The 461,373-nt window shown below is 32.4% G+C and carries 451 protein-coding genes, 1 other RNA gene, 4 pseudogenes and 3 riboswitches (2 of these 459 cut by a window edge); of the genes and pseudogenes, 260 read left to right on the plus strand and 196 right to left on the minus strand.

Annotated features, from left to right (window positions below; all coding sequences use genetic code 11):
* The 3 genes from NRK67_11170 to NRK67_11180 all read left to right on the plus strand — a co-directional run.
* Positions 1-881 carry the 3' portion of a PBP1A family penicillin-binding protein gene (locus tag NRK67_11170; protein ID UUV17849.1) on the plus strand. The gene continues 1,303 nt to the left of window position 1, outside the view, so the window shows 881 of its 2,184 coding nt (coding positions 1,304-2,184); the start codon falls outside the window, past its left edge; it ends in the stop codon at positions 879-881.
* Positions 882-1,137: 256 nt separating this feature from the next.
* On the plus strand, positions 1,138-1,881 hold the full coding sequence (locus tag NRK67_11175; GenBank protein ID UUV17850.1) for a queuosine precursor transporter: 744 nt from the start codon (positions 1,138-1,140) through the stop codon (positions 1,879-1,881).
* A gap of 61 nt (positions 1,882-1,942) precedes the next feature.
* Positions 1,943-2,641, plus strand: a complete 699-nt coding sequence (locus tag NRK67_11180; GenBank protein UUV17851.1) for a radical SAM protein — start codon at positions 1,943-1,945, stop codon at positions 2,639-2,641.
* A gap of 74 nt (positions 2,642-2,715) precedes the next feature.
* Here the strand turns inward: NRK67_11180 and NRK67_11185 are convergent, their stop codons facing one another.
* Positions 2,716-4,029 carry an MATE family efflux transporter gene (locus NRK67_11185; GenBank protein ID UUV17852.1) on the minus strand — a complete coding sequence of 438 codons (1,314 nt, stop codon included), beginning with the start codon at positions 4,027-4,029 and terminating at the stop codon, positions 2,716-2,718.
* A gap of 321 nt (positions 4,030-4,350) precedes the next feature.
* Here NRK67_11185 and NRK67_11190 point away from each other — a divergent pair, with 321 nt between their 5' ends.
* Positions 4,351-5,820, plus strand: coding sequence for a GGDEF domain-containing protein (locus tag NRK67_11190; GenBank protein ID UUV17853.1), 1,470 nt, complete (start codon positions 4,351-4,353; stop codon positions 5,818-5,820).
* 55 nt (positions 5,821-5,875) lie between these two features.
* Here NRK67_11190 and pssA read toward each other — a convergent pair whose 3' ends face one another.
* Entirely contained in the window at positions 5,876-6,574 is a 699-nt protein-coding gene (pssA, locus tag NRK67_11195) for a CDP-diacylglycerol--serine O-phosphatidyltransferase (protein UUV17854.1), read from the minus strand.
* A gap of 222 nt (positions 6,575-6,796) precedes the next feature.
* Between pssA and NRK67_11200 the strand changes: the two genes are divergently transcribed.
* The 4 genes from NRK67_11200 (at position 6,797) to NRK67_11215 (ending at position 11,546) form a co-directional block, all read left to right on the plus strand.
* Positions 6,797-7,570 (plus strand): YlmH/Sll1252 family protein, encoded by a 774-nt coding sequence (locus NRK67_11200; GenBank protein ID UUV17855.1) that lies wholly within the window; start codon positions 6,797-6,799, stop codon positions 7,568-7,570.
* Between the two features lie 87 nt (positions 7,571-7,657).
* Entirely contained in the window at positions 7,658-9,394 is a 1,737-nt protein-coding gene (locus NRK67_11205) for a hypothetical protein (protein UUV17856.1), read from the plus strand.
* Between the two features lie 15 nt (positions 9,395-9,409).
* Positions 9,410-10,777 carry a magnesium transporter gene (gene mgtE / locus NRK67_11210; protein UUV17857.1) on the plus strand — a complete coding sequence of 456 codons (1,368 nt, stop codon included), beginning with the start codon at positions 9,410-9,412 and terminating at the stop codon, positions 10,775-10,777.
* A 265-nt stretch (positions 10,778-11,042) separates the two neighbouring features.
* Positions 11,043-11,546, plus strand: a complete 504-nt coding sequence (locus NRK67_11215) for a helix-turn-helix transcriptional regulator (protein ID UUV17858.1) — start codon at positions 11,043-11,045, stop codon at positions 11,544-11,546.
* 332 nt (positions 11,547-11,878) lie between these two features.
* On the opposite strand, the gene NRK67_11220 is transcribed toward NRK67_11215, so the two are convergent.
* Positions 11,879-13,258, minus strand: a complete 1,380-nt coding sequence (locus NRK67_11220) for a tyrosine phenol-lyase (protein ID UUV17859.1) — start codon at positions 13,256-13,258, stop codon at positions 11,879-11,881.
* A gap of 301 nt (positions 13,259-13,559) precedes the next feature.
* Between NRK67_11220 and NRK67_11225 the strand changes: the two genes are divergently transcribed.
* A complete protein-coding gene (locus tag NRK67_11225) occupies positions 13,560-14,933 on the plus strand; it encodes an alanine:cation symporter family protein (protein UUV17860.1) in 1,374 nt (457 codons plus the stop codon).
* 644 nt (positions 14,934-15,577) lie between these two features.
* Here the strand turns inward: NRK67_11225 and NRK67_11230 are convergent.
* Positions 15,578-15,916 carry a hypothetical protein gene (locus NRK67_11230; protein UUV17861.1) on the minus strand — a complete coding sequence of 113 codons (339 nt, stop codon included), beginning with the start codon at positions 15,914-15,916 and terminating at the stop codon, positions 15,578-15,580.
* 375 nt (positions 15,917-16,291) lie between these two features.
* Between NRK67_11230 and NRK67_11235 the strand changes: the two genes are divergently transcribed.
* From NRK67_11235 to ffs, 5 genes are all read left to right on the plus strand, one after another.
* On the plus strand, positions 16,292-16,633 hold the full coding sequence (locus NRK67_11235) for an STAS domain-containing protein (GenBank protein UUV17862.1): 342 nt from the start codon (positions 16,292-16,294) through the stop codon (positions 16,631-16,633).
* Between the two features lie 3 nt (positions 16,634-16,636).
* Entirely contained in the window at positions 16,637-18,757 is a 2,121-nt protein-coding gene (gene glgX, locus NRK67_11240) for a glycogen debranching protein GlgX (GenBank protein ID UUV17863.1), read from the plus strand.
* A gap of 171 nt (positions 18,758-18,928) precedes the next feature.
* Positions 18,929-19,348: an ATP-binding protein gene (locus NRK67_11245; protein ID UUV17864.1), complete on the plus strand. Its 420-nt coding sequence runs from the start codon at positions 18,929-18,931 to the stop codon at positions 19,346-19,348.
* An 84-nt stretch (positions 19,349-19,432) separates the two neighbouring features.
* Positions 19,433-21,604 (plus strand): SpoIIE family protein phosphatase, encoded by a 2,172-nt coding sequence (locus tag NRK67_11250; GenBank protein UUV17865.1) that lies wholly within the window; start codon positions 19,433-19,435, stop codon positions 21,602-21,604.
* A gap of 82 nt (positions 21,605-21,686) precedes the next feature.
* Positions 21,687-21,952: signal recognition particle sRNA large type (gene ffs, locus NRK67_11255), an RNA gene on the plus strand.
* 31 nt (positions 21,953-21,983) lie between these two features.
* Here the strand turns inward: ffs and NRK67_11260 are convergent.
* The gene (locus NRK67_11260; protein UUV17866.1) at positions 21,984-22,583 is read right to left on the minus strand and encodes a DNA-3-methyladenine glycosylase; all 600 of its coding nucleotides are present in this window, start codon (positions 22,581-22,583) and stop codon (positions 21,984-21,986) included.
* A gap of 190 nt (positions 22,584-22,773) precedes the next feature.
* On the opposite strand from NRK67_11260, the gene NRK67_11265 reads away from it, so the two are divergent.
* The 11 genes from NRK67_11265 to NRK67_11315 all read left to right on the plus strand — a co-directional run bounded on the left by NRK67_11265 (position 22,774) and on the right by NRK67_11315 (position 35,513).
* The gene (locus NRK67_11265) at positions 22,774-24,378 is read left to right on the plus strand and encodes an oleate hydratase (protein ID UUV19927.1); all 1,605 of its coding nucleotides are present in this window, start codon (positions 22,774-22,776) and stop codon (positions 24,376-24,378) included.
* Positions 24,379-24,533: 155 nt separating this feature from the next.
* Positions 24,534-25,757, plus strand: coding sequence for a GNAT family N-acetyltransferase (locus tag NRK67_11270; GenBank protein UUV17867.1), 1,224 nt, complete (start codon positions 24,534-24,536; stop codon positions 25,755-25,757).
* A 111-nt stretch (positions 25,758-25,868) separates the two neighbouring features.
* Entirely contained in the window at positions 25,869-28,034 is a 2,166-nt protein-coding gene (locus NRK67_11275; protein UUV17868.1) for a UvrD-helicase domain-containing protein, read from the plus strand.
* Between the two features lie 36 nt (positions 28,035-28,070).
* Positions 28,071-28,898, plus strand: coding sequence for a UDP-3-O-acyl-N-acetylglucosamine deacetylase (gene lpxC / locus NRK67_11280; GenBank protein ID UUV19928.1), 828 nt, complete (start codon positions 28,071-28,073; stop codon positions 28,896-28,898).
* A 25-nt stretch (positions 28,899-28,923) separates the two neighbouring features.
* Positions 28,924-29,343, plus strand: a complete 420-nt coding sequence (gene fabZ, locus NRK67_11285) for a 3-hydroxyacyl-ACP dehydratase FabZ (protein UUV17869.1) — start codon at positions 28,924-28,926, stop codon at positions 29,341-29,343.
* A gap of 11 nt (positions 29,344-29,354) precedes the next feature.
* Positions 29,355-30,128 (plus strand): acyl-ACP--UDP-N-acetylglucosamine O-acyltransferase, encoded by a 774-nt coding sequence (lpxA, locus tag NRK67_11290; GenBank protein UUV17870.1) that lies wholly within the window; start codon positions 29,355-29,357, stop codon positions 30,126-30,128.
* Positions 30,128-30,931 (plus strand): UDP-2,3-diacylglucosamine diphosphatase LpxI, encoded by an 804-nt coding sequence (gene lpxI, locus NRK67_11295; GenBank protein UUV17871.1) that lies wholly within the window; start codon positions 30,128-30,130, stop codon positions 30,929-30,931. Before lpxA ends, lpxI begins: the two co-directional genes overlap by 1 nt.
* A 12-nt stretch (positions 30,932-30,943) precedes the next feature.
* Entirely contained in the window at positions 30,944-32,014 is a 1,071-nt protein-coding gene (gene lpxB / locus NRK67_11300) for a lipid-A-disaccharide synthase (GenBank protein UUV17872.1), read from the plus strand.
* 46 nt (positions 32,015-32,060) lie between these two features.
* The gene (locus NRK67_11305) at positions 32,061-33,773 is read left to right on the plus strand and encodes an ABC transporter ATP-binding protein/permease (GenBank protein UUV19929.1); all 1,713 of its coding nucleotides are present in this window, start codon (positions 32,061-32,063) and stop codon (positions 33,771-33,773) included.
* 100 nt (positions 33,774-33,873) lie between these two features.
* Positions 33,874-34,602, plus strand: coding sequence for a ribonuclease PH (gene rph / locus NRK67_11310; GenBank protein ID UUV17873.1), 729 nt, complete (start codon positions 33,874-33,876; stop codon positions 34,600-34,602).
* A 332-nt stretch (positions 34,603-34,934) separates the two neighbouring features.
* The gene (locus tag NRK67_11315) at positions 34,935-35,513 is read left to right on the plus strand and encodes an XTP/dITP diphosphatase (GenBank protein UUV17874.1); all 579 of its coding nucleotides are present in this window, start codon (positions 34,935-34,937) and stop codon (positions 35,511-35,513) included.
* Between the two features lie 65 nt (positions 35,514-35,578).
* On the opposite strand, the gene NRK67_11320 is transcribed toward NRK67_11315, so the two are convergent.
* From NRK67_11320 to NRK67_11375, 12 genes are all read right to left on the minus strand, one after another.
* On the minus strand, positions 35,579-36,538 hold the full coding sequence (locus tag NRK67_11320) for a carbohydrate kinase family protein (GenBank protein UUV17875.1): 960 nt from the start codon (positions 36,536-36,538) through the stop codon (positions 35,579-35,581).
* 140 nt (positions 36,539-36,678) lie between these two features.
* Positions 36,679-36,996 (minus strand): cell division protein SepF, encoded by a 318-nt coding sequence (gene sepF, locus NRK67_11325; GenBank protein ID UUV17876.1) that lies wholly within the window; start codon positions 36,994-36,996, stop codon positions 36,679-36,681.
* A gap of 15 nt (positions 36,997-37,011) precedes the next feature.
* On the minus strand, positions 37,012-37,839 hold the full coding sequence (locus NRK67_11330; GenBank protein UUV17877.1) for a hypothetical protein: 828 nt from the start codon (positions 37,837-37,839) through the stop codon (positions 37,012-37,014).
* 1 nt (position 37,840) lies between these two features.
* Positions 37,841-38,758: a penicillin-binding protein activator LpoB gene (locus NRK67_11335; GenBank protein UUV17878.1), complete on the minus strand. Its 918-nt coding sequence runs from the start codon at positions 38,756-38,758 to the stop codon at positions 37,841-37,843.
* A complete protein-coding gene (locus NRK67_11340; protein UUV17879.1) occupies positions 38,758-39,771 on the minus strand; it encodes a bifunctional oligoribonuclease/PAP phosphatase NrnA in 1,014 nt (337 codons plus the stop codon). Before NRK67_11340 ends, NRK67_11335 begins: the two co-directional genes overlap by 1 nt.
* The gene (gene folK, locus NRK67_11345) at positions 39,761-40,654 is read right to left on the minus strand and encodes a 2-amino-4-hydroxy-6-hydroxymethyldihydropteridine diphosphokinase (GenBank protein ID UUV17880.1); all 894 of its coding nucleotides are present in this window, start codon (positions 40,652-40,654) and stop codon (positions 39,761-39,763) included. The genes NRK67_11340 and folK overlap by 11 nt, the downstream gene beginning before the upstream one ends.
* Positions 40,641-41,015 carry a dihydroneopterin aldolase gene (gene folB, locus NRK67_11350; GenBank protein ID UUV17881.1) on the minus strand — a complete coding sequence of 125 codons (375 nt, stop codon included), beginning with the start codon at positions 41,013-41,015 and terminating at the stop codon, positions 40,641-40,643. The genes folK and folB overlap by 14 nt, the downstream gene beginning before the upstream one ends.
* A gap of 110 nt (positions 41,016-41,125) precedes the next feature.
* A complete protein-coding gene (locus NRK67_11355) occupies positions 41,126-41,995 on the minus strand; it encodes a YitT family protein (GenBank protein UUV17882.1) in 870 nt (289 codons plus the stop codon).
* A gap of 26 nt (positions 41,996-42,021) precedes the next feature.
* Positions 42,022-43,926, minus strand: a complete 1,905-nt coding sequence (gene hprK / locus NRK67_11360) for an HPr(Ser) kinase/phosphatase (protein ID UUV17883.1) — start codon at positions 43,924-43,926, stop codon at positions 42,022-42,024.
* A 35-nt stretch (positions 43,927-43,961) separates the two neighbouring features.
* Positions 43,962-44,198, minus strand: coding sequence for a hypothetical protein (locus tag NRK67_11365; protein UUV17884.1), 237 nt, complete (start codon positions 44,196-44,198; stop codon positions 43,962-43,964).
* 4 nt (positions 44,199-44,202) lie between these two features.
* Positions 44,203-45,435 (minus strand): bifunctional folylpolyglutamate synthase/dihydrofolate synthase, encoded by a 1,233-nt coding sequence (locus NRK67_11370; protein UUV17885.1) that lies wholly within the window; start codon positions 45,433-45,435, stop codon positions 44,203-44,205.
* 48 nt (positions 45,436-45,483) lie between these two features.
* Positions 45,484-46,176: a 5'-methylthioadenosine/adenosylhomocysteine nucleosidase gene (locus NRK67_11375; protein ID UUV17886.1), complete on the minus strand. Its 693-nt coding sequence runs from the start codon at positions 46,174-46,176 to the stop codon at positions 45,484-45,486.
* Positions 46,177-46,322: 146 nt separating this feature from the next.
* On the opposite strand from NRK67_11375, the gene NRK67_11380 reads away from it, so the two are divergent.
* Both NRK67_11380 and NRK67_11385 read left to right on the plus strand, forming a co-directional pair.
* Positions 46,323-46,982 carry an LPP20 family lipoprotein gene (locus NRK67_11380; protein UUV17887.1) on the plus strand — a complete coding sequence of 220 codons (660 nt, stop codon included), beginning with the start codon at positions 46,323-46,325 and terminating at the stop codon, positions 46,980-46,982.
* A gap of 11 nt (positions 46,983-46,993) precedes the next feature.
* On the plus strand, positions 46,994-48,001 hold the full coding sequence (locus NRK67_11385; GenBank protein ID UUV17888.1) for an LPP20 family lipoprotein: 1,008 nt from the start codon (positions 46,994-46,996) through the stop codon (positions 47,999-48,001).
* A gap of 44 nt (positions 48,002-48,045) precedes the next feature.
* On the opposite strand, the gene NRK67_11390 is transcribed toward NRK67_11385, so the two are convergent.
* Positions 48,046-48,555: a type II secretion system GspH family protein gene (locus tag NRK67_11390; GenBank protein ID UUV17889.1), complete on the minus strand. Its 510-nt coding sequence runs from the start codon at positions 48,553-48,555 to the stop codon at positions 48,046-48,048.
* 71 nt (positions 48,556-48,626) lie between these two features.
* Positions 48,627-49,325, minus strand: coding sequence for an amino acid racemase (locus tag NRK67_11395; GenBank protein UUV17890.1), 699 nt, complete (start codon positions 49,323-49,325; stop codon positions 48,627-48,629).
* Between the two features lie 135 nt (positions 49,326-49,460).
* Between NRK67_11395 and NRK67_11400 the strand changes: the two genes are divergently transcribed.
* From NRK67_11400 to NRK67_11410, 3 genes are all read left to right on the plus strand, one after another.
* The gene (locus NRK67_11400) at positions 49,461-50,324 is read left to right on the plus strand and encodes a LysR family transcriptional regulator (GenBank protein ID UUV17891.1); all 864 of its coding nucleotides are present in this window, start codon (positions 49,461-49,463) and stop codon (positions 50,322-50,324) included.
* A gap of 146 nt (positions 50,325-50,470) precedes the next feature.
* A complete protein-coding gene (locus NRK67_11405) occupies positions 50,471-50,725 on the plus strand; it encodes a transposase (GenBank protein ID UUV17892.1) in 255 nt (84 codons plus the stop codon).
* Entirely contained in the window at positions 50,689-51,582 is an 894-nt protein-coding gene (locus NRK67_11410) for an IS3 family transposase (GenBank protein UUV17893.1), read from the plus strand. Before NRK67_11405 ends, NRK67_11410 begins: the two co-directional genes overlap by 37 nt.
* A 63-nt stretch (positions 51,583-51,645) precedes the next feature.
* Here the strand turns inward: NRK67_11410 and NRK67_11415 are convergent, their stop codons facing one another.
* The 7 genes from NRK67_11415 to NRK67_11445 form a co-directional block, all read right to left on the minus strand.
* On the minus strand, positions 51,646-51,993 hold the full coding sequence (locus NRK67_11415; protein ID UUV17894.1) for a RidA family protein: 348 nt from the start codon (positions 51,991-51,993) through the stop codon (positions 51,646-51,648).
* A 73-nt stretch (positions 51,994-52,066) separates the two neighbouring features.
* Positions 52,067-53,083: a molybdopterin-binding protein gene (locus tag NRK67_11420; protein ID UUV17895.1), complete on the minus strand. Its 1,017-nt coding sequence runs from the start codon at positions 53,081-53,083 to the stop codon at positions 52,067-52,069.
* 10 nt (positions 53,084-53,093) lie between these two features.
* Entirely contained in the window at positions 53,094-53,903 is an 810-nt protein-coding gene (locus NRK67_11425) for an XdhC/CoxI family protein (GenBank protein ID UUV17896.1), read from the minus strand.
* 116 nt (positions 53,904-54,019) lie between these two features.
* Positions 54,020-54,694 carry a molybdate ABC transporter permease subunit gene (gene modB / locus NRK67_11430; protein UUV17897.1) on the minus strand — a complete coding sequence of 225 codons (675 nt, stop codon included), beginning with the start codon at positions 54,692-54,694 and terminating at the stop codon, positions 54,020-54,022.
* Positions 54,695-55,420, minus strand: coding sequence for a molybdate ABC transporter substrate-binding protein (gene modA / locus NRK67_11435; GenBank protein ID UUV17898.1), 726 nt, complete (start codon positions 55,418-55,420; stop codon positions 54,695-54,697).
* On the minus strand, positions 55,421-56,218 hold the full coding sequence (gene yqeB / locus NRK67_11440; GenBank protein ID UUV17899.1) for a selenium-dependent molybdenum cofactor biosynthesis protein YqeB: 798 nt from the start codon (positions 56,216-56,218) through the stop codon (positions 55,421-55,423). It abuts the gene before it with no gap.
* Positions 56,219-56,368: 150 nt separating this feature from the next.
* Positions 56,369-57,190, minus strand: a complete 822-nt coding sequence (locus NRK67_11445; protein ID UUV17900.1) for a M23 family metallopeptidase — start codon at positions 57,188-57,190, stop codon at positions 56,369-56,371.
* 252 nt (positions 57,191-57,442) lie between these two features.
* Here NRK67_11445 and megL point away from each other — a divergent pair, with 252 nt between their 5' ends.
* From megL to NRK67_11510, 13 genes are all read left to right on the plus strand, one after another.
* The gene (gene megL / locus NRK67_11450; GenBank protein UUV17901.1) at positions 57,443-58,633 is read left to right on the plus strand and encodes a methionine gamma-lyase; all 1,191 of its coding nucleotides are present in this window, start codon (positions 57,443-57,445) and stop codon (positions 58,631-58,633) included.
* Positions 58,634-58,765: 132 nt separating this feature from the next.
* Entirely contained in the window at positions 58,766-60,151 is a 1,386-nt protein-coding gene (locus NRK67_11455; GenBank protein ID UUV17902.1) for a TldD/PmbA family protein, read from the plus strand.
* Positions 60,152-60,153: 2 nt separating this feature from the next.
* Complete coding sequence (locus tag NRK67_11460) at positions 60,154-61,482, plus strand: TldD/PmbA family protein (GenBank protein UUV17903.1); 1,329 nt, start codon at positions 60,154-60,156, stop codon at positions 61,480-61,482.
* A gap of 208 nt (positions 61,483-61,690) precedes the next feature.
* On the plus strand, positions 61,691-62,440 hold the full coding sequence (locus NRK67_11465) for a spherulation-specific family 4 protein (protein UUV17904.1): 750 nt from the start codon (positions 61,691-61,693) through the stop codon (positions 62,438-62,440).
* A 30-nt stretch (positions 62,441-62,470) separates the two neighbouring features.
* Complete coding sequence (locus tag NRK67_11470; protein UUV17905.1) at positions 62,471-63,034, plus strand: nitroreductase; 564 nt, start codon at positions 62,471-62,473, stop codon at positions 63,032-63,034.
* 47 nt (positions 63,035-63,081) lie between these two features.
* Entirely contained in the window at positions 63,082-63,717 is a 636-nt protein-coding gene (locus tag NRK67_11475) for a hypothetical protein (GenBank protein UUV17906.1), read from the plus strand.
* A 147-nt stretch (positions 63,718-63,864) separates the two neighbouring features.
* A complete protein-coding gene (gene truB, locus NRK67_11480; GenBank protein UUV17907.1) occupies positions 63,865-64,725 on the plus strand; it encodes a tRNA pseudouridine(55) synthase TruB in 861 nt (286 codons plus the stop codon).
* A gap of 22 nt (positions 64,726-64,747) precedes the next feature.
* The gene (gene hisS / locus NRK67_11485) at positions 64,748-65,989 is read left to right on the plus strand and encodes a histidine--tRNA ligase (GenBank protein ID UUV17908.1); all 1,242 of its coding nucleotides are present in this window, start codon (positions 64,748-64,750) and stop codon (positions 65,987-65,989) included.
* Positions 65,990-66,041: 52 nt separating this feature from the next.
* Positions 66,042-67,826, plus strand: coding sequence for an aspartate--tRNA ligase (gene aspS / locus NRK67_11490; GenBank protein ID UUV17909.1), 1,785 nt, complete (start codon positions 66,042-66,044; stop codon positions 67,824-67,826).
* 304 nt (positions 67,827-68,130) lie between these two features.
* Positions 68,131-68,694, plus strand: a complete 564-nt coding sequence (locus tag NRK67_11495) for a chalcone isomerase family protein (GenBank protein UUV17910.1) — start codon at positions 68,131-68,133, stop codon at positions 68,692-68,694.
* 57 nt (positions 68,695-68,751) lie between these two features.
* Positions 68,752-69,735, plus strand: a complete 984-nt coding sequence (locus NRK67_11500; GenBank protein UUV17911.1) for a Gfo/Idh/MocA family oxidoreductase — start codon at positions 68,752-68,754, stop codon at positions 69,733-69,735.
* 8 nt (positions 69,736-69,743) lie between these two features.
* Positions 69,744-69,962, plus strand: coding sequence for a PC4/YdbC family ssDNA-binding protein (locus NRK67_11505; GenBank protein UUV17912.1), 219 nt, complete (start codon positions 69,744-69,746; stop codon positions 69,960-69,962).
* Positions 69,963-70,382: 420 nt separating this feature from the next.
* Positions 70,383-71,936, plus strand: coding sequence for an ATP-binding cassette domain-containing protein (locus tag NRK67_11510; GenBank protein ID UUV17913.1), 1,554 nt, complete (start codon positions 70,383-70,385; stop codon positions 71,934-71,936).
* 133 nt (positions 71,937-72,069) lie between these two features.
* Here the strand turns inward: NRK67_11510 and NRK67_11515 are convergent, their stop codons facing one another.
* The 5 genes from NRK67_11515 to NRK67_11535 form a co-directional block, all read right to left on the minus strand.
* Entirely contained in the window at positions 72,070-72,168 is a 99-nt protein-coding gene (locus NRK67_11515; GenBank protein ID UUV17914.1) for a MetS family NSS transporter small subunit, read from the minus strand.
* A gap of 39 nt (positions 72,169-72,207) precedes the next feature.
* Complete coding sequence (locus tag NRK67_11520; protein ID UUV17915.1) at positions 72,208-73,749, minus strand: sodium-dependent transporter; 1,542 nt, start codon at positions 73,747-73,749, stop codon at positions 72,208-72,210.
* A 414-nt stretch (positions 73,750-74,163) separates the two neighbouring features.
* Positions 74,164-75,702 (minus strand): sodium-dependent transporter, encoded by a 1,539-nt coding sequence (locus tag NRK67_11525; GenBank protein UUV17916.1) that lies wholly within the window; start codon positions 75,700-75,702, stop codon positions 74,164-74,166.
* 242 nt (positions 75,703-75,944) lie between these two features.
* Positions 75,945-76,046 (minus strand): MetS family NSS transporter small subunit, encoded by a 102-nt coding sequence (locus NRK67_11530; protein UUV17917.1) that lies wholly within the window; start codon positions 76,044-76,046, stop codon positions 75,945-75,947.
* Between the two features lie 39 nt (positions 76,047-76,085).
* On the minus strand, positions 76,086-77,648 hold the full coding sequence (locus NRK67_11535) for a sodium-dependent transporter (protein UUV17918.1): 1,563 nt from the start codon (positions 77,646-77,648) through the stop codon (positions 76,086-76,088).
* Between the two features lie 473 nt (positions 77,649-78,121).
* Here NRK67_11535 and NRK67_11540 point away from each other — a divergent pair, with 473 nt between their 5' ends.
* From NRK67_11540 to yihA, 12 genes are all read left to right on the plus strand, one after another.
* A complete protein-coding gene (locus tag NRK67_11540) occupies positions 78,122-78,598 on the plus strand; it encodes a ribosome maturation factor RimP (GenBank protein ID UUV17919.1) in 477 nt (158 codons plus the stop codon).
* Positions 78,599-78,618: 20 nt separating this feature from the next.
* Complete coding sequence (gene nusA, locus NRK67_11545; GenBank protein UUV17920.1) at positions 78,619-79,758, plus strand: transcription termination factor NusA; 1,140 nt, start codon at positions 78,619-78,621, stop codon at positions 79,756-79,758.
* Entirely contained in the window at positions 79,751-80,269 is a 519-nt protein-coding gene (locus NRK67_11550; GenBank protein ID UUV17921.1) for a DUF448 domain-containing protein, read from the plus strand. Before nusA ends, NRK67_11550 begins: the two co-directional genes overlap by 8 nt.
* Before the next feature lie 16 nt (positions 80,270-80,285).
* Positions 80,286-82,391, plus strand: a complete 2,106-nt coding sequence (gene infB / locus NRK67_11555; GenBank protein ID UUV17922.1) for a translation initiation factor IF-2 — start codon at positions 80,286-80,288, stop codon at positions 82,389-82,391.
* Between the two features lie 2 nt (positions 82,392-82,393).
* On the plus strand, positions 82,394-82,747 hold the full coding sequence (gene rbfA / locus NRK67_11560) for a 30S ribosome-binding factor RbfA (GenBank protein UUV17923.1): 354 nt from the start codon (positions 82,394-82,396) through the stop codon (positions 82,745-82,747).
* 11 nt (positions 82,748-82,758) lie between these two features.
* Complete coding sequence (gene recJ, locus NRK67_11565) at positions 82,759-84,450, plus strand: single-stranded-DNA-specific exonuclease RecJ (protein UUV17924.1); 1,692 nt, start codon at positions 82,759-82,761, stop codon at positions 84,448-84,450.
* Between the two features lie 89 nt (positions 84,451-84,539).
* Entirely contained in the window at positions 84,540-85,829 is a 1,290-nt protein-coding gene (gene tig, locus NRK67_11570; GenBank protein ID UUV17925.1) for a trigger factor, read from the plus strand.
* Between the two features lie 185 nt (positions 85,830-86,014).
* Entirely contained in the window at positions 86,015-86,599 is a 585-nt protein-coding gene (clpP, locus tag NRK67_11575; GenBank protein UUV17926.1) for an ATP-dependent Clp endopeptidase proteolytic subunit ClpP, read from the plus strand.
* Position 86,600: 1 nt separating this feature from the next.
* The gene (gene clpX, locus NRK67_11580; GenBank protein ID UUV17927.1) at positions 86,601-87,848 is read left to right on the plus strand and encodes an ATP-dependent Clp protease ATP-binding subunit ClpX; all 1,248 of its coding nucleotides are present in this window, start codon (positions 86,601-86,603) and stop codon (positions 87,846-87,848) included.
* Between the two features lie 18 nt (positions 87,849-87,866).
* Positions 87,867-90,173, plus strand: coding sequence for an endopeptidase La (gene lon / locus NRK67_11585; GenBank protein UUV17928.1), 2,307 nt, complete (start codon positions 87,867-87,869; stop codon positions 90,171-90,173).
* 11 nt (positions 90,174-90,184) lie between these two features.
* On the plus strand, positions 90,185-90,751 hold the full coding sequence (locus tag NRK67_11590) for a nitroreductase family protein (protein UUV17929.1): 567 nt from the start codon (positions 90,185-90,187) through the stop codon (positions 90,749-90,751).
* Positions 90,752-90,847: 96 nt separating this feature from the next.
* Complete coding sequence (gene yihA, locus NRK67_11595; GenBank protein ID UUV17930.1) at positions 90,848-91,486, plus strand: ribosome biogenesis GTP-binding protein YihA/YsxC; 639 nt, start codon at positions 90,848-90,850, stop codon at positions 91,484-91,486.
* Positions 91,487-91,572: 86 nt separating this feature from the next.
* Here the strand turns inward: yihA and NRK67_11600 are convergent, their stop codons facing one another.
* From NRK67_11600 to NRK67_11640, 9 genes are all read right to left on the minus strand, one after another.
* A complete protein-coding gene (locus tag NRK67_11600; protein ID UUV17931.1) occupies positions 91,573-92,472 on the minus strand; it encodes a DMT family transporter in 900 nt (299 codons plus the stop codon).
* Positions 92,473-92,743: 271 nt separating this feature from the next.
* Positions 92,744-94,102: a peptide MFS transporter gene (locus NRK67_11605; protein ID UUV17932.1), complete on the minus strand. Its 1,359-nt coding sequence runs from the start codon at positions 94,100-94,102 to the stop codon at positions 92,744-92,746.
* A 48-nt stretch (positions 94,103-94,150) separates the two neighbouring features.
* Positions 94,151-94,981 (minus strand): carbohydrate ABC transporter permease, encoded by an 831-nt coding sequence (locus NRK67_11610; GenBank protein UUV17933.1) that lies wholly within the window; start codon positions 94,979-94,981, stop codon positions 94,151-94,153.
* Positions 94,968-95,888, minus strand: coding sequence for a sugar ABC transporter permease (locus NRK67_11615; protein ID UUV17934.1), 921 nt, complete (start codon positions 95,886-95,888; stop codon positions 94,968-94,970). The genes NRK67_11610 and NRK67_11615 overlap by 14 nt, the downstream gene beginning before the upstream one ends.
* A 9-nt stretch (positions 95,889-95,897) precedes the next feature.
* Positions 95,898-97,208 (minus strand): sugar ABC transporter substrate-binding protein, encoded by a 1,311-nt coding sequence (locus tag NRK67_11620; protein ID UUV17935.1) that lies wholly within the window; start codon positions 97,206-97,208, stop codon positions 95,898-95,900.
* Between the two features lie 83 nt (positions 97,209-97,291).
* Entirely contained in the window at positions 97,292-98,950 is a 1,659-nt protein-coding gene (locus NRK67_11625) for a hypothetical protein (GenBank protein ID UUV17936.1), read from the minus strand.
* A 14-nt stretch (positions 98,951-98,964) separates the two neighbouring features.
* Positions 98,965-99,792 (minus strand): carbohydrate ABC transporter permease, encoded by an 828-nt coding sequence (locus tag NRK67_11630; protein ID UUV17937.1) that lies wholly within the window; start codon positions 99,790-99,792, stop codon positions 98,965-98,967.
* A 3-nt stretch (positions 99,793-99,795) separates the two neighbouring features.
* On the minus strand, positions 99,796-100,749 hold the full coding sequence (locus NRK67_11635) for a sugar ABC transporter permease (GenBank protein UUV17938.1): 954 nt from the start codon (positions 100,747-100,749) through the stop codon (positions 99,796-99,798).
* A gap of 9 nt (positions 100,750-100,758) precedes the next feature.
* Entirely contained in the window at positions 100,759-101,979 is a 1,221-nt protein-coding gene (locus NRK67_11640; GenBank protein ID UUV17939.1) for a sugar ABC transporter substrate-binding protein, read from the minus strand.
* 281 nt (positions 101,980-102,260) lie between these two features.
* Between NRK67_11640 and ebgA the strand changes: the two genes are divergently transcribed.
* A complete protein-coding gene (ebgA, locus tag NRK67_11645; protein ID UUV17940.1) occupies positions 102,261-105,317 on the plus strand; it encodes a beta-galactosidase subunit alpha in 3,057 nt (1,018 codons plus the stop codon).
* An 80-nt stretch (positions 105,318-105,397) separates the two neighbouring features.
* Here the strand turns inward: ebgA and ebgR are convergent, their stop codons facing one another.
* From ebgR to NRK67_11665, 4 genes are all read right to left on the minus strand, one after another.
* Positions 105,398-106,405: a transcriptional regulator EbgR gene (gene ebgR, locus NRK67_11650; protein UUV17941.1), complete on the minus strand. Its 1,008-nt coding sequence runs from the start codon at positions 106,403-106,405 to the stop codon at positions 105,398-105,400.
* Positions 106,406-106,516: 111 nt separating this feature from the next.
* A complete protein-coding gene (locus tag NRK67_11655; protein ID UUV17942.1) occupies positions 106,517-107,458 on the minus strand; it encodes a hypothetical protein in 942 nt (313 codons plus the stop codon).
* 247 nt (positions 107,459-107,705) lie between these two features.
* Complete coding sequence (gene pepV / locus NRK67_11660; protein ID UUV17943.1) at positions 107,706-109,067, minus strand: dipeptidase PepV; 1,362 nt, start codon at positions 109,065-109,067, stop codon at positions 107,706-107,708.
* A 205-nt stretch (positions 109,068-109,272) separates the two neighbouring features.
* A complete protein-coding gene (locus NRK67_11665; GenBank protein UUV17944.1) occupies positions 109,273-109,752 on the minus strand; it encodes a MarR family transcriptional regulator in 480 nt (159 codons plus the stop codon).
* Positions 109,753-109,953: 201 nt separating this feature from the next.
* Here NRK67_11665 and NRK67_11670 point away from each other — a divergent pair, with 201 nt between their 5' ends.
* Both NRK67_11670 and NRK67_11675 read left to right on the plus strand, forming a co-directional pair.
* Complete coding sequence (locus NRK67_11670) at positions 109,954-111,981, plus strand: MBL fold metallo-hydrolase (GenBank protein ID UUV17945.1); 2,028 nt, start codon at positions 109,954-109,956, stop codon at positions 111,979-111,981.
* Positions 111,982-112,227: 246 nt separating this feature from the next.
* Positions 112,228-114,186: an MBL fold metallo-hydrolase gene (locus tag NRK67_11675; protein UUV19930.1), complete on the plus strand. Its 1,959-nt coding sequence runs from the start codon at positions 112,228-112,230 to the stop codon at positions 114,184-114,186.
* Between the two features lie 53 nt (positions 114,187-114,239).
* On the opposite strand, the gene NRK67_11680 is transcribed toward NRK67_11675, so the two are convergent.
* The 9 genes from NRK67_11680 to NRK67_11720 form a co-directional block, all read right to left on the minus strand.
* Positions 114,240-114,524 carry an N-acetyltransferase gene (locus NRK67_11680; protein UUV17946.1) on the minus strand — a complete coding sequence of 95 codons (285 nt, stop codon included), beginning with the start codon at positions 114,522-114,524 and terminating at the stop codon, positions 114,240-114,242.
* An 86-nt stretch (positions 114,525-114,610) separates the two neighbouring features.
* Positions 114,611-117,775: an efflux RND transporter permease subunit gene (locus NRK67_11685; protein ID UUV17947.1), complete on the minus strand. Its 3,165-nt coding sequence runs from the start codon at positions 117,773-117,775 to the stop codon at positions 114,611-114,613.
* A gap of 12 nt (positions 117,776-117,787) precedes the next feature.
* Positions 117,788-118,870 carry an efflux RND transporter periplasmic adaptor subunit gene (locus tag NRK67_11690; protein UUV17948.1) on the minus strand — a complete coding sequence of 361 codons (1,083 nt, stop codon included), beginning with the start codon at positions 118,868-118,870 and terminating at the stop codon, positions 117,788-117,790.
* Positions 118,871-118,892: 22 nt separating this feature from the next.
* Positions 118,893-121,193, minus strand: coding sequence for a TolC family protein (locus NRK67_11695; protein ID UUV17949.1), 2,301 nt, complete (start codon positions 121,191-121,193; stop codon positions 118,893-118,895).
* Positions 121,194-121,317: 124 nt separating this feature from the next.
* Positions 121,318-121,869: a TetR/AcrR family transcriptional regulator gene (locus NRK67_11700; protein UUV17950.1), complete on the minus strand. Its 552-nt coding sequence runs from the start codon at positions 121,867-121,869 to the stop codon at positions 121,318-121,320.
* A gap of 62 nt (positions 121,870-121,931) precedes the next feature.
* Positions 121,932-122,708, minus strand: coding sequence for a VacJ family lipoprotein (locus NRK67_11705; protein ID UUV17951.1), 777 nt, complete (start codon positions 122,706-122,708; stop codon positions 121,932-121,934).
* Entirely contained in the window at positions 122,705-123,961 is a 1,257-nt protein-coding gene (locus tag NRK67_11710; GenBank protein ID UUV17952.1) for a serine/threonine protein kinase, read from the minus strand. Before NRK67_11710 ends, NRK67_11705 begins: the two co-directional genes overlap by 4 nt.
* A 190-nt stretch (positions 123,962-124,151) precedes the next feature.
* Positions 124,152-124,787, minus strand: a complete 636-nt coding sequence (locus NRK67_11715; protein UUV17953.1) for a hypothetical protein — start codon at positions 124,785-124,787, stop codon at positions 124,152-124,154.
* A 40-nt stretch (positions 124,788-124,827) separates the two neighbouring features.
* Positions 124,828-125,790, minus strand: coding sequence for an IS30 family transposase (locus NRK67_11720; protein ID UUV17954.1), 963 nt, complete (start codon positions 125,788-125,790; stop codon positions 124,828-124,830).
* A 281-nt stretch (positions 125,791-126,071) separates the two neighbouring features.
* Here NRK67_11720 and kdsB point away from each other — a divergent pair, with 281 nt between their 5' ends.
* Positions 126,072-126,809 (plus strand): 3-deoxy-manno-octulosonate cytidylyltransferase, encoded by a 738-nt coding sequence (gene kdsB / locus NRK67_11725; GenBank protein UUV17955.1) that lies wholly within the window; start codon positions 126,072-126,074, stop codon positions 126,807-126,809.
* 101 nt (positions 126,810-126,910) lie between these two features.
* Here the strand turns inward: kdsB and NRK67_11730 are convergent, their stop codons facing one another.
* Together NRK67_11730 and coaBC are read right to left on the minus strand one after the other, a co-directional pair.
* Positions 126,911-127,291, minus strand: a complete 381-nt coding sequence (locus NRK67_11730) for a LysM peptidoglycan-binding domain-containing protein (GenBank protein ID UUV17956.1) — start codon at positions 127,289-127,291, stop codon at positions 126,911-126,913.
* Between the two features lie 84 nt (positions 127,292-127,375).
* Positions 127,376-128,548, minus strand: a complete 1,173-nt coding sequence (gene coaBC / locus NRK67_11735; protein ID UUV17957.1) for a bifunctional phosphopantothenoylcysteine decarboxylase/phosphopantothenate--cysteine ligase CoaBC — start codon at positions 128,546-128,548, stop codon at positions 127,376-127,378.
* A gap of 127 nt (positions 128,549-128,675) precedes the next feature.
* On the opposite strand from coaBC, the gene NRK67_11740 reads away from it, so the two are divergent.
* The 41 genes from NRK67_11740 (at position 128,676) to NRK67_11940 (ending at position 167,222) form a co-directional block, all read left to right on the plus strand.
* Entirely contained in the window at positions 128,676-130,262 is a 1,587-nt protein-coding gene (locus NRK67_11740) for a sensor domain-containing diguanylate cyclase (GenBank protein ID UUV17958.1), read from the plus strand.
* 1,251 nt (positions 130,263-131,513) lie between these two features.
* Positions 131,514-132,782, plus strand: coding sequence for a sugar ABC transporter substrate-binding protein (locus NRK67_11745; GenBank protein ID UUV17959.1), 1,269 nt, complete (start codon positions 131,514-131,516; stop codon positions 132,780-132,782).
* Between the two features lie 13 nt (positions 132,783-132,795).
* Positions 132,796-133,731, plus strand: a complete 936-nt coding sequence (locus NRK67_11750; GenBank protein ID UUV17960.1) for a sugar ABC transporter permease — start codon at positions 132,796-132,798, stop codon at positions 133,729-133,731.
* Between the two features lie 9 nt (positions 133,732-133,740).
* On the plus strand, positions 133,741-134,541 hold the full coding sequence (locus NRK67_11755; GenBank protein ID UUV17961.1) for a carbohydrate ABC transporter permease: 801 nt from the start codon (positions 133,741-133,743) through the stop codon (positions 134,539-134,541).
* 5 nt (positions 134,542-134,546) lie between these two features.
* Positions 134,547-135,650 carry a GNAT family N-acetyltransferase gene (locus NRK67_11760; protein UUV19931.1) on the plus strand — a complete coding sequence of 368 codons (1,104 nt, stop codon included), beginning with the start codon at positions 134,547-134,549 and terminating at the stop codon, positions 135,648-135,650.
* Positions 135,651-135,659: 9 nt separating this feature from the next.
* Positions 135,660-137,375 carry a DUF4091 domain-containing protein gene (locus NRK67_11765; GenBank protein UUV17962.1) on the plus strand — a complete coding sequence of 572 codons (1,716 nt, stop codon included), beginning with the start codon at positions 135,660-135,662 and terminating at the stop codon, positions 137,373-137,375.
* A gap of 144 nt (positions 137,376-137,519) precedes the next feature.
* The gene (gene saoT / locus NRK67_11770; GenBank protein ID UUV19932.1) at positions 137,520-137,762 is read left to right on the plus strand and encodes a thioredoxin-like protein SaoT; all 243 of its coding nucleotides are present in this window, start codon (positions 137,520-137,522) and stop codon (positions 137,760-137,762) included.
* Position 137,763: 1 nt separating this feature from the next.
* Positions 137,764-138,825, plus strand: coding sequence for an efflux transporter SaoE (gene saoE / locus NRK67_11775; GenBank protein UUV17963.1), 1,062 nt, complete (start codon positions 137,764-137,766; stop codon positions 138,823-138,825).
* A complete protein-coding gene (gene saoC / locus NRK67_11780) occupies positions 138,822-139,292 on the plus strand; it encodes a Cys-Cys-COOH protein SaoC (protein ID UUV17964.1) in 471 nt (156 codons plus the stop codon). Before saoE ends, saoC begins: the two co-directional genes overlap by 4 nt.
* 29 nt (positions 139,293-139,321) lie before the next feature.
* On the plus strand, positions 139,322-140,374 hold the full coding sequence (gene saoX, locus NRK67_11785) for an ABC transporter substrate-binding subunit SaoX (protein UUV17965.1): 1,053 nt from the start codon (positions 139,322-139,324) through the stop codon (positions 140,372-140,374).
* Between the two features lie 71 nt (positions 140,375-140,445).
* On the plus strand, positions 140,446-140,568 hold the full coding sequence (locus NRK67_11790; protein ID UUV17966.1) for a hypothetical protein: 123 nt from the start codon (positions 140,446-140,448) through the stop codon (positions 140,566-140,568).
* 159 nt (positions 140,569-140,727) lie between these two features.
* Complete coding sequence (locus NRK67_11795; protein UUV17967.1) at positions 140,728-141,108, plus strand: hypothetical protein; 381 nt, start codon at positions 140,728-140,730, stop codon at positions 141,106-141,108.
* 11 nt (positions 141,109-141,119) lie between these two features.
* Positions 141,120-141,863 carry an ABC transporter permease subunit SaoP gene (gene saoP, locus NRK67_11800; protein ID UUV19933.1) on the plus strand — a complete coding sequence of 248 codons (744 nt, stop codon included), beginning with the start codon at positions 141,120-141,122 and terminating at the stop codon, positions 141,861-141,863.
* Positions 141,860-142,612 carry an ABC transporter ATP-binding protein SaoA gene (saoA, locus tag NRK67_11805; GenBank protein UUV19934.1) on the plus strand — a complete coding sequence of 251 codons (753 nt, stop codon included), beginning with the start codon at positions 141,860-141,862 and terminating at the stop codon, positions 142,610-142,612. The genes saoP and saoA overlap by 4 nt, the downstream gene beginning before the upstream one ends.
* Positions 142,613-143,134, plus strand: a complete 522-nt coding sequence (locus tag NRK67_11810) for a MerB-like protein (GenBank protein UUV17968.1) — start codon at positions 142,613-142,615, stop codon at positions 143,132-143,134.
* 157 nt (positions 143,135-143,291) lie between these two features.
* Positions 143,292-144,302 (plus strand): methyltransferase, encoded by a 1,011-nt coding sequence (locus tag NRK67_11815; protein UUV17969.1) that lies wholly within the window; start codon positions 143,292-143,294, stop codon positions 144,300-144,302.
* A 43-nt stretch (positions 144,303-144,345) separates the two neighbouring features.
* Positions 144,346-145,146, plus strand: a complete 801-nt coding sequence (locus NRK67_11820; protein UUV19935.1) for a GTP-binding protein — start codon at positions 144,346-144,348, stop codon at positions 145,144-145,146.
* Positions 145,147-146,036: 890 nt separating this feature from the next.
* The gene (locus NRK67_11825) at positions 146,037-146,684 is read left to right on the plus strand and encodes a corrinoid protein (GenBank protein UUV17970.1); all 648 of its coding nucleotides are present in this window, start codon (positions 146,037-146,039) and stop codon (positions 146,682-146,684) included.
* Positions 146,685-147,743, plus strand: a complete 1,059-nt coding sequence (locus NRK67_11830; GenBank protein UUV17971.1) for a uroporphyrinogen decarboxylase family protein — start codon at positions 146,685-146,687, stop codon at positions 147,741-147,743.
* Between the two features lie 48 nt (positions 147,744-147,791).
* The gene (locus NRK67_11835) at positions 147,792-148,781 is read left to right on the plus strand and encodes a uroporphyrinogen decarboxylase (protein UUV17972.1); all 990 of its coding nucleotides are present in this window, start codon (positions 147,792-147,794) and stop codon (positions 148,779-148,781) included.
* A gap of 6 nt (positions 148,782-148,787) precedes the next feature.
* Entirely contained in the window at positions 148,788-150,278 is a 1,491-nt protein-coding gene (locus tag NRK67_11840; GenBank protein UUV17973.1) for an ASKHA domain-containing protein, read from the plus strand.
* Between the two features lie 9 nt (positions 150,279-150,287).
* Positions 150,288-151,004: a hypothetical protein gene (locus NRK67_11845; GenBank protein UUV17974.1), complete on the plus strand. Its 717-nt coding sequence runs from the start codon at positions 150,288-150,290 to the stop codon at positions 151,002-151,004.
* A 126-nt stretch (positions 151,005-151,130) separates the two neighbouring features.
* On the plus strand, positions 151,131-152,165 hold the full coding sequence (locus NRK67_11850) for a uroporphyrinogen decarboxylase family protein (GenBank protein ID UUV17975.1): 1,035 nt from the start codon (positions 151,131-151,133) through the stop codon (positions 152,163-152,165).
* A 16-nt stretch (positions 152,166-152,181) separates the two neighbouring features.
* On the plus strand, positions 152,182-152,943 hold the full coding sequence (locus tag NRK67_11855) for an acyl-CoA dehydratase activase (GenBank protein UUV17976.1): 762 nt from the start codon (positions 152,182-152,184) through the stop codon (positions 152,941-152,943).
* A 21-nt stretch (positions 152,944-152,964) separates the two neighbouring features.
* Positions 152,965-153,405, plus strand: a complete 441-nt coding sequence (locus NRK67_11860; GenBank protein UUV17977.1) for a rhodanese-like domain-containing protein — start codon at positions 152,965-152,967, stop codon at positions 153,403-153,405.
* 190 nt (positions 153,406-153,595) lie between these two features.
* On the plus strand, positions 153,596-154,759 hold the full coding sequence (locus tag NRK67_11865) for a double-cubane-cluster-containing anaerobic reductase (protein UUV17978.1): 1,164 nt from the start codon (positions 153,596-153,598) through the stop codon (positions 154,757-154,759).
* A 148-nt stretch (positions 154,760-154,907) separates the two neighbouring features.
* Positions 154,908-156,263, plus strand: coding sequence for a Na+/H+ antiporter NhaC family protein (locus NRK67_11870; protein UUV17979.1), 1,356 nt, complete (start codon positions 154,908-154,910; stop codon positions 156,261-156,263).
* 63 nt (positions 156,264-156,326) lie between these two features.
* Positions 156,327-157,688: a rhodanese-like domain-containing protein gene (locus tag NRK67_11875; protein UUV17980.1), complete on the plus strand. Its 1,362-nt coding sequence runs from the start codon at positions 156,327-156,329 to the stop codon at positions 157,686-157,688.
* Positions 157,689-157,711: 23 nt separating this feature from the next.
* Entirely contained in the window at positions 157,712-158,869 is a 1,158-nt protein-coding gene (locus NRK67_11880) for a double-cubane-cluster-containing anaerobic reductase (GenBank protein ID UUV17981.1), read from the plus strand.
* Positions 158,870-159,054: 185 nt separating this feature from the next.
* Entirely contained in the window at positions 159,055-160,398 is a 1,344-nt protein-coding gene (locus tag NRK67_11885) for a rhodanese-like domain-containing protein (protein ID UUV17982.1), read from the plus strand.
* A 218-nt stretch (positions 160,399-160,616) separates the two neighbouring features.
* Entirely contained in the window at positions 160,617-161,462 is an 846-nt protein-coding gene (locus NRK67_11890) for a LysM peptidoglycan-binding domain-containing protein (protein UUV17983.1), read from the plus strand.
* 362 nt (positions 161,463-161,824) lie between these two features.
* A complete protein-coding gene (hpt, locus tag NRK67_11895; GenBank protein ID UUV19936.1) occupies positions 161,825-162,349 on the plus strand; it encodes a hypoxanthine phosphoribosyltransferase in 525 nt (174 codons plus the stop codon).
* 14 nt (positions 162,350-162,363) lie between these two features.
* Positions 162,364-162,897, plus strand: a complete 534-nt coding sequence (hpt, locus tag NRK67_11900) for a hypoxanthine phosphoribosyltransferase (protein UUV17984.1) — start codon at positions 162,364-162,366, stop codon at positions 162,895-162,897.
* Positions 162,898-162,919: 22 nt separating this feature from the next.
* Positions 162,920-163,714, plus strand: a complete 795-nt coding sequence (gene rsmA / locus NRK67_11905) for a 16S rRNA (adenine(1518)-N(6)/adenine(1519)-N(6))-dimethyltransferase RsmA (protein ID UUV17985.1) — start codon at positions 162,920-162,922, stop codon at positions 163,712-163,714.
* Positions 163,715-163,808: 94 nt separating this feature from the next.
* Positions 163,809-164,051: a DUF4911 domain-containing protein gene (locus NRK67_11910; protein UUV17986.1), complete on the plus strand. Its 243-nt coding sequence runs from the start codon at positions 163,809-163,811 to the stop codon at positions 164,049-164,051.
* A 35-nt stretch (positions 164,052-164,086) separates the two neighbouring features.
* A complete protein-coding gene (locus tag NRK67_11915) occupies positions 164,087-164,494 on the plus strand; it encodes an acyl-CoA thioesterase (protein UUV17987.1) in 408 nt (135 codons plus the stop codon).
* Between the two features lie 81 nt (positions 164,495-164,575).
* On the plus strand, positions 164,576-164,815 hold the full coding sequence (locus NRK67_11920; GenBank protein UUV17988.1) for a KH domain-containing protein: 240 nt from the start codon (positions 164,576-164,578) through the stop codon (positions 164,813-164,815).
* 15 nt (positions 164,816-164,830) lie between these two features.
* Positions 164,831-165,334, plus strand: a complete 504-nt coding sequence (gene rimM / locus NRK67_11925; GenBank protein ID UUV17989.1) for a ribosome maturation factor RimM — start codon at positions 164,831-164,833, stop codon at positions 165,332-165,334.
* Positions 165,331-166,044: a tRNA (guanosine(37)-N1)-methyltransferase TrmD gene (trmD, locus tag NRK67_11930; GenBank protein ID UUV17990.1), complete on the plus strand. Its 714-nt coding sequence runs from the start codon at positions 165,331-165,333 to the stop codon at positions 166,042-166,044. Before rimM ends, trmD begins: the two co-directional genes overlap by 4 nt.
* A gap of 67 nt (positions 166,045-166,111) precedes the next feature.
* Complete coding sequence (locus NRK67_11935; protein ID UUV17991.1) at positions 166,112-166,633, plus strand: gamma carbonic anhydrase family protein; 522 nt, start codon at positions 166,112-166,114, stop codon at positions 166,631-166,633.
* Between the two features lie 25 nt (positions 166,634-166,658).
* On the plus strand, positions 166,659-167,222 hold the full coding sequence (locus NRK67_11940) for an RNA methyltransferase (GenBank protein ID UUV17992.1): 564 nt from the start codon (positions 166,659-166,661) through the stop codon (positions 167,220-167,222).
* Between the two features lie 118 nt (positions 167,223-167,340).
* Here the strand turns inward: NRK67_11940 and NRK67_11945 are convergent, their stop codons facing one another.
* From NRK67_11945 to NRK67_11965, 5 genes are all read right to left on the minus strand, one after another.
* A complete protein-coding gene (locus tag NRK67_11945; protein UUV17993.1) occupies positions 167,341-169,107 on the minus strand; it encodes an aminopeptidase P family protein in 1,767 nt (588 codons plus the stop codon).
* A gap of 227 nt (positions 169,108-169,334) precedes the next feature.
* Positions 169,335-169,898 (minus strand): chalcone isomerase family protein, encoded by a 564-nt coding sequence (locus tag NRK67_11950; GenBank protein UUV17994.1) that lies wholly within the window; start codon positions 169,896-169,898, stop codon positions 169,335-169,337.
* 17 nt (positions 169,899-169,915) lie between these two features.
* Positions 169,916-170,452, minus strand: a complete 537-nt coding sequence (locus NRK67_11955) for a GNAT family N-acetyltransferase (GenBank protein ID UUV17995.1) — start codon at positions 170,450-170,452, stop codon at positions 169,916-169,918.
* A 17-nt stretch (positions 170,453-170,469) separates the two neighbouring features.
* Entirely contained in the window at positions 170,470-172,284 is a 1,815-nt protein-coding gene (locus NRK67_11960; GenBank protein ID UUV17996.1) for an ABC transporter ATP-binding protein/permease, read from the minus strand.
* A 2-nt stretch (positions 172,285-172,286) separates the two neighbouring features.
* Entirely contained in the window at positions 172,287-174,059 is a 1,773-nt protein-coding gene (locus NRK67_11965) for an ABC transporter ATP-binding protein/permease (GenBank protein UUV17997.1), read from the minus strand.
* Between the two features lie 232 nt (positions 174,060-174,291).
* On the opposite strand from NRK67_11965, the gene NRK67_11970 reads away from it, so the two are divergent.
* The 3 genes from NRK67_11970 to NRK67_11980 are packed head-to-tail and all read left to right on the plus strand — an operon-like array spanning position 174,292 to position 176,228.
* Positions 174,292-175,077 (plus strand): TIGR00266 family protein, encoded by a 786-nt coding sequence (locus tag NRK67_11970; GenBank protein UUV17998.1) that lies wholly within the window; start codon positions 174,292-174,294, stop codon positions 175,075-175,077.
* Positions 175,070-175,975 carry a Ppx/GppA family phosphatase gene (locus NRK67_11975; protein ID UUV17999.1) on the plus strand — a complete coding sequence of 302 codons (906 nt, stop codon included), beginning with the start codon at positions 175,070-175,072 and terminating at the stop codon, positions 175,973-175,975. Before NRK67_11970 ends, NRK67_11975 begins: the two co-directional genes overlap by 8 nt.
* On the plus strand, positions 175,968-176,228 hold the full coding sequence (locus NRK67_11980) for an acylphosphatase (GenBank protein ID UUV18000.1): 261 nt from the start codon (positions 175,968-175,970) through the stop codon (positions 176,226-176,228). The genes NRK67_11975 and NRK67_11980 overlap by 8 nt, the downstream gene beginning before the upstream one ends.
* Before the next feature lie 59 nt (positions 176,229-176,287).
* Here the strand turns inward: NRK67_11980 and NRK67_11985 are convergent, their stop codons facing one another.
* Complete coding sequence (locus tag NRK67_11985) at positions 176,288-177,355, minus strand: hypothetical protein (protein ID UUV18001.1); 1,068 nt, start codon at positions 177,353-177,355, stop codon at positions 176,288-176,290.
* 310 nt (positions 177,356-177,665) lie between these two features.
* Here NRK67_11985 and NRK67_11990 point away from each other — a divergent pair, with 310 nt between their 5' ends.
* The 3 genes from NRK67_11990 (at position 177,666) to NRK67_12000 (ending at position 179,084) form a co-directional block, all read left to right on the plus strand.
* Entirely contained in the window at positions 177,666-178,451 is a 786-nt protein-coding gene (locus NRK67_11990; protein UUV18002.1) for an SDR family NAD(P)-dependent oxidoreductase, read from the plus strand.
* A gap of 71 nt (positions 178,452-178,522) precedes the next feature.
* Complete coding sequence (locus NRK67_11995; protein ID UUV18003.1) at positions 178,523-178,732, plus strand: hypothetical protein; 210 nt, start codon at positions 178,523-178,525, stop codon at positions 178,730-178,732.
* Complete coding sequence (locus NRK67_12000; GenBank protein ID UUV18004.1) at positions 178,692-179,084, plus strand: DUF2335 domain-containing protein; 393 nt, start codon at positions 178,692-178,694, stop codon at positions 179,082-179,084. The genes NRK67_11995 and NRK67_12000 overlap by 41 nt, the downstream gene beginning before the upstream one ends.
* 22 nt (positions 179,085-179,106) lie before the next feature.
* Here the strand turns inward: NRK67_12000 and NRK67_12005 are convergent, their stop codons facing one another.
* From NRK67_12005 to NRK67_12040, 8 genes are all read right to left on the minus strand, one after another.
* Entirely contained in the window at positions 179,107-179,670 is a 564-nt protein-coding gene (locus NRK67_12005; GenBank protein ID UUV18005.1) for a hypothetical protein, read from the minus strand.
* A gap of 8 nt (positions 179,671-179,678) precedes the next feature.
* Complete coding sequence (locus NRK67_12010; protein ID UUV18006.1) at positions 179,679-181,019, minus strand: recombinase family protein; 1,341 nt, start codon at positions 181,017-181,019, stop codon at positions 179,679-179,681.
* A gap of 111 nt (positions 181,020-181,130) precedes the next feature.
* Positions 181,131-181,328 (minus strand): hypothetical protein, encoded by a 198-nt coding sequence (locus tag NRK67_12015; GenBank protein UUV18007.1) that lies wholly within the window; start codon positions 181,326-181,328, stop codon positions 181,131-181,133.
* A 9-nt stretch (positions 181,329-181,337) separates the two neighbouring features.
* Positions 181,338-181,505 carry a hypothetical protein gene (locus NRK67_12020; GenBank protein ID UUV18008.1) on the minus strand — a complete coding sequence of 56 codons (168 nt, stop codon included), beginning with the start codon at positions 181,503-181,505 and terminating at the stop codon, positions 181,338-181,340.
* Positions 181,506-181,612: 107 nt separating this feature from the next.
* Positions 181,613-181,882, minus strand: coding sequence for a hypothetical protein (locus tag NRK67_12025; protein UUV18009.1), 270 nt, complete (start codon positions 181,880-181,882; stop codon positions 181,613-181,615).
* A complete protein-coding gene (locus NRK67_12030) occupies positions 181,882-182,976 on the minus strand; it encodes a hypothetical protein (protein ID UUV18010.1) in 1,095 nt (364 codons plus the stop codon). Before NRK67_12030 ends, NRK67_12025 begins: the two co-directional genes overlap by 1 nt.
* Complete coding sequence (locus NRK67_12035; protein ID UUV18011.1) at positions 182,973-183,434, minus strand: hypothetical protein; 462 nt, start codon at positions 183,432-183,434, stop codon at positions 182,973-182,975. The genes NRK67_12030 and NRK67_12035 overlap by 4 nt, the downstream gene beginning before the upstream one ends.
* A gap of 65 nt (positions 183,435-183,499) precedes the next feature.
* Positions 183,500-183,805, minus strand: coding sequence for a hypothetical protein (locus NRK67_12040; protein UUV18012.1), 306 nt, complete (start codon positions 183,803-183,805; stop codon positions 183,500-183,502).
* 181 nt (positions 183,806-183,986) lie between these two features.
* On the opposite strand from NRK67_12040, the gene NRK67_12045 reads away from it, so the two are divergent.
* Complete coding sequence (locus NRK67_12045; protein UUV18013.1) at positions 183,987-184,508, plus strand: hypothetical protein; 522 nt, start codon at positions 183,987-183,989, stop codon at positions 184,506-184,508.
* On the opposite strand, the gene NRK67_12050 is transcribed toward NRK67_12045, so the two are convergent.
* The 3 genes from NRK67_12050 to NRK67_12060 form a co-directional block, all read right to left on the minus strand.
* Positions 184,489-184,695, minus strand: coding sequence for a hypothetical protein (locus tag NRK67_12050; protein UUV18014.1), 207 nt, complete (start codon positions 184,693-184,695; stop codon positions 184,489-184,491). The two genes, NRK67_12045 and NRK67_12050, sit on opposite strands and share 20 nt — an antisense overlap.
* 15 nt (positions 184,696-184,710) lie before the next feature.
* Complete coding sequence (locus tag NRK67_12055; protein ID UUV18015.1) at positions 184,711-184,851, minus strand: hypothetical protein; 141 nt, start codon at positions 184,849-184,851, stop codon at positions 184,711-184,713.
* 71 nt (positions 184,852-184,922) lie between these two features.
* Positions 184,923-185,087: an AbrB/MazE/SpoVT family DNA-binding domain-containing protein gene (locus NRK67_12060; GenBank protein ID UUV18016.1), complete on the minus strand. Its 165-nt coding sequence runs from the start codon at positions 185,085-185,087 to the stop codon at positions 184,923-184,925.
* A gap of 134 nt (positions 185,088-185,221) precedes the next feature.
* On the opposite strand from NRK67_12060, the gene NRK67_12065 reads away from it, so the two are divergent.
* The 49 genes from NRK67_12065 to NRK67_12305 all read left to right on the plus strand — a co-directional run bounded on the left by NRK67_12065 (position 185,222) and on the right by NRK67_12305 (position 225,454).
* On the plus strand, positions 185,222-185,920 hold the full coding sequence (locus NRK67_12065; protein UUV18017.1) for a helix-turn-helix domain-containing protein: 699 nt from the start codon (positions 185,222-185,224) through the stop codon (positions 185,918-185,920).
* Positions 185,921-186,081: 161 nt separating this feature from the next.
* The gene (locus tag NRK67_12070) at positions 186,082-186,381 is read left to right on the plus strand and encodes a hypothetical protein (protein ID UUV18018.1); all 300 of its coding nucleotides are present in this window, start codon (positions 186,082-186,084) and stop codon (positions 186,379-186,381) included.
* A complete protein-coding gene (locus NRK67_12075; protein UUV18019.1) occupies positions 186,374-186,841 on the plus strand; it encodes a GIY-YIG nuclease family protein in 468 nt (155 codons plus the stop codon). Before NRK67_12070 ends, NRK67_12075 begins: the two co-directional genes overlap by 8 nt.
* Before the next feature lie 122 nt (positions 186,842-186,963).
* Complete coding sequence (locus NRK67_12080; protein UUV18020.1) at positions 186,964-187,587, plus strand: hypothetical protein; 624 nt, start codon at positions 186,964-186,966, stop codon at positions 187,585-187,587.
* Positions 187,584-187,970: a hypothetical protein gene (locus NRK67_12085; GenBank protein ID UUV18021.1), complete on the plus strand. Its 387-nt coding sequence runs from the start codon at positions 187,584-187,586 to the stop codon at positions 187,968-187,970. The genes NRK67_12080 and NRK67_12085 overlap by 4 nt, the downstream gene beginning before the upstream one ends.
* A gap of 23 nt (positions 187,971-187,993) precedes the next feature.
* Positions 187,994-188,437, plus strand: coding sequence for a hypothetical protein (locus NRK67_12090; protein ID UUV18022.1), 444 nt, complete (start codon positions 187,994-187,996; stop codon positions 188,435-188,437).
* 458 nt (positions 188,438-188,895) lie between these two features.
* Positions 188,896-190,449 carry an RNA-directed DNA polymerase gene (locus NRK67_12095; protein UUV18023.1) on the plus strand — a complete coding sequence of 518 codons (1,554 nt, stop codon included), beginning with the start codon at positions 188,896-188,898 and terminating at the stop codon, positions 190,447-190,449.
* Positions 190,450-190,648: 199 nt separating this feature from the next.
* Entirely contained in the window at positions 190,649-190,873 is a 225-nt protein-coding gene (locus NRK67_12100; GenBank protein UUV18024.1) for a hypothetical protein, read from the plus strand.
* Between the two features lie 4 nt (positions 190,874-190,877).
* Positions 190,878-191,333 (plus strand): hypothetical protein, encoded by a 456-nt coding sequence (locus NRK67_12105; protein ID UUV18025.1) that lies wholly within the window; start codon positions 190,878-190,880, stop codon positions 191,331-191,333.
* A 162-nt stretch (positions 191,334-191,495) separates the two neighbouring features.
* Entirely contained in the window at positions 191,496-192,587 is a 1,092-nt protein-coding gene (locus NRK67_12110; protein ID UUV18026.1) for an ATP-binding protein, read from the plus strand.
* A gap of 20 nt (positions 192,588-192,607) precedes the next feature.
* A complete protein-coding gene (locus tag NRK67_12115; protein ID UUV18027.1) occupies positions 192,608-194,824 on the plus strand; it encodes a S8 family peptidase in 2,217 nt (738 codons plus the stop codon).
* Positions 194,825-194,967: 143 nt separating this feature from the next.
* Entirely contained in the window at positions 194,968-195,114 is a 147-nt protein-coding gene (locus NRK67_12120; GenBank protein ID UUV18028.1) for a hypothetical protein, read from the plus strand.
* Between the two features lie 290 nt (positions 195,115-195,404).
* On the plus strand, positions 195,405-195,653 hold the full coding sequence (locus tag NRK67_12125) for a hypothetical protein (GenBank protein ID UUV18029.1): 249 nt from the start codon (positions 195,405-195,407) through the stop codon (positions 195,651-195,653).
* A gap of 260 nt (positions 195,654-195,913) precedes the next feature.
* Positions 195,914-197,050, plus strand: a complete 1,137-nt coding sequence (locus NRK67_12130; protein ID UUV18030.1) for a hypothetical protein — start codon at positions 195,914-195,916, stop codon at positions 197,048-197,050.
* A 512-nt stretch (positions 197,051-197,562) separates the two neighbouring features.
* Entirely contained in the window at positions 197,563-198,246 is a 684-nt protein-coding gene (locus tag NRK67_12135) for a hypothetical protein (protein ID UUV18031.1), read from the plus strand.
* A gap of 106 nt (positions 198,247-198,352) precedes the next feature.
* Entirely contained in the window at positions 198,353-198,808 is a 456-nt protein-coding gene (locus NRK67_12140; protein ID UUV18032.1) for a hypothetical protein, read from the plus strand.
* Complete coding sequence (locus NRK67_12145) at positions 198,805-200,592, plus strand: phage terminase large subunit family protein (GenBank protein ID UUV18033.1); 1,788 nt, start codon at positions 198,805-198,807, stop codon at positions 200,590-200,592. Before NRK67_12140 ends, NRK67_12145 begins: the two co-directional genes overlap by 4 nt.
* The gene (locus tag NRK67_12150; protein UUV18034.1) at positions 200,589-200,825 is read left to right on the plus strand and encodes a hypothetical protein; all 237 of its coding nucleotides are present in this window, start codon (positions 200,589-200,591) and stop codon (positions 200,823-200,825) included. The genes NRK67_12145 and NRK67_12150 overlap by 4 nt, the downstream gene beginning before the upstream one ends.
* 9 nt (positions 200,826-200,834) lie before the next feature.
* Positions 200,835-202,346, plus strand: a complete 1,512-nt coding sequence (locus NRK67_12155) for a phage portal protein (GenBank protein UUV18035.1) — start codon at positions 200,835-200,837, stop codon at positions 202,344-202,346.
* Positions 202,333-203,451: a Clp protease ClpP gene (locus NRK67_12160; GenBank protein ID UUV18036.1), complete on the plus strand. Its 1,119-nt coding sequence runs from the start codon at positions 202,333-202,335 to the stop codon at positions 203,449-203,451. Before NRK67_12155 ends, NRK67_12160 begins: the two co-directional genes overlap by 14 nt.
* A gap of 6 nt (positions 203,452-203,457) precedes the next feature.
* Positions 203,458-203,781 carry a hypothetical protein gene (locus NRK67_12165; protein UUV18037.1) on the plus strand — a complete coding sequence of 108 codons (324 nt, stop codon included), beginning with the start codon at positions 203,458-203,460 and terminating at the stop codon, positions 203,779-203,781.
* A 30-nt stretch (positions 203,782-203,811) separates the two neighbouring features.
* Complete coding sequence (locus NRK67_12170; protein ID UUV18038.1) at positions 203,812-204,840, plus strand: major capsid protein; 1,029 nt, start codon at positions 203,812-203,814, stop codon at positions 204,838-204,840.
* A gap of 10 nt (positions 204,841-204,850) precedes the next feature.
* Positions 204,851-205,162 carry a hypothetical protein gene (locus NRK67_12175; protein ID UUV18039.1) on the plus strand — a complete coding sequence of 104 codons (312 nt, stop codon included), beginning with the start codon at positions 204,851-204,853 and terminating at the stop codon, positions 205,160-205,162.
* Positions 205,152-205,481 (plus strand): hypothetical protein, encoded by a 330-nt coding sequence (locus NRK67_12180; GenBank protein UUV18040.1) that lies wholly within the window; start codon positions 205,152-205,154, stop codon positions 205,479-205,481. Before NRK67_12175 ends, NRK67_12180 begins: the two co-directional genes overlap by 11 nt.
* 72 nt (positions 205,482-205,553) lie before the next feature.
* Entirely contained in the window at positions 205,554-206,108 is a 555-nt protein-coding gene (locus NRK67_12185) for a hypothetical protein (protein ID UUV18041.1), read from the plus strand.
* Positions 206,109-206,126: 18 nt separating this feature from the next.
* Entirely contained in the window at positions 206,127-207,020 is an 894-nt protein-coding gene (locus NRK67_12190) for an SPFH domain-containing protein (protein UUV18042.1), read from the plus strand.
* Between the two features lie 10 nt (positions 207,021-207,030).
* Entirely contained in the window at positions 207,031-207,510 is a 480-nt protein-coding gene (locus NRK67_12195; protein ID UUV18043.1) for a hypothetical protein, read from the plus strand.
* 9 nt (positions 207,511-207,519) lie between these two features.
* Positions 207,520-207,810, plus strand: coding sequence for a hypothetical protein (locus NRK67_12200; protein UUV18044.1), 291 nt, complete (start codon positions 207,520-207,522; stop codon positions 207,808-207,810).
* On the plus strand, positions 207,810-209,258 hold the full coding sequence (locus tag NRK67_12205; protein UUV18045.1) for a phage tail sheath family protein: 1,449 nt from the start codon (positions 207,810-207,812) through the stop codon (positions 209,256-209,258). Before NRK67_12200 ends, NRK67_12205 begins: the two co-directional genes overlap by 1 nt.
* Positions 209,258-209,773: a phage major tail tube protein gene (locus NRK67_12210; GenBank protein ID UUV18046.1), complete on the plus strand. Its 516-nt coding sequence runs from the start codon at positions 209,258-209,260 to the stop codon at positions 209,771-209,773. The genes NRK67_12205 and NRK67_12210 overlap by 1 nt, the downstream gene beginning before the upstream one ends.
* 66 nt (positions 209,774-209,839) lie before the next feature.
* Positions 209,840-210,214 carry a hypothetical protein gene (locus NRK67_12215; protein ID UUV18047.1) on the plus strand — a complete coding sequence of 125 codons (375 nt, stop codon included), beginning with the start codon at positions 209,840-209,842 and terminating at the stop codon, positions 210,212-210,214.
* A gap of 135 nt (positions 210,215-210,349) precedes the next feature.
* Positions 210,350-213,262 carry a phage tail tape measure protein gene (locus NRK67_12220; GenBank protein UUV18048.1) on the plus strand — a complete coding sequence of 971 codons (2,913 nt, stop codon included), beginning with the start codon at positions 210,350-210,352 and terminating at the stop codon, positions 213,260-213,262.
* The gene (locus NRK67_12225) at positions 213,255-213,470 is read left to right on the plus strand and encodes a tail protein X (protein UUV18049.1); all 216 of its coding nucleotides are present in this window, start codon (positions 213,255-213,257) and stop codon (positions 213,468-213,470) included. Before NRK67_12220 ends, NRK67_12225 begins: the two co-directional genes overlap by 8 nt.
* On the plus strand, positions 213,467-214,501 hold the full coding sequence (locus NRK67_12230; protein ID UUV18050.1) for a hypothetical protein: 1,035 nt from the start codon (positions 213,467-213,469) through the stop codon (positions 214,499-214,501). Before NRK67_12225 ends, NRK67_12230 begins: the two co-directional genes overlap by 4 nt.
* Positions 214,501-215,100 (plus strand): phage baseplate assembly protein V, encoded by a 600-nt coding sequence (locus NRK67_12235; protein ID UUV18051.1) that lies wholly within the window; start codon positions 214,501-214,503, stop codon positions 215,098-215,100. Before NRK67_12230 ends, NRK67_12235 begins: the two co-directional genes overlap by 1 nt.
* 582 nt (positions 215,101-215,682) lie before the next feature.
* Positions 215,683-215,838, plus strand: coding sequence for a hypothetical protein (locus NRK67_12240; protein UUV18052.1), 156 nt, complete (start codon positions 215,683-215,685; stop codon positions 215,836-215,838).
* A gap of 180 nt (positions 215,839-216,018) precedes the next feature.
* Positions 216,019-216,528, plus strand: a complete 510-nt coding sequence (locus NRK67_12245) for a phage tail protein (GenBank protein ID UUV18053.1) — start codon at positions 216,019-216,021, stop codon at positions 216,526-216,528.
* Complete coding sequence (locus tag NRK67_12250) at positions 216,529-216,828, plus strand: hypothetical protein (protein UUV18054.1); 300 nt, start codon at positions 216,529-216,531, stop codon at positions 216,826-216,828.
* Positions 216,821-217,918, plus strand: coding sequence for a baseplate J/gp47 family protein (locus tag NRK67_12255; protein ID UUV18055.1), 1,098 nt, complete (start codon positions 216,821-216,823; stop codon positions 217,916-217,918). The genes NRK67_12250 and NRK67_12255 overlap by 8 nt, the downstream gene beginning before the upstream one ends.
* A complete protein-coding gene (locus NRK67_12260) occupies positions 217,911-218,516 on the plus strand; it encodes a phage tail protein I (protein UUV18056.1) in 606 nt (201 codons plus the stop codon). Before NRK67_12255 ends, NRK67_12260 begins: the two co-directional genes overlap by 8 nt.
* On the plus strand, positions 218,509-219,693 hold the full coding sequence (locus NRK67_12265) for a tail fiber protein (GenBank protein UUV18057.1): 1,185 nt from the start codon (positions 218,509-218,511) through the stop codon (positions 219,691-219,693). The genes NRK67_12260 and NRK67_12265 overlap by 8 nt, the downstream gene beginning before the upstream one ends.
* Complete coding sequence (locus NRK67_12270; protein UUV18058.1) at positions 219,693-220,280, plus strand: hypothetical protein; 588 nt, start codon at positions 219,693-219,695, stop codon at positions 220,278-220,280. Before NRK67_12265 ends, NRK67_12270 begins: the two co-directional genes overlap by 1 nt.
* An 8-nt stretch (positions 220,281-220,288) precedes the next feature.
* Positions 220,289-220,540 (plus strand): hypothetical protein, encoded by a 252-nt coding sequence (locus tag NRK67_12275; GenBank protein UUV18059.1) that lies wholly within the window; start codon positions 220,289-220,291, stop codon positions 220,538-220,540.
* Between the two features lie 5 nt (positions 220,541-220,545).
* A complete protein-coding gene (locus NRK67_12280; GenBank protein ID UUV18060.1) occupies positions 220,546-220,920 on the plus strand; it encodes a M15 family metallopeptidase in 375 nt (124 codons plus the stop codon).
* Between the two features lie 8 nt (positions 220,921-220,928).
* Positions 220,929-221,390, plus strand: coding sequence for a hypothetical protein (locus tag NRK67_12285; protein ID UUV18061.1), 462 nt, complete (start codon positions 220,929-220,931; stop codon positions 221,388-221,390).
* A gap of 182 nt (positions 221,391-221,572) precedes the next feature.
* Positions 221,573-221,971 (plus strand): hypothetical protein, encoded by a 399-nt coding sequence (locus NRK67_12290; protein UUV18062.1) that lies wholly within the window; start codon positions 221,573-221,575, stop codon positions 221,969-221,971.
* A 415-nt stretch (positions 221,972-222,386) separates the two neighbouring features.
* Positions 222,387-223,004 (plus strand): hypothetical protein, encoded by a 618-nt coding sequence (locus NRK67_12295; GenBank protein UUV18063.1) that lies wholly within the window; start codon positions 222,387-222,389, stop codon positions 223,002-223,004.
* Positions 223,005-223,677: 673 nt separating this feature from the next.
* Positions 223,678-224,208: a hypothetical protein gene (locus NRK67_12300; protein UUV18064.1), complete on the plus strand. Its 531-nt coding sequence runs from the start codon at positions 223,678-223,680 to the stop codon at positions 224,206-224,208.
* Positions 224,209-224,404: 196 nt separating this feature from the next.
* On the plus strand, positions 224,405-225,454 hold the full coding sequence (locus tag NRK67_12305; GenBank protein UUV18065.1) for a toxin-antitoxin system YwqK family antitoxin: 1,050 nt from the start codon (positions 224,405-224,407) through the stop codon (positions 225,452-225,454).
* Between the two features lie 354 nt (positions 225,455-225,808).
* On the opposite strand, the gene NRK67_12310 is transcribed toward NRK67_12305, so the two are convergent.
* Positions 225,809-227,254: an autotransporter outer membrane beta-barrel domain-containing protein gene (locus tag NRK67_12310; protein UUV18066.1), complete on the minus strand. Its 1,446-nt coding sequence runs from the start codon at positions 227,252-227,254 to the stop codon at positions 225,809-225,811.
* Positions 227,255-227,709: 455 nt separating this feature from the next.
* Between NRK67_12310 and NRK67_12315 the strand changes: the two genes are divergently transcribed.
* Positions 227,710-229,266: a hypothetical protein gene (locus NRK67_12315; protein UUV18067.1), complete on the plus strand. Its 1,557-nt coding sequence runs from the start codon at positions 227,710-227,712 to the stop codon at positions 229,264-229,266.
* Positions 229,267-229,741: 475 nt separating this feature from the next.
* Here NRK67_12315 and NRK67_12320 read toward each other — a convergent pair whose 3' ends face one another.
* From NRK67_12320 to NRK67_12350, 7 genes are all read right to left on the minus strand, one after another.
* Positions 229,742-230,779, minus strand: a complete 1,038-nt coding sequence (locus NRK67_12320; protein UUV18068.1) for a M48 family metallopeptidase — start codon at positions 230,777-230,779, stop codon at positions 229,742-229,744.
* A gap of 140 nt (positions 230,780-230,919) precedes the next feature.
* Positions 230,920-231,297: a hypothetical protein gene (locus tag NRK67_12325; GenBank protein UUV18069.1), complete on the minus strand. Its 378-nt coding sequence runs from the start codon at positions 231,295-231,297 to the stop codon at positions 230,920-230,922.
* 320 nt (positions 231,298-231,617) lie between these two features.
* The gene (locus tag NRK67_12330) at positions 231,618-232,037 is read right to left on the minus strand and encodes an ATP-binding protein (GenBank protein UUV18070.1); all 420 of its coding nucleotides are present in this window, start codon (positions 232,035-232,037) and stop codon (positions 231,618-231,620) included.
* The gene (locus NRK67_12335) at positions 231,982-232,350 is read right to left on the minus strand and encodes an ATP-binding protein (GenBank protein UUV18071.1); all 369 of its coding nucleotides are present in this window, start codon (positions 232,348-232,350) and stop codon (positions 231,982-231,984) included. Before NRK67_12335 ends, NRK67_12330 begins: the two co-directional genes overlap by 56 nt.
* Positions 232,350-233,543: an IS21 family transposase gene (gene istA / locus NRK67_12340; GenBank protein UUV18072.1), complete on the minus strand. Its 1,194-nt coding sequence runs from the start codon at positions 233,541-233,543 to the stop codon at positions 232,350-232,352. The genes NRK67_12335 and istA overlap by 1 nt, the downstream gene beginning before the upstream one ends.
* Positions 233,540-233,716 (minus strand): helix-turn-helix domain-containing protein, encoded by a 177-nt coding sequence (locus NRK67_12345; GenBank protein ID UUV18073.1) that lies wholly within the window; start codon positions 233,714-233,716, stop codon positions 233,540-233,542. The genes istA and NRK67_12345 overlap by 4 nt, the downstream gene beginning before the upstream one ends.
* A 262-nt stretch (positions 233,717-233,978) precedes the next feature.
* On the minus strand, positions 233,979-235,586 hold the full coding sequence (locus NRK67_12350) for an ATP-binding cassette domain-containing protein (GenBank protein UUV18074.1): 1,608 nt from the start codon (positions 235,584-235,586) through the stop codon (positions 233,979-233,981).
* A 1,014-nt stretch (positions 235,587-236,600) separates the two neighbouring features.
* Here NRK67_12350 and metG point away from each other — a divergent pair.
* The 3 genes from metG (at position 236,601) to NRK67_12365 (ending at position 238,862) form a co-directional block, all read left to right on the plus strand.
* Complete coding sequence (metG, locus tag NRK67_12355; GenBank protein UUV18075.1) at positions 236,601-237,689, plus strand: methionine--tRNA ligase; 1,089 nt, start codon at positions 236,601-236,603, stop codon at positions 237,687-237,689.
* Positions 237,690-237,771: 82 nt separating this feature from the next.
* Positions 237,772-238,278 (plus strand): class I tRNA ligase family protein, encoded by a 507-nt coding sequence (locus tag NRK67_12360; protein UUV18076.1) that lies wholly within the window; start codon positions 237,772-237,774, stop codon positions 238,276-238,278.
* Positions 238,279-238,553: 275 nt separating this feature from the next.
* Entirely contained in the window at positions 238,554-238,862 is a 309-nt protein-coding gene (locus NRK67_12365; protein UUV18077.1) for a hypothetical protein, read from the plus strand.
* Between the two features lie 477 nt (positions 238,863-239,339).
* On the opposite strand, the gene NRK67_12370 is transcribed toward NRK67_12365, so the two are convergent.
* A complete protein-coding gene (locus NRK67_12370; GenBank protein UUV18078.1) occupies positions 239,340-240,056 on the minus strand; it encodes a GGDEF domain-containing protein in 717 nt (238 codons plus the stop codon).
* Positions 240,057-240,304: 248 nt separating this feature from the next.
* Positions 240,305-240,703 carry a GNAT family N-acetyltransferase gene (locus tag NRK67_12375; GenBank protein UUV18079.1) on the minus strand — a complete coding sequence of 133 codons (399 nt, stop codon included), beginning with the start codon at positions 240,701-240,703 and terminating at the stop codon, positions 240,305-240,307.
* 833 nt (positions 240,704-241,536) lie between these two features.
* On the opposite strand from NRK67_12375, the gene NRK67_12380 reads away from it, so the two are divergent.
* Positions 241,537-245,889, plus strand: coding sequence for a PolC-type DNA polymerase III (locus tag NRK67_12380; protein ID UUV18080.1), 4,353 nt, complete (start codon positions 241,537-241,539; stop codon positions 245,887-245,889).
* A gap of 89 nt (positions 245,890-245,978) precedes the next feature.
* On the opposite strand, the gene NRK67_12385 is transcribed toward NRK67_12380, so the two are convergent.
* Together NRK67_12385 and NRK67_12390 are read right to left on the minus strand one after the other, a co-directional pair.
* Complete coding sequence (locus tag NRK67_12385) at positions 245,979-246,476, minus strand: glucose PTS transporter subunit IIA (protein UUV18081.1); 498 nt, start codon at positions 246,474-246,476, stop codon at positions 245,979-245,981.
* Positions 246,477-246,500: 24 nt separating this feature from the next.
* Positions 246,501-247,517 carry a calcium/sodium antiporter gene (locus NRK67_12390; GenBank protein UUV18082.1) on the minus strand — a complete coding sequence of 339 codons (1,017 nt, stop codon included), beginning with the start codon at positions 247,515-247,517 and terminating at the stop codon, positions 246,501-246,503.
* A gap of 483 nt (positions 247,518-248,000) precedes the next feature.
* On the opposite strand from NRK67_12390, the gene rpsT reads away from it, so the two are divergent.
* Positions 248,001-248,261, plus strand: coding sequence for a 30S ribosomal protein S20 (gene rpsT, locus NRK67_12395; GenBank protein UUV18083.1), 261 nt, complete (start codon positions 248,001-248,003; stop codon positions 248,259-248,261).
* Between the two features lie 70 nt (positions 248,262-248,331).
* Here the strand turns inward: rpsT and NRK67_12400 are convergent, their stop codons facing one another.
* From NRK67_12400 to NRK67_12425, 6 genes are all read right to left on the minus strand, one after another.
* Positions 248,332-248,904, minus strand: a complete 573-nt coding sequence (locus tag NRK67_12400) for a DUF3159 domain-containing protein (protein ID UUV18084.1) — start codon at positions 248,902-248,904, stop codon at positions 248,332-248,334.
* Positions 248,894-249,301 carry a hypothetical protein gene (locus tag NRK67_12405; protein ID UUV18085.1) on the minus strand — a complete coding sequence of 136 codons (408 nt, stop codon included), beginning with the start codon at positions 249,299-249,301 and terminating at the stop codon, positions 248,894-248,896. Before NRK67_12405 ends, NRK67_12400 begins: the two co-directional genes overlap by 11 nt.
* An 11-nt stretch (positions 249,302-249,312) precedes the next feature.
* On the minus strand, positions 249,313-249,789 hold the full coding sequence (locus NRK67_12410) for a LytTR family transcriptional regulator (protein ID UUV18086.1): 477 nt from the start codon (positions 249,787-249,789) through the stop codon (positions 249,313-249,315).
* Positions 249,790-250,093: 304 nt separating this feature from the next.
* Positions 250,094-250,756: an epoxyqueuosine reductase QueH gene (locus NRK67_12415; protein ID UUV18087.1), complete on the minus strand. Its 663-nt coding sequence runs from the start codon at positions 250,754-250,756 to the stop codon at positions 250,094-250,096.
* Between the two features lie 85 nt (positions 250,757-250,841).
* A complete protein-coding gene (locus NRK67_12420) occupies positions 250,842-251,813 on the minus strand; it encodes a hypothetical protein (GenBank protein UUV18088.1) in 972 nt (323 codons plus the stop codon).
* The gene (locus NRK67_12425; GenBank protein UUV18089.1) at positions 251,810-252,826 is read right to left on the minus strand and encodes a hypothetical protein; all 1,017 of its coding nucleotides are present in this window, start codon (positions 252,824-252,826) and stop codon (positions 251,810-251,812) included. The genes NRK67_12420 and NRK67_12425 overlap by 4 nt, the downstream gene beginning before the upstream one ends.
* Before the next feature lie 260 nt (positions 252,827-253,086).
* Between NRK67_12425 and rnmV the strand changes: the two genes are divergently transcribed.
* The 3 genes from rnmV to ald (NRK67_12440) all read left to right on the plus strand — a co-directional run bounded on the left by rnmV (position 253,087) and on the right by ald (NRK67_12440) (position 256,564).
* Entirely contained in the window at positions 253,087-253,641 is a 555-nt protein-coding gene (rnmV, locus tag NRK67_12430; GenBank protein ID UUV18090.1) for a ribonuclease M5, read from the plus strand.
* A 281-nt stretch (positions 253,642-253,922) separates the two neighbouring features.
* Positions 253,923-255,053, plus strand: coding sequence for an alanine dehydrogenase (gene ald, locus NRK67_12435; GenBank protein UUV18091.1), 1,131 nt, complete (start codon positions 253,923-253,925; stop codon positions 255,051-255,053).
* A gap of 389 nt (positions 255,054-255,442) precedes the next feature.
* The gene (ald, locus tag NRK67_12440; GenBank protein UUV18092.1) at positions 255,443-256,564 is read left to right on the plus strand and encodes an alanine dehydrogenase; all 1,122 of its coding nucleotides are present in this window, start codon (positions 255,443-255,445) and stop codon (positions 256,562-256,564) included.
* Positions 256,565-256,749: 185 nt separating this feature from the next.
* Here ald (NRK67_12440) and NRK67_12445 read toward each other — a convergent pair whose 3' ends face one another.
* From NRK67_12445 to NRK67_12465, 5 genes are all read right to left on the minus strand, one after another.
* Positions 256,750-257,130: an aspartate 1-decarboxylase gene (locus NRK67_12445; protein UUV18093.1), complete on the minus strand. Its 381-nt coding sequence runs from the start codon at positions 257,128-257,130 to the stop codon at positions 256,750-256,752.
* The gene (gene panC / locus NRK67_12450; GenBank protein ID UUV18094.1) at positions 257,111-257,977 is read right to left on the minus strand and encodes a pantoate--beta-alanine ligase; all 867 of its coding nucleotides are present in this window, start codon (positions 257,975-257,977) and stop codon (positions 257,111-257,113) included. The genes NRK67_12445 and panC overlap by 20 nt, the downstream gene beginning before the upstream one ends.
* A gap of 10 nt (positions 257,978-257,987) precedes the next feature.
* On the minus strand, positions 257,988-258,815 hold the full coding sequence (panB, locus tag NRK67_12455; GenBank protein UUV18095.1) for a 3-methyl-2-oxobutanoate hydroxymethyltransferase: 828 nt from the start codon (positions 258,813-258,815) through the stop codon (positions 257,988-257,990).
* Positions 258,812-259,633, minus strand: a complete 822-nt coding sequence (locus tag NRK67_12460) for a DUF2520 domain-containing protein (protein UUV18096.1) — start codon at positions 259,631-259,633, stop codon at positions 258,812-258,814. The genes panB and NRK67_12460 overlap by 4 nt, the downstream gene beginning before the upstream one ends.
* A 471-nt stretch (positions 259,634-260,104) precedes the next feature.
* A complete protein-coding gene (locus NRK67_12465; GenBank protein UUV18097.1) occupies positions 260,105-261,451 on the minus strand; it encodes an MATE family efflux transporter in 1,347 nt (448 codons plus the stop codon).
* A gap of 191 nt (positions 261,452-261,642) precedes the next feature.
* Between NRK67_12465 and NRK67_12470 the strand changes: the two genes are divergently transcribed.
* The 15 genes from NRK67_12470 (at position 261,643) to NRK67_12540 (ending at position 273,458) form a co-directional block, all read left to right on the plus strand.
* Positions 261,643-262,290, plus strand: coding sequence for a hypothetical protein (locus NRK67_12470; protein ID UUV18098.1), 648 nt, complete (start codon positions 261,643-261,645; stop codon positions 262,288-262,290).
* Between the two features lie 22 nt (positions 262,291-262,312).
* Positions 262,313-263,275, plus strand: a complete 963-nt coding sequence (locus NRK67_12475; protein ID UUV18099.1) for a nucleoside hydrolase — start codon at positions 262,313-262,315, stop codon at positions 263,273-263,275.
* 90 nt (positions 263,276-263,365) lie between these two features.
* Positions 263,366-263,797 (plus strand): nucleoside-diphosphate kinase, encoded by a 432-nt coding sequence (gene ndk / locus NRK67_12480; GenBank protein ID UUV18100.1) that lies wholly within the window; start codon positions 263,366-263,368, stop codon positions 263,795-263,797.
* 81 nt (positions 263,798-263,878) lie between these two features.
* Positions 263,879-264,325 carry a CBS domain-containing protein gene (locus NRK67_12485; GenBank protein ID UUV18101.1) on the plus strand — a complete coding sequence of 149 codons (447 nt, stop codon included), beginning with the start codon at positions 263,879-263,881 and terminating at the stop codon, positions 264,323-264,325.
* A 27-nt stretch (positions 264,326-264,352) separates the two neighbouring features.
* Positions 264,353-265,624: a hemolysin family protein gene (locus NRK67_12490; protein ID UUV18102.1), complete on the plus strand. Its 1,272-nt coding sequence runs from the start codon at positions 264,353-264,355 to the stop codon at positions 265,622-265,624.
* Positions 265,621-266,265: a DUF502 domain-containing protein gene (locus NRK67_12495; protein UUV18103.1), complete on the plus strand. Its 645-nt coding sequence runs from the start codon at positions 265,621-265,623 to the stop codon at positions 266,263-266,265. The genes NRK67_12490 and NRK67_12495 overlap by 4 nt, the downstream gene beginning before the upstream one ends.
* A gap of 17 nt (positions 266,266-266,282) precedes the next feature.
* Positions 266,283-267,191 (plus strand): tetratricopeptide repeat protein, encoded by a 909-nt coding sequence (locus NRK67_12500; protein ID UUV18104.1) that lies wholly within the window; start codon positions 266,283-266,285, stop codon positions 267,189-267,191.
* Positions 267,172-267,612 carry an NUDIX domain-containing protein gene (locus NRK67_12505; GenBank protein UUV18105.1) on the plus strand — a complete coding sequence of 147 codons (441 nt, stop codon included), beginning with the start codon at positions 267,172-267,174 and terminating at the stop codon, positions 267,610-267,612. Before NRK67_12500 ends, NRK67_12505 begins: the two co-directional genes overlap by 20 nt.
* Positions 267,613-267,759: 147 nt before the next feature.
* Positions 267,760-268,272: an adenine phosphoribosyltransferase gene (locus NRK67_12510; GenBank protein UUV18106.1), complete on the plus strand. Its 513-nt coding sequence runs from the start codon at positions 267,760-267,762 to the stop codon at positions 268,270-268,272.
* A 92-nt stretch (positions 268,273-268,364) separates the two neighbouring features.
* Positions 268,365-270,542 carry a bifunctional (p)ppGpp synthetase/guanosine-3',5'-bis(diphosphate) 3'-pyrophosphohydrolase gene (locus NRK67_12515; GenBank protein ID UUV18107.1) on the plus strand — a complete coding sequence of 726 codons (2,178 nt, stop codon included), beginning with the start codon at positions 268,365-268,367 and terminating at the stop codon, positions 270,540-270,542.
* Between the two features lie 50 nt (positions 270,543-270,592).
* Positions 270,593-271,756, plus strand: a complete 1,164-nt coding sequence (tgt, locus tag NRK67_12520) for a tRNA guanosine(34) transglycosylase Tgt (protein ID UUV18108.1) — start codon at positions 270,593-270,595, stop codon at positions 271,754-271,756.
* Positions 271,757-271,997: 241 nt separating this feature from the next.
* Entirely contained in the window at positions 271,998-272,144 is a 147-nt protein-coding gene (locus NRK67_12525; GenBank protein UUV18109.1) for a hypothetical protein, read from the plus strand.
* Entirely contained in the window at positions 272,129-272,884 is a 756-nt protein-coding gene (locus tag NRK67_12530) for an HAD family hydrolase (protein ID UUV18110.1), read from the plus strand. The genes NRK67_12525 and NRK67_12530 overlap by 16 nt, the downstream gene beginning before the upstream one ends.
* 54 nt (positions 272,885-272,938) lie before the next feature.
* Positions 272,939-273,187 carry a hypothetical protein gene (locus tag NRK67_12535; GenBank protein UUV18111.1) on the plus strand — a complete coding sequence of 83 codons (249 nt, stop codon included), beginning with the start codon at positions 272,939-272,941 and terminating at the stop codon, positions 273,185-273,187.
* Positions 273,147-273,458 (plus strand): hypothetical protein, encoded by a 312-nt coding sequence (locus NRK67_12540; protein ID UUV18112.1) that lies wholly within the window; start codon positions 273,147-273,149, stop codon positions 273,456-273,458. The genes NRK67_12535 and NRK67_12540 overlap by 41 nt, the downstream gene beginning before the upstream one ends.
* Before the next feature lie 38 nt (positions 273,459-273,496).
* Here the strand turns inward: NRK67_12540 and NRK67_12545 are convergent, their stop codons facing one another.
* Positions 273,497-274,315 carry a hypothetical protein gene (locus NRK67_12545; protein ID UUV18113.1) on the minus strand — a complete coding sequence of 273 codons (819 nt, stop codon included), beginning with the start codon at positions 274,313-274,315 and terminating at the stop codon, positions 273,497-273,499.
* 185 nt (positions 274,316-274,500) lie between these two features.
* Here NRK67_12545 and NRK67_12550 point away from each other — a divergent pair, with 185 nt between their 5' ends.
* The 4 genes from NRK67_12550 (at position 274,501) to NRK67_12565 (ending at position 279,020) form a co-directional block, all read left to right on the plus strand.
* On the plus strand, positions 274,501-274,980 hold the full coding sequence (locus NRK67_12550) for a DUF1456 family protein (GenBank protein ID UUV18114.1): 480 nt from the start codon (positions 274,501-274,503) through the stop codon (positions 274,978-274,980).
* 10 nt (positions 274,981-274,990) lie between these two features.
* Positions 274,991-275,344 carry an endonuclease domain-containing protein gene (locus tag NRK67_12555; GenBank protein UUV18115.1) on the plus strand — a complete coding sequence of 118 codons (354 nt, stop codon included), beginning with the start codon at positions 274,991-274,993 and terminating at the stop codon, positions 275,342-275,344.
* Between the two features lie 141 nt (positions 275,345-275,485).
* Positions 275,486-277,819 carry a heavy metal translocating P-type ATPase gene (locus NRK67_12560; GenBank protein UUV18116.1) on the plus strand — a complete coding sequence of 778 codons (2,334 nt, stop codon included), beginning with the start codon at positions 275,486-275,488 and terminating at the stop codon, positions 277,817-277,819.
* Between the two features lie 106 nt (positions 277,820-277,925).
* Positions 277,926-279,020 carry an amidohydrolase family protein gene (locus NRK67_12565; GenBank protein ID UUV18117.1) on the plus strand — a complete coding sequence of 365 codons (1,095 nt, stop codon included), beginning with the start codon at positions 277,926-277,928 and terminating at the stop codon, positions 279,018-279,020.
* 103 nt (positions 279,021-279,123) lie between these two features.
* On the opposite strand, the gene NRK67_12570 is transcribed toward NRK67_12565, so the two are convergent.
* Positions 279,124-279,609 (minus strand): tetratricopeptide repeat protein, encoded by a 486-nt coding sequence (locus NRK67_12570; GenBank protein ID UUV18118.1) that lies wholly within the window; start codon positions 279,607-279,609, stop codon positions 279,124-279,126.
* Positions 279,610-279,635: 26 nt separating this feature from the next.
* Positions 279,636-280,625, minus strand: a complete 990-nt coding sequence (locus tag NRK67_12575; protein UUV18119.1) for an AIR synthase family protein — start codon at positions 280,623-280,625, stop codon at positions 279,636-279,638.
* Between the two features lie 186 nt (positions 280,626-280,811).
* Here NRK67_12575 and NRK67_12580 point away from each other — a divergent pair, with 186 nt between their 5' ends.
* Genes NRK67_12580 through NRK67_12600 form a run of 5 tightly spaced genes read left to right on the plus strand, consistent with a single transcriptional unit; the run spans position 280,812 to position 285,462 of the window.
* Entirely contained in the window at positions 280,812-282,947 is a 2,136-nt protein-coding gene (locus tag NRK67_12580; GenBank protein UUV18120.1) for a U32 family peptidase, read from the plus strand.
* Between the two features lie 4 nt (positions 282,948-282,951).
* Positions 282,952-283,599 carry a class I SAM-dependent methyltransferase gene (locus NRK67_12585; protein ID UUV18121.1) on the plus strand — a complete coding sequence of 216 codons (648 nt, stop codon included), beginning with the start codon at positions 282,952-282,954 and terminating at the stop codon, positions 283,597-283,599.
* Between the two features lie 2 nt (positions 283,600-283,601).
* The gene (locus NRK67_12590) at positions 283,602-284,501 is read left to right on the plus strand and encodes a glucosaminidase domain-containing protein (protein ID UUV18122.1); all 900 of its coding nucleotides are present in this window, start codon (positions 283,602-283,604) and stop codon (positions 284,499-284,501) included.
* Positions 284,488-284,925, plus strand: coding sequence for a signal peptidase II (gene lspA / locus NRK67_12595; protein UUV18123.1), 438 nt, complete (start codon positions 284,488-284,490; stop codon positions 284,923-284,925). The genes NRK67_12590 and lspA overlap by 14 nt, the downstream gene beginning before the upstream one ends.
* 33 nt (positions 284,926-284,958) lie before the next feature.
* The gene (locus tag NRK67_12600) at positions 284,959-285,462 is read left to right on the plus strand and encodes a DUF45 domain-containing protein (protein UUV18124.1); all 504 of its coding nucleotides are present in this window, start codon (positions 284,959-284,961) and stop codon (positions 285,460-285,462) included.
* 70 nt (positions 285,463-285,532) lie between these two features.
* Here the strand turns inward: NRK67_12600 and NRK67_12605 are convergent, their stop codons facing one another.
* On the minus strand, positions 285,533-287,005 hold the full coding sequence (locus NRK67_12605; GenBank protein ID UUV18125.1) for an alanine:cation symporter family protein: 1,473 nt from the start codon (positions 287,003-287,005) through the stop codon (positions 285,533-285,535).
* 605 nt (positions 287,006-287,610) lie between these two features.
* A complete protein-coding gene (locus NRK67_12610; protein UUV18126.1) occupies positions 287,611-287,766 on the minus strand; it encodes a hypothetical protein in 156 nt (51 codons plus the stop codon).
* A 258-nt stretch (positions 287,767-288,024) separates the two neighbouring features.
* On the opposite strand from NRK67_12610, the gene NRK67_12615 reads away from it, so the two are divergent.
* From NRK67_12615 to NRK67_12630, 4 genes are all read left to right on the plus strand, one after another.
* Positions 288,025-288,207, plus strand: coding sequence for an Rdx family protein (locus NRK67_12615; GenBank protein ID UUV18127.1), 183 nt, complete (start codon positions 288,025-288,027; stop codon positions 288,205-288,207).
* Positions 288,208-288,424: 217 nt separating this feature from the next.
* Positions 288,425-288,514, plus strand: a riboswitch (cyclic di-GMP riboswitch).
* A 144-nt stretch (positions 288,515-288,658) separates the two neighbouring features.
* On the plus strand, positions 288,659-288,892 hold the full coding sequence (locus NRK67_12620) for a hypothetical protein (GenBank protein UUV18128.1): 234 nt from the start codon (positions 288,659-288,661) through the stop codon (positions 288,890-288,892).
* A gap of 8 nt (positions 288,893-288,900) precedes the next feature.
* Positions 288,901-289,638: a transporter substrate-binding domain-containing protein gene (locus NRK67_12625; protein UUV18129.1), complete on the plus strand. Its 738-nt coding sequence runs from the start codon at positions 288,901-288,903 to the stop codon at positions 289,636-289,638.
* Positions 289,589-290,872 carry an HD domain-containing protein gene (locus tag NRK67_12630; protein UUV18130.1) on the plus strand — a complete coding sequence of 428 codons (1,284 nt, stop codon included), beginning with the start codon at positions 289,589-289,591 and terminating at the stop codon, positions 290,870-290,872. Before NRK67_12625 ends, NRK67_12630 begins: the two co-directional genes overlap by 50 nt.
* A gap of 100 nt (positions 290,873-290,972) precedes the next feature.
* Here NRK67_12630 and NRK67_12635 read toward each other — a convergent pair whose 3' ends face one another.
* Positions 290,973-291,740: a sterol desaturase family protein gene (locus tag NRK67_12635; GenBank protein UUV18131.1), complete on the minus strand. Its 768-nt coding sequence runs from the start codon at positions 291,738-291,740 to the stop codon at positions 290,973-290,975.
* Positions 291,741-292,229: 489 nt separating this feature from the next.
* Positions 292,230-294,359 carry an amino acid permease gene (locus NRK67_12640; GenBank protein UUV18132.1) on the minus strand — a complete coding sequence of 710 codons (2,130 nt, stop codon included), beginning with the start codon at positions 294,357-294,359 and terminating at the stop codon, positions 292,230-292,232.
* 239 nt (positions 294,360-294,598) lie between these two features.
* Here NRK67_12640 and NRK67_12645 point away from each other — a divergent pair, with 239 nt between their 5' ends.
* The 3 genes from NRK67_12645 to NRK67_12655 all read left to right on the plus strand — a co-directional run bounded on the left by NRK67_12645 (position 294,599) and on the right by NRK67_12655 (position 297,277).
* Complete coding sequence (locus tag NRK67_12645) at positions 294,599-296,188, plus strand: sensor domain-containing diguanylate cyclase (GenBank protein UUV18133.1); 1,590 nt, start codon at positions 294,599-294,601, stop codon at positions 296,186-296,188.
* Between the two features lie 150 nt (positions 296,189-296,338).
* Positions 296,339-296,485, plus strand: a complete 147-nt coding sequence (locus NRK67_12650; GenBank protein ID UUV18134.1) for a hypothetical protein — start codon at positions 296,339-296,341, stop codon at positions 296,483-296,485.
* Positions 296,486-296,668: 183 nt separating this feature from the next.
* Positions 296,669-297,277 (plus strand): cyclase family protein, encoded by a 609-nt coding sequence (locus tag NRK67_12655; protein ID UUV18135.1) that lies wholly within the window; start codon positions 296,669-296,671, stop codon positions 297,275-297,277.
* A gap of 106 nt (positions 297,278-297,383) precedes the next feature.
* On the opposite strand, the gene proC is transcribed toward NRK67_12655, so the two are convergent.
* Positions 297,384-298,187, minus strand: coding sequence for a pyrroline-5-carboxylate reductase (gene proC, locus NRK67_12660; protein UUV18136.1), 804 nt, complete (start codon positions 298,185-298,187; stop codon positions 297,384-297,386).
* A 165-nt stretch (positions 298,188-298,352) separates the two neighbouring features.
* On the opposite strand from proC, the gene NRK67_12665 reads away from it, so the two are divergent.
* On the plus strand, positions 298,353-298,964 hold the full coding sequence (locus NRK67_12665) for an XRE family transcriptional regulator (protein ID UUV18137.1): 612 nt from the start codon (positions 298,353-298,355) through the stop codon (positions 298,962-298,964).
* Between the two features lie 35 nt (positions 298,965-298,999).
* Here the strand turns inward: NRK67_12665 and NRK67_12670 are convergent, their stop codons facing one another.
* Complete coding sequence (locus tag NRK67_12670; protein UUV18138.1) at positions 299,000-300,016, minus strand: DUF642 domain-containing protein; 1,017 nt, start codon at positions 300,014-300,016, stop codon at positions 299,000-299,002.
* A 167-nt stretch (positions 300,017-300,183) separates the two neighbouring features.
* Here NRK67_12670 and NRK67_12675 point away from each other — a divergent pair, with 167 nt between their 5' ends.
* Positions 300,184-301,371, plus strand: a complete 1,188-nt coding sequence (locus NRK67_12675) for a DEAD/DEAH box helicase (GenBank protein ID UUV18139.1) — start codon at positions 300,184-300,186, stop codon at positions 301,369-301,371.
* Between the two features lie 128 nt (positions 301,372-301,499).
* Positions 301,500-302,756, plus strand: coding sequence for an HD domain-containing protein (locus NRK67_12680; protein UUV18140.1), 1,257 nt, complete (start codon positions 301,500-301,502; stop codon positions 302,754-302,756).
* A gap of 122 nt (positions 302,757-302,878) precedes the next feature.
* On the opposite strand, the gene NRK67_12685 is transcribed toward NRK67_12680, so the two are convergent.
* The 3 genes from NRK67_12685 to NRK67_12695 form a co-directional block, all read right to left on the minus strand.
* Positions 302,879-303,100 carry a hypothetical protein gene (locus tag NRK67_12685; GenBank protein UUV18141.1) on the minus strand — a complete coding sequence of 74 codons (222 nt, stop codon included), beginning with the start codon at positions 303,098-303,100 and terminating at the stop codon, positions 302,879-302,881.
* A gap of 11 nt (positions 303,101-303,111) precedes the next feature.
* Entirely contained in the window at positions 303,112-304,209 is a 1,098-nt protein-coding gene (locus tag NRK67_12690) for a leucine dehydrogenase (protein ID UUV18142.1), read from the minus strand.
* A 124-nt stretch (positions 304,210-304,333) separates the two neighbouring features.
* On the minus strand, positions 304,334-305,431 hold the full coding sequence (locus NRK67_12695) for a Glu/Leu/Phe/Val dehydrogenase (GenBank protein UUV18143.1): 1,098 nt from the start codon (positions 305,429-305,431) through the stop codon (positions 304,334-304,336).
* Positions 305,432-305,842: 411 nt separating this feature from the next.
* Between NRK67_12695 and NRK67_12700 the strand changes: the two genes are divergently transcribed.
* From NRK67_12700 to NRK67_12725, 6 genes are all read left to right on the plus strand, one after another.
* Positions 305,843-308,839, plus strand: a complete 2,997-nt coding sequence (locus NRK67_12700; protein ID UUV18144.1) for a DNA polymerase — start codon at positions 305,843-305,845, stop codon at positions 308,837-308,839.
* 12 nt (positions 308,840-308,851) lie between these two features.
* Positions 308,852-309,745 carry a DNA-binding protein WhiA gene (whiA, locus tag NRK67_12705; GenBank protein UUV18145.1) on the plus strand — a complete coding sequence of 298 codons (894 nt, stop codon included), beginning with the start codon at positions 308,852-308,854 and terminating at the stop codon, positions 309,743-309,745.
* A 10-nt stretch (positions 309,746-309,755) separates the two neighbouring features.
* On the plus strand, positions 309,756-310,682 hold the full coding sequence (locus tag NRK67_12710; protein ID UUV18146.1) for a bifunctional riboflavin kinase/FAD synthetase: 927 nt from the start codon (positions 309,756-309,758) through the stop codon (positions 310,680-310,682).
* A 48-nt stretch (positions 310,683-310,730) separates the two neighbouring features.
* Positions 310,731-311,420, plus strand: coding sequence for a segregation/condensation protein A (locus tag NRK67_12715; protein UUV18147.1), 690 nt, complete (start codon positions 310,731-310,733; stop codon positions 311,418-311,420).
* A gap of 1 nt (position 311,421) precedes the next feature.
* Complete coding sequence (gene murJ, locus NRK67_12720; protein ID UUV18148.1) at positions 311,422-312,882, plus strand: murein biosynthesis integral membrane protein MurJ; 1,461 nt, start codon at positions 311,422-311,424, stop codon at positions 312,880-312,882.
* A gap of 216 nt (positions 312,883-313,098) precedes the next feature.
* Positions 313,099-315,831: a DUF748 domain-containing protein gene (locus tag NRK67_12725; protein ID UUV18149.1), complete on the plus strand. Its 2,733-nt coding sequence runs from the start codon at positions 313,099-313,101 to the stop codon at positions 315,829-315,831.
* 101 nt (positions 315,832-315,932) lie between these two features.
* Here the strand turns inward: NRK67_12725 and NRK67_12730 are convergent, their stop codons facing one another.
* The 3 genes and pseudogenes from NRK67_12730 to NRK67_12740 form a co-directional block, all read right to left on the minus strand.
* On the minus strand, positions 315,933-316,436 hold the full coding sequence (locus NRK67_12730) for a mechanosensitive ion channel family protein (protein ID UUV18150.1): 504 nt from the start codon (positions 316,434-316,436) through the stop codon (positions 315,933-315,935).
* 53 nt (positions 316,437-316,489) lie between these two features.
* Positions 316,490-316,846, minus strand: a pseudogene (locus NRK67_12735) (hypothetical protein).
* 21 nt (positions 316,847-316,867) lie between these two features.
* Positions 316,868-316,999, minus strand: coding sequence for a hypothetical protein (locus NRK67_12740; GenBank protein ID UUV18151.1), 132 nt, complete (start codon positions 316,997-316,999; stop codon positions 316,868-316,870).
* 19 nt (positions 317,000-317,018) lie between these two features.
* On the opposite strand from NRK67_12740, the gene NRK67_12745 reads away from it, so the two are divergent.
* Positions 317,019-318,257 carry a potassium/proton antiporter gene (locus NRK67_12745; protein UUV19937.1) on the plus strand — a complete coding sequence of 413 codons (1,239 nt, stop codon included), beginning with the start codon at positions 317,019-317,021 and terminating at the stop codon, positions 318,255-318,257.
* Positions 318,258-318,328: 71 nt separating this feature from the next.
* Here the strand turns inward: NRK67_12745 and NRK67_12750 are convergent, their stop codons facing one another.
* From NRK67_12750 to NRK67_12760, 3 genes are all read right to left on the minus strand, one after another.
* Positions 318,329-318,454 carry a diguanylate cyclase gene (locus NRK67_12750; GenBank protein ID UUV19938.1) on the minus strand — a complete coding sequence of 42 codons (126 nt, stop codon included), beginning with the start codon at positions 318,452-318,454 and terminating at the stop codon, positions 318,329-318,331.
* Between the two features lie 269 nt (positions 318,455-318,723).
* Positions 318,724-319,998 (minus strand): branched-chain amino acid transport system II carrier protein, encoded by a 1,275-nt coding sequence (brnQ, locus tag NRK67_12755; GenBank protein ID UUV18152.1) that lies wholly within the window; start codon positions 319,996-319,998, stop codon positions 318,724-318,726.
* Between the two features lie 424 nt (positions 319,999-320,422).
* On the minus strand, positions 320,423-320,560 hold the full coding sequence (locus NRK67_12760; protein UUV18153.1) for a hypothetical protein: 138 nt from the start codon (positions 320,558-320,560) through the stop codon (positions 320,423-320,425).
* Positions 320,561-320,847: 287 nt separating this feature from the next.
* Between NRK67_12760 and NRK67_12765 the strand changes: the two genes are divergently transcribed.
* Complete coding sequence (locus NRK67_12765; GenBank protein ID UUV18154.1) at positions 320,848-321,756, plus strand: diguanylate cyclase; 909 nt, start codon at positions 320,848-320,850, stop codon at positions 321,754-321,756.
* Positions 321,757-321,772: 16 nt separating this feature from the next.
* Positions 321,773-322,273, plus strand: coding sequence for an NUDIX hydrolase (locus NRK67_12770; protein UUV18155.1), 501 nt, complete (start codon positions 321,773-321,775; stop codon positions 322,271-322,273).
* Positions 322,274-322,282: 9 nt separating this feature from the next.
* Here the strand turns inward: NRK67_12770 and NRK67_12775 are convergent, their stop codons facing one another.
* The 4 genes from NRK67_12775 to NRK67_12790 form a co-directional block, all read right to left on the minus strand.
* Positions 322,283-323,182, minus strand: coding sequence for a DMT family transporter (locus NRK67_12775; GenBank protein UUV18156.1), 900 nt, complete (start codon positions 323,180-323,182; stop codon positions 322,283-322,285).
* 249 nt (positions 323,183-323,431) lie between these two features.
* Positions 323,432-324,259: a sulfurtransferase gene (locus NRK67_12780; protein UUV18157.1), complete on the minus strand. Its 828-nt coding sequence runs from the start codon at positions 324,257-324,259 to the stop codon at positions 323,432-323,434.
* Between the two features lie 115 nt (positions 324,260-324,374).
* Positions 324,375-325,010, minus strand: a complete 636-nt coding sequence (locus NRK67_12785; protein ID UUV18158.1) for a helix-turn-helix domain-containing protein — start codon at positions 325,008-325,010, stop codon at positions 324,375-324,377.
* A gap of 365 nt (positions 325,011-325,375) precedes the next feature.
* Positions 325,376-326,674: a YeeE/YedE family protein gene (locus NRK67_12790; GenBank protein UUV18159.1), complete on the minus strand. Its 1,299-nt coding sequence runs from the start codon at positions 326,672-326,674 to the stop codon at positions 325,376-325,378.
* 341 nt (positions 326,675-327,015) lie between these two features.
* Between NRK67_12790 and NRK67_12795 the strand changes: the two genes are divergently transcribed.
* From NRK67_12795 to NRK67_12825, 7 genes are all read left to right on the plus strand, one after another.
* A complete protein-coding gene (locus tag NRK67_12795) occupies positions 327,016-328,074 on the plus strand; it encodes an alpha/beta hydrolase (protein ID UUV18160.1) in 1,059 nt (352 codons plus the stop codon).
* 156 nt (positions 328,075-328,230) lie between these two features.
* The gene (locus NRK67_12800; GenBank protein ID UUV18161.1) at positions 328,231-328,551 is read left to right on the plus strand and encodes a metalloregulator ArsR/SmtB family transcription factor; all 321 of its coding nucleotides are present in this window, start codon (positions 328,231-328,233) and stop codon (positions 328,549-328,551) included.
* An 84-nt stretch (positions 328,552-328,635) separates the two neighbouring features.
* Positions 328,636-329,691 (plus strand): ACR3 family arsenite efflux transporter, encoded by a 1,056-nt coding sequence (gene arsB / locus NRK67_12805; protein UUV18162.1) that lies wholly within the window; start codon positions 328,636-328,638, stop codon positions 329,689-329,691.
* A gap of 54 nt (positions 329,692-329,745) precedes the next feature.
* Positions 329,746-330,114: a hypothetical protein gene (locus NRK67_12810; GenBank protein UUV18163.1), complete on the plus strand. Its 369-nt coding sequence runs from the start codon at positions 329,746-329,748 to the stop codon at positions 330,112-330,114.
* 250 nt (positions 330,115-330,364) lie between these two features.
* Positions 330,365-331,180: a MipA/OmpV family protein gene (locus NRK67_12815; GenBank protein UUV18164.1), complete on the plus strand. Its 816-nt coding sequence runs from the start codon at positions 330,365-330,367 to the stop codon at positions 331,178-331,180.
* Positions 331,181-331,355: 175 nt separating this feature from the next.
* Positions 331,356-332,891, plus strand: coding sequence for an N-6 DNA methylase (locus NRK67_12820; GenBank protein UUV18165.1), 1,536 nt, complete (start codon positions 331,356-331,358; stop codon positions 332,889-332,891).
* Positions 332,892-333,074: 183 nt separating this feature from the next.
* The gene (locus NRK67_12825) at positions 333,075-333,959 is read left to right on the plus strand and encodes an AEC family transporter (protein ID UUV18166.1); all 885 of its coding nucleotides are present in this window, start codon (positions 333,075-333,077) and stop codon (positions 333,957-333,959) included.
* A 109-nt stretch (positions 333,960-334,068) separates the two neighbouring features.
* On the opposite strand, the gene NRK67_12830 is transcribed toward NRK67_12825, so the two are convergent.
* The 19 genes from NRK67_12830 to NRK67_12920 form a co-directional block, all read right to left on the minus strand.
* On the minus strand, positions 334,069-335,187 hold the full coding sequence (locus NRK67_12830) for a 4-hydroxybutyrate dehydrogenase (protein ID UUV18167.1): 1,119 nt from the start codon (positions 335,185-335,187) through the stop codon (positions 334,069-334,071).
* Positions 335,188-335,199: 12 nt separating this feature from the next.
* Positions 335,200-336,570, minus strand: a complete 1,371-nt coding sequence (locus NRK67_12835) for an aldehyde dehydrogenase family protein (protein UUV18168.1) — start codon at positions 336,568-336,570, stop codon at positions 335,200-335,202.
* A gap of 124 nt (positions 336,571-336,694) precedes the next feature.
* Complete coding sequence (locus tag NRK67_12840; GenBank protein UUV18169.1) at positions 336,695-338,194, minus strand: acetyl-CoA hydrolase/transferase family protein; 1,500 nt, start codon at positions 338,192-338,194, stop codon at positions 336,695-336,697.
* A gap of 129 nt (positions 338,195-338,323) precedes the next feature.
* On the minus strand, positions 338,324-339,688 hold the full coding sequence (locus NRK67_12845; protein ID UUV18170.1) for a hypothetical protein: 1,365 nt from the start codon (positions 339,686-339,688) through the stop codon (positions 338,324-338,326).
* Positions 339,689-339,763: 75 nt separating this feature from the next.
* The gene (locus NRK67_12850) at positions 339,764-341,065 is read right to left on the minus strand and encodes a 4-hydroxybutyrate CoA-transferase (protein ID UUV18171.1); all 1,302 of its coding nucleotides are present in this window, start codon (positions 341,063-341,065) and stop codon (positions 339,764-339,766) included.
* Between the two features lie 33 nt (positions 341,066-341,098).
* Positions 341,099-341,380, minus strand: coding sequence for a NifU family protein (locus NRK67_12855; GenBank protein ID UUV18172.1), 282 nt, complete (start codon positions 341,378-341,380; stop codon positions 341,099-341,101).
* A 130-nt stretch (positions 341,381-341,510) separates the two neighbouring features.
* Positions 341,511-342,962 (minus strand): 4-hydroxyphenylacetate 3-hydroxylase family protein, encoded by a 1,452-nt coding sequence (locus tag NRK67_12860; GenBank protein UUV18173.1) that lies wholly within the window; start codon positions 342,960-342,962, stop codon positions 341,511-341,513.
* A gap of 327 nt (positions 342,963-343,289) precedes the next feature.
* On the minus strand, positions 343,290-344,894 hold the full coding sequence (locus NRK67_12865; protein UUV18174.1) for an FAD-dependent oxidoreductase: 1,605 nt from the start codon (positions 344,892-344,894) through the stop codon (positions 343,290-343,292).
* Positions 344,895-344,975: 81 nt separating this feature from the next.
* Positions 344,976-345,656, minus strand: coding sequence for a 4Fe-4S dicluster domain-containing protein (locus tag NRK67_12870; protein ID UUV18175.1), 681 nt, complete (start codon positions 345,654-345,656; stop codon positions 344,976-344,978).
* Between the two features lie 42 nt (positions 345,657-345,698).
* Positions 345,699-346,538: an FAD/NAD(P)-binding protein gene (locus tag NRK67_12875; protein ID UUV18176.1), complete on the minus strand. Its 840-nt coding sequence runs from the start codon at positions 346,536-346,538 to the stop codon at positions 345,699-345,701.
* Complete coding sequence (locus NRK67_12880) at positions 346,528-347,574, minus strand: 4Fe-4S dicluster domain-containing protein (GenBank protein UUV18177.1); 1,047 nt, start codon at positions 347,572-347,574, stop codon at positions 346,528-346,530. The genes NRK67_12875 and NRK67_12880 overlap by 11 nt, the downstream gene beginning before the upstream one ends.
* Positions 347,574-348,551, minus strand: a complete 978-nt coding sequence (locus tag NRK67_12885; GenBank protein ID UUV18178.1) for a 4Fe-4S dicluster domain-containing protein — start codon at positions 348,549-348,551, stop codon at positions 347,574-347,576. Before NRK67_12885 ends, NRK67_12880 begins: the two co-directional genes overlap by 1 nt.
* On the minus strand, positions 348,539-349,003 hold the full coding sequence (locus tag NRK67_12890) for a hydrogenase iron-sulfur subunit (GenBank protein UUV18179.1): 465 nt from the start codon (positions 349,001-349,003) through the stop codon (positions 348,539-348,541). The genes NRK67_12885 and NRK67_12890 overlap by 13 nt, the downstream gene beginning before the upstream one ends.
* On the minus strand, positions 348,994-350,976 hold the full coding sequence (locus NRK67_12895; protein UUV18180.1) for a CoB--CoM heterodisulfide reductase iron-sulfur subunit A family protein: 1,983 nt from the start codon (positions 350,974-350,976) through the stop codon (positions 348,994-348,996). The genes NRK67_12890 and NRK67_12895 overlap by 10 nt, the downstream gene beginning before the upstream one ends.
* A gap of 33 nt (positions 350,977-351,009) precedes the next feature.
* The gene (locus tag NRK67_12900) at positions 351,010-351,423 is read right to left on the minus strand and encodes a 4Fe-4S dicluster domain-containing protein (protein UUV18181.1); all 414 of its coding nucleotides are present in this window, start codon (positions 351,421-351,423) and stop codon (positions 351,010-351,012) included.
* A 25-nt stretch (positions 351,424-351,448) separates the two neighbouring features.
* Positions 351,449-352,237, minus strand: coding sequence for a CoB--CoM heterodisulfide reductase iron-sulfur subunit B family protein (locus NRK67_12905; GenBank protein UUV18182.1), 789 nt, complete (start codon positions 352,235-352,237; stop codon positions 351,449-351,451).
* Positions 352,238-352,601: 364 nt separating this feature from the next.
* Positions 352,602-353,789 carry an NADP-dependent malic enzyme gene (locus tag NRK67_12910; GenBank protein ID UUV18183.1) on the minus strand — a complete coding sequence of 396 codons (1,188 nt, stop codon included), beginning with the start codon at positions 353,787-353,789 and terminating at the stop codon, positions 352,602-352,604.
* A 52-nt stretch (positions 353,790-353,841) separates the two neighbouring features.
* Complete coding sequence (locus NRK67_12915; GenBank protein ID UUV18184.1) at positions 353,842-354,393, minus strand: Fe-S-containing hydro-lyase; 552 nt, start codon at positions 354,391-354,393, stop codon at positions 353,842-353,844.
* 696 nt (positions 354,394-355,089) lie between these two features.
* Entirely contained in the window at positions 355,090-355,932 is an 843-nt protein-coding gene (locus NRK67_12920) for a fumarate hydratase (protein UUV18185.1), read from the minus strand.
* Positions 355,933-356,426: 494 nt separating this feature from the next.
* Here NRK67_12920 and NRK67_12925 point away from each other — a divergent pair, with 494 nt between their 5' ends.
* Both NRK67_12925 and NRK67_12930 read left to right on the plus strand, forming a co-directional pair.
* Complete coding sequence (locus NRK67_12925; GenBank protein UUV18186.1) at positions 356,427-357,224, plus strand: hypothetical protein; 798 nt, start codon at positions 356,427-356,429, stop codon at positions 357,222-357,224.
* Positions 357,225-357,235: 11 nt separating this feature from the next.
* A complete protein-coding gene (locus NRK67_12930; GenBank protein UUV18187.1) occupies positions 357,236-357,745 on the plus strand; it encodes a flavin reductase family protein in 510 nt (169 codons plus the stop codon).
* A gap of 119 nt (positions 357,746-357,864) precedes the next feature.
* On the opposite strand, the gene ptsP is transcribed toward NRK67_12930, so the two are convergent.
* From ptsP to NRK67_12945, 3 genes are all read right to left on the minus strand, one after another.
* Positions 357,865-359,586 (minus strand): phosphoenolpyruvate--protein phosphotransferase, encoded by a 1,722-nt coding sequence (gene ptsP / locus NRK67_12935; protein UUV18188.1) that lies wholly within the window; start codon positions 359,584-359,586, stop codon positions 357,865-357,867.
* A gap of 68 nt (positions 359,587-359,654) precedes the next feature.
* Positions 359,655-359,918 (minus strand): HPr family phosphocarrier protein, encoded by a 264-nt coding sequence (locus tag NRK67_12940; protein UUV18189.1) that lies wholly within the window; start codon positions 359,916-359,918, stop codon positions 359,655-359,657.
* Positions 359,919-360,044: 126 nt separating this feature from the next.
* The gene (locus tag NRK67_12945; GenBank protein UUV18190.1) at positions 360,045-361,241 is read right to left on the minus strand and encodes a trans-2-enoyl-CoA reductase family protein; all 1,197 of its coding nucleotides are present in this window, start codon (positions 361,239-361,241) and stop codon (positions 360,045-360,047) included.
* A 411-nt stretch (positions 361,242-361,652) separates the two neighbouring features.
* Here NRK67_12945 and NRK67_12950 point away from each other — a divergent pair, with 411 nt between their 5' ends.
* Positions 361,653-362,918, plus strand: a complete 1,266-nt coding sequence (locus NRK67_12950; GenBank protein ID UUV18191.1) for a YihY/virulence factor BrkB family protein — start codon at positions 361,653-361,655, stop codon at positions 362,916-362,918.
* A gap of 145 nt (positions 362,919-363,063) precedes the next feature.
* On the opposite strand, the gene NRK67_12955 is transcribed toward NRK67_12950, so the two are convergent.
* The 6 genes from NRK67_12955 to NRK67_12980 form a co-directional block, all read right to left on the minus strand.
* Positions 363,064-364,287, minus strand: a complete 1,224-nt coding sequence (locus NRK67_12955) for an ABC transporter permease (GenBank protein ID UUV18192.1) — start codon at positions 364,285-364,287, stop codon at positions 363,064-363,066.
* On the minus strand, positions 364,265-364,999 hold the full coding sequence (locus NRK67_12960; protein ID UUV18193.1) for an ABC transporter ATP-binding protein: 735 nt from the start codon (positions 364,997-364,999) through the stop codon (positions 364,265-364,267). Before NRK67_12960 ends, NRK67_12955 begins: the two co-directional genes overlap by 23 nt.
* Positions 364,999-366,111: an efflux RND transporter periplasmic adaptor subunit gene (locus NRK67_12965; GenBank protein ID UUV18194.1), complete on the minus strand. Its 1,113-nt coding sequence runs from the start codon at positions 366,109-366,111 to the stop codon at positions 364,999-365,001. Before NRK67_12965 ends, NRK67_12960 begins: the two co-directional genes overlap by 1 nt.
* A 1-nt stretch (position 366,112) precedes the next feature.
* Positions 366,113-367,357: a TolC family protein gene (locus tag NRK67_12970; GenBank protein UUV18195.1), complete on the minus strand. Its 1,245-nt coding sequence runs from the start codon at positions 367,355-367,357 to the stop codon at positions 366,113-366,115.
* A 210-nt stretch (positions 367,358-367,567) separates the two neighbouring features.
* Positions 367,568-369,145 (minus strand): NAD(P)/FAD-dependent oxidoreductase, encoded by a 1,578-nt coding sequence (locus NRK67_12975; protein ID UUV18196.1) that lies wholly within the window; start codon positions 369,143-369,145, stop codon positions 367,568-367,570.
* A gap of 213 nt (positions 369,146-369,358) precedes the next feature.
* Positions 369,359-370,060, minus strand: coding sequence for an SDR family NAD(P)-dependent oxidoreductase (locus NRK67_12980; GenBank protein UUV18197.1), 702 nt, complete (start codon positions 370,058-370,060; stop codon positions 369,359-369,361).
* A gap of 335 nt (positions 370,061-370,395) precedes the next feature.
* On the opposite strand from NRK67_12980, the gene NRK67_12985 reads away from it, so the two are divergent.
* The 5 genes from NRK67_12985 to NRK67_13005 all read left to right on the plus strand — a co-directional run bounded on the left by NRK67_12985 (position 370,396) and on the right by NRK67_13005 (position 372,340).
* On the plus strand, positions 370,396-370,620 hold the full coding sequence (locus NRK67_12985) for a hypothetical protein (protein ID UUV18198.1): 225 nt from the start codon (positions 370,396-370,398) through the stop codon (positions 370,618-370,620).
* A gap of 9 nt (positions 370,621-370,629) precedes the next feature.
* Positions 370,630-371,139 carry a hypothetical protein gene (locus tag NRK67_12990; GenBank protein UUV18199.1) on the plus strand — a complete coding sequence of 170 codons (510 nt, stop codon included), beginning with the start codon at positions 370,630-370,632 and terminating at the stop codon, positions 371,137-371,139.
* A gap of 140 nt (positions 371,140-371,279) precedes the next feature.
* The gene (locus NRK67_12995; protein UUV18200.1) at positions 371,280-371,492 is read left to right on the plus strand and encodes a lipoprotein; all 213 of its coding nucleotides are present in this window, start codon (positions 371,280-371,282) and stop codon (positions 371,490-371,492) included.
* Positions 371,493-371,502: 10 nt separating this feature from the next.
* Positions 371,503-371,715, plus strand: a complete 213-nt coding sequence (locus tag NRK67_13000) for a lipoprotein (protein ID UUV18201.1) — start codon at positions 371,503-371,505, stop codon at positions 371,713-371,715.
* 10 nt (positions 371,716-371,725) lie between these two features.
* Positions 371,726-372,340 carry an OmpA family protein gene (locus NRK67_13005; protein ID UUV18202.1) on the plus strand — a complete coding sequence of 205 codons (615 nt, stop codon included), beginning with the start codon at positions 371,726-371,728 and terminating at the stop codon, positions 372,338-372,340.
* Between the two features lie 628 nt (positions 372,341-372,968).
* On the opposite strand, the gene argF is transcribed toward NRK67_13005, so the two are convergent.
* Genes argF through NRK67_13035 form a run of 6 tightly spaced genes read right to left on the minus strand, consistent with a single transcriptional unit; the run spans position 372,969 to position 378,215 of the window.
* A complete protein-coding gene (argF, locus tag NRK67_13010) occupies positions 372,969-373,961 on the minus strand; it encodes an ornithine carbamoyltransferase (protein ID UUV18203.1) in 993 nt (330 codons plus the stop codon).
* A complete protein-coding gene (locus NRK67_13015; protein ID UUV18204.1) occupies positions 373,958-375,115 on the minus strand; it encodes an acetylornithine/succinylornithine family transaminase in 1,158 nt (385 codons plus the stop codon). The genes argF and NRK67_13015 overlap by 4 nt, the downstream gene beginning before the upstream one ends.
* A gap of 37 nt (positions 375,116-375,152) precedes the next feature.
* A complete protein-coding gene (argB, locus tag NRK67_13020) occupies positions 375,153-376,016 on the minus strand; it encodes an acetylglutamate kinase (GenBank protein ID UUV18205.1) in 864 nt (287 codons plus the stop codon).
* 13 nt (positions 376,017-376,029) lie between these two features.
* Positions 376,030-377,247 (minus strand): bifunctional glutamate N-acetyltransferase/amino-acid acetyltransferase ArgJ, encoded by a 1,218-nt coding sequence (gene argJ, locus NRK67_13025; protein UUV18206.1) that lies wholly within the window; start codon positions 377,245-377,247, stop codon positions 376,030-376,032.
* A gap of 6 nt (positions 377,248-377,253) precedes the next feature.
* Complete coding sequence (locus tag NRK67_13030) at positions 377,254-377,502, minus strand: hypothetical protein (protein UUV18207.1); 249 nt, start codon at positions 377,500-377,502, stop codon at positions 377,254-377,256.
* Positions 377,503-377,531: 29 nt separating this feature from the next.
* Positions 377,532-378,215: an Asd/ArgC dimerization domain-containing protein gene (locus NRK67_13035; GenBank protein ID UUV18208.1), complete on the minus strand. Its 684-nt coding sequence runs from the start codon at positions 378,213-378,215 to the stop codon at positions 377,532-377,534.
* Between the two features lie 822 nt (positions 378,216-379,037).
* Here NRK67_13035 and NRK67_13040 point away from each other — a divergent pair.
* The 4 genes and pseudogenes from NRK67_13040 (at position 379,038) to hisE (ending at position 381,511) form a co-directional block, all read left to right on the plus strand.
* Complete coding sequence (locus NRK67_13040; GenBank protein UUV18209.1) at positions 379,038-379,835, plus strand: histidinol-phosphatase HisJ family protein; 798 nt, start codon at positions 379,038-379,040, stop codon at positions 379,833-379,835.
* Between the two features lie 332 nt (positions 379,836-380,167).
* Complete coding sequence (locus NRK67_13045) at positions 380,168-380,818, plus strand: ATP phosphoribosyltransferase regulatory subunit (GenBank protein UUV18210.1); 651 nt, start codon at positions 380,168-380,170, stop codon at positions 380,816-380,818.
* Positions 380,784-381,056: pseudogene (locus tag NRK67_13050) on the plus strand (HisA/HisF-related TIM barrel protein). The gene NRK67_13045 and the pseudogene NRK67_13050 overlap by 35 nt, the downstream one beginning before the upstream one ends.
* Before the next feature lie 38 nt (positions 381,057-381,094).
* Positions 381,095-381,511 (plus strand): phosphoribosyl-ATP diphosphatase, encoded by a 417-nt coding sequence (gene hisE, locus NRK67_13055; protein UUV19939.1) that lies wholly within the window; start codon positions 381,095-381,097, stop codon positions 381,509-381,511.
* Between the two features lie 48 nt (positions 381,512-381,559).
* Here hisE and NRK67_13060 read toward each other — a convergent pair whose 3' ends face one another.
* Entirely contained in the window at positions 381,560-382,429 is an 870-nt protein-coding gene (locus NRK67_13060) for a lysophospholipid acyltransferase family protein (protein ID UUV18211.1), read from the minus strand.
* 145 nt (positions 382,430-382,574) lie between these two features.
* Between NRK67_13060 and NRK67_13065 the strand changes: the two genes are divergently transcribed.
* From NRK67_13065 to NRK67_13100, 8 genes are all read left to right on the plus strand, one after another.
* Positions 382,575-384,032: an NAD(P)/FAD-dependent oxidoreductase gene (locus NRK67_13065; protein ID UUV18212.1), complete on the plus strand. Its 1,458-nt coding sequence runs from the start codon at positions 382,575-382,577 to the stop codon at positions 384,030-384,032.
* 129 nt (positions 384,033-384,161) lie between these two features.
* The gene (locus tag NRK67_13070; GenBank protein UUV18213.1) at positions 384,162-384,710 is read left to right on the plus strand and encodes a C-GCAxxG-C-C family protein; all 549 of its coding nucleotides are present in this window, start codon (positions 384,162-384,164) and stop codon (positions 384,708-384,710) included.
* Positions 384,711-384,835: 125 nt separating this feature from the next.
* The gene (locus NRK67_13075; GenBank protein UUV18214.1) at positions 384,836-385,603 is read left to right on the plus strand and encodes an RNA methyltransferase; all 768 of its coding nucleotides are present in this window, start codon (positions 384,836-384,838) and stop codon (positions 385,601-385,603) included.
* Positions 385,593-386,117 carry an NUDIX hydrolase gene (locus NRK67_13080; GenBank protein ID UUV18215.1) on the plus strand — a complete coding sequence of 175 codons (525 nt, stop codon included), beginning with the start codon at positions 385,593-385,595 and terminating at the stop codon, positions 386,115-386,117. The genes NRK67_13075 and NRK67_13080 overlap by 11 nt, the downstream gene beginning before the upstream one ends.
* A 175-nt stretch (positions 386,118-386,292) precedes the next feature.
* Positions 386,293-386,970, plus strand: coding sequence for a 16S rRNA pseudouridine(516) synthase (locus NRK67_13085; protein UUV18216.1), 678 nt, complete (start codon positions 386,293-386,295; stop codon positions 386,968-386,970).
* Complete coding sequence (locus NRK67_13090) at positions 386,967-387,686, plus strand: PHP domain-containing protein (GenBank protein ID UUV18217.1); 720 nt, start codon at positions 386,967-386,969, stop codon at positions 387,684-387,686. Before NRK67_13085 ends, NRK67_13090 begins: the two co-directional genes overlap by 4 nt.
* Before the next feature lie 11 nt (positions 387,687-387,697).
* Positions 387,698-388,132 (plus strand): hypothetical protein, encoded by a 435-nt coding sequence (locus tag NRK67_13095; protein UUV18218.1) that lies wholly within the window; start codon positions 387,698-387,700, stop codon positions 388,130-388,132.
* 153 nt (positions 388,133-388,285) lie between these two features.
* Positions 388,286-389,260, plus strand: coding sequence for a tyrosine-type recombinase/integrase (locus NRK67_13100; protein UUV18219.1), 975 nt, complete (start codon positions 388,286-388,288; stop codon positions 389,258-389,260).
* A 779-nt stretch (positions 389,261-390,039) separates the two neighbouring features.
* Here NRK67_13100 and NRK67_13105 read toward each other — a convergent pair.
* Both NRK67_13105 and NRK67_13110 read right to left on the minus strand, forming a co-directional pair.
* Entirely contained in the window at positions 390,040-391,017 is a 978-nt protein-coding gene (locus NRK67_13105; GenBank protein UUV18220.1) for a TIM barrel protein, read from the minus strand.
* A 2-nt stretch (positions 391,018-391,019) separates the two neighbouring features.
* Positions 391,020-391,931 (minus strand): TIGR01212 family radical SAM protein, encoded by a 912-nt coding sequence (locus NRK67_13110; GenBank protein ID UUV18221.1) that lies wholly within the window; start codon positions 391,929-391,931, stop codon positions 391,020-391,022.
* 120 nt (positions 391,932-392,051) lie between these two features.
* Here NRK67_13110 and NRK67_13115 point away from each other — a divergent pair, with 120 nt between their 5' ends.
* The gene (locus NRK67_13115; GenBank protein UUV18222.1) at positions 392,052-392,696 is read left to right on the plus strand and encodes a histidine phosphatase family protein; all 645 of its coding nucleotides are present in this window, start codon (positions 392,052-392,054) and stop codon (positions 392,694-392,696) included.
* A gap of 159 nt (positions 392,697-392,855) precedes the next feature.
* Here the strand turns inward: NRK67_13115 and NRK67_13120 are convergent, their stop codons facing one another.
* A complete protein-coding gene (locus NRK67_13120) occupies positions 392,856-393,323 on the minus strand; it encodes an META domain-containing protein (GenBank protein ID UUV18223.1) in 468 nt (155 codons plus the stop codon).
* A 191-nt stretch (positions 393,324-393,514) separates the two neighbouring features.
* Here NRK67_13120 and htpX point away from each other — a divergent pair, with 191 nt between their 5' ends.
* The 6 genes from htpX to NRK67_13150 all read left to right on the plus strand — a co-directional run bounded on the left by htpX (position 393,515) and on the right by NRK67_13150 (position 400,452).
* Positions 393,515-394,348 carry a zinc metalloprotease HtpX gene (gene htpX / locus NRK67_13125; protein UUV18224.1) on the plus strand — a complete coding sequence of 278 codons (834 nt, stop codon included), beginning with the start codon at positions 393,515-393,517 and terminating at the stop codon, positions 394,346-394,348.
* Between the two features lie 149 nt (positions 394,349-394,497).
* Positions 394,498-395,394, plus strand: a complete 897-nt coding sequence (gene rlmF / locus NRK67_13130) for a 23S rRNA (adenine(1618)-N(6))-methyltransferase RlmF (protein UUV18225.1) — start codon at positions 394,498-394,500, stop codon at positions 395,392-395,394.
* Between the two features lie 264 nt (positions 395,395-395,658).
* The gene (locus NRK67_13135) at positions 395,659-396,516 is read left to right on the plus strand and encodes a rhodanese-like domain-containing protein (GenBank protein ID UUV18226.1); all 858 of its coding nucleotides are present in this window, start codon (positions 395,659-395,661) and stop codon (positions 396,514-396,516) included.
* Positions 396,517-396,897: 381 nt separating this feature from the next.
* On the plus strand, positions 396,898-397,638 hold the full coding sequence (locus NRK67_13140) for a DeoR/GlpR family DNA-binding transcription regulator (protein UUV18227.1): 741 nt from the start codon (positions 396,898-396,900) through the stop codon (positions 397,636-397,638).
* A complete protein-coding gene (gene pfkB / locus NRK67_13145) occupies positions 397,635-398,558 on the plus strand; it encodes a 1-phosphofructokinase (protein UUV18228.1) in 924 nt (307 codons plus the stop codon). Before NRK67_13140 ends, pfkB begins: the two co-directional genes overlap by 4 nt.
* Before the next feature lie 43 nt (positions 398,559-398,601).
* A complete protein-coding gene (locus NRK67_13150; protein UUV18229.1) occupies positions 398,602-400,452 on the plus strand; it encodes a fructose-specific PTS transporter subunit EIIC in 1,851 nt (616 codons plus the stop codon).
* A gap of 155 nt (positions 400,453-400,607) precedes the next feature.
* On the opposite strand, the gene NRK67_13155 is transcribed toward NRK67_13150, so the two are convergent.
* From NRK67_13155 to mglB, 5 genes are all read right to left on the minus strand, one after another.
* Positions 400,608-401,465, minus strand: a complete 858-nt coding sequence (locus tag NRK67_13155; GenBank protein ID UUV18230.1) for a 5'-nucleotidase, lipoprotein e(P4) family — start codon at positions 401,463-401,465, stop codon at positions 400,608-400,610.
* A 479-nt stretch (positions 401,466-401,944) separates the two neighbouring features.
* Positions 401,945-402,538, minus strand: a complete 594-nt coding sequence (locus NRK67_13160; protein ID UUV18231.1) for a hypothetical protein — start codon at positions 402,536-402,538, stop codon at positions 401,945-401,947.
* 12 nt (positions 402,539-402,550) lie between these two features.
* Positions 402,551-403,552: a galactose/methyl galactoside ABC transporter permease MglC gene (mglC, locus tag NRK67_13165; protein UUV18232.1), complete on the minus strand. Its 1,002-nt coding sequence runs from the start codon at positions 403,550-403,552 to the stop codon at positions 402,551-402,553.
* A 14-nt stretch (positions 403,553-403,566) separates the two neighbouring features.
* Complete coding sequence (gene mglA, locus NRK67_13170; protein ID UUV18233.1) at positions 403,567-405,066, minus strand: galactose/methyl galactoside ABC transporter ATP-binding protein MglA; 1,500 nt, start codon at positions 405,064-405,066, stop codon at positions 403,567-403,569.
* Between the two features lie 57 nt (positions 405,067-405,123).
* A complete protein-coding gene (gene mglB, locus NRK67_13175) occupies positions 405,124-406,137 on the minus strand; it encodes a galactose/glucose ABC transporter substrate-binding protein MglB (GenBank protein UUV18234.1) in 1,014 nt (337 codons plus the stop codon).
* Between the two features lie 364 nt (positions 406,138-406,501).
* Here mglB and NRK67_13180 point away from each other — a divergent pair, with 364 nt between their 5' ends.
* Complete coding sequence (locus tag NRK67_13180) at positions 406,502-406,642, plus strand: hypothetical protein (protein ID UUV18235.1); 141 nt, start codon at positions 406,502-406,504, stop codon at positions 406,640-406,642.
* 352 nt (positions 406,643-406,994) lie between these two features.
* Here the strand turns inward: NRK67_13180 and NRK67_13185 are convergent, their stop codons facing one another.
* From NRK67_13185 to NRK67_13290, 22 genes and pseudogenes are all read right to left on the minus strand, one after another.
* On the minus strand, positions 406,995-407,564 hold the full coding sequence (locus NRK67_13185; protein UUV18236.1) for a hypothetical protein: 570 nt from the start codon (positions 407,562-407,564) through the stop codon (positions 406,995-406,997).
* Positions 407,525-407,719, minus strand: a complete 195-nt coding sequence (locus NRK67_13190) for a hypothetical protein (GenBank protein UUV18237.1) — start codon at positions 407,717-407,719, stop codon at positions 407,525-407,527. Before NRK67_13190 ends, NRK67_13185 begins: the two co-directional genes overlap by 40 nt.
* The gene (locus NRK67_13195; protein UUV18238.1) at positions 407,720-409,153 is read right to left on the minus strand and encodes a hypothetical protein; all 1,434 of its coding nucleotides are present in this window, start codon (positions 409,151-409,153) and stop codon (positions 407,720-407,722) included. It abuts the gene before it with no gap.
* A 179-nt stretch (positions 409,154-409,332) separates the two neighbouring features.
* Positions 409,333-409,848 (minus strand): hypothetical protein, encoded by a 516-nt coding sequence (locus NRK67_13200; protein ID UUV18239.1) that lies wholly within the window; start codon positions 409,846-409,848, stop codon positions 409,333-409,335.
* Between the two features lie 2 nt (positions 409,849-409,850).
* Complete coding sequence (locus tag NRK67_13205) at positions 409,851-416,978, minus strand: hemagglutinin repeat-containing protein (GenBank protein ID UUV18240.1); 7,128 nt, start codon at positions 416,976-416,978, stop codon at positions 409,851-409,853.
* 233 nt (positions 416,979-417,211) lie between these two features.
* Positions 417,212-418,855, minus strand: a complete 1,644-nt coding sequence (locus NRK67_13210) for a ShlB/FhaC/HecB family hemolysin secretion/activation protein (GenBank protein ID UUV18241.1) — start codon at positions 418,853-418,855, stop codon at positions 417,212-417,214.
* Between the two features lie 552 nt (positions 418,856-419,407).
* Complete coding sequence (pflA, locus tag NRK67_13215; protein UUV18242.1) at positions 419,408-420,136, minus strand: pyruvate formate-lyase-activating protein; 729 nt, start codon at positions 420,134-420,136, stop codon at positions 419,408-419,410.
* A 157-nt stretch (positions 420,137-420,293) separates the two neighbouring features.
* Complete coding sequence (gene pflB / locus NRK67_13220) at positions 420,294-422,525, minus strand: formate C-acetyltransferase (protein UUV18243.1); 2,232 nt, start codon at positions 422,523-422,525, stop codon at positions 420,294-420,296.
* A 379-nt stretch (positions 422,526-422,904) separates the two neighbouring features.
* A complete protein-coding gene (locus NRK67_13225) occupies positions 422,905-423,939 on the minus strand; it encodes a ribonucleotide-diphosphate reductase subunit beta (GenBank protein ID UUV19940.1) in 1,035 nt (344 codons plus the stop codon).
* Entirely contained in the window at positions 423,932-426,184 is a 2,253-nt protein-coding gene (locus NRK67_13230; GenBank protein UUV18244.1) for a ribonucleoside-diphosphate reductase subunit alpha, read from the minus strand. The genes NRK67_13225 and NRK67_13230 overlap by 8 nt, the downstream gene beginning before the upstream one ends.
* A 1-nt stretch (position 426,185) precedes the next feature.
* A complete protein-coding gene (locus tag NRK67_13235; GenBank protein UUV18245.1) occupies positions 426,186-426,392 on the minus strand; it encodes a glutaredoxin family protein in 207 nt (68 codons plus the stop codon).
* A 136-nt stretch (positions 426,393-426,528) separates the two neighbouring features.
* Entirely contained in the window at positions 426,529-427,089 is a 561-nt protein-coding gene (locus tag NRK67_13240) for a nucleotidyltransferase family protein (GenBank protein UUV18246.1), read from the minus strand.
* Between the two features lie 16 nt (positions 427,090-427,105).
* Positions 427,106-427,780 (minus strand): selenium cofactor biosynthesis protein YqeC, encoded by a 675-nt coding sequence (yqeC, locus tag NRK67_13245; GenBank protein ID UUV18247.1) that lies wholly within the window; start codon positions 427,778-427,780, stop codon positions 427,106-427,108.
* Between the two features lie 132 nt (positions 427,781-427,912).
* Positions 427,913-430,216 (minus strand): molybdopterin-dependent oxidoreductase, encoded by a 2,304-nt coding sequence (locus tag NRK67_13250; protein ID UUV18248.1) that lies wholly within the window; start codon positions 430,214-430,216, stop codon positions 427,913-427,915.
* Complete coding sequence (locus NRK67_13255; protein UUV18249.1) at positions 430,216-430,665, minus strand: 2Fe-2S iron-sulfur cluster-binding protein; 450 nt, start codon at positions 430,663-430,665, stop codon at positions 430,216-430,218. Before NRK67_13255 ends, NRK67_13250 begins: the two co-directional genes overlap by 1 nt.
* Before the next feature lie 70 nt (positions 430,666-430,735).
* Complete coding sequence (locus NRK67_13260) at positions 430,736-431,509, minus strand: FAD binding domain-containing protein (GenBank protein UUV18250.1); 774 nt, start codon at positions 431,507-431,509, stop codon at positions 430,736-430,738.
* 129 nt (positions 431,510-431,638) lie between these two features.
* The gene (locus NRK67_13265; GenBank protein ID UUV18251.1) at positions 431,639-432,976 is read right to left on the minus strand and encodes a purine permease; all 1,338 of its coding nucleotides are present in this window, start codon (positions 432,974-432,976) and stop codon (positions 431,639-431,641) included.
* 132 nt (positions 432,977-433,108) lie between these two features.
* Positions 433,109-433,206: riboswitch (purine riboswitch) on the minus strand.
* 234 nt (positions 433,207-433,440) lie between these two features.
* Positions 433,441-433,956, minus strand: a complete 516-nt coding sequence (locus NRK67_13270) for a GNAT family N-acetyltransferase (GenBank protein ID UUV18252.1) — start codon at positions 433,954-433,956, stop codon at positions 433,441-433,443.
* Positions 433,957-433,986: 30 nt separating this feature from the next.
* Positions 433,987-434,088 (minus strand): annotated as a pseudogene (locus tag NRK67_13275) (DUF1016 domain-containing protein).
* 313 nt (positions 434,089-434,401) lie between these two features.
* Positions 434,402-435,754 carry an MATE family efflux transporter gene (locus NRK67_13280; GenBank protein UUV18253.1) on the minus strand — a complete coding sequence of 451 codons (1,353 nt, stop codon included), beginning with the start codon at positions 435,752-435,754 and terminating at the stop codon, positions 434,402-434,404.
* Positions 435,755-435,765: 11 nt separating this feature from the next.
* A complete protein-coding gene (locus NRK67_13285; GenBank protein ID UUV18254.1) occupies positions 435,766-437,199 on the minus strand; it encodes an MATE family efflux transporter in 1,434 nt (477 codons plus the stop codon).
* 175 nt (positions 437,200-437,374) lie between these two features.
* A complete protein-coding gene (locus tag NRK67_13290) occupies positions 437,375-438,214 on the minus strand; it encodes a WYL domain-containing protein (GenBank protein UUV18255.1) in 840 nt (279 codons plus the stop codon).
* A gap of 248 nt (positions 438,215-438,462) precedes the next feature.
* Between NRK67_13290 and lepA the strand changes: the two genes are divergently transcribed.
* The 9 genes from lepA to NRK67_13335 all read left to right on the plus strand — a co-directional run bounded on the left by lepA (position 438,463) and on the right by NRK67_13335 (position 445,896).
* On the plus strand, positions 438,463-440,265 hold the full coding sequence (gene lepA / locus NRK67_13295; GenBank protein UUV18256.1) for a translation elongation factor 4: 1,803 nt from the start codon (positions 438,463-438,465) through the stop codon (positions 440,263-440,265).
* 118 nt (positions 440,266-440,383) lie between these two features.
* Positions 440,384-440,641, plus strand: coding sequence for a hypothetical protein (locus NRK67_13300; protein ID UUV18257.1), 258 nt, complete (start codon positions 440,384-440,386; stop codon positions 440,639-440,641).
* A 33-nt stretch (positions 440,642-440,674) separates the two neighbouring features.
* The gene (locus NRK67_13305; protein UUV18258.1) at positions 440,675-441,190 is read left to right on the plus strand and encodes a cyclic nucleotide-binding domain-containing protein; all 516 of its coding nucleotides are present in this window, start codon (positions 440,675-440,677) and stop codon (positions 441,188-441,190) included.
* A gap of 97 nt (positions 441,191-441,287) precedes the next feature.
* Complete coding sequence (locus NRK67_13310; GenBank protein ID UUV18259.1) at positions 441,288-442,145, plus strand: ABC transporter substrate-binding protein; 858 nt, start codon at positions 441,288-441,290, stop codon at positions 442,143-442,145.
* Complete coding sequence (locus tag NRK67_13315; protein UUV18260.1) at positions 442,142-442,864, plus strand: ABC transporter permease subunit; 723 nt, start codon at positions 442,142-442,144, stop codon at positions 442,862-442,864. The genes NRK67_13310 and NRK67_13315 overlap by 4 nt, the downstream gene beginning before the upstream one ends.
* Positions 442,861-443,547 (plus strand): ATP-binding cassette domain-containing protein, encoded by a 687-nt coding sequence (locus NRK67_13320; GenBank protein UUV18261.1) that lies wholly within the window; start codon positions 442,861-442,863, stop codon positions 443,545-443,547. Before NRK67_13315 ends, NRK67_13320 begins: the two co-directional genes overlap by 4 nt.
* A 34-nt stretch (positions 443,548-443,581) precedes the next feature.
* A complete protein-coding gene (locus NRK67_13325) occupies positions 443,582-443,860 on the plus strand; it encodes a LysO family transporter (protein UUV18262.1) in 279 nt (92 codons plus the stop codon).
* Positions 443,860-444,456, plus strand: coding sequence for a lysine exporter LysO family protein (locus tag NRK67_13330; GenBank protein ID UUV18263.1), 597 nt, complete (start codon positions 443,860-443,862; stop codon positions 444,454-444,456). The genes NRK67_13325 and NRK67_13330 overlap by 1 nt, the downstream gene beginning before the upstream one ends.
* Before the next feature lie 183 nt (positions 444,457-444,639).
* Positions 444,640-445,896 (plus strand): beta-lactamase family protein, encoded by a 1,257-nt coding sequence (locus tag NRK67_13335; protein ID UUV18264.1) that lies wholly within the window; start codon positions 444,640-444,642, stop codon positions 445,894-445,896.
* A 62-nt stretch (positions 445,897-445,958) separates the two neighbouring features.
* Here the strand turns inward: NRK67_13335 and NRK67_13340 are convergent, their stop codons facing one another.
* Together NRK67_13340 and NRK67_13345 are read right to left on the minus strand one after the other, a co-directional pair.
* Positions 445,959-446,402, minus strand: a complete 444-nt coding sequence (locus NRK67_13340) for a hypothetical protein (GenBank protein ID UUV18265.1) — start codon at positions 446,400-446,402, stop codon at positions 445,959-445,961.
* A 15-nt stretch (positions 446,403-446,417) separates the two neighbouring features.
* Entirely contained in the window at positions 446,418-446,945 is a 528-nt protein-coding gene (locus NRK67_13345) for a hypothetical protein (protein ID UUV18266.1), read from the minus strand.
* Positions 446,946-447,214: 269 nt separating this feature from the next.
* Between NRK67_13345 and NRK67_13350 the strand changes: the two genes are divergently transcribed.
* A complete protein-coding gene (locus tag NRK67_13350) occupies positions 447,215-447,808 on the plus strand; it encodes a hypothetical protein (protein UUV18267.1) in 594 nt (197 codons plus the stop codon).
* Between the two features lie 158 nt (positions 447,809-447,966).
* Here NRK67_13350 and NRK67_13355 read toward each other — a convergent pair whose 3' ends face one another.
* The 4 genes from NRK67_13355 to NRK67_13370 all read right to left on the minus strand — a co-directional run bounded on the left by NRK67_13355 (position 447,967) and on the right by NRK67_13370 (position 451,323).
* The gene (locus NRK67_13355) at positions 447,967-448,152 is read right to left on the minus strand and encodes a rubredoxin (protein UUV18268.1); all 186 of its coding nucleotides are present in this window, start codon (positions 448,150-448,152) and stop codon (positions 447,967-447,969) included.
* A gap of 241 nt (positions 448,153-448,393) precedes the next feature.
* The gene (locus NRK67_13360; protein ID UUV18269.1) at positions 448,394-449,050 is read right to left on the minus strand and encodes a PHP domain-containing protein; all 657 of its coding nucleotides are present in this window, start codon (positions 449,048-449,050) and stop codon (positions 448,394-448,396) included.
* Positions 449,051-449,872: 822 nt separating this feature from the next.
* Complete coding sequence (locus tag NRK67_13365; protein ID UUV18270.1) at positions 449,873-450,490, minus strand: hypothetical protein; 618 nt, start codon at positions 450,488-450,490, stop codon at positions 449,873-449,875.
* A 26-nt stretch (positions 450,491-450,516) separates the two neighbouring features.
* Positions 450,517-451,323, minus strand: a complete 807-nt coding sequence (locus NRK67_13370) for a class I SAM-dependent methyltransferase (GenBank protein UUV18271.1) — start codon at positions 451,321-451,323, stop codon at positions 450,517-450,519.
* A gap of 244 nt (positions 451,324-451,567) precedes the next feature.
* Between NRK67_13370 and NRK67_13375 the strand changes: the two genes are divergently transcribed.
* Positions 451,568-452,014 (plus strand): DUF1353 domain-containing protein, encoded by a 447-nt coding sequence (locus NRK67_13375; GenBank protein ID UUV18272.1) that lies wholly within the window; start codon positions 451,568-451,570, stop codon positions 452,012-452,014.
* Between the two features lie 48 nt (positions 452,015-452,062).
* Here NRK67_13375 and NRK67_13380 read toward each other — a convergent pair whose 3' ends face one another.
* On the minus strand, positions 452,063-452,599 hold the full coding sequence (locus NRK67_13380; protein ID UUV18273.1) for an FtsX-like permease family protein: 537 nt from the start codon (positions 452,597-452,599) through the stop codon (positions 452,063-452,065).
* 50 nt (positions 452,600-452,649) lie between these two features.
* On the minus strand, positions 452,650-453,228 hold the full coding sequence (locus NRK67_13385; protein ID UUV18274.1) for an ABC transporter permease: 579 nt from the start codon (positions 453,226-453,228) through the stop codon (positions 452,650-452,652).
* 482 nt (positions 453,229-453,710) lie between these two features.
* Here NRK67_13385 and NRK67_13390 point away from each other — a divergent pair, with 482 nt between their 5' ends.
* The 3 genes and pseudogenes from NRK67_13390 (at position 453,711) to NRK67_13400 (ending at position 455,982) form a co-directional block, all read left to right on the plus strand.
* Positions 453,711-454,391 (plus strand): RAMP superfamily CRISPR-associated protein, encoded by a 681-nt coding sequence (locus NRK67_13390; GenBank protein UUV18275.1) that lies wholly within the window; start codon positions 453,711-453,713, stop codon positions 454,389-454,391.
* Between the two features lie 62 nt (positions 454,392-454,453).
* Positions 454,454-454,529, plus strand: a riboswitch (cyclic di-GMP riboswitch).
* Between the two features lie 654 nt (positions 454,530-455,183).
* Positions 455,184-455,385: pseudogene (locus NRK67_13395) on the plus strand (hypothetical protein).
* A gap of 93 nt (positions 455,386-455,478) precedes the next feature.
* On the plus strand, positions 455,479-455,982 hold the full coding sequence (locus NRK67_13400) for a cyclic nucleotide-binding domain-containing protein (protein UUV18276.1): 504 nt from the start codon (positions 455,479-455,481) through the stop codon (positions 455,980-455,982).
* A 123-nt stretch (positions 455,983-456,105) separates the two neighbouring features.
* Here the strand turns inward: NRK67_13400 and NRK67_13405 are convergent, their stop codons facing one another.
* Positions 456,106-456,318 (minus strand): hypothetical protein, encoded by a 213-nt coding sequence (locus tag NRK67_13405; GenBank protein ID UUV18277.1) that lies wholly within the window; start codon positions 456,316-456,318, stop codon positions 456,106-456,108.
* Between the two features lie 228 nt (positions 456,319-456,546).
* Between NRK67_13405 and NRK67_13410 the strand changes: the two genes are divergently transcribed.
* Together NRK67_13410 and NRK67_13415 are read left to right on the plus strand one after the other, a co-directional pair.
* The gene (locus NRK67_13410; GenBank protein UUV18278.1) at positions 456,547-456,765 is read left to right on the plus strand and encodes a hypothetical protein; all 219 of its coding nucleotides are present in this window, start codon (positions 456,547-456,549) and stop codon (positions 456,763-456,765) included.
* A gap of 144 nt (positions 456,766-456,909) precedes the next feature.
* Positions 456,910-457,107 (plus strand): hypothetical protein, encoded by a 198-nt coding sequence (locus tag NRK67_13415; GenBank protein UUV18279.1) that lies wholly within the window; start codon positions 456,910-456,912, stop codon positions 457,105-457,107.
* Between the two features lie 52 nt (positions 457,108-457,159).
* Here the strand turns inward: NRK67_13415 and NRK67_13420 are convergent, their stop codons facing one another.
* Genes NRK67_13420 through NRK67_13440 form a run of 5 tightly spaced genes read right to left on the minus strand, consistent with a single transcriptional unit; the run spans position 457,160 to position 460,974 of the window.
* Complete coding sequence (locus tag NRK67_13420; protein UUV18280.1) at positions 457,160-458,266, minus strand: 2Fe-2S iron-sulfur cluster binding domain-containing protein; 1,107 nt, start codon at positions 458,264-458,266, stop codon at positions 457,160-457,162.
* Between the two features lie 15 nt (positions 458,267-458,281).
* Positions 458,282-458,875 carry an NADH:ubiquinone reductase (Na(+)-transporting) subunit E gene (locus NRK67_13425; GenBank protein ID UUV18281.1) on the minus strand — a complete coding sequence of 198 codons (594 nt, stop codon included), beginning with the start codon at positions 458,873-458,875 and terminating at the stop codon, positions 458,282-458,284.
* 10 nt (positions 458,876-458,885) lie between these two features.
* Positions 458,886-459,491, minus strand: a complete 606-nt coding sequence (locus NRK67_13430) for an NADH:ubiquinone reductase (Na(+)-transporting) subunit D (protein ID UUV18282.1) — start codon at positions 459,489-459,491, stop codon at positions 458,886-458,888.
* Positions 459,484-460,086, minus strand: a complete 603-nt coding sequence (locus NRK67_13435) for an FMN-binding protein (protein UUV18283.1) — start codon at positions 460,084-460,086, stop codon at positions 459,484-459,486. Before NRK67_13435 ends, NRK67_13430 begins: the two co-directional genes overlap by 8 nt.
* Positions 460,087-460,974: an RnfABCDGE type electron transport complex subunit D gene (locus tag NRK67_13440; GenBank protein UUV18284.1), complete on the minus strand. Its 888-nt coding sequence runs from the start codon at positions 460,972-460,974 to the stop codon at positions 460,087-460,089.
* Positions 460,975-461,223: 249 nt separating this feature from the next.
* On the opposite strand from NRK67_13440, the gene lipB reads away from it, so the two are divergent.
* Positions 461,224-461,373: the 5' portion of a lipoyl(octanoyl) transferase LipB gene (gene lipB / locus NRK67_13445; GenBank protein UUV18285.1), read on the plus strand. Its footprint extends 477 nt past the window's final position; 150 of the gene's 627 nt are visible here — the first part of the coding sequence; it begins with the start codon at positions 461,224-461,226; the stop codon falls past the right edge of the window.

The following is a 461,373-nucleotide window of genomic DNA, read 5'->3' on the forward strand; positions in this document are numbered from 1 at the left end:
CTATAAATATAGTTGCAATAAAAACATTGCAAAAAGTTGGGCTTAAAAATGTAGGTGAAACTGTAAAATTAGCAGGTGGAGAAGATATAAAGATCCCTCAAAATTTAACAGCGGCACTTGGAACAATGGTAGTGACTCCATATGAACTTTCAAGTTTATACCTGCCATTTGCAAATGGCGGGTATAGGGTTAAACCTCAGTTTATTACCCAGATAAAAAATAGATATGGAAAGGTAATATATCAGGAACAAGCAAAGCAGCAGAGAGTTTTCAAAAGTGAAGATGTAGCTCTCATTACTCATATGATGGAAGATGTTGTAAACCTTGGAAGTGGTAGAAATGCCAGAGTTAAAAAAGATGGAAAAAACATTGTGCAAGGGGGAAAAACCGGTACAACCAACAGGCAGAGAACAGCTTGGTTTGCTGGGATAACTCCTAAGTATGTTACTACAGTCTATATAGGATATGATGATAACAGACCTATGGATAAATCAGCTACTGGAGGAGGCCTCACAGCCAAATTATGGGGAAACTACTATCAAATGCTGGTAGATGATGGGTATGATACCGGTAAGGAGTTTAATTATATTACTGATGGCTTAAAAAATGGTAAATTGAGTAAGGTACTTATCGATTCTAAAAATGGTAGATTAGCAGATTCTACATCTGGATGGAATAAGAGGTGGGCTTTATTTAAAAAAGGAACCGAACCAGTAGAGATGGCTTCGATATATAACTCAGATTTCAATGATTTTTTTATAGAATCCAATGAAATTATGATGGATAAGGTAGAAGAAACAAGGGAATCAAAAAAAAATATGGAACAGAATAAAAAAAATATAAACTCTGATTCTATGTTTAAAGATCTCTTTGGGAATTAAAAAAATTAAATATTTAAATCCACTTTTGTGGTAGATGTTCGAAAAATCCATCTATAAAAAACCAAAGACTATGTGTAGAGGTCGAAACAAATCTACGCTTTTTTTGGTGTACTTTTAGGAGGGATTTTTTATCCCTCCTTTTATATTTAGAGAAATAAGAGGGAGATCTTAGACAAAAAAATTAAGAAATGGTATTTGGGGCAGTCAAAAGTCAGCCCAAATAATAGAGTGTAAAGAATAAAAAGGAGAAATAAATATGCAAAATATAATACTTTGGTTTGTAATGTTGTTAGTTAACTTTGGATTTATCTTATATTTTTATAGGGCTTATGGTAAGAATGGTCTCTATGCTTATATACCGATAACTATAATATTGGCTCAGATACAGGTAAATAAAGCTATAGAGATAGGCGGGATGTCATCTACTTTAGGAAATATAATGTTTGCATCAAGTTTTTTGGTGACAGATATATTATCAGAAAAATATGGATTGAAGGCAGCAGCCAAAGGAGCCAAGATAGGACTTTTAAGTAATATAGCAGCTACTATATTACTCCAAGTTTCAGTGGCTTTTGAGCCTAGTACAGCTGATTATTCACAGGTGGCTATGGAAACATTGTTTGGACCATTATCCAGGTTTACAGCAGTGGGACTTATATGTTACTGGATGTCACAAAATATAGATATCCACCTGTTTGAAAAACTCAAGAAAAAATTTCCAGAAAATAAACATCTTTGGCTTAGAAATAACGGTAGTACGATGCTGAGTCAATTTGTAGACACAGCAATCTTTACGTATTTAGCTTTCTACCTAAGTTTTGACTTTTTAGGATTCTCATATGCGGGATTTTATGATTTTAAAACATGTTTAGAGATATTTACAACTACATATCTGATGAAAATTGTAATAGCAACCTTTGATACACCATTTTTATATCTGGCTAAAAAGATGCATAGAGAGACGGCAATTGAAGATGGAAAATTAAAAATGGAAAGTTAAAATAATATGATTATTATTTTAAATAAGTGAAAAATACAGAATATAAAGGTAGAGGTGGAACATGAGATATAATAAGGTTTTAGATAAAAATATTAGAGAAATAGTACTCCTTAAAAGCTTTCCCTGCAGTTATGGGAAATGCAAATTTTGCAACTATATAGAAGATAATTCTATAGATGAAGGAAAAATAAATGAGGTTAACTTTGATGTTTTAAAGGAAGTAACCGGAGAATTTGGAGTATTAGAAGTTATAAACTCTGGTTCTGTTTTTGAAATTCCCTCTGAAACACTAAAAAAAATCAGGGAAGTTGTCAAGCAAAAGAAGATAAAGATCTTATATTTTGAAGCCTATTACGGTTATATAAAAAGATTGGATGAGATCAGAGATTATTTTGATGGGGTAGAAATAAGATTCCGTATAGGAGTTGAAACCTTTGATGACAAGTACAGGATAAATTCCTACGGTAAAAACTTTGTGATAGACGAAGGTATCTTAAAAAAATTAAGCAGTGAATTTTATTCAGCTTGTTTACTGGTTTGTACTGTAGGCCAGACTGAGGAAATGATAGCTAAAGATATAGAGAGAGGACTGGAAAACTTTAAACAGATAACCATAAATGTATTTATAGACAATGGAACCGAGGTAAAGCAGGATAAGGATCTGGTTAAATGGCTTATGAAAAACTATAGTTATTTAAAGGCTGATCCCCGTGTGGAACTTTTATATGACAATAAAGATTTAGGAGTATTTGAACAGTAAAATATTTTAAATGGAATAAGGTGTCAAAAGAATAAAAAAAGACTGTAGAGGAAAAATTCTACAGTCTTTTTTATTTAAGCTAATTTTAAACTTTTTATTGATCTATTTGTCAGACAATAACTTACAATTAGACAGCAAACTTCGGAAAGAGGAATAGCCAGCCAGATTCCCTTGTCACCGAAAAAGTGAGGAAGTGTAAATAAAAATATCGATACAAATATAAGAGAACGTAAAAGAGCTATCAATGCTGATTCAAATGGTTTTTCAATGGCTGTATGAAATGCAGAAGCAATTACATTTATAAATGAAATGAAGTAAGCTAAGATAAAATAACTGGTGGCTGTTAATGCTAACTTAGTCAGTTCAATATTTCCTTTAGTAAATAAACTTATAAGTGACACACTGTTGAACTTCATTATAAAAAAAGCAGAAATACCTACAAAAGCTCCAGTAAAAAGTGAAATTTTCAAAATTTCTTTTATTTTATCAGGCCTGTTTGCACCTAAATTATAAGAAACAATCGGCTGAAGAGCTAGAGAGAGTCCGTATAATGTTATATTTACGAGGTTATTTACATAAAATACAATAGTGAGAGCGGAAACACCCAGTTCACCAATATATTCCATTATAATTCTATTGAATAAAAATGCTGCTATTGCAGTGGATATAACTGATAACATCTCAGAGCTCCCATTATAGAGTGCTGTTTTTAATAGTGTGAAATCTCCTTTAGGTTTACAAAGCTGGATTTTAGACCTGCCTTTAAAAAATAGCCCAAATAGTGCCATTGTTCCAAATAAATTAGCCAAAATAGTTGCCCAGCCGGCCCCTTCTATTCCCCAGCCAAGTTTTACAATAAAGATGTAATCCAATATGATATTAGAAAGGCAGCAAGTAAATCCACTTAAAAAGATAGCATTTGGTTTTCCACCGATTCTTGCAAAAGTTTCTGTAAATATTGGCCCGGTAAAAAAAATTGCAAATAAAAGAATTGGAAATAAATAACCTTTGACTAAATTAAAAAGTGTAGCTCCTCCAAGGAAAATTATTATCTTATCTATAAAGATTAAACTAAATAAAGATAAACCACTAATGATAGCAAGAAAAGATATAAAGATAAAACTAGTGATCTCGTTTGCTTTTTGAGTGTTACCTTTTCCCATTTGGATATTAGCTACAACCGATCCACCTATAGCAATCATCATGGCTATACTGGTTAGTGTATTTACATAGGGCATAGCTAAGTTTATAGCCGCAAGCCCCCTTGGTCCTACAAAATTTCCTACAAACATCCCATCAATCATAGTCTGCATAGAAACTATTAGAAGACCGATGATACTTGGAATAGCAAATTTAAAAAATGTTTTTGTTGTTGATTCGTTTTTCATAAAATGTCCTCCTTAATATATTTATAGTATAAACTATATAGTTGACTATATAGTCAAGAGAAAAATAGAAAAGATTTAAAATGGATAAAAGTATTCAAATTTTATCTGAACAAAATATTGAAATTAGAAAGCAGTTACCTGAATACATATTGAGAATTGATTTTGAAAAAGAAGATCTGTGACTTAAAAATAAGAAAAATACTTTCTGGGCAGTTTGAATAGAATCACCAATAGATTACAATTAAATTTTGATTTACTTTAAATAAGGGTGTTACAATAGAATGAAAATAAAATTATTTAAGGCTGACTAGGGAGGAAAAAATGTTTGATGAAAACCTTAAAACAATTATGTGGGAACTCTATGAGATAATATATACATATGACAAGATAAGTACAATGGGAATTGTATACTATGAAAAAGACAGCGACAGAATACTTTTTAAATATTCTATAAAGGACAACCAATGGGTTGAAAAGATAAATAGCAATAAAAATTTAATTGAGAAATGTATAGAAAAAGAAGAAGAGATAATCATAAATGATTATATTGATAGCAGTATGATCTTAGATGATGACCGAAAACAGTCTGTATATTATTGTCCTATATCTTTAGATGCAGAGGTTGTGGGAATATTTTTTTTGGAGAGTAGAAAAAAAGGTATTTTTGCAGGAGAAATTCTAAAAAAAGTTGCGATTTTAAAGAAGATGATAGGAGTACTTTTTTTTAAAGAAAAGGAAAAAGAACTGTTAAGAGAAAGTAATGAAAGGGTAAAAAAATTACTGAAACAGCGTTCCATAGTTAAAGAAGCCAGTAAGGCAGTGGTTTCTACATCCTCAGTGCAAAAGATGTCCCAGAGGATTTATACTATAATGAGAAAAAATTATGGTGAGTGTGCCATAGGGATATTTATAAATGATATACAAAATAAAAGGTTAAAAGATGGATTTTGTTATGAATTTGGTGAAAAGTTAGATTTTGGTGATATACCTTACTCTAAAAAAAATAGCTTTATGATAGAATCAATTTACGCAAAAAATGAAGTGATAAAAGAAGATATAATAGACAGGGATACCAGTCTTCTGGTAGGGGAAGTCCCTAAGTGCGTCTATTGTGCCCCCCTTTTAATGGAAGAGGAAGTAATTGGAGGTTTTACATATCAGATATATGAGAGAGTAAGTTTTGAGAAAGAGGAACTTGATGTATGCCGGGAATTGATCTCTTTTATGACTATTGCACTAAATAATACCTTGGAACATGAAAAATTGAAGGTAACAAATAATCTATTGAAAGAATATTCAGAGCGGGATCATCTTACCGGTCTTTGTAACAGGAGGCATTTTTATGAAGCTTTTGAAAAAAAGATAGAGGGGGCTAAATTAGAGGGGAAGAAAATATTTATATTTTTATTTGACCTGGATAATTTCAAAGGAATCAATGACAATTTTGGGCATATTCAAGGGGATATTGCCCTTCAAAAGGTGGCTGAAATTTTGAAGGAAGAGCTCAAGATGGGTTATATAGCACGTTATGGAGGTGATGAATTTATTGGGGGAATGCAGAACTGTAATAAAGATGAACCCAGAATAGCGGTTGAAAATATACAAAAAAGAGTAGAAAAACTGGGGATACCTACAGACAGGGAAGGGGTTCCATTGACTATAAGTATAGGAGTCTTGGAGTTTGTCCCTAAAAATTCAATTGAATCTTATTTCGTAATGGTAGATGAAGCCCTTTATCTGGCTAAAAAAACTGGAAAAAATAAGATGATCTTTAAAGAATATACAAAGTAGGAAAATAAAAAAATGAGCGGGAAACCACTCATTTTTTCTATCTTTTAAATATAATTTAGTTTTGATCTTTAGAGCTGAAAAAAGTAAATAAGTTAGCGAAAACATAGTATAGCCCCAATGGGAATAACGAATATTCTGCTGTACCTAAGATAGCTATTGCTACAAATAAGATCATCTTTTTAGGTATAAAACTAAATACTTTTTGTGGTATCTTAAATGGAATTGTACTTACCATAAGAACTGCTGAACCTAAGGCAACTATAGCTAATATTTTTGGATCTACTCCTAATCCAGTAGCTTCAGCAAATAAGAAATAAGATACTACTAAATTTGCACCGTTTGGAATAGGCATTCCACTAAAGTCGTCTTTACTGTCGCTGGCAGTAGTGACTACATTAAATTTAACCAGTCTAACTACTCCTGCAAGGGCATATATAAACGCAAGGGGTGTAATAAGTTCCTTAGGGAAATTATTTGCTGTATTTGATAAGACTGAAAAAATTAATATACCAGGTGCAAGTCCAAAGGATACAGAGTCACAAAATGAATCGAATTCTTTACCAAATTCACTGAAGGCATTTAATTTTCTAGCAGTAAGACCATCTAATGCATCAAAAACCATAGCTAATAAAATTAACCATGCAGCTAGGTTGTAATTTTCTTTGATGGACATGGTAATACTCAAGAAACCTAGAAACATATTAGTGGCTGTAATGGCGTTGGGCAGAATGTATTTTCTTTCAATTTTGTTCATAAAATCTCCTTTTCTATCTGTAATAATATAATATAAAATTTAATAACAATTGATTTTACCATACAAATAATATAAAATCAATTATACTAAAAAATACTTAAATGAAAACTACTGTTTTTTCACAAGGAACTAATAGATCTATAAGGTTTAAATTTTGGATTTGTTTTCTAAAATTTTTATAGTTTATGAGTTCTTAATTTAGATAGAGTATATGGAGGGGAAATGGATAAGAAAAAATTTAAAAATTACTTTATAGATGAAGAGGAAGGAACTATATCTAGTATCTACGACAAGATAGAACTTTGTAAAAAAATAGATGGAATAGTGTATACAGATATATTTCTATCACCTCAAATTTGGTCAAAATTAATTGAGATAGAGGCTGAATTAGGAGTGCTGGTAGAGGTAAAGGGGCTTTCTCTGGAGAGTGAAAAGAAGATGGCAGCTTTTAAAAGTTATTATTCCGATGAAAGGGTGGAATTTCCTTCTAAACTAATAGCTATAAAAACCACTTCTAAATTTGATAGCTTAGAACACAGACATTATCTGGCCGGTATCTTATCTACAGGGATAAAGAGGGAAAAATTAGGAGATCTTATAGTGGAAGATAAAACTTGTTATACGATTGTTTTTGATGGGTTATTTGAATTTTTAAAACTTAATCTTTTGAGTATTGGAAGATCTAAGGTAGAGATAGAGGAGATAGGAGACATGGAGATTCCTCAGTATAAATTTGAAGTGAAGGAATATCTGATAAACTCCTACAGATTGGACGTAATTGTTTCGGCACTTATAAGTGGTTCTAGAAATGATGCCCTAAAGTTGATAAACTCCTCCCAGGTTATGGTAAACTATAGATTGAAAACCAACAAATCATTGACTGTTAAAGAAGGAGATGTTATTTCTATCAGAAAATATGGAAAACATATATTTGCAGGGAGTGAAGGGGAGACAAAAAAAGGGAAGATCAAGGGAAAATTTAAAAAATATATTTAGAATAATTAAGAATCTATACTGGGGAAAAAATGAGGTAATTGATAAATTATTCATAGAGTTATTTTATTGTTGGCAAAAGGAGGAAAGATGAAAAAAATAAAAAAAATATTGGGAATAATAATAGGAACTATAGTCTTAGTGGTATTAGGAGTATATCTTTTTAGAAACACTCTCATAGAGTATTTTGGTGAAAGGATAGGGAGTCAAAAATATGGTGCTAAAATAGATATAGATAATGTAGATTTAGATTTATTTGGTGGTAACCTGAAAGTTGGCAGAGTTCAAATTACTGATAAGAATAATACTATGAGAAATATAGGAGATATTCAAAAAATTAATTTGGAGATAGAATATAAACCTCTCCTAAAAAAACTCATAATAATAGATGACGCCACTCTGGGGCTGGTTGAGATATTCACACCCAGAGCAGTTGATGGAGCACTTGAAAAATCACAATTAATTACTCCTTCAGAGGATATTTTTGATGCTGATGGAAGTGAGGAGAAAAAGAAGGGAAAATTAGATCTGGGCAGTTTAGATATAGATCTAAGCGGAGACAATTATAAGAAAATTTTAGACGATTTAAATATTAAAATAGTTAAGGAATATGAAGCTGAGAGGGGAAAAGTAGAAAAAATTTATACCCATTGGAATAAGAAATTAAATGAAGAAACTTATAAAGCCAGATTAAAAAATATAGAGGCTAAATATAAAGTAGTGGAAGAAAGGATAAAAGATGAGAAAGATCCATTGAAACTACTGAATGAACTGGATAAATTAAACGACCTGATTGATGAGATAGATGGCCTGGTAAAGGAAGCTGAAAAGGATAAAAAACAGTTTGATAAGGATATAAAAGTTATTAAAGATATACAGGATAAAGCTTTTGGATATATTAATAGCGAAGATCCTTTTAAGGATATAGTAGGGTGGAATGAAGAGCAACTGAAATCAGAGATAAATCTCATTTTAAACAACTATCTAGAGGAGTACATAGGAAAAAATGTAGACTTTTTTAACGGGCTTAACAAACAAGATGAGGCACCTAAGGAAGAGAGTTATGATCTCTGGTTGAAAAATGCAAGTTTAACATTTAAACATCTAGATTATACTTTAAAGGGTGGGGTCAAAGATATCACCTCTAAGGCAGGGATTACTCCAAATCCCATAAAATTTAATTTGGATGCAGATGATAAGACTATTAAAGGTGATATCCGTGGAGAGTTAAACAGAGAAACAGAGACAGCAGAGATTAAATTAAATCTATCTGGACTAACAATAGATGATAAAATGATAGGTGAAAATAAAAATTTAATTATAATAGTTGGAAGTAAGGTGAATTTAAGTTATAATATGAGTTACGAAAATAAAATATTAGACCTAGATGGCAGAGTGGTTTTAAATAATTTAAAAATTAATCCCAATGAGTTAGAGATGGATCCGAAGATCAAAGAGGTATTAGGAGAAGGTTTACAGGGGATAGATCAGTTGATTATTAACTATACCTATGATGGAGCAAAAGAAAAATTGGAGTTTGATACAAATATAGGAACTATTTTATCCGGTTTGATAAAGGAAGTTTTAGATGAAAATATAAAGAAATATAAGGTAGAGGCAAAACTCATGATAGATGAGGAGGTAAAAAAATATACAGAGGAATTGAATATAGAGGTAGAAAAAGTAGAGGAATTAAGAAAGATAATGGGTGAAAGTTCAAAGGAATTAAAGAGTTTAGAAAAAGAAACAAAATCAAATAAGGATTCTAAAAGTACAAGAAATCTAATCGATGGATTAGGAGACGGCCTTAAAAATCTTTTTAACTAAAAAGAGGGTGAAATTATGCAAAAAGAAAAAGAAATACAACAGTTGGTAGACAGCTTAGAAGGATATCTGCATCAAAAAGTCAAGGCGGATCTGCATTATTCAGAATTGTCTAAAATTTTTAAACGTATGAGAAGGTTGGATGAGGAGAGATTCTCCGAATATATTAAGAGGATGCCAACACATATCCTAGGAGATATATTGGAAACATTCAATGAAAGAATGTTAAAGGAAAGTTTGCAGATTTTAAGTCTGAAAAAGATGATCGGAACGATTAAGAAGATGGATTCAGATGACGCAACTGACCTTATGCAGGATATTGAGGAATTGGATGAAGAGTTAGCAGAGAGTATTTTAGCGGGATTAGACAATAAGGAACAGGAAGAAATCCAAAGACTTAAAGGGTATGAGGAAGATGAAGCTGGAGCCTACATGCAGACTGAGTTTTTTGCAGCTAATCATAATGAAACAGTTAGGGAAACCATTGAAAATTTAAGGAAGCTAAAGTACAGTGAGGAGCTGGAGAATGTAAGCAGTGTTTTTATTTTAGGAGATTATAATAATCTGGTAGCTACAGTACAATTAGAAGATATGCTGTTATTTGACTTTGATAAAAGTTTTAAAGAGATAATAAGTAAACGTCCTGAAAAATACAAGCCGAGATATGTAAACGATAAGGAAGATATCGAGAAGGTAGTAATGGAGTTTAAGGAGTATGACCTTCAAGTTGTACCTGTAATAGATAATGATAATTATCTGGTGGGTAGGATAACTGCCGATGATATCTATGACCTTTTACAAGAGATGGCAACGGAACAGATCTATAACCTGGCCGGAGTAGATGACGATGTAGAAGGAGAGAGAAGGGCTATAGATATCTCCAGAAAAAGAGGGAAATGGCAATTTTTAAATATGTGTACAGCTTTCTTTTCAGCTTCTGTTATTGCCAGATACCAGACGACCATAGAAATGTTGCCAGCTCTAGCTGTTCTGATGCCTATAGTTGCCAGTATGGGAGGTAATACAGGTAATCAGGCTCTTACAGTAATGGTAAGACAGATGGCTATGGGTGATGTAGATGATACAAACTGGGATCAGAGTTTGCTAAGAGAGATAATTGTAGCTATTCTAAATGGTCTGATATTTGCAACTCTTGTGGGTCTTGGATCATATATGTGGTTCAAAAATACTAAAATATCTCTGGTTATGTCCTTTGCTATATTTATGAACTTCACAATAGCAGGACTTTGTGGGACTTTGATACCACTGCTATTAAAGAAACTGAAGACGGACCCGGCAGTTGGAAGTTCTATACTTCTAACGATGATTACAGACGCTCTAGGCTTCTTAATCTTCCTGGGGCTAGCTAATCTTTTCATTTTTTAGGTAAAAGTATTAATTTGAGAGAGGTTGGTTATAATAATTATTAAAATTATTAAAAATTTTAATATAGATTCAGTAGTTAAAAATGAGGATTAAGTGATAAAATTATTGACGTTAATATGAATTTTTGAGAGAAACACTATGAAAAATTATTAAGAAAAAAATTATAGAGGATAGAAAAAAATTATTTATTAAGGTTCTTTTGTGTTATAATACACATACTTTGACCTGTTAAGGTCCAATATAATACTAAAAAGAAGGTGCTGTTTTGAATAGAAGAGGACAAAATTTAAATGTATTTTTTAGAAAACTTTTAAAAGATTTTAGAGAAAAATCAAATCTTACACAAAGAGAAGTTGCAGATTTAATTGGGACAGGGCAGGCTAGTGTCTGTAATTTTGAAAATGGGAAAAAAGGAATAACTTTAGATCTTGCAACTAAACTTTTAAATCTCTTTGAAAAAAGATTATTTGTGGTAGATTCTAAAGAAAGAGATCATTCTAAAAGACCTCTTAGAGTTTTTTACCTTGAAAGTATTAAAAATAAATTTTATTTTGATAATTTTGATGAATTTAGAAGATGGTTATTCAAGGATTTCTTAAGTGAATTAATTATAGTTGAAGTAGATTCTAGAAAAGTCTTTGATATTATTAAATTTTATGAGAGGGATTCTAATGGGGATATATTTAATGTCGAAGAACCAACTCTTACAGAGGAAGGAGAAGATTTAGTGGTCATCTCTTTATCTAAAAATATAAAATATAAAAAATAAAAATTAAATTACTTTCTTTTTGGGGGAGAGGAAAAATAGATCCCACAATAGATTAAGATTCCTGTTAACAATCCATGGGTAAATGAATGTAAAACAAAGTAAAAATATCCCATTAGAATAGAAAAAAATAATGTGAGAAAAAGTTTTAGCTTAAATTTAACTGGGAACATATTTTTCACCGCCTTATTATTTTATATAGATGTGCCACCTATTTAAAAATAGGTGGCATTTTTTTAAAATAAAACCTTTACAAATCACTAAATAAATTTTGATTTTAAATTCATATATTATTTGTAGCTTTTTGATTTATGCAGATACTAGAAGGAATTTTATTATTTCTGTTTAAATCTTCCAGTAAAGAATCTCAAGCATGATGGTTCATATACCCATTCTAATCCTTTAATGGTTTCTTTTTTATTGTATAGGTCTATAATAGTCTCTGCGACATAATCCAAATGAGCATACGTATAAACTCTTCTTGGAATAGTAAGTCTGACAGTTTCTAATTTAGGTTTATGATTTTTTCCAGTCACAGCATCTCTTCCTGCTGAGATTATTCCTCTTTCCATTGAACGAACACCGGATTCTACATAGATAGCTGCTGCCAATGCTTGAGCAGGGAATTCTTCTTGGTCTAAATGAGATAAAAATTGTCTGGCATCTAAGAAGATAGCGTGTCCTCCATATGGCTTTACCATAGGAACTCCTCCTTCAGCCAGCTTTTCTCCCAGATATCTGATTTGATTTACCCTATGACTGATATAGTCATAGTTCATAGCTTCTTTGATCCCTATAGCCATAGCTTCCATATCCCTTCCTGCTAACCCTCCATAACTTGGCATACCTTCAAATTGAACTACCATGGCAGTTGCCCGAGTGTATAGATCATCGTCATTTACACACAGAAATCCACCAATATTTGTGATACAATCTTTTTTTCCACTCATTGTACATCCGTCTCCATATGAGAACATCTCATGTACTATATCTTTGATGGAAACATCTGCATATCCTTCCTCTAAATCTTTTATAAAATAAGCATTTTCCACACATCTGGTTGCATCATACATCACAAGAATACCATTTTTATGAGCTAACTCAGAAACTTCTTTGATATTCTGCATAGAAACCGGCTGACCACCAGCTAGGTTTACAGTAACAGCCAGACAGATATACGGAATCTTATCTGCTCCTACTTCATCTATAAGATCCTGGAATTTTTTCAGATCCACATTTCCCTTAAAGTGAACATCTTCCCTGTCAGGGTCATGTGCAGCATCACAGATAACATCTCTAAATTTTGCTCCATTTCTTTCCTGGTGAAATCTAGTCGTCGTAAAATACATATTTCCAGGAACCCAGTCGCCATCTTTAATAGTCAGAGAGGATAAAATATTTTCTGCTCCTCTTCCCTGGTGGGTAGGAATTATATGCTTAAAACCAAAATATTCCCTTACTGTATCCTGGAGATGATAGAAGTTCTTGCTGCCGGCGTAGGCTTCATCCCCCACCATAAGACCTGCCCATTGCTTGTCACTCATGGCGTTGGTTCCTGAATCCGTCAATAGATCCACATAACATTCATTGGATTTTAATAAAAAAGTATTGAATCCAGCTTCTTCAATAGCTTTTTTTCTTTGCTCTTCATTTGGCAAGGTCATAGTTTCCACAGATTTGATTTTAAAGGGTTCTGGCATAAATCTTTTTTTCATAAAAAACCTCCTAAATATATTTTCAAATTTAAAACGATACTAAAAACGATATTTTAATGCATTTTAATTACTGATATAGGTCCTTGATTCTTAATATAGCTCTATTTTTTTTATTTGTCAAGGGTGAAAAAACATTTTTTATTCGTTATTAGTTATAAAAAAATTGCTTTTTGATTTTTTTTGAGGTAAAAACAAAGTATAATAATATTTTTTTTGATATATTATTATACAAAAATATCGTTTCACATTTCAGAGGCTATATTTTTTTATTGTGTTTTGTTGAAAAGGGTGGTGAAGAATATTGAATTATTTGGAAAATGTTGTTAATTTTATCAATGGAATTTTTTGGGGTAAAAACCTTTTAGCTGTTATGTTACTTTCTGTGGGACTTTACTTTACAATTAAAACTCGATTTATGCCGGTGAGATTATTCAAAGAAATGGTTAGAATTATTTTAGAAAAAAATGAATCTAAAGATGAGAATACTGTTTCATCATTTCAGGCTTTTTGTATATCTACGGCATCGAGAATCGGAGCAGGAAATTTGGCTGGAGTCGTTGCGGCTGTTTCTATAGGAGGACCTGGGGCTGTTTTTTGGATGTGGGTTGTTGCACTAGTGGGCTCTTCTTCTGCATTTATCGAAAGTACTCTAGCTCAAATTTATAAGGGAAAAGACCCAAATGGAGGATACAGGGGAGGACCTGCTTACTTTATGGAGAAGGCTTTAAACAAAAGATGGATGGGAATACTTTTTGCAATCTCAGGGCTTATTTGTTGGGCTGGTATAAGTCAGATAGTTTCAAATTCAGTTACCGAATCATTTGAGAATGCTTTTGATATCCCTAGGATCTACAGCGTTTCTATTCTTGTAATATGTGCAGCTGTAGTCATATTTGGAAAAAGTAACAAAACTGCTAGAGTCTTAGATAAATTAGTTCCAATAATGGCAGGAGCTTATGCATTTATTGTTGTTTTCATAATAATAAAAAATATAACTCTTCTCCCTAGTGTACTTATTAGTATTTTTTCAAACGCTTTTGGGATACAGCAGGTCGTTGGTGGTGGACTTGGAGTTGTTATTATTGCAGGGATAAAAAGAGGATTATTCTCCAATGAAGCTGGAAGTGGAAGTGCACCTTGTGCCGCTGCTGCCGCGGAAGTTAGTCATCCTGCCAAACAAGGATTAATACAGTCTTTAGGAGTCTTTATAGACACTCTTGTTATATGCAGTGCAACTGCATTTGTTATCTTACTTGCAGATAAAACAGTTACTCAAGGGAAAACTGGGATGAGCCTTTTACAAGCTGCTATGAGAGACCATCTAGGGGAATTTGGAGTAATATTTATTGCTGTTGTTCTCCTATTATTTGCTTTTAGTACTTTTTTAGGAATACTTTTCTATGCAAAATCAAATGTATCATTCATTATAGAGGGAGAGTTCGCTCAAAACGTTTATAAAACTTTTGCTCTTTTGATGATGTTTGTAGGAGGGTTAAGCCAATATTTATTTGTTTGGGCTCTTGCAGATATGGGGGTAGGGCTCATGACAGTTTTAAATCTTTTTGCTATAGTTCCTCTAGGTAAAATAGCTTTAGATTCTTTGGCTGATTATGAAAAAAATCATATGGATCCTAAGACTGAGACTAAAAAATCTAATGAAATAGAGCAGTCATAACACATTAGGAGTTCACCCAACATAACATAGGGGGAACTCCTTTTTGTTGGTTTTAATACTGAATCGGGGTTATTCTTAGATGAAATACATAGATAAAACATTACGGAGGAAGTACCATGAAAATAAGTTCAGAATCAGAGAAGTTTCAAAACTTTTTAGAATGAGTATAAAAATATTGCAGAATTAGAATACCTCATCTATTTTCAAAGAAAGAAGATTTAGAACTTGCTGTGAGAGAATTTGAGATAAAATTAAAAAAATGAGAATTTATTTAAAAGAAAATTCTCATTTTTTAATGTGATCTATTAAATTTTATTTTTAAGGTTTGGACTTTTATCTACATCATCTCCTAATAATTAAATTTTTTGTAAGATTAAACTATTAAAATATATCTCTTTGCATGAAATATTTTTTTAATAAATTAAAGAAATTTGAATTTGTTTTTTTCATTTTTATTACCTCCAAAATAATTTTTTATTGCTCTCTTTTACAAAATTATTATATCATAACAGCCTTTTTTTGTAATCAAAAAATAGTATTATTTCGTATATAAGTTTTAAATAAAAAAACAAAGTATGATATATGTGGTTCATAATTTAAGCAATAAAAAAAGAGGTTTTCCCTCTTTTTTTATTATATAATGTTTATTCAACGTATTTGTCTAATATTTTTTCAATATTGTTTAGTGAAGACAATGCTTCTTCACATTTCCTAGCCCCCTCTTCCCAAAATGCTTTATATTCGCTGCTGCTTTTAGAAAGTTCTATATGATCTCTTAGATTTGTTTCGATTACCTCTCTTTGCTTGGATATCAAATTTAAATTTACCACCCCTGTAATTCCTATCCCTTCCAAAAAAATTTCATTATTTTCTGCTAAATGTGCTTTTAATACATAGGAAAGATAAATTTCATCTCCTTTCGTTGAAATACCATTGAAAAAAAATGATTTATCAACAATTATTGTTTTTTTTATCTCCAACATAACTTCATCCCCTCCTTGTTTTAAGATATACACATAATTATTATTTAATCCTGTTTTTTTTACAATTTTATAAAAAAAATGTAATAAGACTTTAAAATTTTCAGTATCCTTTTAAAATATATACTTGTTTTAAATATTATAATCCTATAAATCTTTATTATATTCAGTTTTCATTGTAAAAATTGACATATTGGCCTTTTTTATGTTTTCTGCTAAAGAAAAGTTATACCACCTCAGATAAAGGGGGAGGATATTTATTTGACAACCTTAAATTTATAATGAAATATATATTATAGAGTTATTTCAAAATTACCAAAAATAAACTATAAATTTAAAATATGTGCAACATTAATTCCGCAATAAGGGGGGAATAAAATGAAACTTAATTTTGAGAAAAAAGAAAATATTGATATTGTCAGTCTTATTGGAAGACTCGATGGAAATACTGCACCTTCGGCAAAAGATGAGATTATAGAGAAGTTAGATGAGAATACAAGCCTGATTATTAATATGAAAAATTGTGAATATGTGTCAAGTGCAGGTTTGAGAGTTTTGATGATAATAGCAAAAACACTAAAATCAAAGGGTGGGAATGGAGTGCTTGTAGAAATGAACGAAGAAGTCGGTGATGTGATGGAAATGACAGGCTTTGGAAATATTTTCAAATCTTTTAATACTATAGGTGAGGCTTTTGAGTTCTTGCAAAAAGGAGAGTAAAAAATGTTAAGAATAGATGTTTTTCCAACCCACCAACAAGATGGAATAAAGTTTAGAAGAGGTAGAGCATTACCTTTTGGAGCAACCATCGTTCCAGAAGGAGTTAATTTTTCCATATTTTCAAGGTATGCAACCAGCTGTGAATTAGTTTTATTCAAGAGAAAAGAAAAAGAACCCTTTGCAGTAATACCATTTCCTGAAGAATTTAGAATTGGAAATGTCTTTGCTATGACTATTTTTGATCTTGAATTTGAAAATATTGAATACGGATACAGAGTGGACGGGCCGCATAATCCTACAGAGGGGCATCTATACAACAAAGAAAAAATATTGATGGATCCATATGCAAAAGCTGCCGGAGGAAGGGAAATTTGGGGTATAGAACCAGATTGGATTGATCCTTTTCAACATAGATCGAGAATATTTTTTGATGATTTTGAATGGGAGGGTGAAAAACCTCTTGAACTGGATATAAAAGACCTGATTATTTACGAATTACATGTGAGAGGTTATACAAAAGATCCGACTTCAAAGGTAAAGTATCCTGGAACTTATGCTGCTATTATTGAAAAAATACCTTATTTGAAAGAACTGGGAATTAACTGTATTGAACTCCTTCCTGTATTTGAATTTGATGAATTTGAAAATTCAAGGGTTTCAAAGGAAAATGGGGAAAAATTGATGAATTATTGGGGGTATAGTACTGTAGGATTTTTTGCACCAAAAACTGGTTATGCTGCAACAGGCAAGTTTGGAATGGAAGTTGATGAATTGAAAAACCTCGTAAAAGAATTACATAAAAATGGTATTGAAATTATTCTTGATGTTGTCTTTAATCATACAGCTGAAGGGAATGAGAGTGGACCTTATATTTCCTTTAAAGGACATGACAATAAAACTTATTACTTACTGACTCCAGAAGGCCACTACTATAATTTTAGCGGATGTGGAAATACACTAAATTGTAATAATCCCATAGTCAGAAATATGATATTGGATTGTTTGAGGTATTGGGCATCTGAATATCATATCGATGGATTTAGGTTTGACCTTGCGTCTATTCTTTCAAGGGATCAAAATGGGGTACCCATGGCAAATCCACCGCTACTTGAAACACTGGCATTTGATCCGATTTTAGGAAAATGTAAACTTATTGCAGAAGCATGGGATGCTGGTGGTTTGTATCAGGTAGGATCATTTCCTTCTTGGGGAAGGTGGGCAGAGTGGAATGGAAAGTTTAGAGATGATATTCGAAAATTTTTAAAGGGAGATAAACAAGTGGTCAAAGAAGTAATTCAAAGGATTCAGGGATCACCTGATCTATATGGACTGGAAAATAGAGGAACCACTGCTTCTATAAATTTTATCACTTGTCATGATGGATTTACCATGATGGACCTTGTTTCATACAATGAAAAACATAATATTGCAAATGGAGAAGGCAATTGTGATGGAGGGGATGATAATGAAAGCTGGAATTGTGGGTGGGAAGGACCTACAGATGATCCGGATATTAATTTTTTGAGAAAAAAACAAATAAAGAATGCGGTGACATTATTGCTCGTAAGTCGTGGTATTCCAATGTTGCTCTCAGGGGATGAAATTGGGAATACCCAGTTTGGAAATAACAATGCTTACTGTCAGGACAATGAGATTTCATGGTTAAATTGGGATAAAGTAACAGATAATTCTGATCTTTTTTCGTATTTTAAAAATATAATAGCATTTAGAAAAACACATCCTGTTTTAAGGGTTACCAGATTCGACAGCTATCACACTGACACAGGGTATCCTGAAATTTCATGGCATGGAACCAAAGCCTGGGATTATAATTGTGATTCTCTATCGCATACGATAGCAGTGATGTTTTGCGGATCTGCTGAAAAATATAAAACTGAGGAGGATGAATTTATTTATATGGCTATGAATTCCCATTGGAAGATGCATATATTTGAACTTCCAGTGCTTCCAAGGGGGAAATGTTGGTATGTAGCTGCCAATACAGATATGCCCAGTGGAGAAGATTTTTGGACTCAGGGAGAAGAGAAAAAATTAAAAGATCAAAATAAAATCTTAGTGGGGTCTAGATCTGTAATTGTCTTAATTTCAAAAAAGAAGGATTGATTGAGAAAGTAGATAGAATTAGAAAGTTAGAATTCACTTCTGAAAAAAACGATGAAGTTCTCAACTATGTATATATTCTTCTAGAAGTTATTGTTGTTACTGAATTTATTAAAAGGCTAAAATTTTATTGGTAAATTGGTGGGAAATATTGTGTTTATTCTAAAAAAATATATGGTGATAAATATGTCTAAAAAAAAATTCAAGGTAGGTATGGATAACCTCGAAGAGATGATACAGTTTATTCTTTTAGAAACTAAGGCAATAGTTGATAATGGAAAAGTAGATTATCAACTGAGATTAGTTAGCGAAGAAGCATTGATAAACATTATAAATTATGCATACACTAAAGAAAGTGGAGAGCTTAAAATTGATTGCGAAACCATAAACAATGATACGATTCTTATAGAAATAAGTGATACAGGAACTGCCTTCGATCCCCTTCAAAAAGAGGATCCTGATATTACACTGCCCGTAGAAGAAAGAAGGGTTGGGGGACTTGGGATTTTCATAATTAAAAATATTATGGATACAGTTGATTATAAAAGGGAAGGTGGAAAAAATATACTTACTCTGACAAAAAAACTGCTTTAAATTATTTCTTTTATCGATAAGTTGTTTTCTGACCTAAAAAAATCTATATTATTGATGTAAGTATGAAAATTGGAGTTGGTTAAAATGTCTGTAAATAAAATCAATAAAAAAACAATAAAAACAAAAATACTGTCATTATTATTGGGGATGACTTCTATTTCTCTGCTTATATTTTTATTGATTACCAGTATAGATATAAAGGTGAAAGCGAAGGCTTCCTTGAAGTCAAGTAAGGAACTTTGGGAAGGATCCATTTCAAAGAGTAGAAAAATGCTAAGATCGGATACTGAAGGGTATATGCGTGCACTTGTGAAATCTCAGGCTGATCATACTGATTCTTTATTTGACAAAGTAGAATCTGGTATTAATATTATGGGTGAGTATGCAAAAGTTATTTTTTCCGATCCAACTATGTTTAAACATATAGACACATATTATAGTGATGAGGAACCTGAAAATTCTCAGAATGTTTCAGTTGTAACTTTACCTCCGGGGATCTCTAGAAATATTATGAAGGAGCAGATAGATCTTTTGAGTAATATGGATTATGTTTTCAGACCGATCTATTCAAATGATAGTAATTTATTGTCAGTATATATGGGGACAAAGGATGGAGTATATAAAGGCTTCCCCTGGAGGTCGACGATAGCCAGGAGTTATGACCCAAGAAAAAGAGGATGGTATAGAGACGCGCTAAAGACAAAAGAAATCGGGTGGACAACACCATATATAGATGCAACGCCTTTTCCTTCCCGTAATTATGATATAAATAAAAAACTAATTGTGACCTGTTACAAAGCAGTATACGATAATAAGGAAAATTTCATAGGTGTTGTTGCTTCTGATATAACTATTAAATCATTATTAGAAATAATAAATACTCAGGTAGAGGATATAGGGACTGCATATATAATTGACAAAGAGGGTAAAGTAATTGCATATTCAGGAAAAAAAATACAATATACTTATGAAAGTAGTTATAATTTATTGGAAAGTGAGAATGAAGACTATAGAAAAATAATAAAAAAAATGATCTCCGGAAAAACAGGGTTTGATAGATATTATGATAATAATGGCAGAGAAAAAGATTTAGCTTATGCACCGATTTCTAGTACCGGGTGGAGTCTTGCTGTTGAAATTCCAGCGGATAAAATAATTGCCAGTGCAGATATAGTTGGAAATACCTTTGGAAAAATTCATGAACAAACCGATGCTGATATTGACAGGGCAGTTAACAGTGCCCAGATAAATATGGTGATTGCATATCTAATAATAATAATAATAATAATATTTATCGGAAGAAAAATGTCCGATAAACTCTCAAACCCAATTATTGAACTTACAAATTATGTGGAACTTATAGGAACAGGGAATCTGGATCATAATATTAAAATTAATACAGGTGATGAGATACAGGTCCTTTCTGAGTCATTTAATAAAATGACAAAGGATCTCAAATTATATATACATGAATTAAAGGAGACAACTGCAGCTAAAGAAAAAATTGAAAGTGAACTTGAAATTGCAAAAAGAATACAAGTAAGTATGCTTCCAAGAATTTTTCCCCCTTTTCCTGCTAGAAAAGAATTTGATATTTTTGCCAGTATGGAACCAGCAAAAGAAGTTGGAGGAGATTATTATGATTTCTTTTTAATCGACGAAAATAAGCTTTGTTTTTCTATTGCAGACGTATCCGGTAAAGGAGTACCTGCTTCATTATTTATGGTTATTGCTAAAACCTTAATGAAAAATGAAGCTTTAAGAGGGATTTCTGCCGAGGAGATATTATTTAATGTAAATAATATGCTTGTAGAAGATAATGATGAATGCTTATTTGTTACAGCGTTTATTTGTATATTAAATATAGAAACAGGAGAAGTAGAGTATTCAAATGCAGGTCATAATCCACCGTTAATCTGTAGAAAAGGTCAACATGAATATGAGTATTTATCTTTGGAAAAGAACTTTGTTATTGGAGGAATACCGGGATTTGAATTCAAGAGAGCAAATTTAAAACTTGAAAATGGAGATGTTTTATACCTCTATACTGATGGTGTAACAGAAGCGATGAATAAAGACAATAAACAATATTCTGAAAGGAGGCTTAAAAAAGTATTGTCGGAGATGAAAAAAGATAAGAGAGAGGTATATAATATTGAAAAAATAATTAAAGAGGATATTAAAGGATTTGTTGATGGAGCAGAACAATCTGATGATATTACAATGGTTATACTAAAATATAACGGGAATGTATAAAAAGATATCATTTTCGTTAGAAACAGAGTAAATATGGGAAATTAATTTGCATTAATATAAAAACCATGATATACTCATTTTGTCGTACTAACTGGGGAGCTAGCGGTGCCTTGTAATCTACAATCCGCTTTAGTAGAGGTGAAGTCGACCTGAGGATCAATCTGTCATAGCAGGTCCTTTTAGAAGATGTTGAGAGTAAAGTCCTATACGGCGAAATGCCAGTGAACCGTGTCAGATCCGGAAGGAAGCAGCACTAAGTTGGTTATTTTGGGTGTTATAGGGTAGCTTTGTTTGAGTTTTCTGATTGGGTGCCGTGTGGTTGGAATGTTTTCGAAGGTCGATGTACGGCCCTTTTTTTTTACCCAAAAATATAAATATTTTATTTACGAGAGATAAAATTATTGTTTTTAATATAAAAACGCCATAGTTTTTCTTTGTACTCTTTTGCATATTCTATTCCAATTCTTCTGCAGTCGACTATGAATTTTGGTTTATAGCCGTCATCTTCTATCCATAAATTTTCCTGAGTCGTCAAGTCACAGGCATTGTCGTTTATACTTATATTAAATGCCTGGCATAATTTCCCAGGTCCGTTTAAAAGTTCACGATCTGTTTTTGGATTTCTGTTTTCATACATGAATTCTATACCATCTAATGGTTCTAAAGCTCTGATTAAAACAGCATGTGGAATACCTTTACGGTTTGCAACGACATTAAAGCAGGCATAGATGCCGTATATGAGGTAAACATAGGAGTAACCCCCTTCCATAAACATGGTTTTTGTTCGTTTTGTTAATTTGTTATTATATGCATGGGAAGCTCTGTCTTTAGGAGCAAGATATGCTTCTGTTTCTACAATTCTACCTCTCATGATATTTTTTCCTGTCTTTTTGACGAGAACCTTTCCCAAAAGCTCCCTTGCCAGTGAATGTCCATCCCGGATATAAAAAAATTTATTTAAAACCACTGCCTTTTTCAATTTGTTCACCCCTTTTTATTTTTTACTTACTGCATAAAATCATCTTTCCTTCTCCTGTACTTTTTTTAATCTGTTTTGGTTATTTAAATAAAAGGATTTTTTATTGTTATTTTGAAATATCTATATAGTAGATGTTGAGTTTAGCATAGACGTTAAATTAAATAATAATCTTAAAAAGGGGGGGAGAATGATGCAAAGAGAAAAGAATAAAAATCCAGAGAATTCAAAGATATATCTTATAGGGAGTGGGATAGCATCCTTAGCAAGTGCAGTTTATTTAATAAAAGATGCTGAGGTACCCGGACAAAATATCCATATATTGGAGCAGGATAATATTTTAGGAGGGGCCCTTGATGGTATAGGAGATCCAGAAAAAGGATTTATTATTCGTGGGGGAAGGATGCATGAGGAGCATTTTGAATGTTATTGGGATCTTTTATCTAATATACCATCCTATGATGACCCAAATATTTCTGTTAAAGATGAATCCTTTGAATTTAGTTCTAAATTTGTTTCAAATGCAAAAGCTCGCCTGCTTAAAAATGGAGAAAAAATGGATCTCACATCTTTCGGACTTTCATTAAAAGAAAAGATTGCTTTATTAAAGTTGACACTTACACCTGAAAAGTTAATAGATAATAAACGAATTGAAGACTGGTTTGAAGATGAATTTTTTGAAACCAATTACTGGAAACTATGGACAACGATGTTTGCGTTTCAAAAATGGAGTAGTTTAGCAGAGATGAGGCGTTACATGAGACGTTTTATACATCTGGTAGATGGGCTGCCTAGACTTGGAGGGATTATGCGTACTAAGTATAATCAATATCAATCGGATGTTATACCCCTTAAACGATATCTTCACGAAAGGGGAGTTCAGTTTGAGATGGAAAAACAGGTCGTAGATATTGACTTTAATATTTCTGCTGACGGGAAAAAAGCTCAGGTTTTACATGTTTTTGATAAAAATAGAAAAAAAGATGAGATTATCTTGAAGGAAAATGATTATGTATTTATAACTAATGGTTCTATCACAGAAAGCACGGACAATGGTTCTTGGACAAAACCTCCAGTTTTAAAAAATAAATCAACTTCAGGGTCATGGATGCTTTGGGAAAAAATAGCAAAAAAAGACAAAGAATTTGGTAACCCGGGAGTTTTTAGTGATAATATCGATTTACAGAAATGGTATTCATTTACTGCCACACTGAAAGATAAAACATTTCATGATTATATGGAAAAATTTTCTGGGAACATAGACGGAACTGGCGGTTTGGTAACTATGACAGATTCTAACTGGTTGATGTCAATTGTAATTGCCCGTCAGCCGCATTTTTCCAATCAACCGGAGGACGTAAAGATTTTCTGGGGATATGGTTTATACCCTGACAAAGTGGGGAATTATATAAAGAAAAAAATGTCTGAGTGTAACGGTGAGGAGATCCTTGAAGAATTATGGTATCATCTAAAAATTCAAGACCTAATGAAACCTATTGTAAATTCAGGGTTAGTTAATTGTATTCCAGTAGCTATGCCGTTTATCGACAGTTTATTCATGCCCCGTGCAAGGGGGGATCGTCCTAAGGTGTTGCCGGAAGGAGCAAAAAACTTCGCTTTTTTAGGGCAGTTTACAGAACTTCCAAAAGATTGTGTGTTTACAGTTGAATACTCTGTCCGATGTGCACAAACGGCAGTTTACGGGCTCTTTGAAACTGGAAAAGAAGTATTGCCTGTTTATGATTCAATTAATAAGCCACAGGTACTGATAAAAGCTATGAAAGCAATAAGCAGGTAGGCAAATTATAGAAAGTGATTTAAAATAACCCAGTTTTTAGGTATTGAAATAAAAAGTCAATGGGAATCCATTGGCTTTTTAATATAAATTGGAGTAAATTTAAGATTTGTATTATAATATATTAACTAAAAACAACTCTATATGGAGGAGGGAAGATGTATAGAATATTAAAAGGAAAAACGTTAGAAAAATTTACAGAAAGATTAAAAGGGTTGAATCCTGATATTATGATAGATTCAGATGATAGGGCATTTATAATCTTATTCGAAGAAGAAATTATAGGGTATGCCGTATTGGGAAAAGATAAAATTTTGAAGGATATATTCATTAAAGAAGAACGAAGGTATAGTTCTTTTGGAACCAGGTTAATAGAATTTATTAAAAATTATCTCTCTGCTAAGGGAGTAGATGAGGTATATTTAGACAGATATTTAGAAAATGCCATATTTTTTAAAAAGGTGGGCTTCAAAGAGTGGTCTGGAAACCTATATAAAATAGATGGTCTTACAGCCAGGGAAAAAAGAAAGAGGGACGGGGTAAGAAGTACTGTCCTGTCTATTGGAATCAATATGTTTTTAGCAGGGATAAAGATATTTTTTGGGATGCTTGGAAAAAGTAAGGCCTTGGTAGCCGATGGATTTCATTCTGTTTCAGATATAGTAGGATCTGTAGTAGTTTTAGTAGGGATATATTTGGGAAACAAGCCGGCAGATGAAGACCATCCCTATGGGCATGGGAAATTAGAGAGTATAGCCGGGAATATAATCGGTGTAATACTGGTGATTACTGCATATAGTTTGATTATGGAGAATGTACTGGATTATATGCGGGAAACAGTGCGTCTGATTCCAGAGAATATAACCTTGGTTATTGTGCTTATTTCCATAGCTGTTAAGTATGTATTGTATAGATATAAATATAATATAGGGGTTAGAATAAAAAATGATGCTGTTTTAGCCGATGCCAGGGAGCATAAGAGTGATGTATTGTCTTCTGTAGGAGTTTTAGTAGGGATATTACTGTCGATCTATGTAAATCCAATATTTGACCTCCTGCTCAGTATAGTGGTAGGTCTGATCATCGGTAAGGAAGGATTACATATAATTTTTCAGACTTCTAATAATTTAATGGATATACAGGACAGAAAATTAATAGAAGAGGTAGACAGATATGTAAATTCATTTGGATATATAGAAAATGCTCATGATATAAGGATGAAAACATCGGGAAATATGGTCTATCTCTCGTTGCATATTAGATTAGATGGGAAGATGACTATTCATGAGGGACACGAACTATCTGATGATATAAAATACTCCATCTTAAATAGATTTGAAGATGTAGGGGATGTAACAATCCATATGGATTGTACCATATAAAATTTTAATTGAAATAGATCAATTGTAAGGTCTGTTTTACGATAAATTGAAATAGAAAAAGAGATATGATATACTTTAAAAGAGTGTAAAAAAGAGTGTAGGGTGTGAATTATGAGTATATTAAACGGATTGAATAATGAACAGAGAAAAGCAGCAGAAAAAATAGATGGACCACTACTGATCTTAGCAGGAGCAGGAAGCGGGAAGACAAGAACGGTTACATATAGAATAGCTCATATGGTGCTGGAAAAAAGTATCAGTCCATATAAGATCCTGGCTGTAACATTTACAAATAAGGCTGCTAAAGAAATGAGAGAAAGGGTAGAGAGTTTAATCGGCTTAGATGCTAAGAAGGTTATGGTCTCTACATTTCATTCATTTGGAGTCAGACTGCTCAGGGTATATGCTACAAAATTAGGTTATGATGCTAATTTTAATATCTATGATGCAGATGATCAGAAAAAATTAGTAGGCAGACTGATGAAGGAACTGGTAGTGACTAATAAGCAGTTAACACCAGCATCTGTAGTTTCTAAAATATCTAAATATAAGGAAGACGGAGAGGAACCGGCAGACGTATCTAAAGATGTTTATAATGCCGATACAAGAGTTGTAGCAGCTGTATATGAAAAATATGCTGAGGAACTTATAAAAAATAACGCTATGGACTTTGCCGATCTACTTATAAATACCAATAAATTATTGGATGACCCGGAAGTCTTAGAGAAGATACAGGGTAGATATGAATATGTAATGGTAGACGAATACCAGGATACCAACAATATTCAGTATCAGATAATAACCAAGATAGCTAAAAAACATAAAAATATATGTGTGGTTGGAGATGAAGACCAGAGTATATATGGATTTAGAGGAGCCAACATAAGAAATATTCTGGATTTTGAGAAGGAATATAAAGATGCTATGGTAGTAAAATTAGAGCAAAATTATAGATCAACTCAGAATATATTGGGAGCTGCAAACAGTATTATTAAATTAAATACAACTTCCAGAGGTAAAAATCTCTGGACTGAGAAGGAAAAAGGTCACTTGATTGAGATTTTTTCTGCATCAGATGGAAGAGCAGAGGCAGATTATATATTACAGGAGATCATAAAGGGGAAAAATAACGGTAGATCATATAAAGATTATACTGTTTTATACAGAACCAATGCACAGTCAAGGGTATTTGAGGAAGCTTTTTTAAGACATAGAATAAGCTATAAAATATTTGGCGGGATGCAGTTCTATCAGAGGGTAGAAGTAAAGGATATACTTTCTTATATGAGAGTAATAAATAACCCTAAAGATACTGTTAGTTTATTTAGGATAATCAATGTTCCAAAAAGAAAAATTGGAGCAAAAACCATTGAAAAAATCAGAGATTTTGCCGATGAAAATGAGATAATATTCTTTGAAGCCATGGGTAGGATAGAGGAAACTAAACTAGGATCAGCTATAAAAGTAACTGTACTTAGACTGTATGAGATGTTAAAAAATATAATGGAAGAAAGCCAATTTCTAACAGCCTCAGAGATATATGATATGATCTTAGAGGGAACTAATTATATGAACTATTTAACTACTTACGATGAAAAATTTGAAGCGAGAATGGATAATGTAAGGGAACTTCGAACTTCGATACAGGAGATGGAAGATTCAGAACAATATGAAGGTTTCATAAGTGTAGGAGAATTTTTAGAACAAACTGCATTGGTAGCAGCTACAGACGATTTAGAAGAAGATACAGACTATGTAAAATTAATGACAATTCATAACTCTAAAGGGTTAGAGTTTCCAATAGTTTTCCTAGTAGGGATGGAAGATGAATTATTTCCTAGTTCTAAAGCTGATTTTTCCGATGAGGATCTAGAGGAAGAGAGAAGGCTCTGCTATGTAGCTATAACCCGTGCTGAGGAAAAATTACATATCTCCCATGCATCTGAAAGGATGGTATATGGAAGAATTTCATATATGAGAGATCCATCCAGGTTTTTAAAGGAAATAGATGACAGGTATGTGGATTATATAAATAAAGCAAAGGTTGCTCCTAAAAAGAAGGAAAGCAAATTAGGAGGGTTAAACTTAATCACAAAAGCAGACTTTAAAGTGGATGAAAAATCACCCTTTAAAATTGGTGAAAGGGTAACCCATAAGAAGTTTGGTACTGGGATTATAAAAGACGTAGAAGCAGGGAAGAGACTTGTAATTAGATTTAGAGATGGGGATAAAAAACTGCCATTGGTTCTAGCTGAAAAGTTTTTAATAAAAGAATAAAAAACTACAATGAAAAATGCTGCAGGGAGAGAAAATATGAGAAGAAAAACCATTGCGAAAGAGATAACCTATGAGGGGATAGGTCTTCATAAGGGTGAAATGATAAAGATAAAATTAATACCGGTTACAGAGAAAACTGGAATTATATTTAAAAGGATAGATCTAAAAAAGGGAGAGAATGAGGTAATAATGAACTTAGAAAATACCTTTGATCTGACTCGTGGAACAAATTTAAAAAATAAATATGATGCCAAAATTCATACTATCGAACATTTTTTATCGGCATTAGCCATATTTGAAATAACAGACTTAATGGTAGAAATAGATGGTAATGAATTGCCCATTGGAGACGGGAGTGCCAAAATATTCGGGGAATTAATAAGAGATACAGGAACTTGTGATTTAGATTCTGAGATAGAGGAGCTGGTGATAAAAGAGCCGGTATACCTGACTAAAGGTGACAAGCATGTTGTAGGATTACCCTACGATGGATTTAAAATAACCTATACAATAAAATTTGATCATACATTCTTAAAAACACAGATGTTGGAGATAGATCTTAATCAAGAAAATTATTTGAAGGAGATAGCACCAGCAAGAACCTTTGGGTTTGACTATGAGGTAGAGTATTTGAGGAAAAATAACCTGGCTCTAGGGGGAACTTTAGAGAATGCCATAGTAATCAATAAAAATGGTGTGGATAACCCTGGTGGTCTTAGGTTTGAAGATGAATTTGTAAGACATAAAATTTTGGACATAATAGGTGATTTGAAAGTGATCAATAGACCTATAAAAGGTCATATAATTGCTATAAAAGCAGGACATGCACTGGATATAGAATTTGCAAAATTATTAACTAAATAATTAAATAAATAGGAGTGATTAAAAAATGATGAATATAGCTGAGATAAAAAAGAGAATACCACATAGATATCCGTTTTTATTGGTAGATAGAGTAACAAAAATTGGTGAAAATACTTTGGAAGCTTACAAAAATGTAAGTGTAAATGAGGAGTTCTTCAATGGACATTTCCCAGATTATCCAATCATGCCAGGAGTATTAATAGTAGAAGGAATGGCTCAAGCACTTGGATTATTAGTAAATGCAGATGATGAACCTATTACACCTCTTTTTGCCTCAATTGAAAGTGCAAAATTTAAAAAACCTGTAGTACCTGGAGATAGATTAGTATATGAAGTGGAAGTTATAAAAGCTAAAAGATCTATAGTAAAAGGTAGAGGAGTAGCAAAAGTAGATGGAGAGGTAGTAGCCACAGCAGATCTAATGTTTGCTATTATGAAAAAGTAGGGAGGAAGTTCATGGCTAACATACATAAAACCGCAATCATTGGGGAGGGAGCTGTACTTGGTAAAGGTGTAGAAATAGGTCCCTATAGTATCATTGGTAGCGAAGTAGTAATAGGGGATAATACCATAATTGAATCCCATGTTGTAATAGACGGAATTACTATAATAGGTAAAAATAATAAGATCTACTCATATGCTTCCATAGGAAAGGAGTCGCAAGACCTTAAATATAAAGGGGAACCTACTAAGACCATAATAGGTGACAACAATAAAATAAGGGAGTTTGTAACTATTCATAGGGGAACAGATGACAAGTGGGAAACTGTAATAGGAAGTAATAATCTGCTTATGGTATATGTACATGTAGCCCATGATGTAATCATAGGAGATAACTGTATTTTGGCTAACAATGTAACTTTAGCAGGACATGTAACTGTAGGAGATTTTGCAATTATAGGCGGATTAACACCGATACATCAATTTTGTAACATAGGGGCTCACAGTATGACTGGAGGAGGATCCTTGATAGTTCAAGATGTACCACCGTATATTTTAGCAGAGGGATCTCGTGCAGTAGCTCGTGGATTAAATAGTGTAGGCCTTTCCAGAAGAGGTTTTTCAAAGGAAGATATATCTATATTAAAAAAAGTATATAGGTTAATATTTAGATCTAAGATGTTATTGAAGGATGCTTTAGCTGAGATAGAGGAAACATATGGTGAAAATGAGTGTGTAAAAAACTTTTTAGAATTTGTTAAAAACAGTAGTAGGGGGATTATCAAATAATGGAGAAGATAGCTGTTATTGTAGGAAATGGAGAACTTCCGGTAAAATTTTTAGAATCTGCTAAAGAATATGGAATAGATCCATATCCAATAGGGCTATTTGATACAGTATCTGATAAGGTCAAGTCCCATCATAATTATGTAGAGATGAATATAGGTGAGATGAAAAAAATTCTCCTATATCTATTGACTAATAATATCGAAAAGATGGTTATGCTGGGAAAGGTAGAAAAAAAATTACTGTTTAATGATCTTCAGTTAGATGAAGTAGGAGAGGAACTTCTAAAGAGGATGCCTGATAGAAAAGATGAAACTCTATTATTTGGTGTGATCTCTCTATTTAGATTAAATGGTATAAAAGTACTGCCTCAAAATCATCTTATGAAAGATATGATGTTCTCTGAAAGAGTATATACAAAAACTATTCCTAACGAAGATGAAAATAAAACTATAAAAATAGGTATAGAGGGGGCCCGGGCTCTCTCTATTATAGATGCAGGCCAGTGTGTGGTCTGTAAGGATGGTTCTATTATTACCCTGGAGGGTATAGAGGGAACCGACAAGACTATTGAAAGGGCCTATGAATATGCAGGGGATAACTGTATCCTGGTAAAGATGGCCAGGCCTCAGCAGGATATGAGGGTAGATATACCAGCCATTGGTTTGGATACCATAAAAAAAATAATATCTATCGGTGGAAAGGGTATAGTTGCAGAAGCTGACAGGATGTTATTTTTAGATAAAGAAGAGTGTATAAAATTAGCAAATGACAATAGCATTTTCATTGTAGGAGTTAGGGTATAGAGGAGGGACAGTATGAAGTATTTTGTTTCGACAGGTGAGATCTCAGGGGATCTTCACCTATCATATCTTGTAAATGCAATGAATAAAATTGACAACAATGCCAGTTTTTTTGGAGTAGCAGGTAAACATTCCAAAGAAGCTGGTGTTACTGTTATACAGGATATAGATGAACTGGCTGTAATGGGGATTTGGGAAGCCCTAAAAAAATATAAATTTTTAAAGAATAAAGTCTATGAATATATAGAGTTTATTAAAAAAGAGAAGATCAAAAAAGTAATCTTAGTAGATTATGGAGGATTTAATCTGAAATTTATGGAACTTCTGAAAAAACATGTAGAGGATGTAGAGATATACTATTATATACCGCCTAAAGTTTGGGTTTGGGGAGAAAAACGTGTTGAAAAATTAAGACATGTAGATCATATAGTGGTTATATTTCCATGGGAAGTGGATTTTTATAAGAAACACGGAATAGATGTAGTCTATTACGGAAATCCATTTTTAGATATCTACAAGCGGATAGATCAGAGGGGAGAGAAGATCCTTTTACTTCCTGGAAGCAGAAAAAAAGAGGTACAGAAGCTACTTCCTGTAATGATGGAAGTTGTGGAAAGATCTGCGAATGAAAACTTTATATTAAAATTAGCCAAAAGGGATCATTTAAAGTGGGTAGACTTGGATATAAACAGATATAAAAACTTAGAGGTTGTAGATGATTTATCTCTTAAAGATGTAGTAAAACAATCTAAATATGCCATAGCAGCTTCAGGAACGGTAATATTGGAATTGGCACTCTTGGGTTTACCGGGAGTTGTAATCTATAAGATCGACAGACTGAGCGGACTGATAGCAAAATATATACTAAAATTAAAATATGTCTCTCTGCCGAACTTAGCTTTGGATAGGGAAGTTTATAGAGAACTCCTCCAGGGAGAATGCAATAGAGATAACATCCTAGGTGCTATACAAAATATAGAAGATAACAGGGAATATTTTGAGGAGCAGATAAGTGAAATAATAGAAAAACTAGGCGGAAATAATATAATAGAAAAGTACGCTAAATTCTTTTTGAAAGGAAAATAATATGAATAAAGTAAAATTAAAAGTTCAAAAAACATCATTAAAAAAGATGGTTGATTATGGAATGCACTATAAATACAGGTTTGTATTTATAGTGATACTTTCTTTAATAGTAGGTTTAACAAAGGCATTGCCCGCATGGTTATCTAAATCTTTGATGGATGATGTACTCATAGCAAAAGATATGAAAAGATTGTTGTTGGTGTCTGGTGGTTTAGTAATTGCAACTGTTATAAAGGGTTTTTCCATGTACTATAAGGAAACTTTTTCCTCCTATACAACGAGGCTGGTAGTCAGGGATATCCAGCAGGATATCTACAGACATCTTCATAAATTAAGTCATTCTTATTTTGATAAAACTCCCCAGGGGGAGATAATGGCAAGGATCAGTGGAGATGCAGGAAACCTAGGTAAGATCGGGTTTATGATATTTCAGATCCTGCCGGAATTTTTGACTATAACAGTACTTCTCATAGGATTATTTAGGATTGATATGGTATTAGCTTTAATGACCTTAATTTTGTTACCTGCGATGATGATGATTTTAAAAAAAATCTTGAAAAAAATCAAGAGAACTGCCAGAAAAAGACAGGATCAACGGGGGGAATTAAATTCTCTTATCCAGGAATCTCTGTCTGGGATCAGAGTTGTAAAAGCATTTGCGACTGAGCAGGATGAGATAAAAAAATATGAAGAAAAAAATATGGAAGTACTAAATACTGAGTATAGAAATAAGAAGGTAGAGGCCAGAATTTCACCTATAAATGAAGTTGTAACGATTACTTTAACTGTAGGAGTACTTCTTTACGGTGGAAATAAAGTTATAGTTGATTCCAGCTTTACAGCTGGTGACCTTGTTTCGTTTTTAACTTCACTGGGACTTATGTTTGAGCCCCTTAAAAAAGTGATTAAAAGAGGGAGTGAGCTGATGTCCATCATGCCATCAGCTGACAGAGTAATGGAGCTGTTGGAGGAAATACCGGAAGTAGTGGAGAAAGAGAGCGCTGCAGACTATGGAGATCTTTCACCTAAGGTAAAATTTAAGGATTTAAAATTTAGATATGGTAAAGATTTGGATTATGCTATAGACGATATTAATTTTGAAGCAAATGCCGGAGAGATCGTGGCACTAGTAGGTAGAAGTGGAAGTGGAAAAACTACCCTGGTAAATCTGATTCCCAGGTTTTATGAAGTTGAAGATGGTTCTATAACTATAGATGGGATGGATATAAGAGATCTGAAAGTGAAAGAATTAAGAGATCATATAGGGATAGTTCCCCAAGAAACATTCTTATTTAGCGGTACTATCTATTCTAATATATTATATGGTGCAGGAAGAGAAGTGACGAAAGAGGATGTTATAAATGCCGCTAAGATGGCTAATGCCCATAACTTCATAATAGAGTTTGAAAATGGATATGACCAGGAAGTAGGAGAAAGAGGAACATTACTATCAGGCGGTCAAAAACAAAGGATAGCTATAGCTCGTGCACTCCTAAAAAATCCGGAGATTATGATCCTGGATGAAGCTACATCTGCTCTGGATACAGAGTCTGAAAGACTGGTTCAAGACGCTCTGGAAAAATTAATGGTGGGAAGAACAACATTTGTAATAGCCCATAGATTGTCTACAATAGTCAATGCAGACAAGATCGTAGTTATGGATAAAGGAAAGATAGCAGAGGCAGGAAGCCATGAGGAGCTATTAGCCCATGGTGGGATCTATAAAAAGCTATATGAAACACAATTTGGAGAGGAATAAACTTTTCATTCTTTTTTGTGGGAGATTAATCAAGGATTAAAATAATATGAGGTTATTTTATATAATCTCATATTAATAAATTATATAGGAGAAATAAATAATGAGTATTTTAAGAGATGACAACAGAACTAATGAAGATTTAAGACAAGTAAATTTAATAACAGGATTCACTATTCATGCTGAAGGATCTGTATTGATAGAGATGGGAAATACAAAGGTAATTTGTACTGCTTCTGTAAGTGAGAGCGTACCTAGATTTTTAAAAAAATCAGGTAAAGGATGGCTTACAGCAGAATATTCTATGTTACCAAGAGCCACTGAAGATAGAAATAGAAGAGAAGCTTCAATGGGTAAATTAGGTGGAAGAACCATGGAGATCCAAAGATTAATTGGGAGATCTCTTAGAGCGTGTTTAGATATGGGTAAATTAGGTGAAAGAAGTATCACTATTGACTGTGATGTTATTCAGGCTGATGGTGGAACAAGAACAGCTTCTATAACTGGTGGGTATGTAGCTCTTGCTATAGCAATAAAGAAATTAATTGCAGATGGTAAGTTAGAAGAATCACCATTAATCTCAAATGTAGCTGCTATCAGTGTAGGAGTAGTTGGTGGAGTTCCGATGTTAGACCTTAAATATACTGAGGATGCCAATGCAGATGTAGACATGAATGTAATAATGAACTCTAAGATGGAATTTGTAGAAGTACAGGGAACAGGAGAAGAAACTACATTTACAAGAAAAGAATTAAATGGTCTGTTGGATCTGGCAGAAAAAGGAATCAAAGAATTATTTGAGATGCAGAATGAGGCAATAAAGAAAGCATAAAAAAATTAATTTTTATACTCTCAAAAATTTTATTTTTAGTATAGATAAGAAAAGAGAGAGATGAAAAAGAAGAAAAATTATCTCCTGCATTAATTTATGGGAGATATTTTTTATGTATGCCTCCTTGATGTGGTATAATTAAAATATAGTTTCAATTATAAATATTGAATTAGATTTTAATAAAAAAATAGAGTGATGTTAACAGCTGGAGAGGTGACAATTATATTTAATACTAGAGAAATAGCGATATTATTTTGGTTTGGAGTACTTTTTATTTGGTGTATCATAAATGCCAATAAAGAAGACTAGAATGTAAATAAGGAGAAAAAAATATGAAAAAATTATTTTTAGCCACAGGAAATAAGAAAAAAATAAAAGAAATATCTGAGATCTTAAAGGGATATGAGATACTTTCAATAAACGACGGATATACAATTCCAGATGTGGTAGAGGATAGAGATACCTTTGAAGGGAATAGCCAGAAGAAGGCCTTAGAGATAGCTAAAGCTGTAGGGATGCCTGTTATCGCAGATGACAGTGGGTTGTGCGTAGAGGCTCTAGGAGGAGCTCCTGGGATATATTCAGCTAGATATTCAGGAGAAAATGCTACAGATGAGACGAATAATAATAAATTGATCCAGGAACTAAAGGGAAAAGAGGATAAGAGTGCTAAATTTGTATGTGTGATAACTCTTGCAAAACCAAATGGTGAATACCATAGTTTCAGAGGAGAGGTAGAAGGGGTAATAGTAGAAGAGCCAGGTGGAACAGATGGGTTTGGATATGATCCTCATTTCTATATTGAAAAATACAAAAAGACTTTTGCTGAGATTCCAGAGATAAAGAAAGAGATCAGTCATAGAGCTAATGCGTTGAAAAAATTACAGGCAGAGATTGATAAATATTTATAAAAAAAAAGAGGAGATTCTAGTTAGAATTTCCTCTTTTTTTAGATCTTTAATCAATAGATCTTTTTTTAGATAAACTTTTCTTCCCATGAAACTTCCCTCATAGTTTTAGCAATTTTCATAAGATCTATGTCAGGATGGATGGTCCCTTCATAGGAGATGGTAATGATAGACATAGTCATAGAAAATTTTACAATTTCCTCCATATCCATATCATTCATATATCCGAATCCCAGACCGGCTACAAATGAATCGCCTGCACCTGTTACATTTTTAACAACTACATCACAGGCTTTGATCTTCCCACTGGCTATTCCATCAGTATAGTATACCCCTTCAGAATCAAGACTTATAAATACTTTTTTTACACCTAAATTTAAAAAATATTCTCCGGCTTTCTTTAGATCCTCATCTGTATCTATAGAAAATCCAGTTAAGATCTCAGCTTCATTTTTATTTGGTTTTATTGTATGAAAATAGCCGATTAGATGTTTTATTTTATTAGCCTTTTCAGAAGATACTGGATCTAAGATGAATTTAGTTTTACCAGTAAACTTTTTTAAGAGATACTCTAAATTCTCGGGATCATCGGCATCTAAAAATGTATATTCAGCATTTTCAATTAAATCAGATTTAGAATCAATAAAATCTGTGTTCATAGCACTGATACTTTCCATATCAGCTACTGCTGAGACCATCTCTCCAAATTGATCCAATATAGCTAAATAACTGGGCGTTCTCCCTCCTTCTAAAATAAGAGAATCTTCCATATCATATCCTACTAATTCTGAATGATCCAACATAGCACGACCTTTTTCATCGTCTCCTAAGATAGAAATAAACTTGGTATTTAGACCAATTCTAGCCATATTTTCTGCAATGTTTCTAGAGACACCACCAAAGGCCATCCTTACTTTACCAGGATTAGAGTCTTTTACTCTATATTTTACTCCAACATTACAAATACCAAATATGTCTACAACTGATGCTCCAAATACCAAGATATATGGTTTTTTTTTCTTATACATAAACTACTCCCTATTTCTTTATTTTAAAAAATACTATATATTTTATCATGTTTTCAAAATAATTTAAAGGCGTATAATATGCTGAAGACCTGTTTTTTCTAACAGGTCTTCAGCATATTATACTATTCATGATTAATTTTTTAAAAAACAGGCTTTATTTCTTCTTCTTCATCATATCTTAGATCTACTAAATTAACCTTGCTCTTGTTTTCTCCATCCTCTTCACCCCATGAAAATGAAGTTTCTTTTGGTATAGAAAGATAGATATTTTCTGCAGGATTGAGTAATTTTGCATCCTTTAGATAAACTGCTCCGCTTATAAAATCCAATACTCTTTGGTACATTTTTTTATCTGATGAAGTCAAATTGATATGTAAAATTTTATCTTCTACAATATAATTTACTATTCTTTTAGAATCTTCAAAACTTTTAGGCTTTATAAAAATAATATCGCTCATATTGTCACTTCCTCTTTAATTTAATATTGGAATAATTTCTTCCAACACCTCGATTTTTTCCTTCTCCTCTATATACATCTCATCGGTGACTATAGATTCTTTATTACTAATTTTTTCCCGGAGATATTTTATCTCATCTTCACTTTGTTTCACATAAACGGGATCAGCCTGGCTTCCCTTTGGAATGACACTGGATAATCTTTTACTTACGAGAGCCATCTCTGGGGCCAGCTCATGATCAAATCCTGCAATAGTTGCAAACTTTATCCCTTGATGGACAGCTATATCTATTCCTGCCTGAGTCATACCATCATTTAATTGATCGGAGTCACCATTGACTGCTCCACTAATAGTATCCAGTGCCGAGGTGACTCCAAAATATTTGATAGCGACCCTGATTGGTTTTACCCATACTAATTTTTCAAAATTATAGAGGAAAAAAGTTCCTTTGACAGACCGGGTATGATAGTAGGGATAGGTCATAAAATCTAACTCATCCAAGTCTATATACAAGAGGCCGTCTACCCCTAAAATTTCAGCTAATTCGATAGGTCTTAAAAATTTTAATTGTCCCCCGTCTGTTATACCTGCTTCATTTAGGAGTTCATCGGTTTTTTTTATATCCTGGATATCGTATCCACGATTATTCTGTTCAAAATTATTATAAACTACCCCTCGGAAGATAAATCCTCCAGCTACATCATTTGTGTTATTATTTATGGGTAAGATCGCCAATTTAGCTGGTGATATTGAGGGAGTAGCTTTTAATACAAAATCTTCTTTTGGTGTACAACCTATAAATATTAAGAGAATAAATAATAAAAATAACTTATACCTCTTCATACTACTTCATCAACTTTACTACGCCAGGAATATTGAAAGTTTCCCCTTTATACTCTAAGATAGCAGCATCTTCACCTAGATAATCTACTACCTTTGCTTCTCCTACTTTATTCTCTTCAAATCCTAAGAATTTGCCGTTGAATTCGATTTTTTCTCCCTGTTTATAGACACCTAATTTTGTACCTATTTCTACATTACTTTTTTGACCTGCATTGATATAAAGTTTATTTCCAGAGACCTTAGCTACATTTGCCATCCAAGGTGTTTTATCGACAGTTTTTATAATGTTGTCCATAACGTTTATAGCTGCGGCTCTAAAGGCTTCTTGTTCTAGGCCTTCATCATATCCACCTGTACTCCCTATACCTAAAGTAGTTCCATACTCAACGTCTGAGACACCCTCTCCTTGATCAGAGAGAACTACTTCTCCAGTTCTTACATTTATCATCTTCATGTCAAATGAGATCTCGGCTCTTTGAGTTTTGCTGCTAGAAACGATCCCTTTATTTCCAGTTGTATTTACGGAATATTTAGTGATCGCACCTGTTATAACATAGTCTGCATCCTGGAACTTTCTTTCAGATGCTAACTGCCCCTGTCCCAGAGTATTAGAAAAATTAATCTCCTGCATTACTTTAGATAGATCTTCCCTCTCTAAAACAATAAATCTGTTACTTTTTACCAGTTCTGTAGTGATAACATCAGTTAAGCTGCTTCCCAATCTTCTGCTGCCAAATCTAGTCTGATTCTTAAACTCAGCTATGACAACTTTTCTCTTAGGAGATACTACCCCTTGTACAGAATCGTAATCTCTCATACTTTGGATCTTATCATCTTTCCTTACATTAGATACACCATCGTTAGAACAAGCACCTAGTGTCAATGCTAATAGAGCAACTATTAATAGTTTTTTTTTCATTATTTGCCTCCTGAACTCATATTTTTAATTATTATATCCAATATTTCATGGGAACTTTTGTCGGTTTTAAATCCAGCAGCCTTAATATGACCACCGCCTCCGAAAAGACCTGCCAAAGCATTTACATCTACAGCGTATTTAGATCTGAAACTCCCCTTGATATGACCCTTATCCTCTTTGAGAAAGAGGGATACACTTGCATCTTCATATGAAAGAAGAAGTTCTCCTAAACCACTGGTATCATCTTTACCAGCCCCTAATTCAGCTAGTTCTGTCTCACTAATATAATAGTACACCAACTTCAGATTATCTACAAATTTAAAGTCAGACAGAACTCTTCCTGTTAACTTTAATTTCCCCATAGATTTAGTATTGAAAAAATTCTTTATAACTTCATTTGGTTCTACCCCATATTCCACTAATTCGGAAGCTATTCTAAAGACCTTCTTAGTAGTGTTTGAATGTTTAAAATTACCGGTATCATTTACTATTCCTGTGTAGAGAGATTCTGCTATCCCATGGTCTAGTTCAATCCCAGCCTCTTTGATAAAATCGAATAAAATTTCCGAAGTAGATGAAATATCTCCAACATAGTTATAGTCTCCAAACCTGTCATTGCTGATATGGTGATCGATATTTATAACTTTAGTATCTTCACCCTTTAATTCTCCTACCCTTCCAATTCTGTCAAAATTACCACTGTCAAGGCAGATCATAAGATCAAAATCATATTTTGAGTTATAGTTTTCAAATTCTTCGATTAGAATAGAGTGGGTTAAAAACTTTAAATTTTTAGGAGTTTTATCATCTAAAATAAACCTTAAAGTTTTATCTAAATAGATTTCACCTTTCTCTTCAGTTTCTTTTCTCAAAGTTTCATTTAATTTGTTGAGAGCTAAAAGGAGAGCCAAACCACTTCCTATAGCATCTCCATCAGGGCTGGTATGTCCTGTAATTAATATTCTGTTACTTTTTTTTATAACTTCTAATATATTACTAAACTTATTGTTCATCCTTGTTCACCTCGATTATGTCTATTCCTTTCAGCAGAAGTTTGTCTGCTGTCATTCCATTTCCGGGAATGATATTCCTCTTAAAAGTTCCATCATATATAGTATCTATTCCACAAGACGGGCTTTTTCCTTTTAATAGTGCAAGTTTTATATCATTTTTTAATGCTTTTTCCAGAGCTTTTTCTGCTCCTTTCTCAAATTCATCGGTGACGTCTATACCTTCAACATTTATTACTCTATCACCGTTTCTTTCAGCGGGCAGGCGGGGGATACTAAGCCCTCCCTCTACTTCTGGACAAGTTTCTACAAATTCAAATCTGTCCTTTAGAAGTTCAGCTACAATATAATTATAATTAGCTGAACCTTTATATGAAGTTTTTTTCCCAACAAGACAACTGCTGATTAGGAGTTTTTCTTTTTTCTGAACTCTGACACTTTTATCGTTATAATCTATGATAGATCTGATGTAGCCTCTATCTCTAATAACGTCTAAAAGAGGGATCAGAACAAAATTTCTTTCCTTATATCTAGGATGAGGTATAACTAAATCCTTATTATTCAGCTTGAGATTTCCAAAGGATATAATATCTATATCTAAAGTTCTAGGACCCCACCTGAATTTTCGGACCCTCTTTAACTTTAACTCTATCCTTTGAAGTTCTCTCAAAAGTTCATAGGGAAGCAGCTGGGTTTTTATCTCAATTGCACAATTTAAAAATTTATCTTGATCTAAGTATCCTACTGGGTCTGTTGAATAAAATTTTGAAATAGCAGTGACTTTAGTTTTTTTTAGTTGAGATATAGCAAAAATACCTCCTAAAAGATAGTAATATTTATTTCCTATATTAGATCCCATACTGAGATAAACTCTAGTCCATCTCATAATTTTTAGCCTCTCTGGTTATTGCTACTCCTACATAGTCAAAACTTCCATTTATAGGAGCGCCAGGTTTTCTAATCTCTACTTCGACCTTTTCTATACTGTATTTTACCAATAAAGTATGAGCAATCATCTCAGCTAAAGCTTCTATCAATTTAAATTTTTTATTCTTTATGATATCTTCAACATCATAATATACATCTACATAGCTGATACTTTTATTTAGGTCATCTGTAAGACCTGCCCTTTGTAATGGTTTATATAGGGTTACATCAGCATAAAAGTTTTGTCCCAGTATATTTTCCTCAGTTAAAGCACCGTGATATCCGTATGCCTTTATATTTTTTACTATTATTTTGTCCATTGTTCTCCTCCAAGAGTTATTATTATTATTTGGGAAATTATAACTTTTTTCAATAAATTAAAACATTATAAAGGCTCAAATAACGCTTAACTGGATGCAACGTCACGTTGCTAATCCAGTGATTTAAAACCCTCACCTAATACTTCATAAACTTCTGAGATGATTATAAAAGCACTTGGATCCACTTGTTTTATGAGAGCCTGAAGATCTCTGATCTCCTTATTTTTCAAGACAGTCATAATCATTGATTTACTCTCATCTGTATAGAGTCCCTTAGCTGATACAGCTGTTCCGCCTTTTTTTATATCCTTTAATATTATATCTCTTATAAATTCGTATTTATCACTTATAATATAGACCATCTTAGTGTATCCGACACCTTCAAAGATCTTATTGATAACTACGTTAGTTGTGAACATTGCGATGATTGCATACAATCCTTTTTCAATTCCAAAGATAGCGATTCCACTGGTTATAATAATAGTATCATTGATCATCATACAGTAACCCACTGGTATCTTAGTAATTTTATTGACCATCTGGGCTACAATATCTGTTCCCCCTGTGCTGCCACCAAATTTTAAAACCAGTCCCAGGCCTACTCCTAATAGAATACCTCCAAAGAGTGGTGCCAATAAAAAATTACTCCCCTTTGTAAAATCTATTACGTTATCTATTCCTACAAGCTTTCTAAAAAGGTCTATATAAAATGATAACATTATGATTCCAAACAATGTTTTTGCACCATACTCCTTACCAAAAGTTTTAACCCCTACTAAAAATAGAGGAATATTGATAAACAGCATACTGGTTCCAACAGATAGATTAAATGTATAGTATAGGATAGTTGCTATTCCTGTTACCCCGCCACTGACTATCTTTGCAGGTACGATAAATAACCCTATTCCTATTGCAGCTATAATAAGCCCTAAATTAATTACAAAATAATCTATTGCCAACGTTTTTACCTTTCTTTTCATTCCCTTTTTGCCCCCCTAGTTATATCTTATATAAATTCTTGATGTCTTACTTTACCCTTGTATGCTTTTTCAGGATCATAACCATATTTTATAGCTATTAAGTTCATAATAGTAGTTTCTACCATGGTAGCAGCATTCCTTCCAGAACTTATATATAGTTCTGCATGGTCTACAGGATGACCTAAAACTTCGACTTCGATACCCTTAGAGGTAGAAGTTTTAGTCAGGTAATCATCACTTTTCAATTCTTTCAGTTCTATGATTGCATCCAATCTTTTTTCTTTTCTTACAGATCCTAATCCATAAAGAGCTTTGATATCTATGATTCCGAGACCTCTAAGTTCCATAAAATAAGGAATTTTATCGGCTTTTCCTATGACCATTCCACTGGGATGTTCATGGAAAGTTACTTTATCATCTGTAATCAATCTATGTCCTCTATGAATTAACTCTAGAGCGGTTTCACTCTTACCAATTCCACTTTTACCAGTAAGGAGAACACCAAATCCAAACATCTCAACAAAAACTCCATGCATGGTGATTTTAGGAGCAAACTTTTTTTCTAAAAATTGGTTTAAATCTGCCGTTAGCTGGGTAGAAGTTTTATCAGAAAATAACATGATCTTCTTTTTTTCCCTGGATAGATCGATAAAACATTGTTCAATCTCATCTGCATCTGCTATTATCGTAGCAGGAAAGTCAAAATCAAAAAAATTGTTTAAATTTCTATATTTAACATCATCATCTAAACTCTTTAAAAAATTTAATTCTCCTTGGGAAAATAGTTGTAAACTCTTAGAACCATTTTGATAAAACACTTCATAAAATCCAGAAAGTGCCAAAGCAGGGTTGTGAAGTGCAGTCTTAGTTATATAAGTTGTTTCTAAAAATTCCTCTCCTGTAATAACTTTTAGATCAAATTCCTCGACTATTTTTTTTACTGTCAAAATATTTTTATTCATCTTATCACCTTTCTTATTCTCTTTATTAAAAGCGATCATTTTTTTAGTTTCCTCTAAAAAATATTCAGAAGAATTCATTCCAATTTGTTTCAACCTTTCGTTTATAGCTGCCGTTTCAATGATTACAGCTAGATTTCTTCCTCTTCGTACAGGAAGACTTAGCTTAGGAATTTGAACTCCCAGGATCTCTTCGAATTGTTTATCGATTCCCAATCTGTCATAAAATTTTCTTTTATCCCATTTCTCCAGGTTGATATATAGGTTTATTTCCTTAGTTCTCCGAGTTGCAATGATCCCATAGTTATTGGTAATATCTATATTTTCACTGCCTGTTCCCAGATAAAAATGTGTTTTAACGTTACTCTTATCAAAACCATTTTCTCCTAAGAGGATATCGGGCCCGATTTTTTTAATGATTAAATTTTCATCTGTAATATATTTGTGGCCCCTTTCGATTAATTCCAGGGTAGATCCAATTCTTGCATCCTCATAACCGCCTATCAAAACACCTATTCCTAGGATTTCGATTAAAACATGATCCTCTACCCTTATTTCAGGTGCTAATTTTCTTTGGAGATAATATTTTAATTTCCTTATGATAACTGCAGTTTTATTTTTAGTAGTCAAAAGAGGTTTATTGTGTTTTTTAGCATATTCTATGAAATCAGGATGGATGTCCTTATCACAGGCTACGATGATACAAGGGAAATTATAGGAAAAATATTTTTTTAGTCTGTCCTTTCTCACTTCTGAGGAGAGGGAATCAATATACCTCATCTCCTCTGTTCCCAAAACGTGTAGCTGCTTATTGAGTTCATCTCCCTCGACTAAAAACCCGGTTAATTCAGCTCCTACTCTATGCACTGTAGGGAGTAAGATCTTTCTTTCTAGATTATCTAATCCCCCATAGATTACAGTGAATTCAAAAGCTTTTACTAATTTTGATAATCTTACAAATTTTTTAATCATAAGCCCCCCTATTATTTATTGGTGTTATTCCATAGTTAGTTTTTCTTTTTTTTATAAAAATCATCTGGTCTGATACTTAGTTCTATCTCTTTTTCAACTGTTTTTTCATCATTTTTGTTGAGATCTATATCTTTCACTGTTTTTTTTACCTCTACTACCTGATCTCTGCTTTTGCTTTTATTCCCTGAGATCTTTTGAGTTATAAAATATCCCCCTGAAACAACAATCAAAATTAAGATAAACCTCCAGAATAGAACTTGTTTTTTCGTCATGATTCTACCTCATTTGAATAGTTTTTTTGAATTTGGATAACAAATAAAATGATCCGCAGATAACAATAATTTTATTTGTTTTTTTAGCTAGGTCAAAAGCTTTCATGAGATTATCTTCTACTATTTGATCTTTAAAATCAGGTACTAGATCTACTAATTCACTTCCTGAAGTCCCCCTATGAAAATCCTCTAATGATGTAAATATTATCTCATCACTAAATTTTGAAATTTCCTCTAGGATACCATCTCTGTCTTTATCTTCTAAGATAGAGACCAAAGTAACGATATCTCCCTTTCTATATTTAGATAAGATATTTTCCTTTAATCTAGATGCAGCATCTACATTATGAGCACCGTCTAATATTATGATTGGATCCTCTTTGGAATAGATCTCAAACCTGCCAGGCCAAGAAACTTTAGATACTGCATCCTGTATATTTTGATCTGGTATTCCTATTTTTTTTAAGGCTTCATATGCTCCTAAAAAATTATTTATTTGATACTCTCCATAAAGAGACAGGTTAAATTCCATATTATCTATATAAATTTTAGTTTTAAAATCTTCTGTCAGTTCAAATTTTACATCACCATATTTTTTTATCACATCAACATAGTCTTTAGTTTTTTCCTCAACAGCTGCTATTAATTCTGGTTTAGAATCAGCAACTATAACAGGGCTGTCTTTGATAATACCACATTTTTCAAAAGCTATATCATTCAGATTATCACCTAAAATATTTACATGATCCATGGATATATTGGTGATTATAGAAATTTCAGGATGACAAACATTGGTTGCATCAAAACGGCCTCCTAAACCGGTCTCTAAAACCACATATTCACAGCCGCAATCTTTAAAGTAATCAAACATCATTGCAGTAGTGATCTCAAAGAAGGTTGGATGTAGATCATTGACTTCAATTAAGGTTCTTATTCTTTTATAGTAGGAGCATATTCTTTCATCTGATATTTGTTCCCTATCTACTACAATTCTTTCATTGAATTTTTCAATATGAGGTGAGGTATACTTTCCTACCTTATAACCTGCTTCTAATAGGCTGGCTTCTAAAATACTTGCTGTAGACCCCTTACCATTGGTTCCTGCAATGTGCAGGATTTTATAGCTGTCCTGGGGGTTTCCCATTAATTTTAATATATTTTTTATATTGTCTAGTCCCAACTTTATTCCCATATTAGTAAGGGAGTAAAGTTCTTCTAAGGTTTTATCTATATTCATAATTTGACTTCCTTTCAACTGTTTTGTCATGAATTATACAAATTAAAATTATACTCTTTTCATCATCTCTACAATTAAGTTTTTAGAGTTCTTAGCTGCTAATTTTACAAATTCTTGGAAATCTGTTTTAGCATCGTCATTTGCCTTATCTGAGATAGATCTTATGATTACAAATGGAATTTTGAATAGGTGGCACACATGAGCTACTGCTGCTCCTTCCATCTCTGTACATTCACTGTTGAAAGTTTCTCTTAACCAATTTATCTTTGCAGGTTCAGCTACAAATACATCTCCACTTACTATTCTTCCTGTATAAATATTTTTCTGGTCAAATAATTCCAGAGCACTTTTTTCTGCTATTTTAATCAATTTTTTATCGGCTTTAAAGATAGAAGTCTCCATTCTAGGAATCTCTCCATGTTTCATTCCAAAAGCTGTACAGTCAAAGTCATGCTCTATGAGTTCGTTTGAGATAACTATGTCTCCTACTTCTATATTAGGGTTAGTTCCCCCTGCTACCCCTGTAAATATAAGCTGATCTACTTTAAATCTATCGATCAATAGAGTGGTGCATACAGATGAATTTACCTTACCTATTCCTCCCTCTACCAATACAATATCCTTTCCTTCTAAAGTTCCTTTGAAGAAGGTAATATCTAGTATTTTCTCCTCCTCTAAATTTGAAATCATATTTTTTAATTCTATTATTTCCTCGTGCATAGCACCAATTATTCCTATCATTTTTATATATCCTCCTAAATTATTTATTCTATAAAATTATAACAAATTAAATTGAAATCACACAATTTTTTTTAATTTTAATAGGATTTTTTTTGAAATATATGTATAATGAAGTTAAATATAATATAAATTAGGAGGGTATCGTTATGAATATAAAAAAATCTATTTTAATTTTAGCTATTTTAACTGCTACAGCATTTGGCGGTTGTAGTGCCAAGGAGACAAAACCTGAGTTAGGGAGTAATGTAAACTATGAAAAGGTAAAGGAATATCCTAAATGGGTAATTCAGCCGACTTATGATAAGGGAATTGCCGGTGTGGGATCAGCCAAGATGACAGATCTTGGATTTGATTTCGCAAGAAAGGAGGCTATGGCCAGTGCAAGACTTGACCTGGGAGGGCAGATCAGAACTAAAGTTGACGGATTATTTAAGTCCTATACCAGTAAAATAGGGGTAGGAGAATCTACTAGTGTGGATACTCTTTCAGAAAATGTAACAAAGGAATTAGTGAGCGTAGACCTAAAGGGAGCTTCTCTCAAAGAAACTTGGATATCTCCTGAAGATGAATTGTTTGTTTTGATGACTGTAGATAATGAAAGGTTGATCGAGACTACAACAAAGGCAATAAATAATCCAAATAATTATACTGACGAAAATTTAAAATTAAAAATAAAAGCTGAATCTTCACAGGCTGAACTAGAGAAGGAATTAAATACTTATTTTGGCAGCTCTAATGATGAAGACTTTCCTACAGTGGATAAAGACGTAAAAGAAGTTGAAGAGGAAACTACAGAAACAAATTAGGAGGATAAAGTATGAAAAAATTAATGATATTATTTTTAGGTGTTCTTATGACCATCACAAGTTTTTCTAAAACTTTGGAAGGTGTAGGGGTGGGGAACAGCGAGGTCACGGCGAAAAAAGAAGCCCTGGCAGATCTGTCCAGCCAGATACAGGTGACCATTAAGAGTAACTTTACCAGTAATAAAAGCCTGACTAATGGGCAGTCGAATAGAGAGGTTTCCTCTGGGATATCTACTATTTCAGAAACTAATCTTTTAGGTGTAGACTTTAAAGTCAAGAAAAAATGGTTTAGATCGGAGTATACTGCTACTGCTACCCTAGATGAAACAAAGACATCTCTATATGAGAAAAAAGCCAATGAGCTTAGAGGGCTGATCAATAGTAACTATACCCAATTTTCTCAGACAGAAGATTTAAACCTTAAAAAGAACTACTTAACTAGTGCTTTGAAGAGCTATGATGAGTTCGACTCATATAGAAATGTGGCTATCATATTGGGAAGTACTAAAATTTATAACCTGCCATATACAAAGACTCAGATAAAAAATGATCTTCAATCGCTGGAGAAGAAGATCAATAGTGACAGTCTCTATAGCGGGGTAAATATTCTGTATGTTAAGAGCAGCGGGAAATTCAATGGTGGTTCCAAGGAGTATTTTGATAATTATTTTTACTCTATGTTAGCGTCTATCTCGCGGGAAAACGATGATAAAGTAGCTGTCAGCAGTGACAATGATTCTACAGTAAATACTCTGGTAAAAGTGGTGTTGAACAGTAATCATACATCTACTAAACCAGCAGTTTATTACAATAAAAAAATGATTACCCCTGAATCTTTTGTAACGACACTAAATATTACAGTGGAATTATATAATAAGAAAAAAGTAGAAAATTTACTCACTATTAGTGCTACCGGAGAAGGAGTCGACGAAAATTCAAAGGAAGCTGCCTATGAAAAAGCAGTAAAAAATGGATTTGAGCAGATGAAGGAAAAATTAAAGAAGTCACTAATAAAATAAATTATAGATAGATAAAAAAACCTGGGTAAATATCCCAGGTTTTTTTAATATTTATTCCATTGAATTCCTTCAGTACTGTATTTTTCTATATTGTTATGTGTATATTCAGAAAAAGGTTCAAGAGTTATTACTTCATCGATAGGCTGAGACTGACTTTCATAAAAAATATTTTTGGTATCGTGAGTACTACCTGACATCAAATGAACTGTATCGCTATATTTTAACTCAGAAGTTAAATTTTTCTTTGATCCTCCTACCCTTAACCATCCCCATTCGTGATTGATAAGTGCAGAAGCCTTTGTGTCTAGTTTATCAAGGATTTCGCTCAGTTTAACTGTTGGAACTACAGAATCGTTGGAATTGTTAATCATTTTTTCCATAGACAAAACCTGGTATCCAGTTCTTGACGCTCCCAGAAAACTAACAACTTTTGCATCTTTTGCTTTGGCTAATTGTTCCCTTAACTTTGGGGCTAATGTTGTGGCTAAAATACCAAGGATAGCTATAACAATGAGTAATTCAATTAATGTAAATCCATATTTTTTATCTTGCATAAAAATTTTCCTTCATATATGATTTTCTTATATAAAGTTTATCATATGGAAATATAAAAAGTCATTTTAATTTAATTCTTAACATCCTTTAATTTTTTCCCCATTAACTTTATAGTACTGACAGCTAATATTTTTGTGGGATCCAAAAACTTCCCCTCTATTTTTAATCTGTTAAAGGCTACAGGGAGTTCTGTACATCCTAAGATAATCTTGTCTACTCCTAAACCGGAAAAATAATCTAACACCTGATCTATAGGAACTTGATCTATATTATCCTTACCTTCTTTTATATTGTAGATAAGCTCGGTCACAATTTCCTGCATATCCATAGGAGGTATTTTTACATCTATTTTGTATCTATTGAGTATATTTTCGTAGATATGTCCTTTGTAGGTTCCTTTTGTTGCCAAAAGCCCGACTTTTTTAACACCATCTAATTCTTTGGCTACCTCATCTATCATATTTATAAAGGGGATCTTTACTGCACCACAGACTTTTTCATAAAAATAATGAGCAGTATTGCATGGCATAACTATAAAACTAGCACCCATAGCTTCTAATTTTAAAGCTGAATCTATGAGGTGCTTTTCAGGATTTTCACCCTGCCCTAAAATATAGGCAGTTCTATCGGGAATCTCTGTATAACTATCCACTAAAGTATGGATATGATCGCTGTCTTTTTTTGCATCGGTATATTCTACTATCTTATTTAATAGGTCAATTGTGGCAATGGGTCCCATCCCACCTAAAACTCCTGCTATCTTCATCATTTGACCTCCCCTATTCATTCGGTTAATTATTTGATATAATTATACTAAAAATATATATAAAATGAAAAGATATTAAAGATATCATATTGATATGATATAGATATAAATAAAAAAATCGTAGAAGGGAGAACTCATATGGATATCAGACAATTAAAATATTTTTTAGCCATTGCAGAGGCAAAAAATATAACTAAAGCAGCAAAAAAACTATATATTTCCCAGCCCCCATTGAGTCAGCAGTTAAAATTATTGGAGGAGGAATTAGGGGTAACCCTGTTAGAGAGAAGTACTCGAAAGATGAAGCTTACTGAAGCCGGTAAACTATTACAGCATCGAGCTAAACAGATTATTGAACTAATGGAAACTTCTGCAAAGGAGATTAAAAATTTAAATTTAGGAGTTAAGGGAATTCTTTCCATTGGATTTGTTTCTTCAGCAGGAGCCATGCTTCTGCCAGAACAAATTCATAATTTCTATAAGGAATATCCTGAGATTAATTTCCAAATGAAGGAGGGAAATACATACAAGATTTTGGACCTGTTAAACAATGGGATGATTGAGATTGGGATAGTGAGAACACCATTTAATACAGAAAATTTCAATCTTATATATATGCCTAAGGAACCTATGGTTGCAGTAGCCAGGGAGGACCTGTTTTTTCCAAGTTCTTTAAAATCTATATCTTTAAAAGAACTAAAGGATAAACCTATAATATTAGATAAAAGATTTGAAAATTTAATTACTTCCAGCTGTCACCAAGTAGGGTTTCAGCCTAATATTATCTGTGAGGGAGAAGACAGTAAATCCATCCTTTTATGGACATATACCGGGATGGGGATAGGAATAGTACCTAAAAGTGCAGCTAAACTTATGCCCAATAAGAATTTGAGATCGATAATAATAGAGGAAAGTGAATTAGAAACTCAAACTGTTATTGTCTGGGTAAAAAATCGTCCTTTGTCCGAAGTAGCAGAAACATTTTTACTAAATTTTAAATAATAATTGATGTAATCCTGGGTCTATTGACATAGTTAGTTAATTTCTATAAAAAAAGAGGCTTATTGATTATAATACCTTTAAAGTTCCGATTAAATAAAAAGCATTTATGTTATTATTTAATTGAGAACTTTAGGAGGTATTTTTTTATGTCAAAAAATAGAAAATGGAGCTACGAATTAAAAGTTGAAATCTGTAAACGCTTAATTGCAGGTGAATCATATTCTTATTTAGCTAAAGAATATAACGTTAAAAGTACTGGAATGTTAGCGAATTGGAAGAAATCCTATTTAGATGGAACCCTTACTAAAGATAGCAAACAGGGACGAAAAAAATGTGAAGTTGATGATGTTGAAATTTTAAAAAAGTGCTTTGCTCAATTGATGAAAATCCGTTCAAAATAACTAATATTGAAAAATATCAAATTATTGATTCTCTTAAAAAAGTTTATACTATTGAAAAATTAGCTAGTTTATTAAATATAACTTCTAGAGCTTATAGGAAATGGATTTCAAAGGGAAAACCTATAGCTAATAATTTTAATGACGACCACGCGGAATTAATATTAGTTGAGCATTTAAACAATTTTGAAGTCTATGGCACGCTGAGGCTTAAATACCATTTGTTGAAAAAACTTAATGTAAATTTTAACCATAAGAAGATCTTAAGATATAAAAATATCTTAAATTTAAAAACAATCACGCGCAAAAAGAAATCTATAAGTAGAAGAATTCAAGTTAAAAGAAATAAGTCTTATATGGCTGAAAATCTTTTAAACTGTAACTTTAAAGCAGAAAAACCCCGTAGTAAATATTCAACAGATGTTAGTTATATAAATTGTTCTGATGGTAGGTTATACCTTTCAGCTATAAAAGATTTGTATTCTAAGCAAATTATCTCATATGATTTATCTAATAAAAATGACACCGATCTTATAATAAACACTTTAAAGGGAGTTAACCTTAGGGGGAGCATTCTCCATTCCGATCAGGGGTCATTATATTATAGCTGGAGTTATAGGAATCACTTAGAAAAGAATGAGTGTTTAAGGAGTATGTCGCGCCCAGGTGCATGTTGGGAAAACTCCCCAATAGAAAATTGGTTTTCCCAATTAAAAGAAGAACAATTACGAAGGATAGGAAAGCAGTCTAAATCTGAGACAAGAAAAAGTATAAAAAAATACGTTCAGTGGTACAACACTGAACGCATTCAAAAAGATTTAAACTACCAATCACCTATTCAATTTTTAAATTCGAATTAGTTTTTTTATTAATCGGAACTTGACAGGGTATAGTATCATTAAGCCTCTTTTAATTTTATGGTACTATACTGTAGCTACGATAGAGATTTCTACCAATAATTCTTCTCTGGCCATTTTTGCTTCTACACATGCTCTGGCAGGAGCAAATCCTTCATTTGTCCAGTTATCCCAAATTTCATTCATATCTTGAAATAGTGACATATCTTTAACATAGATTGTAGCAGATAAGACCTTATCTTTATTTGACCCTACACTGGCTAATAATTCATCTATTTTTTCAAGGGTTGTAATTGTTTGATCTTTTATTCCTTTAGTAGCATCTTTGGCTACCTGCCCACATAGATATACTGTGTTGTTATGTACAACTACCTTACTTGTTCTTTTGTTAGTTTCATATCTTTTGATTTCCATATTATTTCTCCACCTTTTTATTTATTTTTATCTCTAGTCTATCATAGCCAGACCAGAGTTGTTGCTTTATCTTTTATTTGCCGAAACTGCAATTTGGGTATCTGCATATATCGCAATCTTGACAAAGACCACCATGACCATATCTCATAATATCCTCTATACTTAATTTTTCTCCGCTGAGAACTCGAGGTAAGACCAGATCAAATACAGTTTTTTTACAATACATCACACAGCCGGGAAGCCCCATAATTGAAACCCCATCCAAATATGAAAGCAGAAACATGGAGCCGGGAAGTACCGGGGATCCATAACTTACCAACTCTCCTCCCAATTCAATTATAGAACTAGGGGTGAGATCATCTGGATCTACAGACATGCCGCCTGTACATATTACCATATTTGCTCCATTATTTATATGAGTTTTAATGGCATTCTTTATCATATCTTTATCATCGGTTACTACAATCTGGCCGATTACATTGCAATCATATTCAGTCACTTTTTTTTCAACTACAGGTCCGAACTTATCCACTATCCTTTTATGAAAGATCTCACTTCCTGTAGTTACTATACCGATATCCATCTTTTTAAATTCTTTTACATCTATTAATTTATAAGGAGTTATTTGTTTAGCTGACTCCATCTTTTCTTTTTTTATAATAAGGGGAATTACCCTTGCCCCAGCTATCTTATCTCCTTTTTTTACAGGGGTATTTTCAGGGAGTGTAGCAAAGGAGATTTGGCCTAACATATTCAATTCAAAAAGTTTTTCTTTATTTATTTTAAGCAGTCCGTCAGCTTCTGCATAGAATTCTATCTTACCTTCTTTAATATCTTCGCTTAAATAGATATTTTCTCCACAGCCGATCTCACCTAAAATTAATGCGGCATCATTTTCATGGAGTTGGTCTTCCCCAATTTCAAAGATATAGATATGCTCCTTTCCCAATTTCAGGAGTTTATCGATGTCCTCTTCTCTGATTATATGCCCCTTTTTAAAGGCTCGTCCCTTAAATTTCCCTGGGATTATCTCTGTTATGTCATGGGAAATAACATGGCCGACTGCATCTTTTGTATCTATCCTCTTCATAACTCAGCTCCTATAATTTTATGGTTTTGACTTCTCTCATATGTTTTCCTGTCCCGTTATTTTTTACTTTTAATACCTCTGCCATTATCCCCAAAGCAATTTCAGCAGGTTCACCAGTTGATATATCCAACCCCACAGGAGAATAGATCTTTAAGAGATCGCTTTTTTCTATCCCTTCATCTATAAGGTCTCTATAACTTTCAACCACTTTTTTTCGACTTCCAATCATACCTACATAGGCTGTTTTTCGTCCTACAACAGCTTTTAATGCGCTTTTATCACCAAGATGTCCACGGGTTACTATAACGAGGTAGGAGCTGTCATCTAATGGATAATCTTTTAATATTTTTCCTATATCTCCACAGAGAAGCTCGTCGGCTTTAGGAAATCTCTCCTCGGTCACGTATTCCTCCCTATCGTCTATTATTACAGTATACATATTGAGGTATTTTCCCAGTTTATAGAGGTCTATCCCCAGGTGTCCCCCACCAGCTATAATCAACTTTTTTCTCCTTTGAAAGACCTTGATATATCCCTTGACCTTTCCACCACAGATCATATCCAGACTGCCATCTGCTGCTAATGTAAATTCAAACTCCCTATTTTTACCGATTTCCATAGCTTCTACAGCAGAATTGATCACTTGAAATTCTAAGTTTCCGCCACCTATTGTACCTAGAGTTGTTCTATCGGAAAAAACTCCCATAATGCTGCCAGATTTTCCAGGGCTAGACCCATTTACACCTATAAGAGTTACTAGGGCCACTTTTTCTCCGCTATCTATCCTTTTGGCTATCTCCTGCATGATTTTACCTTCCATACTTCCCTCCTGTTTTACTTTATCTAAAATCTATTTGATTCATATTATAACGTTTTATTTAATTCTTACTTTATTTTGAATGTAATTATCTTCTGTTATAGTTTTGGGAGAAGAAATTAAGAGTGGTCTCTCTGTTTAGAACTATTATTTAACCAATAGTGGTTATAACACCACATGACAGCAAAACTGATACAGGTTACTATAATTAGAAGGATATTAGCTGAATGATTATCTCCTCTTTCCACTGCATAATAGATAGCCATAGGTATGGTTTGGGTTTTTCCTGGGATATTCCCGGCGATCATGAGAGTAGCCCCAAATTCCCCAAAAGATCTGCCGAAGGAAAGGACTGCACCGGCTCCAATATTTTTTCTGATCAGGGGTAAAAAGATATATCTGCACATCTCTAACTTAGTAGCTCCCATTTCAAAGGCTGCTTCTATATGCTCTCGGTCTATCTCTAAAAAACCTGCTTTAATACATTGGTATGCCATAGGAAGGGAGACAAGAACACATGCAATGACCCCTGCTTTCCATGTAAATATCACCTCTATTCCGTAGATAGCTAAGAATCTGCCTAAAATTCCATTTTTTCCCAGGAGGATGAGGAGTATATACCCTAAAACCGAAGGGGGAAAAAATAGTGGGAAACTTATAAACCCTTCAATCAGTTTATCTCTTTTTCGGTTCCCTTTAGAGATAAAGAGTGCCAGGATAAAACTTAAAATTATAGTTATAAGTGTAGATAAAAGAGCTATTTTTAAAGATAACTTACTTGCTTCGAATATCATCTATCTCACCTTAAATCCATATTTTTTAAAAATTTCTATATTTTTAATCAGGTAATCGCTGAAATTTTTTCCTGAAATACTATCCGCTTTTACTCCTGACCCATATACTATTGGGGAGTGTAAGTCATTGTCGATATAATAGATCTCTTTATCCTTTAGGAGGAGAGCATCAGTTTTATAAACTATAGAGTAATCTACCTCACCTATCTTCACATAGAAAAGTGCTGATCTGACATCTTTGGTCAGGAGGATATTTTCCTTAAAATCTTTCCACAGACCTGATCTTAGCAATGTTTCGCGAGCATACCTACCTGCCGGGACAAAATCAGGGTCTCCCATGGCTAGTGGTTTTTCTGTATTTATTAAAATATCTTTGAAATTATTTATTTTGTTATTTCCTATAACTACCAGACTGTTTTCCAAGAGGTATTTACTCTCATCGACAATCTTTTTTTCTGCAAGCTGATCTATATGATCTTTAGAAGCTAAAAATATAAAATCTACCGGAGCTCCTTCCTCCATCTGTTTTCTGAGTGAACCGGATCCGCCTAAATTTATCCTAACCTCTATACCTGTGTCCCTTGTATAGTTTTTTGCAATCTCTTCGATACCATCAGTGAGACTGGCAGCGATACTTATAGTCACACTTTTCTTTTCTTTTTTATCCTTATTACAGCTCATCAGAAATGAGATCACAATGAGGACAAGGAATATTCTTTTTATCATCTAAATCTTTCTCCTCAGGTATAAAACTGCTTCCAAAGCTGATCCGCCAATACTTCTGGCTTTATCTGATATGGTATGGCAGTTCTGCTGCTCGTCTCTACGGGGATCTACATCTCCTATCTTAAATCCCTTAGGAACTTGATATCCATCTCTTATAAGACCTCTTAAAACACCGGTTAGAGGGGATCTGACCTCTGTATTATCTATGAGAGCAATTATCTCGCCTTTTTCTACAAGATCTCCGATCTTCCTGGTATTTTTAATTACTCCATCAACTTTACTGTAGATAACTCTTTCCCTTCCATAGCCATTTATAATTCCTGGAATACCGGTGTTCTTTTTGGCTTCACCGGAAAAAATTAAGCGCCCCAGATCGTGACCACGCATTGTTTCTATGGCAATATCGACATCTTGTCCTGCACTAAAACCAGGACCTATGCCTACAGTAATAGGAGCCATCTGGAGATTTGTTCCTAAGTTTCTTTTAGCTAAGATAGCATCCACTACAGCCAAAGGCTTTAATTTTTTTATTACATTACCATGAGGGTCCACAATTACAGCTATAGCTCCACCATCTAATACCTTATCGATCTCGTCTATCCTGTGAACCAGGACAGCTTTACTTCCTTCCAGGATCACTTCTTTTTCATATATGGCTTCTCCATAACAGACCGCTCTCCTTATAAAGGACGGCTTTTCTGTCTCTAAAACTAAGACTCTAAATCCACTCCTATGAAATTTTTGTATCACACCAGAAGCAAGATCTCCTCCCCCTCTTACTATTACTAATTCAGACATTTTTAGTGATTCCTCCCTCTATTTAAACTCTAATGAACCTATTAAGTAACTTTTATGCCGACATTTTAATTTTGAAATATTCTTAAAAAATAAACTCCTACTGAAATAATAGGAGTCTTCTTTTTGATACTTTGAGAAATCATAAAAGAATTATAATTTCATAGGGTTCATAGATTGTTTTTTATATCTGATCTCATAGTGCAGGTGGGGACCGGTAACCCTTCCGGTCTTTCCAGATTTAGCTATAACTTTACCCTTAGAGACTCTCTGTCCTTTTTTTACCAAGATTCGATTTAAGTGTGCAAATCTTGTTTCGTAGTTATTTCCATTATCTATAATAATGATCTTCCCGTATCCATTCATCCAACCAGCATAGGTAACTACTCCACTATAGGGAGAGTAAACAGGAGTATTTATAGGTGCTTTCAGGTCTACCCCTGTATGCAGTATCTTTCTGCCTAAAACAGGGTGGTCTCTATATCCATAGGGGCTGTTCACAGACATAGTCTGTAATGGCTGTCCAAAGTTTTTTAAAGTAGAACTTTTGGAATTATTTTTATATGTTGTGGAAGAAGTTGAACTATAGTTTAGGTCTCCCTTATTTACCATCTTTCCTAAGTATATTTTATTACCCCTGTAGAGTGTATTGCTTTTTAAATTGTTTATTTTTTTTAAACGATCAACTTTTACATCATATTTTTTTGAAATACTATAGAGTGTGTCTCCAGACTTTACTATATGATAGCTGCCTTTATAATTTTTAGAAGGCTTGAGATATATCTTTTGACCGGAGTATAATAAATTACTTTCTAAGTTATTTATTCCCTTTAATTCCGAGACTGAAACATCTCTTTTTTGAGAAATGGAGTACAGTGTATCCCCTTTTTTTACAGTGTAATACTTACTGTTAGAACATGATATTAAGATAACCGAGGTTATTATTATAAAAAGTATCTTTTGTATGGGTCTCATAAACTCTCCTAAGATTTAAATTTTCTATTAGATATAAAAATAATAGTTATTAAAATTATACTCTATTTCATTGGTTTCTGTAAACCGATGAAGGGAAGAATGTTAAACTTTTTTAACGGATATAATATCTTTAATAAAAATTAAAGTTAATTTTAATCAAAGAGGGCATTTATTCTAAAAAATTGCTTTTTCTAAGGAAGTGTTGTATAAATGGGGTAGGTTGAAATAACGGTTTTTTAAGGGGGCTTCAAAATGAACGAGATTCAAAAAAAAGGGTTTGGAACAAAAGCGATACATGGAGGAGCAGAAAAAAATCCATTTGGAACATTAACTACACCAATATACCAAAGTTCTACATTTGTATTTGACAGTGCAGAACAAGGTGGGAGAAGGTTTGCTTTGGAGGAACCGGGATATATCTATTCAAGGTTAGGAAATCCTACATCAAGTGTTGTAGAGAGAAAATTAGCTTTATTAGAGGGAGCAGAAGGGGCGTTAGCTACTAGTTCAGGAATGGGAGCTATATCTTCGACTATGTGGACATTATTAAAATCTGGAGATCATCTGTTGGCCGACAAAACTTTATACGGGTGTACCTATGCTTATTTCAGTCATGGATTAACTAAATTTGGAATCGATGTAGAATTTGTGGATACCTCTGATTTGGAAGCGGTAAAAAAAGCTATGAGACCAAATACTAAGATAGTTTATTTAGAAACACCGGCAAATCCAAATTTAAAAATAGTAGACATTAAAGCAGTTTGTGACATTGCACATAAAACTGAAGGAACCAGAGTAGTTGTAGATAATACATTTGCAACACCGTATCTTCAAAGACCAATGGAATTTGGAGCTGATCTGGTAGTTCATTCAGCTACCAAATACTTAAACGGCCATGGAGACGTAGTGGCAGGATTTGTAGCAGGAGATTTAGAAACGGTAACTCAGATAAGATTAGTAGGTGTAAAGGATATGACTGGTTCAGTTCTTAGTCCGCAAGATGCTTTTCTTATGATTAGAGGTATGAAAACATTAGAGCTTAGAATGGCAAGACACTGTAGTAATGCATATAAGGTAGCAAAATTCTTGGATACTAACTCCATGGTGGAGAAGGTATATTATCCGGGCCTTGTATCTCATGAGGGACATGAAATAGCAAAAGATCAGATGGATGGATATGGTGGAATAATCGCCTTTGATGTAAAGGGTGGATTAGAAGCAGGGAAGAAACTATTAAATAGTTTGGAGCTGTGTACTCTGGCAGTAAGTTTAGGAGATACAGAAACTTTAATCCAGCATCCGGCATCAATGACTCATTCCCCTTATACAGTGGAGGCAAGAGCAGCAGCAGGAATAACTGAGGGATTGGTTAGAATGTCTGTAGGTTTAGAAGATGCAGATGATATTATAGCTGATCTGGAGCAGGGGTTGGCAAAATTATAAGATTATTCAAAGGCGGTGGGGGAAACTCTGCTGCCTTTTTTATTATTTAGGAAATACTGGATGCAACATCACGTTGCTTTTATAAATAAATATTAAAAATTCAAGCAAAGATATCAATAGGGAGGGAATATTATGTTAAACAGGGAGATTATTGAAAATATCTTTAAAACAGCTTTGGTCAGGGGAGATTTTGCGGAGATATTTTTTGAAGAGAAAGACACATTTTCACTGACTTTATCATCACAAAAAATAGAAAAAGTACTTTCTGGAAGTGATTTTGGAGTTGGGATCAGGATTTTAGACGGATCAAATGTGGTTTATGGGTATACAAATAATTTAGATGATGAAAACTTACTTTTAATTACAAAAAAACTGGCTGATTCATTGGAAAAAAAAGAAACGTCAGCAGAGGGTAGAGTAGGAGAAGCTAAAGTGGAAACAACTCAGCATAAGATCAAAAGGATGCCGGATACAGTGCCTGTAGGAGAAAAAGTGGCATTGTTGAAAAAAATAGATAGAGTAGCCAGGGAATATGATGAAAAAATCAGCCAGGTAGAAGTCTCGTATTTTGATACTGTGCAAAATATTAAAATAATCAATTCAGAAGGACTGAATACCAGTGATACCAGAGTTCATACTAGGATAAGTGCAAAATGTATAGCAAAAGATGGAGAAAATGTACAAACGGGATCATCTGCTCCAGGGGGCCAGAAAGGGTTTGAGTTTTATAGTGAAGATGTAGATGTAACAGAAGTTGCAAAGGAAGCTGCCAGACAGGCTCTAACACTTTTATCTGCTGATGATGCTCCCAGCAAGGAGATGACAGTTATCATGGAGAATGGATTTGGAGGGGTAATATTCCATGAAGCCTGTGGACATGGACTAGAAGCTACATCTGTGGCTAAAAAATTATCTGTATTTACAGATAAAATTGGAAAAAAGGTAGCCAGCAGCTGTGTAACTGCCATCGATGACGGGACTATCACCAATGGATGGGGATCTATGAATATCGACGATGAAGGCAATAGGGGGCAAAAAAATATTTTGATAAAAGACGGAATACTCCAGGGGTATATGATCGACAGATTAGGAGCCAGAAGGATGAAAGGAGAGTCCACTGGTTCCGGGAGGAGAGAATCCTATAAATTTGCCCCTACTTCTAGGATGACGAATACATTTATTGCACCTGGAACTTCTACTTTAGAGAATATGTTAAAAGGGGTAGAATTTGGGCTATATGCAAAATCAATGGGGGGAGGAAGTGTAAATCCTACAACTGGTGATTTTAATTTTGCAGTTTTAGAAGGTTACCTGATAGAAAATGGAAAGATCACAACTCCTGTAAAGGGGGCTACTCTAATCGGGAATGGACCTGAAATTTTACAAAAAATCGATATGGTAGGAGATAACCTGTCTTATGCTCAGGGAGTTTGCGGGGCAGATAGCGGGAATATCCCGGCAGATCTAGGGCAGCCCAGGATAAGAGTTTCATCGATTACAGTAGGAGGGAGAAAATAACTATGAATTATACTAATTTATTTAATATAGCTAAGGAAAAAAATATAGAGGAGCTGGAACTTTATTTTTCCAGGAGTAGTTCTACTTCAATTGAATTATTTAACTCAGAGGTGGAGGAATACAAAGTCTCCGATGTTTCGGGGATCTCATTAAAGGGTAAACACAATGGGAAAGTGGGTTCTGTGTATACTGAAGAGATCTCTGAAGAAAAGGCAGTTGAAATGCTGGATCGGTTGATATTAAACGCTACAATTGTGGAAACAAGTGAGGAGTTTACTCTCTTTGAAGGGAGTGAAAACTACCCGGAAGTAAAAACATTTGATGAGGATATAAAAAATATAGAAACAGCTGATAAGATTGAACTACTCAAAAAAATAGATAAAAAGGTAAGGAGTTATGAAAATATAGATACCCTTCAAGGTTTGGTATTTATAGATAAAGAAAGAGAAATAAAGATAATCAACTCCAAGGATTTAAACTTAGATAAAAGGGATAATTCTATTTTAATTTACTGTTATGCTACGGCTAAAAAGGGTGATGATATCAAAACAAGTGGAGAATTTGTCTTGACAAATGATATTAATAGTATTGATGTAGATAAATTTGCTGAAAAAGTAGCTTTAAATACAACAAATAAGCTGGGAGGAAAAAAAGCTGATTCCGGTAAGTATAGAACTCTCCTTTCAAATGAAGTCGCAGCTGATCTATTGGAAGGAATGAGTTCTAGTTTTTCAGCTGAAAATGTCCAAAAAGGATTGTCGATGTTAGAAAGGAAGGTAGAGAATCTTGTATTTTCTAAAAAAATTACCATAACAGATAAACCACTGGTGGATTTTGGTCCTAATTCAACAGGGTTTGATGATGAGGGTGTAGCTTCATCTGATAAGATTGTTGTTGAAAATGGAGTGTTAAAGACATTCTTGCACAATAGAAAAACAGCTGAAAAAGATGGGGTAAAAAGTACCGGGAATGGGTTTAAAGGAGACTTTAAAGGGCTGGTAGCGGTTAAACCAACTAATTTTTCAGTTGAAAAGGGAGAACTATCCTTAGAAGCGTTGACTTCCAAGGTAGGAGACGGGATCTATATAGATGATCTATCGGGAATCCATGCAGGATTAAATCCGGTTACCGGGGACTTTTCCTTACAGGCAGGGGGAGTTTTAATTAAAGACGGGAAGCTAGATCGCCCTATAAATCTAATAACAGTTGCAGGGAACTTTTTTGAGATGCTAAAAGATGTAAATGATCTTGGAGATGATTTTAAGTATAATTATTCTGGAGTGGGTTCACCGTCACTATTTATAAATGAATTGAGTATATCGGGGAAATAAAAAGATCTATGTCATTTTAAAATTAAAGATAGAAATAGGTGGAAAGTGAACTTAGACAGATATATAATGATTGAGAGCAAGGATTGACAGAATTATAGGGTATATAAAGATAGTAGGGAGAGGTCTCTACTATTTTTTTATGAAAAAAATTATTAAGACAATCGACAGATTTATCATCTAAGTTTAAGAAAAAATACAGGAGGAGAGGATGAGGAATTTATTTATAGTTGCTTTTATATTTGGTATGGGAATTGTGTCTTGGATGAAACCTAAAAAATATAGTTATATAATTCCTGCATATATACCATTAGGAGAAAGGTTCGATCTTGATTTTGACGGGATAGCTGAATTTTCAAATAAAAACAATGTGATAATAATAGTCAATCCAAATAACGGGCCTATAAGCAGGGAGGAGAATAGATATTATTTTGAAAAATTAGAGGAGAAAATAAAACAGATACAAGATAATGGTGGAAAAGTTATCGGGTATGTGTCTACCGGTTATGGAAACAGGGATGGAAAGGAAGTAGAGAAGGATATAGATCTTTGGGAAAAGGAGTGGAATATAGACGGGATATTTTTAGACGAAGGGATGGGGAGCTGTGGTGACAATTGTGAAAGGCTGATAAAAAAATATCAGGATTACTACGAGTATATAGGAAGTAAAATTATCGTTACAAATCCAGGATATACAGATGAGAATTATGAAAAGTTTTTAAAAGACGGGGTGATTATGATAATCTTTGAGAATACCTATAAAAAATTTATATCTCCTGATAACTATCTAAGTAATATGAATCTAAAAAAGGGGGAAAAAGGAGTTTTACTCCATACCGCTCCTAAAGATATAGATGAGAAAGAAATAAAAAAATTATATAAAAAATATGATTTGGATTATATATACTTAACTTCTGAAAATTGGGACACCATATCATTGAAACTTTTGGAGGAGTTATAGTATACTGTAAGAAATAATGGAGGACAAATAATGAATGAAATTTTAAAAATAATTAAAGAAAGAAGAACCACCAGATCTTATAAAAAAGAGATGATTACAGAGGAGGAGTTAAATAAAATAATAGAAGCGGGGATGTGGGCACCCAGTGGACACAACAGACAACCTTGGCATTTTACGGTAATAGAAAATAAAGAGATTATGAAAAAAATAAATTTTGATACAAAGGAAGTATGTAAAAATATCGATGACCCTCTTTATTTTGGATGGGCCAATAACGATAAGTATGATGCATTCTATGGTGCCCCGATTTTAATCTTACTTTCCTATAGTGAGAATGGATTTTCACCAATTGATGATCTGGGGGCTGTAAGTCAAAATATGGGATTAGCAGCAGAAAGTATTGGTATAGGCAGCTGCTGGATTGGGTTTATCAATAAACTATTTGAGAGTAGTGGTGAAAAACATGAAGAATATACAAAGTTACTAAATATACCAAGTGGTTATATATTGCATCATGGAATAGTATTTGGATACCCTGCCAAAGAAAAATTAAAATCACAACCAAGAAAAGGGAGTTATAATAGGATAAAATAAAAGCAGCGTGATGTCGGATCCAGGTAATAAAAAATGGAGGTTAAATTATGAAACATAAATTAAATAAAAAAGTTGTAAGAATAATAATTTTATTATCGGTAATATTTTTGATGTTTAATGTGATAAACTCAAAACAACCAAAGGAAGTAGGAGTAAGGGATTATATGCCAGACAAACCTATGGTTAAAATCTTTGATGGTGGATTTGAAGGGGCTGGAAGTGTAGAAGTAATAGACAAGATAAAGGGTGAATTTTATCAGAAAAAAACTATAGACACAGCTACCATGGGAGCGGCTGTTTATCGTGTAAATAAAGATGGTTATATGTTGGTATACAGGGAAGGAGAGACAGATCAGTTAAAGGATAACTATATAGATGAGAAATCGAACAATAATTTGATCCTACTCAGATCACCTATAAAAAAAGGTATCTCTTGGATAAATGATGATAAATCGACATATAAGATCTTATCTATAGATGAAAAGATAGAATTAATGGGAGAAGAGATAGAGGCAGTTAAATTAAGATATAGAAAGGACGGCTCTGAATATTATATCTATTTTGCAAAAGGACTAGGGATAGTCGGGATAGAGTCTGAAATGGGAAACAGTAGATTGACAGAAGTAAAGTATGATGTAAAGGATTATCTTTCAAAATTAAAAAAGGAAGAGATGAAAAACTAAGGATAGAAGAAAACTGTACCTTAAAAAAATTCAATTGAAGAGATATAAATTCATGATATCAGTGGTTAAGGAAAGATTTCTGTGATTGTTTAAGGCCAGTAAATATGATATACTGTTATGAAAATAAATAATATAGGGTGAATAAAATTGAACGGATTAATTAATGTAGACAAACCCAAAGGATATACGTCCTTTGATGTGATTAGAAAATTGAAAAGAATATTAAATATGAAAAAAATAGGACATACGGGGACTTTAGATCCGCTGGCAACAGGGGTACTTGTAATCTGTCTTGGAAGAGCTACTAAACTAGCTAATGTGATAGAAGCCAAGGAAAAAACCTATATAGCTGACTTTATTTTAGGATCAAAAACAGATACCTACGATACTGAAGGGGAAGTTATAGATAGAAGTGATGTTAAAGTAACAGGTGAAGATGTAAAGGATGTATTATCTAAATTTAGAGGAGAGATAAAACAAGTTCCTCCTATGTATTCTGCACTAAAAGTAAATGGTAAAAGACTCTATGAACTGGCTCGTGAAGGGGTAGTAATTGAAAGAAAAAGCAGAGATGTGGTAATATCAAAGTTAGAGTTGATGGAATTTGATGAAAAAACACAGACAGGAAAACTTTACTGTGAGGTATCGAAGGGAACTTATATCAGGTCATTGATCTTTGATATGGGGGAAGAGCTTAAAACCTATGCACACATGAATGGACTCAGAAGAACCCAGGTTGGAGAATACCTGGTAGAGGACGGATTTACCATTGAGCAGATGGAAGAGATGGGAGAAAATGGCGATCTCTCTTTTGTAACCAGCGTAGAGGACAGTTTTAACTTTGAAAAAGTAGAATTAAAAGATGAAAAACAGATAAAATTATTTTTAAATGGAAATACAGTGGTGTGCCAAAAACCAAATGACAGATATAGGATCTATGTAGATAAAGAATTTGTCGGGTTAGGAGAGGTCATTGATAATAGATTAAAAGGCTGGAAAGTATTTTAGACAAAATTTGTGAGGTGAAAGAATGAAATTGATAAAAGCAATGAGAGGGACTAGAGATATCTATGATGTAGAAGCTCTAAAATTCAACTTTATAGAAGATACAGCAAAAGAGTTATTGGAAAACTACGGTTTTGGTAGAATGATAACTCCTACATTTGAATCTACAGACTTATTCAAAAGAGGGATAGGAGAAGGAACGGATATCGTAGACAAGGAGATGTATACATTTTCTGACCGTGGAGATAGAAGTATAACTCTAAGACCTGAGGGGACAGCTCCGGTAGTAAGATCATATTTAGAAAATAAGACCTATGCTAAGGAAGATCTGACTAAATATTATTATATCAATAATATGTTCAGATATGAGAGACCACAGGCAGGAAGATATAGAGAGTTTTATCAGATAGGTGTGGAAATATTAGGTAATGCATCACCTATGGCAGATGCTGAAGTTATATCTATGGGATACAGACTGATGGAAAAATTAGGAATAGAAGACCTAAAGGTTAACATAAACTCTGTAGGAGGAAATGAAACAAGAGCAAAATATAGAGATATTTTAGTGAATTATCTTACTCCTAAAAAAGAAGGATTATGTACTGACTGCCAGACCAGGTATGAAGCTAACCCCCTTAGAGTTTTAGACTGTAAAAATAAAGGATGTCAGGAATTGACAGTAGACGCTCCAATGTTACCTGATAATTTGAATGCTGAAGAGAAGGCACACTATGACACTGTAAAAGAGTACTTAGACATGTTTGGTGTGGAATATATAGAAAATCCAAGATTAGTTAGAGGATTAGATTACTACTCAAGTACAGTATTTGAGATTATAACTGAAAAATTAGGATCTCAAGGAACAGTATTGGGTGGTGGAAGATACGATAACTTAATCAAACAATTAGGGGATAAGGAAGTTCCAGCAGTAGGATTTGGATCGGGCCTAGACAGACTGATGATGCTATTAGGAGAAGAGAAGATCGTAAATACTCCTGATGTATATGTAAGCTGGGTGGGAGAAGAAAATATAGACTACGCTTTCTTAGTAGCTAATAAATTAAGGGATAATGGAGTAAAAGTTTATATTGAATATGCACCAAAATCTGCTAATGCTCATAGAAAAAAAGCATTTAAACTGGGAGCTAAAAGGGAAATAATCATAGATGCTGATTCAAAAACTAATAAAACATTAGGATTGAAAGAATTAAGCAGCAGAGATGTAGAGGTAGTTGCATTTGATGAGTTATTAAATAAAATAAAGTAATAAATAGATCATAATGGTAAAAATATTTTATATAAAATAGTGAGGTATAGGAATGAATATTTACAGGACCCATAAATTGGGAGAATTAAGAGCAGAAAATATCGGTGAAGTAGTAACTTTATCTGGTTGGGTAGCAACTAAGAGAGACTTAGGAGGATTAACTTTTATCGACCTTAGAGATAGAGAGGGAGTAACTCAAATAGTAGTTCCTCAAGATGCCACTGAAGAGATGAAAGAAATAATATCTAAAGTTAGAAGTGAATATGTAATCAAAGTAACTGGAGAAGTAAAGGAAAGATTCTCTAAAAACGACAAGATGGCTACTGGAGATGTAGAGGTATTCATCACAGATATAGAGGTATTAAACTCAGCAGAAGTATTACCATTTGAGATCTCAGATGATGCTAATGTAAACGAAAATTTAAGATTAAAATATAGATACTTAGATATCAGAAGACCTGCTATGATGAATAATATCAGAAAAAGACACGATATGATGATGGCTATTAGAAGATTCATGGACGATAGTGAATTTATCGAAGTGGATACTCCTCTATTAACTAAGTCAACTCCTGAAGGAGCTAGAGACTTCCTAGTACCAAGTAGAATGAATAAAGGTAAGTTCCATGCATTACCTCAATCACCACAATTATTCAAGCAATTATTGATGATTGGTGGAGTAGAAAAGTATTTCCAAATTGCTAAATGTTTCAGAGATGAAGATCTAAGAGCAGATAGACAATTAGAATTTTTACAACTAGATATGGAGATGTCATTTGTAACAATGGATGAGGTAATGGAATATGTAGAAGGATTATGTAAGAAGGTGTTTACTAGAGTAACTGGTGAAGAAGCTAACTATTCATTCGAAAAGATGCCATACTATGAGGCTATGAGTAGATTTGGTTCTGACAAACCTGATGTTAGATTTGGAGTAGAATTAAAAGACTTAACTTCTATAATGAAAGATTGTGGATTTAAGGCGTTCTCTGGAACTGCGAACTCAGGTGGAATAGTAAATGCTATCGTAGCACCAGGACAAGCGACTAACTTCTCTAGAAAAGTTTTAGGAGATTTAGAAACTTATGCAAAAACTTATTTCGGAGCTAAAGGTTTAGCTTGGATCAAAGTAACTGAAGAGGGAGTAAACTCTCCAATCGCTAAATTCTTCTCAGAAGAAGAGATGGCACAAATCTTAGAGACTACAGGAGCAAAAGTAGGAGATGTTATCTTAATCCTAGCTGATAAAGCAAAAGTAGTTTATGGTGGATTAGGAGCACTTAGATTAAAATTAGGAAATGAATTGGGATTAATCAATAAAGACAGTCATAAATTCCTATGGGTAGTAGACTTCCCTATGTTTGAGTGGAGTGAAGAGGAAGAGAGATATAAGGCTCAGCATCACCCATTCACATCTATCAAAGAAGAGGATATGGAGATGTTCTTGGCTGGAGATCAAATGGATAAAGTAAGAACTAACTCTTATGATATCATCTTAAATGGTTTCGAAATTGGTGGAGGAAGTATTAGAATCCACGATAGAGAAGTACAAAAAGTTGTATTTGAACAACTAGGATTAACTGAGGCTGAGATCAAAGAAAAATTTGGTTTCTTCGTAGAAGCATTTAAATATGGTGCTCCTCCCCATGGCGGATTAGCATTTGGTGTGGACAGATGGTTAATGGCAATGTTAAAGCAAGACTCTATAAGAGATGTAATTCCATTCCCGGTAACTAATAAAGGACAATGTCTGTTGACTGAAGCTCCTGGAAATGTAGATATAGATCAATTAGAAGAATTATCGCTAACTAGTACTTACGAAGAAGCGACTAAGTAATAAAAAAAAGGAGTGGTGAAAACCACTCCTTTTTATATAAGTATCAGACTTCACCTTACTTAAGAAAAAATCATAAAAAGAAGTTTTAAAGGTTTCGCCTTTAATAGGAGTTACTTTGATGCCACGAGTACTAAAATTAATTCTAATTTGTAGAATAAATTTTAAATGTGGGAAAGAAAAAGTAACGAAAAAGTTCAAGAAGGTTTTTAATTAGTGGTAAAGAAGGTCCAGAACTCTAACTTTTTTGTATCTCTTTTATATGCTATAATTATTTGGAAGAATTTAAAAAAATTAGGAGGAAGATATGGGGAGAGGTTTGATAACGGTGATACTTGGGATTTTAATGGGTGTCTCTGCCATGGCAGTCAATATAGCAGGAGTAGATGTAAAAGAAAATTTTATTGCTGCAGATAAAAAAATGGTATTAAATGGTGCAGGGATCAGAAAGAAGTTATTTTTTAAACTCTATGTAGGGTCATTGTATTTACCGGAAAAGACGGTGAATGCCAAAGCTATTGTAGAAGGGCATGAAAATATGACTATTGAACTAAATATCATATCTAAATTAATCACCAGTGCCAAGTTAAAAGAAGCTTTGGAGGAGGGGTTTGCCACTGTAGAACCTGAAAAGATGGAACTCATTAAGGATAAACTAAAAATTTTTACTGGTATATTTAAAGGAGGAAAAGTTAAAAGGGGAGATGTATTCACTTTTAATTATATAGATGGAAAAGTGGAAACATATAAAAACAAAGAGCATATTTTGACTACAGAGGGGCAGGATTTTAAAGAGGCGTTATTCGGTATCTGGCTGGGAGACAGAGCCATAGATAAAGGTTTAAAGGCAGAGATGCTGGGGAAATCTTAGATCAAAGAATGTAGATTCTATAAAAATTTTAAGTTTGTCGGAGAAACAGGAGGAAAGATGAAGAAAATAAATTTTGGAATAATTGGGACTGGAAGGATAGCCCAGCAGTTTATAGATGAAGCTCAAAAAAATGAAAAAATAGATATAGTTGGTATTTGTGCCAGAAATTTTGAGAAAACGGCGGAGATAGCAAAAAAATACAATATAGAAAAACCTTATGAAAGCAGCAGTGAGATGTTAAAAGATGAAGATATAGATGCTGTTTATATTGCTACTATGCACCCGACCCATTTTGCCTATACTATAAAAACTCTAAATGGGGGAAAGCATGTATTGTGTGAAAAACCGGCAGTATTAAAAAAAGAGGAGTTGGAAGAGGTAATAAAGTTAGCAGAAGAAAAAAAACTCTTGTTTATGGAAGCTATGGTAGTAGGGTTTAACCCCCTTTATAAAAAGATGAAAAAGCTGATAGAAGCTGGTCAGATAGGGGCTGTAGTCCATGTAGAGTCATCTTTTGGGAGTAAAAGTACCAAAGTTCATAAGCACAATCCTAAACAGGCCGGAGGAGCCCTCTATGATATAGGGATCTATAATATATTTTTATTGACAGACCTGTTGGGGATCCCTACTGAGATAGATGTAAGGGCAAGGAAAAACCAGTGGGGAGTAGAGGGGAGTGTGACAGGGCTCTTGGAATATGAAGGGGGAGTTAGTGGCAGTTTCTATGCTACTATGGATTCTATCTCTGGAAACAGTGCTAAAATAATAGGTACAGATGGAATGATAGAAATCCCTGATACCTGGACTGTAGCTGAAAAATTTGTTTTGAAGAGGATAGGAGAAGAGGATAGGAGTTTTGAGATGAAGGAAGATAAGTGGCTGGGCTATGAGATGGAATCTTTTGTAGATACTCTCCTAAATGGGAAGAGTCAAAACGAAATTATGACTTATGAAAAATCTCTAAACCTCCACAAGACTATAGACATGGTCAAGGAGAAATTAGGGTTTAAATATGAAAATTTAGAAATAGAAGTAAATTAGGAGGAGAGATGGCAGGAATAAAATTTGAGATTGAAGAAAAGTTAGGAGTACTAAGTGAAAGAAAGGGATGGACTAAGGAGTTAAATCTGGTTTCGTGGAATAATAGGAAGGCTAAAGGTGATATCAGGGAATGGGACGAAACTCATGAGAAAATGGGGAAGGGAATTACCCTTTCATGGGAAGAATTAGTGGAATTAAAGAAAATATTAAATGATATGGATTTATAGAAGATAGATCTGCTTTCGGTTAGGAAGAACGGTATTTTACCGTTCTTTTTTTATTGAAACCTAAGGCTGTGTTACAATGAAGAGGAATAAAATAAAATTTGGGGTGAAAAAATGTTTTTTTAATATCTTTGTGCTGAGATTATTGGAGGAGTTATTGGTTTAATAATAGGTGTTTTAGGTCTTCTGATAGGTGGGAGAGAGATCTTTTGGAATAAATATTTTATGAGTATAGTATTTGTAGTAGCTGTAGGAGTGGGATTAGTTGTATTTAAGATAATAATCTAGTTTAAGGGTAGAGTGAAAGGGTGTAGATCCTCTCCTCTAGATTTTATGTTGGATTCGTGATAAAATTATTCTAAATGTCTGAGAATGTTTTAGTGCGTAATATAGAGAAAATTAATATATAGGAGATAAAATTTTATGAGTATTTTAGATGTAAGCAGGGTAAGCCACGGATATGGGGCTAGAACAATTTTAGAGGATGCTTCCTTTAGATTGTTAAAGGGAGAGCATGTTGGTTTAGTAGGAGCTAATGGAGAGGGGAAATCAACTTTCCTAAATATAATAACGGGGAAACTTATGCCTGATGAAGGAAGAGTAGAGTGGTGTAATCATATTACCACAGGATATTTGGACCAGTATAGTAGTCTGGAGGCGGGTAAATCTATCAGAGATATCTTAAAGTCAGCCTTTGCTCCTATGTTTAAACTGGAACAAGAAATCATGGAACTCTATGAAAAGATGGCTACGTGCAACGAAGTTGAAATGGAGATGATCTTGGAAGAGGTCGGAGAGATTCAGAGTATTTTAGATGGCTCAGAGTTTTATAACTTGGATTCAAAAATAGAATCCTATGCAGCCGGATTGGGATTGATGGACATAGGGCTGGAAAAAGATGTAGCAGAGTTATCTGGTGGTCAAAGGGCTAAGATTTTATTAGCTAAAGTTTTACTTGAAAACCCTATGATCTTAATCTTGGATGAACCTACTAACTTTTTGGATGAGGATCATATTATCTGGTTGAAGAATTTTTTACAAAACTATGAAAATGCATTTATCCTGGTATCCCATGATATTCCATTTTTAAATGATGTAACCAATGTAATCTATCATATTGAGAAAGCAGAACTGACTAGATATACAGGTGGATACCATCAATTTTTAGAGATGTATGAATTGAAAAAACGTCAAATAGAGCAGGCCTATAAAAAACAGCAAAAGGAAATAGCTCATTTAGAGGATTTTGTAGCACGTAATAAAGCTCGTATAGCAACTACTAATATGGCTAAGAGTAGACAAAAGAAATTAGACAAAATGGATGTAATAACTCTAGAGCGGGATAAACCAAAACCACAATTTTATTTTAAAACTGCGAGGACTCCATCAAGAGAAGTTATTACAGTAAAAGATTTGGTGATCGGATATAATGAACCATTAACTCGGAAGTTGAATTTTACTATAGAAAGAAATGAGAAAATTGCAATCAAAGGAGTAAATGGGTTAGGAAAATCTACCTTGATAAATACTATATTGAGAAAAATCAAGCCTATTTCTGGTGAGATAGAGCATGGTCAATTTTTAGAAGTGGGGTACTTTAAGCAAGAGGAAGATAGTAGTGGGAAGACTGCTTTAGATGAATTTTGGGATGAGTTCCCATCGCTGACTAATGGAGAGGTAAGATCTGCTTTAGCTAAATGTGGGTTGACTAAAGATCATATCGGGACAAAGATGAGAGCTCTGTCTGGAGGAGAAAACGCAAAAGTAAGATTGGGTAAGATTATGAATCGTGAGATCAACTTTTTAGTATTGGACGAGCCGACTAATCATTTGGATGTAGATGCTAAGGATGAGTTGAAAAAAGCTATAAAAGAATTTAAGGGGACTGTATTTATAGTAAGTCATGAACCTGAATTTTATATGGATATAGTAACAGATGTTTGGAACGTTGAGGACTGGACAACAAAAATCATATAAACTTTATTTATTAGATATAAAATGCTGAAATAAAAAAGGAAATCCAATTGGATTTCCTTTTTTTAATCTAGGGAATTATAAAAATTATAAAACCTAAATTATCCTTGTCTGGATGCAACGTCACGTTGCTTTGTTATTTTTTATCTTTCATTGCTATTTTTAAGCAAAGGGCGAATCCACCCCAAAGAAGGGATATGCTGCAAACAAAAACGATGATAGCACTACTACTCATATAAATTACCTCCTAATTATTGTTTAAATGATAATTTTGTTATTCTAATTCTAATTCTAATTCAAGTTCGTTGTTTATAGGTTCATTGTATATTTTATCTTCAAATTCTTGAGAACCTTTTTTCTTTGTTAGAATAAATGCTCCAATTGTCATAATTATCATAACCCCCAGACCATAAACTCCCAATGCAGTTAAAGAATAACCGCCGTACGGACTGATGATCTCGCCTTTTATCTTAAGTGCCAGCATAACAACTAAAATAAATGAAGTTCCTTTAATTGCCCAAACCCACCATTTTCCAACTGTGAAATCAGACAATTCATTGACATAAACTCTAACACTTTCAAGGTTGAAAACCCAACCTAAGATAACTAATTCTAAGATACCGGCAATAACTATTCCATATTGATTAGTAGCGTAGTCTACGATATCCAATACATATAATCCGCCATTAGTGGCAACCAGTAGTGATAAAGCTCCCGAAGCAAGTGTAAACCTATTTAAAGCCTGAACCCTGGTTAATTTAAACTTATCCGAGATAGCAGCTACTACTGCTTCCATAATAGACATAGATGATGATAATCCTGCGAAGATAAGCGTAGAAAAGAATATTCCGCCAATTAATCCATTCATTCCTGGTAACTGATTGATGGCTTCCGGGAATACGATAAATGCTAATCCTACACCAGCAGTTGAAACTTCGGCTACACTGACACCTTGAGTTTGAGCCATAAATCCTAAGATAGAGAATACTCCGATACCAGAGATTAAACTGAAACTACAGTTTCCTAAGCCGGTCATAAAAGCATTGTTAACAATATCTGACTTTCTAGGCAGGTAACTTGCATAAGCAATAATGATAGAAAAGCAAATACTAAGTGAGTAAAAGATCTGACCATATGCAGCTAACCATACCTTTGGATCGGTTAATTTAGAAAAATCAGGAGTAAAGAAATAATCTAATCCAGCCATAGCACCAGGAAGGGTAACTCCTCTAACAACTATAATTAATAATGCAACAACTAAAAGCGGCATAAAGATTTTATTTGCTTTTTCCAATCCGTTTTTTATACCTAATCTAAGAACACCATAGTTGATTCCCCATACTAATAGTACTGGAGCAGCAACTTTAAGGTTTAATCCGCCAAGATTCATAGGAGAATCTGTCAATTGTAAATAGTCACCGAATAAAAACGCCTTTGTATCTGTGCCCCATGCACCTGTAAAAGCGAAGAAAAGGTAACTGAAGGACCATCCGATAATAACCACATAATATGTAGCTATAAAAAATGAAATAAGTGTTTGGAACCATCCAAGAGCTTCATATTTTCTGTTCAACTTTGCAAAAACTCCAGGAACACTAGAACGAATCTTATGTCCCATAGCAAATTCTAAAATCAATAATGGTATACCTGCTGTAAATAGTGCAATTAAATAAGGGATCAAAAATGCTCCACCACCATTACTTGCAGCTACATATGGAAATCTCCAGATATTTCCTAAACCGATTGCCGAACCTATAGCGGCAAGAATAAACCCTGAACGAGAACCCCACTGGCCTCTATTTTCTTCTTTACTCATAAATATCACATCCTTAAATTTTTAATAATAAAATAAAAAATTACTAAATTATCGTTATATTATATACTGATTTTTTAATATGTCAATACCATTTTTTAAAATTAACTAAAAAAAGTATAATTTTATTAGTATAAAAGTATTTTATTTTGTATGTGTGATGGGGTGCGAAAGAAAAGAATCTGGTGGAGAGAGGATAGCATATGAAAGTAAAATAGGGTTTAAAAAAATTAAGCAAATAAAAAAACCTGTAAAATTTGATACTTTTTAGTATCTGATTTACGGGTTTTTATATCCTTAATTTGGTTTTATTTGTTTGGATTTTTTATTGCTATTTTTAAGCAGGCATCAAACCTGTCTCAGAGATAAATATCAACAATAATAGGATTAGCATTCTTAAATTATCTCTTGATCATTTTATTCATCTAAATCTAATTCAAGATGATTGCCTATAGGGTCATGATAGATATTATTTTCGAATTCCTTGGATGCTTTTTTCTTTGTCATGATAAATGACCCGATTATAATGGCTGTCATAACACCTAAACCATAAACCCCCAATGCAATCCAAGGGTACCCTTCATATGGAGTGGTAATTTCTCCTTTAATCTTGAGGATCAAGATAATAATTAGAATAAAAGAAGTCCCTTTGATTGCCCAAATCCACCATCTTCCGACTCTAAAATCGGATAGTTCGTTGACGTAAGTTCTAACACTCTCAAGGTGGAAGAACCAGCCTAAAATGATTAACTCTAAGATACCGGCAATAACTATTCCATATTGGTTGGTAGCGTAATCTACGATATCCAACACATATAATCCACCGTTAGTTGCAAACAGTAATGATAAAAGCCCGGAAGTGAGTGTGAACCTGTTTAAAGCCTGTACCCTGGTCAAATTAAATTTATCTGATATGGCTGCGACTACCGCTTCCATGATAGACATAGATGACGATAACCCGGCAAAAATAAGTGTAGAAAAGAAGAGTGCACCAATCAATCCATTCATTCCTGGTAATTGGTTTATAGCTTCCGGGAATACGATAAATGCTAACCCTACACCGGCAGTAGAAACTTCGGCTACACTGACACCTTGTGTGTGTGCCATAAATCCAAGGATGGAGAATACTCCGATACCAGAGATTAAGCTGAAACTACAATTTCCTAGTCCGGTCATGAAAGCATTGTTGACAATATCTGATTTCTTGGGCAGGTAACTTGCGTAGGCATACATGATAGCAAAACAAATGCTCAGGGAGAAAAAGATCTGTCCATATGCTGCTAACCATACTTTTGGGTCGGTTAATTTAGAAAAATCAGGACTAAAGAAATAATCGAGACCATCCATAGCACCGGGGAGGGTAACGCCTCTGATTACGATAACTAATAATGCCACAACTAAAAGAGGCATAAAGACCTCATTTGCTCTTTCCAATCCATTTTTTACACCTAATCTGAGGACAGTGTAGTTGATTCCCCAAACTAATAATAACGGTATTACAATTTTTATGTTTAACCCTCCTAAATTCATAGGAGAATCTGTCAATTTTAAATAATCGCCGAATAAAAATGCTTTTGGATCTGTTCCCCATGCCCCTGTAAAAGCAAAGAAAAGGTAACTGAATGACCAGGCGATAATAATAACATAATATGTGGCTATGGAAAATGAAATAAGTGTTTGAAACCATCCGATAACTTCAAATTTTTTATTCAGTTTTCCGAATACACCGGGAGCACTAGAACGAATCTTATGTCCCATGGCAAACTCTAAGATTAGCAATGGAATTCCTGCTGTAAAGAGTGCAATCAGATAGGGTATTAGAAATGCTCCGCCACCATTATTTGCAGCTACATATGGAAATCTCCAAATATTTCCTAAACCGATTGCAGAACCTATAGCAGCTAAAATGAATCCTGTACGGGATCCCCATTCCCCTCTGTTTTCTTCGGTACTCATAAATATCACATCCTTTTTTAATATACAATATAATAGAAGTTCTCATACCAATTGATTTTTGATGATTTTTTTATTACAACTAATTATACAATATAGGATAGGAAATTCCTTTTGAGGAGATGAAAAAAGTCAATATATTAATCTTTATTTTTAGTATAGAAAAAACCTGTAAACTTTGGCACTTTTAAGCGCCTAATTTACAGGTTACAATTCATTTTATTTTGATTCTTTTCTGCTTACTTTTATTTGTTTTCATCTCTCATTGCTATTCTTAAACAAGTAGCAAATCCACCCCAAAGAAGAGTTAAACTGCAAACAGCAACGATAATAGCTCCTGTACTCATATAAATACCTCCTAATTATTATTTAAATAATGTTTTTTATTAGTCTAAATCTAAATCCAACTCAAGTTCGTTATTGATAGGTTCACTGTATATTTTGTCTTCAAATTCCTGAGAACCTTTTCTCTTTGCTAAAATAAATGATCCGGCTGTTATGATAAGCATAACTCCTAATCCGTATACTCCCAATGCAGTCCAAGAATAACCTTCGTATGGAGCAGCAATTTCACCTTTTATCTTAAGTGCTAAGATAATTACTAGAAGGACAGAAGTTCCTTTGATTGCCCAAATCCACCATTTTCCAACTCTGAAATCAGATAATTCATTGACATAAGTTCTAACACTCTCAAGGTTGAAGAACCAACCTAAGATAACTAATTCTAATATACCAGCAATAACAATTCCGTATTGGTTAGTAGCATAGTCTACGATATCTAATACATATAATCCACCATTAGTTGCAACTAATAGTGATAAGATTCCAGAAGTAAGTGCAAATCTATTTAAAGCTTGTACTCTAGTTAATTTAAACTTATCAGAGATAGCAGCTACTACTGCTTCCATGATAGACATAGATGATGATAATCCTGCAAAGATAAGTGTGACGAAGAAGATTCCACCGATCAATCCATTCATTCCTGGTAACTGGTTTATAGCTTCCGGGAATACGATAAACGCTAACCCTACACCGGCAGTAGAAACTTCAGCTACACTGACACCTTGAGTGTGAGCCATAAATCCTAGGATAGAGAATACTCCGATACCAGAGATTAAACTGAAACTACAGTTCCCTAACCCAGTCATAAATGCGTTGTTGACAATATCTGATTTCTTAGGCAGGTAACTTGCATAAGCATACATGATAGCAAAACAAATACTAAGTGAGAAAAAGATTTGTCCATATGCAGCTAACCATACTTGCGGATCAGTTAATTTAGAAAAATCAGGGGTAAAGAAATAATCTAACCCAGCCATAGCACCAGGAAGTGTAACTCCCCTAACTACGATAACTAATAACGCCATAATTAAAAGTGGCATGAAGATCTTGTTTGCTTTTTCCAATCCATTTTTTACACCCATTCTAAGAACACTGTAGTTTACTCCCCATACCAGTAACAACGGAAGTGCGACTTTGAGGTTTAGTCCTCCTAAGCTGGCACCTAAGTTACCTAAGGTACTAGGAGCATCTCCTAATTTTAAATACTCACCGAATAAAAATGCTTTTGGATCTGTTCCCCATGCTCCTGTAAAAGCGAAGAAAAGGTAACTGAATGACCAAGCGATAATAACAACATAATATGTAGTTATGAAAAATGCAATAAGTGTTTGAAACCATCCGATGGCTTCATATTTTTTGTTTAACTTTGCAAATACTCCGGGAGCACTAGAACGAATCTTGTGTCCCATGGCAAACTCTAATATTAATAACGGTATACCTGCTGTAAATAGTGCAACCAGGTAAGGAATTAAAAATGCTCCTCCACCATTACTTGCAGCGACATATGGAAATCTCCATATATTTCCTAAACCGATTGCCGAACCTATAGCGGCAAGAATAAACCCTGAACGAGAACCCCATTGGCCTCTGTTTTCTTCCTTACTCATAAATATCACATCCTTAATTTTTTTAAATGATAAAATAAACTTTAATGAAATTATCATTATATTATATACTATTTTTCTAATATGTCAATACTAAATTTTGAAACACCCATTTGAAATAGTAAAATAAACGACTTTCTTATTAGAAGTATATACTATAATTTTGATATGTCAATACTGAAAAACTAATTCATTTTTTCACATAGTACAGAAAAGGTAAAAAAAGTCTGCTAAAAGTACACGATGTTAAGAGTGTTAAGAAATACTAAAATAGTAATAAAAAATAAATTAAATTGAAAAAAAGTAAAGAATTTTGTACGTATTTTGTACCTAGTTATTCTCTAGAAAAAGAATAAGAAATCTTGCTATTTGGTGTTATTTATGTTAAAATCTAGGAAAGAATTAAAATAAATAATAAAGGAGGGAGAGAGCTGAGAGGTTCTCTCCCTATTTGTTACAAAAGAGAGGTGAAAAATATGGCAAAAAAAGTGGATGAAAAACTATTGGAAAGGGTAGAAAAATTACTAGTTCCAGTATTAAAACCCATAGAATTAGAATTGGTTGATATGGAATATGTTCAAGATGGAGCCTATTGGTTTTTAAGAATATACTTAGAAAAAATTGATGGTGAAATTACTTTAGATGAATGTGCTAAGGTGAGCAATAGTATTTCAGAAGATGTAGACAAGATGATAGAGGATAAATTTTTCTTAGAGGTGTCTTCGCCAGGTTTAGAGAGACCACTCAAAAAAGAGAAGGATTTTGTAAGATTTGCTGGGGAAAAAATCAAAGTTATACTAAAGCATAAACTTGAAGATTCGAGAAATTGGACTGGAGAATTGGAAAAACTAGAAGGATCTGTAGTTTATTTAAATACTGAGAAAAAAACTTTAGAAATTCCTTTTGAGGAAATAAAAAAAGCTAATATAGTTTTTGAATTTAAAGATAAATAGAGATAAGTAGGAGGTCAAAAGTGACAAAAAAAGATTTTAAAATTTTCTTAGAAGCTTTAGATGAGTTAGAAAAAGAAAAAGGGATTAGTAAGGAAGAATTAATAGAAACAATAGAGCAAGCTATCCTTGCAGCATATAAGAAAAATTATGGTGAGTACGATAATTTATCAGTAAGAATAGATGAAAAGAAAGCAAAAATAATTATTTTTGTTCCTAAAACAGTAGTAACAAGTGTTCAAGATGATGAGTTAGAGATAGAATTATCTGAAGCTCAAATGATACCTGGAAAGAAAAGATCAAAGATCGGTGACGTAGTAGAGATCGAAGAAAATTGTGAAGAGTTCAAGAGAAATGCTATCCAAAATGGAAAACAAATTGTTATCCAAAAAGTAAGGGAAGCAGAGAGACAACATCTATATGATAACTTCAAAGAAAATGAACATGAGATGTTAAATGGTATCATCAGAAGAATAGATGAAAGAAGAAACATCCATATTGAGTTTGACATGAAAGAAGCTGTATTAACTATACAAGAGCAATCACCAGCTGATTTATACAGAGTTGGAGACAGACTTAAGGTATATGTATCTGAAGTTGAAAAAACAAATAAATATCCTAAGATAATAATTTCTAGAAAGCATGATGACTTCTTAAGAAAATTATTTGAATTAGAAGTTCCTGAGATAGAAGAGGGAATAATAGAGTTAAAATCAGTAGTAAGAGAAGCGGGGTCAAGAGCTAAAGTAGCAGTATACTCAGACAATGAAGATATTGACACTGTAGGAGCCTGTATCGGTCAAAGAGGACTTAGAATCAAGAATATAGTTACTGAACTTAATGGTGAAAAGATAGATATCATCGAGTGGAAAGAGGATAAAAAAGAGTTCGTTAAAGCTGCTCTTAGTCCGGCTAAAGTAGAATCTGTAGAGATCTTAGACGATGAAGAAACAGCAAGAGTAATAGTAGAAAAGAGTCAACTATCTCTTGCTATCGGTAAAGCAGGTCAAAACGCAAGATTAGCAGCTAAATTAACAGGAATGAGAGTAGACATTAAAACTCTTGAAGATGTAATGGCTGCTGAAGAGGAAGCGAAATTATCTGAAGAACTTTCTTTAGAAGATAACAAGATAGAGGAAACAGTTGAGGGAGAAAATGAATAATACTCCTACTAGAACTTGTCTTGTATGCAGGGAAAAAAAAGATAAAAGTGAACTTTTTAGGGTTGTAGAGATAGATGGTCAGTATGTATTTGATGAAAATCAAAAAATGCAGGCAAGGGGAACATATGTGTGTAAAACCCATGAGTGCATCAAAAGGCTGTCTAAAAATAAAAAAATAAATCTGTCTAATGAAGACCTGTATAAGATGGCTATAACAGTAAAAAAAGCTCAAAAAGATTATTTGAGTTTATTAGAAACTATGAAACGTTCGGAATTTTTAAGTTTTGGAATCAACATGGTTACAGAGGATATAAAAAGGATACATTTTTTAATAATTGCTGAAGATATCAGTGAAAAAAATGATAAAAGAATTATGAGATTAGCACGAGAGAATAATATAAAATTTATTCATTACGGATCGAAAGCACAGTTAGGTGCTATTTTTGATAAACCTGAGGTAAATTTGATAGGTATCAAAAGTAAGAAGGTGGCTCGTGGTATGACGGAATAGATACTAGGAGGTATATATGAGAGTACATGAAATAGCAAAAAAATATGAAAAAACAAGCAAAGAATTCTTAGAGATATTAAACGAATTAGGTATAGAGGGTAAAAAAAGTGTTTCTGGATTAAATGAAGACGAGGTGGCTAAAGTAGAAGCTCACTTCAATTCAGAACAGGAAACTACAGAAACAGTAGAAAAAAAAGGTAAGAAGAAAAAAAAGAAAACAACTAAAGTAAAAGAAAAGAAAGAGAAAGTAGTAAAAGAAAAAAAAGAAAAAAAGAAAAAAGGTAAAAGAAACGAATTTACTATGAATAAAGCAGAAGAAGTAGAAGATGAAGTTATCGAAGAAGATGGAGTAAAATTAATAAAGGTAAGAGGTGAAATCACATTAGGTAATTTCGCTGAAAAATTAGGGGTTAATGCTTCTGAACTTATCAAAAAGTTATTCTTAAAGGGACAAATGTTAACTATCAACAGTGTTATAGACATGGAATTAGCTGAAGAGTTAGCTGATGATTATGATGCTATGGTAGAACAGGAAGAGATAGAAGAGATGGCATTTGGAGATAAATTTAACCTAGAGATAGGAGATAAAGAATCTGATCTTGTAGAAAGAGCTCCAATCATCACTATCATGGGACATGTTGACCATGGAAAGACTTCATTACTAGATGCTATCAGAGAAGCTAATGTAGCAGATGGAGAAGCTGGTGGAATCACTCAAAAAATCGGTGCTTACCAAATAGTAAAAGACGGTAAAAAAATATCTTTCGTAGATACTCCAGGACATGAGGCGTTTACAGAGATGAGAGCAAGAGGAGCACAAGTTACTGATATAGCTATCTTAGTAGTAGCAGCAGATGATGGTGTAATGCCTCAGACTGTAGAAGCTGTAGCCCATGCAAAATCAGCTGACGTGCCTATTATAATTGCAGTAAACAAGATCGACAAAGAGGGAGCAGATCCATCTAGAGTTAAAAATGAATTAATGGAACATGGATTAGTACCAGTTGAGTGGGGTGGAGATGTAGAATTCATCGAAATTTCTGCTAAATTCAAACAAAACTTAGAAGGAATCTTAGATACTATTTTAATCACAGCAGAGATGTTAGAATTAAAAGGTAATCCAAAGAAAAGAGCAAAAGGTGTAGTTATGGAATCTAGATTAGATCCAAAAGTAGGACCAATTGCCGATATCTTAGTACAAGAGGGAACTCTTAAAGTTGGAGATATAATCGTAGCGGGAGAATCTTATGGAAAAGTAAGAGCGTTACTTAATGATAAAGGTGAAAAAGTAGAAGATGCTTCACTTTCTCAACCAGCTGAAGTTATAGGATTCAATACAGTTCCAGAAGCTGGAGATGTAATGTATGTAGTTCAAAATGAACAGCATGCTAGAAGAATCGTAGAAGAGGTAGAAAAAGACAGAAAATTAAACGATCAAAACAAGAAAAAACATATCTCTTTAGAAGTTTTATCTCAACATATGGATGAGATAAACTTAAAAGAATTAAACCTTATCATAAGAGCTGATTCAAAAGGTTCTGTACAAGCTCTTAAGGAATCATTAAATAAATTATCTACATCAGAAGTAGCGGTAAATATCATCCAGGCTACATCTGGAGCAATATCTGAAAATGATATCAGACTTGCAGAAGCATCAAATGCAATCATCCTTGGATTTAACGTAAGACCAACTACAAAAGCCATGAGAGATGCAGAAAAAGCTGGTGTAGAGATCAGAACTTCTAGTATCATCTATCAAATTGTAGAAGATATCGAGCAAGCTTTATCAGGAATGTTAGACCCTGAATATAAAGAAGTTTACTTAGGAAGAATCGAGATCAAAAAAGTATTTAAAGTATCTAAAATTGGAAACATAGCTGGTTGTTATGTAGAAGATGGAAAGATCTATGCTGATTCAAAGATCAGAATTCTTAGAAATGGTGTAATGGTATATGACGGAGAATTAGCTTCATTAAAGAGATATCAAGATGATGCTAAAGAAGTTATCGTAGGACAAGAATGTGGATTAAATATCAAGAACTTTAATGACATTAAAGAGGGAGATATTGTAGAAGCATACAAGATTGACGAAATCCAAAGAACACTAAAAGATGTGAAATAATTATGAGAAAACAAAGATTATTAGGCATTGAAAAACAAATGACAAGAATAATATCGACAGCTTTATTTATGGAAGTAAAAAATCCAAAAATTCAAGGTATGGTATCTGTAACTAAGATAGAAGTTACTCAAGACCTAAGGTATGCAGATGCATACTTTAGTGTTTTATCTGTTGGAGATAATAAAGTAGATGAACTTATGGTTTTAGAAGGATTAAATGAGATCAGAAAATACTTAAGAAAAAGAGTATCTGAAGAAACTAACCTTAGATATGTGCCAGAGATCAGAGTATTTTTAGATGATACAGTGGCTAGAGCGATAAAAATATCTAACTTAATTGATAAAGTTAACAATTAGGAGGATATGGTATGTATTGGGAATATAATACATATGATGAGTCCCAGGTGAAAGACAAAGTTGAGAAGCATAATTTATCCACAGAAGTGGTAAAACTCCTGCTATCACGGGGGATTGATTCCGATGACGATATCCAGAAATTTTTAAATGCAGGTGTAGAAGATCTAGAAGATCCATTTGATTTTGAGAGGATGGAGGAGGTCGTAGAAAAGGTAATCAGGGCTAGAGATAGTAAAAGCAAGGTATTTATCTATGGCGATTATGATGTAGATGGTATAACAGCCTCTGTTTATCTGACTATTGTTTTTAATCTTATCGGGATAGGAACCTCGTATTATATTCCAAATCGTATGGATGAAGGGTATGGTCTGAATAGGCAGGCAATAGATTATGTCAATGAAAGAAGTGGAAAGGTAATCATAACGGTAGATACAGGAATTAATTCAGTAGAAGATTTTGAATATGCAAAATCTCTGGGTATCGATGTTATAATTACCGATCATCATAAAATAATAAAAGATAAAAAAGAAAAACTTTTAGTAATTAACCCTAAATTAAGTAAAAATTACAGATTTAAATATCTATCTGGTGCTGGAGTAGCTTTTAAAGTAGCTTGTGCTGTATATAAGAAATTAAATATCGATCCAAAAGATCTATATGAACATTTGGACATAGTGATGATAGGAACTATAGCAGACGTGATGCCTTTAACGGATGAAAACAGAGTTATAGTAAAAAATGGATTGATAGCTTTGAAAAACACTAAGATAAAGGGACTAAGGTCCCTTCTCAGATATTTGAAGTTATCACCTAAGGATATCAGCACAACAGATATCAGCTTTTTTATATCACCATTATTAAATGCTTTGGGAAGGATTGGAAAATCAAGAACAGGAGCAGACTTCTTTTTAGAAGGAAATGATAGTGAACTTTATTCAATTATAGAGGATATGAAAAAATCCAACAATAAAAGACGTATTTTAGAAAGAAAAATTTTTAATGAGATCAATGATGAAGTGGAGAAAATAGAGGATAAAAATAATTTGAAATATCTATTTTTAAAATCCCATGATTGGCACCCAGGTGTTATCGGGGTTGTAGCCAGCAGACTTTCTGTCAGGTATAATATTCCGGTTATCCTTATCTCGTTGCAAAATAATTTTGGGAAGGCATCTTGTAGAAGTGTAGCAGGAATAAATATATTTAATATATTAAATAATATGTCTGATACCTTGATCAGATTTGGAGGGCATGATTTGGCCGCTGGATTTATAGTGGCTAAAGATAAACTGGAAACAGTTGAAAAGGCTATTGCCAAAGGTATTGGAGAATCTACAAAAAAGTATAAAAAAGATATTATAAAGATAGATTATAACTATCCATTAGAAATGGTAGATGATAACTTTATAGGTGAACTTGCCAAGATATCACCTTTTGGAGCTGCTAATCCATATCCATTGTTTGTAGACAGAGACCTAAAATTTGTCAGGGTGAAAAAATTTGGAGTTGAAGACAAACATTTTAAAACTTTTTTAGAAAAAAATGGTAAACTTTACTCTGCTGTAGGATTTAACCTGGCTCATAAGATTGATGAAGATAATTATATAGATAAAATATATGAAATAGCATACTATCCAGAAAAAATTTGTTATAATAATAATAAAATTATTCAAATTAAGATAAAAGACATACGAAGCAATTAATAGAGATGATTTATTGATTGCCTATACAAAGTAATAAGTGCCGAGAGCATTTAAATATATATAATCACATACAAGGAGGAACAAAGAACATGAATTATGAAGTAAAAAAATTAGATAACTCAGTAGTTGAAATCACATTAAAGGTAGAAGGTGCAGAAGTATCTACTGCTAAGAAAGACGCTGTAAAAAAAATAGCTAAGGATGCTGAAATTCCAGGATTCAGAAAGGGACATGCACCTGCATCAGCTATCGAATCTCATTATGAAGGAGTAATCAAAGAAGAGATTACTGACGCTATCTTAAAAGCTCACTATGAAGCTATCTTAAAGGACGGGCAAATCAATCCTGTAGATTACATAAAGACAACTAAAGTAGACTTAGATGGAGAAAAATTTGCTGTTACATTTATGGTAGATGTATTCCCTGAGATCAAATTAGGAGAATACAAAGGTTTAGAAGCTACAAAAGAAGCATTCGAAATGAATGACGAAATTGTAAACAAAGAGATCGAAATGATGGTATCAGCTAAGGCTAACTTAGAAGATGCTGCTGAAGGTCACAAAGCTGAAATGGGAGACACTGTAGATCTTGCATTTGAAGGATTTGTTGATGGTGTAGCTTTCGAAGGTGGAAAATCTGAATCACACATGTTAAAATTAGGAACTAAATCTTTCATAGATACATTTGAAGAGCAATTAGTAGGATATGAAAAAGATCAAGAGGGAGAAATAGTAGTAACTTTCCCAACTGAGTACAATGCAGAACATTTAGCTGGAAAGGAAGCGACTTTCAAAGTTAAAATAAACGCAATAAAAGTAACTGCTACACCTGAATTAAATGAAGAATTCGCAAAGGAAGCAGGATTTGAATCTGTAGAAGATTTAAAAGCTAAGAAAACTGAAGAGATTCAAAAGAGAGAAGAAGCTAGAGTAGAGGGAGAATACAGACAAACTTTATTAAACCAAATTTTAGCTAACACTGAAATGACTTTACCTTTATCTATGGTAGCTAGAGAGATCAAAGGAAGAATTTCTGAGATGGAAAACCAATTAAAATCTCAAGGAATGAACTTAGAGATGTACTTACAAATGTCAGGATCTACAATGGAGCAATTAACTGAGCAAGTTAGACCTATGGCAATTGAAAAGATCAAATTAGACCTTATCTTAGATGAGATCGCAAAGATTGAAAAGATTGAATTAACTGATGAAGAGTTAGAAACTAAATTAGTTGAAGTTGCTTCTATGTACAAGATGGATGCAGAGAAGTTAAAGGAAGAGTTAACTAAGGCAAACAACTTAGAGAACTTCACAACTAACTTAAGAGTAGATGCTACTATGCAAAAAACTGTTGAGTTCATTCAAGCACAAGCTAAATAATTAAATTAAGTGTATAGACTTTTGGGACAAATTTTATTTGTCCCTTAAGCTATATATATAGACCACCATTTTTGCTATAAATTATATTGATTTTTTTATTAGAAAAGGTGGGTTTATCATATAAATTATTAAATATTATTTGATAATTTATATGATAAATAAAAAACATTTGGAGGTAAAAATTTATGTATAATCCAACAGTTATTGAAAATAACGGAAAAGGTGAAAGAGCCTACGACATATATTCGAGATTATTAAAGGATAGAATAATCTTTTTAGGAACAGAGATAAACGATCTAGTAGCTAACTCAATAGTAGCACAATTATTATTTTTAGAGGCAGATGCCCCAGAAAAAGATATAATTATGTACATTAACAGCCCGGGAGGAGTTATTACCTCAGGAATGGCAATATACGATACTATGAAGTATATCAAACCAGATGTACAGACTGTGTGTATAGGTCAGGCTGCGTCTATGGGAGCACTACTATTAACAGCAGGAGCAAAGGGTAAAAGATTTGCTCTGCCAAATGCCAGAGTAATGATCCATCAGCCATTAGGAGGAGCTCAAGGTCAGGCTACTGATATCCAAATTCAAGCTAAAGAGATCCAAAGAATGAAAGAATTAACTTCTAAAATAATATCTGAAACGACAGGGAAAAGTATAGAAGAAGTAAAGAGGGATACTGAAAGAGATAATTTTATGACAGCTGAAGAAGCTATGGAATATGGATTAATTGACAGAGTATTCGCAGAAGGGGAGAGATAGAATGAAAAGAGAAATACAAAAATGTTCATTTTGTGGAAAATCAGAAAATGAAGTAGCAAAATTAATAACTGGTCCAGATGCAAATATATGTGATGAGTGTATAGAAGCTTGTGGGATGCTTATAGAAGATATGCAGATAGAGATGGGAGAATCTGTAGAAGATAACAGTTTTGATGATGTTACTCTGATGACTCCTAAAGAGATAAAGGCAAAATTAGATGACTATGTAATAGGACAAGAAGCTGCAAAGAAAGTATTGGCAGTATCGGTATATAACCACTATAAAAGAATCAGACATAGAGGAAAAACTGGAGATGTAGAGTTACAAAAATCAAATGTTTTACTTATTGGTCCTACAGGAACAGGTAAGACACTTTTAGCTGAAACTTTAGCTAAAACTCTTCATGTACCATTTGCTATAGCAGATGCAACTACCCTTACAGAAGCAGGATATGTAGGAGATGACGTAGAGAATGTATTGGTAAGGTTATTACAGGCAGCTGACTATGATGTAGCAGCAGCAGAGAGAGGAATAATCTATATAGATGAGCTGGATAAGGTAGCCAGAAAATCAGAAAATACCTCTATAACTCGTGATGTATCAGGAGAAGGAGTACAACAGGCACTTCTTAAAATAGTAGAAGGGACTGAAGCACAAGTTCCTCCTCAAGGTGGGAGGAAGCATCCGAATCAAGAGTTGGTAAAGATAAATACAAAAAATATCCTATTTATTGTAGGAGGAGCTTTTGAAGGACTGGAGAAGGTAATCAAATCCAGATCCAATAAAAAAGTTATGGGATTCGGCGCTACTGTAATAAATGAAAAAAATGAATCTGAAGGAGAAGCTTTCATGAGAGTTTTACCAGAAGACCTAGTAAGACAAGGAATAATTCCTGAACTTATAGGTAGATTCCCGGTAATTACTACTTTAGCTAACTTAGATGAAGAAGCTTTGATGAAGATATTAACTGAACCTAAGAATGCATTGGTAAAACAATATAAAACGTTCTTTGAATTAGAAAATGTAGAGTTGGAATTTGAAGAAGAAGCCCTTAGAAAAATGGCAGAGTTAGCTCTAAAAAGAAAGATAGGAGCCAGAGGACTACGTGCACTTATGGAAAGTGCAATGTTAGATCTAATGTATGAGATCCCGTCTAACCCTGCTGTGGAAAAAGTAAGAATAACAGAGGAATCAGTGATGGATAATAGCAAAGCACTGATAATAGAAAAAACTAAAAAACTAAAATAATGATCGGGAGGGAAAACGATGACAAAGATTACATTTATACCTACTAGAGATCTAGTGGTTTTTCCGGGAGCTATAATGCCTCTTTATATAGGGAGAGAAAAAAGTGTTAATACATTGGAAAAATCACTGGCTGAGGACAGTAAACTAATCCTGTGTATGCAAAAAGACTTTTTAGTGGAAGAACCAAATTATACAGATGATATACATAAAATAGGGGTAGAAGCTACTATTTTACAGACAGTAAAGATGCCGAATAATACTGTAAAAGTGTTGGTAGAAGCTTCTCATAGAATTATTTTAGGTGATATAGAGGAAACCGATGGAGTAATCTATGCTGAATCTACAGCTGTTGAGACAGAGGAATTATCCGAAAATGTAGGAGAAGCTATAGTTAGAAGGGTATTAAAATCATTTGAAAGATATGCTAAATTAAGTGGTAAGATCCTACCGGATCTTTTAGTTAGCATAAAATCTATGAAAGATACAGACAAAAAATTCGACTTGATAAGTGGAAATTTAAATATTACATCTGAAGAAAAACAAAAACTTTTAGAGATATTTAATTTAGAGGAAAGAGGTTATAAACTAATAGAGATCTTAAAAAAAGAATTAGAGATCCTAAACTTAGAGAAAAAGATAGAAAATAAAGTGAAAGAAAAGATGAACTCAGCTCAAAGATCTTATTTCTTGAAGGAAAAATTAAGTGCTATAAAGGAAGAACTAGGAGAAGATCAGTCTGATGACGATGATATCTTAGAATTAAAAAAATTAATAAAGAGCAAAAAACTTCCAAAAGAAGTAAAGAAAAAAGTTGAAAAAGAGGTCTCTAAATTATCTAAGATGCCGGCATTCTCAGCGGAAGCCAGTGTAGTACGTAACTATGTAGAGACAGTATTAGACCTGCCTTGGAGCAAGAAAACAAAGGATATCTTAGATATAAAAAAAGCTCATGATAAGTTAGAGGAAGACCACTATGGGTTAAAGGAGATAAAAGAAAGGATCTTAGAATATTTGGCCGTTAAAAAATTAAATCCAAATATGAAGGGTACAATACTTTGCTTAGTAGGACCTCCAGGTGTAGGTAAAACTTCACTGGCTAAATCTGTGGCAGATGCCATGGGAAGAAATTTTTCAAGAATTTCTCTAGGTGGAGTAAGAGATGAATCAGAGATCAGAGGACATAGAAGAACTTATATTGGTTCTATGCCAGGTAAATTAATAAAAGCAATGAAACAGGCTAAAACTAAAAATCCGCTTATTTTATTGGATGAGATTGACAAGATGTCCAGCGATGCCAAGGGAGATCCTAGTTCTGCAATGTTAGAGGTACTTGACCCAGAACAAAACAAGAACTTTGAAGATCACTATCTGGATCTGCCATTTGATCTTTCCAGTGTATTTTTTATAGCTACAGCCAATGATTTGAGAGGTATCCCAGGACCACTTAGAGACAGGATGGAAATTATTAATTTAAATTCATATACTGAGTTTGAAAAGATGCACATAGCTAAAAAATATCTATTAGATGAAGCTAAGGCAGATAATGGGCTGTCTGAAATAGATGTAAAGGTATCTGATGAAGCACTCCTAAGAATAATAAACGAATATACCAGGGAAGCTGGCGTAAGAAATCTAAAGAGAGAAATTCACAGCCTGTATAGAAAATTGGCTAAGTTAGTCTTAGAAAAAAACAGGAAAAAAATAGCTGTAACAGTAAAAAATCTGGAAACATATCTTGGAAAGGTAAAATACAGACCTGATAAGATCAAGGAAAAAGAACCTAAATTAGGTGTAGTCACTGGGTTGGCATGGACAAGTGTAGGAGGAACTACATTGGAAGTACAGTCAGTATCTATGAAGGGTAAGGGTAAGATCTTATTAACTGGTAAATTAGGAGATGTAATGAAGGAATCGGCACATGTGGCTTATTCTTATGTAAGATCCGTTGCCGGTGATTTAGAAATAGATGAGAAATTCAATGAAAATACAGATGTACATCTTCACTTTCCAGAGGGAGCTGTACCAAAAGATGGTCCATCTGCAGGTGTGACTATTACAACAGCTTTAATCTCAGTATTGACAAAGAGAAAGATAAGACAGGATATAGCCATGACTGGAGAGATTACAATTACTGGAGAAGTATTACCAGTAGGAGGAATCAAGGAAAAGGTAATCGGAGCACATAGAATTGGAATTCACGAGGTAATATTACCATTAGACAATGAGTCTGATGTAGATGAACTACCTAGAGAAGTAAAGAAAGATATGACTATTCATTTTGCAAAAACTTATGAAGATGTCAAAAAAATAGCATTTGAAAGATAAAAAGGAGAAATATGAACACAGTATTAGAAAACATAAAAAAACGTAGGTCTATTAGAAAATATAAGGATATGCAGATAGAGCAAGAAAAAATTGAAGCTATTATCGAAGCGGGACTTTATGCTCCTAGTGGTCATAATGCTCAACCATGGCATTTTACTGTATTGCAAAATAAAGAGATAATAGATCAAATAAGTGTAGGAACAAAGGAAGCATTAAAAGATTGTGAAACACCGTTATTCAGAAGGATGGCAAGAAACGAAAGTTTTCATATCCTATATGATGCACCTACAGTAATAGTTGTAGCTGGTAAAAAAGAGGGAGCTTATTCTATGAAGGCAGACTTAGGCGCTGCTACACAAAATATGCTTTTAGCTGCTGAATCATTGGGAGTTTCGACTTGCTGGATAGGATTGGTAGTTGAATATTTCAAAGGTGAAGAGAAAGAGAAAAGAAATGAAGAAATGGGAATTCCTGAGGGATATGAAGTTCAATATGCTGTAACTTTAGGTTATTCATCACTAGAGGGAACTCCAAAGCCCCACGCAAGAAAAGAAAATACAGTAAATTATATTAAATAATTGAAATTTAGGATTTAAGAATTCAATATTGGTTAGATCTATAGAAAAGTTTAATCTTTATAGTTTTAACCAAAATTGGATAGAGGAGAATAAAAAATGGAAATAAAAAAATCTGATTTTGTAAAATCGGCAGTATTTGAAGCTGATTATCCAGAACCAATAAATAATTTAGAGTTTGCCTTTGTAGGTAGATCAAATGTAGGGAAATCATCTTTAATAAACAGTTTAACAAACAGAAAAAAAATGGCCAGAACTTCAAAGACACCAGGAAGAACTCAACTGATAAACTACTTCATCATAAATGATGAAACTTATCTAGTAGACCTTCCTGGATATGGATTTGCCAAAGTTCCAAAGGCTGTAAAGCAAGCTTGGGGAAATACTATGGAGAGATACCTGGCTTCTAAAAGAAGTAAATTAGTATTTGTATTACTAGATATTAGAAGAGTTCCAAGTGGAGAAGATCTTGATATGTTAGAATGGTTAGATTATTATGACGTACCATATAAGATTATCTTTACTAAGGTAGATAAGATGTCTAATAATGAAAAATTTAAGCAGTTAAAAGATATTAAAAAGAAGATAGAGTTTAAAAACAGTGATGTATTATTCTATTCTGCACTGTCTCATAAAGGGAGAGAGGAATTAGCTGAGTATTTAGATGAGGCTTTAGAAGAGTATAAAAATCATGTTGCTCCTGTAATCGATCAGGAAGATGAAAATATAGAAGATTAAAAAAAAGCTAACCATGAAAATTTACATGGTTAGCTTTTTTAGTTTTAGAAATTTTTAATGAATAAGAGTTTTCAATCTTGTTTTCTTTAACTAGATGCAACGTCACGCTGTTTTTTTCTCAGGAATTCCCACTTAGTTTCAGCAGTGATAATAGCCATAAAGATAGCTGCTCCTCCTATAATCATCTTAAATGTAAGGATTTCACCTAAAAGGATGATGGAAAAAAGTGTTCCAAAGAGTGCCTCTGTAGATAAGATGATAGCAGTTCTAGAAGCAGTAGTATGTTTTTGTGCTGTAGTCTGAAGGAAGAAAGCAATCATAGTACTAAAAATCCCCAGGTAGATTACAGCTAAAACACCAGTAGATCCAACCTCTGTAGGGAGAGTTTCAAAGAAGAAACCAGATACAAAGGACAGGATAGCAGCTACAACCATCTGTATAAGTGTAAGAAGGGTAGTGTCGACTTTTTTACTGTAGTACCCGGTCATACTGATGTGACAGGCAAAACCAACGGCACAGATAAGAGACAGAGTGTCTCCAAACCCAAGGGAGAAGTTTCCGTCAAAAGAGAGGAATCCTATCCCTAAAAAACACATTACAGCTGCAAGAAGGGACCACATATCTGGCTTTATCTTTGTTATAGCCCAAAAGATAAAGGGAACCATAACTACATTGGTACCTGTTAAAAATGCATTTTTAGAAGCTGTTGTAAATTGCAGTCCTACTGTCTGGGTAGCGAAGGCAAAAAAGAGGAAAAATCCAACAACAGATCCTGCTATAAGATCTTTTTTTTCGATTTTCTTTATCTTTTTATAGAAAATAATTCCCATAATAGCTGCTGCAATCAAGAATCTGAATGCCATCATATAAAATGGACCCAGTCCGCTGTCTAGTGCCATCTTAGAAGCAGTAAATCCTGATCCCCATATGATAGCTACAATAACAAGGGTAAGATCCGCTATTATATGTTTTTTGTTTTTTTCCATTATCTTTCCTCCTTTTGAAAGTTTTTAGATATCTATCTTAATATATATATATATATATATATATATATATATATATATATATAGTATACCTTAATTATAACTTTTTTGTAATATCGATATAAGTGAATTAAGCTTAAAAATCTTTCTATATCTTTTATTTCACCTTTATATTTATGAAAAGATACTTAGTTTCCTTGATCAATTTTTTATGAGAGTTCATTTAATCTATTCTATAGATTAACATTCCTTATTTGTTTTTCTACAAGTCTAGTTATATATTTAATGGTTTAGCTTTTCCTTCTTTTTCTAACTGTTCTAACTTCTTATTAAATGAGAACAGTATTCCTGCAATAACTAATAGATATATTACTATCGATATAAATGCCTGTAATGCTCCTAATTTTTCAACGAATAATTGAACATATCCACTTAATTTACTTGCAACCATTACTGATAAGAAGAATACGGACATCATTAATCCTTTAAGTCTAGAGGGGGCTAATTTGTCTACCATAGAATATGCTATTGGTGAGAATGATAACTCACCCATTGTCATTAAGACTATAAATCCTATTAGCCATAATATAGAAGCTTTTCCGCCTCCAATAGTTTGAAGCATGGATACAGCCATTAATGCAAATGACGAAGCTAATAATACGAAACCGATAGTTATCTTAGTAGCCATATTAAAATCTCCATTCTTGGTGGTTGCTTTCCATTGCCAAAACTTAGCAAATACTCCGGCTAATACTACACATAATATTGCATTTAATGTGTCCATCCATGTAAGAGGTATTTCAAATCCACCATATGTTAACTGTATATGATTTCTAGCATATAGTACTACTGATAATGCATTTTGATAATATGCAATCCAAAAGAAACTGGCTACAAATGATACGATACATATAACTAATATATTTTTTTTCTCTGCTTCAGTAAGAGGTTCTTTAATACCATTCTTTTTCTTAGCTGCTAATGGTTTAATACCTTTTCCATTAAGGCATGAGTTCTGTAATGTCGATAATAATATAGTGGCTAATAATAGAACCATTGATATGGTTAAGAATACATATTTATAACCATATATTGCTACTGATCCGTCAGTATTAAATGTAGCCATCCATTTAGTGGCTATAAGACCACATACTAAAGTTCCTATGAATATACCTACATTAATATAAGAGTATACTATAGAGAATCCTGCATCTTTCATACTTTCTTCATCTTCATTATACATGAGTCCAAGCAGATTTAATAAATTTCCTTTATATAGTCCTGCTCCCAATGCTACTAATCCTGTCATTATATAAATACCATTAATACTATTATATATAAATCCTGTAAAATATCCTATGGTACACAATATAAATCCTATCAATGTAGTCTTTCTAAATCCCAGAACATTATCTGCTAACCATCCACCTAACATAGGTGTAAGATATGCAAGAGCCATATATGTTGCTAATATGGAAGCCCCCTGTGTATTCATAAGTCCCAATCCACCATGTTCAATACCTGTTACCATAAATAGTAACATTACTATTCTGCTTCCATAGTATCCAAAATTAGAACACATCATTAATGATCCTAATAAGTATAAACCTTTAGGTTGTTTTTTCTTATTCATTTTCACCCTCCCCATTTAATTTTTTTAATATCATGATCAACTTCCTTGCTATTCTTTCAATGCTCCGCCTAATATTCCGGATATAAATTGTTTTTGAAGAATTAAAAATATCGCAATAACAGGAAGAGTAGATAAACTAGCTCCTAAAAGTACTTGTCCATAGTCAACTCTAGACAGCCCAACAAGTGATGAAAGGGCTACAGGTAAAGTTTTCATACTAGAATCATTGAGAACGATAAGCTGCCACATAAAATTTCCCCACTGAGCCATAAACATATATATCCCTAGTGCTGCAATAGATGGTCTCATAGTAGGAAGAACTATCTTGTAGAAAATAGCGAACTCCCCGCAACCGTCGATTCTGGCAGCTTCGATAAGTGAATCAGGAACTTTCAACATATTCTGACGCATTAAAAATATACCGAAGGCACTTGCAATCCCAGGAATGATGACAGCTTTATATGAATTTAACCATCCAAAGGCTTTCATAATATCAAAAAGAGGTATCATAGTAGCCTGTCCCGGGAGCATCATAGTTAAAAGGATAGCTCCAAATAAATAATTTCTACCTTTAAATTCAAATTTCGCAAAGGCATACCCGGTAATACTACTGAGGGCCAGAGTGAATATAGTGTATGTTATAGCTACAAAAAATGAATTAAAGATAACTCTCTGAAGATCAATTTGCTCATTTAAGGCAGATAGATTTTTCATAAAACTTTTTCCGGGAACCATCTTAGGAGGGAATGAAAATATATCTGCTGAGGAGTTAGTGGCGCCTATAAACATCCAATAGAATGGGAAAAGTGAAACAATAACTCCTATGATAATTATACTGTAACTTAATATTGTTTTTATTTTATTTTTAGAGTCCACCATTATCTTTTCCTCCTGCTTTCATTTGTATAAAGGACATGACAGCTGTGATTATTAACAGTACAACTGAGATTGCTGAGGCATATCCAAAATTTAAATTCATAAATCCTTGATTATAGAGGTAAAGTCCTAAAGATATAGTTGAGTTACTGGGACCACCCTTAGTAAGGATAAATGGTTCACTGAATAGGTTAATAGTACCTATTGTAGACATGAGCATGGAAAATAAGATGATAGGCTTCATTTGAGGGACCGTTATATGGAGAAATTGTTGAAATTTAGAAGCACCGTCAATTTCTGCAGCTTCATATAATGTATCTGAAATTCCCTGTAAACCTGCAAGCATGATGATCATATTATACCCAGTCCACCTCCAAGTAAGAGCCGCCATGATGGATACTTTAGCCCAAAAAGGATGGACCAGCCAAGGGATAGATTCAATTCCCAATATAGATAAAAGGTAGTTTAACAGCCCTTTGTCGCTTAAAAAAAGTGAAAATATTATTGAATATGCGATCATCTCTGTTACAGAAGGCAGAAAAAATGCAATCCTAAATTGAGATTTCCATTTAATGATCTTTGAATTTAAAGCAACTGCTAAAATCAAAGATAATGTAGACATAAGGGGTACCTGTATCAGAAGGTATGTAAAGGTATTTGAAAGAGCTTTAAAGAAAATAGCATCTGAAAAAAGCCTTTGATAATTTGAAATACCAGAATAAACATAACTTCCTCTTTGATAGCTATAGAAACTCAATAAGATTGTTCTAAAAAAAGGATACAGGGTAAATAATAGAAAGAGTGCTACTGCCGGGGCTATAAAATAATAGGGAGCAGTCCTCTTATTTAGTTTGAATTTAGAGAGAAGGTTACTCCTTCTCTCTTTCTCTCTTGTGATACTTATATCCATGAAATCCTCCTAATTAGCAATAGATCTGCCAGTTGCAGTTTTTATAGCTTCTGCTGCACCTTTTAATACTTTGTCTACATCAGCATTTCCAGTAAGTACAGCTGCTTGAGCATCCAATAAATAGTCGCTGGCTTCAGAATCATCTTCAGTACCATACTTTTTATTGATCAAAGGAACCATGTCAGCAAAAAGTTCAGATACTTTTTGACCTGCAAAATATGGATCCCCTTTTTTGAAATACTCATCTTCAAATGCCGGTAAATATGATGGGAAAAGATCATACTTTTTATACATCATAACTTGGTTTTCCTTGGTAGCTACAGCGTTTTTAATAAATTCCCATGCTAATTCAGCATTTTTAGATTGAGAAGGAATAGCTAAAGACGCTCCTCCTGCATAACTTACCCTTTTATCACCTTCTTCAAAACTAGGGATTGGAATAACTCCCCATTTACCATTTTGCTCCGGCATCTGATCTTTTAGAGTTCCACCCCACCATCCGCCATAAAGGACAGTAGCTACTTCATTATTTTTAGTAGCAATAACTAGAGTGTTCCAAGAATCGGCATTATATGAAATGTCTTCGTCGATAAATTTTTTCTGCATCTTTAAAGCTTTTATATTACTTTTATCTGCTACAGTGATTTCACCTTCACTGTTAAAACTTCCAGATCCAAGAGAATTGACCATCATAGAGTGGATAGCGGTCCCCTTAGCATAGTTGATCGGGATCATCTTAACCCCAGGATTAGCAACTTGTACTTTTTTACCAGCTTCTATAAAATCATCCCAAGTTTTTATATTATTTGGATCTATTCCTGCATTTTCAAAAAAATCTCTTCTGTAGAAGATTCCGGCAGGAGCTGAGTCCCACGGAAGTGCATAGAGTTTGTTTTCATACATACCCAGCTGCCATTTACTCGGATCAAAATCATTTTTTAAATCGGTACTTACCTTAGTGAGGTCATAAAATCCATTTGGAAAATTAGGTGGATATTTTATAAAAGCATCGGTTTCAATAGTCATAATATCAGGTAGTCCTGTATTAGAATTTAAACCGATAGTTAATTTCTGATATGTGTCGCCAGTTCCTACTTCCTCGACAATAACTTTTACATTTGGATACTTTTCATTAAAACTAGGTATAGTATCTTTAAGCCCTAGTGCAGCTACGTCCCACGACCAAATCTTTATTTCGGCCTTTATATCGCTCTTGATCTCTTTACCTGTTATTTCTGAAGTTTCCACAGGTTTAGAACCGCCACAACCAGTTAAAAATACGGCAACCAATCCTACAATTAAAAAAAATATTTTCTTCATTTTGTTTCTCCCCCTTTTTATTTTGGTAAAAAAAGTTGCTAAAATTTTTACATAAATCGCCTTCTTTTTTTTATAAAGTAAAGTTAATAATAGTTGTTAAGAATAAGGTAAACACTTGAAGTCCAGTTAAAACCGTCGTCTCTTTGCCCTTCTCCAGTAATAGAATTGTGATTTTCATTGAAACCAAATTGATCTATAAGATTACAATATTTTTTTGCCAAATCATTTGCAAATTCTGCTTCACCAGAGCGAAGGATCCCATCGATAAATAACATTGTTGTAGGAGCCCATATAGGTCCACGCCAATAACCATCACCTCTATAGTATTGACTTTTTTTAGATTCTGTTGAAAGACCAAATTTAGTCAAAAATCTATGCTCATCTTTTAATTCTACAATTAATTTATTTCTAATTTCAGAAGGTAATTTTTTACCTAATAAAATAGGCATATAGACAACAAGACTGTCACCTTTTTTAACAGGTATAAAATCCTCACCATTATATCTATAACCTATAAATTTTCCATTTTTATAGAATTTATTAAGAAGTAGATTTAATAAATTCTCGGAGTTTTGTATCCATTGATTTATCTCACCTTCAGGTTTACTTAATTTTTTTGCAAAATAACTTAATGTATCACATTGTAATATTAAAAAAGTCAATAGATCTGGACCTGCTAGAGGAGCACCATCGATAAAAATAGTAGAATTATCCCATCCAGAATCATTTCCATGTGTATAATATGGGATTCCATCAATTACTTTATGTTTTAACCAATAGTTAGTCCATTTAGTCAACATACTATAAATTTCATTTAAATATGGAATTATTTCTTTTTTATTTTTTTCATACATCCACTTTAAAGCCCAACCATGAATAGGTGGTTTAGAGCATGAAAAAGATGAATACATATTATTGGCAAAATCAGGAAATGCCCCATTTTCATCTTGTAAATCCCCAAAAATTAAAATTTGATCAATTGCTAATTTTGAATCTAAATCTAAAAGAGACATTGCAGCAAAGCAGTTGTCCCAGCTCCAAATATTTGTCATCCAGTTCATAGACATGTAGGAAGCTTTTCTTTTTAAAATACCATATTCGGAGACAATGCTAGACCAAAGACAGTATTTAGCTAACTCACTTTTCAAACTTTCTTTTTTTAAGCCTTTAGACTTCCAGGAGTCAAATTCCAGCTTTACTTTTGTTGTTTCATCACTAAAACTTAGTCGTGTAGGTTCTATCCAGACACTTTTATAAAAATCTAAGGCTAAAGAAAAGTATTTTTGTGTGATGATTTCAACTTTCTCACATCTATCTTTTTCCCAAGGGGCATCTACTTCTAAGACTCCCTCTATAGGGACAGCCATGACCTTAATTTCCTTTGAATAGCTATTGATCTCCCATTTGCCGTGGCTATTAGGGATAGCGTTGTCATAAGTTTTAGAGTTGAGAGTCAGCTTTATACTAGCACCTTTACCTTTTATTCTTATTTCATTTCCTCTCGGGAAATTTACTTTAACACTACCCTTTCTTCCATGTATTGTTAATAATTCAGGAGAAGTAGTAAAGTTGACTACTTCATCATCTATTAATTCTAATAAAAATAAATTCCCTAAATCTAAATCACCATCTTTAACATTTCTAATATAGATACCATCTCCTAATTCTCCCTTACCAATCCAATTTGTAACAGCTAGATAGGAATTATATCTACTAAAAGATATTTTTGATATATCAAACACCTTTAACCTCCTCACTATCCTTTTAGTCCAGTACTACTTACACCATCAATTATATGCTTTTGAGCTAAGAAAAACATGATTAAAGGTGGTAGACATATGAGAGTAGTAATAGCCATCATTGATGTAGTATCTACTCCATTCATACCTTTAAATTGTGAAAGACCTAAAGATAGAGTATATTTTCTTTGGTCATTCAAAAATATTAATGGTCCTAAATAATCATTCCAAGTTCCTAAAATATTAAAAACTGAGATTAAAACTAATGCAGGTTTCATTAATGGTAGATAAATTTTCCAATATATTTGAAATGCATTTGCTCCATCTATTCGAGCTGCTTCATCTAAATCTTTGGGAATACCCATTAAAAATTGTCTGAGTAAAAATATAAAGAAAGCTGACCCAAAATATGAAGGCACAATTAATGGTTTTAGAGTATTGATCCATCCTAAAAAGTTAAATTGCATATAGAGAGGTATCATTGTAACATCCCAAGGTATCATCATAGTAGCTAAAACTATTAAAAATAAAAAATTTCTTCCTCTAAATTCAAATCTTGCAAAACCGAAAGCTACCAATGAAGATGAGAAGACTTGCCCTATAGTCGATAGTACTACAACAATTAATGAATTTTTTAAAAATAAATTAAATGGTTGTAAATTCCATGCTTTCATAAAATTTTCAAAATGCCAAGTAGTAGGAATCCATTTAGGTGGAAATAAAAATACCTCTTCTGGTCCCTTTACTGAAGTTGTTAAAAGCCAAAAGAATGGGGCTAAAAACAAAAGAGAAAAGAATATTAATATTGCGTAAATAAAAGTTTTTTTTAAATTTTTTCTAAACATAAATTACCCCTTTTTCTTTTTAGTTGTTGCTTCGCTCTCATAGAAAACCCACATAGAAGAAGATTTAAATACAAGTAGCGTTAGCGATAAAATAATTAAAAACATAAACCAAGCGTTAGCCGCTGAATATCCCATCTTAAAATATTTAAATGCATTATCATAAACAAACATTGCATAGAAATAAGTAGAACCGACTGGACCACCACCGGTTAACAAGAGTGCAAGAGATAATTGCTGAAAAGCACCTATAATACTGGTAATGACATTAAATAATATTGTAGGACTTAACATAGGTAAAGTAATATACATGAATTTTGAAATAACATTGGCACCGTCTATGTCAGCTGCTTCATAGAGTTCTTTTGGTATATTTTTTAAACCTGCTAAAAAGATTAGCATCATAGTCCCCTGTCCCCAAACACTAGCAAAGACCATGGCAAAAGTAGCCCAATTAGGGTCTCCTAACCAATTTGGCCCTTTTATTCCTATGGTAGATAAAAAATAATTTAATATACCGTATTCATCACTATATACCCAGCCCCAAATCATAGCAAGTGCTACCCCTGATATAACAGAAGGCATATAAAAGAGTGTTTTAAATATTCCAGAACCTTTAACGTTATTATTTAAAAGTAGAGCTAAAATTAAAGCCACACTAATATTTAAAGGTACGAATATCCCTGCAAACTTAGCTGTAATTCCTAAAGATTTCCAAAATTGTGGATCTTCAAAAAACATCTCTTTATAGTTTGCTAACCCAATAAAAGTTGGATTCCCTATTATAGGCCAGTCAAAAAAACTAATCACCAATGAAAATAATAATGGTCCTAGAGTGAAAAATAGGAAACCCAAAATCCAAGGCATAATAAATAAATAAGGTACAAGAGTATCTCTTTTTATTTTAAAGATACTAATTTTTTTTCTTTTTGTTTTTTTTATATCAAGAGAAATATCCATAAAACACCCCTATTCTTTTAATAATCTTTCAGATTTTTCTATAACTTCATTCATTATGATTTGAGGATCTCTTAATCCTAACATAGCTTCTTCAATTGCTGGAGAAAGATTTCTCTGAACTTCTTTCCAATTTGAATTTAATAAGAAAGATGGTGTACTATCTGCTAAAGCTAACATTTCATAGAATGGTTTTAATTCTTCATTTTTTTCTATGCCAAAGGACTTAACTAAAGATTTTCTAACTGGTAGATCAGCAACTCTTAACTTTGCAGCCTTTTCACTATTATAAAATTCTATAAATTTCCATGCCTCTTCTTTATGTTTAGATCCTTTCCACATTGAGAGTGCAGAAACTGACATTACAGACTTAGGTGATTTTCCATTAAAAGACGGAAGAATAGCAACTCCTACATTAATCCCTGCTTTCTTATAACCGTTTAATGGCCAAATACCATTTTCAAACATTGCAATTTTAGAAGCTTTAAATATATCGCTTCCACTTTGTTGTTGCTTCCCACCAACTAAGATACCGGATTTATTATCAACTAATCTTCTCATGTCCTTAAAAACTTCTACAGATTCTTTACTATTTAGATAACCTTCAAGTGTTTTTCCATCTGGGCTAATATAAGATGAACCATTACTCCATAAAAATTGCTCGAAATCATAAGGATCGGGTTTACTTAATAATCCAATACCATATACTCTATCATCAGGGTTAGAGAGTTTAGCTGCTTTTTCAGCTAATTCATTCCATGACCAATTTTTACTAGGATATTCTACCCCAGCAGCATCAAACATATCTTTGTTGTAAAATACAACATGGGTAGTAAATCCAGAAGGAACCCCATATGTATTATTATTTACTTTAACATAGTTTAAAAGTCCATCATAATAATCATCTAAATCAACGTCTACACTATTTTCAATGTAAGTATCTAAGTTTTCCAACTGTGATGAGTAAGTTGGAAAATCCCACATATACATAAGATCAGGAGCATTTCTAGCTCCAAAAGATGCAACCAATTTTTGATCAAATCCTGATCCGTACGCTTCTACTTGTACTTTGATATCAGGGTTATCCTTCATAAATTCATCTGCAATATCCTGCTGAATTTTTAATGCATCTCCGGAATCCCATGTTGCAAATCTAAGAGTTATACCTTCGTCTTTTTTACCACAACTTATTAAAACTAAGCATGCGATTAACACAAATATAATTTTTTTCATCTCTTTCCCCCTTTTTATTTTAGTAAAAAAATTAGTATAATTTTACCTATATTTCGATTATAGTTCTTATTCACTTCGATGTCAATAAATTTATAACATTTATTGTAATCCCTTTAAATAGTGCTCACTAATAAGAATTTTTAGATTGTTTGTTTATTTTGAAATAGGTATTAAATAATTTTTTAAACTACTATTTAAATATATAACTTGACAATGAACGGAACATAAAATACAATTGTATAAAAATATTTACTAAATTTTTTACTTAAGGAGGGGGATATATGTTAGATTGGGAAAATCAAAATCTTTTGCACAAAAATAGGATGGGGGCCAGGGCTAATTTTTATACCTATGGAAGTAGAGAGGATGCACTCAGTTCTATGAGGGGAAGATCAGAGGGGTTTAAATTATTAAATGGGGTATGGAAATTTTCATATTATGAAAATCCAAGATTCGTACCTTCAAATTTTTATAGTGAGAAATTTGACAGCAGTAGATTAGATGATATAGAAGTTCCCAGCTGCTGGCAATTAAAGGGTTATGGTCAGATGCAGTATACAGATGAAGGCTATCCATTTACTGTAGATGCACCCCATGTTCCCAGTGAAAATCCAACAGGAATCTATATAAGGGAATTTTACCTGAATAAAGATGAGATCAAAAAACAAAATATTATCAGGTTTGACGGGGTGGACTCTATTTTTTACCTCTATATAAATGGCAGAGAGGTAGGGATGAGTAAGGGAAGCAGACTGACTGCTGAATTTGATATTACAGATTATGTTAGAGAGGGAATGAATAAGATTGTTGTTAAAGTTTTACAGTGGTCAGATGCTTCCTATATAGAGGATCAGGATATGTGGTGGTTATCAGGAATATTTAGAGATATATTTATTGTATCTAGAGATAAAGTGTCTATCCATGATATTTTTGTTAAAACTCATTTGGATTCAGAATATGAGGATGCAAAATTAGAAATAGATTTAGAATTAAAAAATCTGATGGAAGCTATAGAAGTAGAGATAGACTACACACTGCTAGATATAGAAAATAAAGTAGTGGCGTCAGATAAAAAAACTCTGATGTTAGATAAAAATGGATCATTAAAAAATATAATGAATATAAAAACACCATTAAAGTGGACAGCTGAAACTCCTAATCTATATAACTTATTAATAACTCTCAGGTTTGATGGTAAAGAACAAGTTATACCTCAGAAAATAGGATTTAGAAAAATTGAGTTAAAAGATGGAAATTTTTATTTAAATGGTGAATATTTCATGTTAAAAGGTGTAAACAGACATGATCATGACCCTAAAACCGGGAGAACAGTATCTAGAGAGAGGATAAAAAAAGATCTTCTCCTAATGAAGCAGCATAATATAAACGCAGTTAGAACTGCTCACTATCCAAATGATCCATATTTTTATGATCTCTGTGATGAGTTAGGTCTCTATGTAATGGCTGAAACAGATTTGGAATCTCATGGATTTATGTGGGTAAAAGATCTATCGAGACTAACTACAGATCCTACTTGGAAAGATGCATATGTAGAAAGAATTGAAAGGGCATTTCACAGGGAAAAAAATCATGCCTCTATAATATTTTGGTCCATGGGAAATGAATCAGGATTTGGAGAAAATATGAAAGCCATGGTGGCAAGATGCAGGGAATTAGATGATACGCGACTTATTCATTATGAGGAAGATAGGGAAGGAGAGGTAGTGGATGTAATTTCTACCATGTATTCCAGAGTCCATAAGATGGATGAATATGGAAAAGATCCCCATGCCAAACCCAGAGTGATCTGTGAGTATGCCCATGCCATGGGAAATGGTCCTGGAGGTCTGAAAGAATATCAGGATATATTTTATAAGTATAAATCAATTCAAGGTGGATTTGTCTGGGAATGGATAGACCATGGAATAGAAGCGGTAGATGAAAACGGGGATATTTACTATCTATATGGAGGGGATTATGGAGATTACCCGAATAATTCAAACTTTTGTATAGACGGTCTTGTTTTTCCAGATCAAAAACCTTCTCCAGGTTTAATTGAATATAAAAAAATTATAGAACCTGTAAAAATAAGTGAGAAAAACTTAGAATTAGGAGAAGTAAAAGTAAGGAATATGTATGATTTTATATCGCTGGATCACTTAGAATTAAAGTGGGAAGTAGTAGCTGGTGAAACTCTTTTAAAGAGCGGGGCAGCAGATATAGGAGAGATCGATCCAGGAATGGAAGGGGTAGTAAAAATTCCAATAACAGATATGGATATAAATTTAGTTAATACAGACTACTATCTAAATTTTTCTATAGTGACTAAAAAGACTTCTTCTTGGGCTGTAGCTGGTTATGAACTGACAAGGGAACAGTTACTGCTGCCTTTTAAATTAGAAGAGGAGTACACAAAAAAAACAAAGAAAGGTGTCCGGTTTGAAGTTATTGAAGAGGATCACGAACTTTTAGTCCAAGGAGAAGATTTTGAAGTTAACTTTTGTAAGGTGAGAGGAAAACTTCTAAGCTATAAATTAAAGGGAAGAGAAGTAATAGAAAAGTCACCATTTTTTAATATGTGGAGAGCTCCCATCGACAATGATATGTATATCAGGGAGATCTGGACAAAGAATTACTTCAAACAGATGCAGGAATCTGTAAGGAGTATAGAAACAAAAGTTATCGATGAATATATAGAATTGAGGGTGACAGCTAGGGTAGCTCCTCCAGTATTCGAATATGGTTATGATATTAATTATAGATATAGGATATATAATACAGGTATTTTAGAGATAGGTCTTTACGGGACACCTAAAAATGAATTCCCAACAATGGTGCCTAAGTTGGGATTACAGTTAGGTATAAATAAAAGTTATAAAAATGTATCCTGGTATGGAAGGGGAGAAGGAGAATCATATTGTGATTCCAAACTTGCCAATGAATTTGGTGTATACAGAAAAACTGTAGATGAATTATTTACCAACTATATATATCCCCAAGAAAATGGAAACAGGACAGATACAAATTGGGCAGCTTTTACCACTCATAAGGGAGATGGGTTCTTTGTTAAATCAGATAGGAGGATAGATTTTTCAGCACATTTTTATACAATGGAAGATTTAGAGAGTGCAACCCATTCAAATAAGCTGAGAAAAAGAGATTTTATAACTCTCAACTTAGACTATGCTCAGAATGGTTTAGGAAGTAACAGCTGCGGGCAGGAACAGCTCCCAGCTCATAGGTTAGATGCAAAAGAATTTAAATACAATATGATCTTTGTACCATTCTCTAAAGATGAGATAGACGAGATTGAATTAAACAGAAAGTATAAAGCATAGAGTATAGAGAAAACCAGACTTTGAAAGATACAGAGTCTGGTTTTTTTATTTATGATTAATTGGGTGCAAGATTACGTTGCTTATTTAGAGCTGTCCCTTAAAATTAATTTAGTCGGAACCAGTATCTTTAAAGGAATGTCTCTATTCATCTCTAATTTTTGAAACATAAGTTCCACAGCTTCAATTCCCATAAATTCAGAATGGATTCTAACAGTTGAAAGGGAAGGAAAGGTAAACTTAGCATTTGGGATATCATTTACACTGATAATAGACAGATCATTTGGAATGTTGATGGCATTTTCATTGAAAGCTTTTAATGCTCCGATTGCCATAGAGTCATTTGCTATAAATAAAGCTTCAGGGATACTCTTTTCTTGGATGATTTTTGATGCTAAATTATACCCATCAAGAGTAGTAAAGTTTCCAACATATATATCCTTTTCAGAGATTACACCCTTAAATTTACCATATTCTCTAAATGTACTTTCCCTGGAATCCATATTAATAGTTCCGTCATAGGCAGTATCCCGGCCCCCGATAAATCCAATTCTTTTATATCCAATCTCTATAAAATAATTGATTACATTTTCTACAATTTTACGGAGATCTACTACCACTGAATCAAACTTTTCTTCATCAGGACAGGAGTCGACAAATATAATATTCTTAGAAATTAAGTTTAACTCTTTGATCTCCGTTGGGGTAAACCATCCGACAGCAATAATTCCATCTGCTTTAGATAATTTGTTAGTAATGGCATCGTCTATATTAGGGTAGTATGATTTAACTATACTAAATCCTCTTTTTTTACACTGATTCTCAATTCCAAATTTAATTGAACGATAGTAGGAGTCTTCTAACTCCACTTTTTCACTGTGACTGAAAACCACACCTATTTTATATTTTCTCTGTATTTTTTTATCTATATAACGTTCAGCTATAGTTTTATAGCCTAATTCCTTGGCGATATTAAAAATTTTAACCCTTGTTTCATCCTTAACACTTATATTTTTATCTTCATTTAAGACTCTTGATATAGTTGCAGGAGATACACCTACCTTTTCAGCTATTTCTTTGAGTGTGGCCATATATAGTCCTCCAGTAAAAGTTTTATTATTATAGTAATTATTATACCCTTAATTAGTTATTAATTCAATGAAAGCTTTTAAATATAATAGATTAAAATGGTAAAATTTTTACTATATTGAGATTGCAAGAGATAACAAGTATCCACCTAACAATAAGAAAGAAAATTTTTCCTTTTTATAGTAGAGGCCGATACTGAAGATACCTTGGATTAAAAGAGCTGCACCAACAACAGAGAAGTTAAAACCTTCTAAATAGTTATAGAGACTCCCTCTAGATATAAATTCAACTACCATAAGGGTAGCCAGATTAAATAAATTACTCCCTAAGATATTTCCCATAGCCATCTGAAAATCTCCTTTTTTTACTGCTTCTGTAGAAACTATCAATTCTGGAAGGGAGGTGGAGACAGCCAATAGAAAACCTCCTATTATTGACTGTCCCAAAACAATACCCATTATCGGGGTAACAGCTAATTTATCCGCAGTCTGGGATAAGATAAATCCTAAAATAACTACCCCTATAGAATCAATTAAAAATATTTTAAATGGTTTAATAACCTTAGTATAATCGATCTTCTTTTTTTCCTCCTCATTACCACCTTGGGATTTCATAAAGAAGATATAACCTCCAAAGATAAAAAGAATAAATGGACTTTGTCCTAAAAGTTCAACTTCTTTAAAGAGTGAACCAAGTATGAAGATACTGCTTAAAAATAAAGTAAGGATAGATAGCTTTAATCCCTCTTTTCTATCAATGTTTTTGATAAAAACAAACCTTTTTAAGATGATAGCATCCAGAATAAAAATTATAAAGAGATTAAAAGTGTTGCTCCCAAAAATATTAGCTACAGCCATGGTTTGATTCCCTAGATTAGTAGAGGTTATTCCAGTGACTAATTCCGGTAAAGATGTGATAGATGCAAGTAAAACTATTCCTACCCACGAGGACTCCATCCCTAGAGATTTTCCCAGGCTATCTCCTGAATAAGTGAGTCTTTTAGCGAAAAATACCATCCCCCCGGCAACAATAAAAAATAATATTAAATAAATCATATTTATTCCTCCTTTTTTATAGATCAAAATAAAAAAAGAGACTTCTGTTAGAAAAAAATTCTAACAAAAGTCTCACCATATACTGTAGTATATTGATAGGTCCAGGCTTTTAGAGCCATGCATGTTGAACCTACCTGCTCTATTGAGCCGGTTACTCCCCTTTGATCATTATTATAAGAAATAGTACCATATTGAACTTTTATAATCAATAAATATTTTTAAAGAAGTATCAGATCTCCTATATTTTTTATTTGGCTAATCTATAGATAGCTTCTACATAGATCTTTAACAATGTATCTAACTTGTTGATCTCTAAATACTCATTTTTTTGGTGCATATTGTCCTCTTGATCATGTAATAATGCTCCAAATGCTACACCATTGTCTACGGCTCTTGCATATGTTCCCCCACCAATAGCTACAGGTTCAGCATCTGCATCTCCTGTGATCTCTTTGTATACATCCATAAGTGTTTTTACTAAGACAGTGTCTTTAGGAGAATAAAGCGCATTGGTGTGGCTCTTTACAGTTAATTCAAAATTATTTTCTGCAGCAGCTTTTTCTAATCCTTCTAAAACAGCTTCTTTTTTAGTTGTTACAGGATATCTCATATCGATACTTAACTCTACCTTACCATCCTGGATAGATACTTTTCCAATATTTAAACTTAATTTTCCAGAATCTGCATCTTCAAATCCAATTCCCATAGAAACACCATTGTACTCCATTCCTATTTTAGAGTTATAGAAAGTTACAAATTCAGAGATCTCTCCTAAATCTACTCCTTCTAAAGTTCCCATCAATGCAGAGATAGCATTATATCCACTTTGTGGTCTGGCTCCATGAGAAGATTTACCATAAGAGATTAATTTTCCATCTTTGATTTCCATCTTATATTCATTGTTTTCATTGTACTCTTTCACTTTAGCTTCTAAAATGCTTAAAAGTTCAGCTGGGAATGTCATTTCACAACTTTCTGCTACTGAGTTAAATGCTTTTCCACCTTCGATAGTGATGTTTTTAGTATCGATATTTTTAGTCATAGTCACCTGCATAATTCCTTTTTCTGCAAATGTAACTGGGAAACTTGAATCAGGAGTAAATGCTAAAGTTGGCTGAGGCATCTTTAAAGTTCCAAAGTAGTGATCCATACATCCCCAGTTAGTTTCCTCATTAGCTCCTAAGATCATTCTGATCTTCTTGTTTAGTTTTAGTCCAGAATCTTTTAACGCCTTCATAGCATACATACACATGATCATAGGACCCTTGTCGTCTAAAGTTCCTCTACCATAAATTTTACCATCAGCAATGATCCCGCCATATGGATCGTGGTCCCATCCTTCCCCTTCAGGTACTACATCTACATGTCCAAGGATAGCTAGAGTTTCCTCTCCATCTCCGAAATCAATATGTCCTGCATAGTTATCAAAGTTAGTAGATTCAAATCCTAATTTTTCTCCTAACTCTAAAAAGTGAGCCAGGGCTTTTGCAGGACCTTCTCCAAATGGCATTCCAGGTAGAGCAGCTTCCTCTACACTCTTAATTCTAATAGCTTCCTGTATTGATTTTACTACGTCATCTTTATAGTTTAATACTTTATCTTGTAACATTTAAAACACCCCTTTGATTTAATTATTTATTCTATTAATTTTTTTTCATATTTCACCCTCTTAGTATATAACCTATTTTCGTTTTTTTCAAGGGTTATAATTCATTTTCTTCGTAAAAAGTACAATTATTATAGGAGTATTCTGTGGAATCATTCTATTTTTTCATTATTTTTTTAATTTTTCCCTCTCTGTGTTTTTATAAAAATTATTCAAATTTATTATGGTTAATATCAGACTCATTGACCCTTCTTTTATTAAATTTATTTAAATTATTTTTTATAGAATTTAAAATTATTATATATTCATCTATTTTTTTTTCAGAAAACTCCTCAAACATAATGCTTCCTAGGAGTTCTAAAATTTCATTAAAACTTTTATAGATTTCCACACCTTTATCTGTAAGATAAATTTGTTTTTTATTTAAATCAGCTTCTACTTTATATATGATATTTTTTTTCTCTAGACTACCGATGTGTTTTATTGTAAGGGTTTTACTCATGTGAAGAGATTTTGCTATCTCATACTGGGTTAGTCCTTCTGACTCATATATCAGCTTGATATATACACTTTCTGCCTTGGTAATCCCTAATAATTTTAATCTTTCTTTGGCCGTATAATTTATCTCTTTATCAATAGATGAAAATGTTTTAACCAGTCCAGCGAATTTACTTGTTATTTTCTCCATAATTCCTCCATGAATTTTGTTATATTAATGAATATTAGCACAAATAATTAAAAATTCAAAACAAGTTATTGGCAGGGATATTTTTTTATTTCAAATCAAAGGATGAAGTATTCACCCGTTTTCAGAGATAATTAATTTTGTTAGAATCTTTTCATAAAACTTAGATTTATAAAAATTAATCGATGGACTGAGGAGGGAAAAATGAAAAAAATGAAATTTGCAATAGTTGTACTGATCTTAGTAGCAGTTACTGGATGCAACGATAGTAAGACAGAAGTTAAAGCAGAGGAGAAAACAGAAGTTAGTTCTGCCCATTTTGATCCAAAGGGAAAGGAAGCATCAAAGTATACAATTAAAAAATGGGAGGAGCAAAAAAATAAACTGCCATTTGAAGACAAGAGAGACTTCGAGGAACAGAGAAAAGGATTTATAGCTGCCCCGGATTACAGGGAGATTAAAGATAAAGATGGAAATGTAGTATGGAATATAGGAAGTTACGATTATCTGTTGAAAGATGGGGAAGAGTATAATACTATCCACCCTTCACTGCAAAGGCAGGCAATTCTCAATATGAATTATGGATTGTATAAAGTAAGAGATGGAGTTTATCAAATTAGAGGCTTTGATCTAGCTAACATCACATTTATTAAAGGTAAAACAGGTTGGATTGTGTTTGACCCATTGACATCACCAGAAACTTCATCGGCAGCTCTTAAATTTATAAATGAACAATTAGGAGAACGGCCAGTAGTTGCAGTAGTTTACTCTCATTGCCATGCAGATCATTTTGGCGGGGCTAGAGGAGTAATTGATGATAAAGATGTGGCCAGCGGAAAGGTAAAAGTAATAGCTCCTATTGGATTTATGGAACATGCCATATCGGAAAATTTAGCATCAGGAAACGCTATGAATCGACGTCTATATTTCCAATATGGAGTGCTTCTTCCGGCAGATCCCCATGGACACGTAGACCAGTCTATAGGTAAAAATGTCTCAAAGGGTCAGGTCGGGTTATTAGCTCCAAATGTAATTATATCAAAGGATATAGAAAAAATGACAGTAGATGGTGTAAAAATGGTATTCCAAAATACACCTGGTACAGAGGCACCAGCTGAGATGAATACATATTTTCCTGATTTAAAAACATTCTGGGCAGCAGAAAATGTTACAGCAACAATTCATAATATTTATACATTAAGGGGGGCCTTGGTAAGAGATTCCCTTCTGTGGTCAAAAGAGATAGATAAAGCTCTATATATGTTTGGACAAGATGCAGATTATATGATGGCATCTCACAGCTGGCCGAGATTTGGAAATGACAGGATACAGGAAGTCATGAGAGATCAAAGAGATACATATGCCAACCTAAATAACGGAGTATTAAATTTAGCCAATAAAGGTGTAACTATCAATGAAATACATAATGAATATGAAGTTCCAAAAAGTCTTCAAAATAAATGGCATGCAAGAAGTTACCATGGATCGGTACAGCATAATAGTAGAGCGGTAATAAATAGATATTTAGGTTATTGGGATGCCAATCCAGCTACATTGATTCCACTATCTCCATCAGATTCAGCACCGTTATATGTAGAGATGATGGGTGGAAATAAGGAAATTATTAAAAAAGGACAGGAGTTATATAGTACTGGGAAATACAAATTAGCCCAGGAAATATTAAATAAATTAGTATATGCAGAGCCTGAAAACCAAGAAGCAAAAGATCTTTTGGCAGATGTGTTTGAACAGATAGGATATCAGCAGGAGAGTCCAAGTGTAAGAAATAGTTTCTTAGAAGGGGCATATGAACTTAGAAATGGTATACCAACAGGAGGTTCTGTAGATACAACTGGACCAGATTTCATTAAAGGAATGGAGACAGAATCATGGATAGATTTCTTATCAATTAGATTAAATAGTAAAAAAATCGGAGATACTAAATTCATTGCAAATCTAAAGACACCGGATAATAAAGAGGAATATATTGTAGAGTTAAATAACTCAACTTTGACAACAATAAAAGGATTCCAACATGAAGATCCTACATTTACTATTACAGTAAATAGAAAGGATTTGAATCCTATATTGATGGGTCAAAAAACAATTGAGCAACTGTTAGAAGAGGGGATAGCCACGAGTACAGGCGACACATCAGCAATAAAAAAAGTAAGAGAATCTTTAGATACATTTGAGAAAGGATTTGAAATCTTGCCAGGGACTAAAAAATAAAAGTTAAAAATAAGAAGCATGAGTAAATTCTCATGCTTTTTATATTGGAAGTTTAAAAGGATTATATAAGTAGTAATTTTGTGATATGAAATGAATTTTTGTGAAAAGGAAATAACATTTTAGTTAGTAATTAATAGTTGTAGAAGTAAATAAAGTTATTTTCACGGGAGGTAAGAGATGAAAAAAATTAAATTTGCATTATTGGCTTTAATGTTAGTATCGGCAGCAGGGTGTAATAACCTAAATATGGGTAAAAATACACAAACTGCTGCTGAGGTTCCTAATAACCATTTTGATCCTAAGGGGAAACCTGCATCGGCATTTACTGTTGCAAAATGGGAAGAACAAAAGAATATTCTACCATTTGAGGATAAGCGGGATTTCGAAGATCAGCAAAAAGGATTTATAGCTGCACCTGATTATAGGGAGATTAAAGATAAAGATGGAAACGTTGTGTGGAGTATGGGAAGCTATGATTTCTTACTGAAAGAAGGGGAAGAGTATAATACTATTCACCCTTCACTGCAAAGGCAGGCAATTCTCAATATGAATTATGGATTGTATAAAGTAAGAGATGGAGTTTATCAAATTAGAGGCTTTGATCTAGCTAACATCACATTTATTAAAGGTAAAACAGGTTGGATTGTGTTTGACCCATTGACATCACCAGAAACTTCATCGGCAGCTCTTAAATTTATAAATGAACAATTAGGAGAACGGCCAGTAGTTGCAGTAGTTTACTCTCATTGCCATGCAGATCATTTTGGCGGGGCTAGAGGAGTAATTGATGATAAAGATGTGGCCAGCGGAAAGGTAAAAGTAATAGCTCCTATTGGATTTATGGAACATGCCATATCGGAAAATTTAGCATCAGGAAACGCTATGAATCGACGTCTATATTTCCAATATGGAGTGCTTCTTCCGGCAGATCCCCATGGACACGTAGACCAGTCTATAGGTAAAAATGTCTCAAAGGGTCAGGTCGGGTTATTAGCTCCAAATGTAATTATATCAAAGGATATAGAAAAAATGACAGTAGATGGTGTAAAAATGGTATTCCAAAATACACCTGGTACAGAGGCACCAGCTGAGATGAATACATATTTTCCTGATTTAAAAACATTCTGGGCAGCAGAAAATGTTACAGCAACAATTCATAATATTTATACATTAAGGGGGGCCTTGGTAAGAGATTCCCTTCTGTGGTCAAAAGAGATAGATAAAGCTCTATATATGTTTGGACAAGATGCAGATTATATGATGGCATCTCACAGCTGGCCGAGATTTGGAAATGACAGGATACAGGAAGTCATGAGAGATCAAAGAGATACATATGCCAACCTAAATAACGGAGTATTAAATTTAGCCAATAAAGGTGTAACTATCAATGAAATACATAATGAATATGAAGTTCCAAAAAGTCTTCAAAATAAATGGCATGCAAGAAGTTACCATGGATCGGTACAGCATAATAGTAGAGCGGTAATAAACAGATATTTAGGTTATTGGGATGCCAATCCAGCTACATTGATTCCATTATCACCTGGAGACTCAGCACCACTATATGTAGAAATGATGGGTGGAAGTAGAAAAATAATTAAAAAAGGACAGGAATTATATGATAAGGGAGAATATAAGCTGGCTCAGGAAATATTAAATAAACTGGTTTATGCAGAACCTGAGAATCAAGCAGCCAAAGATCTATTAGCAGATGTATTTGAACAAATAGGGTATCAGCAGGAAAGTCCAAGTGTAAGGAATAGTTTCTTAGAGGGAGCGTCTGAACTTAGAAATGGTGTACCGACAGGAAGTTCAGCAGACACAACTGGTCCTGATTTTATTAAAGGGATGGATACAGGATCGTGGCTGGATTTCTTATCTATTAGGCTGAATAGCGATAAGATAGGAGATACAAAATTTATTGCAAATCTAAAGACACCGGACAATAAAGAGGAATATATTATAGAATTAAATAATTCAACTCTAACTAATATAAAAGGATTCCAGCATAAAAATCCGGATTTAACTATTACAGTTAATAGGAGTGACTTAAACTTAGTTATGATGGGTCAAAAAACGATTACGCAGCTTTTAGAAGAAGGGGGAGCTAAGAGTACAGGAGATACATCGGGAATTAAAAAATTAGAAGAATCTTTAGATACATTTGATAAAGGTTTTGAAATCTTACCGGGGACCAAGGGATAGTAACTCAATTAAAAAGAGGTGATTTCTGTATTATCAGAAATCACCTCTTTTATTTAAATTATTTTTACATCATCATATTTATCTGTTTTTTCAAATAGCCTTGCAGCATATGAGCATCGAGGAAAAATCTTAAAGCCTTCTTTTCTGGCATAAGCCACACACTGATCCAATAATTTTTTACCTAAAAATCTATTTCTATATTCAGGATCTACATATATACTATTGACATATATAATTTTATCTTCAGATTCATATATCAGATGACCTGCCACAATCTCTCCATCCATAGCTAAAATTTTTTTCTCATCCAATAAGTTTATAATTGCAATGTTTTCCATAGAGAACCCCCTAAAAATCTATTTTTATTCTATATTTTTTAAAAAGGAGAAGTCTACCTAAAACAGGTAAACTCCACTTAATTTTGTTACCCTTCTATAACTTCATCTTCATCTTCATATTGGTATTCCTTGTAGGAAACTCTATGAAAAATTGCAAATAAGATAGGTACTATACCTAGTGTTATACCTAGACAGAAAATAAGTCCGAAGATCATAGTTACGGCCATTCCTGCAAACATAACTCCTCCACCTAACCATAATGGAATAAGTCCACACACTGTAGTAGCTGTAGTAAGGACTATTGGTCTGAATCTAGCCTGTGCAGCATGTACTATTGCATCTGGGAGTTCCCGTCCCTCTTCATCTCTTTCAATATTTATCCTGTCTATCAATACTATGGCATTATTTATCATGATACCAACCAGAGATAGTGCACCTAATATCGGCATGAATCCAAATGGAAGCTGAGTTAACCCCAATCCAAATGTTATTCCTGATAAGATAAGTGGCAGTGCTGCTAAAATTGTGATTAAGATTGTATATGAATTAAATTGAATTATAAGTAATAACAATATAAATATTCCTGCTATAGGGAACTTTGCAGATAATGCATCATTTGCTTTTTTACTGTTATAATATTCTCCTTTAAATTCATAACTGTAACCATAATCCCATTTAGATGCAGCTTCATCTAATAGTGGTTTAATTTTTAATGTCTGTTCCATAGCTGTTGCTGTATCTCTTAATCCTACTTGGTATAGGATAGCTTTAATCTTATCTTTTCTAACTATTTTAGGAGCTTCCCAAACTGTTTTTATATCAGCTACCTGCCCTAGAGCAACTGATTTACCTGTAGTCTGGTTATAGATAGGAGTATTTTTTAATACCTCTATATCTTCCCGTGAAGTTCCCTGGGATCTCAACATTACCGGGATTAGTCTGTCTTTCTCTCTATAGTCTGTCAGCTTTATTCCACTTAAGATACTGTTTAAAGATATTGCTATATCCTGACTTGTAAGCCCGGCTCTAAGTGCTCTTTGCTGATCAATGTTAACTGTAAATTTTCTATTTTTTACACCCCAGTCAGTCTTTATATCGGCCAATCCTACGATATTTTCTTTTACTATTTTTTCTATTTGGCCAATATATTCGTATAATTTATCTGTGTCTCTACCTTTTATTCTGATCTCTATTGGACGGTCACTTGGAGATCCATTTTGAAGAGTATCGATCTTAATATTAGCATCTGGATAGTTTTCTTCAAACCAAGTTATAAGTTTAGGTTGTATCTCAGATTTTATAATATCAAAACTGGTAGTATTGATTATTGCAAAAGCCAAATTCGGCTGACTCATCTTAGGAGTATGAGACAGTATATATCTTGGTGCACTTTCTCCTATAAATGTTCCTGTACTTAATATTCCTTCTTTTTCGTATTTAACTAAAGTTCCGCCTGCTAAAATATTGGCAACTAATGGTGGTTTTACTTGTTTTGGATGGTCTAAGAAATATTCCTTTCTGATATATTTTTCTGCATCCGATACCATCTTAGTAGTAGTTTCTATTGAAGTTCCAAATGGAAGTTCTGCTTCTACTGTTAAAAGCGGTATATCTTTGTCAGGCATGAATTTTACCTTAACAAAAGTTTTAAATCCAAATAAAGATATAAAGAATATTCCAAGAATTACTATTCCTGCCACAAATTTATGTTTTAGTGCTTTTAGAAGAGAACCTCTATAAAGTTTATAAAACTTACTGTTATAACCAGCTTCCTGTTTTTCTACCTTTAAAAATAATACACAGAGTAGAGGAATAAGAGTTATTCCTAATATCCATGAAAGTCCTAAACAAATAGCAACTACATAGGTTATAGGTCCTGTATATTCTCCCATAGTTCCCTCTGCCAGCACGATTGGTAAAAATGCTGATATGGTAACCATAGAAGATATCATAAGTGGTCCTTTGAGAGTTCTTGCAGCTTCCAGGGCTGCATCAATTTTCTCCATTCCTTTTTCCATATTTACCATGATTGCTTCGGAGATTACTATTCCGTTATCTACCAGCATTCCCAATACAATTATCAGAGCTGCCAGTGAAATCTGATCCAGACTCAGTCCAAAATAACTTAAAAATACCATACATGATGCCATTACTATAGGAATCAATGATGCTACGATAGCTCCGATTCTAACTCCTAAAAATACTATTAATACTACCATTACCGTAAGTATAGATTGAGCTACATTAGATAGGAAACTTTGGACACTCTTATCTACCCTTGCAGCTTCCTGTGTTAAATATGTGAAATCTACTCCTATAGGGTAACTAGATTCTACAGCTCTAATTTTTTCATCTATCTCTTTTTGAAGGTCTAGGATGTTTCCTCCCTCTTTTAAAGAGATTGCAATAAAGATAGTATCTTTTCCATTAAATTTTTCCCTTGTAAGAATAGGTTCCTGATATGCTCTTCTTACTCTGGCAATATCTTCTACTCTCACTAAATTTCCCTTTGGAAGTCTGATAACTGTATTTCTTATATCATCTACAGAATCAAAGTTTCCACTAGGTTCAAAACTTAATCTTTCTTTCCCTAAAAGTATTTGTCCTCCAGGAGATAGTATATTTGTACTCTCTAGAGCATTTTTTAAATATCCTGGAGAAATTCCAAACTGTGCCAGTTTAGCATTATCATAATCTATAAATACATTTTCTGGTCTAACTCCATATTTAACTACCTTACCTACATTTTTCATAGTCAATAATTCTTCCATTGTAAATTTTGCGATCCTTCTCAGATCTTCAGGTGAATATCCATCAGCTGTTACAGCTATCATTGTACCGTAAACATCACCAAAATCATCATTTACAAATGGCGCCATTGCTCCGCTAGGCAGATCTTTAACAGCGTCATCGACCTTTCTTCTCAACTTATCAAAGATTGGTCTCATTACTTTATATTCGTCCTTAAATTGTACGGTAATATATGAGAACCCTTCCCTACTTTCACTGTCGATATAGTCAACTTCCGGCATCTCTTGAATTCTCTGCTCAATCTTATCTGTCACTAAGTTCTCTACTCTGCTTGGGCTGGCCCCTGGATATAGAGTAGCCACTGTAGCAGTTCTTACTACATATCCTGGATCCTCTGCCTTTGGTAATTTAAAGTAGGTAGAAACTCCAGCTAATGCTAAAAGCAATATAAAAGTAAATGTGACTACTTTTTTCTTAATTGCTATCTCTGTTAAATTCATGTAAACTCCTCCCTATTTTAATTTTACCTGTTGACCGTCTTCTAATTTAGTCATTCCAGCAGTAATTAATTCGTCTCCTTCTGATAAACCTTCTAAAATTTCTAAACCTTTGTTGGTAACCATTCCTGTTTTAACTTCAACTTTTCTGACAACTCCTATACCTTCACCATCTTTTTCTACGATAAAGACATAGTTAGTATTTACATCCTTTAAGATTACATTAAGAGGTACGAATATCTTATCCTTTTCACTTAATATGTCTTTATTGAAATCTACTACAACGGACATTCCACTTCTTAAACTTTTATCTATCCCTAAGATAGCTACTTTTACAGGGTATGTAGATCCATATTGAAGAGATGAAGTACCTACTTCTACAACCTCGCCTAAATAATTTTTCCCTATAGCCCCTGCATGTATATTGACCTGTGATCCTATATTTATTTGTCCTATAGCACTTTCTGGAACAAATGAGATTGCTTCTAAATCTGTATCTGTATTTAAAATATATACAGATTGACCAGCAGCTACATTTTCATTTACTTCTGATACTTTTACAGCTACTGTTCCATCTATGGAAGATTTTAATTCAGTATATTTCAATTGACGTTTTGCATATTTTATACCTTCCGACGCAACTCTTAAAGATGCTGATGTAGAGTCCATCCTAGCTTTTGCACTGTCAAATTCACTTTTAGATACACTGTCATTTTGATATAGTTCTTTTATCCTGTTATAGCTCGATTGAGCTTCTATTTGTGATGCTTTGGCAGTTTCATAAGAACTCTCTGCCTTTCTTAATTGAATTTCATAGTCGATCTTATCTAAGGTAGCTAAAACATCTCCTTTTTTCACTGATTGTCCTAATTTAAAATTCATTTTTTCAATGTTTCCAGGCACTCTGAAACTCACCTCAGGTTCTACAGCAGATTTTATATCTCCTGTAAAGCTAAGAGCTTCTACCGGACTTTTTAATTCTATGGTTTCATGTCTAACAGATCTTAAATTTATTTTTTCCTCTTCTTTTTTAGTCCCACAGCTTGCAAGGGTAACTACTATAAATCCAATTAGTAATGTTTTTTTATATAATGACATTTGTTTCCTCCTCATTTTTTGATTATTGTACCTTTAAATTAGTTTCACCCAGTAACTCTGAATACGCTTCAGGATTTAATAGGTGATAAGCTCCTACTGCTCTTTCTGTTATCATTAACTTAGTATAATAATCATATTTAGATGCACTTTCACTTTCTTTAGCTTGAATTGCGACATTTTGAGAATCTAATAACTCAGTTATAGATACTTCTCCTCTTGAATATGAATCTGTTACTAGTTCAAGAGTTTTAACTGCTGCAACTCTTGCATCTTTTGAAGTTTCAACACTTATTTTAGCTGTTACTAAATCTGTTAGAGAAGCTCTGATATTTTGTTTTACGCTATTTTCAACATCTTCTTTTTGAAGTGTTAATTTTTGAACCTGTTCTGTAGCGGTATTTCTTAGGGCTATTCTTTCTCCCCCTTCTAATAATGGGATACTTACCTGTACTCCTACAGTCCAAGCTTCCTTTCTAGGGTCTCCATCAGGAGCATATAACTCTCCACTACCCTTTCTATCCATATAGTAGTTGTAGTCAGCAGTTAATGCTACTTCAGGACTATAGAAACTTCTATTAGCTTCCTTGAGTTTTCTTTCAGCTGCCGCTGTATAACTTTCGATTTGTTTGATCTCTGTAGAGTTTTCAAGACCTAATTTTATTAATTTATCTAAGGTATCATCCATTACATTTTTCTTAGTTAACTCCAAACCTGCTATTCCTAAAAACTCTTCAGTATCTAAGATATCTATCGGTTGAAAGTTTGTATTAAGATCGTTGTTTAAAATTCTCATCAATTGTTCCTTGGCATTTTGAAGTTTAGCCTGAGAATCACTTAACTTGCTGATATCTGTAGCTAGCTTACTTTCCCATCTGTATACATCTGATTTTCTAGAGTATCCAACTTTTTCCCTGACTCTGGCTAACTCTAAATTCTTTTTAGTTAGTTCTAAGTTACTGTATTGTATGCTTTGAGAAGCTTTTAATTTCAAGACATTAAAATAAGCTGTAGAAATTTTTAAGACTGTATCCAATTCACTCTGTTTATAGCTCTCTTTTTCTGCATTATAAATACTTTTTTCTATAGATACCGATGAATTTAATTTATCGTTCCATATTACCTGTTTTAATCCTACACCTACATAGGTATTATCTTTTTTTACATCATTTTGAGCATCTGCCTGACCCTGATCTACTGCTTTGTATCCACCTGTTGCAACTACTTGAGGCAGTCTAGATGACTTGGCAGCATCTACTTGGTATTCCTGGATATTCAGGTCATTTTTATCTATTGTTAGTTGCAGGTTATCATCTAATCCCTTTCTTAGAGATGAATAAAGAGTCAGTTCCTCTCCTAAATTTTCTTTTCCTACTATTTTAGCCGCTACTGTTGTTCTCCAATTTGGCCATTTTTCTATTTTTTCAGCCACAGACTGGTTTATAACTGGTCTCATCTCTCCGCCAACTACATAAACTTTCTGGTCTTTTGCACTTCCTCCATCTAGTATTTCTAAGAGGGAGATAGCTGATTTTCGAAGTCTTCTTTGAATATTTGTATCCACTTCAAAAGATAGGTAGGCTTTTTCACTGATGCCTGTACCATATCCATCTGCATATGTTACTATCTTTTCATTATTTAAAACATCCATAACTTGGACAAATTTATCTGGATCTGAAAAGCCGCCTAAAAGAGCTACGGTTTCTCCCTTAACATCTGTGGCTAATTTTTCAAAATCTCCATTAAAAGGAATCCATTTGACCTTTGATACTCCATTTTTTTTGACTTCTTTTTCTATATAGGAAAACATTTTTTTATCTACATCAAAAAATTCTTCCGGAGCTATAAGGGCAATTTCTGAGAAATCCTTATCTACACTTCTTAGAAGCTGAAAGATCTTATCGAATCCGATCTCTTGTACACTGTAGGTAAGATTTTCAACCTGACTAGTTTCACCGTGTAATATATATTGAGCAAATGGCATAATACTTAATTTTTTTACACTCTCTTTGCTTATGATTTGGTTGGAAACAGAGTGGTCTCCACCTATAATTACATCGACCTTTTTGTTTTTAGCTAGATCTGAATAACTTTTATCAATTTCTTCAGATCCTTCTTTGGCTATAACCTGTAGTTCCTTTGGAAAAACTACAGTATAATTTCCTTCTAAAACGTCTGTAAATTCTTTTTCGATGACACTTTGAGAATTTTTTATGTTATTACTGCTTTTTTGACTGTATAATACAGCAATATTTACAACTTCTTTAGCAAAGGTGAAAACATTTATAATGAATAACATAATAATTAAACTTATTTTTTTTATCAATTTTATCTCCTCCTATATGTTCTTTTTTATTTAAATTAGTGGTTAACTTTTTTCGCCTCCCTTTATAATTTTTCTAATCTATATTATATGGAAAATAGTTGAATTTCCTATAAATTAATTAATTTTAATCTGTTATGCTGTCAGTGATATACTTACTGATATCTAAATCTTTATCCCCAAAGGCTCTGGCATAGATATAACCTCCGATACTTATAAGGATTATCCCCATTGTAGCTTCTTCTAAATCTTTTTTTATGCTAAATTCTTTTTTTTCTGCCCCTCTTTTCAAGATTCCCAAGACAAATTCATAATTGCGTATAGAATATTTTCTTATTTTTTCTTGAAGCTTTAAAGGTAATCCGTTAAAATCAAAAGTTAATTTTGCTTTGGCTTCATAGTATAGTGTATCTTCTTCGTTTGCTTTTTCTAAATAAGCATTTAATTTGTCTTGTTCACTTTCATAAGTTAATATCTCTTCTTTTTTTTTCTGAATTTTTTCTTCTATTAACTCCATTATTGCGATCCCTAAATCTTCTTTCTTTTTAAAATAGTGGTAGATACTGGATTTTGCAATACCGATTTCATCTGCAACTTTTTGAAAACTTAACCGTTCATATCCATTTTCACTGACCATCCTTAGCGCTACTCTGATTATTTCCCTTTCTGTATTATTCATTCTTCCCCTCCTAAATATCTTAATCATTATAGCCTACCTATCGGTCGGTGTCAATTTAAAGATTAATTTTTTTTAATGTTCGACTTTCTAATCTCCATAGATCTTAAATAAAGGAGTCTGACATATTCATATTCAAATGGAGTTCCCAAGCTGTAATATCTAAAGTCAACTTCACTCCTAACATCAACTGCCTCTAATCCTTTTACGGTTAGGTCTTTCCATAAAGTATCGGAACCGCCATAAACATTGATAGGATCGAGAGGTGCCCTTAAAACAAAGGTTGTCAACAAGGAACTGGCATTTCTAAGATCGCTGGGGCCTAAAAATGGGAGTATTAAATATGGACCACCCTTTACTCCATAAAGGGCCAGAGTATCGTTTAAAGTAACTTTATGTTCAGGTATTTTTACAAGGGTTGCTACATCAAATAAACCCACAACACCTACTGTAGTATTTATAAAAAATCTGCCTATCCCCGTAAATACAGTTTTATAATCTAAAATTAATACTCCGTTTATTACACTGATAGGTTCATATAAATTGCTAAAAAAATTACCTACACCGGTTCTGATAGTTTGTGGCAGGAAAAATTTATATGAATTAGAGACCGGTAAGGCTACCCAATTATCGAATTGATAGTTAAAATAATATATTCTTCTATTTAGTGGTTCAAATGGATCGTATGCATCCATGATATTAGATTCACCATCATTTAAATGAAGTTTAGGTTTCTCTGTTACCTCTATTCTCCCTCCTCTATTATAAGAAATGTCATCCTCTACTTTTATATTGCTGCAACCCATAAAAATTAAAGTCATTAAAATAAGTATTTTTTTCATTTTAACTCACCTCTTTTAAGGTAGTGAATCATAGAAGTCACATTCTCCCTATAGAACATATTTCCACAGTGTCCTCCATAGGGATAAACTTTTATCCTGCTTCCCATTGTCTCCTTTAAATATTCTAGATTGTCTGGAGTCAATATCAATTCATCTTCATTGGTAACTACTGCAATATTTTCAGCACCTTTTAGATAACTTTCTATAGATTTTAGACTGCTGTTCTCTATCATTTCCTCCATAGTAAGGGATTTATCCAGTTTTTTATATGTTTTAAATCCAATTCTATCTATATAATTTTGAAAGTTACTGTAATTAACAGCGCTGTAATATTCACTCATACTCTGAAATTTAGTTAATTTTTTATCAGGATCTGTGTATACCCCGCTTTTAGTCATAAGATCACTGATATAGTTGATATCTATTGCTATAAATCTAAATGCAATTCCTATAAGAATCTTTAACTCTTCATCATTCATATTTAATTCTTTAAAGAGGGCATAAATGGCCGCCTCATCTATCTTCATCTTTCCATTATCCTGACTGTATTGCATTATACCTAAGATTATCCTTTGTAATAATTGATCTAATTCTTCTTCGGTTCTTATATTGTCATCCAACAGATGATCTAAAATTTTAGCAGATTCATATAAATTTACCGTGGGGTTGACAGACATAATTCTCTTAAAGTTGAAATGCTTTTTTCGGCTGTCTATCTCTCCTACTGCAAGTGCAACAGTTCCTCCAAGGCTGTATCCGGTAACATAGGTTTCTTTGTACTGAATTTTATCTTTTACTTTATTCAGTGCTAAGCTCATGATATCGTATATCTCATTGCTGTCTTTTTCTAAAAACCCAGGTGCATGAGTTTCGGAAGCAGAAATAACAAAGTTATAATCAAAGCTGGTAGGGAGCATAATAACACTAAATCCATTTTGATATAGGATCCTGCTCATAGTCAGCATCTTAGGAGAATTATATTTAGACCCTGTTCCAGCCAATAAAAATATCAGGGGAGCTTCACGATCTTGAGCCATCAATCCAAATCTAAATCCATCTAAATACCATAGATTAGGCGGTGCTTTTTCATTCTTTAAGTTTAACTTTATCTCCTTAAAACTTGTGTTTTTAAATGGTGCCATATCTTTAGTAGGAGTGGCTAAAACTGTTGCTAAATATGGATCTTTATATGGGTAATCATATCCATAACTCCACAAACTTATAATCATATATATCAATATTATTTTTTTCATACGAACTCATCCTTTTATTTATTTATTTTATCCCTATACACATATTTATTCTATTTGACCTGTCAGTTTCCTTTTTTTCATTGTGTTTTCTGTGGTTCTTTCCCCTTTTATATTACTTTGTATTTAAGATTTTATCTCCTGAGTTTATTTATACTCATATAAAAAGGGCATAAAGTATGCCCCTAAAATATTATAGATATTGAATTTTGTAAGATATAGCTGTTAAAAATAAAGTTACATAAAATGGATTTTCTTCTACAGGTAAATTTAATTTATAATAGATGATCTCTTCCAGACTTTTTAAATCATCCTCATCAGCCTCTTTAGCAATTTCAAATATGGTTTTATTTAATAAAGTTCTATTTTTTTCTTCATTTAAAATATCTTTGATACCTTTAGAAATAATATCGCTTATATCAGTATTTGGTCCTTTTTCATCCATTAAATTTCTGATTTCCAGGGCATATCGTGATATATATTCATTTGTACTATTCATATTGAAGTATGAAATTTTTTTCTTTATGAAATCACTTATATTAGAAATTTTTTCCTCTACTGCATCGACAGATATAATCTCTAATAGTTTATCATGTGTTTTTTCAAAGTGAAGATAAACATTTCCATCGACCTCATTTAATACTTCAACTAATCCGTTTTCTTGTAATTTTTTTAAGAATTTAGAAATTATTTTAATGTCTATTTCCATTTTATTGGAGAGATCACTTATAGATATACTATAATTCAATGTTTCGTTTCCTAATTTTGGTGCAATTAACCCCTTTAATAAATTAAAAAAAGCTATATCCTCAGATATATTTTTGTTCATTTTTTCACCGCCCTATTATTTTAAAACTTACGTTGTCAAATTAAATGCAACACTTTTCAATTTCACCCCAAAATACTTCTTTTGGGGTTTTCCAATTTAAACACTTCCTTGGTCTATTATTAATTTTGTTTACCGCTTTATAAAATTCACATCTCTTTATCTTACTAAAAATAGTCCCTTTAGGGAAAGTTCTCCTTAATAAACCGTTTGTATTCTCATTTGTTCCTCTCTCCCATGAGTGATAAGGGTTAGCAAAATAAGCTTTAATACCTAATGCTTCCTCTAATTCTTTAAATTTAGAGAATTCTTTCCCGTTATCCGATGTAAATGTTTTTATGTATTCTTTAGGTATATATTTAAAATTCTCTATTGTTGCCTCATTAAAAGTATCTGATTTTCTATTAATCATTAGCTCCGCTACAAGATATCTTGATTTCCTATCAACATAAGTCATCATAGCACCTTTTTTTCCTGCGCCAACGATAGTATCGCTTTCAAAATGACCAATCTCACTTCTATCATTCGCTTCTTCAGACCTTTCTTCTATCATCTTTTTATTAGGGATTTTACCCCTTGTTTCTTTCAATCCTCTAGGCTTTTGTTTGCCTTTTCTAGTTAAAAGGTATTTAGTACTCTCCGTAAGAAAATCAAGATATATTGCTCTATAAATTGTTTTAAATGAAATAGAATATTGGTTGTCTAATTTAGCTCTTCCTGATATTTGTTCTGGACTCCAACCTGATTCTAACTTTTCTTGAATATCTACCAAAAGGATCGAATCTCTTAATTTGTGCTTTCTTCCACAAAGTTGTTTTCTTTTTTTGTATAAAAACTGGGCTTTATTAGGAGTGTACTCACCATCAACTGAATTTCTATTAATTTCTCTATAAATACTAACTCTATTTTTCTTTAATTTAGCTGCAATAAAACTAATTGATTTTTTTTGCGCTAAAAATTTAAATATACTTTCTCTTTCTTCAATGGTAAAATGTTTATGATTCATAAATACTCCTTTAATGTTTGGTCGCACTTACATTATACCAAGGAAATATTTATGAATTTTTTTTGTTGCATTTAATTATACAATTCAAGAAACAATACTTATTTAACTAAAAATATCTTTATTTATTACATTATAAATATTTACTTCTAATAAATCAACACTTAATTTTATCTCCCCTAAATAAAAGATTGCTAATTAGTATACTCTAAATAAAATCAACTTCCTTCTTTTTTAGGCAATTATATTGTATAATTAATAAAAAATTATAATTGGAGGGAAATATGAAATTTTTGGGAGTTATTCCGGCACGATATGCTTCAACGAGGCTAGAAGGGAAACCTTTAGCTGATATAGATGGTCATTCTATGATTGAATGGGTATACAAGCGTACTCTATTATCCAACCTAGATATGGTTGTTGTAGCAACTGACAATCAACTTGTATATGATAAAGTAAAATCTTTTGGGGGAGAAGTTGTTATGACCTCTGAGAATCACCCTAATGGAACCTCTAGAATAGCTGAAGTCGCAGAAATTTATAGTGAATTTGATGTGATTATAAATGTACAGGGAGATGAACCTCTTATAGAAAAAGAGATGATTAATGCTCTGATTACACCATTTTTAAAGGAACCAGACTTAAGTATGGCAACTTTAAAGCATAGGATAGATACTATAGAAGAGGTTGAGAATCCAAACAATGTAAAGGTAGTTACAACTAAAGGTGACTATGCAATTTATTTTTCTAGATCACCTATCCCATACCCGAGGGAACTGGATATGAAGAATTATTTTAAACATGTAGGAATATACGGATATAGAAGGGACTTTGTTATCAAATATTCACAGATGCCTCAGACACCTTTAGAGATATCCGAATCATTAGAGCAGCTTAGAGTTTTAGAAAATGGTTATAAGATAAAGGTTTTAGAGACACCCTATAAAATTGTAGGAGTTGATACTAAGGAAGATTTAGAAAGAGTTAGAAAAATAGTAAAAAAAGGTAAGATCACTATATAAAAAACTTTGTATAAGTTGGTGTAATATCATGTAATAAAAAAGGTGATCTCTTAAAATATAGAGATCACCTTTTATTTTATACATAAATAGTCATTAAAAAATTATTTTATAGGGATTGTTAATACTTGACCAGCTTCAATAACATCCGGGTTAGAGATATTGTTTTCTTCAGCTAATTTTTCCCAAGACATATTGTATTTTAATCCTATTCTGAATAAGTTATCTCCCTCTACAACAGTATAGTTTATAGGTGCTTCTTCTACCATTGGAACATCTTCAACGACAACTTCTTCTTCTATAGCAGTCTCTTCAACAACTACTGGCGCCTCTTCAGCTACTACCTCTTCTTCAACAACTACCGGAGTCTCCTCAACAACAACCTCAGTAACTACAGGTGTAGTTTCTATTTTCTCTTCCTTTGGTTCATTACTGCTGCATGCTACAAGTGATAGAGCTGCTAATAATATTAATAATTTTTTCATTAAAATCCTCCTGATTAATGTGATATTTATATGAGTATATTCCATAATTAGGGATTAGTCAATGTAAATATTAATTTTATTAATTTATTTTAATATTTCTAGAATTTTAAATGCAAGATCATCTTTTTTCATTTGTGGGATCTCTAAAATATTTTTTTCTTTATCGATAAAGAATACTTCATTGCTGTCATTTCCAAAAGCATTGGTAGAATTGGCTACTATGAGATTCAGGTTTTTTTTCTCTAATTTTTTCATAGCATTTTCAATTAGGTTATCAGATTCAGCAGCAAATCCAATAAGAATTTGTTCTTTTTTTCTCCTACCCATCTCCATTAGGATATCTGGATTTCTAGTCAATTCAAAAACCAGATCTCCATCATTTTTTTTGATTTTAGAGTCTGAATACTCTTTTATTCTATAATCTGCCACAGCTGCACAGCCGATGGCGATATCCATATTTTCAAACTTACTAAAGACAGCCTCATACATATCGTTAGCACTCTTCACAGATATAAATTCTACCCCATTTGGAACTTCAAGATTAGTCGGCCCGCTGACTAAGGTAACATTGGCTCCTAATTGAGCACTTGCAGCTGCCAGGGCATATCCCATCTTGCCTGTAGACCGGTTGCTCAGATACCTGATAGGATCGATGGCTTCCTCAGTAGGACCAGCTGTAATCAATATATTTTTTCCCTCTAAAAATCTTTCCCTTTCTAAAGATTCAAAGTAGTTATTTACAATATCAACTATGTCGGTTTCTTTTTTTAGTCTTCCCTTAGCTACCCAGTCACAGGCAAGCTGACCTGAATCTGCATCGATAAAACTATATCCATATCCTTCTAATTTTTTGATATTATCTTTTAAGATGGGATTGTTATACATATTTACGTTCATAGCCAGAGCAAAATAAGTAGGAGCACAAGATGCAGAGATCACAGTAGAAAGCATATCGTCAGCTATACCATTTGCCACCTTCCCAATGATATTATAGGTAGCAGGTGCTATTAAAACCAGGTCAGCCCAGTCAGCCAAGTTTATATGTTCCACATCTATGTTTGATTTTTCTGCCCACATATCAATGGCTACTCTGTTTTTAGACAGGGTTTCCAAAGTAAGAGGGGTTATTATTTCAGTAGCATTTTTGGTCATTATGACCTTTACATTGTATCCGTTTTTCTTTAAAAGAGAACAGATATTAGCAGACTTATAGGCTGCAATACCTCCGGTAATTCCTAATAATATATTTTTATTCATTGATATATCTCCTTTTTTTACAATTTTCATTTAATTTGAGGTTTTTATATTTATAAGTATAGCATACTAAAAAAAAAAGGAAAAATATGATTTTAGCAAATAAATGTTAACAATGAGGGGTGGTTGGATGAGTCTTAAAAGAAAAATTTTTACCTTAACTTTTTTTACAGCAACAATACCTATATTGATCATTTCTGTAATTACATTATATATATTCTCTGGGAAAATGAAGGAAGTACAAAGTCAAAAAATGGACTTAATCAGTCAAAATATAGAGCAGTCTATTCAAAATGAAATCAATTCTGTCAGTGAAACTCTTGAACATTTAGCTAATACATATAACGAAAAGCATGAAGGCCTAACCTCATTAAATTTTCAAATAAATAATGAATACAGACTTAAACATATGTTTTACCATATGAAGGATATAGCTGAGAAGAAAAAATCTATAAAATTTATAGCCTTTGGAAGTTCCGATAAGAAAATAGTCTTTGATGATCTAGCTGAAGATCAAAATTTACCATCTAGTTATGATCCTACAACAAGGCCATGGTATACAGGAGCTCTTAATTCTAAAGGAACCTATCTATCAAAAATTTTTATCCATGCAGGTACAGGAAATCCCATAGTAACACTATCTAAAAAAATTGAATTAGATGATGAAATAATAGGTGTGTTGGTAGCAATGATTGATTTGTCTCATATAGAGGATGAAATTTCAAAATTTAAAATTGATAATACAGGGTCATTTTTCATAGTGGATAAGAATAATAGAATTTTAGTAGATGGAGGAGATAACAAGAAAAACTTTAATTATATATCAAAAATGGATTTATTTTCCAAAGATCATCTTGAAATTATAAAAAAGACTCCCATGGGAAAAAATCTTTACCATACAAAAAAAATACAAGACTTGGATATTCTTCTAATTGGAAGTATCTATGAAAAAGATATAAATAATACAATTTTAAGGTTGAGACTCTACATCATTGGGATAGTTCTGTTGACTATAATTTTTATTCTCATTATTTTATCTGTTATAAGTAAAAATTTTGACAGCTCTTTAAATCAATTATCTGGTGTTATTGACAGTATTTCTCAGGGGAACTATAATAAAAATATAGGTAAGTTAACCGAAATAATAGATGAAAAAAATGAATTAGGTTTTATCAATAGTGCCATAAAAAAAATGAATTATGAGATCATAAAAAGAGAGAATGATCTGAAATATATCTCTGAAACAGATCCATTGACGGGGTGTTACAATAGACGAGCAATTATAAATTTAATTGAAAAAGAAATAGAGCAGTCAAAGAACTATAATTTAAATTGTTCTTTAATTATGTTTGATTTTGATAATTTTAAAAAAATAAATGATACCTTTGGTCATCTATTTGGAGATACAGTTTTAAAAGAAGTATCTAAGGTTATCTTAAGTAACGTAAAAAATACAGATATATTCGGCAGGTATGGAGGGGAAGAATTTTTAATCTTATTACCTGATACTCAGTTAAGAGAGGGGATTATAATTGCAGAAAGATTGAGAGTAACTATAGAAAAAATGACATGGGAATACGATACTATAATTACAGTCAGTATGGGAGTCGTAAAAAAATTACCTAATGACACTTTAGATTTAATCCTGGGAAGGGTCGATAATTTGTTGTATAGAGCAAAAAAAAATGGAAGAAACAGGGTGGAATACGAAAAATAAAGATTGGTTTATAGAAAAACTGTAGTCTGCAAAGTAGGTGTTTTTAACATTTTATCTTTAGAGTGCAGTTTTTTTATTATCTAAAAATTTTACCTCTGTAGGAATCATTAAAATATTAATAAGGAATTTTTTAGATATAGGATATTGTCTATCTGTAATGTCACTATGTTTATTTATTGACCATAATGAGTGTATTTAGGATAGAGATTTTAAGAACGAAATAGAGAAATGATTCAAATGAATTTAATTTTTTAATTGATAAATCAAATAAAAAATGGTATAAGTTATGTAAATAAATTTTAAAGGAGAGGAATTATGTTTAAATCAAGATTTAATTGAGCCTGAGTAGCTGATAAACTTCTGGATGAAGTTATAACGGAACTTTTAGAATCTGAAAAAAGGATATATTAGGTAGTGCCTATTACTTCAATATGATAAACATTTATTCCAATTCACTCTTTAACTTCCAACCCATTTTAAAATTATTGCGGATATAAATAAAAATATTAACGAGATATTATGACCTTAATACTTTATCTATTCCTAAAATAATTACTTTCGGAACTATTCTGTTCCAACAATCATTGTAAAAAACGAAGAAAATGAAAGAATAAAATTTAATCTCAATGCATATTAGACTATTAAATTATAGTGGCTATTTATGCCATGTTTTTTAATGCAAAAATATAATCTCTCTGGTAAATCAGAGGGTCACTTATGATGCATTAAATTCGAAGTTATCATAAAAATAAAAATTATTAATTTTAAACTTCATTCAAAGTTCCAAGCCTCAATTGATTTTAGAAGGATGTTGTTGAATTAGATATTAAAAATTTAATAAACTTTGTCAATAATAACGATTCTATTTTAAAGTAGTTCTGATAAATTATTAATTTTGAAAATTTACCCTTACTTTCAAGCCTCAGTTGATTCTGGAAGGATGTTGCCGGGATAGATTAAATTTCTAAACCTTGAGTGATAAGAGCCGTATCTTCAAATAATTCAGGATATTTCACACCTTAATAAATATTTTAAGATTAAATATAGAAAATGAATCAGGCATTAGCCTTTTTCTTATTACCTGTTTGTGCCCTAAATCAAACAGGTAATGAGAAAAGGAGAGGAATGTAAAAAAATCAAATTAAGTGAACAAAAAAACAGTATGTATTTAAGAGGGTAATAATCTTTAAACTCATTTTAAATGATGAGAGTATATTATCTTTTTATATAAACAAAAAAAGGGAGGAAAAAATGAAAAAAATATTAGCGTTAATATTGTCAGTAATTTTATTGACTGCAGTAACAAGTACAGAGGCCATGGCTTTTTGGGGGAAGAAAGAGAAGAAGGAAAAAATAGTTGTATGGTTACCGCCTATTGGAGAAAATGACAAAGTTGTCTGGGAACCGATTATCAAAGAATATGAAGAAGCAAATAATGTAGATGTAGAATTAGAGATTATTCCGTGGGAGAACTATTCTGAAAAATATGCTGCCGGAATAGCTTCGGGACAGGGACCAGACGTAGGGTATATGTATGCTGAGATGTTTCCGCAGTTTATAGAGATGGGAGCAGTTGAAGATCTGACGCCCTACCTTACAAAGGAAGATTATGAAAAATATATATACATCAAACACGGAAAGATGATGGGTGGTATGTATGGACTCGGGATAGAAGCGGCTAACCCTGCAGTTATCTACTACAACAAAGATATACTTGCATCTATAGGTGAAGATGTTCCTGTTACATGGGAAGATTTCATAAGGTGTGCAGTAAAGGCAACTCAAGATACAAATAAAGATGGAAAAGCAGATCAATGGGGATTTTCTCAAGGATGGGGAGCACCTTATTTTGGAGATCTTAACTGGAACTGGTATGGATTCCTTTGGCAGGCAGGTGGAGATATATTTAATGATGATTTAAAATCTGTAAAATTTAATAATGAAGCCGGAGTTAAAACCGCTGAATTTTTAAAAGACTTAAAATTTAAATATGATGTATTGCCTCCATACTATATGGCACAAACTAATAAAGAGATGTTACAAACAACATTTGGTCCTGGAAAATCATTATTTTCTATATATTTATCTTCAGCAGCAGGAGAGATCTTAGATAAATCATTTCCTGATTTAAACTATGGAATAATTCTTTCCCTTGAAGATGAAGATAAAGGAACTTTTGCATCAGTAGACCAATTAGTACTTATGTCAGGTGCTAAAGATAAAGAATTAGCTTTTGGATTGATAGAGCATATGTTAAGTACTCAATCTATGACTAAATTCCATAAACATCACCCAAGAGCACCTATTGCTAAGGGAGAGCCATATCAGGGAGACCCAAGATTACAAAAGATGATAGAAACTCAAGAAGGAGTATATAGACCACTTGTAGTAGGACCTCATGGGGTAGAGATATATGAATATCTATGGAAACAGCTCCAAATGATGATGGCCGGAGAACAAAGTGCTAAGGAATCTTTAGATGAAGCAGCAGAGTATTCTAATAGATTATTAGCTAAATAAGAAGGAGCTGGATATGCAAAACGTAGAAATTCTTTTAAGCAATGAAAAACCTAAGAAAAGATTTTGCATAAAAAGGTTAGCAGGTAAAGGAAAGCCCTATGGTTTTATAGGGCCCCTCAGCCTCCTACTGTTTACTTTTTATGTGATTCCTATTTTTCTTTCAATATACTTTAGTTTTACAGACTATAACATAATAAAAAATCCAAAATTTATAGGCTTTTCAAACTATAAAAACCTTCTTTTGGATAAAACATTTAAAGCATCTCTGAAAAATACTTTTTTATTTACATTGGGAGTAGTTCCTGCTCAGACTATATTTTCTTTATTCATGGCTAATTGGCTGGTGAGCAGGGGGAAAAGCAGACTGACAGAATTTGTAAAGGGAGCTATGTTTATTCCTGTGATCTCTTCTATGGTATTAGTAAGTATTGTGTGGAGGATACTATTAAATGGAGAAGGATCTCCCCTCAATATGATCCTTAATATATTAAATATAACTCAGCCTAACTGGTTAGGAGATTCGTCTATAGTGTTATTTGTTCTTATGGGAATAACAGTATGGAAGAATACAGGTTATTTTATGATCCTATATATCGCCGGGTTGATGGAAATTCCTAAAAATTATACAGAGGCTGCCAAGGTAGACGGAGCAGGCAGGTGGAGTGTTTTTTATCATATAACTCTGCCGTTACTAAAACCTACAACAATAATGGTAGTGTTTTTAGGGATGGTCTGGTCACTTCAAACATTTGATCTTATCTATACGTTGACAGGAGGAGGGCCTGGAAATGCTTCTATGACCCTTGTCCTCCATATATATAACAATGCATTCAAAAATTTAAATGCAGGGTATGCCATGACAATAGCCAATATATTGCTTTTCTTTTCGGCTATTGCAGCAATAGTTCAAAAAAGTTTTTTAAAAAAAGAAAAATCAGAAGTTTATTAGGAGGAAAGGATGAAAAAACAATTAGGCAGGCTGATTTTAATATTAATCTCCAGCTTTATGATAATTCCGTTTCTCTACATGTTTATGACATCTCTAAGGGTAACTTATACGGCTTATAACTTTAAGTTTGCTTTAGATGATTTAACATTGAGAAATTACAGGGAAATTTTTTACAACACAAGTTTTATAGTTTATTTTTTTAATAGTTTATTTATCTCCCTCAGTGGAGTAGTGTTAAATGTGGTATTCAGTGCCATGGCAGGGTACGCCTTTGCTAAACTTGAGTTTAAGGGGAGGGAAAAGATATTTTTCTTCATGTTATTGACCCTTATCATACCTTCCCAGGTAACCCTCCTGCCCCTCTATGTGATAATGAGACATCTAGGGTGGTTAAACACTTATAAGGCATTGATACTTCCCCTTCCCACAGCTGTGGGAGTATTTATAATGAGGCAGAGTATCTTAAAAGTTCCCAGAGATCTTATGGATTCTGCCAGAATAGATGGGTGTTCAGAATTTAAGATATTTATGGAGATAGTACTGCCCCTTATAAAACCAGCAATAATAGCACTTTCAATATTTACATTTATAGGAGCGTGGAATGAATTTTTGTGGCCACTTATAGCTACTACATCGGATTCTATGAGAACCCTTACAGTGGGAATGGCCAGTATGAATGCCCAGTATACTGTGAATTACGGGTTGGTCATGGCAGGAGCTACCATGACATTTTTACCTTCGTTTATATTTTATATCCTCCTTCAGAGACAGTTTGAAGAGGGGGTGGCACTATCAGGATTAAAGGGATAGAAACCATAGAGGTAAGAGGAACAAAGGAAAATGAGGTGGAAGAGGTAATTGATCTTATAAATTATGTATTCAGAACCGGCAGGGGAGAACTTCCCCACACGATGGAGAAGGAGTTCCCATTACTTCTTTCACCTAAAAATAGAGAAAATATGAGGATAATGAAAGAGGAACAAAAGATTATTTCTGTTGTGAACTTTCTCCCCCAAAAGATCCTCATAGAGGGGACACCTGTATCGGTAGGATCTATAGGGGCTGTATGTACCCATCCTGATCATAGAGGGAGGGGATATTCTTCGAGAGTTTTAAAAGATGTAGAAAATAGGATGGAGGAGATAGGAGTAAATCTATGCCTTATATCCAGCACGAGAAATTTGTATAAAAACTGGGGAGCCAGTAAGGTAAAAAATTGCAGGAGATACAAAATTTATGCTGGTCTTCCGGCTTTAAAATTTATTGTTAGAGAATATAGGGAAGAGGATCTTTTGTTTCTCAAGAAAATCTATAACTCTCAAGGGACTAGGTATTTAAGGCAGGATAGAGATTTTGAAACTCTTATAGATTCAGGAACCTTTCCCTTTGGAGATACATCGTATAAAAGGTATGTATTGGAAGATGAAGATGGTCTAAGGGGATATATAATCCTGAAAGAAACACCTGAAAGAATAGAAGTAAAGGAAGCAGTAGGAGACAAGAGTGAAATATTTTATGCTCTGGCTCTTTTAGGAGATCAATTAGGAGTGGATAAAATTGATTATATTCTACCTCATGGAGAAATAGCTCCTGCAGGGTATCTAGGAGAAGAGGAGTATCTTTCGGGAGTTTTAAAGATAGTAGACTTTGTAGGGTTCATAGAGGAATTAAAACCATACTTTAGTCAATATCTTTCAGATGAAAAAGTAGAGTATTTTAAAGCTGAGGAAGAAAATGGGAAATATCAACTGAGTTTAGGATCAGAAAAATTGGAAATAGAATCCCATAAGGAACTCCTTAAATTAATTTTTGAAAAAAAAGAAGATAAAAAAAGTATAGATGAAGGGAAATTGGATGAGTTAATAGACACAATATTTCCACTTCCATTTCCATGGACAGAAAATTTAAATTACCAATAGGAGAAATCGATGAATATTCAATATAAACTTTATAATTCAGCATTCAAACACATAAATGGCACCAGTCTTCCTGTGGAAGATAAATTAAATTTGAGGGTGTTAAAGGGAGAAAAATTTGCATTTCAGATAGCCCTAACCAGTGAAGAAAGTATACTGCTTTCTCTGGGACCTCATAACCACATAGGTTATAAAGGATTGAAAAAAAGGGTAAGAATAGACCTTGAAAAAAGAGAAAACGCAGACCTTAAAGGATATTTTCTGGGATATGTATTGGATGATGATTCAAAGACCCTCATAACAGATCCCATATTGAAGAAGGAGTACCTATATAATGAAGCAGGTAAACCGACTATGATCTGGGTAGAGGGAAAAGTGGATAAAGAATATTGTGGAGATAACCTGAATATTACCATAAATTTATTTGGTCAGGAAGGGTATGAGACGGAAATAAAGGAGAAGATCATAAACTTAGATATTGCTGTAATGGACGTAGTGCTTCCTGAGTTGAAAGAGTCGGATTTTCATCTGGATCTCTGGCAGCACCTTTCATCCTGGGCAAGGATGTATCAGGTGGAGTTTTGGAGTGATGACCACTTCAAGATAATAGAAAATTATACAGCAGAACTGGCTTCACTGGGAGAAAAGGTGATCACTGTGGTAGCTTCTGATTTTTCTTGGGAGGGACAGGGATGCTTCCAGATAGAGGAAAATTCTTCAAACCTGTTTGAACATAATATCATTGGAGTAAAAAAAGATATGGAAGGAAAGATACAGTGTGATTTTACCGCCCTGGAAAGATATTTGGAGATTTGTTTTAAATATGGGATGGAAAAGGAAATTGATATCTTCGGTCTTTTGGCGAGCTGGCAGAGGACAAATTTTGGAAACCCTCTAAAGGATTATGATGATTATATCAGGATAAGTTTCTTTTCTGAAGAAAGTGGAACCCATGGCTACATAGACAATAAAAAAGATTTGGGAGAATATATCAGACAGATATTTAAATTTTTTAATGAAAAGAACCTTATGGACAGAGTAAGGGTAATCAGTGATATGCCTAAAAATCCCGAGTACTTTAAAAAATGGTCAAAATTTTTAAAAGATTCAGCCAAAATGGATCTTCTTATAAAAACTGCCCTTCATGAAGACAGTTTTACCGATAGATTGGATGGAATTTCGGATATATCTCTTTCTCTGCCTCTATTATTAAAAAGTAAAAATATTTTAGATGAGATAGAAGAAAAAATAAAAGGGAAATTAACCTGGTATGTATGCTGGTTCCCGGATAAATTAAACCATTTTATAAGTTCACCACTGATGGAGAGCAGATTAACAGGTTGGTACTCCTACTATATGGGACTCAATGGTTTTTTAAGGTGGGACTATGCACTCTGGACAAGCAAGCCATTTGAAAATATCAGCTATAAACATCCTAGATGGAAGGCAGGAGATATGTTCTTTGTCTATCCCGGGAAAGATATGAAACCCATAAGATCTATAAGGTGGGAAAATCTGAGGTTTGGAATACAGGATCAGGAGATAATGAAGATGGCTGAAAAAAAAATCGGAAGGGAAAGAATAGAGACTCTTATGGTGGAAGTTTTAGGAGATAAAAAAGAGATGAAAGCTACAGAAGAATTTTCTGTAGATATGAATTATTCTGTAGACTATAAAAAATATATGGTTATAAAGGATAAACTTATGAAAGTATTGACTAACAACTAATAAGATTTAATCATGAATTACAGAAATTAAAATCAAAAAATAGAAGACTGGACACAGAGATATCCAGAGGGAAAAGAGAGAGTATATGGAGAGAAATTTTTATGAATATCTATGTCAAAAAAAGTTTAAAAAGGAGCAGAGAAAATTATGCAAGAAAAGGTAGAATTTATTAACGCATGTCCATGATGCACTAAGTTTGAGGTCTTCGTGGAAGATTATGCAAGAAAAAAAGGAATAACAGCTAAAATTTATAAAGCAGGGAAAGACTTCGATTATTTAAAAAAATACGGAGTTGTAATGAAATCGATACTTATTATCAATGAAACAAAAAAATACCAGACATTGACCGAAGAGATAATAAAAAAAGCAATAGATGAGGCGGTTTAAAATGATAAAGTTTTTAGAAGAAATATTGAGAACTTCATTTGAAATTTTAAATTCAGCATCTATATGGTTGATATTTAGTTTTTTATTGGCAGGATTTTTAAGAAATATACTAAATCCTTTGAAATTCCAAAAGATGCTGGGGAATACAAAACTATCTTCAATACTTAAAAGTACCCTATCTGGAATGCTTCTTCCCATATGCAGCTGTGGAGTTATACCTCTCGGTATGAGTATGTATTTTTCAGGAGCCTATCTGGGGCCTGTCTTAGCCTTTATGACATCAACTCCTATGATCAATCCTGTGGCAGTTTTATTAGCTTTTGGACTATTGGGGCCAAAGATAGCTGGTATCTATGTTTTAACAGGGTTTTGCCTGCCGTTTTTAATTGGAATAATTGGAAATAAATTTGGAAAAGGTGAACTACATGCCCCTGGTATGGAGGAGTTTATCGAATCAGATTACGATGATGACAGAAGTTTTAAGAAAAAAATTATAGATGGATTTAACTGGGCATTTAACGATTTGGCCCTTGTTGTGAGTAAATATGTGATCTTAGGTATGGTTATGGCCGGATTTTTATTCACTGTTTTTCCTAAGGGGTATATAGAAAAGTATTTAGGAGATCCAAGTGTGTTGTCTCTTGGGAGTATAACTATCTTAGCAATGATAATGTATGTGTGTGCTGTTGGTCATATTCCATTTATTGCTGCCCTGGTTGCCAGTGGAGCTGCCCCCGGTGTGGCTGTTACATTTTTAATGGCAGGTACTGCAACAAATCTACCAGAACTACTCAGTATGTATAAACTTATGGGGAAAAGAACGGTTATAATCTATTCTTTAACTATGGTTATATCATCGCTGGGAGTAGGATATTTAACAAATATTTTATTATCTGATTTTAAACCAGTGATCGATTTCGATAAAAATTTAGGTTCTATTAAAGCTGCTAATTTTTTACTTATTGAACCACCGGAATACCTTAAATATCTGTGTTCTATTATAATTATTTTACTGGCGGTAAAAGCTATTTATCCTACGGTAAGAAAGAGAGTGATAGCATGAAAAAAAATGTTAAATTATGTCTAAGTAGACAAAATATCATATTACTTATTATCTTTTTTATTGGATTTATCTTTTATATGTATTCTTCACAAGAAGGAAATCAAGAAGACATAGATCAAAAAAATCCATTATTGAAAGTGTTTCAAAGTAAATATTCAAATAAGGTCATTCTTATGAAAGAGGGAGATGTTACAAATGATGGAATTGAAGATTTGATAGTTATCTATGATATATCCAAATCGGAAAAAAGGATGGTTATTGTTATGGGAAGAACCAACACTTTAACAAATAGTGTAAAAGCTCCCATAGAAAGACAGAATATAAAATTTAAAAATATTGATGAGAAAGATCAAATGGAATTTATAGTCTCTGGGTATAAGGGAAGTAATCTAGGCTATGCAATATATAGGATAGAAAACAGTAGGATCGTAGATCTCTTTGGTGAGGGTATGGATCAATGTTGTTAAATAAATAAAAAATACAAAAGGAGAACAAAATGAAAAAATTTATACTAGGGTTATCATTACTGGCACTATTAGGTTGTGGGGAAAAAAAAGAAGAGGATTATACGGTTAAACTAGGTTACTATAACTGCGATCATATGACTGCATCGGTTATTGCTAAAGATGCTGGAATATTTGATGAGATGGGCCTTTCGGTAGATATCAGCGGGAATGGAAAAGTTCCTCAGGCAATGGCTGCGGGGCAAATGGATGTTGGATATATAGGAGTAAATAATGTATTTAGATCGCAACTTAAAGGGGCACCACTTGTAATAGGGGCAAATAACCATAAAGGGGGATCATTTTATTTAGTTGTTGCAAACGATGTTGAAAAACCTGAAGATTTAATTGGTGAAAAACTTGCTATAGGGACTCATCCTGAAAGATCAACTGGATGGACACAGATTGCAAAGAGTCTAAACCTGCCAGTAGATGGAAAAAACTATCAAGGGATTGATATCGGGTCATCAACAGATGCGTTGACAACTCTTAGAATGGGAGAGATCAAAGGGTTTACAGCATGTGATCCATGGGCATCAATGGCAGAATATCAAGGTGTTGGAAAGATTATGGGAACTGAAAATAAACTATTAAATGGTGAATGGGGAGTATGTTGCACATATACTTTGAATAAAAAATTTATAGAAGAATACAGAGGTTTAGCTAAAAAAATGATATTAGCTCATGCAAAAGCTATTGAATATATCTATGAAAATCCTTTAAAATCAGCTAAGATTTTTGCCGATAACTACAATGTTCCGTTGGAGGTTGCTATAAGTACAATCTATAAAAAAACTGTAGGGGAAGGAAGAACTCTAACATGGAAACTTGATCCTCAGGAGATTAAAAATGAATTAGAGTGGGCACAGGAAAATGGATTTACTCCTAGAGAAGTTAAATATGAAAATATTGTGGATGAATTAATTTATAATGAAGCTAATGTTCCTGATTTTGATAGATTTATAGCTGAAAAGATCGAGAAAAATTTTCCATTGGATATGGGTTTTGACTCATGGTATGCAAAAGCTCAGGAATTAGATAAGTAAAAATGAAAAAAATTAATCTAGTATTTATTATATTATTTATTGGGGCATTTCTCCTGCCAAAAGAAAAAAGAATGGAAAAACCACTAAGAATTGCCAGCGGTAAGGATACAACAGGCCTTTTACTCAATAGACTCCTACGTGAAAATGTTGAATTTCAAACAGTAGTTGGAGAATATGAATTACAGGATTGCTGAAGTTCGACAGCTCAGTGGGCACTGAGTAGTGATGTACTGGATATAGCTTTCCTATGTGATGATGCTGTAATTTCATTCAAAAAAAATACAGAATTTAAAAGTTTAGGAAGTGTAATAAAAAATTCAGACATAGTTGTAAAAAATAAAGAAACTCCTAAAATGATCGCATACGAAGGGAAAAAACAATATCAAAAAAAAATAATCCAAAAATATAAAATCAAATATCCTGTAAAGGCTAATTCTATTCCTATATTATTGGAAAGAGATGTAGTTGATGCAGCTATATTAGATGGGATTAAGGCTATTACCATAACAGGGAGCTATGAAGAAATCTACCAAGATTACACTACATATAATATGGTAGTCAGGAAAGCTGTAATAGAAACTAAAGAATTTAAGGAGTTTATTAAAAAATATAATGAAGTGGCAGATGAATTAAATGATGAGAAATTATATCGAAATGAAGTAAAAAATTATTTAAAGGAGGGGAAATGGCCGAAGCATGTCTCTACACCAAAGTTTCAAAAGATCAAAATTTAATAAAGACTAAGATGAAAAATATATGTAATAGATCAATTGCATTTATAGGGATCTTAACTGTATGGCAGATAATGTCATTACATTATAACAATGAATTATTGCTCCCCTCACCTATTATCACAATTAAAGAATTTTTTAATTGTATAGTAGATGTAGAAGTATTAAAAAACATGGGAATTACAATGGGCCGTGTGTTGAGAGGATTTTTATTATCTCTTTTATTTGGGCTTCCCCTTGGATTTTTAATGGGTTATTTTAGACAGGTTGAAAAGGCCATGGGTGGGATTATTGATGCAGTGCGTCAAATCCCGGTTATGGCATGGGTTCCATTGACAATTGTATGGTTTGGTATTGGAGACGGACCTACTCTATTTTTAATAGCATTTTCAGGAGTATTTCCTATAATACTAAATACCCTAGAAGGGGTAAAGGGAATTTCATCTGACTATTATAATGCAGCTAGGAGTATGGGGGCTAGTAGATTCAGCCTGTTTAAAGATGTTACCCTTCCTGCTGTTGTTCCGGATATACTGACCGGAGCCAGGATTTCTATCAGTACAGGGTGGATGTCGGTTATATGAGCGGAGTTCATAGCGACAAGTGCCGGGTTCGGTCACTCAATGGTAGAAGCACAAGCTTATATGCAGACAGAAAGGTTAATCGCTCTGATGATGTTAGCTGCAGTAGTGGGTTATACAATAGACAGGGGACTTTTATTGATAAATAAAAATCTAACCAGCTGGAGGGAAATATAGTGGAAATAAAAAATATATCTAAAGTATTTTCCTCAAAGGGGGAGGAAAATACTGTGCTCCAAAATGTAAATTTAACCGTTAATAAGGGGGAATTTATAACTTTATTAGGACCGTCTGGATGCGGGAAAACAACCTTATTGACTATGATGGCAGGATTTCAAAAACCTACCTCTGGTGAAATTTGGTTAGGTGATGAAATGGTAACGAAACCATCACCTAAAAAGGGATTTGTATTTCAAAATTATGCACTTTTTCCCTGGATGACAGTAAAGGAGAATATACTTTATCCCATGAAACAACAGAAATTAGGAAAAGATGAGATGGAAAAACGGTTTGAAAAATTAATAGAGATAGCCCATCTTGAAGGGAAGGAAGATCTATATCCCAAGGAATTATCCGGAGGAATGAAACAAAGGACAGCTTTTGTAAGGGCCCTGGCAGGTAATCCTAAAATTTTACTCTTAGATGAACCATTGGGGGCAATAGATTTTCAGATGAGAAAGTCTATCCAGGTACAGCTGGAAAAGCTCTGGCAGGAAACTAAGATCACTACTGTAATGGTTACCCATGATGTAGAAGAAGCGCTCTATCTCAGCGACAGGGTGATAGTGATGTCTAAAAATAGAGGAGAGATCATAAAAGATTTTAAAGTTCAGATGGAGAGGCCTCGTAACAGAGAATTTAAGGAATATAAAGATTATAAAAAAGAACTAGAAAAATTATTAGAATTGGCATTAAAAGGAGTATAGGTGTATACAAAACAAGAATTTTTAGAACTGGAATTTGAAAATTATACCAGTCAAGAACTGTATTTAGAACGAAGATATAAAGATTTAAAGGGGAAATATCAAGATATCAGACTTTTTATTATGGAGTCTGTAATTGAGTCTAAAACTTCTTTGAAAGATATAAAAAATAAATTAAAAAATAAATATCAAGATATAGATGATATTTTGATAAAGATGCAGAAAAAAGGAATATTTGTAGCCGATGAGGATGTTAAATTTATATATCCTGTTTCAGCCCTGCCTACATCTCACAGAATAAAAAGAAAAGATGGCAAAGAATTTTATTCTATGTGTGCAATAGATTCAATAGGAACTCATTTTACTTTTCATCAAGATATTGAAATTAATTCTAGATGTTCCGAAACAGGAGAAAGTATCAATTTAAAATTATCCAATGGAAAACTGATTTCACACTATCCCAAAGATCTGCATATACTTCATGTGGATTTAAACAATCATACTAACTGGGCTGGAAACTGCTGAAATATTATGAACTTCTTCCGTGGGGAGAAAGAACTAAAAAACTGGATGAACAAAAATAATAACCAAGACGGGGTATACTGTCTTCCGGTAAAAGACGCATTTAAGGTGAGTAAATTGCTGTTTGAAATATAAGAGGAATTAAGAGAGGAGTTGAATTATGACTTTAATGGAATATATAAACAAAGAGGAGAGAGGTTACCTCCTACCATTTATGGGAGCTAATGGAGCTATTATGACAGGAAAACCCATGGAAGATATATATACCTCTCCTAAAGAGCAGTTGATACTAGCAAAGAAGATGGATGAAAAATTTCCTGGTGACTTTATCTATGCTTTAGATGAAGGAAATATATTTTGTGATGTTATGGGAGTTGCTCTCAAAAAACCAGAATATGATTTTTCCATGGTAATAGATCATCCGATAAAAACTGTAGAGGATTTAGAAAAATTGGAAGTTCCTGATCCATATATTAACAAAAGGATGAAAACTAATTTGAAATCGTTAAATCTTATTTCAGAAAATATAGATAAGCCACTGTTTGTATCCCTCCAGGGGCCATTTACTATGGCTGTACAGTTAGCTGGAGCCACAGGATTACTCAAGGCAACTATAAAAAATCCTGACTTTGTAAAAAAACTTTTGGAGTTTACAGGGGAGGTAGTGGATAGGTATGCAAAGGCTATAGTAGAAGCAGGGGTAAATATGATATCTATAGCGGAGCCGTCGACAGTTATGCTGGCACCAAAGAAGTTCCCTGTGATGGTAGTAGATAATTTAAATAAAATTTTTAAAGATTTAAACTGCTGGAAATGTGTGCATATATGCGGGAATACAACTAAGATTTATCCTTATATATTAGAAGCTCAAATTGATGCATTTAGTTTTGATCAGATAATGGATCTAGAAGAGGTTATAGAAAATTTTCCTAAAGATAAAGTTGTTATAGGAAACTTGGATCCTGTATATCTTCTCGGAAGAGGGAGTGTAGATGAGGTGGCTGATAAAACCGCTGAATTACATCACAAGATGAAAAAATATAATAATTATCTTATGGGGTTTGGATGTTCATGTGCTAATACTGCTCCTACAGAAAATTTAGAGACTGTATCTAAATGGGGAAGAACTAGTTATGAAGAGATAAGAAATTTTGTAGAAGATAATAAATAAAATATGTTTGGCAGATGGGATTATAACAATATCAAAGTAGGTGATGAGGATGATTAAGGTCGAAGTTGTTTCTGGTTTTTTAGGAGCCGGGAAAACAACTTTTATAAATAAGAGATTGAAAGAGCTGAAGGAAAAATTGAGGGAAGAAAAAATAGTTTTGATTGAAAATGAATTTGGAGATATATCCATAGACAGTGAATTTATAATGGAAGGGGTAAAGATAGAAGAGATATCCAGTGGGTGTATCTGCTGTGTTTTAAAGGAAAACTTTAAGGAATCCCTGGAAAAAATAATAGAGAATGATATCGACAGGATCATAATTGAACCTACAGGTTTGGGACTGCTGGGAGAAATTTTAAAGATATTGAAAAGTGAAAAAATATCTCAAAGATGCGAAATTGTTGCGGTAACTACGGTTATTGACGGAAAAAATTATATGGAACAGGTGGAGATATTCGGTAGTTTTTTCATGGATCAAATAGAAAATGCCGAAACCATCTATATAAGTAAAACAGACCATATGGATATTGAAATAGTTTCTGAGGTAGAAGAATCACTGAAAGAGATAAATTCCAAGGCAAAAACTGTTTTTGAGACTATAGATATAAAAAGTATGTCTATAACGGATTTTGAGATAGACATAGAAAGATTAAAGCAGATATTAGAAATTTTATCCTCTGAGCAGTATGGGAAGGTCCTAAGAGGAAAGGGTTTTTTGGGGAATTATTCATTTAATATTGTAAATGGAGAATATGAACTAGTGGAAGAAAGGGTGAAAAAAAACAATAAATTAATTCTCATAGGTGATTTAGACAGAGGAAAGATAACAAAATTATTTAAATAAGGAGAAAAAGACCACTAAAAACTAGTAAGAAAATCCTAGTTTTTAGTGACAAGTCGGGGAAAAAATGGTATAAATTATGTAAATAAATTTTTAAAGGAGAAGGACTATGTTTAAATTAAGATTCAATTGAGCCTGAATAGGTTATAAACTTCTGGATGAAGTCATGATGAAATTTTTAGAATCTGAAAAAATTATATATTAGGTAGACCTATTGCTTCAATATTATAAACATATATTTCTTTTCACTCTTTAACTTTCAACCCATTTTAAAATTATGATGGATATAAATAAATATATTAACGAGAAATTTTGACCTTAATATTTTATATATACCCTAAATAATTATTTTCGGAACAACTAGTTCCAACAATCATTATAAAAAGAACAACAAATAAACAATACAATATTACAACTAGTTATATAAATTAGTTAAAATAGAAACCTTTATATTTTTTAATGCAAAAATATAAAAAATCACAATACATATGAAACTATTAATTTATAGTAGTTATTTATGTCACCTTTTTTGATGCAAAAATATAAAAATGAACTAAATAACTAAAAAAATAGAATGTAGATATTATGCACACATAGATAAAGAAACCAAAGGTGAAGTGAAAGAAAAAAGCTTACTCACGAATTTGACAAAGACTAAGTAGAAACAGATTAGAACGTTAAGAAAAAAGAGCGAGTACACAAAAAATATCTGAAACTTAGTGAGATTAGTATGGTTAATAACGAAAAGGTTGTAACTTTTAAATCTAAAGGAATGCTGACATTGTAATTTCATAACAATCTCAATACATCTGACTAAATTTAACTACAGAGTTATGTTTATAACTCTAGGTTTCAGTTATGTGTAAAAAATAAAATAAAAAAAGGGAGAAAAAATGACTAAAAAAGAATTATTTGAAGAAATTAAAAACAATTTAATTGAGATGGAAGAAGAAGTTGTAGAGGAACTATGTAAAAAATCACTTGAAATAGGAATACCGGCAAAAGAAACTATCCAGGAAGGTTTGATTGCAGGAATGGAAGTTGTAGGTCAGCTGTATGAAGAGGAAGAATATTTTCTGCCTGAAGTATTGATCTGTTCAGATGCTATGAATATAGGAATAGACGTATTAAAACCTCATTTAGAAGGAGATGTATCTAGCGATAAAATAAGAGCAGTGATAGGTGTAGTAGAAGGAGATACCCATGATATCGGAAAGAACTTGGTTAAAATCATGTTAGAAGCCGGAGGTATAGAGGTCCATGATCTAGGAAGAGATGTTGTATTAGATGAGTTTGTAAATAAAGCAAAGGAAGTAGATGCTCATTTTATTATTATGTCTACCCTCATGACAACTACCATGGAAGGGATGAAAACAGTTATTGAAAAATTAAAAACCGAAGGACTAAGAGATTCAGTAAAGGTTGCCATAGGAGGAGGGCCTATCTCCCAAAGGTTTGCAACTGAGATCGGAGCAGATCTGTACACTAAGGATGCCAATGAAGCTGTCAGAAAGATAAAAGAAATTCATGAGGCGGCATAGATGGAAGTAAAAAAGGATATATTGACATCTAAAGAAAGAGTTATGGCGTTTTTACAGGGTAAGAATATAGACAGAATTCCGTGTATGCCCATAGTAACATCAAATGCATCTCATTTGATAGGCAGAACTATCAATGAATTTCAACTAGATCCGAAGATTATGGCTGACTCCTATATTGCTGCATATGAAAGATATAAGTATGATTTATCGTATTTATTTACCAATACCTCCTATGTTGCAGAAGCCATGGGACAGAAATTAGTCTATTATGACGATGAACCAGCATGCACCCATAATCCTATTATACAATCAAGGGAAGATCTGAATAAGATTAAGATTGCAGATAAAAATGACGGGAAATTTCCGATCTTCTTTGAAGCTCTGGATATATTAAATGAAAAAGTCGGAGATGAAGTGATTTCAGCTGTATGTTTTTCCGGTCCGTTATCTACTGCTGCTACTTTGAGAGGAACCCAGGATTTTGTAAAGGAGATGTATAATGATCCTGAGTTTTGTATGGATTTACTCAAAATGACAACCGAAAGCTGTAAAAATTTTATGAAGGAATGCATAGATCATAATGCACTGCCTATAATTTTAGAGCCGATCTCTTCTGGAAGTATACTAAGTCCTAAATTATATAAGAAATTTTCATCACCATTTACCAAAGAATTAGTGGACTTAGCTCATGAGATGAACTCCCTTATAGCTCTTCATATCTGTGGGAAAACACATAAAATTATCGATCTTATGGCAGATACAAAAGCAGATATTTTAAGTATAGATATCTGTGATTTGAATGTTGCCAGGGAAAAGGTAGCCGGGAAATCAGCAATACTCGGAAATATAACGCCGGCAGATGAATTATTATTTGGAACAAGGGAAGATATAATGAAGGTCTGTAAAAAAGTATTACAAGAGATGGAAGGATATGAAGGTGGTTTTGTATTGTCTTCAGGGTGTGAAATTCCAAAAAAAGTACCATTTGAAAATATAGACGCAATGATGGATGCAGCGAGAAGTTATGGTGCTTATGATTTTAAAAGTGAGACCAAATAATTTTGAGCAGAAGATAAAAAGATTTTTTATCCTAAATATGGAGGGAATATGACTGAAAAACAAAGACTGATAGATGTCTTAAATGGAAAAGCTACAGACAGGCCGCCTGTTATTTGTCCGGGAGGGATGATGAATGCTGCGGTAACAGAAGTTGTAGAAGGGATGAAAAAAAATCATAACAGTGACGTAGATGCAATGGTAAAAGCTGCTGTAAAAGTACATGAAATAACAGGGTTTGAAAATTATGGAGTCCCTTTTTGTATGACAATAGAGAGTGAACCTTTTGATGTGGAAGTGGATCTGGGGAGTAAATTAGTTGAACCGCGAATAACTAAATATAATGAGGGTATCTTAAACCATTTAGATGAGATAAAAGTAAAACATTCTAAAAGGGCTTTGGTTGTGCTAGAAGCAATATCAAAGCTAAAAAATGATGAAATCCCGGTAATCGGTAATATAACAGGTCCCATGAGTGTGGTGACATCTGTTATTGAACCAACAGACTATTATAAGATGATGAGAAAAGATAAAGTTATGGCTATGAAATTTTTAGAAGTCGTTACAGATTATTTGATTCAATTTGCCACTGAGATGATAGATAGTGGTGCTGACCTTATAGCTATGTCCGATCCAAGTGCTACAGGGGAGATCTTGGGGAAGAAAAATTTTGAAGAATTTATGATACCTATGTATAAAAAGATCTCAGAAGCAGTACATGAAAAAGGAGTAAAAATAATTATTCATATATGTGGCAAGAGTAAGAGTATTTTAGAAAGCTTAAATAAATCTGGAGCAGATTCCCTCAGTTTTGACTCAGCAGTAGGGATAAGGCAGGCTAAAGAAATAATCCAAGCTCCAATTATGGGGAATGTGAGTACTCAGCTTTTAGATCAGGGAGAGAATGAAAAAGTTAAATTACATACAGAGGCAGCTATAAAAGATGGAACCAGCATTGTATCACCAGCCTGTGGACTGGCCATGAGTACATCTATTAAAAATTTAAAAGTAATGACAGATACAGTAAAGAGTAAAGGGTGAGTATGGGTGAAAGATAATTATAAGAAAGAGAATCATAGTCTGGTAACAGTCAGATATAAAAATAAAAAAATAAAGGTAGAAAAAGGAACTATATTAAGTGATGCCATAAGACTTATGGAGGAAAAAATAGAGACACCATGCAATTGTATGGGGATCTGTAAAAAGTGTCAGATAAAAGTAAATGGAAATCTATCTCCTAAAGAAAAAATAGAGGGAAGTCTCCCTAAAGAAGTCCGGCTGGCCTGTATAACAAAGGTATTGGGAGATGTAGAAGTTTTCGAACTGACAGACTCAGAACTAAAAATATCAGAAGAAGAGATAAATTTGGATATAGATACCGAGGAGAGGGGAAGGGTACTTGCTATAGATGTAGGGACAACAGGTGTTTCAGCTAGATTAATTGATTTGGATAAAAAAAGAATAACAGGAAATTATTCAGGTTTAAACTATCAGAGTGAATATGGAGCAGATGTACTGTCTAGAATTACATATTGTATACAAAGTGATGTTACAGACTTGCAAAATGCTATCCGAAGTCAAATAAAAGATATAGTGAAAAAAGTAGGAACTACAGACAGGATAGCAATTGCCGGAAATACTACTATGCAGCATCTGATCTATGGAGAAAACCCTAAGTCACTTGCGATCTCACCCTATGAACCTGTATTTTTAGAAGAAAAATCATTTTTCATAGATGATATAGAAACAACCTTACTTTCCAATGCTTCTAGCTATGTAGGAGCTGATATAGTTTCTGGTGTAGCAGCTATAAAATTAGAGGAAAAGAATAATACCCTGTTTATAGATATCGGAACAAACGGTGAGATGGTTTTATCTATTGACGGGAAACTACATGGGACATCGACTGCTGCCGGGCCTGCATTTGAAGGTATGAATATCGAGTGTGGAATGAGGGCAGGAAATGGTGCTATTGAAGGTTTTGAGATAGTTGAGACAGAAAATAAGTTTAATATAAAAACAATAGGAGAGACTCCTACAGGAATATGTGGAAGCGGACTATTAGACATCATGTCTGAATTTGTTAAACACAAGATTGTCTTAAAAAGCGGGAAATTAAATCCCCGAATGAAACCGGAATTCAAAGAAAAGTTAAGGGATAAAAAGTTTTATATAACTGAGAATATATATTTGAGCCAGGGGGATATCAGACAGATACAGTTAGCTAAGGGAGCTATTGCAGCAGGAGTAAAATTACTCCTTTTAAAAGTAGAAAAAGATATATCTGATATCGATGAGGTAATAATAGCCGGGTCATTCGGATATCATCTGAATGCTGAGAGTATATTAAATATAGGTATTATCTCTGATTTTGACGGAGAAATAAGTTTTGCTGGGAATACATCATTAAATGGTTGTATTGGGTACTTGGTTAATAAAGAGATGAAACAAAAAATAAGGACTACTAAGATCGATGTAATAGAGCTATCTAAGAGTGCAAAATTTCAGGATGTTTTTATAAAAGAACTACAATTTTAGGAGAAAAATATGAAATGTATCAGAGAGAATGATCTGGAAATATCAAAAAAAATAATGGACAGCTATAATTTAAAAACACCAGAGGGCAGGCTAGAATATATTCTGCAGGAAAAAGAAGGGTTCTTTCCTTTATTCTCTAATTCATTATTCGGTGCCATGGGAGGCATGACAGAATACAATAAGGTAAAAGAAATAATGTGTAAAAATATAGATGAATTCTTAAATCTGGAAGATCTAAAAAAAGAAAATATAGATATTGAAGATCTCTTAAAAGCAAAGGTTTATTCCTTGGATGGAATATTTACAACCTTAATTTCCTTTGTTGAAATAAGTAAGATGTTGAGATTTATGAGAAAAGATACAGATAAATTAGAAACAGCTTTTGAAAAAATAGAAAGGAATTTTATTTTATTTTTAGAGACCCTGAATTTAAATGGGGTAAGACATTTTTCTTATGCCGATCCCTCTGCCATGCCTGAAATATTAGGAAAGTATCATGAAAGATGGATAGTAGAGAGGTTTGTCAATATTTTGGATGAATTATCCCACCTGGATATAGTAATTCATATATGCCCGGTTTTATTCAATGGTCTAAAAAAAAGACTGGATATGAAAAGTTATCCGGTGGAATCTTATCAGGATGAATTTTTAAATGAAAAAGGTTTTAAAGTAGTAGGAGGCAGCTGTATTAAAAATAAAAATAAAGCATTGTATTTTTATTTTTAAATGTAGTTAATTTATATATCGCTTTCGGTAGAATAAAATTTGTAGAAGGGATATCGCCTTTAAAATTAAAATAAAACTAGGTAAGTATTTTGAACTTGTAAATCAGTAAGAAGAGGGAGAGAGAGTATGAAACCGTTAGAAAGAGAAAAGATGATAGAAAAGACAGGAAGTGCAGATAGAATTTTAACCTGTCCCTTTATAGATATGTTTGGAGCTCAGCTCATCAATAAAAACATCAGGGAAGTAAATTTATCGGGAAGACTCATGGCAGATCTTGAAATAGAAGCCTATAGAATTTTTGGCCATGATGGTGTCAGTGTAGGACCTGGGTTATACGGAGTACCAGAGGCTTTAGGAGTGGTTTTGGATCTGCCAGAGACCAGTTATCCATATGTGAAAAAATATGTAGAAATAGACTATGATAATATAGAATCTTTACCTATATGTGACTCTAAATCAGATGGGAGATTACCTATTTTTTTAGAAGGGGTAAGGATACTCATAGACGAAGTTTCAGATGAAGTATCTGTGGGAAGCAGTGTTGCAGGACCATTTAGTACTGCCGCAACAGTTATAGGAACAGAAAAATTTCTAAAGGATATAAGAAAAAATCCAGAAGGAGTTCACCGATTATTAAAAAGAGTCACCCAAAGTGTACTGGGCTATATGGATGCTGTGATGGATATGGGAATAGTTCCTAGTATGCCTGATCCTGTAGCTTCAGGAACTCTTATAAGCACTAAAACTTTTAGAGAATTTGCACTTCCATATTTGGAGATATGTGTAGAACATATCAGAAATAGGATGGGAAGGGGGCCTGCTCTTCATATATGTGGGACTACAAAAAAACATTGGCTGGAGATAAAAAAACTTAATTTGTCAGCTCTTAGTTTAGATAATATCGATGATATTGGAGAAGCATGTGAAACTCTAGGGGATAAATTTTGTATCATAGGAAATGTTGATCCTGTAAATGTCGTATTGAATGGAACTAGAGAAAGTATCCATAGGGAAGTAAAAAAGTGTATAGATAAAGCGTACAATAATCCTAAGGGGTTTGTTCTGGCTACAGGATGTGATATACCTATAAATGCATCTCCTAAAAATGTAAAATATTTTATGGAAGCAGCCAGACTGTACAGTCGTTTTAGAGAAAAATAAAAACAGGGGGATAGCAATGTATCAAATTGGAATAGATATTGGATCTACAGCAGCCAAGGTTGCAGTTATGAAAAAAACAGACATCTTGGAAACTTTTGTTCTGCCAACTGGATGGAGCAGTATCGATACTGCTAATAATATAAAAAAAAGATTGAGTGATATGGGGGTAGAAGAATCAAACTCTAAAGTTGTTGCTACAGGTTATGGAAGGGTTTCAGTTCCCTTCGCTGATAAAACAATTACAGAGATAACCTGTCATGCAGTAGGAGCAAAACACTTTATTGGAGAGAATACAACAGTTGTAGATATCGGCGGGCAGGATACCAAGGTTATTTCATTAGAAGATGGAGTGGTTAAAGATTTTACCATGAATGATAAATGTTCTGCCGGAACAGGTAAATTTATAGAGGTTATGTCAAACTCTCTTGGGGTAGATATAGATACTTTAACGGATTTAGCTAGGGAAGGTGCTGGGATAGAGATAACTTCTATGTGTACTGTTTTTGCTGAATCAGAGGTTATAAGTCTTATCGGCAGGGGAGAAAAAAGAGAAAATATAGCATTTGGAATAGTGGATTCTGTAATAAAAAAAGTAAATTCATTGTGTTCAAGACACGGGGAATCAGAAAGCTACTTTCTTACAGGGGGACTTTCAAGAAATCCATATATATTGGATGAGCTGTCTAAAGCTATAGGAAAAAAAGTTGTAACCCATCAATTGGGGAGATATGCAGGAGCCATTGGAGCTGCTATTTTGGCTAAAAAAATAAAGAAATAAAAAATAAAGGGGGAAGATGGGATGAAAAAATTATTATTGGTTTTAGGGGTTATGGTTGTGATGGCAGTTCAAGTAATGGCATCAAATAAAGTTAAAATTGTGGACATGAACTATGTAACGGAAAAGTTAAGCAGCGATGCAGTCATTATAGATGTGAGAAGTGAAGAGGTATATAACGGGAAAACACCGGGAAGAGGAATAAAAGGTGGACATATCTCAGGAGCAATAAATGTACCTTTGGACATATTTATGGATATAGAGGATGATTCGGTAAAGTTAGAGTTTCTTAAATCTAAGGGAGTGAATTCAAAAACTAAAATTATTACTTACTGTAATACAGGTAGAAAAAGCCAGGTTTTAGCAGAAGAATTGGTGAAATTGGGATATTCTGATGTAAATAATTATAAGGGAAGTATGAAAGAGTGGGGAGGAGTTTCTACAAATATAGTTGTAGTTAAATAACTAAAGATAGAAACTTTTAGAAGTAGTTATGATAAAAGAGGGAGAGGTGGATACCACCAATTTTCACCCCCCTCTATTTTTTCTGCAAATATTTAGATGAAAAAGCAAAATATTACTGTATTTAACTAGTCGTAAATTAAAAATAAAATAACGATTTATATAATAAAAATAAACTTTAGGGGGATAAAAAATGAAAAAATTAAATGAAAACAGCTTACCGGAAAAATTTGAGGAGTTCGGGGAAAAAAGAAGGGATGGATTTCTTACTGTAAAGGAATTTAAAGACAGGGGAGAAAATGTAGTGGGAACTTTTTGTACATATACTCCAAAGGAAGTTATATATGCAGCCAATGCTCATCCTATATCACTTTGTTCTGTCAGTGAGGAGACTATTCCGGCAGCAGAAAAACATTTGCCAAAGAATCTATGTCCACTTGTAAAAGCCAGTTATGGATTTGCTCTTACTGATAAATGCCCGTATATGTATTTTGCCGATATGGTAGTTGGGGAAACAACTTGTGACGGGAAAAAGAAGATGTATGAACTCTTGGGAGAGATAAAAGATACCCATGTAATGCAATTGCCACAGACCCAGGATAAGGAACATGCAATGGATCTTTGGAAGAGTGAGATCAGGTTCTTAATAAAGAAATTAGAGAATAAATTTGATGTAAAGGTTACAGAAGAGGGATTAAAAGAATCAATCAAATCATGCAATGAAGACAGAAGGTTATTAAAGGAATTCCATGAACTTGGAAAGATAAAACCATCGGTTATATCAGGATTTGATATGTTTACTGTTTTAAATGGTGCAAACTATACATTTGATAAGGAAAAGATGAGAAGCAATGTAAGGGAACTTATAGGAGATTTAAAGAAAAAACAGGAAGAAAACAATACTGCATACACAGAAACAACACCAAGAATATTAGTAACAGGATGTCCTATAGGAGGAGTAGCTGAAAAAGTTATAAAAGCCATTGAAGATGCAGGAGCGGTAGTAGTAGCTTTAGAAAACTGTCAAGGATATAAGGAACTCCATGAGGAAGTAGATGAAACTATAGATCCTGTAGAAGCTATTGCTAAAAAATATCTAAACATTCCATGTTCTGTAATGACACCAAATAAAGGAAGGGAAGAGTTATTAAAAAATATGGTAGATGAATATAAGGTAGATGGTGTAGTAGATATGATATTACAAGCCTGTCATACCTATAGTATCGAAAGTCATAGTGTAAAAAGATTTTTAACTAAGGAAAGAAATGTTCCGTATATTGCTCTTGAAACAGATTATTCTACAGGAGATGCAGGACAGATAAAAACAAGGATGGAAGCATTTATAGAGATGCTGTAAGAGGTGTAATTATAAATTAATTGATATTTATAAAAAAATTAATTTTTTAATACTACAAGAATATTATTAATGATTTAAGTTCATCTGAGGATGATGAACTTAGATCTATTACTTAGCTATATTTGGAATACAAAATACAGGGGGAGTTATGAAAGAAGAAAATATAAAAGGAAGTTTTAAGGGACTGATACCTTTCTTTATCTTTATTGGTCTTTATTTAGGAAGTGGTTTGGTTCTTCAATCTCAAGGTGTGGAGTTAGCATTTTATCAGCTGCCTGCTCCTATTGCGGCATTTGCCGGTATTGTCAGTGCGTTTATTCTTTTTAAGGGAACAATCACTGAAAAATTTAATACCTTTATCAGCGGATGTGGTCACCAGGATATAGTAATCATGTGTATAATTTATTTACTTGCCGGGGCTTTTGCCGGAGTATCTAAGGCCATGGGAGGAGTGGATTCTACGGTTAATCTGGGACTTACTTATATTCCTGCAGAGTATATAGCTGCCGGATTGTTTATTATAGCCGGGTTTATTTCTACAGCTACAGGAACTTCAATAGGAGCCATTGTTGCTATTGCTCCTATAGCTGTAGGATTAGCTGAAAAGGGAGGACTTTCCCTGCCATTGGTTCTTGCAGCAGTTATGGGTGGAGCCATGTTAGGAGATAATCTTTCGATAATTTCAGATACTACTATTGCTGCGACGAGAACACAAGGTGTAGAGATGAAGGATAAATTCAGGGTGAATATCTTAATTACGGCTCCTGCAGCTATTATTACTATTATATTATTAGTTGTTTTTGGAAGGCCGGAAGTATTGCCTGAAGTTCAAAATTATGATTTCAATTTAATTAAAATTTTGCCTTATATCTTTGTATTGGTATTTTCTTTGATAGGGCTGAATGTTTTCACTGTTCTAACTGGAGGAATTGCTCTTTCAGGAATACTAGGGTTTGCCTATGGAAGTTTTAATTTTCTTGGTTTTTCAAAGGAGATTTATAACGGGTTTACAGGGATGAATGAGATCTTTCTTCTTTCCTTCCTGACAGGTGGTCTGGCTACTATGGTTGCTAAAGCTGGAGGGATCCAGTGGCTCCTGGACAAGATACAAAAAAGTATCAGAGGACCTAAGACTGCTCAATTGGGGATAGGGGCATTGGTAGGACTTACAGATATGGCTATTGCCAACAATACTGTAGCTATCATTATAAATGGTCCGATAGCTAAAAAGCTGTGTAGAAAATATGATGTAGATCCGAGAAAAAGTTCAGCAATCCTGGATATTTTTTCATGCATAGCCCAGGGATTTATTCCATATGGAGCACAAATGCTGATTTTAGTTGGATTTGCAGGGGGAAAAGTAACGCCATTGGAAGTTATGCCACTATTATGGTATCAACAGTTATTGTTGTTATCTGTGATAATTTCAACTCATATACCCTTTGCTGACGGTCTTATGAGAAAAAAACCATGGGTATGGGAAGCAGATATAGAAAAGGGATAGAATTGTTCTTTTGAATAATTTTGTATTAAGGTAGAGATACTATAAAACAAACTAGGGGGGAAGATGAAAAAAAGAGGTAGAAAAGATATAAATGTATTTATAGTCACTATTTTGATAATTTTAGGCTTTGTAAATTATGGGTGCAGAAGAGCTCCTGTTAAAGAGGTAAACAATCAAGATACTATAAAAACAGTGACTAAAGAATATATAAAAAATACAGAAAATTTAATCGTAATCGACACCAGATCAGATGAGGAATTTAACGGATGGAGTTTAAATAAAGGGATAAAAGGCGGACATATTCCCGGAGCTATAAATCTTTCTGCTAAATTATTAGAGGGTTTAAATGACAATGAGATGAAAAAGATATTTAAAAAAAATGGGTTGTCACCGGAAAAAAATATAGTCGTATATTCTAATTACGGAAAAGAAAGTTTGAAACTTTATAATATTCTAAAAAAGTCAGGTTATAAAAATGTGGCTAATTATGAAGGCGGTATGCAGGACTGGAGCAAAGATAACTCTTTAGAGGTGGAAAAATTAAAGAACTATGAAAAATTAGTCTATCCTCAGTGGGTTAAAGATTTAACAGAGGGAAAAGAAGTAAAAAATTATGATGGAAGGGAATATATCATTGTAGATGTAAACTATAAGCAAAAAAAAGAATATAAAAAAGGGCATATAAAAGGTGCTATTTATATAGATACAAACGATATAGAAAGCCTTCCACTTTGGAATGTAGTTTCAGATGATAAAATAAAAAAATTATTAAATGAAACAGGGATAACTAAAAATAAGATGATTGTAATCTATAGTGATGAAGCTATGGCAGCAGGCAGATTAGCACATGTTCTCATGTATGCCGGGGTTGAAGATGTCAGAATAATAAATTCTAATATAAAAGGATTGATAGATGCCGGATTATCTCTGGAGCAGGGTGAGAATATTTGGGTTTCAGATAGTGATTTTGGAGGCCAGATACCTATGCAACCGGAATATACAAAGAATTTGAAAGAAGCAAAAGAGTTAATTGAAGACCCTAATGGAAGATTGGTAGCAGTGGTTTCATGGGAAGAATATGCAGGAATAAACAATGGAGGATATTCTTATTTCACTGAAAAAGGTCGTATACCGGGATCTGTATTCGGGTATGGTGGTTCAGATGGATATCACTCAGAAGATTTTGTGGATTCAGACGGAACAATGAGGGACTATACTCAAATAAAAAAAATGTGGAAAGAATGGGATATCAAAGCTGAAAATGTATCTGCTTTTTTCTGTGCTACAGGATGGAGAGGAGCACTAGCTTTCTTTGACGCATATTTGATGGGCTGGGAAAATGTAAGTGTATATGATGGAGGATTCTACGAATGGATACAGGATCCTACAAACCCTATCGCTACAGGAGATCCTAGGGTAAATTAAAAACTATAAAAAGGGGGGCAGCTATGAAAGATATTAATAAATTACCAGAAAATTTTCAAGATTTTGAAGAAGCAAGACGAGACGGATTTTTAACTATAAAAGAACTCAAAGACAGCGGAAAAAGCATAGTAGGGACATTTTGTACCTATACACCTAAGGAATTAATCTATGCAGCAGGAGCTGTCCCGGTATCACTTTGCTCGCTAAGTGAAGAAACTATACCGGCGGCAGAAAAACACCTGCCAAAAAACTTATGTCCATTGATAAAGGCCAGTTATGGTTATGCTCTTACAGATAAATGCCCGTATATGTATTTTTCGGATATGATTGTAGGAGAAACAACGTGTGACGGGAAAAAGAAGATGTACGAACTCTTAGGAGAGTTAAAAGACACCTATATAATGCAGCTTCCCCAGACACAGGATAAAGAGAGGGGAATGGATCTTTGGAAAGAAGAGATATCCAGATTTAAAGATAAATTAGAGAAAAAATTTAATGTATCTATCTCAAAGGAAAAAATTTCAGAGGCAATCTCCCAGATTAATGATGAAAGAAAACTTCTAAAGGAGTTTTATAGTCTGGGGAAATTAACTCCGCCGCCTCTTTCAGGATATGAGATGCATAAGGTTTTAAATGGTGTAAGTTATACCTTTGATAAAAAAATTCAAAATGAAAAAATTAGAGAAATAATAGAAAATTTAAAGGAGATTGACAGGAATAATAATTCCAAGGTTTCTGTGAAAGCACCGAGAATATTAATTACAGGATGTCCTATAGGAGGAGTAGCAGAAAAAATAATAAAGCCTATTGAGGATGCAGGAGCTGTGGTAGTTACATATGAAAATTGTGGGGGAGCTAAGAACTTGGACAGGCTTGTAGATGAAACAATAGATCCTATTCAGGCACTTGCAGAAAAATATATATCTATTCCTTGCTCTGTTATGTCACCAAATACAGACAGGGAAGATCTTTTAAAGAGACTTATCGATGAATATCAGGTAGATGGAGTTGTAGAGTTAATTCTTCAAGCTTGTCACACCTATAGTGTAGAAACTCACAAGATAAAAAGGGTTGTGACCAAGGAAAAAGATATTCCATATATATCCCTTGAAACAGATTATTCAACAGGGGATACAGGGCAGATAAAAACAAGGATAGAGGCATTTATAGAGATGTTGTAGAAAACTAAAATTTCGACAATTGAATAAGGTTATGTACACTATACCTAAATAGTGCAAATTATACCTTTGATAAAATAGAACAAAATGATAGAATAATAGATATAACTGCTAAAATGAAGAGAAAGTATAAAAATGCATAAAATTTTAGAAGTTGAGACATAAAAATATAAACTGGGGTGAAGATCATGAAAAAATTGTTTGTTATACTGACACTGGCGATTGGTTTAATAGGATGTGGCAGTAAAGTAGAGGAACCAAAAAGTCAAGTAACTAAGGAAGGTTCTGTTAGTGTAAAGGAAGTACAAAAAGCAGAAAAAGATAAAAATATAGTTTTAATGGATACCAGAAGTTATGATGAATATAATGGGTGGGATTTAGATGGAAAAGGAGTTAATGGTCATATTCCTGGATCAGTAAATTATCCTACCAGTGCTATAAAAGACGGAGATGTAGAAAAGGCTCTTGAGAGAAAAGGAATTGTAGCGGGGAATGAGATAATTCTTTATGGTAAAGAGTCTAAAACTATGGCAGCAGCTCTTACAGAAAAAGGGTATACAGTATCTATCTTTGACGGAGGAGTAGAAAAGTGGGCAGAAAATTCATTATCTTTTGAAAAATTAAAAAGATATGAAACTATCGTACCTGTGAGCTGGGTTAAAGATCTTTTAGATGGGAAAAAAGTAAATCATTATGATGGAAGACCTGTAAAAGTATTTAATGTAGGATGGGGTGAAAAAGGAAAATCTCATAAAGAGGGACATATTCCTGGATCTTACTGGATGCATACAGGATGGGTAGAGGAAGGGCCTCTTTGGAACAGAGTTGATGATATGAAAATTAAGACTGAGATGGAAAAGCAGGGAATCACAACTGATACTCTTGTACTTATCTATGGTGATCCTATGGCTGCTGCAAGATTTGGAGTTATAGCTAAGTATGCAGGGGTAGAAGATGTAAGAATGATAAATGGCGGACTTAAGGGATGGAAAGAAGCAGGGTATCCTGTGGAAACAGAGATGAAAACTCCAGAGTCAGTAAAAGAATTCGGTGCAGAGGTACCTCAAAACCCGGAAATTATCGTAGATCTACCTGAAGCTGTAGAGTTATTGAAGGCTGAAGATGGGGATCTTATCAGTATTAGAAGCTGGAGAGAGTACTTGGGAAAAATCAGCGGTTATGATTATATCAAGCCGAGAGGAAGAATCGAAGGAGCAAAATGGGGGATGGCAGGATCGGACCCTTGGCACTTAGAAGATTATAGAGGAATGGATCAATTTCATATGAGGCCATATACTGAGATCCAAAAAATGTGGGAAGGATTGAAAATAAATTCTGAAAATCATTTGGCATTTTATTGCGGAACAGGATGGAGAGCAAGTGAAGTATGGTTCTATGCACAGGCTATGGGTCTTGAAAGAATATCTGTATATGATGGCGGATGGAAAGAATGGTCTGAAACAAAGGAAACAAAGAAGAAGGTTTTAAAAGGTGAACCTAAGGTATTAAACGAAGAAAGTTTTGTTGATTAGAAAATAGAGGATGACTTCTGCATTATGCAGGAGTCATTTTTTTTTATTCTACAAAATTACAAAACTCATGCAACTAAATAAAAGATTATAAAAATTTAGAGTATGCCGATCTGAATGCAACATCATGTTGTTTTTTATTTTACAAAAATAAATTTAAATGCTAAAATTTATTAAAAAATATTAATATAAAAATGACAACAATAAGGAGTTACTAGTAAATGAAAAATAAGAACAATTATCTAAGTTTAAGAAAACTGTATAAAAAAACTACTATATTATTAATTTTACTGAGTCTAACTACTATTTCTTTTTCAAAGACACATCGTGTAAGACCAGGGGATACTTTAGATGTGATCAGCAGAAAATATAATATAAGTATTAGTCAGCTCCAGGCAAGAAATGATTTGGCTGCAAATAAAATTATTGCAGGAACAAATCTTGATGTTGGTGGAGATGGGTATCATATTGTTGTATATGGTGAAAATCTTTCATTGATAGCATCCAGATACAATCTGACTCCTTCAAAAATAATGGCTCTAAACAATATGAAAAATCAAACTATTCATCCTGATATGAAGTTGAGAGTTTCAGGAAATTCCAGGCAGAAGAATGTAGTTAAACCTATTTCAACTAATAGATCAAAAACTTCTAGCCATAAAAATTATTTTACCATTAAAGAGTTTGTCGATAGAGAAACTTATCGAAAATATGGGTCAAGAAGTATTTGGTTTGTAGATAAAGAACTTATTGATCAAATGAATCAGTTAAGGGAATTGTTTGGCCGTGAAATCACAATTAATAACTGGGCAACTGGAGGTCAATTCCAGTGGAGGGGATTTAGAACTTCCAGATCTCCAGAATATACGTCTTATTCATCTCATTCTTTTGGAAGAGCTGTAGATTTTGATGTCAAAGGACTCTCGGCTGCCCAGGCCAGGAAAAAAATTATTGGGTGGTATAATGAAGGGATTTTAATCTCTAAATCAATAAGTCTTGAAACAGAAGTCTCATGGGTGCATCTAGATATTAGAAATGGAGGGGGACTGAGAACCTTCAAGCCATAAAAGTGGATACAGGTATTTTTTAGGAGACGACAGAGCTGTCATCTCCTATTTTGTATTTAACTAATAAATTTTATATTACAATAATTTTATCTCTATATTTCACCACTGTTCACATTGAAGCGACATTTTTTATGTTATTTTGCATATATTTTGCGTTATTTGTCGTGAAAATGGACGTAAGTAAATGGGAAATATAGGAGGGTAATCATGATAAAAATAAAAATGAAATAAGTAAGTATTATATTTTAAAATATAACATTGAAAAAAACTAAGAATTAATGGTAAAATATGAGGTAAATTATTAACTTTAGGAGGAAATAAAATTGAATAAAAAGCCTTGGGATAAAGGAATTGCAACAAAAATGCTTACAGAGGACCAAATCGCTGCAAGAGTGGCTGAGTTAGGAGCTCAAATCACAAAAGATTTTAAAGATAAAGAGGAAGATATAATCGTAGTGTGTTTATTAAAGGGATCGATTATATTTATGGCAGACCTTTGTAGAAAAATTGAATTACCACTAAAGATGGATTTTATGACTGTATCTAGTTATGGAAATGAATTTGTATCAACAAGAGAAGTAAAGATCAAAAAAGATTTAGATGAAAATATCATGGGGAAACATGTAATCGTAGTAGAAGATATAATCGATTCAGGAAATACATTGAAAACTGTATTAAAGATGTTAGGACACAGAGGACCTAAGTCAGTATCATTATGTACACTTTTAAACAAGCCTTCTAGAAGGGAAGTTGAGATTGACGTACAATATATTGGTTTTGAAATAGAGGATGAGTTCGTATTAGGTTATGGATTAGACTATATGCAGGAATATAGAAATATTCCTTACGTAGGTATCATGGGGAATTTAGAAGAATTAGAAGACTAAGGAGATAATAGGGAATGAAATATTCAGTAGATGTAATGATCTCAAAAGAAGAGATCGCAGGTAAAGTAGCAGAATTAGGAGAAAGAATAAATAAAAAATATAAAGACAGTGAAGAATTAGTATTGATCGCTCTTTTACGTGGATCAGTAATATTTATGGCAGATATTGCCCGTGAATTAAAATTAGAGAATGTAAGATTGGACTTTATGACTGTATCTAGTTATGGAAATTCTATGACTTCTTCTAGAGATGTAAAGATCAAAAAAGATATTGAAGATTGTATCAAAGGTAAAGATGTTCTTATTGTAGAAGATCTAATAGATACAGGATTTACTTTGAGTAAAGTTGTTGAGATATTAAAGATCAGGGAACCAAAGTCTCTTAGTATTTGTACACTTTTAGACAAACCGGCTAGAAGAGAAGCAAATGTTGATGTGGAATTTTCAGGATTCCAAATTCCAGATGAATTTGTAGTAGGATATGGAATCGATTATGCAGAAAAACATAGAGAACTGCCGTTTATCGGAAAAGTAACTATAGAAAAATAAACTATAGGAAAGCAGGTGAAAGATGGGATTTAAACATAAGAAAAAATATGGACAAAACTTTTTGACCAATGCAGGTCAGGTTTTAGACAGAATTATAGAAGTTTCAGATGTAAATTCTGAAGATGCTATAGTAGAGATAGGACCTGGTGAGGGAGCACTTACAGAGCTATTATTGGAGCATGGAAAAAAAGTTACATGTATGGAGATAGATACAGATCTAGAAAAAATACTAAGAAGAAAATTTGAAACCAACCCGAAGTTTACTTTACTTATGGGAGACGTTTTAGAGCAGAATTTTCAAGAAAAAATAGGAGAACCTATAAAGGTAGTAGCTAATATTCCTTACTATATCACTTCTCCAATTATTCATAAATTGATAGAAAATAGAAATATTATAAATCAAATTTATATAATGGTGCAAAAAGAAGTGGCTGAAAGAATATGTGCAAAATCAGGAAAAGAGAGAAGTGTTCTTACACTATCTGTTGAATACTTTGGTGATGCAGAATATCTATTTACTATTCCAAAGGAAGATTTTGATCCGGTACCTAAGATTGATTCGGCATTTATGTCAATTAAACTTCGTACTGATAATAAGTATGAAAAATTAGTCGATGAAGCTACATTTTTTAAATATGTAAAGGCAGCCTTTGCTAATAAGAGAAAAAATATACTGAATAACTTATCTAATTTAGGGTTCAGTAAAGCTGAATTAAAAGAAAAATTAGAGACTATAGGTATAGAGGGAAATAGAAGAGCCGAAGCTATAAGCATCGATGAATATATGGAACTTATCAGAGTCTTAGAGGAAAAATAATAATTAAAGGATTGAGAATGGAGATAAAAATCCATTCTGAATTTTTTATTAAGGGGATAATAGATCGCCACAGGCGTAAAGGAGGTAAAAAATTATGATGAGAAGTTACGAGTTTTTCATTCAAACAGAAAGAAAACACATCGATTTTATAAATAAAGTAATGGAAGCTTATGAAGGTCTGGGAATAGTCAGAACTTTAGATGCTAAATTAGGAACAATAAAGATTATATCTACTGAATTTTATGCTGATGAGGTTAGAGTTGTAGTAGAAGACCTGGATGCAAACGGGGTATATGCCAAGATAACCTATGAAGGACCTTGGAAGGGTGTATTATAAAAAAAGTGTAAAATAAAGGTCAGAAGGAGGCAATAATGGAAAAAAATTGTCATACGATAGATCACAGAGTCTACTATAACGAAACTGACCAAATGGGAAGGGTATATCATTCGAACTACGTTATCTGGATGGAAAAAGGAAGAACTGAGTTTATCAGGACTAAGAAGATCTCCTACAAATCTCTGGAGGAAGATGGAATCTTTCTTCCTGTATCGGATATAGATATAAAATTTTTTAAAGCCATAGAATACGATATGGAATTAAAGATAAAAACTATCCTGACGGAGATAAATAGAATTAAAGTTAAATTCAGATATGAATTTTATGATAGTAGGATGGAGACTCTTTTTGGAGTTGCAAATACCACAAATATCTTTACAGACAGGGATGGAATACCTAAAAGAGTCAGTAAAGAACTAGTAGATAGGATAAAAAACAATTAAAAATTGATAGATATTGCACAGATAATTTAATTAAAAGATAAAAGTTATCAATTTGGCCAAAAGCCAGGGAGGAATATAAAGATGGAAAAATTAGAAGCACTATTAAAATATATAGTTTCAGAAATGGTAAAAACACAAGATGCAATCGATATTACATATGAGGAAAAGAAAGACCTTATTGTTTTTAAAATAAGAGTAGCTGATGGTGAATTAGGAAAAGTAATAGGTAAAAACGGTCTGACTGCAAATGCTATCAGAGGAGTAATGCAGGCAGCAGCAGTAAAAGATAAATTAAATGTAAATGTAGAATTTTTAGATTAATTAGGAGGTAAGAATATGGACTTGATTTCAGTTGGAAAAATTTCAGGGACTCATCACCTAATGGGAACGGTCAAGGTTTCTTCAAATTTTGAAGACCTAAGTATAATAGTAGGGTCAAAAGTTATTATAAAAAATGACAGTGGGATGAGTAGAATACTGACAGTAACAAATATAAAAAAAATAAGTCCTAAAAGATTAGCTTTTGACTTTGAAGAGATAACTAATAAAACCGAAGGAACTGCTCTATCTGGATATTCTATCTATGTGAGAAAAGATATCTTAGGATTGGAAGAGGATGAATATTATGCCTCTGATATCATTGGGATGATGGCTGTCACTGTAGAAGGAGAAGAGTTGGGAGAGATCACTGATTTAATGGAAACAGCAGGTCATGATATCTATGTGATCGGTAAGGGTAAGGAAGAGATTATGGTTCCTTCAGTAGACGAATTTGTAAAAGATATTGATTTTGAAAAGAGGGTAGTTACTTTTAAACTGATAGAGGGAATGAGACCATGAAAATAAATATTTTGACTCTTTTCCCTGCTATGTTTGCCGGTTTTAAAAGTGAAAGTATAATAAAAAGAGCTATAAACAGCGGGTCACTGGAGATAAATATCATAGATATAAGAGATTACACCTTTGATAAACATAATACTGCTGATGATACTCCATTTGGTGGAGGAGCAGGGATGGTGTTAAAAGCTGAGCCTATATTCAGGGCATTGGAAAATACATCTGGTAAGGTAATCTATACCTCTCCTCAAGGTGTGACACTGAACCAGAATTTATCCAATGATCTTAGTGCTGAAGAGGAAATAACTATAATAGCAGGTCATTATGAAGGTATAGATGAAAGGGTTATAGAGGAAAAAGTAGATTTAGAGATCTCAATTGGGGATTTTGTATTGACTGGAGGAGAGCTGCCAGCTATGGTTATAGCTGATTCCATAGCCAGACTCCTGCCCGGTGTAATAAAAAAAGATTCCTATGAACAGGATTCATTTTATAATGGCCTGTTAGATCATCCTCACTATACTCGTCCGGCAGAATTTGACGGATTGAAAGTACCGGAAATATTACTTTCGGGACACCATAAAAATATAGAGTTGTGGAGAAAAAAGGAAAGTCTCAAAAGAACCTATCTGAGAAGACCGGATCTATTAGAGGGAAGGGAATTTACCAAGGAAGAGAAAAAGTTATTAAAAGAGATAGTAGAAGAACTTTAGGTCTCTAAGCTTTTTTGTTTATCTAAAATTAATTCTTTAGGAAATTATAAAAGGAAGGTATAAATATATGATATATTCTTTAAAAGATAAAAAACCAGAGATTGGAAAAAATAACTATATAGCTCCCAATGCTACCTTAGTAGGAGATATTGAATTAGGTGAAGATGTAAGTATATGGTTTGGAGCTGTACTACGTGGAGATATGAGTAAGATCACCATTGGAAATGCCTCTAATATCCAGGATAACTGCACAGTTCACGGAGATGCACCTTATCCTGTTACTTTAGGAGAAGGTGTTACAGTAGGACATAATGCTATTGTTCACGGATGTACTATAGGAGATAATTGTGTGATTGGTATGGGGTCTATTTTATTAAATGGTGCAACTATACCTAAAAATTGCCTTGTAGGAGCCGGATCTGTTGTAGGAGCTAACCTAGAGATTGAGGAGGGAAGCTTAGTAATAGGAAACCCTGCCATAGTTAAGAAAAAATTATCGGATAAATATATTGAATATCTAAAGTATGCAAAGGATGTATATATAAATGATATTGATATCTATACAAAAGAGTTGGAAGAACTGAAGTAAAAAAACAGAAAAAAGGAGATAATAAATGAGAGAAAAAATATATTTAGGGCTAGTACACTATCCTGTATACAATAGAAACCAAGAAACAGTAGCTACATCGGTAACAAACTTTGATATCCATGATATATCTAGAAGTTGCAAAACATATGATGTAAAGGGATATCATATAATAACTCCAGTAGATGCTCAGGTAGAGTTAACTAGTAGAGTAATCGGATACTGGAAAGACGGATTTGGTAGAAACTTCAATAAAGACAGAGAAGAAGCATTTTCTAGTACTTATGTTACTGAAAGTATTGAAAAAGCTATGGAAGAGATTGAAAAGGCTGAAGGTAAAAAACCGGTAGTTATCACAACCTCTGCAAGAGTATATGATAATTCAATTTCATATGAAGATATGAGTGAAAAGATCTATAATGATGACAATGTTTACTTATTATTATTTGGTACAGGACATGGTTTAGTAGATGAGATCATGGATAGCTGTACTCATATCTTAGACCCAATAAGAGGTAAGACAAAGTATAATCATCTGTCAGTAAGATCAGCAGTAGCTATAATCTTAGATAGATTATTAGGAGAAAAGTAGAATTAAAAATCCCCCTATTAGAATAATAGGGGGATTTCTTTTATTCTTTAAAAGATTGTACCCACAGAGGGCATAATCAAAATTTTAGGTTTATCTGGATGCAACGTCACCTTGCTATTTATATTTGCTTAGTTTTTTCTCTTAACCAGTTTGTTTCATCTTCATTTAAATATGGAGACAGTTTAGCAAATGTAGCAGCATGGTAGGAGTTGATCCATTCTAATTCATCACTATTTAACAGGGCAGGATCGATAGAATTTATATCAATCGGGAAGAATGATATAGTCTCAAACTCATAAAAAGTCCCGTTTTCATTGGTAAAAGCTTCCTTTACTATAACTGTATTTTCAGTACGAATACCATGTCTGCCTTCTTTATATACACCAGGTTCAACAGTTAAATTCATACCTACTTCTAAAGGAAGATCGTGACTTTTTCTAACAGAAAAACCTTGCGGACCCTCGTGAATATTTAGGAAAAACCCAACCCCATGACCAGTTCCACACTTATAATCTATCCCTTCTAACCATAGGGGATATCTGGCTAACATATCTAATTTATAACCGGTAGTCCCCTTTAAGAATTTAGCCCTGCTGAGGTTAATTACACTTTTTAGTACCAGAGTAAAGTCTTTTTTCTGCTCAAGTGTGATATCTCCTAATGAAAATGTTCTGGTAATATCGGTAGTCCCATTGAGGTATTGTCCCCCTGAATCTACCAATAAAAACCCACAAGATTCCAGAGTGTATGTATTTTTTTCATTGGCTTTAAAATGCATAAGAGCTGCATGGTCTTTATGCCCTGCAATAGTATCAAAACTTATCCCTTTAAACCCGTCTATCTTTGATCTTTCATTTTTGATAATATCTTCTACATCTAATTCAGTGATAGGAGTTTTTTTGAAATTTTCTTCAATATGTTTAAACCCTTTTAGGAGAGCTATAGAATCATTTAAATAGCATTCCCTTGAATTTTGTATCTCTACCTCATTTTTAACAGCTTTTAAATGGGTAGTGATCTCTTTATTGTGGATAATTTTATTATTTTTAAGCAATGACTGGATAAAAATACTTGTTCTTTCCGGGCTGAGATAGATATTTTTATTCTCTAAATTAGATAAAATATCAGTGATCTCATCGTAGGATTTTAAAATTACATTGTTTTCTTTAAGGTATGATTTAGTTTTTTCATCTAATTTATCCTGATCTATAAATATAGTAGTCTTATCATCTTCAATAAGTGCATAGGCATAGAAAGTAGTATTGTTCAGTACATCGCTTCCTCTCAGGTTAAAAGTCCATGCAATGTCATCTAAAGAACTCAGAATATAGCTGTCAGCTCCATGGGAGTGATAGATTTCCCGAATAATATCAATCTTTTCCAATGTAGACTTACCAGCATAACAGAGGTCATGAACAAATATATTTTCCTTTGGAAAACTAGGCCTGTCATCCCAAATAGATTCCAATAGGTCATACTGGATTTTAAAGTTGTCATCCTCGAACCCTTTTTTTAATTCATTATAGGCAGAAACAGAGATTACTTTCCCGTCAAATCCAATAATACCATCTTCTTTGACAACACTTTTTAACCATTCAGGGTAGGTAGGTACTCCCTCTTGAGCCATTTTAAAAAGATCAAAGCCACTTCCTTCAAGTTCTTTTTCAGCCTGGATAAAGTATCGTCCGTCTGTCCAAAGACCAGCAGAATCAGAGGTAATAACAGCAGTTCCAGCACTCCCTGTAAAGTTACTGATCCATCTTCTGCCTTTAAAATATTCTGCTACATATTCACTCTGGTGTGCATCTGAACTGGGAATAATATAAGCGTCTATCCCATTTTTACTCATTTCATCTCTAAGTTTTAAAAGTTTATCATTTAACATTTGTACCTCCCTTAATTATTTTTAATATTTTATTCAATCCAAGTATACTCTATTTCCTAAAAGAAGCAAGTCAAATTCTAATAATAAATTAAAAAAACAAATTTTATTTTATGGAAATGAAATTTGATAAAATAAAGCTATAAAAAAGCAACGTGACGTGGCATCCTCGACTATAAAAAAAATGATCTTTTCTTTGAAAAGACCACTTTAATCTACTCTATTTAATATTATATATCTGAATCTCCTAAAATTTCAGTTTTTAGTTTTTTATCCACAGGAGTATCTCCTATCCATAGCTGGATCAGCCTTTTACTGAATAGATCTCCATGTATAGATTTGATCAGTTTGTTATTTTTATAAACTTCGACTCCTATATCTGGGATTATATTAAAGATGAATTTATCTCCCTTTTTAATCTCTTCGTCGAATGTAGATAAAAAAATATCTATCTCATCCTGGAGTTGTTCCATCTCTTCTTTGGTGGAAGAGTTTTTCAATTCAGACCGAAGGGCACTTTTTAATAACCTGCGATTGATCCAGCTAGAGACAATATAAAGGTGCATACTTTTAATGGTATTAGAGTTAATTATAGATACGGCATCATTTGCAGGAGATGTAACATATAAAGATCCCACATATATATCCATAAAAAATTTATTCCTGGTACCGGCACCGTTTAAAACAAGATCCTGGCCATGGACTTTAATTTTATTCTTTAGAACTACATCATTGATTGTCTGGGTGTATGAAAGGTTAGAAAAAATAAAAAAATATAAGATGATTTTCTTCATATAAAACTCCTTAAACTTTACTTGAAAGTCATGCCCATAACATGTGAATCATAATATTTACCGTCAGCAAAGAAATTTTTTCTGATTGTTCCTTCCAATTCAAAACCTAATTTTTTATATAAAGCAATAGCACTTTTATTATCTTCCCGGACTTCCAGATTAATTTTCTTGATTGCCTTGTTGTCTTTAACCCATTCAATGAGGTGAGAGAGCAGGTTGTATCCAATCCTGTTTCCCCAATAATCTTTTAAAACACTTATTCCAAATTCACCTGCATGTTTGGTTCTCTGACGATTTCCTCCTCTAAATTGGAGGTTTCCTATGATAATCTCATCCAGCTCAGCAACAATAGAATATTGGTTGTCATAATTTATAAAATTTTCGATAGATCTATCCTGATCTTCTAAATTGAGGTTTAATTCCGATCTAGAAGCCCTCATATAAGTGGTTTCATCTGCTAAAGTAGTTCTATAAGTTATAAAATTTTTAGCATCTTCAGGAGTTATCTCCCGAATCAGATAGTTTTTTTTATTTTTTAAATTGTATTTTTTCATATTAGTATTCCTCCAAATTAGTTTTGTGACATTAATTTTGATTCTTTATCCCGGGTAAATTGGTGGGTGTAAAGGGTGAAATAACTTCCTTTTTTATCCATTAAAAAATTATGATTACCCTCCTCTATAATCTCGCCATCCTTTATAACCAAGATTCTGTCAGCGTTAATAATGGTCGAGAGTCTATGGGCAATTATAAAGCTGGTTCTTCCGTGTAAAAGGATATCGGTAGCATCCTGAATCATCTTTTCACTCTCTGCATCTATAGAGGAGGTAGCCTCATCTAAGATAAATATACTGGGATTTTTTAGGATAGCCCTGGCAAAGGAGATCAGTTGTTTTTGTCCTGTAGAAAGGTTATTTCCTCCCTCTCCTACTTCTGTATCGTAACCATGTTTAAATTTATGAATAAAATCATGTGCCTTTACTAATTTGGCTGCGTCTACAATCTCTTCAAATGCAGCGTCCCTCTTCCCATAGGAAATATTATCTTTGATTGTACCGCTGAACAGATGGGGGGTCTGAAGAACATAACCTAGATTATGGTGGAGCCAGCTCTGGGATCTGTTCTTATAATCGATACCATCTATAAGAACACTTCCCTCTGTGGGTTCATAAAACCTGCATGCAAGATTTACAATTGTGGATTTTCCAGATCCTGTTTCACCTACCAGAGCTATGGTTTCACCAGAAGATATCCTGAGGTTAAAGTTTTTGAGGATAGGTTCCCCGTTATTATATTTGAAGTCAACATTTTTAAATTCAACATCACCTTCTATTTTTTCCCAGTTATGAATTTTTTTTTCACATATATCCCCGTATTTTTCAATTATTTCTTTAGAATCTTTAATTTCAAGATCTGAATGAATGAGCTCTAATACTCTTTCGAAGGAGGCATGAGCTGACTGCATCTCTGTAAAGACACGGGAAAATTGTTTTATAGGATCAAAGAACATGGTAGTATAGTTGATAAAAAGAACCAAGGTTCCTATACTGATAGCTCCATTTAAAATAAAATTCCTGCCGACTCCTAAGACCGCTATAAGTCCTACACTATTTAGTCCTATTATCATAGGAAGGTACAGTGCAGTAATAATAGCTGCTCCAACAGATGTTCTATTCATTCGGGAGCTTAAGTTTTCAAATTCATCGATATTTTTTTCTTCATTTACCAGGATCTTAGATGTTTTGGCTCCTAAAATACCCTCGTTGTATGCTCCGGTAATAAGGGAATTAATTTTTCGTACATCTCTCTGGCTTCTTAAAATTTTTCTTTGAAAATAGATACTTATGGCAACTAAAATTGGGAGTAAAAGGGTAAGGATCAGGGCCAGTTTATAGTTTAATTTAAACATCATGATCAAGATACCACTAAGAAATCCAATGCTCCAGATCATATCTACAAATCCCCAGGCTACAATTTCACCTATTTTCCTGATGTCAGAGGTCATTCTTGCCATGATCCATCCATCGGCATTGGTATCAAAATATGAAAATGACTGATATTGTAATTTTTCAAAGGCTTTTTCCCTGAGAGAGTAAACCAGTGCCATCTCGACTTTTCCCCCAAAGGAGATAAAAATGTAGATTAAAATTAATAAACTTATGGTAATTCCGATATATTTTATTAAAAATAAATCTATTCCCTGGGTGCTCTCCCGGAGGATAAAGTCATCTATGGCAATTTTTTGCATAACAGGAAGATAAGCTTCCAAGCCGGAAATAATAATTATACTGATAAAGATGACAGCGATCTTTCCCTTAAAGGGTTTAAGAAAGAGCAAGATATTTTTTATGATATTTATAGATGATTTTTTATTTATTGTTTCCACTATTAAACCCCTTCCTTCATTCCATCTTCCTGGATCTTTAAAATTCTTTTGTAGAGACCATCCCTACTTTTTAACTGATTATGAGTTCCATAACCGGTAATTTTTCCATCCTCCAAGATCATTATTTTATCGGAGTCCATGATCGAGGATATTCTGTGAGAAATTATTATTGTTGTTGAAGAATCATGCTTTTTCTTCAACTCCTGTCTGATTGACGCATCGGTTTCTATATCCACTGCACTGAGGGAGTCATCAAAGATCAATATCTTATGGTTATTAATGATCGTTCTGGCTATGGCTATCCTTTGTTTTTGACCTCCAGAGAGGGAAACTCCCTTTTCTCCTACCTGGGTGTTGTATCCCTCTTTAAAATTTAAAATTCCCTCATGGATAGATGCAGTTTTGGCAGCAGCAAAAATATCACAGTCATCTAAGATTCTTTTAGTGATGCCGATATTTTCTTTGACATTCTTTGCAAAAAGAAATGTTTCCTGCAGAACCAGTCCAACGTTTTTTCTGATCCATTTTTTATCTATCTCCTTTAATTCTATGCCATCAATCTTTATAGAGCCGCTATCATAGTCGTATAACCTTGTGATTAGGTGGATAAGAGAGGATTTTCCGCTTCCTGTAGGTCCTAGTATACCCAGGGTCTCCCCTATCTCCAAATTAAAGGAAATTCCATTTAATACCGGTTTATCCACATAGGAAAATTTAACATCTTCAAAAACTATCTTTCCATTTATTTCAGGTTTCTTTAAGTTTTTCTCTCCATTAAAATCACTTTCAATGTCTAAGATCTCCTCTATCCTCTCAAAGGAAACGGCAGCCTTACCAAAATCACTTAATACCCGTCCTAAATTTCTCACAGGAAATTCTAACTGCCATACATACATTCCAAAGGCAATTACAGTACCAATGGTAATGGTTCCAGCAACAGCCCATCTAATACCTAAAAATAGGACTAACCCCATCTGTATAAAGGAAAAAAATGATGAGACAGGCCAATAGTAGGCAAATAACTGGATGAGTTTATAGGTGACATCACTATAATGTTTATTGGAACGATGGAATTTTTTTATCTCTAAATCCTCACTGGCAAAAGCTTTGACTACCCGGACACCATGGATGTTCTCCTGGAGGATGGTCGATAATTTAGCTTCAGCTTCATCGGAAACTTTAAAATATTTTTTCACTACAATAAAAAAATATAAGGAGAATATAAACATCAATGGAACTATCGACAGTACAATGATGGAAAGTTTAAAATTTAAGTTGATCAGGGTGAAAAAAATAATTGTAATCATTAAAATTATATTTACTACTTCAACTAATTGTATAGCTAAAAATTTTCGAATCGTCTCAACGTCAGAAGTACACCTTTGGAGGAGATCTCCTGTTTCTATATCATTAAAATAGCTATATTTAACATTTTGAAGCTGGGTATACAGTTTGTCTTTGATGGTTTTTGCCATCCCTTCAGATGCCACACTGGATAATTTTCCTTTAAGATATAGACAGCACCCCTGAAAAACAGCAATAAAAATTATAAGAATGCACGCATTTAAAAGACTTTTGCCTATAAAAAAATCCATAGATTTCTCAAAAAAAGAGCCGGATAGATCGGAATTTTGTATGATGATATCTACTGTATATTTAATAATAAGGGGATTCAACAGGGAAAATAGAGTTGCTCCAAGAACAGTAAGGGTGGAAAGTAAATAAACTCTGCGGTATCCCTTTGTATAAGTATAGATTTTGTTTAAATAATTCATTGTAACCTCCTTGTCCATAAACAGAGTATACTATGTTTTTTTATCCCTTCAAAATTTAATGATTTGAATAGAAATTACCTCATTTTATAAAAGACCGATAATTGATAGATATAATATTTAAATTAAAGATAAAAGTAAGAAAAATTAATTTTGAATTTTTTAATTGTTATGTAATAATAAATATAATAAAAAAAACTAAAATATTTTAAGTAAGAATATCAGGAGGGGTAAGATGTCAGCAGATGTTATAGATTATGAAATTAAAGGTGAAGGAATCCAGTTAGTGGAAATAGAGTTAGACCCTAGAGAGGGAGTGAGAGCAGAGGCAGGAGCTATGACCTACATGGAAGATGGGATAGACATGCAGACAAAAAATAAAGGCGGCCTCTTTGGAGGTTTCAAGAGGATGATAACTGGAGAAAGTTTCTTCATCACAACATTTTTAAATGAAGGGAATCAAAAATCAAGAGTTGGATTTTCTGCACCATACCCGGGACAGATAATTCCTATAGATCTAAAAAAATTTAATGGTGAATTTTTATGTCAGAAAGATTCCTATCTGTGCTCGGCAAATGGGATAGATATAGATGTGGCTTTCACTAAAAAATTAGGAGCTGGATTCTTTGGAGGAGAAGGATTTATCCTTCAAAAATTAAGAGGAGATGGAATGGCTTTTATCCATGCAGGAGGAACCATAGTTGAAAAAAAATTAGCTCATGGGGAAACACTGAGAGTAGATACAGGGTGTGTTGTAGGATTTGAATCTAGTGTAGACTATGATATTAGATTTGTAGGGGGCTTTAAAAATGCTATGTTCGGTAAGGAAGGGCTGTTTTTGGCGACTTTACAGGGACCGGGAACTGTATATATACAGTCTATGCCAATATCAAAATTAGCTGAAAGATTAGGTGCAGCAGTAGGAAGTAACAGGGGACAGAGTAATAGTGGCGGAGACATGCTGGCAGGAGGAATAGCAGGAGGCATATTAGGAAGTATGTTTGGTGGAGACAATGATTAATACTCATAAAAAAAAAATTAAAGCTGTGATCGATATTGGAACTAATTCATGCAGGCTATTTATTGCCTGTATAGAAAATGGAAAAATTACAGATAAAATATTAAAATTAATGGAAATAACAAGGCTCGGACAAGATGTAGATAAAACAAGAATTTTAAGGCAGGATGCTATGGATAGGACCGTAGAAGCTCTAAAACTATACAGAAGAAAGATAGATGAATATGGTGCAGAGGAGATAAAAGTTACTGCAACTTCTGCTACCCGTGATTCCAAGAATAGAGAGGAATTTATCTCCCGGGTAAAGGCCGAAACAAATCTCGAGATCCATTGTATTACAGGAGAAGAAGAGGGAAGGTTGAGTTTTTCCGGAGCGGTATCTGAATTTGATGAAAAAATTATGGTGTTTGATATAGGCGGAGGAAGTACAGAATTTATCTTAGGGGATAAAAACAATATTGAATATATAGAGAGTTTCAATGTAGGTGCAGTAAGACTAGGAGAAAAATTCTTTAAGGGAAAAGAAGATCTTTTAAATGGTGAAGTTTGGGTGAAAGAAATTTTGAAAAAACTGTCTAAGTATAAAGATCAGTCATTCAGGCTGGTAGGGGTAGCCGGTACTGTTACTACTCATGTCAGTGTACTCCTGGAGATGGAGGAGTATGATACCGACAGGGTACATATGTATAAGCTGACTAAAAAAGATATCTTAAAAAATCTGGATAAATTTTCAAGACTGTCACTGGAGGAGAGGAAAAAAATAGTGGGGTTACACCCAAAGAGAGCTGAGGTAATTATTCCAGGAACCTATCTCCTGTTATGGATAATGGAGGTTCTGGAAAGGGATAAAATTATAGTTTCAGAGTCAGATATCTTAGAGGGAATGATGACCCATGAGTAATAGATATATTGTTTATGGTCGTGTACAGGGAGTAGGGTTCAGATATTTTGTTTATCAATTGTCTGAAAAGTTAAAATTTAATGGAAGTGTAAAAAATTTGTCTGATGGAAGTGTAGAAATAATCATAGATAGCAGCAGACAGGGAGAGATCCTAAATGAGATTAAAAAAGGTAACTTTTTTAGTCATGTGGAAAAAATCATAAAAACAGAGACGTTGGATCTCAGTTATGATGATTTTAAAATTTTATACTAGCAGATTGACAAAAAAAGGCTCCTAAATTAGGAGCCTTTTTTTATTGAAAAAATTATATTTTAGTTAGATTCACCCGATAAAATGATTTTTCTAAGTTCCTTAATCTTTTCTAAACTAGAATCTGTCAGTTTATAGATCTTTTGGATCTCTGAAATATCCTCATTGAGTAGGAGCAAAAATGTTAAGACAAAAGAACAGCTGGAATTAACCAGATAATTTATTTTTTTCAAGGTATTTTTATCTAACTTTTCCAGGATAAGATCGGTATTTTTATAGATTCTATTAACTAATTCTTCGATATAGATAATCCTATTTTTATTGAATTGAAGTGCAAATTTAATCAATTTTTTCTCTAAATGTTCCTCTTTTGCTACTTCAAAATTATTGAAATGAAAGACTCCTAATTTTTTGCAGATAGATCTAATAAACCTGTCGTTGTACTTCAGGTAAAAATTGATACTTGAAAGATCCAGACGAAGGCTGTATTCTTTTTCATTAAATCTGTCCTTATAAAAATTCTCAACTACCTGAACATCATGTTTAATAGAATCGAATTCATCATCGATACTCTCTAACATGGCACTTATTCTAAATAGTTTTCTTTGAACTTTATTTGGGATATTGGCAAGAGTTTTATATCTTAATTGGTGGTCTATTTGAGCCCAGATATGCTGTAGTGCCGTTCGTATCTGTACTTCAAATTTAAAATCTGTGCACCCATAAAGATTTTTTTGGCTGGGTTTACATTTACAGATATAGTGAAGAGACAGGTAGCCCATCTCGTTATATTTTAAACTTTGAAGTTTGTTTGTTGAGTTTTTATAATCAATCTTGAAATTTTCTTTGAGAAGTTTTAAAATTCCATCGAGGTCTTCCCTGTAGTATGTAATTATACGAATACCCAGGATATCGGTCATCTCTTCCAATGGGTTTTTATATTTATTTTTTTTCATCTCTAACTTTCTTTTAAAACTATCCAGACTTTTTACACGAGCTTCTGTCTTTACATAGAATATATTATTGTCTTTTAGAATTCTTTCAATTTTTTGCTGGAGGTGAAATATAAATATTTCGTATTCCTGCATATTATCTTGAAATTCTTCAACCCAGTGGGAAAGATCATCCATTCTGTCTCCTTTTGTTAACTTATAGATACGGTATCTATTATAAAAAAATTGAGTTACATCTTATTTATACACCATAATGTGAAAAATGGCAAGAAGGGTAGTTTTATGAGTAGCTCAAATGAAAGGTGTTTTCTATTTATATTGAAGAAAAATATATAGTATACTCTGGTGGTTTGGCAGAGTGTTTGCTATTAAATAGAAGAGGGAGACTGAAGGCAACTAAAAAAATTTAAAACTTGTGTAGAAAGATGAAAAAGGATAAAATAAAAAAGAACATAAACAAATTTTAAATTTTATATAGGGGGTAAAAATGAAAAAAATTGTTTTAATTACAGGAGCCAGTTCAGGAATAGGAAGAGCTGCAGCACTTAGATATGCAGAAAAATCCTATGATTTAATCTTGGTGGCAAGAAGGGTGGATAAATTAGAGGAACTTAAAGATGAGATACTTGGATTTAAAAATATTGATATTAAACTTCTGCAGATGGACATATCCAGTTCAGAAGATGTAGAAAAGAGTATCAATTCATTGGAAGATAAGTGGAGAAAAATAGATATATTAGTAAACTCAGCCGGCTTAGCATTGGGGATGGATAAGATCCATGAAAGTGAATACAGTTCATTTGATAATGTCATAGATGTAAATGTAAAGGGGTTATTATATATGTCTAAAAAAATAATTTCTCTCATGTTGGAAGCCAAAGTAAATGGACATGTGGTGAATTTAGGATCTACAGCAGGAAGAGGAGCATATCCAGGAGGGGGAGTTTATTGTGCCAGTAAAGCGGCGGTAAAAACATTATCCGATGCAATGAGGATAGATCTTATAGATACTCCTATCAGGGTAACAAATATAGAGCCGGGAATGGTGGAAACTCCATTTTCAAATGTCAGGTTTAGAGGAGATGACAAAAAAGCTGAAAATGTATATAAGGGGATAGAAGCCCTGACTTCAGAAGATGTAGCTGAAGTTATTGTATATACGACTTCATTACCGCAGAATATACAGGTGTGTGAGCTGATGCTGACTCCGAATAAGCAAGCTACGGGGCGAGATATTCACAAGCTCACACCCCAGTACGAAAATGAAAAATAACCAGTAAAAATTAATCACTAATATAATCTGATTTATGGTATAATTGAGTAACTTTAAAAGGAGGAATTATTATGACTAAAAATAAAAAAAGTTTATTAAGTGGCTTAGGATTTATAGTAGAATCATTCTCTTTGTCTTTTCATTCTGAACCTTTAAAGTATGGAGAATCTATTTTAAGGGATAAACAATTATTAAAAAATGATTGGACTAACGTTGGAAATAGTATTAGAGGAGGAATTGATGAAATCAAAAACTCAACAAAATGCTGTAAAGACTTCTAATGAATCAGGAGAAATGCAAGCGCGTCACGAAGCTTATGAAGGGCCGATACCACACCCAAATATTTTAAAAGGACTTAAAGGAATTGATGAAACATTTCCTGAAAGAGTTTTTATAATGGCAGAAAAAGAACAGGCTCACAGACATGAAATGGATACTAAACTAATGAAAAACCATTCTTTTATGTCAAAGACAGGATTGATTTTTGGGTTTTTAATTGCAATTTTATGTATAGGAGCAGGTTTGTACTTGGTAATTTCTGATAAATCTGTAAAGGGATTCACTTTGATTTTAACACCTATTGCAGGAATTATAGCTTCTTTTATGTTTAAAAATAAAACAGAGAATAAATAATAAATTAAAAGCAGGATGGGCTTCATCCTGCTTTTTTAGTTCTTATGTATTCAGCTAGGCAGCCGTTAAAGGCAAGATGCCAGGACTTTCTGTATGGCTCATACCAGAGCTCCCATTTGATTCCGTATCTATTCCTGAAGTTTTCCAGATCCTCTTTTTTCCCAAAGAGTTCTATATGAGTTTTATAAAGATCCACTGTGAAAAGTGAAATATCAACTACTATTCCTAGAGGGTCAAAGGCAAGATGCATATTTCTAGTAACACCATTATAATCAAAACCCCGGATTAAATATGCATATATTTGGGTTTCTAAATTGAATTTTTTCTTTATATCATTAATTTTAAAGCCGTTTATGAAAAGCTGATAATACATCTCTTTTTCAAGATATTTATCAATGATTTCTTTGTAATCTTGGCTAAATTCTTCTATTGTGTAGTTTAGTTTTCGTAAATTTATTTTGGAACTAATAGAAGTAGGAAGAATATTTTTCTCTTCTCTCCATAGTCTTCTACCTGTTGGATCTCCTAAAAATTCTTTTACCTCATCTTTACTATATTTTGCTTTAATTTTATCATATAAGATCATGGCTCCTCCTAAATAAGGTTAGTGATAACTACAGCTCTAAAATTATTAACATACTTAATTTCATAAATTATCAAATTTAAGATCTTCTTTATCTTTTTTCGGTCCTTTTCATTTTTAATTTTTTTCAGGTACTTTTTTAACAGAGTTTTGTTATCTATATTAATAGTATTAGGTTTGTACTCTTTTAATGACTTTATTTCTTCCTGGATCCCTTCCTTTGTCTTGGATAATTCTGAACTGGTGGAATCAAAAAGGGATTCTGAGACTTTGTTATCCAGGTATTTAGTTAACAAGTTTTTTTCCTTGGTTATAATTTTTTTTAGTTCATTTTCATAGAGGGTAATTCTTACTTTTGGATTATTTGGGTCGTCATCTTCTAAGGTCATCTTTTCCATCTCTTTTTCTAAAATATCGATTACCTGCTCTTCTAGCATAGCACCACTATGCCAGTGTACATGATTTTTACAATCATATGTTAGGTGACCCCGTTTATTCCTGCAAGGATAGGCTTTTTTTCCACATTGGCAGATTACATTATTGAATAGATAATGATCTTTATAACTCTTAGGTTTATTACTTTTCCTGATTTTGTTAATGGAATAGAATAATTCTTCAGAGATGATGGGTTCATGCAGTCCATCTATTAGTTTAGGGGGATTATATACTTTAGTTTTCCCATTGACAGATTCAGTGGCGATAACAATTTTACCGGTATATAATGGATTTTTTAATATTCTGCCAACTTTTTTTCTATCATTCATTCCAAATTTTCTAGCTATGGCTGCTATGGATTCACCTTTTGAATAGAGATTAAAGATCTCACGAACTAAGGGAGCATCCTCATTTATAAATAACTCAGGACCATTACTGGAGTATCCAAGGGGAGTTCTTCCTCCTCCCCATTTACCGGAATACCTGAGGGAGTCTTTTCTTATTTTTATCCTACGGCCGACGATCTTTCTTTCCCTTTCGTTTAGGAGAGCCATGATGTCTATACCAAAGTTTTTATCTATATCATCATCTGTAGCCAGGATCCCTTCCTGGAGGGAGTGAAGTTCTATATCGGCTTCTTTTAGACTTTGGAATAGAAGTCGATAGGTTATGAAATCCCTGGTAGCACGAGAAAGTTCCCATAGGATTAAGATATCAAATTCCTGGTTTTTTATATTATCCTGAAGCTCAAGAAACCCCTTCCGGTCGTTCCTGGCTCCGGACATCTGATCGACATATTCCTTTACAACTTCGATTCCTAGTTTAGCAGCATAATTTCTACATTCTATAAGCTGTGCTTCCCAGTCCTGGTCTTTGGTGGATTCTCTGACATAAATTATTCCTTTTTTATTCTTCATCATCTAATTCCCTTAAAAGTTCCATGACCCTTTTGGAGATCTCCCTCTTTTGTTTTTTAGTTAGTTTTTCATTTCCTAATAGCATATTTTATACCTCCTAATAAATTTTATTTATTCTGGATAACTATCTTTAAACTTTTTCTCTATTTTAATAAGTTCAGATCGAAGTACTAATAATATTGTAGCTGTAGTCCAGGCTATTGAACCTATGATGTAACCTAAATTAAGTTTTCCAAGATAATTAGCTAGGGCTATACTTAAAATTACAATGATATAAGCTGAAATATAAAACTTTGTTGATAACTTCATTTAATCCTCCTACATCTTAAATTTTATTGCTTCTCTCACTAAATACGATTCTCTTGCATATTTTTTTATGTTCTTTTCATCTGTATAGGTCTCTCCCATAAATTGAAGCTCTTTTATACTCTCAAGCATGATAGTGCTGAATTTTACCCAGTTTGAGATAGTTCCTTGAAATTCCATCTTTATCCCTCCTAAATTAAATACAATTTATATATTAGCTGCTATAATCCAGGTAGATCATTAGCACTCCTAATATTTTTTCTTTGGTCGGAAATTTTAATTTTGTGCTATAATTTACCTGCAGGAGTAGTTTTCATACCTCTATTTTTTTCTTTGGTCGGACAAATTTTAGATGTTGATTGCTCCTGCTTTTTTAATTCCTTTTTAGACTTCCAATTTTTTATTGCCCAAAAGAATGTTTTTTCTGTAATTCCCAGAGCATCGCAGTACATTTTGATTTCGTATCCCGGGAGATCTCTTCTAAGCTCTATAATACTTATTTTAAAGCGATCCTTCAGTTCATCAATTAAACCATTCGGTGTCATAATTGCATCCATCAATTCCCCCTATGAAGCTTGTTATATCTCCTGCAAAAAATGTTTTCTAACTCGGTATTTACTATATTTTCATCACTTTTATTCAGGTTATTATATTCTTCATACCCAAATGATTTAGCTATCTGGTTACATAGGTCATCAATTTCATCCTGTGTAGTGATTTTCAGCATATGGGCTACTTTATCAGCCTTAGGAACCTTTTTTATGTCTACCGGCTCAATCACCTTATGGTCTCCATCTTTGAGAATCGCTACTAAGGTTTTAGAATTTATAGCCTTGCTTTTAAGTTTCATAAATTCTATTACTTTTATTACCTCTTCAAGAGATCCCTTTGAATAATTTTTTATGTTTTTCAGAGTTTGGGAATTATAGTTTTTAAAATTATTTTTTACGAGAAGATCTTTTAGGTTTTGAAAAAAAGTATCTTCAGAAGTAGCAGTAGGATTTTCCTCTATTGCTACTACTGTTTCTTTATTCTTTGTTTCTAGGTTCTTAGTTTCTTTATTTAGCGGGATATAGCCGTCACTGGTTACGGATATATCGGTCACTAGTGACGGGATTTCCCTGTCATTAGTTACAGGATTTTCCGGTAACTGTAGAAAGTCAATAAGATTGGCAACTAAGATAGATTTTTTATCTTTACCGCTGTATTTAATCCCTAATTTTCGACTTAAAAGTCTGATATTATCACGACTGATTTTTAAGATATTTTCTCTAGTAAACTCTATGTCACCAACTTCTCTACCATAAGCTAAATCACTTACACTATCATCGCTTGATATTTCTTCTAAGATCACTTTGTGATTGATATAGTAATAGCTAGATATTGGCATTCCCTTTCTTACAATTTTAAATAATCCTTTCTTTACTCCTAATTTTTTTATAGTAGAGATTCTTTCAATATTAATCCCTGTATATAGTTTTATTGATGTATCATGACAATAGAATTCTTCTCCTTCATGGTATCTCTCTTGATCTATTAGATAAGCTACAAGAGAAGCTAATTCTATTCCATATTTAGCCATAAGTTTTTTATTAACCATTAATGTGGCTTCTTGAGATAGAGTATTTTGTAAAATATTTTTATAATTCATAGTTTGCCTCTCTTTTTTCCTAAATTTTCTTTGATAAGTTTTTTCTCGATATTAGAATTTTCTATCTTCAGTTTCTCCCGGCAGCTGACAGAATATTCCAGAAGCCACACTCTCACTTCATCATCTAGTGCTTCATACTGGACCTCTAAAGCATCTATTTGCTTTCTTTTTTCAAAATATGTTTCATTAAATTCATTGATCTTTTTATCCAAATCTTCCAGGGCTTTTTTCATAGACATAAGATCTTTTAGCTTTAGAATCTTGGATCTGGTTTTAGAAAAGGATTTCTGCATATCCTCATTCCATTTATTCAGATTAAAACTCTTAACTCTTCTTTCATCATCGAGATCGTCTATCACTCTTGCATGCCTCAGATGTTCTTCAAATGTTTCTACCCTTACCTGCATATTCATACTTCTTTCTAGCTCTAATGACAGAGCTGAGTCTGGTCTAGCCATGTGTTACCTCCTGGTTTTGATATAAATTTTTGATTTTTCTTATTTAAAAGTTATTCTTAGAGGGTTTATTTACTGTTTTTCCTTTTGAAGTTCCGATTCTTTTTAGAAAGACGATTGCATTTTTGGCAGAAGTAATAGCAATATTTAATTTCTTTGTTGGAATTTTCCCAAAATTTAGGGATTTCATTGATAATATGTATATTGCGATCTCGAAGTTCTTTTAGAATAAATTGCTCTTCTAACTCAAGTTTTGATCTTTGAGGTTTAAAGGTTTTTATAATTGCTAAACGGTATAAATAATCTAGACATACGATTACAGAAATTAATAATCCTAGTATTATTAAAGAATATATAATTAACTTTTCGTTCATTGTTATTTTCCTCCTAAATAGCTTAATACTTTAAGGGTAGATCTGCTTCTACTCTTTTTATTTTTTAAAATTTCTTGAATAAAACTTTCCTCCTCCCTCCTAAAATTACCTATTCTGATGTGCCTACTTATATGTTATAATTTGATCACCACAATAAAATTAATCACAAGGAGGCACAAAAATGAAAGCTGATATAACTGAAGTACAATATATGATGATGAATCACATTAATGGTAACGAGGCTTTATACATCCAAGTTGCACCGGAAAAGCATTCTACAGTTTCCAATTGTTTTGATAATGTAGCTACTAAATGTAAAAAAGATGGTGGGAAACCATTATATGGATGGATAATATGGGATAACCCTTTATATGTAGAAGCAGAGTTTCATTGCATTTGGTCATCTGATGATGGACAAAAATACAAAGATATTACTCCGCAAAAAGATAAAAAAGATAAATTTATACTTTTTTTACCTGATGAAACTGTCACTTATAATGGTATTACTTACCCAACTAAATATATTTCTAAATATAATGAACCAAAATTACTAAATTATATTTCTGCTTTAAGTGAATATCAAAATTTTTTACTTTCTATAAGAGAACCATATTCAAATAAAATTTCTATAAAAGGGGAACATTTAAAAAAATATAAAGAACTATCATTTAATTTAGATCAAGCTAAATCAGCTCTTTCATAGTCTCTTGAAGAAGTTCTTGAAATAGAACTTCTTCTTTTTTTAGTTCGCTTTTAATAAATTTTAAAGTAGATAAACTTGGGAATTCATCTTTTATTTTTTTATATAAAATCTCAATTTGTTCAGCTTTAATTATTAATTTTTTATGGTTATCCATTCCATCGTAAGTTATTGCTTGAATATTTTTCATTCTCCTCCTCCTCCCTTAAAATAATTTATACTGCTTCTCCCCGGTAGGAGTCACATCATAGGTCAGCTTCTTTATTTTCTTTATAAATTCATTCTTTTTTATCTTATCTTTATTCCTAAATACAGTTTTTATAACCTTGGCATTTGAAATTTCCATAGTTTCCTCCTATTATTAAATAAAAATTTGAAATTTGAGTGTAGAATTATTCTTAATTTCAAAATTTGAAATTAAAGCTTTAAAAAAATTTCAAGTTTATTTTCTTTTTCATGATAATACATTTTGACAGTATCCCCTTTTTTTATGTCTAATGCCTTAGTTAATCTAGAAGGGATTGTAATCCCAGCAGAATTTCCAGTCCTCCAAATTTTAAACAATCCTAGAAGCATAACCATAAATAATCACCTCCAATTTCTTTTAGTATAATTCCTAATTTTGAAATTGTCAATATTATTTTTTCAAATTTAGAAATTTGTATTTACATAAGTCAATAAAATAACTAAAATAAAGTAGTAGGAGCGTGATAAGAATGAGTGTAACTAAGGTGTCAGATAATAAATTAAAAGCCCTTGGAATATTTTTAAAAAAAACTAGAGAAAGAGTTAAATTAGGAACAAATCAATTAGCAGCTAAAATTGGAATAAGTCCAAGTTATATAACTAAATTAGAAAAAGGTCATATAGCAACAGTACATCCATATCTACTACGTCGTGTAGCTGAAGGTTTAAGAATAGACTATAAAGAATTATATAAAATAGTAGATTATTTAGACGAAGAAGAACCAATTGAAATGACCTCAAATGGAAGAAGAATTGAAACAATAAAAATTCCTATGTATGGAACTGCTAGTGCAGGACCAGGGTACTATAATCTTCTAGATGAATTAGATGAACAATTTCAAATTCCTATTGAGGATTATAAAGAAGGAAGATTTACAGTCAAAATAGAGGGTGATTCAATGACTGGTATCGGAGGGAAATCTATACCATGTGGATCAATTGCATTAGTAGATCCTATGATGTGTAGTAATATAGGAGAGTTATTGGGAAAGGTTTGTGTATTTACTTATAATGACTCTACTTATATCAAACAATTACAAATAGATGAGCAAGAGATAATACACCTAGTTTCATTTAATCCAAATATCTCAGATATTATTATCCTTAATGAAAATGAATTAAAGTGTGAAGGAAGAGTAATTAAAACTTATTTTGAGCAGAAGTGGTAAGGAGAAAATTATGAATAAAGTGTTTTGGATCTTTAGAATAATTTTGTGTTATTTTCTATATCAAAATATAGAGTTTTTCGGTTATTCAATTGAACTTATAATAACTATGATAATTATATATTTTATGCCTAATATGACTTTTAAACTAATAAGTTCAATGAATGAAGTCGAGAGATATACTAAAAAAAGGGGAAAATAAGTTAAAATTATTAATTAACCAAGAACTTGATGTGTATTCTATATTTCCATTTTTTGAAGACAAGGATGTTATTCTTGCTATTTCCATGGGGAAGTTATTAGAAAACGGAAATATACAGTGGTCTAGTGCTCTTAGATTTCCAATTTCAATCCCTTTTAATCAATTAAAATTAATTTTAGATGAATATGAAATAGATAATGCTTATCGAACTACTTGGGATTATTTTAAGATTGTAGAAGAAGAGGATGTAAAAAATGACTAAAAAAAAATTAGATTTTTTATCAGGAGAGTCGGTTATAAATTGTGGTAAATTATTAAATTTTGGATGTGATAATAGCCGATATTCGAAAGAAGTAAAGAATACAATAGGAGCAAAGGGTGTTTATATAATAATTTCAGATAAACAAAGATATATTTATCCTAAAAAAGACTCTAAAGTAATATATATAGGGAAAGCTGTTAATCTATTTAGTCGTATTGAACGACATAGAAAAAGACTTGAGTGGAACATCTCTAAAAACGATTCTGAATTAAAATATATTTGGGATAATGACAGATATTTATATATGAGAAATCATGGTGCAAATGTATATTATATTAAAGCTAAAACTAATAAACCTGCTATGAAACTTGAATCAGAAATTATGTTAGAATTTTACAGAAAGTACCAAGCTACTCCTATTGGAAATGGTGCTAGATCTTTAAAAGTTGTCGCCCAATAAACTAAAGTATCATAGAGAGAGTTGTAGGTATAACAAAAATACTAAGACTATGAGTGTAGGAGAGGCTAGAGGGTTAGGATTAGAAGCTTGTAAGGTTTGTGGGGAATAAAAAAGGAGTGATAATGGAAACAGTAATAATATTAGTATTTGGGGTATTAATAGGAAGTTTTTTGCCTTTTAACAATCAAAATAAAGAACATATTGAAGGAAAAGTACCGGGAAATAAAAAACAAATAATTATGATTGATGAACTAGTAAAACCAGAAGAAATATTAGATGAAAATGATGAACCAGTAAAACCAGAAGAAATATTAGATGGAAATGATGAACCGGTAAAACCAGAAGAAATATTAGATGAAAATGATGAACCAGTAAAACCAGAAGAAATATTAGATGGAAATGATGAACCGGTAAAACCAGAAGAAATATTAGATGAAAATGATGAACCAGTAAAACCAGAAGAAATATTAGATGAAAATGATGAACCAGTAAAACCAGAAGAAATATTAGATGAAAACAATGAACCAGCAAAACTAGAAGAAATATTAGAACAAAATGAAACTTTAATTGAGAATAAAGGGGGAGAAAATGTGCCAGCTGTAGAAAATTCTGCAATAAATAAAGCTCAAGAGTTACTAACAACTAAAGTTATTACCGTAGGAACAACGATTGCATTAGTAATAATATTCTTATTAATAGTAATAGGATTGTTAAACTATCGAAAAGAAGAAAAAAAGGTTCTTTGAAAAAAATAGAAGAATTTATTGAAGAGTTTGGAAATTTTTGGTGGAAGTATATAGCATGGATAGTGGGTGTTTCATTGACAGGACTTTTCTTACTTTCTTTTATATTAGATAAGGATGTTCAAGTTCAAAATATAAATAATTGGGTATCAATAATGGTAGGTATTACTGCATTTTTTGTTTCTGTTGGAGGAATTGCTTTAAGTTTTTATAACTTAGAAACTACGAGAGAAAGTGAAAAAGAAATAAAAGCTTTTATTGAAAAGTCATTAGAAAAAACAGAAAACAGTATAAAAGCAAGTGTCGAAAAGGAGAAAAAATATAGTATAGTAAAACAAGAAACTGGTAGCGAAATAATTGGTAACATACAAATAGATGAAAATTAAAATAAATTTTAGGAGGAAAAACAATGAAGATTGATAATTTTATTGTAAGAATACAACATGACGGTTTCTATAATGGAACTTCTTCTATTATTGTAAATGAAAATAAAGGACAAAAAAAAATAAAAATAAATACAGGTATAGATTTAATTTTAGATGATAATACTATAGAATGTAAAGTAGATGGGACTTTTGAAATACTTATTGGTGAATTAACTGATGGGGATGGAAATATTAAGTGGATCAATAAAAGTAATATTAATATACCTTTTTACTCTGAACGATTTATTAAAATAAATGGGAAAAAAAGGTGTTTAGCACAAATTGTATTAGATGACATTTTATTTAATTATAAGATGAACCAAAAATATGTGATTTATGGAAAACTTCAATTAAATGAGGAAAAAAGAGGCAGTTGGGATAATTTTAATACTGTATCTCACGACTCTTTTTATAACTCATTAAATTAATTATCTAATTCAAATTACGTAATTCATTAACTCATCTAGAGCTAAATAATATTTGGTGCTAGATATATTTATACTTTAAAAAATATAAAATATACTCCTTTAACATAAGACTAAAGAATCTAGACTCTGTAGTATATGTGACTAAAAGCAGTAAGAAGTACCATAGAAAAGGATGTAGGTATCTGAAAAGTGTAGGAGGGAGTTATCCTCTGAAAGAAGCTGAAGCTTTGGGGTATGAGGCTTGTAGTAAGTATTAAAAAATTGCAGTTAGTTCAGCACCAAGTGTTATGATTTATGATATTAGAAAAGAAAAGATAGTGGAAACTATCTTTTTTTATACAAAAAAATGAAAATAATACATTGGATTATAAAAATTAAGTTAAATTAATTGTAAAAAGGCTAAAAAAAAGTTAAAATAGAGCGGATTAGCGATAAAAAAAATTAATTGGAGGAACAAAATGTGTAGTGCTACTGATATAATAAAAGCAGAATTTAAAGAAGATGGTTTTTTTTCAGAATATTTACCATCTAACTTTAATCTTTCAAATAGTCGAATCAATATTTTTAATATTAAACCAAGTAATAAAACAGACTACATCGATCCTTATAAATATACCATGAGTAGGTTTTCTAAAGAAGAAAGTAGACGAAGAACGATACACTTACCTGAATTAGCTCCTTATGTATTAGTTTCTAACTATATTTGTGATGAAGATATTCTTTCTGAACTCATTGATTTTACAGAAACATATGGTGATAATTCATTTTCTAAACTTCTTTATTCGGACAAAACTATTTATCGTCATGATAAAGATTACAGTAATTTAATAACTACAACTGATGAATCAGATTTAACATATCTACCAAATATTGAAAAAAAAATTAATAAAGCAAAAGGAGCAAAAGGAGTATTACATCTAGATATTTCTAATTGTTATGGTAGTATTTATACACATTTACTCCCTTCTATTCTACTTGGTTATGAAAAATCTTTTTTATGTTTCAGAAATAACGGAAAACCTAATTTAAGTATAACGCCTCAAGAGGCAAATGATTATTGTAAGTATAAAGAATTAGACTCTAAAGTAGGATTACTTAATGGAAAACGTACTAATGGATTATTAACAGGAAGTTTAATTTCTTCTTTTCTAGTAGAATCATTTTTGACCCGTATAGATATAGAAATAGAAAGGTTAGGAATTAACTTCAGTAGATATGTTGATGACTATGAAATATATATATATGATGAAACAAATATAGATGCATTAACAGCACAACTTCGTGAAGTTTTAAGCAAATACCATCTTGATTTCAATAATGAAAAAGCAAAATTTCTAAAATTCCCATACTATGTAGTAGAAAATTTACAACAAATCTATTCAAAGTACACTAGGAGTAAAATGACTAATAGTGAACTTATGAAACTTTTTAATAAATACTTTGAATTAGAAAATTCTGGGATTAAAGGTGCAATTAGATTTCTAATCAAAAGTATCGATGATAAATTAGATTTAGATAATAAAGTTTTATATTCATCTTTTCTTTTAAATGTTTTAGTAAATGACAAAAGGTCTTTAACTAAAGTCTGTGAGTTGATAATAAGTGAAAATATAGAGGTAGATGAAAAATATTTTGAAATAATTATTAACTTATTACATCAAAATATTAAGAATAAAAATGATTTAGAAGTAATTTGGTTAATTTATCTTTTAAAAAGTTTAAGAAAAGTTACATTAGGCAAGGATCTTTTAAGCAAAATTATTGAAAGTGAAAATGAATTAGCTATAATAATGTTAATGGAAGAGTACGGTCAAGAAATTAATGATTATAATTTGAAAGAAGATATTATAAATTTAAATTGTTCTTGGATTTTATCAGCTCAATTATATCTTAAAGATTACATAACTAAGGAGGAATTTAGTTTGAAATCTGAAATTAAATTTAATCTTCCTTTTTATAGTCGGCTAAGAGCTAAAAAATTTACTTTTTATAAGCCAATTGGAACTCAATAATCATTTTGAATTATAATCTAGAAAAACACGAGATAAAGATTGATTATAGTGAAATATATAGATTCACAGATAAAGTTTTTTATAGGCAATTATATAGATTTAGTGATATAATATATACAAAGATTATTGTAGGAAATTATTTGAAATATTCGTAACTCTTTAGTATAGGTTTTTTTATTCCTTAAAAAAGGAGGTTACTATGTCAAATAAAAATAAGAAGGAGAAAAGTATGCCAAATAAATTTTTAAGAGGGTTAAAAATTTTGGGTTATGGTAAAGCAACAGTTGAAGCTAACGAAACGGCAGAAATTACTTCTGAGGAAGCTGAAAAAATAGCCGAAAATAACCAAAAAAAAATAGAAAATTTTAAAAAAAATTTTTCTAAAGTAAAAAAAGATAGTAAAAATTTAAATATAAAGTGGTGAAACTATGCAAATAATATTATCAAATGATTATACAGCTATAAAAGAAGGTCTACTTGCGATTGCTTCACCTAACTGGGCAACTAAAGTTTTAATAGGTTTAACTATTATATTTTGGTTGTTAGAAAGGCACTCTGAACGTTCATACAAAAATTCTATTAAAAAAGATGAAAGAGCTAGAAATACTTCAATTAATTACGAAATAGATCGAAGTATTTTAGATTGTATGTATGAATTGATAGATCCAGATCCAGATCCAGAGATTATAGTTAATGCAGTAGCTTTAAAAAAACAAATCGGCAATTATGTACATTTAATTAATAATCACTCTAGTATTTATAAAAATTTAAACATTCTAAATTTTTTACATAAGTTTAAAGTAGAATTAGAAAACCAAAATAATGACGCACTATTTGATTTGGCTTTTCTAATCGTTGATATTTTAGAGTCTAAGGAAAATTAAATCTAAAACTAAAAAATATGGGAGAACTCATAAATTAATGAGTTCTTTTTTTATTACTTTATCATTTTTTCAATTTAATGATTGATGATAAAAAACTTTTGTAACTACAATAAAATGGTGGTACAATAGATTATCAAAAATAAATAACGAAAGGAAATGATAATGAAAATAAAAAAAATTATATTGGCTCTGATTAGAGCAGGGTTTGAAAAGGATATTAAAGCGATAGAATCTCTGTCATTATCTTTACTGAGACTTAATAAAAAGGAAGATCCGTTATTAGCTGAAGAAATAGCGTCAATATTAGCTCAAAAAAAAGTTGGAGCTTCAAGTTATAGAAGCATAGGATTCAATTCAAGTCCAGTAGATGAAGGTAGTCAAACTGCACTAGTCCAAATAAGAGAACCTATTAGTATAATAAAACCTGTCTTCAATGAAAATATTGAAGAAGAATTTCAAAATTTTATTAAAGAGAGAAAAAAGATTTCTGAATTATTAAAGTATGGAATTAAACCTTCTAATAGTATCATCCTTTATGGAGAGCCCGGAGTAGGAAAAACATATTCAGCAAAATGGTTATCTTATAAACTAGACATGCCTTTAATAACGTTAGATCTTTCAGCAACTATATCTAGTTATTTAGGAAAAACAGGGCAAAATATTAAACAAGTTCTTGAATATGCGAAATCATTTAACTCGATTTTGTTTTTAGATGAATTTGATGCTATTGCTAAAAAAAGAGATGATCAAAGTGATATTGGTGAGCTTAAGAGAATAGTAAATATATTACTTAAGGAACTAGAAGAATGGCCGGCAGATAATATTGTTATAGCGGCTACTAATCACCCAGAAATATTAGATAAGGCTATCTGGAGAAGATTTGATAAACATCTTGAATTAAAAAATCTAGATAAAAAATTAACTGTAGATATAATCAAAAAAGAACTAGAATTGATTAAAAATATAAATAAAGAAGATTTAGAAATGATTTCTTATTTTGTTAAAAATCAAAGTCCCGCTAATATAGTTAAATTATGCGATTCTATAAAAAGACGATATATTTTGTCAGAAGAAAAAGATAACTTTAGAAAACACATTTATACGGAGCTTAAAAGAAATAATTATAACGGATTAAAAGATAAAGAAATTTGTCATTATTTAAAAAAAATAATACCTAATATTACAGTTAAAGAAATTGTTAAAATAACAGGAATTTCTCAAGCAACTATATACAGATATTTAAGAGAAGATTAAAAAATTAAGGGGGAGAAAAAATGAAAAAACTACCTATTTTATCAAAAGGTGAAAAATTAGTTGAACCTATAACTAAAAAATTTGCACCAAATAATGAGACTTTTAATTTAACTGTAGAAGAAGCTAAATTAGAAAGAACTCGAGAAATAGAAAAAATAATTTCTGAAATTGAATGTAATAGTGAAAAATATGATAAAGAAATAATTGTAAGTGTAAGAATGGGTAAGCATATAGCTAAGAGCTATAAACCTACTAGTTTTTTGCCAAAAACTTTAGGAAAGATAATTGGAGGAAGAAGGTATACTTCTGAAATAGAAGGAGTGTCAAAACTTTATTTTTTTAGAACAACTACCGAGAAATTAAATAACTTAAAAAAAACAGTTAACACTATAACAGTTCCTAGTCAAGCTTGGGAAAAAGACATAAAAAGAATAGAAAAAATAGACTTTTTAAGCAACAAAGAAAAAATAGATGGATTTGAGAAAAATTGGAAAATTGGAACAGTTGAAATTGTAATACATCCTACTGAAACAGCAAAAACAGACGTATTAAAGAAAATTAAAAGAATATTAGAAGGGAAAAAATATAAAATAAAAGAATATAAAAATGGACCAATCTTCATATCAACTCAAATAAATAAGACTTTATTAAATAAAATATTAGATTATAACTTTCTAAGAACCATTCATCCAATTGGAGATGTAGAAATCCCAACCTCTATTGAAGTAAAAGAAAAAAAGTCGATTTTAAGAAATTTTCCACTTTATAAACCGTCTGTTTTAGTAGGTGTATTTGACGGAGGAGTAAAAGAGGATAATCCTTTATTCAAGGGGTTAGTAAAAAATTATGATTGTGTTTCAACAATTGAAGACAGTGGTAGTCTTGAACATGGAACTGGAGTTTGTGGAGCAATTCTATATGGAAATTTAGACACTACTAATAAAAATATCATAGATGTTTCACCTAAAATAGGAGTAGAAAGCTTTAGAGTTTTTCCACCACTAGATATCAATGATAATGATTTGTATGAAGTAGTCGATACAATTGAAGAAACAGTAGAAAATAGAAAGGACATAAAAGTTTACAATCTTTCTTTAGGGCCCTGTGGCCCAATTTTACAAGATGATATAAGTAGGTTTACATATGCACTAGATACTCTATCTTATGAGAAAGATCTTATATTTTGTACAGCTGTAGGTAATGATGGAGAAGAAACTTTTAATAGAATTCAAAGTCCTTCAGACATGGTAAATGGTTTAGGAATTGGAGCATATAGCTATAATGATCAGGGAGTAAAAGTAAGAGCTCCTTATAGTTGTATTGGAGAAGGGAGAGAAGGCGCTAAGGTAAAACCTGATCTATTAGCTTTTGGTGGTTGTGAAAATAACCCTTTTGAATTAATTTCTACAGATGGAACAGACATAAATTTTAGTGTAGGAACAAGCTTTGCTGCACCTATAGTTGCAGGGAAAATAGGTCGAATGATGGCTGAATCTCAAGAAATATCTCCACAGTTAGCAAAGTCGTTACTAATTTTGAATTCTGATAACAATGGCAACATAAAACCTACTTTAGAAACTGGGTACGGCTTTTTAAATAAAACAGAAGATGATATTTTAAATTGTTCTAATAACAATGAAGTAATAATCGTTTATAATGGAGAAATATCTCCAGGTAGTCAAGCAAAATTAAAAATACCATATCCTGAAACAAATCATAAAGGAAAAGTAAAAATAACTTGGTCATTAAGTTTAGCAACCCCTGTAGATGGTTTAGATACTGATGGATACACTAAATGTTGTATCGTTGATACTTTTTATCCACATAGTGAAAAATTTAAATTTTCAAAAAATAAAAAAAATAGAATTGTAAATGTTAACAAAGATAGAGAAAAGGTTGAGGAATTAATATCACAAGGTTTTAAACAAAGTGCTCTTCCTGATACAGAATCAGGAAACCTTTATAAATGTGAAAGAGAATTGAGAAAACATATGAAGTGGGATACGACAGTTAAAAGGCACGTATCAAAACTTAACAAATCATTAAAAGATCCTTTTCTTGTATTACACGGAATGGAACGAGAAGCATCAGAAAGTGATAAAATTAAATACGCATTATCTGTAAAAGTTGAATTTATTAAATATGCAGGTAATCTATATAGTGAAATTAGAAATCAATATAAAATACTCTCACCTCTACAACTAAGAACACAACTTCAAACTCAAATAGAAGTTTAAAAATTATTTTTATTTTTTTGTAGTTCCCTATGTATAATAAAACTTAACCAAAGAATTTTATTTTATACTTAACAAAAATATATAAAATATGTTACCTTAAAATAAGACCGAAGAAAAAAGTTTAATTGAGGAGGGTATTTTATATGGATAAAAAAAACAAAGACAAGACCGAAAAAATGTGTGAAGTTATAAAAAAGCAAAAGATCAATAAATTCACCGGGAAAATGGAAATTAATTTTTTTAATGGTGTTCCTGAAACAATAAAAAAGACAAGTTGTGAAAAAGTTTAGTTGCGAACTGGATTAAAATAATGTATATTTAAATTGTAGTAAATAAAATTAAATAATTAAGTGGAAGGTTGAATTTCAAATTGAGCTAATCGATAAAAAGAAAGCAGATTTGTCAGCATAAAACCTTTGACCATGAACCAAACGTATAAAGCCGGGGTACATGATATAGACGATATAAGTCTATACATGTACTTCGGCTTTTTTTATTTTTATAGGGATAATATTCTATCAGATTTGGGAATATTTACAAATTAAGTCGGTGGGGACTTGATACCCAATAGGGGGTGCTTATGAACTGGAAAGATCAAAGAAAGCTAAGACAAACTCAAATGAAAGCCCTGGAAGATGAAAGAAAGGATCTTGCCAAAATAGGATGGCTGGCTATGAATAAAACAGAAAGAGAGCAGCTAAGAAAACTAATAAATTTTAATTGGGATAAAATGCCAGACTATGCCAAAGCTAAGATCTCAAAAGATGATTATATTAAATTTGAAACTCAGGAACAGTGTGCAAAATTTGCTGAGAAATTAAAAAAATAATTATACAGTTTATGTATTTTTAAAGATATTGCAATGAAGTGGACCTCCTAAAACAAATCACTGTTGCAATATCTCTATGAGTATATAAAAAGGCTCTTAAAATAGTCGTTTAAGAGCCAATTTATAAAATGGTTGTAATGAATTCTCTTGGGGAGAGAACGGCATTTGGTTAAATACAGTAATATCATCACATAAACATTTTACATTTGTTTAGTTCTTTAGTCAACTTAAGAATTGATAAAATTTTAAAAGGAGGGGATATGGTAGGGCTAGATAGAGCTTCTATATGGGTATTAGTAAATGCTCATATTGAGTTAATAGACATAGGGATACGAAAAAAATACCGTCATATCCTAGGCAGAAAAGTATTAGGAGATACACAAAATTACTCCATAGGAAAGGAAAACATAAATGAGATCAAGGTTATAAGTCATTTAAATAAGACTTCTACAATAAAAATAGATTTTTCTTATCCCAGGAGTAATGCAGCAACTAACCTGTATCCACTAACCTCAGAGGTAGAAAAGAAAATTGTAGATGATAAAATCTTAAATTTAGTAAAAGAGATATCCTTGGACAATGAGATAACTATCCATGATCTATTCTATGATTACTTTGAATTAGCTATCCAGGAATATATAAGTTCATTCTATAAGTTTAACAATCTAATTATGATATTTTATAGGGCCTTAGCCAGGGAATACGATACTAAAGACAGCCTGGTCTATTCAAACTACAGAACAACTATAGACAGGTTTTATTCTACAGGATTTCTATTTAAGATCATGGTTGGATGGCAGATCAGATTATATTCAAAAGCACATGAACATAATAAGAAAAACCTAGAGAAGCAAAAAGGTGCATTGATTAAGTTAGAACATAAGATAACCCAATCTATAATCAAGAAAGTATGCCAGACAAATAGCGTCTATGATCTCACAATAAGAGATATAGCAAATTCAGTTAAAAATCATATTGGAGAGAAACTATTTAAATTAATAGCAAATGAATTATCCCGGAACGATGAGATCTTAAAAAGGAGATTCTCTAATTTTGATTCCAGGGAACTATCTAACCTGGTCAGAGACTATGAGGAGTGGATCTATGATGAAAAGATATTAAATGCAATCATAACCCGGAACAGTAAGAGGTCTAAAGCACAGATAGAAAGATATCGAAGGACAGTTAAGATAGCATTGAGGGAAAGCCAAATAAGAAGTTCTCCATATAGAGATAATTTTAAAAATATAGAACGACTAGAGTTATTTATAAATAAATTACTCCTAATCGAATGTGAAGTTAAATGTAATTACAAGAAACATTTAACTTTTAATCAGCTTAAAAACCATCATAAACATGAGGGTTTTTTGATAGAAAAAAAAGTAACATATCAATAAAAACAATGCCTAGAGACGTTTGCCTCGCGTAATAATAAATAGAAAGCATCTAAGTCCTGAAAGAGTATTTAATATTAAAAAGATTTTAGCTAAAACAAGTAACGACATTTTACGAAAATGGAGGTGGGAGTATGAAGAAATTAAAAAGAGCCAATAAATGGCTCTAATTATTATTACAAGCTACCATTCCACCAAGTTACAACAGCAAGAATCGGCACTAGCATTAATATAACCTTTATTTATAGCCTTTAGTACTGCGGATTCTAAATTCTTATGGAGTCCTAAACTAAGATAAAACCTAAGTTTAGTACGAAGGGCTAACGGTAAATCAAGGTACCTTATCAGTTGTAGACATTTGTTAGTGTGAATCTTTTGGGTTTTCATATCGATGTAAAAAAGCATATTTGTTCCTCCTATGTATTGTTTGCTGAAAGTATAACATGAAAACCAAAGTAAAACTTAAGAAACTTATACCAATTTTAAGTATATAGTTGAGAATTAGGAGTAAATATATGGCCAGAAAGAAGATAGATAAACTAACTAAAGATCAATTAGCAGCACTGGAACTATATGTGCAGCTTACAGCTAATAAGTTTGGCAAGACTAAGAAGGCTAAATATCAAGAGATATCTAAGAGGATGAAGTTACCAGTAAATACAATCACTGCCTGGATTTATAGACATGAAGTTCATTACAGAGAATATATAGCAGAGATAGTAGAAGAAAAAAATGCAATTAAATGCACCTTTGATGGGTTGACAGAAAAACAGACCAAGTATGTCAAAGCCAGGCTGGAAGGAAATGGGACAGAGGAAGCTAAGAAGATAGCTGGCTATTCAGAAAAGACTAAGACCTATGATGTGGAACGATCTAGAAATCTAACTCAAACCATAGAAGAGCTGAGAAAAGATCTTATCACTGATACAAAGCTAGGAGCATATGCACAGATCAATGACCTAAGAGATATCAAGAGAAGAGCCAAGGAAGGTGTCACTGAGACAGAGTATGTGGAGGAGAATACACCAGATGGAAGGAAGACAAAGAAAGTTGTAAAGAATAAGAAGTCATTGGATACAGAGATCAGTGCCATAAGGGAGATCAACAATATACTTGGATATAGTTATGCAACAGAGAAGAAGCACAGCGGAACAACAGCTTCAGGCAAAGAAGTAGTTAGGATAGATGAGGAAGATTAAAAAAGGTACTGTGAGCGTTCTATAGAGAGCTTTGCGGGGATAATTTGCGAAAGTTTTTTCGTAACAAAATTTTTATTTGGGACTTCCAAAATTTTTAGGAGGATATATGGGGCAGACAATTTTAATCGGTGAAAAACAATTAGCTAAGCAGTTTTTAATCACTGAAAGGCAGGTAAGATCTCTATTTAAAAATTTCAAGTATGCTCCTGGAGAATATTTGTATAAAGAGTGTGTCAAAGAGTATATCAAGCAGATAAAAAGTAAAAATGGAGATCACAACCTTGAAGATCAGAAATTGAAAAAAGCAAAAAGAGAAACTCAGGAATTTAATCTAAAAATCTTGAAAGATGAATATTACCCAGATCATATAGTCAGAGGGGCCTTGGCTGATATGCTCATAAAATTTAAATCACAGTTACTGAGTACCAGTAGGAAAATAACTATTGAGTTAGAGCAAAATGAAAATCCAGATGTAAAAAAAATTGTAGAAAAACATGTACTAAAAGCCCTGGAAGAATTGGAAAAATATGATCCTCCAAGTAATAAAGGTGATAAGCGATGAATGAAAGAAAAAAAGTAAAAAAATTATTCAAAGAGTGCCTGGAGTTATTGAAGCCGCCAATTAATTTAAGTATCAGTGAATGGGCAGATGCAAATAGGATCTTATCTTCAGAAGGGTCTAAAGAGATAGGGGCCTGGGAAACTAAAAGAACTCCATACATGATAGAGATCTATGAAAGATTAGAATCTGGAGAAGTTAGAGAAGTAATCCTTAAGATGGCTTCACAACTGGCTAAATCAGAATTCATAAATAATATCTTCGGGAAATATGCACACCTGGCTCCCTGTCCAATGCTCTTGGTACAGCCCACAGATACCATGGCAATAGCATATTCAAAGGAGCGGATAGCTCCAATGATAAGAGATACCTACGTATTAAAAACCAGAATCAAGGATGCAAACTCAAAGAACTCAGGGAATACAGTTACACACAAGATGTTCCCGGGAGGATACCTTGCCTTTATAGGATCTAATTCACCAAGTAAATTAGCAGCCAGGCCGATCAAGATAATTTTCTTTGATGAGGTAGACAGATATCCCGAGTCTTCAGGGAGGGAAGGAGATGTAATATCTCTTGGACGAAAAAGATTAACTACCTATGGGGATGAGAGTAAGTGTATTATCACAGGAACCCCTACTGTTAAAAATAAAAGTGCCATAGAAAAAGAGTTTGCAAATGGATCACAGGCAGTATGGAAGCTCCCTTGTCCCCATTGCGGGGAATATCAGGTATTAGATTTTAAAACCCTGAAGTGGATAGATGATGACCATGAAACTGTAGAGATGGTTTGTAATGAATGTGGAGTGTTATCCCATGAGAAAGAATGGAAGAGAGGAAATCAGTCTAAAGGGAAATGGGTACATAAATTTCCTGAAAAGAAAAAGAAGTTAAGTTATCACTTAAACGCTTTAGCCAGTCCATGGAGAACATGGGAATCAATAGTTGAAGAATGGATAGAATCCCAGGGAGATATGGAAAAGATAAAGACATTTAAAAATACTGTCCTGGCAGAAACATGGGAAGAGCAGAATATTAAAACTATCGACTATATGACTTTATACAAGAGAAGGGAAAGCTATAAAGCGGAAGTTCCTGAAGGAGTTTTACTCTTAACAGCAGGAGTAGATATTCAGCATAACAGAATCGAAGTAGAAGTTAAAGGCTGGGGATTAGGCCGTGAAAGCTGGGGAATTATATACCAGGTATTTTATGGGAACCCATCAAAAGAAGAAGTCTGGAATGAACTGTATGAATTTTTAAAATCTGATTTCTATTTTGAATGTGGAACTCCCTTAAAGATCTTTGCAACTTGTATCGATACTGGGTACAACACACAAAATGTTTATGATTTTGTCTCTGATAAGGAGCACGAAAGGATCTTCGGTATTAAGGGGCAGGGTGGAATAGTTCCAATAAATAATGGATTTAGAAGAACTAAGCATAATGAAATTAATCTTTATTCCATAGGGGTCAATGCATTAAAAGATTCAACTATGAGTAAATTAAGGATCAAGAAAAAAGGAAAGGGATATTGTCACTATCCTAAAAACCCGACAAGAAACTATACTGAAAAATATTTTATGAGTTTAACAGCCGAGGTAAGAGATCCTAGCAGCAATAAATGGATAAAAATAAGAGATAGAAATGAAGCGTTAGATCTACACAACTACAATGAAGCAGCATTAGAAATATATAATTACGACATGAAAACTTTAGCAAAATTATCCAAAGAAGATTTAAGTTTATTATCTAAACTTGGATATCTAGAAAGGGAGGCAGAATGAGTGTTACAGGAATAACTTTGGAGATGTGCCAGGAAAAATTAAAGATGTATTTAAAAGCTGAAGAAAAAGTATTGTTAGGCCAGGCATATAACATAGATGGAAAAGAAGTCACAAGAGCAGACCTGGGGAGAATACAATCAGGAATTAAACTCTGGGAAGAAAGGTGCAGAAAATACGGTAATCCCGGTAATACAGGAATGACAATAGAGAATGTAATACCAGGGAGACATTAGGAGGAGCAGATGGAAATATCATTTAAGAAAATGGTTTCTGGAATGGGATCTATGAAGATAAGAGCAGAGACGTTTTTACATAAAAGTAAAGAAGTTTTTCAGTATCATAACCATGGGGCAGGAACACAAAATGCTATGGATTATGATGATGAGATAAATAGTGCTGATGTGGATATAGGAGAATCAAAAGAAACTCTTATGGCTAGATCTAGAGATGAATATATGGGTAATGCCATAGCAAATGGAGCTATCAAGAGAATTAGATCCAACGTTGTAGGTGTAGGGATAAAGCTAAAAGCATCTATAGACAACAATATTCTAAACCTGGAGCAAGAGAAAAAAGAAGAGATAGAAAAAAATATAGAGAATTTATGGAGAATGTGGGCGGAATCAACTGAATGTGATTGGGGAAGGCAATCTAAACTAAGTCATATTCAATCATTAGCTATCTTAACAGCATTAATAGATGGTGAATGTTTCGCAGCTTTATCATTTAAACTTAATCCAGGAGAGCTATTTGGATTAAAAGTAAGGTTATTAGATCCGGCTAGTTGTATTAATCCTTCAGATGTTGGAGATAAAGACATAAAAAACGGTGTAGAAAAGGATAAAAACGGGATAATAACAGCTTATCACTTTAAAAAGAATAAAACTGGTTCTGAAACTACTAAGATCCAGGTCCATGGGAATAAAACTGGAAGGAAAAATTTGTTGGTCCTTATGGAAAAAGAGAGGATAGGTCAGAGAAGAGGAGTTCCATTAATAGCACCAGTCCTTGAGATTCTCCATCAAATGAGAAAGTTTACCCATGCAGAACTTATGGCAGCTACTGTTAATTCATATTTTGCAGCCTTTGTAGAAAATGAAACTGAAGAAACCAAACAGCAAAGTCCTTTTAGAATCATAAATGGTAAACATGCAACTTTAAAAAGCGGGATTATAAGTCAAATGGCTCCCGGGCAAAAGATTAAATTTCCTGATTCTAACAGGCCTAATTCAGGATTTACCAAGTTTATGGAAACTATGAGTACTCATATAGGCGCTTCTTTAGAGTTAGCACCAGAGCAGCTATTACTAAAGTTTTCTAATAACTATTCAGCTTCAAAGGGAGCTCTATTAGAATCATGGAAGATGTTAAAAGCTAAAAGACAATGGTTTACAGATGATTTTATGCAGCCTATCTATGAGGAGTTTTTAGACTATTGTGTAGCCATGGACTATATAGATCTTCCTGGATATGAAGATCCCTTTAAAAGAAAGGCATATCAGAAAACCCAGTGGTTTGGACAGGCTCAGGGGTCATTAGATCCTTTAAAAGAAGTTAAAGCTGCAGAACTTAGAATTAAAAACAATCTAAGTACAAGCGGACGAGAAAGTATGGAGATCAACGGCAGTGATATTGATGATAACATCGAGCAGAGAGGTCGAGAGGTAAAGAAGATGAAAAAATATGGATTAGTAAATAATGGAAAATCTAAAAAAGATAAAACAAAAGGAGGTGAAACAAATGAGCTTACTTAATGTACTAATGTTAGGAAATAAGAAAGCAGAGATGAGAATCTATGGTGTCATAGGGGAAGGTTGGATGGCTGATGTAACCTCAGAAGATGTTAATCGGGAGTTAGATCAACTAGAAGATATAAATGAGATAGATGTTAGGATCAACTCTCCTGGAGGCGGAGTATTTGCCGGAGCAGCTATATACAATAGTTTGAAAAGACATAAAGCTAAAAAAAATATATATGTAGATGGAATTTGTGCATCTATTGCTACTGTAGTAGCTATGGCAGGAGATACGATCAACATGGGAAGAACTGCCATGATGATGATCCATAATCCTTATTCACCATCAATTAGCGGAGGTGCCAAGGAACTTAGAAAGAAAGCAGATGATCTTGATAAATTAAAAGAACTTTCCATTGGCGCATATCTAACCAAAGTAAACCTCACACGGGAAGAGTTGATAGAAAAAATGGATTATGAAACTTGGATGACTGCTGATGAAGCTAAGGGCTTTGGATTTATTAGTCATATAGAAGATGATATTGAACCTCAAATGTATTTTGATAAAAATATCCTAATGTGTGGAAAGAATATATCTGTAGATGTTTCTAAATTTAAAAATCTAAATAGTTTTTTAGAAAAGAAACATATACCTAAGACTAAACCAGTAAACCAAAATAATTTAAATAAAAAAGGAGATGTGAAGATGGATTTAAACCAATTAATGCAACAATACCCAGATCTATATAAGCAAATAGTTCAGGTAGGAGTTAACCAGGAAAGAGAAAGGATTCAAAATTTAGAAACAATAGAACAAAGAGCAGGAAGATCATTAGAATGTATCCAGAAAGCCAAATTTGAAACTCCTTTAGAAGCGACTAACCAGGAATTAATGACTGATATCCTTCAGGAGATGGCAGCTCAGCCTAAAAATACTGAAACTCAATCTAAAGCTGAAAATAAGATGCAGATCTTACTAAATAAAATTGATGATGCAAAAGATGGGGGAGCCCAAGATCAAGTATTAGATGGAATGACTAAGCAAGAGATTGCTGATAAACAAGAAGCAGATGAAATTGATGAAATAGTAGCGTTAGCCAATGGAGAAGAATTAGGAGAGTGATTTTAAATGGTTAAAGAAGTAATAACACCTGAGAACCTGAAAGCCGGAGGAGTAGTTCCCTATCTGGTTGAGTCTATGGGATTTACCCCGGGAACTTATACCAGAGGAATGCTCTTAGAACTGGATCCTGCCACTTTGAAACTATCAAAGTGTACAGATGAGACTAAGTTCTTTGGAGTATTAAGTGAGGATGTAGTAGTAACAACAGCTGAAACAGCAATGGTTTATGTTAGCGGAATGTTCTATAAAAATGGAGTTATCAAAGAAGAGGCTACAGATATAGAAAAGATAAGAATACATGGTATTCCTAAAAATATCTATATGAGATAAAAATTTAAATAACAAAAGGAGTGATTAGTAATGGCAGGACCATATAGCGCAAGAAAGATAACAGCAACAATAGAGAGAATAAAAAGACCAGTTAATTTCCTGTGGAATATCATGATTGGTAAAGAAATAGAGGAGGTAGTCCAGGAGATAGAGATCCACTCAAAGGATAATGGAAGGGTAAGAGCAGCATTTGTAGGTCCTATGTCTAACGGAATTCTTATTGAAAGAGAAGGGTTTGCAGTTGAAAGATATAAGCCTCCCTTTATTACGTTAAAGATACCTGCAAGTGCTGAATCAGCATATCAACAGCAATTTGGCGAGGGTATCTATGTTACCGGAAAAAAAGATCTGAATAAGATCATAAAGAAACAGGTAGCAGATGATTTAAAAACTTTAAAGAGTATTACTCATAGAACTAAGATATGGGCGCTGTCTAAACTATTGATAAGCGGTATCTATCCCATGGGAGATGGTAAAGAAGGTATTAAATATGGAGATTTTGCTTTAAAAGTATTAACAGGATCAGATAAGTTCGATGCGGAAGATTCAGATATCTCTGGATGGTTAAGTCAGCAAAAATTAGAAGTTCAAAAAAATACAGGGAATGTTGTGGATACTGTGATAGTTACACCAGATGTAGCTAGATGTATTATTAATAACAAAGTTCTTATGGAAAAGATAAAGGTTCTGAATAGTACTCTGATTGATCTTAACCCAAAGGAGAAGGAACCGGGGGTTTCATATATTGGGTATATCCCAGAGATAGATACTAAGATCTATTCATATATGGACTGGGCAAAGGAGCATGGGAAAACAACTGAAGAACCAATCTTACCGGCTGGAACACTTTTATACTTTAAAGCTAAGAGCTTTAGAGTAAATTATGGAAGTTTTCCATTCAGAGAGAAGCTAACAGATAAATCTAAGATCTTTGTTGGTAAAGAAGCAGTAAAAACGGTTCCTTCATCTGAAGGAAATACAGACCTGTTAGAATTAAAATCTTCACCATTAATCATACCGGAAGATGCTCAAGGCTGGGTTGCAGCTAAAGTAATATAGGGAGGTAACAATGAAAAAATGTAAAGTTAAATTAACAGCAATTGAATATAAAGGGAAAAAGTATAAGCCAGGTGCGGTTATAGAGTTAGATGATAAAGATGCAGCAGATCTAATTAAAAATGATTTTGTAAGAGAGATAAAATCTCTTCCTCTAGAAAAGAAAACTCCTGAAGAACTAGCGGAAGAAAAAAGAAGAAAAGAATTAGTTGACTTAACTATTCCGGAATTAAAAGAAAAGGCAGCGGACATGGAACTTCAATTAGAGGTAACTAAAAAAGCTGAGATCATAGAAGCCATCATGGAAGCTGAAGATGAACTTTAAAGAGATGATGGATGAGGATCTAGACCTTCTATTTGACCCGGATGAAATAGGAGAAAAGGTTACCTTTGAAGGAAATGAGATTATAGCTGTAAAATCATCTGAAGAATTCAATAAAAAGTATGAAGGAAAGAATAATGATAGATACAGTGAAGCAGGTATCTATCATGGAGGGATTACTCTTTCAATGAAAAAGGAAGATTTCCCAAATGATGTTTATATAAACAGTACGGTAAATTTGAACGATGAATCATATGAAGTCATAGACATTGAAGACAAAGGAAATACCTTTAGGATATCTCTTATTACTAATTATAAATAATCAATTTCGTAACTCCCGAAATTAGTTTTATTTTTTAATTTCGAAAGTTACGAAATACAAGAGGTGAAACCTATGATTGAATTCGAGAGCGAAGCATTAGAGAAAATTATAGAAGAATTAGAAGGTATCACAGATGGTGTTGAAGAAGTGGTTTCTAAGGCATCAAATCAAACTGCTAAAAGAGCGAAAAGGTACATAGTAGATAGGATTATAGAAGATTTCTATATCAATAAAGATAAAGTTAATCCAGGGATCTCCATGAAGAAGGCTACTTTGCAGAAGACAACAGCTGAGTTAACAAATAATAGAAAGAAAGATCATTACGGCTTACAAAACTTTAGGGTAGATGTCCCGGATGATGGACCAATTAAAATTGGATTGAGAAGAAGCGGGGGATTGGTAGATCTAAAAAGAGCATTTCTTCGGTCTCCTAGGAATCAGCCAGGAAATATAATGGTATTCAGGCGTTTATTTACAGAATCTAAATTCAGAAAAGCTATTGAAAGGCAGTATGGATACAGTGTTGGCGGAATGATAGAACACAACCCGGAACTTATAGAAAAATTTATCAATGAAGACTTAGAGAATGAATTTGAAATTAAATTAAATGATTTCTTTGAAGAATAAAAAATTAGGAGGACAAAAATGATAGTTGATGGAAAAAAGTTTAGCGCAGTAGTAGTGATAGTAATTATGGCCATATTAATGACGTTTAAATCATGTCACAGAATATCTGCAGGTTATGTAGGTGTTGTTTACAGCCCTAATGGAGGAGTCCAAGAAAAGGTATTAACACAAGGATACAACTTTATCAATCCATTTAAAAATGTAACTGAATATACCATAGGAACAGAACAGGCATATTTATCTGCAGATGAAAGGGATGGATCTGAAGATAATGATTCGTTTATGGTCCCTACCTCAGATGGAAAGATGGTTAATGTAGATTTAGAGTATTCATATAGATATGATGAAAATAAGGTGGCTAAGATCTTTACAAGGTTTAAAGGTAAAAGCGGAGACATTATTCAAAACACATATACCAGAGTAAAGATAAAAGCATATGTATCTGAAGTAACTTCTAAATTTAGTGTCCTTGATATTTATGGTTCTAAGCGGGCAGAGTTAAATTTAGGGACCTACCAGCATATCAAAGATAAGTTTGCTAAAGATGGGATAATCATTGAATCTGTAAATTTCTCAAGAATAGGGTTAGATCCTGCTACAGCAACTGTTATACAGCAAAGAGTAAATACCCAACAAGAGTTAGAAAGACAAAAGATAGAGAAACAAAAAGCTCAAATTGAAGCTGAAAGAAATGCTATCCAGGAACAAGGAAAAGCTAAAGTTAAATTAATTCAAGCAACAGCTGAAGCAGAGAAAATATTAACTGTAGCTAAAGCCCAGGCTAAAGCTAACGATCTTAAGAAAAAATCTTTATCCAGTGAATTAATTAAATATGAACAAACCTTAAGGTGGGATGGGCAGCTGCCTAAAGTAACTTCTGGAGGTAATCCACTAATAGATATTAGAAACTAAGGAGGCGTTTATGTCTATAAGAAATTTAGAACAAGAAATTAAAAAGAGACTTGAAAATGCGATAAAAGGTATTCAGTTAATAGATGATGAAGGGAATCCTGTTATTCCTATAGTTGTTACCGGTATATTACCAATGGACACAGTGAGAGGGAAACCATATATACTAATCCAAACAACTAATGTCCAGGATGAACAAATGAGCGGTAATGTCGATGTTAGTATCCTATACGCAACTATTGGAGCTAGTAGAAAAGGCAGAAATGATCCAGAGATAGAAAAAGAAGCACTATCAACGGGACACTGGGATACCCTCTCAGTAATAGATAAGATCAGGGAAGATTTCTTTAAAGATACAAACTTTGAATTTGGAATTCTCAAAAGATCTATGAAACATGAAGTCTTTGGTGCAGTGAAAACACCATACTATCTTGGTGAGACTAAATGTTCATTTGAAATAGCAGTAACGCAGCCACAAGATGACTATTTGTAGGGAGGAATGATGGCAGTAAAAAAAGTAACCAAAAAGAAAAAAATAGAAGAACCAAAAGAGATAAAAAAAGAAAGTATATTTTATGTGGGACCAGGAGTTCAAAGAGGTATTTTAGATAAGGGGACTGTATTTATAGGAGATCTTCCTGAAGAAGTAGAAAAATTAAAAGTAAAATATCCATCTATAGTTCCTATGTTTGTTACAGAAGATGAATATGTAACAGCTTTTAATGAAATAAATCAACCAGGAACTGTAATAAATATCCTTTTTAATAAGGCAGTAGAGGAGGTAATGAACTAATGGGAACTATAAATCATGGAGTAAAAACAAGTGAAACTTCTACCTCTATGGCTAGTGTAATAGAAAGTGGTAATTGTGCAGTAATTATAGGAACTGCACCAGTAAATTTAGCAAAGTCACCTAAGATAAATACCCCGGTTCTCTGCTATTCAGAAAAAGAAGCAATAGAAGCCTTTGGGTATTCAGATGATTGGGCCAACTATACTCTTTGTGAAGCTATAGATGTGTTCTTCAGGCTATTCAAAGTAGGACCGGTAGTTTTTATAAATGTCTTAGACCCTGCTACTCACAAAGAAGCAGTGGCAGATACAGCTATTACATTTACTAAGAAAAAAGGAACCATCACAGATAAAGGGATCCTATTACCTAGTTTAGCTTTAAAGCAATCTGATGATACTGTGGTTCCTAAAGATAAATATACAGCGGTATTTAACGAGGATGGCTCTGTGAGCATCATAATTACAGATACTGCTTTAGCAGGGACACTTAACACAGGAAAGGTCAGCTATGACAAATTAAAACCAAGTTTAGTAACTGAAACAGATATTATCGGTGGGATTGATACAACTACTCTTGTTACTAAAGGGATATCTTTAATAAATCAAATATTCCCTAAATATAATAAAGTCCCTAATATCGGATTAGCCCCTGGATGGACAGATAAGAGTAAGGTAATGACATCCCTGGTATCAGCTATGAAAAGTATCAATGAGGTCTTTACCGGCATAGCATTAGCCGACATAGATTCAACTACTATAGATAAGTACAACAAGGTCACAGCATGGAAAAACGATAATAGTTATATTCATGAAAACTTGTATAACTTCTGGCCAATGGGATTAATAGATAAAACTCTTTATCATATTTCTACTTTAGCAGCCGCTTCTATGTATGCAGTAGATACTAAAAATGGAGATATTCCTTATGAATCACCATCAAATAAACCTCTTAATATCACAGGGATCTGTCTGAAGAATAAAACCGAAGTAGATCTTCTATTAACCCAGGCTGATTACTTAAATGATAATGGAATAGCAACTTCTATTAATTTTAATGCAGGTTGGAGACTATGGGGAAATAGAACTGGGTGTTACCCGGCTAATAGAGATATCAAAGATAATACAATCTCTTGTAAGAGAATGTTTATTTGGGATAACAATAATTTTACTCTGACTTATTGGTTAGATGTAGATAAGCCGGCAAATAATAAGCTCATGGATAAGATAGTAGACAGCTATAACGATTACTACAATGGATTGGTAACTACAGGAGCTATTTTAGGCGGAAGGATAGAGTTTAATAAGCAAGATAATCCTACTACTAAGTTAATGGATGGAAAGTATAACTTTAAAAGATATATGACACCAGTTGGAGTAGCAGAAAAGATAGAATCAGCTCTAGAGTATGATACAGAATACTTAAAGAAACTATTTGGAGGTGGTAAGTAATGAATGGATTTCCAATATCCCTACAGGGATTTAGTATGTATATGAATGCATTAAGAGAAGTGGGAGTTGTAGATTTAGAGCTCCCTAATATCCAATTTATGACCGATACAGTTACAGGTTCTGGAATAGCAGGAGAGTTAGAAGTTCCTATTGCCGGGTTAACTAAATCTATGGGGATGAAAATAAAGAAAAGAGCAGTTAACAGCCAATTTACAACACTTCTTGCCCCCATTACTCATCAGCTTGCTTTTAGAGGTAATCTTCAAATGGCTGATCCAGGAAGCCCAATAGGAAGGATGAGAAATAGAAAAATTAGAATTATGGCTAAGGTGACTCCTAAGAATAAAAACTTAGGGAAAGCAGAGACAGCTAAAGCTATGGATACAGAGAGTGAATTTGAAGTAATTAGTTTAAGAGTATTTATAGATGAGGTAGAAACACTTCATATAGATAAACTTAACAATAAATTTGTAGTAGATGGGATCAATTATCTTGATAATGACGATTTTCTATAAAAGACCGATAATTAAATAATATAAATTAAAAAAAACAAAAATAATTAAAACCATTAAGGAGGTCAAATGGAAAATGTAATAACTGAAAATAAAGAAGTAGAAGCAAAACAAGAAATAAAAGAAGTCAAAGGAAAAACAAACTTAGAGATAAAAAATGAGATTGTAATTATTACTCTGGGAACTTCTATTAATTTTAATGATGAAATAATAAAGAAGCTTGAATTAAATTTCAATGGTCTTACTGGAGTTGATATCTGTGAAGCTGAAAGTGATGCATTAGGAAGATTTTATACTCCATTACCAGATACAAATTATTCAACGGCATATCAAGGAGCTATTGCAGCGAAAGCTTCAGGATTACCATTTGAAGCAATTTTAGAATTAAAATCTAAAGACTTTAAAATAGTAACAGAATGTACCAAGGGTTTCTTGCTAGGGTAGATCTCAACTCCAAAGAAAAGATTAAGAACTTAAGAGAATCTATCCTAATGGCAGGTAAACTAACAAAGAGTGGAGCTGATTTTTTCTATAGGATGAGATTAGAAGAATTGGTTAATTGGTTGGAGGCGATCCCTAATGAGCAATAGAAATTTTGTAATAGAAATAGGAGGGAAGGTTGCCTCCTCATTAAAAACTAGTTTTACTAAAAGTTCACAAGAAGTAAAAAAGTTAAGCAACCATATGAAAAAGTTAAAAAAAATAAATTTTAACGAAAACTCAAAAGGGATTAGAAATCTCAGTGAAGAACAAAAAAAGCTTAACAAACACATGAAAAATTTTAGAGCTAATAATATCACAGAAGTACGATATGAAATAGGAAGGTATCAAAAAGAATTATCTAAAATTAATAACAAGAAATTATCTGAATCAGCTGAGGAAGTAGAAAAATTAAGTATAGAGATGAAAAAACTTAAAACTACCAGCCGTGAGATCTCAAAGTTAGAAACCAAAAGTAAAAAGCTGGAAACTCAATTCATTCAAGGGAGAAAAACTTACTCAGAGCAGCAAAGGTCTTTACTTGAGGCAGCAGAAAAAACTAAAAGATTGAAGACAGTAATAGAAAAAACATCTAACCCTACCAAGAAAATGATTAATGAGTTTAAAAAGGCTAAATTAGCTGAAGATAAACTAAGGGATAGTACAGAGAAAGAACGAAAATCATTGACTGATATGATGCGTGAAATGAAGTCAGTTAAACAGGAAACAAATAAATATGGCAGAAGCCAAGAAGAGCTTTCTAAGCAAATAAGCCAGGTCTCCAAAAGACAAAATACTTTGGCTAGAAGTAATGAGATGACCAAAAGATATAAGGAACAGATTCGATTATCAAAAGAGATGAAAAAAGCCTTATACCAGGAAAACCAAGAAAGATTTAAAAAGTTTAGAGCCTCCAATAAGGAAAAAGGAAGAAATTCTCTTTATAGAGGTGTCGGCCAGGCAGTAGCTCTTGGTGTAGGAGTTAAGTTTGCAATAGATGATGAATCTGCCTTTGCAGATGTAAAGAAAACTACCGGATTGCAAGGTGAAGCAGCTCTTAAATTTAAAAGAGATATTCTTAGTGCAACAAAGGAACTACCTTTATTTAATAATCAAATTTATGAGATAGCAGCTGCAGCAGGTCAAGCCGGTATAAAGATGGATGAACTGACAAAGTTTACTAAAGATACAGCCATGGTATCTGTAGCCTTTGATATGGAGACAGGTCAGGCAGGAGATATGCTGGCTACCTGGAGACAATCATTTAAGATGACCCAGGGTGAAGTAATAAATCTTGCTGATAAGATGAACTATCTGGGAGCTCAGATAAAAGCTTCTCCTGCACAGATTGCAGAGCTGACAACAAGAGTTGGAAGTTTAGGTAAGATAGCTAATTTTTCTGAAGCTGAAACAGCAGCTTTAGGGGGAACTTTAGTAGCATTAGGAGTTTCTGATACTGGAAGAGCAGCCACAGGATTACAAAAGGTATTTAGTACTCTAAGTGCAGGGGCTTCAGCTAGCGGGGAGAAACTTAAAGCTTTACAAAAGCTAGGTTTAGATCCAGTAGATCTAAGTGTAGAACTACAAGATGATGCTACCGGAACGATGTTTAAAGTATTTCAACAGATAAAACAATTAGATAAATCAGAACAGCTGGCAGTAACCAAGCAGCTATTCGGTGAAGAGGCTCTGTCTACAGTTCCCCTCTTAACAGACAATTTAAAATTTTTAGGAGAGAATCTAAAACTAGTTAAAGACAAAGCCGGGTATTCCGGCAGTTCCATGTCGGAACTAAAAAATAAGATGGATACAACTGCCAGTTCAATGAAAGTAGCTATAAGATCTAGTAGACAACTAGTTATGTCATTTACAAGTTTAATGTTACCGGCTATTAAATCTACTACAGCCGGGATAACTTCCCTAACTGATGGTATCAATTCTTTTACAGATGAACACCCCCAAATGTCTAAAGCAGTAGCCTATGGTATTACAGGATTAGTAGGATTAAGATTAGCTTCAGGTGGAGCCAGGTTAGGGTTAGAACAGGTATTTAAAATGAAAGATGACTATAAGGCTTTTATGTCTGCAGGTAAAAAAATTAAAGAATGGAAACAATGGGGTCCTATACTTAATAAACATAAGACTAAATTTAAATCCTTATTTACTGGAATTAAAACCCATGGTGGTACTGCTTTGAACTTCCTAACAACTAACAGTAAAAGATATTTTGAAGCATTAAAAGCAGGTGCTTCTATAGCAGGGAGCTCATTAAAAACTTTAGGAAGCGGGATGTTATCTTTAGGGAAGTCAGGAATGGCACTTTTATTCTCCCCATGGGGATTAGCCTTTGTAGCATTAGCAGGAGGAGTATATTTAATATACAAAAACTGGGATAAAGTAAAGGCTGGATTGAATAAAGTAAAAATTAAAACTGTAGAGTTATGGAATAAATTCAAAGAAAGTCCAATAAGTAAGATCTTTGAATATTCTCCTTTAGGAATGTGGATTAAAGGTATAAAAAAACTTTATGGTTATTGGAAAAAAATTAAAGGGGAAAAATCAAATGAGATGCCTCCTCTTAAGCAAGTTAAATCATCAAACTCTTCTTTATCTGGTAACTGGAAAGGTCCTGCCTATGCAAAAGGCGGAGTAGTAAGTAATCCTCATTTAGCATTAGTAGGGGACGGGAAAACTCCTGAATCAATTATTCCTCATGATGGCAGTAAGCAATCTAAAAATCTATGGTATAACGCAGGAAATAAGTTAGGTATGTTTGCAGGGAAAGGAATTCCTGCCTTAGCTTCTACCGTTAAAGAAAAAATACTAAAGACAAGTATAGAGAATAAATTTGAACTTAATATTGAGAACAAACCTACAATCATAGGGAACATGGAAAACATAGGCGAATTATTAAAAAGCTCAAATGAAGATCTAGCGAAATTAGTAAAAAAAATGGTGAAAGAAGCAATAGCAGAAGGAATTAAATTTGAAAGGAGGACAGCTTTTGACTAGAGAAGTGGATATATACAAAACTATCCAGGGAGATACTTGGGACAATATTAGTTTCAAAGTATATGGAGAAGATAAATTCTCTAAATCATTAATAAGATCTAATCCCAGATATATGAATATAGCTATCTTCAGTGGTGGGATAGAACTGATATGTCCAGATATTCCTAATACTAAAAACTTATCCCTTCCACCTTGGAGGCAGCCATGATATCCAGGAGAACATATTTAACTATAACCTATGAAGGAAAAGACATCACAGGAGATATCTCTTCATATATCAAAGGATTCTCATACACAGATAACCTGGATAAAGGGGATAGTGTGACTCTTAATCTCTCAGGTGATAGATGGATTAAGGAATGGGCTATCTTAAAGGGAGATAAACTAAAAGTTGAGATAGGAGTAATTAACTGGAGAAATGAAGGAGATAATAGGAGTTTAAAATGTGGGACATTTACCATAGATGACCTTTCTTTTTCTGGAACTCCAGATACCATGAGTATCTCAGCAACTTCTATAGATATAACTAAAGATCTTAAAGGAGTAAAAAAAGATAATACTTGGGAGAATGTATCCCTAAGAGAAATAGCACAGGAAATATCAAAGAATTATTCCATGGATCTATTCTATGACTGTCCTGAAGAGTTTACCTTTGATAAGGTAAATCAATTAAAAGAATCAGATGCTAGTTTACTAGCCAGGCTCTCAAAAGAACAGGGGATGGCCTTAAAGATAACTATGGATAAAATTATCCTTTTTGATGAAAAAACATATGAAGATAAAGAAACGGTTATTACTTTTAATAAATCAGATCTGGAGAGATATGATCTTCAATGTGATGACCTAGAGGTCTATGACGGATGTGAACTCACATTCTATGACCCAATTTTAGGAGAGCTCTTAAAGGGTAAATATGAAGCCCCTACAAGTTCTTTCTATAAAGTAAAAACAGGTAAGATTCTCTATAAGAATATAGATACAAAAGTTACAGGGACAACAAAGGAAGAGAAAGAAAAGTTTTTAAATGAACGAGCAAAAAAGATACTTAGGAACATGAATAAAAATGAAACAAAAATGAAAATATCTCATATGGGAGATCCGGAATACTTAGCAGGTCTTACAGCTAAAAATTTAGGATTTGGAAGGTATGATGGGGTGTATCTAATAACTTCAGTTACTCATGATATTACCAGAGAATATATCTGCAGTTTAGAAATGAGAAGGAGGTTGGACTTTTAATGGAGTTTAGGTTTTTAAGGACTGGAAAGGTATCATCTATAAGTTATAGGGATACTACAGCAAGGGTAGAGTTTGATGATACTCCTGGAGAAATATCTAAACCTTTACAAGTTTTAACAGATCACACTAACAAAGAAAGAAGTTACTCAATGCCCAGTCTTAAAGAAGATGTAGTTTGTATATTCTTACCAGGCTCAAATGAAGCAGCAGGCTTTATTTTAGGGAGTTATTCAACTGAAAAGAATTTACCTAAAGATTCCGGGAAGATGAAATATATTATCTTTCCAGATGGAACTAAGATTAAATATAACTTCGAAAGCCACCTATTAGAAGTTGATTGTGTAGGAGATATAGATATAAAGGGAGCTAATAACGTAAATATATCTTCTAAAAATATAGTGATGACTACAGACAAACTAACTATTAATTCAAAAGCTACTTCTATTGCAGGAACTTCATTAAATATAGATGCAATAACAACTGCCAAGAATGTCACAGCTGAAGAAGTAGGAGTAACAAAACTTACTACTCCTAAAGGAGATGTAGACCTCCATAAACATAAAGATGCAGAAAATAGACCAACTACAGTACCAGAATAGTATTTTTACATAGCAAAAGCCCTGATAAAGTCAATCAAGGCTTTTACTAGAAGGAGGTGCTTTCGCACCGAACAAAAAATTATCTTATTCATCTGGATTCTTCACTATAAATAAACAAAAATCAAATTTATTTTTGTTAAATGTTTTAGCAATTAAAAGTCTTGACTATGAGGTGTCAGGACTTAAAGGAAAGTTGAAACTATGAGTTCATTTAGAGTATTTCTCATAAATTTCAAAAAGTCAAATTCGCAATTAATATTTCGTTACTTACGAAATCGAGGCGATAACAATATAAAAAATAGAGTAAGGACTTTGACAATTTAATATCTGAGGAAATTTATATAGGATTAAAATAAATCCCTTTACTAAAGAATAAGAAGCATAGTATTCTATAAATGTAGCAAGGGAGGTGATACTTGATGTGGATATCAATTCTTGTAGCTTTAATAGCAGTCTCACCACAAATTTCGAAAGAAATTCGTGCATGGATCGACTGGTTTGAAGCTAGGAAGTGATCACTAAAGGATAGAAGTTGCAGCTTCTATCCCTTGCTTAAATTTTAAAATGAGGAGGTTTGATTTTATGAATATAAAATTAACAATTATTTTAGTTTTAGCATTATACCTAATTATCGGAGTTATTAGTCCTACTATAAGAAATTATTTTAAATTTAAAAAAGGTAAAGAATTAGAAAAAAATATAGGCGGATTTATTATTAAAAAATTATGTAAAAAATAAAAGAGAGAAAGGTTGCAGCCTTTCTCTCTTTCTGTAGCAAGTTGTTGATACTCAATTCTCAATGTAATTATAATCCTAAAACTAGGAAAAGTCAATAAAATCCTATAACAAATTCAATATATAAGTTACCTCAGATATTAAATGTCTGAGGTTTTTTTATTTAAAAATGAGGTGACAACAATGATAGGAAGATTAGGAGATATTCCCTTTGAAGTCTCCTTTGATGGGAAGAATAAGAAAATATTAAACTTTACCAACTTAAAGTTAAGTGGTGGTGCTAATTATGAGAAACATAACCGGAAAGGACAAAAACCTGCTCTGGAATTTATAGATCTAAAAACAGATGTTCTTACTTTTAAAATGACTCTTAGGAGTGACTTTGGAGTAGATCCACAGGAACTTTTAAAGAAATTAGATCTATATAAAAATACTGGTGAAACACTAGATTTTAGTCTGGGGAATAAGCCTATAGGAGCCGGCCAGTATGTCATCACTTCCTATGATGCAGGATATGAGTATATAACCAATGGCGGGAAGGTTAGAAAAATAGACGTTTCCCTTACATTGGAAGAGTATATAGAGATGATATCTAAAAATACAGATATAGTTATTAAACCTAAAAAGGCTACCAAGAAAAAAAGTGTTCCTCAAGGGTTTAACCAGGGAATGATAGACAGAGGTGAGGGATAGATGATCTATAAATTAGAGCCGCAAAATAAGGTTAATTTAAAAGCTGCCGGAATAGATAGGATCCTTCAAAATGGAAGAAATATCCTTTCTGTAGTCATAGGAGAAGTTATCCTAGCCAGGGGTATTGGAATAGATGGAGATATAGTGGATTCGCCACTGAATAGGAGTGCTGCCTTGATGAATATACAAACACAGTTTAAGAAATATGAACCTAGATTAAAGATACATAAGATTGAATATATAACAGATCATCAAAGGGGAACTTTAAAGCCCATCATGGAGGTGAGTATTATTGAATGATTTAAATATACATAATGAAAGTTCAGAAGAGATCCTCGGAAGGATGGTTAAAAAATATGAAGAATTAAGTGGTGTTTCACTAGGGTTAGCAGATGAAAGAAGATGGCTACTGCAGACAGTTGCTTATTCTTTATTTATCAGAAATGAGACCACCAATGAAGGACTTAAAATGAATTTACTCAGGTATACAAAGGGAGACTATGCCACTGAGATGGGAGCCTTTACAGACACAGAAAGGTTAGGTGCTAAAAAAGCAAGCGTGCTCTTAAAATTTGAGATAGAAGAAGCAAAGGAGCATCTTTTAGGAGTTAATCCAGTAAGAGTTACACCGGGGAATAATATGTATTTCTTAACACCATATTTTGAATTTAAACCGGGAGAAACTATTAAAGAAGTTATTGCTATTTGTACTGAAGAGGGGATAGTCGGGAACGGATATCTCCCGGGAGAAATTAATAAAATAGTTGATCCTTTCCCGTTTTTTAAATCGGTAATAAATATGGAAATCTCCCAGGGAGGAGCTGAGATAGAATCAGATGAAAGTTTAAAAGAAAGGATCCGAACTGCTCCAAGTAAATTTTCAACTGCAGGTCCAGGAGATGGGTATATCTATTGGGCCAAGACTGCTAATCAGGAAATCATCGATGTAAATGTAGAGATGACTACACCAGGAACAGTCAGGATAACACCTCTAATGAAGGGAGGAGAACTTCCTACTGATAGTGTTCTCCAAGATGTATTTGATACTTGCAATGCAGATAAGAGGAGACCTTTAACTGATAATTTAGTAGTAAATAAACCTACCCAAATAGATTATGATATAGATTTTACCTACTATATTTCTAGTCGAAATGTAGGATTAGTAAATGAGATCCAGGAACAGGTTAATAAGGCAGTTAGTGAATATGTTACCTGGCAAAAAGGAGCTCTAAAAAGAGATATAACTCCTACTGAGTTAGTATATTTAGTAAGAAGCGCAGGAGCTAAAAGAGTTACCATTGTATCTCCAACTTTTAAAATTGTTAACTCATTTGAAGTGGCCAAGGAAATAAATTTAAATATCAGATATGGAGGAGTAGAAGATGATTAGAATAGATGATATTTCAATTCTGAGACTTCTTCCTAATTTTCTTCAGGGAGATAAAGAGATAAAGCTTTTAATCCAGGTTATCCAGGAAGAATTAGATCTGATTAACACCAGGGAAAAGAGTCTTTTTCTCTATGGTGATTTTAAGGTATTGGATGAGCCTATCCTAGATGAACTAGCTTATCAATGGAGAGTTGAAGGTTATGAACAGACACTATCTAAAGACATTAAACCTAGTTTAGTTGAAACTGCATATATTGTCAGAAAAACCAAGGGAACCAGGTATGCAGTAGAGAAAACAATTAAAGATATCCATGGTGATTTTGAACTACTGGAATGGTATCAATATGGTGGAGATCCATACCATTTTAAAGTTGTAGGAGATACTGCACCAACAGGTGAAAAGTTAGAAGAGTTATATAAATCAATTAATAGAACAAAAAATGAGAGAAGTTCTTTAGATGGGATAATAGTCAGCAGTCAGTGGGAAGGAATAAATTACTATTCTGCACTATATCATTCATCTATTTTTGAGGAGATCCCATTAGATCCCAATACAGCTTCGAATTTTGAAGAATATTTAGGAGGAATAGATGGCTAAATATACAGGAACAATACTTACAAATAAAGGTAAAGAACTATTAGCCCGAGCTATATTAGGTGAGGTTATCACTATAACCAAGGCAGAAATAGGAAAAGGGATTATTCCTGAAGAAACAAATAAAGAAGATTTAACCTCCCTTGTAGAAACTTTTAAAACTTTAAGTATTACAAGTACAACAGTTTTAGAAGCAGGTAATTACAGGGTAAGGGTAGCCTTTAATAATAAGGGGATAACTGAAGACACTTATTTGAGAGAAATAGGGATCTTTGCCAGGGGTGAAGACGGTATAGAGGTGCTATATTCCTATTGTGATACAGCTGCTCCGGATCTTATTCCAAGGGAATCCAGCGGAGCATTAGAGAGAGTAGAAGATATTATCACCTATATATCAAATGCTTCAACTATCAATGCAGTTATAGACCAGAGTAACGTCTATGCAACTATAAAAGATCTTGTAGATGGACTTGCAACTAAGGAAGATAAGTTTACTAAAAACGATGGATTCAATAAAAATAAGAGCGATGCAGTAAACTCAGATGATTCAAATACATTGGCTACCAGTAAAGCAGTCAAAGTAGCTTATGATAAAGCCGTAGAATGTAAATATGATGTAGGAGATTACTGGATAACGGAATCTACCTCTAATCCTGCAACTAAGTGGACAGGGACCACATGGACAAAATTGGAAGGCCGGGTGCTGTTGGGTACTTCTAATGGTTATGCTTTAGGAACAGAAGGGGGAAGATCAACAGTCGCACTGACACTGGCTAATATGGCAGCCCATACCCACGGGTTTTACGGGACTACCAATACTACCGGGAATCATTATCATAAAGGTGGAAATCACAGGCACAGAGTAGATAACCATGCCCATACACAGCCAGCACATACACATGGGATAAATGTAGATTATTACGGAAGTTCTAGAAGAACTACTACAAGTAGACATAATGGGGCAACAAGGGCTGGGTTCACTACCTACATGTGTAGTAGTGCTGGAGGAAATAATACTGGGGCTTCAGCTCCATATACAAATTATCAAAATCCCAATACTTCTACAACAGGTAACCATAGCCATACAATTTTTGGGACTACAGGAAGCAGTGGAAGTGGATCAGCATTTAATATCATGAACCCATATAGAGTAGTTAATATTTGGAGGAGGACAGCATAATGAAAAATTACATATATCTTGATAGAGAAAAGGCAAAAGAGGGTGTCTCTTTAGTGTATGAAGTTTCAGAAACAAAAATTGAAAACTACGAGGAATATTTTGAAGGGAATGCAGTGGAATTTTACGGGGAAGATCTCCCTCATTTCATTACTTATTTAGAAGAAACAGATTCTATAAGGGAAGCTACTGAAGAAGAAAAACTAAAAAGAGGAGATAGGGTCCTTAATGACGGAGAAGTTCTTATGAATGGAAAGATAGTTTCATATGACAGCTACTCCCAAAAGATTGTAGATGATCAAATAGTTGAAAAAACCAGGCAAGACTATATTACTGAAGGGGAGATTACTCTGGAAAGTGAGAAGGAAAAAGCCAGGACTCAAAGGGAAAAAGAATATGCTGCCTATCATAAACTTGCTAATAATATATTTATGGGGATAGAGGAGGCATTAACTGAAGATGATAGTGCTAATATAAAAGTATGGCATAAAGCCTGGAAAGATGTCCCTGGCAATTATACTAATATAAATATCCCTATAGAAGGAATGTACCCTAAGAGATCAGATCGAATTAATTACTACTACAATTAGGAGGTATTATGTTACCAGACACAACTATAGCTGCCAATTGGATTATAGGTGGCTTACTAGCAATTAACTTAGCTAAACCTCTTTGGGAAAGAACTTTTAAAAGAGTTGATAAAGGAAGTGATCGAATAGATCGTATTGAAAGAGAAGTAGAAGAGATTAAAATAAAACTAGCTGAAAAAGTAAGCAGAGAAGAATTTAATAAACTGATGATGAAGCTATCTGAGATCGAAGGATATCTAAAAGCTAAAAAGGAGGGGTAAGAATAATGAATAAAATATCGAGTAGAAGCATAAAAAATATTCAAGGGATAGATTCCAGGTTGTCTCTAATAGTTGGGATGGTATTAGCCAGAGGGAAGGTAGACCTGACTATTACGTGTGGTTTAAGGAGCTTAGAGGACCAGCAAAAAGCATTTAAGAATGGATTCAGTAAATTAGATGGAGTCAACAAGAAATCTAAACATCAAACAGGGAAAGCTATAGATTTTATCCCGTACCCGTTTAATGGATGGAATGACATAGAAAGCTTTAAAAAAGTCGGTGATGAATTAAAACTTTGTGCTGACTATCTGGGTATAAAAAATAGTTATGGTGGTGACTGGAAGAATTTTAAAGATTATCCGCATTTCCAGTTGGATTAGGAGGCAATATGAATAAGATTATAAATTTTTTTAAAGATAAAGGACTCCCGGCACTAGCACAGGCAGTCATGGGGAACCCTGTAGGAGCATTAACAACTCTTACAGGACTTACCGGGTCATCTAACGAAACAGGAATTTTAAAAACCTTACAGGGAGATCCCCAACTGGTTTTGAAATTAAAAGAAAAGGAAAATGAATATGTAAAATTTATCTTAGATGATAAGAAAAATGCCAGAGAGATGAACTTTAAAATAAATAACTCCGATAATTCATCCTGGCTCCAAAAGAATATAAGTGCCCTGATTGCCCTTGTATGGGTATCGTTTTGTATTTACCTATACTGGATAAGCCTAAAGGGAGAAGTAGGCAGTGACAAACAGATGAATAGCATGGTAGTCGGGTCTATAACCAATATCACCATGCTGATAATAGGTTTCTATTTCGGGAGTTCCGAAATCAATAAAAAGTAGGATTTTTAGGAGGGCTGATTCGATAAAAGAGTTTATTTTGGAGATATAAAGAATAGAGTAGAAGGAGGATATTAATTATAACTTCTCTTCTTTATTAAAAATTAATTAAAATTAATTAGGGGTTTAGCTGTTTTTTAATTATAATGTCTTGAAGAAATTTTTTTAATAAGGAGAATGAAGAAATGATTAGAAATTCAAAAAAAGTATTAATAGCAATGTCTTTACTTTTAGCATCTATAAGTTTAACAGGATGTTCTGTAATGATGGCTGCAAGTGGAAAAAAAGAACCAAATCTAACAGTCGTTAGAAAAAATAGTGAAAGATTTCAAATAGAAGCTGAACTAGGGCTTCCTACAACTATTAACGATTTAGAGGATGGAAATGTTGAATGTCTTTATAAATACTATGTAGGAGCTGAACCAAGTGTTGGTCGTGCCGCTATTTGGTTAGCTGCAGATGTATTTTTCTTTTTTATACCAGAATTGATCACAACACCTTATGAAGCTGCCAAAGGTGAAAAGAAATATATTAAAGTTATTTATGATAAAAATGACAAATTTATCAAAGCTATAATGAGTTAAACTAATAGTTAAAGTGATATATATAAGATTAAAAGGGATATTAATTAAATATCCCTTTTTTTATTTTTTTTAATTTATATTGAAAGAATTAGAGCATAGTAGCATAAATAATAAAGAAATAATAAATGAGAGAGGGAGATTGAATGGACGAAAAAAAATCACAATTATTTTTTAAACTTGATAACACAGTATTTAACCCGTAATTATTCTTTTCTAGATAATTATAAAATAACCTATTACTTAGACAATAAAAAAGTTGGAACTATTTCAGCATTAGAGTACATTGAAAATTAAATAGTGTGCAAACCTCTTTTTAATAGTGTGTATCTATTTATCTTTAAAATTTATTATTAGTATATTGCTCATTCAAAAAAACTGCTTTATATGATATATTTAAAATAAAAAGGAGAAAATAATGAAACAAATCATTTATGGTACAACAAATGATGCCAAGGTAAAAGAGATGAAAGAGGCGTTAAATGGTATGGATATTGAAATCATTGGGTTAAACGATATTAAAAAAAAAATACCTAAAGTAATTGAAGATGGAAAAACTCCATTAGAAAACGCCAAGAAAAAAGCTGAAGCATATTTTCAAGAATTTAAAATTCCAGTTTTTTCTTGTGATTCAGGACTCTATTTCGAAGGAGTAAAGGATATAGATCAACCTGGAGTTTATATAAGAAGGGTTAAAGGAAGAGAACTTTCTGACGATGAAATGATAGAATATTATTCAAAAATTGCGAAAAAGAATGGTGGCGAAATTATTAGTCGCTATGAAAATGCTATCTATCTAAAAATAGATGAAAATATTAGCTTTGAATATCAAGGACCGGAGATATCTCTTAATAAATTTATAATATCAGAAAAACCTTGTGACAAAAAAATAAAAGGTTTTCCGCTAGATTCATTATCTAAAAATATTATGACTAACAAATACTATCTTGAAGAGAAAAAAACAGATGAGCAAGAAAATCGTATGAATGAAGGAATTAGAAATTTTTTTAAAGAAAGTTTTAAGCACACTATTTAAAAATAGTGTGCTTTTTATTTATAGAAACAAATAAGAATTTGTTTTATGCTTAAGGATAGCACCAATTAAAATATTTAATAGTTACTGTAAGTAATAAAAGTAAATATAATTTCGGTTATACAGCATATATTTTGTTGGAATTACTAGGGTTGAAAAGTATTGAAATATTTTAACTACCTCGGACAAGCTATAGCTCAATAAAACGAGATATAACACAAACAAAAAATAAAAAAATACTAAATAAATATACAGTAAATTACATGTTAAAATAACTAAAAAAAGTCTACCTTAATTGGTAGACTTTTTGGTTTCTTTTTCAAGGATTTAGATTTAATAATCTAATTAATAGAAACAAATTCTTATTTGTTTAGATAACTAACAATTAAAATGTTTCTAAAATTTAAATAAATATAAGTTTAAGTTTAAAGGATTTTCAAAAAATAATTTGTAATTAATTATTGAAACCTATAAAAAGTGAGGTGATCAAATGAAAAAGTTATTTTCATGTTTAATAATATTGATGTCTATAATAGCATGCACCAATTCCCCAGCAGTCAAAAAAACTAACGATATTCAATCATTTAAGATTGGAGAAGTAGAAATTCTTATTCCTTCACCTACAACAGGAATGAAAGAAATCGGTTATGATCACAGAGAACGTATGGAAGTATTTATGCAGTTAATAGAAATTCGTCTTGTAGCTGCATATATGACCCATGAGGACTTATTGAACCTCGGAAAGAGAAAAAGTTTTATAATGTCTGAACACGCTCAAGTAATGGTGTCGCGTCGTGAAGAGTTCGCAAATATTAGTGAAAGTGATTTCAAAGCAATTACAGACGCTATGAATGAGCAATTATTTGAAAATAAATTAGATTCACTTATAGATGAAACTGAAGATGAACTCAACCGTCGAATGGATTTGCTTGATTTAGATGAAATCACATTCAAATTAGAGCAACCGATCCACTTAGGCCAATTCTTTTCTAAAAAAGATGCATATGGAAATGGTACAATAATGACTGGTGCAGTAAATGGTTATGTAAAGCAAGAAGTTGTAGGAGGTGCCTTAGTTCGGGTAAAGAATAAGATAATATATATTTATTTTTCTAATGAATATAAAAACACAGATAGTATCAAAGAGGTTCGTATAATCCTAGAAAAATGGGCTGATAATATTTTGAAAGTAAATGAAGTAAATTAGGCTTCACTTCATTTCTTATAATAGGTAATAAAAGTTAAATTAATAGGATGAAACTAAGGGATAACATCTATTTAGAGTTATCTCTTTTTATTTAGTGTTATTTGTTGATTTACTTCCTTTCCCTATTTAAAAAATTGACTTTTTTAAAATTTGAAGTGAAACTTAAATGAAGAGTTAAAAAGGGGAGATGAGAATAATGAAAAAAATATTATTAGTATTAATAATCAGTATAAGTTTAATGAGTTATGGAAAATCAATTAATAGAGAGGAGTTACAAAACAGAAACGGAGTATATTATAAAATAAATAAAGAATCTCCATACACAGGAAAAGTTATTGATTATTATGAAAATGGAAAAATTCAAATTATAGGAAATTATAAAGATGGGAAATTAAATGGAAACAGGATTATCTATTATAGAAGTGGAAAAATCCGAGTTATAGGAAATTTTAAAGATGGTAAACAAGATGGGAAATGGATTATTTATTATGCAAATGGTCAAATCGAAGCTAAAGAAAATTATATAGATGGATTTAAAAATGGGAAATGGATTTACTACTATGAAAATGGTCAAATCAAAAGTAAAGGAAATTATATAGATGGTAAACAAAATAAGGTATGGGTTTACTACTATGAAAATGGTCAAATTAAAAGAAAAGAAAATTTTAAAGATGGTAAATTAAATGGGGAGTTGATTTACTATTACGAAAATGGTCAAATTGAAAGGAAAGAAAATTTTAAAGACGGGGAACTAAATGGGGAAGGCATCCTATATTATGAAACTGGGAAAATCAAATTTAAAACAAATATTATAGATGGTAAACAAAATGGGGGAGCTATTCAGTATTATGAAAATGGTCAAATCGAAAGTAAAGATAATTATATAGATGGGGAACAAAATGGGGAATGGATTGACTATTATGAAAATGGTCAAATCAAAGGGACAGGAAATTATAAAGATGGAGAACTAAGTGGGGAAAGGATTGGCTATTATGAAAATGGTCAAATCAAAAAGAAAGTAAATTATATAGATGGGAAACTAAATGGGGAAGGGGTTTACTACTATAAAAATGGTCAAATCGAAAGTAAAGGAAATTTTAAAGAGGGGAAATCAAACGGGGAATGGATTGACTATTTCGAGAATGGGGAAATCAAATTTATAAAAAGTTATAAAGATGGAAAACCAAATGGGGAATGGATTTATTATTATAAAGGTGGTAAAATCCGAGATAAATTTACTTTTTAAAGATGGAACTACACACTAATTTATTTAGATAGGATATTTTATCAACTTCTCGAACGAGTATTACACTTTAATTTTTTCGTAACTTTCATTTATAATACCAGTAAAATCAACCTTAGAATGGCACTAAAATTTAGTGTCTTTTTATTTAGTATTATTTATTATTTTGTCTTCGATTTTCTTTGGATTTTGTCCGCTATTATGTGATTGTTTTAATAGAAACAATCATTAAATATAAAAACAAATTCTTATTTATTCTTATATTTCCCCAAATGAAAAGAGTGACTTTTAATGTCACTCTTTTACAGACTGTATTTTATTTTGTTCAATTTTAAAAGTAAGGGAAACTGTTTTATATTAAAAGATATAAAATATATTCAGCCCAAATTTAAATTGTTCTTGATTTTCAGATAAGATGTAGTCTTCAGTTAGATAAAAACCTAATCCATTTAAATTTTTTAAGCCTTGTTTGAATGAAAAATCAATGTGATAAATACTATTTTCATATTTTTCTATGGTATATTTTTCAGAGTTAATTGTTTTTAATGTAGCATCAAAATTTTTATAGGGGTCTGCTATTTCTATATAGTTCATAACTTCAGCTCCTATATTTAATTGGGTAGCATACGTTATGTCGAAGATTTTTTCAATACTAAAACCAATTCCAGGTTCTATAGACAAAGAATTTATTTTATCTATTTCTATACCATAATCTCCTCCTTCGTTTATTCCTTCTTGATACAACCTTATAAAATTTATTTCTATTTTAGGAGATATGTACGATTTACCAAATTTAAATTTTTTATAAATAGAATTGTTTAATCCTAAAAAAAGATTAGTCATATTAGACTCATTTATAAAATCTCCCAAAGGGCTACTATTATATCTATAAAGATCGGTATCCGATCCACCAACAGATAACAATGATGAATAAATCACTGAATCAGCATCGTAAACAACATATAATCCACCTTGATAATAAAAATCATCTCTAGACCCTTTATCATTCTCCATATCTGTAGTTGAATCTATAAAACTATGCATGGTTCCTATTTTTAAATTAGAATAAATCTTGGTTTCTGCTCCTATTGAAACAATGAGGCTTTCTGTTTTGTATCCATAAAGATTATCGGTATTCTTAAATTTAACGTTATTAAATTTATAGTTACCCATCATTTTTATATCTCCAGTAAGTGAATATTTATCTATTGTTGATATAGAGTTTATTATTGAAGTGTTAACCTCAGTTATTGTTTCCAATGTTTGTTTAGTTATTACAGGATAGGTATTTATTCCAAAAGTTTCATCTATTGCTAAATTTAATTTTTCTTTTGAATCAAAAATCTTGATATCATTATAGAATTTATTTTTTAATGGATTATTGTCATTAAAATATCCAGTTTCCAATAATTCACCCAGTTCGTTATTTTCAATAACTCCCCCATTAAATTTATTCCTAGTTAAGATAAAATGAAATTCGTTCGTAGATGGATCACTACCTATTTCAGCATTATATATAGGCGATTCAGATATAACAGTACCATTAAACTTTAAAGCAGTAAATATTTTATGAGTTTGTATACTGTCAGAATAATTGTCCTCTCCAAAATCTCCCCATACATATAATTTTCCTATTACATCATCATACGGCTTATTATCAGGAGAGGTAATGATTCCGCCTTTAGCATTTATAAATTTCCCGCTGCCATTAAAGGTATCAAAATCTAAAGTATCAGCTGATATAAAACTCCCAAATATCATGAAAATACTAAGAAAAATTAATGTTTGTCTATTTTTTATCATAGATTAATCCTCCTTAAAACTAAAAGGGCGGTTAAGCTCTTTGTTGATTAGTTATTTCTGAATACTACATTATCTTTATTATCTCTTCCACACATTTTAAAGGTAAGACACTAAAACAGGGAATACGATAAAAAACTTGTTCAAGTGTTACTTAAGTCTGCTTTAAAATTTTAAACAATTCAAGTTTAAAAAATTTATTTAATAACTTCCATTGAAGAAATCTTATTTTTTTTTTAGAAATTTTAGAAAAAAATATGAGTTTTCCATCTAATATATTCATTTAATAAATGAAGCTTAAAGATAAATAGCAACATTTTTTTTGAACGGTTTGCCGGTAAAAAAAACAAAAACAAAAAAAAACGATGAATACTATAGTAGGAAGTGTTTTTTGAATAATTGGTTACAATAAAATTTTTTATCACTTTAATTTTTTAAGGAAGGGGAGGGGGAGAATTATGAAAGTTGATGAATTAAAAAAATATATTAAACGGGTTTGTAAAGGAAAAATTTCAATCACCTATGGTATGATAATAGCTTTGATACTGGGTGTAGTTATGTACGAGAGAGTAGATGCAGAAACCATAATCAATAATGATACTATTGATTATACAATGAGTGTAACTGGAGTCGGAAATACGGCAATAAATAATGGAACTATCACCTACGATGGGAATACTGGAATGTATGCAGGGCCAGGATCGAAATTAATAAATACAGAGAATGGAACCGTCATGAATAATGGATGGTATGGAATGTATGCATATAATAGTACGGCTACTAACTATGGTACTGTTATGAATAACGATCCTTATGGAATATACGCAATAAATCATAGTACGGCCAATAACTATGGTACTGTCATGAATACTGGTTCGGTTGGAATGAAAGCATATCTTTATAGTACGGTTACTAACTACGGAACTGTGAAGAATAATGGATATAATGGAATGCACGCAGATGATCATAGTACGGCTACTAACTATGGTACTGTTATGAATACTGGTTCGGTTGGAATGAATGCATACCTTTATAGTACAGCTACTAACTATGGTACTATTAAAAATACTGGTTCGATTGGAATGGTCGCACAATCCTATGGTACGGCTAACAACTACGGAACTGTAAAGAATAGTGGTCCTTATGGAATGAATGTAGTAGGATCTGGTAGTACCGCTAACAACTATGGTATTGTTAAGAATGATGGTTCTTATGGAATGCATCCAAGTTGGGGTGCTACAGCTATTAACTATGGAACTATTAAGAATGGTGGAAATAATGGAATGTATGCATATAATAGTACGGCTACTAACTATGGTACTGTTATGAATACTGGTTATAATGGAATCATCGCAGTGTATAATAGCACGGCTACTAACTATGGTACTGTCAAGAATGAAAAGAATATTGGAATACACGCAAACAATAATAGTACAGTTAATAACTATGGTACTGTCATGAATATAGGTTCTAGAGGAATGTCCGCAGCAAATCATAGTACGGCCAATAACTATGGTACTATCAAGAATACTGGGGATTTTGGAATGTTCGCAGCTTTTTATGGTACGGCTACTAATGAAGGAAGAATAAAAAACTTTGGAAACTATAGAATGTCTGCTATAGGAGTAAGAGCAAAAGCAATAAATAGGGGGGAATTGAACACCGGATTTGACGGTTATACTGTTATGAAAGGATCTTTAGGTGGCACTATCACCAATTATGGAACAATAGATGTAGACCATGACTACGGAATAGCTATGTATGTAGATGGTGGGTCTACTGCAATTAATCAAAAAACTGGTATTATTAATTTAAATAAGAACGTCGGTATTGGAATGTATGCTACTGGGGCAGGGTCTACAATAGTAAATCTTGGTAAAATTAATTTGTCAGGATCTGAGAGAACTGCAGGAGTTAATGAAATAGGAAGAGATGTTAAACATAATGTAGGTATGAAAATAAAAAATGGATCCACAATGCTCAATAAAGGTCAAATCGTATTTGGTAAGAAATAATTAATAAAGGATTTTTTACTTCTCAATATCAATAAATAATGGTTATTTAAAAACAAATCCTTGTTTGCTAAAAGAACTCTATTTTTAGGGTTCTTTTTTATTGTTTTATTACAACAGATAATCATTTGTTTCATTATTATATTAGGGAAACCACTAAGTACTAACCAAGATCGATATAAGCAAGTTAAAGAAATTCATGGTATAATATCAAAAAAATTAACTATATTTATACAACTATCAATTAGAAGTCAAAAATGGTATTAACTAGGATACTTGAACCCTTAAAAGACAAAAGGTTTCTTTATAATTATACAGTTATATGAATAGACAGAAATTAGTTCCACAAGTACAAGCTACGGAGACATATATTCATAGATCGACAAAATAGGATGAAAATGAAAAATAGGCAGATAAATAAAGAGGTAGGATGATTTTCATCCTACCTCTTTTGATCTTAAAACTGCACTAGAAGCACTTATGAGAGGTCCCAGGTATCCATGTGCTCTATCTTTTTCTTAAAGTCTTTCCGCCTAGCAAGGCGAATCAGGCTTTTGATCCGATTATTCATAAAGGGATGTGTACTGAACACCTCCATGCTGAGAGGGTCTGAATCCCCATCCAGCTGAGCCAAAAATTCCTCTATATCAACGGGATCGTCCAAACCCCACGCTAGTTTTAGCAAGGAAGAGGTCAGGGGAATTAGATCCCCTTTGCTGGCTATAAGAGCTACTGAATCGGCAGAATATTCACATGAGCGGCTCCACTTATAGAAGAAGAGGCGGCCCAGTCCAAACTGAGTACTCATTAGACTTATGATCCGCACGTGCCCGAATAAGATGTGTCCCATTTCATGCCCAATTACCGCCTTTATCTCGGTTTCCGAGAGCTTTTCCACCAAGCTGGATGTAAGAACCACGGTATAGGGTCCGTCGTAACCAAAGGTATAAGCATTCATTACCGGGTTTTGATTTATAAAGAGATCTATTTTCACAGGGGGAAGAAGCTTCTTAACTTCTTCAAGTGCCTCATAGAGATCTGGACGCTGATGGGGACCGATCTGAACAGCATTGGCAAGTATCTCCTTCCGCTTCAGGTTTGATGTTATATATCCCACTCCAAAGATGAGTAGAAGAAGGACTCCTGCTAAGTATCCCCCCAAAAGGAGTATGACTACAGCGAAGATAAATCCCAGAGCGAGATCACGATTTTCGGTTTTACAGCGATATTCTTCCAAGTTAATGGATCTGGCAGAGGAAAAAAGACCGGTGAGTGCCAGTTTATGTTTCCGGACCACAGTTTCTGGGCACATTTCAACAAAGAGTATGGTGGTAACTGCCAGGAGGAGCAGGTCATCTAAAAGTCCCAGAAGAGGCAGGAAGTCATCAGGTGGAAATGGTAAAAAAACATAGGCAAGTGGAATGAAGACTAAAAATACCTTTAGCCACTTATTTACTCTGCGGTCCTGTACTAGTCTCCAGGTAAGCCGGAAATGATTTAATATCTTGACAATCATAGTTCTCCTCCCTTTTTGTGCAGGAAATTAATTTAGTTATATTTTTTTCACTATTATTTTTATACAATTTTAATAGTTTATATTAATTACTATTTTACCCATTATTAAAAAAATTATGTTACTACTAAATTAGAAAATTTTTAATTTTTCCTTTTTTTCTGAAAAAAATCATTTGCTTTTTTTGATCTTATATATTCGGCTAAACAGCCATTAAAGGCAAGGTGCCAGGACTTTCTGTATGGTTCATACCAAAGATCCCATTTGATACTGTATCTATTCCTGAAGTTTTCCAGATCCTCTTTTTTTCCAAAGAGTTCTATGTGGGTTTTATACAGATCTACTATAAAAGGAGAAGTATCAACTACAATCCCCAAAGAATCAAAGGCAAGGTGCATATTTCTAGTAACGCCATTATAATCAAAATCCCGGATTAAATATGCGTATATTTGGGTTTTTAAATTAAACTTTTTCTTTATGTCATTGATTTTGAATCCACTTATAAAAAGCTGGGAATACATCTCTTTTTCAAGATATTTATCGGTGATTTTTTTATAATCTTGAGTAAAGTCTTTAATTGTATAGTTTAGTTCTTGTAAATTCCTTCTTGAACTAATATAGGTTATATTATATTCTTAAAAAATTAAATCGTTGATATTATTAGTGTTTATCCAGTTTGGTGTTTTGAGAGTATTTGCGGATAGTCTGAGAACTAATAAAACAGTATAGACTACAAACAAAAAATGAAAAGACACTAAATGTAAATGTCAATCAAGAATTGACCCATGTGGCAGTTAATTTTTGACCCACCTAAGGGTAATTAAAAAGTGACCCACCCTGCCTATTTCGCAGAGACCCTGTAAGAGTCACCATTCATGTTTAAAATATGTCCTCTAAATGTTACGCGATCTATTAAAGCTGTTGTTAACATTGTATCAGGGAAGAATTCTTCCCACTCTGAAAATGCTAAATTAGTAGAAATTATAATACTTCCCCTCTCACTTCTTTCTGAAATCACTTGAAATAGGAGTTCTGATTGATGTTTGTTAAAGGAGAGGTAGGAAAGCTCATCTATTATGAGTAGATCTAATCTTGCTAATTGCCTTAAGAATCTCCCTAAATTACTATTTTCTTGCGCTTCAACTAATTTATTTGATAAGTTAGCAGCTGTAGTAAAGTACACCTTATGTCCACAGTTGCAAGCTTTAAGTCCTAGAGCTATAGAAAGATGTGTCTTTCCAGTTCCTGGGTTCCCTATCATTATTATATTTTTTTTTTTTTTTGATAAACTCACAGCTGGAGAGTTCGCCTACTACTGAAGGTTTTAAATAGCTAAGACGTTTAACTTCAAACTCTTCTAGCGTTTTTTCAAAGGGAAATTTAGCTCCGCGCTTTAACCTGAAAAGTTTATTGTCTTGTCTAGTTAATACTTCCTTTTCTAATAGTGTAAGCAGAAATTCTTCATATCCTTGTTTTGAATTTATTGCTTGGCGCTGAACCTCATGATAGTCTTTGAAGCTAGATAGTTTTAAAGCTTTGGAAAAAAGTTTAATTTTTTCACTAATTACACTCATTAGATCACCTCTTGGGAAATTAAGTTATCATATTTACCTAAATTATTTCTTTGAACTTCTATTTGGTCGTTGATTTTAGGAAGACCGACTTCTTCTCTTAGATATTCTAAAAAGAGTTTTGAATCTCCTTTAGAGTGATACATTTCAAAAATTGCTTTAGGAATATTTTGTATAACTGGATCAGCATTAAATACAGCTCGCGGTTTTCTTTCTAAAGCTTTAAGATAGTGAATTAATTGATAACTATGCTTATTTTTTTTAAATATCCTCTGGTGAATTGCAACAACTTTACCTTTATGAAGAAATTGTATTTCTGAATGACCAGTTTTTAAAATCACCTCAGTTCCTACTAATTCACAGGGTAATGAATATTTATTAGTTTCAAAAGTTACAGTTGAAAACTTAGTGACTCTTTTATAGTCTCTTTTAGAAATATCTAGTGAATGGCTAGGAAGCTCTAAAAGGTTATTAGCTTCAATCTGGAATTTTTGTTTAACACTTAAGCTTTCACCGCCAACTTTATGATTTTCTAAGTAGTTATCACAAGCCTTTTTTATTTTGATATTTAACTCATTCAAACTTTTAACTCTAGGGATAGGAACCATAGTATTTCTTCTGATAAGTCCTACTAAATTTTCAACCAAACCTTTTTCATTTCCACTTCTAACATTGCAAAATTTAGGTTTAAAAGCATAATGAGCAACGAGAGTTTCATACCCTTTAGTTATTTTAGTTACATGTTTTCCATAGCCTTCTGATACAGCAACTCTGGCATTATCAAAGAGAACTTCTCTAGGAACACCACCAAAATATTCAAAAGCAGAGATGATCCCATCTAAAAAGCATTCTTCTCTTTCTGCGAAGTAGGCCTTAGTAAAGATATGAGCGCTATATGCTAACCGAGCACAAAAATATTTTATTTCCTGCTTTTCATCATTGAGAAAGATATGCGCTGAACCAAAATCAATTTGCATAGCTTCCGCAGGATTAAAGGTAAGTGGTAGAAAAACCTCTTTTGTTTTACCTTTTAATTCTCTAAATGCAACCTTAACAGAAGAATATGAACCAAGAAACCCAGCCTCTTCTTTGAGTCTAACCCAAACCCTATTAGCAGTGTGCCTCTGTTTTGAATGAGTATGCTCGTTATCTTCAAGAATACAAGCTTGAATAAAGTCTAAGACTTCTCTAGTCATAACTTGTTTTCTTCTAGAAGAAAACTTTTTTCTCCAGGAATTGTATCTCCATTAATATACTTTCTAACAGTGTTTCTAGAAATATGAAGATCTCTAGAAATTTTTCTAATAGAAACCCCTTCAACTAGATGAAGTCGTCTAATTTTTTTATATGTATCCATATGAATTGCCACCTCAAACCTCCTGTACATCTCTTTAAAAAGATTGTACAGAGTAATATTAGGGTGGGTCAATAATTAGCTGCCTTTTTTATCTCAAAAGGGTCAATTTTATATTACCCTTTACACACTAAATAAATGTACAATAAATTACATGTTGAAATAACTAAAAAAAGTCTACCTTAATTGGTAGACTTTTTTGGTTATTCCTTTTCAAGGATTTAGATTTAATAATTTAATTAATAGAAACAAATCCTTATTTGTTTTATTTCAATTTTTAACCTCTTTCTTTCTCTCTAAATAATCTATCTCTAATATCAAACATTTCAAAATTAATCATTCTTAATAATTCTTTGTCATGAGTTACTAAGACAACGGCACCGTGATATTCATTTAACATATTTGCAATTGTAGACCTAGAGTAACTATCCATATAAGTAGAAGGTTCATCTATTACAAGTAAATGAGTTTCAGCTAAGATGTTAGTAAATATTTCTAATCTCTTTTTCTCTCCACCACTTAACATATATAATTTTTTACTTCTAAATTCTTCTTCGTAATTGAAAAGAGAGTCAATAGCTCCTTCAATAAAGTCTTGGTTTAGACCAGTTTTATCCTGAATATATTCTGTAATCTTCATATTTTCATCTTCTAAGATAGTTTCTTGCTCTATATAAGAGAATTTTGCCTTAGGGTTTATATCAATAGTTCCTGTAGTAGGGACTTCTTCTCCTAAAATCATCTTTAATAAAGTTGATTTTCCAGCTCCATTTTCTCCTACGATACATATTTTACTGTTCTTTAATATATCAAAGTTAACATCTTTATATAATGTTTTTTCAGGGAACTCCTTAGAAACATTATTAACTGAAGCTATTATATCTCCAATATCTTTATTAATTGTAAGATATTCTTCAGGGCTAGAATTATAAGTATATTCAGATTCTTTAGAATGTACATTTTTCCCTTTTTCTAATCTTTCTAATTCTCTTTCCATCCTTCTTAAGATTACAGCATGAGAACGATTATTTCCGACTCCTTGTACTAATATTTCTTTTTTCTTAATTCTTTCACGGGTTTTTTCTATTTCAAATTCTTTTTCTCTATTTTCTTTTTTTTCTTCCTTTAGTTGTATCTTTTTGTCCTTTTGGTAAGTTCTATAATCCCCTTCATATGTAGTTACTTTGAAATTATCTACATCAAAGAATTTATTAGAAAATAACCTAATAAAATCAATACTATGAGAAACTACTAAAAATGCTTTAGAACTTTTAGAAATAAAGTTAGCTAACCAAGCAGTTTTCTTTTTATCAAAATATGATAATGGTTCATCTAAGATTACAAGGTTAGATTCTTTGAATAAAGCTATTGCAAGTCTTACATATTGCTTTTCTCCACCACTTAAATCTTTAAATTCTCTATCTAACTTACTCCCTAATTCAAATACATCTATAAATTCAGATTGTAAATGAATATAGTCATATGCTCCTAAACTTTCAAAAAGATCTGAAGCTTTTTGAAATTCTTCCATTACTTTTTCATCATTGTCTGCTTCACCAGTAAACTGAGTCGAAACTTCTTCTAAGTGAACTTGAGCTTTTATTATGTGCTCAAATGGTGAGTCTAATAACTCTTTTACTGATTTATCTAAACTTGTTTCTCCAAATTGATCAAAGTAAGCAATTTGTGCTTCCTCTTCAATTACTATATCTCCATAAGTTGGATATTCATCTTCATTTATTAATTTTAATAAAGTTGATTTTCCACTTCCATTATTACCAACAATAGCAATCTTCTCTCCCTTGTTGATCTCTAAATTAACATTTTCATATAACTTTTGAGTTAAATGTGATTTTGCTACATCTTTAAATTCAATAATATTCATATATCTTCTCCTGTTTTAACGATTCGCTATAAATAACCTAAATACTATTATAACGCATATTTGATAAAATCCAAAATTAAACTATAAAAATATTATGTTGTTTTGTTAGAGTGGAGTTATAAATCCAGATAAATGGCAATATTCTGAATTTTATTTTTATGAAAACAAACCGAAAAATTATAGAGATAGAATCTATGGAATCCTTCATATTTCTACTAAGAAAGTCACCAAAATTAAATGTTTTTATAAACCAACAATCCAAGCAAATATAATTTCAATTATGAAAGCACCATAATGATCCTTTTGTAACTTTTAAAATAGATATCAATAAAATAAAGCTTAGAAAGACAGTATAAACTTATTGTCTTTTTATTTAGTGTTTTTTATTACTTTGTTCTCGATTTTTTTAAAATTTTGTCCATGATTATTTTGTTATTTGAAACTCAAGAAACTATAGGTATAATAATAAAAATGTGAATTTATAAAAATCAAGTATCAAATGATAGATTGGAGGAATAGATGGAAACCACAAAAAAATATCGAAGGAGTAGATGTAAATAATAATATTTATCAAAATATTTCTGAGTTACTCCAACAAGCTAGAAAAAATGTAAATAGTGCAATGGTTTACACTTATTTTATGTTTTTTCTTTATTAATATCACTCCAGTTTAACTTTGCAATCATTATTACATAAGAATGGTTTAAAAAAGAATGAAAAGCTATCTCAATAAAAAAAAGACTTTACATTTAAATAAAATTTATGTTATTATCTAAAAAAATTCAAATGAGGGAGATTGTTATGAAAAATATAGAATTCAGACAATTAAATATGATGATGATGCTTTGGAAGGGTTTGTAACTTAAATTATTTAATTTAAGGGCAGACTCATTTTGTATTAATTTACTGAGTCTGCCAAACATCTTTCAAGTAATTACGAAAGCCTGTGGTAGACGCCACAGGCTTTTTTTATTTTATAAAAATATTATATTGAATCAATAGGGAGTTGAGATTATGACAAAAATTATTACTGCTGCTTTACCGTATATTAATAACGTTCCACACTTAGGGCATATTGCTGGCTCACATTTACCAGCAGACATTTATAACCGATTTTGTAAAATTAAAGGAGAAGAGACTTTGTTTATTGGAGGATCAGATGTTCATGGGACACCTTCTTTAATACTTTCTAGGGAAATTGGTATTTCTCCAGAAGTTCTAACAGATAACCTACATAAAGTTCATAAAAAATTATATGATTATTTTAATATCTCATATGATAACTATTCAAAAACATCATCAAGTATACATAAAAAAAATGCACAAAACTTTTTTACAAAGCTTGATGATAATGGTTACATTCAAGAAAAAACTTCTATTATGAAGTATTGTGAACATGACAAACTTTTCCTACCAGATCGTCTTATTGAAGGAACTTGTCCTAATTGTGGTTATGAAAATTCGAATGGTGATCAATGTGAAAAATGTGGTTCATTGACTGAATCTTCTTTACTTTTAGATTCAAAATGTAAACTTTGTGGAAATAAACCTATAGAAAAAGAAGATACTCATTTATATTTTTCATTAGATAAAGTTTCAAATGAAATATCTAATTGGATAAAAACAAAAGTAGATGTTTTTAATAATATCACATATAGTGAAGCTCAAAATTGGTTAAATAAAGATCTACACCCTAGAAGTATCACACGAAATATGACATGGGGAATTCCTGTTCCTAAAAAAATATATGAAGACAAAGTATTTTATGTGTGGTTTGAAGCCCCTATTGCGTATATAAGTTTCATTAAAGAAATTAATCATGAAAATCTTTGGGAAAATAAAAATACTAAAATTTATCATTTTTTAGGAAAAGATAATATTCCATTCCATACTATTTTTTGGCCAGGGCTTTTAATGGGAAATGGGAAATATAATACTCCTAATAATGTAATTGGATATAATTATTTAACATATGAAAATGAAAAATTCTCTAAAAGTAAAGGAATAGGTATATTTTGTATAAATTTTTTAAATTGTGATATTAATATAGATTCACTTAGAGCATATTTAACTCATATATTGCCAGAAAAAAAAAGACTCTAATTTTAGTTTATTAGATTATAAAAATTTTCATAATAGCGAATTAATAGGTAAAATTTTTAATTTTTTTAATAGGAGTTTGAATATGGTTTGGAAAAATTTCGATGGACAGATTAAAATTGATCTTTCTACTGAGTTGGAAATTATTTCAAAAATCGATGAAAAATGTAGTATAATAATGAAAAACTACGAAACTTTCTCTTTTAGATCGGCTTTATCAAAAGTAATAGAATTAGCATCTATTGGAAATATTTATTTCGATAATGAAAAACCTTGGGAATTAGCTAAAAATAATGATTTAGAAAAATTAAAAGAAATTTTAGGGGTTTCTATGTATATTTGTGAAAAATTAATTATTTTTTTAAATCCAATTTTACCAACTCTAAGTAAAGAACTATGGGAAAAGCAATTACAAAAAAAAGAAAAAATTCACTATAATAAAGAAACTTCAACTAGTCTCGATCTATTAATAAAGAAACCTTATCCAATATTAAGTAGAATTGATGATGATCAACTTCAAAATTATGTAGAAGTTTTGACAAAAGAATTTTCTTTAGAAAACTTAATTAATGAAGAAAGAAATATTAACTAGTTTTTATTTGAGAAAAAAAGATCCTAAAAAATTAGGATCTTTTTTAATTACTTTTGAGGACACAGGCTGAAACGTACGCCCCCAAATATTTAGTTTTATTTAGTTGATTTATTCATAAACTTCTTCCAACTTCTATTTTGTAATTGTTTATGCTGTATTAACTTATTAACTTTTTTTAATCAATTTTGTTTGTGATTTTTTTATTTTTTTTAACATTGACATACCGAGGGTTTTGAAGGTAAACTTAGTTAAATTAATATTAGGGGGATAATATAATGCATTTAATAAAAAAAGAAGTTGTAGTAATGGAAGATTTTTTCTATAACTATACTAACGGGGTTATGAATAGAGCATTTTTAGATCAAGATGATAAAATGTTTTTATGCTGGGCTAACGAACATGGTACTTTAAAAAAATTCGAGTTACCGATGATTCGTGATGAAATTCAAACAAGATTAGATTCAATAGAAAAAAGTTCGACAAGTTTTAGATCCATTCTGAGTTATAGCAATAATGAGGAGATAGAAAAATTAACATCATCAATAAATACTCTAAATGAGATTGAAAAACTTTTAAAAAGCTAAAAAAGTATAATTGAAACAAATAAAGTAAAAATTACTGATTTTTGATTAAAATAAAATTTTCGATACTTAATTTATATTTTTACTTTTTAAAGCTTGTAATATATAATCCCTGTGGAGGAGTTATGTTGATAAATAGATAATGAAAAGTGTTTTAATAAGGCTAAATATAGAAATAATGGAGTGGAATAAAATGAACTTACTAAAATAAATCACTGTTGCAAGACTAAATGAACGCATAAAGAAGACTCTTAAAAATTATTTTTTAAGAGTCTTCTTTATACAATGGTTGTAATGAATTCTCTTGGGGATAGAGTAGTGTATGACACTATAGTACTCGTTACATGTATAACTTGTCTCATGTAACTAACAGAAACAGAAAACCGTGAATAATTTTGAGAAAATAGTAAAAGCCAATTAATAATTTAATCGGCTTTCAAAATATTATATTGACAAAATAGCAACAATTTTAACTTGCTATTATAAAATAATTACCCAGAGTTTAAAAATTAAAACATTATCCTCTTTTTTATTTGAGAAATCCCGTTTTTCATAAGAAACCTCTCTCCTTCTTTTTTTTATGACGTGCGTCTTATTCTCAGCTTCTGCTAACAAATGTTCTACACTTTTTTTATTACAGTATGAAGATTCTGAAATCCCAAAACTTATGGATGTATTGTAATTTTGGAATGAATTTTTATTATATATCCTTATCTTTTCTAATAACCTCCTCATAACTTGCCTTGCACCTGCTATATCACATTCAGGAAGAATTGTTAGAAACTCATCTTTGTCCATCCTAGAGATAATATCTGATTCTCTTATACTTGATCTCAGCATTTCAGATATATCTCTCATGAGTTCATTTCCCTTAATATAACCAAATTTGTCAATTACAGGTTTTAGCCCATTGAGATCTATGAGGCATACCGCTAAGTTATTTTCATGTCTCTTTGAGAGATTTAAATAATTTTTGAGCATCTCTAATCCCATTCTTCTATTATAGGTAATGGTCGTATCATCCATAGATGCACAGTGTTTAAGTTCATTTGTTTTTTCTTTTATTTTTTCCTCTAAACACCTGATTCTTTTTTGAGATAAGTATGTAATTATAGATCCAAATAAAACAGCATAAAATACAGGCAAAATAAAATGATTCAAATCAAATTTCATTATATTCATTTTTAAATTTATCATCGTCATAAGAGATATAAAAATTATCATCAAAATAATATTTATAAATAAAGCCTTCCACGTCTTAAACGTCATATCTAATCCCTCCATATATAAACTCAGTTAATTTTCATATTTTAAAATATTGAAAATAGATTTATTTATTTTTACTAGAACGAGTAAATAGTTCCTTGATTTTTTTTACAAATTGTCAACTTCAATAAAATAATTTAGATTTAAAATTAAAAAGAGTTGTTTAAAAAGTTTTATTCTTATCTTATATAAGAGATCATACCCTTGTTTTCTAATTTGTTAAATCCTATTTTTTGATAAAAACTATTGCTTATTTTATCACTTATATCTGTTATTAATAGTATAGATCTTATATTTGGATGTCTATCCAGCAAATTATTGATAAGTTTTTCTCCGACACCGTCTCTTCTCCATTCTTTAGTCACTATTAAATCCTGAACATATAAAATATGTTCAAAATCAGTTAAATACCTTAAAAATCCTATTAATTTAGTACCACTAAATGCTCCTATAATTTCACTGTTCTTGAGAGCATTCCTGAGTTTTTCATCATCGTTGAGATATAATATCCAGCCTTCATCTCTGTATATTTTTTTAATATCAGTCAAAAAATTTTCCTTGATTTTTTTTATAGTCATTAGATCACTCCTTCTTCACCTTATTTATATGTCCCCTATATTCTACTCTATTTTTCTTTTTAACAAAATAAAAAAGCCAACTAAATAATCTAGTTGGCTTTTAAAATACTATATTAACAAAATGTCTATAATTAAACATTTTATTTCATTCTGATTGAGTCTATCTAGCTAAAACTAAAGATACACTTATCATAGTTGAAAATACTGTGGAAACTTTCAACATATAAACTATTTTTCCCATTTTTTTCTCCTTTTTTTTTACCGCGGTTATAGATCTCGTCATCTACAGTTTTCCGGTACTAATTTTATTTCACTTCTAACTTCTTAGGACCATTCAAAAATATGAGTGATAAAGTATAATATCATATAAGTTAAAATAAGTCAAAGAATTTTTTGTAAATCAGTTCGGATTTTGTTCTTTATTAAAAAGAGTGTTTATAAACAACACTTCCAGTCTGCCGAGATAACTATGTATTTTTTCAATATTAAGGTGTTATATCAATATTTTTAGGAAGTTCTCATCAAATTGAATAAATGGCATAAAAAAATAGAATTTGTGGTGATACAGAACACCATAAGAAAGGAGGTTTTACTAACCAGGAAATCATAGAGTTTAATGACATAATCTAAATATTGAAAATTTTTTATAATTTCTACATGGATAGAAGGTAGTATTCCCTTATTATTTTTTAGTAAACTATAAAATTTATTTAGAGACTATGATATAATAGTAAGGTGATAGAAAAAACAGAATAAAAGAGAGTAAAACTTTATTATGTGTAACACAAACAATAAATAGAAATATTGTTTAATGGAAAAGGTAGGGAGGAAATATGCCTAGAAATATAGTAAAAATACGACCCAAAAAGAACCTTTTTGAGTCTGTAGGAGTAAAAAATATAGAGCTAAAAGAAATAATTGTCTATGAAAAACTAAAAAAAATAGAGTTATTATGTGTGGTAAAAAATCCTCATAACTTAGATGAGCTGGATCTTATTCAAAAAGAGATCAATAAAAAATTTGGAGACAAATTAGAGCTGGACTTAGGAGTTGAGTTTGAAGCTGCTAATCTAACTAAGATGGATATAAAATTGGTTGTCGAAAGGATCATCAAGGAGTTGAAAACTACCAGTGCTCCGTCCAGATCCTTTTTACACCTATACAGGATCTATATCCATGACCAGCATATAGATATAGAGTTAAAAGATCAGGTCTCTCTAGATAATCTTATAAAAGCTGAAGTGGATATTAAGCTGAATACCAGGTTGGGAAAGTATGGGATAAATAATCTCGATATCCGACTTCTTGTAGGAGATTTTACTAAAGAGGTCAGAGATATGGACGATGAAATTATTAGGATCACCAAGGAACAGATTGAAAGATCTAATAAGGAAATCCAGCTAAGAAATCCAGCTAAACAAGAGGTAGAACAGCCTAAAAGAACTGAGCCCAGAGATATGGAAAAGGTTAAAATTATTGAAAGCAGCGAAGGAAAGAAAATTCTCTTTGGGCGGGGAATGATCAAGGGGTCAACCAATGATTTCTTAGAATTTAATGAGATCTATCCTGGAGAAGTTTGTACTCTAGAAGGAGAGGTCTTCAAGGTTGAGCAAATTGAGATAAAAAACAAATGGAGAATTGTAAAATTTGGAATGACCAATCATAAAGATTCAATCTCCATTAAGATATTTACAAAGATAGAAAATAAAGTCGATATTAAAGCCGGGATGTGGGTCAAGGTCAAGGGAAAAAAGGAAAACGACCAGTATACCAATAATGAAGATATCCTTGCTGCAACCAATGTAAATGCCATTGACTCTAAAACTGTTGTGAGAAAAGATGATGCCGAGATAAAGAGAATAGAACTCCATGCTCATACCAAGATGAGTGATATGGCAGGGCTCATCGATGCAAAGGACCTGATAAAACATGCCCATTCTTGGGGGCATAAGGCTATAGCTATCACAGATTTTGGTGTAACTCATTCATACCCATTTGCTTTTAATGCAGCTAAAAGAATGGAAGACTTTAAGGTAATCATGGGCTGTGAAGCTTATGTAGTAGATGATGCTGTCAAGATGGTAAAAAACGCAAAAGACAATGTCATAGAAGATGAAACATATATAGTCTTTGATATAGAAACTACCGGATTTGACCCTCACAATGATGAGGTGACAGAGATAGGAGCAGTAAAATTAAAGGGAACTAAAGTTATAGACAGGTTTTCTACCTTTGTTAACCCCAACAAACCTATCCCTGAAAATATAGTTAAACTTACTGGAATTACCGATGAAATGGTTGCAGATGCTCCTCAAATTGAGGAAGTTTTACCTAAGTTTTTAGAGTTTTCCAAAGACGCTACCATGGTAGCTCATAATGCAAAATTTGATATTGGTTTTATTCAGACAAAATTAAAAGCCAGACTGGATCAAAATTACGATCCGGCTGTAATAGATACGTTACTTTGGGGTAGGAATATCCTCAAAGAGCTTAAAAGACATAATTTGAAAGCTATGGCAAAACATCTAGGTGTTGAACTAGATAATCACCATAGAGCTGTAGACGATGCGGAAGCTACTGCACACATATTTGTAAAGATGATGAATATGGTTCTGACAAAGGGAGCCTATAAATTAAGTGAGATAGACAACGTCTATGAAACTGATGTAAAGCTTATGGATACATTCAACACTATGATCTTGGTTAAAAATCAGAAAGGATTGAGAAATCTATATGAATTAGTTTCAAGAGCTCATATTGACTTTTATGGTCAGAAAAAACCTAGGATACCAAAGTCACTCCTTACTGAATTACGTGAAGGATTGATTTTAGCCAGCAGTGGTAGCGGTACCTTTAGAAATGAAGGAGAACTGACAAAAGCTTATCTTCGTGGTACAGCTAAATCTGAGATTGAAGAATTAGCTAAATATTATGACTATTTTGAGATCCATCCAAGAGGTACATATACAGAGTTAGTAGAGAAAAAAGAGGTAGAATCATATAACAGTATCATTGAGATGAATAAATACTTTGTCGAATTAGCTGAAAAGCAAGGTAAGATTGTAGTAGCTACAGGAGATGTTCAGTATCTAAATCCAGATGAACATCTTACTCGTAGTGTACTCCGATATGGTAGTGGAATGGCATTTAATTCATGGCAATATGATAATCAGCTCTATTTCAGGACTACCAATGAGATGATTGAGGAATTTTCATACTTAGGAGAAAAAATAGCAAATGATGTGGTTATAGATAATACCCATAAGATCAATGAGATGATTGAGAAGGTCCAGCCTATTCCAGATGGTTTTTATCCTCCTAAGATGGATAATGCAGAGGAAGAAGTGAGGGATATGACCTATAATAAGGCTTATAAAATATATGGTAATCCACTGCCAGTTCATATTGAAAAAAGAATAGACAGAGAATTAAAAGCTATCATCGGAAATGGCTTTGCAGTATTATACCTGTCAGCTCAAAAATTAGTAAAGGAATCTCTGGACAATGGATACCTGGTAGGATCAAGGGGATCAGTAGGATCATCCCTAGTAGCATTTATGATGGATATCACCGAAGTAAACGCTCTTTATCCTCACTATGTATGTCCAGAATGTCAATATTCAGAATTTATGGATAAGGAAGGGAGTGGGGTAGACCTGCCTCCTAAAAAATGTCCTGAATGCAGCTCAGAGCTTACTCGTGATGGTCATTCTATACCATTTGAAGTATTTATGGGATTTAACGGAGATAAGGTCCCGGATATAGACCTTAATTTCTCCGGAGAGTATCAGGGAGCTGTCCATAAGTACTGTGAGGTTTTATTTGGAAAAGAAAACGTATTTAAAGCCGGAACTATCTCTACTTTGGCAGAAAGAAATGCCTATGGTTATGTGAGAAAATTTTCAGAAGAAAATAGCCAGCCCATGAGAGGGGCCGAGATGGAAAGATTAGCTAAAAAATGTGAAGGGGTCAAAAAGACCACAGGACAGCATCCTGGTGGAATGATCATCGTTCCTGAGGGGAAATCTATCTATGATTTCACCCCTGTGCAAAGGCCTGCAAATGATCAAAAATCTACTTCCATAACTACCCATTATGATTACCATGTAATGGATGAACAGCTGGTTAAACTAGATATATTAGGGCATGATGATCCCACAACAATTAAATTATTACAGGATTTAACAGGAGTTAATGTTTATGATATACCATTAACTGATCCGGAAACTCTTAAGCTTTTTTCTACTACTGAATCATTAGGAGTAACTCCTGATGAAATTGGTTCGATAGTTGGGACCTATGGGGTACCAGAATTCGGAACTGGATTTGTAAGGCAGATGTTGGTTGACACTAAGCCAACAACTTTTTCAGAACTTTGTCGTATATCAGGACTGTCCCATGGAACAGATGTTTGGCTGAACAATGCCCAAGATTTTGTTCGTCAGGGAGAAGCGACCTTATCAGAGATTATTTCAGTAAGAGACGATATTATGAACTTCCTTATTGATTCAGGGATCGAAAAAGGATTGGCCTTTAAGATTATGGAATTTGTCAGAAAGGGAAGACCCAGTAAAGAACCCGATACTTGGGAGGAATATTCAAATGTCATGAAGGGGAGAAAAGTTCCTTCTTGGTATATAGAGTCATGTAAGAGGATAAAGTATATGTTCCCTAAAGGACATGCAGTAGCCTATGTTATGATGTCTGTAAGAATTGCATATTTCAAAGTTCACTATCCTCAAGCCTTTTATACTGCATACTTAAGTAGAAAAGCTGATGATTTTGATTCTGACTTTATGCTTACTTTAGATGGGGTAAAAAGTAAGATAAAAGAACTAAATAATGAACCCCGAATGGACGTAAGACAGAAGGGGCAGATGGCACTGTCTGAGATTATTCTAGAGATGAATGCTCGTAAAATAGAATTTTTAGGAGTAGATGTCTATAAATCTGATGGTTTCAAATTTAAGATCGAAGATGGGAAGATAAGATTGCCTCTTCTTGCTGTAAATGGATTAGGTGCAGCAGTGGTTGAAAATATGCTGAATGAACGTACTGGGAGAACTTTTTCATCCTATGAAGATCTTAAGAGGAGAACCAAAGCTTCAGCTACAATAATTGAGAAATTAAAAGAATTGGGAGCAATAGAAGGGCTTAGTGATACAGATCAAAGAAGTTTATTCTAAAAAATAATGTTATAAAATATCTAATCAGTTAAAAATCAACTTTTATAGGTACTAAAAAAAGAGTGAATATTCACTCTTTTTTTAGTATTTTATTTAAGGGTTACTTTCATAAGTGGAGCTCCTACTTCTACTTTTTCTCCAGGCTTCACTAATAATTCTATATGATCTACATTATCGTCACTTACAATTATTGGTGTGATTATAGACTTGGCATTTTCTTTCAGATAATCTAAGTCATAGCTCACTAATTTGTCTCCGACTTCCACCATCTTTTTAGGAGATAGTTCCACAACTCTTTCAAATCCTTTTCCTTCCAAAAGAGATGTTCCTACACCGAAATGGATAACAATATAGACACCTTTTTTAGGTTCGAAAATTAAAAGGTGATTAGTCTTAAATATCTCCACCTTGGAAGATATTGGAGCATAGATCTCTCCAGGCTCAGGAACGATAGCACACCCGTCTCCGATAATATTACTTGTAAAAACATTATCCGGCACTTCATTTAGATCTAAAACTTCACCTTTAAGAGGTGAATATATTAATATTTCTTTATTTTTTTTAAACATATTTTTCAAACTCATCATAACAATATTCCTCCTATAAATTTACTATGCACCTTTTATTACGCTATACATATAACCTATGTATACTACGACCAATATAATTCCCGTTAATCTACCTATTTTTTTATTTAATATAGCAAAGGCTCCTACCAGGATTGTAGCCATTCCTACATTCATAGCATCTGTAATCATAGCTGGGTCTACCACGATTGGTTTTATAGCCATAGATGCACCTAGAGTAAATAAGATATTAAAGGTATTAGACCCAACTATATTTCCAATTACAATTCCCTGCTGACCCTTTCTAGCTGCCATGATACATACTACAAATTCAGGAAGTGATGTTCCTACTCCTACAATGGTAAGACCGACTAAATGTTTGCTCATTCCAAAGGTAGTAGCAATCTCAGATGCGTATTCGATAACCATATCTCCGCCTTTTACTACAGCAATAAGACCGACTACGATCATTGCGATATCCTTAGAAAGATGTTTCACAGATGGTTTTTTTTCGTTTTTACCACGTAGAAATTTATTTAACTTAAAAGTCCCTTCTGCAATCTCATAGATCATCATCTTTTTCTCTTTATATTTCTGGTCTATCAATGATTTTCCTATAGTCTCCTTAACAAAATAAGCAAATATCAATATTAATATTATACCATCAATTCTACTAAGATTTTGATCAAATCCTAAAAGTGTTCCATCAAAGGCTAAAAACGGCAGTAGAGTTGCAGCAACTATAGCCAATGGAAAGTCAAATGTGGCTAACTTATCGTCTATTATCATAGGTTTGAATATAGCAATTGCTCCTACTATGAATAAAATATTAAATACATTTGATCCTACTATATTTCCAACTGCCATCTCATTGGAATTATTAACAATAGCAGCCATATTAACTGCAAACTCAGGGAGTGATGTTCCAAACCCTACAATAACTATCCCAATAATTAATTCTGGTATTTTAAACGCTTTGGCGACAACTGAAGATCCCTCTATAAAAACATCTGCTCCCTTGATTAAGATAGCAAAAGATACTATCAATAAAATGTAAACCATAATACACAACCTCCTAAAATTTTATAATTTTTTTAATTTTTGTTACTCTTTTTTTCGGCAAATCTCATTATACTCCTTTTTTTTTTTAAGTCAAGAAAAAAAACGATTTTCAAACATGTTCTTTTTCAGTTTTTTTAATTTTTTTTTAATTATTTATTAATAAAAATTAATTTTTTTAGTGATATCAAGGGTTTGAGGAACACATAAAAATTTTATATAGAGTATATAAATAGAGTATATAAAAATTTTTTTTTTCAGATCTGGATTCTTTCCTCTTTTAAAAAATTATTGTTAAAGTAACTAAAAATATGGTATAATATTTTCGGTCTATTGTACAATATTGGTCTCTAATCTTGTTATTTACTTACCAAATTAACCTCATTAGTTAAGAAGTATCTTGACGTTTCTTGTGATGTATGATATCATTGCGAGGTAAAATATTATTTTAAATATTAAATTTTTAAATTCTTAGGAGGAATTAATTTGGCACATACTAAATCAGGTAGAAAAAGAATAAGAACGGCAGAAAGAAACAGAGTGAGAAATCAAGCTGTAAAATCTAGAACTAAAACTATGGTAAAGAAATTATTAACAGCTATCGAAGCTAAAGATGCAGAAGCAGCGAAAGCAGCATTATCTGTAACTTACAAAGAGTTAGATAAAGCAGTTACTAAAGGTGTTTTCAAGAAGAACACTGTATCAAGAAAGAAAGCTAGATTAGCTGCTGCAGTTAACGCTTTATAATTACCTGTAATAACAGAGACTAAAAAGGAGTTGAATTTTCAACTCCTTTTTTATTATCTTTTAACTCAGTTTAATTTACTTTTTTTATTTTTTTATAATGTTTTTCCGGATAATCAAAACTATACCAAATAAGGTATAGAGTTATAGGTGTCCCAAGAATAAAGTTTATATAATACAAAGTATCAAATGACCAGCTCATTAACCCAAATCCTTTTATAACAACTTTCAAGATAAAGAAGACAAACCATATGATCGTAACTCTTCTAAATGCCGGTTTAAGAATATAAAAATCCTCCTCTCTTTCACACAGGTCTTTAGCCAAATAAGAAACAATATCTTTTTTTATTACCAGTGATCCTCCGAATACAAGTGTGTACAACAAATTAGAGATCAATGGGTATACATAGTATACTTTAGGATTTTTAAAAACAAAGCTTATTATTGTCTGACTGACTAAAGAAAATATACCTAAATAACTAAAAGGTTTTAGCTTCCTAAGTTTAATATATTCTTGAATGTATATTGTTAACCCAATGCCAAAACTACTTAAAACTGCCCATGAAAATGAAATGTGCTTATATATCACCATAAATATTATTGCAGGGATTATCTCTCGTAAGATCTCTCTATGTTTAGTATTCACGATTTTCTCTTCTAGATTTTAAACTTTTCTGATAATTTTTATATGTTAAGTAATTTATGATCAGAATTATTAAATAAATTATAACTATTTTTTTCATTGTATAGGTTAAGATAGCTGTTTCTCTAATATTAAAAAGTACTGCTACTAAAGCTCCAATTAATGGGATCTCTATAGATGCCCTCATAACTACCCTGATTAAATAATTTTTATATTTTTTTAATGGTATATAATCATAGGCTCGCTGAACTATCATAACTATAATAAATGTCTTTAAGATATCTATTCCAATTTGATTATTCCCTAGCATCATAAAAATCACATAAAAAAAACAGACTTCTTTAAGAATTGAATAACAATCCCTTAAAAATTCCTTTGTCAGATTAAATTTTGTTTCCATATTTATCCTCCTTAAAACATCTTATCAAAATTTTTTCTATATCCCCTGGTTACTTCTAATGAACTTTCATCATCAAGTTCCAATAAAAGTTTTCTATTCATAAGGGGTATTACCCTCTCTATTCTATTGAAATTTACAATTTGTGATTTATTTATTCTGATAAACCTTCTTGCATAGAGCTCCCTTTCATAATATTCAAGTGTTTCGTATGTATAACCTTCACCTTTATCTGTATAAAAATATGTTTTTTTATCCACTTTTTCAATTAAAATCACTTCAGGATATTCTACGAGTACCCTACCCCTCTCACTTTTAAGATAGAAATTTTCAATTTTCATACTTTTTTCTAGTATATCTATCAATGGAATAAGGTGTTCTTCCTCTTTAAAGATTATACCTATATTTTCATTAGAAGAAATTCCATCTTTTATCACTTTAATTTTTTCCAGACCCAGCTTTTTTAATATTTCTTTTAATTTAGATACCATAAATTCACCTCCTCAGCGCCTATGATGATTTTACCTTTATTTTTTATTTATCACAACTTTCCTGCCCTATGTTACATCTTTTTAAGGATAACTTACATAAATTTATAAAAAAGCAACGTGACGATACATCCAGACAAGCACAATTCAGATTTTTATAATCTTTTATTTATTTCATTAATTTGTCTCAAGATTTTTAAATTATAGAATAATCTCCGAAAGTGTTGGTAATATTCCTTGCATGTATAATTTGTTAGATAAAAAAAGCATAAAACCCTAAAGTTTTATGCTCTACTTAATATTTAGATTAATTGGATCCAACGTCACGTTGGTTTTCAGCTTCTTCCCTCTCTATTTTCGAATACACACACCCGCAATAATCTTGACGATAAAGATTATGATCACGGGATAACTCTATGGATCTTTTATATCCATTCTTTTTCTTGAAATCAGCTCTTAAGAATTTAATTCCTAATTTTTCTTCTAATTCTATTCCGATTTGATTTATTTTTTGCCCATTTTTTAATGGGCTGATAGAAAGTGCAGTGGTAAAGTAGTCATAGTTTAACTCCTTTGCTATTTTTGCTGTCTGGGTAAGCCTCAGGTCGAAACATTCAAAACAACGTTCTCCGCCCTCTCTTACATCCTCTAAGCCCTTTATCTTATCGTAAAATTCCTTGGTATCATATGACCCACCTAAAAATTCTATCTTATTCTTAGCCGTTTTATTGATAGCTTTTATAAATTCCTGCTGCTCAACATATCTTTTTTGATATTCATCATCAAAGGTTATATTCGGATTATAGTAGTATACTGTAATCTTAAAATAATCTGCTAGATACTCCAATACATATGAGCCACATGGTGCACAACATGAATGGAGTAATAATGTCGGGATAAAATCTAATTTTTCTACCTCTTTTATCTTTTTTTCCAAGATTACTTGATAATTTATTTTTGGTTTATTCATAATTTGTCTCCTGTTTAATTTTTCCAATTTTGACTTTGTTATCCTCGTCTTCTGCGAAAAGTAACAAATAAAGAATAGAAGAACTCTATATCTCTAAGATAAAAGTCTCTAACATTATTTCGAGTTCACCATTACCGGATTTGAATTTAGCTTCTATATCTAAAACTTTGTTTAAATATTTTTGAAGGATGACGCTGTCAAACCTCTCTATAAGAGGAAGCTTTAAAAATATAACATAGGGATGACTAAATCCCCTTTTATTCTTAAATAAGCTTTTATTCTTCTCAAATACGACTTTAAAGGTATTATAGTTTCTAGTTGATTTTATAGTCCCTTCCTCAAAAAGAACCCTTAATTTCAACAGGTTTAATAGTTCTCCTGTCAATATATTTAAAAAGAAGATATGTTCTTTTGATTTCTTCAGATGTGAGATTGTGTTTTCCTTATTTCCCTGTAAAACCTCTTTAACCATATCAAAAGTATTATATTCTTTGGATACAGTCAAAATATTTACAACTTTTTCAAAGGTAAAAGTATCTCCCTCTAAAAAATTATTTATTTTTTGCATCTCCTGACGAAGAACAGACAGATCTCCTCCTACCATATCTTTAAATTTTAGTGCTGTAGGTTTGTCTATGTTGAGGGTATTCATTATATAGTTAAGTGTGGTATTTCCATCTTTGTCCGACACTTCCATTAATTTGAAGTTCCCCTCTACTTCCTTTCTTGCCTTTTTAGGGAAAGGTTTTACTTCCTTACCGAATTCGTTCAAGGAGGAGTTATATATAATAATTATATCTTTATTTAATATATTAAAATTATTCATAGCCTTAAAGAAATTCCAGATTTTATCAATTTTTTCTGCTCTTTTAAGAATTAATAGTTCCTTCCCACCAAACATAGAGTTTATGGAGATGGACTGGAAAAACAGTTCCTCCTCCTTTAGGCCGGCATCAAAGGTTCTTTGTAAAATATTAGGTGTTTCCACTGTTAGTTTACTTAGCAGATCTTTATAAACCAACTCTGTCGTTGAATCACCTATAATTAAATAGTTCATCTAACCTCCCCTTTAAAAACTTCATCCCAAATGTACTGTGGTTCCATTCCAAGATAAATATCAAACTTTCCATATTTATTTATTGAATTTACTATATTTTTATACATATCTATACGTATTTTTTTGAAGTATCTTTCTTTCCCGTCGATTCCAACAATAAATTCATTGAAAAACAGATCTGTATTTCTTTCTGCTAATACTTTTTGACGTAATCCTTTTTTATATCTGATAGTTCCAATTCCTATATCTCTTATCTTAGTCAGATCAAGGACAGAAAATATCTCTTGGACCATATTTTTATAAGCTGAGTTACTGTCTTCAATGTCTATCATAGGATCTAGTCTAAGTCCGATAGAATAGCCATGTTTCTGGAGTTTTTTAGCAGCTGAGATACGCTCCTTTAGAGATGATGCTCCTAATTCATATCTGTCTATTACTTCTTGGGGACTAAATGTAAATGATATAAGTATATTTTTGTGAGGAGTCATTTCTAATAAGTTTTTTATATTGTGACTCTTTGTTCTCAGTTCCAAGATCAATTCCGGCCTGTCTTTAAAATATTCTATAAGATCAGAAGTAACGTTGGTAAGGTTGTCATGAACCAAAGTATCATTAACAATCCCGGCACTTATCATAGTTCCGCTTTTATTAAATTTATCTAATTCAGCAAACATATCTTCTAAATTGACATAGAAAATAAAGGCACTGTGGTTAAAATAATCTCTCAGGTAGCAGTATAGGCAGTTAAAGGGACAGTTATTTTCATAGGATAGGTAAAACTCCTCCTTTATCTTAGATAAGTTATCATCTAAATAATAGTTTTTTAAAAAATGTCCTTTTTTAGTGGTGAAAAGCATATACTGCTTTTCCTCTTCATTGGTTAATTTCATATCACGAATCATCTCAACAAATGTTTTTTCATCTTCTATAATTTTATATTTTTTTATCTTTTTTAAGATCTCTATTCCTTTTTTATGGTTTTTTATATCTTCTGTTATATATATTTTACTCATTGCTTTCTCCTGTTTTAAATTTTTTCTGTATTATCACCTAAAGTATACTTAGTTAAAAATGTTATGAAACACTAATTATTATACTATTTTAATCAGTTTTCTTCAATGATATGATATAATAAACTTTAGATAAATGTTGATAGTTAAAAGAATAAAGTTGAATCGAAATTACGCAGATTGAAAAGTAAATTAATAATAATTTACGATATTCAGAGTAGAAAGGTTTAAATTTATAAAATATAGCAGGAGGATGAATAAATATGAAAAAAAGGATACAAGAAGTTATAGTCGTAGAAGGTAAAGATGATATTTCTGCAGTAAAGAAAGCTGTGGATGCTGAGATGATAGAGGTCAATGGATTTGCTGTGAGAAGAAAATCTACCTTGGAAAAGATAAAGAATGCCTGTGAAAGAACAGGGGTAATCGTCTTAACAGACCCTGATTTTGCAGGGGAACAAATTCGAAAAACTATTGAAAATTATGTTCCCGGTGTTAAACATGCTTATATCTCTAGGGAAGAAGGTAGAAAAGGTGATAATATCGGAATTGAGAATGCTGATCCTGAATCTATCCTAAAAGCCTTAGAAGGAGCAAAATTTAAAGTGGTTTCAGAAAGAAAAGAGTTTACAGTTATCGATATGATTGAAAATAATTTATCTGTAGGATCAAATTCTAAAGTGAATAGGCAAAATTTAGGAGGTCTATTAAAGATAGGTTATGCTAATAGCAAACAATTTTTAAGTAAATTAAATAATTTTGGGATAACCCGAGATGAATTTGAGAATGCCGTAAAAAAATTAAACGATAAAAATTAGATTATTAAAAAAAATAACAAATAATTTTATTGTTATTTGAAAAAAAAATAATATATACTAAAGATATTTTTTTCACTTTTTTAAACTTAAATTCTAATAAAAATGCCCTAATAAATGATATAATTTTTTGCTTAAATATTTTTTTCACCCCACATTTGTTTATTGAATGTGTTTATTTCGAATAAATTGCGTTTTTTTAAAATAAAATGGTTGATTTCGAGAGAGGTTTATAGTATAAATAATTAGATCAAAAAATAATAAATTTAAAGGGGGATAAAATAATGAGAATAGGAATACCTGGAGAGATCAAACCACAAGAACATAGAATTGCACTAGTACCAGAGGGAGCAGCAGAATTTATTAACAGAGGACATAACGTTTATATGACAGCTGGAGCGGCAAATGGAATTGGATTAACTGACGAAGATTATAAAGCTGTAGGAGTAGAGATCCTTTCGACTTTAGAAGAAGTATATGAAGTTTCAGATATGATCGTGGGAGTTAAAGAACCTCAACCTAGAGAACTTGCTCTTATTAAACCTGGACAAATTCATTATAGATACCTTCATTTGGCACCTGACTACGATCAAACAGTAGGATTAATGGAAGCTGGAGCTACTGGAATCGCATTTGAAACTGTAGAGATGCAAAATAGAAGTTTACCATTATTAGCACCAATGTCTGAAGTAGCTGGAAGAGAATCAGTTATTTTTGGAGCTAACATATTAGCGAAACATATGGGTGGAAAAGGAATCTTATTAGGTGGTGTTACAGGGACTGCCAGAGCAAAAGTTGTAGTAGTAGGAGCTGGAATTGCTGGACAAGCTGCACTAAAGATGGCAGTTGGATTAGAATCTGATGTAACTATATTAGATGTAGATATCGCTAAATTAAAGTATTTAGATGATATTTATGGAAATAAGATCAAAACTCTTTATTCAAACGCAGGAAACTTAGCAGCAACTATTAAAGAGGCTGACTTAGTAATTTCTACAGTATTAATTCCAGGAGCTAAGTGTCCTCACTTAATCACTATGGATATGATCCACTCAATGGAAGCAGGATCAGTAATTGTTGATATCTCAATCGACCAAGGTGGATCAACTCCAATCTCTAGACCTACATATCATGAAGACCCTACTTTCTTAACTGATAACGGTGTAGTAATGTATTGTTGTGCTAATATGCCTGGAGCTATGCCTAAGACATCTTCGTATGCTCTTGCAAATGTTACACTTAAATATGGATTAGCAATAGCTGATTTAGGAGTAGAGGGAGCTATCAAGAGATTCCCTGAATTAAAGCCTGGTATAAATGTTTATGAGGGTAAATTAGTTTATAAGCATGTTTCAACTGCTTTCCCTGATTTAAAATTTGATGAATTAGATACAGTAATGTATGCAGGAAAATAAATTAAAAAAATAGTATTTTAAAGCTCAAGGATAACCTTGAGCTTTTTTTGTCTGTGGAGTTGTAAAACTATCTCCAACTTTTTACAAAATTTTATATTTTTTTAGAGAATAAAAGTATTAAAACAAATTATTTTTTTAGGTTAATAAAAAATAATATTAATTGTTAAAGATATTTTTTTCACTATTTGAAAAAACAAAAATAAGGAAAAGAGTGCTGATTAATGAAACAATACAAATGTAAAGATATTTTTTTCACTTAAAACTAATTGTATTTATGTTTGTTAACCGAAACAAATGCGTTTTTTTAAAATAAAACGGTTGATTTTGAGAAAAGTATATAGTATAAATGATTAGATCAAAAAATAATAAGTTTAAAGGGGGACAACACAATGAGAATAGGAATACCTGGAGAGATCAAACCACAAGAACATAGAATTGCACTAGTACCAGAGGGAGCAGCAGAATTTATTAACAGAGGACATAACGTTTATATGACAGCTGGAGCGGCAAATGGAATTGGATTAACTGACGAAGATTATAAAGCTGTAGGAGTAGAGATCCTTTCGACTTTAGAGGAAGTATATGAAGTTTCAGATATGATTGTGGGAGTTAAAGAACCTCAACCTAGAGAACTTGCTCTTATTAAACCCGGACAAATTCATTATAGATACCTTCATTTGGCACCTGACTACGATCAAACAGTAGGATTGATGAAAGCTGGAGCTACTGGAATTGCATTTGAAACTGTAGAGATGCCAAATAGAAGCTTACCATTATTAGCACCAATGTCTGAAGTAGCTGGAAGAGAAGGAGTTATTTTTGGAGCTAACATCCTAGCAAAACATATGGGTGGAAAAGGAATCTTATTAGGTGGTGTTACAGGAACTGCCAGAGCAAAAGTTGTGATTGTAGGAGCTGGAATATCTGGACAAGCTGCACTAAAAATGGCAGTTGGATTGGAAGCTGATGTAACTATATTAGATGTAGATATCGCTAAATTAAAGTATTTAGATGATATTTATGGAAATAAGATCAAAACTCTCTATTCAAACTCAGGAAACTTAGCAGCAACTATTAAAGAAGCTGACTTAGTTATCTCTACAGTATTAATTCCTGGAGCTAAGTGTCCTCACTTAATCACTATGGATATGATCCACTCAATGGAAGCAGGATCAGTAATTGTTGACATCTCAATCGACCAAGGTGGGTCAACACCAGTCTCTAAACCAACATATCATGAAGCTCCTACTTTCTTAACTGATAACGGTGTAGTAATGTATTGTTGTGCTAATATGCCTGGAGCTATGCCTAAGACATCTTCGTATGCTCTTGCAAATGTTACACTTAAATATGGATTAGCAATAGCTGACTTAGGAGTAGAGGGAGCTATCAAGAGATTCCCTGAATTAAAGCCTGGTATAAATGTTTACGAGGGTAAATTAGTTTATAAGCATGTTTCAACTGCTTTCCCTGATTTGAAATTTGATGAATTAGACACAGTGATGAAATAGACATAGTAATGTATATTGGAAAATAAATTAAAAAATAGTATTTTAAAAGCTCAAGGTTATCCTTGAGCTTTGTTGTTGTTGCCAAACACCTAGAATTATTTTTTGGTAGAAGTTTAGTTTTACATTTAATTTGACAATCTAGAATTTGATTAAATTTTGAAAGTATAAACGAAGAATAACTTTTCCTACATCAATTTACCGTGTTTTTCATAGCTGGAAATTTTTTCAACTTTATTGTCCTCTCCTAAAAGAACTACCTTGGGTTTATGCTCCTCTGCCTCTGATTCGTCCATATAGCAATAGGCCATTATAATTACCCTGTCCCCTGTCTGTACCATCCTGGCTGCAGCTCCATTGAGGCAGACGATTCCCCTCTCTGTCCCGGCGATTACGTAAGTTTCAAATCTAGCCCCATTGTCTATATCAACTATATGCACCAGCTCATATTCCCTTATCCCTGCTGCTTTCATAAGCTCTACATCCAAAGTTATGCTTCCTACATAATGAAGTTCTGCCTGTGTTACTGTGGCCCTGTGTATCTTTCCTTTAAGCATCTGTAGTTTCATCTTTTCCCCCTAGAATTATATTGTCTATCAGTCTGGATTTTCCTATAAATACTGCAGTGGCTGCCACTGCTTTATCCTCTATTTTTGTTATTTTTTGAAGTGTATCAGCGTGGACTATCTCAAAATAATCCACGACAGCTCCCCCTACCCCCTCTATCCTTTCTACAGCCCATCTTCGGATCTTTTCTACCTCAGCCTCCCCTTGAATAACTCTGTCTTTTACAGCTTTCAAAGTTTGATTTATTATAAGGGCTTTACTTTTTTCATCTTCAGATAATCTTGCATTTCTAGAACTCATAGCCAGCCCGCCTTTTTCTCTTACAGTTGTACATCCTATAATTTCAAGGGGGATATTCAAGTCAGCCACCATTCTTTTTACAACCATCAATTGCTGATAATCTTTTTTTCCAAAATAAACCATCTGAGGAGCCAGGATAAGAAAAAACTTTGTAAGAACTGTGCAGACTCCTCTAAAGTGTCCGGGCCTTGTAGCTCCACAAAGTTCAGTATCTAAATTTTCTATCTCTACAAAGGAATTAAATCCCCGGGGATAGACCTCCTGCACCGTGGGACTAAAGATGAGATCTCCTCCTGATCTTGTCACAAGATCCATATCTCCAGAAAGGTCAGAGGGATAGGAATCTAAGTCATTACAGTTATCAAACTGCATGGGATTTACAAAAACACTCACAACTACCTTGTCATTTTCACTGGCTGCCCTCTCAATGAGACTTCCATGACCTCTGTGAAGGTATCCCATGGTAGGAACAAAACCTACACTTTCACCTGCATCCTTCCATTCTTTGATTTTTTTTTGAATCTCTTCAATTTCCCTTATAACTTCCATAGCACTCCTCCTAATAAAGTTTTTCTAAAACCTCTTCCTTCATGGTGAAGGTATGTTCCGCAGCAGGAAACTCTCCATCCCTTATCTGGTCTACATATTTTTTTATTCCACCTTTTATCACCGACCCTGCATCTGCAAAAGTTTTAACAAATTTAGGTTTAAAATTCTCATCCATATTGAGCATATCCTGATATACCAAGATCTGTCCGTCACAACCTGCTCCTGAACCAATTCCTATGGTAGGTATAGATATACTTTTGCTCACAAGATCAGCCAGTTTTTCAGGGATACATTCAAGGACTATTGCAAATACACCTGCCTCTTCTAAAAGTTTGGCATCTTCTATTATTTTTTTTGCCGCTTCCTCACTCTTTCCCTGTACCTTAAATCCTCCCATGATATTCAGGGATTGTGGTGTCAGTCCCAGATGGCCCATTACTGGTATTTGAGCCTTTATAAGACCCTTTACCTTATCTAAAATTTCCCTGCCGCCTTCCACTTTAACAGCATGGGCTTGTGTTTGTTTTATTATCCTTCCTGCATTATCTATGGCTTCTGCCAGAGTGTTATGATAGGACATAAATGGCATATCTACTGTTACCAGAGTATTTTTTACTCCTCTGACCACTGCTCTTCCATGATGGATCATATCTTCTACTGTCACTGCCAGAGTGGAATCGTATCCTAGAGTTACCATTCCCAGAGAATCTCCTACCAGTATTCCATTGATCTCTGTTCCGTCTATAATTTTTGCCATGGTATAATCATATGCTGTCAGCATGGAGAGTTTCTGCCCCTTTTTTTTAGAATTAATAAATGTTACTACTGTATTTTTCATCTTTCCTCCTCCAATATACCTTCTATTTCTTTATTTTCACCAATAATTTTCAAAAGTTCCCTGGATCCTGCAAGATAGAGATCTCGTTCCCACCTTTCTTGAGAGTTTAAATGCCCCCTCAAAGTATTTAAATCGCCCCTTTGGAGGGGACCTGTAATTGAATCTTTTATCCCCTTTTCTCCTATATTTTCAACAGTTTTTTCAACCAGGGGAAGGAGGATATCTTTAGCTTCTTTTTCTGAAAATCCACATCTTTGAAGATTATCTATTCCCCTATGAATCATTGGAACTATCAGGTTAGATGCGTAGACCCCTGCAAGGTGATATCTCATTTTAAATTTTTTCTCCACACTAAAACATCTATTTTTTAATCCCTCGACTAATTTTTTTGCCTGTGAAGAGTCTCCCTCTAAAACGAGAGACATCTCCTCCATTCTGCTCATTGCTGTATCTATACCAGAAAAAGTCATCATAGGATGAAGAGAAGCAGCCTCTGCTCCTAATTCCTCTGCGTTGCAAAATATTTCTGAGGAGACAGCACCACTGGTATGGATTACACACCGACCCCCTATATTTTCCTTGGATAGCTTATTCCAAACATGGATAATCTCATCGTCGGGAACAGTTATTAAAATTATATCTGATCGTGCTACTATCTCTGTATAACTCTCAAGAGATCTCCATCCCAGTTTAGATAGATCTATGATGTTTTCTTTTCTGTATCTGTTTAAGTATCCTGAGATAGAAAAATTTCGAGATCTTAAATATCTTCCCAGAGATATTCCTACCCTGCCTGCTCCTATAATACCAATTCTCATCCTGCCTCCATTATATAACTAGTTAGTATGATTATCTGCTCGAATATTACTACTTATAAATAAAACTGTCAAATTAAATTATTTTAACTATATCATTTTTTATTCTTTTAAATAGCACATGTGTTTGTTTTACAAGTGTTCAGGGGAAGAAAAGTAGAATTTAAACTTCATTTTTCTCTGAGGAATTTATTTTAATCTATAAAAAAATAAGACTAATTAGTAATAAAAGTTAGAGGTTTTATAACTTTATTATTACAGTCTTAAATTATATATATATTAATTTTATAGAGGAATTTTACAAAAAAGGTTTTTTTAAAGGAGATAGAGTTTTTTAGTTAAAAAAAGAAGAAGTAAATCTAACAGATATAGAAGGTTATTAATAAATCAAGGAAATGCAAGATCGGAAAAAATTCTCTAGAGTTCTTCTAGGGGAGTTTTCTAACCTTGCATTTAATTTGATAATCTGGGTGTTTAAACACAGATTGTTATTCTTTTTATCTCTTTTTTTATCTTAATAATATAGTAAAAAGTGAATAATCCTGCCAATAAATCTGCTACTGCATGGGTTGCAATTATGCCGTTTAGTCCAAATTTATAATTTAAAATATATACCAATGGGATAAAGAAAAAACCATTTCTACAACTGGCTAATATAAAACTTTCCCGGCCTTTTCCCAAAGACTGATAGAGGGTGGTCACAATAGTCGTAATCCCAAAGGTGAAAAAGAAGATATTTAAAGAATAAAGGTTTAATTGTCCTAATTTAATCACTTCAGGGTCAAATGAAAATATTTTTATAATATTTTCAGAAAATATTATATATATAAGGTTTAAAACTATACTATATATAGTAACCCATATAAGAGATACTTTAAGAGCTTCTATTATTCGGGAATAATTTTTCCGGCCATAGCTATAAGCTACTAATGGCTGGAACCCTTGGGCAAACCCAAAGAGTGTAAACATAATAATAGAGACCACACGCATAGCAATTCCTCCAGCAGCGATAGCAGTATCTCCATAGATTTCCAATGCATTATTATACACTGCCATAGATACACTGACTAAAATTTGTCTGGAAAATGACGGCAGTCCAACAATTAAAATACTGTAAAAAATAGACTTTTTAAATAAAAAGTGTTTAAAAGATATCTTTAAAAGGCTGGATTTTGAAAAATAATATTTAAATAAAAATAAAGTCGAGATAAACTGTGAAATAACAGTGGCTACAGCAGCCCCCTCTATTCCAAAATTTAAAACAAAAATAAAGATCGGGTCTAAGATAATATTTAAAATGGCTCCTAATCCTATGGCACACATACTATATTTACTATTTCCTTCTGCCCTGATTGTATTATTTAAAACCATGTTGATGACGGTAAAAAAAGTTCCTAAAATGATGATCATCGTATATGTTTTAGCATAGGGTAAAATTGTAGAAGTTGCTCCTATACTTTTTAATATCCATTCTAAATATACCACACCAAAAATAGTTGCAGCTATTGAAAAAATCACTCCTAAAACTATCGATATATTAAATGTAGTATTGGCACTTTTTTTATCCTGGGCTCCTAAAAATCTAGATATCATATTTCCTCCGCCAACACCAATCATCTGTCCTATGGCTGCTATCAGCATAAATAAAGGATAGGAAACTGCGATAGCTCCTATTGCACGAGTGTCGTTTAGCATCCCGACAAATAATGTATCAACTACGTTATATATAGCAGATATCAAAATCCCCACTACAGCAGGCAGCGATAATTTCAATAATGCTTTTGGTATTTTTTCCTCTTTTAGTATCCATTCTTTGTTCATAATAAATCTCCTTAAAATTTTAATCTATATAAAAAACATTTAAATTTTTCATAGCAGTATATCCTCTGAGATAAATTTGTTACGAAATTTTAGATGCTAAAAAAGTATATAGATAAATTCCAAAGAAAACTGTAGAATATTCTACAGTTTTTTGAAATTGTGGGGTATACTGTCAGTAAGAGAGGTGAATCATGGAAAAAATAATTAAAATAATAGAAAAAACTCCTCTAAAAGATTTTATTCCTCAAAAATACTTAGATAGATTAAAAATATTAAATTTGTCCTCTGGAGAATATTTTCATTATTCAGAAAAAAAATTAAACTCTATTTTTTTTATTGTTGAAGGAATAATACAGATAAAGCAAAGCACACAGGATGGAGTTGATTTAAATTATAGCTTACTAGATGACTTTAATGTCATTGGTGAAAAAAAGTTACTCTTTGGAGAGGAGGGGGAGGTAGATTTTTATACTATAAAAGATAAAACAAAAATTATAGAAGTCCCGATGGATGTTGGAATAGAATTAATAAAAAATGATGAATTTAAAATTTTTCTTTTAAAACTTCATTGTGAAAAACTTCATAGATTTGTATGGGATATCTCTATCTTACACTTTAAAGGTGTAAATAAATTTTTAGCACACAGTATATTAACCTATTCCAAAGAAGAAAAGTTTAGGTTTAAAAGTATGTCCTTTCTCAGTGAGATACTCAGTATTGATAGAAAAAGTTTGTACAGTGCTGTAAAAAAATTGGAGGAAGAAAAATTAATAGTGAGAGAGAATAAAATTCTAAAAATTTTAGATAGGGAAAAACTAAAAGAATATGTTAAATTTTAAAAGATACAGCTGGAGGAAATAAATGAAATTAAAAAAGAAAAAAATAATAATTGATTGTGACCCGGGAATAGACGACAGTTTGGCTATATTATTAGCTATAAATTCCGAGGAAGTAGATCTAATAGGGATAACCGTAGTCGGTGGAAATGTAGATGCTATGAAATGTGCAATCAATGCAATTAAGGTATTAGAGGTCGGTGGAAGGCTGGATATCCCGGTATATCTGGGAGAATCCAAACCTCTAGTCAGAGAATTAGAAACAGCAGAAGAAACCCATGGAGAGGGAGGGTTAGGGAAAGTGGTGGTTCAAAAGAGTGAAGATCAAAAATTAATAAAAAGCGGGGCAATAGATTTTTTACTGGCTAACTCAAGCGATTGCCACCTTATTACTATTGGACCTATGATAAATCTTGCCCGTGCAATACAAAAAGATAAGGAAGCTTTCAATAAATTCTTATCCATAACTTCCATGGGAGGAGCTTATAAAAGTCATGGGAATTGTTCCCAGGTAGCTGAATTTAATTATTGGGTAGATCCCCATGCAGTGCAGTTGGTGTATGATAATTATGATAAACCTATTACCATGGTTGGCTTAGATGTGACGAGAAGTTGTGTTCTGACCCCTGATTATCGTCAGTTGCTAAAATTTATAGACACTCCTGTATCAAATTTCATCTATGATATCACAGAATTTTATGTAGATTTCCACTGGGAACAGGAGAGAACTCTGGGCTGTGTAATAAATGATCCTTTGGCTATGGCATACTTTATAGACAACACTTTAGCAGATGGATTCTACAGTAATTTAGAGATGGTGGTACAGGGAAATGCCATAGGCCAGTCTATGATCGATGTACAAGGATTTTATAAAAGAGAAGATAATGTTTTAGTTCTAACAGAGGTCGATAATATAAGGTTTATGAATATGTTTTTTAAAAGGTTATTTAAAGGTTATGAAAAAGATATAGATCTAGTAATAAAATAAAAATATACCAAACAAAAGGACGTTAAAGATGGCTATAATTAAAGGAAAAAGAAGTCGTGTTAGTATATTTATTACAAGGGGTGATATGATATGCCAGAGCAAACATTTTTAATGATTAAGCCAGATGGTGTTAAAAGAAGATTGGTAGGAGATATATTGATTAGATTAGAAAAAAAAGGGTTAAAGATAGTCGCAATGAAGATGTTACAAATAACAAGGGAATTGGCAGAATTACATTATCGTGAGCACAGAGGAAAGGAATTCTATGAAGAATTGATAAATTTTATTACCTCTGGTCCCGTTGTAGCAATTGTTTTAGAAGGAGAAGGAATTGTGGGCCTTATCCGCAACTTTGCAGGAAAAACTAATCCAAAAGAAGCTAGGTGTGGTACAATAAGAGGTGATTACGCTTTTGACATAACTCAAAATGTTATCCATACTTCGGATTCTATACCAAGTGCCCAAAGGGAGATAATTAATTTCTTTGGGAAGTCAGAAATTCTAAGCAGTAGAGAAGGGTAGAAAATGTTTTTTTAATCTTCTAAATTTGAGATAAATGTATATTTATGATAAAATTATTTAAAATAATAGGGGTGATTTATTATGAAACAAGTACGTGATGTAATGAATACAGATTTAATAACAATAGAGGCTAACTTAACCTTTGATAACATCTTAAAAATAATGACAGAAAAAGGTGCAGGGAAGCTTCCAGTAATCGATAACGGACAATTGGTAGGGGTAGTTACAAGGGATGATATTTTGGTAAGACAGGAAACAGCACCGCTTCCTCCGGTGATTGCATTTTGGGATCTGCTTATAACCCTCCCAGAAAATAAAGAATTTAAGAAAAAATTAAAAAAATTATCAGGATACATTGCAAAGGACATAATGTCTACAGATTATTTAGTGGTAAAACAATCTGATGATCTGGCTAATGTCATAACTCAAATAGTAGAACAAAAATATAACTATGCTCTTGTGGTAGAAAATGATTCCATAGAGGGTATTATAACGAAAACTGATTTAATTAAAAAATGTTTTAATTAAGAAAAAAAGGATGGTGTAAAAAAAACGTTGGAAATTTATAGTCAACTTATTTTATTGGTGGTATTAATTATTTTATCGGGAATATTTTCAGCTTCTGAAACTGCTCTTACTGCATTTAAAAGTACTGATCTGGAAGAAATTGAAAATACTAACCCTAGAACAGCAAAATTATTGAAAAAATGGTTAACTAAACCTAATGAGATATTAACAGCAATACTATTAGGGAATAATATTGTAAATATTTTAGCTTCATCTATAGCAACTATAGTTACCTTGCAAATAATGGGGGCTAAATCTGGAAATGCAATAGCTGTAGCTACTGTATCTATGACAATCGTAGTACTTATATTTGGAGAGATAACTCCTAAAATAGTTGCCAAAACATATTCAAGAAAGATATCAGGAATTGTTATAGGACCAATTTATTTTCTGAGTATTATAGCATTGCCTATCATAAAATTATTGATGTTTGTTACTAAGATCATCAGTGGTATGATGGGGGTAAATATCAAACATGAAAATCTTATGATAACAGAGGAAGAGATAAAGTCCTATATTAATGTAGGAGAAGCTGAAGGAGTGATTGAAGAGGAAGAGAGGGAGATGATCCACTCAATTATAGAGTTTGGTGATACCACTGCAAAAGAGGTTATGACTCCGAGAACTTCGATCTTTATGCTAGATGCGGAATCTACAATAGATGAAGTTTGGGATGAGATCATAGACAGCGGTTACTCTAGAATACCTGTATATGGAGAAGATTTAGATGAAATATTAGGAATTCTTTATGTCAAAGACCTTATGACATTAGCTAAGGAAGGAACTACGAATATCCCTTTAAAAAATATATTGAGGGAAGCTTATTTTGTTCCTGATACTAAATCTATAGTGGAGATCTTAGATGAGTTTAGAAATAAACAAGTCCATATGGCTGTTGTCCTAGATGAATATGGAGGAACAGTAGGGTTAGCAACTATTGAAGACCTCATTGAGGAGATAATTGGCGAGATAAAAGATGAATACGACCTTCATGAAGAGGATGAAATTGAAAAAATAAGTGAATCAAAATATAGAGTTGATGCACGAATAAATATTGAAGATTTAAATAAGGAACTGGAGCTGAATATCCCTGAATCGGAAGACTATGAAAGTCTAGGAGGGTATGTTTTAGACATCTTAGGCCGGGTAGCGGAGGTTGAAGATATTGTTGAGTTAGAGGGTCTTAGGATGAAAGTTTTAGAGATCGATAAGATGAGAGTAGTTAAAATTCTTATAGAGATAAGTGAGGAAGAGGAATGAAAAAAATAAAAAGTCTTTTTGCAACAGGATTGATAACTGTTTTACCGGTATTAATAACAATCAATATAATGTCGTGGATATTTAAATTTTTAAACAATTATTTAAGTCAGAATATTTTTGTGAAAGAGATGACCTCATACCTATTAAAATATGAGTTTTATTCTAAATTTACAACACAGGTTTTGGTTTATTTAATTGCGATGCTAATAATTATATTGACTATTATTATTGCAGGTCTTGCCATGAGAAATGTAATTGGAAAAAAAATAGCCAAAAAAATAGATCTGCTATTCTCTAATATTCCATTGGTAAAACCTATCTATACTACTATTTTGCAGATTAGACATCTTATGTTTACATCCAATACAAAAGCTTATCAAAAAGTAGTTATGATAGAGTATCCAAGGAAGGGAATTTACAGTTTGGGATTTTTAACTAACAGAGAGAACAAACTTTTTGAAGATATATTAGGAGGGAAAAAATTACTTAATATATTTATACCTACCTCTCCTAATCCTACTTCCGGGATGTTTATAATGGTAGAAGCAGATAATGTCAAAGAATTGGATATCAAGATTGAAGACGCTGTCAAACTAATAATTTCTGGTGGAGCAATAGTTCCAAAGGTCAATAAAATTTAGAAAATTAGGAGTATTATATGAAAAAAATATTGTTAATTGTAAGTTTAGTTATGCTAGTAGGATGTACTTCAGCAGATCAAAAGAAGAAGAAAGAACACCACTTAATAAAGGGAATGAACTATAGTAAGGGTGGTAACTATACTAAAGCCATTGATGAGTATAAAGATTTTTATGAGATCGATAAAAAAGATCCTATTCTCCTGAGAGAGATGGGATTAGCCTATGCTCAATTAGGTGATTATGAGGCAGCTGAAAAATATTATTTAGAAGCTCTAAAATTAGATCCCAAGGATCAGGTAACATTATCTAATACAGCTATTTTATCCTATAAGATGGGAAAATTAGAAAGAAGCCAGTACTATCTATCACAAATTTCATCTGACAGCATAGATTTTAAAATATATCTGTTAAAGGGATATCTTGCATACGATGAAAATAAATATGAAGATGCATATCTTAACTTTACTAAAGTTTTAAATTTGATAGCTATCGAAGATTATACTTTTGTAGGTAAATATGTAGAGATTTTACAAAAAACAAATAGAACCAATGAGATCTACCCCTTTATCTATAGGGTATATGAAGTTAAAAAGAATGACCCAGATGCAGTCATTACATATTCCAGATTTTTAATCGATGTTTTTAATGATTATGATGGCGCTTTTAAAGCTTTGAAAACATATATCGCAAGGGAAAAAAATAACCGTGTAATATTAGAACTTGCTAAACGAAGTTTTGAAGTAGGAAAAATAAATGACACTGAGTTATATCTAAAGCTGTTAACAGATGCTTATAAATATGATTTAGATGTTTTAAACTTGAAAAAAGAGATAGCGGCCCACAACAATAAACCTAAAGATGTTGAAAAATATCAAAAAATAATTGAAAAGGTGAGTGATCTAGACAGTGAAGAGTATCAGAATTAGAGTTTGTGGAATTTTAGAAAAAGACGATGAGTTACTTTTAGTTAAACATATAAAAAATAAAAATGAATACTACCTCCTTCCTGGAGGCGGAGTAGATCACGGAGAGGACTTTAAAACTGCTCTTAAAAGAGAATTTATGGAAGAATGTAACCTGGATGTAGAGGTAGAAGATATGGTCTTTATATCTGAGGGGATAGCTCCTAACGGCGGACGTCATATTATAAATGTTTATTTTAAAGTTTCCTATATTAGCGGAGATCTGCAGGTCGGGCTAGACGGCAGTAACTTAATTGGTGTAGAATATATTAAGAAATTAGAGTTAGAAAATGTTATACTATATCCAAATACAAAAAAAGAGTTAAAAGAATATTTTGAATCTGAAAACAAAGGGATAAAGTATCTAGGGAACAGATGGGAATAGTAATTATTAAATAAGTAACACAATATTCTATGTTTACGCTAGTAAACTATTGGTGTATTGGTGATGCCCTTTAGGGGTAAAAAAAATAAATATAAAATTGTATGGATAATGCTTTACGCTTACTTAACAATTAAGGGAGAAAGAAAAATGAATTTAAAGAACTATATAGCACTTGTAGAAGATTATCCAAAAGAAGGGATAAAGTTTAGAGATATAACACCTTTACTGGCAAATGGAGAGGCTTTTAAAAAAGCAACAGATGAGATAGTGGAGTATGCCAAAGAAAAAGAGATTGACCTGGTAGTAGGTCCTGAAGCCAGAGGATTTATCTTTGGATGTCCAGTATCTTACGCTTTAGAAGTAGGATTTGCTCCAGTAAGAAAACCTGGAAAACTTCCCAGGAAAACAGTGGAATATGAATATGATTTAGAATATGGGACTAATACTTTATGTATGCACCATGATTCTATAAAACCTGGTCAAAGAGTTCTTATAGTTGATGATCTATTAGCTACAGGAGGAACAGTTGAGGCCACTATAAAGATAATCGAGGATTTAGGCGGAATTGTTGCTGGTATGGCATTTCTTATTGAATTAGAGGATCTAAATGGTAGAGAAAATTTAGCAGGATATGATATTATGACTTTAATGAAGTACTAAAGTATTAATAAGAAAGCGACACTTGGTGTCGCTTTCTTATTAGTACTTAAATTAAGTATATTTATTTAAAAAATTTTTAAGGAAGGAATTTTATGGAATATAAATCAAATATTGCTGAAGAGCTTAAAAAAAATAATTTAAAAATAGATGAAGAGATGATCTTTTCTGCCTATGAATTTGCAAGGGAATCCCATGTGGGTCAGTACCGTAAATCAGGGGAGGAGTATATAGTTCATCCTGTAGAAGTCTCTAAGATACTCATTAATATGAAGATGGATACTGAAACAATTACAGCTGGTTTTCTGCATGACATTGTAGAAGATACTATGACCACTATACAGGATATTCAGTATAATTTTGGACCTGAAGTAGCCAGACTGGTGGACGGGGTAACTAAACTTACAAATCTGCCTGTAGGCAGCAATAAACAGCCTGAAAATATCAGAAAGATGATTGTGGCCATGGCTAGTGATGTAAGGGTTGTTATCATTAAATTAGCTGACAGACTGCATAATATGCGTACACTGAAATTTATGCCTGCCTATAAACAGGAGAGAATTGCAAGGGAAACATTGGAGATCTTTGCTCCCTTAGCCCATAGAATTGGAATGGCAAAGATAAAGTGGGAATTAGAAGATCTCTGCCTATATTATCTGGAACCTGAAATTTATAGAAAATTAGTCAAAATGGTCAACAATAAGAGGGTTGAAAGGGAAGAATATACAAGTGCTGTTTTAAGAAATATGAAAAAAATTATCCATGAAAGCAATATAGACGGGATAGTTTCCGGACGGGCTAAACATTTTTATAGTATCTATAAAAAAATGTATGAAAAGGGAAAGAGTTTTGATGAACTCTATGATCTCACAGCTGTTAGGGTATTAGTGGATACAGAGGGGGAGTGTTACAATATATTAGGACTTCTCCACAGTCATTGGAAACCTGTTCCAGGCCGATTTAAAGATTATATAGCAGTTCCTAAATCAAACGGTTATCAATCTATCCATACTACCTTGGTAGGACCCTTAGGGAAGTTTATCGAGGTGCAGATAAGAACTAAAGATATGCATGCCATTGCAGAGGATGGAATAGCGGCTCACTGGAACTATAAGGAAAAAAGAAATAACTCCAAGGCAGATAATGTCTATTCGTGGCTCCGTAAGATATTGGAGTGGCAAAATGAAGCCGATACTTCGGAAGAATTTATTCAGACTGTCACAGGGGATATACTCAACGAAACAGTATTTGTTTTTTCTCCTAAAGGAGATGTTATCGAACTGTCTAAAGGGTCTACTCCCTTGGACTTTGCATTTCATATCCATACAGAGGTAGGCTATAAGTGTATAGGGGCTAAAGCCAACGACAAGATTGTCCCAATCGATTATAAGCTGCAAAACGGAGACAGGATCGATATTATAACTTCAAATATATCAAAGGGTCCCGGGAGAGACTGGTTAAATATAGTTGCAACCCAGAGTGCTAAAAGTAAGATTAGAAGATGGATAAAGGAAAAAAACTTTGATGAGAATCTAAAGATAGGAAAAGAGCTGTTTGAAAAGGAATTGCTTAAGGTGGGATCTTCTGTAAAACAGATCGAGAACAGTCCTGAAATAAAGGAATATTTAAATAAAAACTCTATCAATAATTTCAATGAATTGCTTATTAAAATAGCTTCTAAAGGTTTAAATGTAACCCTTCTTGCAGAAAGATTGGTAAAAAAAGATGAAAAAATAGAGCTTGAAACCATAGAAGATTATCAAAATGAAACTCCTAAAAGAAAAAGTCGGAAAAAAAATGATTATGGTGTTATAATAGATGGTCTTGATAATACTATTATTCGATTTGCAAAATGCTGTACCCCCCTTCCGGGAGACGAGATTGGTGGGTATATAACTACCTATGGAGATATCGGTATTCATAGATTGGACTGCAAAAACTATATAAATTTAATTGCCCGTGATCACAATAGAGAGATAGGTGTTAGATGGGATGATGAAATTATAGGCAGAAAGATCAATAAATACAGGTTTAAATTTACCATAGTCACTACAGACAGAGCAAATATTCTCTTGGAAATTGTAAAAATTATAGCTGATCATAAGATAGACCTAGAAGGAGTAAACTCCGGTCATATAAAAAACGGGGCTGAAAGACTTTCGGTTATCGAGATAACTATAGATATCAATGAGAAGAGGGACTATGAAAAATTAATTAACCATATTGTAAATCTAAAAGATGTAATAGAAATCAGAAGAAATCAAAACAATTAAGAACCCTTTTCTATGAAAAATCAGATAGAAGAGGTAAAAAGGAGTATAAGATGAAAAAATTACCAGTAAATTATGAATTATCCCATAGAGATGGAAAGGCAAGAGCGGGAGTTATAACCACTCCCCATGGAGATATAAAAACTCCAGTATTTATGCCGGTTGGAACACAGGCAACTGTAAAAACAATGAATCCCGAGGAAGTTAGAGAGTTAGGTGCAGATATTATCTTAGGAAATACCTATCACCTATTTCTTAGACCAGGTGACGATGTAGTCGCTAAATTTGGAGGGTTACATAAATTTATGAACTGGTCTCACCCTATATTAACAGATAGTGGTGGTTTCCAGGTATTTAGTCTGGGAGCTATAAGAAAGATAAAGGAGGAAGGAGTATACTTTAGATCTCATATTGATGGGTCTAAAAGATTTATCTCTCCTGAAAAATCTATAGATATTCAAAATAATTTAGGATCAGATATAGTTATGTTATTTGACGAATGTCCTCCTGGCCAGTCTTCTAGAGAGTACTTAATCCCTTCCATTGAAAGAACTACCAGATGGGCTAAAAGATGTGTAACAGCTCATAAAAGACCTGATGACCAAGGTTTATTCGCTATAGTTCAGGGTGGAATATATGAAGACCTGAGAGATAAGAGTATGAATGAATTGATGGAGATGGATGAAAGTTTTTCTGGATATGCTATAGGTGGATTGGCAGTAGGAGAGCCTCGTGAAGATATGTATAGAATATTAGACTATATAACTCCTAAACTTCCTGAGCATAAGCCTAGATACCTAATGGGTGTAGGAGAGCCTCTTGATATGTTAGAAGCTGTAGAACACGGTGTAGACATGATGGACTGTGTACAACCATCTAGAATTGGTAGACATGGGACTACATTTACAAAATATGGAAGACTAGTTATAAAAAATGCTAAATATTCCCTTGATCCTAGACCATTAGATGAGGACTGTGACTGTTATGTATGTAAAAACTATACTAGAGGATATATCAGACATCTATTCAAAGCTAATGAGATGTTAGGACAGAAATTAGCTACTTATCATAACCTTTATTTCTTAATAAAGATGATGAATGGTGCAAGAGATGCTATCATGGATAAAAGGTTTATTGCCTTTAAAGAGGAGTTTATAAGTAATTATACTCAAGGTAAGGACAGTGAGTGGATAATACCACAAAGAATAGAAGATTAAAGAATCATGAGTAAACTAAACTTTACTAGAGAAAAGCAGAGATTATAAACTATAATCTCTATAAGAAGAAAAAGATTATACAAAAAAGATGCTTTCTGTATTCTACAGGAGGCATCTTTTTATTGTTGGATACTATTTTGAGGTTGTTTCTTTTGGATATTATTTACATATAAGTTACTAAGGGGGAAATTGATTTAATTTAAGGATTGTAGTATGATTATTTTCAAGAGAACTTTTAAATATGGGAAAAAATTTATCAAGGGATGGGAAGAAAATGAAAGTGTGGTTAAAACAATTACAATTAGAAGAATCAATTGAGGTTTTTAACTTACTTCAAAAAACCGTTGTAGAAGGTAGTGGAGGAGTTCAGTTATGTATACTAAATTAGTAATTTTTGATATGGGAAACACACTTCTACATTTTCATAAAGGAATTTTTTCTGATGATGAAAAAGATTTAATAGGTTTGATGCTTTTGAGATCTTACCTAGAAAATAAAAATCAAATAAAAATATCTATTTCTCAATTAAAAATAGAATTTTTAGATAAATGGTATGATGACTTTTATCTAAGAAAAGAAAAATTAATCGAACTTGATTTTAATAAATATTTAAAAGACGTTATAGAATTAAATGGATTTAATGACACTGAGATTAATTATTTTGAATGCATGGAAGTATTTTATAGTCAATATATTGAAGATGCAGTTTCCGGTAAGGGCTCCTTAGATCTTTTAAAATATTTAAAGAGAGAAGGTTATACTATAAAAGTGATTTCAAACTGTATTTTACAAGATGATATTTATAAAGATGTCTTTAAGAAACATAATCTGGATGAGTTTATAGATGAATATATATTCAGTTATAGTAGAAAAATTAGAAAGCCAAATCTACTTCTTTTTAAAGAAGCTATCCGTGATTATAGAGGTCACATTAAAGATATAATTATGGTAGGAGATAGTTTAGAAGCGGACATTAATCCCGCACAAATACTTGGGTTTAAAGGAATTTGGTTAACTAATGGGAAAAAAAATACGACTGATATAATACCTTGGGCAACTATAGATAAATTTTCAGAAATTTATAAATTGATTAATAAAAATGATATAATTAAACCTAAAGTCTCTTAAAAACAAAACTTTAGCGTTAAAACTTCAAAAAGTAAGTTAAGAAAGGATGATAATATGAAAAAAGATATTATTTTAATTGGACCAGTAGGTGCTGGGAAATCAACAATAGGAAAATTATTGTCGGAAAAATTGGATATTCCACAAGCCAGTTTGGATGACATAAGATGGAAAATATATAAAGGATCTGGATATGATTTTGAACTAGCATATGAAATTATGAAAAGGGAAGGTTTTCTAGGGATTTATAGATACTGGAAGCCTTTTGAAGCGGGTTCTAGAACTTTACTCTGGTCATATACATGACTTTGGTGCAGGACAATCAGTATATGAGGACGAAAAACTATTTAAAGAAGTGAGAAACGTTTTAGAACCTTATCCAAATGTGATTTTATTACTGCCTTCAGAAGATAAAGAAAGATGCTTACAAGTATTATTTGAAAGAACTCAGTTTGAACATAATAGCTTATTTATTAATAATCTATCAAATAAGAAATTAGTTAAAGCTATTGTATATACAGATGGGAAAAATCCAAAAGAAATTGCTGAAGAAATAATAAGAAGAATAAAATTTTAGTAAAAAAAAGCAGGGATAATCCCTGCTTTTTAATTTCCTTATGCTTCAAAACTCACTTCTAAATCTTTGGAGTTCAAAGTGGAAAATTGTTTCTGAAATTCTTTTGGATTGGTAATAAATATAGGATAATGAACTATGAGAGTTGTGTTGTTATAGATTGTAAAATCATCTATGATAAACCCTTCCACATCTCCTACTTTAACCCTTATCTTAGTAAGTTTAGTCAGAAACACATTCAAAGCCCCCAGATCTAAATCTAGGAGTTCTTCCAGTGCACTCTCTGAAAAAATTGCCTGATTTATAGGTTTAGCATAGCTTCTTGTGGTATCACTGAGGAAGGAGACAAACTTTATAACTAAGGGCATATAGAGGCTGCTTATATCGGATTCTAATTTTTCCATAATTTTTTGGGTGATAGGAGAAAGTAGTTTTTTTAGGTGTTCAGCTTCCCTTTTCTCAAACTCTAAATCATCTACAGCTTCATATATATTTGCAATTCTCTCTTCATCATTTGGTTCTTTGGCCAAAATTGCACTGACTCCTTCCACTGAAATTCCCTGCTGTTTAAGTTCATCAATTATACTTTTTTCTTTTTCAACCATCCCCCTGTAAACTATTTCGGACATTTCGTTAAAGATATCATAAACACCGTTATAAAAAGCTGTCATCTGCTCATGTTCCAGAGTTTCTTCCCCACCTTTAGAATCTTCCAATTGACTGAGGATACTTCCAATTCCCACAATCAGTTCATCCTCTAAATATCTGGAAAGGAGACGAACATCCCTTAATTTCATATTAATTTCCAATTTAATATTTTTATTTTCAATATCGCTCTGATTATAAATAACTTTATTCATAGTTCCCACCCCATTTTAAAATTCTAGTAATTTTAATTGTCTTAACTATTTATTGGCAAAAATAAAAAGTTTCCTTTATTCATGATCTCCTAACCTGTAAAAAATAATATTTTCATATTTATTGTATCTATGGTAAAATTAACCTTAGTGATAATAAAAAATCAGAGGAAAATCAGGAGGATTTTATGAATAATAACGATGTACTACGTAGATTTAGATACGCTTTGGATATGAGTGATAAAGAGGTGATCCTTGCATTTAAAGAGTCAGGACATATAGTGGATAAAGAGGGAGTTCTTAACCTTTTAAAAAAAGACGAGGAAGAAGGTTTTGTAAAGTGTAACAATAAATTACTGGGAATGTTCTTTGATGGTGTAATAGTGCAAAGAAGAGGGAGACAAGAAGTAAAACCTGGGCAAACTCCAAGAAAGCCAGAGGTAATGACCTCTAATAATATCAACAACCAAATTCTTAGAAAGATAAAGATAGCTTTAAACTTAAAAACTGAAGATATGGTAGCAGTATGGGAGTTAGCAGACATCTATATTTCAAACTCAGATGTAACTGCATTATTTAGAAAAAAAGGGCAGAAAAACTATAAGGAATGTTTAGATAAATTCTTAAGAACTTTCTTAAAAGGTCTAGCGGTAAAATATAGAAAGTAGGAGTGATAAGATGGAAATTTTTAATCTGAAAAAATCAAAGTCAACAAAAAATAGGATAAAAAAAGATCTGACTGCTGAAGAGAAACAAATATGGAACTATATAAAGGACAGAAAATTATATAATCTAAAATTTAAAAAACAAACTGAGATAGGGAAGTATACTGCTAACTTTTACTGTCCGGAAATAGAGTTTATTATAGAGATTGATAATGATAAACACACCATCAAATATGAAAAAACAAGGGAAGAATATTTCCAGTCTATAGGAATAACCAGCCTTCGATTTACAAGCAGTGAGATAAAGAGTGATTTAAATGAAATACTAAAAAAAATAGAGGCAGCTGTAGGCAACCTTAAAAATTAAAGATATCAAAAGAAAAACTGAACTCCTAAATGAGGTTCAGTTTTTTTATAATTTTTCTTCATATATGAGTTGACATTCATATAACTTTAAGGTAATATATGAGTAGATATTCATACATCATATATTTAAAAGGAGAATACTATGAAAAGAGAAGTTATATACAATGTAAAAAATCTACATTGCGGTGGCTGTGCTGCTAAGATCGAAAATGCAGTCAATTCACTGTCGTATGTAGAAAATGCCAGCTTAAATTTTATGAAAAAAACTTTACTTATTGAATTAAAGGAGATAAAAGAAAATCTTTTGGATGAGTTAAATAAATTAGCAGATAATTTAGAACCTGGAACAATAATCGAAGAAACTTTGGCTAAGAAAAATACAAAAGTTACCTATAACGTAGAACATCTTCACTGTGGCGGATGTGCATCTAAGGTAGAAGATGCCATAAATGAACTTCCTCAAGTCTTGGAGGCTACATTAAACTTCATGAAAAAAACTCTAGTGGTTGAATTTGCTGGAGAAAGAGATGAATTCTTAGAAGAAATCAGAGTTTTAGCCGATAAGATCGAGCCGGGAACAACCATTCTTGAGATAGAAGAAGATATCACTGAGGAGTATGTAGAACCTGAAAAAATTGTTAGGTCAAAGCAAGGGAGGTCTTATAAGGAAGAGATAGGAGTAGCTATTGCATTATTTTTATTTTTTCTAGGGACTTTTGGGATAGAAAATACTAAACTTAAAATAGGTGTACTTATCCTTGCTTATATAGTTTCTGGTGGGAATGTAGTTTTAAAATCATTTAAAAATATAGCTCGTGGAAATGTATTTGATGAAAATTTCTTGATGACTATTGCAACCTTTGGTGCATTTTTCATTGGGGAATACTCTGAAGCAGTTGCTGTTATGATTTTTTATCAGGTAGGAGAATATTTCCAGGGTAGAGCAGTAAATAATTCAAGAAAATCTATTGAAGGTTTGATGGATATAAGGCCAGACTTTGCAAATATAAAAATCGGTAATGAACTAAAAAAAGTCAAACCTGAAAGTGTAAAAGTCGGGACAATAATTGTCGTTAAACCAGGTGAAAAGATACCGCTAGACGGAGTTGTTATAAAAGGTAACGCTGCTCTAGACACCTCTGCATTAACCGGTGAATCTCTTCCTCTAGATGTTAAATCTGGAGATACAGTTCTAAGTGGAAGTATCAATAGGAATGGGGTAATAGAAGTTAAAGTAGATAAAGATTTTTATCATTCTACTGTAAATAAAATATTGGAATTAGTAGAGAATGCAAGTAATAAGAAAGCTGATACTGAAAAATTTATAACTAAATTTGCCAAATATTATACTCCGGCAGTGGTAGTTGTGGCTACTCTGACAGCTGTAATCCCACCGCTATTTGTAGGAGATTTCAATACATGGTTGTATAGAGCATTGATATTTTTAGTTATATCGTGTCCATGTGCATTGGTAGTATCGATACCACTTGGATTCTTCAGTGGGATAGGAGCAGCATCTAAAAAAGGTATCTTGATCAAAGGTGGAAATCATCTGGAAGCACTATATAAAGTTGGAGCTGTGGTATTTGATAAAACTGGAACTATCACAAAAGGGAATTTCAAAGTAACCGAAGTATTTACAGATAAGATGTCAGAGGATGAACTTATATATATATCAGCTCATGGAGAGGCGTATTCAAACCATCCAATAGCTAAAAGTATAGTGGAATCATATGGCAAAGAGATTCATATAGAAAAGGTAAAAGATTATAAGGAAATTGAAGGGCAGGGAGTAAGTTTAGTTTTAGAGAGTAAAAAAATATTATTAGGAAACTATAAACTGATGGAAAGTAATAATATAAAATGTCCTAAGGTAGATAAAATAGGAACTATCGTTTATGTAGCTGTTGAAAATGAATTTGAGGGTTACCTTGTAATTTCTGATGAATTGAAGGCTGACTCAGAAAAAGCAATATCATCTATAAAAAAAATGGGAATAAAAACGTATATGTTAACTGGAGACAACAAATCTGTGGCGGCTAATATTGGCGATAAAGTAGGAATAGATAAGGTCTATGGAGGCCTACTACCTGATCAAAAGGTAAATATTTTTGAAGAAATTCAGAGTGAAGTCGATGGAAATGTAATCTTTGTAGGAGATGGGATAAATGATGCTCCTGTATTAGCCCGTGCTGACGTTGGAATGGCTATGGGAGGAATAGGTAGTGATGCTGCAATTGAAGCTGCTGATGTAGTTATAATGACTGATGAACTCACAAAGATAGTTGATGGAATAGGTGTTGCAAAAGTCACTAGAAAAATAGTTACACAAAATATTATATTAGTCTTAGTTATAAAGCTGGTAGTTATGGGATTAGGAGTCATGGGAGAAGCTACCATGTGGGAAGCTATCTTTGCTGATGTAGGAGTGGCTATCCTGACTATATTTAACTCTATTAGAATATTAAAAAAATAATCAGATAATTATATCTAAAAAATAAAAGTCTAGGAATTATAACTAATTTCTAGACTTTTAGTGTATAATGGGGAAAATAAAATTGTAGGAGTTGATAGTATTGATTTTGACAAAAGCAAGAATTTTAAGCCATGGTATAGATGAAGGAATATATTTTATCCGAATAGCAGATGGTAAGATTGAAACTATAAGTAAGGAAATGATCGTTCCATTAGAAGGGGAAGAAGTAATAGATGTAGAGGGGAACTATCTGACACCTGGCCTAGTAGACTGCCATACACATTTAGGATTAAAAACAGATTCGGCTGGTGTTTTTTATGCTGATCACAATGAGAGGAGTAACCTTATAACCCCGGAAGTAAGAGCAATAGATGCAATAAATCCTCAGGATGTAACATTTGTAGAGGCGAGATCAGCCGGTATAACAGCTTGTGGAAGCGGACCTGGATCAGCTAACTTGATAGCTGGCCAATATGCCTGTATAAAAACCTTTGGAGATACAATAGACGATATATTAGTTAATCCATATATTGCAATGAAAGCTGCTTTAGGAGAGAATCCAAAGAGAGTCCACAACATGACTAGGATGGGTCTTATAAGTAGATTAAGAGAATTTTTGAGACTTTCTAAAGAGTACAATTTAGATAAAGAGGCTAAATATGACCATCAATTAGAAGCGATGAAACCCGTAATGAATAAAGAAATACCCTTGAAAATTCATGTTCACAGGGCTGATGATATTGTCTCTGCCATAAGGGTTATGGAGGAATTTGACCTGTTATATACACTGGATCATGTGACCTGTGGGGCAGATATACTGGATTATATTCATACTAAAAAAAGAAACCTGATAGTAGGGCCTAGTTTAGGAGCTAGAGGGAAGATGGAGTTAAAGGGAAAAGGATTTGAAAATTTAGTTAAATTAGCTAAGAATCAGGATATATCCATAATAACAGATGCTCCTGTAATACCACTGCAATATCTGCCAATTTGTGTAGGGTTAGCTATTTCTAAGGGGCTGACCTTTAAAAAGGGGTTAGAAGCTGTAACTATAAACCCGGCTCGTATGATGGGAGTAGAAAAAAGAATTGGTTCCATAGAAGAGGGGAAAGATGCAGACCTGGTTGTATGGAAAGAAAAACCTTTTATAACTATTCAAGATCCAATTTTAGTTATGATAGATGGTAAAATTATTAGTTAATAAAAAAGCAACGTGATGTTGCATTTAGAGAGGTATAATTCCCTAGATAATAAAAAGTGGGTTTCTCTAAGAGAAACCCACTTTTATTTTTTTTTGTACTTTGTTAAAATATTTGATCTAATTTATCGGAGTAAAATAAAATAGCATCTTTATAACTTTTAATCTTAGTATCATTTGAAGTTTCACTTATAATTTTTAGGAGTATCTCCATAGATTTTTTATGATTACCCAGGTTATAAAGGGTCATAGAATAGAAGACTTGAAAGTCTTTATTATCTGAAAATTCATTCATGGCCCTTTTAAAAATTTCTTCTGATTTCTTATACTCTCCTATGGAACGATAGGTACTTCCGAGACCTAGATAAGCACCTTCTAGATTTTCACTGGAAAGTCCATTTTCGATAGCTTTAAGGTAATAAGGAATAGCATCTTGCTCCTGCTCTAGTGTATCATAGCACCATGCACATTGATAGTTAGCTATAGGATCTGTGGGATCTTCTTTCAGATAGTTTTTTATAATTTCCAAAGCTTTTAATTTTTCACCATTTTTTCTCAATTCAACTACTTTTTTTAATATAGATACCTTCATCTAACTACCTCCTAAAAACTTATATTTTATACCACTTTATAGAGTTCATCACTTTCTGGTTCAGATATATCTGATCTTTGACTTTTAGAGTCATATATATATTTTTCCTCGATATTTTTTGTGAAATACCCAATTTCAAAAGTAGGGATATCATCTGATATTAATTTATCCAATAGTAGATCCTTATTTTGAGGAGATACAACTATAAGCATTGACCCGCTGGAAATTAATTTCAATGGATCGATCTTATAATGAGCGCAGATCTTGTCGGTAACTTCAGAAACATTTAATTGGTCACGATAGATAGTAACTCCCAGTTTTGAAAGTTCTGCAACCTCCCAGACGGCCCCTAATATCCCACCTTCAGTAACGTCATGCATCCCTTTACAAAGTTCTGAAGACAACAGACCTTCTTTGACTACACTGGTCAGGTTCATCATAGATTTTCCAGAGTTGATTTCACTGTGAGATAAGATGCTTTTTAGTTCCTCTTCCTTTTCATAGGTTATGATCGCCGTCCCCTCTATACCTGTACCTTTAGTGAGCAATACTATATCTCCCTCTAAAATTTCTTTTTTATCTTCATAGTGATCTTTAGTCCCAAACCCCAGACCTGTTACAGATATAATGATCTTATTTACAGCATCGGTAATCTCTGTATGTCCTCCTAAGATATCAATATTTAATACGGTACATTCAGATTCCATATCCACCATGATATTCTGCAGGTCTTCCACACTGGTAGATGGAGGAGCCAATATGGTAACCATGATACCCATAGGTTCAACACCTGTAGTGGCAAGATCATTACAGGTTATATTTACAGCTAATTTTCCTATCTCAGAAACTGCACCGGTGATGGGGTCACTGCTTACATAACAGACTTTTTCTCCTAGATCTATGGCAGCACAGTCATCTCCTATTCCCGGTGAATTTAAAAATTCCTTTCTTTTCTTCTTTATATTGTTAAATATTACTTCTTTTAATTGTGAAGCAGTAAGTTTTCCTATTTTCATTAATCTTCATCCTCTCAAAATTTAAGTTTATTTGTTATAAAATATTATAGCATAAATTTTATCTATGAGGATTTAATTTTAAAGCCCCATTGAGTTAGAGTTAAATAAAGGTTTTAATTCTTGATAAAACCTATAAAATATAGTACTATATTAGGTAAATAAAAATTTGAAAATAGAGGTGGAAAGATGAAAATAATTGCTCCTGCAGGGGATATAGAGAGAATGAAGGCAGCCATAAAAGGTGGTGCAGACGAGGTTTATCTAGGACTGAAAGGTTTTGGAGCCAGAAGATCGGCTATCAATTTTACAATCAATGAATTAAAAGATGCTATCGATTATGCACATTTAAGAGGAGTAAGAGTATTACTGACATTAAATACAATTATGAAAGACAGTGAGTTAGATTCTTTATATATGAACCTATCTACACTTTATGAACATGGATTAGATGCTGTAATTGTACAGGATTTAGGTGTTTTTAGATATTTAAAGGAGAATTTTAAAGAGTTGGAGATCCATGGTAGTACTCAGATGACTGTAGCTAACCATGTTGAAGCTAACTACCTTTATAATTTAGGATTTAAAAGGGTAGTTTTATCACGTGAACTTAGTTTTGAAGAGATTAAAACTATCAGAAAAAAGACAAAGATTGAGTTAGAGATATTTGTATCTGGAGCTCTATGTATATCTTATTCTGGAAATTGCTATATCAGTAGTTTTATAGGAAGTAGAAGTGGTAACAGAGGAATGTGTGCTCAAGTCTGTAGAAAAAAATATACAACTAGTAAAAAAGAAAGTGGATATCTTCTGAGTCCAAAAGACCAGATGTTGGATAAAGCTGAGATTGAAAAATTAAAAGCTGCAGGAATAAATGCAATTAAAATAGAGGGAAGAATGAAATCTCCTAACTATGTCTATGAGATGGTAGGAAAATATAGTGATATTTTAGAAGACAAGAATGAGAATCATCATCCTGAAAAGATATTCAATAGAGGTTACTCAAAGGGATATTTTTACAAAAATGACAGTGATAAATTAATGAATAGTAAATATGCTTCTAATTATGGATACAGTATCGGTGATGTCAGAGGAAGGATATTAAAATTAAATACCACTGTTATCTTAGGAGACGGGATAGCTTATTTGGATAAAGATATGAATATCTTAAAGGGAGAGTACCTAAACCAGATCATTATCATGGGTAAAAAGGTAAAAGAAGCTAAAAGGTTAGATCTTATCAGTATATATCCACCAAAGGGAACTAAATTTATCTATAAAACATTTGATAAAGCGTTAAATGACAGTATTGAATCTACACTAAAAACTGCAAAGGGTAGAATGCCTATCGGTGGAAAGTTTTTTGCCCAGGTAGGAGAACCTATTAGATTTGATATCTATGCAAATGGAGTAACTCTATCTATCGTAGGTGATATACTGGAAGAAGCTAAAAAAAGGCCTTTAGACAATGAAACTATATTTGAAAAATTAGGAGAGATGGGTAATTCTACATTAAAACTATCCACTCTTGATATTGAATATGATGGAAAAGCCTTTGTTTCATTAAAAACTTTAAAGGATATAAAGAGACAAGCTATCGAAAAATTTGAAAGTGAGTATTTAGCAACTACTAGGAGAACTTTAGACACCTATGAAGTTGTTGGATTTACACCTACAATAAGAGAGAATGACTATAAAACTACAGTTGCTGTATCTGTTGTAAACAAGGAGCAATTTAAAGTAGCCAAGGAATTTGGAATTAAAAAGATCTATTATAGAGGACCTGAAGTAGCTAAAGAATCCAACTTAGATAGGATCGATACAAAATCTAGATTAGCCTCTAACCTATACCAGTTAATTCAAAATGAAAATGATACGGTATCTGTAGATTACAACTTTAATATAGCTAACAGCAGATCTATAGAAGAATTTTCAAAGATGAAAAATGTAGGAGTTATCTATCTGTCACCTGAGTTTGATTTAGATTATTTAAGTACACTAGAATTAAGTAAGTGCGGGATGATGGTATACGGTCACCTTACAGGGATGTATATAGAAAATCTTAATGTAGAAGCAGATAGTTTAATCAATGAAAAAGAAGATAACTTTAAGCTTTATACCAATAAATTAGGTAATACACAGGTTTTCTTAGAAAAACCTATGAATGTAATCTCCAGGATCGATAAATTAAAAGATTTAGGATTAGCTGAAGTAAGGTTAGACTTTGTCTTAGAGTCAGACTTTGAGATGAGAAAAGTATTAGAGAGTATTAAAACAGGGGTAGGAGAATATGTTCCTTATAACCTGCACAAAGGAGTATTTTAAAGTTATGAAGTGTAATATATGTGAAAATGAAGACCTCCACCTTATTGAGGTAGAAAATAAAGCCGGATTAAAAAAATACTATAGGTGTAAAGAGTGTGAATTTATTTTTATAGACAAGGCTCATATTTTAACCCCTAAAGATGAAGGTAAAAGGTATGAGGTCCATAACAATGAGATTTCAGATCCATCATACAGGGCTTATTTTAAAAAATTTATAAACTATATAGAAGATGATCTAGATAGAGAAAATACTATATTAGACTATGGTTCAGGGCCTCAGCCGGTATTGGCTGACGTGATGGAAGAGAGTGGATACAGGGTCGACATATATGATAAATTTTTCTACAATAAAAAAGGTTATCTGGATAAAGTGTATGATGTGGTTATCTCTACAGAGGTCTTTGAACACATATATAACCCTACAGAAACTTTAGAAACTTTACTGTCTATTTTGAAAAAAAATGGTAAATTAATCCTCATGACTGCTGTCTCTCCTCCTACTGATGAGGAGTTTAAAAAATGGTGGTATATTCAAGATCCTACCCATGTTGTATTTTATAATAAAAAAACTTTTGAGGTTATAAGCAGGAAACATAACTTAAATATCATAAAATATAATCATAAGAATATTATAATATTTCAAAGGAGGTAGCTATGGGGATTAAATTATTTTTACTTTATCTAGTTGTTGTAATTATTAATTTTTCTCAATTAGAGGATAGAGTAGTTAAGAAAAGTACTGAATTAAAAAAAGTCCAGGGAAAAAAAGATAAAAAAGAAGAAGAAAAAATAGCGGCAGAGCGAAATGTCAAAATTAGATTAGAAATTAAAAAAATGGTGAAAGGGACGTATAAGGAGATTGATTTACTTCATCTATCTGATGTTCAGCCAATTCCAGGGGAGAAGTTAGTTCCCAGAGTGGTTTATAGCATGGATAATGTATCTTTGAGGGGTTTAAATGTTCCTAATAAGAAGCAAAAATTCTTTGAAATTATGGTACCTACGGCAATGATTGTGGTAGAAGAGATCGAAGAGACCAGAGAGAGCTTAAAATTAATTATGGAAGGCAAGAGAGACAGAGATGAAGAATACCTTTCAAAGATGTATGCTAAGTACAGGGTTAAGGAAAAAGATATAGAAGTTTTATATCATAAATTAAAACCTGTTCCTATTTCAATCCTTCTTTCTCAAGCTATTTTAGAAAGTGGCTGGGGGACCTCTAGATTTTTTGAAAAAGCAAATAATATATTTGGTGTATGGTCGGTAGATCCTACTGAACCTAGGATAAAAGCTGGAGAAGCCAGGGTAAATAAACAGGTGTACTTAAGGAGCTATCCTACATTAAAAGAATCTATGGCTGATTATATGAAATTGTTGGCTAGGCATAAAGCCTATAGTGAATTCCGTGAAAAACTCCAGGTGACAGATGACTATAAGATTTTAGTTCCCAAACTAGACAAATACAGCGAGATGGAGGAGATCTATATCAGCAGACTTCTAGCTACTATTGAATATAATAAACTGTACCAATATGACAGGTATGAATTTGAATAGAGAGTGGTTCTTTGTCTTAGGGGTAATAATAATTTTTTTAACCCTGGACCTATGGACTAAGAAATGGGCTGAAAAGAATCTAAAGATCTCTAAACATCTGTTTGGCGGGAAGATACAATTGATATATGTGAGAAATTATGGGATAGCATTTAATAGATTGTCAGGTAAAAAAAAATTAATAATAATTATAAATTTATTTCTATTTACCTATTTAGGCTACCTCCTATACATCGATATAGACAATTATTTAGCTTATTCTCTGATATTAGCAGGCGGGTTAGGGAATTTTATAGGAAGATTACAGAGAGGGTATATAACTGATTTTATATACTTTAATCTCAAGGGATGGCCTGTATTTAATATTGCAGATTTTGAGGTGCTTTTAGGCATAGCTATAGTTATGATGAAGGAAGTATTAGGTTAATAAATACATAGAAAAGTTTAAGAAGGGATAAAAATGGAATTTAAATATTTAAATGGGTATTCAGAAAATATCCTGCAACAGGTAGAACAATTAATAAAAAAAGAGAAATTAGGAGTTTATATCAAAAATAAATATCCCAAAGCTCATAGAATAGATACAGATAAACAACTATATGAATATACTATGGAGATAAAAAATAATTTTTTAAGAAAAAGTCAGCCTCTGTCAAAGGTAGTTTATGATGGAAAGATAATATTAGAAAATCAAGCTTTGGGTCTCCATTCATATATTCCCAGGAAACAAGGGAAAAAAACAAAGGTAAAAAATGAAATAAAGATAGCTTCTAAGTTTAAAAAAATGCCGTTAGAGTTTTTAGAACATATAGTGGTCCATGAATTAGCTCATTTAAAGGAAAAAAATCATGATAAGGCTTTTTATAGATTGTGTCAATCTATGGAAGATAATTGTGGTGAGGTAGAATTAGACCTGAGAATTTATCTTACTTATGTAGATATATACAAGGAAGAACTTTATTAAAAAAAAGACAGCCTCTAGTTATAAATAACCAGAGGCTGTCTTTTTTTATTCTTGATTAACTATTTAAAATTTAAATGTTATGATGATGTTTCTTATAATCTGGATGATGTTTATATCCACCTTCCCAAAATTCTGCATTTTTTACTCCCATTTTTATAGAATCATATTGAGGATCTAAACCTTGAGATTTTTGTTCCTCATAGTCTTTAAGACTCTGGAGTGCCGGCTTTCTTAAAAGAATAATAGCAATAATATTTAACCAAGCCATAAGCCCTACTCCTACATCTCCTAGCCCCCAAGCCAATGATGCCGTTCTAACTGCACCATAGTAAATTGCACAGAGTAGTGCAAATCTCATTAAATTGACTACCAGCTTATGATGATGTCCTCCTTTAAATAAATAAACAATACAGGTCTCTGCATAGTAGTAATAAGCCATCAAAGTTGTAAAAGCAAACAGGAACAGTGCAATAGCAACAAATTTACTACCAAAACCTGGCATAAAAGAATCCACTGCCATCTGTGTATAGGCTGGACCATACTCAACACCTGGAATATTTTCAACAATGAAACCGCCTACTTTATCACGGACATTATATGCACCTGTCAAGAGGATCATAAATCCTGTTGCACTACAGACGAAAAGTGTATCGATATAAACTGAAAATGCTTGAACTAATCCCTGTTTAGCAGGATGAGAAACCTCAGCTGCACCGGCTGCCATAGGACCAGTACCCTGACCAGCTTCGTTAGAATAAATACCACGTTTTACACCCCATGAGATTGCCATTCCTAAAATTCCACCAAAAGCTGCATTTACTCCAAATGCACTCTTTATAATTAACATGAAAACAGCCGGAAGCTGTGCAATATTAATAACTATTATAATAAGTGCAACGAGGATATAAGCACCTGCCATGAATGGCACAAGAATTTCAGCTGCTTTACCCATACGATGGACTCCACCAAAGATAATGATACCTAAAAGAATCACAATTATAGCACCTGTTATGTATGGACTGAGACCAAAAGCAGTATTTACACTACTAGCTATACTGTTTGCCTGAACACCTGGTAATAAAAATCCCATTGCAATTACCGAAGAAACTGCAAATAATACAGCATACCATTTTATACCGAGACCTTTTTCTATGTAGTATGAAGGTCCACCACGATATTGATTGTCAATTTCAACCTTGTAGATTTGAGCTAATGCTGATTCTATAAAGGCAGAACCTGCACCTAAAAATGCGATTACCCACATCCAAAATAAAGCCCCTGGACCACCGAGAGCAATGGCTGTCGCAACACCAGCTATATTACCTGTTCCTACTCTTCCTGAAACAGCTAGTGCAAATGCTTGGAAAGAAGAAACACCCTGTTCAGACTCTTGACCACCAAAAAGTAGTCTTATCATCTCTTTCAGATGGCGTATCTGCATAAACCGTGTTGCAAATGAGAAGTAAAGTCCTGTTGCAAGAAGTAGATACACCAGTACAGGACTCCAGATTATTGAGTTGAGAAAATCAACAGCTTGACCCATAAATAACCTCCTTAAATAAAAAAAATAATACCTTGGCATTGTTTCAATTTAATTAGAATATATTTATACTACAATTCTATATTCTTTTTTTATGACGAAATTCCTTTTTTTTAGTATGATTTTTTTTATGACTCAGATTAAAGCCTATATTATCAAGGACTAACTAAAAAAGCAGGATGAATTATCCTGCTTTAAACATTATTATTTTTACTGGATATATAGTTTATTAACTTATTTTTTTTCAATAGAAAAATTAAGTATCTAAAATACCGGATATCTATTCCACAATTTTTTATGACTTTTAGAATAAAAATTTCGTAATTTAATTTTTTCTCTATTCCCATATTTTAATATAATATGCCTTATTAAAATATCAATATAAGTTTGTGTGTAATAGATATAATCAATTTTTTCGTTAGAGCTTAAAGGAGGATCGATATTAGGTATATTAATAAATAAAACTCCCTGGATGTTTTTCTTCAGGACCATTTTAAGACCTTTTTTATTTGAAGTCTCCATAGCTCTATAAATTTTATCATAAATATTTTCAGTTGAAACCATAATATACCTCCATTTAAGATTTTATTTCTATTTTAATAAAAACATTATATTACTCCGCTTATTCCCCTGGCATAACGAGCCGTTTTTTTCTTACATAATGGGCAAATCTTCTTATATGGAACTCCAAGAGAATCCACAGCTGTTTCAAATTTTTTTTTACATTTTAAGCATTTTACTATTTTAGTATTTTTATTATTCATACGTCCCCCTATTTGCTTCAAAATTACTATGTTTTTTAATAAATATTTTAAATTGTCATTATTATTATATAAATAAAAACTTAATATTTCCTTATACTACATTTGGGGTTATTTTCCTTTCATTTTTACAAATATAAAGGAAAATACTCAACTTACTGGTATACAGTTATGATAAAAATATAATTATAAAGGAGGTAACATATGAAACCTATACTATCAATTGAGTTTTGTACATCATGAGGATATTCAGAAAAGGCAGTGGATGCTATTGGAGCCTTGGTAGGGTTCTATAAAAATTATTTTTTAGAATTTAAACTTATCCCTTCATCTGGAGGTGTATTTGAAGTTAGATTTGAAGATAAACTTTTATTTTCTAAAAAAAAAGTGGGAAGATTTCCAGAGTTAGATGAGTTAATTGAACTTGTAAAAAATGAAATATAGAAATAATATCTTTAGAAAAATAAATTAATCATGAATAAAATTTTAAGAAAATTAAAGCTAAAAAACCAGAGATATCTATCTCTGGTTTTTTGTATTTAATAAAAACTATTGAAATTTCTCATCCTTCTATCCTTGATTTTTATTATAAATATATATAATATATATTTAATTTGATTTTAAGATTATTAAAATCAAAGTTTAAAGAGATTAAAAATAATTCTGAAAAAGGCAAAGCAGGAGAAATTCTGTGACGCAAAACTAAAGGGTCTAAGTCTATATTATTTAGATATGACAGCCAGTTGCCAAAACTTTTTTAGAGGTATGCTATTTGTGTGATACAAGGTAGCCTCTTTTTTATTTTGCCTAATTTAAATATTATTCTGTATGAGTTTTAAGATTAACTTAATAAATAGGAATTGTTAGATACTACTAAAAGCATTTGGAGGTTTATATGCATAAAATTTTATGGCCAATTTTTTTCTTTTTTTATATTTCATCCTTTGGGATGGATACATTAAAAATTGAATTGACTGAAGAGGAGAAGGAATGGATTAAGCTGAATCAACGTAAAAATATAACTATTTATATGGATGAAAACAGGGGAATATTGAATTATCATTCAAACGGACGAAGAAGGGGAGTTTTTCCTGAAATTATTAAATTTCTGGAAAAAATACAGGACTAAAATTCCAGGTGATTAATGAAGAAACTGAAAAATTTGAAAGATCTGTGGACTCAGGTTTCCCTGATATCGTGATGGGGGTAGAGGATTACAAAAGAAACAGTAAAGAATACGTTTATCTTGAAAAATCATTGAATTTAGATGGGGTTATGATAACCAGAGATGATTATCCGTCCATTGATTTTAAAACAGATAATTCCGATAAAACAATTGTCTGCATGGAAGATGATCAAATAAAAAATAAAATTTTAAAAAAGTATGGAGAATCAGTAAAATTGATTGTTAAACCAACCAGAAAGGAAGCTATGGATTCTCTTTTATCGGGAGAGGCAGATATTTATATCGAAGATTATCAGGATGGATTGAAGTATTTAATTGAAAATCCAGAAATGGAAGCAAAAATAAACTATCTTTCCAATGACCTTGAAACGGATTATTATATAGGGGGAAAATCAGAATATAAACAGTTATTAGTTATGATTCAAAAATTAATAAGCCGTGCTGATATAACAATGAAATTCTTTTATGAGGAATCTTTAGAATATACAAAAAATAAAATAAAGATTTCGGGGGAAATAAAAAAATATATGAAAGAGAAAAAAGTTGTAAAAGTTTTTGTACCAAAACCAAAAATGCTTCCTCAGCTTTATTATATAGATGAATTTGGAAATCAAAATGGGTTTTTGGTAAATTATTTTCATGAAATTAGAAAAAATATTGGGATTAAAAATAGTTTTAGAAGAGAGTGATTCATCTTCTGGGTTTGATATTAATCCCTTTGTATTGTCGGTAAATGGGAAAGAATTAAATGATGAAGAGTACCTTTCTACAGAACCGTATATGCAAGCTCAGTTATCAATTTTTAATAGAGAAGATAAAGGATACATCCCATACTTTGATGATTTGGAATTCTATAAGATAGCTGTGGTAGAAGGATCTCTTGTTGAAAAATATCTTTTAAGCAAAGGTTTAAAAGATAATCTGATAAAATTTGAAACAATTAAGGGAGCTATGACTGCTGAGACTGAAGGAGGTGCAGATATCTTAATCGGTAGGGTACAACACATTGATCAGTTCCTAAAAAAATATAATATGACAAATATAAAAGTAGCAGGAATCTTACCAGATAAGATAGATTTGAGATTTGGTGTTCCTAAAAAAGATGAAATACTATTTTTTATGATAAATGGTTTTAATAATGATTTTTCTTATGGGATAAAAATTAATAAAAAAGAATTTTTTACTAAAAATACAGAAATTGCAAAGGACTATAAATTTTCTATTATTATATTATTGGTTTCAATCCTTGGATTTTTAGGAATATACATTCATTTGAAAAGGTTTAAAGTAGTATATAATAAATTAAAAAATATAACGATCGGTCTTGTGGAAACTCTGGAAAGTGCAAATAGTTATAATGATGAAGATACCGGTGCACACATAAAACGATTAAACCAATATTCGGAGTTATTGGCTGAAGAGCTAAAATTACCAAATTCTTTTGTAAATGAAATAGGACTTTATGCCTCCCTTCATGATATAGGAAAAATAGGAATTTCAGATGCTATTTTGAAAAAACCGGGGAAACTGACTGAGGAAGAATTTGAGATCATGAAAACTCACATAGAAATCGGTTATAACCTTATAAAGGATTTGGATGTAAGTCCAGTGGCATCAAATATAGTTAGGTATCATCATGAAAAGTGGAATGGGAAAGGTTATGGAAAAGGATTGAAAGGAGAAGAAATTCCCGTAGAAGCCAGGATAGTGGCATTGTCAGATGTGTATGATGCCTTACGGCAGGAACGAGTTTATAAAAAAGCTTTTACCCATGAAAAATCTATGGAAATAATAATTTCCGAGAGCGGTAAACATTTTGATCCCAGAATAGTTGAAGTCTTTATAAAAAAACATGAACATTTTCGAGATATATTTGAAAAGAGTAAGGTAGATTTTTCCAATAAAAAAAATTCTTTAAAGTAAGTTTTATCCCTCTTTAGGGTAATTAAATTTATGATTTTCATTTAAAATTGACCTTAAAAGGGTGCTATAAATTTAGCACCCTTTTGTTTGGGGTTATTTCTTATTTTTCTATAAAAGGCTGTTTTATCATATATGAAAAGTGCTGATATTTCTCTTGGACATATCCAGGTATCCCATATTTAGGTGTAGATATATCTCTCTGGGGGAGAAATGTTCCAAAAATTCTATCCCATAAGATAAGAAAGGATGAGAAGTTGGAGTTTGACTCTTCCCATTTTAAAGAGTGATGGATCCTATGGAGATATGGTGTCACAATAATCTTTGAAAGAAAGATATCTAAGCTTCGGTTGATCCTTATATTACTGTGGTGGAAATAAACATTCACATTAAATATTATATCGTAAAGTAAAAGAGCTTCTACAGGTATCCCTATTAAAAGTATAAAGGGCAGTTTGAAGAGGTGACCCATGAGTACCTCAAAAAAATGAAACCTCAGGGCAGAAGAGACATTGAGGAGCCTGTCTGTATGGTGAATATTATGAAATCTCATGAGAAAGGAGACCCTGTGGAGGAGCCGATGCCACCAGTAATTTACACAGTCTAAAAATATGACTCCTAAGATAAGTTTAAATTTAGAATCTGAGGAGGTCATATTAATAATTCCTGCTTCCATATTTTCAAGGTATTTGGCCAGGGCATAAACTGTAAAGAGGGCAAAATATCTCCCAATAAACAAATTTATCACCCCAAGACCCATATTATTTATATCGTGTCTTCTTCCACCAATATCTTTACTTACCTGCGGTATTATTCTTTCCAATATAAATAATAGAAAAAAAAATCCTCCCATTAATATAAATCTTTCCATAGTTTCCTCTCCTCAAATGAATTAAATGTGTGTATAAAATTATCCTTTTAGATAAGGTCTGTCTTTTGTTCTAATTATTTTAAATTTAGGTTGCCAAAGATTTCATAGATATATTTTATTTTATACGATCTATTTCCTATCTTCCTCTTTTGTTGGATTTTTTAGAAGGGAAAATACTTGAAAAGATTTTCTATTAAGCTGCCTGAAATATATCAGCTGATCATGGTATCTGGAGTGCTTTCTCTTCTTATTTTTGGTGAGGATCAAAAATAAGTTAGATCGGCTAATTGAGGAGTGGAATAAAGTTGAAAATCAAATGGTTGTTTAAATAGATTATCATTGATTTTAGAATTTTCCATTAAAGAAGGTCTGAATTCTGTAAACTACAGAATTCAGACCTTCTTAATATATATATAATAGAGTTAAAAATTATATTAATTTTTTAGATATGTCGGATAGTTTATTTTATCAAATAACTTTTATATCTCTTTAATTTAACTTTCCTCTGACAAAAAGAACCGAATTAAGTCCCTCACTCATATCCATAAGTTTATTGTAGTATGGGATCTCCTGATTTTTTTCAGGAAGGCTGAGTCCTATTAAAACCAGACTTGCCTTAGATGAGTTTTCTTTTATTGTCCCATTGATATCTTTTTTAGAAACTATGATTTCTACTTCTGCATCAACTCTTAAAGTTACAAGCATCTCACTGAGAATATTTTTTCTAGAGATCACTTTATCCTCGGTATCGACGACACTTAAAAGCCTTATCTTTGCCCCTTTCCAATCGTCATTTAAGGAAATTAAGTGAGCCATATTTAGCATAAGGTTGCCGTTATTTTCCAGTCCTCTCCACCAAATATCAATAGATTTTTTCTGTTCGAAAAGACTGACATCTTCATTTTGGCAGAATACTAAGATGTTTTTATTCAAATAATTAACTTTTCTCATAAATTCTACAATGGGTTTAATATTTTCCTTATCCCTGGACATTCCCATAAGAATGGTATTTGGTTTTAGACGACCAATTCCACTGGATTGTACGGTTTCAAGGAAGGTATCTACCATATTTTCTCCTACAACTACTTCGGAAAAAGCTAAAATTTTATTTTCTTTCAGATAAGAATCTAATTTTTCTTTGGCTTCTTTGATCTTTTCCTGCATATCTTCCAAATGTCCAAAGATAAATCTTACAAGGGTAATTACTCCACGTCCTTTGGAAAAATGATTGGCTAAATAAATTAAATTACTTCTATTTTTTGGATTTCCTGAAAACACAATGATATCAGGTTTCCAGTTTTTTTCTTGTTTTTCATTGAATCTTAATCTTAAAAGACATGTTCTGATGATAGATATTAACACCCCGTCTCTAAGGTCTCCCCATGTTCGAGTAATATTTTTTTTACTGATATAGAGGTAGATCATAAATGTAAAGGCAAGACATATAACTGTAGCTGTAAAATTAATTAAAAACATAACTCCATAGGATCCCAAGGCACCGATTAAAGATATTATCCAGTGAGTTTTAAAGGTTGGTCTGAAACTTGGGTTACCAACTAATTTTTCCAGTGCCACTACCATATTTATAGCTCCATAGGTATTCAGAAAAAACATGGTGATAATAGGAGCCACAAAGTTTAAATTAACCATTATTATAAATATAAATGCTATGATAAAACTTATAAAAGTAGCTGTTCGGGGTTCGTTAGCTTTACCGCTTCCTCGGCCTAAAAATGAAGGTAAAACCGAATCTTTAGCCAGAGCCTGCATAGTCCTTGGTGCTGTGATCATACTTCCAAGAGCAGAAGAGAGGGTGGCAGCCCAGATTCCACCAATAATAAATATAGGAAAATTGACCTTACTCATGAGCACCAATTTATTGCTGATAAGCTCCTCTACCGGGATATTAAATCCAAACCAAAATATCTGTAGAGTGTAGATTAAAAATGTAACTCCAATAGCATAGAATGTACCTTTAGGGATATTTTCCCTAGGATTTGTAAGATCTCCAGACATACTAACCCCTGCTAATATCCCAGTTACTGCCGGGAAAAAAACAGCAAATGTCATCCAAAAATTACCACTTTCTACATATGTTCCAAGAGATGTAGGAGCATAGTTGTAACTGCCGGAAGTAACAATTGTACCCAATGAAAGGAGGATAAGACAGAAGATACCATATTGCATCTTGACAGCAAGATCTGCCCCAATACTAGAAATAATACCTATTATAACTGTCACACCTACAGAAAGTAAAAGGGTATTTACATCTGGGAATATAAGTTTAACGGACTCTATAAATCCTAAAATATAAAGGGCTACTGATATTACCTGAGATAAATATAGAGGGATCCCTATACTTCCGCCTATTTCTAAACCAAGACTTCTTGAGATCAGAAAATAAGCTCCTCCTCCCTTTACTTCCATATTTGTAGTGATACTGGCCATTGAAAAAGCAGTAGAGATAGTAATGACGTGAGCCAAAATAACAATACCTAAGGTTCCCAATATTCCTGCATTACCTACTATCCATCCAAATCTTAAATAAAAAATTACACCCATTATTGTAAGAAAGGTAGGGAGAAAAACTCCATTAAATGTACCAAATCTTTTTTCCATAGTTCCACCTCGTTATTTAATTTCTATTTTTTATTACTAAATTTAATTTTATAGCAAAAAATAATATTTTTACATAGTACACTATATTTACTCCTTACCAAACTATAATCCTATTAAGATAAAATAATTTAATCTTAAAATTAAAATAATTTAATCTTAAAGTGAGTATATTTAATTTTAAATATTATTTGATAGAGGAAAGGAAAATATATAATGTATATTTATATTGAGGTGATTAGATGAATTTAAAAAAGAATATATATATAGTAAATTTTTTTACGGCAATTATCCCCATATTAATAATTTCCATGGTTACATATTTTATTTTTTCAGAAAAATTAGAGGAACTGGAAGAGGAAAAATTTGAATTCATAAGCCAGACTATAGAAAAGCACTTAGATGAAAAAATATCAAATAGTCTAAAAATGCTTATTTATTTAGAAGGAGTTTATCAAAATAAAGATAATTACTTAACAGAAATACACAGCAGCAGCAGCGATAAAGAAAGAACTGAGCATATGCTTCATCATATGAGGGAATTATCTATCTTGGAAAATACAGTTAAATTTATAGCATACGGAACAGCTGAAAAACAAATGTTTTTTGATGGAAACGCAGGAGATCAAAATCTCCCCTCTGATTATGACCCTACTATAAGACCGTGGTATGTAGGAGCATTAAACTCTTCAGATTACTACCTGTCTGAAGTTTTTATACATGCAGGAACAAAGGAACCTATTGTTACAATATCTAAAAAAATAGAGAAAAATGGCAAAAAAACAGGGGTATTGACAGCTCTTTTGGATCTCTCTGTAATCTCCAAAACTATATCAGAGTATAGAATTGGAGAAAATGGAAGTTTTTTTATTGCAGATAAAAATAATAAGGTGCTTATAGGCTCAGATAAGGATAAAGAAAAATTTAAATATATAGATAATATGGACTTAGATAACCTCAAAAGTCATGAAATTAAAATAAATACTCCAGAGGGAATTATAATATACCATATCTATAAATTAAAAAAACTAGATGCAGTTTTAATAGGAGTAGTTTTTGAAAAAGATCTTAATGCATCTCTTTATAAACTTAGGGATATTGTATTTATGGTAATACTTATAGTTATAATTGTAATAACAGTTATACTATTTCTCTTGGGTAAAATTTTTGATAAGTCTTTGGACAGGTTATCCTATATAGTTAATAGTATCTCCAATGGGAATTATACCAAAAATATAGATAAATTAACGGATATGATAGGAGAAAAAAGTGAATTGAAGATTATTAAAGAAGCTATAAAAAATATGAACTATGAAATAGTTAAGAGAGAGGTAGAATTAAAATATATATCTGAAACAGACCCACTGACGGATATATGTAATAGAAGGGCTATTATAAGTTTTATAGAGATAGAAATTCAAAGGGCAAAAAACTTTGAATCAGAATATACTATTATTATGTTTGATTTAGATAAATTTAAGAGATTAAATGATAAATTCGGGCATCTATTTGGAGATGAAGTTTTAAGGGAGGTATGTAAGAAAGTATCAAATAATATAAAAGATACAGATAAATTTGGAAGGTACGGAGGAGAAGAATTTTTAATTATACTTCCTGGGACGGCTTTTTCTGAAGGAATTACAGTAGCTGAAAGGTTGAGAAAAAAAATAGAGGAGATGACGTGGAAAAACGATGTAGTTGTAACGGTTAGTATGGGGGTCATAAGAAATATGGAAGCGGATACTTTAGACCTATCCTTGGAAAGAGTAGATAACCTCCTCTACAAAGCAAAAAATAACGGTAGAAACAGAATAGAATACCAAAAAATATAAAGAAAAAAATTGACAAAAAAGAATTTATAACATACACTAAAAAAAGATCGCATACGATTTTTTTAGAAAAATATTTTAACTTATAAAAGGAAGTTTAAATAAAAAAATTTCGATTGTAGATATCGTACTTAAAATTTAGGAGATGATTTTATGGAAGAATTTTATTATTTTGAAAATGAAGTAGAAAAAGGTACATATATGTGTATATTATGCGGTTTGGAATTAAAGATGGAAAAAGGTGAAACCTTAGATCTATGTCCTATATGCTCTGGATCAAAATATCAAAAGATAGATTAATACACATAATAAAAGTAGTGGGTTGCTGTTTATAATCCACTACTTTTATTTTTGAAGTCTTAGATTATTATAAACCTAAAAAAATATTTGATGAGGAAAGGCAGAAAATTAATCTTTATTTGTATTTTATCTTAAAAACTTATGTTATCATATGAAATATATTTTATTAAATGGAGGTTGTTTATGCTTGTTGATATAACTCAAGAAACAAAAATAGGAAAAATATATAGAACTGGATCTCCGGCTCTTAGTGTAAAAGAAATTATTTGCAATAAAGGAACAAAATCAGAATATAAAACTATTGAATACAATATTGCTACTCATAATATGGGAACCCATATAGATGTCATGGGTGTAGGAGTAGAGATTCCAGTGGAGAGACTTATTGGAAAAGGGATTAAATATGATGTTTCTCATATAACCGACAGACCGGTTGAAATTGGAGATATTGATCTATCTCTTGTAGAAGGGGGAGAATTTATATTTTTTCAAACCAATTGGGATAGATATTTAATGGAAGATAAATATGCTGATCATCCTGAAATATCCATAGATCTTACAGAAAAATTAGCTGAATTAGATATCAATATGATTGGTATAGATGCTCTTGGTATTGGAAGAGGAAAAAATCATGGTACTATTGATAAATTGTTGGGAAAAGCAAAGAAATATGCTATTGAAAATTTATGCAACTTAGATAAGATCCCAGAAAAGGGGTTTAAAGTATATTGTCTGCCAACTAAGATAGAGGGATTAGATGCACTTCCTACAAGAATACTTGTAGAATTTTAAATTTTTGTGAATAGTAAGGATTTTGATTTTGAAATAATAAAAGTATCAAAAAAATAAAAAAGGAATAGGGCGACCTATTCCTTTTTCTATAAACTATAATAAAATATTATTTGCTCATCTCTTCAGATTTTTCCATACACTTTTTCATTCCGGAAATCACAGAGGACCTAAATCCTGTTTTTTCCAGTTCTGCTACAGCTTCAATAGTTGTTCCTCCAGGGGAGCATACCATATCTTTTAGGGCTCCAGGATGTATACCGGTTTCTAAGACCATCTTAGCGGATCCCATTACTGCCTGGGAGGCAAATTTATATGCTTTATTTCTCGGCATACCTGTTAAAACAGCAGCATCTGCCATGGCTTCTATAAACATAAAGACATAGGCAGGGGCAGAACCACTTATACCTATTACACTGTGGATAAGAGTTTCAGGAACCTGCTCCACCTCTCCAAATCCCTCTAAGATCTGCTTAGCTATGGAAGCTTCTTCAGGTGTTACATTTCTATTTGGACTCATAGAAGTCATCCCCATACCTACAAAGGCAGGTGTATTTGGCATTGTACGGATAACCTTAGCTTTATCTCCCAATCTCTCCTCAATTGCAGCAATGGTTACTCCTGCAGCGATAGATATGATCACCTTAGAATCATTTATGGCAGACTTTATCTCCTCCATAACCAAGGGGAAAATATCAGGCTTAACCGCTACTAAGATCATCTCACTAGAACTCACTAATTCAAGAGGAGTTGGAGAAGTATTTATTCCGTATTTCTTCTTTAAATCTCTTTGTCTGTCCTCGTTTTTTTCAAAGACATAGATATTTTCAGCATTGTCAAAAGAATCTATAATTCCTTTTAACATTGCTTCTCCCATATTTCCACAACCTATAAATCCAATTTTTTTATTCATGTAATAATCTCCTATGTAAAATTTTATTTTATTATTTATTATATTACATCTTGAAGTAATTACAAACTTTTTATAGGATAAATATATTTTATTTGTTTACTATATTTGCTTTATATTGATAGTGTGTTAGAATGTGAAGAGGGAAATCGAACAAAAGGAGTTACTATGAACAAAACTGTAGGGAATCGTATAAAAAAATTAAGAACTAAAAGAAAAATGACATTAAAAGAATTAAGTTTACTTTCAGATCTTTCGGTAGGATTTTTATCACAATTGGAGAGAGGAATGACCAGTGTTGCAATTGATGATCTGGAAAAATTATCGAAGATATTTGACGTTGATATAAGTTTCTTTTTTACTCATGCAACAAATGAAAAAAGTTATGTAATGAAATCTTATGAAAGAAGAGTTTCACCAATTGCCAGAGGTAACTCTATTCAATATTATCTTTCCAAAGTAATAGAGGATAAACAACTGCTTCCAAGGCTCATTGAGCTTTTACCGGGACAGAAAAGTTCTGCTTTAGAAAGAGAACATGAACATGAGGGAGAGGAGTTTATATATGTATTGGAAGGTATACTTACCCTTGTAGTAGACGGAGTAAAAACGGATCTATATCCAGAGTATACTGCACATTATTTAACATCATCTCCCCATAACTGGATAAATAATACCAATAAGACGGTTAAATTTATTACTGTGAATACTCCTAATTTTTTAATAGATACAGACGGAGAGTTATTTTATAAGAGTCCTGACAAAGAAATAGATGAATAAAAAAATTCTCATAGATATATCTATGAGAATTTTTTTTAATTATCCAGTTTAACTTTTACAGTAAAATTATCGATTAGATTTCCTACCGACAGGCTGCTGCTTGCTGAGTCAATAGAATCCAAAGAGAATCTGGTAACTGTTTGTCCTTCAGGAACTACGTACTCCTGAGTATAGGTTACCCATCCGCTATTTCCAGTTGTCATAGTTTCCTGGATATCTAGATTACTGTCAGGACCGCCTACACTTAATGAAGCAGTATCTGTTCCCGTTCTTCCCCTATGGCTGACAGACCACACTAAAGTAGTCCCAGGGATGGTAACAACATCCTGATATAAAGAAGCAACCTGGTTTGCATTTAATTCTAGAAAATAATCTCCATCCACAGCATTTACTCCTTGAAAGCCGTCTTTCCATACTTCTATTTTTTTATCTGTAGCAGTAGTCTGCCAATGTTCAATCTCGTCTTCATTAAAAAGACTCCACGTATTAACAGATCTAGGAAGTGTTTCAAAACTTGGATTATTTATATATTTTCCATCGTCATCAACTGCCATAGCTGCAGTATCTCCTACATCCTCTAAATTTTGAAGATCCTCTAAGGTTACAAAACCTTCTTCTTTCCAGATTTCATATACTTTGTCGTAGGTATATGCCCCGTTAGGAAGGTTGGCATAGATTTCACCCTTAGTTCGATTATAAAACCATCCTCCTGTATTATCTCTTATTCCAACAACTCTATCTGTATCACCATGAGAACCATTATTATCTGAAAATGCTTCAGTAGGATGAATGTCAAATTGATTCAGTAAATTCACATCGTTGGAACCCAGGTTAGGAAATTCATCGGTAAAGTTGCTGTCGATGGAGAGTTTTGACCTAATTAAACCTAACTTATGCTGTACCTTTGCGACCTTGCCTTTGGCCAGTTCTTTTCTGAGCTTTGGTACAAGGGTAGTAGCTAATAATCCTATTATTCCTATTACTATCAATAGTTCTATCATGGTAAAACCAAGATTTTTTTTATAGGGGTTTGAAGAATAGGTGTTATCCATAATCTTACCTCCGTTAAATATATTTACTTCTATATTACCATTTAAATTTGTATCCTTCTACATTAATTATTTTTCATTTATGTAAACAAATTTTCTTTTCTTCCATAAAGAGGGAATTTTTATGATATAATTTAGAGTAAAATAAAAAATGAGGTGAAGAATTAATTATGTATACATTTAAAGATTTAGGAATAAAGAGGGAATTTGTGGATTCTCTGAAAAAAAACGGAATCAAAACTCCTACTCCCATACAGGAGATGAGCATAGAGGCAATACTAGATAAAAAAGATATAATAGCAGAAGCACCTACAGGAACAGGAAAAACTTTAGCTTTCCTTCTGCCTATGATGAATCTGATGCAGTCTAATAATAGCGGTATCCAGGGGGTTATTATAAGTCCCACAAGGGAATTAGCTATACAAATATCGGAAGAAGCCCAAAAGATAAACTGTAATAAGATCAATATCCTAACTATCTATGGAGGAAAGGAATATTCTAAGCAGCTGAAAGAGGCAAAGGGTTCAGTAGACCTTATAGTTGCTACACCGGGAAGGTTGGTAGACTTTATCAACCAGGGATTGATAAAACTAAATACTTTAAAAACATTGGTCTTAGATGAAGTAGACCAAACACTTCTTATGGGATTTCAAAAAGAAGTGGAAATAATCTTGAATAAGAGTAATAAAAAAAGACAGACTTTGTGCTACTCAGCTACTCTTAGTAGTCAGGTAAAAAAAATAGCATATAGGATTACAAAAGACCCTCTAGTGGTAAATGTAGAGGATGAAAATAAAAATGACAAGATGAAAAAATATTTGGTAGAAACTACAGACAGATGGAAAATAGATGCTCTTGCGACTATTTTAAATAGAACTAATCCTTTTATGGCTATTATATTTTGTAGAACCAAAGCCAGAGTAGATAAGATAGAGGCTAAGTTGGAGGAGAGAGGTTACAATGTACAAAAATTACATAGTGACATACCTCAGATTAAAAGGGAAAAAATTATAAAGTCATTTAAAAAAGCTGAGATACAATATTTGGTAGCCACAGATGTTGCATCCCGTGGACTGGATATCACAGGAGTAACCCATATATTTAATGTAGATATACCGGAAAAAGCTGAAACATATATTCATCGTATAGGACGGACTGCCAGAGCAGGAGAAGAGGGAGAAACATATCTATTTGTAGATCCAAAAGACAGAAGAGTATTAGGAGAGATCGAATCACTCTTGGGAAAACCATTGGAGAGAGTGGAGTATGATGGAGCAAAAGATGTGGTGAATACAAATGATTCCCTTAAAAAGAAATATAATAAAAAAATAAAAACAAGAAGCGGGGAAAGAAAATAATTTTTTAACCTTTCTTTGATCTTCAAAAAATATTTATTTGGAAAATCTTGTTCAAAAAAAGTAGGATTTAAATTTTTTTTTCAGTATAAAAACTTTAGTGAGAAATTTATACAGGAGGAGGGGTTACTTTGAAGGAGAGTTTTACAATTAATCTAGGTAATTTGCTATTATCTCTATCGGAATCTATAGATATGGCAAATCAAAATTCACCGCAGCATCAATTGAGGACAGCTTTTATTGCGTTAGAATTAGCAAGATACCTTAATTTAGATGAAGTAACTATAGAAAATATATTTATAGCTTCTTTACTGCATGATATTGGGAAAAAAATTAATTCAGAGGAAAGTATAGACTATGAATTGCAGTGTATAAGGGGGGAATTATTTGTCCAGAGGGTACCCATATTAAAAGATGCTGCCAAGATTATAAGATATCATTATTTAGATTGGAAAGACTGGAAGGGAAATATCGATAAACCATTGACTATATCTTCACAGATTATCCTCCTTGCTAACTTTGTAGATATGATGATCAGCAGAGACAGGTATATCCTCCATCAGGTAGAAAATATATGGAAAGAACTGGCTAGATTAGAGGATGAAATATTAAACAGCAAAGTAGTAGGAGGATTTAAAGAGATCTCAACCAAGGAGGAGTTCTGGTTTGATCTGACATCTTATAGATTATATTCTATCCTTTTGCATGAAGGGCCTCTAAAGAAAAAAGAAGTTAACTTAAATGAACTTGCCAGTATGGGTGATCTTTTTAAAGATGTGATTGATTTTAAATCAAAATATACAGTAACTCATACTACAGGAGTATCAGCTTGTTCTGAGATGCTGGGGAATTTATTTGGTCTCACAGAGTTAGAGATCAAGGTGTTGAGGATAGCTGCTAATTTTCATGATTTAGGAAAGCTGATAGTTCCAAACAGTATCCTGGAAAAGAAAGGTGAACTCACCAAAGAAGAATTTGAAATTGTTAAAAGTCATCCCTACTATACCTATCAGATTTTAAATTCTATAGGGGGACTGCATCAGATAGTACAGTGGGCATCCTACCACCATGAAAAATTGGATGGAAGCGGGTATCCGTTTCATCGTGTAGCTAAAGATTTAGATACAGGAGCTAGAATTATCGCAGTCTCAGATATATTTATTTCCAGGATGGAGAGAAAATCATATAGAAATGAGATGGGAAAAGATAAAATATTTGAAATAATGAAAAAAATGGGGCGGAACAATTTTATAGATATGAAGTTTGTAGATCTATTATTTGATAATTATCAGATAATAGTAAACTATATACATATTAAACAGGAAAAAACTTTGGATTTTTATAGAAATTATATGGAACATACCTGGAAAGAAGACGATCTATATTAAATAAAACAAGCTGACTTTAAAGATGTTTCTTTAAAGTCAGCTTGTTTTTTAATTATCTAGGAAATTATATCAGCAAGGGTGTCATATAAATATTACCTGTCTGGATACAACATCATGTTACTTTAAAAATATCCATAGATTCCATATACCTGGATCATCAATTTTTTAAACTCTTCCAATTCCTCAAAGGTATTGATGACATTTAATCTGCTCCCTTTATCATCTAAAATATAAATAGTAATTTCTTTTTTTAAATTTTTTTCCATGGTGACTAACAGTCTGTCAAATTCTAAATAATTTTGATCGTGGAGTAATTTTTTTATATCATTAATTTTAAAATTCACCGAATGACTCCTTATCTTTTTATATAAGTTCTATGTATATTTTTAATGATCTCTATTCTATACTCTGCATAGTGAGAAGCAGCAGCGTGAGTAGAGATACCTTGCTCTTTAGAAATCTTGTAGATGTCTAATAATCTGTCATAAATTAATTCAGAGTCATGAAGTGCATTAACTCTGTTATATCCTTTGATTTCATAGTAAACGTTGATCAATCCAGCAGCGTTGATAACGTAATCTGGAGCGTAAACTATACCTTTCTCTCTTAAAACGTCAGCATGTGAGTCTTCTTTTAAAACATTGTTTGAAGATCCGGCAATAGCTTTACACTTAAATTGAGAGATAGTCTCGTCATTGATAACTCCTCCAAGTGCACAAGGAGCGAATAAATCAACATCTAATCCATAGATATCATCTGGAGCAACGAATTCAACTTCAGGATGTTCAGCTTTCATTCTAGCAATATGCTCTTCATTTACTTCAGTAAAGTAGATTTTTTTAGCTTTTTCTTCAGTATAAGTATCAGTTAAGAAATCATACCCTAATAAATATTTGATTAAGAAATAACCAGTTTGTCCTGCACCTTGTACAGCAAAAGTTTTGTCAGCTACAGAATCAGAACCGAAAGTTTCCTTTAAAGTAGCTTTTAATCCTGCGAATACTCCCCATGCAGTAACAGGTGAAGGGTTTCCACTCTTACCAGGTAATCCAACAACGTGGTCAGTTTCCATAGATAGGAATAACATATCTTTAGTAGAGGTATTAACATCTTCAGCAGTGATATATCGACCATTTAATGATTGAACAAATCTTCCTAATCCTCTAAAATAAGCTTCAGATTTAACTTTCTTAGGATCTCCAATAAGAACAGTTTTTCCTCCACCAAGATTTAAACCAGCACAAGCAGCCTTATATGTCATACCTCTGCTAAGTCTCAAGACATCTTCGGTAGCTTCGTCCTCAGTAGCGTAGTTCCATAATCTAGTTCCACCTAAGGCAGGTCCTAGAGTAGTATCGTGGATACCCGTAATTCCCTTTAGCTTAGTAGCTTTATCATGAAAGAATACCAATTGTTCATGTCCAAATTTTTCCATATAATCAAAAATTTTCATAAATACCTCCTGAAATTTAGCTGAGAATAAATTTATCTCTATTACTATAATATATCATCTTTTGAAATTTTCCAAAAAATAAAGAAAAAGGAAGCAAAACTTCCTTTTCTTTATCTAAAAACTTCTATCTTTTGATATAAGTTCTATTTATATTTTTCATAGTTTCCATTCTATGCTCAGCATATTGAGAAGCAGCAGCATGAGTAGAGATATTTTGCTCATTTGCAATCTTATAGATATCTAATAATCTGTCGTAGATTAATTCAGAATCATTAAGCGCATTAACTCTGTTATATCCTTTGATTTCATAGTAAACGTTGATCAATCCAGCAGCGTTGATAACGTAATCTGGAGCATAAACTATACCTTTCTCTCTTAAAACATCAGCATGTGAGTCTTCTTTTAAAACGTTGTTTGAAGATCCGGCAATAGCTTTACACTTAAATTGAGGGATAGTCTCATCGTTGATAACTCCTCCTAATGCACAAGGAGCGAATAAGTCAACATCTAACCCATAGATATCACTTGGAGCAACGAATTCAACTTCAGGATGCTCAGCTTTCATTCTAGCAATATGCTCTTCATTAATTTCTGTAAAGTATATTTTCTTTGCTTTTTCTTTAGTATAAGTATCAGTTAAGAAATCATATCCTAATAAGTATTTGATTAAGAAATAACCAGTTTGTCCTGCACCTTGTACAGCGAAAGTCTTGTCAGCTACTGAATCAGATCCAAAAGCTTCTTTTAAAGTAGCTTTTAATCCAGCGAATGTTCCCCAAGCAGTAACAGGTGAAGGGTTTCCACTCTTACCAGGTAATCCAACAACATGGTCAGTTTCCATAGATAAGAATAACATATCTTTAGTAGATGTATTAACATCTTCAGCAGTGATATATCTACCATTTAATGATTGAACAAATCTTCCTAATCCTCTGAAATAAGCTTCAGATTTAACTGTTTTAGGATCTCCAATAAGAACAGTTTTTCCCCCACCAAGATTTAAACCAGCACAAGCAGCCTTATATGTCATACCTCTACTAAGTCTTAGCACATCTTCAATAGCTTCTTCTTCAGTAGCGTAGTTCCATAATCTAGTTCCACCTAAGGCAGGTCCTAAAGTAGTATCGTGAATTCCAGTAATTCCTTTTAATCCAGTAGCTTTGTCGTGAAAGAACACCAATTGCTCATGTCCAAATTTCTCCATGTAGTCAAACTTTTTCATCGTTAATCCCCCTTTGAATATATTGTTTCATTTACAAACATTTGAGTTGTTTAATTGTCACTATTAAGTTTATAATCTATTTTTTTACAAAAATCAAGGCTTTTTTTCAAAAAAATAATGTTTTTTTTTGACAAGACACATATGTACTATATTATAATTACTTTATGCGTTATATAGTCCGATAATTAGTTTATATAAAATTTAAAATAAAAATAATAAAACCAAATAAAATACATAAAATCTTTAAATAAGCTCTAAATAAAAATAATTTATGATATAATAAATAGTGATATTATTATTTATATTTAGTTCAATTGAATCTATTTAATTTAAAAATAAAAAAATAATTAATATATTTCCACAGAATAAAACAAATAATTTAAAAATGGAAAAATATGAGGAGAAAATAAAATGAAAAAAGCAGTATTATTAGATGTAAGTGCAATTATGTACAGATCATATTATGCACATATGAACCTTAGAACAAGTTCAGAACCAACCGGTGCAACCTTTGGATTTTTAAATACACTCCTAGGAGTCCTAAAAGAATTTGAACCTGAATATATAATAGGGGCTTTTGATGTAAGCAGAAAATCTTTGGAGAGAACAAAAATTTATGATAAGTATAAATCTGATAGAAAACCAATGCCAGATGATCTGGCTTTGCAGATAAAAAGAATTGAGGAACTCTTAGATGTATTTAATATAAAAAAAGTAAAAATTGAAGGGCACGAAGCTGATGATGTTATGGGAACTTATGCAAAGGAACTCTCAAAAGAGGGAATAGAAACATATGTAGTCACTGGAGATAAAGACCTTTCTCAGGTTTTGGATGAAAATATAAACATTGCTCTTTTAGGAAAGGGAGATGGGAAAAGCAGATTTGGAATCCTTCGAACTCCTGAAGATGTAGTGGCACAATTAGGAGTCACACCAGAATTAATTCCTGATCTATTTGGTCTTATTGGAGATTCCAGTGACGGGATACCAGGTGTCAGAAAAGTAGGTCCTAAAAAAGCAGTTCCAATGTTAGATCTATATGGAGACTTAGAGGGAATATATGAAAATGTAGAAAAATTAAGCGACATCCCCGGGATAGGAAAAGGGTTAGTAAAAAATATTATTGAGGATAAGGAACTGGCATTTCTGAGCAGAGAACTGGCAGTTATAAAAACAGATATCGACCTGAATTTTAATTTGAAAGATATGGAATATAATAAAGACTTGAATAAGCTGGTAGAATTATGCAAGGAATTAAATTTTAAAAGCTACATCAAAAGATTTACTTTAGAATTGGAAAAAGAAGACAAGGATAAACCAACTTTGGATATTCAAAATGTGGAAAGTTTAGAAAAAGTTACAGAAGAGACAGGTTCTCAAAGACAAAGTGAACTAAAAAAAGCTTTGGAAGAGATCTTAAAAGTTATAGATACTGTATCTATAACAATGGAAGAATTTAAACTGATAGAGAAAAAAGTAGAAGAAAATTTTTCTGAAAAAAAGCAGAAAATGGAAGTTTTAGTGGAAAAAGAATTTGAAAGAAGCAATATTGTTGATTTAGACGGAATAAAGAAATTAAAAAAAGAGATAAAAAAATCTGACCAGGTGGCACTCTTTGCAAATGAAAGCGGGATAGTATTTATTACAGATAAGGGGAGCAGATATGTCTCTTTAAATCCAAGTGCTCTTATAACAGCAGAGATAACTTTAGATGCTTTAAAACCATTACTTCAACTGGATACACCATATATAGTCTATGGATATAAGAAATTACTAAAATCAGGGATAGATCCTAAAAATATAAAGTGTGACATCTTTATAGGAAACTATCTTTTGACCAATCATACAAAGGAAGAGTTTGAAAACCTGGTTCTAGACAGAGATGGTGAGGTTTTAAAAACACAAAGTGAGATTTTAAAAGAAAAATCTATTGAAAAGATGAGTTTAGAAGATATGCATGATTTTTTAGAGATCAGAGCTAAATTTCTATACAGATCAGGAGCTAAATTTTTAGAGGAATTGGAAGAGGAAAACTTAGCAAAGATATACAATATCGAGATGGAATTAGTTAAGGTATTATATAAGATGGAAGAAGAAGGGATCCTAATTGATTTGGAATACTTCAAGGAATACCAGCAAGAATTAGCTGTAAAATTAGATGAGATAATTCCTCAAATCAAAGCTGAAGTAAAAAAAGGTGTGGAACATAACATCAACATGATGGAATTGACTGAAAGTCAGATCAGGGAGAGCCTCTTACAATTAGGGAAACTTAACTATAAGAAAAAATCTGAATATACTGCCTACGAAGAGAAGGTAGAAAAAGCAGATCTGGAAGAACTATTGAATAATCAGCTGGTATTCAATATAGCTTCACCTAAACAATTGGGTATAGTTTTATTCCAACTGATGAAACTATCTAAGGTAAAGAAAGAATCTGTAGGGGTAGAGGTCTTAGAAGTACTTAGGGACAGAGATGGAGAAATTATTGCCAAAAATATCTTGGAATATAGAAAATTAGCTAAATTACAGAGTACCTATGTAGAGGCATTGCCTAAATTAGTAGATGAACATAGCAGGATACACACAACATTTAATCAGACAGGAACTGCAACGGGAAGATTGTCGTCGTCCAATCCAAATCTGCAAAATATCCCAGTGAAAACACCAGAGGGGATAAAGATCAGACAGGGATTTGTGGCAAAAGACGGATATAAACTCCTGGCTATTGATTATTCTCAAATAGAGCTTAGAGTTTTAGCAGAAATAAGTCAGGATGAAACTCTGATCCTTGCCTATGAGCAGGATAAGGATCTCCATGACCTTACAGCCAGAAAATTATTTTCTCTGACAGAGGATGAGGAAGTAAGTCGTGAAAAAAGATCTTTGGCAAAAATCGTTAATTTTAGTATAATCTATGGGAAAACAGCCTTTGGATTGTCCAGTGAGCTGAAAATAAGCCTCAGTGAAGCCAAAGAATATATTGCGAGATATTTTAACCAATATCCAGGGGTTAAGGCTCTGGAAACTAAGATAATAGAAGATGCTAAATGTGATGGATTTGTAAGAACCCTCTATGATAGAAAAAGGACGATAGACGGTATAAATTCTTCCAATAAAAACATTGTAAAACAGGCTGAAAGAATGGCAGTAAACTCTGTGATCCAGGGAACAGCAGCAGATATTTTAAAAATAGTAATGGTGGAATTAAATAAAAAGTTAGAGGGCAGGGAAGACATAAAGATGAACTTACAGGTTCATGATGAATTGATCTTTGAAGTAAAGGAAGAAAAGATAGAAGAATATGCAAAACTTATCAAAAATACAATGGAAACTACTGTAAAACTAGATCATGTGAAATTAAAGGCTAATGTAGCTATGGGTTATAATTGGAGTGAAGCTAAATAGATAGGAGTGGAGATGTCATATACATTTAGGATAAAAGATGAAATTTTTAGTAAAGAGATAGATAGTTACGATGAAAATCTAGCTGAGATTTATGGAATACTTTATTCGAAGAATGCATTCTACGAAAAAAAAATTGAGATAACTTTGGAAAACTACCCTCTTTCACAGAGGGTGGTTGAACTCTTTAAAAAATTAACAAATTTAAAGACTTTTATAAAATATTCTATCAGTAAAAAACTGGGGGAACATAAGGTATATGTAGTTACTATACCCTACCAGATGGGATATAATAAGTTTTTAGATTCTTTTAGGTTGATAGAGGAGCAGTTAGATCAAAGGGAGGATCTGTATAATGGTTTTCTCAGAGGGTTATTTTTGGCCTGCGGATATATAAAAGATCCGGAAAAAGAATATGCCATTGATTTTTTTATAGATTCTGAAGAAGTAGCGGACAAACTTTATTCCCTTTTAAAATTCAGGGATAAAAGGTGTTTTAAAACAACTAAAAGGAATAAATTCCTGATATACCTGAGAAATTCAGAGGATATTATGGATGTTTTAGTGGCAGTGGGGATCCTGAAAGAATTTTTTAAATATGAAGAAACAATAATGATGAAAGAGATAAAAAATAAGACCATTCGAGAGATAAACTGGGAAGTAGCTAATGAGACAAAGACACTAAATACTGGGAGAAAACACGTACTTATGATAGAGTATATAGATAAGGAGATAGGTCTTTCTTCACTAACCCCTGTATTGCAGGAGATAGCTATGCTGAGGTTACAAAATCCAGAATTTTCCCTTCATGAATTAGGAAATCTGATTAATTTGAGTAAATCTGGAGTTAGAAATAGGTTTAGACGGATAGAAAAGATCTATAATGATTTGAAAGAAGAAAATAAATAAGGAGTATAGTATGAAAATCATAGATGATATATTTCAATTAAAAGAGAAAAATCACGATCTATGTGTGGCGATTGGAGCATTTGATGGAATACACGAAGGTCATAAAAATGTAATTGAAGGGGCGATTAAGAGGGCAAAAAAAATAGGGGGGAAATCAGTGGTATTTACCTTTGATAAACATCCTAAAAGTTTTATGTCTCAAAAAACAGCTCCTAAACTGATAAATTCAAAGGAGGAGAAGGTCCACCTTTTGGAAAAGCTGGGAGTAGATTATGTTATATTTCAAAAATTTGATAAAAATTTCTCTGCCCTTACACCATTAGAATTTTTAAAACTACTAAAGATGTTTAGAACCCGTGAAATTTTTGTAGGATTTAATTTTAGATTTGGTGCAGGAGGAGCAGCTACTGTAGATGACATGATAGAGATGGGAAAAACCTGTGGAATCGAGGTAAATAAGACAAATCCTGTAACTTCAGGGAAAAAAGTCATAAGCAGTACTTTAATCAGGGAATTGATAACCTGTGGAGAGTTGGATACAGTAAAAAATCTATTGGGTTATAATTTATTTATAATAGGAAATGTAGTTCATGGGAAAAAGTACGGACATCAGCTGGGATTTCCCACAGCAAATTTAAAATTAATGGATAAGATCTATCCTCCATTTGGGATATATGGAGCTAAAGTTCAGATAGAGGGTTATGACAAGGTATATGACGGAGTAGTAAATATAGGAAGAAATCCCACACTAAAAGATGGGGAACTAAGTGTAGAAACTCATATATTGGATTTTTCAGACTATATATATGGGAAAAAGGTTGTTGTGGAGTTGATAAAAAACCTCCGATCTGAAAAAAAATTTAATTCCATAGATGAATTAAAAACAGCTATCGCCAACGATGTTTTGATATGGAAGGGCTATCTGCAAAATAACTAAACTAAAAATAACAATAAATATAAAATAAAAAAATTAAAGAAGGTAAAAATGAAATTAGAGATTAAATTAGAAAATTTTGAAGGTCCCCTGGATCTTCTCCTCCATCTTTTGGAAAAAAAAGAGATGAAGATAACAGAGGTAAAGATAAGTACCCTTATAGATGAATATCTTTCCCTCATAGAGGAAGCCAGAAGGGAAAGTGTCTCCATCAAGGTAGAATTTTTAGGAGTAGCCAGTGAATTATTGGAAATAAAAGCACTATCTATCTTAAATATGAGGGAGAAGGAGAAAAAAGAGGAAGCTCTTTCACAAAAACTTGCAGAATATAAATTATTTAAGGAATTGAGTGAAAAAATAAGGGAATTAGAAAATGAATATAATATTTCCTATACTAAATTCAGTAAAGGGAAAAATATAATAAAGGTTCCCAATACAGATTTTGATCTGTCCAATCTAAGCGGGAACCTGATATTTCAGATCTATTCTAAATATATAAAAAATACAGATGTATATGAGATCGATATCGAAGTTAAATACGATCTTAAAGAGGAAAAAAATAAATTATGGAAGAGCATACCTGTAGGAAGGGAAGTTTATTTAGAGGATATATTTTCCAAAGCTGTAGACAGACTTCACCTGGTATATCTATTTTTATCCCTCTTGGAATTATACAGAGATGATGACATCGAGATATTAGAACATGGAATAAAATTAAAAACTCCCTGTGAGGTGATCTAGGATGTTTAAAAGTGGTATTTTAATTATGATAATCACCTTAGCCAGCAGAGTTTTAGGGTTGGTTCGAACAGCACTTATTGCATATTATTTTGGAGCAACCAAGTATACCGATGCTTATTTTAGTGCCTTTAAGATAAGTAATTTTTTCAGACAATTATTGGGAGAGGGAGCTTTAGGAACAGTATTTATTCCAGTCTACAACGATAAGGAAAAAAAATACGGGGCTGAAAAATCTAAATCTCTGATATATTCAGTCTTAAACTTGTTATTTATATTTACAACTCTGATAACCATCCTCATGGTTATCTTTTCCGACAATATAATTAATTTTATTGTAACAGGATATCCTGAGGAAACGAAGATTATAGCTTCTAAACTTTTAAAAATAATGGCTGTTTATTTTGTATTTATAGGTTTAGCCGGGATGATCTCTGCTATATTAAATAATTTTAAAAAGTTTTTAATTCCTGCCAGTACCTCATTATTTTTTAACTTTGCCATAATAATGAGTATTATGGTTTATGGGAAACAATATGGTGTGACGGCAATGGCAGTAGGAGTAGTTGCAGGTGGACTGTTACAATTTTTAGTGGTCCTCCCTGCCTTTATAAAAATAGTTAAAAACTATGAATTTAAGATAGATTTTAAAGATGATGACCTAAAAAAGATCTTTATCCTGATGATACCTATGCTTCTTGGGATCTTTGCCAGACAGATAAATAGTATAGTGGATCAGTTTTTTGCATCTCATTTGGCCAGCGGAGGAGTATCAGCATTAGAAAATGCTACAAGGATATATAATCTGCCACTGGGAGTATTTGGTATTTCCATAGCTACAGTAATCTATCCTACCCTTTCTAAGGCTATTTCAAACAATGAAACTGAAGTAGTCAGTAAGAGTCTTCAGAGGGGATTAAATTTTTTACAATTTTTAATCATACCCAGTATGGGAGTCTTGATATTTTATGCAAGGGATATAATAAAACTGGTTTTAGGTCATGGAGAATTTACACAAAATTCCATAACTATTACCTCTGAAAGTTTGATATATTATTCAGTGGGATTATTTTTTTATACGGCAGTTCATCTAATGAGTCGGGCATTCTATGGGATGAAAGATACTAAAAGACCTGTAATATTTAGTATTGTATCTATAATAATAAATATAATTTTAAATGCAGTATTGATCAGACAATTCCAACACAGAGGACTGGCACTGGCTACAGCCATAGCATCTATGGTTAATTTTATGCTGTTATATATTACATTCAATAAAAAATATATAAAGTTAGACCTGACTTATATAGGAAAGTTTAAATTTAAAGTTGTTATGAGTACGCTCCTGGCATTAGGAGGAAGTTTTTATATAGATAACGTCTTTATAAAGTTGATAACTTTTTCCGGGATCTATTTGGCTCTCTGGGCATGGCCTCTGAAAAAAAATAAATTAGAGGTATTTTAACTTCGTTTTTTTATTAGTTTCTTCTAATAATTAGGAGAGACTAAATTTAGACAGGCAGTTAAGAAAAGAATAGAAAAGTATAATAGCTTCTCAAAATTCATGAGAAGCTGTTATTTTTTTTGAAAATTAAAGGTTTGGATCTGTAGAGTTGATAAACTAAAATAATTTCAGAAAAATTATAGAGATGGTATAAAAAAAGGAGAGGTTTGAGAAAAAATGAAGAAAAAAATTTATATAGGTTTATTTATAGGATGGATTATATTTATGTACCAGCTGCCATCAATAGTGAAAAATATAGCAGTAAATAAACTAGAAAAAACAATAGGAAGAAAAGTAAGCAGCGGAGATTTTAGATATAATTACCTTAGGAATATTCTTTCAATTGAAAATCTTAAGATATATGAGGATGACGGGGAAAATATTTTCGTGAAATTTGATTCTTTCAATGTAAATATAGATATATTTCCCTTGTTAAAAAGAAAATTTTATATAGAGGAGTTAACCCTTATAAATCCAAATTTCACATTGAAATATAGTGATGGGACAGCCAATTTTGACTCTATTTTAAAAAAAATAGGTTCAGACAATAAAAAAGTAGAAGATGTAAATGAAACTAATCACTATATAAAAAGTGTTGAATTAGAAAATATCACTATAGATAATTTCACTTTTTATTATAATAACCAGGTGGTCCAAGGTAAAAATAAATTTACTCTGGAAACACCGCAAATATTGTATGAAAAGAAAAATGTTATCTTAAACTCAATGGTAGATTTTTATGAAAATGGAAAAATAAATTTAAATTTAGAATATAAAAAGGATGGATCTTTATCAGGAGAAATAGAGACAAAAGAATTTTTATTAGATGACAAACTATATATATTAAAAGCTTTATATGGTTTGGAAAAATTAGAGGGGGAGATAGACAGTTACTTTAATTTTGATTGCAATTTTATTAAAAATGTATATAACTTAAAAGGTGAATTTAGTTTAAAGGAATTAAATGTAAGTTCTGCTGAGTTTGGAAAACTTTTTTCAATTGATTATATAGAAGGGAAAATAGAAAATTTTAAAATAAAAGAAAACCAATTTTTTTTAGAGGATATAAGAACAAATAAAGGGATAGTGAATACGGGGAATATTAAAAAGTATATATCATTTATCTCAAAAATTTCAAATAAAAAAGAAAATAAGAGTAGTGTAAAAAAAGAGGAGTTAGAATATCCTGTATTTAATATAAAAAAATTTCAAATATCAGATTATAAAATATATGATGAAAAAACAAACTTAGAGGTAGAAAATTTTAAAATAAATGATTTAGGGACATTAAAAGGAGATTCTAGTTTAGAATTTATAGGAAAATTTCAAAACTCTGAAGTCAATTTTATGGGAGAGATAAAAAAAGAAAAGGCTGTAAGAAAAGAAAAAGACATAGATTATATTGGGATTGGTGGAGATATAAATGTAGTCTCTTTAAATTTAAAAGATATTGATCCACTTTTACAAGAAAAATTATATTTAAATGGAAATTTAAATATTTCTTCAAAATTTAATTATTTAAAGGGTAATCTTCAGATGGAAAATCTGATCTCTTTAAAAAAACTGTCATTGAAAAAAGACAAGATGATTTTAAAACTAGAAAGTTTAAAATTTAATAACACTATCTCAAGGAATAGTAAAGATTATCATATTATAGGAAAGATGAAAGCTCAAGGGGGAGCTTTTAATATGGATGAGGTTAATTTTTGGTTAAAAAATGGAGATATAGAGATAGGGGAAATATCCAAAAATAAAATAAGATTAAATAAAATAAAATTAGAGAGGCCATGGATTAAAATAAAGAAGAAAGAAGAAAAAAATAATTTACAGAAAAAAATAACACAGGGGAAAAGTTCCAAAGATCATGAAAAAAATAATTTAAAAGAAGAGAAAAAAGAGAAAGTTAAACTACCTGGATTATTCATTGGAAATATAGGCGTGAGTAATGGCCGGTTAGATTATATTCATAAAAATATAAAGTATAATCTAAGAGATATTATAGTCAATATAGATAATTTTACTACAGAAAAAAATAAGGAATTTAACGGAAACATAAGGGCGGATCTAACAGGTAGTGGAAAGTTTAAGTTTAATTTTCTGTCTTCATTGGAAAAAAGCTGGGATTTCTCTCCTGTAAGTTTAAATATGGATGGACAGTTAGATATATTTAATTTGAATTTCCTAGATTTTAAGCAGGTTCTTTCTGAAAATTTACCCAATGAAATTGACAATGGAAAACTTAACTATAACTGTAATATCACTCTAAATAAAGGAAAAGTAGTAGGGGAGAATCTTATCTCTGTAGAAAAGATTAATATAGGGGAGAAAACAAAGGTAGATTCTATGATCCCTTTAAAATTAGGAGTTAATATACTTAAAGACAGAGAGGATAATTTGAAATTAGATCTTCCTATATCCGGTGACTTTAACAATCCCAAATTTAAAATATCCAGAGTTATCTTAGAGGGATTAAAAAACATCTTAATAAGAGCAGTAGCTTCTCCAGCAGACTTTATATTAAGCTCTTTCAATATAGGTCAGGATAAAGATCTGTTTATTGAGTATGAGTATTTAAATCCAAATTTTAAAACTAAAGATAATAATACATTGGAAAAAGTGGTTGAGATATTAGAAAAAAAAGAGGATATAAATATAATTTTTACCCTATTTACCGATAAAGAAACCGAAAAAAAATTATTAAATACAAAATTAAAGGAAGAGATGTTTTTTAAACGGGATACAAAAGATGAAATTTTAGAAGGAGAAATAAATAAAATAGTAACAGAAAGAAGTGAAGGAATTCAAAATTATTTTAAAGATAGAGAACTAGGACAAAGAGTAAAAGTTCAAATTTCAGACATTTCAAGAAATAAGGCTATGTCAAGTATCGAATTAATAATAAAGCATTAAAATAAATAAAATCTCCTCAAAATTTTGAGGAGATTTTATTTTATAAAAATTTAAATCTCTCTAGATCCTTGTTTCTCTTTTTATTGAAGGAAATAGAATTTTTAATTTTTTAAGATAATTATCGGTTGATGCAGCATTACATTGTTAGGATAAAAAATAATTTCATCTTCTGTAGTAATTATTTCTACATAGAATAATTTCATATCGTGGATAATACCTTCAATAGTATTCTCACCATTTCCTAGTCTCACTTTATCTCCAAGTTTTATGTTATAACTAAAAAAAAGAATGATCCCAGACGATATATTACTGAGGTTTGACCAGGAGGCAAAACAGGCTGTACCTATTATGGTAAAAGCTGTAGCGACAATTAAGAAGAACTCATGAAGTTCTACTCCCCAAACCAATAACAATATGGAAAAAATGGCTATTACTATAAAAAAAGTAATGAATCTTTTTGTTCTTTTTATTCTTTCATGGGAAAGTAAATTTTTTTTTCCGAAACTATCAATCCCTTTATAAAAAGTTTTTCTAACAAATAAAAATAGTATAATTAACAATATACTTAGTATAGGTTTTTCTAGGACTTTAAAAAATTCATTCATAACTTCTCCTCTCTTGAAAATAAAAATTTAAGTTAGCGATGTAAAAAAAATTATCAATTAATTCTTTTTTTATTCTTAAAAATAATATTTGTTAAAGAATATTTAGTAAATTTTTTGGATTTCTTTTTATATTCCAAATGGTATTTTTTAATCATCTCTGCTATACTTTTTCTTTCATCATCATTTAATGCTTTAAACATCTCTAAAAATTTCAATTTTTCACTGAATGTTTTTTCTCCTAACAATACATAGGCCATTGAATAAAGTACCCCTATTTTTCCCATGTTCTTTCCTTCAGTTTCTTGAATTAACTTATCAGATATAAAAATTATTTCTCTTTTTTTAGTTTGTAGTTCATGTTCTATAGTAGCCCAAGTATGTTGCAACAGGCTGCGAATTTGAATTTCAAACTTGACTCTTTTAAATTTTTTTTATTTTCCCTTTGGTGAAAATGAAACTACATAGTGTAGAGACATATAACCGAAAGATCTCGGATCCAACCCCTTTCTTTTATCGATAGTATTTTTCTCATCTACTACAAAAAATTCTTTTATCCTTTTCAATGGAGCTTTTTCCACGAATATCAATACTGTAAGAAATGGAGCTTTCGAAGGATTGTTGTTAGCTTTTATAGGGGTATTTATAAACACAGCTATTGTCGGGATTATAGTTTATTTTTTTACTGGATTCAGTATTTCATATTCACTTCTAATAGGTGCTATTGTGTCATCTACAGATGCATCGGCAGTGATGTCACTTCTCTCCTTTGGAGGGTTGAAATTAAAGAAAAAAGTTTCCTCCATTCTCTTGGTTGAATCAGGGACAAATGATCCCATGGCTAATGTAATTATAATTTTATTGATCATTCTGATTACTAGGCCTGATTTTAGTACACTTGAGGGAATAATGTTTTTATTCCTTCAAATAGTTGTTGGTGGACTAGTTGGATTTTTATCGGCTAGGGGAAGTATAGGATTGCTTAAAAGATTTTCTATTAAGCTGCCAGAAATACATCAGCTGATCCTGATATCTGGAGTATTTTTAACTTTTGGGATTACAAATATATTAAATGGTAATGGTTACCTTGCAATTTATATCTATGGATTGGTATTAGGAAATTCAGCAATACAGTTCAAAAAAAGTTCTAGACGTTTTTTTGCTAGTCTATCCTGGGGTGTTGAAATTGGTATATTTCTTATATTAGGACTTCTAGTATTCCCAAGTGAATTACTCAATGTTTGGAAAGTTGGAACTTTTATAGGGTTTGCACTTATATTAATTGCCAGACCACTTAGTGTAATTATTACTCTCTATAAAACAAAACTTTCCATGAAGGAAAAATTATTTATAAGCTGGGGAGGGTTAAAAGGAGCCGTTCCTATTGTTTTTGCAATTCTTCCTGTGCTTGCAAAGATAGAGGGCGCTGAAATTATCTTCCCCATAGTTTTTTATGTTGTTGCAATCTCAGTGGCTATACAGGGAACAACGCTACCATTTGTGGCTACATTATTTGGAATTAAAGACACGGAGAGTTCCAAATGGATTGAACCTGACTTAGAACAAATAGAATTTATGGAAGAAAAGATGATTAAATTAAAAGTAAAAAGTGGAAGTTCATTCCATAATAAAAGTGTGATGGATATGCAATTTCAAAAAGGAGTTCTTCTCCTTCTTATTGAAAGAAATAAACACCAAATTTTTCCTCAGGCAAATACAAAAATATTAGAATCTGATTCCCTCCTTATTTTTGGTGAGGATCAAAATAAACTAGATCAACTAATTGAAAATTGGAATAAGGTTGAAAATCAATTGGTCATTTAAGATAATTAATTAAAAATAATATATATAATATGTTTCTCTCTCTTTATTATATCTTGATCTTTATTGAGTATTTATCTCGATTTTATTTCTCCCCCTCCATACCGGCCTATGAGATCAGTTTTTCGTGAATTTGCAGTTAATATCTTTAAGGCTTCATCTCCGGCACTATGTCCCAATCTGCCATTGACTCTTTTAATCTAAATTTCTTTTCCCATTGCAATCTGTTTTGTTTGAAAACTATTTTCTTATCTGTCAATATTTCCATGGGTTGTGGTAGAGTTATATTCCGATTATATATAATAATTTTTTTTGTTAACTATTTAACTCATTATTTAAATGAATTGTTTAATTAAGTTAAGCAAAAAGGCCAAAAGTACTAGTTATTTGACTTGAATAAGTTAAATAACTGAGGGATTATTATAGGATAAAAAAAATCGTCATTACGACGATCTTAATATTGACTATTCTATTCAACTACAACCCTTGCATGGCTCTTTAATAGGGTCCCTGTAAGGACTGAAATAAAGAGTGTGGGCAGTAGCCAGGCGAACCCTTCAGAGGAAAATGGCAGGAGGCTGAAAGCTTCTGTAATATTATCTGATATTCCTGCTTTGGATATAACTTCTAGGACACTAAATGATAATCCGGTATATATACTTGCTTTGAATATATTATGATTGTCTATCTTTAATATATTTAACACTATAAGTATTATAGTAACTGGATAAAGGATTGTCAGTATAGGAACTGCTATATCTATTATAAATCCTAATCCTGTCGCTGCTAATACTGTTGATATTACGCAGGTTATTGTTGTGATCCCCCTGTATGATAGCTTTGTTCTCTCTGAGAAAAAATCAGCTACTATGGCAACCAGTGCTATTGAAGTTGTTAAACAAGCCACAGTTACACACATCCCTAAAGCTGCTATACCCAGAGATCCCATAGTTGTTTGTGCAAAATACATAATTAATTCAGATCTGCTGAGGGACAGACCGTTGCCATTGGCCATAGCACCAAGGTATAACAATCCTCCATAAACAAGAGCCATTCCCAGACCAGCTAGAATACCTGATTTAACTATCATAGTTCTCTGTTCTGTTTCTCTGGTATATCCATTAGCTTTGAGACCTTTTACTATTATTGCTCCTAATATTACAGAAGTTATAGCATCCATAGTCTGATATCCACCAAAGAATCCATAGGAAAATGAGTTCTGATCTATAATTTTATTCCCTGGAACTCCAAACCCCATGAAAGATCCTTTAAGAATTATAGCTGCAAGGATTGTCAAGATCACAGGTGTCAGGTATTTACCTATATTATTCATTAATTTTGAAGGCTTCATAACTAAAATATACACAACAACAAAATATATAGATGAGACTAATAGAGGATTTATATCTCCAAAATTAGGAACTATCCCCATCTCATAAGCTGTAGCCGCTGTTCTCGGTGCTCCAAGCATTGGTCCTATGGAAAGAATCAATAGTGTAAAATAGCCTGTGTTAAATCTATCGGAAACTTTGTTCCCAAACTTATTTATATCTGTAACCCTGCTAAAGGCGAGAAGTCCGCAGACAGGAAGGCATATTCCGGTAAGGAAAAACCCTGCTGCAGCTCCTAACCATTCTTTTCCAGTCATCAAACCAATCTCTGGGGGAAATATAAGATTCCCTGCTCCAAAGAACATAGCAAATATTGCTAATCCAAATACTAATACATCATTTTTATTTTTCATACATACTCCTTTAATACTTTTTATATTTAACAATATCGTGTTTGATATAACTTAACTTTGTTAAATTTTAATTAGTTTAGCATGTGGATTCACTAAATAAAAGGACTAATGTCTTTATTTTGATAACTTTTTCATTTTTATGATATTTTTGTACATAAAAATGAATTATCGGAGAAATTTCAACTATAAATTTATCTTTTAGGCCTCTTATAAAAATTAAAGGTATATTCATATCTATGAGATCCTTCTTTGGGGGGTTATTCTAGATAAAATATTATATTTTTCAAGTTCACACATGGCATTTTTTACAAAAGTAACTGAACAGCCAAGTTTTTTGGAGATTCCTGTAGGAGAGAAGTGAAAATTATATTCATGTATCGACAAGATATAGATAAACAATAACTTCCTCTTATAAGGTGATTTTTTACTGATACCATCTTTTCTGGGTAAATATAACTTCAGTTCTAACAGGAGCTATCTTGAGAAGGTTCCTATGTATCTTACTCTTTATTATATCCATTTCTTCTACTGTAACAACTTCTAATGGTTTTAATAGCGTCACTGTATGATAGTGTCTTCCGACTTTAAGAATCTTGAGATCTGGGGTTTAATATTCGTCCCTGTTTTAAGGATGTTTTATCAATTTTTAAAATATTCATATTAACAACTCCTTTTTTTAATATATCTGATTATAAAAGAGTTACGCAGGTCATAGTCAAGAAAAAATTATTTTAAAAAAATTTATGGTTAGATTGTTAAAAGGTATTAATTTGTTATTTATAATTTCTAACTGTATAATATAAACAGGACAATTAATCATAGTATTATTAGTAGGAACAGGGAGGTAAGATGAACTTAATAGAATTCATTAAAGAACAAAATCAACCACTAGAAGAGTTAGTGGATCTACTTCCTATTCCGATATTCTATAAAGATAGAAAGGGAGTATATCTAGGGTGCAATAAAGCATTTGAAGAGTTTATAAAACTTTCGAAGGAGGAGCTAGTAGGAAAGACAGTGCACGAACTGTTCCCCAAGAAAGAAGCTGACGTTTATTTTCAGAAAGATGAAGAACTATTTAATAGTTCAGAAATTCAAATTTATGATGGGAAGGTCGCATCCCATGAAAATAACTTATATAATGTTCGTTTTCATAAAGTCGCCTTTAAAAATGATAATGGGGAAGTCACCGGTCTTATTGGTGCAGTATTTGATATTACCAAAGAGGTAATGCAGGAAAAACATCTGGAGAAACTGGCTTCCTATGATGAACTTACAGGGATCTATAACAGACGTAAGGGGATGCTTGTCTTGGAAAACCGGATTAATCAGAGTAAATATGACAAACTGCCGTTTTCAGTTGTCATGATGGACATAGACCACTTTAAAAAAATAAACGATACCTACGGACATGGTTATGGAGATGAAATTCTGAAGGTTATTTCACAGATATTGAAAAAAAATTTAAGAGATCAGGATATAGTTTTTAGACATGGTGGAGATGAGTTCATCTATTTTCTTCCCAAACTTGGTAGAAAGAAAGCTTTTTTAGTATCAGAAAGGATACGGAGGAGTATACTGGAGAGGTTTGAAAACCATGAAAAAAAAATATGCAGAGATCTCAGTGCAAGTTTTGGGATAGCAGTATTTCCTAATGATGGTAATATTGTTGATAAGTTAGTCAATAAAGCAGATGATGCTATGTATAAAGTTAAAATAAGTGGACGTAATGGAGTGGGATTTGCAGATATAGTGTAAAAAATGAGGTGGGGAAATGGAGAAAGAAAAATTTACTATTCCGGCAGTAGGAGGGATAATAGAAGGTAATATAAATGGGGAAGATGTGATTTTGATGCAAAAAAGATTTAAGGATTCCAAAGATGGAAATGGCTTGTTGGAGATACCGGCAGGAAAAATAAGAGAATTCGAAGATGTTTTTACATGTTTAAGAAGGGAGGTCAGGGAAGAAACCGGTCTGGAAGTTGTAAAAATTGTAGGAGAAGAGACAGCAGTTGAAGTGGTAGAAGATGGATATTGTGTTTTAAACTATGAGCCCTTTAGTATCTCTCAAAATATAGATGGCAAATACCCTGTAATGGTGCAGATTTTTATATGTAAAGCTGAAGGAAAGCTTCTTAGATCTTCCAACGAGTCTCAAGAAATTCAATGGATTTCATTGAAGGTATTAAAAGAAAAGTTGGAAAGATCACAAAGAGATTTTTATCCCATGCATATCACCACATTAAAAAAATATCTTAAGATGAAGAATCTGTAGTTAAAAAATCTAATATTTTATTTTAAAGATGTTAGTCCCCCTGGGGATTTCTAGTTTTGATATGGCTATCCCTGCTAATAATATAATAATACCTATTATACTTACGGTTAATAGATATTCTTTCAAGAAAAAATGGCCGATAATGGCAGCTGCTGGAAGTTCTACCAGACTTATTATACTTGCTTTTGTAGGGGTAATAAATTTCAGTGACATAGAATAAATAGTATAAGAAAAAACTGTGGGAATCAATCCTAACAAAATTGAAAAAATAATAGTGTTGGGACTAAATGTTTTTAAAAGTAGTTTTGTATCCAGCATAGGAACTGTAAAAATAGATCCTATCAGAAAACTATACATAAGAATCCCTGTAAAATTAAATTCTTCGGAAATTCTTTTTCTTAATATTGGGAAAGATCCAAAAGCTAATGCTGATAACAGCCCTACAAGAAGCCCAGCTCCATTTGTTTGTAGCTTAGAAAAGTCTCCTCCTGTTACAACAAGGGATGCCCCATAAAGAGCTAAAAATAAAGCTAAACTTTTGAATAACGTTATCTTTTCAGAAAAAAAGAATCTGGATAATATTGCGGTAAAAAGTGGCCCTAAACATACCATCATTATACCTACTGTTGTAGAGGTCATAGAAATACATTTATACATAGCTAAACTCATGGTTCCCTGACTTATAACTCCAATTAAAACGGCATGTTTAAACTCTTTTTTTTCTATTCTCACTTTTTCTTTGTCCGTCATGAAATAAAAAATAAACATCATTAAAAATGCAAAGAACAACCTCAAAAAAGCTACTTCAAAGGGGCCTATACCTGTTTTCCCCAGATAATAGGATATAATTCCAATTGTTCCCCATCCAATACCAGCTAAAAATGCAAAACTATATCCCATTTTTTCCATATCTTCTCCTCCTTTTATTCCACCTGATAAATTTATTAAATTTGGATAATATATATATATTTCTTGTGAGCCAGTGCAGGAAATTAAATTATTCAAAAGTTAACTATTATTAAAACTATACTTCTAATAATAATTATTAGCAAGAAAAGATATAACTTTATATATATAATCAACTTCATAAGACGTAATATAAAAAAGAAGTCATTTTATAATGACTTCTCAATATTTTTACTATTTCAAAATTAAAATTTAATTTTCATCTTTAGTTTCAATAGAGTTTTCAGGATAACTTGTCCAGTCTGAATAACTTCCAATGTATACTTTTCCATTGGAGAAAAACTCACTGTAAACTGCATAATCTAAAGACGCATTTACCCCTGATCCACATGAAAATACTATGTTTTTAGAGTTCTTTAATCTTCTGAAAATTTCATTTAATTCCTCTACGGATCTTACTTTCCCACCTTTTAACAGTGATTTTGAATCTATAGAAAGAGCTGTAGGGATGTGTCCCGGCTTAGAATAAAAAGGTTCGTTTTGTCCTAAATATCTTTCATATGATCTGCACTCTACCAGGGAGATGTTTTTTTTCTCTATGGCCTCTTTTACTTCATCGATATCAGCATAGATATTCTTTAGGATCTCAAAATCATATTTGCTGTGAAGAGGTAGTGGAGTATTTTCTTTAGCAACTGTTCCCCCTTCTTTTAACCATTCTGGATATCCTCCATCTAATATTTTAACGTCCTCATGACCGATATATTTAAACATCCAAAAAGCTCTGGCTGCTGTAACCATCTCTTCGTCGTATACGACGATAGAGCTGTCCCTTGTTATTCCCAGTCTTTCTATTTTTTTGATGAATTCTTTTATCTCAGGAAGTGGTCTGGAGCCCCCATGTTCTTTTTTTTCTCCGGCTAAATCCCTGTCCAGATCTATGAAAAAAGAACCATCGATGTGTTCCTCATTATATTTTTTTTGTCCATACTCCGGATCATGCAGATCAAATCTGACATCTAGGATTACTACGTCTTTTAAATTTTCTTTTAATTGATTTACATTTATAAAGTTGTTCATTTTAAAGCCTCCTGCTAAATACTTATATATATTTTTTTAATAATTTTTATAAAAACTACCTAATAATATACCATAGATAGATAAAAAAGACCTGTTTTTCATATACATAATCTAATTAAAGAATATTTTCAAAACATTCCCTTAATTTTTCTGTGTCTAAGATCACTACATATTTTAGATTTTTACTTATAATTCCTTCTTCCTCCAATTTATTGCTGAGTTTATACAGCATAGTACTGCTTATATTCAGTATATTAGCAAAGTCGGTATATTTAAAGAAGAAAACTTTTTGGTCTATGGAGTTAATATAGAGCAGATAGGCAAAAGCAGCTTTAGTTCCGCCGCAAGTCAATATAACTGAGATAGTGTAAACGTAACGAAACACATTTAGATGTTCCTCTAATAAGAGAACATGAAATGCAGGATCTTTAGCAAGGGCAGCCTTAAGCTGTTCCACATCGATCTCTAAAATTTTTAGATTGTCAGCTGGGGAAAATAATTGAATATGGGGGATTAATTGATAATCTTCAAAGAGAAAAATTAATCCTAAAAAATTGTTTTTCTGATAAAAATAAGGGGAAAGGATCTCCCTTTCCTTGTATAAAATAGAAGCTAAAATTGTACCTTCAACTATAAAAAAAATCTTTTCACCGTCAATTTCATCATTAAAAATAATTCCTTTGGGACATTCTTTTGTGACATAATCAACTGAATTAGAGGTTAAAAAATCTTCAAGATCCTGTAATATCATAAAATCCTCTCCTTTATAAATTAATATAGTTTAGATTTTTTATTGTTTAGAAACATTGAGTTCTAATTATTAATAGTATACCACATCTATAAACTAGGTCTGTAGAGGATAATATTTATGGTATTGTCTGTATTGAATTTTTTAGAAAAGAATATATTAAATAATGGAGTAGAAGCTGACTTTCATGTATATCATGGCGAGACATATTAGAGATTATTTAGGAGCCACTTTTTTACCGAAATACTATGAACATTTCAGTCAATTAGACACCTTTCTTATAAATTATCTAAAAAAAAATAGATAAAAAAGGAGCTCTTCCAATTATGGAAAAGCTCTTTTTTTATTTTAATAACTCAGTATTCAGTTTATTTTATTTTTACTGCAACTCTGTTTCCTAAGATTCCTCCACCTACTAAAGCAGCGAAGAAAACCCATCCAGATAGTGAGAAGTTTGCAATTGGAGTATATAGTGCTCCTACATTACAACCATTTGCAAGTCTAGTTCCAAGTCCCATCAATATTCCACCCATAGCATATAGAGCCGCTTGTTTAGGTGTAATTTTAATTTCGCTTGTTGTTGTACTCTTAAACGTTCCAGCTAAAAGTAAGCAAATTACTGTTCCTACCATAATTCCAACGTTTTGAACATTGATTGGATGATCAAAAAATGGCATTGTATAGAATTTTACTGGGAAATTAGTAAAGTTAGATAATGATTCCGGTGATATTCCAAATATCATTAAGAATCTTCCGAACCACCATCCGTAAGGTGTAGAAGCTCCCCAACCGGCTTTAGTTACGCCCATTAATAATGTGAATATAACAGCTATTACCGATGCACCTACTTTCATAGACCATGGTGTAACAAATAATCTTGTATATGTTTCTTCACTTAATAATTTGAACTCTTTATTACTATCTTTATCTTGTGTAACAATTTTAACTTGCTCTATTTCACTGGGTACCCCTGTAAAAGTTCCAGATACTCTTCTAGATGATTCATATTTTTTAGATAAGTATACTACAATTCCACAAAGTAATGAAGTTAATAAAACCGCTCCTAAATATCCATCTAATCCATCCCATTTGAATAGATCCGGGAAATAAACTCCATTATATAATTTTGAACCTGTTTCAGATGTAAACCATGATTTTCTAATCCAGTCTGTTGGAATTCCAGCCTCTGTTACCCAAGTCGCAGCTCTTTGGAAAGGGAATCCTAAGAAAACACCCATACCAAAGAAGATAAGAGTAATGAATCCTCTTGAAAATCCTGTAACAACGTCTGTTAAAACTCCTGATGCACAACAAACTGAGAATGTCATACCAAATCCAAACATAATTCCACCAAGGATCAATCCAGAGTTAACCTGGTTTACCCAAAGATCGTATGAACTGGCGTCTGCATTATATAAAAATGCTGCCGACAAGATAGATGTACCTAAGAACATATAAGCTAATATTCTCATTAATTTTGTTGAACCTGTATTATAAGCTCTATTTACTGATCCTGCAAACCCCATAAATCCTCTAGTCAATGCATATCCAAATCCTGCTCCTGTTAATAATCTAAAAAATAACATTGAGCTGCTTAACATTGTTTTACCTATGATTAGTGTTAATATTAAAACTATCAATCCTATTAAATTTTGTCCTTTTTTCATTTTTCCCTCCTAATATCTCAATCTTACACACAACATACACTTAATACGTAGGAATTAAGTATGTTGTTGAGATAATAATATCATAGTTTACTGATGTTGTCAATAATGTGAAATCTGGAAAGATGAAAATTATGGATTCTCACATGAAATGAAAAGTATAAAAATAATTTTAATTGTCTTTATTCTATTGTTTACATGGAGTTTTTTAGAAAATAATATTCTTTACAAACTAGGTTTGTAGAAGGGTGTGTGATCTCTATGGTATTTTATTTATATAAATTAGGGGAGGCTACTATCTTAATAAAATAAATTAACCTAAAAAAAAATTAGGAGGAGAAAATATGAAAAAAATAATTTTAGTTGTATTTATGTTGGTTTCTGTACTGGGATTTTCAAAGGACAATTCATTAAATAATGAGGAAATGACGGTTGGATCAAGGAAGATCCCTCTGTCGGAAGATGTGAGTGACGAATTTAGAGCATATCTTGCTGCCAAACCTATAGTAGATATAGACTTGATAAAAAATATGAATTTTGAAACTGATGAAGAGTGGAATCAATGGATACAGCAGAGAGATAATGCCACAATTGCTGCTGTAAGGGAACTTGCTGAAAAGTTATCAGTTAACTATATAAGTGACACTATCAATGGAGTTAAAGTATTTAGAGTTTTCCCTTCAAAAATATCCAGAGAGCATAAATCCCACCTCTTTGTCCACAATCATGGAGGAGCATATATTTTAAATGGAGGAGAAGCTGCCCTCTTTGAAGCTATATTGATTGCGGATCGTCTAAAAATGCCGGTTATCTCTATAGACTATCGTATGCCTCCTAGTCATCCGGCACCTGCAGGGGTAGAGGATATTACTGCAGTCTGGAAGGAACTCTTAAAAGATAGAGATCCCATGGAGATGGCTATGGGAGGTACATCTGCAGGAGGAGCTATTACAGCTGGAGCTATTCATAAATTAAATGATTTAAGCCTTCCTCTGCCTGGAGCGCTTTTTATTGGAACGCCGGGAATCAATATGGAAAATACAGGAGACAGCCGTTTCATCAATGAAGGGATAGATACTAATTTATGGACTTGGGAAGGAATAGTAGAAAATGCACTTAATATGTATACGCAAAATATTGATTCGAGACATCCCTATGTATCTCCTATAGAAGGAGAACTAAATAATTTTCCACCGACATATCTTATCTCAGGAACAAGGGATCTTCTCTTGAGTGATACAGTGAGGATGCACCGTAAATTGAGGAGAGCAGGAGTAAAAGCAGATCTTCATATATATGAAGGACAGGCACATGCAGATTATATAGCTGCTACTTTTTCACCGGAATCCTATGAACATTTCAGAGAATTAGACAGCTTTCTTATAGAACATCTAAAAAAGTAAATTAAAAGAGAAGTAGCTTTTCCAATCATGGAAAAGCTCTTTTTTTGAGATACTAATATAATTTACTCTGCACTTAATTATTTTAAAGCTATTGACTTTTGGAGTAAAAAAACGTACTATATGATTATATAATCATATAGTGAGGAGGGAGAAATTTTGGAAATAATAGATATATTAAAATTGATTGCAGATAAAAACAGGATGAGAATATTAAATATATTATATAATAAAAATAAAACATGTGTCTGTATATTGGAGGAGATATTGGAGCTTAATCAGTCGAACCTTTCCAGACACCTCAATAAACTAAAAAAAGCGGGAATAATTGTAGGAGAAAAAAGAGTTCAATGGGTTGATTACAGGATCTCTGAAAAGTTTCTAGAAGAGAATTATTTTATAAAAGAAATATTGGAGGAAAGACTGGATAGTGGGATCTTTTTGGAAGATCTGGAGAAAACCAAAGGTTTAAAATGTTAGGATATTTTTTTTATTAGATATTATGATTTGATAATCATATACAGGCAGTTAATACCAATTGAAATTATATGAGGGGGAAAAGAAGTGAAAAAAGAAACGGGAATTAATTTTTTTGAAAAATACCTTACAGTCTGGGTAATCTTGTGTATGATAGGAGGGACATTAATTGGAAGATATATTCCTCAAATCCCTACAGCTCTGGGGAAATTAGAGTATGAAAATATATCTATGCCTATAGCAGTACTGATATGGCTTATTATCTATCCAATGATGCTGAAAATCGATTTTAAAAGTATAGTCGGTGCAACTAAAAACTTGAAAGGGCTGACAATAACAACCAGTATGAACTGGCTGATAAAACCCTTTACAATGTATGCTATAGCAGTGCTTTTTTTTAAGGGAATTTTTGGTGGCTTTATTCCTATAGAGCTTGCTGATGAATATATCACTGGGGCGGTTTTACTGGGAGCAGCCCCCTGTACAGCCATGGTATTTGTGTGGAGTAAACTTACCAAAGGTGATGCTGCGTATACTTTGGTCCAGGTAGCAGTAAATGATCTGATATTGCTGGTAGCATTTGTTCCCATTGTAGGTTTTTTATTGGGAGTTTCCAACGTTACTGTACCCTATGGAACTCTATTTTTATCGGTAATTTTATTTGTGGTAACCCCTCTAGTCGCAGCCTGGATAACAAGAAAATCCATAGTAGCTCATAGAGGGTTGGACTACCTGGAAAATACATTTATTAAAAAATTTGATAAGAGTACTATGACAGGATTATTGTTAACACTTGTTATTATATTTTCTTTCCAGGGGGATAAACTGTTAACCAATCCAATGGACATAATTCTTATAGCAGTGCCTCTGACTATCCAGACATTCCTGATATTTATAATAGCTTACCTGTGGGCTAAAAAATGGAATATGCCCCATGAGATTGCATCTCCAGGAGCCATGATTGGTGCCAGTAATTTCTTTGAGCTGGCAGTGGCAGTAGCTATATCACTATTTGGTATTAATTCAGGAGTAACTTTAGCAACTGTAGTAGGACTTTTAGTGGAAGTGCCTGTTATGTTAATTTTGGTAAAAATTTCAAATTCAACAAGAAAATACTTTCAAGTAAAAAAGGTAACTACGTAAGAAAATAGATGAGATATTAATTAAAAAATAATAAAATCCAAGGGAGAGTAAACAATGAAAATAGCATTTGTATGTAATGGAAATTCTTTTAAATCACTTATCGGAGAAAGGTTTGGAAACGAATTTAATGATGGGAGTTTTGAAATTTATTCAGCAGGAACCAAACCGGCTGAAAAGATAAATGAAGTCGGGGAAAAAATAATGAAATCCAAAGGGTACTCAATGGAGGGCTATTCTCCAAGCAGTATGGAAGAATTACCTGAAAAATTAGATGTTTTAGTAAAGATGGGGTGCGATATTGACTGTCCAATCCATCATGCAGATAAAGTTGTTAATTTTGGACTGGAAAATATAAAGGATCAGGAAAAATGTGTAGAGATGATAGAATTAAAAGTAAAACAATTATTAGAAGATCTATCATAAAAAAATTATCAATAAAGATATTTAAAAGGCTTCCAACTTGGAAGCCTTTTAAATATCTTTATTTTTTATTGCTGTGAAATATCAATCTTTAAATTATTAGAAAAAGAAATTCTAATTGCAAACTAGGTTTGTAGAAGACAACAGGATGACCGTGATACTATGTTTTATAGTAAAAAACGTTTATTGTATCTGTAGAAAAAATTTAATTATAATTCAATCTATGAAGGGATAGATTGAAGGGGAGAGAAATATGAAAAGAGTAATTTTAATTGTATTTATTCTGTTGTCTGCACTGAGTTTTTCAGAAAATAGTATATCAAATAAAGAAATGGAATCAAATTATAAGATATCTTTAGGATTTATGGGAGGTTATGGAAGCAGTCTTTACAAGGTAGATGAATCATACACACGGTATATTCCCATTCTTGGATTTGAAGGAGAAAATCTTTATATATTAGGTTCAGAGATCGGTTACAGACATAAGTTAAATTCTAAGTTTACCATTACAGGGTTTTCACAGCTTTTTGGAGGAGTGTCGCTGCAGGGTGTGGGAGGAGCAATTGGATCAACTCAATTGAAAAATTCCGATATGGAAGAAGGATATAAGGGAATAAGCAGCAGGAAGACCCAGACTGAGGTGGGAATTAAGTTGGGATATAACACAGGGTTTAAAAATACCATACTTTCAGGGGAAGTAAGGGGAGGACAGAGAGGATCAACAGCAAAAATTTCTGCTCTCAGAGCTGTTGTTGTAACAGAAAGACTTTCTATTATCCCCCAAATGAACTTCACTTTAGTCGATCATAATATGGTAAATTACTATTTTAGTGTAAGTGAAGATGAAGTTAATGATCCCAGGAATACAAAGTTGGATAAGGCCTATAACTCGGATCAACTTGCATATGCTTCTGGTATAGGAGTAACAGGTAATTATCAGTTTACTTCTGAATGGTCAGCATTTGCCCTGGCAGAGATACAGTATGTGGCAGATGAAATCGGGAATTCACCCATTGTAGATGAAAGAGCAAATTATTTTATGGGAGTAGGTTTAAGGTATAATTTTTAAAAAGAGAGAGAACTATTCTATTAAAATTAATAAAAATAAGAAAAAAATCTAAGGGAGACTGGTGTAAATTATACAGCGGTTTCTTTTTTTTGATAAAATTTAGTGGTATACTTAAGTAGAAGAAAATTATAAATTAATATTAGAAGAAGAGACAAAGGGAAAAAAGGGGGGATCAGTGAATATAAACAGTGATACAAATTTCAAGGTATATACACCGGATTATATAGCAAAAGAGATGGTAGACAAGAGTTTAGAAATATATTTTAATGGAGAGTACAGCAGATCCAAATTTGATAACCTCAGGTGTGCTGATCTTTCGTGTGGGACAGGGAATCTCCTAATGCCATTACTCAAGACTATCATTGAATTATCCAAGGTAAAATTAGGAGAGTATAGCTATAACAATTTATGGATTACAGGGTATGATATAGATGGGGAAGCCCTGATGATATGCAAAAATAATATTTTAAAGATATTGGAAAAATATAAAATTGCAGATAAAGATATAAATTTAATAGAGACCAACTCCCTCATGGAGGAGATCGATGAAACCTATGATATTGTTTTAGGAAATCCACCGTATTTTGGAGAGAAGAACAATAAAGAGATCTTTAAAGATATGAGGCAATATAAGTTCGGGAAAGAGAACTATGAGGGGAAGATGGACTACGCCTATTTTTTTATAGCCAAGGGGATAGATTCCATAAAAGATGGAGGAGTTCTGACCTACATAACCACAAATTATTGGTTTAAGGCTGATCATGCTAAAAAATTAAGGGAGAAGATAAAGAAATATACTACCTTTAAATATATAAATAATTATAACAAGTCTGTCTTTGAGGATGCTGTGGGACAGCACAACGTTGTTTTTACCTTGAAAAAAGAAAAAAAACTAGGCAGGTTAGAAGTGATAGATGACAGGGAAAAATATCTGATAGACAGTGATAAAATTTACAACTACAGAAATAAGATTATCTTGGCTAAAAACGAGGATTTAGAACGATTGGATAGGGTATATAACGGAAGAACTCATTTCTTAGGAGAACTATTAAATATCAATCAGGGGATAGTCAGCGGGCATGACAGGGCCTTTGTTTTTGATTCCTATGAAAAAAAATACGGAGAATATCTAAAACCATTCTATAAAAATAAGGATATAGACCAGTATTCCCATACTTCCAATAAATATTGGATCCTCTATCTGGATTATAAGGTAGCCTTAAATAAAAAATTGGCTAAACATATGAATCCTTATAAGGAACGGCTCAGTAGGAGGAGGGAAGTTTTAAAATCCATTATCAATTGGTGGGAACTCCAGTGGGCCAGAGATGAAAAAATATTTAATGTGCCTAAGATAATTGGGAGGCAGAGATCAAAGGTAAATAAATTTTCATACTCAGAAGGGGAGTTTTATGGAAGTGCAGATATATATTATCTCACTCCCAAGGAAAAGGATATAAATTTATTCTATATCCTGGGTTATCTCAACTCCAAGGTTTTCTATGACTGGTTTAAATATAATGGGAAGATGAAGGGTGATAACTTAGAACTCTATGCAACCCCTCTAAAGGAAACACCTGTATATTACTCTAAAGACAAGAGTGAGATAGCTTATATTGAGAAGCTGGTAAAAAAACAGATTGAACATTACGATGAGGAGACCCAGAAATTAATAGACAGATATTTTTCTGATCTGAAATATGGGAAATAAGATATAGGTTCTTGGTTGGAAATTTAAATGGAAGTTAAAAAATTATAGATGATTAATAGAATCGGGCTCTGAAGAGTCCTTTTTTATTTTTTACAAGGTTTATCTCATTAGATAGCGTATATTTAATAAAAATATATAAAATTTAATGAATCTAATAAATGTAAATTTTTCGAGGAGAAGGAGATGTTTGAATTAATTTTAAATAAGGTAATACCTGTAAATTTAATATTTTTTTTAGGATATCTTCTAAAGAAAACAGGGGCCTTAAAAGAGGAAGATGGAAGGGTGTTTTTAAAGGGAATGTTCTATGCTTTTATCCCGGCAATTTTATTTCAGTCGGTGAGGAAAGCAGAATTCAAAGCAGAATTTATACTCTATCCCCTGGTCATAATTATCTATCAGGTTTTCATGTTTATTTTGGGGAAATTAGTGACCAGCAGGATGAAAATGTCCAGCGATAAAAAAATAGTTATCAGGGGTTCCTTAATCATTATGAATTCAGGTTTTGTAGTGCCATTTTATATAGCTTTTTATGGGGTAGAAAATATGTGGAGGATGGGGCTCTATGATTTTGGGAATTCACTGATGGTTTTTGTTTTAGTTTATTCTATGTTTTTAAAATTAGAGCTAAAAGAAGCACTTAAATCATTGGGATCTCCCCCTATAGTTGCAATAGTTCTGGGAATAATAGCGGGTAAATTTGGAATTCCTGTCCCTGAATTTATCGACAGCACCTTAAATCAGATAGGAAATCTTGTGGGACCCTCCATCATGTTAGGACTTGGGCTGTATTTTACCCCTTCCTTAAAAAATATAAAGATCAGCCTCCTGGTAGTGGGACTAAAAATTGTTTTAGGAATCGGAATAGGATTACTTCTTATTCAGATTCTGCCCTTTGACAGTTTATCCAATAAGACGGTGTTGTACATGACTGCTTCCCCTGTAGGAGCGAATATCCTTACCTTTGCTGTTTTATCCAAGATGGATACCAGATTTCCTTCTGAGATAGTGTCGCTATCCATAGTTATAAATTTGTTTTTAATTCCATTATTATTTATCTTAGTTTAACACTGGTCTCTCTCTAGTAGACTTATATCGATGATATATTTAAAAATAAAACCCTCCCAGATTATTAGAGAGGCAAACTAATAATCCGGGAGGATAAATTTTAATGTTTTTAATAAAGGTTTTTATAGATGTTTATTATATCGGTTCTTTCTAAAGGAACATAGTTGTTGGCCAAAAGTCTTTGCTGCCCTGAAATTACTGCATCTGCAAATCCTTCTATCTCCTCTTCCTTCATTCCGTATTCTTTTAGTGGTTTTCTAGAAAGTAGTTTATCCAGAACATTTGATAATCCTGCATAAACGTCTTCTCCTGCCGGGATATTCATAATATCAGCCAATACTTTATTTACTTCTTCTATCTTACCGTTTGGATCCTTAGCTAAATATGTTTTAAATACTTCTGTGAAAAATTGATAGTTGGCTTCTCCATGGGGAACGTGATATACCCCTCCTAAAGGATAAGACAGTGCATGAACTGCTCCTACTCCTGCATTTCCAAATGCTATACCTGCATAGTTACTTCCTATCATAAAGTCCTCTATGATCTCTTTTCTATATTCTTCTCCATGTTTTAAAATTTCCATATATCCCTTTAGAATCATCTCAATTGCTTTTACACTGAATATCTCAGTATACATATTTGCTTTTGGAGACACATAGGCTTCTATAGCATGGATCAAAGCATCTATTGAACTTGTTACGAAGAATTTATATGGCAGGTTCATAAGTAATTCCGGGATCAACACTGCACTTTCAGGATAAAGCTCATCCACAGCTAACCCCATCTTAGTTTTTTTCGATTTTATTTCAGAGATAGAGATATTTGTTACCTCACTTCCTGTTCCACAAGTTGTAGGAACTATTACTAATTCTCTTACTTTTTTTATATCAACTGTTTTTTCAAAATAATTAAGGCAGTCATTGGTATCTTCTAATATCAATAATTTTGAGATATCTATGACAGATCCTCCACCTACTGCAATAACTCTTTTTATATCCTTTCCTCTGATAGCATCCATGATATAGTTTATAGTTTCGTCTGAGGGTTCTCCCATACCAAAGCACTCAAAGAATAAACTTTCAGCTTCTAAATTTAAATCCTGCATATAGTTATTGAAAAGGAAATCGTGGGTAAATAACAGGTCCCCCTTTCCTATTTTAAAGTCTGCAGCAAACTCTTTAAATGTATCAAATTTGTGTATCTCTGGTTGTATTTTTAAAAGTCTCATCTATTTCTCCTCCTATTCCCAGATTTGTTCATCTGATGGAATTATAACATCTTCTCTGATTAAACCTATTCTAGAAACATTGATTAGGTGTTTATAGTCTAAATTTTCTGAAATAATATTGTTTCCCCAAGTTCCGCAACCAAGTGTAGTTGTAGGAGCGAATCCGTTTAACATAGATCCTCCGGCAGTTGTTGAAGATGGAGCATTTACAACTAATCTACTTACTGTCAATAAATTACCAGCTAATTCAATGTTTTCTAAATTAAATGAATGAATTGCCGCTGTATGTCCCTTTCCTTCAAGGTCTAAGTTTGTCTGGGCAATATTAATTGCGTCTTCAATAGTATCATATTCAAAAGCTGAAAGTACAGGACACATTTTTTCCTTACAAAGAAGATCTTCTGCTCCTATTCCACTGGCTTTTAAAAGTATAACTTTTGCTTCTTTTGGAACTGCTACTCCTGCCATCTCTGCAACTCTAGCAACTGACTGACCTACAACATCTTTATTCATATGTCCACCTTCAAAAATTGTATCTCTGAATTTTTGAATATCAGCAGGATTATCTATATAGTGAGCCCCGTTTTTAACCATAGCATCGATAACTTCATTATATTCTGATTTTGGAGCAATTACTGTCTGTTCTCCAGAACAAATTATACCGTTATCAAATTTTCTACCAGCTATAATTTTAGATGCTGCATCATTATAGTCAACGCCTTTATCTATAATTACCTGAACATTTCCTGCTCCTACTCCAAATGAAGGTTTACCACTTGAATAAGCAGATTTAACCATTCCCATTCCTCCAGTTGCAAGAACTACATCTACCTTTTCCATCAATTCATTTGTATAAGCCAGAGATGGTTCAGCGATTACCTGGATAGCATCCTTTGGACATCTAATTCCATTTTCTACTAAGGCATTGTTAATTCTAGCCACTGTTTCAGCAGTACAAGCTTTAGATCTAGGATGTGGAGCTACGATAATTGCATTTCCCCCTTTCACAGCGAACATAGCGTTACACATAGGAGTTACTATTGGATTTGTTGTAGGAGTAACTGCTCCAACTATTCCAACAGGTTTAGCTACCATGATAAGATTTTTTTCTAAATCTCTTTCTATTATTCCTACACTTTTTTTATCTTTTAAATTGTGCCATATATTTTTAGATTTTCCCTTATTTTTTCCTACTTTGTCTTCATATACACCCATTCTAGTTTCATCTACAGCCATTCTAGCAAGTTCTTCAGCGTTATTATATACAGTTTTACCAATTGTTTTTACTATGGCATCTAACTCTTCCTGGCTGTATGTTGCTAATTCTCTTTGAGCTACCTTTGCTTTTTGAATCATGTTGTTGATGTAGTTTTTTGAATCCATTTTTGTTTCCTCCTCTAAAAATAAGTTACTTTTATATTTTTGAACAATTATAAAATAATTTAATAAGTAAAGATCGATAAAAACTTAAATCACATCTATTTTGAAATATAGTGTTATGCTACTTTTATTTTTTCATAGTTCCTGTTTCTAAAAACTTTGCATGCCATGAAAGAGCTTCCTCTAAAATATGAGGTGTGTGGCAGCTATGGCATACGTCGCATGCTCTTTTAAAATAGTCTCTCATCTGTTCTTTGAAATCCGGATGAACACAATTTTCAATAACTAGTTTTGCTTTCTCTTTTGGACTGAGTCCACGAAGATCAGCCACACCTTGTTCTGTTACTATTATCATTGTGTCATGTTCTGTATGGTCTACATGGGAAACCATAGGTACAATAGATGAAATTTTTCCGCCTTTTGCAATGGAACTTGTACTGAAAATTGTTAGATATGCATTTCTGGCAAAGTCACCAGATCCTCCGATCCCGTTCATTATTTTCGATCCCATTATATGAGTTGAGTTTACATTTCCGTAGATATCTACTTCGATAGCTGTATTCATTGCAATTACTCCTAATTTTCTGGCCATTTCAGGACTGTTTGAGATCTCTAATGGTCTCAAAATAATTTTATCTTTAAAGAAATCTATATTTTCTCTGAATGCTTTAAGGCCTCTAGGAGAAGGACTTATAGAACAGGCAGATGCTTTTTTAATCTTTCCACACTGCATCAATTCAAGCATTGCATCCTGGATAACCTCGGTATAGCAGACTAAATTTTCAAAGGTCGAATCACAGAGACCGGCAAGAACAGCATTTGCAACATTTCCTACACCAGATTGGAGGGGAAGCAGATTTTTAGTTAATCTTCCCAGGGAAACCTCTTTTTCTAAAAAATTAATAATATTTTTAGAGATAGCTCGATCCACATCAGAAATTGGTGCCAGATCTCTTACATGATCTTCCATATCTGAAAATACCACAGCTGCAATTTTATCTTTATCACACTCTATGAATGGTGTTCCAATCCTGTCGCCAGGATTTTTAATGGGGATATGAGTTCTCATCGGTGGATTTTGAAGCATGTATATATCTGACATCCCTTCTAATTCCACTGGCTGCTTTGAGCTTATTTCAACGATGATCTTATCTGCATTCTTTATAAATGACGGTGAGTTCCCCACTGCACTTGTAGGAATTATATTACCTTCCTCTGTTATAGCGATGGCTTCTACGATAGCTACATCAACTTTTTGTAAGACACCATAGTTGAGATACTGGGATGAGTGACTGAGGTGCATATCAAGATATTCTACTTTTCCACAGTTTATATCCTGTCTCAGCTGTTTATTGGTCTGGTAGGGAAGTCTTTTGGCAAGAATTCCTGCTTCAGCCCATGCTCCATCTACTTCCGGTCCCAGGGAGGCGCCGGAGTAGAGTGTTAATTTCATTTTTTCATGACTGGATTTTACCCTTTCTGCAAGAGCAAGAGGGACAACCTTAGGATAACCTGAAGGAGTAAATCCACTGGTACCGATAACCATTCCGTCTTTTATTAATTGAGCAGCTTCCATAGGATTCATAATTTTTTCTTTGAGTTGTTCATTTCTAATTCTAGATTGCATTTATTACACCCCTTTATTAAAAAATATTTTATCTAACTAATCTTTCGCAATATTGCATGCCTTTAAAAGTTAAATTTGAATCTAATCAAGGATTTCATTATCGCAAAATATCAGTTGCTTAACTGACTGTTACATGGGTAATTTATGTAAAATAATTGTGAATAAAACCATTCCAAATAGAGCAAATGGATATGTAGCAGCGTATCCTGCTGCAGGATCATCGGTACCAATAACATCTACAGCGACTCCAAGACCAGGAGTCGAAGTCATCCCACCACAGATTGCTCCTGAAAGCATGATCCAGTTAATTTTAAATACGTATTTCCCTACGAGGAAACCTGAAAACATAGATAAGATTCCCACTAAGATAGCAACTATACAAAGATAAAACCCGGCTCCTGTTATAGAATCGATAGCAGCAAATCCATATCTTAAACCAACTATAGAGAGGAAAAAAGTAAGAGCAATATCTCTGATTACACCAAGAATTTTTTTATCCATTCTAAAAGTCATAAATCCTAATTTTCCTATATGTCCTAAGAAGATAGAGGCAGCTAATATCCCTCCTGTAGATCCCAGACTAAAGTATCCTAAATAACCAAGATTTACCTTGATCATCCCGAGGGTATAACCCATAACACAGACAAATGCAAAGGCTACGAGATCAAATGTTACTGGTTCGATATGTTTAATATTTATCTGTTTTTCTGCTTCTTCCATCTCATCCTGGAATTGCTGATGTTCCTCTTCCAAATTTAGTCTGAATAATTTAGGGAACAGTTTCATTGCTAAGATAACTATAAGAACACCAAATGGATAACCTATAGCATGACCTATACCTACTCCAGATTCAGCATCAATAACAAATTCATCTGCCTGATCTGAAGATAAGGTAGGTGTATTTTCCGGTGTAAGAGTACCGTTAGAATTTAATATATTGAGCACGATCTCTTTATTGTGATGACTAAGTGTTGGATATTCCGCACTCCATTCCTTAGCGTGTTCCCTAGATGTTTCAATTGCAGCAGCTAATCCGGGAGAACTGGTAAGAGCTCCTGTATAAACTCCTGAAACTTCATAGGGGTTTGCTTTATTGCTCAAAATAGTGAGTGTATAAGTTGTTCCGGCTCCTATAAATACAATGAGAAGTCCTAGTACAACAAACTTTGTACCATATGTTTTAAGTATTATGGCTATTTTATCTGCAGCCAGAAGTCCTACTGCACCTACAAAAAGAATTAAAAATAAACTAAAGAATTTTTTATCTATAACACTGACCTTGAGCATAGAATTAAATGTAGAGGTGTAAGGTCCTTGTGCATTTATTGAATCATTGGCCATTTTTACGACCAGCCATCCTATTACCAATCCAGAGAACAAGGCTCCAGAGGTTCCAATTTTTAATAGTTTTCCTAAGAGTAACCCTAAAAAAATTGTTATAAACATAAGAATGAAAGGATTAGTTAACCAATGAATACTTTTAAATACAAACATACACATCCTCCTAAAAAGTTATTTTTTTCACTTTGATCCTTTAATTTTTACTGAGGCAGATTACCTCAGCAAAAATTAAAATTTACAGTGATATCTTTCCTCCCAGTTTTTAATGAGATCTTCCCTAAAATCAGGATGAGCGATACCTATCAATGCCCGGCCTCTTTCTTTGATGGTTTTCCCTTTAAGCCTGGCAACACCATATTCAGTTACTATATAATCTACATCATTTCTAGATGTAGTCACTACAGCACCTTCATCTAAGACAGATACTATACGGGACACTTTTCCTTTGGCAGCAGTAGAAGGGATAGCAATAATTGATTTACCGCCCCTGCTCATAGTGGCTCCTCTGACAAAGTCCACCTGTCCGCCTACCCCGCTTATTTGTTTATATCCTATAGATTCTGAACAAACCTGACCAGTCAGGTCAAGCTGTACACATGAATTAATAGAGACCATATTATCGTTTCTGGCTATTATTACCGGATCATTTACATAATCCACCGGGTAAAATTCAACCAAAGGATTATTATCTACATAATCATAGAGTGCCTTGGTTCCCATTACAAAGGTAACAACCATCTTTCCTTTATGAAAATTTTTAGCTTTATTGTTTATAACACCAGATTTTACTAGTTCTAAGACACCATCGGAGATCATCTCAGAGTGAATTCCTAAATCTTTTTTATCCTTTAAAAACAGCAGAGCTGCATCAGGAATAGCACCGATTCCAAGCTGAAGGGTAGAACCATCTTCAACAAGAGATGCACAGTTTTTTCCAATGGCTTTTTCAATCTCTCCTATTCTAGGAGGGTTGAGTTCGATAAGAGGTTCAGAATGTTCTACAATATAATTTATGTCTGAGATATGGATGAAGGAATCACCCATGGTTCTTGGCATATGTTTATTTATCTGAGCTATGACAACCTTTGAATTCTCTGCAGCTGATTTGATATAATCAATAGATATTCCCATACTGCAGTTTCCATGTTCATCTGGAAGACTTGTTTGTATCAGAGCAGCATCTACTGGGAGATGACCATCTCTAAATAACTTGGGAACTTCATGAAAATAACATGTAGTAAAATCAGCTCTTCCATCCTGAACTGCTTTTCTGGTGCTGGCTCCTGCAAATAATGCATTATGAACAAAGTGTTTTTTCATATCATCGTTAACATACTGGGCTTTTCCCATGGCAACCATATGAACTATCTCTAAATCTTCAAATTTTTCCTTGTTTTTAACTAAAGCATCTATCAAAATTTTTGGCTCAGCACATGCATGGGCTACTACTACTCTATTTTTAGAATTTATATTTAAAATTGCTTCATCTGGAGATACTAGTTTTTCTTTATACAGCTCTTTCCAGTTCATCTCTTTCACTCCCTTTAGTGTGTATATAATTTTTTAAATATTTTTTTTAGCTAAAAGTTTTTTAGCCAACTCTATAAGGTCCTCTGAAACACCGGTTTCTAGAACAACATCTTTTATTCCAATATCTTCTAAAAGAACTATTTTTTTCACAAAATCCGATGTAGTAGAACTAGCGTGGTAACATCCTACACAGTTTCCTAGTAATTTTATTTTTAAAATTTCATCCTGAACTGAAATAACTTCAATGTCACCTCCATGTTCTTTTATAGATGGTCTTATTTTATCTGATATAATTTTTTCTACTCTCTGCAACATTTTAATCACCTTATTTTGAAGAGAGGCCAAAGCCTCTCTTCTATTATTTTTTAGAAAATCACAAATTTTTTAATAAATAAAAGTTTATAATAACCTAGATTATGCTTATCTGGATGCAACGTCACGTTGCTTATTTTTTTATCCCTGTAAGATCTTTAACCAATTGTTTTTTACCTTCAATATTTCCCTGTCTGGAGATCATAATTCTTTGAGCCTGAGGAGATCCTGCCCCATGCATCGATTCAGTTCTATACCCTACAGCAGAAGCTCCTAAAGTAAGGTTTTCAATGAATCTAAGTACTTTTTGACGATTTTCTACAGGAACTTTACTGTTTCCAGCAAAGTATTTATTGCAGTATTCACCGATTACAGGATGTTTAAAGTCTATATCTGTAGGCATAGTTACCATTAATCCACCTGCGATATCTTCAGCTAATCTAGCTATCTCATATGGGAATCTAGTTACATTTTGTTTACAGACATTGGCTAAAAGAAGATCTATCTGGTAATTTCCTGCCTTGGTAGCAACACCTTCAGTAGAGCAGGCAAGACCGCAGGCATATAGTGTTTCATTAAGATGTGTCATCTCAATAAGTTTATCCTTTACATGGGAAGCTCTGGTAACACCGTTATATTCTGCTGCAAGTGCTGCAGCTCCAATAAGAGCATCTCCTACACCGACCTTACATCCTCCATAACTCTGTCTGTGGTAACCGGCAAATCTTTCTACAAGAAGTCCGGCAAATTCATATTCCCCATTTAGGTATATTCTTTCATTTGGAATGAAAACATCATTGAATACAACCAATGCTTCCTGTCCACCGAATTTAGGGTTTCCTACGTCTACATGTCCACCCTCTAATTTTCTGCTGTCACATGACTGTCTACCGTAGATCATCAATATTCCCGGGGCATCTGACGGGATAGAGAAAGAAACTGCATAATCTTTGTCATTCTCACCCATAGCAATAGTAGGCATGATCAGATGTTCATGGGAGTTTACTGCACCAGTCTGATGAGCTTTAGCTCCTCTTACTACAATTCCGTCTTCTCTTTGTTCTACTACACGAAGGTAAAGATCCAGGTCTGCCTGTTGGTGAGGTGCTAATCCCCTGTCTCCCTTAGGATCTGTCATAGCTCCATCTACTGTAAGGTCGTTGTCTTGGACAAATTTCATATATTTTTTAAATCTTTCATGATAAGTAGTTCCATATTTTTCATCTATTTCAAAAGTTGTACTGAAGATAGAGTTAAAAGCATCCATTCCCACACATCTTTGGAAACATGAAGCTGTCTTTTGTCCCAACAGTCTCTGCATCTTAACTTTGTTTTTAAGATCTTCAGTGTTTTGATGAAGATGGCAGAAACGATTGACTCTTTCTCCTGTAATATTTGAGACAGCAGTCATAACGTTTTCATGCTCCTCTTCATGTGCCAAATCATAAGTAGCTGCAACTGAATTGATAGAAGGTCTGATCATGGGATGATTTGTGAAATCCTCAACCAACTCTCCCATCAAATAAACTTTTGTTTTCATTTTCTTTAAACTTTGAATATACTCTTCGCCTGTCATTAATGCCATTTTAAAACCCCTCCTAATAAAATTAGTACTATTATAAAAAAATTAATGTGTTATTTTTTAAGCGTTTTGTAAGTTTAATTAATTACTTTTTTGTGAAGTTTTTATCTTTTCTTAATAATGTTTACTATATAAAAATAGAAAAATCAATGTTTTTTATAAAAAAATTAAAATTTTTTTAATATCCAAGAAGATATACCTACAGGGGCATACCAAAATACTATTAATTTATAATATATACATAAAATTTTGAGATAAAATTTATAGATCAAACAAAAACTTATAAAAACTTAAATTGTGCTTGTTTGGATGCAACGTCACGTTGCTTTTTTATTTTTCCCTTCCGTGGTTATAAGTTGGAAGAATCATTGGTGAAAATTCCCTGCTCTCTACCCCATTGTTTTTTAGGTCTTTATGATATTTTTTTACGTGATCAAATGTTAAATCTTTGATTTTTATATCTTTAAAATTTTCCCCAGCATGAATCCCTGCTCTCCGGCCGAAAACAATTATATCCAACAATGAATTTCCCATAAGTCTGTTGGTTCCATGGATACCTCCGGCACATTCACCGGCTACATATAGGTTTTTTATTTTTGTCTGACCATTTTTATCTATCAATAGTCCGCCATTTTGATAGTGGAGGGTTGGATATACTAAAATAGGTTTTTTTCTCATATCCAAACCAAATTTAAGGTACATTCTCATCATTGCAGGAAGTTTTTTCTCAATTGTACCTTCCCCGTGAATCATCTCAATAAGAGGAGTATCCAGCCATACACCATACCCACCACTAGGAGTAGGAATACCATTTCCTTTTATATTGCACTCTTTAATAATTGCAGAAGCTTCAACATCTCTTGTTTCCAAATGATATACAAACTGTTCCCCGTGGATATTTAGAGGAGTAGCACCTAAACTACGAACTTTTTCTGTAACCAATGCTCCAAAAATTTGAGAGGGATAGGCTACACCGGTAGGGTGGTATTGAATAGTGTCTGCAAAAGCAAGTTCTGCTCCTACCCTGTAACCCATAACAAGTCCGTCAGCAGTGGCACCATAATGGTTGGATGTAGGGAACCCTTGGTAGTGAAGTCTTCCAGCTCCTCCTGTTGCCATTATTACAGTTTTTGCCCTAACTACAAAATTTCGTTTAGTCTCAAGGTCACAGATAATTGCTCCTGCAGCTTTACCATCGGTATCAAGGAGGAGTTCAATAACTGGAGAAAATTCCAAGACCTCTATCTCTTTATTTCTGACTTCATCTCTCATGACACGCATTATTTCAGCACCACTGTAATCTGCTGCAGAATGCATTCTTTTTCTCGAAGTACCTCCACCGTGATTAGTAATCATAGTTCCGTCATTTTCCTTATCAAACATCACACCTAGATCATCTAACCACTTGATTGCAGAGGGAGCATCCTTTACCAGAGTGCTTGCAAGTTCGGGAACATTGGTATAATGTCCCCCTCCCATGACATCTAAATAGTGTTTTGCAGGAGAATCATTAGGTTTATCTGCCGCCTGAATTCCTCCCTCAGCCATCATTGTATTAGCATCACCAAAACGCAATTTAGTGGCAATCAATACTTTAGCTCCTCTGTTATGAGCTTCCAGTGCAGCAGCGGCTCCTGCTCCCCCACCTCCTATGATTAGGATATCAGTATCATAATCTATTTTATCCAGATTTATTTGAAAATTTTCAAGTTTACTTTTACCCTCTAAGAGAACCCCTAATTCATTGGGAACCCTGTTTCCTTTATTGACTCCGTGCTTCAAATACATAAACCCTTTATCGCTATAATCAGGATGATTTTCATTTAAAACATCTATTTTACCCTCTGGAGACATCCTCGGAAAATTTATTCCAATTCTTTGGGAACGTGTCTCTTCTACTTTTTTAGATAATTCCCTCATCTCTGCTGTGTACATTAAATACCTCCCCATGAATATTAGTTTTATCCTTTACAATTTTATTTATCTTTAAAGACCTGTAATATCAAAAAATAAAAATTATTTACTGATATCTCTGGAATTATATAATTCTTTTAATTCTTCGACATTTTTATCCATAACTTCTTTCAGTGATTTATCGTGTTTTCCCGCTGCGATCTCTGCTACTCTATCCTTTAAATGCTCTGTTTTAGGAACAATATATTTACCTGTAAGACGCCGTGCCAAAAGAGCTACATTATAATGAGTTATCCCAGCAGGACATCTGGATGCACATATTCCACATGATACACAGTCAAAAGATCCGTGTGCACATTTTTCAAATTCCCCTCTCTGGGCATGGGCAATATATTGCATAACATTTAAATCTTGAGGGCAGCCATTTGTGCATGAATTACAGCCTATACACTTATAAATTTCAGGATAAAATTGTGCCATGGTATCCATGGTAGGTTTAAATTTATCTATATCGTACAGTGGTTTTTCCCCCGGAAAAAACGGAAGCTGTGTAAAATACATTCCATCTTCGACCTTTGTCTGGCATGCAAGGGCTATTTTTAACTCCTTATCTCCCTTGACTCTGTAGATAGTAGAACATGCACCGCAGAACCCAGATCTGCATCCGCACCCTTTAGTTAATTGGTATCCTGCATATTCCATAGAATCCATGATTGTTAAAGTAGAAGGTACAGTGTATTTTTTACCAAATATATATACATCGATCATTTTTTTTTCAGACATCTATGTCCCCCTTGCTATTTATTATTTTATAGTAATATTAAATTAATATTCATTTGGAAGTTCCGTGATTTCGTCACATCTAAATACAGGACCATCTTTACACACGTACTTATCACCTATATTACAACGTCCGCATTTTCCAATTCCGCACTTCATCTTCAATTCCAAAGTAGTATAAACCTGTTCCTTTTTAAATCCCATCTCCTCCAATGCCTGAAGGGTATACTTTATCATGATAGGCGGTCCACAGACTAAGGCGATCTTATTGTTGTCAAAGTTTAAAGTTTTTACGAAGTTAGGAACAAAACCTACATGCCCATTCCAATTTTTAGATACGTTATCTACTGTAAGGTGTACAGCAGTTTCTTTTTCTTTTGGCCAGACATCAAAGATATCATTTGAATGCACTAAATCTCCAGGTGTTCGGGCACCATAAACAATATCTACCACACCGAAATCTTCCCTATTATCCATCACATAATTAATTACAGAACGCAATGGAGCTAGCCCTATTCCTCCTCCTATAAAGAGTAAATCTTTATTTTTTAGATCTTCTACTGGGAAATTATTTCCATAGGGACCCCTTACACCGACTTCAGAACCTGGCTCAAGCTCATGCAAATAATCTGTAACAGTTCCGCATTTTTTGATACTGCATTCTATATACTCCTCCTGTGTAGGAGAGGATGTTATTGAAAAAATAGCCTCTCCTATTGGGGGTATAGAGATCATAGCACATTGCCCGGGGAGAAATTCAAAGGGTTTTTTCCCAAAACTATCAACTATTTTAAAAGTAGTAACATCATGTGTGTCTACTCTGACCTCCTTTATAACAGCTATTTGAGGTATCAATGGATCTTGATCATGACAACTACAACTCATTATTTTCACCGCCTAATTTTTTTATTATTTTTACAATGTCTATATGTACCGGGCATCTGTCAACACATCTCCCGCAACCTACACATGAATAATCCCCCTTATGATTTTTAGGGTAATAAACAAGTTTATGCATAAATCTCTGTCTTAGTCTCTGCATCTGGGTGGTTCTGGGATTTCCATGGGCCATAAGTGTAAAATCCGATGACATACATGAGTCCCAGCAGCGAAATTTTTCTCCGTGATTATTTCCCTTGTAATCTTGAAGGTCATAACAGTGACATGTAGGACAGAGATATGAGCAGGTTCCACAGGCAAGACACCTTTCACTGAATTCATTCCATATCTCTTCCTTGTCAAATATCTCCTGCTGAGTTCCCTTTATCTTGGAAAGATCTATGTTATTAAATGGAAGATCTTCTAATTTTTCCTGGATATTACTTTTTTCTTTTTCTAAATTTTGAATATCTTTTTCATCTATATCTGTAAAAAGTTCTTTTGTACTGTCCATCAATTTTTGACCTTTTTCACTCTGAGGTTTCCATATATAGGAATCTCCTACATCCCATGCAGCTACGTCTGCACCTAAAGGCGCAGATGAAGCATCTATTCCAAAAGAACTGCAAAAGCAAGTGTCTTCAGGATTGGTGCAAGCAAGAGAGATGATGGTTCCTCTATCCCTGTGTTCTCTATAATAAGTATCTACAGGTTCTCTTAAAAATATATTATCTAAAAGTTTAAAACTCTTTACATCACAGGGTCTCACACCAAAAATAACGTATTCATCTCCTATAGCTTTTACAGCTTTAAGACTTAATTTATTATTTTGATTTTTAAATTTCAAATAAGTTTCTGTCTGAGGAAAAACAAGGTGTTTAGATGAAGTAGTTGTCCTTACTTTGTCTAAATTAACCTTCTCCCCATCCTTCCAAAGTGAAAAATTAAGTGTTTTATTTTTTTCAATAGGAAGAAATAAATCAAAATCAGTACTGATTTTTTGCCATAATTCAGGCAGTTTAGTCTTTAAAATCTTTTTCATTATTTTCCTCCTTTTTTTGAAAATGTATCTGTATCTTCCAGTTTAAATGTAACAAGTGGTGCCGGAGTTGTAGAATCCATACCGGCATTAAACTCACCATAGACCTCATTTATATCTTTTATTATTTTTCGATTTAGCAGATCAAGGGGAATCCCGGCAGGACAGACTCTTGCACATTCACCACAATCTACACAACGACCTGCCACATGATAAGCTCTAACGAGATGGAAAAAAGTATCTTCCCCCTCTGTCTTGGCTTTTCCAGAGACCTCTGCATCTTCATTATCAAATACACATTTCACACAACTGCATGCAGGACAGATATCACGGCATGCATTACATCTGATACACCTTTGGAATTCTCCCTTCCAAAAATTGTAACGTTGGTCAGGGGACATGGCTTCAATCTCTTCAATTCTCTTAAATCTATCCCCACTATGTTTACTATTTTCTACTTCATCACTTAAAAGCTGGTCATAAACCACTGGATTTGGAGAGATACATGTTATGCATTTATCATATTTTATTTCCTCTCCTGAAACATCTATATTCTTATTTTTACTGATTAAAGTAAAATTATTTTCATGTTTTTTTATCTCTCTGACTCTTTCATTTAACATTATTTTTTTTACTTTCTCAGGATCGACCATCCCTTCACAGGGGATCCCATAGAGGACTACATCGTCCCTGTTTATCCTGTTATCTTTTAGGAGCTGGTTAAAAGACGTTGAATCACATCCCTTAATAAAAATCCCAATCTTATCATGTTTTGTAAGTTCCTTTATAAGAAATTTACTGAGATTGTTTATACAGAATAAATCCCATATCAAAGTATCGGTGTCTTCTGGTTTAGTGATAAATACCGGATATGAATCGGACCATAGGTCCCCTTTTTTCCAGCCTAAAATTTTGTCTACCTCTTTATCTATAAGAGCCTGTTTTGCAACAGCCCTGATTTTTTTAGTTATATTTTCCATCTGGCATCCCTCAACTTTTTATTTGGTCCAAGCTTATAAACATCTTCCAATATATCGTTCATCACAGTTGCAAACTTATTTCCCTCTGCTGCCGAGATCCAATCGACTTTAAAACGTTCTTTTTCTACTCCTATATATTCAGTTAAATTTGTTATGAGTGAAAATCGACGTCTTGTATGATAATTTCCTGTAGAATAATGGCAGTCCCCTGGATGACACCCGGCTATTACTACACCATCAGCACCATTTTGAAATGCCCGAAGTACAAAATTTATATTTACTCTGCAAGAGCATGGGACACGTATGATTTTTATGTTAGCAGGATATTTTAACCTGCTTGTCCCAGCCAGATCAGCCCCTGCATAACTGCACCAGTTACAGCAGAATGCAACTATTAATGGTTTAAACTCCTCATTTTTATTGACTACATTGGTATTGGTATCTAATGACATATTGCATCCACCTCCGCTAAGATCTGTTTATTTGTAAAACCTTTGAGGTCTATTGCACCTGGCCGGCAGGTAACGGTACACCCTCCACAGCCGTGACAGAGAGCTTCATTTACATCAGCTACTACTTTTTTAATTTTTTTCCCATGATCATCGATCTCTATATTTTTATAAGAGATGGCATCGTATGGACACATCTCTGTACATGCAAGGCACCCGCTGCATAGAGATTCATCTACTGCAGAGACACAGGGATTATTAACAAGTTTTGATTTGTTTAAAAGACCAATAACTTTTGCAGCAGCAGCACTTGACTGGGCTACAGTTTCAGGAATATCTTTGGGTCCCTGACAGGCTCCAGCCAGATATATCCCTGCTGATGCTGTTTCTACAGGACGAAGTTTCGGATGAGCTTCTGTAAAAAAGTTATTAATATCGGTACTGATATTAAGTTTTCTTTTTAGGTCTATAGCATCACTTTTAGCCTTTGTAGCAGCAGCCAATACAACCATATCTGCATCTATCACAAGAGTTTCACCACTCATGGTGTCCACTCCATGAACCATAAGTTTTTTTCCTTCTGGGAAAATTTTTCCAACCATTCCTTTAATATACTGGACTCCGTATTTTTCTACTGCTCTCCTTTGAAATTCATCAAAATTCTTTCCGGGAGTACGTACATCGATATAAAATACATATGCCTCTATATCAGGATATTTTTCCTTTATCAACATGGAATGTTTAGCGGTATACATACAACAAATTTTTGAACAATATGATTTACCTCTTTCAGTTTTATCTCTGGAACCGACACACTGTATAAACACTACTTTTTTTGGCTTTTCTCCATCAGATGGACGTAAAAACTTTCCGTTTGTCGGTCCGGCAGCATTGGTGATCCTTTCAAATTCAAGAGATGTAATTACATCTGGATGATCGTATTGGTATTCTCCAAATTTATTTAAATCAATGATATCGTAACCGCTGGCAACTACTATAGCACCATATTCTTCAGTTATTATTTCGTCTTTATCATCAAATTTAATAGCATTTGACGGACATAATTTTTCACACAAACCGCATTTTCCTGTTTTTAATTTAATACACTCATCTGTATCGATTACTGGTACATTGGGAACAGCCTGGGCAAATGGGATATAGACTGCACCTCTATTTTTAAGCCCTTCTTCAAATTCACTTTTAGCTTTTTTAGAAGGACATTTTTCAGTACATATTCGACACCCGGTGCACTTGTCCATATCAACATAACGAGCTTTTTTCTTTATCTGGACATTGAAATTACCCACATAACCACTAATTTTTTCAACTTCACTATAGGTGTGAAGAGTTATATTTGGATGTTTTGCAGCATCTACCATTTTTGGTGTCAAGATACATGCTGAACAATCCAGTGTAGGAAATGTTTTATCCAATTGTGCCATCTTTCCACCGATACTAGGTGTTTTCTCTACAATGTCTACCTTATATCCAGCATCTGCAATATCCAAAGCAGACTGTATACCAGCTATTCCACCACCAATTATCAGAGCTTTTTTTACTACATCTATCTCTCCTGGAACCAGCTCGCTGTTCAAAGTAACCTTAGCTACTGCTGCTCTCGTGAGAGCTATAGCTTTTTCGGTTCCAGCTTCCTTATCCTTATGAACCCAGGAGCACTGTTCCCTTATATTGGCAATTTCAACTAAATATGGATTTATCCCAGCTTCCTCTGCAGCTCTACGAAATGTATTTTCATGCATCCTAGGAGAACATGCTGCAACTACAACCCGGTCTAAGTTGTGTTTATCTATAACTTCCTTCATCATATTTTGCCCAATCTCAGAACACATATACTGATAATCTGCAGCATATGCAACTCCTGGCATTTTTTTTGCTTCTTCTACAACCTGTTTTACATCGACAGTAGCGGCTATATTAGAACCGCACCAGCATACAAAAACTCCAATTTTTCGCAACTTTATACCTCCTTGCAAGATAATAACCTATATTTATTTACTGTATTTACGAAGCGCACTTACAACAGCCTGTTGTGGCATTTTTTGGTCTGTCATTAACTGACCTATATTTTGAACTTTTAATCTGTCATTTCCTTTTTGTCTCAAGTTGATAAGGCGTATAGCCTCCATTAGTTTAGCCAGGTCAACTCCCCTGGGGCAACGAGCTGCACAGGTAAAGCACGATGCACAGCTCCAGATTGTTTTACTCTGAATAACCTTATCAAACTGGCCTAATTGAAGGTGCCTTAATATTTGATGAGGAAGTATATCCATCTCTGTAATTGCCGGACAGCCTGCTGTACATTTTCCACACTGCATGCAGTCATTGATCATCTCATTGCTTATTTTTTTTATTTGTAAGATATCTTTTTCATATTTATCGGGAATAATTTTTGTTCTAGTCATTTTTCCGCCTCCTAATAAAAAATAATTATTTCACATTTAAAGCTTCGGCTAAAAGTTCTGTAAAATAAACAACAGATATATTATTGGCCTTAGCTTCGTGACTGTTCTCTAGATTATATTTACATAGAGGACATGCAGTTACGATCTCTTGAATTTTATTTGTGACAGCAGATTTTATAATGTTATTTGTCATCTCTTCTGTTATAGATTTATTTTCGGTCACCAGATATCCTCCGCAGCACTCTGTCCTGTAGGGATATTTTATAGCTTTACCTCCTAATGCATCTATAAAATTTTCAATAATAACAGGATTTTCTGAATCATCAAATTTCATATCTTTCTCTGGTCTGAGAAGGAGACATCCATAATAAGCTCCTATTTTACGGTCATTGAGAGATACTTTTACTTTTTCAGATAATTTTTCAAATCCATAATCATCCCTTATCATCTCTAAAAAATGAATGACCTCTCCATCTCCATTGTAATTATTTTCAAGCTGGAGATAATTGTTGACCTTGTCCCTGACTTCAATTTTATCCTTCATATCTTTATTGACCCTTTTAATAACATGATGACAGGCAGAACAAAGAGTCACCAGTTTTTCACCTTTTTCCTGTGCTGCTGCAAGACTTCTAACGGAAGATAGTTTTGTAACTATCTCATCTTCTCCCATTGGATATACTGCGCCGCAGCACTGCCAATCTTTTTGTTCTATCAATTCAATCCCCAATTCATTGGCTGAATCCAGAGCAAATTTTTCAAGTTCCTGTGCTTTTGTTTTTAAGGTACATCCCGGATAATAGCTATACTTCATTTATTTAATCTGTACCTTAAGATATTAAAAGTACAGACCTTCACCCCCTTTTTTATTTTAATTATTATATTGTTATTTTTTTAACAAAGTTGGTTGTAAAAAAAATTGATAATAACATCAATTTTTGATTTTAGAAAAAGGTTATATCAACATATAAGGATTCTAAAATATAAGAATAAATTGTAAAAAAATACTATAAAAACAAATCTAATAATATATATAGCTCAGAAAAAACTAAAAATCAACTAAAAAAAATAAATAAAATAAAATAACTAAAATTAGTTACTTTATGCCTATTTTATGAGTTATTTAATTTTATAAGGAAATAAATCACGCCCCATGAAATATTCTGGGGCGTTAATTATTATTTTCTTGTTAAATTATTTTCAATAGCAATTTTTTTAACAGTTTCTGCTACTACTGATGCAACCCTATCATCAAATGGACTAGGAATGATATAATCTGCTCTTAATTCATCTTCCTTTAATACATTGGCGATACCATATGCAGCTGCTATCTTCATCTCATCATTAATTACTGTAGCTCCTGCTTCTAAAGCTCCTTTGAATAATCCCGGGAACGCCAATACATTATTTACTTGATTTGGATAATCTGATCTACCTGTTCCTACTACTGCCGCTCCTGCTTCTAAAGCATCTTCAGGCATGATCTCAGGTGTAGGATTTGCCATAGCTAAAATAATAGGATCTGTATTCATAGATCTGACCATATCTTTAGTAACCATATTAGGTCCAGATACTCCTACAAATATATCCGTTCCTTTAACTAATCCCGCTACTGAGTCCTCCTCTAAGTTTTCTGGAGTATCTATGATATTTTGATCCAATAATTCCTTTACTAAAAATCTATATTTGTCATATTTATCCTGCATTATAACGCCTTTTGAGTTATAAGCATATAGTGATTTAACTCCTAATTTCTTAAGCATTCTAGCAATAGAAGATCCTGCTGAACCAGTTCCGATCATAGACACTCTCAAGTCAGATATATTTTTACCTAACAATTTAGCAGAATTTATTATTGCAGCTGTAGTGACTATTGCAGTACCGTGTTGATCATCATGGAATACAGGAATATCTAACTCTTCGATTAATCTTCTCTCTATTTCAACACATTTAGGAGCAGCTATATCCTCTAGGTTTATTCCTCCAAAACTAGGTGCTAATAACTTACAAGTTTTGATAATTTCTTCGGTATCCGTAGTATCTAAGCAGATAGGGAATGCATCTACCCCACCAAATTCTTTGAATAAGATAGCTTTCCCTTCCATTACAGGTAATGCGGCTTCAGGACCAATATCTCCTAATCCTAATACTGCGGTACCATCTGTGATTACTGCAACCATATTTCCTTTGGCTGTATACTTATAAACATCACTTTTGTTTTCTGCGATTTTTTTACAAGGTTCTGCTACACCTGGTGAATATGCCAAACTTAAATCTTCTTTAGTAGCCACTGATACCTTTGAAATAACTTCAATCTTACCTTTGTGTTGATCGTGTAGTTTTAATGATTCTTCGTATACTCTCATACTAATATTCCTCCTGTTTATTTTTTCCTCATAGTGAGGGTTTTGCAAAATTTTATTTGTTTTCACAGTTATATTCTTTTTGACCTATCTCATATAGATCATTTCCATATAGATCATTTATAACAATAGCAGGAAAATCTACCACTTCCATCTTCCTAATCGTTTCAGATCCCAAATTATCATATGCAATAACTTCAGATTTTTTAATAGATTGAGCTATAAGAGCTGCTGCACCACCCACTGCTGCAAAATATATAGTTTTATGATTTACAATAGAATTTCTTACTTCTTGATTTCTAGCTCCTTTACCTATCATTCCTTTCAATCCAGCTTCAATTAATTTTGGTGCATATGGATCCATTCTATAGGAAGTTGTAGGACCTGCACTTCCTATGGCTTTTCCTGGTTTAGCAGGAGTTGGTCCTACATAATAGATTATTTGTCCCTTTGGGTCAAAGGGAAGATCTTTCCCCTCTTCTAATAATTTGATTAATCTAGCGTGAGCAGCATCTCTTGCTGTATATATGATCCCCGAGATCTTTACAGTATCTCCTGCTTTTAATTTTTCTATATCACTGTCTCTCAATGGTGTTGTTAACTTCATTTTATAACCTCCATAATAAATTCTAATTTTTTATTGGATCTACGTCATATTACTTTTTATACGTTATCTGTGACTAAAGTTTTTTTTCATCAATCTACACTAAATTAATCTGAGTTGCTGCTTGTAGAAAAGACTTAAGAAGATTTAACTCCTTCTTTTTATGGTTTCGCGAGGTTACGACTATTAGAAAATTCTAAAGAGTCCCTCTTTTATACAGGTTCAAGAAAAAACATTTTTCCCTCCTTTTCAAGGAGCGAGATACTTTTTCTCTGTAGCTAGAAATAAGTATCCAAAAAGAGCCAGAAGATTTATAATTGTCTTAATAAGTAAATCACGATTGTCATTGTAGAAACAGTACTGCTGAAGTGGAACGACTATAAACTTCGCTTTAAACCAAAAAAATATCCCTGGGAATCTCTGTGTTGATAGATTTTTTTAACTTTGAAAGTGATATTACTTTGTACTTTCATGTATACTAGAGCGTTCAACAAATTAAGTTCCGCAGTGTAACGAGGACTGTAGCTTTTCTTTCCTCTGTTTCTTTTACTCACTAAAAGAAATAGAGCCAGTTAAGAGTGGAACCCTTAGAATTTATTAGTGTAGTTCTTTATCTCATTTTCTCAAAATTCTATATTTATGAAATAAACTAATAGTTCTATGACCCTTGTTGTTACTCTGTGATGAAGAATTAATATTTTATAGGATTACTTCTTTATGTCTAGCAGCATGACAGTTTATATTGATGGCAACTGGCAGTGATGCAATATGGCAGGGATAAGCTTCTATTTTTACTGAAAGTGCAGTATTTCTACCACCTAACCCCATGGGTCCTACTCCAGTTTTATTTACTAACTCTAATAACTCATCTTCTAATTTAGCGTTTATAGGATTTGAGCTGCTGTCATTGACATCTCTCATAAGGGATTCTTTAGCTAATAGTGCAGCCTTTTCAAAAGATCCCCCTATTCCTACTCCTACAATAATTGGAGGACATGGATTTCCACCGGCACTCTTAATTGTCTCCACAACAAATTGTTTGATACCTTCGATACCGTCAGCTGGTTTTAACATCTTGATAGCGCTCATATTTTCGCTTCCTCCGCCTTTAGGGGCAAGTACGATTTTCACCTTATCGCTTCCAGGTACCAGTTTAGTATGAATTATTCCAGGAGTGTTATCCTTTGTATTTACTCTGTCTAAAGGATCTTTAACAACAGATTTTCTCAATAATCCTTTTTCATAGCCCCTTCTAATTCCTTCATTGATAGCCTCGTATATATCTCCATCTATATAAACTTCGGTACCTATTTCTAAAAATACTACTACTATTCCAGTATCTTGACACATAGGAACTCTATTTTCTTTAGCTAGTTCATGATTTTCAACTATTTGGTCTAATATATTTTTTCCTACAGGTGAAATTTCTGTTTTAGCCATTTTTTTTAAATTATCCAGAACATCAGAACCCAAATAGAAATTGGCATCCATACACATTTTTTCTACAGCATCTGTTACCTTAGTTAAATCCAAGCTTTTCATCTAATCACTCCTTAAGTTATTAATATTGTATTGCTTTTTTACTATTACAGTCTAAATAAATGCTATTTAAACTTCCAATATATTTTATGTTAATTTTTTAACAAAGTTAGCTGTAAAAAAAATTGATAGTAATATCAATTTTAGAGTAAGGTTATATTGAAATATAATAATTCAAAAATATAAGAATAAATTGTAAAAAAATACTATAAAAACAAATCTAATAAGATATATAACTCAAAATTTACTAAAAATCAAATAAAAAATTGAAAATAAATAAATTATTTAGTAAGTGTATAAAAAAACAACCCAAAGGTACTTCTGTGATATTATTAATTTGTTTTATAGTGAATAAAAGAAAATAATACTGGAAGATTTTTAGAAGTTGCCATAAGTTTTTTAATTTAGGACTTAGAAACAACATAATAAACAGAATTTTTATTTAAATAATATTAGTTATACAGGTGAAATAGTATATAATGCTATAGAGGTGGGAAATGTATTTAGATGAAAAGAAAATATTAATACAAATATACAGGTGGTTTTCATTTTATGAAAAAAATTCAACTTTGGAGTCTCAATTAAAGATACTCAGCAGGAATATATCTATTGATTCAGGGTTAGAAAAAGTTTTTGGTATAGATGATTATTTGAAAAAGGTAGATCTGATTCCTGAAAATTGGGAAAGTGTATATAATATTTTAGATTACGAGATTGAAAGCAGAAAAAATGGAAGTTATATAGTTGATATATTAGTAGAATATGATAACTTAGGAGTGAAAGATGATTTAAGAACAACTTTTAAATATATTTTTAGTCTAAATTATGAAAAAAAAGGAAAAGACAAGATGTTCATGCCTTTAATTCAAAGTGTAAGGGTTTCTACACTGGGAATTCACGATCATATTTTAGAAAAATGTAAAAACAAGATCTTGGCATCACTGAATTATTTTTATCTTTTAATGGATAAAAATGATAAGGAAGTAGAATGTTTTAAAGAAATATTAAGTAAAAGTTTTAATCTTGATTTTCAGGGAAAAAATATTGATTTATTTAAAAATCTAAAAAAATACTGTATATCCAATAGTAAGGAATATAAAAGCTTAGACCATAGGATAGAAGATATTGAGGTTTTAGAAATAAACAAATTCCAGTATAAAGTTCAATTAATAATAAGTTTGAAAAAAATAGACAGAAGAGATAACCTTTCGGAAAAAGAATTTTATACAGACATAGAATTAGAAGATTGGGGTTCAGATTTATTGAAGATTGTATCACTTAAAAATAAAGATTGAGGAGGGAATAAATGTTTGAAAAAATAAAAACATCAGAAATAGGAAATGTCTTTGATTTAATTGGAAAAGACTGGATGTTAATAACAGCAGGAGACGACAAAAAGGCCAATACAATGACAGCAGCTTGGGGAACATTAGGTGTAATGTGGAATAGGAATATAGCCATGATTGCAGTAAGACCTGAAAGATATACCTATGAATTTATTGAAAAAAATGAATATTTTACCCTGTCTTTTTTTGATGAGAAGTACAAAAAGGATTTAATTTGTTTAGGTACTAAATCTGGGAGGGATGAGGATAAGATAAAAAATAGTAATTTAAATCTAGTAAAAGGAGAAAATCTGCCTTATTTTCAAGAAGCTAAATTAATAATAAAATGCAAAAAAATATTCAGAAATGAAATAAAAAAAGAAAACTTTTTGGATAATAATATAAATTCCTGGTATGATGGTCCCAATGATATTGGTGGAAAACATATCTTCTATATGGCGGAAGTGATAGAGGTTTTAAAATCTAAGTAGATAAAAAGTAACGGGACATTGCATCTAAACAAGCTTTGGCAATCCCTCTTGCGGGCATAATTTCTTAGATAATAAAAAAGAGAGCAATAGTTTTTATTATTGCTCTCATATATAAAATTTTATAAACTTTCGTTAAACTTTCTTATTTCAGCTTTAATCTCTTCAGCAGTGGCCATAGCCATTACTCTTTCAACTAATGCTTCACATTCTTTTTTATCTAAGTGGATAATATTTCTTTTAATACCTAATACAGAGATAGCAGACATTGAAAATGCATCTAATCCCATACCAAATAAGATAGGAGTAGCTAATTCGTCTCCTGCAAATTCTCCACACATAGAGATAGATATTCCACCTGCATGAGCCCCTTCAATAGATAATTTGATAGCTGCTAACACACCAGGATTGAAAGAATCATAAAGGTTAGAAATTTTTTCATTTCCTCTATCTACAGCTAGTGTATATTGAGTCAGATCATTTGTACCGATTGAGAAGAAATCTACTTCTTCGGCAAAATATTTTGCTCTAAATGCTACAGATGGAGTTTCAACCATTATACCTAATTGAATATTTTCATCAAAATTGATACCTTCATTTTTTAACTCTGCTTTACACTCTTCTAATATAGCTTTTGATTTTCTAACTTCATCCAATGAAATTATCATAGGAAGCATGATCTTGATATATCCAAATCCAGAGGCTCTAAGTAAGGCTCTATATTGTGTTTTTAAAATCTGAGGTCTGTCTAAACAAACTCTAATTGCTCTCCATCCTAGGAATGGATTTTCCTCTTCAGGTAATTCCATATAAGATAGTGCTTTATCTCCACCAATATCCATTGTTCTGATAGTTACAGGAAGACCGTTCATTCTTTCTGCAACTTCTTTATATGCTTCAAATTGTTCCTCTTCAGTAGGGAACTTATCAGAGTTCATGAATAGAAATTCAGTTCTGTAAAGACCGATTCCGTCAGCTCCATTTCTAAGAACACCTTCAATATCAGAAGGCCCACCGATATTAGCCCATGCTCCTACAGTGATACCGTCTTTAGATGTTGCTTTTTTATCTTTTAATTCCTTTAATTCTTCTTTTTCAATATTGAATTTTTCCTTTGCTTTTATAGCTTCTACAATTTCATCATTGGTAGGATTAACAATAACTTTACCAGTCAGTGCATCTACAATGATTGTTTCTCCCTCTTTAACATCATCTAAGATAGTCTTTGTACCTACAACAGCAGGAAGTTCTAAAGATCTAGCCATGATAGATGAATGAGCAGTTTTACCACCTATTTGTGTAACGAATGCTACAACATTTTTAAGGTCTATTTGAGCTGTATCTGATGGAGTTAGATCGTTTGCTACGATAACAGTATCAGCAGGAAGGTTTCCTAAATCTATAATTGGAGTTCCTGTGATATTATATAACCATCTTTTAGCTATATCTCTAAGGTCTGCTACTCTTTCTCTTAAGTATGGATCGTCTAAATTAGATAACATATCGCAATATACTTCTATCCCTTGAGTCAGAGCATACTCTGCAGAAATTTGTTCATCTTCGATTAATTCAACTACTTCTTCAAATAGATCTTCATCTTCTAAAAGAGTGATATGACCATCAAAAATAGTCGCTTTATCTTCACCTAATTTTTTAGCAGTCATCTTTCTTATTTCAAATAATTGCTCTCTAGATTCGTCTCTACCATCTAATAATCTTTTTTCTTCATTCTTTGTATCCATTACTTTCTCTTTATTGATAACCAATTCTGTTTCTTTATATAAAAATGCTTTTCCAACAACAATTCCTGGAGAAGCATCTATACCTTCTATTAACTTTCTCATTTGAGAACCTCCGTAATTAAAAAATTTTTAAAAAAAAGATAGAAGGTCAAACCTTCTATCTTAAGTGATTAGTCTCTTAAGTTTGCTAAAAGATCTGTTAATTTCTCAACAGCAGTATCAGCGTCTGATCCTTCTGTATGAACAGTTACGTTAGTTCCCTTTTTTATCCCTAAAGATAATAATTTTAATAGTGATGTTCCTTTAACTTTTTTTCCAGATTCATTTTCAACTTCAATTTTTGATTCAAAAGTTTTAGCTACAGTTACGAACTCGTTCCCTGGTCTTGTATGTAAGCCTGTGTCATTTGTTATTTCTACTGTTTTTGATGCCATTTTTTTTAATCCTCCTAATAATTTGAATAAATGTTTCTACAAATTTAGAATATCATAATTCAAAAAAAAGTGCAAATAATTTCGTTAAAACATGTCCATAAAACCCACATTATCCGTAAATGGAACTTAAGGTCTTAAAGTTGACAACCACTCTAAATCTACATCTTCATCATAATCGATTCCATCTGCTTCAAAACCATTTAAATTCATGAAATATTTCTTATATAATTTAAAGTCACATAACTCTTTAAAGTTTTCTTCTGTAATATCCTTGTATATATTTACACTTTTCTCTTGGATATCATCACTTAGTTCCCAAGAGTCCGGTCTCATTCTACCTTTTGCATCAAAATTAGGCGAATCTCCATAGATCATGTCAGCAAGAAGCCTATGAGTGTGTTCCATACACGGCTCCTCCTGTCCCTGTTCTGCCATAACTTTGAACAGTACAGAAGCATAGATAGAAAAACACGGAATAAATGCACTGGCCTTTGTGGTGATAGCTCTATTGACAGAAGTATACACTTCACCGCCCAGCTTCTCACTAACCAAAGTATTTAACTTTATAGCACTATCTTCTAAATGTTCCTTTGCTCTACCAATAGTTCCATCTCTATATACTGCACGGGTTATATCTCCGCCGATATATGAATAAGCAACACTTTTAAAACCGTCATTACAAACACCTTCATCCACTAAAGCATTAACCCAGTGACTCCAGTCTTCTCCACCCATAACTTTTACAGTATTTGCGATCTCTTCCTCTGTTGCTGAGTCAACACTTAAATACTCGATCTCTTCTTTTTGAATATTTAATGTATATCCACCAAACTCTTCATTTATAGGTTTGATACAAGATCTATGAACAACTCCAGTGTCGGGGTCTTGTCTTACTCCAGAAGCGACACTATATATTAGAAGGTCTATCTTCCCTCCAAATTCATCCTTTATATATTCAATAACTTCTTTTCTCATGTCATGGGAAAAAGCATCCCCAATAAAGTTTTTAGCAACTAAGCCTTCTTTTTCTGCGGCTTCTTTAAACCATATATTGTTATACCAACCAGCACTTCCAACTTTTTTTTCTGATCCTTCTTTTTCAAATGAAACACCAATGGTATCAGATTTACTTCCACCAAATGCTAATGAAATTCTAGTAGATAATCCATATCCTGAAGACGCTCCTAAAATTAGTACTTTTTTCGCACCTTCATACTGCTTACTATTTTTTGCTACCTTAATTTGATCTTCAACTATTTTTTTACATCCCATGGGATGGCAGTTTAGAGCTAAACTTCCTCTTACTCTTGGTTTAATTATCATGTTTATTAAACACCTCCGTCTGATTAGTTTATCATAATATTTACTATATTTACAAGGTAATTTATAATATCCACCTTATTAAATTACTGTTGTAATTTAATAATTCTTGTTAATTTTGTAACTAAAGCCCTATAAATATTTACTTTTTTCTAAAATGGTTACTTTTGTTGAGTTTAGAGAAGGTTAACCGCTGCCTTCCCGCCTTTGGCGGACAGACGTATTAGCGTGAAGAACGTATCATAGGTATAGGATAAATTTAAAAGTATTTATAATTTTGATTTTTAAAAGCTATATACTTTTATAGGAATATATAGTTATAATTAGTAAGGTATAATATAGGTATACACACAAATAACTATAAATCCTACCATATAGCATAGATGAAAAAATTGGAATGAGGAGTTGGTAAAAATGAAATTAACTATAAAAAAATTTATACAGGGTATAAGGAAACAGATCAGTCAGAGTAATAAATTGATCTTTAAAATACTAAAGTTGATCTTATTTACATTTGAAAATTATAAAAAAAGCAGATCAGACCTATGGTCATCTGCACTGACATTTTATTCCCTCCTTACTATTGTTCCTGTAATAGCCATAGCCTTTGTCGTTACCAGGGGCTTTGGAGTGGAAAAATTAATAAAAGATGAATTATATAAAACCTTTTTCTTACAGGATGAAATTTTGGATCAAATATTGATTTTTTCCCAGAGGACTTTGGAAAATACCAAGGGAGAATTGATAGCAGGTACAGGAATTTTATTTTTGATCTGGTCGGTCATAAAGATATTTTCTGCAGTGGAAAAATCATTTAATGAAATATGGAAGGTACAGGAATCCAGGAGTTTTGTAAGAAAACTCACCGATTATATGTCACTAATATTTTTATTCCCATTGATTGTAGTCCTATCTAACGGACTCTCAGCAATCCTACAGATTTTTATATTAAAGATATATCCAGGATTGATAGAGGTCTTAAATTTTATTCCACAGGTCCTTATTATAATATTTTTTACCCTCATATATTTAATTATTCCAAATACAAAGGTAAAATTGTCCACAGCATTTATAGCAGGGGTATTTTCAGGAGTTGTCTTTCAGATAACGCAATCTATCTTTATCCACCTCCAGGTCAGCTTATTAAACTACAATGCTATCTATGGAAGTTTTTCCCTTATACCTATATTTATAATGTGGCAGAAAATAGTGTGGTTTATCATCTTATTGGGGGCTCATCTCTCCTTTATCATACAAAATTCCTATAAATATTCTTACACTATAAATGAGATAAATTTAAATTTTTCCTCCAAAAGAGATATATCTATTATATGTATATACTACCTTGTAAAAAACTATGAGGAAAATAAACCGCCCATGAGTACCAATGAACTATCCCACAAACTGGGGATAGCCATAGGAGTGACCCAGGACATCCTCAATATGCTGGCAAAATCAAACTTTATAGTGGAGATAGTCACATCCAGCGATGAAAGAAAATATAAACTCTCTAAAAATATAGATATTCTCTCTATTGGATATATTATCTCCGAGATTACAGAGATAGGATATAGTCAGAAGGTAGGAGATGAATCCAAAGATATCTTGGAAAAAATAGAAAGCGCTATAGAAAATTTTCAATATGACCTACTATTAAAGGATATAGGCCCAAATAGTTAAAAATATGTATTTTAAATAAATATTCTGAGCATTCCTTGTTATTTTATAAAAACAAACTAAAAAACCACACTCTTGGTACTATTGACCTGAGTGTGGTTTTTTCCCTATGTTATATAAAGTTTATTTTAGGGAGTCCAGTGTTATTTTATTCGTTTCTCAAAGCATCGATAGGATTTAACATAGAGGCCTGCCTGGCCGGGTAAACCCCGAAAATAAGTCCGATTAAAGTTGAAATGATCACTGAAATTAATACAATTGCAGGGGAAACAATAGGTGAGATATTTATAAAATATCCTATGATATTAGATATTATATAACCTGTGACAATTCCCAGCCCACCGCCTACTAGTGATAGGATGATAGACTCTGTCAAAAATTGAAATAGGATATCTCTGCTTTGAGCTCCAATAGCTTTCCTGATCCCTATCTCCTTTATCCTTTCGGTCACACTGACAAGCATTATATTCATAACTCCGATTCCTCCTACAAAAAGAGAGATCCCGGCAACAAACAGGATAAATATATTTAGTGTTTCTAAAATACTTTTTAATTCACTTCCCCTGGGAACTTTTTCCTCATAGTCATAGATATTAGAATGATTTCTAGATTCTAACTGCTGAATTACCCTTATAAGGATATCTTTTCCCATAAGGGGGTCTTCTGGCATAACTATAAGGGTTTCGTAATCTTTTGTACCCTTTATCCTTTCCATCTGAGCCAGGGGGATCCTGGTAAAGGTCGGCATCATCCTGGATAAACCAATTTCATTCATGGCAGAATCCGGATGCTGAAACACTCCTACAATGACAAATTCTTTTACTTTCTTTAAAGATCGAAATTCCAGACTTATCTTCTTCCCTAAGGGTGATTCTGAATTAAATAGTTTTTTTGCCGTAAGATGATCGATTACAATAACAGGGGAACCTTCTTCATATTCAATACTTAAAATAGGTCTTCCATCTATATAGTTTACCCTGTCTACTTTTTCAAAATCAGGAGTAGTAGAATAAACAAGAGCCATCCTTTTGATATCCGGTCCAGTCTTATTTTTAATTGAGATCCTTTCACGTATACTAGGTGTTATGGCCTCTATCCCGTCTATATTATATTTAATATCTTTAATGTCTTCCATGTCTAGTGAGTAGATATTTTTATATTCATCGGCATCGGTATCTACATTTATTTCATAGACACCAAACCCGCTATTAGCTAAATTTCCGGTGATTTTTTTCTCTCCTCCCTTACCAATGGCAGACATTGCTATTACTGAAGATATTCCAATAATTATTCCTAGCATAGTTAGAAGGGATCTCATCTTATTACCTATTAAAGACTGAATTGAACTTTTAAATATCTCTATAAAATTCATGATCTATTACCTCGTTTTTTATTAATTTCCCATCATGGAATCGAATAATCCTTTTACAGTTTGCTCCTACATTATCCTCATGGGTAACCATAACTATAGTAGCTCCTTCACGATTTAGTTTTTTAAAGATCTCTATGATCTCTGCTTCAGATACAGAATCTAAATTTCCGGTAGGTTCATCTGCCATAATAATCTCAGGATTTACAACTAAGGCCCTTGCAATGGCAACTCTCTGACGCTGTCCCCCTGATAACTCATTAGGTTTATGGTTAGCCCTGTTTTCCAAACCGACACTTTTTAAAGCCTCTAAAGCTCTTTTCTTTCTAATCTTTGCGTGGATTCCGCTGTAAACCAGTGGGAGAGCTACATTTTCCCAGGATTTTAATTTAGGCAGTAAGTTAAAAGACTGAAATACAAATCCTATTTTTTTATTTCTAACTTGTGCTAGTTGATTATCGTTTAAATTAGATGTATCGATCCCATCTAATTTATAGGTTCCAGATGTAGGAGTGTCCAGGCAGCCTAAGATATTCATCATGGTAGATTTCCCACTGCCACTATGTCCCATGATAGCTACAAATTCACCATTTTTTATGGTGTAGGAAACATCATCTAATGCTTTTAATGTAAGATCTCCGGTTCGGTATATTTTATCTAACCTGGTTATCTCAATGACAGTCTCCCTATCACTGTAATTTATAAGACTATTCATTAACTTTCACCCTGGCCTTTATTTTTGCCCCTGCCGCTTCTTGTTTTAACCTCCTGACCGTTTTCCAAAGCAGTATAAGGATTTTTTAGAATTGAAATATCATCCTCTAAATTATCTACTGCAACCATACTGCTGTTACTGTCCTTTATACTGATATAGTTTTTCCTTATTTTCTTTTCAGCATTTAAAATAAATACATAGTAACCCTTTTCATCCTCTAAAACAGAAACTCTCGGAATTGAAACAACCCCATCTATGGAACTTACAACTATATCTACCGAGGAATTGAATCCTGGCCTAAGTTCCTCTGGTAAATTTTCTATAGTGATCTCCACCTCTACATAAGCCTCAGTATCACTTGTAGTGGAACTGTTGTTGTTATTGGAAGAATTTGATGCTGTAGCAGAGGAAAGAGTCGATATCTTACTGACAACTCCATGAAATTCCTCCTGATAGGCATCTGGCCTGATTTTTACATCTTGCCCAAGGGATATACCGTGGATACTGTACTCCGGTACATTGGCAACTACAATAAGATCTGAAAGATCGGCTACCTCGAAGAGTTCTACTTCGGTGTTTACTCTGTAATTGGCCTCTGCAATCATAGATATGATTGTTCCGTCAAAGGGACTTTTAATTTCATCTAACATCTTAGACAGTTCCTCTTGGAGGCCCTCTATATCTAGTTTAGATTTTTTTATATCAAACTCTAGATCCTCTATTTCCACCTGGGAAGATCCTCCTACCTCAAACATAGAAACAGCATTTTTCAGATTTCTCTCTAATTTTTTTAGATTTATTTGCTCTTTTTTCAAATTTCTGATAACAGTATTTTTGTCCTCTGGGTCAAATGTCATGATAATCTCACCTTTTTTTACATAATCACCGGCACTATAAAAAACTTCATCTACCTTGAGGGGCCTATCAGCATATACGAGCTTTGTATCCCTTGCCTGTACTACTCCATCAGCTTCTACTATCTTTTTGAATGTAGATTTTTTTACGCTGAATACCTGGTATTTCGGGGAGACATCTTTATTTTGATTATTTTTATAATAGACTCCTCCTCCTATCAATACCACAGCTATCAGCCCTGCAATAATTTTTTTCATCTTACCTCCTATACTGTATCTCATATATAAATGCAGTCAATTCATTCTCTTTCTTTTCCAATTCTATGGAGTTTATAATATAATCTTCGTACTTTTCTATATAGTTTATATAGGTTTCATTTCCCTGTTCGTAGTTTAACTTATACATCTTATATGTCATCTCGTCCACTTCTTTTTGGAGCTTTAGATTAGTAACCTCTTTTAGGAGGGAGTTATACCGATTAAAATATTCGTTTTTTAAATTCTCCAGACTTTTTTCGAGCTTTTTCTTCTCCATTTCCAGACGTTCTTTTTCCACCTCATAGGTAGCTGTGGTATTGTCATATTCAAATAAAGTTTTATCTATACTAAGTCTTACCAGCCATCCGTCATTTTTTACATCATAAAAAGTTCCTGCATTGAGGTCGGGCCAACTGGTGCTATAAGCCGAATATTTTTTATCTTCTTCGACCTTATCTATGGATAATTCTACATTCTCCAATGATCTGTCACCAATATTATTGATGTCACTGGTATATAATTTTTCTAATCTAGAATATTTAATGTCAGAATAAATTTTGAGATTAAATACTGTTTCAAAAGTTTTTTCTATTTGAATCAGATCAAGGTTTAGCTGTTCTATATCATTATTTAAGTTTTTTAAACGCATCTTTGAATATTTATAGTCCAACCTGGAAGATTGCCCTGTATTAAATCCTCTTTCCAGTTTAACAGCATCTGCTTCTAGACTTGGCAGCAGTCCTTTCTTTAATTTCAATTCCAGCCTTGTATCCATAAGGGTTTTATAGGTATCAATAAGTGATAGAATCTCTCCTTCCATCCGCTGATCTTCAAAGTTTAATCTCATCACTTCATCGATGGTAAACAGGTTTCTATTATATTTCCTGTCTCCATAAAAAATATCCTTTAAGTTTTTTTCTAAACCGACCAACTGTTTGTTTTCCCCATTGTACTCCTCATCATACTCACCTTCATATTTAAAAAAATCATATGAAGCAGATACTAGTCCACTAGATCTTTCCCCATTGGTATCATCTGTGAATTTTCCGCTTCCCTTCAGATCGATACCGTCTCTGTCTATCCGTTCTATCTTTTTATTATCTATGGACAGTTGTTTTTGTTCTAAAGTACGATATTTTGCAGAATAACCATTTTGTTCCAGCTGTAAGACAAGGTCATCCAAGGTCATAGAATAGGATTGAGAGTATGTAAGTAATGCCGCTACAAGTAAACCTAGTTTTTTCAAGTTATTTCCCTCCTTTTATAAAAAAAGCAACGTGACGTTGCATCCGGACAAGCACAATTAAGGTTTTTTATAATCTTTTATTTCTCCATAAATTTTGTGATCTCCTGGATAAAAAAAAGCTACCTACTAATTTTAGCAGATAGCTCTATTTTTAGTTATTAAAATATACAATAGTTTTGTGAAAATCCTGTGAAAAATCTATACAGCGGTTTAACTTATTTCTTCAGCGAATATATTATCTACAATCTTTAATCCATCTATGGCAGCACTGGTTATCCCACCGGCATATCCTGCTCCTTCACCTATTGGGTATAATCCCTTTGTACTGATGGATTCCCCTGCCTCGTTCCTGGTAATCTTCACAGGAGCAGAAGTTCTTGTTTCAGGCCCTATTAAAAGTGCTTCATTGGATACAAAGTTAGGCATCTTTTTCCATTGGTGGAAAGCTAACTTCATGTTTTTCTTTATTATATCCGGAAAAAATTCATTTAAATTTTCAGATTTCATCCTCATAGGATAACTGCTTTTAGGCAGAGAAGTAGATTTTTTATCTTTTATAAAGTCTACAACTCTCTGTGCTACTCCTCCATAATTCCCCACAGAGTTATATGCATCTCTCTCTAATTTTTCCTGATATTCCATTCCGCTGAACAGGTGATCACCAAATTCATTGGCTTTAATCCCTACTGCAATAGCAGAGTTACTGAACTCTCCATCTCTTTTAGAATAGCTCATTCCATTGACTAAACTTGTATTTTTTTCAGAGGCAGCATTTACTATAACTCCTCCTGGGCACATACAGAATGAGAATACCCCTCTGCTCTCTGCCTTGTTGTTATATGTCATACTGTATGTAGCAGCTTCCAGATTTTCATGATTAGCAAATTTACCATACTGCATCTTATCTATAGCTGCTCTTGGATGTTCTATCCTTGTTCCCATGGCAAATGGTTTATTTTCCATGAATACACCATTTTTATAGAGCATCCTATAGGTATCCCTGGCACTGTGACCTATGGCTAAAACTAGATGTTCTATATCTACCCTATCCTTTTTATTATGAGATACTGTATCTACACCGATTACTTTATTGTCCTTTATAAGGATATTTTCAACTAAAGTGTCGAAATAAAATGTTCCACCCATTTGTATTATTTTAGATCTCAGATTTTTTGTTACGACTTTTAAAATATCGGTACCTATATGAGGTTTGTAGTCCCACATAATTTCTTTCTGTGCTCCTAATCCAATTAGAGTTTCAAATACATGGGTAATGTATTCACTCTTTACACGGGTATTTAGTTTCCCGTCAGAATAAGTACCTGCTCCTCCTTCACCAAACTGGATATTAGAGTTTATATCCAGATCGTCATTTGTGTAGAAGTTATCGATAGATCTGTCTCTCTCATCTACTTTTTTCCCACGTTCAAATATAATGGGCTTATACCCATGTTCACATAATCGAAGGGCTGCAAATAATCCAGCCGGTCCGCTGCCTATTATCCCTATACGTCCTTCTAAATTTTTAGATCTTCTGGGGTTTACCTGCAGGGCCTTTGGTTTAGTTAGCCATTTATGTCCCTCTAAATTGATATCTTTCTTAAAAGTTAACTCCAAATTGTATAAAAATTTGATCTGAGTTTTTTTTCTAGAATCAATGGATCTCTTTATATATTCTATATGGATAACGTTGGATAGATCTATCCCTTTTTTTATAAGTTCATTTTTTATAGCATGATCCTGATTTTTTTCTATTGGAATCATTATGTTATTAATAACAGCTTTCATCTCTCACCTCGTTAGTTAATTTGTTAATTTTACATATTATTATATCACACTTAAAATAGAATCAATATCTAAAAAATTGTGCTTTATTTTATATTAAGTATATAAGGGAAGAAAAAAAGCCCATAACTTTCGTCGGGCCTTTTGGATTTATTACTCCTATAACATTTAGAATTTGTATCATAGTATTAAAAAATATAATTTGAATAAATTAACTTATTTTTTCCTGTTAATAATTAAATCTGAAATTACCATCTTACAATTAAGACTTGCATGAATAATTTCTTCGGCAACATCTTCAGCTTTCATAAATGTTGAAAAATCGTATCCTGAATCAATATTATTCCAGAATGGAGTGTCCATCCCCCCTGGATAAACTATAATAACTTCTATATTCCCACCACGGACTTCTTCTCTTATTGATTCCAAGAAGCCCTTTGCTCCCCATTTGGCAGCACAGTATATAGTTTCGTTTTTCTTTCCTGTTTGTGCAGCAGTAGATAAGATATTGATAATTCTGCATTTTTGCTTTAAGTTCTTCATATGCTTTACAGCCCTTGAAGTCATATTGATAAGACCAACGAGATTAGAATTTAAAATAGAACTGATTTCATACTCTGTCAGCTCCTCAACACTCCCAAAGAATCCTTTCCCTGCATTGTTATAGAGGTGCTCTATTTCAATATTGTCTGTTTTTAAATCTAAAAAAAATTTATCTACTTCAGACAGGTCAGAAATATCAATTTTAACTCCTAGAATCTTTACGTCTTGATAAATTGTTTTCAGTTCTTTGATTGAATTATTCAGTTTCTTTTCATCTCTACCCATTATTATAACGTTTTTCCCTCTTTTTATTAATTTTTTTGCAAGTTCATAACCGAGTCCCGAACTTCCCCCTGTTATTAATGAATATTTCATCGATCCACCATCCTTTTTTTATGTTGATCTAAATTTTTTTAATATCTTTTATTTACAACCTAACAAAAACTTCTACAAACACAATTAATTTTATAGATTCTCCTATAACTTACTTATCTTTCAGCTTTTTCCTTCTGATTTACGCTCTCCCATTTGTTCTAATAGTTCAATATAATAGAAATTAAGTAAGAGCTATTTAATATATCTGGTTGATATCTTCTCTTGAAACTGTTATCATAGAAGGATAATAGATGTAGGATATAGGGTATAAAATAAAGGATTTTTTCTAAAATTACAGAATAATATAAAAATTATAATATTTTAGGAGGGATCATATGAAAAGCTATATTTTATTGATGTCACTATTATTTACCGCTTGTGTTTCCAATAATCTTAGAACAGGGATGTCTACGAAAACAAATAAAAGTTTAGAGATTACAGTGAAGGAACAGGGGATAGAATTTAAAAAATTACAGGAAGATAATAAAGAATTAAGGCAGGACATGGAAAATTTAAATAAAAGGATCCAGAAGGTTGAAGATTTTTATGAGTTAAATTAAGGAGGAACAATGAAAAAAACTTTTATTATAGGGTTTATACTTTTGAGTATAGCAGCCAAGGGAGATTTGGGGACAGATATTAAACAGAATCAAATTATCTTAGATAATATTAAATTAGAAAATGCACAGCTCAAAGAAGAGGTAAAGAGATTGAGTCAAATCCTAGATAAATTAGAGATAAATTTAGCCAAGGAAATAAAATTTGAAGATTTAGGAGTGGAGATCAGAAGGGATATAGAAAGTTTTACTTTAAAGATAGCAAGTGAAGATCTAAGTCAGGGAGAGTATAATAGTATATTGGATAATTTTATAGAGATAACTAAATATGATCCTAAAGATCCTATTATTTTTCAGGGGAGCAAGGGAAATACAGAATTTTTAAACTCTTATTTTACTGCCAAGGGTTTTGATCTTTCTAGGATAACCGTAGAAATTAAAGAAGATAATGAGCTAATCCCAGAAAAAAAAGGGATAAAGGTCGTTGATACAAGAATAATTTTGAAAAAAAAAGAGAATTAAATTCTCTTTTTTTTATTGTTTTTATTAGCGTAGAGACCTAAAACTGTAAAAAAAATAAAAAAAAATAAAAAAATAAAAAGAAAAATAAAAAAAACAGGTATAGTTAAGATAGGAGTTATTAAATATAGGAGGTAATAGTTATGAAAAAAATATTATTTGGACTTTTAATAGTCGGTGCTCTTTCAGCTTGTTCAAGCTCAGAGGAAAAAGTAGATATCCCAACGCAAGTTCAAACTTTGAATGAAACTGTTTCTACTCAGACACAGGAATATGAGTCATTAAAAGCAGAGACTGAAGAATTGAAGATGCAGGTACAAGAATTAAATGATCTAATGAATGAAACTAAAAACTAGGAGGAATGTTATGAAAAAAATATTATTTGGACTTTTGATATTAGGAGCTCTTTCAGCTTGTTCAAGCTCAGAGGAAAAAGTAGATATCCCAACACAAGTTCAGACGTTGAATGAAACTGTTTCTACTCAAACACAGGAATATGAATCATTAAAAGCAGAGACTGAAGAATTGAAGATGCAAATACAAGAATTAAATAATTCAATCAATGAAACTAAAAACTAGGAGGAATATTATGAAAAAGATATTATTAGGACTTTTAATAGTAGCAGCTCTTTCAGCTTGCTCAAGTTCAGAGGAAAAAGTAGATATCCCCACACAAGTTCAGACATTGAATGAAAGTGTAGAGATGAATGCTACTACTCTAACAGAGGTTAAATCTGGAAATGAAGAGATTAGAGCTCAATTAGAAGAAGGTCAGCAAAAAGCTGCTATGATGGCAGAACATATGAAGATGGTAAAGGCATTTGAAGGAACTGGTGTTACTGTAACAGCAGTAGATAATGGATTACACCTTACTCTTCCTGGAGATACAGCTTTTAATTCAAGTAAAGCAGTATTGAATGAAAGTATGAAAACAATATTAGATCCAATTGCTGAAACTTTAATGACTTATCCGGGAACAGATGCTATGATCAAAGGTCATACAGACAGCTCAGGGCCTGAAGAATTCAATCAAAAATTATCAGAAGACAGAGCTATGGCAGTTTCTACTTATTTAATGAATAAGGGAATAGATTCTTCCAGGATAGAAACTGTAGGAGTTGGAAGTTCTGAACCTACTGATGATAATGATACAAGAGACGGAAGAATGGCAAATAGAAGAGTTGACTTAACAATCACATATTAATAATATTAATTTTAAGTTATTTATAAAAGAACTTGAGATGGCTGTTGATATATTATAACCTGTAAATGAGACACTAGAAAAAGTGTTGAATTTACAGGTTTTTTATATATTCTAGATTATCAAATTAAATTGTAAGACTTGGTTCTTCACAGAATTTTGTATGAATTTTTTTATTACTATTTAGTTTATTTATCAACTCTTGTGATGGACCTTTATATTGATTATCTCCTTTAAAACTCTTAGTATGAATAGCTTGTTTCGGACATTGATTATAACGTGCCCAACATCCATTACACTTGCTGTGATTTACTTGTGGATATGGGATCATTTTAACTGCTTGATAAGCACAGACTTTTACGCAATTTCCACATTTAACACATTGCTCTTTGTTGATTCTTTGTTTAACTCATCAAGTAACTCTGGGTCTTGAATAATTGTAAAATTCCAAGACTATTTATTATGTTTTTTTAATACATACACAGATTATAATTTTTTTGTGTATGCATTACAGCATCTCTTTTAGAAAAATATTTATAATGTAAGCAACAGTTATTCATATAAGCCACCTGGAATTTTTGCTACTTCCTTGTACATTTTTTGTCTGTATCATTTAAACTTTACTTTTTTATCATATATTCCCTGCAAGTGTTGCAACCATAATTGCCTTTATCGTATGCAATCTGTTTTCTGCTTGTTTAAATACGATAGATTTACTTCCTTCAAAGACTTCATCTGTAACTTCCATCTCCTGAATACCAAATTTCTCCAGGATATCTTTTCCTACGACTGTCTTTTGATCATGAAATGCTGGAAGGCAATGTAAAAAGATTGAATTTTTTGCAGTCATATCCATAACATTGTTATTCACCTGATATGGAAGTAATTTTTTTATTCTCTCCTTCCAAACTCCTTGATCCTCTCCCATAGATACCCATACATCTGTATAGATTACATCTGTATCACTTACGCCTTCTTCCAAAGAATCTGTAAAGGTAAGTTCAGCACCTGTAGTTTTAGCAATTTCTTGAGCTTTTTTTATTAACTCTTCTTCTGGGAAAAGGTCTTGAGGAGCTACGATTTTAAAATCCATACCGACCATTGCTGCACCGATCATAAGGGAATTCCCCATATTATTTCTTCCATCTCCAAGGTATGCCATCTTTATCCCTTCTAGTTTACCAAATTTTTCCTTGATAGTAAGAAAATCTGCCAAGATCTGCGTTGGATGAAACTTGTCTGTGAGACCATTCCATACAGGTACACCTGCAAATTCCCCCAGGATCTCTACTGTCTCTTGGGCATACCCTCTATACTGTATTCCATCATAAAAACCACCTAGAACTCTAGCACTATCCTTTATAGATTCCTTTTTTCCAATCTGGCTTCCTGAAGGCCCTAGATATGTTATATTAGCTCCTTGATCCATAGCTCCTACTTCAAATGCACATCTAGTTCTGGTAGAATCCTTTTCAAAAATAAGAACGATATTTTTCCCCGAAAGATATTTTTTTTCCGTTCCTTCATTTTTATCCTTCTTTAACTTAGCTGAAAGCTCTAAAAGATAGTTAAATTCCTCTGTAGTGTAATCCAATAACTTTAAAAAATTTTTATTCTTTATCATTTTTCCCCCTTAAATCCTTGAAATATATTTTTTAATACCATATAAAGTTCTTCAATTTCCTTTTCTCCTACATTTAGAGGCGGGATAATTCTCACTACATTATCTCCGGCTCCAACTAAAAGTACATTGTTTTTCAGTGCATATTTTATAAAGTTTCCAGGATTTTTATTTAATTTTAATCCCTGTAATAGGCCCAATCCTCTGACTTCCTTTATAAGGTCAAATTCCTTCTTTAGAAGTTCTAATTTTTCTTTTAAAAGTTCTGCTTTTTTGTCTATTGTAACGAGGATACCCTTATCAATAAGTTCTGTTAAAACAGTATTTCCAACAGCACAGGATAAGGCATTTCCTCCAAAGGTAGTCCCGTGATCTCCAGGAATAAAAACGTCAGCTTTTTTATTTACAAGGATAGCTCCTATGGGGATTCCTCCTCCAAGGCCCTTTGCCATACATACTATATCAGGGATAACTCCAAATTTTTTATAGGCAAAAAAACTCCCGCTTCTTCCTGCACCACATTGAATCTCATCGAAGATTAAAAGACAATTCCATTTATCACATAATTCCCTCAACTTTTTTAAAAATTTAATATCTGCCTTAATCAACCCTGCTTCCCCCTGGATAGGTTCAATTATAATTGCACAAGCTCCAGACATCTTTTTAATAATATTATTGATATTGTTAAATTCACATTCCTCGGTTCCACCTATCAGAGGTTTAAATTCTTTTTGATACTTGGACTGCCCAGTCACAGAAAGAGCTCCCATAGTTCTTCCATGAAAAGAATCCTTCATATAAAGGATCTTTCCTTTACCATGTCCCTTCTGTTTTCCGTACTTTCTAGCTATTTTTAGAGCAGCTTCCACAGCTTCGGTTCCGCTGTTACAAAAGAATACCTTATTATGATCACTCAATCCCACTAGTTTTTTAGCCAATTCAGATTGTTCAGTAGTATGGTAAAGGTTTGAAATATGAAGTAATTTTTCACTTTGTTTTTTTATAGTCTTTATTATTTCAGGGTGACAATGACCCAGTGAATTTACAGCTATTCCAGATACAAGATCCAGATACTCGCTATCTGCTTCATCATATAGTTTCATACCCTTTCCCGAGATAAAAACTTTATCGGGTCTATTATAAGTATTTATTAACATCTTAGCCTCCTTTATATTCCTTTAATATTCTCTATAATTAGCCATTTACAATCATAGTTCCAATGCCATCTTTGGTGAATAATGCCATCAAGATACTGTGTTCCTTCTCGCCGTTTAAAATATGCACCTTTTCCACACCTTTTTTTAAAGCAGATACACATGATTGTACTTTGGAAATCATTCCTCCACAGATAGTTTTATCTTGAATAAGTTGACCAACCTTTAGAAGATCAATCTCCTTGATCAAACTGTTCTTATCCTCTATATTTCTATAAAGACCATCTATATTAGTCATCAATATAAGTTTGGTAGCCTTTAGAGCACTAGCTATCTCCCCTGCCACATAATCGGCATTTATATTGTAGGTATTACCATCCTTATCAGTTCCTAGGGGTGCTATTACAGGTATTATCCCTGCTTCCAAAAAATTCTTTATGATCTCGGTATCTATTTTTTTTACCTGTCCCACATAACCTATATCTATTTTTTCTCCATCTATATTTATATATTTTTTTTCTGCCATGATCATATTACTGTCTTTACCTGTAATTCCCACAGCGTTAGTATTATTTTTATTTAAAAGGGAGACAATCTCCTTGTTTACCTTTCCACCTAAAACCATCTCTACAATATCTATTGTTTCCTTGTCGGTAACTCTATTCCCCATCTTAAATTCAGATTTTTTATTCAATTTGTAAAGCATATCATTTATTGCCGGTCCGCCTCCATGTACAACTACTGGAAGCATCCCTAGATATTTTAAAAGAGCTATATTCCTTATGACTTTTTCCTTGGTCTCCTCATCTTTCATAGCATTTCCACCGTACTTTACAACCACTATTTTTCCATGAAACTCCATTATATAGGAGAGTGCCTGAGACAATATCTTAACGTCTTTCATTTCTTTCCCCCCTTTAAGTTCTATATGCCCCATTAATTTTTACATAATCATAGGTTAAATCACATCCCCAAGCTGTAGCTGAATACTGACCGTCTTTTAAATCAATTTCTACTTTAATTTCTGGTTTAAGTAAGATTTCTTTGGCTTTATCTAGATCAAATTTTATTCCCATACCATCTTTAGCTATCTGAACATATTCCCCTTTACTAAAAAATGAAATATCTATATTGTTGGGATTAAATTCAACATCTGAATAACCCACTGCACAAAGGATTCTCCCCCAATTTGCATCGGCACCAAAGAAAGCACACTTAGTAAGATTGGATCTGATAACTGATTTTGCAGATATTCTAGCATCTTCTAAAGTTTGGGCATTTTTTACCTCTACCTCTATAAGTTTAGTAGCTCCTTCCCCATCTTTAGCTATCAATTTAGCCAATTCTGTATTGATATAGATTAAGATATCTTTAAATTTTTCAAAATCTTCTCCAGCAGTTTCAATTTTTTTATTCTCTGCCAATCCATTGGCTATAACCATAGCCATATCATTGGTACTGGTGTCTCCATCTACAGAGATCATGTTGTAAGACATATCCACACTATCTTTAAATGCTAGGTCCAGCATCTCCTTACTGATATTTAAATCTGTAACCAAGGTCGAAAGCATAGTACCCATATTTGGATGAACCATTCCAGACCCTTTGGCTATTCCGGCTAAAGTTATCTCTTTTCCATCTATCTCAAAGGAAACAGCAATTTTCTTTTCCGATGTATCTGTAGTTAACATAGCTATAGCTGCATCGTGCCCCCCTTGGGCAGACAGATTTTCACACCCTTTTTTTATGGCTAACTCTATTTTCCCCATATCTAACTGCACTCCTATGATTCCGGTGGATTGTACTATTACCTCTTCTTTGGAAACCCCCAATATGTCGGCAGTGAGCTGAGCCATGGTATTGGCATCTTCCAATCCTTTTTTACCTGTGCAGGCATTTGCATTACCACTGTTTACAACCACTGCCTTGGTGATGGAATTTTGAATATGTTCCATGTTCATTACTATGGGGGCTGCCTTTACCTTGTTTTTTGTAAATACAGCTGAGGCTACAGGTTCTCCCTTTGAATGAATAACACAAAGATCCTTTTTACCACTTTTTTTAAGGCCGCCTGATACTCCGCTAGCAGTTATTCCAACAACATCTGTTATAGTTTTTCCCTCTAATATTTTCATCTTTTATCATCCTCCTTTAAATAAATTACTGTTCACCACTATTACTTTAGTTACAGGGCATCTAATATACTCGACATCCATAAAGACAGACTCTATTTTTGCTTTATTTTTTTTAAATGCAGTGGAGGAGTCAGTTTCATCCTCCGAATGGGTAATGCCGCAATCTTTTTTATCTATTTGCTTTAGATAACCTAATATTTTCTCATCTTTGGCCTTGTCCACATCAATCATTGTTTTCTTTTTTCCCCATTTCATCGTTTTTTATTCCTCCTCTCCAATGAAATTTAAGGAAAAATAGAGATGAAATCTATTCCTGTCGCTTCCTCAAATCCAAATATCGCATTCATATTTTGTATTGCTTGACCTGCTGCACCCTTCATAAGGTTATCTATGGCCGATATAATTATGACCCTTCCCGTTCTTTTGTCCACTCTTACAGTGATATCGCAATAGTTACTTCCTTTTACCCACCTTGTTTCAGGTAAGGTATCTTTGATTCTTATAAATTTATCTCCATGATATTCCTCTGAATATATCTTTTTTAACTCTTTTTCTTCGATATCTTCTCTAAGTTTTGCATAGATAACTGATAAGATCCCCCTATTCATAGGGACAAGGTGGGGAGTGAATGTAAGAGTTATCTCTTTTTTACTAATTTTACCAGCCTCTTGTTCTATCTCCGGTGTATGCCTGTGAGTTGCCACTGCATTTGTGATTTCAAAGGCTTTTCCATGGGGAAGAGCTATAAAAAGAAGGTCTATTTTATTGAGATATTTCTCAACCTGTGTATTAGAAATACATACCTTATTAAATTCATAGGAGTAATTTTCATATATGCTAGAAAACTCCTGTCCCTCATAACTATGAGAGGCAATAAATTCTATTTTTATCTGAGGATGGGTTCTCAACAGCCCTAAAAGTTGTTGACCAGCATACCCGGTGGCTCCTAATATTCCGACATTTTTCATCTGTTTTTTCCCTCCAATTTATGAACTTATTTTGTTTTAAATTTCTATTTTTCCTTGTTTTATCCTATTTTTTTGTATAAAAAATGAGCCTACCGAAAATTTGGCAGACTCCTAGGAATCGACAAAGATCTTATCGGTTATAAAAAAATACTAGATTTTAAATTACTTCTCCTGAACCTTTTCCTTAGCATCTGTGTTCCTCCTCAAAATATTTCTTAATAATTTATTATATCTTCTGTCATCTATCTTAGCTGTAAAGTTTATTCGATCTTTTCTCATGCATTCAATAAATTTTTATAAATAAAAAAACCTGGTATAAGCTTTCTAAAGGGGCTTCTACCAGGTTATCTTTAAAACAAAAGCCAGCAATATTAATTGCCGGCCTGTTAACAATTTTTTTATATACTCATTGGAAGTATTCATTTCCAAATCTTTGCACAAAAAATTATCAGATTAATCAAGCCATTTTAGAATGATAGGGTTTATTGATTCTTTTCTTCTCATCCTGCTTCTCCTGATTAACATAACAAATCCTCCTGTGATTTTCTTTCTTCTCTTTTTATTTGAATTAATATTATCAGATATTATTTGATTATGTCAACATTTTTTTAAAGAAATATTTATATATTTTTATTTTTCCCAGATTTATTTCAAATTTCAACTAAAATTCTATGTAAATTCTCTCTTGTGTAGTAATATGTACTATATAAAATTTGTCAATGTCAACTCTAACTTTAGTCTTGATAGTTTTTATTATTAAAAAAGCATTGTATTTATTATCTTACTTTAAGAATTCATTAAAAATAAAACGGAGGATTAATTATGTTTGATTATCATATCCATTCAGAATTTTCTGATGATTCATCGGAGAAAATGTCTAACATTGTAGAAGAAGCTATAAGAAAAGGCGGGAAAAAATTATGTTTTACAGAGCATATGGAATTCAACTTTCCCCATGAGATTAAAAAATTTAATTTAGATTATGATGCATACAAAAAGGAGTTTGAAAGGATGCGTTCTATCTATGGAAAAAGGATAGATCTATCTATGGGTGTTGAAATTGGGATACAGACAGGGGAAAAAAATATACAGGAACTGGTCAATTATACAAAAAAAAATAAATTTGATTTTATTCTGGCATCTGCCCACTGTCTTGAGGGGAAAGATCTATACACTATGGATCCCAATGTCGGGAATATAGATGATTTTTTTACTAGATATTTCCAGGAGATGTTAGATGTTTTTAAATATTTTAACGATTACGATGTAGTAGGGCATATTGATCTAATAAGAAGATATTTTTTAGAGGCACAAACTCATGAGTTAGAGGGATCTAAAGAGGTATTAAGGGAGCTTTTTATCCATATAATACAAGAGGGGAAGGGGATAGAGATAAATACAGGCGGACTTTTTTATGATTCTGCTAATATAAATCCTACCTTGGATATAATTAAATTTTATAAGGAGATGGGAGGGTCAATAATTACTATAGGAAGTGACTCCCATATAGCTGAAAGGGTCTTAAGTAACTATGAAAAAGCTATAGATTATTTAAAACGTGCAGGGTTTCAATATGTGACTACTTTTGAGAGGAGAAAAAAGACATTTCATAAAATTTAAAAAATAAAAGTATGCAAAAGATAAAACTTATGCTAGAATGATTAAAATAAAAAAACCAAATATGTTATAATAATTAAAATATTCTTAGGAGGAAAAAATGATTAATAAAATGTTTAATAATAGGCATCATCATCACTGCTAACAGGGTTTGTATTCTTTTAAGATACAGATCCATTTCGTTTAACGAAAATTTAGGGTCTGTATCTGGAGTGATGATAAACATTTCTTGAAAACTGAGAATTTTTGAGAGCACCCAGATACTAAAATGTATCTGGGTGCTCTTTTTTTTATATTCTATATAATATCACATTGCTTTTTATAGGAGGAATAATATGAAAAACTACAGAAAAGAAGAGGCGTTTATTATGGATTTTGAAAAGATATTCGAGTACTACGGATATGAAAAGATTAAATTGAATACCTTTGAAAAGTATGATACATACTTTACTAATAAAGATATAATAAATCCAAATGGGGATCTTTATGTGTTAAGACCGGATATGACTCTACCGGTAGTAAAATATTTTTTCGAGCAGCAGACTCAAAGTGGAAAATTTTATTATAGTGACAGTGTGTTTCGTGCAGATAAAAAAGGTCTGGAATTCAATGAAAGGAAACAGGTGGGAATAGAGTATCTGGGTGGTGAAAACATCTTATCCGATATAGAGATCTTAGATCTTGCTGTACAGACCTTGGAAAAATTAGACCATAGTTATATTTTGTGTATTTCTAATACGGAATTTATCAAAGAGATGATAGAGACTCTAACAGAGGAGAAAGAGCAAGGGGAACAGATACTTGAATATCTCTATAGAAGAAGCAGTGATCTTGAAAGTTACCTTGTAAAAATTGATATAGAAGAGGAAAAAATTACCAGACTCCTCCAATTAAACAAGCTCTTCGGAAACTTTAAAAGGGTAAAGGAAACTCTTTATAAAATGGCAGTAACTGATAAACAAAGAAAACCCTGTAAAACTTGCTAAAATATATAATGAGATGGGTGCTGATGAGTTAGTCTTTTATGATATCACTGCTACTAATGAAGAAAGAGAGCTTTTTACAGATATTGTTGAGCAGGTGGCAAACCAAATATTTATATCCCTCACAGTAGGAGGAGGGATCAATACACTCAATGATTTTGACATGGTATTAAAGGCAGGTGCAGATAAAGTAAGTGTCAATTCAGGGGCAGTCAAAAATCCTGATCTGATCAGAGAAGCAGAAAGGAACTCTGGAACAAGGGAGCAAGTTCTGGAAATATTCAAAAAACAAAAGAACTATCCTGCGACTGTGATGGAGACACTTTACTTATAAAAGTAGAACAAAAAGGTCCTGCGTGTCATACAGGAAAAAGATCTTGTTTTTTTAATAAAGTCACACCTGTTAAAAATCTGACCATGGGAGAGGCACTCTTTACCCTTGATGATATTTTAAAAGACAGAAAAAAAAATCTCATGGAAGGGTCATATACAGCCTATCTGTATAAAGAAGGATTAGATAAGATACTAAAAAAAGTAGGAGAAGAGTGTGCAGAGGTAATTATTGCTGCTAAAAATTCTGATAAATCAGAACTTATATATGAGGTAAGTGATCTTTTATACCACCTTTTAGTCCTTTTAAATGAGCAGGAAATAAGGCTAGAAGAGATAAAAGATGAACTTATAAAAAGAATGTAAAACAAAGAGAAAAGGCAAGCTGAGTATTTATCAGATTGCCTTTTCTCTTTATTTTTTAAATTCCTTACTCAGTCTCCATCTGTCATGGAACCACATCCATTGTTCTGGATGTTCCTTGATAGCTTCCTCTATAAGGTAGATTAAATTTTGTGTATTGACCTTTACATCATTTTTTAGATCTCCTGTTTCAATAAGTTCAATTCTTTTTACAATTTTTACCGTATTAGTATTATCTTCATTTAATATGGAATATCCAAATACCAATGGAACTTTAAATTTTAATGCGAAGTGTATGGCACCTGTAGGAGCTATGGTGTCTCTGCCAAAGAAATTAACAGTAGTACCCTTATCCCTGTGATCTGAAAAAAGTGCTAAGATCTCCTTGTTTTTAATTACCTTTAGAAGTTCTCTAGGGGTATTTTTGGATTTTTTTATCATATTAAAATTAAGCTGGCTACGATTTTTAGTGATATACTCATCGATATAGGGATTCCTTTGGGCTTTAACCACATCGGATAATCTATATTTTTCTGTAATCTTCAGAGAGGCTTCTAAATTTCCCATATGCATACTAGCTATGATAAGACCTTTATTTTCAGCTACAGCATCGTCTAGGATATGGTAATTTTCTACATTGACCTTTGTCTCATCGAAGATAAAGTCCATAATCCATAGAGATGAAAGGTATGCTTTAGTCAGCACCTTATAATTTTTTTTAGCTAGTTCTATTCTTTCCTCATCTGTTTTCTCAGGAAAAGCTAATTTTAGGTTGGCTAATGCTATCATCCTTCTTTTTTTAATAAGGTGATACCCTATTATTCCTATTTTTTCAGCAATTTTATATCTTGTTTTTTCCGGAAACATCATAAGTAATTTTACAAAACTAATCATGAGATAATATTCTAATTTATGTTTCATTTCATCCTCCTAATTATGTATAATTCAAGTCTATATAGTCTACCACAATTACTATAATGGTGCAATTCAACTAAATAGATTTGTAATTAAATCAATAATGGGGTAATATCATATTACGAAATAAATATTAGTAAGGAGTGGTAAGATGTATGATGTTGCTATAATTGGTGGAGGAGTTATCGGATGCAGTATAGCCCGGGAGCTTTCTAAATATAAAATAAAAACAGTAGTAATAGAGCAAGAAGGGGATGTAAGCTGTGGTGCTACAAAGGCAAATTCAGGGATTGTTCACGGGGGCTACGATGCTGCCTATGGTACTAAGAAAGGTTACTTTAGTCATAGAGGTAATATACTTTTTGAGGGTTTAAATAAGGAACTAAATTTTGGATTTGAAAAAATTGGATCATTGGTACTGGCCTTTGATCAGAAGGAATTAAAAACACTATCTAAAATAATTGAAAATGGTAAAAAAAATGGAGTAGAAAATTTAAAGGTTATAGGTAGAGAGAAATTACTAGAATTAGAGCCAAATGTAGGAAGTGCTGTAGGGGCCTTATATTGTAAGGAAGCAGGAATAGTTTCTCCCTATGAATATTGTATAGCGTTGGCTGAAAATGCCATATCAAATGGAGTGGAATTTAAATTTAACAGCAGGGTCGAAAATATAGATAGAATAAATAATATATATACCATAAAAACAGTTTCAGGAGAAGTAAAGACAAAGTTAGTTATCAATGCTGCCGGAGTAAACTCTGATATTATTTCTAATATGATGAATGATGAATATTTTCATATAATCCCACGAAAGGGGGAATACCTGGTCTATACAAAGGGGTATGGGGATAAAGTTAACCATGTTATATTTCAATGTCCCAATGAAAAAGGAAAAGGTGTCTTGGTTACACCTACCTATCACAACAACCTTATGGTAGGCCCAGATGCACAAATTATGGATGATAAATATGATACTTCTACAAATATAGATAAGTTATTTGATATTATAGGTAAAGCAGAAAAATCTATTCCAAATTTGGAAAATAAAAAAATTATCAGAAGTTTTGCAGGAACCAGAGCTACCAGCAGTCTCCACGACTTTATAATTGAGGAAACTGAATCTAAAAAATTCATCAATGTGGCAGGAATAGAATCACCGGGGATAACATCTTCCCCTGCAATAGCCCAGTATGTAAGAGATTTAGTTGAAAAGATAATCGAACTGCCTAAAAATAATGAGTTTAATCCCTATAGAGAGCCCAACATTTTAAAGAAGCCAAAGGATGATATGCTGCCTATGAAAACAGTAAATGAGTATATCAATTTAGATGAGGATGATCCTGATAGGATCGTGTGCAGGTGTGAGCAGGTCAGACAGAGAGAGATCTTAGATGCCTTGGACAGGGGGATAAAAATTACTTCTACCGATGGAATAAAAAGGCGTACCCGGGCAGGAATGGGAATATGCCAAGGTAGATTCTGTGAACCCCGGGTAAAAAAAATTATTGCTAAAAGATATGGCATTTCAGAAGAGGAGATAACTACCAGAGGGATAGGAAGCGGGAGTGAACCTGTCCGGGTAGAGATTATGAAATTAAGAAGTAAATAAAAAAAGTTCTAAGGGTCCTGTAGATTCTTAGAACTTTTTTGTTGCTTTTTGACAGTAAGAAAATTAATAATGGAATTTAAAATAAATATTTTTATGAATTAATATTATTTCATTCTAAGAGGTGATATAATGATTAATAAATATTATAAAGGTAGGATTTTAATTATGGTTGAAAAAATAGATTTAGATATGGTAAGGAATAGTGCATTTAAATATTATACAGATGGAGATTTTTATTGTTCAGAGGCAGTTGTCTTAGCTATTAAAGAGATGTTTGGTTTAGATTATGGAGACGAAGTTGTTCGGTTAGCATCTGGTTTTGCTATTGGAATGGGAGGTTCTGGCTGTGTTTGCGGTGCAGTTGTAGGTGCTAACATGGCTATTGGAATGGTTTTTGGAAGAGATAAAGCTAAGGATAGAAGAGTAAAAAAAACTTTAAAGCTGTCAAAGGAAGTTCATGATTATTTTAAAGAGGAAAAAGGCTCTTTATGTTGTAGAGTATTAACACGTAAGTTTAAAAAGTTTGGTTCTAAGGAGCATAAGGAACAGTGTGCGTTATTTACCGGAGAGCTGGCTTATAAAACTGCTGAAGTTATAGCTAGAGAGTTGAAAATAACTGTAGTTAAAAATGGGAGTGAAGAAATCAAAATAAAAAAAAGAGGCCTTTTTAATTTTTAATAACCCTGATCTTAATTGTTAATCAACTAATTAAATATGAAAATGATTGGAAAAAATAGTTGTATTTTTTTACTTATAAATATATACTATATGGTAATCAAATTTAGTTGTTAGGAGATGTAAGAGTGGAATTTATAAACAGTAAGGAAAATAAATTATTTAAAACTATAAAGAAATTAAAACAAAAAAAATACAGAGAGAGAGAAAATCTTTTTTTAGCAGAGGGACATAAATTTTTGGATTTTTCTATAAACCCTAAATATATCATATTACGTGATGGTGTGGAAGAAAATTTTCCTAAGATAGATAATTTTAACTGCAAGAAATATATATATAGTGATACCTTATTTAATGATATTTCAACACAAGAAAATTCACAAGGTGTAATTTTAATCTATGATTTTCTATCTAATTCTATAGATGATTTAGGAAAAAATATAGTTATCTTAGACCGTATTCAGGATCCTGGAAACCTTGGTACAATCATTAGATTGGTTGATGCAGTGGGCTTTAAAGATATCATATTAACAACTGGAAGTGTTGATATATATAATGATAAGAGTGTCAGAAGCAGTATGGGATCATTATTTAATCTAAATATAAACTACATGTCAGAAGAAAAACTTGTGGAATTTTTAAAATTAAATAACTACAATATTTTATCTAGCGGATTAACAAATGAAAGTGTAAATTATAACAAGGTTAAGCTACAGGGGAAAAATGCAGTTGTTTTTGGAAATGAAGGACAAGGGGTATCAAAAGAGATATTAGAAGCGAGTAATGAGATTGTAAAAATACCTATATATGGAAGTGCAGAATCACTGAATGTAGGAGTGGCCACTGGAATCATATTGTATAAGGTCAAAGAAATACTGGAGGAATATGAGGTATAAACATTTAAAAAAAGACAAAGTTTTTGAAAATAAACATTTTGAGATATATGAGGAAGACTTAATTCTGCCTAATGGTAATCAAGTAAGATGGACTTTTTTAAAGAATTATATAGCTGTAGGAGTAATTGCATTTACTCCAGAGGGGAAACTTTTATTGGTTAAACAATATAGACCGGCTTTAAAACAAGAAATAGTTGAGATCCCTGCAGGACTTGTAGATCCTGGTGAAGATGTGGAAAAAGCTGCCATGAGAGAGCTTGAAGAAGAAACTGGATACAGAGCTGAAAAAATGACTAAAGTATGTGAATATTTTAGAAGTCCAGGACTCTCCTCTTCTAAAATGTATATCTATCATGCTGAAGATTTAGTTAAAACATGCCAAAATCTAGATGAGGATGAATTTTTAGAAGTTTTAGAAGTTGATGTAAAAGAGATCGATGAGATATTAAAGACCCCTTTAGACGGAAAGACCATGTATTCACTTAACTATATAAAATCAAATTTAAAAAAATAGCCTGTTTTAGGTTATTTTTTTATGGAAAAAATAAATTAAAAATTATGATATAATAAAGGTGAATAGTAACAAATTTTTAAAAACAAAAAAGGTTTTTGAAATAAATTATATAATACTGTTAACAATTTTTTTAATTAAAATTAATCAATGAGTAAAAGAAAATGAGGAGAAATAGATGAGATTAGATAAACATTTAACTGAATGTGGATTAGGGAGCAGAAGCGAAGTAAAAAAAATATTGAAAACTAGAGAAATAAAGGTAAATGGAAGGATAGAAATTTCCCCGAAACTTAATATTTCCACTGATGATGTAATTTTATACAAGGGTGAAATGATAGAATATAAAGCAATGAGATATTATATCATGAATAAACCTGCTGGATATATTACGGCAACTGAGGATAGAAGAGATAAAACTGTTATGGAGATCCTGCCAGAATGGGTAATTCAAAAAAAACTTTTCCCCGTTGGAAGATTGGATAAAGATACAGAGGGACTATTACTTTTTACAAATGACGGTCCTCTTTCCCATGAATTACTTTCTCCTAAAAAACATGTGGATAAAGTTTATTATGTGGAAGCTGAAAAAAATATTACAGATGAGGATATAAAAAAATTAGAATTAGGAGTGGACATAGGTGGGTACATTACTAAACCATCTAAGTGTGAAAGGGTAGATGAAAACAAGATAAATCTCACAATAAGTGAGGGAAGATTTCATCAAGTTAAGAAGATGCTCCATGCAGTAAACAATTGTGTGGTATATTTAAAGAGAATCAAATTTGCCAGTTTAGAATTGGCAGATATGAAAATTGGAGAAGTCAGAGAAATCAATGTGGAGGAAATCTTATGAATTTTTTAATAGATATGCATACACATACAAATACCACACCTCATGCTTACAGTTCTCTGGAGGAAAACATCAGAGCTGGAAAGAAAAGAGGAATTAAAATTATTGCTAACACCATGCATGGTCCTTATCTTCAGGATTCACCTCATTGGTGGGCAATCGCCAATCAGAGAACATTACCTGATTATGTAGATGGAGTAAGAGTATTAAAAAGTGTAGAAGCGAATGTAGTAAATATAGATGGTGAGTTAGATATAAATGATAAAATAATTGAGATCTGTGACATTATTATAGGAGGTTTTCATAGTATCCCTGAATATGGAGATACCGGTGATATAAATAAAAATACCAAAGCTATTATAAATGTTATACAAAATAATGTGGTAGATATCTTAGTTCATTTGGGAAATCCAGAGTTTCCTATAGATTACGAGAAAGTAGTTATTGCAGCGAAAAAACATAATGTAGCTATAGAAATTAACAATGGATCCCTAACTACCAGCAGAGCAGGATCGAAACCAAACTGTGAAAAGATTATGGAACTTTGTTTTAAATATAAGCCTTATATATCTTTGGGGAGTGATGCACATTTTTCTACTCTTATCGGTGAATTTAGTGAAGCTATAGAATTAATAGGAACTTATAACAAAGAATTAATATTGAATACAAATGAAGATAAATTAAAGGAATTTGCTGTTCTTAGAGGTAAAAATATATAGAGGTGAGAAATATGAAAAAAATTATTATATTTACTTTTTTAGCAATTACAATTTCGACATATTCAGAAGTAAAGGAAGTAGTTAAAAATGCCGAAGGAAAAAACATTGTATTAATGGAAGATAAAACCTGGGCATTGGAAAAAGAATTTGAAAGTGTAAAAGAGTTTGAAAGCAAAGTTAAATTATCCAATGTAGATGTTTCTCCTAAAAGGAGTGATGGAAGAAGTCTTACAGGAACTGTTACAAATCAAAGTAGAAAAAAATTAGAATATGTTACCTATAATGTAAAATGGAAAATTGATGGTCAGTATTCTATTTTGAGAACATTTACTATAAAAGATCTGAATTATAGAGAAAGCAGAGAATTTAATAAAAGAATTAAGTTAGAAGGCATTCCAGGTAGAGACTATAAGGTTGAAGTTTTAGATTTTAAATGGGGAAAATAAAAAAAATAGATAAAACCTCTAAAAATAACTTTTTTTGTATATTTTTGAAATTAGAGGTTTTTTATTTTTACACAAGCATCAGTAAGTGTCAGAAGCTTATATTTAAATATAACGAGTTTCCATAAAAATAATAATAGGACTTTAGGAGGGGTTATGGAATTAATAAAAAAAGACACCAGTCTCTCGATTCCTAAAAAACGAAGAAGAAATCGAGAAAATAGCGGGACAATATTTTCTATCTATAAGTCTGAAAAAACTTTAAAAGATTATATGTTCCATTTAAATGACTTTTTAAAATACATATACGAATATGACGGGGATCTAAATCCTGATGAAACTATGAATATGATGAACAACATTGAAAAAGAAGATATAGAAGATTATCTGAAACATCTCCTCCATGAGAGAGAGTTAAAAAAAAGCTCTATCAATAAGAGTATATCATCTCTTAAGAGTCTATATAAGGAATTGGAGAAGAATGGTTATAATAATCCATTCAAATATGTCCCTCTATTTAAAACAACTAAACATAATTTAGATAACGTTCTCAAACTCTCATATGAGGAATTGAAGGAGATTATATTAAATTTTTCCGTTGTAGATGATAAGAGTTTTAGGGATCTGGTTATTTTATATACTTTATTCTATACTGGGTTGAGAAGTTCCGAGTTAATAAACTTGAAATACGAGGATATAATCGAGAGGCAGGGAAGTATAGTTTTGAGGTTGAAAGAGACGAAAAGTGGAAAAGAACAATATAAACCTCTCCATGATGAGTGTTATAAAAAAATAATGGAGTTTAAAAATTACATCATAAAGCTTTATAAAGTTGATTTGGAAGAGATATTAGATCACTATATTTTTTCTAAGAGCTTTCTTCCTAACGAGAAAATGTCCTATAATAATTTGTATAGAATCATAAAGGATAAAGGTCTCACCATAGGAAAGGATATTTCTCCACACAATATCAGGCATACAGTAGCTACAGAGTTATCTCTACGTGGTGCGGATATTTTAGAAATACGTGATTTTTTAGGACATGCCGACACCAAAGTTACCGAAGTATATATCAATGCAAAAAATATATTAGAGAAAAGAGCTATCACCAAATTACCGAAGCTGATTTGATGATAGCTTCTTTTTTTACAGACGATATTATCTCAAGTAATAATTAATTTATATACATTTATATAAATACTAAATATAATAACTGTTATATTTAGTATTGTTAAAAAAATTATAATTACTCCAAGTAATTATTGTGTTAAAACCCTTTAAAATCAATAGTTTTGCAGAGATTATATGTATGATAAACTATGTTTGTATTTTTTAAACTTAAAAGTATATTTTCTTATTTTTATAATTAGTTGAGATAATTATAATCTGTGTTGTTTGTATGATGAAGAATAAGCAAGTAGATTAACTCTAATGGAATCTACAGCTTATGTTCAGCTAGCCATGACTGTTGTGACAGCGAGAAAAAAGAGAGTTTTGTAGAAGTGAAACTAATTATCTGTTTATGGATTTTTTTATTTATCATAGAATTAAAGACCAGGATCTCCTCCCTGGTCTAAAAATAGATCTCTTTTCCAGAAGAAATTATAGAGATGAAAATATTTTCATATTTATTTTCTATTTTAATCACATAAAAGAAAATTTAAATAAACAAAAATTAAATTGTTTTTATATCATTTATATAAAAAATAAAATAACAATGTATTTTTTAAAATACATATTAAAAGAAAACAATTGATTTTTTATTCTATTATCTAGTGATTATTTCAGATAATTTTTATAAAATTGATCTTGTAATTTTGATGTTAAAAATTAAAAATCCCATTTATATATAAATATAAAGGGCGATAGTATAGTTTATTATATTTGATTTCATAAAAATAAATCTATAATTAAATTAATAGGACTTTATTTTGCTTTTTTAAATTTTCCAACAATTGATTTTTATTTTTCCATTTAAATTCATAGACTAAATATTCAATATCTAATTTTTCTAGAATTCTATTTATAGAGTTGTCATTATATATTTCGTGAGAATCTAAATTGGTGATATGATCTATTATTATTCCATATCGGTCTATTCTATTTTTAGTAACAGCTATTTTGTTTTGGTTTTCTTTTAATCTATTTTTTCTATATAAAAATGGAAAAGTAGCATTTAGATGAATTCCGCGGATATATCTTTTTAGAATTTTAGAATTTAAAATTACCTCTCCTATATATTTTTCAACTGTTTCAAAATTGTTTATATTTTTATCTGTTAATGTCAGATGGGATATATCCAGCATAATCCCTTTGTTAGAATAATTTATCTGATCTAAAAACTCTTTTGTTTCTATCTCATCTAAGAGGTCCATTCCCGGCCACCATAAATTTTCTAAAAGTAATATAGGCCCATTCTTCACATCTTTAAAAACTTCATTGAGAAGTTCCACTGTATAACCTAAAACCTCTTTATTTCCATATTTAAAATTATCGCCAAATACTTCATCCAGTCCAACATGAGCTACATGAAAAACCATATATTCCGATCCCATCTTAATGGAGTCTAAAAGTTCACTTTTATAAAAATCAACCAACCTTTGACGCCCCCATCCTCCATAAACTTCTACAGCTTTTTCCAAACTATCAAATTCTTTTATTAATTCTTCCTTATCCTCCAGCCACATATGCAGCCATGATGGAAAATATAATAGATGATGCCCAATAGCTTTTACACTCTCTATATTTTCAGGGTTATAAAATCCACCGGTCATAGTTTCTATACCATCTAATTTATATTTTTGTAAAATTCTATCCAATTCATTCCACCCATCTCCTATTTGTTCCAGATAGTTGTCAGATGCTATAAAACTAAGTAATTTTTTCATGCCTATTCCCCTTGTGATATATTTTTTTCTTTGAGGTGTTTTTCTATGGAATTCAAAACATTTCTTTTATCCAGACTCCATCTGGGTTCAATGAGAGTTTCACGACTCCCGTCTCCGGTGAGCCTGTGGATGACCATGTCTTTATCTAAAATTTTGATACCTTTTCCTATGAGATCTATATACTCCTCCTTAGTCAGAGTATGGAATTTCGTCTCTATATACAGCTTTTCTAAATTTGTATTTTGAATTATGTGTAAAAGATGAAACTTTACTCCCCATACTTTTTTCTTGACTATATATCTTATAGAATCTAACATAGTTTTGTGACTTTCATTTGGGAGTCCCAAAATAATATGAGCAACGACCTTTATGTTTTTATTGTTTAATTTCTCCATCATATTGTCAAATACATCCAGCTTCCATCCTCGATTTATCTTTATGGCTGTTTTTTCATCTGTAGTCTGTAAGCCCAATTCTACCCATAAAAAAGTTTTATTATTCAACTCCTCCAAAAGATCTAAGATCCCATCATCTATACAATCTGGTCTGGTTGCTATAGCCAATCCCACTACTCTAGGGTGAGAAAGTGCTTCCTCGTATATTTTTCTTAAATATTCTAAATCTCCATATGTATTTGTAAAATTTTGAAAATAAGCGATAACATTTCCGTGGGGGAATTTTTTACTGATCAATTTCAGTTGTTCCTCAATCTGATCTGTTATACTTTTCTTTCTAGACCCTGCAAACTCCCCGCTTCCGCTATCGCTGCAAAATATACATCCTTTTTTACTCAATGTTCCGTCTCTGTTGGGACAGGTAAATCCTCCATCCAAAGAAACTTTATATATTTTCTCTCCAAATTTTTCTCTTAAAAAATAATTTAATGAATTATATCTTTTTTCTCCCCATCTCATCTTATATTATCAGCTCCTGTTTGTTTATTCTGTCATTATACCACGTATTTAGTTAGACCTGTCTTTATTCTACAAAATATGGTAAAATTATAAGCAGATAAAATTTACGAGGTGACAAAGATGAACACAGAAATTTTCTTAATTAGACATGGGGAAACTATTTGGAACACTAAAAAATTAATACAGGGTCAGTTAGACAGTCCCTTAACAGATAATGGTATCCACCAATCTAATCTTTTATCCCAGAGGATGAAAAAAATAAATCCCGATATAATCTATACCAGTGATTTGAAGAGAGCTGTTGATACAGCGAACATAATAAATCAACATATAGATAAAGATATCATTGAAATTTCTGGAGTCAGAGAAAGACATTGGGGGATATTTCAGGGTGCTAATTGGCCAAAGATCAAGAAATTTTTTCCTACTCAATATAAGTACTATAGAAATGACAGTAAAAATTATATGATTCCAAATGGAGAATCTTATAACCAGGTTACTAAAAGAACTATGGAGAGTCTTGTGGATATTATTGAAAATCATAAAGATCAAAAAATAGTTATAGTTACACATGGTGGAGTTATCAGTCCATTGATTAGAGCTTTACTCTGCATTCCCTATGAAACACACAGAAAATTTATGATATCTAATAGCAGTATAACCAAGTTAGTTTATAATGATTTTGGGTTTTCTATAGTCTCTTTAGGTGATATAGCACACTTAGAAGGGGAAGAACAAATATTAGATGAATTGAAAGAAAATTAAAAAAAGCAAAATGATACTGTATCCAGATAGACATAATTTAGATTTTTATAAATTTTATCTCAAGATTTTTAGATACTTTGGTGATGCTCCTTATGGGTATAATTTCCTAGACTAAAAAAAGAATCACCTCAATAGAGATGATTCTTTTTTTATTTAATTTTATTTATTTTCTTCCACTTCTTCTACAGCAGTCAAAACCAATATAACTTCTCCCTCACTTAAAAGTTTTAATTCTTCTCCTACGATCTCGTAAGATGTAACTTTTTGTAAAAGTGAAGTAAATGCATATTCTTGTTGCATAGCATCTTCAGGTCCCATCATCATAGTTGATCCAATTTTGCCCATGTTAAGTTCATTGTTATTTAGTATATAGCTGCCGAAGTATCTATTGACACTTGCATCACCATTAAATTTTCCATCTTCAAACCTTAAATCAGCTTTTGAAGTAGCTGTTACATCTTTTAATTTTTCATCTGATAAATATTTAGATAACTTCCAAGTAGTTCCTGTAAACTCTTTTTGAATAACCTCTATACTTACTGAATCTGTTCCTGTTTCCATCGGCTTATTAGCAGAACACGAGATGATAAAACCTGATAATGCTAATATTAATAATACTTTTTTCATAATATACAAACCTCCCATTAGATAAACACTCTTTGGTTTAAAAATTAATTTTTTTTAATAAAATAAAGTGCATACATATATATACCATAAATTAGAAATAATTCCTAGTTATATCTAAAGTTTTACTATTTTATGAGTTTAGGTTATAATATGCTGTAAACCATTATTGAGTTAGATAGGAGGAGAAGTTTATGAACGCAGTTAAAACATTTTTATTGATGATCACTATGACATTGATATTATTATTTATAGGAGGAGCCATCGGTGGACGGAATGGTGCCATGTTTGCCCTAATATTTTCTTTTGGTATGAATATGATAAGTTATTGGAACAGCGATAAAATAGTCTTAAGAATGTATAAGGCACAAGAGGTAGAAAAAAACTCTGAAGTATATTCTATAGTAAGGGAACTAGCAGAAAGAGCGGACCTTCCTATGCCAAAGGTATATATGATCAACCAGTCACAGCCAAATGCATTTGCAACAGGAAGAAATCCAAAACATGCAGCAGTGGCAGTTACCCGTGGAATCACAGAAATTTTAGATAGAAATGAACTAAAGGGTGTTTTAGCCCATGAATTGGGTCACGTACATAATAAAGATATATTGATTGGGACTATGGCAGCATCCTTTGCCGGTGCCATTGCATACCTGGCTACTATGGCAAGATGGGCAGCTATATTTGGTGGAAGAGATGATGAAGACAAAAATCCTATAGCTCTTATTGGAATAGCTATCTTTGCTCCAATGGCAGCAATGTTAGTTCAGATGGCAATTTCACGTACCCGTGAATATAAAGCTGACAGCTATGGTGGAAAATTAGCAGGAAATCCACTCTATCTGGCTAACGCTCTGAAAAAATTAGAGATGTGGAGTACCAGAACACCTATGGATGCTAAGCCGGCAACAGCACATATGTTTATAGTAAATCCATTAAAGGGACAAAATATGGCAAAATTATTCAGCACCCATCCATCTACAAAGGATAGGATAGTAAAGTTAGAAGAACAGGCCAGACAATTATAAGGTACCCAAAAGAACGTCTTTCCAGGCGTTCTTTTTATATAGAGAATTAAAACGATCTCAATGCAGTCTCAAGCTGTCATATTGCTAATTTATTGTAATCATGTTACAATTTAAACTGGTAAAATCAATGATTATATAGGAGAAATGAATTGAAGAATAAAAAACAAAAAGGGTTTCATTCCAGAAATCCACATTCAGGAAGATATAATTTTAAATCCCTTATAAAGGACTCTAAAGGATTAAAAAAACACATAAAAAGTAACCCAAGTGGTGATAATACAATTGATTTTGGAGATGAAAAAGCAGTTCTGGAATTAAATAGGGCTCTGCTAAAATCTTATTATGGTATCGAAAATTGGGATATTCCAAAGGGATTTTTATGTCCCCCTATTCCGGGAAGAGCTGACTATATCCATCATATATCGGATCTATTGCCAAGATCTAAAAAAAATATCAAGGTTTTAGATATTGGAACCGGTGCAAATTGTATCTATCCCATTATCGGAAATAGTGCTTATGGGTGGAAGTTTATAGGTTCGGATATCGATCCTGTTTCAGTAAAAAATGCAAAGGAAATAATTCAAAAAAATAATTTAGAAGACAGTATAGTTATTAAACTTCAAAGTGATAAAAATAATTTCTTTAAAGGAATTATAGATGAAGAATATGTAGATATGACTATGTGTAACCCGCCATTTCATGCCTCTTTAAAGGAAGCGTTATCTGCCAACAAACAAAAAAGAGATAATTTGAATAAAACCAGGGCCTCTAATCTAAATGAAAAACTAAACTTTGGAGGGCAAAAAGCTGAACTTTGGTGCAAGGGAGGAGAGATCCTATTTCTGAAAAAAATGGCCAGAGAAAGTCTTTTATTTTCAAATAAGGTGGGATACTTTACTTCCCTTGTATCTAAGGGAGAAAATGTAAAACCTATGGAAAAAATCCTAAAGAAATTAGGTGCATCAGATATAAGAATTATAGAGATGGTACATGGGAATAAAATATCTAGAATTTTAGCTTGGAGTTTTAACACGAAAAAAAAATAGTACCATTTTTTTAAAAAGAGTCTTATGAGACTCTTTTTTTTGATACATTAAATTTTACCTCCAAGGATAATCACCAAAAATCACCAAGACTTCTACTCGATAAAGATTATTACATAATCTAAGAATCTTGAGATATTAGTTTATAAAATCTCATTTCCTCCTATCTAGATGAAACGTTACGTTTCTTTTATTTTTCTTGTCTAATAAAAAAAAATGATATAAACTATAGAAGTGGCAGATAAAAATTATATAGGGAGATTTAAAATGAAAAAACGATTAATACTAGGGATATTTCTTTTAATGGGGGTGTTATCTTTTAGTGAGACTTTTGTAACTACAGAGTGGTTGTCTCAAAATAAGGATAATATTAAGATTATAGATGCTAGAGGGAAAGCTTATAAACTGGGACATATACCGGGAGCTATTGAAGTAAACTGGAAATCTCTATCTGATATGGATGCTGAATTTGGATCTGAAAAATGGGGAACGGTATTAGAAATTGATAATTTATCAAAAAAGTTAAATGAATTAGGCATAAAGTCAACAGATGAAATTGTAGTTTATAGTAAAACACTAGGTGCCTGGGGAGAAGATGGCCGTGTATACTGGACGCTGCAAATGGCAGGATTTAAAAACCTTCATATACTAGATGGAGGAATAGACAAATGGAAGAGTGAAAATCGAAAGACTACATTCTCTAAAACAAAATATCCTGAAGTAACTAACTCTATAGTTAAATGGGATAATAGTAGAAATATAACAACCGATCAATTGATCAAAGAATTTAAGGATCTAGTTATAATAGATACCAGAGAGCAAGATGAATATTTAGGTGCTACTAAGTTTGGTGAAGCTAGAGGGGGACACATAAAAGGAGCTATTAATATTCCATTTAACTCATTTTTAGAAAAAGATGGGACTTTAAAGAATTCTAAAGCCATAGAGAAAATATTAAACTCAAAGGGAATTGAAAATAATATGAAGATAGTAACTTATTGTACAGCTGGAATAAGATCTGCTCATATGCAGGTTGTTTTAGAGAAATTAGGTTATAATGCAAGAAATTATGATGCTTCATTTTATAGATGGGCAGCCTTAAAGACATTAGAATTAGAAAAATAAAAACGTGATGTTGCATTCAGATGGGCATTATCTAGGGGTTTATAAATAAAAAAAGTAGAAAGCTGAATATTATTAAAGAGGTTTATATCTTATATTTTATAGGTATAAACCTCTTTTTTTATTATATTTTTTATTGAATGATTTGTTTTGACAGGTCGTTATTTTATTAATTTAATACAAAAATTATAAACCTTGTTTTTACTGGTCTCTGTTAGGTTTTATCCCTATATAATATAGATACTCTAGAATTTACAATCTTGTTATTTTATTAGGGGATTAAATGGTTATTTTACACCATTTTTGAAAGGTTTTGATGTTTTTTGAAAGAAAATGATTGAAATATATTTAGAAGTATAATATAATGATCGTAGGTGATGTGAAATGATACAAATAAAACGAGAAGAGATAATAAAGTCAATGTTAGAAATCAAAAAAACAGTGACACTAAAAGAATTAACAGAAAAATTAAAAACATCTGAATCAACAATTAGAAGAGATTTAGCAAGGATGGAAGAAAATGGAATACTAACAAGAGTTCATGGAGGAGCTCGTATATCCAATATTTCCTATGAGGAGGATCTAGTTTCCAAAACCAGTCAAAATAATGAAGCTAAAGAGAATATAGCCTTCCTTGCCTCTACCTATATAAAGGAAAATGACTGTGTATTTTTAGATGCCGGGACAACTACAGAATACCTTATAAAACATATGAGATCAAAAGATGTTACCGTAGTAACTAACGGGATCCACCATGTAAAGGAATTGTCTAAATACAAGATAAAAAGCTATTTTACAGGAGGAGCGCTAAAACATAAAACAGGTGCATTGATTGGAAAAGATGCATTGAAGACTATTGAAAGCTATAACTATGATATTTCATTTATAGGTTCTAATTCCATAGATATAAAAGCCGGTCTGACAACTCCAGATCCAGATGAGGCCCTGATAAAAGAAAAGGTTATTCAAAATTCTAAAGTTTCATATATTTTAGCAGATCATACCAAATTTAATAAAATTTCATTCTCAAAATTTGGAAATTTAGAGGAAGTAAAGATAATTACAGATACCATTATAGATGAAAGATATCATAACATAAATACAATTGAGGAGGTCATAAAATGATCTATACATTAACATTAAACCCATCTATAGACTATATAATAAATGTTGAAAATTTTGTTCCTGGAGATATAAACCTGACAAAATCAGAATATAAATTACCAGGGGGAAAAGGAATAAACGTGAGTCAGGTCCTGACTAATCTACAAACTCCTAATACAACACTAGGATTTACAGGGGGATTCACAGGAGATTTCATAAAAAAATCTCTGGATAAAAAAGATATAAATCATGACTTTATAGAAGTTTCCGGTGATACCAGGATAAATATAAAGATGAAAGATATCAACAGCGAGAGTGAGATAAATGGAAATTCTCCTGAGATATCATCAGAGGCATTAAAAAAATTAAAAGTAAAATTAGGATCATTGATAACTGGTGACACCTTAGTTCTCTCTGGCAGTGTACCAAAATCTATAAGTTCAACTATATATAAAGATATTATGACTGATATTCCCAATGGAGTAAAAGTCATATTAGATGCTAAAGGTGAGGCACTATTAGAAGGGATCAAGGGGAAACCTTATATGATAAAACCTAACAATCACGAATTAGGTGATATATTTGATGTAAAATTAGATTCTATAGAAGATACAATTCTATATGGTAAAAAATTACTTGATTTGGGAGCTCAAAATATAATTGTTTCAATGGCTGGAGACGGAGCACTTCTTATAACTCCTACAGCTTCATATATAGCCAATGCTCCAAAAGGGAAATTAGTTAATTCTGTAGGTGCAGGTGATTCTTTAGTAGCCGGCTTTACCTGCGGTGTTTATAAGGGCCTGGATATTTTAAAGGCATTTAAATTAGGTATTGCATGTGGAAGTGCGTCAGCATTTTCAGAAAATTTATGTACAGAAATAGAAGTAGAAAGGTTGTTGAAGGAGGTGAAAATAGAACAAATTATAGAAACACCATAAAAGAAAAGTTTAATTATTAATCTATACCATAAGGGGGAAGAATATGAAAATTACAGATTTAATAAACGAAAGTAGTATTACTTTGGATTTAAAAGGAATAAACAAAGGTGAAGTTATAAACGAACTATGTGAACTACACTATAAAAATAATAATATTAATAACTTAGAAGGATATATGAAGGATATCTTAAAGAGGGAATCCCAGAGTTCAACAGGATTAGAAGAGGGAATAGCTATTCCCCATGCAAAATCTAAATATGTAACAAATCCATCTTTAGTGTTAGGAATTTCAAAGGATGGAATAGACTATGATTCTTTAGACGGAGAACCTAGCAACTTACTCTTTATGATTGCAGCTCCAGAAAATGCAAGCGATACCCATATAGAAACACTCTCTAAGTTAACTACATTTCTAATTGATGATGATTTTAGAGAAGCTATTTTAAATGCTGAAACTCCTGAAAAAATTATCTCTTTAATCAATAAAAAAGAGGTAGAAGAGGACGGAAATATAAATTTAGAAGTAGAAGCAGCAAAGGGAAGTATCTTAGCAGTAACTGGGTGTCCTACAGGAATAGCTCATACATATATGGCAGCAGATGCACTGAAAAAGAAAGCTGTAGAGATGGGAATAAATATCAAGGTAGAAACGAATGGTTCTACAGGGATAAAGAATAAGCTTACTGAAGAAGAGATCCATAGTGCTGCAGGTATCATTGTAGCCGCTGATAAAGCTATAGAAATGAATAGATTTGACGGAAAACCTGTACTTATCGTTCCTGTAAAAGATGGGATCAAGAGACCGGAAGAATTGATTAATAGTGCTCCCAAGTCTCCTATATATAGAACAGATCAGAATAAAAAATCCAGTAATGACAACGCTCCTAAAAGAAGCGGATTTTATAAACATCTGATGAATGGAGTATCGAATATGCTGCCATTCGTTGTAGGAGGAGGTATCTTAATTGCTGTTTCATTCATGTTTGGAATAAAAGCTTTTGATCCTGCAGATCCCAATTTCAATAAATTTGCAAAATTCTTGATGGATATAGGAGGGGGAGGAGCATTTGCACTGATGGTTCCAATCTTAGCCGGTTTTATCGGAATGAGTATTGCAGATAGACCCGGATTCATGCCTGCCATGGTTGGTGGAATGATGGCCAATTCTAATGGCGGTGGATTCTTAGGAGGACTATTAGCTGGTTTCATAGGTGGTTATGTTGTTAACTTTATTAAAAAATCAACTTCTAATATGCCGGAATCTATGGAAGGATTAAAACCAATATTAATCTTCCCTGTATTAGGGTTATTTATCACAGGTGGAATAATGACAATTATTTTAGGACCTATAGCCTCTATAAACAGTGGAATGGTAACTTTCCTTAATGGACTGGGAACAAATAACTTAATTGTATTAGGAATAGTATTAGGTGGAATGATGGCAGTAGATATGGGTGGGCCTATCAACAAAGCGGCATTTACCTTTGGTATTGCAGCTATCGCTTCTGGAAACTATGCTCCCCATGCAGCTGTTATGGCTGGTGGAATGGTACCACCATTAGGAATAGCTATAGCTACAGTATTATTTAAAAATAAATTTACAGACGAAGAGAAAAACTCCGGTAAAACTAACTTTATATTAGGAGCTTCATTTATCACAGAGGGAGCTATACCATTTGCAGCAGCAGATCCACTAAAGATCATTCCTGCATGTATAATTGGTTCTGCCCTTGCTGGTGGAATGGCTATGTATTTTGGAACAGAATTACCTGCTCCTCACGGTGGATTATTTGTTATCCCTATCATAACTCATCCAATGATGTATCTTCTTTCAGTAGTTACAGGTTCACTTGCAACTGCAGGTATAATAGGTACTCTGAAAAAAGAGATCTAAAAAGCAACGTGACGGTTGCATCCAGACAGGGACAATATAGATTTTAATAAGTCTTTATTTTTCCAATAAATTTTGCTGATTTAATATCTTAAATAATAATAAAAAGTGTCGAGAAATTCTCGACACTTTTTTTAGATCTCTAGACGTTACCTTGCTTATTTTCCATCCCATGGATTTATCACTTTTTTTCTAGCTTCCATCTTCTCACTTGTTGATAATTGATAGTATCCTTCTACGATTCCACTGTCAAATCCACCATACTCTGGATTCGGTAAAACTATAAATTTACTTCCATAATTGTCTTTCATATCTTCTACATGATTTTTTCTGTCTATATTTAGTTTATGATGAACCACACTATCAAAATCATCCAGATTATCTCCACCTAAAAGAACTATTGTATATCCTTTATCCTCTATACTCTTTAACCTCGGTGCCTTATTAGATGTAGTAGTTTTTCCTAATACATGGTCCTTGTCTGCAAAGGGAGCTCCTATCTTCTTTAAATTTTCTATTGTGGGTATTGTTAACTCAGCACTTCTATTTGAAACATAGAACACTTCAAAACCTAACTCCTTTGCAGTTTTTATAAAGTCTACAGACCCCGGAACTTCTGTTGCCTCTTTTGCATTTACCCACCTTGCCCAGTCTTTAGAACTGTATAGTTTATGGTTAACGGCCTGCCATGCAGCAAATGCACTATTATCTAATACCGTTTCATCTAAATCTAAGACTACAGCTAATTTTTCACCTTTATTTTGGGGGTCTTTTGCTATTTCTTTTAGATAAGATTTCCCAGAGTTGTATGCCTGATGGGTCAATGCTCTATACTCTCCTGAATCCCTTACCCAGACTGTTCCAAGTACCGATTGATTGGCAAACTCGGCTGTATCATTATTCTCATTGGATATTATACTGATTTTTGCAGTTGGTTCAGATACTTTTGTTTTAGCAGTTGTGCAAGCTGTCCCTAATGTTAATAATGCTGCAATTAATAAAATTTTCTTTTTCATTCTGCCTCCTATAAACTTAAATTTTAATTAAGTGTAACATAGGGAAAAATAAATTACAATAAGGCCGTTTATTCATAATAAAAATAAAGGAAAAGTGAGGAGTCTGTTGAAAATTACTAGATCAGTATAAAAAAACTAATCATATATTAAGGAAATCTTTTCTCGATATATGATTGATTCTATAAATAATTTTGAAATTTAATTAATTTTATAATATACTATACTTACGAGAAAATAATACCGGGGGGTTAGGAGATGAGAAAAAAGAAAAAAATCAGAATAAGAAGTAATTCAGCAGCTAGAAAGGGAGGATTTCTAAAATTCATATTTTTTCTTATAATTATATTCCTAGTTTTCTATGTATTTTTCAAATTAATATAATATTTACCCTTAAAAATAAAGAAATAATAAAAGGCACTTAGAATTTTTTCTAAGTGCCTTTCTCAGTTTTTAATAAACATATTAAAGATAAAAATTAACTATAACTCCATCTTTTCATATTTTTTCATTATCTTTTCTAAATTCTGTCTCTCTTCTAGAGATAGTTTCTCCTCAAAATATTTTTCTACATCATCCAATAAAATATGTTTTTCCTGGAGATCTAATAAAAATTTTACAGCCTCATCTGGTTTTTTTGTAAAGTTAGTAAATCTAGTTTCAATCTCTAAGAGGATATAGATATCATTTTTAAAGTGATATTTAAGGCCCTCCAGCAAATAACAAAACCCCAATATTTCCAATTCTTCTACTGGGTTACTCTCAACTTTTTCATAGTCTATCTTGTCTATCTGTTCTTTAAATGTCCCGAAACTTTTATACATTCCCCTTTCAATCCCATTTTTTTTGGCACTTAATATCTTTTGCCCTGTTTCAGCTAGAGATTGATCATCTTTAAAGAAATTTATCTCTATACCCAGATCAAAAGCAAAACCTATTATAGTTTTATGTTCTAACATCTCTTCCAAAAATTCTAAATTTCCCTTCCCTATCCCAATCTCATCAGAGATTGAACACTGTATATTTTCTAAAGCCTCCCTTATCTCCTGTACTGACATACCAATTAATTTAATCATATAAAAAACCACCTATTTCTTTTTAAGATATTTTCTTGTGTCTAAACCTACAGCTATGATAATGATCAATCCTTTTATAATATACTGCCAATATGGACTGATACCTATATATGTCAGACCGTAATTTATAACAGTAAAGATTATAACTCCTGTTACTACCCCGCTGATCCTACCGACTCCCCCGCTAAAGGAAACTCCACCAACGACACAGGCTGCGATAGCATCTAATTCATACATAAATCCAATATTATTTGTAGCTGATCCGATCCTTCCTGCTTCTAAAAATCCCCCTACAGCATAAAAAATTCCAGAAAGGATATATACCTTTAACAGATTATTTCTTACATTTACTCCGGAAACTGCTGCTGCTTCAGGATTTCCACCAATAGCAAATATGTTTTTACCAAATTTAGTTTTATTCCACAATACCCAAGTAATAACAGTTGCAATAGTAGCGTAGATTATCAAATATGAAAAACGGTATCCTGATATCCTAAAAACACCCTGGGTAAACTTTGAAAACCGGGGATCAAAGGATGCTACTGGAGATGCTCCTATTAGATCAAAATATAATGAATTAGCACCATATACAATGATCATAGAACCTAAGGTTGCTATAAACGGCGTTACATGAAAAATCGCTATAACTATCCCATTTAATAATCCAACTATAGCACCGATTATTATAACTAATAATAAAACTACCATTAGAGGCATCTCTCCTATATTAGGAAACACCTTAGTTGCAGCACTGGTAGATTGCAGAAGTGATGCCGATATCAGAGCAGCCATTCCAACTTGACGTCCTGCAGACAGATCTGTTCCCTGGGTTACAATAAGACCGGCAACTCCTAAGGCAATAATTATTCTAACTGATGACTGGGTCAATATATTGGTTAAATTTCTAACCGATAAAAACGTCGGTTCCTTCATAACTATAAATACCAGTAAAGCTATCAATACCAGGTATATCGCGTTTTCTGTTCCCCAATTCTTTACTTTTTTCTTATCCATATTTCCTCCAAATATTATAAAAATTTAGCTGACAAGGTCATTATTTCTTCTTGTGTGGTTTTATTTGTATCTACTATCCCTGCTATCCTTCCATTACTCATAACCAGTATCCTGTCGGTTGTACCCATGAGCTCTGGCATCTCAGATGAAATTATTATTATTCCCTTATCTTTTTTTGCCAGTTCATTCATAAGTTGATATATTTCAAACTTAGCTCCTACATCTATCCCCCTAGTCGGCTCATCCAACATCAATATTTCAGGATTTGTAAGTAACCACCTTCCAATGATAACCTTTTGCTGATTCCCCCCAGACAGACTTCCAATATGGGTTTTTTGAGTAGGAGTTTTCACCCTCATACTGTCTATAACCCACTCTGTATCTACTTTCATCTTTTTATCATCTAAAAAATGTCCAAGCCCTTGATAAATATCAACATTTGATATAACAGAATTAAAGGTTATATCCAACCCTGCAAAGATTCCTGTAGATCTTCTTTCCTCTGTAACTAGTGCAAACCCGTTTTTTATAGCTTCATGGGGATTTTTATTATTAACAACCTTGCCGTCTAATATTATTACCCCTGTTTCCCTTTCCCTCATTCCAAAGATAGATTCCAATATCTCAGTTCTTTTAGCTCCTACCAGCCCCGCTATTCCCAGGATCTCCCCTTTACGTAGTTTAAAGTTTATACCTTTGAAGGATGGCTGTTGTTTAGCTGTAAAGTCTTTTATCTCCAAGATTACTTCTTTAGGAACATTGGTTTTAGGAGGGAATCTTTCACTGAGATCCCTTCCTACCATCATATTAATAATGATGTCTGTAGTAAGGTCTTTGGAGTTATCGGTAGAGATCCATTTTCCATCTCTCATAACAGTCACTTCATCAGCTATCTCCAAGATTTCCTCCATCTTATGGGATATATATATGATTCCGCATCCTCTATCCCTTAACTTATTGATAATTTTAAATAGGTGGGTCACCTCTTTTTCTGTCAATGAAGACGTAGGCTCATCCATCACTATAATTTTGGAATCGTAGGAGACAGCCTTTGCTATCTCTAACATCTGCATCTCTGAAACAGACAATTCTCCGACCTTCTTCTTTGGATCTATATCGATATCCAATTCATCAAATATTTTTTTGGTATCATCATACATCTTCTTCTCATCTATAAAAAAACCTTTTTGAGGATACCTTCCAAGCCATATATTATCCATAACATTTCTCTGTAACACTTGATTTAACTCCTGATGAACCATAGATACTCCACTGTCTAAAGCCTCTTTAGGAGAGGTGAAATTTATTTCTTTTCCGCAAAATATAATCTCTCCATGATCTTTTCGATAGATACCAAAAAGACATTTCATCAGGGTAGATTTTCCTGCTCCATTTTCTCCCATAAGTGCGTGAACACTAGCCTTCTTTATTTGAATGGTAACCTTATCCAGAGCTTTTACTCCCGGAAACTCCTTGGTTATTTCCTTCATCTCCAAAAGAAATTTTTCTTCCATTTTTAAGATCCTCCTCCTATAAAATAAAGCTGGGTGATAAAACCCAGCTTAAATATATTATTTAAAATCCGCAAGATTATCTTTGTCTACACCTATATAAGGGACTCTTACAGCTTTTTTATCATCTAATTTCCACTCTGTTCCTTCAAGGGGCTCTTTCCCCACAGCTAAGTTATAAGAAAGGTCAAAGGTAGCTTGGGCTTGGTTTTTAGCATCATTTAAAACAGTTCCCTCTAATTCTCCCCTTTCAACCATTGCAAGAGCTTCTGGAAGAGCATCTATTCCGAATACCGGTATATCCGATCTTCCGGCTGCTTTTAATGACTCTATTGCTCCGAATGCCATCCCATCATTATTTGCTATAACTACCTCAATCTTATCTTTATTAGGGCCTGCAATCCATGCATCCATCTTATCTTTAGCCATTGCTGTATCCCACATTGCTGTATCTAAATGTAATGCTTCTGTATCTATACCTTTTTCATTTAAAGTCTTTACTGCCCATTCAGTTCTGGCTTCAGCATCTGGATGACCAGGTTCTCCTTTTAGCAATACAAATTGAATCTTTCCATCTTTATTTAAATCCCATTTATCACTGTTATTCATCCAGTGCTTGGCAATGAGTTCACCTTGAATTACCCCTGACTCCTTAGAATCTGTTCCCACATAGTATACTTTGTCATATGAATTCATATCTTTTTGAGATGGTTCCTTATTGAAAAAGACCACTGGTTTATTTTCTTCCTTAGCTTTATTGATAATAGTCGAGGCAGAAGCAGGGTCTACTAAGTTTACAGCTAAAACATCCATTCCCTTAGATAAAAATACATCTATTTGATCATTTTGAGTAGACTGGTTATTTTGTGAATCTACCAGATCAAGTTTGATTCCTTTGGCACTTGATATTTTACCCAGATCTTGTCTCAACACAGACATAAAGTTATCGTCAAACTTATAAATAGCTACTCCGATCTTAGGTGCACTTTCACCCTCTGTAGTTGCTGATTTTTCATTTCCACCACAAGCTGTTATCGCTGCTACCATTGCCATTACTGCAAATATTTTCTTCATATAGATCCCCCTAAATTTTATTTTTAATACAATACCCTTTAATAAAATTTACCCCATGATTTTTTAAATGTCAAATCATTTTTAACTGAGTTAATAAAGTTATTTTCATTTTTATGTATATATAACATATATGATTTTTTGTTTTTCTTTACCTATAGGATATTAGGAGGATCTTTTAAAGCTATTATTTATTTATTTTAATTTTAAATACTTTTTTTATAGTACGAAAAAGTTATTTTATAGTAAAAAATCATCAACAAAACTAATAATCACTGATTTATCAATTTAATATATATATTTTTAATATAGTGAAAAAATTGATATTATACTTGTATAAATAAGATTTCAATAGGAGGAAATAAAAATGGCAAGAATTAAAAGAGCAGGAATAAACTTTTTAAACTTTTTCAGAGCAGAGGAGATCTTACCAGCTGAATTTAAAGGACATCATGAATTAGAAAACTTCGATAAGATTCAAAACACAGAATTTTATATCAACTTCTAAGAAGAATTTCAAAAGAGAGATCGCAGATTAGTTTGAATCTGAGATCTCTTTTTTCATATCTATTTCATATATAAAGAAAGTTAGGAAAAATCTAACTGCAAGGGTCATCACCATAATTCTAATAATTTTTTCAGAAATTAAGAATTATGAGAGAAACTCGCTTTGCTCAGACAATCGGATATTTTCCTAAACTTTCTATACATATTCCATTTACGATATTTTTAAAATGTCGATTTTAATAATAATAGCCCTTATTTACTTCTCTCTTAATTTCTTAGACTCCCTAATAGCCTTTTTCTTATTTTTGTATTCTTCAAAATACATATTAGAATGTTTTGACCCATATCAAATTTTATGATGTCCATATTTCTTTAAGGGTTTCAAATATATTTTGTTTTTCTTCTTTCTTCTTTTCTGCTTTTTCTTTCTCTTTCTGTAATTTTTTATATTCTTTAAGAGCTTTTCTTCTATCCTTTTTATATTCTTCCAACGGACCTAAATATATGGTTTTTTCAGTATCTATATTCAATCCATCAAGAAAAAGGTTTACTTTTGTTATAAATATGTATTTTTTGAATTTTACAGGAGGGACATCTACGATTCTTGTCCCGTCAACTTTAACCTTACCAAAATATATCTCCATACCATCATCTGTAACATTAGGAACAGTTTCATCTAATCTAACCACTTGACTTTTTAAAGGGATATTCCAGTTATACTCTACCCCTCCAGAATGACTCTTAATGACAATATTGTCTTTTGAAATAGGTAAATAGTATTCTTTATCCTTATATATTACTTTAATTTTATCACTTAATACCTCAACATGTTTTGATCTGTAAGCTTTGCCATCTATTACTTCATACTCATTAGGTGCTATAACTACATATGATAAAGAAGTCTTTTCATCATATTTATCCATGATCCCTCCGTATATATATATATATATTTCTCATATTCTTTATTTGGAGTATAACTAATTGGCTGGTCATCGAAAGAATATTCTTTGAATGTGGTACTGCATCCCGATAAAATTAGTATTAAAAATATTAAGACTGATTTTAATATTTTTTTCATTTATTTTCCTCCTTTTTCTATAAATTCTTTTATTTTTCCCGAAATATGTTTTGCCTTCTCTCCTTTTCCCCGCTTAATACTGTTTGGTCTTTCATATTTTATTTCTCCATTTTTATCAGTAGTTTTTACCATATCAAAGTGATAGTTTTTCATTGGATGATATTTATCTCCTCTCGTTGTCACCTCATTCCCTGTAATATATTTTAAGATATCGCCTTCATTAAACAGAACATTTACATGTTCTTCTCCTACTATATCTTCTATATCTTTTAGATCTTTTTCTGTTACTGCACTTCCTGCAAACACCAGTTCACCTACATTTTCCCTTATCAGTTTTTTTCCTTCTTCGGTTTTATTCAATGTCTTTAGTACTTGAGTTAACTTTATTGTCCCTTGACTATGTGCCATCATACCATTTAATAATGATGGTTGTTCTTTAATAATATCTGTTAAATCTTTTGCATTAATATTACTCCCCATCAATATCCCTACTTTTCCTACTGCAGATTCTATAACATCCGCTATAATACCATTTGTCGGGTTATGTATAGATAACATATGGATAGTTTCACCATTTGTTATCGCATCTAAATTTTCTTCTGAAATAGTCCCGTTAAATGTACCTTCTACTGCCCCTTCCAGTGTGTTTCCTATCCCATTTAATGATACCCTTATATCAGGATTGTTTTTTTTGATCTCTTCATATTCTTCCTTTGTTATTACTTGAGTTACTACTTTTAGCTGTGCTACCCCATCTTTGTATAATGATTCCCCATTTTCATCTTTGACAGCTTCAACCATATTGACATACAATTTTTCTTGACCTCTTACAATAGCATCAGATTCTCCTAAGATACCTCCATTTGTTGCTTTTGTTGGAACAATCCCTAAGGTTTCATTGAATAATTTTTTATCAACTATTTTTTCAATTTCGCCATATGTCTTTTTAAACCCTTCTTCCATCTCTTCTTCCAGATTGTATTTCCCACCTGTTGCAGTGTCTAAATCTTTTCCAAGGGTTTTCCCATGTTCTCCCATTATATCTTGTACTTCACTCCACTCTCTTACCTCAGAATCATACTCAGCATTTATACTATCCACAGTGACATCTTTTGTTACCTCTTGCCCCTTACTTTCATCTCTGTTGATATCAGGGTTTTGTTCCTTTCCTCCTACTATTACTTTTCCATCTCCTATAGTTGCCCGTGTGGTTTGTTCCCTATCTAGAGCACCATAATTTCCTCCTACACTTCCTTCATATTCGCTTCCACCTTCTATTTTGTTTCTTGATAAATTACCATTTATCCCTATATCTATCCCCTTATCTTTATCTTTTATATCTGTAAAAGTTAAACTTCCAGTATCAAGAGTAGTATTTTCTCCTTTGGAGGCTTTAGATAATTTATACCTTTTATTAGAACTCCCAACTATCATTGAGAGTTCTGTAAAAGAGATAATTTTATTTTGTCCAATATATCAATGCCTATCTTAAAACGATTGGAATCCACCTTAATACCAATATCAAGGTTGGCATGATAATTATTTTCAATAGTCGATTTTTTCTAAGATAATAAAAATAAAGAATATTAAAGATATCTAATTGTCTTTATTTTTTAAACACTTCCCGCCAAACCAACCATCATTACTAATCCAAACGTAAATAAAATTAATACTGACACAAGACTAGGCATAATAATAATTTTAAGCAATTTCTCTTTCTTAAAACGATAAAAACAATATATATTTATGAAATAAAAGGCAATATAAAGTAAGATACATAATACAATGTATTGCTTTACCCACCCTATCAAAATAAAAGCATACACTTGAAGCAATGTATATATATATATATATATATCGATTTTACTAATGGTATTATCAATTTTTTTCATCGTAAAACCATAAAGTACCATTCCTAATAATGAAGCTCCTATAAAAATAGTGTTAAAATTCGACTCATAAAATTCATAAAAAAAAGTTCCAATACTAAATATCATAGCAATTTCTATGCAAAATATAAATGCTGGGTATAGTATAATTTCTTTAACTATCATTGTTTTTATAAAATTACATATATATAATAATATTAATAAAAATAGTATTAAAAATGTTAGTGCTATAAAAATCATTTTTATTCCCCCTCAAAATATTCATCTTTATCCTTTAGATTTTCTTTTGCTGCGTCTACTTGTGGTTTTAAAACTAAATTTACATGTGTATCAAAAGTTTGCTTACTGATTGTTTCCCTTTCTTCCCTAGTGGTAGGATCGTCTCTTCCTGTTCCATACTTTATCCAAAGCTTAACATCGCTTGTACTTCCTTTTGTATGTAAATATATATCTCTTGGTCCGTTTATATTTACTTCTCCTCCCGCTATATTATATGTTCCATCATTTATCCCATCTTTTATCACCTTTCCAGTTTTTTTATTAAACACTACTTCCTCCCCTTTTGTATTCATATATTTTTCATTTGGAAGATTTAGATTTACTTTTAATTTACCATTTGTATCTCTTTCTATATTATGAAATATAGAGGCACCTCCTCCTACTATTACTTTTCCATCTCCTATAGTTGCCCGTGTGGTTTGTTCCCTATCTAGAGCACCATAATTTCCTCCTACACTTCCTTCATATTCGCTTCCACCTTCTATTTTGTTTCTTGATAAATTACCATTTATCCCTATATCCATCCCCTTATCTTTATCTTTTATATCTGTAAAAGTTAAACTTCCAGTATCAAGAGTAGTATTTCCTCCTCCTAATAACCCTCCTACTATATTTGTATTACCATTTATTGTTATCTCTGAGTTTTCAATCCCTATAATAGAACTTTGATTATTAACCCATTCTTTCTCATAATCACTATAGTTAACTCCTATTCCTCCTGAGAGGGAGCTGTCTCCTCCTCCACTTGCATTTATATTTATTCCAATATTTTTAGATTTTCCAGTATCTTGCACACTTTCTATCACTAGATTATCTATATCTATTTCCACCTCATTCCCTATGATATTTCCACCTTTTATTGTAAGGTCTTCTCCTGAAATATCTACCTTGTTTCCTGCTATAAATTCTGAATTAGAATGTATAGTTTCGCTATTTGATCCTTTAGATCCTCCTATACCTCCTGATATTTGACCAGTCATGAAATTGAGTTCTCCACTTATATTCATTGATGAAGATTCTCCTTTGTTTGTGCTTTCCCCGCTAATAATATTGATATTTTCTCCAGAGTCGAGACTTATATCATTTCCTGCTGTTACCTTAGCACCCTCAAAGTTCATATTACCATTATCAGTTTTTAAAGTTACATCATTATTTGCTGTTATTGTGCTTCCTACTCTATTTGTACTGTCTTGACTACTCTCATCTTTTGATAGTTCTATCTTTCCATATATCCCAGCACTAGTTCCTTCACTTGATGGTCCATTTATTATATTGTTTATAGCATTCAACCCACCTTCATTTCCTGCTAGAGATTCATTTAAATCTTTTCCACTTATTAGACTACTTGCGACATTAACTACTTCTGGTAGATCTTTTATCCCTTTTGTAGCATTGACCATAGAGTCAAAAGTATCTTTTATTCCAGATAGATCTACTCCTACACTTAGTTTTATTTCTCCTTTTTCATTTTTCTCACTACTGCTATGAATCTCATCTCTACCAATAATATTAATCTCGTTTACTGCCTCGATATCTACATTATTTCCAACTATATCACTAGCCTCAACATTAGTATTATTTCCACTAATTATTTTAATATCTCCATCACTTGATATATTACTACCAACAACTTTAGTATCCAAGCTTGTATTTTTGTTTTTTTCTATACTAGTACTTATTCCCACCTCGATACTTGGTCCATCTACACTTCCAAATAACGAAGTTCCATATTTTGTTTTCTGTTTTTGTTTTTTAGTTATATCATCGACTGCCATAATATTTACATTATTTTCACTATCTAATAAAATATCTCCTCCACTTTCTATATCAGATCCTAAGATATTTATATTTCCATTTTTAGACTGAATTTCTAAATTCCCAACAGAACCAATATTAGACCCTACGTTTGTATACTTAGTTTCAACTTCCTTTTGAGATCTTCCGCTAAGTCCCATAAATCCACTCTTCACACTCTGTTTAGAATCTATACTTCCTTTCATAGCAGAACTAATATTCACGTTGTTTACTGCCCCTATCGAGATATCTCCCTCACTGAGGACATTGCTTCCTGCCACATTAACATTGTTTCCTGATACTATCAGCGTGTCACTTCCAGAGACCAGATTACTGCTGTTTAGGTTTTCATTATATTTAATCTCTGTTGTAGTTTTCCCCCTGCCCCATGATTTTTCCCTTGTTTTCTGCTTCTCATAATAGTCAGAATCAATAGTTGCTGTGATATTTATATCATTTCCTGCTTCTAGAGAAAGATTTTTTTCTGCTGCTATATCCGATCCGATTACATCGATATTTTTTTTAGCAGAAAGAGAAACATTTTCTCCACTTACTAAACTACCTTTATTTCTTACACTTTCCTTGATGGTATAGTTTTTACTGCCACCTTTCTTTTCATAGTTGTATATCTCATCGGAGCCGATTACGACCTCATTTCCTTCTAATTCAACATTCCTCTTACCTTTTATCTCGCTTCCTATATTTATTATCTTATCTCCACTGATTTTTATATTGTTCCCTGCCTCTATCACCCCTGTGTTTTCAAGACTTGATCTAATCTTTTGATCTATATTTGTATTTACCCTTTTAGTGTTTATATTACTGATTTTCCCATTAACTGACTCTAAGATCAAATCATTTTTAGCCTTGATAGCAGCACCAATATTATCTATATCATTAGCAGATACTATACTTATATTGTTTCCTACTATCTTTGCTATTCCCCCGCCTTTTATGGTTTTATTCAAAAGTGAATCTATATCTATCTTAAGATCTCCATCTGATTTTATTACCCCTGTATTATCTAATTCCAGGGCTGTTATTTCCATCTTATCCCCGGCAGAAAGACCAGTCCGGTTACTACCTTCCAATGAAGCCAGTGTCTCTTTAGAGAGATAGACTTTAGGGACCAAAACATCCACACCATTAACTTTTTTTTCTACATACCATACTATATCCTCTTTTAAGTTGTTTATTTGTGCCTTAGTCAGAGCAACTCCTAATGACAGTTCTAAATCATCCATAGCTACTACAGAGTTATCAAATAGCATTTTCATCTGATCCTTTTCATTTGTTGCACCATTTAGATATCTGGCTCCTGTGTTTTCAAGGATCGCTCTGTTGACTACCCTTGTTTCATAAAAAGCGTCTCCCAAAAGTCTGATATCTTTTTCAGGATTATATCCTATCTTCCCAAAGAAATAATCTGAACCAAGGTAATAACTCATATCTACAAACTTAACATTTGTTTCTATCAAATAGCTAAACCCAGGTTTATTACTGCTCTTTAGGTCATTTACAACAAACATCCCTTTATCTCCACTTGGAATTTTTATATAATCTTCTGTATCGACAGTATCCAAAAGACTACCTTCCCCTCCTACGGTTCCCTTTATCTTCTCATTTTCCAAGGCACTATTGATTTCTACTTTATTATTATTTAATACAACATTACCGATATTAGTGTTGTTGCTATTTACTATATTTTTATCATTTGACAATACTCCATTCCCTATTTTTGTTGCTGTTATACTCATATTACCACCAGCAGAAATTTTACTTGCCTTATTTCCACCTACTTTTTGGATAGCATCACTTTCTGCTAAGATATATCCCTTATCTCTATTTCCGTTATAAACTTTTCCATTCAAATAATATGTATCATGATCTAGCTGATACATAGCTGCCCCGTGTAATTCATAATCTTTTTTCCAATATAGCTTTATTTTTACATCTTTAGTCATATTTTCATTATACAGATTTCTAGCTTTAATATTGATATTGTTATTTGCTAAGATATTCCCTTCTCTATTAATAATGTCATCTGTTATCTCTAGTTTTATATTGTTCCCTGAGGAAATATATGACAAATAACTTACATAATTGCTTATTATCTTGTCTGTTTTGTATAACGATAACCCTCTAAACCAAGTCCAACTTCCCTTGGAAGATAAGTTATTTTCATATAGTTGATTCATAGTTATATTCATTTGATTTTCAATAGGGTTTTTATCTATCTGACTTTGATCTATATTTGTTACTAACCCTGACTCCTTCTCTACACTATGAGTTCCTGTTACCTCTCCTATATTTTCCAAACTTCCAGCTTTTATCTCTATATCTCCTATTGCTTCTATATCTCCTACAATATTAGACACCTTTCCACTTGCTACTATCTTCATGTCTCCACCAGAGTACAGTTCGCCACGATTATTTTTTACATTACCACTAGAGGAAACTACCATGTCTCCACCAGAATATATGAGCATCCCTTCATTATTTAGGATACTTCTACCACTTAATGTTAGGTTGTTTCCACTGGCTATTTGTCCACTATTTACAATATTTAGACCCTTTAATTTTATATTTCCTTTTCCTGTCAAAAATCCATAATTTCTTATATCTCCACTCGTTACGCTTATACTGCTACTTCCACTACCCAGACTCATCTCACTATTATTTACCATACTACTACCGATAGTTAGTGTAGAATTTTGTGCACCACCTAGTAACCCATTATTAGTAAAGTTTTTTCCTTCTACTTTTAATGAGTTTCCTATTATTATTTTATCTTTATTATTAACAAAGTTATTTGCTGCAGATATCTCAATTATTCCTAACCCTTCTATTAATCCATTATTTATAAAATTTGTAGTGTTTATATCTATCTTTTTATTCCCTACATACCTTCCATCAACTGTAAGTTCCCCTGTATTTACTATTAAATCTCCTTGAGACAAGATCTCTCCATTTTGATTTTCTATCTTGTCTGCCCTTATACTTAATTTCGAGCTGTCCTTTCCTGTTGTTATCTTCCCTCCTTTATTGTCTAAGTTTCCTTCATTAAGAATCTCTATCTCTACTCCTGATATTGTTCCCTTATTTTGATTTAGTTCTTTTAAAAAGATACTGCCATCACTATATATATTTCCTGTATTCACAGTGTTATTTATTGTAATGTTGTCCCTTCCAGATAAGATCCCTTGATTTTTCAAACTACCGACCACTTCAATATCCCTTCCACTTACGATAATACCTATATCACTATTTAATAGTTCCCCCCCTATATAAATATCATTTTGACTAGAGATTGTCCCTGTATTTGTAGTATTTTCGCTTTGGATCTTACCTACTGTTGTTATTTTTCCATTGTTATTCTCCATTGTTTTATTGACTAACAAGTCTTTTGTTGTAGAAACAATACCACTATTTTTTAAGTTGTCTAGGGATATTTGCCCCTCACTAAGGATCTCTCCACCACTTTTATTTTCAAGGAGACTATCTACTTTAATACTTTTCTCTCCAGAGATTACTCCGCTATTTGTTGCATTTTTTGTCCAGATATCCCCCTCACTTACAAGGATACCTTCCTTATTATTAACTATACCTTCTCCTGCTTTAACTCCGGTTATTCCAGAAATAATCCCGCTGTTTTCTATAAGGTTAGATCTTATTTCTTTACTAGTTACAATTTTCGCTCCTTTTTTATTAACTAATCCTTCTGTAATATCTATACTTTCTACAGCTGAAATTATTCCTTCATTGTCTATGTTTTTCGAGGCAATAGTCCCCTCAGTAACGATGGACCCATCTACTTTATTGATTAGATTATTTTTTATATCTATATTATTCTTAGCTGAAATAGTACCTTCATTATCTATGTTTTTCGAATCGATAGTCCCTTCAGTAACGATAGAACCCTCTACTTTATTTAGTAGATTATTTTCTATATCTATATTATTTTTAGCTGAAATAGTACCTTCATTATCTATGTTTTTCGAAGCTATAGTCCCTTCTGCAATGATAGTTCCATCTCCATTATTAACTAATCCTTCTGCAATATCTATACTTTTTACAGCTGAAATGGTTCCTTTATTATCTATGTTTTTTAAAGAAATTTTCTCACCACTAACCAAAATACCTTCTTTTTCATTAGTAAGATTGCCTAAGATATTAATAGATTTTGTTGTAACTATCTCACCTTGATTCTTTAAAGTATTGCTGCTTACTTTTAATGTTTCGCTTGATATCTCTCCATTGTTTTCAAGGGTGTTTCCAAGGATATCGGCAGATTTATTGCTCCCAATCTTTCCATTATTTTTGAGATAGTTAGATCTTATCTCTATCCCCTCTTCCCCTACCAATTTTTCTTGAATAATAGTATTTTTAGCTGTTATCTCGATATTCTTTTTAGCCTGGGCATCTCTTAGGACAAGATCACCATTTACATTAATCCTAAAATCTTCTACTCCTGCTAACACCTCTCCTTGACTATTTACTCCTACTCCATCTTCTGTACTTTGAATAAATATTCTTCCAGCGTATAGAGATCCTAAAGCACGCCCATCTAAAGCTACCTTAGGTTTTTTTCCGTATCCTCCTTCTTTCTTACTGACCTTCCCTGTATCGTAGTTATACTTATTTCTCCCTAAAACAACCCTTAGTTCATCCCCCCCATAGACTGCTCCATTAAGTTCTGCTGTTCTTGAGATAATATCTACCATCCTTACATTTCTACCATCGATACCTTCACTTCCAATTACTACTGATCCATTATCTATATCAAATTCTTTTAAGTTTCCAAGGTCATCAATTACAGATCTTCCTGTAGTTAATGTTACCCTTGGAGTATTAATAAATCCTGCTCCATTTACATATATTCCATTTGGATTAGCCAAAATATAGTCAGCTGCTCCTCCTACGATCTCTGTATACCCCTCTAGCTTACTTCTATTTATTCCTGTTACTTCTGTCAAAATTGTATTGGCTTCCCTGCCTAAGTTAGAGTTTCCTTGGATAAGCCCGCCTAATTGTGTTCTAATGTTTTCCTCCTTACTATTATTTATGAGTACTCCCTTGTTCTCTACATTGTATTCCTTAAAATAGTTGTGAGATAACCCATTTTTGTTGGGGTTATTAATGTTTACAATGGGAACCCCGTTAGGAGCGTTTTCCACACCTGCCTGTTGATTTTTACCCTGATCTATTACAATGCCAGCAGCCATTATTGGTTGTCCAAATATACTAAAAAAGATGTATAAGTAAATTAAACTTTTCTGAAAATATTTTACTTTCATAACATTCCCTCCTTTCTCTCCCTAAAACTTTTAAACCCAAAACCTTCTTGAAGGCTGAGCCTTCACCCAGATAGGTTCCACATAGACTTCTTATAAACTTAATTCTTATCCATAACCAAAACTCCCTCACTATCAAAAAGTCCTCAAAGATTGAGGATTTAGGTGTTTGAATCCTTTGACTTTGACTTTGACCTTAATTTTGACTTTAAATTCAATTTTTTAAACTCGAAATTTTAAAACTTTATACTGGTTGTAAAATATAGTTCATGTGTATTTTTTTCTATATATGATGGTGCAGTCAAAGGTTTAGAGTATGATAAACTCATATCAAAATAATTTAAATATACCTTGACCCCTATAGTTGCTCCGCTCATCTTATCCCCACTTTTTTTATAATATTCATCTTTAAAAACACTTTTGACCCTTCCATAATCGTATCCAATAAATGGCTCGAAAAATGTATACCTGTAGCCAAGTTCATTTCTTAGATAGAACCCTTTATCTCCAGAAGAGGAATCATTTCTAAATCCTCTTATAGTGGTGTCATCTCCTATATTCATACTTTCAGAGGAATATAAAATATCATCTGTATATTGTCCGCTGAAAGTAAATCTGTATAAAAGGTTTTGTTTTTTTATTACAAATGGTTTATACCAATTTAGATTAGCAGTATATTTTTGAAATTGTGCCTTTGGAGAAAATACTCCGTTATCCTCATCACTTTTTGCACCAAACCTGTCGAGACCCTCGTGATAAGCTAAATTTCCAGACAAAATCCCACCTAAAAATCTCCTGTTGTGGTTAAGATCTGTTTTTAATATAGAAAGTTTTCTTGAACCGGTTATGAGCTTTATCCCATCAAAATAGTTTTTTGTATCTTTTTCTGTAAGGGTCATTCCAATAGATGTTTTCCCTTTACTATTTCTGTTGACTATACGTCTCACAGAATAATTTATATTTGTAGAAACTCCTGTAGATTCATAAATATGATTAAAAGATTCTATTGCGGAAAGATATTCTGATTGGGACCTTGATATAGAAAATTCCCAATATTTTACGGGAATTTTAAAGAAAAATGAAAAATCATCATTATCTTCATCGATCTCCCATCCCAGTTTTTGCTGATAACTAACCATAAAGGAATCGTTAACCCCCAAGATATCTTCAAACATAAGGGATAATTTCACCCTGTCTTTTCCAGTAAAGTCTTGTCCTAAATTATTATAATTAATAGTTCCGGAAACTCTTTTAAATTTTTGATTATCAATTTCAATAATACTTCCACCTAGAGATTTTCCGGGGAGTATATCTAGTTTTGCGTTATTTGAAGATACAGAATTTAAATTATCTATCCCCTGATCCAGGTCATTGATATTAAGTATATTTCCTTTAGAAACTGGGAATGAGGTAAATATTTTTAACCTGCCTCTATTTCTTTTATCTTTAAATTGTATATCTTCCAGAACTCCCTCTATTACTTTTAGATAAACCACCCCATCCTGTAAATTTGATTTTTCCGTATTTATCTTTACCCTTACAGAGATATACCCTTTTTTTAAATATGCATTCTCAAGGTCTTTCATTAAGTTAATGATACTTCCCCCGTCTTTTTTCATAAGATGTTTATTTTTTATTTTCTCGATCTTCTTATATTCTAATATTGTGTTTCCATCAATAAATACCATCCTTAGTTTCTTTACTGACTTCGGAGCTTTCTTTTCTATCTTATGTAGTTGTACTTCCTCTTGCGTATTATATTTTTCAAGTTCCCTTACCTCTTTTTCCTGTTTTCTCCTCTCCTCCCTGTTGATTTCCTGCTGGTTAGAGTAACTAAAGTTAAACATCAAAAAAAATAGTAATATAATTTTATTATTCATAGACAGCTCCCTTTTATAAACGTATTTTCATTAAAGAATATATCTAAAATGATACAGTAATTACAAAAAAATACTCTACCAAAAGTAACTATCTTTATTTAACTATTAATGGTATGATTAGGGTTTATTGTTTCTTTACAAAAATTTAGACTGCGTCATAAATATATCAAAGTCAGTTAGAAGGATACTAGGAATAACTACACGAAGAATAAAGATTTAGAATCAATAATGGAAAACTTTTAAAAATTTAGGTGAAAAGTATAAAATGATAGCCTTTAAGCAATCAGAAAAGGAGGCTCAGGATCTAAGCCAGAGAACTAAGGAAGCTTTTATAAAAATAAAAGCCCTAATATATTAAAAAATGAGGAGTGATAATTCTTTAATTATCACTCCTCATTTTATAAAAGCTTTACGTTAATTTTTTTTAGAATTTAAACAAAACTTGCGACAGTCCCAATTATAAATTTAATGTTTTAAAAAAAAAGATCAAAATCATAGAAGATTTTGATCTTTTTTTCTAAAAATTTTATAAATTTAGAGAGTATTTTTTATCTAACATTCAATACCTTTATCTCTAAATATTTGTCTTGCTTCCTTCATCTCTGATGCAGTAGGTTCCTTCACATCTTTTAGAGGGTACTCAAGGTTCATCTCTTCCCACTTATGTGTTCCAAGTTGATGAAACGGAAGTAGTTCAACTTTTTCTACATTTTTTAATTTAGAAACATAATTTGCTAATTTTTCTAAATTTTCCTTCTTATCTGTTATTCCAGGAACAACAACATGTCTTATCCACACAGGTTTTCCTATGCTATTTAAATATTCAGCAAATTTTAGAGTATTTTCTAATTCTACTCCTGTCAGGTTCTTATAAGTATCTGGATTTATACTTTTGATATCTAATAATACTAAGTCCACATATTCAAGAACTTCCTTTACCCTGTCATTGAATATATAACCAGAAGTATCTACAGCAGTATGAATTCCTTCTTCTTTAGCTCTTTTGAATAGAGCTTCTATATAATTTATTTGTACAAATGGTTCCCCGCCTGTAACTGTTAATCCTCCACCATTTCTAAAAAACGGCTTATATTTTTTTATTTCATTTATAGTAAAATCAATACTTCTTTCATATTTAGCATCTTTAAGATCCCATGTATCCGGGTTATGACAATATTTACATCTTAAAGGACACCCTTGTGTAAATACAATAAATCTAATACCAGGCCCATCTACGGTCCCACAACTTTCAAATGAATGTAACTTTCCTGTTAATTCCATCTCTTTCATCTCCTTTGCTTTACCCTTTCTCGTATATCACTAACCTTTTAGTAAGTAATTTACAAAAAGGAAGAGGGATATCATTATTAATACCATTATAACATAAAAGTGGCAGTTAAAATTAATTAACTACCACTTTCTAAACTATAACTTTTTATTACATAGTTGAGTTAATAGTTCTTTTTATAACATCTAATTGTTGTTCCTTAGTTAATCTAACAAAGTTAACTGCATATCCAGATACTCTGATAGTTAATTGAGGATATAACTCAGGTCTTTCCATAGCGTCTTCTAATAATGATCTATCGAATACGTTAACGTTTAAATGTTGTCCACCAGTTGGAGAGAAATATCCATCCATTAATGAGATTAGGTTGTTTCTTCTGATAGAATCTTCTTTTCCTAATGCTCCTGGAGTTATAGCGAATGTATAAGATATACCATCGTTTGCATGTTCAAATGGTAATTTTGCAACAGATGACATAGAAGCGATTGCTCCTCTTCTGTCTCTACCGTGCATAGGGTTAGCTCCTGGACCAAATGGTTCTCCAGCTCTTCTACCGTCAGGAGTATTTCCTGTCTTCTTTCCGTATACTACGTTTGAAGTGATAGTTAATAGAGATTGAGTAGGTCTAGCTCCTCTATACATGTGGTGAGTTCTGATCTTGTTCATGAAGTTTTTAGTGATCATTACTGCAAATCCATCAGTTTCATCATCGTTGTTTCCGAATGGAGTATATTCTCCTTCGATCTCATAGTCAACTGCTAATCCATCTTCATTTCTAATTACTTTTACTTTAGCATTTTTGATAGCTGCTAATGCGTCAGCAACGATTGAGATTCCTGCGATTCCATGAGCTTGTGTTCTGTCTATTTCTAAATCATGTAATGACATTTGGAATGCTTCGTAAGCATACTTGTCATGCATGTAGTGAATTATGTTTAATGCTTTTCCGTATACTTTAGATAACCATTCCATACTTTGGTCTAATTTTTCCATAACTTCATCGAAGTCTAAGTATTCAGATGTGATAGGAGCGAATTTAGGAGCTACTTGTGCACCACTCTTCTCATCCTTTCCACCATTTATAGCATATAATAATGCTTTTGGTAAGTTTACTCTGGCACCGAAGAATTGCATTCCTTTACCTATTTTCATAGGAGATACACAACAAGCGATTCCATAGTCATCACCAAATTGGTTTCTCATAAGATCATCATTTTCATATTGTAATGATGATGTATCCATAGATACTTTTGCAGCAAATTGCTTAAAGTTCTCAGGTAAGCTAGTTGACCATAATACTGTTAAGTTTGGCTCAGGTGCTGGACCTAAGTTATATAAAGTATTTAATGTTCTGAATGAAGTTTTAGTAACTAAAGTTCTTCCGTCTGTACCCATTCCACCGATTGATTCTGTAACCCATGTAGGGTCTCCTGAGAATAACTCGTTGTATGCAGGTGGTCTTAAGAATCTTACTATTCTTAATTTCATGATGAATTGGTCCATATATTCTTGAGCCTCTTCTTCAGTGATTGTTCCTTCAGCAACATCTTTTTCAATATAGATATCTAAGAAAGTAGATACTCTTCCTAATGACATAGCAGCTCCGTCTTGGTGCTTAGTAGCAGCAAGGTATGCGAAGTAAGTCCATTGGATAGCTTCCTTTGCATTTGTAGCTGGCTTAGATACGTCAAATCCGTATGCATTACACATATTGATTAAAGCTTTTAAAGATGAAATTTGTTGTGCAATTTCTTCTCTGCTTCTGATGATATCTTCAGTCATTTCAGCTGTATCTAAAGTTTTCTTTTGAGCTACTTTATCAGCTATTAATCTGTCTACACCATAAAGAGCTACTCTTCTGTAATCTCCTATGATTCTTCCTCTTCCGTATGCATCTGGTAAACCAGTGATGATTCCAGATCTTCTAGCTGCTCTGATGTCATCAGTATATGCTGAGAATACACCATCATTATGAGTAGGTCTATTCTTCTTAAAGAAGTCAGCTGTTACTGGATCCATTTCATATCCATAAGATTCTAATGCGTTTTGAACAGTTCTTAATCCACCTTTAGGGAACATTGCTCTCTTTAATGGTGCATCAGTTTGTAATCCTACAATACTTTCTAATTCTTTCTCTATATATCCTGCTCCATATGCATCTACATCTGAAGGCATTTTAGTTTCTGCGTCATAAACACCTTTTTCAATTTCTACTTTGAACATTTCTGTTAATTTATCCCATAATTTTTTAGAGTTATCAGTAGCACCTGCTAAAAATTCATCTCCACCTTCATATGGTGTATAGTTACTTTGTATAAAATCTCTTACGTTGATCTCTTTTTTCCAAAGATCTCCTTTGAAGCTATTTAAATAATTACTCATTTTATTCCTCCTGATTCCAAAATAGTCTTACTATGTGAAAAGTATAACAGTTTGAATAAGAAAAGTCAACCCTTTTCATTCATTATAATTTAATTTTTTTCACATTTATTAAGTTTAAGTTAACAACAGTCTTTTACTTTGATTTACAAAGTTCTCCTTATTGTAACTCATAAGCCGTTAAATTACAAACTTTATTTACTTTTTCACTTATTTTTTATTAAAATTGTCAACTAATATATTTTTATAGGATAAAAAGTTCGTTTTTCGTATACTTTGTGTCGCTTTTTTCGCACTTGTGAAAAAAGGAATTACTTTAGAAGCCTAAAAACGGAATACTTGGTACTTGTTTTTTAGTACTTAAAATTAAAAAGTATTAATTTTAAAGTTCATCCCACCCGTCTATGGAGGAGCTCATATTGTACGAAGTTACATTTCCTTCAAAGAAGTTAGCTTTTACATTTCCCTCTCCTTCGGTGTCTGCTAATTTTTCCAGATGTTTATAAGGGTTTTTGTCGTATCCCTCATAAAGTTTATTCAACCCAAGACTTCTGAGCCTTTCATTGGCCAGCCACTTAGTGTAGTCTTCAATAGTTTTCTCTGTAACTCCTAATATTTTCTTACCTATGATATGTTTACTCCATTTTATCTCCTGATTTACGGCTACTTCAAACATCTCATATATTTCTTTTTCACTAAAATAATCTGCATTTTCTTGTTTGATCTCATTTATCATATTCTGAAATAAGACTACATGGGATAGTTCATCCCTGTTGATTAATTTAATGATATCAGAGGTTCCCATCATCTTATTCCTGCTGGCAAGGAGATAGAAGAAATTAAATCCATTGTAGAAATACAGAGATTCTAACAAGAAGTTAGCTATTAATACTTTGGAAAAATTTTTGTTGCTGGGAGTATCTATAAAATCCTGATATATCTTTGCTATATATTGATTTCTTTCAAACAATACCTCGTCATCTCTCCACTTATCATATATAAGGTTTCTCTTTTCCTTAGGGAGGATACTTTCGATTATATATTGATATGACTGAGAATGGATAGCTTCCTGATATGTCTGGATAGCCAGGATCAAATTCACCTCTGGAGCTGTTATATAGTTTGAAATATTCGGTACATTGTTAGTTTGGATACTATCCAGGAATACTAGAAATGACAATATCCCATCATATGCATCTTTCTCCTCATCCACTAAACTGACATAGTCATTTTTATCCTGTGTCAGATCTGTTTTTTCTGGGATCCAAAAATTCCCCATCATAGTTCTATACAGATTATTTGCCCATTGATATTTAACGTTGTTCAGATTGAATATATTAGTTGTATCTCCGCCTATGATTTTTCTCTGATCCAAGCTGTCTATCCCTTGGGGGTTAAATATTTTTTTTCTATCCACTACAGCTTTCACACTCCTCTTTCTCCCTCATTATATTACTGTTTTTTTGAATGGTTCTAGTATAGTATATTGACTTACACTGAGTTTTCCATGCAGTCATTATAGTGTCATATATATCTTTAGCTTTTATATCTTTGTTCAGATCAAATAATAATTCCATAGATACACCTTGAGTGATCCACCTGGAGATCTTACTCATTACACGAACATATTCTTTGGGATCTATTTTTTTAGCTTCACTGTAAAACCAAGATCGGTCATTCAGGTGTTTTACTACCCTTGGAACGGCTCCTTTTTGGTTTTTTTCAATAAAGAACCTGGAGAATACCGGATTTACAGAAGCTGTAGCTCCCATTAGAAGTGATGTAGATGTGTTTGGTGCTACTGCTGTAAGTTCCCCATTTCTGATCCCATCAGCCGCTACCATCTCAAATACCTCTGCCCATTCCAAAGCTATCTCTGAACTATCTATATAGTGTTGTTTTGGTCTCCCAAAGAAGATCCCCTTATCCCAGCTAGACCCGGAGAACATCTTGTATTGTCCTCTTTCCTTGGCTAAAATAGCACTTCCTTTCAGAGTATAGAGAGCAATTTTTTCAAATAATTTATCGACCTCTTCTGCCGACTCCTCATACATAAGATATCTATATGCCAAATAATCAGATAAGCCCATAGCTCCTACACCGACAGTTCTATATAGTTCATTGTGTCTGTCAGATTCTCTGAGGGGTGATTTTGTAAGTTCGATTGTATTATCCAGAAGTCTTACAGCTAATATACTGATCTCCTCTAACTCTTCGTCTTGTACCTCTGCCAGATTTAAAGACAATAGGTTACAAGTGTGCACCTCTCCCAGTGTATTCTTAGATATCCCAATATTATCTTCTCTCACTTCATCAAACTTTTTCGTAGGAGAGAAATTTGAAAAACTTTCCATACAAAGATTTCCGTTACCAATCATCCCACTATGGGAATTATGATTCATCCTATTAGCCGTATCTTTAAAAAAGATGTAAGGCATTCCTGTCTCTATCTGTGTCTTCATAATCTCTTTTAGGAGTTCACGAGCACTTATTTTTTTTACTATTTTTAGATCAAAATCTTCCTCAAGTTTATTATAAGCCTCTTCAAATTCATCTCCATACAGCTCACACAGTTCAACATTATATTTCTTTCGAACTTCATAGGGGTCAAATAAGGTCCAGATTTTATTTTCTTCTACTCTCTTCATGAATAGATCCGATACCACTACCTGGGGATATACATCATATGATTTACCTCTCTGGTCTCCATTTTCACTCTGAAGCTCTAAAAATTGTTCCATATCTATATGCCAGGTATCTAGTGCCACAGTCACAGCTCCTGCTCTTCTTCCCTGCTGATTTACAGCTACTGCAGTATCGTTTATTATCTTTATCCAAGGGGTTACTCCTCCGCTGGCATTTAAATACCCATTAACCACCGATCCCTTTCCCCTTATTCTAGAAAGATTTACTCCTACTCCTCCACCATTTTTACTTATTTTTGCTATAGAATCTACATTATAAAATATAGATTCTATATTATCATCTATGGCACTTATAAAACATGAAGCAAGATTTCCATTAGGTACCCTAAGATTAGCTAAAATTGGTGTTGCCAATGATATTTTTTTTAGTGATAAGACATCATAAAACTTTTTAACCTTCTCTACCCTGTCTTTTTTCTCATTCAGGGAGAGCATCATAGATATGGTCATAAATACCTCTTGAGGCAGTTCCCATACTTCCCCACTATACTTTAATAGGTATCTATTTATAAACATATTAGCTCCGGCATAGTCATAGTTCATATCTCTATCGGGCACCATATAGTTATTTAACTCTTGAATTTCTTTTTTTGTATAATCTAATAGTCTATTGTCATATATACCATCTTTACATAGATCAGTTATAGTTTTATAAAAGTCATTATACGAATAACCTCTGCCGTGATACACTTCCCTTTCGATCTCCATCATCAGGAGTCTTCCGCCGACATTTGTCCAATGGCTGGATTCAAAGTTTGTCATAGATACAGTTAGGTTGATCAGAGATTCCTGTATCCTTTTAGTTGTAATATCCTCCTGATAGATAGTATCTATGTGACTTTCCAGCTCTACCATATTAATATCCAACCCTTCACAGGCTTTAATTAATTTTTCTCTGATTTTATCTATATCTATAGGTTCCTTTATCCCATCTCTATTGATAACCATCCTATTCATATTATTTTACCTCTTCTAAAAAACTATCCATAGTAAAGAATTTATTATTATATTCAACTATTGGTGCTGACATTATTTTCGCCTTACTGGCTACAATTCTTAATTCTTTGATATCTTCTATATATTTAAACTCTGTACCGCTATTAATCAGTTTAGACTTTAACTCCTCACATTGTCTGCAATTTTCTTTTCCGTATATTTTTATCATTAAAAATACCTCCTGTTGTGATTATATGTTTTTTTAATACTAGATATAGTACACTATAAGTTTTACCATACAATTGTATAAATTACAATTATAAAATAATTATAAAAACATTTTTAAAAAATAAGGTAGGAAATTCCTACCTTATTTTTTCATATTCTTCCACAGTATCTATATCTAAAAAATCACTTCCATCAAAAAAATTTACATATTTTATACTATCCAGGTTATTTTTTATTATTATTTTTCCACCGGTGTCTCCAGTTAATTTTAAGAGCTCACCTCTGTATACATTCCCAAATGTAACAGGACTTTTATTTTTACCTAAAAATCTCGGAACTACTATATATTGATCGTCTGAAATATCCATTATTTTTTCTATAACTTCACTGGTAAGAAATGGCTGGTCCCCCATAAAGAACATAAAATTAGAATCTATATCTGTATTGTTTACTCCTAACTTTATACTTTCACTTATTCCATTTTGCGGCATATCATTTATAACCGTTGTATAACCATATGATTTAGCCAGATCCTCCACTTCCTTATACTGGGTAACCACTATAACACTATGAAAATTTATCTTACACAATTGACGAAAAATGTGTTCAACCATTGGGATACCATCTTTTAATAGTAGGAGCTTATTATCTCCCATCCGTGAACTATACCCAGAAGCCAGTACTATTGCTGTAATCATGAGATTCCTCCTACTGCTATATGTTTAAAAACTCTCCAACAAAATTTTTATCGTATAGTTTATTTTTTATTTCATCTATAATTTTTAAATCTGTCATCAGATCTACCTTACTGAAATATATAACTTTTTTACCCTTTGAGTTTTTAAAGATCCCATCTTTTTTTAGAATGATTTTAATATAATCATCTATGGTAAGGATATCTCCCTCTCTCTTCCCCACTAACTTACAAAATAATTCTATCCTATGGATAAATTCTTTGTCTATTGCTTTCCCTATATGGATAAGGTCTATTATACCTATAGTTATAGTGGTATCAGCACAGATAACAGGTTCACTTTCATTCCATCCCTTAAGGGGTTTCATCTTGGAACCATCTGCCTCTATAAAAGTATAGTCAAAATATTCTATCAATCTTTCTAAATCTTTCCTAGGAAGACTAGACAGCTTATTCTTATATTTAGGAGCCACTACATAGAGGCTATTTTTTAATGGATGAGATACTGTATCTAAAAAATTTATATCATGATAAAGGTAATCATAATTTAAAGGTGTAAATATCTTAGTTGTTGTTGTCATAAGAACTGAGTTATCCAGACTATACTCATTGGATAGATGATTTAGAAGGGTGGTTTTCCCTCCTGCTCCTACTATAGATACAACATCTCCTTTTTTAATTTTTAAATTGATCATAACAAATAACCTCTCTTGACACAGAGATTCACAGAGAAAAATATAGAATTACACAGAGTGTAATCTCTGTGTATCTTTACATTCTCTCAGTGTAACTCTGTGACTAATTTTCATTTTTTTAGTTATTAATTTTTAGTTTGAATGCTTTGTATTTAATATTCCCATAAGTACTTTTTCAGGTGTAATAGGTAATGTTCTTACCCTTACCCCTGTAGCATTAGCTACTGCATCTGCAATTGCAGGAGCAGAGGTATTGATAACTACCTCTCCTATTGATTTTGCACCAAATGGGCCTGTATGTTCAAAACTAGGTTTAAATTCTACCCTTATCTCCCCAACATCACATCTAGATGGTATCTTATATTGCATAAATGTATCAGAGATCATCTTACCCTTTGCGTCATATTTTATATCCTCAAATAGAGCTAATCCTATCCCTTGAGCTACTCCACCCTCAACCTGGATACGGGCCAGATTTGGATTGATCACTGTACCGCAGTCAACTACAGCTGCATAGTCTATCATCTCTACCTTCCCAGTTTCTAAATCTACTTCAACTTCAGCAAACCCGGCTATAAATGGCGGTGGAGAAGTATGTCCTCCCCAGGTTCCGGTAGTTATAATTTGATTCTGCCCTTCATAGGCTACCAGTCTATATGCTATTTCATCCAACGAGATCTCTTTCCCATCTTTTAATAATAGTGATTCTCCGTTAAACTCTATATCCTCTTCCGGGATATTCAATATCTTAGAGGCCCCACCAACTATCTTTTCTACCATAAGGTTAGCTGCTTTTATAACTGCATTTCCTGTAACATAGGTCCCGCTAGAAGCGTAGGCACCTGGATCGTATGGATTTACATCTGTATCTGTACTATTTACAATTATTTTAGATACAGGCACACATAGTATCTCAGCAGCCATCTGAGCTACCACAGTATCGCACCCCTGTCCCATATCACTTACACCTACTAATAACGTGTAGAATCCATCATCATTTAATTTTAATGTTGCAGACGCTGTATCTATCCCATGGATTCCTGATCCCTGCATAGTTACAGCCATTCCAACACCTCTAGCCTTTGTAGGTGATATCTTCTGCATAGGATATTTTTTATCCCATCCGATCATCTCCTTACCTCTGGTAATACACTCATCCAAAGTACTACTGTCCAGAACAATAGATTTCTCTCCTACAAAACTATTCAGAGTAGGATTTACTTCCCCTTGTTTCACCAAATTTTTCTCACGTATTACACTTGAATCCATATCCAATTTTTTAGCCAATTCATTTACTGCTGATTCCAATGCAAAGGTTCCCTGTGTAGCCCCATAACCTCTAAATGCACCTGCTGTAGTCATATTGGTATATACCACTTCTCCGTAAAATCTACGTGCTTTAGCTCTATACATAGGCAGGGTCTTTTGCCCTACAACACTAAATACAGTCCATGCATGTTCCCCATATGCTCCTGTATTGGATAATCCGTGGATATCCACAGCATTTATAATTCCGTCTTTAGTAGCACCTAATTTCACAGTTAATTTCATCTCATGTCTGGTAGTGGTGCAAGTATGAGTTTCCTTCCTGTTATATACTAACTTTGCAGGTTTCCCGGTTACTTTGGTTACTAATGCAGGGTATATTTCCATTGGAGCAGTTTGTTTACCTCCGAACCCTCCTCCTACACGAGGTTTTATAACTTTTATCTTACTTCTCGGTATATCCAGTATCTTAGATACATGTCTTCTCACATGAAATGGTATCTGAGTAGAACTGATTATATTCATCCTATCCTGGAAGTCCATATAGGTAACTGCTATATAATTTTCCATCATCCCATGGATCTGTGCCTGAGTATGATAGCTGTGCTCTATCACTACATCTGATTTAGCCAGTTCTTTCTCCACGTCCCCTTCCACAAGGAGATCCTGGGCAGCTATATTTCGCATATGTTCATTCCCGTAGTTAAAACTTGTGTATGGTTTTTCAGTATGTATTATACTTTTATGATCTATAGCTTTTTCAAAATCTAATACAGGTTCTAATATTTCATAGTCTACCTTTATGAGTTTCATAGCCTTTAATACAGTTTCTTCATCTGTTCCTGCAATTATAGCAACTTCATCTCCTACATACCTTACATATTCTCCCAATATTCTCCTGTCATGGGGAGATGGTTCAGGAAAAGACTGTCCTGCCAAAGTGAATCTTTTATCTGTTACATCTTTATAGGTCAATATACACTCTATACCTTCTATCTTAGAGGCTATAGTTGTATTTATATTTTTTATTCTGGCAAAAGCATGGGGACTACGGAGTAATTTAACAGTCAGATAGTTATGTCCTAATGCTATATCTTCAGTATACGATGATGCTCCCTTGATGAGCCCCATCCCGTCTATCTTTTTTATTCCTTTCCCAACATATCCCATTATTTTACCTCCATATATTTTTTAACCGCTCTAAGCTGTCCCATATATCCAGTACATCTACATAGGTTACCAGTTAAATAATGCTTTATCTCATCTATTGTAGGAGATTCTAATTCTCTCTTCATGGCTATTACAGTCAAAGTAAACCCAGGAGAACAATATCCACATTGATCTGCTCCTTCATCGGTTAAAACTTCGGCAAATTTTGCAACCTCGACACTTTCCCCTTCTAAGGTAGTGATCTCTTTTCCGATTCCTCTCACAGCCAGCGTGGAGCATGAAAGAGTTGGCTTCCCATTTAATAATACTGTACACAGACCGCAAGAACCAGTTTCACACCCCTTTCTTACATTTAAAAATCCCAGTCTTTTTAAAGCCGACTGTAAATATTCCCCATCTTTTATGGTTACCTCTTTATTTATACCGTTTATTTTTAATTTGATTTCCATTTTATCCTCCCACCATCTTCTTTTTTAAAACCTCTTTATAGCTGATTCATATCTATGATAATATAATTTTTTATTTCAGTTCCTCTATAGATCTTCTAATTAAAACTTTTGCTATCATCTCTCTGTATTTTCCACTGGCTCTCATATTTGTTCCAAATTTCATCTCATCTACCACTTCTTCTATTTTTTTATCTATATTATTTATCAGTTCATCATTATTGATTATTTTTACTACCGCTCTTCCAGGTCTGGCTCCTACAGCTACTCTATATTCTCCATCCAAGCAGGAAACAGCACAATTTAAGATGGCATAATCACTCTTTGAATTTCTCATAGCTTTAAAAGCTGCTCTTTTTCCATCTTTTTTTATTATAATTTTTACCAATATATCTTTAGGGACCTTTTCTTCCGATAAATATTCCTCTAAAGATAATATTCCACCTTTATATAACTCTATATGAGTGTCCAGTGACAAAAGTGCAGTTATAAAATCTGAGAACCCGTATTTAGAAGCTACAGTAGCTCCTGCTGTAATGACAGATCTTAATTGGATACCAACTATCTCTTCCACTGACTTGGCTACTACCCCGTCAAAATTTTCTTTCAACAGTTTATTAGTTTCTATACTCCTAAAAGTTGTCATAGGGCCTATCTCTATATTGTCTTCGCCTTCTCTGATATAATCCAGTTCTAAGTTAGACAGGTCTATTCCTATATTGATATTTTTATTTCCTAATCTCAAAAAGCCTGTTCCTCCTAAGATCATATTATTTCTATTTTTAACTAAAGTTTCGTACCCTTCCTCTATGGACTGAGCCATTAAATGCTGTTTTATTGTAAACATACTCTCCTCCTACGTTTTTTTCTTCTTTTTTTTACTGTTTTTCTTTTGTTTTTCCTCTTTTAATACCTTATCCTTTATAAAAAAAACAGCTGAAAAGTAATTTCAGCTGTTTTACTTATTTTAAAACATCTATGCTCTTTTTAATTTGATTTCTTCTTTTTTTGCTTCTTTTTGCTCTATTTCTTTAGGTAGGATTATATTTAAGACAACTGCTATTCCAGCTGATACAACTATTCCAGATCCTCCAAATATTAATTTAAACGACTCAGGTAAATAAGCTAATGCTTCTGGAACACTTCCCATTCCAAATCCTAATCCTAAAGCTACAGCTACTATTACTGCATTTCTACCTACTAACTGCTCTTTTGTGATTAAGTTTATTCCACTTATAGCTATCATTGCAAATAACATTACTAAACTTCCACCTATGACACTGGCAGGTATGATAGATATCAATGCTCCTATCTTTGGAATAAATGCTCCTGCTATTAAGAACATAGCTCCAGTTCCCACAACAAATCTACTCATAACTCCTGTCATGGCTACAATTCCTGTATTTTGGCTGAATGAAGTAGTTGGTAAGATACTAAAAGAAGCTGCAATAACTCCTCCAAAACCATCAGCTAAGATTCCTCCTGATAATTCTTTGTCTGTTACTTCTCTATTGGCTCCACCCATTGTTACTCCTGACATGTCTCCTACTGTTTCCACAGCTGATACTACATACATCAGCATCATTGCTAATATAGCGTCTAAATGAAATTCTAATCCATATGTAAATGGTTTAGGTACTACAAAGTAACTGGCTTGACTCACAGCACCAAAATCGATTTTCCCCATAAATCCTGCTATTATTATTCCTGCTACTGTTCCAACTGCTATTGCTGCTGTTCTCCAAATACCCTTTGCAAATTGATTGAAGATAATAACAACTACTAGTACTGTTCCACCTAAAAGTAAGTTTGATAATGATCCAAAATCTTTTGCTCCAAATCCACCAGCTAAGTTTTTTATCCCAACCGGTAATAAAGACAATCCAATAGATAAAACTACTACACCTGTTACGATTGGCGGGAAAAACTTTCTAACTTTTCTCATGAATAATCCGATAAATGCTTCAAATAATCCACCGACCAATGCTGCTCCTAATACACCCTCGAATCCATATTTTAATCCGATTGAGATAGCTACAGGTACGAATGCAAAACTTGTTCCCACAACAACTGGTAATCTGGCTCCAATAGGCCCTATTCTGTATGCCTGAATCAATGTATTTAGTCCTGATACAAACATAGTACATTGAATTAAAAATGTCAACTTCTCACTTGGAATTCCTATAACTCCTCCAACTATTAATATCGGTGCCAGGTTACTCACAAACATAGCTAATATATGCTGTAAACCTAATGGTATTGCTTCCTTAAGTACTGGTACTCCATCTAAATCATATGGTGATCTATTTTTCATTTTTTTCCTCCTAAAGTTTTTATAACTCTAATTGTGGTTCGAGTAAACAAAAAATGCCCACTCCTCCCAATAAGTGAGAAAATAGGCATTTAGGTTAAAGAACTCCCCTAATAACTTAGTAGAATTCACCATATACTTAATTTTTTCACTCATAGTAGGTCGTTTACGGTGACCTGTAGAGACGCTCCTCCTTATTAAGAGCATATACGAGTTAATTTATGTGGTTATAATACGATATTTATATGACAATGTCAAGAAGAATAATAAAAAAAGCAATTAATCACAATGGGATTAATTGCTTTTTTTATTAGAAGTGAATTTTCTAATTCTTTTAGGTTGATTTTATACCCTTATAAAAATTTAAAATTAATATTATAGAGGTTCAAGTGTATAAACAAAAACTACTTTTTACTCCTATTTAAACTTTAAAGTTTCAAAAATATAAATATTAATTCTTCCTCTTATTATAACTTAACTTTCCAAATAAAATTATCTATTCTAGGACCCCAATAATTCTTCGCTTTAAAAAATGGTTCTCCTAAATTTTTAGTCCAATATATTTGGGCACTTTTATAACCGGAATCTAAATAAAATTCTTTTATATTTTTAGATTTTAATATTTTGTATATTTCATTCAAAAGAGTTTTTCCTATACCTTTTCTTTGATAAGATGGATGGATATATACAGTTCCTATTTTCATAGAATCCTTTTTAAGACCTTTAATCACATTTTTTATATCTGAATTACAATATGAAGATGATATAGTCCCTATTATTTTTTCACCATCTAGAGCAACCAGCATAGATATATTACTTCCTTCTTCAAAATAATTTTTACAATACTTCATTTTTTCTTCTACTTCTTCATCTACAAAATTTGAAATAGTTATTCCTTCTCTTTTAGCAGTATCAGATATAACTATTCTAAAAAATTCTTCTAGCTTAGGAAGATTATTTTTTATTGGTTTTTTAATTTCCATAAGTCTCCTTTTTTATCTAATTATTTTAATTCCAATGTATGAAAATCCAGATCCTAACTCTAATAAAAATTTGGTTATATTTTCTACCAGAGAATCCTCTAATTCTTTTTCATTATAATTTTTTGTAAGAGTTCCCTTGATTGAATAATACTAGAGTATACTACATAAATAAGAGAATAGTGCTCTTAACTTTCACTCTCTCATATTAATGTCATTTATGAAAGTTATAATAAAAATTATTTTCTCACCCTATCTCTTTCTATAAGTAAAAAGTGAAAACAATGGACACGGAGATACACAGAGAAAAAAAGACTATACATAGAAGTCTCAGCGAATCTCTAATATAATCTCTGAAAACCCCTGTGATCTCTGAGTCTCCGTGTTAAGATTTTCTGTATTCTATGTTTAAAAAAAAGTTGCTCTTTAAATAAAGAGCAACTAACGTTTAAGTTAAAGTAGAAATTTCTACTTTAGAATTTAATTCTTTTATGGTTTTTAGTAATGCCGGCAGCATTATAGTTAATGCTATAAGATCTGATATGGGTCTGCTTAACCATACCCCTTTCATCCCAAGAAGGTTTGGGAGCATAAAAATTATCGGGAATATAATTATCACTTTTCTTAAAAGGTTATAAGTGAATGCTCTTCTGGCATCTCCCATAGCTCTATAAACTCCTGAAATCATAATAGTCATTATCATAACCGGGGCAAGGATAAACCCGTATCTCAAAGCCTCTATTCCTAACTCAATAGTTTCGCTGTCAGTAATAAAACTTTTTATGACTAGCCCAGGGAATAATTGAATTAAAAAAAATATTCCTAAGGATATTAAAGTACCGCTTTTTACAGCAATTTTTATTGCTTCTGAAACTCTAAAATATTTTTCAGCACCTAGGTTATGGCTTATGATTGGCTGTACTCCTGCTGAAATGCCTGAACTAATCATCAAAACAACAGAGTGGATAGTCATATATATCCCATAAACAGCTACTGCTGTAGTACCTCCTAAAACTATTAATTTCATATTGAAGATATCTATTAATGCCCCATTTGCAAATGGAATTATTGCTGTAGCTGCACCTAATTTCAAAATATTTATTATTATTTTAAAATCAAATTTTAAATCCTTTAATTTTATTCTCATTAACCCATTGTTTCTAGACATAAAGTAAGTTATCATCCATAGGGGTAAAATACTGGCTATCAAACTAGCTATAGCTGCTCCTCTAACTCCTAAATCCAATGGAAATATAAAGATATAATGTAAAACTATATTCGTCAAAGAACTGGCTACTGCAGTCAATAAAACTAATTTTGGATAACCTTGAGCTCTTATGGCATTGTTAAAGCTTAGTGTAATAGTGTTAAAGAAGGAACAGAATAAAAATACTCTCCCGTAACTTATCGCTTCTTCTACCATTTTTAAATTATTACCATGACCTTTTAAAAAATATGGTAAAAACAATATCTGACCTACTATTACTACTAAACATAGAGTCAGAGTTAGAAAAATTTGATTTCCCAAGATTTTTCTCACCTTGTTTTTATTTTTTTCTCCCAAGGCTATAGAAATAAGTACTCCGCCTCCAGCACTAATCAGCACAGATATTGAGTTAGATACTCTAGAGAGTGGAAAAACTATTGCAACCCCTGCCAATGATTCTGTTCCCAGTTTATGACCGATAAACATAGTGTCTACTACAGAATACATAACTGTGACTACCATTCCTAATATAGCCGGTATAGAATATTCAACTAATAATTTCGTTATCGGTTCATTTTCCAATCGATTAGGCATTAAATACTCCTTTATTTAGTTTCTATCTTGGTAAATTCTGCTTCCATCTCAACTTCTACACCTTGGTTTATTTTATTTTTTACCCTCTCACCTTCAGTATCCCCTACTATACTCTTAAATTCAGATCTTTTATAGAAATATATAGCAACCAGCATAGCGATGATGTTGCTAGAAGATATGGCATACCATATGACCTTTTCTGTTTTACCTATAAAATATGGCAGCAGTAATAGAGTAGGTAGCCTAAATACCCAGAGTCTTGACATACTGAGATACATGGCTTTTTTTGTCTGCCCTGCACCCTGTAATGCTCCTGTAATTATAGGGAGGATAGCCAGTCCTATCAAACTTAAAGATATATATTTAAGATAGTCATTTCCCAGGTATATGATATCTTTGTTGGTAGAGAAAAACCTGACAATACTGCTTCCCCAAAATAACAGGATAGTAGTACCTGCTACAGAAAAAACAGCTCCCAAGACTGAACTCTTGAATACACACTCCTTAACTCTCTTTACATCATTATTTCCTATATTTTGACCAACTATGGAAGATACAGCTCCTCCAATTCCCATAGCAGGCATCACTATGAGTCCGTTTATCCTATTTCCAATTCCAAAAGCAGCCAGGGTTAACTCCCCATAAGTATTTACAAAACTATTAAGTACAACAAATCCCATAGCTATGGTTGCCTGCCCTATAGAGGCAGGAATTCCTAATGTTGTTAATCTTTTTATATAACTAAACTCCGGCTTCAGATCTTTCAACCTTAATTTCATAGGAGTATCTCTTATAAATAATTGATATACTATGTAAAATGACATTATAGCTCTAGCAAGGAGGGTAGCCAGAGCTGCCCCTTTTATTCCCAGGTCTAAGTAAAATATAAATATTGGGTCCAATACTATATTAATAGTTACAGATATAAGGCTGAGAATCATAGGAGAAATTGTATCCCCTTCTCCCTGTTTTATAGATGAATATACAAAACTGGCATACATAAGGGGAGCACCTCCCACTATAAGGATCAGATAGATATAAGCATTACTGTATATATCTCCTGTGGCTCCCATAACTTTTAATATATATGGTGTACTTATTATCCCACTTATACTGAGTAGTACAGAAAATCCCATAGCAAAACTTACCAGCTGTCCTGCTGTTTTTTTAGCTTCATCTATTTTCTCTGCACCTATATTCTGGGATATCAGGGTAGTGCCAGCTATTCCTATTCCCACCCCTAATGCCAGTTGTAAAAACACAACCGGCCAGGCCAAGGTCATAGAAGCCACTTCCACTGCACCTAATTTACTTAAAAAATATGTATCTGTCAGATTATACATGGTCTGTATAAGGTTGTTTAACATTATAGGGAGGGAGAGTAAGATTATTACCTTATACATATTCCCTTCTAATATCATCTTTCTTTTCTTCATTGTTTTCATAGATCACCTCGAATATAAGCTTTTTTTATACTATATATTCTACCACTAAAATAATTCCCTCTCAATACTGCTTCTTTTTATTTTAAAGGTTCACAATATTTTCTTTTAAGATCAATTAAAATAAAGAATACATATATATGTAACTTATCAAAAGGTTCATTTTTTAGGTTCATCTTTACTTATATTGAGACAGGGTGTCTTCTAAAAGAACCTTTATCTTTTTTCTAAGAGACAAAGGCTCTAAAATTTCAGCTTCATCATAAAACCTAGAAAAATATAAGGTAGCTTTTCTATCACTGGATTCACAGTAATATATATCTCCTTCTATCTTTACTAAAGTTGGTTTATAGTGACTTATCCTTTTGAACCAGATCTTTCCCTGGTCCGTTAATCTAACCTTTACAATATTCCCGTAGGACAAAAATGGGTCAAAGTTTTTATGTACCTTATCTATATAATCCATATCCACATATCTTTTATTTTTTCTAAATCTTATAGGAGTTACTTTGGATATCCTGGACAGGTTAAAGACACTGTATTGTTTTTTTTCATATATCCAGCAAAACAAGAAGTTGTTTTTCTCCTCAGATGTAACTTTAAAAAAATAAGGTTCTACTATATAATCATTCCCTAAGTGGGTTATCAAAACCTCCTCCTTCCTCTGTATAGCCTTTTGTATAGACTCATATTCAGAATAAAAAATTTTCCTCTCTCTCTTATAGTGGGGCTGGGATATATACGTTCTTATAAGATCTCTAAAATATTCCGATTCATTTTGTATCTTATTTTTGGGAAGTAGATTATCATAGATAAGCTGGTTTTCCTTATTTAAGTTAAACTGTATCTTTTTATTACCAGAACTCTTCTTAAATGGGTATTTATCCACACTGGTGTAGGAGCTGGTAAACAACCTGTTAAAAAAACTATTGATCTTTATATCAAAGTTCTCTATATCCCTAAATGTTATCTCATTGACAAAATTTGGGACGGTAAACCTTATTTTCTTATCACTCATAACTTTCCTCCAATATTATATTGATTTATACCTAAGTATATAGTAAAAACTAGTTAATTAAAAATCAAAGTGAAAAGATAAAGAATAGAAAGATAGAAGTTGTTCTATATTCTGTGATATTCGTGAGCTAGATAGAAAACAAAGTACAGGGAGTAATGGTTGCTTTTTCTACTGAGATAGCTTATAATAGAATGTAAAATTATAAATTAATTTATAAAAAATTTAATATAAACATTAGGAGGAACGTTGTGTCACAAGAATTAAAAAGAAATTTTTCAATAATCGCACATATAGACCATGGAAAATCTACCTTAGCTGATAGACTTATCCAATCAACAGGAACTGTTGCTGACAGGGATATGGAGAACCAGCTATTAGACAGTATGGACTTAGAAAAAGAGAAGGGTATAACAATAAAAGCCAATACTGTTACTATTAACTATAAAGCTAATGACGGTAAAACATATGAATTGAATTTAATCGATACACCTGGACATGTAGACTTTATCTATGAGGTATCTAGATCTCTGGCTGCCTGTGAAGGTGCACTATTAGTAGTAGATGCAGCTCAAGGTGTAGAAGCACAAACTTTAGCTAACGTATACCTGGCTTTAGAGCAAGACTTAGAAGTAGTACCTGTAATCAATAAGATCGATCTGCCTGCTGCTGATGTAGAAAAGGTTAGAAATGAAATAGAAGACGTTATCGGGATCCCTGCAGATGAAGCGGTTCTTACATCTGCTAAATCAGGTATAGGAATAGAAGATCTATTAGAAGCTATTGTTAAATATATACCTGCTCCTGCAAACAATGAAGGCGGTCCTTTAAAAGCTCTTATATTCGATTCACATTTTGACGACTATAGAGGAGTAATTACCTATGTAAGAGTTATAGATGGAACTATAAAAAAAGGGGATAAGATCAAAGTATTCTCTAACGATCACCAATTTGATGTTCTTGAATGTGGTATATTCTCTCCTAACATGAATCCTACTAATGTATTGACTGCAGGATCGGTAGGATATGTTATTACAGGTACAAAATCTATCCATGATTCACAGGTAGGAGATACTATTACTAGTCTTAAAAATCCATGTGAAACACCTCTAGAAGGTTATAGACAAGCTCAATCGATGGTATTTGCTGGATTATATCCAATATCTACCGATGACTATGAAGATCTTAGAGAAGCTATTGAAAAATTACAATTAAACGATGCTTCACTTACTTTTGAACCTGAAACATCATTAGCATTAGGATTTGGATTTAGATGTGGATTCTTGGGCCTTTTACATATGGAGATTATTGTAGAAAGACTTAGAAGAGAATATAATATCGACCTTATATCTACTTCACCATCAGTTGAATATAGAATCCATAAGGAAAATGAACCAATGTACACTATAGATAACCCGGAAGATTTCCCTGGAGGCGGACAAGGAAAGGTAATCGTAGAAGAGCCATATATCAAAGGTAATATCATAGTTCCAAAAGACTTTGTCGGTGGAGTTATGGAATTATGCCAGTTAAAAAGAGGAACATATGTCAGTATGAACTATATAGACGATACTCGTGCTATGATTACATATGAGCTGCCCCTTGCAGAGATAGTGTTAGATTTTTATGACAAATTAAAATCTAGAACTAAGGGATACGCTTCATTTGAATATGAAATGATAGGATATAGACCTGGAAACCTGGTAAAAGTTAACATCTTAGTGTCTGGTGAAGGTGTAGATGCATTCTCATTTATTGCACATTCAGACCATGCCCAGGCCAGAGGAAGGGTAATCGTAGAAAAATTAAAAGAAATTATTCCAAGACAGCAATTTGAAATTCCTATTCAAGCTGCACTGGGAGCTAAAATAATAGCAAGAGAAACTATTAGAGCATTTAGAAAGAACGTTACAGCTAAATGTTATGGTGGAGATATAAGTAGAAAGAAAAAATTATTAGAGAAACAAAAAGCCGGTAAGAAGAGAATGAAACAGATAGGTAATGTAGAGATACCACAAGAAGCATTTATCTCAGTTTTAAAATTAAGTGACTAAATATAAAATTATAACTAGCTGATATCTATCGGCTAGTTTTTTTTGAAATAAAATAAATTTAGGTATTTCATCCATTATATAGTAAACTAATATTAATCAAAATATGAGGGGGAAATATATGAATTCAAGAATTGATGAAATTATAAAAAAACTGTCTATGTATGAAAGAGCTGAAGAAGTTGGTACATTTTTAAAATTACACGATACTGTTATCCATGAATTGCATATAGAGTTAGACCGTGCCTATGATATCATTCCAAAAGAGGAGATCGAATCAGATATAAAAGATTTGGAATCATATTTAACTGAGATCACTGATCATCATAAGAAGGAATTACTTCATGAAATTATCGCCTATATAGAGAAAAAAGTCTAAAATCTAAAATGTAAGGGAGTTTTAATTATAGCTATGAATACAAAAAAATCTAAACCTGAAGTAACTTATAAGGAAAAACAATTAATTTTTTCTATGCTAAATAAAATATCACTCTTTGGTGGTTTAACTGCCGGAGAACTAGAATGTCTTATACCTATGCTGACTACAGCTTCCTTTAAAAAAGGAGAATCTGTCTTCACCCAAGGGGAGTCACCAAATAATATCTTTATTATCCAAAGTGGTGAAATTAAAATAGTTAAGCAGCAGGATGACGTTGAAATTGAATTAATCCGGTTTAAGGAGGGTAATTTATTTGGTGAAACTGAACTTATTGGTATTTTCAAATATATTGCTTCTGCTATCGCCTTAACAGATGTAAAGTTACTTGTGTTTTCTAAATCTGCTCTTTACTCTCTGCACAGTAAAAACATGAAGTTATTCAGCAAGATAATTTTAAATGTCGCTCGTGAATCTTGTCGAAGAACTGCTAAAACCGATGAATATTGGTTGGATGAAATGGTTAAGTTAAGAAAAATCCACAAAAAATAGATATAAGTTGTCACATATATATTTTCAATATCAAAGTGGTAGATATCTCTGCCACTTTTTTATGATTAAAAAAAAATTTTAAATAGGAGTTTAAAAAATGATAAGTAAAAAAATAAAAATAACAGCTTTGTTGAGTCTGGCTATATCCATAAATAGTTTTTCAATAGATGTCTATACACCAAAAGCTCCCCCCAGCATACCTATGCTCCCTATGAAAGATGACGTTGCACTCCATTATTATCAGGATGTCCATACAGAAATCATTCCGAAACTCATTAAGAATCAAGATGGGGTCTATGTCATTCCCACTAATCTAGGTGAAAATTTAAAAAAGAAAGGTATTGAATTAGAACTATTGGGAGTAACCAGTCAGGGGCTTATCTCCATAATATCCAATAAAAAAATAGATAGTATAAAAGACCTGGACGGAAAAAATATCCTTATTGGAGCTCAGGGTTCATCCCCTGATATAATTTCAAAGTTCTTATTTAAAAACAATGATATATCTCCTGTGATCACCTATAGAACCACTCCTGAAGTGGCTAAGCTGATGATCCTTCAAAAAGGTGAGAATGCTGTCCTTCCTGAACCTATGGCTACTTTGGTTCTTGAAAAAAATTCAAAATTGATCAGAAGCGTTGTGTATAAGGATGAGTGGGAAAAAGTAACTTCCCTTTCTGGAATCCCCCAAGTAGGGCTTTATACTACCAGTAAATATAATAAAACCCACTCCAAAGAGATAGAAACATTCATAAATGACTATAAAAACAATCTGAAAGAACTAGAGAAAGATCCCAATGAATTTATAGATCTGGCCCAGGTTAATTTCAATATTAAACTGAGTGATAGCGGATATGAAGAATCCATAAAATATATGAACCTAACCCTTATCGATGGGAAAAAGGGAGATCAGCTGGTAGAAGAATATACAAAAATTTTAGGAGAGAATAGATGAGAAAAAAATTGATTCCCATCACCGTATTTTTAGTTTTATGGGCTGGGATCTCGACTAAGGTATCTCCTCTGGTTTTACCTTCACCTCTACGGGTTTTTTATACCTCATTATTTTTATTACAAAATAATTATAGTGAGATCTTTATCACCCTGGGCCGGTTAGGGATCTCTCTCATTCTGACCTACTTTATAGGGATAATTCTGGTTCTGGGGATAGTATCTTCTAAAAATCTTAAGATCTTCATTCGGCCTATATTACTTTTTATGCAGAGTACTCCTATAATTTCATGGATCTTACTGGCGTTAATTTGGTTTGATAACAAGTATATTCCGATATTTATAATCTGTATCAATACTATCCCCATCCTGGTGTTAAATATAGTCAGTGGAATGGAGGGAATCGACAAGAAGATCTTGGAGATGGCAGATATATATAATATCTCTAAAAAAGATTGTTTCTTTAAGATACAGCTCCCATCCCTTATCAGATATCTTCTTCCTGCCACCGAGATCATCCTCGGGTCATCATTTAAGGTGATCATCATGGCAGAGGTCATCTCCAGGGTCAGCGGCGGAATTGGGAACGGTTTGAATATCGGATGGCTCAATATAGAAACAGATACAATTTTAGGATGGACTCTTATAATATATATTCTCAGTTTTCTCATCTCAAAATTAATCTTAACATCTTTAAAGAGCCGATTTAGGAGGTACTTATGATTGAGTTAAAGAATCTTTCCCTCACTTTCCACGGGGAAAAAATCTTGGATAGGATCACATATAAATTTAAAAAAAATAAGGTCACTGCAATCTTAGGACCTTCTGGAGGAGGAAAAACAAGTCTCTTTAATATCATTGCCGGATTAGAGATAAATCATACTGGAGAAGTGGTTAAAAATTTTGAAAATGTAGGTTATATATTTCAAGAGGACCGACTCCTCCCCTGGGAGAGTGTAATAGAAAATTTAAATATTATACCTGGAGCTACTGAGAAAAAAATATTAAATTTACTGGAACTTCTACACATCCCCCACAAGGCAGATCATCTGGTTAAAAATTTAAGCGGCGGTGAGAAGCAAAGGGTTGCAATAGCCCGTGCTTTTTTATACGATACAGAGTTAATATTGATGGATGAATCTTTAAAATCTTTAGATTTTTCCCTAAAGATCAAATTAATTGATCTGATAACCTCCCTCCTGGAAAAATATTCAAAGACACTCATTATGATAAGCCATGATATAGATGAAATTTTACTCATGGCAGACGAAGTTATTATATTTTCTAAAAAACCAACTGTTATAGAAGAAGTTCTTACCATTGATTTCCCAAAATCTAAAAGAACTCTGTCTTCAAAAGAATTAAAAATATATAAAAATAAAATCTATGATGCGATCCTTAAATAAGGATCGTATCTCTTATAATTAGGAGTGTGAAGTCATGCAAAATATTTTAATATCATTAATTTTAGGCATTTTAATAGGTTCTACAGTGAAGTTTTCTGATAGGATGAAAAAATTTAATGGTGTATTTCAGCATCTAGGAGTAATTGTTTTATTGTTTGCCATTGGAATCACTATAGGAATGAACCGGTCATTACTCAGTAATTTAAATGAAATAGGCGGCATCTCCCTTATCTTTGCTTTTCTCACTTCGCTATTCAGTATTATTTTAGTATTTTTTATGAGTAGAATAATAATTAAAAGGAGGAACAATTAATGACACTATCTATAGTAGCTTCTGTTCTAACAGGTATTTTAGGGGGATATTTTCTTATTCCTGAATCCTTTACCCCACATATCGATACCCTTATAGACTCAGCACTTTATCTTTTAATATTTTGTGTAGGAATAGATATAGGATTAAATAAGCACATTTTTAAAGATCTAAGAAAACATAGTTTAATTATTTTGATAGTTCCAACTTCTATAATTGCAGGGAGTTTAATAGGAGGACTTATTAGTGGTTATATCTTTCATATACCCACTAACTTAAGTTTGGCCATTTCCTCTGGTTTTGGATGGTATAGCCTTTCTGGGATCATCCTCACGCAATTACACAGTGCAGAGATAGGCACTATAGCCTTTTTAACCAACATCTTTCGAGAACTTATCACTGTGGTTTCTATCCCATTCATTGCAAAATATTTAAATGATTATACTGCTATAGCTCCTGCTGGAGCTACTTCCATGGATTCTACTCTGCCTATAATCTCCAAATACACCAACCCGGAAACTGTTGTTATAGCATTTATCAATGGAATTTTATTGTCTGGATTAGTACCTATCTTAGTTCCTTTTTTCTATACTCTCTAAACAGCTTTAATAAATTTTATTTTTTTATTGACCCTCGTGTAACACTAGGGTATATAATTTTCTCAAATAGGAAAATTCCTATTAAAAATAGTAATGATCGGTCAGTTTTTAGAGTTTTTTTTAATGATAAAGAAAGTTATAAGCTCATACAACTTATCATTCATTACCGAAGGAGGAAAAATTATGAAAATAAAATATCAAATTGTTATGGGAATACTAGGTGCAGTTATTGCATTTCAACCAATTCACGCATCAGAATCTGCACCTTCAGCATTTGGTTTAGGGTTTGATGTACAAAAATTTTATAGACCTTTTACATCAAAAGAAATTACATCTGAAAATCAACAAACATGGCCTTATTACAAATCTGTTAGTTCTCATTGGGATACCTATGCTGCTCACGGGACATCAAAGATTAAACACTCAAATAACCCTGCTAAACTGACAGTTGCAAAAAATGATAAAAGTTTTAATCTAAATATAGAATTTAAAGATGGGAAAAGTTTTATTCAATCATTCCAAGATACTCAGGTTAAAGGATTTATTGTTATGAAAGACAATAACATTATCTTTGAGTTTTATGACAATGGATTCATGACTGAAGATACCAACCTATTACAATCAGCTTCTAAAACCTTTGCAGGGGTCATCACAGGGCAGTTAGTAGATAAGGGGTTGTTAGCCCCAAATAACAAGGTAGAAAAATATCTAAAAGATTTTAAGGGGACTTCCATAGGAAAAGCTACTGTCCAACAGGTTCTTGATATGACTAGCGGGATACCTCAACTATTGGATTTCCACACACCTGGAGCTGAAGGTTACAATTTTGAAATTGAACAGGGATTGAAAAAAGGTAAAAGCATCGGTCACCGTAATGCTATAAAATCTTCTCAAAGCATAGCAAAACCAGGAAAAGAATGGAATTATAACGATAAAAATACAGATATATTGGCTTTACTGGCAGAGAAAGTAACAAGGAAGAAATATCCACAATTATTGTCTGAATTATTCGATTCTTTTGGAGCAAACTATGATGGATCTATTGCAAAAACAAGTGATGGAACAAGTTCCCCTTCTTATGGCATAAGTATAACAGCACGAGATTATGCTCTATTCCACCAATGGATTGCCCAAGGAAAAGGACCTGAGAGTTATTATAAATCAGCAATGGATACAAGTAAAACTGAATTTGGTCAAAATGAAACCGGAAAACTTCTTGGTACTGACATTACTTATGGTTCACAAACCTATTATCTAAAAGATGAGGATATTCTTTATTCCAGCGGTTCTTTTGGTCAAGTTGGATTTAGTGATATGAAAACAGGTACTTCAATTGTATTTTTACAGGACTGGGCAGTTAATGCAGAACTTGATAAATTTAAGAAAACAAGGGAACGTTCATTTAAAATCTTAGAGTATATAAGATCAAATAATATGTAAAATAAAAAAACAGACAGGAAAAATTTCCTGTCTGTTTTTTAATATTTTTAGGTTAAAAATATTTATTTACTATTTTGAACCTCTACCTTTAATACTCTTTCCTTCGTTCTTTCTAATTCCAGTTCCTGTTTTATTTCATTTTTAACCTTTATATTATTTAACTGTTCTTCTAATTTATCATACTTTGAGTTACTGGTATTTAAACTAGTTTCACCACTTTTCCTTGAAAAATAAAAGTGAAGCGTTTTCTCATTGAAGCTGCCATCTATTATTTCATTTTTAGACTCTGTATCACTTTTTAACATTATAGAATGAATCCCATCCAAAGGAATATTAACCACAAGAAGTCCTCCATAAATTTCACCATAAGGTTTCCCATCTACAAATACCTCTGCTGTTTCAACATTTGTTGTAACAATAATACTTCTTACCTCTTTAGTCGTGGCAGATGAACAAGCTGTCATAAATAAAACTACCAAACCTATTATAATATTTTTAATCTTCATATTTTCCTCCTAATTTTAACTAGTTGCTTCTAATTTTAATACTCTTTCTTTTGTTCTCTCAAGTTCTAGTTCTTTTTTTATTTCATTTTTTAATTTTATTTTTTCAAGTTCCTTACTTAATCTATCCACCTCTTCATCTTTTGAAGATTCCGAGTTATTTTTCATAGAGAAATCCGGCATATAATAATTTAAATTAGCCAGTCTTCCTGTCCCCCCTGATGGATAATCTACGATATAAGGAAGCCCGTAAGCAAATAGAAAATTCCAGGTTGACCAAGGGTTATATTCTCTCTCTAAATAAACAGTTTGAACATTTCCTTCATTCCCAACTTCCTTCAAAAGAACATATTCGTCCCCATTTCGACTTCGATTACTTGCATTAAAAGCAAATACTTTTCCTTCTCCGATAAATTTCTTTCCATCAACATAAGCTTTCACAGGTGTTGCTGATTGAATTGTAACAGTTTTCCTGGATGGTTCCATCATAGTCCCACAGCCTGTAAATAAAAACACTAAAATAATAAACAAATAATTTTTTTTCATTTCAACTCCTCTTTCCCTTTTTTTAGCTATCTTCCTCAAAATTTAATACTAAAATCCCTATATTTTGTCCTCAATAACTCAACTGCTAAAAACAACAATTATCCTTTAAGTATTTTTTAATAAAATAGACTTTTAAAATTTTACTATATATCCATTGGAAAATCAAGGAGTTTCAATTTTAACCCTTAAACACCTAAGAGTTTTTAATGAAATTTATTCAAAAATACTGTATAATAATATTATCACAAATAATAACTAGGGGGATTAACATGAAAAAACTAATATTACTTTTGACAATGATTGTTTCTTTAGCAACGACTCATGAAGTGTATGCCAAGGGAAATTCCGGGAAGGATAAGCCTGAAAGAGAGAAACCTGAGAGGGATAAACCGGAAAGAGAAAAAACAGAAAGAGAGAGGCCTGAAAAAAATAAACATGAAAAGAATATAAAGGCAGAAGATGCTCAAAAAAACTGGGGTAAGTTAAAAGTTGAATATGAAGATTTGGATAAATCTGAACAAAAAGAAATAAAGGAAGAAATTACTACTAAAAAAATAATCAGAAATGAGATTAGAAGGGAAATAGAAAAAAATCCTGATCTGGACTTAAGTTCAATACCTCAATATGATCCAAATAACCCCACTGATCTGGAAAATTTGGTTGAAAAACTGATCGATGATTATTCTCCTGATAAAATAAATGAAGATACTTTAACAGCTTTAAAATTAGCAGGGATGAGTGAGCTTTCTATAAATAAGATAGAAACCTCTCTTTCAAAATATAACGAGAACTCGGAGATCTTAGAAGAAACTAGTGATGAAACGGATAGTTCATCTGAAGACACTGAAGAAATAGAGATATAATTTTTTAGGTCTATTTAATATTAAATTAAAATGTCTCTTAGAAAAATTCTAAGAGACATTTTTTATTATCTAGGAAATTATACCCGCAATGGCATCACCAAAATGCTATTACTTTACAACATAAACATAGGATTTTGAAATAAAAACCTTAATTATACTTATTTGGATGCAACGTCACGTTGCTTTTCTATTTTTTCAAACTGATCTTTATTTACAGCACAGAGGGGACAAATCCAATTTTCCGGAAGATCCTCCCATTTTGTACCCTTTTCAACTCCTGACTTTGGGTGCCCTATCTCTGAATTATAAACATAACCACATACTGTACATACCCATTTTTCCATTTAATCTCTCCCCCCTAATCTTATTTTTTATTAACTGTATCTATCCCCAATATTACCATCAAAATTACTCTTTTCCTATTTTTTTTATATTAAATTCTCTAACTGGATATAAATATTTTAAATAACTCTCACCCTTTAGCCATAATAAAAAAAGGCAGAAAAAATTTTCTGCCTCTTAAAATAGTTATTATTCAAAATGTTTAGATCTATAAATAGTGGACAAGTAAATTATCTATCAATTTTAATTTATTGGGAAAATCTCTCCGCATTTTTCATAGTTATCTATTTTTATATATTTTCCATCTCTGTATACAGCAGGCATTACCCTCCTCCCTTTAATAGCATCTATTAAATCTTTTTCAGTTTCAATATTATCTAAAAATTTTGTACAATATTTACCTATTGCATCGGTAGTATGACAGTCACTGGCAGCTGTAGTAGCTAAATTTAATTCAATAGCACTCTCAAAGGCGTTTAAGTTATTATAAGATTTTGTACTCCCATTGAAAGTTTCAATAGCAGTAAGGCCCTTTAAATTCTTCAAGTGTTTACCACACCCTCTGTTATTTTCCCTGAATGGGTGGGCAGCAATAGTAACTCCTCCCTTGGAGTTTACCAGATCTATCAATTCCTGGGCATAAAGTTTTTTTGTAGGGATCTCATCTAATCCAAAGACTAGGATATCCCCTTCATGAGTTAAAATTTCCGCTCCTACAAAGATCTTAAAATTATGTTTTTTCCCATATTGAGTAGCATACTCTTTGACTTTATTATTATCGTGATCTGTAATACATATTCCGTTGAGTCCCATTTTTTTTGCTCTTTTTACAATTTCTGGAATTTTAATGAAGCTGTCATCTGACCCTTCTATACAGTGCATGTGTGTATCTATAAACATTTTTTCTCCTTCTTCTAAATTTGATTAGTTTTTTCTGATTTATGACATAGAGATACATAATCTTTTCTATGTCTGATCTTTTATTTTTTCCATTAAAAAAATGGTTCAATAAAAACAGGGAGGTTCCTCCACATGTATATTGATAATTTCTATCTAATAAAGCCCCATAACAATGGCATAAAAATATGAATCCCTTTAGGATTTACTTTATAGAATTTTAAAGTTTGTATTAAAATATAAAGGATGATCTAAGCAGAAAAAAGTGAATAGGTATAGTTTTTAAAACTATAAGAAGAGAAGTAGGGAACAGAAATATCTCTAAACCGACCTTATCTATACTATCCATTTGCAATAGATCTCATAACTTCCACCGGAAGTTTCAACTAGTTGTCAGTTTCATTGAAATTTTTTCATGTTTCCTCCTAAAATGTTTTTTATTAATTCATTATGTCTTATTTTACAGTATATTTAAATGTAGTGTCAACATTATTTTTTAAAATTTCATTATAATGTATGATATAATGTTTAGATAGAAAAAATATTTATGACTAATCTCTGGAGGAAAATGTTTTGAGTTTAAAGAAGAGTGATTATATTAGAACCATTATTATTGGAATAATTGGTGGAATAGCTTTATTGATAGTAACTAGATAGATATAAAAATGTGGAAGAGTTTTAACTCTTCCACATTTTTATATCTATCTAGGAAATTATACCCGCAAGGGGATCACCAAGATGCTATTACTTTACAACATAAACATAGGATTTTAAGATAAGAACCTAAATTGTGCTTGTATGGATTGAATATCACGCTGTTTTTTTTTAATCTATCAATCCTTTTAAATTATTTTCAAAAAATCTTTTGAATCCATCTTCCATCTTGTCCTTATTTTTGGATTCATCCTCTATTTCTAAGTAATATCTCCCACTTTTAACCTCTTTAGACAGTGAGTCTATTGGGAACCCTGATAATCTTTTTTTATATGGCTTCTCTGAGATTATAAATTCCTCCGATGATATTTCAATTCCCTGATAACTAAATTCCGTTTCTTCATCTAAAATTAAATAAATAGCATTCTCATACCATCCTGTAATTTCTCCCCCATTTTTTCTGGCAATTTCAGAATAATGCTCAATCATCTCATCATCTGAAAGTTCTTTCCCGCCTACCCTTCTGACATTTACCCCGGGCTGGTCTTCACTTTTTAAACCTTCTAAATACAATCCTGTATCACAGGCAAAAACAGGAATTTTAAATTCTTTAAAATATCCTCTGGCTTTTTTTTCTGCATTCTCCAAGGGAGTTTTCCCATCTTCTATTATTTTTATCGATGTTTCCCCTGCCTCCTTCAGTCCAATTATCTCAATCCCCAACTCTTTAATCATCTCTTTCATATGATTAATTTTTGAACCATTGGTTGTTCCATAAAGTATTTTCATCTTTCCCCCATAGTTTTAATATATTTTTATTTTTTTACAACTATAACCATATGTTCAGTAGCATCTCTGTATTGCGGTTTCTCACAATATTCAGCTGCCGCTTTAATATAATTATTGTAAAGATCCTTTGATTTTTCTTTGACTTTTTCAATTTCAAGATTCATTCCAGAGATAAAACTCTCTGCACCGGCATAGGAAAGAATTTCAAAATTTGATTTTTGCATCTCCTTAATTGCCTGTGGCGGCGTAGTAAAGTGTACCGTTGTAAAAGCGTTTTTACTGTCTAATTTTAAATCTCCATCCAGCATCAATTTAAAATTATCTTTATCATGAAAACTATCTGACAATTCATACAAACTTGATTTTAAAGTCCCCCAGGTATTTATATATGCAAATATAGCAATTCCATCTTTTTTCAAAATCCGATGAACGTTATTTTGAATTTTTATCCTATCACTTTCCTCATGGATGTGGTACATGGGTCCTAAAACCAAAATTGAATCGAAGTGGTCATCTACAAACCGATCTAGATCTAAAGCACAGCTGCAATAAAACCCATTGGAAGTGAGCCCATGATTTTCAAATTGATCTTTCGCTATATCTAATTCTGCCTGTGAAAGATCGAGAAGGGTCATATTATATCCTAGCTTTGCAAGTTCAACTGAATACCGTCCGGGACCCGATCCGATATCTAAAATATTTCCCCTGTCAGGAAAATACTTTCTTATTAAAAACATAGTACTTTCAAATTCCACAAGGCTGTACGGGTTATTTAACCTTTCTAACTCATGAACAGCTATTTTATCATAATATTCTGTAACTTCATTTTTCATCTTCTTCCCCCTTAATTTTCTCTTTATTGATCTGTCTAAATTAAAATATCATATATAAGAATTTTATTATTTTAAAATTTATTAGAGTATACTACATAAAAAGTAAACTTTATCTTTTTTTATTTAAATATATTAAAAGGAATTTTTCTTTTTCTTTATATAATCTATTTATAAAATTTATTTTATGCGAAGTATAGTTCTATAGTAAAATTTATCGTTTTATAATTTTTTCCCGGGAGGCTTTATGAGCAAATTATTATTATTCCCTGTTATACAATCAGATAAAAATAAACTTGATCAGGCATATGAAGTTGCCCAAGACTTTAAGGCTGTATATGAAGGTAAAGACATTTGGGTCCCCCAGTTTTTTCAATATGATGGAGCCAGCATCCCGTCTCTGGCATGGCAGGTAATTGGTACTCCCTTTAACCCTCATTTTATGGAAGCAGCCGTTATACATGACTGGCTTTATCACACCCACCAGCTGGATAAAAAAGACGCAGATAAATTATTTTATAGAATTCTCTTGGAAAATAAAGTTGATCCTGTAAAAGCTGTTTTAATCCGTGAAGCAGTAGAAAAATTTGGTAACTGGTATTGGATAAATGACGAGGAAGACTCTAAATATATTCAAAAATTAAAAAACAAAATAATTCAAATTGGCAAAGACCCTTCAAAGTATGGAATATAATCTATTAAAAAATAAAGGAAGGTATTTACTATCTCCCTTTATTTTTATTTAATCATGATTTAAAGCTTCTACGACCTCTAACTTCGCCCCTCTGTATGCTGGAAATATACTGGACAAAAATATAATTATAACATTCGCTCCTATTATTAGAAGCACCTCTTTAAATTTTATTTCCACAGGAATTTTACTTAGGTTATAAATACTGGTTATTTCATTTATATTATAATTTTTTAGATACCATAATATTATACCTGAAACACTTAATCCAATAACTATCCCTAGTATCCCTAAAAATAAGCCTTCTATAATAAATATTCTCATTATATTTTTACCGGAAAACCCCATAGATCTCATTATTCCTATATCTTTTATTTTTTCTTTGACAGACATACTCAATATTACCCAGATTAAAAATCCCGCTATTATAACTATCAGGGAAAATACAACAACCATTCCACTTTTCTGTAGAGATAACGATGCCAATAAATTTCTGTTTAGATCTTTCCATGTTCTGGTAGAAAGACCTGTTTGTTCTGGGATCTGTAATGCTGTTTTATCTGCACTGTATATATCGTCTAAAAACACCTCTAAATCTGTTACTGAATCTCCTCCATAGGTTAAGATTTGAACTGCTCTTAGAGGACTATTATGATAGTTTTATCGTATTCCTCATAACCTGATTGGTATACTCCAACTATGGTCAGAGTTACCTGAATATTTTTAGAAGTAACTACGCTTACCTCATCCCCTAATTCTGCACCTAAGTCGTCAAAAAGTTTCTTTCCCATGAGAAATTCTGTGGGAGTTTTAGCATCCATAGTTCCGTAAACTACTTTTTCATTCAAACCCATGGTTTTTCTGGCTTCATGAAAATCCAGACCATTTATCCTTACCCCTGTTACATATGACCCGTGAGTTTGATTATATTTTAATATTCCCTGTTCTGTACTTTGAGGAATTACTCCTTTTACTCCCCTTATTTTTTCTATTTTTGATTGTAACTCCCTGTAATTTTCTATGGATTTTCCATTTTTTGTGACTATTATATGGGAAGTCATTGAAAAGATACTTTCCATCATACTTCTATCCAGCCCATTGGATATCCCAAGGGAAACTATCAATACTGTGATTCCTATCGCTACCCCAAACATTGCTACTACACTCTGTCTTTTTCTTTCAAAAATATGTTTTTTTGCTATAAAAAATTCTATCATATTTCAACCTCTATTCTTCTTATATATAGTTGATCTGGTTATTAGTAAAATATATTATTTATAATTTTTTTAGTTATTCCTTATCTTAGTCACTTCTATTATTCATGAATTATGATCGACTCCCATAATTCCAGTATCAAAACTATTAATACTATCTCTTCTCAAAAAAATTATTCCCTGTATAGTTTATACAACACTTCACAATTAAATTCAATTTTATTTAATTTTAACTTTTTTTTAACAAAATATAGGAGAAATAGAATTATAGACCTCCTAACAAAATATATTTTTATAATAGTTATATAAATCCAGATGTTTTTTTCACATAACTTAAAAAAAATACTTTCCTCAGTTTTAAACTATTCCAATTTTCAAACTTTTTTAACTTTTTCTTAATAATTTTTAATTCAATTTTAATTTAAATTATGTTAAGATTAATTGTCAACACAATTGCAGTAAAATATATTATTGAGGAGGATTTAATGGATTTTAGCAAATTTCAGAACAAATATATAATAGAAGGAACTTTATCAGTCTATTCCTTACACATTGGAAAATATAGAACAGAGGAAAATTTTGATTCTCCTACTATAAAATATTTAAATAACATAGCATATATTCCCGGGTCAAACTTTAGGGACCGTTTTCAATATAAATTAAAAACTTTAGTAAATTTAGGACTTACCCTTGAAGACAGAAAATTACATGTTTTAGATATCAAGGAAATCTTTGGAAATATCAGTACAAGAAAAAACTTTAACAATGTTGGAGGGAAGATCTATATAGAGGATCTTGTTATAGAACCAAATAAAAAAAATTCTACCTATAGTGATATAACCATAAACAAACATACAGGAATAGCGAGAAAAAGTAATAAATTTGATTATAATACCATTGAAAATTCAACTTTTAAATTAAATATTATTTTAGAAAATTTACAAGATTATGAGATAGATCTAATAAATATAGGATTAAATCTTATGAAAGATGATATGTTCGGGCAAAAAACAACCGGGCAAATCGGAAGGTGTAAATTAAATATTGACAGGGTAAAGTATATAACTAAAGATACTTTAAATGATTATTTATTCCACGGTAAAATGAAAGTCGGAACCCAGGAAATTCTAAATAAGGGTAAAGTAATTCTGAATATGGAAAAGTAAATTCAAAAAATTGACATGAGACATTAGTAGTACTCCATTCTAAAGAGATAACTAAAAACAACATGAAATATTGGCAAAGCAGGGGAAATCCTGTGACGCAAAGCTATAGGACCTTTAAAATGGTAGCCAGTTGCAGATCTTTCGAGACCTGTATTTTTTTTTGTATTAATATAGGAAAAATGTAAAAGCTCAGACTGAGCTTTTACAAAATTTATTCTACTAAGAGCGATATACAAATTAAGTTCCACAACGTAGTGAGGACTACAGCCCAAAAGCTCGTGGTTATTTTATCTCTACTTAGGAGCTATTTACAAAATTTGAGTTTTTCTTTTTCAGACTCACATTTAAAATTAAATTTAGTTACATTTAATTTTAATAATCGTGAATCGTAAACAGGGTCCGTTAAGGGAGAAACCCTTAGATTTTAATTTTTTTTATTTTTCCCTTATTCATATTTATAGAGGAATACATTTCAAAATTTGTGGTAACCAACAAAGGCACAATAATCAGAAGCGCTGTCAAATCAGAAATATATGATAAAGCCTTCTGTATAGATAAATTTTATTATTCTGAAATAAAAGGAATAGGATGGTCTGATTTTAGATTTAAGCCACATATGAAAATCAAAATAACAAATAAAAAATATCACTGCAAAGTTTATCCCTTTGGGCTCGGCATTAAAGAAAAAGAAGCCAAATTACTGACACAAATGATTGAAAATAAATTAAAATAAAGGAAAATTGTAAAACAATTTGAAATTAATTTACATAGAAGTAAAAACAGCTGGGGAGGAAGGGGTGGATAAATCTCGTGGATCCCAGAGGATGGTTTCAATGGTATTGCAGATATTATTATAGGAAAAGGAGGACAGAGGACAAATTAAACGGGGGAAGGCTATGAAAAAACACCTAGGAGCAGTTCTATAGACCTTGACTGCAGAGTAAAACAGAGACAAGCACTCCTACATCAGGCTTATGACAGCAGAAAGATCTAAAGTTCAAAAACTAATCTCTCTAGAAAAATTAAGGACTCTGGAAATAAGTTAATTCATCAAAAAATTTATAACAGCTAAAAAAAGGAGCCGATTATGAAGGATTTAATGCCACTCTTTGAAATGGATAAAATTATTAACATACTTACCAAAATCTCTATCTTTGGAGGTCTTAACGATACTCAGCTCTATAAAATTTTTAAGATATTAAAAAAAGTAACATATAAAGATAACGAGTTTATTTTTAAACAAGGTGAAGCACCTACTTATATCTATATAATACTCAGAGGAAAAATAAGACTGATTGAAGATATAAACTATAGCAGTTACCAGCTCTTTGAATTTGCAGAGGGAAGTTGTATTGGTGAAGAATCCGTAATTGGAATTCAACCACACACACTATCTGCAGTAGCTGTAGGAGATATAGAGTTAGCTGTGATTCCTAAAAACTCATTTTTAAATTTCTATCACACTGATAAGGATCTTTTTTGTCTATTAATCCTAAACATAGCCAGAGATATTTCTCGCAGACTTAAACAGACAGACGACCTTCTTCTCCATTATATAGATAAAACAGATAAAGTATCCCAATCTGATTAACAAACAAATTATGAAAACTTTAAATTTAAATGAAAGGACACTAAATTTAGTGTCCTTTCATTGCTTATTTCCGTGTTTCTGTAGGAATATCTGCAAGATTTACCTGTGATAATTTTAAATAGTCTAACATTCTTTTGAACAATAAATACATCCATTAGATTGTGAAAATATTTGTTCAGCTTTTTCCACGGCATCTTCATAGCAATCAAAATTTCCAAGATATTCTCTATTTGCTGGGCTAGGTAATCTTTTACAATCCTCCCTGTGGACTTCATGGTCTCCATTGTCTCGGGCATCTTTATCAACATAGTAATTAGAGCTTCTTATCTCACTCATACCTTCTACCTCCTAATTTTATAAATAGTAAGTTAGTTTTAATATATATAAATATTTTTTTCTTCCTTCTTTTTAAAACTAAAAAAAAAATTTACAGAACTCTTTTTTTTCCTGAAAAAATATAGTATTATAGTGTCAACCAAAGGAAGAAATTTCCTAAAGCAACCTGATATTTCGAAGATGGCTAGAGGAAAAACTTCTTAATAAATTTACAGAGGAGAAAAGCTTATGGACTTGGATGAATTAGAAGAGGTTATGACACCAAAGGATTTTGAAGATTATATGGATCTCTGTGACGCAAACGATGAGATCTATACACCCCAATGGTTTATAACTGAGGAGATGAAAAAGGAAATTCTTGAAAAATATGGGCTGGATGATCCTAATGATCCCTATGAAATGGAGTCTCACGAGGACGAGGATTACTATTACGAAGATGATTATTAAAAAGAGGTTTTTTTTAACCTCTTTTTGTTTATAAAATTTGATTATTCTTTTGATAAATTTAATTTATTTATTTTATTGACATCTATTTATAGTTATGGTATTTTAATATGCTTCAAAAATATAAGTTGATTAGGAGTAGAAAAAATGAAGAAAATAATAATGATATCTGTATTATTAATGTCTGTTTTCATGGTTAGTTTAGGTAAAACAAAAAAACAATCATTGGAAGGAAATGCTGGTTATATGAGTTATAAAAACAATCCTGAAAATAAAGAAAATCCTATTAAAAATACACCCTTAAACTCATATATTTTTAGAAAAACTACAAAAGTTTCAAAATAAATTATGAATCCACTAAAAAAATAAGGGATACATCCCTTATTTTTTTAGTTTTTTATGCAAAATTATCATAAAAGATATCTCTTATACCATTATGATTGAGAATGTTATTACAAGCCCCAATCATCCCCGGACTTCCACACAGAAACCCTTCCCTATGTTTAGAAGGATCAATTTTAGTTTTTAAATATTTGTCCAAAACATCAGTGATTAAGCCTTTTTCACCATCCCAATCCTCATCAGGCGGACAATTTGATAACGCAGGAATAAAGTGAAAGTTGGGCCATTTTTTTTCCATCTCCTGGAATTCTTTAAGTAAAAATAGATCTTTTGTAGTTCTGGCTCCAAAAAAATACCAAACTTCTCTGTCAATTTCTCCTTTTTCCAACATGTCATGGAACATAGACTTAAATGGAGCCATCCCAGATCCCCCGGCAATACAAACCATGGTAGAGTTACAGTCTGATTTTTCGAATTTACCAAAGGGTCCTATTAATTTTAATTCATCTCCTACTTTCATATAATTATGAACCCATGTGGTAGCTATTCCATCTGGAATCAGCCGAATTAACATGGCAATCTTATTTTTTTCCGAAGGTTTAGAAGAAATAGAATAAGCCCTTTGAGTGTATTCTTTTATTTTTCCATATGGAGGAACAACTAATTGAATATATCTTCCAGAAACAAAATCTATAGATTCATCTCCTATAGATACGATAACTTCTTTAATGTCATAGGTTAGATCATTGATCTCTTCAACAACACCGGAAAATTCTTTTGCATTGAATAATTCTTCCGGGATATACATATCCAGGTTTTTTTTGACCTTAATCTGGCACGCTAACCTTGTATTTTTATCGATCTCTTCATCGGTTAGATAGGGTTTTTCAGTGGGAAGGACAGGTCCTATATCTGTGGGAATTTCACATTTACAGGATCCACAGCTCCCCCTTCCTCCACAGGCAGAAGGAATAAAAATTCCTTCTGAAGATAAAGTTGTTAGGAGTTTATCCCCTCCTTTTATATTTATCACTTTTTTACCTTTATTAATATTAATTTCTACGTCTCCATAGTCATTGAGATGTTTGTCTAATATAGAGATAACAAGAGCAAGCAAGGCCGCAAGAAGTGCAACGATAATTGGTGCAATTAAAAATTCCATAAACACTCCCTCCTTTTACTGAACTATAAGCATACCGGAAAAACCTATAAATGCCATGGCCATGAATCCAATTGTTATGAGTGTTATTCCTGCTCCCTTTAAACCTTCAGGAACAGGAGCTTTTAAAACTTTTTTTTGTATGGCTGCTAAAGAAACGATAGCAAGCCACCACCCCAGACCGGAACCAAGGGCAAAAACAAGACTCTGTATAAATGAGTAACCTCTAATCTCCATAAATAACGCCACTCCTAAAATAGCACAATTAACAGTTATTAATGGTAAGAAAATACCTAAAGCCATATAAAGAGCAGGAGAAAAACGATCGATAACCATTTCTAAAACCTGTACAGTAGCAGCAATAATTATGATAAAAACAATAAACCTAAGATATAAAAGATCAAAAGGTATTAATATGAATCTATATACAACCCAGTTTATAGCCGTTGTAATAGTCAGAACTGCAGTAACAGACATTCCAAGACCGTTGGCAGAATCCATATCTTTAGATATTGATATAAAGCTGCACATCCCTAGGAAGTTAGCTAATAAAATATTACTGGTAAATATTGAAGCAAATAACAAAACTAATGGATTAATATCTGGTGCCATGTAAAACCTCCTATTTTGAACTTTCTTTTGAAAGTTTGATGTTATTAATTATCCAAATAACGACCCCTAAGATAAAAAATGCACTTGGAGCCATAATCATTATTGTCCAGGTTTGAAATCCTTCTGGCATGATCTGTATCCCAAATAGCGAGCCAAAACCAAATAATTCCCGGATAAAAGCTATAGCCATCAGGACCCACATATATCCTATCCCTGTTGTTATCCCATCCCAAAGAGAGATCAGCGGCTTATTTGATTGGGCAAAAGCTTCTGCTCTCCCCATGATAATGCAGTTGGTGATGATCAAACCTACATAGGGCCCCAGAGATTTACTGATGGCCGGTAAATAAGCTCTTAACAGTAAATCTACTATAATTACAAAGAAAGAAATTATAAGGGTCTGTATGATCATACGAACTTTACCGGGGATGAGGTGTTTTATGCTGGATACAGTAAAATTAGTCAATCCAGCAACAAACACTACAGAAACAGTCATTATAAATGTATTTGTTAAACTATTAGTAACTGCCAATGTCGAGCAAATCCCAAGGATTTGAACAAAAACAGGGTTATTATCCCATAAATTTTCTCTAAAGATACCTTTATATTTATTCATTCCCTGCCTCCTCTCTCAGACTTTTTATCTTTTGATTTATCATAACTTCTATAGAATGGCTGGTTCTGGTAGCTCCAACAATGCCATCTACGATTCCATCATTAGAATTATAATTCCCGTCTCCACTCCCCTGTACCACTTTAATTTTATCTTTATTAATAGTCTCCCCCTGAAATTGCTTCAAAAACCACTCCTCTTCAATACGTCCTCCTAAACCAGGAGTTTCATTATGTGAGATAATATCTATCCCTTTTATAGTTTTTAAATTTTTTTCCATGGCGATAATCCCATTTACTGTACCCCAGAGAGCTTTGCCGGAAAATTTGCTGACCAGTATATCTTTTCCATCAATTTTTGCTGTCATAATTTCATCGGTAGGAAGTTCTAAATTAAAGACCGATTTAAATTGTTCCTGAACCTCACGATCTTTAGGTTTTATACCAACGGCTTTTAAGATAGAGGAAATTTCATAATTTCTCTTATATTCAGAGACTCTATTTTTAGTCACAATATGGGTTAAAGCCAGGAAAAACACAAGTATAAAAGTAATAACAAATGAAAAAACAGCAGTATAGGTCATTGAATTTTTTTCCATCTATTTCACCCCTTTTAATTTCAACTTTAATTTCCCAATAGTTTCATCAAACAATGGAGCAAACATATTCCCTAATAAAATGGCATAACTGGTTCCTTCATTAAAAAGAGAATAAGTTCTAATTAGCGATGTACAAACCCCAATGAGTAGTCCGTATAAAATTAATGAATTATTTTTTTTAGGTGAAGACACAGGATCCGTAACCATAAATACAGCAATAAACAAAATACTACCAGAGAATAGACTATAAATAGGGTTAGCTCCTCCTAAATTCATAAAATAGAGGATAGATTGCATAATTAAAAATCCAATTATTGTAGAAATAGATGATTTATAACTTGCGGTTTTAGTATACAGTAAATAGATAAAAGCAATTAAAATAAGTATTATAGACCCTTCTCCAATAGATCCACTTTTAAAACCCGTAAACAAATTTAAAAGTGAAGGCAGTTCACCATCTTTCAATATTTCCAGGGGAGTTGCCCCTGCAAAACCATCAAGACCTCTCGGGTTTAACCACTGATTGACTGTATTTGGAAAAGAAATATAAATAAATAACCTTCCTACAATGGCCGGATTAAAAATATTTCTTCCAAAACCGCCATAAACCATCTTTCCAAGAGAAATTCCAAATATAATACCAATTCCCACAATCCACAAGGGAACTAAGGGGGGCATAGACAGGGCATAGAGGGTACAGGAGACCAGAACGGCTTCACTTACTTTCTTCTTTGCTTTTCGAACAAACAACCATTCGGTGAATATACCTAAGGTAAAAGTAACAATAAAAATTCCTATACTTTTAAAACCATATAAAAATATTGAAAAAACTAAAAGAGGGGTAAGAGAAATTAAAACTTTTCTCATAACTGCTTGTTTTTGAAACATATCTGTAACCTCCAGAGTAAATTATTTTTCTTACACCAACAATACTCAAATAATCAGATGAAAATAAAAGTGTATTTATCCGAGTAAAAAAAGAAATCCAGGTAAGAAATCTGTATGATATATAATACCAACTTTTAAAAGAAGTCCTCTAAAATACAGAAATTAATTGTTCTGATTAAAGGAAATTCCCAGCTAACTGTAAATAAGATAACTATATATTTTGTTTTATTATATATGAGGGGGACTATGGTGGAAATACATGATTTAGGATTGACTACCTATGAAAAGGGACAAAAAAAACAAGAAGAAATTTATGAATATGTACTAAATAATAAGAAAATAGACGGAGTTTTAATCTTTTTAGAAGTGGTCCCGGTGATTACCACTGCTTATTCTTCA

It is taken from the genome of Fusobacteria bacterium ZRK30 (genome assembly GCA_024628785.1).
Classification (GTDB): domain Bacteria; phylum Fusobacteriota; class Fusobacteriia; order Fusobacteriales; family Fusobacteriaceae; genus Psychrilyobacter.

Excerpts from the sequence above, each read along its gene's own strand:
- NRK67_11700 (UUV17950.1), bottom strand. The coding sequence starts at position 121,869 with ATGAATAATACAGAAAGGGAAATAATCAGAGTAGCGCTAAGGATGGTC.
- rsmA (UUV17985.1), top strand. The coding sequence starts at position 162,920 with ATGGGATTTAAACATAAGAAAAAATATGGACAAAACTTTTTGACCAAT.
- NRK67_11980 (UUV18000.1), top strand. The coding sequence starts at position 175,968 with ATGAGTAATAGATATATTGTTTATGGTCGTGTACAGGGAGTAGGGTTC.
- NRK67_12045 (UUV18013.1), top strand. The coding sequence starts at position 183,987 with ATGAAAGCTGATATAACTGAAGTACAATATATGATGATGAATCACATT.
- NRK67_11250 (UUV17865.1), top strand. The coding sequence starts at position 19,433 with ATGTCTGTAAATAAAATCAATAAAAAAACAATAAAAACAAAAATACTG.
- NRK67_12150 (UUV18034.1), top strand. The coding sequence starts at position 200,589 with ATGAGTGTTACAGGAATAACTTTGGAGATGTGCCAGGAAAAATTAAAG.
- NRK67_12500 (UUV18104.1), top strand. The coding sequence starts at position 266,283 with ATGAAAAAAATATTGTTAATTGTAAGTTTAGTTATGCTAGTAGGATGT.
- NRK67_12575 (UUV18119.1), bottom strand. The coding sequence starts at position 280,625 with ATGAAAATAGGAAAACTTACTGCTTCACAATTAAAAGAAGTAATATTT.
- NRK67_12145 (UUV18033.1), top strand. The coding sequence starts at position 198,805 with ATGAATGAAAGAAAAAAAGTAAAAAAATTATTCAAAGAGTGCCTGGAG.
- NRK67_12275 (UUV18059.1), top strand. The coding sequence starts at position 220,289 with ATGTTACCAGACACAACTATAGCTGCCAATTGGATTATAGGTGGCTTA.
- NRK67_13410 (UUV18278.1), top strand. The coding sequence starts at position 456,547 with ATGGACTTGGATGAATTAGAAGAGGTTATGACACCAAAGGATTTTGAA.
- NRK67_12305 (UUV18065.1), top strand. The coding sequence starts at position 224,405 with ATGAAAAAAATATTATTAGTATTAATAATCAGTATAAGTTTAATGAGT.
- NRK67_13425 (UUV18281.1), bottom strand. The coding sequence starts at position 458,875 with ATGGCACCAGATATTAATCCATTAGTTTTGTTATTTGCTTCAATATTT.
- NRK67_12175 (UUV18039.1), top strand. The coding sequence starts at position 204,851 with ATGAAAAAATGTAAAGTTAAATTAACAGCAATTGAATATAAAGGGAAA.
- NRK67_11740 (UUV17958.1), top strand. The coding sequence starts at position 128,676 with ATGAGTCTTAAAAGAAAAATTTTTACCTTAACTTTTTTTACAGCAACA.
- NRK67_11180 (UUV17851.1), top strand. The coding sequence starts at position 1,943 with ATGAGATATAATAAGGTTTTAGATAAAAATATTAGAGAAATAGTACTC.
- NRK67_13345 (UUV18266.1), bottom strand. The coding sequence starts at position 446,945 with ATGAAAAAAAATTATTTGTTTATTATTTTAGTGTTTTTATTTACAGGC.
- clpP (UUV17926.1), top strand. The coding sequence starts at position 86,015 with ATGTATAATCCAACAGTTATTGAAAATAACGGAAAAGGTGAAAGAGCC.
- NRK67_12690 (UUV18142.1), bottom strand. The coding sequence starts at position 304,209 with ATGAAAATTTTTGATTATATGGAAAAATTTGGACATGAACAATTGGTA.
- NRK67_12710 (UUV18146.1), top strand. The coding sequence starts at position 309,756 with ATGAAAATCATAGATGATATATTTCAATTAAAAGAGAAAAATCACGAT.
- NRK67_12025 (UUV18009.1), bottom strand. The coding sequence starts at position 181,882 with ATGGATGCAATTATGACACCGAATGGTTTAATTGATGAACTGAAGGAT.
- NRK67_12475 (UUV18099.1), top strand. The coding sequence starts at position 262,313 with ATGAAATTAAAAAAGAAAAAAATAATAATTGATTGTGACCCGGGAATA.
- NRK67_12325 (UUV18069.1), bottom strand. The coding sequence starts at position 231,297 with ATGTATTCCCAGCTTTTTATAAGTGGATTCAAAATCAATGACATAAAG.
- NRK67_13060 (UUV18211.1), bottom strand. The coding sequence starts at position 382,429 with ATGAAACATAAATTAGAATATTATCTCATGATTAGTTTTGTAAAATTA.
- ndk (UUV18100.1), top strand. The coding sequence starts at position 263,366 with ATGCCAGAGCAAACATTTTTAATGATTAAGCCAGATGGTGTTAAAAGA.
- saoX (UUV17965.1), top strand. The coding sequence starts at position 139,322 with ATGAAAAAATTTATACTAGGGTTATCATTACTGGCACTATTAGGTTGT.
- pflA (UUV18242.1), bottom strand. The coding sequence starts at position 420,136 with ATGGAATTAACAGGAAAGTTACATTCATTTGAAAGTTGTGGGACCGTA.
- NRK67_13375 (UUV18272.1), top strand. The coding sequence starts at position 451,568 with ATGAGCAAATTATTATTATTCCCTGTTATACAATCAGATAAAAATAAA.
- NRK67_13230 (UUV18244.1), bottom strand. The coding sequence starts at position 426,184 with ATGAATAGGATGGTTATCAATAGAGATGGGATAAAGGAACCTATAGAT.
- NRK67_12120 (UUV18028.1), top strand. The coding sequence starts at position 194,968 with ATGGATAAAAAAAACAAAGACAAGACCGAAAAAATGTGTGAAGTTATA.
- NRK67_12050 (UUV18014.1), bottom strand. The coding sequence starts at position 184,695 with ATGAAAAATATTCAAGCAATAACTTACGATGGAATGGATAACCATAAA.
- NRK67_11420 (UUV17895.1), bottom strand. The coding sequence starts at position 53,083 with ATGAAGAGGATAGATACAAAAGATGCAGTCGGCCATGTTATTTCCCAT.
- pepV (UUV17943.1), bottom strand. The coding sequence starts at position 109,067 with ATGTTACAAGATAAAGTATTAAACTATAAAGATGACGTAGTAAAATCA.
- NRK67_11710 (UUV17952.1), bottom strand. The coding sequence starts at position 123,961 with ATGAAAAAAATAATATTGATATATATGATTATAAGTTTGTGGAGTTAT.
- NRK67_13415 (UUV18279.1), top strand. The coding sequence starts at position 456,910 with ATGAAGAAAATAATAATGATATCTGTATTATTAATGTCTGTTTTCATG.
- NRK67_11675 (UUV19930.1), top strand. The coding sequence starts at position 112,228 with ATGGGTAAAAATACACAAACTGCTGCTGAGGTTCCTAATAACCATTTT.
- NRK67_13065 (UUV18212.1), top strand. The coding sequence starts at position 382,575 with ATGTATGATGTTGCTATAATTGGTGGAGGAGTTATCGGATGCAGTATA.
- lpxC (UUV19928.1), top strand. The coding sequence starts at position 28,071 with ATGAGAAGAAAAACCATTGCGAAAGAGATAACCTATGAGGGGATAGGT.
- NRK67_11305 (UUV19929.1), top strand. The coding sequence starts at position 32,061 with ATGGTTGATTATGGAATGCACTATAAATACAGGTTTGTATTTATAGTG.
- NRK67_13200 (UUV18239.1), bottom strand. The coding sequence starts at position 409,848 with ATGATTTTTATAGCACTAACATTTTTAATACTATTTTTATTAATATTA.
- NRK67_13350 (UUV18267.1), top strand. The coding sequence starts at position 447,215 with ATGAAAAAACTAATATTACTTTTGACAATGATTGTTTCTTTAGCAACG.
- NRK67_11465 (UUV17904.1), top strand. The coding sequence starts at position 61,691 with ATGAGGAATTTATTTATAGTTGCTTTTATATTTGGTATGGGAATTGTG.
- NRK67_12220 (UUV18048.1), top strand. The coding sequence starts at position 210,350 with ATGAGCAATAGAAATTTTGTAATAGAAATAGGAGGGAAGGTTGCCTCC.
- NRK67_11530 (UUV17917.1), bottom strand. The coding sequence starts at position 76,046 with ATGAGTACAGGAGCTATTATCGTTGCTGTTTGCAGTTTAACTCTTCTT.
- NRK67_11525 (UUV17916.1), bottom strand. The coding sequence starts at position 75,702 with ATGAGTACCGAAGAAAACAGAGGGGAATGGGGATCCCGTACAGGATTC.
- NRK67_12885 (UUV18178.1), bottom strand. The coding sequence starts at position 348,551 with ATGGAAAATATAACTAAAAAAATCAGGGCTGTTGCAAAACAGGCTCTT.
- NRK67_12075 (UUV18019.1), top strand. The coding sequence starts at position 186,374 with ATGACTAAAAAAAAATTAGATTTTTTATCAGGAGAGTCGGTTATAAAT.
- NRK67_12295 (UUV18063.1), top strand. The coding sequence starts at position 222,387 with ATGAAACAAATCATTTATGGTACAACAAATGATGCCAAGGTAAAAGAG.
- NRK67_11395 (UUV17890.1), bottom strand. The coding sequence starts at position 49,325 with ATGATGAAGATAGCAGGAGTTTTAGGTGGGATGGGACCCATTGCCACA.
- NRK67_12770 (UUV18155.1), top strand. The coding sequence starts at position 321,773 with ATGGAGAAAGAAAAATTTACTATTCCGGCAGTAGGAGGGATAATAGAA.
- NRK67_11375 (UUV17886.1), bottom strand. The coding sequence starts at position 46,176 with ATGATAGGAATAATTGGTGCTATGCACGAGGAAATAATAGAATTAAAA.
- NRK67_12560 (UUV18116.1), top strand. The coding sequence starts at position 275,486 with ATGAAAAGAGAAGTTATATACAATGTAAAAAATCTACATTGCGGTGGC.
- NRK67_13435 (UUV18283.1), bottom strand. The coding sequence starts at position 460,086 with ATGGAAAAAAATTCAATGACCTATACTGCTGTTTTTTCATTTGTTATT.
- NRK67_13430 (UUV18282.1), bottom strand. The coding sequence starts at position 459,491 with ATGAATAAATATAAAGGTATCTTTAGAGAAAATTTATGGGATAATAAC.
- NRK67_12040 (UUV18012.1), bottom strand. The coding sequence starts at position 183,805 with ATGAACGAAAAGTTAATTATATATTCTTTAATAATACTAGGATTATTA.
- NRK67_12020 (UUV18008.1), bottom strand. The coding sequence starts at position 181,505 with ATGGAATTTCAAGGAACTATCTCAAACTGGGTAAAATTCAGCACTATC.
- NRK67_11505 (UUV17912.1), top strand. The coding sequence starts at position 69,744 with ATGGCAGGAATAAAATTTGAGATTGAAGAAAAGTTAGGAGTACTAAGT.
- NRK67_11685 (UUV17947.1), bottom strand. The coding sequence starts at position 117,775 with ATGAATTTAACAGAGATAGCAATTAAGAAAAAAGTAGTCACATTTACT.
- NRK67_12300 (UUV18064.1), top strand. The coding sequence starts at position 223,678 with ATGCAGTTAATAGAAATTCGTCTTGTAGCTGCATATATGACCCATGAG.
- NRK67_12655 (UUV18135.1), top strand. The coding sequence starts at position 296,669 with ATGCTTGTTGATATAACTCAAGAAACAAAAATAGGAAAAATATATAGA.
- NRK67_13100 (UUV18219.1), top strand. The coding sequence starts at position 388,286 with ATGGAATTAATAAAAAAAGACACCAGTCTCTCGATTCCTAAAAAACGA.
- NRK67_13185 (UUV18236.1), bottom strand. The coding sequence starts at position 407,564 with ATGGATAAATATGATGAAAAGACTTCTTTATCATATGTAGTTATAGCA.
- NRK67_11355 (UUV17882.1), bottom strand. The coding sequence starts at position 41,995 with ATGAAAAGAAAGGTAAAAACGTTGGCAATAGATTATTTTGTAATTAAT.
- NRK67_13095 (UUV18218.1), top strand. The coding sequence starts at position 387,698 with ATGAAAAAAATTATTATATTTACTTTTTTAGCAATTACAATTTCGACA.
- NRK67_13250 (UUV18248.1), bottom strand. The coding sequence starts at position 430,216 with ATGGGATATGTTGGGAAAGGAATAAAAAAGATAGACGGGATGGGGCTC.
- NRK67_11750 (UUV17960.1), top strand. The coding sequence starts at position 132,796 with ATGCAAAACGTAGAAATTCTTTTAAGCAATGAAAAACCTAAGAAAAGA.
- NRK67_12125 (UUV18029.1), top strand. The coding sequence starts at position 195,405 with ATGAACTGGAAAGATCAAAGAAAGCTAAGACAAACTCAAATGAAAGCC.
- NRK67_12955 (UUV18192.1), bottom strand. The coding sequence starts at position 364,287 with ATGAATTTTATAGAGATATTTAAAAGTTCAATTCAGTCTTTAATAGGT.
- NRK67_13290 (UUV18255.1), bottom strand. The coding sequence starts at position 438,214 with ATGAGTGATAAGAAAATAAGGTTTACCGTCCCAAATTTTGTCAATGAG.
- NRK67_11425 (UUV17896.1), bottom strand. The coding sequence starts at position 53,903 with ATGGAAGGTAAAATCATGCAGGAGATAGCCAAAAGGATAGATAGCGGA.
- metG (UUV18075.1), top strand. The coding sequence starts at position 236,601 with ATGACAAAAATTATTACTGCTGCTTTACCGTATATTAATAACGTTCCA.
- NRK67_12620 (UUV18128.1), top strand. The coding sequence starts at position 288,659 with ATGCATAAAATTTTATGGCCAATTTTTTTCTTTTTTTATATTTCATCC.
- modA (UUV17898.1), bottom strand. The coding sequence starts at position 55,420 with ATGATAAAAAGAATATTCCTTGTCCTCATTGTGATCTCATTTCTGATG.
- lspA (UUV18123.1), top strand. The coding sequence starts at position 284,488 with ATGAATTTGAATAGAGAGTGGTTCTTTGTCTTAGGGGTAATAATAATT.
- NRK67_12630 (UUV18130.1), top strand. The coding sequence starts at position 289,589 with ATGAAATTAGAAAAAATATTGGGATTAAAAATAGTTTTAGAAGAGAGT.
- NRK67_11470 (UUV17905.1), top strand. The coding sequence starts at position 62,471 with ATGAATGAAATTTTAAAAATAATTAAAGAAAGAAGAACCACCAGATCT.
- NRK67_11690 (UUV17948.1), bottom strand. The coding sequence starts at position 118,870 with ATGTCATTATATAAAAAAACATTACTAATTGGATTTATAGTAGTTACC.
- NRK67_12925 (UUV18186.1), top strand. The coding sequence starts at position 356,427 with ATGTATTTAGATGAAAAGAAAATATTAATACAAATATACAGGTGGTTT.
- NRK67_11890 (UUV17983.1), top strand. The coding sequence starts at position 160,617 with ATGAAAAATAAGAACAATTATCTAAGTTTAAGAAAACTGTATAAAAAA.
- NRK67_12590 (UUV18122.1), top strand. The coding sequence starts at position 283,602 with ATGGGGATTAAATTATTTTTACTTTATCTAGTTGTTGTAATTATTAAT.
- NRK67_12635 (UUV18131.1), bottom strand. The coding sequence starts at position 291,740 with ATGGAAAGATTTATATTAATGGGAGGATTTTTTTTTCTATTATTTATA.
- NRK67_13190 (UUV18237.1), bottom strand. The coding sequence starts at position 407,719 with ATGAAAAAAATATTAAAATCAGTCTTAATATTTTTAATACTAATTTTA.
- NRK67_11460 (UUV17903.1), top strand. The coding sequence starts at position 60,154 with ATGAATTATACTAATTTATTTAATATAGCTAAGGAAAAAAATATAGAG.
- NRK67_13335 (UUV18264.1), top strand. The coding sequence starts at position 444,640 with ATGAAAATAAAATATCAAATTGTTATGGGAATACTAGGTGCAGTTATT.
- NRK67_12380 (UUV18080.1), top strand. The coding sequence starts at position 241,537 with ATGCCTAGAAATATAGTAAAAATACGACCCAAAAAGAACCTTTTTGAG.
- NRK67_12015 (UUV18007.1), bottom strand. The coding sequence starts at position 181,328 with ATGAAGTTATCAACAAAGTTTTATATTTCAGCTTATATCATTGTAATT.
- NRK67_12600 (UUV18124.1), top strand. The coding sequence starts at position 284,959 with ATGGAATTTAAATATTTAAATGGGTATTCAGAAAATATCCTGCAACAG.
- hisS (UUV17908.1), top strand. The coding sequence starts at position 64,748 with ATGAAATTGATAAAAGCAATGAGAGGGACTAGAGATATCTATGATGTA.
- NRK67_12640 (UUV18132.1), bottom strand. The coding sequence starts at position 294,359 with ATGGAAAAAAGATTTGGTACATTTAATGGAGTTTTTCTCCCTACCTTT.
- NRK67_12010 (UUV18006.1), bottom strand. The coding sequence starts at position 181,019 with ATGAAGAATAAAAAAGGAATAATTTATGTCAGAGAATCCACCAAAGAC.
- hprK (UUV17883.1), bottom strand. The coding sequence starts at position 43,926 with ATGATTAAAAAATTTGTAAGATTATCAAAATTAGTAAAAGCTTTTGAA.
- NRK67_11815 (UUV17969.1), top strand. The coding sequence starts at position 143,292 with ATGACTTTAATGGAATATATAAACAAAGAGGAGAGAGGTTACCTCCTA.
- NRK67_12875 (UUV18176.1), bottom strand. The coding sequence starts at position 346,538 with ATGAGTTGTAGTTGTCATGATCAAGATCCATTGATACCTCAAATAGCT.
- NRK67_12865 (UUV18174.1), bottom strand. The coding sequence starts at position 344,894 with ATGTACACAGCAGAGATGAGGGAATTATCTAAAAAAGTAGAAGAGACA.
- NRK67_12230 (UUV18050.1), top strand. The coding sequence starts at position 213,467 with ATGATATCCAGGAGAACATATTTAACTATAACCTATGAAGGAAAAGAC.
- ald (UUV18091.1), top strand. The coding sequence starts at position 253,923 with ATGAGAATAGGAATACCTGGAGAGATCAAACCACAAGAACATAGAATT.
- NRK67_12535 (UUV18111.1), top strand. The coding sequence starts at position 272,939 with ATGAAAAAAGATATTATTTTAATTGGACCAGTAGGTGCTGGGAAATCA.
- tig (UUV17925.1), top strand. The coding sequence starts at position 84,540 with ATGAATTATGAAGTAAAAAAATTAGATAACTCAGTAGTTGAAATCACA.
- panB (UUV18095.1), bottom strand. The coding sequence starts at position 258,815 with ATGAAAAATACAGTAGTAACATTTATTAATTCTAAAAAAAAGGGGCAG.
- NRK67_12845 (UUV18170.1), bottom strand. The coding sequence starts at position 339,688 with ATGTTTGTATTTAAAAGTATTCATTGGTTAACTAATCCTTTCATTCTT.
- NRK67_11945 (UUV17993.1), bottom strand. The coding sequence starts at position 169,107 with ATGTTAAATGATAAACTTTTAAAACTTAGAGATGAAATGAGTAAAAAT.
- NRK67_12675 (UUV18139.1), top strand. The coding sequence starts at position 300,184 with ATGTATACATTTAAAGATTTAGGAATAAAGAGGGAATTTGTGGATTCT.
- NRK67_12005 (UUV18005.1), bottom strand. The coding sequence starts at position 179,670 with ATGATCTTATATGATAAAATTAAAGCAAAATATAGTAAAGATGAGGTA.
- NRK67_12525 (UUV18109.1), top strand. The coding sequence starts at position 271,998 with ATGGGAAAAAATTTATCAAGGGATGGGAAGAAAATGAAAGTGTGGTTA.
- NRK67_12090 (UUV18022.1), top strand. The coding sequence starts at position 187,994 with ATGAAGATTGATAATTTTATTGTAAGAATACAACATGACGGTTTCTAT.
- NRK67_13110 (UUV18221.1), bottom strand. The coding sequence starts at position 391,931 with ATGAGATGGGGAGAAAAAAGATATAATTCATTAAATTATTTTTTAAGA.
- NRK67_12180 (UUV18040.1), top strand. The coding sequence starts at position 205,152 with ATGAACTTTAAAGAGATGATGGATGAGGATCTAGACCTTCTATTTGAC.
- NRK67_12715 (UUV18147.1), top strand. The coding sequence starts at position 310,731 with ATGAAATTAGAGATTAAATTAGAAAATTTTGAAGGTCCCCTGGATCTT.
- infB (UUV17922.1), top strand. The coding sequence starts at position 80,286 with ATGAGAGTACATGAAATAGCAAAAAAATATGAAAAAACAAGCAAAGAA.
- NRK67_12310 (UUV18066.1), bottom strand. The coding sequence starts at position 227,254 with ATGATAAAAAATAGACAAACATTAATTTTTCTTAGTATTTTCATGATA.
- folK (UUV17880.1), bottom strand. The coding sequence starts at position 40,654 with ATGAGATGGACTAGAGTTTATCTCAGTATGGGATCTAATATAGGAAAT.
- NRK67_12080 (UUV18020.1), top strand. The coding sequence starts at position 186,964 with ATGGAAACAGTAATAATATTAGTATTTGGGGTATTAATAGGAAGTTTT.
- NRK67_13035 (UUV18208.1), bottom strand. The coding sequence starts at position 378,215 with ATGAAAAATGTCGGAATATTAGGAGCCACCGGGTATGCTGGTCAACAA.
- NRK67_12585 (UUV18121.1), top strand. The coding sequence starts at position 282,952 with ATGAAGTGTAATATATGTGAAAATGAAGACCTCCACCTTATTGAGGTA.
- NRK67_12495 (UUV18103.1), top strand. The coding sequence starts at position 265,621 with ATGAAAAAAATAAAAAGTCTTTTTGCAACAGGATTGATAACTGTTTTA.
- NRK67_12975 (UUV18196.1), bottom strand. The coding sequence starts at position 369,145 with ATGAAAGCTGTTATTAATAACATAATGATTCCAATAGAAAAAAATCAG.
- NRK67_12210 (UUV18046.1), top strand. The coding sequence starts at position 209,258 with ATGAATGGATTTCCAATATCCCTACAGGGATTTAGTATGTATATGAAT.
- NRK67_12095 (UUV18023.1), top strand. The coding sequence starts at position 188,896 with ATGTGTAGTGCTACTGATATAATAAAAGCAGAATTTAAAGAAGATGGT.
- NRK67_13005 (UUV18202.1), top strand. The coding sequence starts at position 371,726 with ATGAAAAAGATATTATTAGGACTTTTAATAGTAGCAGCTCTTTCAGCT.
- ebgR (UUV17941.1), bottom strand. The coding sequence starts at position 106,405 with ATGGCCACACTCAAAGAAATAGCTGAAAAGGTAGGTGTATCTCCTGCA.
- NRK67_11535 (UUV17918.1), bottom strand. The coding sequence starts at position 77,648 with ATGAGTAAGGAAGAAAACAGAGGCCAATGGGGTTCTCGTTCAGGGTTT.
- saoE (UUV17963.1), top strand. The coding sequence starts at position 137,764 with ATGATAAAGTTTTTAGAAGAAATATTGAGAACTTCATTTGAAATTTTA.
- NRK67_13310 (UUV18259.1), top strand. The coding sequence starts at position 441,288 with ATGATAAGTAAAAAAATAAAAATAACAGCTTTGTTGAGTCTGGCTATA.
- recJ (UUV17924.1), top strand. The coding sequence starts at position 82,759 with ATGTATTGGGAATATAATACATATGATGAGTCCCAGGTGAAAGACAAA.
- NRK67_13235 (UUV18245.1), bottom strand. The coding sequence starts at position 426,392 with ATGATAAAAATATACGGAAAAGAAAATTGCAGACAATGTGAGGAGTTA.
- NRK67_11990 (UUV18002.1), top strand. The coding sequence starts at position 177,666 with ATGAAAAAAATTGTTTTAATTACAGGAGCCAGTTCAGGAATAGGAAGA.
- NRK67_13300 (UUV18257.1), top strand. The coding sequence starts at position 440,384 with ATGAATTCAAGAATTGATGAAATTATAAAAAAACTGTCTATGTATGAA.
- folB (UUV17881.1), bottom strand. The coding sequence starts at position 41,015 with ATGGACAAAATAATAGTAAAAAATATAAAGGCATACGGATATCACGGT.
- NRK67_13265 (UUV18251.1), bottom strand. The coding sequence starts at position 432,976 with ATGAAAAATAGATCACCATATGATTTAGATGGAGTACCAGTACTTAAG.
- NRK67_11975 (UUV17999.1), top strand. The coding sequence starts at position 175,070 with ATGATTAATACTCATAAAAAAAAAATTAAAGCTGTGATCGATATTGGA.
- NRK67_12790 (UUV18159.1), bottom strand. The coding sequence starts at position 326,674 with ATGAAAAAAGGACAAAATTTAATAGGATTGATAGTTTTAATATTAACA.
- NRK67_12155 (UUV18035.1), top strand. The coding sequence starts at position 200,835 with ATGGAAATATCATTTAAGAAAATGGTTTCTGGAATGGGATCTATGAAG.
- NRK67_11665 (UUV17944.1), bottom strand. The coding sequence starts at position 109,752 with ATGGAGAAAATAACAAGTAAATTCGCTGGACTGGTTAAAACATTTTCA.
- NRK67_13120 (UUV18223.1), bottom strand. The coding sequence starts at position 393,323 with ATGAAAAAAGTATTATTAATATTAGCATTATCAGGTTTTATCATCTCG.
- NRK67_11235 (UUV17862.1), top strand. The coding sequence starts at position 16,292 with ATGAAACTTAATTTTGAGAAAAAAGAAAATATTGATATTGTCAGTCTT.
- NRK67_11540 (UUV17919.1), top strand. The coding sequence starts at position 78,122 with ATGGCAAAAAAAGTGGATGAAAAACTATTGGAAAGGGTAGAAAAATTA.
- NRK67_12035 (UUV18011.1), bottom strand. The coding sequence starts at position 183,434 with ATGGCTAGACCAGACTCAGCTCTGTCATTAGAGCTAGAAAGAAGTATG.
- NRK67_12785 (UUV18158.1), bottom strand. The coding sequence starts at position 325,010 with ATGATATTACAGGATCTTGAAGATTTTTTAACCTCTAATTCAGTTGAT.
- NRK67_13255 (UUV18249.1), bottom strand. The coding sequence starts at position 430,665 with ATGGAAATCAAATTAAAAATAAACGGTATAAATAAAGAGGTAACCATA.
- NRK67_12830 (UUV18167.1), bottom strand. The coding sequence starts at position 335,187 with ATGAGACTTTTAAAAATACAACCAGAGATACACAAATTTGATACATTT.
- NRK67_11405 (UUV17892.1), top strand. The coding sequence starts at position 50,471 with ATGTCAAAAAATAGAAAATGGAGCTACGAATTAAAAGTTGAAATCTGT.
- NRK67_11985 (UUV18001.1), bottom strand. The coding sequence starts at position 177,355 with ATGGATGATCTTTCCCACTGGGTTGAAGAATTTCAAGATAATATGCAG.
- NRK67_12245 (UUV18053.1), top strand. The coding sequence starts at position 216,019 with ATGATAGGAAGATTAGGAGATATTCCCTTTGAAGTCTCCTTTGATGGG.
- saoC (UUV17964.1), top strand. The coding sequence starts at position 138,822 with ATGAAAAAAAATGTTAAATTATGTCTAAGTAGACAAAATATCATATTA.
- NRK67_12795 (UUV18160.1), top strand. The coding sequence starts at position 327,016 with ATGAAAAAAATAATTTTAGTTGTATTTATGTTGGTTTCTGTACTGGGA.
- NRK67_11385 (UUV17888.1), top strand. The coding sequence starts at position 46,994 with ATGAAAAAATTAATGATATTATTTTTAGGTGTTCTTATGACCATCACA.
- NRK67_12420 (UUV18088.1), bottom strand. The coding sequence starts at position 251,813 with ATGAACTATTTAATTATAGGTGATTCAACGACAGAGTTGGTTTATAAA.
- NRK67_11820 (UUV19935.1), top strand. The coding sequence starts at position 144,346 with ATGAGGATGATTAAGGTCGAAGTTGTTTCTGGTTTTTTAGGAGCCGGG.
- whiA (UUV18145.1), top strand. The coding sequence starts at position 308,852 with ATGTCATATACATTTAGGATAAAAGATGAAATTTTTAGTAAAGAGATA.
- NRK67_11935 (UUV17991.1), top strand. The coding sequence starts at position 166,112 with ATGATATATTCTTTAAAAGATAAAAAACCAGAGATTGGAAAAAATAAC.
- NRK67_12240 (UUV18052.1), top strand. The coding sequence starts at position 215,683 with ATGAATATAAAATTAACAATTATTTTAGTTTTAGCATTATACCTAATT.
- NRK67_13355 (UUV18268.1), bottom strand. The coding sequence starts at position 448,152 with ATGGAAAAATGGGTATGTACAGTATGTGGTTATGTTTATAATTCAGAG.
- NRK67_12905 (UUV18182.1), bottom strand. The coding sequence starts at position 352,237 with ATGAAGTATAGCTATTATCCGGGATGTACCTTAAAAACAAAAGCACAG.
- NRK67_12130 (UUV18030.1), top strand. The coding sequence starts at position 195,914 with ATGGTAGGGCTAGATAGAGCTTCTATATGGGTATTAGTAAATGCTCAT.
- NRK67_11275 (UUV17868.1), top strand. The coding sequence starts at position 25,869 with ATGAGTATATTAAACGGATTGAATAATGAACAGAGAAAAGCAGCAGAA.
- ald (UUV18092.1), top strand. The coding sequence starts at position 255,443 with ATGAGAATAGGAATACCTGGAGAGATCAAACCACAAGAACATAGAATT.
- NRK67_13000 (UUV18201.1), top strand. The coding sequence starts at position 371,503 with ATGAAAAAAATATTATTTGGACTTTTGATATTAGGAGCTCTTTCAGCT.
- NRK67_12855 (UUV18172.1), bottom strand. The coding sequence starts at position 341,380 with ATGTTGCAGAGAGTAGAAAAAATTATATCAGATAAAATAAGACCATCT.
- NRK67_11495 (UUV17910.1), top strand. The coding sequence starts at position 68,131 with ATGGGGAGAGGTTTGATAACGGTGATACTTGGGATTTTAATGGGTGTC.
- NRK67_13115 (UUV18222.1), top strand. The coding sequence starts at position 392,052 with ATGAACACAGAAATTTTCTTAATTAGACATGGGGAAACTATTTGGAAC.
- NRK67_13015 (UUV18204.1), bottom strand. The coding sequence starts at position 375,115 with ATGTTAATAAATACTTATAATAGACCCGATAAAGTTTTTATCTCGGGA.
- trmD (UUV17990.1), top strand. The coding sequence starts at position 165,331 with ATGAAAATAAATATTTTGACTCTTTTCCCTGCTATGTTTGCCGGTTTT.
- NRK67_13330 (UUV18263.1), top strand. The coding sequence starts at position 443,860 with ATGACACTATCTATAGTAGCTTCTGTTCTAACAGGTATTTTAGGGGGA.
- NRK67_11265 (UUV19927.1), top strand. The coding sequence starts at position 22,774 with ATGCAAAGAGAAAAGAATAAAAATCCAGAGAATTCAAAGATATATCTT.
- lon (UUV17928.1), top strand. The coding sequence starts at position 87,867 with ATGACAAAGATTACATTTATACCTACTAGAGATCTAGTGGTTTTTCCG.
- NRK67_12385 (UUV18081.1), bottom strand. The coding sequence starts at position 246,476 with ATGATGAGTTTGAAAAATATGTTTAAAAAAAATAAAGAAATATTAATA.
- sepF (UUV17876.1), bottom strand. The coding sequence starts at position 36,996 with ATGAGCGATATTATTTTTATAAAGCCTAAAAGTTTTGAAGATTCTAAA.
- NRK67_12320 (UUV18068.1), bottom strand. The coding sequence starts at position 230,779 with ATGATTGTCAAGATATTAAATCATTTCCGGCTTACCTGGAGACTAGTA.
- NRK67_11885 (UUV17982.1), top strand. The coding sequence starts at position 159,055 with ATGAAAAAATTGTTTGTTATACTGACACTGGCGATTGGTTTAATAGGA.
- NRK67_11370 (UUV17885.1), bottom strand. The coding sequence starts at position 45,435 with ATGAATATAGATAAAACCTTAGAAGAACTTTACTCCCTTACTAATATG.
- NRK67_13150 (UUV18229.1), top strand. The coding sequence starts at position 398,602 with ATGAAAATTACAGATTTAATAAACGAAAGTAGTATTACTTTGGATTTA.
- NRK67_12185 (UUV18041.1), top strand. The coding sequence starts at position 205,554 with ATGATTGAATTCGAGAGCGAAGCATTAGAGAAAATTATAGAAGAATTA.
- yqeC (UUV18247.1), bottom strand. The coding sequence starts at position 427,780 with ATGATCAATTTAAAAATTAAAAAAGGAGATGTTGTATCTATAGTAGGA.
- NRK67_12235 (UUV18051.1), top strand. The coding sequence starts at position 214,501 with ATGGAGTTTAGGTTTTTAAGGACTGGAAAGGTATCATCTATAAGTTAT.
- NRK67_11965 (UUV17997.1), bottom strand. The coding sequence starts at position 174,059 with ATGAATTATTTAAACAAAATCTATACTTATACAAAGGGATACCGCAGA.
- NRK67_12250 (UUV18054.1), top strand. The coding sequence starts at position 216,529 with ATGATCTATAAATTAGAGCCGCAAAATAAGGTTAATTTAAAAGCTGCC.
- NRK67_11795 (UUV17967.1), top strand. The coding sequence starts at position 140,728 with ATGATCGCATACGAAGGGAAAAAACAATATCAAAAAAAAATAATCCAA.
- NRK67_13385 (UUV18274.1), bottom strand. The coding sequence starts at position 453,228 with ATGATAGAATTTTTTATAGCAAAAAAACATATTTTTGAAAGAAAAAGA.
- NRK67_13155 (UUV18230.1), bottom strand. The coding sequence starts at position 401,465 with ATGAAAAAGAAAATTTTATTAATTGCAGCATTATTAACATTAGGGACA.
- lpxI (UUV17871.1), top strand. The coding sequence starts at position 30,128 with ATGGAGAAGATAGCTGTTATTGTAGGAAATGGAGAACTTCCGGTAAAA.
- NRK67_11520 (UUV17915.1), bottom strand. The coding sequence starts at position 73,749 with ATGAGTAAAGAAGAAAATAGAGGCCAGTGGGGTTCTCGTTCAGGGTTT.
- NRK67_11830 (UUV17971.1), top strand. The coding sequence starts at position 146,685 with ATGGAAGTAAAAAAGGATATATTGACATCTAAAGAAAGAGTTATGGCG.
- NRK67_12765 (UUV18154.1), top strand. The coding sequence starts at position 320,848 with ATGAACTTAATAGAATTCATTAAAGAACAAAATCAACCACTAGAAGAG.
- NRK67_13270 (UUV18252.1), bottom strand. The coding sequence starts at position 433,956 with ATGGAAATTAAAAAACCAATAAAAAATAATCTTCCTAAGCTAGAAGAA.
- clpX (UUV17927.1), top strand. The coding sequence starts at position 86,601 with ATGAAAAGAGAAATACAAAAATGTTCATTTTGTGGAAAATCAGAAAAT.
- NRK67_11940 (UUV17992.1), top strand. The coding sequence starts at position 166,659 with ATGAGAGAAAAAATATATTTAGGGCTAGTACACTATCCTGTATACAAT.
- NRK67_12465 (UUV18097.1), bottom strand. The coding sequence starts at position 261,451 with ATGAACAAAGAATGGATACTAAAAGAGGAAAAAATACCAAAAGCATTA.
- NRK67_12890 (UUV18179.1), bottom strand. The coding sequence starts at position 349,003 with ATGTCATTAGATACCAATACCAATGTAGTCAATAAAAATGAGGAGTTT.
- NRK67_12270 (UUV18058.1), top strand. The coding sequence starts at position 219,693 with ATGAAAAATTACATATATCTTGATAGAGAAAAGGCAAAAGAGGGTGTC.
- NRK67_11245 (UUV17864.1), top strand. The coding sequence starts at position 18,929 with ATGGTGATAAATATGTCTAAAAAAAAATTCAAGGTAGGTATGGATAAC.
- NRK67_12460 (UUV18096.1), bottom strand. The coding sequence starts at position 259,633 with ATGAGAATTGGTATTATAGGAGCAGGCAGGGTAGGAATATCTCTGGGA.
- kdsB (UUV17955.1), top strand. The coding sequence starts at position 126,072 with ATGAAATTTTTGGGAGTTATTCCGGCACGATATGCTTCAACGAGGCTA.
- NRK67_12605 (UUV18125.1), bottom strand. The coding sequence starts at position 287,005 with ATGGGTCAAGCTGTTGATTTTCTCAACTCAATAATCTGGAGTCCTGTA.
- NRK67_11855 (UUV17976.1), top strand. The coding sequence starts at position 152,182 with ATGTATCAAATTGGAATAGATATTGGATCTACAGCAGCCAAGGTTGCA.
- NRK67_12645 (UUV18133.1), top strand. The coding sequence starts at position 294,599 with ATGAATTTAAAAAAGAATATATATATAGTAAATTTTTTTACGGCAATT.
- NRK67_13240 (UUV18246.1), bottom strand. The coding sequence starts at position 427,089 with ATGATTACAGCAATAGTACTGGCTTCTGGGTATAGTTCACGGATGGGA.
- NRK67_13340 (UUV18265.1), bottom strand. The coding sequence starts at position 446,402 with ATGAAGATTAAAAATATTATAATAGGTTTGGTAGTTTTATTTATGACA.
- NRK67_13420 (UUV18280.1), bottom strand. The coding sequence starts at position 458,266 with ATGGAATTTTTAATTGCACCAATTATCGTTGCACTTCTTGCGGCCTTG.
- NRK67_11205 (UUV17856.1), top strand. The coding sequence starts at position 7,658 with ATGAAAAAAATAAAAAAAATATTGGGAATAATAATAGGAACTATAGTC.
- NRK67_11445 (UUV17900.1), bottom strand. The coding sequence starts at position 57,190 with ATGAGACCCATACAAAAGATACTTTTTATAATAATAACCTCGGTTATC.
- NRK67_12915 (UUV18184.1), bottom strand. The coding sequence starts at position 354,393 with ATGAAGTTAACAACACCATTGAGAGACAGTGATATAGAAAAATTAAAA.
- pssA (UUV17854.1), bottom strand. The coding sequence starts at position 6,574 with ATGAACAAAATTGAAAGAAAATACATTCTGCCCAACGCCATTACAGCC.
- NRK67_12990 (UUV18199.1), top strand. The coding sequence starts at position 370,630 with ATGAAAAAAACTTTTATTATAGGGTTTATACTTTTGAGTATAGCAGCC.
- NRK67_11870 (UUV17979.1), top strand. The coding sequence starts at position 154,908 with ATGAAAGAAGAAAATATAAAAGGAAGTTTTAAGGGACTGATACCTTTC.
- panC (UUV18094.1), bottom strand. The coding sequence starts at position 257,977 with ATGGAAGTTATAAGGGAAATTGAAGAGATTCAAAAAAAAATCAAAGAA.
- NRK67_11320 (UUV17875.1), bottom strand. The coding sequence starts at position 36,538 with ATGTATAAGAAAAAAAAACCATATATCTTGGTATTTGGAGCATCAGTT.
- coaBC (UUV17957.1), bottom strand. The coding sequence starts at position 128,548 with ATGAATAAAAATATATTATTAGGAATTACCGGAGGTATTGCAGCCTAT.
- NRK67_12985 (UUV18198.1), top strand. The coding sequence starts at position 370,396 with ATGAAAAGCTATATTTTATTGATGTCACTATTATTTACCGCTTGTGTT.
- NRK67_11615 (UUV17934.1), bottom strand. The coding sequence starts at position 95,888 with ATGGATATAAGTATCACAAGAGAGAAAGAGAGAAGGAGTAACCTTCTC.
- NRK67_12835 (UUV18168.1), bottom strand. The coding sequence starts at position 336,570 with ATGGATTCAAAAAACTACATCAACAACATGATTCAAAAAGCAAAGGTA.
- NRK67_13440 (UUV18284.1), bottom strand. The coding sequence starts at position 460,974 with ATGTTTCAAAAACAAGCAGTTATGAGAAAAGTTTTAATTTCTCTTACC.
- NRK67_12200 (UUV18044.1), top strand. The coding sequence starts at position 207,520 with ATGGCAGTAAAAAAAGTAACCAAAAAGAAAAAAATAGAAGAACCAAAA.
- NRK67_12445 (UUV18093.1), bottom strand. The coding sequence starts at position 257,130 with ATGAAACTACAGATGCTTAAAGGAAAGATACACAGGGCCACAGTAACA.
- NRK67_11390 (UUV17889.1), bottom strand. The coding sequence starts at position 48,555 with ATGCAAGATAAAAAATATGGATTTACATTAATTGAATTACTCATTGTT.
- NRK67_12665 (UUV18137.1), top strand. The coding sequence starts at position 298,353 with ATGAACAAAACTGTAGGGAATCGTATAAAAAAATTAAGAACTAAAAGA.
- aspS (UUV17909.1), top strand. The coding sequence starts at position 66,042 with ATGAATATTTACAGGACCCATAAATTGGGAGAATTAAGAGCAGAAAAT.
- NRK67_11550 (UUV17921.1), top strand. The coding sequence starts at position 79,751 with ATGAATAATACTCCTACTAGAACTTGTCTTGTATGCAGGGAAAAAAAA.
- istA (UUV18072.1), bottom strand. The coding sequence starts at position 233,543 with ATGACTAGAGAAGTCTTAGACTTTATTCAAGCTTGTATTCTTGAAGAT.
- NRK67_12335 (UUV18071.1), bottom strand. The coding sequence starts at position 232,350 with ATGAGTGTAATTAGTGAAAAAATTAAACTTTTTTCCAAAGCTTTAAAA.
- NRK67_11340 (UUV17879.1), bottom strand. The coding sequence starts at position 39,771 with ATGAACAATAAGTTTAGTAATATATTAGAAGTTATAAAAAAAAGTAAC.
- yqeB (UUV17899.1), bottom strand. The coding sequence starts at position 56,218 with ATGTCTGAATTAGTAATAGTAAGAGGGGGAGGAGATCTTGCTTCTGGT.
- NRK67_11590 (UUV17929.1), top strand. The coding sequence starts at position 90,185 with ATGAACACAGTATTAGAAAACATAAAAAAACGTAGGTCTATTAGAAAA.
- NRK67_12390 (UUV18082.1), bottom strand. The coding sequence starts at position 247,517 with ATGGTTTACATTTTATTGATAGTATCTTTTGCTATCTTAATCAAGGGA.
- NRK67_12650 (UUV18134.1), top strand. The coding sequence starts at position 296,339 with ATGGAAGAATTTTATTATTTTGAAAATGAAGTAGAAAAAGGTACATAT.
- NRK67_11380 (UUV17887.1), top strand. The coding sequence starts at position 46,323 with ATGAATATAAAAAAATCTATTTTAATTTTAGCTATTTTAACTGCTACA.
- NRK67_12030 (UUV18010.1), bottom strand. The coding sequence starts at position 182,976 with ATGAATTATAAAAATATTTTACAAAATACTCTATCTCAAGAAGCCACA.
- NRK67_12570 (UUV18118.1), bottom strand. The coding sequence starts at position 279,609 with ATGAAGGTATCTATATTAAAAAAAGTAGTTGAATTGAGAAAAAATGGT.
- NRK67_12265 (UUV18057.1), top strand. The coding sequence starts at position 218,509 with ATGGCTAAATATACAGGAACAATACTTACAAATAAAGGTAAAGAACTA.
- NRK67_12205 (UUV18045.1), top strand. The coding sequence starts at position 207,810 with ATGGGAACTATAAATCATGGAGTAAAAACAAGTGAAACTTCTACCTCT.
- NRK67_12930 (UUV18187.1), top strand. The coding sequence starts at position 357,236 with ATGTTTGAAAAAATAAAAACATCAGAAATAGGAAATGTCTTTGATTTA.
- NRK67_11515 (UUV17914.1), bottom strand. The coding sequence starts at position 72,168 with ATGAGTAGTAGTGCTATCATCGTTTTTGTTTGCAGCATATCCCTTCTT.
- NRK67_13280 (UUV18253.1), bottom strand. The coding sequence starts at position 435,754 with ATGCCTAATCGATTGGAAAATGAACCGATAACGAAATTATTAGTTGAA.
- NRK67_12165 (UUV18037.1), top strand. The coding sequence starts at position 203,458 with ATGGTTAAAGAAGTAATAACACCTGAGAACCTGAAAGCCGGAGGAGTA.
- NRK67_12365 (UUV18077.1), top strand. The coding sequence starts at position 238,554 with ATGCATTTAATAAAAAAAGAAGTTGTAGTAATGGAAGATTTTTTCTAT.
- NRK67_12290 (UUV18062.1), top strand. The coding sequence starts at position 221,573 with ATGATTAGAAATTCAAAAAAAGTATTAATAGCAATGTCTTTACTTTTA.
- NRK67_13400 (UUV18276.1), top strand. The coding sequence starts at position 455,479 with ATGAAGGATTTAATGCCACTCTTTGAAATGGATAAAATTATTAACATA.
- NRK67_13030 (UUV18207.1), bottom strand. The coding sequence starts at position 377,502 with ATGAAATGGGGAAAAAAGAAAACAATGATTGATGTGGACAAGGCCAAA.
- NRK67_11620 (UUV17935.1), bottom strand. The coding sequence starts at position 97,208 with ATGAAGAAAATATTTTTTTTAATTGTAGGATTGGTTGCCGTATTTTTA.
- NRK67_11510 (UUV17913.1), top strand. The coding sequence starts at position 70,383 with ATGAGTATTTTAGATGTAAGCAGGGTAAGCCACGGATATGGGGCTAGA.
- NRK67_12330 (UUV18070.1), bottom strand. The coding sequence starts at position 232,037 with ATGATAGGGAACCCAGGAACTGGAAAGACACATCTTTCTATAGCTCTA.
- NRK67_12670 (UUV18138.1), bottom strand. The coding sequence starts at position 300,016 with ATGGATAACACCTATTCTTCAAACCCCTATAAAAAAAATCTTGGTTTT.
- NRK67_12780 (UUV18157.1), bottom strand. The coding sequence starts at position 324,259 with ATGAACAACTTTATAAATGTAAATCAATTAAAAGAAAATTTAAAAGAC.
- yihA (UUV17930.1), top strand. The coding sequence starts at position 90,848 with ATGGAAATAAAAAAATCTGATTTTGTAAAATCGGCAGTATTTGAAGCT.
- NRK67_11950 (UUV17994.1), bottom strand. The coding sequence starts at position 169,898 with ATGAAGAAAATCATCTTATATTTTTTTATTTTTTCTAACCTTTCATAC.
- NRK67_12105 (UUV18025.1), top strand. The coding sequence starts at position 190,878 with ATGCAAATAATATTATCAAATGATTATACAGCTATAAAAGAAGGTCTA.
- NRK67_11335 (UUV17878.1), bottom strand. The coding sequence starts at position 38,758 with ATGAAAAAAAAACTATTAATAGTTGCTCTATTAGCATTGACACTAGGT.
- NRK67_13195 (UUV18238.1), bottom strand. The coding sequence starts at position 409,153 with ATGATAGTTGGGAGTTCTAATAAAAGGTATAAATTATCTAAAGCCTCC.
- NRK67_11605 (UUV17932.1), bottom strand. The coding sequence starts at position 94,102 with ATGAATAAGAAAAAACAACCTAAAGGTTTATACTTATTAGGATCATTA.
- NRK67_11995 (UUV18003.1), top strand. The coding sequence starts at position 178,523 with ATGACTAAAAATAAAAAAAGTTTATTAAGTGGCTTAGGATTTATAGTA.
- NRK67_12880 (UUV18177.1), bottom strand. The coding sequence starts at position 347,574 with ATGAAAAAGATTTTAAAGACTAAACTGCCTGAATTATGGCAAAAAATC.
- NRK67_12965 (UUV18194.1), bottom strand. The coding sequence starts at position 366,111 with ATGAAAAAAATTATTGCAGGGCTGATAGCTGTGGTATTGATAGGAGGA.
- NRK67_13105 (UUV18220.1), bottom strand. The coding sequence starts at position 391,017 with ATGAAAAAATTACTTAGTTTTATAGCATCTGACAACTATCTGGAACAA.
- hpt (UUV17984.1), top strand. The coding sequence starts at position 162,364 with ATGAAATATTCAGTAGATGTAATGATCTCAAAAGAAGAGATCGCAGGT.
- NRK67_12060 (UUV18016.1), bottom strand. The coding sequence starts at position 185,087 with ATGGTTATGCTTCTAGGATTGTTTAAAATTTGGAGGACTGGAAATTCT.
- rimM (UUV17989.1), top strand. The coding sequence starts at position 164,831 with ATGGACTTGATTTCAGTTGGAAAAATTTCAGGGACTCATCACCTAATG.
- NRK67_11475 (UUV17906.1), top strand. The coding sequence starts at position 63,082 with ATGAAACATAAATTAAATAAAAAAGTTGTAAGAATAATAATTTTATTA.
- htpX (UUV18224.1), top strand. The coding sequence starts at position 393,515 with ATGAACGCAGTTAAAACATTTTTATTGATGATCACTATGACATTGATA.
- NRK67_12115 (UUV18027.1), top strand. The coding sequence starts at position 192,608 with ATGAAAAAACTACCTATTTTATCAAAAGGTGAAAAATTAGTTGAACCT.
- NRK67_12730 (UUV18150.1), bottom strand. The coding sequence starts at position 316,436 with ATGAATGAATTTTTTAAAGTCCTAGAAAAACCTATACTAAGTATATTG.
- NRK67_13305 (UUV18258.1), top strand. The coding sequence starts at position 440,675 with ATGAATACAAAAAAATCTAAACCTGAAGTAACTTATAAGGAAAAACAA.
- NRK67_11755 (UUV17961.1), top strand. The coding sequence starts at position 133,741 with ATGAAAAAACAATTAGGCAGGCTGATTTTAATATTAATCTCCAGCTTT.
- rbfA (UUV17923.1), top strand. The coding sequence starts at position 82,394 with ATGAGAAAACAAAGATTATTAGGCATTGAAAAACAAATGACAAGAATA.
- NRK67_12530 (UUV18110.1), top strand. The coding sequence starts at position 272,129 with ATGTATACTAAATTAGTAATTTTTGATATGGGAAACACACTTCTACAT.
- NRK67_13405 (UUV18277.1), bottom strand. The coding sequence starts at position 456,318 with ATGAGTGAGATAAGAAGCTCTAATTACTATGTTGATAAAGATGCCCGA.
- NRK67_11190 (UUV17853.1), top strand. The coding sequence starts at position 4,351 with ATGTTTGATGAAAACCTTAAAACAATTATGTGGGAACTCTATGAGATA.
- proC (UUV18136.1), bottom strand. The coding sequence starts at position 298,187 with ATGAATAAAAAAATTGGATTTATAGGTTGTGGAAATATGGGAGAAGCA.
- NRK67_13090 (UUV18217.1), top strand. The coding sequence starts at position 386,967 with ATGAATTTTTTAATAGATATGCATACACATACAAATACCACACCTCAT.
- NRK67_11850 (UUV17975.1), top strand. The coding sequence starts at position 151,131 with ATGAAACCGTTAGAAAGAGAAAAGATGATAGAAAAGACAGGAAGTGCA.
- NRK67_11915 (UUV17987.1), top strand. The coding sequence starts at position 164,087 with ATGGAAAAAAATTGTCATACGATAGATCACAGAGTCTACTATAACGAA.
- fabZ (UUV17869.1), top strand. The coding sequence starts at position 28,924 with ATGATGAATATAGCTGAGATAAAAAAGAGAATACCACATAGATATCCG.
- NRK67_12170 (UUV18038.1), top strand. The coding sequence starts at position 203,812 with ATGGCAGGACCATATAGCGCAAGAAAGATAACAGCAACAATAGAGAGA.
- NRK67_11860 (UUV17977.1), top strand. The coding sequence starts at position 152,965 with ATGAAAAAATTATTATTGGTTTTAGGGGTTATGGTTGTGATGGCAGTT.
- NRK67_12070 (UUV18018.1), top strand. The coding sequence starts at position 186,082 with ATGAAGTCGAGAGATATACTAAAAAAAGGGGAAAATAAGTTAAAATTA.
- NRK67_11415 (UUV17894.1), bottom strand. The coding sequence starts at position 51,993 with ATGGAAATCAAAAGATATGAAACTAACAAAAGAACAAGTAAGGTAGTT.
- NRK67_13370 (UUV18271.1), bottom strand. The coding sequence starts at position 451,323 with ATGAAAAATGAAGTTACAGAATATTATGATAAAATAGCTGTTCATGAG.
- NRK67_11175 (UUV17850.1), top strand. The coding sequence starts at position 1,138 with ATGCAAAATATAATACTTTGGTTTGTAATGTTGTTAGTTAACTTTGGA.
- NRK67_12415 (UUV18087.1), bottom strand. The coding sequence starts at position 250,756 with ATGAATAAACCAAAAATAAATTATCAAGTAATCTTGGAAAAAAAGATA.
- NRK67_11455 (UUV17902.1), top strand. The coding sequence starts at position 58,766 with ATGTTAAACAGGGAGATTATTGAAAATATCTTTAAAACAGCTTTGGTC.
- NRK67_12810 (UUV18163.1), top strand. The coding sequence starts at position 329,746 with ATGAAAATAGCATTTGTATGTAATGGAAATTCTTTTAAATCACTTATC.
- NRK67_12700 (UUV18144.1), top strand. The coding sequence starts at position 305,843 with ATGAAAAAAGCAGTATTATTAGATGTAAGTGCAATTATGTACAGATCA.
- NRK67_11825 (UUV17970.1), top strand. The coding sequence starts at position 146,037 with ATGACTAAAAAAGAATTATTTGAAGAAATTAAAAACAATTTAATTGAG.
- NRK67_13160 (UUV18231.1), bottom strand. The coding sequence starts at position 402,538 with ATGATTAAATTAATTGGTATGTCAGTACAGGAGATAAGGGAGGCTTTA.
- NRK67_12055 (UUV18015.1), bottom strand. The coding sequence starts at position 184,851 with ATGGAAATTTCAAATGCCAAGGTTATAAAAACTGTATTTAGGAATAAA.
- NRK67_12910 (UUV18183.1), bottom strand. The coding sequence starts at position 353,789 with ATGAGAGTATACGAAGAATCATTAAAACTACACGATCAACACAAAGGT.
- NRK67_11365 (UUV17884.1), bottom strand. The coding sequence starts at position 44,198 with ATGACGAAAAAACAAGTTCTATTCTGGAGGTTTATCTTAATTTTGATT.
- argF (UUV18203.1), bottom strand. The coding sequence starts at position 373,961 with ATGATAAAGAATAAAAATTTTTTAAAGTTATTGGATTACACTACAGAG.
- ptsP (UUV18188.1), bottom strand. The coding sequence starts at position 359,586 with ATGAGAAAGTTAATAGAAGGTATAGATGCTTCTCCAGGAATTGTTGTT.
- NRK67_12860 (UUV18173.1), bottom strand. The coding sequence starts at position 342,962 with ATGGCATTAATGACAGGCGAAGAGTATATTCAAAGTTTAAAGAAAATG.
- NRK67_13070 (UUV18213.1), top strand. The coding sequence starts at position 384,162 with ATGATTAATAAATATTATAAAGGTAGGATTTTAATTATGGTTGAAAAA.
- lpxB (UUV17872.1), top strand. The coding sequence starts at position 30,944 with ATGAAGTATTTTGTTTCGACAGGTGAGATCTCAGGGGATCTTCACCTA.
- tgt (UUV18108.1), top strand. The coding sequence starts at position 270,593 with ATGAAAAAATTACCAGTAAATTATGAATTATCCCATAGAGATGGAAAG.
- NRK67_12370 (UUV18078.1), bottom strand. The coding sequence starts at position 240,056 with ATGATAAATTTAAAAATGAATATAATGAAATTTGATTTGAATCATTTT.
- NRK67_11500 (UUV17911.1), top strand. The coding sequence starts at position 68,752 with ATGAAGAAAATAAATTTTGGAATAATTGGGACTGGAAGGATAGCCCAG.
- NRK67_11730 (UUV17956.1), bottom strand. The coding sequence starts at position 127,291 with ATGAAAAAATTATTAATATTATTAGCAGCTCTATCACTTGTAGCATGC.
- NRK67_12065 (UUV18017.1), top strand. The coding sequence starts at position 185,222 with ATGAGTGTAACTAAGGTGTCAGATAATAAATTAAAAGCCCTTGGAATA.
- rnmV (UUV18090.1), top strand. The coding sequence starts at position 253,087 with ATGAAAAAAAGGATACAAGAAGTTATAGTCGTAGAAGGTAAAGATGAT.
- NRK67_13040 (UUV18209.1), top strand. The coding sequence starts at position 379,038 with ATGTTTGATTATCATATCCATTCAGAATTTTCTGATGATTCATCGGAG.
- NRK67_11875 (UUV17980.1), top strand. The coding sequence starts at position 156,327 with ATGAAAAAAAGAGGTAGAAAAGATATAAATGTATTTATAGTCACTATT.
- NRK67_13180 (UUV18235.1), top strand. The coding sequence starts at position 406,502 with ATGGCAAGAATTAAAAGAGCAGGAATAAACTTTTTAAACTTTTTCAGA.
- NRK67_13140 (UUV18227.1), top strand. The coding sequence starts at position 396,898 with ATGATACAAATAAAACGAGAAGAGATAATAAAGTCAATGTTAGAAATC.
- NRK67_11610 (UUV17933.1), bottom strand. The coding sequence starts at position 94,981 with ATGGTGGACTCTAAAAATAAAATAAAAACAATATTAAGTTACAGTATA.
- NRK67_12840 (UUV18169.1), bottom strand. The coding sequence starts at position 338,194 with ATGCAATCTAGAATTAGAAATGAACAACTCAAAGAAAAAATTATGAAT.
- NRK67_12360 (UUV18076.1), top strand. The coding sequence starts at position 237,772 with ATGGTTTGGAAAAATTTCGATGGACAGATTAAAATTGATCTTTCTACT.
- mgtE (UUV17857.1), top strand. The coding sequence starts at position 9,410 with ATGCAAAAAGAAAAAGAAATACAACAGTTGGTAGACAGCTTAGAAGGA.
- NRK67_11640 (UUV17939.1), bottom strand. The coding sequence starts at position 101,979 with ATGAAAAAAATTATATTTGTGTTAATCGCATGCTTAGTTTTAATAAGT.
- NRK67_12815 (UUV18164.1), top strand. The coding sequence starts at position 330,365 with ATGAAAAGAGTAATTTTAATTGTATTTATTCTGTTGTCTGCACTGAGT.
- NRK67_12140 (UUV18032.1), top strand. The coding sequence starts at position 198,353 with ATGGGGCAGACAATTTTAATCGGTGAAAAACAATTAGCTAAGCAGTTT.
- NRK67_12470 (UUV18098.1), top strand. The coding sequence starts at position 261,643 with ATGGAAAAAATAATTAAAATAATAGAAAAAACTCCTCTAAAAGATTTT.
- NRK67_13085 (UUV18216.1), top strand. The coding sequence starts at position 386,293 with ATGAGATTAGATAAACATTTAACTGAATGTGGATTAGGGAGCAGAAGC.
- NRK67_12110 (UUV18026.1), top strand. The coding sequence starts at position 191,496 with ATGAAAATAAAAAAAATTATATTGGCTCTGATTAGAGCAGGGTTTGAA.
- NRK67_12870 (UUV18175.1), bottom strand. The coding sequence starts at position 345,656 with ATGTCTGAAAAAAAAATGATCGATGTATATATATTTGGTAAAAAATAC.
- NRK67_12215 (UUV18047.1), top strand. The coding sequence starts at position 209,840 with ATGGAAAATGTAATAACTGAAAATAAAGAAGTAGAAGCAAAACAAGAA.
- NRK67_11765 (UUV17962.1), top strand. The coding sequence starts at position 135,660 with ATGAATATTCAATATAAACTTTATAATTCAGCATTCAAACACATAAAT.
- NRK67_11315 (UUV17874.1), top strand. The coding sequence starts at position 34,935 with ATGAAAAAATTATTTTTAGCCACAGGAAATAAGAAAAAAATAAAAGAA.
- NRK67_12280 (UUV18060.1), top strand. The coding sequence starts at position 220,546 with ATGAATAAAATATCGAGTAGAAGCATAAAAAATATTCAAGGGATAGAT.
- lpxA (UUV17870.1), top strand. The coding sequence starts at position 29,355 with ATGGCTAACATACATAAAACCGCAATCATTGGGGAGGGAGCTGTACTT.
- NRK67_11970 (UUV17998.1), top strand. The coding sequence starts at position 174,292 with ATGTCAGCAGATGTTATAGATTATGAAATTAAAGGTGAAGGAATCCAG.
- NRK67_12410 (UUV18086.1), bottom strand. The coding sequence starts at position 249,789 with ATGGTATCTAAATTAAAAGAAATATTAAAAAAGCTGGGTCTGGAAAAA.
- NRK67_13390 (UUV18275.1), top strand. The coding sequence starts at position 453,711 with ATGGATTTTAGCAAATTTCAGAACAAATATATAATAGAAGGAACTTTA.
- NRK67_12550 (UUV18114.1), top strand. The coding sequence starts at position 274,501 with ATGAATAATAACGATGTACTACGTAGATTTAGATACGCTTTGGATATG.
- NRK67_12950 (UUV18191.1), top strand. The coding sequence starts at position 361,653 with ATGAAATTAACTATAAAAAAATTTATACAGGGTATAAGGAAACAGATC.
- pfkB (UUV18228.1), top strand. The coding sequence starts at position 397,635 with ATGATCTATACATTAACATTAAACCCATCTATAGACTATATAATAAAT.
- brnQ (UUV18152.1), bottom strand. The coding sequence starts at position 319,998 with ATGAAAAATAAAAATGATGTATTAGTATTTGGATTAGCAATATTTGCT.
- rph (UUV17873.1), top strand. The coding sequence starts at position 33,874 with ATGAGTATTTTAAGAGATGACAACAGAACTAATGAAGATTTAAGACAA.
- NRK67_11680 (UUV17946.1), bottom strand. The coding sequence starts at position 114,524 with ATGGAAAACATTGCAATTATAAACTTATTGGATGAGAAAAAAATTTTA.
- NRK67_12135 (UUV18031.1), top strand. The coding sequence starts at position 197,563 with ATGGCCAGAAAGAAGATAGATAAACTAACTAAAGATCAATTAGCAGCA.
- NRK67_12995 (UUV18200.1), top strand. The coding sequence starts at position 371,280 with ATGAAAAAAATATTATTTGGACTTTTAATAGTCGGTGCTCTTTCAGCT.
- NRK67_11655 (UUV17942.1), bottom strand. The coding sequence starts at position 107,458 with ATGATTTATTTAATATTATTTTTTATTGTTGCCGGGGGGATGGTATTT.
- NRK67_12515 (UUV18107.1), top strand. The coding sequence starts at position 268,365 with ATGGAATATAAATCAAATATTGCTGAAGAGCTTAAAAAAAATAATTTA.
- NRK67_12315 (UUV18067.1), top strand. The coding sequence starts at position 227,710 with ATGAAAGTTGATGAATTAAAAAAATATATTAAACGGGTTTGTAAAGGA.
- hpt (UUV19936.1), top strand. The coding sequence starts at position 161,825 with ATGCTTACAGAGGACCAAATCGCTGCAAGAGTGGCTGAGTTAGGAGCT.
- NRK67_12100 (UUV18024.1), top strand. The coding sequence starts at position 190,649 with ATGTCAAATAAAAATAAGAAGGAGAAAAGTATGCCAAATAAATTTTTA.
- glgX (UUV17863.1), top strand. The coding sequence starts at position 16,637 with ATGTTAAGAATAGATGTTTTTCCAACCCACCAACAAGATGGAATAAAG.
- NRK67_12545 (UUV18113.1), bottom strand. The coding sequence starts at position 274,315 with ATGAATAAAGTTATTTATAATCAGAGCGATATTGAAAATAAAAATATT.
- NRK67_13360 (UUV18269.1), bottom strand. The coding sequence starts at position 449,050 with ATGTTTATAGATACACACATGCACTGTATAGAAGGGTCAGATGACAGC.
- NRK67_11745 (UUV17959.1), top strand. The coding sequence starts at position 131,514 with ATGAAAAAAATATTAGCGTTAATATTGTCAGTAATTTTATTGACTGCA.
- NRK67_11330 (UUV17877.1), bottom strand. The coding sequence starts at position 37,839 with ATGAAGAGGTATAAGTTATTTTTATTATTTATTCTCTTAATATTTATA.
- NRK67_11720 (UUV17954.1), bottom strand. The coding sequence starts at position 125,790 with ATGAATCATAAACATTTTACCATTGAAGAAAGAGAAAGTATATTTAAA.
- NRK67_12555 (UUV18115.1), top strand. The coding sequence starts at position 274,991 with ATGGAAATTTTTAATCTGAAAAAATCAAAGTCAACAAAAAATAGGATA.
- NRK67_11200 (UUV17855.1), top strand. The coding sequence starts at position 6,797 with ATGGATAAGAAAAAATTTAAAAATTACTTTATAGATGAAGAGGAAGGA.
- NRK67_11955 (UUV17995.1), bottom strand. The coding sequence starts at position 170,452 with ATGAAAAAATACAATTTAAAAAATAAAAAAAACTATCTGATTCGGGAG.
- NRK67_12695 (UUV18143.1), bottom strand. The coding sequence starts at position 305,431 with ATGAAAAAGTTTGACTACATGGAGAAATTTGGACATGAGCAATTGGTG.
- NRK67_11185 (UUV17852.1), bottom strand. The coding sequence starts at position 4,029 with ATGAAAAACGAATCAACAACAAAAACATTTTTTAAATTTGCTATTCCA.
- NRK67_12920 (UUV18185.1), bottom strand. The coding sequence starts at position 355,932 with ATGAAAAGCTTGGATTTAACTAAGGTAACAGATGCTGTAGAAAAAATG.
- NRK67_12485 (UUV18101.1), top strand. The coding sequence starts at position 263,879 with ATGAAACAAGTACGTGATGTAATGAATACAGATTTAATAACAATAGAG.
- NRK67_11880 (UUV17981.1), top strand. The coding sequence starts at position 157,712 with ATGAAAGATATTAATAAATTACCAGAAAATTTTCAAGATTTTGAAGAA.
- murJ (UUV18148.1), top strand. The coding sequence starts at position 311,422 with ATGTTTAAAAGTGGTATTTTAATTATGATAATCACCTTAGCCAGCAGA.
- NRK67_12850 (UUV18171.1), bottom strand. The coding sequence starts at position 341,065 with ATGAACTGGAAAGAGCTGTATAAAGAAAAACTAGTATCTCCAGATGAA.
- NRK67_13080 (UUV18215.1), top strand. The coding sequence starts at position 385,593 with ATGAGGTATAAACATTTAAAAAAAGACAAAGTTTTTGAAAATAAACAT.
- NRK67_12825 (UUV18166.1), top strand. The coding sequence starts at position 333,075 with ATGTTTGAATTAATTTTAAATAAGGTAATACCTGTAAATTTAATATTT.
- NRK67_12350 (UUV18074.1), bottom strand. The coding sequence starts at position 235,586 with ATGAATATTATTGAATTTAAAGATGTAGCAAAATCACATTTAACTCAA.
- NRK67_13365 (UUV18270.1), bottom strand. The coding sequence starts at position 450,490 with ATGAAAATACTTTATGGAACAACCAATGGTTCAAAAATTAATCATATG.
- ebgA (UUV17940.1), top strand. The coding sequence starts at position 102,261 with ATGTTAGATTGGGAAAATCAAAATCTTTTGCACAAAAATAGGATGGGG.
- NRK67_12725 (UUV18149.1), top strand. The coding sequence starts at position 313,099 with ATGAAGAAAAAAATTTATATAGGTTTATTTATAGGATGGATTATATTT.
- NRK67_11635 (UUV17938.1), bottom strand. The coding sequence starts at position 100,749 with ATGGATATTTCTCTTGATATAAAAAAAACAAAAAGAAAAAAAATTAGT.
- NRK67_13260 (UUV18250.1), bottom strand. The coding sequence starts at position 431,509 with ATGTTTACAATAAAACAGCATTTAATGGCTCAGTCCATAGAGGAAGGG.
- argJ (UUV18206.1), bottom strand. The coding sequence starts at position 377,247 with ATGAAAATATTAGAGGGAAAAACTATAACAGATGTTGTTGGAATAACT.
- NRK67_11845 (UUV17974.1), top strand. The coding sequence starts at position 150,288 with ATGAAATGTATCAGAGAGAATGATCTGGAAATATCAAAAAAAATAATG.
- NRK67_11600 (UUV17931.1), bottom strand. The coding sequence starts at position 92,472 with ATGGAAAAAAACAAAAAACATATAATAGCGGATCTTACCCTTGTTATT.
- NRK67_13315 (UUV18260.1), top strand. The coding sequence starts at position 442,142 with ATGAGAAAAAAATTGATTCCCATCACCGTATTTTTAGTTTTATGGGCT.
- modB (UUV17897.1), bottom strand. The coding sequence starts at position 54,694 with ATGATATTCGAAGCAAGTAAGTTATCTTTAAAAATAGCTCTTTTATCT.
- NRK67_12510 (UUV18106.1), top strand. The coding sequence starts at position 267,760 with ATGAATTTAAAGAACTATATAGCACTTGTAGAAGATTATCCAAAAGAA.
- NRK67_11790 (UUV17966.1), top strand. The coding sequence starts at position 140,446 with ATGGAAAAACCACTAAGAATTGCCAGCGGTAAGGATACAACAGGCCTT.
- NRK67_11670 (UUV17945.1), top strand. The coding sequence starts at position 109,954 with ATGAAAAAAATGAAATTTGCAATAGTTGTACTGATCTTAGTAGCAGTT.
- NRK67_11920 (UUV17988.1), top strand. The coding sequence starts at position 164,576 with ATGGAAAAATTAGAAGCACTATTAAAATATATAGTTTCAGAAATGGTA.
- NRK67_12900 (UUV18181.1), bottom strand. The coding sequence starts at position 351,423 with ATGACTAGAACAAAAATTATTCCCGATAAATATGAAAAAGATATCTTA.
- mglA (UUV18233.1), bottom strand. The coding sequence starts at position 405,066 with ATGGAAGAAAAATTTCTTTTGGAGATGAAGGAAATAACCAAGGAGTTT.
- NRK67_12945 (UUV18190.1), bottom strand. The coding sequence starts at position 361,241 with ATGATAATTAAACCAAGAGTAAGAGGAAGTTTAGCTCTAAACTGCCAT.
- NRK67_11270 (UUV17867.1), top strand. The coding sequence starts at position 24,534 with ATGTATAGAATATTAAAAGGAAAAACGTTAGAAAAATTTACAGAAAGA.
- mglC (UUV18232.1), bottom strand. The coding sequence starts at position 403,552 with ATGGATAAGAAAAAAGTAAAGAATTGGGGAACAGAAAACGCGATATAC.
- NRK67_12425 (UUV18089.1), bottom strand. The coding sequence starts at position 252,826 with ATGAGTAAAATATATATAACAGAAGATATAAAAAACCATAAAAAAGGA.
- NRK67_12940 (UUV18189.1), bottom strand. The coding sequence starts at position 359,918 with ATGGCATCAAAAACAGTAGAAATAACAAATGACACAGGCTTACATACA.
- NRK67_11400 (UUV17891.1), top strand. The coding sequence starts at position 49,461 with ATGGATATCAGACAATTAAAATATTTTTTAGCCATTGCAGAGGCAAAA.
- NRK67_11910 (UUV17986.1), top strand. The coding sequence starts at position 163,809 with ATGATGAGAAGTTACGAGTTTTTCATTCAAACAGAAAGAAAACACATC.
- NRK67_12160 (UUV18036.1), top strand. The coding sequence starts at position 202,333 with ATGAGCTTACTTAATGTACTAATGTTAGGAAATAAGAAAGCAGAGATG.
- NRK67_12000 (UUV18004.1), top strand. The coding sequence starts at position 178,692 with ATGAAATCAAAAACTCAACAAAATGCTGTAAAGACTTCTAATGAATCA.
- NRK67_11630 (UUV17937.1), bottom strand. The coding sequence starts at position 99,792 with ATGTTTAGAAAAAATTTAAAAAAAACTTTTATTTACGCAATATTAATA.
- NRK67_12285 (UUV18061.1), top strand. The coding sequence starts at position 220,929 with ATGAATAAGATTATAAATTTTTTTAAAGATAAAGGACTCCCGGCACTA.
- NRK67_11230 (UUV17861.1), bottom strand. The coding sequence starts at position 15,916 with ATGTTGGAGATAAAAAAAACAATAATTGTTGATAAATCATTTTTTTTC.
- NRK67_12195 (UUV18043.1), top strand. The coding sequence starts at position 207,031 with ATGTCTATAAGAAATTTAGAACAAGAAATTAAAAAGAGACTTGAAAAT.
- NRK67_12610 (UUV18126.1), bottom strand. The coding sequence starts at position 287,766 with ATGAATAATAAAAATACTAAAATAGTAAAATGCTTAAAATGTAAAAAA.
- NRK67_11220 (UUV17859.1), bottom strand. The coding sequence starts at position 13,258 with ATGAAAAAAAGATTTATGCCAGAACCCTTTAAAATCAAATCTGTGGAA.
- NRK67_13285 (UUV18254.1), bottom strand. The coding sequence starts at position 437,199 with ATGAAAACAATGAAGAAAAGAAAGATGATATTAGAAGGGAATATGTAT.
- NRK67_11715 (UUV17953.1), bottom strand. The coding sequence starts at position 124,787 with ATGAACAAAAATATATCTGAGGATATAGCTTTTTTTAATTTATTAAAG.
- NRK67_12405 (UUV18085.1), bottom strand. The coding sequence starts at position 249,301 with ATGGAAACAAAATTTAATCTGACAAAGGAATTTTTAAGGGATTGTTAT.
- NRK67_12980 (UUV18197.1), bottom strand. The coding sequence starts at position 370,060 with ATGAAATATTCATTAATAACAGGGGGAAGTTCGGGACTCGGTTATGAA.
- NRK67_12190 (UUV18042.1), top strand. The coding sequence starts at position 206,127 with ATGATAGTTGATGGAAAAAAGTTTAGCGCAGTAGTAGTGATAGTAATT.
- NRK67_13325 (UUV18262.1), top strand. The coding sequence starts at position 443,582 with ATGCAAAATATTTTAATATCATTAATTTTAGGCATTTTAATAGGTTCT.
- NRK67_11865 (UUV17978.1), top strand. The coding sequence starts at position 153,596 with ATGAAAAAATTAAATGAAAACAGCTTACCGGAAAAATTTGAGGAGTTC.
- NRK67_12775 (UUV18156.1), bottom strand. The coding sequence starts at position 323,182 with ATGGAAAAAATGGGATATAGTTTTGCATTTTTAGCTGGTATTGGATGG.
- NRK67_12580 (UUV18120.1), top strand. The coding sequence starts at position 280,812 with ATGAAAATAATTGCTCCTGCAGGGGATATAGAGAGAATGAAGGCAGCC.
- NRK67_12960 (UUV18193.1), bottom strand. The coding sequence starts at position 364,999 with ATGAATAGTCTTATAAATTACAGTGATAGGGAGACTGTCATTGAGATA.
- argB (UUV18205.1), bottom strand. The coding sequence starts at position 376,016 with ATGAAAGACGTTAAGATATTGTCTCAGGCACTCTCCTATATAATGGAG.
- NRK67_11705 (UUV17951.1), bottom strand. The coding sequence starts at position 122,708 with ATGAAAAAAATACTTATTTTAATGACTTTAATTTTTATGGGTTGCAGC.
- NRK67_12375 (UUV18079.1), bottom strand. The coding sequence starts at position 240,703 with ATGACTATAAAAAAAATCAAGGAAAATTTTTTGACTGATATTAAAAAA.
- NRK67_13135 (UUV18226.1), top strand. The coding sequence starts at position 395,659 with ATGAAAAAACGATTAATACTAGGGATATTTCTTTTAATGGGGGTGTTA.
- NRK67_13045 (UUV18210.1), top strand. The coding sequence starts at position 380,168 with ATGAAAAACTACAGAAAAGAAGAGGCGTTTATTATGGATTTTGAAAAG.
- NRK67_12260 (UUV18056.1), top strand. The coding sequence starts at position 217,911 with ATGATTAGAATAGATGATATTTCAATTCTGAGACTTCTTCCTAATTTT.
- NRK67_13210 (UUV18241.1), bottom strand. The coding sequence starts at position 418,855 with ATGAATAATAAAATTATATTACTATTTTTTTTGATGTTTAACTTTAGT.
- mglB (UUV18234.1), bottom strand. The coding sequence starts at position 406,137 with ATGAAGAAAATATTTGCAGTAATGGCAATGGTAGCAGCGATAACAGCT.
- NRK67_13320 (UUV18261.1), top strand. The coding sequence starts at position 442,861 with ATGATTGAGTTAAAGAATCTTTCCCTCACTTTCCACGGGGAAAAAATC.
- NRK67_11835 (UUV17972.1), top strand. The coding sequence starts at position 147,792 with ATGACTGAAAAACAAAGACTGATAGATGTCTTAAATGGAAAAGCTACA.
- megL (UUV17901.1), top strand. The coding sequence starts at position 57,443 with ATGAACGAGATTCAAAAAAAAGGGTTTGGAACAAAAGCGATACATGGA.
- NRK67_13205 (UUV18240.1), bottom strand. The coding sequence starts at position 416,978 with ATGAAAGTAAAATATTTTCAGAAAAGTTTAATTTACTTATACATCTTT.
- pflB (UUV18243.1), bottom strand. The coding sequence starts at position 422,525 with ATGAGTAATTATTTAAATAGCTTCAAAGGAGATCTTTGGAAAAAAGAG.